This is a genomic window from Streptomyces cyanogenus (assembly GCF_017526105.1).
In the GTDB taxonomy this organism is placed as follows: Bacteria; Actinomycetota; Actinomycetes; order Streptomycetales; family Streptomycetaceae; genus Streptomyces; species Streptomyces cyanogenus.
This window is the reverse complement of the sequence record NZ_CP071839.1, coordinates 288358-749730: the sequence shown is the minus strand read 5'-3', so window position 1 is coordinate 749730 and position 461373 is coordinate 288358. Positions and strand designations below refer to the sequence as shown.

Here is a 461373-nt window from a genome sequence, read left to right as displayed (position 1 = left end):
AGAGGGAGATCGGGCGCGGTGGCATGGCGGTCGTCTACCGCGCCCACGACCTGCGCCTGGACCGTACGGTCGCGCTGAAACTGCTCGCCCCGGAACTGGCCCGCAACGACACGTTCCGCAAGCGCTTCATCCACGAGTCCCAGGTGGCCGCGGCGATCGACCACCCGCACATCGTGCCGGTCTTCGAGGCCGGCGAGACCGACGGGGTGCTGTACATCGCCATGCGGTACGTCCCCGGCAGCGACCTGCGCCACCTCCTGGACGTGCGAGGCCCGCTGCCGCCGCCGGACGCGGTGCGGATCGCCGGCCAGGTGGCCTCCGCCCTGGACGCCGCCCACGAGCACGGTCTGGTCCACCGGGACGTCAAGCCCGGCAACATCCTGGTCGCCGAGGGCACCGACAGCGACCACCCGGAGTACGTGTACCTCACCGACTTCGGGCTCACCAAGAAGTCGCTGTCCCTGACCGGGTTCACCAGCGTCGGCCAGTTCGTCGGCACCCTCGACTACGTGGCCCCCGAGCAGATCTCCGGCCGCCCCGTCGACGGCCGCTGCGACGTCTACAGCCTGTCCTGCGTCGTCTACGAGACCCTCACCGGCCGCCCCCCGTTCCAGCGCGAGGACGACATGGCCCTGCTGTGGGCCCACCAGTACGACGAGCCGCCCCCGCCGAGCGGGACCCGCCCCGGTCTCGCCGCGGCCGTCGACCCGGTCTTCGCCAAGGCCCTGGCCAAGAGCCCGGACGCCCGCCACGACACCTGCCTCGCCTTCGTCGCCGCCCTGCGCGCGGCCCTGGCCGTCGGGCCCGCGGACGGTGGTCCGGAACCGGGCCGCCCGGAAACCGCACCCCGGCCACCGGCCTGGGCCGACCCGGTGTTCGGCTTGCGGGCCGCGCGGTTTCCCGGCACACAATAGTGTCAATGTGCAGCCAAACGCATCAAAACGGGCTTGACGGATTGTCTGAGTGAAGCCGCGCATCGCCACGGGGAGCACCTGCGCGACGGGAAGTAGGGCTCGTGAGCGTCGAACCTCCCTCCTCCGGCCGTCCCACCGGGCCGCCCTCCGGCCCGCTGTCGGGCTCGTCCCGACCGCCCGCCGGCCCGCCCCCCTCCCAGCCGCCGTCCGGCGGCTATGGGGGCAAGGAGCCGCACGGCCCCTGGTGGAAGTCGGTGCCCCGGGTGGCAGCGCTCACCGCGGCCCTGGTCGCCGCCGTGGTCCTCGGGGTGTTCTTCACCCATCCGGGCGGCGGCGGATCCACCGCGCGCGGCGAGGTCTTCCTGGAGGCCGCCAACAGCACCGGCCAGGACCCGTTCACGGAGTCGACCGCGACAGAAGGCACCACCCCGACCGCGCCGGGGAAGACCACCACCACACCCGGGAAGACGACCACCTCGCCCGGGAAGGGCACCACGCCCCCCGGCCGGGGCACCACCTCCCCGGGGCAGACCACCCCCGCCGCCCCTCCGCCCACCGGCCCGTCCGAGGTCCGCGGCGTGCAGGGCGGCGCGCCCGGCCTGTACAGCGGTGTCCGCAAGACCGCCAGCTGCGACGTCGAGAGGCAGATCAGGGCCCTGCAGGCCGACCCGAGCAAGAACCGGGCGTTCGCCTCGTCGATCGGCGTGCAGCCCGCCGGCGTCTCCGCCTACCTCCGCTCCCTCACCTCGGTGCAACTGCGCGCGGACACCCGCGTCACCAACCACGGGTACCGCGACGGCAACGCCACCAGCTACCAGGCCGTCCTGCAGAGCGGTACCGCGGTCCTGATCGACGGCCACGGCGTGCCCCGGCTGCGCTGCGCCTGCGGCAACCCGCTGAAGGAGCCGGTCGCCCAGCACACCGCTCCGCGGCTGGTCGGCCAGCGCTGGTCCTCGTACCAGCCCGCGAACGTCGTCCTGGTGCAGCCCGCCCCCGTGATCGTCAACGTCTTCGTGATCTACGACTCCCACCACCACGAGTGGCTGCACCGCCACCGCGGTGACGACACCGGCCGGCACGACCAGCGCGGCAAGCCGCCGAAGGACACGCGTCCGTGGGTCCCGGCACCGTGCGTGACCGGGAAGGGCTCCGGGTCGCCCTGCCCACCGACGTCGCCCAACGCCAGCCCCTCGCCGTCCCTCTCGTCCCCCTCGTCCTCCACGTCCCCGTCGTCCTCGTCGTCGTCGCCGTCCTCGCCGTCGTCGAAGTCGTCGTCGCCGTCGTCGCCGTCGTCGGAGTCGTCCTCGCCCTCCTCGAAGTCGTCGTCGCCGTCCTCCGAGTCCTCGACCTCGTCACCGTCCTCGAAGTCGCCGGAGTCGTCCCCGCCCTCGGAGTCGAAGTCGTCGTCGCCGTCGTCGGAGTCGTCCTCGTCCTCCGAGTCGAAGCCGGCCTCGCCCTCGTCGCCGGAGACGAGCGCACCGTCGAGCGAGAAGAGCCCGGCGACCGAGACGCCGTCGGCCCAGCCCTCGTCCGCCGAGACGTCGGCTCCGTCGGCGGGATCGCCCTCGCTGGAGAAGCCCGCTGTCACGCCCCCGTCCTCGGCCCCCTCCGCGCCGGCACCCGCCGAGACCGCGGCCCCCCAGACCGGCGGGCAGTCGCAGGCGCCGCAACAGCAAGAACAGCAGCAGGAGCAGCCGTCGCAGTGACTCTCGCCACTGTGCGCGGTGGGCGAACAGATCGGGTGGACTGCTGTGCCGGACTCGGGGTACGAGGACTGGTGCAACATCGACCGGCCGGACCGGGTTTTCCGAGAGAGACAGTATGACCGAGCACCTGGGCGGGGCAGTGATACCGACTGGTTTCGACGTACCCGTGGAACCACTGCGGCGAGCGGCGCACTACACCGGTGAACCCGGGTGCATCGCCGACGCACGCGCCTTCGCGTCCCGGTTTCTCGAGCAACTGCGCACCGAGTGGTGCGCCACCGCCGACGGCCGGACCGACGGCGAGCTGCTGCTCATGGTGAGCGAGCTGGTCACCAACGCCGACCGGCACAGCAACGGGCCGTACATCCTGGAACTGGAAGGCACGGACGCCGCGGTAGTGGTGTCCGTGTACGACAGCAGCAGCGCCCTGCCCCGCCGCTTCCCGAAGGACCCCCAGCGGATCGGGCGGCACGGTCTGGAGATCGTGCACGCCCTGGCCTCGCAGGTCACCGTCGAGCGCGTACCGGTGGGCAAGCGCGTGCGCGCGGTCTTCGAGCTACGGCGGGCCTGAGAGCGGGGTGCCCGGCGTCAGGCGCAGCCCAGCTCGCCGAGCATCCCCTCGCGCAGCCGGGAGATGATCCGCTTGATCAGCCGGGAGACGTGCATCTGCGAGCAGCCGAGCAGCTCCCCGATCTCCGCCTGCGTGGCCTCTTCCACGAACCTCAGGTGGATGATCCGGCGGTCGCGTTCGCTCAGCTCCGCCATCAGCGGGGCGAGTGCGTGGAAGTCCTCCACGAGCTGCAGCCCCTCCTCCTCGACACCGATGAAGTCGGCGAGCACCGCCTCGCCGTCCTCGGGGCCGTCGCCGGTGAGCGCCGCGTCCAGGGAGGCCGAGTTGTAGCCGTTGGAGGCGAGCTGGGCCTCGACGACCTGCTTCTCGGAGAGGTTCATCAGCGTGGCCAGCTCGGCGGTGGTCGGATCGCGGTCCAGCCGGCTGGACAGCTCCTCGCGCGCCTTGGCCAGCTCCACCCGCAGCTCCTGGAGCCGGCGCGGCACATGGACGGCCCAGGTGGTGTCCCGGAAGAACCGCTTGATCTCGCCGACGATGTACGGCAGCGCGAACGAGGTGAACTCGACCTCGCGCGCCAGTTCGAACCGGTCGATGGCCTTGATCAGACCGATCATGCCGGTCTGGACGATGTCCTCCATGTCGTCCCCGCGGCCCCGGAACCGCCCCGCCGCGAACCGCACCAGCGACATGTTCATCTCAATGAGGGTGTTGCGCGCGTACTGGTACTCGTGCGTGCCCTCTTCCAGCTCCGCCAGCCGGCGGAAGAACTGGCGGGACAGCTCCCGCGCGTCCCGTGGGGCGATGGACGTCGGATCCGCGATACCAGGCAGTGATCCCTCGCCCGTCCTGTCCTGCTCGGTCTGTTCCATGACCTCTGCTTCCGACCGGATCCCGGCGGCGGTGTTCATTACCTCTCCCACGAAAGTCACGGTTCGACGTCCGCCTCGACAGCATGTGCCGGATGCCCGGCACAGCTCGTACAGCTCACCAACCCCGGGTACCCCCTGAACCCGCGGTCCATGCATGCCGTCGAGGCGCTCACGGCGCGGGTACCCCCGGTGACGCGACGCATGCACCGGCCGTTCCGCACTGGCGGGAAACGACCGGTCCGAGCCGCCGACCGGCCGCGATTTCCCTCAGGGCGCAATACCGGGCCCTTGTCCCCGACCGTACCGCTTCTAGGCTGACGGGATGAGCAACCCGGTGAGCGACGAAGCCCGAGTGGTCCCTCTCCGGCCGGCACCCGCCCGGCCGGCCGCGCCGGAGACCGAGCCCGCACCCAGAGAGCCCCTCTGGCGGGACCTGGTCGGCGAGGTGCTGCGCCGCGAGCGGCAGGCGCAGGAACGCACGCTCAAGGACGTGGCCGACGCGGCCCGGATCTCACTGCCCTACCTGTCCGAGATCGAGCGGGGCCGCAAGGAGGCCTCGTCCGAGGTGCTCGCCGCGGCCGCCCACGCGCTGGGCCTGGGGCTCGGGGACCTGCTGTCGCTGGCGCACGGCGAGCTGGCCCGGCGCACGGTCGAGCGGCGCAGGTCCGCCGCCGCGCCGCACCGGCCCTACCGCGGGCTCTGCCTGGCCGCCTGACCGGCTGCCCGCCGTCGCCTCTCAGGGCCGCAGCCCCTTCACCCGTTCGAGTGGGCACGCACGGGACCGATGAGTTTCGCGGCGCGGCGCGGTCGATACCCATGACCGCGTTCCACGCGCCGTTCGACGTCCCAGGAGGAACTCATGACCACCGACGGATTCACCACGTGTCTCTGGTTCGACGGCCAGGCGGAGGAGGCCGCGCAGCACTACGTGTCCGTCTTCGAGAACTCCCGCATCGGCCGGGTCGTCCGGTGGGGCGAGTCCGGTCCCGGTCCGGCCGGTTCCGTGCTGACCGTGGAGTTCACCGCCAACGGCCAGAAGTTCGTCGCGCTCAACGGCGGTCCGGAGTTCAGGTTCAACGAGGCGATCTCCTTCCAGATCCTGTGCGCCGACCAGGACGAGATCGACCACTACTGGACGAAGCTCACCGAGAACGGCGGCGAGGGCGGCCCGTGCGGCTGGCTCAAGGACAAGTACGGCGTCTCCTGGCAGGTCGTCTACGCCCCGCTGCTCGACATGATCGGCGACCCGGACCCGGAGAAGGCCGCGCGCGCCACCAAGGCCATGATGGGCATGGGCAAGCTGGACGCCGCGGCCCTGGAGCAGGCGTACGCCGGCGAGCAGGGTTGAGGCCCGGGCGCCGTCACCGCGTCCCGGCCTCGGCGAGGATCTCGGCGATCACATGCCGGGAGTTCTCCGCCAGGGCCGGGTTGGTGTCCTGGTAGTACGGCAGCTGGATCAGCGAGATCGACAGGGCCCAGCCCCGCCCGCGCGCCCACTCCGCGTCCCCGGCGCCGACGGCCGCACGGAAGGCGTCCCGGGCGGTGGCGGGCAGCAGGTTCCAGGCCACGATCAGGTCCACGGCGGGGTCGCCGACCCCGGCGGTGCCGAAGTCGATGACCGCGCTCAGCCGTCCACCGTCGACCAGCACGTTCCCCGGGGACAGGTCCGCGTGCGCCCAGACCGGCGGGCCCGCGTGCGCCGGGGCCCGCAGCGCCTCCTCCCACAGGGCCGTCACGGCCGCGGTGTCGATCCGTCCGGTGAGCCGGGCGAGCGCCGCCCGGGTCGGCTCGTCCCGGACGGCGAGCGGCACGCCCCGGGCGGCCGCCGGACCGTCGTGCGGGTCGATCCGGCGCAGCGCACGCACGAATCCCCCCAACTGCCCGGCGAGCAGCTCGGGTTCGGCCACGGCCCCCGCGACCGGATTACGGCCCTCCAGCCAGCGGTACACGGACCAGGGCCACGGGAAGTCCGCATCGGGTCCGCCCGTCCCCAGCGGCTCGGGCACCGCCACCGGCAGCAGCGGACCGAGCCGGGGCAGCCAGCGCTGCTCGTGCGTCACGTCCGGCGCGGCGGCGGGGCGTCGGGGGAGCCGGACCACGAGGTCGCCGCCCAGCCGGAACATGGCGTTCTCGGTCCCGGAGGACGCCAGACGCCGCACGGGCAGCGCCGCCCACTGCGGGAAACGGCGGGCGATCAGGCGCTGGACCAGCGGGGCGCCGACGGCGATCTCGTCGGTGTGCATCCGCTGCGGGTGCGGGTGCTGCGGTGTGTCGCTGTGGAAGGCACTCATCGAGGCTCATCCCAGCGCCTCGACGCCCCCGCTGTCGACGGGATTTCGACGGGCTCACGAGGGCGTGCGTCACGGGGGTGTGCGTCACGAGGGGTGCGTCACGGGGGCGTGCGGAGCGTCCCGTGGCGGTTGCGGTGACCGCGCGCCGATCTTGTGCCCCGCACCCGGCTTCCCCCGGTCCTGCGGCTTCGGGCGTTCGGCGAGCGGGGCGACGGCGGGGTGGCTAGCGTGAGGTAGCGGGACACACCAGCTGACCGAGAGGGCTTCGATCATGGCCGTGCAACCCGAGGGAACGCCCTGTTGGGCCGATGCGATGTTCAGCGACGTCGAGGGAGCCAAGCGGTTCTACGGTGACGTCCTCGGCTGGACCTTCGGCGAGTCGTCGTCGGAGTACGGCAACTACACACAGGCCTACACGGACGGCAAGGCCGTCGCCGCCGTCGTCCCGCCGATGCCCGGACAGGAGGGCCAGTCGCAGTGGTGCCTCTACTTCGCCTCACCGGACGCCGCGGCCACCGCGGAGAAGATCCGGCAGAACGGCGGCGAGGTGCTGATGGAGCCGATGCGGGTCGGCGAGTTCGGCACCATGTGCCTGGCCCGGGAGCCCAGCGGGGCCGTGTTCGGCGTGTGGCAGGCGGGCACCCACGAGGGCTTCGAGACGACGGCCACGCCCGGCGCCTACTGCTGGGCCGAGGTCTTCACCAGGGAGCCGGACCAGGCCGACGCCTTCCTCTCGGCCGTCTTCCCGTACCGGATGAAGGAGATCGAGGACGACGCGGTCGACTTCCGGATGTTCGACGTCGGCGAGGACACCGTGCTCGGCCGGATGCGGATGACGGACGACTTCCCGCCCGAGGTGCCGTCGTACATCAATGTCTACTTCGCCGTCGACGACTGCGACGCCGCCGTCGACCGGGCCGTCAAGCTCGGCGGGATCCTCCGCTTCGGGCCGATGAGCAGCCCCTTCGGCCGGTTCGCGGCGCTGAGCGACCCGCAGGGCGCGAACTTCTCGGTGATCGACATCACGACCACCGAGGGCGAGATGCCGAAGGTCAAGGACGTCTGACCGGACCTGGAACGGCTCTGCCTGCGGCCATGGCATGATCGAGGACATGCGTGAACGTGTGGTGGCCGCGTGCGACGGGGCTTCGAAGGGAAACCCCGGACCGGCCGGATGGGCGTGGGTGGTCTCGGACGGCGACGAGCGGACCCCCGCGCGCTGGGCGGCGGGCCCGCTCGGCCGGGCCACCAACAACGTCGCCGAGCTGACGGCCCTGGAGCAGTTGCTCGCGGCCGTGGATCCGGACGTGCCGCTGGAGATCCGGATGGACTCCCAGTACGCGATGAAGGCCGTCACCACCTGGCTGCCCGGCTGGAAGCGCAACGGCTGGAAGACCGCCGCCGGCAAGCCCGTCGCCAACCAGGACCTGGTGGTCCGCATCGACGAGCTCCTCGGCGGCCGGTCCGTCGAGTTCCGCTACGTGGCCGCCCACCAGGTCGACGGCGACCCGCTGAACGACTTCGCCGACCGCGCCGCCAGCCAGGCGGCCTCCGTCCAGGAGGCGGCCGGCAGCGCGCTCGGCTCGCCGGAGCCCCCGCCGTCGCCCGACACCCCGAAGGCGGCCGGGGCCCCGCGCGCGAGGGCGCCCCGCCGCACCGGCGGGACCGCGTCCTCCCGCACCGGCGGGGCCGCGTCCGCCCGCACCATCAAGGCGAAGTTCCCCGGCCGCTGCCTGTGCGGCCGGTCCTACGCGGCCGGCGAGAAGATCGCCAAGAACGCGCAGGGCTGGGGCCACCCGGAGTGCCGTACCGCCGAGGCCTGATCAGACGTCGAACGTGTAGTGCTTGGTGTGGTCCAGCAGGTCCGCCGGCCGCACGGTGTTCCACGGCTTCATGGTGTCGTTCAGGTCCACCACGTTCGGCGTGTTGCCCGCCGGCACATAGGCGGAGTCCGGGTGCCGGCGCTGCCACTCCGCCCACAGCTTGTCGATGTAGGCGTGGTGCAGCCAGAACACCGGGTCGTTCGGGGAGACACCGGTGGCCATCTGCCCGCCGACCCACACGTGCACTCTGTTGTGCAGGTTGACCCCGCGCCAGCCCTCCAGGTGGTTGCGGAAGCCGTCCGAGGAGCTGTTGTACGGCGCCATGTCGTACGTCGCCATCGACAGCACCGACTCCACCTCGGCGCGCGTGGGCAGCTCCCGCACGCTCGTGCCGAGCGAACGGCGCAGGAACGTACGGCCGTCGACCCGCACGTTGATCGGCCAGTTGCCCGTGGACGCGGCGAACGGGCCGTCCATCACCCGGCCGTCGGTGCTGCGACCGGTGCCGCCGAGGAAGTCCGGTGCCCACAGCGAGGCGCGCACCGTGCGGTCGGTGCTCCAGTCCCAGTAGGGCAGCGCCACCGAGGAGTCCACGGACTGCAGCGCCTGCTCGAAGTCGAGCAGGAACCGGCGGTGCCAGGGCAGGAAGGACGGGGAGCGGTGGCCGGTCCGCTCGCCGGTGTCGGTGTCCGACATGATGAACTCGTTGTGCGTGCGGACGAAGTCGTCGTAGCGCCCGCTGCGCTTGAGTTCGAGGACGGCGGCGACGAACCGCTTCTTCTCGTCGGCGGTGAGGGTGGCCTGGTTCTTGCGTACGGTCATGGTGCGCGGTGCTCCGGAAGTCCTTGTGGGGGCGGTCAGTTGGCGGGGAACGGCAGCAGCGGTGCGCCCTGCAGCTCGTCCACCGCGGCACGGGCGGCGGCGCGCGGGGTGGGCACCGGGTCGTAGTGGCTGACGACGCTGATCCAGGTGCCGTCGGCGTTCTGCATCAGGTGCAGCTGCACGCCGTCGACGAACACCGCGTAGCCGCCGCCGTGTTCGTGGTGGTGCCCGCCGCCGCTCGCCGGACGGCCCTGTATTCGGCGGCCCTTGTAGACCTCGTCGAAGGAGTCGGGGGTGGTGGGCGTGTGGTGGTGGCCGGCGGCCGACGCGGCGGGCGCGACGAGGGCGGCGGCCGAGGCCGTCGCGGCTACGGCGGCTGCCGCGGTGAGCGCGCGGCGCCGGGTGATGTCGGGCATGCGGGTCCTCCTGAAAGTGGTGCGGTGGTGACCATGCATGCCTATCCGGACGTTCCGGAGCGGAAGAAATCATCCGGAACCGGTTGGCTATGATCCGGACAATTAACCACATGTCCTACAGAGTTGAACTAAGATGATCTTGCTGCCGCGGTGGGCCGATCGACTCCGGAACGGGAAATTCCTTGCCGGGGCGCCCGGGTTTCCGATGATCCTTTCCGGCTGACGCCCGTCCGAGTGGCGCGGCTCACCACGCCAAACTGACGCGATCGGGAGGGCCGCGGTCCCTGCTACCCTCCGGTGCCGTCCGACCACGTCCGGTGACTGTCAGGGGTGTCGTGTGAAGGTCGTCTGCGTCGGAGGCGGGCCCGCGGGCCTGTACCTCGCCATCCTGCTCAAGCGTCAGGACCCGTCCCATGACATCACCGTCCACGAACGCAACCCCGAGGGTTCCACGTACGGCTGGGGAGTGACGTACTGGCGCGGACTTCTCGACAAGCTCCAGGAGCACGACCCGGAATCGGCGCGCGCGGTCGAGGAACACTCCGTCCGGTGGACCGACGGCGTCGCCCGCGTGGGCGACCTGACCACCCGGCACCGGGGCGACGAGGGCTTCGGGATCGGCCGGCACCGGCTGCTCGGCCTGCTCGCCGACCGGGCCCGCGCCCTCGGCGTCCGCCTGGAGTTCGAGAGCGAGCCGACGGAACCGCCCGCCGGCGCGGACCTCGTCGTCGCGGCCGACGGCGTGCACAGCGCCCTGCGCACCCGCGCGGCCGGCCACTTCGGCACCCGCGTCACGGCCGGCCGCAACCACTACATCTGGCTCGGCACCACCCAGGTCTTCGACGCCTTCACCTTCGCCTTCACCGAGACCGAGCACGGCTGGATCTGGGCCTACGGCTACGGCTACAGCGGCGACCACAGCACCTGCGTCGTCGAGTGCTCCCCGCAGACCTACACCGGCCTCGGCCTGGACCGGGCCGACGAGGGCGAGGGACTCGCCCTGCTGGGAAAGCTCTTCGCCGGCGTCCTCGACGGCCACCCCCTGATCGCCCGCTCCGGCGCCTCCTGGCAGACCTTCCGCACCCTCACCAACCGGACCTGGCACCACGGCAACGTGGTCCTGCTCGGCGACGCGGCCCACACCACCCACTACTCCATCGGCGCCGGCACCACCCTCGCCCTGGAGGACGCCATGTGCCTGGCCGGCGCCCTGCGCGCACACGCCGTGCCCGAGGCCCTCGCCGCCTACGAGCGCCGGCGCCGGACCGAACTGCTGTCCGTGCAGAGCGCGGCCCGCTACAGCGCCCAGTGGTACGAGAACCTGCCCCGCTACATCCACCTGCCCCCGCACCGGATGTTCGCCCTGCTCGGCCAGCGCCACTCGCCGCTGCTGCCCTACGTCCCGCCGCAGCTGTACTACGGCCTCGACAAGGCGGCCGGACAACTGGAGCCGCTGCGCAGGCTCAAGCGCTGGCTCGGCCCCCGCGCCGCCCGCGCCCTGCACGCCCGCTCCTCGGCCCGCCCGGACCAGTAGTGCTCGTACCTGGGGTGAGCTCGCCTGAACGCCGCAGCGGGGCACGTCGACGAGCACAAGCCGGGCGGTTGCGGAGCAGTCAGGGTGGTGACCGGTGCAGCCCTGGCCGCGGCGGCCGGAAGCCCTTCGACGGGGTTGCGGAGTCCGGCGGAACCCGTTCGGCGGAATTGATCCGGCCGCAACGGGTGTTCGGCCATCATGAGGGCATGGCCGGCATCGACGACAGGCTCTGGAACGAGGGCGTGAGCCCGTCGGACTTCTGCGACGGCACCGCCAAGTACCAGGCGACGATACTGGAGCAGTACAAGCTGTGCGTCGAGATGGCCGACCGGGTCAGTTCCCGGCGCAATCTCACCAACACCTTCTTCCTCACACTCAACACCGCGGTCGTCGGCGCCCTCGCCGCCGGGTCCGGCGCGGGCTGGCCGCGCTCCTCCGCGTGGGTCCTGGTGGCAGGGCTGCTGATCGTGCTCGCCCAGTGCCTGGCCTGGTACGTGATGGTGCGCTCCTACCGGCAGCTCAACGCGGCCAAGTACGCGGTGATCGGTGCCTTCGAGGCGAAACTCCCGGCCTACGCGTACTCGCGGGCGGAGTGGGGTGCGCTCGGCGAGGGCCGCGACTGGCGCACGTACATGCCGCTGACGCACGTGGAGCAGTGGGTGCCGGTCGTCTTCGCGCTGTCGTATCTCGTGGCCTTCGGAGCCGTGGTGACGAGGTGAGCCCACCGCCCAGCGGCAAGGACGGTTCCAGGGCCCGCGGTCGATAGGATCCCTCTGTCGAGGTGAAGGGGACGGTCCATGACAACCATCGCGGTGACCGGGCACATGGATCTGGCCGCGGACAGCGTCCCCGCGATCCGCGCCGCCCTGGACGGGCTGCTCCGGCGGTACGCCCGCGACGGCGCACTCGTCGGCGTCTCGTGCATCGCCGAGGGGTCCGACTCGGTGTTCGCCCAGTCCGTCCTGGCCAACGGCGGACGGCTGGTCGCGATCATCCCCTCCCGGGACTACCGCCGCACCGTGGTCGGCCCACGCCACGCGCCCCTGTTCGACCACCTCGTCGAAGCCGCCGACGAGGTCGTGGTCATGCCGCACGAGACGGCGGACCGTGCTGCCTACGACGCCGCGAACGCCGCCCTCCTGGAACACGCCGATCGTCTCGTGGCCGTCTGGAACGGGGAGCCGCCCAGCGGCCAGGGCGGAGGCACGGCGGACGTGGTCCTCCAGGCACGGGCACAGGGAATGCCCGTGGACGTGGTGTGGCCGGAAGAAGCCCGTCGGACCGGCTGACCGCGGGGTCCGGATCCAGTACTGCGACGGCGCTTCGCAGCGTTCCGTGGCGCGGGGGAGAACGTGGTGGGTAGTCTCGTACGGGACCTCACCGGGCGGAACCGGTGCAGTCGTTGCGTCCCGTCGGGGGAGGGGATGGCCCCATGTCCGGAACGAGGCAGCGCACTTTCCACGGGGAAACCGGAACGCGAGCCGTCGTCCTGCGGCTGTGGCGCAACATCGGCTGCTACGGGCTCTTCAACCTCGCGCTGCTGCTGTTCATCGGGGTGCTGGTCGCCGACGGCGGCCCCGTCGTACTGCCGTTACTGGTATTGACGCTCTTCACGGTCGGTGTGCTCAGGATGGTGTGGCTGGTGCGCTTCACCCTGCGCATCCGCATCAAGGAGATCGGTGACGTCGTACCGGACCTGGTCGCCTCCGGCACGCGGTTCTGCCTGATCCTGCGCCCGTTCGGGTCCGCCGGGCACATCATCGTGCGCAGCGGCAGGGGACGGCGGTCGCTGGCCCTGGGCGGGATGAAGGTCACCTCCACCATGGAGCAGGTGATCTCCCGGGCCTGGTCCGACGCGTACGCCTCGGAGGCCTACGCGGTGGTCGACCCCGGCCTCGCCCTGGCCCCCGGCGGTCTCGTCTACATGCGGGCCGAGCACACCGCGTGGAAGGAACCGGTCGGCCGGCTCATCGAGGCCGCACACTCGATCGTCCTGATCCTGCCGCCGCACCAGGAGATCCGCACGTCCACGTGGTGGGAGGTCCGCAAGATCATGGAACTCCAGCGCCTGGAGCGGCTCACCGTGGTCCTGCCCCCGTATGACGTGAAGGGAAGCGGGCACGCGCAGGCGAGAAGAGAGCTGTGCAAGCTCCTTGCGGTGGTGGAGGACCCGCTGTGCCTCGTCCACCTGGCCGAGGGCGCCGATCCCGTCGTCAACAGCGAACGTGTCGACTACTACGCGCGGAAACTGCTGCCGGACAAGACGCTGGGCGTACATTTCTTCAGGAATCAGGGCGGTGTCCTCCAGCACCGGGACGACGGACCCGTGATGTTCAGCTTCAGTACGGGGGTCGACAGCAAGTCCCTGATTCTGCGCAGGAAGAGCAAGGTCAGCGAATCCACGTATCGGCCGCTGCTGCTCGCGGCCTACCGGTCGGATGCGGAAGAACTGCCCCCCGAGAGGCATCGGACGACGAAACGCCGTACGACCGCGGACTGAACCCGAGTGGTCGACGGGCACCGTCAAGGCCATGGTGCTCACGCTGCAGCGCCTGCTCGCGGAGGGCTTGGGCGAAGGCCCCGGCCCAATAAGGAACATCAGCCGCCACCCAGTACCGCACCGTCGGAGACACGACCGTCAGCGCCATCGGTCTGGGCGCCACGCCACTGTCCATCGAGCACCGCCCGGACGAGAGGCGCGCCATCGCCACCGTCCACGCCGCCCTCGACGCCGGCGTCACGCTCATCGACCCGCCGACAGCTGTCACCGGCACGCCGGCGAGGCAGGCCACAACGAGCTGCTGATCGCCCGGGCGCTGGCCGGTACGGCGGCGACACCTCCGGTGTCCTGATCGCCACCAAGGGCGGTCGCGGCCGGCCCGGCGACGGGCCGAATCCTCCGCCAAGCGGCTGGGTGTCGACGCGATCGGCCCCGATCCTGGGCGCCGCACGAGCCGTCCTCCTGGAGTTCGCCGCCACGGTGGGTCGGGCAGGGCCTGTCCGAGCCGGTGCCGGGCCGCGCAGCGCAGGGGAGGGGACCAGCGCCGCAATGGCTGAAGGGTTTCGACACGGGTGATCGGTGCCGCGTCCGCGAGGGTGCCGGGCGCGTGAGCGTGGCACCGGTGGGTACCCGGGATCGCCGGGACCGAAGCGAGGAGGGATCATGGTCACACTGACGAAGTCCGCCGCGCAGGTGCCGCAGATGCCGCTGCGCGTCGGGAAGGCCGCGGCCAAGACCGCGAAAGCCGCACCCACCTGGTCACTGAGGATCACACGCTCCCTGGGCGCTGAGAACGCCGTCGACCTGCTCGTCCGCCAGCACCGGCAGATCAGGCTCGGATTCCTGAAGGCCGCGCTTCCCGGGCCGTGGCGCTCCCGCAACTTCCACCGGCTGATGCGGCTGCTCGCCGTGCACGAGGCTGCCGAGGAAGCGCATGTCCATCCCGTCGCGCGGCGCGCGCTGCAGCACGGTCGTGAGGTGGCGGCCCGGCGGCGTCACGAAGAGAAGGCGGCCAAGGACCTGCTGATCTCACTGTGGCGCACCGGCCCGGACGGCCCCGGCTATCTGCGTCGGCTGAACGAGGCCCGGCGAGTGATCACTCAGCACGCCGCCAGGGAGGAGCGCGAGGAGTTCACGGCGCTTCGGCGCGCCGTCAGCGTGCCGCGGCTGCGGATGCTGGGCGCCGAGGTCAAACTGACCCAGGCGTACGCGCCGACCCGGCCGCACCGTTGGGTCAACAACGAGGCCACGAACAAGCTGGCCGCACCGGTTCTCGGCCCTGTCGACCGGGCACTGGACGCCGTTCGGCGTCGTCGTTCCTGATCTCAGCCGCAAGGGCTTTCTGCGGCGCGCCCGCCGACCGTGTCCCGCGTGCTCGTGCTGTTCAAGGGGCGGGCGGCTGCGTAGAGGATTCGGCGAAGTCGAGGACCTTCACACCATGCGGCGAGCCGACCGCCGACGAGTAGCTTCTTTACGGCCCTCACCGCGGCCGTCATCGGCGCCGCCCCGCCCGGCACGGCCGGCTCCGTCGGCGGCCAGCTCAACGCCATCCGCCGGATCGGCGCCACTCTCGGCGTCGCCCTCATGGACACCGCCGACACGGGATGGTCACTGGTGCTGTCGGGCGGCCTCTGCGCCGTCGCCTCGTCGGAGACCGCGTCCGGCTACCGGGGGATGGGCAGGGAAAGCCGTATCGAGATCGATGGCGATTTGTCCGTCAGGCCCAGTAGGAGCCTGCTCCCACTCTCCCGTCGCCTCAGTCGATGAACCGCACGTATGGGTGGAGGGGCGAGGGGCCGTCCAGCAGCGGCTGGTGGCGGCCGCGCAGGTGCTGATCGAAGAAGGCGGTGAGGTAGGCCCGTCGGCTCATGGTGAACCGCGCCGGGTCGACCGTACCGACCATCCGGGACAGCAGCCCTTTCGGCAGCGTGAGCCGCTCGGCGAGGCCCGGCAGGACCGTCTGGTAGTCGGTGAACGAGTTGTGTTCGGCCGCCTCCGTCCACAGGTCGCGCTTCCAGCCGGTGGAGTTCCGCCACATCGCCCGCCAGGACGGGGAGTGCTCATGAGTGTGCGGCAGCCTGCCGGACGGTACCCCGAGCCACGCCCCCATCTGCAGGAACGGCCGGTCCAGCCCGGTGCGGGCGACCGGCAGCAGTAGTTCGGGGTCGGCCCAGTCGTAGCCGAGCGGCCCGTCGAGGTTGACCCCGGCGCGAATACGGCGGTCCACGCCCATCGCCTCGGCGGTCGTCATCCCGCCGAGCGAATGCCCGAACATGCCGATGCGCGCGAGGTCCAGGGCCTCCCCGAGACCGCGCGGCAGTGGCCGCTTCCCGGCGTCGGGGTTACCACCGTGTGCGAGCACGGCGAGCTGGTCGAGGACGAACGGGATGTCGGCAACCCGGACCTCCAGCGCTGCCCTGGACCGGTCGGCGTCCGCCTCGATGGCGCCGAGCGCGGGCGCGGGCTCGATGACGCGGCCGTCCGGGAACTCGACCGCGTGTGCCTCGTGGACGGGATCGACGGTGATCACCACATAGCCGTGGCTCGCCAACTCCTCCGCGGCGGTGGTGTCGAGCGTGCGCTCGTTGTACATGCCCGGCGAGTACAGCACCACGGGCACCCGCCCGGGCCTGGACACCGCGGCCACTCCTACGCGGGCGTGGGTACCGAATCCGGCCCAGTCGATGGCCCCCTCGCCGACCCCGAGGATCTTTGCCGCGCCCGCCCCGAAGACCGCGGCCACGCCCGCACGCATATAGGACGCCCCGGGGCCGTCCTTCGCCGTGGCGCGGTCGGCCGGGTACCAGACGCTCACCATGAGCTCCCGGAACTCCCCGGCCGCGTCGCCCGCCCACCAGGGGCCACGACGTGTCCGGTCCACCAGGTGCAGTTCGGTGATACCGAGCGGGTACGGTCCGGTGGGGCGGGGGAGTTCCAGCCGTACGGGCCAGGCGGGGGCCGTCACCGCGGCGGACGCGCGAGCAGCCGGCCCCAGGGCCGAGGTGGCGCCGAGGGCGGCCAAGGCGCCCGCGCGGCCCAGCAGTTGCCGCCGCGTCACGGATGCGGGCGAAGAACCAGAAGAGCCGGAGGGGCCGGAGGAGCCTGAGAAGCCGGATGAACCGGAAGCGCTTGCGAATCGCATGACGCGATCCTGGTCGCACCCCCGGCCCGGATCCATGGGGCCAGCCGGATGGTGTCCGGCGGCCGACCGATCTAGGAGGCGCGAAGTGGGCGGTCCCGGCTTCCTCTGCACCGGAAGGGGGCCGTGCTGTTCGTCTGCATCCGCCCGGCCTCATCCGAACGACGGGCCCCGTGCTGGCCCGCCCCCCGCCCGAGGAGGGCCGTACCCCTCGCGTTCGACCCCACCCGTCCGGGTGAAGAAATGTTGGTGAATACCCATTCACTCGATAAGGTGAATGGGAATTCACCTCGTCACCGTGCCGCCCGCAGGAGCGTCGATGGAGCAGTCAGCCCCCATACCCCCGCGGCCCCGGCTGCGTGACCGGCTCACCGTCCCGGTACTGGCGTCGGGCGGCATCCTCATGGCGGTCATGCAGACCGTGGTCGTCCCGCTCCTGCCGGACCTGCCCCGGCTCACCGGCGCGTCGGCCGCCACCGTCTCCTGGACGGTCACCGCGACCCTGCTCTCCGGCGCCGTCCTCACCCCCGTGCTCGGCCGGGCCGGCGACATGTACGGCAAGCGCCGGGTGCTCACCGCAGCGCTCGCCCTGATGACCGCAGGCTCCGTGATGTGCGCGCTCTCCTCCGACATCGGCGTGCTCATCGCCGCCCGCGCGCTTCAAGGCGCCGCCGCCTCCGTGGTCCCGCTCTCCATCAGCATCCTGCGCGACGAACTCCCGCCCGAGCGCCGCGGCTCGGCGGTGGCGCTGATGAGTTCCACCGTCGGCATCGGCGCCGCGCTCGGCCTGCCGCTCGCCGCGCTGGTCGTGCAGTACGCCGACTGGCACACCATGTTCTGGCTGACCAGCGCCCTCGGTGCGCTGGGCGTCGCGGCGACCTGGTGGGCGGTGCGGGAGTCGCCACTGCGCGAGCCCGGCCGCTTCGACGTCGCCGGCGCGCTCGGCCTCGCCGCCGGGCTGGTCTGCCTGCTGCTGGGCGTCTCCCAGGGCGGCACCTGGGGCTGGGGCAGCGCCCGGGTCCTCGCCCTGTTCCTCGCGTCCGCCGTCGTCCTCGCCCTGTGGTGCCGGCAGCAACTGCGCGCCGCACGGCCGCTGGTCGACCTGAGACTGGTCACCCGGCCGCGGGTGGGCCTGTCCCATGTGGCGGCCCTGCTGACCGGGTTCGCCTTCTACGCCAACTCGCTGGTCACCGCCCAGCTGGTGCAGGCGCCGAAGGCCACCGGGTACGGCCTCGGCCTGTCCATCGTCGCCACCGGTCTCTGCCTGCTGCCCGGCGGCGTCACCATGCTGCTGTTCTCCCCGCTGTCGGCCCGCATCTCGGCCGCTCGCGGACCGCGGATCACGCTCGCGCTGGGCGCCGCCGTCATCGCCTGCGGGTACGCGCTGCGCATCGCCGACAGCCGAGACCTGTGGATGATCATCCTCGGGGCGTCCGTGGTGGCGACCGGCACCACGCTCGCCTACTCCGCGCTGCCGACCCTGATCCTGCGCGCGGTCCCGGCCGCCCAGACCGCCTCCGCCAACGGCGTCAACGTGCTGATGCGCACCATCGGCCAGGCCGTCTCCAGCGCGGCCGTCGCCGCCGTCCTCGTCCACCACAGCAGCCCCCTGGGGGGTGCCCCCGTGCCCACCCTGCACGGCTACCTGCTCGCCTTCGCCCTGGCGGGCGCCGTCGCCCTCGCGGCCTGCGCGGCGGCCCTGTCCATCCCCGGCGACGGCCCCGCCGGCGGCACCCGGCGGGCCCGCGGTGCCACCCGGGGCGCCCGCGACGAGGCGATGGAGGGAGCATGAGGACCATGACCACGCCACCCGGCCCGGCGCCCGCCCCGGTACGCCGGGACGCCGAGGCCACCAAGGCCGCCATCCTGAAGGCCGCCCGCCACCTCCTGGCCCGGCACGCGCACGCCGACATCACCCTGAAGGCCGTCGCCGAGCGGGCCGGGGTCAGTCCGCCGCTGATCCTGAAGTACTTCGGCAACAAGGACGCCCTGTTCGCCCGCGTGATGTCCTTCGACACCGACGCCGACGACCTGCTGGACGCCCCGCTGGACGACCTCGGCCGGCACATGGTCCGGCACGTGGTGTCCAGCCAGCGCGAGCGGGGCGCCGACCCGCTGCTGCGCATCGCCTTCGCCCCGCTCCACGGCGACCACGGCGAGGTGCTCCGCGCCAACTTCCGCACCCAGGTGACCGAACGCCTCGCCGCCCGGCTCACCGGGCCCGACGCGGGCCTGCGCGCCGAACTCGCGGTCGCCGCCCTGGTCGGGCTCGGCGTGATGTACGGCATCGCCCGTGGCCCGCACCTGCGCGGCACCGACGCCGACGCCCTCGCCGACCGCTACGGGCCCGCCGTCCAGACCCAGCTCACGCCCGGGCGGTGAGTCACCGCAGCAGCCGGTCAGGAAGCCGGGCCCGGTGACCCGGGAGGCGGTCACGCCCGGGGCCGCCCGGACCGTGTCCACCGCCCGCACCGCGTCTGTCGTCCCTCCACCCACCGTCCGTCCCCGCGTCTCACCCGTCCGGGTCGGGCTCATCGGTGGAGCCGTGCATTCCGCGGGGCGCGGCGGAGCGGTACCGGATGACAGACTGACGCCATGGACGAACGCGTGATCGGCAGGTCGGGCCAGTGGGCATCGGTGGTCGGCCTCGGCACATGGCAGCTGGGCGCCGACTGGGGCGCCGTGGACGACAAGGAGGCCCTGTCCGTCCTGGAGGCGGCGGCCGAGGCCGGGGTCACGTTCTTCGACACGGCGGACGTGTACGGCGACGGACGCAGCGAGGGCACCATCGCCTCGTTCCTGCGCGGCCGCCCCGATCTGCACGTGCTCGTGGCCACCAAGATGGGCCGCCGGGTCGAGCAGGTCCCCGAGAACTACGTGCTCGACAACTTCCGCGCCTGGAACGACCGCTCGCGGCGCAACCTCGGCGTCGACCGCATCGATCTGGTGCAGCTGCACTGCCCGCCCACCCCCGTCTACTCCTCCGACGCGGTGTTCGACGCCCTGGACACCCTGGTCGAGGAGGAGCGTGTCGCGGCGTACGGGGTGAGCGTGGAGACCTGTGCCGAGGCGCTCACCGCGATCGCCCGGCCGAACGTGGCGAGCGTGCAGATCATTCTCAACCCGTTCCGCATGAAGCCCCTGTACGAGGTGCTGCCCGCCGCCCGCGCGGCCGGCGTCGGCATCATCGCGCGCGTACCCCTCGCCTCCGGGCTGCTGTCGGGCAAGTACACGAAGGACACGGTGTTCGCGGCCGACGACCACCGCACCTTCAACCGCCACGGCGAGGCCTTCGACCAGGGGGAGACCTTCTCCGGCGTCGACTACGAGACCGGCGTCGAGGCCGCCGCCGAGTTCGCCGCGCTCACCCCGGAGGGGTACACCCCGGCCCAGCTGGCACTGCGCTGGATCATCGAGCAGGACGGTGTGACCACCGTGATCCCCGGCGCCCGCAGCCCGGAGCAGGCCCGCGCCAACGCCGCCGCGGCCAAGCTGCCGCCGCTGCCGCGCGAGACGTCCACCGCGATCCGCGAGCTGTACGACCGCCGGATCAAGGACCAGGTCGAGCACCGCTGGTAGCCGCGGGCACGCGGACCGTTTGAAGGGACGGCCGGGCGGTTACACGCAACCGCATGACGGAGGCAGGACGGCGCAGAGGCCGGAACGAGACCGAGGAGGAGCGGGCCGACCGGATGTGGGGCGAGCTCATCCAGGAGGTCCGGGTGGCCCAGACGGGGGTGCAGATCCTCTTCGGGTTCCTGCTGACCGTGGTCTTCCAGCCGAAGTACGCGCGGCTCACCGACACCGACCAGGCCATCTACATCGTGACCGTCGTGCTGGGCGCGTGCGCGACCGGCGCCCTCATCGGGCCGGTGTCCCTGCACCGCCTGGTCTCCGGGCGCCGGGTCAAGCCGCAGGCGGTACGGCTGGCGTCCCGGATGACCTTCGTCGGCCTGGTCCTGCTGCTCGCCACGATGACGTCGTCCCTGTTGCTGATCCTCCGGGTGGCGACCCACGACAGCTATGTGCCGTACCTGGTGACGGCCGTCGTCCTCTGGTACCTGCTGTGCTGGTACGGCCTGCCGCTGTGGGCCCGCCGCCGGCACACGTCCCGGACGGACGACTAGGACCGCCGGTCCGGCAGGGCCGCCAGCTGCCGGTCGTGCACCCTGCCGAGCAGCAGCACGGACAGCACCGCCCCGATCAGCGCGCAGCACATGTCCCACTGGGTGTCCCACACATCGCCCTGGGTGGCGAGGAACGCGTCCGCGCCGTGCCCGCCGATCTCGGCCGCCAGCCACTCCAGCAGCTCGAAGCAGGCGCTGAAGGCCAGGCAGGCGCACACGGTGAGCGGCGCCAGCCAGCGGCTGCCGCGCAACGGCGAGGTACGGCTGAGCAGTTCGCGCACCAGCACGGCCGGGACGAAGCCCTGCACCAAATGGCCGAAGCGGTCGTACGGATTGCGGTCCAGGCCGAGGGTGTCGCGCACCCAGTCGCCCACCGGCACCTCGGCATAGGTGTAGTGGCCGCCGAGCGCGAGGACCAGCGCGTGCACGGTCAGCAGTCCGCACAGCAGCCCCGTCAGCGGGAAACGCCGCCAGGTCAGGACCGCCAGCGGCAGGCCCACCAGCGCCCACACCGTCTCCAGGAACCAGGTGGCGCGGTCGCGTGCGCCCCACGCCGACACGGCCAGCCCCGCGGCCACGACGCAGGCGAAGAGGGCGGGTGGCACGCGGCGCGGCGCGCGGAGCGGGGCGGGGTGCACTGCGGTCACGGCGGGCTCCTTGCCTGAGGACGGCCTCGGGTGTCGTAGGAGCCCCATCGTGCGGCCCGCGCGCACCGCGGGCATGAGTACGGCTACTCAGCCGTGGAGAGGATCTCCGCCAGCAGCTCGTCCGCCGGGAAGCGTTCCCGCCCCACCGGGACGACCTTGTGCGTCTCGCGCAGGAACGCGGCGACCGCGGGCGCCCAGGCGAACACCACCGCGTGGTGCCGGCCGCCGTCCGGCCGGGTGTCCCCGAGGAACTCCAGACGCAGCTCGTGCCAGAGTCCGGTGGCCTCCGGCCGCATCCGCACGTCGCCGACCCCGACCGGGCGGGTCAGCCCCTCGCTCAGCATCTGCCGGTCCAGCCGCCAGCAGGCCAGCACCCGGCCGTCATGGGCGAAGACGGCGGTGACGGCGAACGGGTCGTCGGCGTCGTAGCTGAGGTGGGCCAGCACCGGACACCGGCCGGTGCCCTGTGCGAGAAGCTGCACCACCAGGGTCTTGTGCACGAACGGGTTCACGCGGGGGCCTCCGGCAACAATCGGCGTAGGGCCCTCTAGTACCCCCGAAGCGCCCGGGATGCTCACCCAAGTGACTGATTCCCCTGTGCGGCGCACGCCACAGTGCCGGACCGCGGGCCGTCAGGCGAAAGCCTCCCGCAGCGCGGGCAGCAGGGTCTTCGCCGACCAGTCCAGGAACTCCGGCTGGGAGTCCCCGCCGATCTGCACCAGGGCGACCTCCCCGAATCCGGCCTCCGCGTAGGGCCGTACGGCCTCCACGAAGGCGTCGGGGTCGTCACCGCACGGGATGGCGGAGGCGACGTCGTCCTCGGTGACGAACTGGGTCGCGGCCTCGAAGGAGTCCGGGTGGGGCAGTTCGGCGTTCACCTTCCAGCCCAGTCCGAACCAGCGGAACTGGGAGTGGGCGCGCTTGACCGCCGTGTCCCGGTCGGGGTCGTAGCACACCGGCAGCTGGCCCACCCGGGGCTTGCCGCTGCCGCCGTGCCGGTCGAAGGCCTCCAGCAGGCCCGCCTTCGGCTCGGTCGCGATCACCAGGTCGGCGAGGTGCCCGGCGAGCTTGCAGGACTGCTCGCCGGAGACGGCGATGCCGATCGGCGGCGCCGGCTCGGGCAGGTCCCACAGCCGGGCCGACTCCACGTCGTAGTGCTGCCCGTGATGGGTGACATGGCCGCCCTCGAACAGCGCGCGGATGATCCGCACCGCCTCCTCCAGCATCTCGTGGCGGACGTCGACCGGCGGCCAGCCGCCGCCCACGACATGCTCGTTGAGGTTCTCGCCGGCGCCGAGGCCGAGCCGGAACCTGCCCTCCGACAGCAGCTGGACGGTCGCGGCCTTCTGCGCCACGATCGCCGGGTGGTAGCGCAGGATGGGGCAGGTGACGTAGGTCATCAGGGGGATCCGCGAGGTGGCCTGAGCGGCGGCGCCCAGCACGCTCCACGCGTACGAGGAGTGCCCCTGCGAGCGCAGCCACGGGAAGTAGTGGTCGGAGATCACCGAGAAGTCGAAGCCGGCCTCCTCCGCGCGCACCACGTGGTCCACCAGATCCCGGGGACCCGTCTGCTCGGTCATCATCGTGTATCCGAATTGCACCATAAGGAGCGAGTCCCCGGCTCGGCGGCCGGAAAACGGCCCACCGGCACAGCTCAGCCCTTCGGCGGCCGGAACGTCGCCAGGAACGTCTTCAGCGCCAGCCGGTTGGCCGTGTCGCCCCAGGTCGCGGCCGGGGTGGTGAAGCGCAGGGAGAAACCCCGCGTCCCGCCGAGCAGGAAGCCCCGCCCGAAGGTGTGCGTCCGCGCGTCCCCGGACCCCGCGAGCCACTCCAGGTCGGCGGCCCTGCGCCCCTGGTAGGTGGCGGCCCGGACGGCACCCACCCGGCGGTAGCCGGGCAGCCGGGCCAGTTGGGGCTCGACCTCGTCGCGCCAGACGGCGACCGGGTCGGGGCCCACCCGCTCGCTGTAGGTGACGGCGAGGGTGGGCGAGTCGCCGCCCCGGCCGAAGGTGACGCGGTAGGCGAGGTCGGACACCCGGGAGGTGGCCAGCCGCTTCCAGCCCTCGGGCAGCGCCACGGAGAACCCCTCGGGGGCGCTGTACCGGCGGTAGCCGGCCGGCAGGGCGGAGGAGGCCGGGGCGCTCGGGGTGGCGGCCGGCGCGGAGGCGGTCGGGGTCCGGCCGTCGGTGTGCCGGGCGCCGGGGGTGGCCGGGGCGCCGGCCCGGGACGGTGCCGTGTCCGTGCCGGGCAGCGCGTCGGTCGCGGCCAGCACCGCCACGGCCACCGCGATCACCGCCAGCGTCGCGCCGACCGCCGGCAGCCGTGCGCTCCGCAGCCGCCCGGCCGGCCGTACGCCCCGGTAGGCGCCGCGCAGCCGGGGCGCGGGGGCCGGCTCGTGGTCCGCGTCGGTGTCCTCGCTCAGCGCCCGGGTCAGTGCCTCCCGGACCACCGGCCGGGTCAGCCGCTCCCGCGCGTTCTTGCGCAGCAGCCCCTGCACGGCCTGGGTGAGCGGGCCGGCCCGCAGCGGGGTGCGCAGCGGCAACCGGTCCACCGCCTTCAGCGTGGCGTCGGGCCGGCCGCGGTCGCGGAACGGCGGCCGGCCCTCGACCATCGTGTACAGCAGCGCGCCCAGCGCCCACAGGTCGGCGGCCGGGCCGATGCGCTCGTCACGCGCCTGCTCCGGGGAGGCGTACGACGGTGCCGTGAGCCGCGGGACCAGGGTCGCGCCCGCCAGACCGAACCCGGTGACGACGACCGGGCCGTCGTCCCGCACGAAGACCTGACAGGGGCTCAGCTCCCCGTGGGTGATGCCCTCGTCGTGCGCGGCCTGCAGCACGTCCAGCAGCTCCAGGCCGAGCCGGGCCGCGCGCACCGGGTGGAACGCGCCCTCCTCGGCGAGGAGTTCGCCGAGCGGCGTACCGTCGATCCACTCGGTGACCGTCCACAGGGTGCCCGCCTCCACCACGGCGTCGACGACCGCGGCGACCTGGCCCGGGCGCAGCAGCCGCATGGTCTGCGACGTGCGGACGACCCGGGCGGTGACGCGGCGCGCGGTGTCCTCGGTGTCGGGTTCCGGCAGAGCCGTCTGCGCCAGCAGGCGGGGCTGTTGCGCGGTCACGTCCTCGGCGTACCACCACAGGCGGTTCGTCTCGCGGGCGAACACCTCCAGGAGCCGGTACCGGCCGGCGACCAACTCGTGTGCGGAGACGTGCGCCTCGACCATGGTCATCCCTCGCTGAACCCCTGCCTCGTCTTTCCCAGAGGTACGAGGGGCGCGCGGGGGTGCGTTCAAAGAATCCTCAACTCATGCCGCTATTTGCCTTTCATTCAAACGTTCGAGGGTGCCTGTGCGGGGGATGGCCGCCCCGGCTCACAGCAGTCCGAAGCGGCCGGCCCAGCCGGTGAGTTCGCCGGGCGCGGTGTTGCCGCCGCACACCACGAGCCCGATCCGGGCGCCGGCGCCGGCCCGCTCCACGACCTGCCGGGCCGCCGGCAGCAGACAGCCCGCGGCCGGCTCGGCCCACACCTTGGCGTGCTCGGCGAGGTCCAGGCAGCCCTGCACCGCGTCCCGGTCCGGGACCACCAGGACCTCCTCGACCAGCGCGGACACATGGTCGTACGTCAGCTGCGAGACCGAGGGCGCGCTCAACGTGGTGACCAGGGACGACAGCGGCACCGGGACCGGACCGCCGGCGGCGAGCGCCCCGGACATCGCCTCGGCGCCCGCGGTCTCCACGCCCCACACGCGCACCCCGGGCCGCCGGGCGCGCAGGGCCGCCGCGACACCGGCGATCAGACCGCCGCCGCCGACGCTGACGACGACATCGGTCAGCTCCCCGGCGTCGTCGGCCAGCTCCAGCCCCACCGTGCCCTGTCCGGCGATCACCACCGAGTCGTCGAACGGGTGGACCAGGGTCAGACCCTCGTCCCGCAGCCGGGTCACCATCCGGAAGGCGCTGTCCATGCCGTCCGTCAGCCGCACCGACGCCCCGGCGTCCTCGGCGAGCGCGATGGAGCGGGCGGGCGCGGTGCGCGGCATCACCACGGTCGCCTTGACATCGAGAGCCGCCGCCATCACCGCGAGCGCGATCCCGTGGTTGCCGCCGCTGACCGCGACCACTCCCGCCGCCCGCTCGGCCTCGCCGAGCGACAGCAGCTTGGCGCTGGCCCCGCGGGCCTTGAACGAGCCGGTGCGCTGGAGCAGTTCGAGCTTGGCGGTGACCGGCACGCCGAGCAGTGCGCTCAGGCCGGGGCTCGGGACCGTCGGCGTCCGGACGACGTGTCCGGCGATCCGCTGTGCGGCGGTCTCGATGTCCGAGAGGTCGATCACGGTGTTCCACCTTTCCGGCCCGGGTAGGGAACCGCGCCGCCCGCACCTTGGCCTGCCGGGACGCCCTCGGTCAACGCCGTTTCCGATCACGGCTACAGCGCGCGGCCCACCAGCAGGTCCAGCAAGCCCGTCAGCTCCCCGGCGGCCCCGGTGGCCAGGGGCGCGGCGGTGAGCAGCTCCCGCGCGGCGGCCGTGTGGGCACGGGCCTCGGCCAGGGCCGCCGTACGGCCCCCCGTCGCCTCAATCAGTGCGGCGGCCTCCTCGGCGTGCTCGGCGGACCCGAGCAGTGCGGGCAGGTGCCGGGCCGCCGGGGAGCCGAGCGCGGCCAGCACCGGGAACGTCTTCTTCCCTTCCCGCAGATCGCCGCCGACGGGCTTGCCGGTGACGGCCGGATCGCCCCAGATGCCGAGCACGTCGTCGACCAGCTGGAAGGCGACCCCGAGGTGCCGGCCGGCCCGGTCCAGGGCGGTGACCGTGTCCCGGGGCGCGCCGCCGAGCGTGGCGCCCAACGCCACGGCGCAGCCCAGCAGCGCGCCGGTCTTGCCCTCGGCCATCGCCTCGTACTCCCGGGCGGTCACCCGCTCCGGGCCGGTCCAGGGCCGGGTGGCGAACAGCAGGTCGTCGGCCTGCCCGCGCACCAGGTCGGCGAGGGCGGCCGAGAGCAGCCGTACCGTGCCGGGTTCCCCGGGCGAGGCGGCGAGGGTCTCCACCGCCAGCGCGAACAGGGCGTCCCCGGCCAGCACCGCCGGACCCGTGCCGTACGCCTGCCAGACGGCGGGGCGGCTGCGCCGGGTCGCGTCGCCGTCCATGATGTCGTCGTGCAGCAGCGAGAAGGCGTGCACCAGCTCCACGGCGACCGCAGCCGGGACACCGGCCCGGCCGTCGGCGCCCGCCGCCTCGGCGCCGAGCACCGCGAGCGCCTGCCGTACGCCCTTGCCGCCCGGCGCGCCGGCGGGCGCCCCGCCGACCTCGCACCAGCCGAAGGAGTACGCGGCCATCTCGGCCACCCAGGGGTGCAGCCGTCCCACCGCCGCCCGCAGCTCCGGCCGTACCAGCTCGCGGCACCGGGCGAGGACGTGCCGGGCGGACTCCCGCACCGGCGAGCCGAGCGCCGTCACCGTACGGCCTCCGCGTCGAGCCCGAACTCCCGCTGGGCCCGGGCCACCATCTCCCGTGCGTGCCGCAGCCCGCTGCGCTCCAGCGTCCGGGCCAGATCGGCGAGTTCGGCGGCGGTCTCGGCCCGGTCGCGGCCCAGCCGGGCGAGGGACTTGGCGAGGCCCAGCCGGGACAGCGCCTCGCCGCGGGGCTCGCTCATCGTCCGGAACTCCGTCAGCGCCAGCTCGTAGCGTTCGCGGGCCTCGGTGTAACGGCCGGCCCGGTACAGGACGTTGCCCTGCATCTTGTGGTTGTAGGCGAGCGCGCTGGAGAGGTTCATCTCCCGGCAGGTCTGCTCCGCCTCGGCCAGCAGCTCCAGCGCCCGCTCGGTCGCGCCGTCGCGCACCGACAGCACGTCCGCGAGCCCGCGCAGGGCCCAGGCGTGACCGCGCCGGTCGTCGGCCCGGCCGGCTATCTCCGCCGCCTCCTGGAACAGGTCGAACGCCCGGTCGTAGTCGCCGGTGTTGCGGTGCATCTGGGCGATGCCCTCCAGGGCCCACACCGTGTGCCGGGCCTCGCCCCGCTTGCGGGCCTCGGCCAGCAACTGCTCGTGCAGCCGGCCGACGGCCGCGTAGTCGCCCTGGATCCGGCCGGTCTCGGCGAGGCCGGCCAGCGAGTAGCCGCGCACGACCACGTCCCCGCCGCGCTCGCCGAGTTCGGCCGCCAGCCCGAGCAGCCGCCAGGCCAGCGGGAACGCCCCGCGCTGCCGGGCCAGGGTGCCCCCGCTCCACAGCGCCCAGGCCATGGCGGCGGTGTCGCCGGCCTCGCGGGCGGTGCGGTAGCTCGCCTTCCAGGCCCGGTCGGCCTCGTCGACGTGGCCCAGCCGCCGGTGTGCCTCGGCGACGGCGAGCCCGCAGCGCGCCGCCTCGCCGGGGCGTCCGGCCCGCTCGGCCTCGCGCAGCCGCTCGGTGGCCTCGGCCAGCACGTCGACCAGCGAGGAGTTCACGGACAGGGTGGTCAGGGCGCCCTGGTACTCCGGGGCGAAAGCCTTGCCGTACATGCGTACCCTTCTATACACGGAGTGTATACATTTCGTGTATAGTGTCTCGGAAGTGTGCCCCGGCCCGAGGGGCCGGGGCCCGGTCTGTCGTCGGTCAAGACGCCGGTACGGCGGCGGGGGTTGCCCGTGCGATGTGGATCACACGGAACGCTCAGTGCTGCTGGGTCTTCTGGGGCGTCAGCTCGCTCGGCCGGACCACCACGTATCCCTCGCCCTGGAGCATCAGCTGCACGGCCTCGCCCGAACCACCGCGCAGCATCGAGCCGATGGACTGCGAGCGGTGCAGCGAGGTCTGCAGGTGCGCGGTCCAGCCCACCACCGCGTCGGTGTCGACGTACACCGGCGCCTGCGCGGACACCGGTATGACCAGCGGGTTGCCCTCGCAGACCAGGCCGAGCCGGCCCTGCCCGCTGAACACGCTGTTGAACAGGCCGCCGCCGGCGATGCCGGACCCCTTCACCGTCTTGATCTCGTACGCCAGCGAGGCGTCGAAACACAGGACGTTGCGGCCGTTGACGGTGAACTGGTCACCGGGCTCGACCTCGACGATGAAGCAGTTCTGCGCCTCGTGCGCGAACCAGGCCTCGCCCTGACCGCGCACCACCATGAGGGGCAGTCCCTCACCGGTGACCGCACGCTTGAGCATGCCGCCGACGCCCTGCCCCTTGCGCTCGAACCTGAGGCTGCCGCGGTAGGCGACCATCGCGCCCTGCCGGGCGTACATCTCGCCGTTCACCGCGTACTTGATGCACTTGGCGTTCTCGACGGACATGCCCGGCTCCACGGCCGGCTGCACCACGTGCTGACTGGAAAAGAGATCACCCTTCATGCGGGGCATGGTGTCCCGGACGGAGGCATTCCGCCAAGATCACGGACGGTACCGGTTCAGCCACCGAACAGCTGGGTCCAGTACGTGCCCGCCCGGCCGCCGCCGGAGAAGCCGACGCCGATGTGCGTGAACCGCCGTTCGAGGATGTTGGCGCGATGGCCGGGGCTGTTCATCCAGCCGTCCACGACCTCGGCGGGGGAGCGCTGGCCGCAGGCTATGTTCTCGCCGATCGTGCGCCGCCGGGAACCCGCGGCGGCGGCCCGGTCCCAGGGCCGGGCGCCGTCGGGGGAGGTGTGCGCGTAGAAGTCCCGGGCCACCATGTCGGCACAGTGCCCCTGGGCGGCGGCCGTCAGCAGCGGGTCGGCGGCCAGCGGGGGCAGCCCGGCCCGGCCGCGTTCGGCGTTGGTGAGGGCGACGACCTCGGCGGCCGTGCGCGTCAGGCCGTCCGGAGTGAGCGGGGCGGCCCACAGCGCGGTCCAGTACCGGTCGCCCCCGTCGGCGTGGGCCAGCACGGCGTGCCGGAAGGCCGGATCGAGCAGGGTGCGCCGCGCCCGGGCCGAACCCAGGCAGTGGTCCACGAACTCGGCGGGGGTGCGCGGCCCGGAGACGAGATGCTCGCCGACGGTCAGGTACGCGTAACCGGCGGCCGAGATCCGCCGGTACACCGGCACCCCGTCCCGCCCCTCCGCGCCGAGCCGCCCCGCGTCCGCCATGGCCCGGGCGTGCGCCCGCGCGGCGGAGTCCAGCCGCGGGTCCGGTACGACGGGCGGGGTACCGGCGCGGGAGCGGGCGGTGTTGACCAGGCGGGTGAAGTCGTCGGGGGCGGGGGAGCCTTCGGGGCGGACGGAGCGCTGTGGCGCGGGGCGGTGCGGGAGGCCGCGGGTGGGCGGCACCGCCGCCGGTGCCGCCGTCCGCCCCCCGTCGTCGGACACGTCCACCCCGAAGTCCCGGGCGAGGCCCGCCAGCCCGTCGGCGTACCCCTGCCCCAGCGCCCGCAGCTTCCAGCCGGTGCCGGCCCGGAGATACAGCTCGGCGAGGAGCAGCACGGTCACCGTGCCCGGCCGCGGCGGCGCGAACCCGGCCACCGGACGGCCCGTCTGGTCGGTGACGTCGAGCCGCGGCGCGGGCAGCCGGCCGAGCGGGGTGCCGGGCTCGGCCGCGCTGACCACGACCGTGACCCGGCAGGCACCGGCGCGCAGCCGGCCCGGATCGACGGCCAGCGTGTCCCCGCGCAGCCGGACACCGGGCGCCTCGGGCTGGTTGTAGAACACGAAGTCGGAGTCCCCGCCGACCTTCCCGTCGGCCCCGGTGACCAGGGCGGACACGTCGAAGGCACCGGCCACCCGCAGCCGTACCGCGCCGTGCGGCAGGGCCACGTTGCCCCCGGGAACGAGTTCGCCCATGCCCGGTACGACGCGGACCGGAGGCCGGCGGGTTCCCGGCGCGTCGGCTCCTGGGCGCGGGGCGCCCCGGTATGCGGCCGCGGCGCGCGGCGCCGCACGCCTCCACGCGCCGCACCCGGGCACGCCGCCCGCTACTGCTTACCGCAGAACGCCGACTCCAGCGCCCCCGCCAGCGTGTCGAGCACCTTGCCGTTGTTCGACGTGTTGGCCACGGCCGTGAGACTCCGCCCGCCGTCCTTCGTGCTGAACGCGTACGTGTAGTACCCCTGCACCGCCCCCGTGTGCCCGTACACCGACACCCCGCAGGTCAGGTCACGCCGTCGCAGCCCGAGCCCGTACGCCGTCGTGCTGTTCACCTTGGTGAACCGCTCCATCTCCGCCAGCCGTGCTGCGGACATCAGCTTTCCCTTGAGCAGCGCGCCGTAGAAGACGTCGAGGTCGTGCGCGCTGGAGATGAGCGCCCCCGCGCTCTGTGCCCAGGACACGGTCTGCGCGGTCGCGTCTACCAGCGGCGCGCCCGCCGTGTCCGGGGTGAGGTACCCGCGGGCGTACCGGCCCGGGATCGCGGTGTCCGGGTGGACGTAGAACGTGTCGGTCAGCTTCAGCGGCCCGATGATGCGGTTCTGGTACGCGGTCCCCACGGGCTGCCCGGTGAGCTTCTCGATGAGGAGCCCGGCGACGACGAAGTTGGTGTTGGAGTACGCGTAGGCGGCGCCCGGGGCGTTGGTGCGGGGCTTCTCCAGGGAGAGGGCGACCAGCTGGCGGTAGGTGAAGACCTTCTTCCGGACCGCCTCGAAGCCGGAGACGCTGTTGGCGAACATGTCGTTCGAGTAGTCGTACAACCCGCTGCGGTGGCTCAGCACGTGGCGGACCGTGATCCGGTCGTCGGGCAGCAGGCCCGGCAGGTAATGGTTGACCGGCTCGTCCAGTGCGAGCCGGTGCTCGTCGGCGAGCTGGAGCAGCACCACGGTCGAGAACGTCTTGGTGACGCTGCCGATCCGGAACCGGTCCTCGGTGCTGATGGGCCGTCCGGTGGTGCGGTCGGCGACACCGCGGGTGAGCCGGTACGTCGTGCCGTGGTCGTCGAGCCGGGCCAGCGCCCCCGGCGCCCCCTGGGCCACCGCCGACCGCAGCACCGCCGTCAGACCCGCGGTGTCCGGCGCCGGCAGCGCCGCGGCCGCCGGCGCGTCCGGGCCCCCGGTCGCCGCCTGCGCCGGGACCGCGAACAGCGACAGCGCGACCGCTCCGAGAACCGCTCCCCGCCCCACCGTTGCTGAGATCATCCCCTACCCACTCCCATCGGTCCGGTTTCTGATGCGATATCGGTCACATTCCGCCCTGGGAACCTAGGCGATCGAGGTGACGTCTCCACAGCCGACACACAGCTCGTCATCTCGTGATCACCCTGGGGTGGCCATTCGTAAAGGATTGCCCTAGAAACTCGCGAAATGGATCATTCCGGCTTTACGCGCCCATGACTGATCCGCAAGGGTGTGGGCCGGGGGGCGGACCAGCCCCCGTGGCGTGAACTGCGCCACGCATCAAGGCGGTTGGTCACCCCGGCCGCCTTCGAACGAAGGAACCCTGATCAGATTGCGTAGACCGCACATACGCACCGTGGCGGTTGCCGTCGCGGTGGCGACGGCTGCCACGGGCCTGGCCGGTACGGCCTTCGCGGGTCCCTCCACGGGGGTGGAGCGGTCCGCCGCCTCCGCCACGGACGCCACGCTGGTGGTGGAGGCGGCGCGCAGCGCGGCCTTCGCGCACGCCTCGGCGACCGGCGTGTCGAAGGGTGACGACCTGCACGCCCAGGACGTCATGATCGACCCCGAGGGCGCCCGCCACGTCCGCTTCGTCCGCACTCACAACGACCTGCCGGTGCTCGGGGGCGACCTCATCGTCCACCTCGACGGCAAGCTCGGCTACACGGGCGTGACCCGCGCCGCCGACCACGCCGTCAAGCCGGCCGCCGCCAAGGCCAAGCTGACCGCGGGCCAGGCCGCCGCCAAGGCCGCCAAGGCCGCGAAGGGCGACGCGGGCAGCGCCCAGCTCGTGGTGGACGCCCGCGACGGCGCCTCCGCGCTGGCCTACCAGGTCACCGTCACCGACAAGGACAGCTCCCGCACGGTCGTCGTGGACGCGGTCACCGGCAAGGTGCGCAGCAACACGCCGAACCGGGACGAGTTCCTGTCGCCGAAGCTGCTCGACGCCCTGCGCGACCGCGGCGAGACCATCGACCCGGCCACCGGCGTCGGCTCCGCCTCCACCACGTCCGGCCTCGTCGGCTCGGGCGCCACCGGTGCGGCGGCCTACCCGTCGGCCGCCAAGGGCACCGGCAAGACCCTCTTCGTGGGCACCGTCGGTCTGACCACCACGCAGACCTCGCGCGGCCACTACCTGCTCAAGGACCCGAACCGGTACGGCACCGAGACGCGGGACGCCAAGGGCTCGTACACGGAGAAGTTCAGCGCCGGTACGAAGTTCACCAACACCACCAACGTGTGGGGCAACGGCAAGACCACCAGCCGGGTCAGCGCCGCCGCCGACGCGCAGTACGGCATCACCAAGACGCTGGACTTCTACAAGTCCACGTTCAAGCGCAAGGGCATCGCCAACAACAGCAAGCCCGCGCAGGCGATGGTCCACTGGGGCAACAAGATCGCCAACGCCTTCTGGGACCCGACCTGCAACTGCATGCTGTACGGCGACGGCGACGGCCAGATGTTCAAGAAGCCGCTCGTCGTCCTCGACGTCACCGGTCACGAGCTGACCCACGGCGTCGTCGAGGCGACCGCCAACCTGCAGCCGACCTTCGTCGACTCCGACGGCAACCAGTACGGCGAGCCCGGCTCGCTGAACGAGTCGCTCGCGGACATCTTCGGCTCGAACGTCGAGTTCTACGCCAAGAACACGAAGGACACGCCGGACTACCTGGTCGGCGAGAAGCTGGGCCTCGCCCAGAAGTTCCTGCGCCGCCTGGACCACCCCTCGCTCGACAAGCTCGAGGGCACCATCGACTACTGGTCGTCGGACACCTACTACACCGAGGTGCACGCCGGTTCCGGTGTCTCGTCGCACGCCTACTACCTCCTCGCCGAGGGCAGCGGCAAGAAGACGATCAACGGCGTCAACTACAACTCGCCGACGTACCACAACATCACGGTCAAGGGCATCGGCCGCACCAAGGCGACGGCCATCTACTACCGTGCGCTCACCCGCTACATGGTCTCCACGACCGACTTCCACCAGGCGCGCATCGCGACGCTGAAGGCGGCCAAGGACCTGTACGGCGCGAACAGCACCGAGTACAAGACGGTCGACAGGTCGTGGACCGCGGTCAACGTCACGGCCGCCAACACGCCGAGGGCCCGTCACTGACGGACGCCCGGACACACCGCACCACCGGATGCCCCGCCCCGCGCGGGGCATCCGCATGTCCGGGGACGGGCGGGCCACCAGGCTCCGTAACAGCCGCTGTTTCTTTCGTTGACAGCGGAGCGGCGGCACCGACTACGCCCCGGACGCCGCCGCCCACTACCGCAACCCCGGCCTGGACTCCCAGGCGCCGGCCCGCACCGCCGCCCGGCACTCCCCGGACACCCTTCTGCGCACCCATGTCGCCGACCACCGCGCCCTGTTCGACCGGTTCGGCCTCTCCCTCGGCGCCTCCTCCGCCGAGCAATGCGCCATGGACATCTGGGAACGGATCCCAGGCGCGGTCCCGCGACGACGAACCCGTCCCGGAACCGGAGGCCGCCTACGTCCAGTTCGGCCGGTACCTGTTGATCGCCGGCTCCCGGGACAGCCTGCCGCTCGGCCTCCAGGGCCCCTGGCTCGACGGCAACGACCCGGACTGGATGGGCGACTACCACACCGACATCAACCTGCAGATGAACTACTGGATGGCCGACCGGGCCGGGCTCGCGCCCTGCTTCGACGCGTTCACCGACTACTGCGTGGCCCAGCTCCCCTCCTGGACCGACCTCACCCGCAGGCTCTTCGGCGACCCCCGCAACCGCTACCGCAACTCCAGCGGCAGGAACGCCGGCTGGACCCTCGCCATCTCCGCCAACCCCTTCGGCGGCGGAGACTGGTGGTGGCACCCGGCCGGCAACGCCTGGCTGTGCGCCTCCCTGTTCGAGCACTGGGAGAACACCCGCTCCCGCGCCCACCTGGAGAAGACCTACCCGCTGCTCAAGGGCGCCTGTGAGTTCTGGGAGGCCCGGCTGCTCACCACCACGCTGCCCGACAGCGGCCGCGAGGTGCTGATCGCCGACAGCGACTGGTCGCCCGAACAGGGCCCGCTGGACGCCAAGGGCATCACCTACGCCCAGGAACTGGTCCGGGCCCTCTTCGGCAACTACCGTACCGCAGCACGTGAGCTGGGCCGGGACGCCGGGTACGCGCGCACCGGCGGAGCCCTGCAGGACAGGCTCTACCTGCCCGTGGTGAGCCCCAAGACCGGCCGACTGGAGGAGTGGATGTCACCGGACGACCTCGGCGAGACCACCCACCGTCATCTCTCCCCGCCCGTCGGCCTGTCCCCCGGCGACCGTATCCGGCCCGACGGCACCACACCAGCAGACATCGTCGCCGGCGCCACCGCCCTGCTCATCGCGCGCGGCATGAACAGCTTCGGCTGGGCCAACGCACGGCGCGCCCTGTGCTGGGCCCGGCTGAAGAACGCCGACAAGGCCTACCAGCTCGTCGTCACCAACCTGCGCCCCTCCACCGGCGGCGGCAACGGCACCGCCCCCAACCTCTTCGACATCTACGAGATCGAGCGCGGCCGGGGCATCTTCCAAATCGACGCGAACCTCGGCACCCCGGCCGCCGTCGCCGAGATGCTGCTCTACTCCCGCCCAGGGCACCTGGAACTGCTGCCGGCCCTCCCGGGCGCCTGGGCCGCCGCCGGTTCACTGACCGGGGCCGGGGCCCGCGGCAGCTTCGTCGTCGACCTGGAGTGGCGGGACGGGAAACCCACCGAGGTACGCACACGCAGCATCGGCGGCACCACCACCTCCGTCGGACACGCGGGGACGTTCCGCACGGTCCGCGTCCGCCCCGGAGAGACCGTCACGCCCCGGGACCTCGCCCGGTGAGCGCCCGGTTCGGACGCTTACGGCGCGTCCTCGCCGTCCTGCTCACCGCCGTGGCCTGCCAGTCCCCGCCCGCCGTACGGGCCGCCGCGCCGCCCGGGCCGGCTGCGCGCGCCTCCGGCGTGGTCACCTGGGCGGCGAGCGCCGACCGCATGGGCGAGGGCACGGCCGGCCAGGGCTACCGGCTCGTCGTCCACACCAGCGTCGGCGGCAGCGACCTGCGCGTCCGCTTCACCAACGCCTTCGGCGACCGGCCGCTGACCCTGGACGGCGTGTACGCCGGACTGCGCGCCCGGGGCGCCGCCCTGCGACCGGGCAGCAACAGGCCGCTCACCTTCGGCGGCGCCCGCACGGTCACGGTCCCGGCCGGCGCCGTCGCCTGGAGCGACCCGCTGCCCGGCCGGATCCCGGCCGGTACCGACCTGGTCGTCAGCCTGCACACCCCGGACGCGGCCGGCCCGGCCACCGGCCACTGGATGGCGATGCAGACCTCGTACACCGGCCGGGGCGGGCACACCGCCGAGGAGAGCGGCGCGAACTGGACGCAGACCACCGGGTCCTGGTGGTACATCGACTCCGTCGCCGTACGGCCCTCCCGGGCGGCCCGCGGTGCCGTGGTCGCGCTCGGCGACTCCATCACCGACGGCTGGCACTCCACCACCGACCTCGACCGCCGCTGGCCCGACTACCTCGCCCGGCGCCTGCACGCGGCCGGCGCGCCCGTCCAGGGCGTCGCCGACGAGGGCATCTCGGGCAACCAGGTCCTCGCGGACGGCGCCGGACAGGCCGCGCTGCACCGGCTGGACCGGGACGTCCTCTCCCAGCCCGGGGTGCGCACCGTGTTCCTCTTCGAGGGCGTGAACGACATCAAGGCGCACACCGGCGTCACCGCCGCCGAGCTCGTCGACGGCTACCGGGAGATCGCCCGGCGGGCCCACGCGGCGGGCGTGTGCGTGGTCGCCGCCACCGTCGCACCGTTCAAGGGCTGGCCGGAATGGGACCCGGCCGCCGAAGCCGTACGACAGGAGGTGAACCGGTTCCTGCGCGGCAGCCCGGACTTCGACGCCGTCACCGACTTCGACCGCGTGCTGCGCAGCCCGTACGACCCCGAGCGGATCCTGCCGTTCTTCGACGGCGGCGACCATCTGCACCCCGACGACAAGGGCATGCAGGCCATGGCCGACGCCGTCGACCTGGACAGCCTCGACTGCGCCCGCTGAAGGCGAGCCGGCCGGGTCACCCCGACCCGGCCGGCTCCGGTGCGATCAGGCCCCGGCGGTAGGCCACCGCCACCGCCTCCGTACGGCTCGCGGCGCCCAGCTTGGCCAGGATGTTGGACACGTGCACGCTAGCCGTCTTCCCGGTGATGAACAGCTCCTCGCCGATCTGCCGGTTGCTGCGGCCCCGCGCCAGCAGCCGCAGCACGTCCCGCTCCCGCGCGGTCAGCGGAGCCGGGTCGGCGGGGGAGGGCCCGGCCCCGAAGCGGGCCCGGCGGACCAGCGTGTCGACGTCCTCCAGCAGCGGCGCCGCGCCCAGCGCGGCCGCCGTCTCCCGGGCCAGCCGCGCCTGCTCCGCCGCCTCCGCCCGCCGCTCCACGGCCAGCAGCGCCCGCGCGTACCGCAGCCGGCACCGCGCCTGCTCGTAGCCGTCGCCGTACCCGAACGCGGCGACCGCCTCCGCCCAGGCCGCCGGATCCGGCCCGGACACCACCGTCGCCCACTCCGCCTCGGCACGGGCCAGCCAGGCCCGGCCCTCCGGGCCCTGCGCGCGCCCCGACTCGTCCCGACCGGCCGTGACCCGCGCCAGCTCCACCAGTTCGGCCGCGCGGTCCGTCCAGCCGGCCGGGTCCGACCCGGTGCCGCCCGCGCGGCGCGGCTCCGAAACCCGGTCGGCGACCGCCGCCAGACACAGCGCGGCCAGCCGGACCGCGACACCCGGCCGCTTCGACGTACCGCCACCGAGGGCCGTGACCGTCTCCCGCAACCGCGCGACGGCTCCCTCCGCGTCGCCGTCCCGTGCGGCCGCGTCGGTGAGCACGATGCCGGCGACCAGCGTGCCCATCCAGTCGAACGGCCCCTCCAGCAGCCCCCGGGCGCGTTCCACCGCGCTCTCCTCGCCGCGGGCCAGCGCCACGTACAGGGCGGGACCGACCGCGAAGGCGCCGCCCGCCCCGGGCAGTCCCGGCGCGGCCTCGGCCGCCGCGCGCAGGCACTCGTCCCAGCGGCCCAGCGTGTACAGGACCAGCAGCTGCAGGTAGCGGATCTCCAGCGGATACACCGAGGACAGCAGCCCGGCCCGGCGGGCCCGGTCCAGGCCGTCGGCCAGCACCGGCAGGCACTCCGTCAGATCACCGGCCTCGAAGGCACCCATCGCCAGGTGGAACAGCGCGCGCGTCTCCACCCGCGCGTTCCCGGCGGCGCGGGCCAGATCCCGGGCCCGCCGCAGCCGCTCCCGGCCCTCCGGGCAGCGCCGGCCACTGCCCTCGGTGACCGCCAGGGAGATCAGCAGATCGGCCTGGGCGCCGGTCACGCCCAGCTCCTCGGCGACCCGCAGGGCCTGCCGGCCGACCCGCAGCGCGGTCGCGTCCTCGCCGATCTGGCGGGCCGCCGCGACATGCGTGGCCGCCGCCCACACCCACGTCCGCGACGGCGGATCGGCGGGGATCATCGCCAGCGCCTCGCTGCTGTAGCGGAACGCCGCCGTCAGGCGGTCCACGGTCAGCAGGTTCTCGGCCAGCGTGTAGCGGACCCGGGCGGCCAGTTCGCCGTCGGTGTCCTGGCCGACCCCGGCGAGCGCCGCCCGGGTCAGCGCGACCGCGCGGTGGAACTCGCCGGCGTGCGCCGCGGCGGCCGAGGCGCGCAGGGTCAGGGTGACCCGGTCCAGGCCCTCCCCGGCGGGCCGGGCGGGCGCGGGCACCGACGGCCACAGGTCGAGGGCGGTCTCCAGGTGCCGCAGCTCCTCGGCGGGGGCGCCGAGCCGCCGGGCGTGGTCGGCGGCCTCCAGACAGGCCCCGAGCGCCGCGGGCAGGTCGTGGCTCTCCCGGGAGTGGTGGGCGCGCTCCGCCGCGGTCTCCGGGGCCCGGCCGCCGGCCGCGAGCAGCCGGGCGTACGCGCCGTGCAGCCGGGACCGCTCGCCTGGCAGCAGGTCGGCGTAGACCGCCTCGCGCGTGAGGGCGTGCCGGAAGGTGTAGGTGCCGTCGTCCCCGGGGAGCAGCAGCTGGCGTCCGACGGCCTCCCGCAGGGCCGCCTCCAGTTCCTCCTCGGGCAGCCCGGCCGCCTCGCGCAGCAGCGCGTGCCGTACCCGCCGCCCGGCCACGGCGGCGGTCCGCAGCACCTGCTGGGCGGTCTCGGACAACTGCTCGACCCGGATGAGCAGCAGGTCGGCGAGCCCGCTGGGCACCCCGCACGAGCCTGCGCCGGCCGCGAGCAGCTCCTGCGCGTAGAACGCGTTGCCCTCCGCGCGGGCGACGATGCCGTGCACGACGGCGTCGGGCAGCGGGCGGTCCTCCAGCGCCCGCACCAGCCGGGCGACCTCGGGGTCGGGCAGGGGCCGCAGCTCCAGGCGCTCCACGGCCGGCAGCCGGACCAGTTCGGCGAGCAGGGGCCGCAGCGGGTGGCGGCGGTGCAGGTCGTCGGCGCGGTAGGAGGCGAGGATCACCAGCCGCCGCTCCGGGGCACCGCCCGGCCGGTGCGGCGCGCCCCGGCTGAGCAGGAAGCGCAGCAGGTCCCGGGAGGACTGGTCGGCCCAGTGCAGGTCCTCCAGCACGAGCAGCAGCGGGGCCACCGCGGCCAGTTCGGCCAGCAGCCCGGCGACGTCCTCGAAGAGCCGGAGCCGCCCGTCCGGACCGCCGGCCGCGTCCGGCCCGGCGCCCAGCAGCCGGTCCGCCGCCGGATGCGCGGCCAGTACGGCGGTGAACCGCTCGTCGGCGGCGAGCACGCCGAGGATCTCGGTGAACGGCAGATACGGCAGGCCGACGTCCCCGAGGTCCACGCAGTGCCCGGTGACCACGGTCGTCCCCGCCCGCGCCGCCCGCCCGGCCACCTCGTCCAGCAGCCGTGTCTTGCCGACTCCGGCGTCCCCGGCGAGCAGCACCGCCCCCGCGGCTCCGCGCCGGGCACGCTCCAGCACGCCCGTGAGCCGGGCCAGTTCCTCGTCCCGGCCGATCAGCGGCGCTGTGGTGAAGGCGGTATGCGACACCGCCTCATCCTGCCACGCGCCACCGACAACGCCGCCGCCCCCGCCGACGACAGCCCCGCCGGCACCGGGGACCGTGCCGCCCGCCGCGGCCTCAACGCAGCGTCTGCGCCCAGTCGTCCGGCACCCGGCCCGCCGGACCCGGTGCCGGCTGGTCGGCGGGATGCCCGGCCGGGGGAGCGAGCTCGGGCCCGGAGGCGTACAACTCCTCGGTGGCGTAGTTCCAGAACCAGCCCTCGCCCGGTTCGAAGCTGCGGATCACAGGGTGCCCGGTGGCCCGGTAGTGGGCGGTGGCGTGCTTCGCGGGGGAGTCGTCGCAGCAGCCGATGTGCCCGCACTGCGCGCACCGGCGCAGGTGGAACCACCAGCCGCCCGCCGCTTCGCACTCCACGCAGCCCGTGCCGCTGGGCGGGACGCTGGGGTCGATTCCTTCGATGTCGGTCATACCGGCTCCTCGTCGGGCGTCTCGGCGGTCAGGGGCAGCAGCACCTGGAAGCGGGTGTCGCCCGGCACGGACTCGACCCGCAGGCTGCCGTGGTGCTTGTTGACTACGATGCGCCACGAGATGTCCAGGCCGAGCCCGGTGCCCTCGCCGACCGGCTTGGTGGTGAAGAACGGGTCGAAGATCCGGTCCTGGATCTCCGGTGGCACGCCGGGACCGGTGTCCCGGAACTCCACCAGCAGCCGCTCGTGGTCGAGGGCCGTCCGCACGGTCAGCGTGCCCTGGCCGCCCGCGCCGTTCATGGCCGAGACGGCGTTGTCGACGAGGTTGGTCCACACCTGGTTCAGCTCCGCCGGGTAGGCGGGCACCGGCGGGAGCCCACGGTCGTACTCCTTGACGACCTCGATGCCCGGCCCGATCTTCCCGGAGAGCATCAGCAGCGTGCTGTCGAGGAGTTCGTGCACGTCCACCACCCGGTACGGGGCCCGGTCCAGCTGCGAGTACTGCTTGGCCGCGTCGACCAGGTGCGAGATGCGGGTGGTGGAGTCCTCGATCTCGTTCATCAACAGCTCGGTCTCGACGGTGTAGTTGAGCCAGGCGACCGCCTTCGGCAGGATCTCCTCGCCCACCGCCGCCGCGACCTGCTCCAGCCAGTCCACGTCGAGTCCGGCCTGCACGAAGGTGGGCGCCACCTGCCAGCCCTGTTCGAAGCCGTGGTCCTCCAGCCAGTCGCTGAGCGTGTCCTCCCGGTCGCTGGCCTCCAGCGGGCTGAGCACCGGGGCCTTCGCCACCCGCTCCGCGGTCCGCTCCTGGATCTCGATCAGGCTGGACAGGCAGTCGCGGGAGAAGGGGCCCTCGGCGATCAGGCCGAGCTTGTGCCGCATCTTCGCGACCCGCTCCCGCAGGGTCGCGGTGGCCCGCACCGCCGCCGCCGCGGGGTTGTTCAGCTCGTGCGTGAGCCCCGCCGACAACGTGCCCAGCGCCAGCAGCCGTTCCCGCTGTCCGATCATCGCCTGGGTGTTCTTCGCCCCGAAGAACAGCCCTTCCAGCAGGTGCACGGCCATCGGGAACCACTCCTGCATGACGTCCGCGAAGACGTCGGCCGGCAGCACGAAGAACCGCGTCGGCTCGGTGACCCGCATGGAGTTGTTGTAGACCTGCCGCACCCGGTCCCCGAGGTACGCCTGCATCGCGCCCGCGTACACCCCGGGCTGCGAGGTCCGGATCACCTCCACGTCGTCACCGCCGACCCGGCGGGACAGCACGACCGTGCCCTCGATCATCACGAAGAAGCAGGTGGCCGGGTCACCCTCGGTGTACACCGGTCCGGGCTGGAACAGCTCCACCCGGCCCTGGGCGCACAGCCGGCCCAACTGCTCGGCGCTGAGCTTCTCGAAGAGGAACAGCGAGCCGATCTCCTGCGGGCTGCACGCCACGATCTGCCCGCTCATGACTGCTCCAGATACCGGTGGACGAGCATGACGGCCATGGCTCCCTCTCCGACGGCGGACGCGACGCGCTTGGCGGACTCGGCGCGCGCGTCACCCGCCACGAACACGCCGGGAATGCTGGTCTCCAGGTGGTACGGCGGCCGGTCCAGCTCCCAGCCGGCCGGCGGCCGTCCGTCGGCGGTCAGATCGGGGCCGGCCAGGATGAACCCGCGCTCGTCGCGCAGCACCGAATCGCCCAGCCAGTCGGTCAGCGGGGCCGCCCCGATGAACACGAACATCCACTGGGCGTCCACCTGTTCGGTCTCCCCGGTCACCGTGTTGCGGAGCGTCAGCCGCTCCAGGTGCTCGGAGCCGTGGGCCTGCTCGACGACCGTGTGGCAGCGCACCGAGATGTTCGGGGCCTCGCCGATCTGCTGGATCAGATAGTGCGACATGGACGCCGACAGGTCCGGGCCGCGCACCAGCAGCGTCACCGACTTCGAGCCCCGGGACAGGTACATCGCCGCCTGGCCGGCGGAGTTGGCGCCGCCGACGATGTACACGTCCTGGCCCTGGCAGGAGGAGGCCTCGCTCAGCGCCGAGCCGTAGAACACCCCGCACCCGGTCAGGTCGGTGCAGCCGTCGGCCTCCAGCTGCCGGTACTGCACCCCGGTCGCGAGGATCACGCTGTGCGCGGCGATCGCCGAGCCGTCCGCGAACCGTACGACCCGTGCCGCGCCGTTGACCTCGAGTCCCGTCACCTCGCGGGCGGTCAGCATCTCGGCGCCGAACTTGGTGGCCTGCCGGCGCGCCCGGTCGGTGAGCTGGGCGCCGGAGACCCCGTCGGGGAAGCCGAGGTAGTTCTCGATCCGGGAGCTCTGCCCGGCCTGTCCGCCGGTCGCCGACCGCTCCACCAGCACGGTCCGCAGTCCCTCGGAGGCGCCGTACACGGCCGCGCCGAGCCCGGCCGGACCGCCGCCGATCACGACGAGGTCGTAGAAGTCGGCCGTCGGTGTCGTCGCCAGGCCCACGCGCGCGGCCAGCTCCGGGGCCTCCGGCTCGACCAGGACCGTGCAGTCCGGGGTGATCACCAGCGGCAGCCGCTGTCCGTCCTGCCCGGCCGCCGCCAGCAGCCGCTGCCCCTCCGGCTCCTCCACCGAGTACCAGCGGTACGGCACCTGGTTGCGGGCCAGGAACTCCCGTACGTCCGAGGAACGCGCGGACCAGCGGTGTCCCACGACCTTCGTGCTGGGCACCGGCTTGTAGGCGCTGTGGCGCCACGCGTCCAGCAGATCGTCCAGGACCGGGTAGAGCTTCTCCTCCGGCGGGTCCCAGGGCTTGAGCAGATAGTGGTCCAGGTCGACCACGTTGATCGCGTCGATCGCCGCGTTGGTGTCCGCGTAGGCGGTCAGCAGCACCCGCCGCGCCCCCGGATACACGTCGAGGGCCTGCTCCAGGAACTCGATGCCGTTCATCTGCGGCATCCGGTAGTCGGCCAGGATCACCGCCACCAGGTCCCCGCGGAGCTTCAGCTCGCGCAGCGCCTCCAGCGCGGACTCGCCGGACTCCGCGCGCACGATCCGGTACGACTCGCCGTAGCGCCGCCTCAGGTCGCGGGCGACGGCACGGGAGACCCCCGGGTCGTCGTCCACGGTCAGGATGACGGTCCGCGCGGTCTCGGCGGCCTGTGCCATACGTCTCCCCACCCGGGTGTCGGATCCCCCGGCCGGTGTCGTGGGGACCACCGCGCGGGTTCCAGGCCATCGTATGTTCGGCGCGTCGGGTTGCGCTTGTCCGACGGGGACCGGTACTTGCCCCACCGCGGCCACCGGGCGCGCCCGCTCCCCGGGAAACCGGTGCGAGGGCTCGTGGGAGCGATCATGATGACGGTGTTCGCCGGTGCCCGGCAGCGGGCACCGGTGCCCTGAGGACGCGACGACGAGGAGAGCACGGATGACACGCCCGATCACGGCAGGGGTGGACGGCACGGAGGAGAGTCTGGCCGCGCTGGACTGGGCGGCCCGGGAGGCCGTGCGCCGGGGTCTGCCACTGCGCGTGGTGCACGCCTGGCGGTACGCCGAGGCGCTCGCCACCGCCGACCGGGACACCCAGCACGGGTGGGTGTCGGAGGGGGTGACGGAGGCCGTGCGCGCCGTCTCCGGGCGGCATCCGGGGCTGACGGTGACCACCGACGTGGTCGAGGGCGCTGCCGCGCACGCCCTGGCCGGGGCGGCGGCCGGGGCCGAGATGCTCGTGCTCGGTTCGCGCGGGCACGGACCCGTCGTCGGGTTCCTGCTGGGCTCGGTCGGCCAGCAGGTGATCGCGGAGGCGACCCGGCCCGTCGTCCTGGTGCGGGCCGGGGACAAGCCCGCGGCGGAGGCGTCCGGCCGGGACGTGGTCGTCGGCCAGCACGGCGGCCCCGAGGACAGCGCGGCGGCGCTGCGGTTCGCGTTCGAGACGGCGGCGGCCCGCGGCGCGGCCGTCACCGCCGTCCGTGCCTGGACGCTGCCGCCGGTCTTCGCCTACAGCCCCGGTTCGCTCAAGCTGCTCGATGACGCGGGCGGTCTCGAACCGTACGAGAAGCAGGCGCTGGGCGAGGCCCTCCAGCCCTGGCGCGAGCGGTTCCCGCAGGTGCCCGTCACCGAGCACGTCGAGATGGGCAGCGCCGGACAGGTGCTGTTGTCGATGGCCGGCCGGGCCCAGCTGATGGTCGTCGGGCGCCGGGCCCGCCGCACGGCGGTCGGTGCCCGGATCGGCTCGGTGGCGCACGGGGTGCTGCACCACGCGGAGTGCCCGGTGGCCGTCGTCCCGCACGAGTGAGCTACTACGGCGTGGTCGGCTCCAGGGTCGTCCGCGCCTTCGGCAGGACGTTGTCGATGTAGTCCTCGACGGCGGTGTCGAGCCCTATGTCGTGCTGCGCGCGCTCGGACAGGTACCAGCGGTGTTCCAGGAGTTCGTGGTAGATCTCGGCGGGGTCCATGGAACCGCGCAGCTCCGGTGGCACCGCCCGCACGGTCGGCCGGAACACGTCCCGCACCCAGCGGTGGGCGAGCACCTCGGGCCGGGCGGCGAGGGGGTCGCCGGGCGCGTAGTCGTCCTGGGTCGCCATCCAGCTCTCCAGGTCGTTCAGCAGCCGCCGTGCCTGGTTCTCCTCGGCGTCCAGGCCGGTCAGCCGCAGCAGCTGCCGCTGGTGGTGGCCCGCGTCGACGACCTTCGGCACGAAGGTGACCGTGTCGCCGTTCGGTGAGTGCTCGATCTGCATCTCGGCGACGTCGAAGCCCATGTCGTTCAGGCGGCGGATCCGGCGCTCGATGTAGTGGTACTTGCCCGCCGGGTACACCGAGGTGCGGGTCAGCTCCTGCCAGAGCCCCTGGTACCGGGTGCAGATCTCGTGCCCGAACGCGACCGGGTCGACGGACGGGTGCAGCGCGCCGGACGCCTCCAGGTCCAGCAGCTCGCCGCTGATGTTGACGCGGGCGAGGTCCAGGTCGTAGTCCCGCTGCCCGGAGCTGAGCCGCGGGTGCAGGTCGCCGGTCTCGGCGTCGACCAGGTAGGCCGCGTAGGCGCCCGCGTCCCGCCGGAACAGGGTGTTGGACAGCGAGCAGTCGCCCCAGGCGAAGCCGGCCAGGTGCAGGCGGACCAGCAGCACGGCGAGGGCGTCCATCAGCCGGTGCATGGTCGCCGGGCGCATGGTCGTCTCGAACATCGACCGGTACGGCATCGAGCCGCGCAGGTGCCGGGTGATCAGCACCGGCTCCAGCGGGGCGCCGGAGGGGTCGGTGCGGCCGGTGACCACGGCGAGCGGGTCGACGGCGGGGATGCCGAGCCGGTCCAGGTCGCGCAGCAGCTCGTACTCGCGCAGCGCGGGCCGTTCGGCCAGCTCCTTGACGGCGATCACCTCGTCCCCGGCGTGCGCGTAGCGCACCACGTGCCGGGAGATGCCGCGGGGGAGCGGCACGAGGTACTCCTCGGGCCACTCCTCCAGCGGGGTGTCCCAGGGCAGGGCGAGCAGGAGCGCGGGGTGCTCCGGGTTCGTGGCGCTGATCTGCAAGGCCATGGACGAACCCTAAGGCCCGGCACGGTGCTGGTGACAGCGGCCCGTCCCGGCAGGACCGCGCACGTGTCGGGCCCTGTCCGACGGCAAGCCCGCGCAGCCCGCATTCCACCGCAGGGAAGGGCGTGACCTCCGCCCCGGTCCGTACGGCGCGGAGGTCACGCGGACACCGTGGCCTCAGCGCTGTCGCACGAAGGCCCGGCCCCCATGGCCGTCGGCCGCGCAGGAACGCTTCTCCGCGGCCGTCATCTTGCGGGTCCGTATCACGACGACGTTGTTCTTGCCGTCCGTGCCGTTCTCCGCGGGGCCGGTGACGGTGTCCTGGAAGAACCAGTAGTAGTGGCCCCACTTGGGGCTGTCGTAATGCGTCTGCCACGTACCGGTGACCTGTTGCATGACCTGGGCCCGGGCGATCCACCCGACCTCACCGGGCTTGACCGTCATGTTCAGCGAGCTGCTCTCCGCGTGTGTGCTCGACCAGCTGTGGTTGTAACTCGCCGTCACACTCAGGTCGATGATGCCCGCGATCTTGCCGCCGGCGGTGACCGAGAGGCCGAGGGAGTCGGTGGTGCCCACCGTGTCGCTCCACGTCATGCCCTGGGAGGCGTCCGAGGTGCTGCAGTTGAACAGGGCGTCGGAGACCTGACGGAATCGTCCGAGGTAGGCCTCGCCCAGCTGCGGCGAGTTGAACGTGCACTTGCCTGCGCCCGACTCGCAGTCGGCCCTGAGTTCCTGACGGGTCGGCTGTTCCTCGGCGGCGGCGGGCACGGCTGCTGCCGCGGCGATGCCGCAGGCCGCAACCGATATGGCCAGCATCCGGCCACCGAACCGCTTGAGGCGGTTGGTCCTCATCTTGTCGTTCGCCTTTCACATGGGGGGAGTCGGTGAAGTCGCATGCCACACAAGGGACTTGTCGTGCCGCGTACGTCTCACCGCCTGTGCGGGAGACTTTCTCACACGTACCTGCTGTCACACCACGCACAGGCCACGTCCGCCTGGAAGAGTCCACCGTCGGTATCCGCGCCCTTGCCGTAGGCCTCCCGAGGCACTGCGCAACCACCGGGCCACCCGCCCGGCGCCGAACCCGTCGGTGTGCCGGCGCCGTTGCCGCGGTCCCGGCCGACGGCCAACCGCCCGATCGGGAAGTCGGTCCGGGCGACGTCGCCGACGTTCCATGAGCCCTTGGTCAATCGTCCGCGTCCGGTCTCGCCGGGATGCGCACCGACGCGTAGCGCAACCGTGTTACCGCCGGTACGGTCTGGCGCGAGTCACTCATTCTCCTGTCTGGGGGCGCGTATGTGTGCAGAAGTATCCGTTCCTGCCCGTCCGTTGCGAAGATTTCTCAGCGGAGTGGCCACCCTGACGACGGCAACCGCGCTGGCGCTTGCCCCGGCACCGTCTCACGCCACCTCCGGATTCGACGACACGACCCTGGACAGGGTCTCCGTCTCGGGCCTGCACAACGCCTTCGATCCCGGCAAGTCCAACCGGCTCACCAAAGGCCTCGACGAGGGTGCCCACCTGCTGGAGATCGACGTCTACAGCACCTACGGCGGCAGCGGCGGATGGGTCGTCAGCCACTCCGACCCGCTGTTCAACGAGAACAACTGCACGTACACCACCGGTACCGGCATCTTCAAGACCACGCATCGCAACGGCAGTCTGCGGACCTGCCTGGACAACCTCGGCGACTGGAGCGACAGCCACCCGGCCCACGACCCCGTCTACGTCAAACTCGAGCTCAAGTGGGGCTTTCGCAGCAAGGCGGACATGGGGCCGGCGGATCTCGACCGGCTCATCAGGAACCACATAGGGGCCGAGAACATCTTCAAACCCGCCGACATGGTGAACGACAGGTACCCGGACCTCGACACCGCGGCGAAGGCCGGGGCCTGGCCGACGTGGCGGGAGCTGCGCGGCAAGTTCCTCTTCTACCCGATCACCGGCACCATCGAGAACCGGCTGGCCGGCTACGACCTCGACAACCTCTCCACCGCCGAGGAGTACGCGCGGCACGTGCGCGACCTGGCGGCAGCCGGCAGGCTCGACCAGGCCGTGATGTGGCCCGACACGCATCCCGCGCCCGGCGGTGATCCCAGGACGGCCTACGATCCCTCGCTGCGCCCCTGGTTCGTGCTCTTCGACAACCAGGCCGCCAACTGGCTCGGCGGCTCGTACGACCTGTCCTGGTACTGCGCCAACCGCTACCTCACCGTCGCGACCGCGGCCGAGTCGGTCGCGCCGCCCCTGCATCCGACCGACCCGGACCCGGCGGCGGCCGTCGAACGAGTTCACCGCATCGCTCAGGAAGGCCGGGCCGCGGTGGTGACCTTCGACTGGATGAACGTGCCCGACGCCTTCACGGCCCAGGCCCGTGGATGCCCCTAGGCGTGCTGTCCGGGGAGGCGGGTGACGCGGCCGGCCGGTGGGTGGCCGCCGATGCCGGTGTGGGGTCGGTGGTGGTCAGTGACGCCCGTCGGGGAACGCTGCCCGTAGGTCCAGGCACTGTCGGTCACGACCCGTTCGACGGTGATCCGTGGGCGGCGTGTGTGGTCGTCCAGGGCGGTGCAGGTAGGCGCAGCCGGTCACGGTGTGGTTGCTGCGTCCTCGGGCACGGCCCCGGGCGCGGTGCCCGCCACCGCCGGGGATGCTGCCGAGCTTCTCGACGTGATGTGGACCAGTTCGCCGGGCCGTGAGCGCTCGAAGCGGCGGACCGGCTCGCCGGTGTCCTGGTCGGTGGCTGCCAGGGCGGGCAGGCCGGACCCTCAGGTCGCCCGTTCCCGGGCCTGTTCGGCCGCGGCCCGTACCGAGCCGCGGTGCACCGGCCCGTGTCCGGGCAGCAGGATGTCGCCGTCCAGCGCGGCGATCAAGTCCAGCGAGGCCACGACCCGGTCGCGCTCGTGGTGGAAGAAGTCGTGCAGGACCTGCGGGCCCTTGACGCGCGAGGTCGCGTGCCCGCTGACCAGGGCGTCGCCGGAGATGACGATGCCCGCCTCGGGGAGGTGGTAGACGCAGTGGCCGTCGGTGTGGCCGGGGGTGTGCACGGGCACGGGACGGCCGGGCAGGTCCAGCGGCCCCTCGTTCGGGAACGGCTCGGGCGCGGTGACAGGGTTGTGCCGGGTGCCGCCCACCTGGATCACGTGCCGCGCCCAGGAGACGACACCGGGCCGCCAGGCGTTGCGCACCACGTCGCCGATGGTGGCCTGCTGGAGGAAGTCCCGCCGGGCGTGGGGTACTTCGGCCGGGTGCAGATACACGGGGGTGCCGTATCGTGCCCGCAGGTACTCGGCCGAGCCCAGATGGTCGTTGTGCGCGTGGGTGATCAGGACGGCGGCGACCGCCTCCGGTGAACTGCCCACCTCAGCGAGGGACTCCAGGACTCCCTGGCGGTCTCCCGGATAGCCGGTGTCCACCAGGGTGACGGCGTCCCCGTCCTTCAGGATCACCCAGTTGACGTGGTGGCCGTGCACCAGATGGATGCCGTCGGCGACTTGGTGTACCTCTGCCCGCATGATCTCTCCGAGCCCGTCTGCGGCTGGTCGTAGGGGGACAGCCAACCAGATCCGCCCCGGCCCCGCGCAAGGGGACTCGCCCGGTCAGTGCACGCCGTGCGGCCGGAACTGGATGCTGATGCGCGGGCCCGTGGCCCGGCTGGTCTTCGGGACGCAGTGCTCCCAGGTGCGCTGGCAGGAACCGCCCATCACGATGAGGTCGCCGTGGCCGAGGGGCCGGCGCAGCGTGCCGCCGCCTCCGCCGGCCGGGCGCAGCAGCAGGTCGCGGGGGGCGCCCACGGAGAGGATCGCGACCATGGTGTCCTCGCGGGCACCCCGCCCGATCCGGTCCCCGTGCCAGGCCACGCTGTCCCGGCCGTCACGGTAGAAGCAGAGCCCGGCGGTGGTGAACGGCTCGCCCAGCTCCTCGGCGTAGTGCCGGGACAGGGCGGCGCGGGCCTCGTCCAGGACCGGGTGGGGGAGCCGGTCCCCGGCGCCGTAGAAGGCCAGCAGGCGGGGTACGGCCACCACGTTGTCGTACATCTTGCGGTGCTCCGCCCGCCACGGCACGTCCGCAGCCAGTTGTTCGAACAGTGCGTCGGCCCCGCTCAGCCAGCCGGGCAGGACGTCGATCCAGGCGCCGGCGCCCAGCTCGGTCCGGCGCAGCCCGTCGAGCGGGCCGAGCCGCAGCTCGTCGGTCTGGTCGAACAGGGAGCCCTGGAGGTGCGTGGCCATGAGGTCAGCGTACTCCTTAATCGAAAATGCGTTCCCATTCGATCAAGCTGGTGCCGCCGCCCCTCGGCGCGAGCCCCTTTCGATACATCGATGTATTGGATACATTCGCGTATCGAACGGGGAGCCCCAGGGCCGGCCCATGAGGGAAGACGCGAGGGAGGACGCGCCGATGGACGACACACCGAAACGCGTCACCCGGCGCCGGGCCCGCACCCGGGCCCGGCTGCTCGACGCCGCGTTCGCCGTGTTCGCGGCCAGGGGCTTCGGGCGGGTCTCCATCGAGGAGGTCTGCGAGGCCGCGGGCTTCAGCCGGGGCGCCTTCTACTCCAACTTCGCCACCCTGGACGAGCTGTTCTTCGCCCTCTACCAGGAACGCGCCGACCTCATCGCCGCCCAGGTGGCCGACGCGCTCGCCCAGGACGGGCCCGACCTGGACGTGCCCGCCTCCGTGGACCGGGTCACCGAGGTGCTGCTGCTCGACGTCGACTGGCTGCTGGTCAAGACCGACTTCCTGGTGCACGCCGCCCGTGACCCGGCCGTCGCCCGGGCCCTCCTCGACCACCGCGCCCGGCTCCGGCAGGCCATCGCCGACCGGCTCGCGCGCGCCCGGGGCCACACCGAACTGCCCGCCGTGCTCGGCGACGCCGACGGCGCCGCCCGCGCGGTGGTCGCGGCCTACGACGGCGTGACCACCCAGCTGCTGCTGGACCGGGACGTCGACGCGGCCCGCAGCTGGCTGGGGCAACTGCTCACCGCGCTGCTGACCGAGAGCAGCGGTACCCCCGCATGAGTCGAACACGGAAGGACACGGACGCCATGGCCGCCAAGGACGCGGACGTCATCGTCGTCGGAGCGGGCCTCGCCGGCCTGGTCGCGGCGCACGAACTCACCAGCCGGGGCCGCCGGGTCGCCCTGGTCGACCAGGAGAACGCCGCCAACCTCGGCGGCCAGGCGTTCTGGTCCTTCGGCGGGCTCTTCCTCGTCGACTCGCCCGAGCAGCGCCGCCTCGGCATCAAGGACTCCCTCGACCTCGCCTGGAGCGACTGGCAGGGCAGCGCCCGGTTCGACCGACTCGCCGACGAGGACTCCTGGGCTGTGCGCTGGGCCCGCGCCTATGTCGAGTTCGCGGCCGGCGAGAAGCGCTCCTGGCTCCAGGGGCACGGCATCGAACTGCTGCCCACCGTCGGCTGGGCCGAGCGCGGCGACCTGCGCGCCGACGGACACGGCAACTCCGTGCCCCGCTTCCACATCGCCTGGGGCACCGGCACCGGGGTGGTCGAGCCCTTCGTGCGCCACGCCCGGCAGGCCGCCCGGGACGGGCTGCTCACCTTCCACCACCGCCACCGGGTCGACGAGCTGGTCATCGAGGACGGCACGGCACGCGGTGTACGCGGCACCGTCCTCGCCCCCGACGACTCCCCGCGCGGTGTGGCCTCCAACCGCGACCGCGTCGGCGACTTCGAACTCACCGCCCAGGCCGTCATCGTCACCACCGGCGGCATCGGCGCCGACCACGACATCGTCCGCCGCTACTGGCCCGAGCGGCTCGGCACGCCCCCCGCCGAGATGGTGACCGGCGTCCCGGCCTACGTCGACGGCCGCATGCTCGACATCAGCGCCGAGGCCGGCGTCCGGCTCGTGAACCGCGACCGCATGTGGCACTACACCGAGGGCCTGCAGAACTGGGACCCGATATGGCCCGGCCACGGCATCCGCATCCTGCCCGGCCCGTCGTCCATCTGGCTCGACGCCCTCGGCCGCCGGCTGCCCGACCCCTGCCTGCCCGGCTACGACACCCTCGGCACGCTCAAGTACCTGCGTACCACCGAGGACATCGCCGGCCACGACCACTCCTGGTTCATCCTCACCCGGAAGATCATCGAGAAGGAGTTCGCGCTCTCCGGCTCCGAGCAGAACCCCGACATCACCGCCAAGGACCGCAAGGCCGTGCTGCGCGACCGGCTCCTCGGCAAGGGCGCGCCCGCGCCCGTCCAGGCCTTCCTCGACAAGGGCGCCGACTTCGTCACCGCGGGCACCCTGGAGCAGCTCGTCGACAGGATGAACGCCCTCACCGGCAAGCCGCTGCTGGACGCGGCCGAGGTGCGCCGCCAGATCGAGGCCCGCGACCTGCAGATCGCCAACCCCTACAGCAAGGACGCCCAGATCCAGGGCATCCGCAACGCCCGCCGCTACATCGGCGACCGGCTCGGCCGGGTCGCCGCCCCGCACCGCATCCTGGACCCGGCCGCGGGCCCGCTCATCGGGGTCCGGATGCACGTGCTGACCCGCAAGACCCTCGGCGGCATCCAGACCGACCTGGACTCCCGCGCCCTCGGCACCGACGGCACACCGATCGAGGGGCTGTACGCGGCCGGCGAGGTGGCCGGATTCGGCGGCGGCGGCGTGCACGGCTACAACGCCCTGGAGGGCACCTTCCTCGGCGGCTGCCTCTTCTCCGGCCGCGCCGCGGGCCGGCACGCGGCGCGGCACACCGGCTGACCTCAGCCCTGCAGCAGCTCCGCGAGGACGTGCGCGTGGCTCTCCTCGGTCTTCTTGGACGCCGTCAGGAGGGTCACCGTGCCCGTGCGGGCCGACTCCCTGAGCCGGTCCAGCAGTTCGGTGGCCTCCGGGGCGCCGAGTTCCTCCTCGTAGCGGCTCCTGAACTCCTCGTACGAGCCACCGCCGTGATACCACTTGCGCAGCCCGGCGGACGGGGTCAGGTCCTTCGGCCACTCGTCCACCCGCGCCTCGTCCTTGGCGAGGCCGCGCGGCCACAGCCGGTCGACCAGCACGCGCAGGCCGTCGTCGGGCTCGGGCGGTTCGTAGATCCGGCGCACACGCACGCTCACGGTCGGGGCCCCTCTCGGGTCGCGGACGGTGCCGCGAGCGTACTGCGCCGCCCGTCGGCCATCCGGCGGCGACGCGGCACGACTTGACCGGAACAAGGGGGAAACGGGGACCGCCCGGCGCCTAGTCTGACGGCCAGTCGATCACCGCCCACCCCCGAGGAGCGCACGTGACGCCACCGAGCAGACAGCCCGCCCGCCGCCGTACCGCCGTTCTCGCCACCGTGCCCGTCACCGTGGCGGCCCTCCTCGGCACCACCGGACCCACGGCTGCCGGTACCACCGGCGCACCCGGCGCGGGCGACCCGTACTTCCCGCTCAGCGGCAACGGCGGCTACGACGTCCGCCACTACGACCTGACACTCGGTTACGACCCCGGCTCCCGCCGCCTGGACGCCACAGCGGTCCTCACCGCACGCGCCACCCGGAAGCTCACCCGGTTCGACCTCGACCTGAAGGGCCTGAAGGTCACCGCCGTCACCGTCGACCGCACCGCGGCGGCCTTCCGGCGCGACGGCCAGGAGCTCGTCGTCAGCCCGCGCCACGCCCTGCGCGAGGGGCAGGAGTTCCGCGTCACGGTCGCCTACCACGGCACCCCGAAGCCGGTCACCGACCCCGACGGCTCGGCCGACGGCTGGATCACCACCGACGACGGTGCGTTCGTCGCGGGCGAGCCGCAGGGCGCGATGACCTGGTTCCCGGCCAACGGCCATCCCAAGGACAAGGCGTCGTACGACTTCACCATCACCGTGCCCCAGGGCCGTACTGCCGTCGCCAACGGGGTCCTGCTCGGGCAGCGCACCGCGCACCGGAAGACCACCTTCCGCTGGCGCGAGACCCAGCCCATGGCCGCCTACCTGGCCACCGCCACCATCGGGAAGTTCCACGTCGAGCGGTACACCACCCGCGACGGCATCCAGGTGTACAACGCCGTGGACGCCCGCGAGGCGCGCGCCGCCGCGCCCGTCCTGAAGAAGCTGCCCGCCGTACTCGCCTGGGAGAGCAAGCTGTTCGGGCCGTACCCGTTCCGGTCCGCAGGCTCGATCGTCGACCACGCCCCGGACGTCGGCTACGCCCTGGAGACCCAGACCCGGCCGCTCTACGACTCCGCACCCGACCTCGACACCCTCGTCCACGAGAGCGCCCACCAGTGGTTCGGTGACTCCGTCACCCTCACCGCCTGGAAGGACATCTGGCTCAACGAGGGCTTCGCCACCTACGCCGAGTGGCTCTACAGCGAGCAGCACGGCGGCCGCAGCGCCCAGCGGGCCTTCGACGCCCTCTACGCCCGGCCCGCCGGCGACGGCCTGTGGGCCTACCCGCCCGGCGACCCCGGCAGCGGCGCCCACATCTTCGGCACGCCCGTCTACGCCCGCGGCGCCATGGCCCTGCACGCACTGCGCCGGGCCGTCGGCGACCGGGACTTCCTCCGGATCCTGCGCGCCTGGACCACCGCGCACCGCGGCGGGCACGCGACCACCGCACAGTTCGTCAGGCTTGCCGAGAAGACCTCGGGGAAGCAGGTGGACAGGCTGCTGCGCACCTGGCTCTACACGCAAGGCAAGCCGAACAGACCCTGAACTCCGGCCGGTTCGACACCGGGCGGTGCCGGTACTGACCAGTTCCAAACAACCGTCCCGCACGATCGGCTCATGATCCAACGCAGAACCGCCTTCGCCCTCCTCGCCTCCCCGCTGCTGCTCACCGGCTGCGGCGGCGGAGCCGAGGCGACCGAGCGCCGGACCCGGGCCCGCGGCCCGGCGCCGGCGCCCACCCCCGAGACATCCACCCGGCCGGCACCGAGGGGCATACCCGGGCTCGGGCCCCAGCGGACCGCGGCGATACCCGAGCGCTGTGCGCAGGCCGTCGTCGTCACCGGGCGGGGCCGCAACTCCCCGCGCTGCACGGTCGTCCTGCACCAGCGCACCGACACCGGTTGGCAGGCCGGCCCCGCCTGGCCCGCCCACAACGCGCTGCACGGCTGGAGCGCCCACCACATGGCCGGCGACCTGCGCTCCCCGCTCGGCGTCTACACCCTCTCCGACGCCGGCGGCCTGCTCCCGGACCCCGGCAGCAAGCTGCCGTACCACCACTCCGGCGGATTCCACTCGCCCGGCACCGGCTTCGAGGGCGAGCCGCTGGAAGGATCCTTCGACTACGTCGTCGCCATCGACTACAACCGCAGGCCGGGCACCTCGCCGCTGGACTGGACGCGTCCCCTCGGCCCGGGGCGCGGCGGGGGAGTGTGGCTGCACGTCGACCACGGCGGGCCCACCCACGGCTGCGTCAGCGTCGCCAAGGCGCACATGAAGGAGCTGCTGCGCACCCTCGACCCCGGCCGGCACCCGGTCGTCGTCATGGGCGACGCCGACTGGCTCGCGCAGTGAGCCCCGTAGGATCCGAACTCGTGTGCGCACATGTGCTGGTCGCCGAGGACGACGAGAAACAGGCCGAACTGATCCGCCGCTCCCTGCTGGCCGAGGGCCACACCGCCACGGTGGTGCACGACGGCGCGGCAGCGCTGGACGCCGCCCGCCGCCTGCGCCCCGACCTCCTCGTCCTGGACCTGATGCTGCCCGTCCTCGACGGTTTCGGCGTGTGCCGGGCGCTGCGCGGCGGCACCGAGCAGCCGGACCTCCCGGTGGTGATGCTCACCGCCCGCTCCGGCGAGGACGACCTGCTGCTCGGCCTCGACGCCGGCGCCGACGACTACCTGACCAAGCCGTACAGCCCGCGCGAACTGATGGCCCGTATCCGTACGGTCCTCAGACGCAGCGGGCGGGGCATCGGCGCCCGGGGCGAGGATCCCGTCGTACGGGCCGCCGGGATCAGCGTGGACCCGGTACGGCACGAGGTGCGCTGCGACGGCGCACCCGTGGAGTGCACACCGGCCGAGTTCCAGATCCTGCTGGCCATGGCGGGCGAACCGGAACGGGTGTTCACCCGGCGCCAGCTGCTGCAGTGCACCCGCGGCTTCGACCGAGCCTCCACCGAGCGGGCCGTCGACGTGCACATCATGAACCTGCGCCGCAAGATCGAGCCCGACCCGCGCCGCCCGGTCCGGCTGCTGACCGTGTTCGGCGTCGGCTACAAACTGACCGGTACCCGCGCGTGAGCCGCCGTGGGCCCCGGGCCGACCGCGCGAAGGACGCGGAAGCGGCCGGGCGGCGCCGCCCCGCAGCCGGCCGGCGGGCGAACGGGAAGCGGCGGATCCCGTTGCGCAAGCGGCTGGTCGTCCGGCTGCTGTTCGTCTCCGCGCTGATCGCCGTCTGCTCGGTCGCGGCGACGGCCTGGCTCGCGGTGACCACCACGACCAGCGCCCTGAAGGAGGAGCAGGGCCAGGACCTCGCCGCCGACAACCGCATCCTCGCCCAGCTCAGCGGTTACGCCGCCACCCACGCCGACTGGACGGGGGTCCGGCACACCCTGCGGGAGCTGGCCGGCCGCACCGGGCGCCGGATCGCGCTCACCACGCCCGACCGCACCCTGGTCGCCGACTCCGCGCCCCGCGGCACTCCGCTGCCGCCCCGGCCCGCCGCCACCGTCGACCCGCTGCGCACCGACACCTACACCGAGTCCGGCACCCAGCTGAGCGGCATCGACCCGCGCGTGGTGGGCCCGTACCGGCTCCCGGCGAAGGAACGCGCCCGGCTGGACGCGCTGGCCACGAAGCGCGAGCGGTGCTACGAGCGCTACGGACTGCAGGCCACCGTCGTACGGACCGCGAGCGGGCGGCCCGTGGTCACCACCGCGGACGCCGGCCCCGCCGACTACGGGGCCACGGTGTGCGAGGACGGACGGCTCAACACGCCCACCCCGACCGAGCAGAAGGCCCTGGACGCCCTGTCCGACCTGGCCCGGCCCTGCCTGCACCAGGCCGGCGTGGACCTCGGCGGACGGCTGTTCCTCACCTTCGACCCCAGCGGCAAGGACCCCTTCGGCGGCGGCTACCTGGTCGCCAAGTACGTCAAGCTCGGCACCGGCGAGGCCGCGCGGTCGGCCCAGGCGTGCCTGCGGACCGCCCGCCGCACCCAGCTGGAACCCTATGTCGCCCCGGTGGCCGAGCTGTTCCTCGGCATCGGCGACCAGAGCCCGGCCCGCTTCGACATGTCACCGGCCAACAAGGCCAAGGTGGTCGGCGTGGCCGGCCTCGTCCTCGCCGTCACCGTCGCCGTGACCGCCGTCGTCGCCGTCCGGCTGGTACGGCCGCTGCGCGCGCTCACCCTGGCCGCGCAGCAGCCGCCCGAACTGCATGTACGGGTGCCGGTGACCACCCGCGACGAGACGGGCATCCTCGCCGAGGCGTTCAACGGCCTGACCGAGCGGCGCGAACGCCTGGAGGCGCAGCGCAAGGCCATGGTCAGCGACATCGCGCACGAGCTGCGCAGTCCGCTCACCAACATCCGGGGCTGGCTGGAGGTCGTCCGGGACGGGGTCGTCGACCCGGACCCGGCGCTGCTGGACTCGCTGCACGAGGAGGCCCTGGTCCTCCAGCGGATCATCGACGACCTGCAGGACCTCGCCGCGGCCGACGCCGGCACCCTGCGCCTGCACCGCGAGCCGCTGCGCTCCGGCGACCTGCTCGACCAGGTCGCCGCCGCCCACCGGGTCGCCGCCGACGCGGCCGGGGTCGCCCTGCGCACCCGGACCGACGCCGCCGTCTGGCTGGACGCCGACCCGGTGCGGATGCGGCAGGCCGTCGGGAACCTGGTGTCCAACGCGCTGCGGCACACCCCCGCCGGCGGCACCGTCACGCTCGCCGGCCGCCGGGACGGGGCCGACGTCGTGCTCACCGTGACCGACACCGGCGCGGGCATCGCGCCCGAGGACCTGCCGCACGTCTTCGAGCGGTTCTGGCGCGCGGAGAAGTCCCGCAGCCGCCGCACCGGCGGCAGCGGGCTGGGCCTGCCGATCGTCCGCCACCTGGTCGCCGCCCACGGCGGCACGGCGGAGGTGGCGAGCGAGCCGGGGGCGGGCGCGGTGTTCACCCTGCGGCTGCCCGCGGTGCCGCCGCCCGGCGACGAGCCCTGAGAGCGGAGGCCCGTGATCCGATTTCCGGCGCGCGCCGGGGGTACTCCGGTCGCGCGACGCGCAGCACAGGGAGGTCATGCCATGAGCGCACCGGAGAACCTGCCGGTCATGACCACGCTCACCGAGGTGGCCCGCCTGGTGGAACAGCACCGCGGCCTGTACGTGCGCTGGTCGAAAGGGCCCGGGGTCGACCTCGACGACGTCTCCAGCACCGACGAACTGACCGGTGTCCCCATGCCAGGGCTGTCCGCGAACCCGCTCGACGTGGAGGACTGGTGGCAGGACCGGTCGGTCGAGCTGTGGGTGGCACGCCGCCTGTACGACTACGCGCACCTGCCGCACGACAAGGGCCCCGGCGTCCGTCCCTGGGTCCTGACGGGCCGGGAGACGGGCCGGGGCCCCGACAACGAGCCGCTCGTGGCCGATGTCGATCCGCTGTGCTGGATCGCCGACGAGGTGATCGGCGCGGCCAGGGACGAGGTGGCCCGGCAGGAGCGGGAGTGGGGGACCCTGCGCCGCGGCGGACGCTGAGCCCCCCGGTGCCGGTCAGCCGGAGCGCGGCCGGGAGCGGGCGCGGCGCCTGAGCGCCCGGCGCTCCAGCTCCGTCGTACCGCCCCAGATGCCGATACTCTGCGCCGTGTCCAGTGCCCAGTCCAAGCACTGCTCCCGTACCGGGCAGCGCCCGCACACCACCTTCGCCTGCTGGGTCTGCACCTGCGCCGGCCCGGTGGTGCCGATCGGGAAGAAGAGGTCGGGGTCCTCGTGGCGGCACGCGGCATGGTCGCGCCAGTTGTCCATCGGAGTCTCCTGGTTCGGATCGAAGTCGTCCGTGCCTGTCGAATGCGTTCCGCATGCGGTCTGTGCATTCGGGTGACCGGTCGGGGCGCGGTGAAACAGCGCAACCGGCGGGGATCGGGAAAGGGAGCGCGGGACCGGTCACCCCGGGGCGGGGCCGTATCCGGTCAACAGGCCGGGAAGCGGGGCGCGAAGAGCACCGGAGCATCCGACCGGGCACCGGTGGCGGGCAGTTCGGGCGAGCCGGCCTGCCCACCCGGCGACCACCGGGCCACCGCGCGACCACGGTACTCCGCCACCGCCCGCCGGGCGCCCACCCGGTGAAAGGCTGCCGGGCGCCGGATGCCGCGGGAGCCCGTACGCCCGGGCACGGACGCCGGTCCTCGCGGCGCCTCTCAGTCGCGCAGCGCCCGCGCAGCCGTTGCGGTGACCGCGTCGGCCAGGGCCGCCAGCGCGGGGGAGTCGAGCCTCCACTGCTGCCAGTGGAGGGTGACGTCCATCCATGCGCCGGGGTCGAGCACGACCAGCCGCCCCTGCCCGAGCAGCGGTCCGGCCTGCACCTCCGGGACCATGCCCCAGCCGAGCCCGGCGGCGACCGCGTCGAGGAAGCCCTCCGAGGTGGGCACATGGTGCCGGAACGGGCTCGCGGCGCCCAGGCCGAGCCGGCGGGCGAAGCCGTCCTGGAAGTCGTCCTTGCGGTCGAAGGCCACCACGGGCGCCCGGGACAGCGCCTCCGGCAGGGGCCGGCCCGCCAGGTGGGCCGCGGCGAACCCGGGAGCGGCCGCCGGCAGGTAGCGCATCCGGCCGAGCGGACGGACGGTGCAGCCGGGCACCGGGTCGGGCGAGGAGGTCACGGCCGCCATCACCAGGCCCTCGCGCAGCAGCGCCGCCGTGTGGTCCTCGTCCTCCCGGTGGAGCTCGAAGCAGAGGTCCGGCACCAGGGACAGGGCCGGCAGGAACCAGGTCGCGAGCGAGTCCGCGTTGACCGCGACCGAGACCCGCGTCGGCTCCCCGGTGCCGCTCAGCCCCAGCTCGCCCCAGGCGTCCCGCTCCAGCCGGGCGAGCTGCCGGGCGAACCGCACCAGGACGGCGCCGGACTCCGTGGGCCGTACCGGCTTGGTGCGCTGGAGCAGCACCCGGCCGGTGCGCTGTTCGAGGGCCTTGACCCGCTGGCTGACCGCCGACGGCGTCACGTGCAGCGTGGCGGCGGCCGCGTCGAAGGTGCCCTCGTCCACCACGGCCAGCAACGTCCGCACCTGTTCCAGAGGCAGCTCCGACATCACAGCAGCTAATCCTACGTAAAAATCTTTAGCTGTACTTGTGACCAGCGCTTTTCTAGCGTCGACGGCATGAACCACGCCCTGACCGCCGCGGCTGCCGGATTCGGCACCGGCCTCTCCCTGATCGTCGCCATCGGCGCGCAGAACGCCTTCGTCCTCCGGCAGGGGGTGCGGCGGGACGCCGTTCTCGCCGTGGTCGGCATCTGCGCCCTGTCCGACGCCCTGCTCATCGCACTCGGTGTCGGTGGGGTCGGCGCGGTGGTGGTGGCCTGGCCGGGCGCGCTGCGGGCGGTCGGGGTCGTGGGCGGTGCCTTCCTGCTCGCCTACGGCGTTCTGGCCGCCCGCCGGGTGCTCGGACCCGGCACCGGGCTGCGCGCGGAGGGCGAGGCGGCCGGCTCGCGCCGCCGGGCGGTGCTCACCTGCCTGGCCCTGACCTGGCTGAACCCGCACGTCTACCTGGACACCGTGTTCCTGCTCGGCTCCCTGGCCGCCGACCGGGGACCGCTGCGCTGGACCTTCGGACTCGGCGCCGCACTCGCCAGCCTGTGCTGGTTCGCCGCCCTCGGCTTCGGCGCCCGGCTGCTCGGCCGGTTCCTTGGCCGGCCGGGTGCCTGGCGGGTACTGGACGGCCTGGTCGCCGTCACCATGCTGGGCCTCGGCGCGACTCTGGTCGCCGGGGCCTGAGCAGAATTCGTTCGGCGCGGGGGGAAGTTCCTGGAATAGTCAGGCTCCCGAAGCGAAAAGGTGTAACGAGCAACCAGGACATCCGTGGACACGAGTGAGAGCAGCAGCACCGGGACCGGCCGGGCCGGGGAGCGGACGCCGCCCGACGCGCCGACGGCGCAGGAACCGCCCCGGCGCGGCTGGCGCCGCTGGGCGATGGACACCCGGCCGCTGCGCATCCCCGCCTACCGGCGCCTGTGGTCGTCGACCATCGTCACCGCCGTCGGCAGCCAGCTCACCGCCGTCGCCGTACCCAAGCAGATCTACGACATCACCCACTCCTCGGCCTGGGTCGGCTACGCCAGCCTCGCGGGCCTGCTGCCGATGGTGGCCTTCGCGCTGTGGGGCGGTGCGGTCGCCGACACCGTCGACCGCCGCAAGCTGCTGCTGCTGACCAACAGCGGTATCGCCGTGACCTCGCTGCTGTTCTGGGCCCAAGCCGTCACCGGGCTGGAGTCCGTCGCCGTGCTCATGGTGCTGCTCGCGCTCCAGCAGGCCTTCTTCGGTCTCAACTCCCCGGCCCGCAACGCCTCCGTCGCCCGCCTGGTCCCCGCGCGGCAGCTGGCGGCCGCCAACGCGCTCGGCTCGACGGTGATGCAGACCGGCCTGGTGGCCGGCCCGCTGCTCGCCGGTGCGCTGATCCCGGTCATCGGGCTGCCCGAGCTGTATCTGATCGACGCGCTGGCGCTGTGCGTCACCGTGTGGGCCGTCGTCCGGCTGCCCGCCCTGCCGCCGCTGGGCGAGGCCGCCCGCCGTGCCGGCGTGCGCGAGATAGCCGCCGGGTTCCGGTACATCTCCCGGCACAAGGTGCTGCTGCTGTCCTTCCTCGCCGACATCGTCGCCATGGTGTTCGGCATGCCCCGCGCCCTGTTCCCGCAGCTGGCCGCGCAGACGTACGGCTCCTACGGCGAGGGGCTCGCGCTCGGTGTGCTGTTCGCCGGCATCCCGGTCGGCGCGGTGCTCGGCGGGCTGTTCTCCGGCGTGTTCTCGCGGGCCCGCCGGCACGGCTGGATGGTGATCGGGGCGGTCGTCGGCTGGGGGGTGGCCGTCGCCGGGTTCGGGCTGAGCGGGAACCTCTGGGTCGCCGTGGCCTTCCTCGCCGCGGCCGGCGTCGCCGACATGGTCTCCATGGTGTTCCGCGGGGCCATCCTGCTGTCGGCCGCGACCGACGACATGCGCGGGCGGATGCAGGGGGTGTTCACGGTGGTCGTCGCGGGCGGGCCGCGCCTGGCGGACGTACTGCACGGCACCGCGGGCTCGGCGTTCGGCCCGCGGGCCGCGGTCGCGGGCGGCGGCGCCCTGGTGGTCGTGATGATGCTGGCCCTGGCCGGCGCCGTCCCGGCGCTGCGCCGCTACCGGATCTGACGGCCTAGAGCGGGCCGCTGCGCCGCCGCATCGTGTACTGCTCCATCAGCTTTCCGCGGGTCGCCTCCAGCCGGCCGGCGAGGACCTCGGCCACCGTGCGGACCAGCGAGAGCCCGAGCAGTGGATCCTCCACGCACAGTCCGAGCACCGACGGCCCGTCGAACTCGTAGGCCCGTACGTCGGTGAAGGCCACGGCGCCGAAGTCCCACTGGTACGGAGGGAACAGCCAGGACCAGCCGAGCAGGTCGCCCGCGCCGAGCGAGGCCACGGTCACCCGCTGCCGGGAGGTCACCTGCTGGTCCAGGTGGACCGCGCCGGAGCGGATCACCCAGAACCGGTCGGCGGTGCCGCCCGCCTCGAAGATCCGGGTGTCCTCCCGGAAGGAGACCTCCTTGGCCAGCTCCATCAGGCGCTCGCGCTGCGCCTGGGGGAGGGCGGTGAGCAGTTTGATCGCTTTGGTCATGGCGCGGGGCTCCTCGCCGGCGGCGGTGTGCGGTAAGGGTGGGGTGTTCCATCCCATTTCAGCCGTTTCGAGCGCCCCGAGCACCTCGAAGGAAGCGGACACCCGCCTGCGTGTCGCGTTTCGGGCAGCAAAAAGCCCTGGCTGGACGGGGGAGGCCAGCCAGGGCCGTATGCGGTGACGTCAGGAGGGGGGAAGGACGGTTCCGCGCCGCTCCGCATCACGTATGGATGAACAGTAAACCATTTCCCGTACTTTTGGGTAACCGGAAACGGGTCAGGTGACCTGCTTCACTCCCTCCACCCGCGCCGGGTTCTCGCCCGGGCGGACGATCTCCTCCAGCACCTGGAGCACCACCTCGAACGCCCTGGCCCGGTCCGTCGCCTCCCGCGCGCCCTCCGGATCCGTCGCCGTCAGGCTCCTGGCACGCTCCCGCCAGGCCCGTTCCTCCTCGGCCGCGCGCTCCCGGCCCCGCCGGATCCGCCGCAACAACTCGTCCGCGTCCACCACATCGGTCATGCCGGGCGGGTACCCGCTCGCTCCGCCGTGATGACACCGGCACCGACTGTGTTTGACAGTGCCCTCAAGGGTCAGTCGAAAGAGGAGGGAACCTTGCAATCCGGGCACCATAAGGGGAGGAAGGGATGCTCGACAACCACCGGACCAGCTCCACCGCCGTCCTGCCGGAGGCTTGCCGCCGGGTGCCGTGCCGGCCCGCCGAGGCCCGCAGAACGGTCGAGCGGGTCATGACCGAGCGGTGCCGGGCCCGCGCCCTGCCGTGCCCGCCCGAGACCGTGGCGGACGCCCTCCTGGTGACCTCGGAACTGACCACCAACGCCCTGCTGCACGGCGGCGGCATCACCGGCTTCGACGTCGACGTCGACTCCGGCGGTGTCCGCGTCTCCGTGAGTGACCGCAGCGACGAACTCCCCGTGACCGCCCACCTGGGCGACGAGCACGGCTCCGCCCGGTCCGGCGGCCGCGGCTGGCCCATCGTGTGCCGGCTGGCCCAGGACGTCCGGGTGGCCGAGCTGCCCCGCGGCGGCAAGTGCATCACGGCCGTCGTACCGCTGCACTGATGCGGTTGTCGTACCGCCGCACCAAAGCGGTTTCCGAAGTTCCGCTCAGCGGCGTTTGCCCGTGGGGTCGAGGGGCAGACGGAATCTCGTGCTTCGGACCGGAGGCGCGCGCCCAGCGGGGAGACGACCGCTGTCTGGGCCGCTTCCGGCGGCCCAGGCGGCACCCCGCGGCGAAAACCCTGACACCACCGTTCGGGCCGGGATCCGGAACCGCTGTTCCGGCCGTGCCCTGAAACCACGTTCAGGAGCGATTCCGCATGCTGACCGACATGTCGACAAGCCGTCCCGGCACGACCGCCACCACCGCCGGCGGCGCCGCGACCCCCAACCGGCGGAACCATGACGACGCCCCCGACACCGCGGAGCTGTTCGCCCGGCTGGCTGAACTGGACGACGGTCCTGAGCGGGACGCCGTACGCGACGAACTCGTCACCGCCTGGCTGCCCATGGCCCACCGGATCGCCGGCCGGTTCCGCGACCGCGGAGAGTCCGTCGAGGATCTGCGCCAGGTGGCCGCGCTCGGGCTGGTGAAGGCCATCGACCGGTTCGACCCCTCGCGGGGAGCCTTCGAGAGCTATGCCGTGCCGACCATCACCGGGGAGGTCAAGCGGCACTTCCGCGACCGGATGTGGGCCCTGAGGGTGCCGCGCCGGGTGCAGGAACTGCGCAACCGGGTGCGGGTGGCCCGCCGCGAGCTCACCCAGAACCCCGGCAGCCCCGAACCCACCGTCGCCGACATCGCCGCCCACACCGGACTCACCGAGGAGGAGGTGGGCGCCGGCATGGAGGCGCTGGAGAGCTTCAGCACCCTCTCACTGGACGCCGAGCTGTCCGCCGGCGACGACGGCTACAGCCTCGCCGACACCCTCGGTGAGGCCGACACCTCCTACGACGTCGTGGTCGACCGCGAGGCCGCCAAGGAAGGGCTGCGCCGGCTGCCCGAACGTGAGCGGGCCATCCTTTACATGCGCTTCTTCGAGGACATGACGCAGAGCCGCATCGCCGACCGGCTCGGCATCTCCCAGATGCACGTCTCCCGGCTGATCAGCCGCAGCTGCGCCCGGGTGCGCGACGAGGTGCTCGGGGGCCACCGCCCCGGCGGCACCGACCGGCGGTGAGTGGTCAGCTCCTCGGCTGCGCCGGGCCGCCGGCGACGCCCAGTGGCCGGGCGAGGCCCGAGACGGCCTCGTCCAGCCGCTGCAGATGGCGCAGCACCCGGTCGGTGACCCGGCCGTAGCGTGGGGTGCGCGGGGTGCCCGGCTCCAGCATCGATGCGATGCTGGGGCCGGTTTCCATCTCCGCGGTCGACCGCGGGTCGGAGACGTGCGCGGCGATCGCCTCGATGTTGTGCACGATCCGCGCGCACGCCCCGCGCAGCCGCGGATCCGCCGCGATCGCCGGATGCGTCGGCAGGAGCTCGGCCGTGGCCGCGAGGGAACGCCCGTGGTACGCGCAGGTCTCCAGCAGCGCCACCACGTACCGGGCCGTGTTCCGGCGCGTGCGCAGCGGTGTGATCGGATGGGTCAGCGGCTGGGTGGCCGCGCGCAGATCGGCCAGCGCCTGGTCCAGCTCGCGCGCCTGCTCCACCAGATCGCCGCCCGTCCCGCCGCTGAGCTGGTCGACGGCGCCCCGCGTCACCTCGGCGAGCCGGTCCAGGACCGACACGAGCAGGTCGTTGGTACGGCGGTCGGTGTGGATCGGCAGCACCACCGCCGCCGCGATCACCCCGCAGGCCGCGCCGAGCGCCGTCTCCTCGATCCGCAGCACCAGCACCGACATGCTGTAGGTGTTCAGCAGGGTGTAGAGCAGCCCCAGCATGGCCGTCACGAAGAACGACATCAGCGTGTACGACAGGGGCGCGGTGTAGAACATCGCGAAGATGAACAGCAGCATCAGCGCGAACGCCGTCCACGTGTGCTGCCCGACCAGCGCGGCGAGCCCGATGCCGGCCACCACGCCCAGCACCGTGCCGAGCAGCCGCCGGTAGCCCTTCACCAGGATCTCGCCGGTGGACGCCGTGTTGAGGAACACGATCCAGCAGGTCAGCACCGCCCAGTACCAGCGCTGGCTGGACAGCAGCTCGCCCCCCGCGATGGCCAGCGAGGAACCGACCGCCACCTGGAGGGCGGCTCGGGTGGTGGGCCGCTGCAGACCGGCCGGCTGCGGCTCCTCCGGCTCGTTCTCCTCGCTGCTCTCGATGGCGGCGTCCTCGGCTTCCAGCTCCTCGCGCGAACGGGCGGTCGCCGGGGTGTCGTCGGATTCGTCCTGCGGCCCGTCCAGGGCCATCCGCAGGCCCAGCGCGGCCCGGGCGGCCTCGCCGAGGCCCCGGAAGACGTCCTGCACGGCCGGGGAGGCCGGGGGCAGGTTCTCCTCCTCGCGGTAACCGAGCAGCCGGTTGCGCACCTGGGCGAGCGCGGTCCCCGAGGCCTCCCCGGCCGGCCGCAGCATCAGCAGCCGCAGCGCCTGCAGGTCCCGGCGCAGCGCGGCCGACGCCTCGTCCCGCACCGGCAGCTCGCCGCCGGAGGGCAGCGGGGCGCCCGGCAGATGCAGGGTGAGGGTGTCGGTCCGCCGGGCGCTGCGCGCGGTGAGCAGCAGCAGGCCGAGCCGCTCCGCGGCGATCTCGGCGTCCGCGATCCGGCGCTGGAGCAGCCTGGCCACCGCCGGGTCCGAGGTGCCGTCCTCCAGCCGCCCCTGGATCAGCAGCGCCGTCTCGTGCAGCCGGGCGGTGCCGGTGCGCAGGTCCTCCAGCAGCTTCTCCGCCTCGTCGGGACCGGCGTCCAGCAACTCGGCCTGCGTGGCGATCAGCTGGGCGAGCCGGGCGCGGAAGGCCCGCCGCAGCCGGTCCAGCGTGCCCGCCGGGGTCTGCGGCAGCAGCACGAACCGGGCGGCGGCGCTGCACCCGAACGCCACGCAGATGACGCCGTACAGCGGGAGCAGCGCGGATGCGGTCGCACCCACGAACAGCGACAGGAAGTAGACCTGGAAGCCGATCAGCCCCAGCGCCGTGCCGCGGTCGCCGAACCGGCGGCCGTAGACGGCGCAGAAGATCAGGACGACGAAGAACAGGTCGCCGGCGACCACGCGTTGGTTGAGCAGCGCGCCCAGCGACACCGAGGCCAGGGCCACGGGCAGACCCAGCGCGAGCGTGACGGCCTGCGGGCCGCGCTGCTTCTCCCGGATGGCGAAGGTGGCGACCATCGCCGCCATGGCCCCGGCGACCAGTTGGGACACCGGGACGCGGAGTGCGGCGAGGACCGCGAGGGTGAGGGCGATGGCGGTGACCGTGCGCAGTCCCGCGGTGAGCCGGAGCAGCCCGGGGTCCGACGCCGCGAGCCGGTCCCACATCCGCACCCGCCCCGACCGTGCCGCTGCCCTCACGCCGCCGTGCTCTCTCCCGTGCCGGAAATCGATCTCCGACCCAGCATCGCACGTGGGACTGGACTACCGGCCCTCGGCCAGGGTGGCGGCCACCAGCGCGTTCGCGTGCCCGTGGCCCAGCCCGTGCGCGGACTTCAGCCAGGCGACGAGTTCCATGTGCTTCGTCAGCGGCGAGGAGCGGATCAGCTCCTGCCACTCGCCGACGGGGCGGCCGTAGGCCTTCTCGATCGACGGGAAGTAGCTCGCCGGGCCCTTCACGGCCTTCTCGGTCATACCGGGTGTCCCTCCGTGTGACGTGTTGCGATCACAGGAGAAGACCGCCGACCCGATGCGGAATGATCGGCGGTCCCTCGTGATCTGCGTCACCTCACGGTTGGTCGACGCCCGTGCCCTCCACCCGGGCCCGCACCTGTTCCGGTGTCAGGTACGAGTCGGTGTACTCGAAGTCCTTCAGCCGGGCGGGCTTGCGGGCCTGGAACCCGGTGCGGACGAAGTCGTTGCCGGCGACCGCGTTCAGCAGCCAGTTGGTCATCACCCGGGTCTTGGCGACGTTGGTGCGCAGCGCCGACCAGTGGTAGCCGCGGGCCACCGCCTGCGCGGGCAGCCCGCGCAGCTCGATGCCCAGCGGCTTGGACACCGCGTCCTTGCCGCCGAGGTCGACGACGAGCCCCAGGTCCTTGTGCACGTACGGCTGCAACGGCTGACCCCGCAGCGCCGCGATGACGTTGTCGCCGGCCTTCCTGCCCTGCCGCATGGCGTGCTGCGCGGTGGGCGGGCAGACCGCGCCGTCGCCCTTGGCCAGGTCCGGTACGGCCGCCGAGTCGCCGAGCGCGAACACCCCGTCGTGGCCCGGCAGGCACATCTCCGCGGTGACCGCCAGCCGGCCCTTGACCGTCTCGGCGCCGAGCGTGGCCATGAGCGGGCTCGCGACCACACCGGCCGTCCAGATCAGGGTGTGCGTGGGCACCACCCGGCCGTCGGTGAAGGTGACCTCCTCCGGACCGGCCTTGTCGATGGAGACACCGAGCGAGACCTCGATGCCGCGGCGCTTGAGGATCTCCTGCGCGCTGCGGCCGAGCTTGTCGCCCAGCTCCGGCATGAGCTTGGGCGCGATGTCGATCAGGTGCCACTTGATCAGGCCCGGGTCCAGCCGGGGATAGCGCTGCACGGCCGCGTGCGTCAGCCGCTGCAGGCAGGCCGCGGTCTCGGTGCCCGCGTAGCCGCCGCCGACCACCACGAACTGCAGCCGTGCGGCCCGCTCGGCGGGGTCGTCGCTGGCGTCCGCCAGGTCGAGCTGCGAGATGACGTGGTCGCGGATGTAGGCGGCCTCGGCGAGGGTCTTCATCCCGAAGGCGTGCTCGGTCAGGCCCGGGATGTCGAAGGTGCGGGTCACGCTGCCCGGCGCCAGCACGATGTAGTCGTAGGGCTCGTTGACGATCTTGTCGGTGATGGTGCGGACGACGCACACCTTCGCCTTCAGATCCACACCGATCGCACCGCCCGGGATGATCCGGGTGCGGTACTTCTTGCTGCGGCGCAGCGACAGGGCGATCGACTGCGGCGTCAGCACGCCGGAGGCGACCTGGGGCAGCAGTGGCAGATAGAGCTGGTAGGAGAACGGCGTCACCAGCGTGACGTCGGCCTCGTCCGGGGCGAGCTTCCGCTCCAGGCGGCGGACGCACTCGACTCCGGCGAAGCCTGCGCCAACCACCAGGATCCTGGGTCGTGTCACGGTGTCCATCCCTTTCTGCGGCTCCGGGCGGTCCGACTCGAACGCCGTTCGTATGCCCTGGATCGCTGTCCCGACTCCGATACCACCGTGCCTCCGGCCGTTCCGCCGGCTGGGTACGGCAGGCAGACGAACGCGTGGGGACCAGCATGCCCCCACTGGGAGGCGGAGTAACCGGCTGGCGCACACCTACACGTCGAACGCCTTCACCAGGGCAGGAACGCGTGGATGTCCTTGCCCCGCTCGTGCACGACGACGCTGACCTGGGTGCACAGCGTGTGCACCAGGTGCCAGCCGATGCCGCCCCCGCCGGTGCGCGGGTGGAACGGCCGCGGCTCCGGTTTCGTCGTGCTCGTGTCCCGCATCGTGACGTGCACCCCGTCGAACGTGCGGCGCATCCGCAGGTCGAACGGCCCGGGTGCGTACTGGATCGCGTTCGCGGCCAGTTCGGTGACGACCAGCAGGATGTCGTCCCAGTACTCGTGCGCGCCCGGCGGTGCCTCGCGGGCGAGCGCGCGGAGGTACTCCTCCGCCGCGAGCCGCGCACCCGTGACGTTGCGCAGCTCGCCCGGGAAGGAGAACGTACGCTCGTACTTCTCCTCCGAGGGTGGAGTGTCGTCCCAGCGCGGCTCCGTCACCATCTCGCATTCCCCGGTCCCTGCCGCAGGGGCCGGGTTCGGTCCCTGCGACCAGGACGGTCGTCGTTGCTGATCTCTCGCTGCGCTGCGGGTTCCCCCAGCCGCGCAGGCTATCCGTCTCGCCTCGATCCGGCCTTCCCCACGGTGCGCCTCCTCAGCGGAAGACATCGTCCGGTTCGTCCCACTCGGCCGGCTCCGGCGGACCCGGCCGCGACCGGGAGCGCGCCTGGTACATCGCCTCGATCTCGGCCGCGTAGTGCCGTACGACGGCGTCCCGGCGCAGTTTCAGGGACGGGGTGAGCAGGCCGTTGTCCGGTGCGAACGGTTCCGGCAGGACGCGGTAGACCCTGATGGACTCCGCGCGGGACACCGCACTGTTGGCGGAGGCCACGGCCCGCGCGAGCTCGTCCCGCAGCGCGTTCTCCTCGCGGGTCTCCCGGCTCTCGCCCTGGAGCGCCAGCGCGGCCCGCCAGTGCGCGAGGAACTCCGGGTCAAGGGTGATCAGCGCGCCCACGCACGGCCGGCCGTCACCGATCACCACGGCCTGGTGGACCAGGGGATGCATACGCAGCCGCTGCTCCAGCAGGGCCGGCGCCACGCTCTTGCCGCCGCTGGTGACGATGACGTCCTTCTTGCGCCCGGTGATCGTCAGATAGCCCTCGCCGTCCAGCCGCCCGATGTCCCCGGTGGCCAGCCAGCCGCCGCGCAGCGCGACCCGGGTCGCCTGCTCGTCGCTGATGTAGCCCTGGAACACCGACGGCCCGCGCACCAGGATCTCCCCGTCGTCGGCCACCCGGATCTCGGTGCCCGGCAGCGGCCGCCCCACGGTCCCGGACTTCTCCCGGCCCAGCGGCTGCATGGTGATCCCGCCGGAGGACTCCGTGAGTCCGTAGCCGTCGTGCACGAAGACGCCGATGCCCTCGAAGAACAGGCACAGTTCGCGGTCGAGTGCGGAACCGCCGGAGGTGCCGCGCACCACCCGGCCGCCGAGCGCGGCCCGCAGTCTGCGGTACACGGTCCGCTCGTACAGCGCGTGCTGCAGCCGCAGCTCCAGACCGGGACCCGGTCCGGTGCCCAGCCGGCGGCGCTCCTCGGCCGTGGCGAACTCCCGCGCGGTCTGCGCGGCCCGCTCGAACAGGGCGCCACGGCCCGTCTCCTGGGCGGTGCGCAGGAAGGTCTTGTAGAGCTTCTCGAAGACCGACGGCACGCCGTACAGGTACGTCGGCCGGAACGTGGTCAGGGCCGAGGTGAACGCCGTACCGGTCGGCTCCGGCTCGTGCGCCATCAGCACCCCGCCGCGCACGCACATCACCATGATCATGATGCCGTAGACGTGCGAGAGCGGCAGGAAGGCCAGCACGGACGGCTGCTCTCCCGGAGGGGCGGCCGTGTGTGCCCAGCCGGCCAGCAGGGTGTCGCACGGGTAGGCCAGGTTGCGGTGGCTGAGCGCGCAGCCCATCGGACGGCCCGAGGTGCCGGAGGTGTAGACGATGGCCGCCGTGGAGTCCGGCAGCACGATCCGGCGCAGCGACTCCACGGTGGTGTACGGCACGATCGCGCCCCGCTCCGCGAGATCGGCCAGGGCCCCCGCGTCCAGCTGCCAGACGTGCCGCAGCCGCGGCAGCCGGGTGCACACCGTGCCGACGGTCATGACGCCCTGCTCGTCGTCCGCGACCACGGCCACACAGCCGGCGTCCCGCAGGATCCACTCGACCTGGTCGCGCGCGGAAGCCGGATGGATCGGCACCACCTCGGCGCCCACGGCCCACAGCGCGTGCGCGAGCACCGTCCACTCGTAGCGGGTGCGGGCCATCAGGGCCACCCGGTGGCCGGGCGAGATCCCGGCGGCGATCAGGCCCTTGGCCAGGTCCACCACCTCGTCCCGCAGCTCGACCGCCGTCACCTCCTCCCACCCGGTCCCGGGCGGACCGGCGCGGCGCGCCAGCACCGGCAGCGTCGGATCGAGGTCCGCCCGGTCGAAGACGCTGTCGGCGAGGCCGCCGGTGAGCGGCGGGGTAACGGCTGGAGCGAGGGCGACGTCCCGCATGCGCTGCTCCTGGAGTACGGAGGGTCACTCCGCCGAACGGCTCGGTGTCGGCGGTGCTCGAATGTAGCCCAGGCAAGCGCGTTCGGTGACGGGAACGAGGAATCGTGATCGGCTGATGATGTGGGCGTCTCCTGGGGACTCGGGAGGCATGAGCCATGTGAACCCTGATCCGGAGCCCGAACGCACCACCGGGCTGGAGCCCGGTGGCGGTGTCCCGCCCGGCGAGACGCCGCCCGCCGAGAGCAGCATGCCCGAGGCCGGGCCCCGGGAGACGCACAACCCGACCAAGGGCTGGGCGAAGGCCCCGCTGACGCTGATCCTGGTCCTGGTGGCCCTGATCGCTGCGTTCTTCCTGGTCTACGCCCTGATCCTGCTCATCTGAGGAGCCGGACCCGGAACGTTCAGCCCTGGGTGCGCCGCGCGCACTCGGTGACGACGTCCCGCAGGCTGCCGGTGCGCTCGAGCAGCCCGCGCTGCTCGCGCGCGCCGTTGCCCGTCCGCAGCAGTTCCCCGACGGCCCGCTCGGCCCGCTCCGCGTCGCCGCTGGCGGTGAGCGCGTCCCCGGTGTACTCCAGCAAGGCGCGCAGCACCAGCGGGGCGGGCCGGGGCCGCAGGGTGACCGGGTCGAGGAGGTCCTCCTCCAGGCCGTACCGCGCGGCCTGCCAGTCGGCCAGCCGCAGCAGGCTCACCCCGGGGTCGGGCGCGCGCAGGCCAGCCCGCCATTCCTGCGCGGTCGTCTCCACGAGGGCACGGACCAGCGTCGCGATCAGCACGGCGGTCTCCGCGCCCAGGCACACGTCCGCCACCCGGACCTCCACCGTCGGGTAGCGGGCCGACAGCCGCGCGTCGAAGTAGGCCATGCCCTCGTCCAGGATGACCCCGGTGGCCACCATGTCGGCCACGCGCCGGTGGTACTCCTCGGCGGACCCGAACGGCTCGGTCGGCCCGGCCGACGGCCAGCGGTTCCACACCCGGCTGCGGTAGCTGGCGTACCCGGTGTTCCGGCCCTGCCAGAACGGGGAGTTCGCACTCATCGCCCGCAGCACCGGCAGCCACGGGCGGAGCCGGTCGAGGACCGCGACACCCTCCTCGTCGGACTCCACCGAAACATGCACATGACAGCCGCAGACCAGCTGCTCCCAGGTGGGGATCCCGAACCGCTCGGCCAGCCACTGGTACCGCTCGTTCACGCTCAGGGAGGGGCTGACCGGCAGCGGGGAGGCGGCCAGCGCGGCGACCCCGCAGCCGATCTGGCCGGCGTGCCGGGCCGCCTCCTTCCGGCAGCGGACGATCTCGTCGCCGAGGGCCGCCATGTCCGACTGTGGATGCGTGGCGAACTCCAGCATCTGCCCGAACAGTTCCTTCTCGAACACGTCCTGTTCGGGATCGTCCTGGGCGGCACGGGCGAGCACAGCCGCCGCCAGGGCCTTCGGGTCTCCGCTGTCCGGATCGACCAGAAGGAGTTCCTCCTCCACTCCGACGGTGCGCACCTGGTGCCGCCCTTCTGTCCGTGCCGCGCGGGGCAGTCGTGGGTCTGTACGATCCCCGACTGCCCTCCGGACGGCCGCCGACACCTGCGGGTTCTCAGCGCACCGGCACCATCCAGACCGTGGCGAGCGGCGGAAGGGTCAGCCTGAGCAAGCCGTCCTCCGGCGCGACCGGCCCGCCGGCGCCGACGCCGCTGCCGCCGTAGCGCACGTCGTCGGTGTTCAGCGCCTCCTGCCAGCGGGGGATCCCGTCCGGGACCCACAGGCGGTAGTCCTGCCGGACGACGGGGGAGAAGTTCGACACGGCCAGCAGCGGGCCGCCGTCGGCGGCGAACCGCAGGAACGCCAGGACGTTGTCGTCCGCCGCGTCGCACAGCACCCAGCGGAAGCCGCCCGGATCGGTGTCCCGCTGCCACAGCGCCGGCGTCGCCCGGTACACCGTGTTCAGATCCCGCACGAGGTCCCGCACACCCCGGTGGTCGCCCGCCGAGTGGTAGTCGTCGCCGAGCAGCCACCACTCCGGGCCGTGCTCATGGGACCACTCCGCGCCCTGCGCGAACTCCTGCCCCATGAACAACAGCTGCTTGCCCGGGTGCGCCCACATGAAGCCGAGGTACGCCCGGTGGTTGGCGCGGCGTTGCCACCAGTCGCCGGGCATCTTCGACACCAGCGCCTGCTTGCCGTGCACCACCTCGTCGTGGGAGATGGGCAGGACGTAGTTCTCGCTGTAGGCGTACACCATCGAGAAGGTCATCTCGTTGTGGTGGTACTTGCGGTGCACCGGCTCCTTCTGGATGTACTCCAGCGAGTCGTGCATCCAGCCCATGTTCCACTTCAGCCCGAACCCCAGCCCGCCGCTGTCCGTCGGCCGGGTCACCCCGTCCCACGCCGTGGACTCCTCGGCGATGGTCACCACGCCGGGGCAGCGCCGGTACACGGTGGCGTTCATCTCCTGCAGGAAGGCCACCGCGTCCAGGTCCTCCCGGCCGCCGAACACGTTCGGCTCCCACTGCCCGGAGTCCCGCGAGTAGTCCAGGTAGAGCATGGAGGCGACGGCGTCCACCCGCAGCCCGTCGATGTGGAACTCCTCGCACCAGTACACCGCGTTGGCGACGAGGAAGTTGCGCACCTCGGTGCGGCCGTAGTCGAACGTGTACGTCCCCCAGTCCGGATGCTCCGCCCGCAGGGCGTTCCCGGGCTCGTACAGCGGGTCCCCGTCGAACCGGGCCAGCGCCCAGTCGTCCTTCGGGAAGTGCGCCGGCACCCAGTCCATGATCACCCCGAGGCCGGCCCGGTGACAGGCGTCCACGAAGTACCGGAAGTCGTCCGGGGACCCCAGCCGGGGCGTCGGCGCGTAGTACGAGGTGACCTGGTACCCCCACGAGCCGCTGAACGGGTACCCGGCCACCGGCATCAGCTCCACGTGTGTGAAGCCCATCCCCTTGACGTACGGTGGGAGTTCCTCGGCCAGCTGCCGATACGTCAGCCCCGGACGCCACGACGGCAGATGCACCTCGTACACCGAGAACGGCGCCTCGTGCACGGGGGTGTCACCGCGGTGCGCCATCCACTGCGCGTCGCCCCACTCGTAGTGCGAGGACGTCACGACCGACGCCGTGTCCGGCGGGACCTCCGTGCCCCGCGCCATCGGGTCGGCCTTCAGGAACCGGTGGCCGTACCGCGAGGTGATCTCGAACTTGTACCGGGTGCCCTCGCCGATCCCGGGCAGGAACAGCTCCCACACCCCGGACGCGCCGAGCGACCGCATCGGGTACTGCGTGCCGTCCCAGAACGTGAAGTCCCCGGCCACCCGCACCCCTTGGGCGTTGGGCGCCCACACGGTGAAGCGGGTGCCGGCCACGCCCTGGTGGACCATCGGCTCGGCCCCGAGCGCCCGCCACAGCTGCTCGTGCCGGCCCTCCCGGATCAGGTGCAGGTCCAGCTCGCCGAGGGCGGGCAGGAAGCGGTACGGATCGTGCACCTCCTGCTCGCCGTCGTCGTACGCCACCAGCAGGGTGTACGCCGGGACCCGGGCGCAGGGCAGTACGGCGGCGAACAGACCGTCGCCCTCCGACCGCAGCGCGGTGCGCTCGCCGTCGATCACGACGCTCACCGCCCGGGCGTTCGGGCGCAGCGCCCGGAACAGCGTGCCGCCCGGCACCGGGTGGGCGCCCAGCAGGGCGTGCGGATCGTGGTGCGCGCCGGCCAGCAGCCGGCCGCGGTCGGCCGGGTCCAGTCCGGTGACCCCGGGCGGCCTCGGGCCCGCGGCCTCGGGACGCGTGGTGCGCAGTGCCATGAGTCAGCCTCCCCACACGGCGAGACGCTTGATCGCCGCCATCGGTACCGGCAGCCAGTCGGGCCGGTGTCTCGCCTCGTACAGCACCTCGTAGACCGCCCTGTCCGTCTCGTGCGCGCGCAGCAGCGCGTGCTTCTTGCGTGGGTCCCAGCCGGCGCGGGCCGCGTAGCCCGCGCAGAACGCCTCCCGGCAGCGGCGCGCCCACTCGGGTCGCCAGGGGCGGCGCTGCCGGGCCGCGTAGTCGAAGGAGCGCAGCATCCCGGCGACGTCCCGCACCGGGGACTGGGGAGCGCGCCGCTCGGCGAGCGGACGGGACGGCTCGCCCTCGAAGTCGATGACGAACCAGTCACGGCCGGCCCGCAGCACCTGTCCCAGGTGCAGGTCGCCGTGGATGCGCTGGGCCGGAGGTCCGGTGTCGCACGTGGCCAGCGCCCCGAACGCGGCCCGCAGACCGGGTACGTAGGGCAGCAGTCCGGGCACGGCGTGCGCGGCGGCGTCCAGGCGCGCGCGCATCGCCTCGGCCGTACGGCCGTTCTCGCCCGGCCCGGCCGGCGGGAACGCCTCGGCCAGCGCCAGGTGCACCTCGGCCATGGCCCGGCCCAGCGCGCGGGCCTCGGTGGTGAAGTCGTCGCCCGCGGCGAGCGCGCGCAACGCCAGCGTCCAGCCGTCGGTGGCGTCCGGCAGGAACGGCTGCAGCACACCGAGGGTGGCGGGGCGGGAGCCGGTCGTGGTGAACCAGGCCACCGGCGCGGGCACCCGGGTGCAGCCCTGCGCGGCCAGCGCCGCCGGCACCTCCAGGTCCGGGTTGACGCCCGGCTGGATCCGGCGGAACAGCTTCAGGATGTACGCGTCGCCGTACACGATCGACGAGTTGGACTGCTCGGCGTCCAGCAGCCGCGGCGGCAGTCCGCCCGGCACCCGGGCCGTCGGGGCCGCCTCGAACCGCAGCGGACCTGCCGTGCCGGGCTGCCGCAGCCGCTCCAGCAGCAGGTGCGCGGAGCGCGGGTCGTGCAGGGCGTCGTACACCGCGAGCCCGGCCATCGGGCCGTCCTGGGCGCGCCCGATGAACGCCTGCTCCAGCCGCGGGGCGAGGTGCGGGCGCAGGCCCAGCAGCAGCTGGTAGCAGTCCCCGGGCGGGGGAGTGCCGCCGGGGGTGGGCACCGGCACGTGCGAGGCGTGCACCAGCAGGTGCAGGCACCCTGGGAACAGCTCGGTCACGGACAGCACCGTCAGATCGGTGACGGGCCGGTCCTTGCCCGCGAACCAGCGTTGCCTAGGCAACCACTCGCGCAGCAGCGCGCCGAGCGAGACCAGGGGGCCGTCTGTGCCGACGGCGGTCCTCGGTCGGGCAGTGATGGTCTTCGGCATGGTGACGCGTCCTTTCCTCGGTGCCGTCGGATCAGCGGCGGCGGCCGATGCGGGATGCGACTCGGGTGAGCCGGAACCAGTAGAAGCCGTGGCCTTGCAGGGTGAGCAGGTAGGGCAGTTCACCGATCGCGGGGAAGCGCACACCGCCGATCAGCTCGACCGGGTGCCGTCCGTCGTAGGCCCGCAGGTCGAGTTCGGTGGGCTGGGCGAAGCGGGAGAAGTTGTTCACGCACAGCACGAGGTCGTCGCCGTACTCGCGCAGGAAGGCCAGGACCGCGGGGTTGGAGGACTGCAGTTCCGTGAACGAGCCGAGACCGAAAGCGGGGTTCTGCTTGCGGATCTCGATCATGCGGCGGGTCCAGTGCAGCAGACTGGACGGTGAGGACATGGAGGCTTCCACGTTGGTGACCTGGTAGCCGTAGACCGGGTCCATGATCGTGGGCAGGTACAGGCGTCCCGGGTCGCACGTCGAGAAGCCGGCGTTGCGGTCGGGGGTCCACTGCATGGGGGTGCGCACGGCGTCGCGGTCGCCGAGCCAGATGTTGTCGCCCATGCCGATCTCGTCGCCGTAGTACAGGATCGGTGAGCCGGGCAGGGACAGCAGCAGGGCGGTGAACAGCTCGATCTGGTTGCGGTCGTTGTCGAGCAGGGGGGCGAGCCGCCGCCGGATGCCGATGTTGGCGCGCATCCGCGGGTCCTTGGCGTACTCGGCCCACATGTAGTCGCGTTCCTCGTCGGTGACCATTTCGAGGGTCAGCTCGTCGTGGTTGCGCAGGAAGATGCCCCACTGGCAGCCGGACGGGATCGCGGGGGTCTTGGCGAGGATCTCGGAGACCGGGTAGCGCGATTCGCGCCGCACGGCCATGAAGATGCGCGGCATGACCGGGAAGTGGAACGCCATGTGGCACTCGTCGCCGCCGGCCCGGAAGTCGCCGAAGTAGTCGACGACGTCCTCCGGCCACTGGTTCGCCTCCGCCAGCAGCACGGTGTCCGGGTACATCGCGTCGATCTCGCGGCGGACCCGCTTCAGGAAGGCGTGCGTGGCGGGCAGGTTCTCGCAGTTGGTGCCCTCCTCGGCGTAGAGGTAGGGGACAGCGTCCAGGCGGTAGCCGTCGATGCCCAGGTCCAGCCAGAACCGCAGGGCGGCCAGGATCTCCTCCTGGACGGCCGGGTTCTCGTAGTTGAGGTCCGGCTGGTGCGAGAAGAAGCGGTGCCAGTAGTACTGGCCGCGGACCGGGTCGAAGGTCCAGTTGGAGGACTCGGTGTCGACGAAGATGATCCGCGCGTCCTCGTACTGCTTGTCGTCGTCGGCCCACATGTAGTAGTCCCCGTACGGCCCGTCGGGGTTCTTGCGGGACTCCTGGAACCAGGGGTGCTGGTCGCTGGTGTGGTTCACGACGAAGTCGATGATCACCCGCATGCCGCGCTGGTGGGCGGCGTCCACGAACTCCACGAAGTCGGCGAGGTCACCGAACTCCGGGAGCACCGCGGTGTAGTCGGAGACGTCGTAACCGCCGTCCCTGAGCGGCGACTGGAAGAAGGGGGGCAGCCACAGGCAGTCCACGCCGAGCCACTGCAGGTAGTCGAGCTTGGCGGTCAGGCCCTTCAGGTCGCCGATGCCGTCGCCGTTGCTGTCGTGGAAGGAGCGGACGAGGACCTCGTAGAAGACGGCGCGTTTGAACCACTCCGGGTCCCGGTCCTTGGCGGGAGTGTCCTCGAAGGTGTCCGGTACGGGGTCGTTGACGGTCATGACGCTGCGGGCCCTCCGATCTGGGGCGTCGATCGCCCGACGTGGAGCACGTGCGCCGGTGTCCGCCCGGGCGTCAGACGCACGTAGTTGGTCCTGCCCCAGTGGTACGTCTCGCCCGTCAGTTCGTCGTGCACGGACAGGGCGGCGTGCCGGTCCAGGCCGAGTTGCGGCATGTCCAACGAGACCGTTGCCTCCTGGGTGTGGTGCGGGTCGAGGTTGACGACCACGACGACCGTGTCCGAACCGGTGCTCTTGCTGTAGGCGAGCACGGCATCGTTGTCGGTCGGATGAAAACGGAGGTTCCGCAGGCGCTGTAGCGCCGGGTGTTGCCGTCGGATGGTGTTGAGCCGGGTGATGAGCGGTGCGATGGTGCGTCCCTCGCGCTCGGCGGCCGCCCAGTCGCGTGGCCTGAGCTGGTACTTCTCCGAGTCCAGGTACTCCTCACCGCCCTGTCGCAGCGGTGTGTTCTCGCACAGCTCGTAACCGGAGTAGATGCCCCACGTGGGGGAGAGGGTGGCGGCGAGCACGGCCCGCACCTCGAACGCGGGCCGCCCGCCGTGCTGGAGGTATTCGTGCAGGATGTCGGGGGTGTTGGCGAAGAAGTTCGGCCGCATGTAGGCCGCCGCCTCACCCGACAGCTCCGTCAGGTACTCGGTCAGCTCCTGCTTGCTGTTGCGCCAGGTGAAGTACGTGTACGACTGCTGGAAACCGATCTGCGCCAGCGTGTGCATCATCGCCGGCCGGGTGAACGCCTCCGCCAGGAAGATCACGTCGGGGTCCTTGCGGTTGACCTCCGCGATGACCCGCTCCCAGAACACCACCGGCTTGGTGTGCGGATTGTCCACCCGGAAGATGCGGACGCCATGGCTCATCCAGTGGCGCAGGATCCGCACGGTCTCCGCGACCAGTCCGTCCATGTCGGCGTCGAAGGCGATGGAGTAGATGTCCTGGTACTTCTTCGGCGGGTTCTCGGCGTACGCGATGCTGCCGTCGGGGCGGTGGCGGAACCACTCGGGGTGCTTGTGCACCCAGGGATGGTCCGGTGAGCACTGCAACGCGAAGTCCAGCGCGATCTCCAGCCCCAGCCTGTCCGCCTCGGCGACGAAGAAGTCGAAGTCCTCGATGGTGCCCAGGCCGGGGTGGACGGCGTCGTGGCCGCCCTCGGGGGAGCCGATCGCCCAGGGCACGCCGACGTCGTCCGGGCCGGCGGTGAGGGTGTTGTTGGGGCCCTTGCGGAAGGTCGTGCCGATGGGATGGACCGGCGGCAGGTAGACCACGTCGAAGCCCATGTCCGCGATCGGCTTCAGCCGGCGCGCGGCCGTGCGGAAGGTGCCGTGCGGCTGCTCGGCGGTGCCCTCCGAACGCGGGAAGAACTCGTACCACGAGCCGTACAGGGCGCGTTCACGCTCCACCAGCAGCGGCATCGGATCCGACGCGGTGACCAGCTCCCGCAACGGACAACGCGCCAGCACCGCCTCCACCTCAGGTGACAGGGCGGCCTTCAGCCGGTCGTGCACCGACAGGGAGTCGTCGCCGAGGGCGTGCGCGGCGGCCAGGACCAGTTCGCGCTCGGGGCCCTTGGGCACACCGGCGGCGGCCCGCTCGTACAACTCGGCGCCCTCTTCCAGGACCAGGCCGGTGTCGATCCCGGCCGGCACCTTCACGGAGGCGGTGTGCCGCCAGGTCGCCAGCGGATGGCTCCAGGCCTCCACCCGGAAGGTCCAGCGGCCCGTCGAGTCGGGGGTGACCTCGGCACCCCAGCGGTCGCTGCCCGGGGACAGTTCCCGCATCGGTGTCCAGGGGCCGCGGCGGCCCTTGGGATCGCGCAGGACCACGTTCGCGCCGACGGCGTCATGCCCTTCGCGGAACACGGTGGCCGTGACCTCGAAAGTCTCCCCGGCCACCGCTTTCGCCGGGCGCCTGCCGCACTCCACGGCCGGCCGGACGTCGCGTACCGGTACACGGCCGATGGCCGGGGTCCTGCGCATGTATCTCACCTCCGCCGTGCGCGAAGCCGGGCACCCGGCCCGGCTCCGCGATCCAGGAATCGGGCCGGTGTGCGCCGGACCCGAGAGGAACGCCTTGTACGGTGCCAGGTCAGGGGCTTGGCGCCGTGGAACGCCGCTCCGGTGGCGGCGCTCTTCTGGCCGCCCGACGCGGCTGCGGCCGTCCGTCCTGCTCGCGCAGGTAGGTGACCAGGTTCGTGCGGAGATAGCGCTCGGCGGCGTCCGCGGCCTCGCGGGCGCAGCGTTTGCCCATCAGCACGCACAGCGTGTAACCCGAGTCCTCGAAGGTGGCCCGGACCGTGCGGTCGTAGGGCGAGGCGAGCATGACGCGCTCCCACGCCCGGTAACGCCGCAACTGCCGGGCCACTTCGGCCTTGGCGGGTAGCAGCATGGCCCTCATTCACCTTCCACGCTCTCGACTGGGCGCGTTCCCGACGGTCGGGTGGTGTCCGCGCAGAGGAGGGCGCGGCACCGTTACGGCGATCGAGGCTTTCACTTATGGTGCACGCGCGACGACGCAGCGTCTTGTTGGATCTTCAACCAGTTGTGGTAGGGGTGGCTCCTGTTGCACGAATGGCGTAGTGCCCTCACCGTGGAGGTGACTCAGAAGCGATCAACGCTCACGCTAGGTGTCCGGGATCCCTCCCGGACGGGCGAGGGGAGCGAGAGCTTCGCCGGTGAGGAGCAAGCGACGATGAAGACCGCAGTGCCCTGCTACTACCACCTCGACGTGGAAGTCAGCCCGGAACGGGTGGGACAGGTCAGCCGCATCCTGGCCGCCCATCTCCGCTACTGGGACCTCGAGAACCTCGTGGACCCCGTCTGCCGCGGCGCCGAACTGCTGCTGCGGGCGATCGACGAGCACGCGACGGACAAGCACACCTCCATCGAGATGTGGTGGAACGGCCAGCACCTCATCACCGCCTTCGGCGACGACGACCCGGATCTGCGCCCCGACACGGACCTGCGGTCCTGTCTGGTGGACATCGCCGCCATGAGCGACGGATGGGGCTGCTGCGCCTCGGACACCGGCAGCAAGATCATCTGGTTCTCGCAGCGTGCCCGTGCCGGCCAGCGCGTCCCGCTGGTACCCATCGCCCCCGACCCCGCCCTGCGGGAGGGACTCAGGGTGCCGCGCGAGGAGGCCGTGGCCGTACTGGCCGCGCCGGCGCCCGCCGCCGAAGCCCTGGAGGGCCGCCGGTGACCGCCCGCAAGTCCCGCAAAGGGGTGCCCGTGTGGAGCGGGCACCCCTACCCGTTGGGTGCCGTGTTCGACGGGCAGGGCACCAACTTCGCCTTGTTCAGCGAGGTCGCCGAGCGCGTCGAGCTGATCCTGGCCGACGACGCCGGCACCCTGACCCCCGTCCGGCTGCACGAGGTCGACGGTTTCGTGTGGCACGCCTACCTGCCCGGCATCGGGCCCGGCCAGCGCTACGGCTACCGGGTGCACGGACCCTGGCAGCCGGCGCTCGGTCACCGCTGCAACCCGGCCAAGCTGCTGCTCGACCCCTACGCCCGGGCGGTGGACGGGCAGATCGACAATCACGCCTCCCTGTACGAGCGCGCCCCGGACGGGCCGGCCCCGGCGGACAGCGCCGGGCACTCCATGCTTGGCGTGGTCACCGATCCCTTCTTCGACTGGGGCGACGACCGCCCGCCGCGGACGTCGTACACGGACTCGGTCATCTACGAGGCCCATGTGCGCGGCCTGACCATGACCCACCCGGACGTCCCGGAGCGGCTGCGCGGCACCTACGCGGGCCTCGCGCACCCCGCCGTGATCGAGCACCTCACCTCGCTCGGCGTGACCGCCGTCGAGCTGATGCCGGTGCACCAGTTCGTCCAGGACGGCGTCCTCCAGGACCGCGGCCTGTCCAACTACTGGGGCTACAACACCATCGGCTTCTTCGCCCCGCACAACGCCTACGCCGCCTTCGGCACCCGCGGCCAGCAGGTCAACGAGTTCAAGGCCATGGTGAAGGCGCTGCACGCGGCCGGCCTCGAAGTGATCCTCGACGTCGTCTACAACCACACCGCCGAGGGCAACGAGCTGGGCCCCACCCTGTCCTTCCGGGGCATCGACAACGCCTCCTACTACCGCCTGGTCGACGGCGACTGGGCGCATTACTACGACACCACGGGCACCGGCAACTCCCTGCTGATGCGGCACCCTTACGTGCTCCAGCTGATCATGGACTCGCTGCGGTACTGGGTGACCGAGATGCACGTCGACGGCTTCCGCTTCGACCTCGCGGCCACCCTGGCCCGGCAGTTCCACGAGGTGGACCGGCTCTCGGCGTTCTTCGACCTGATCCAGCAGGACCCGGTGATCAGCCGGGTCAAGCTGATCGCCGAACCCTGGGACGTGGGGGAGGGCGGCTACCAGGTGGGCAACTTCCCGCCGCTGTGGTCGGAGTGGAACGGCAAGTACCGGGACGCCGTACGGGACTTCTGGCGGGGCGAGCCCGGCTCGCTCGGCGAGTTCGCCTCCCGGCTCACCGGCTCCTCCGACATCTACCAGCACAGCCGGCGCCGGCCCCGCGCGAGCGTCAACTTCGTCACCGCGCACGACGGGTTCACGCTGCGCGACCTCGTGTCGTACAACGACAAGCACAACGAGGCCAACGGCGAGGACAACCGGGACGGCGAGAGCCACAACCGGTCCTGGAACTGCGGGGCCGAGGGCGAGACCGACGACCCGGCCGTCCTCGAACTCCGCGCCCGCCAGCAGCGCAACCTGCTGGCCACGCTGCTGCTCTCGCAGGGCATCCCGATGCTGTGCCACGGCGACGAACTCGGCCGGACCCAGCGCGGCAACAACAACGCCTACTGCCAGGACAACGAGATCTCCTGGGTGGACTGGGACCTCACCGACGGGCAGCGCAGCCTCGCCGAGTTCACCCGGCACCTGATCGCGTTGCGCGCCGCGCACCCGGTGCTGCGCCGGAGGCGCTTCTTCCGCGGCGAGACCGTGACCAACGCCAAGCAGCCGCTGCCCGACCTGATGTGGCTCAGGCCCGACGCCCGCGAGATGACCGACCGGGACTGGCAGCGCGGCGACGCGCACTCGGTCGGTGTGTTCCTCAACGGCGACGCCATCGCCGAACGCGACCCCTACGGACGCCGCATGGTCGACGACTCCTTCCTGCTGCTCGTCAACGGCTACTGGGAGCCGGTCGTCTTCCGCCTGCCCGACGGCTCCTTCGGCGAACGCTGGACCACCCTGATCGACACCGCCGACCCCGACGGCATCCCCGACGAACGCGAACACAAGGCGGGGACCAGGCTCCGCACGGAGGCGCGGAGCCTGGTCCTGTTGTCACGTCCGTCGCGCGCCGGCGGCTGACCCGGAGGGCGGGACCGCGGACCGCCCCCGCCGGCTCAGCGGGGGCCCCGTGACGTCACCGTGAACTGGGCGCCGTCGGCGTCCCGGAGGATCGCCTCGGTCTCGTCCTCGCGCAGCACGCTCCCGCCGTGCTTCTCCGCCGTCCGGGCGCAGCCGGCCACGTCGGCCACCGAGAAGTGGATCTGCCAGTGCGGCCGCACCGAGGGATCGGGAGCCGCCTCCACCGCGCCCGAGTCGATGCGCGCCACGATGTCACCGCGGCTGCGCAGCACCACCTCGCCGCCCTCGTACTCGACCTCGCAGCAGCCCGGCAGCCCGGTCGCCCAGTCCAGGATCTCGCCGTAGAAGATCGCGGCGTCGAAGGCGTCCCGGGTGTGCAGCCGGACGAAGGTCGGGGCCGCCTGCCGCCACGCCTCCCAGTTGGTGACCAGCTCGCCCTGCCAGATCCCGAAGGTGGCCCCGTCCCGGTCGGCGAGCAGGGCCGCCCGGCCCGGCGGGAAGGACAGCGGCCCGACCGCCGCCGTACCGCCCCGCTCCCGGACGCGGGACACGGCCACGTCCGCGTCGGGTACGGCGAAGTAGGGCGTCCAGGCCACCGCCATCTGCCACATGGAGGCGACGGCGGCGATCCCGGCCACCGGGACCCCGTTGGCCAGGGCGATGCGGAAGTGCTCGCCGAGCTTGGCGCCGCGCCAGCGCCAGCCCAGGACGGCGGAGTAGAAGTCCTGGGTGGCCTGGAGATCGCGGCTGGTCAGACTCACCCAGCACGGCGCGCCGAAGACGGAGTGGGTGGAGACGACTTCTTTTCTGCGCGGTCCGGCGTCGGCGGGGGTGTCGTGTGTCATGGCAGTCGCGTCCTGCTCTCGGGGCCGGGCGGCCACCGGTATGACACCAGTGTCCGACCGGAAGGGGGCGGAGTGCCTCCCGTGTACCCCGGGTGGCGGGTGTCCAGGCCCCTGCGCAGGATGGAGGGATGGGAGAGAGCGAGCCGGACCGGCTGGCGGCGCTGCAGGCAGAGGTCCATCAGCTGAAGGAGGCCATGGCCTCGCACGCGGTCGTGGACCAGGCGATCGGGATGATGGTGGCCCTCGGCCGGATCGCCCCGGACCAGGGATGGCAGGTGCTGAAGGAGGTCTCCCAGCACACCAACATCAAGCTGCGCAACATCGCGGAGCTGATCCTGATCTGGGGGCGGCGCGGCGACATCCCGCCCGACATCCGCGCCGCGCTGGAGGACGCGCTGGACCGGTACGGTCCCACCCAGGTGCCGGGCTCCGAGGAGTAGCAGCCGCGGGGAGGCGAGGAGCTGCTGCCCCGGTGAGGGGAGGCGGCCTCGGCGGGAGCAGTGTCCCAGCGGACAGGGCCTCAGCGGACGCGGGCCTCCGCGAGCAGTTCCTCGCGCAGCCGGTCGAAGCAGCCGCTGAGCAGCCGGGAGACGTGCATCTGCGAGATACCGAGCTGCTGGGCGATCCGGCTCTGTGTCATCCCGCCGAAGAAGCGCAGATAGAGGATGGTGCGTTCGCGCTCGGGGAGCGCCGCGAGGCACGGCTTGACCGCGGCGCGGTCCACGACGAGGTCGTACCCCGGGTCCGGTCCGCCCAGCGAGTCACCGAGGGCGTAGCCGTCCGTGCCCGCCACCTCGGCGTCCAGTGACAGCGCGGAGAAGCACTCCAGCGCCTCCATGCCGGTGCGCACCTCGTCCTCGCTCAGCCGGGTGTACGCGGCGATCTCGGCGACGGTGGGTGCCCCGCCCGGGGTGGTCTGCGCTAGCTCCTTGGTGGCGGTGCGGACCCGGTTGCGCAGGTCCTGCACCCGCCGTGGCACGTGCAGCGTCCACATGTGGTCCCGGAAGTGGCGCTTGATCTCACCGGTGATGGTGGGCACGGCGTACGCCTCGAAGGCACGGCCGCGAGCCGGGTCGTAGTGGTCTACAGCCTTCACCAGACCCAGGGCCGCCACCTGGTAGAGGTCCTCCAGGGCCTCGCCGCGGCCGCGGAACCGTACGGCGATCCGCTCGGCCATCGGCAGCCACAGGCGGACCAGCTCGTCCCGGAGCGCCTGGCGCTCGGGGCCGTCGGGCAGCCCGGCCAGGCACTGGAAGGCGTCGCCCGTGTCCGGGGCGTCGTCGTGGGGGTGGGGCTTCGTGCTGCCAGTGACACGCATGGGGCGCACCTCTCTCGGCAGGTGCTGGATGACAGACACCGTGGGAGGTGCGGTGCGCTCGGACCATGAATGGACACCGGGGCGCCGGCATGTGCCGCCTCCCACGGACGTGCCTCCTGTCCGAAGCACTTCTCTGCCCATTCCCGCTGTCGGGCATCTCAAAACAAACAGGGACAAACGGGATGTTGGTGCGCGGTGCTCCCGACCACATACGGGGACGCGCGCCGCCCTCGGTGTGATCGTCCGCCGCTCACAGTTCGTGATCGCCGCGCTGCTCCGCGTCGCCCCGGCCTGGAACCCGCTCAAGCGGGTCGGCGTCGGCCTCGCGGTGGTTCTCGCCTCCGTGTTCTTCTCCGTCTCGGTGCTGCCGGGCCGGCCGCAGGACGTCGGCAACGTCGAGTCGCTCAGCGACCAAGTCGACGCCCTGCGGGGCCTGCTGATCACCACGAGGCCGACCGCTGATCTTGCCGCGGACGTGATGTGCCACACGCGCCCGAGGCCGGCCGGAAGGCGCCGCGAACGAGTTCTTCCTGCGCAGCGCTTGATCACTGATCAAACGGGGTGAATTCCCTGGCCACAGCGCATTCTGCTCATTTGACAGTGCGCTCGGCGCACAGATAGACAGCACCTCTCGAAGGTCGAGAGGGGCACTGTGTACGAGCCGAACGTGGTCGGGGACTGGCAGGAGTACGAGGAGCATGCCGGTCTGCGGGTCCGCGTCCACCGCCTGGAAGCGGCCGAGCCGCCGCGCGGACGGGACGACGCCGCGGCCGGGCTGGCGTACTTCAGCATCCGGGTGACCGTCGAGAACCGCGGCGCGCGCCATTACGGCATCCACCTGGAGGACGGTCAGATCGACGTCCGGGTCGGCCCGGACGGCGAGGGCGCCTTCATCGACTGGCGCAACTCCCAGTTCATCGAGGGCTTCGACGTCTACCCGCTGCGCCGGGCCACCGCGGTCGTCTACGCCGCCGCGCCCGAGGCCGCCCTCACCCATGTGGACGTGCAGGTGCAACTGCGGGTGGACGACGAGTGGACCGACCGCCGGCTGTGGGCGGGCGGCATCGGCGCCCTGGGGTCCACCGCGGCGGCCGCCCCCGCGGGCACCGGGCAGTGCAGCCTGGCCCACCAGGTCAGCGCCTTCCTGAGGGACCAGACGGAGCCCGGCTCCGCCTGACCGGCGCGGCGGCACCCCGTCGTACGGGCCGTACGGCGCCTCAGTGCGGGATGCCGTCGATGATCTCGCGCGCGCCCTGCCGGAGCAGCGCCACCGCGACCGAGGTGCCGAGCGTGGCCGGATCCAGCCGGCCCGCCCACTCGTGGGCGTTCAGCCGGGTCTTGCCGTCCGGGGTGAAGACACAGGCCCGCAGGGAGAGTTCACCACTGAGGTCCACGCGCGCGTACCCGGCGATGGGGCTGTTGCAGTGGCCCTGGAGCACATGCAGGAACATCCGCTCGGCCGTCGCCTCCCGGTGGGTGTCCGGGTCGCCGAGTCCGCTGACCGCGTCGATCAGTTCGGTGTCGTCCTCCCGGCACTGGAGGGCGAGGATGCCCGCGCCGATCGGCGGCATCATCGTCTCCGGGGACAGCACCTCGCTGATCACGTCCGTCCGGCCGATGCGCTCCAGGCCGGCGACCGCCAGCAGCAGCGCGTCCGCCTCCCCGGCGGCCAGCTTCTCCAGCCTGCGGTTGGCGTTGCCGCGGAACGGTACGCACTCCAGTTGCGGGTGGGTGGCGGCCAGTTGGGCGACGCGGCGCACCGAGGAGGTGCCGATCCGGGTGCCGGCCGGCAGCTCGTCCAGGGTGAGGCCGCCCGGGTGCACCAGCGCGTCCCGGACGTCGTCCCGCTTCAGGAACGCGGCGAACACCGTCCCGGCGGGCAGCGGGCGGTCGGCGGGCACGTCCTTGACGCAGTGCACCGCGAGATCCGCCTCCCCGGCCAGCAGGGCGGCGTCGACCTCCTTGGTGAACGCGCCCTTGCCCTCGACCTGGGACAGATCGCCGAGCCACTTGTCGCCGGTGGTTTTGACGGGGACGACCTCGGTGCGCACGCCCGGATGCAGTACCGCCAACTCGGCTCGGACCCGCTCGACTTGGGCCAGAGCCATGGGTGAGTCACGGGAGACGATTCGGATCAGTTCGGGAACCGACATGCGCACACGATAGACCCCCGTGGCTCATCCCACGTCCTCGGGCAGGTCGGCCGCGGACTCCTCCGGGGTGAGATCCGGGCGCAGCCGCAGCCAGGACGGCTGGCGCAGCATCCCGTGCCGGGTCCGGGTGCTGTAGCTGACCTCGCCCACCAGCCGGGGCAGCACCCAGCGCGCGCCCGGCACGCGCGGCACCGGGTCGAAGGGGCACCGGTCGCTCGCCGCGTCCCGCAGCAGATCCGCCAGCCGGACGCGCTCGGCCTCGCTCCAGCCGGTGCCCACGCCGCCGACGTACCGCAGCCGGCCGCCGGAGTCGCGCTGGCCGGCCAGCACCGCGCCGGGCAGTCCGCTCAGCCGCCCCTTGCCGGGGAGCCAGCCGCCGACGATCACGTCCTCGGCCCGCATGTTGCGGATCTTGATCCAGGCGCGGGAGCGCACCCCGGGCTCGTACACCGAGTCCAGCCGCTTGCACACCAGGCCCTCCAGACCGTGCTCCCGGGTGGCGCGCAGGGCCTCGGCACCGTGCCCGGTCACGGCGGCCGGCGTCGACCAGTAAGGCCCGGCAAGGCCCAGCTCCTCCAGCCGGGCCCGCCGCCGCGCGTACGGCAGCCGCACCAGCGGTTCCTCCAGGTACGGCACGTCGAACAGCACCAGGTGCACCGGCACCTGGGCGGCCCGGCGCGCCGCCCGCGCGGGGGCGTGCGCGAGACCCATCCGGCTCTGCAGCAGCTGGAAGTCGGCCCGCCCCCGCTCGTCCAGGGCCAGCACCTCGCCGTCCAGCACGGCACGCGCGGTGCCCAGCACCCCGCCGAGCGGCCGGAGTTCGGGATAGGCCGCGGTGATGTCGTCACCCGAGCGGGCGCGCAGCAGCACACTGCCGTCACCGGGCAGATAGACCATCACCCGCTGCCCGTCCTGCTTGGTCTCGTACGCCCACCGCGCGTCCTGGGCGGCCGGCGGCAGCGTCCCCGGGGTGGCGAGCATGGGCGGGATGAGCGGCAGCGTCACGGCGGTCACGGCAGAAGGTCTCGACCGGGCCCGGCGCCCTCACGCTCCTTTCCGCGCGGGTTCCCCTGAACGGGCCCGCGGCCCGGCGCCGTACCCCACCGTCCGCACGGACGCGCCGGGCACGGCACACCACGCCGGCACCCGGACCCGCTCAGCCGACCCGTTCGGCCGAGGGCTCGGTGGCCGCCGGGGTCGCGGCAGCGCCGCCGGGACCGGTGGCGAGGCCTCAACCGGACGCTGCCGGAGCTGCGGCCGGGTACGCGCAGAACGCGGCCGGACGGTCCGGCTGCTGATCCCGCGCACCTGCGCCGAACGGGAGCGCGCCCGCGCCGAGGGCACCCCCACCCCGCGCGCCACCCGGGACGACGCGGCCACCGGCCTCGCCGACGCGTTCGTGGGCCTGTGGCCGGCCCCCGTCGGCGGCGCGTGCCGGACGGTGAGCGGCCGAGCGGCCGGGCGCGGACCTCAGGAGGTGCGGGGCGTCCTGACCCAGCCCAGCGACCGTTCGACGGCCCGCTGCCAGTTCTCGTACTCCGCCTCCCGCCGCTCCGGGTCCATGGCGGGCAGCCACTGCGCGGCCCGGTGCCAGTTGCGGCGCAGCACCTCCAGGCCGGGCCAGTAGCCGGCGGCCAGCCCGGCCGCGTAGGCCGCGCCGAGGGAGACCGTCTCGGCGACCATGGGCCGCACCACCGGCACGTCGAGCACGTCGGCCACGAACTGCATGAGCAGGTTGTCCGCTGTCATGCCCCCGTCCACCTTGAGCTGCTGCAGGGAGACGGCGGAGTCGGCGTTCATGGCGTCGACGACCTCCCGGGTCTGCCAGCCGGTGGCCTCCAGGACGGCGCGCGCCAGGTGTCCCTTGGTGATGTACGAGGTGAGGCCGACGATCACCCCGCGCGCGTCGCTGCGCCAGCGGGGTGCGAACAGACCCGAGAAGGCCGGGACGATGTAGCAGCCGCCGTTGTCCTCCACCGTCCGCGCGAGGGTCTCGATCTCCGGGGCACTGCTGATCAGGCCCAGCCGGTCGCGGAACCACTGGACGAGCGCGCCGGTGATGGCGATCGACCCCTCCAGGGCGTACACCGGCGGCTGGTCCCCGATCTGGTAGGCGACGGTCGTGAGCAGGCCGTGCCGGGACCGTACGAGGTCGCCGCCGGTGTTGAGCAGCAGGAAGCTGCCCGTGCCGTAGGTGCACTTGGCCTCGCCCGGAGAGAAGCAGGTCTGGCCGAAGAGGGCGGCCTGCTGGTCGCCGAGGGCGGCCGTGATGCAGACGCCCGGCAGCAGCGAGCGGGCCTCCCCGTACGGCTCGGCGGACGACCTGATCTCCGGCAGCATCGAGCGGGGCACACCGAAGAAGTCCAGCAGCTCGTCGTCCCAGGTGAGCGTGCGGATGTTCATCAGCATGGTGCGGCTGGCGTTGGTGGCGTCGGTGATGTGCAGACCGCTGTCGGTGCCCCCGGTGAGATTCCAGATCAGCCAGCTCTCCATCGTCCCGAACAGCACCTCGCCGTCCCGGGCGCGCTGCTCGATCCCCTTGACGTGGTCGAACAGCCACCGGATCCGCAGCGCCGAGAAGTAGGTCGAGGGCGGCAGCGCGCACCGGTCGAGGAAGAACTCCTCGCCGGGGTGCCGTCCCAGCTCCTCGACGAGCGGCGCCGTACGGGTGTCCTGCCAGACGATCGCCCGGCACAGCGGGGCGCCGGTCCGCCGGTCCCACAGCACCGTCGTCTCGCGCTGGTTGGCCAGACCGATGGCGGCGACCTGCTCCTGCCCGACGCCGGCCTCGGACAGGGCTTCGGGCACCACACGCCGCAGGTTCTGCCAGATCTCGACGGCGTCGTGCTCGACCCATCCCGGCCGGGGGAAGTGCTGCTGGTGTTCCTTCTGCGCGACCGAGACCAGCCGCCCACGGTGGTCGAAGAGGATGCAGCGGGTCGAGTTGGTGCCCTGGTCGATGGACATCACGTACCGTTCGGCCATGATCGGGTCTGCCTTCCGACGGATCGAGGGCGGCTGTCGTGGGCTACCAGCGGGCGGCTCCCAGGTCTCTGGAGATCGCCCGCGCGGCCTCGCGGATCAGGCTGATCAGAGGGGGGCGGGGGTGGCCCTGGCTGTCGCAGATCCGCTCGACCGGCCCGGACAGCCCGATGGCGCCGACGACCAGGCCGCCGTGGCCCCGGATCGGCGCGGCGAGACCGGCCTCGCCCATGCTCATCTCCTGGATCTCGGCGGCCCAGCCCACTTCCCTGACCTCGGCGAGCGCCCGGGTGAGCCGCTCGGGGTCGACCAGGGTGTGCCGGGTGTAGGCCTCCAGCTCCGGCTCCTGGCCCGGCTCGACGGTGGCGGTCCCGTAGGCCAGCAGGACCTTGCCGAGGGAGGAGGCGTGCAGGGGGAGCAGCGCGCCCACGTCCAGCGTCTGGAAGGTGTCGTCCGGCCGGAACACGTGGTGGACGATGAGCACCTGGCCCTCCAGCGGGGTGCCCAGCCGCACCGCCTCCCCGCTGCGGGCGGCCAGCGCGTCCGCCCAGTTCAGGGAGCGCGAGCGCAGCTCGTTGACGTCCAGGTAGCTGGTGCCGAGGTGCAGCAGGGCGGCGCCGAGCTGGTACTTCCCGGTGGCCGCGTCCTGCTCCACGAAGTCCACGTGCTGAAGCGTGCGCAGAATGCCGTGGGCGGTGCCCTTCGCCAGGCCGAGCGACGCCGCCACCTCGCCGAGACCGAGTCGGCGGGGGCCACCGGCGAGCAGGCGCAGAATCGCCGCCGCCCGTTCGATCGACTGGACTGGGCCGGCCATGAGCCGAGCCTATTACCGCCGCGGACGCTTCGCTGTGCGGGCGGGATGCGACGCGGGGGCCCGTGCGTTCGGTAATGCCGACCGCTGTTCATTGACCCGCCGGATTTGTCTCCATAACGTGCATGGGAGCCCGGAAGACGCCACGGGACGGCGCCCGGCCGGGCGGCACACACCATCGGGAGAGATCATGGCGGCACAGCTCAACACGCTGCTCCGGGCGGCATGCGAACACGTGTGTCCGGTGCCGCCCGTCGCCGGCGCGGTCTCGGCCGTACGGCGACGCGCCGAGGCCGTCCTCGCGGACTGGAGCGTGTGTTCCGAGATCGTCGAGGACGCGCTGCTCGTCGTGTCCGAGCTGGCCACCAACGCGATCATCCACGCCCGGCCCCCGGCCGAGCTGCGCCTGTCATGGATGCGCGGCGACGGCGACCGCACCCTGCGCGTCGAGGTCACCGACGCGGGACCGGCGCGTCCGGCGGGCCGGCCGCTCGACGGGATCGACCCGGACGAGCACGGCCGGGGCGAGGCGATCGTGCGCGCCCTGGCGACCCACTACGGCATACGGATCCACGCGGGCGGGGTCACCCGCTGGGCCGAGCTGGTCGCCGGCTGAGATGAACCCGTGCCGGTCCGCGGCGCTGTGTCCGGCACGGACGGCCCGGGCCGCGCGGCAACCGGTTCCTGCGCGGCCTCCTTGCGGAGCAGGAGCAGGGCGGCGTCGTCGTGCAGCCGGCCGCCGACGTGCGCGAGCAACTCGTCGTGGAGCGCGGTCAGGGTGCGGGCCGGCTCGTCGCCGATGTGGCGGGCCACACCGTCGGCCAGCGGATAGAACTCGCGCGCGTGATTGCGCGCCTCGGTGACCCCGTCGGTGTAGAGCAGCAACTGCTCGCCCACCGCGAAGGGCAGACGCTGCAGACGGGGATCCTGGCCCGACAGGGCGCGCAGGCCGAGGGGCGGCGCGGGACGGTCGGCCTCCAGCGCCTCGACCTCTCCGGACGCCGATATCAGCAGCGGTGGCGCGTGCCCGCAGTTGACCACCTCCAGGTGTCCCGGTCCGGGGCAGCCGGCGACCACGGCGGTGACGAAGTCGTCCGGGCCGAGGTTGCGCGCCAGGCTCCGCTCGATCCTGCCGACGACGGCGAGCAGGTCGGGCTCGTCGTGAGCGGCCTCGCGGAACACTCCCAGCACCAGGGCGGCGGTCTCCACGGCGGGCAGTCCCTTGCCGCGTACGTCCCCGACGATCAGGCGGATGCCGTGCGGAGTGGGCACCAGGGCGTACAGGTCCCCGCCGATCCGGGCCTCGGCCGCCGCTGCGCTGTAGCGGACGGCGACCCGGAACGGTCCGACGGTCTCCGGGACGGGCTGGAGCAGCGCCTGCTGGGCGGCCTCGGCGACCGAGCGGACGGCCGCGAGGACCCGTTCGCGACGGCCCCGCAACACACTGGCCAGGCCGCTCGCCGCGGTGACGGCCAGCAGGGCGCACAGGACGGCCACCAGGTCGCCTGCGGGGGTGCCGTGCATGATGCCCAGTGCCGTGCCCGTCGCCGCGGCGAGGAAGCCGGCGCCCAGCACTCCGCGGGGCCCGTTGGTGGTGGCCGCCAGCGCGGGTCCGGCGGCCAGCAGCGGCAGCCAGACCATCCCGGCCCCACCGGCGACGTCGACGAGCACGACGACGGCGACGACCAGGACGGGCAGTGCGGGCATGCCGGCGGCCAGCTGCCCGGAGGCGCGCCGGCGGACCGGTTCCCAGACCTGGGCGGCACGGTTCCTCGACAGCCGCGTCGGTGTGTGGTCGCCACCATGGTGTGGGGGCTGGCTCATGTCTCGTCCGCAGTCCTCGCCGGTAGGGGTGCACACCCGCAACGTCTGTTTCATCCAGCAAACGGGCTGGGCGAGGCGGCGGCAAGGAGTGGATTTTCAGATAGTGAGCGAGAGCCCTCTGGTCACCCGGCCCGCGATCGGGAGCAGCCGGGCCCGGATCTCCTCCAGGCGGTCCCGCCGCTCCACCGGCAGGGAGACGCCGAGCGAGCCGAGGACGCCGCCGCGGTAGACGGGGACGGCGACGCACACGGTGCCGACCGAGTACTCCTCCAGGTCCGTGACGGCCGGTGCCAGCGGGGGCGCCTGGATCCTGCGCAACAGCTCCGGCACGCTGGTGACCGTCCGGGGCGTGAGATCGGCCAGCTGGTGCCGCGAGAGGTAGTCCCGGCGGGCCTCCTCGTCCATCCCGCGCAGCACGGACTTGCCCAGCGCGGTGGCGTGTCCGGCGTCCTCGAACCCCACCCACAGGTCCACCCGCGGTGTACGGGGGCTGTCGACGATGTCGGCGACCCTGATCTCGCCGTCCTCGTAGAACGTGAGGTAGGTGGCGGTGGACAGCTCGTCCCGCAGCGCGGCGAGCGTCGGACGCACGCGGCTGAGCAGCGTCTGGGTGCGGCCCGCCGTGTGCAGCGAGTTCAGCCGGTCGCCCAGGACGAAGCCGCCGTCGTCCAGCTTCCGTACGTAGCCGTCGTGCACCAGGGTGCGCAGCAGGTGGTAGGCGGTTGCCAGGGGCAGCCCCGTCTCGCGTGCCAGCTGCTTCGCGGGCGCGCCGTTCGCGTGCTCGCTCACCGCCTCCAGCAGCCGGAAGGCCCGCTGCACGGAGCCGATGAGGGTGGGTCCGTCCTGACCGCCCATGGCACCAGGCTGCCCCGGGTCCCCCGGCACCGGCAAGACCGGGTTCACCGCACCGCACGCCCGCACCCGCCTCCCGCCCATGCCCGGGCGCAGGGGTCGTACCCCCGTGGCCGCGCACTCCGGTGCGGTTTCCGGTGGGGCTGGGTGGGCGCAGGGGTCGGACGGTCGCGCCCGCGAAAGCCGGAGCGGATTCGGTGCGGACGGCCACCCCGCTGCCTACCGTCCAGTAATATCCGGCGGCAGGCCACCTGAGGAGGAACCGTGCCCCGGTCCGAACGCTCACCCCTGCTGCTCGCCGGCCTGCTGGCAGCCGCCGGGGTCGCCCACTTCGCCACCCCGCGGCAGTTCGACGCGCTCGTCCCCCGGGCGCTGCCGGGCTCGCCCAGGGCCTGGACCTACGGCAGCGGGGCCGTCGAGCTGGCCCTCGCGGCCGGGATCGCGGCGCCCGGGACCCGCGCGGCGGCCGCGAGGGCGGCGGCCGCGTTCTTCGTCGGCGTGTTCCCGGCGCACGTCCAGATGGCGGTGGACTGGCGTGACCGCCCCGCGCCGCTGAAGGCCGCGGCCCTCGCCCGGCTGCCCCTCCAGCTGCCCCTGGTGCTGTGGGCGCGCGCGGTGGCCCGCGGCGGGGAGGGGCGGTCGTGACCGAGCGCCTCGCGATCGGCGACAAGGCCGAGGACTTCGCCCTGCCCGACGAGACCGGCACCATCCGGCGGCTCAGCGCACTGCTGGCCGACGGCCCGGTCGTCCTCTTCTTCTACCCCGCCGCCCTCACCCCCGGCTGCACCGCCGAGGCCTGCCACTTCCGCGACCTCGCCGCCGAGTTCGCCGCCGTCGGCGCCCGGCCGGTCGGCATCAGCGGGGACACCGTCGACAAACAGCAGGAGTTCGCCGGCCGGCACGGCCTCGGCATGCCGCTGCTCTCCGACGCCCACGGCACGGTCCGCGAGCGGTACGGCGTCAGGCGCGGCTTCTCCCTCGCCCCGACCAGGCGCGTCACCTTCGTGATCGCCCAGGACCGCACCGTCCTGGAGATCGTCCGCAGCGAGCTGCGCATGAACACCCACGCCGACCGGGCCCTCGCCGCCCTGCGTGCCCACCAGGGCCGAGGCGGACAGCCCGGCGCCTGAGGAGCCGGGAACAGCGGACCGAAGACCGCGACCCGGACGGCACCACCGAGGAACCGCGCCTCCGGCGGGCGGCCACCGGGCAACTGCCCGCCTGGGGACCGGCGGAGGCCGCGTTCGTCAGCGCACTCGTCGTCAGCGCACTCGGCACCCACGCCATCCGCTACGGCGAACCGTCCATCCCGCCGCGACCGTTCCTCGACCGCGCCCTCATCGGCGAGGCTGCCCGAGGGCCGATCACTGGAACGGGCAGCCCGGGTTCGGCGCGTCCTCCGAGAACGGCGACCCGTGCGGCAGCACGTACAGCACGTCGAGGACGAGCGGTATGTCGCCCAGGTTGCGGCCGATGTGGACGTGGTCCGCGCCGGGCGGCTCCTGGACGGACGCGCCCGTGCGGTAGACGCCGTCCGAGGCGCACCCGGCGTCGAAGTGGCTGAGGGTGCCCTGCTTCACGACGGCGTACAGCGGGCCGTCGTGGTAGTGCCAGCCGGTGCTCTGACCGGGCGGGACGGTTATCTCCCGCAGGGTGTAGTCGGTGTCCCCGACGGTGGTCTGAGCGAGGATCCGGGCGGTCACCCCGGGGCCCGCCGGGGTGGCCTCGGCGGAGCCACAGGTCAGGACGGCGGCGGCGGTCACCACGCCGGTCACGGCGGTACGGAGTGCGGTGCGCATGCGGGAGCCTCCAGGGACGCGAGCGGATACCGCCGCGAACATAGAGGCACAGCAGGCCTGCCGGGGCCGGAATCCGATGATCCGGATTCATCCCGACGCGCGCCGCGGTGCGGCCGTCACTCCCCGCCGGCCCGGGTGGCCACCTGGGCCAGGGTGCGCCCGGTCCGCACCGAGCGGGCCCGCCGCGGATCCGGGGTGCCGTGTCCGTCCGAGCGCGCCGGACCCTTGCGAACCAGCAGCCAGGCCTCCTCCCCGTCCGTGCCGTCCCGGAAGCGGGTGAGGGCGTACTCGCCGCGCAGCTTGCTGCCGTGCAGCCGGAAGGTGGCGTGCCCGCGCTCCAGGGACTCCGCGAAGTCCACCGGGCGCCCCCGGCGGTCGTGGCTGAGCGGCTCGTACGTCCCGCGGTCCCACACGATCACCGTGCCGCCGCCGTACTCTCCCTTCGGGATGACGCCCTCGAAGTCCTCGTACTCCAGCGGATGGTCCTCGGTCGGCACCGCCAGCCGCTTGTCGGCGGGGTCGGTGGACGGGCCCTTGGGCACGGACCAGGACTTCAGGACGTCGTCGACCTGGAGCCGGAAGTCGAAGTGCATCCGCCGCGCGTCGTGGATCTGCACCACGAACCGGGGCGCCTCACCCTGCGTCCGGGGCGCCTGCCCCGACGGCTCGCGGGTCCGCTCGAAGTCGCGCTTGCCGCGGTACGTCCGCAGCCGGTCCTCCGCCGCCACTTCCGGCTCCTTCCCCTCGACGCCTACGGCCGCCGCACGCGCCCCCCGGGTACCCCGCCCCGGTCCGGTCAGCCCGCGACACCGTCCGGTTCGGTCATCGCGTCGCCGGGCAGCACCAGGCCCGCCGCGGCGATGCTCTCCCGACGCATCCAGCCGGCGGGCCAGACGACCATGGGGGCCACGGCCCCGACGGCGAAGGCGGCCAGGGCCTCGGTGGGGCGGGCGACCGGGCCTCCCCGCCCGCGCCACCCGAACACGGGGACAGGGCTGCCCGCCGGACCCGGCGCGCAGGCCGCGTGTGCGACCGCCTGCCGCCTGGCGGGTGCCGGGTGCCGCCCGCGGCCCACGCCGTCCGCATCCGCTGCGGATCCGACCGGTTCCGCCCCGGACCTCCCCTTCGCCCGTGTCGCCCTCCCGGTGTCCCGGATAGGGTGAACAGCGATCAACGCGACGGGCGGGGAAGAGGGCAGCGGACGGCATGGGCGGCGGCGTGGACAGGAACGGCGTGGGCGGTGGGCGGCCCACCTCGCGGGACGTCGCCCGGCTCGCCGGCGTCTCGCACACCGCCGTCTCGTTCGTCTTCAACGGCCGTGCCGAGGGCAACCTCTCACCCGCCACCCAGGAACGCATCCGGCAGGCCGCCGCCCGGCTCGGCTACCGGCCCGACCCCGTCGCCCGCGGCCTGCGCCGCCGCCGTACGGCCGTGATCGGCCTGGTCACCGACGAGATCGCCTCCTCCCCGTTCGCCGGACGGCTGCTGCGCGGGGCCATGGAGACCGCCTGGGACAGCGACCACCTCGTGCTCACCGTGGACTCCGGCGGCGACCCGGCCAAGGAGGACGCGGCCGTCGCCGAACTCCTCGACCGGCGCGTCGACGGCATCATCTACGCCGCGATGTCCCTGCGTCGGGTCCGGGTCCCCGAGGGCCTGCACCGCACCCACTCCGTGCTCGCCAACTGCCTGCCCGCGGACGACTCGCTGCCTGCCGTCATCCCCGCCGAGCGGGCCGGCGGGCGTACCGCCGCGCGCCTGCTGCTGGAAGCCGGGCACCGCAGGGTGGCCCTGGTCGGTGGGCAGGACGACATCGCCTCGGTGGAGCGGCTGCGCGGCTTCCGGGACGCGCTGCGCGCCGAGGGCATCACCGTGCCCAAGGAGTGGGTCGTGCGCACCGGCGGCGAGATCACCGGCGGCCACGAGGGCGCCACCCGGCTGCTCGACGGCACCGCCCCGCACCTGAGGCCCACCGGGATGTTCTGCTACAACGACCGGGTCGCGGCCGGCGTGCTGCATGCCGCGACCCGGCTCGGGATCGCCGTACCCGGCGAGCTGTCGGTGGTCGGTTACGACGACCAGGAGCACATGGCCGCCTACCTCACCCCCGCCCTCACCACCGTCGCGCTGCCGCACCGGGCGATGGGCGAGGCCGCGGCCCGGCTGCTGCTCGACGCCATCGACACCGGCCGCACCCCGCCCGCCACCGTACGGCGGCTGGCCTGTCCCGTGGTCAGCCGCGCCTCGGTGGGACCTGCGCCCACCCGCTGACCTCGGCGTCACCCTCGACCGTCAGCTCGGGCACGTCGTCCGGCCGGGGGTAGACCCGCTCGGTCACCGTCGCCCGGTCCGCCACGAACAGTTCGAGCAGCGAGCCGTCCCCGAGGACCCGGATGGCGAGCGGGCCCTGCGGCACCCGTACGGTCACCGGAGCCGAACCCCCGGCGCCCTCGCGGGGCCAGCCGGAGCGGTCCAGGACGACGGTCCCGGTGTCCGGGTCCAGCCGGATCGTCAGCGCCCGGTCCGTCGCGCGCAGCAGGGTGACCGTGGTGGCGCCGCGCGCCGTCACGGCCAGGTCGTACGCCGGCGGCAGCGGCACCGCCCGGCCCGGTCGGGTCGCGAACGGCTCGGCGGCGCGCAGGAGTTCCAGCTCCGGGGCCGGTACGACCCGCAGCGTCCCGTCGGGACGGGCGTCGACGCCCCGGGGCGCGGTGAGCGTGCCCGCCCAGCCCGCCGCCAGCACCGCCTCCTCCTCCCTCGCCTCCCACGACCAGCCCCACATCAGGGCCCGGCCGGGGTCCTGGCGGACGGCGGGAGCGTAGAAGTCCCGGCCGTGGTCGAGCCGGCCGCCGGTGCGGGCAAGGAAGCCCGGCGTGCCCGCGTCGGCTGCAAGTCGGCCCATGACATAGCCGGTGGTCAGGGGTGTGCCGTCCCACAGGGACACGACCAGGACGTGCTCGCCGGCGGACGTCTCGAACAGCTGCGGGCACTCCCAGCCGGCCGCCTTGTCGCCGAACGCACCGGCGGCGACCGGATCATGGCCGTCCAGCAGGACGCCCGCGAACCGCCAGTCGGTCAGCTCGTCGCAGTCGTACAGCAGCACCGACGGGGTTCCGTCCGCGTGGCCGGCTCCGACGAGGGCCCAGCGCCGGCCGGCGTGCCGGAGGACGAAGGGGTCGCGGAACATCACCACGTCGAGCCCCGGGGGCGGGCCCGGCACCACCGGGGCGGGCAGCGGACGCCAGGCGAGGAGCCGGTCGTCGGCCGGGTCGGCCGCCCGGGCCAGGCAGATGGTGCCGAGCCCGGTGTGGGCGTGGTCGACACCGGTGTACACGGCCGTGGGCACCCCGTCGTCGTCCACCACGCAGCCCGACCAGCACCCCGCCTCGTCGGGACCGCCGGGCGTCGGGGTGAGGGCGATCGGGTGCTGCTCCCAGTGGACGAGGTCGGGGCTGGAGACGTGGCCCCAGTGGATGTTGGCGTGCACCGGCGCGTCCGGGTTGTACTGGTAGAAGAGGTGGTGGCGGCCACGCCAGCGGAAGGGGCCGTTCGGGTCGTTGATCCAGTGGACGGGCGGGCGGACCCGGAAGCGGGGGGCGGCCGGGTCCGGGGCGGGAGCGGCGGGGCTCAACGGTTGACTCCTGCGGAGGTGATGCCCTCGCGGAGAGGGCGCTGGCCGACGACGAACACGGCGACGGCGGGGATCATGGAGAGGACGACACCGGCGAGGACGACCGAGATGGACCCCGTGCCGAGGTTGCCCTGGAGGGAGACCAGACCCAGCGGCAGGGTGTAGTTCTGGCCGGAGGTCTCCAGGATCAGCGGGCGGAAGAACTCGTTCCAGTGGTAGTTGAAGGCGAGTACGCCGACGATCGCCAGGCCCGGCCGGGCCAGCGGGGCGTATACGGACCGGAAGATCCGCCAGGGCCCGGCGCCGTCCAGCATCGCCGCCTCTCCCAGGTCCTTCGGCATGCCGAGGAAGTACTGGCGCATCAGGAAGGTGCCGAACGCGGTCGGGAACGCCGGGACGATCAGTCCGAGCAGGGTGTCGGTCAGGCCCGTCGTCTTGAGCACCAGGAACACCGGGACGATCGTGACCTGCAAGGGCACCATCATGGTCGCCAGGACCAGACCGAACAGCGGCTTCTTGAAACGGAAGTCGAGCCGGGCGAACGCGTAACCGGCGAGCCCCGCGGTGATCATCTGTCCGAGCGCGATCAACGCGGTCACCAGGGTCGAGTTGAGCGCCAGCAGCCACACGTCGATCTGTTCGAAGACACCGTGATAGGCGGCACTGCTGGGGTGCGCCGGAATGATCTGCGGCGGCAGGTCGAACGAGTCCGCCGGCGTGCGCAACGAGGTGGACACGGTCCACACGACCGGGCCGAGGGTGAGCAGCGCGCACACGGTCAGCCCGGCGATCCGCGCCCACGGCCCGAGCGTGTACCGGGCGCGGCTGAGGGACAGGGTCGGTCGGCTCATGGGACTCACCCGGCTCACTGGTAGTGGACGAAACGCCGGCTGAGCCGGAACTGGACGGCGGTGACCGCCATGATCAGCACGAACAGCAGCACGCCCACCGCGGACGCCTCACCGAACCGCAGCTGCTCGAAGGCCCGCTCGTAGATGACCATCACCACCGTGCGGGTGGAGTCGCCCGGCCCGCCGTCGGTGAGGACGTAGGGCTGCTCGAAGACCTGGAGCGCGTTGATGATGCCGACCACCGAGGCCACCAGCAGGGTGGGGGAGAGCAGCGGCAGCGTGACGGCCAGGTGCTTGCGCGGACCGGTCGCTCCGTCGAGCGCGGCGGCCTCGTGGATCTCCTTGGGGATGTTGTTCAGTCCGCCCACGAACAGCAGGAACGAGAACCCGAACTGCTGCCACACGTACACGATGACCACCGTGGCCATGGCGCCGTGCTCGGAGGTCAGCCAGGGCACGGGAGCGGTCCCGAACAGGCCGATCAGCCAGTTGACCACGCCGAAGTCCTGGTTGAACAGGTACTTCATGACGACCGAGATGGACGCGGCGGACAGCACGAGCGGGAAGAAGAACGCCGACCGGAACACCGAGCGCAGCCACGCCGGCATCCGGCCGTTGAGCGTGAGGGCGAGCGCCAGGGCGATCAGGAGCTGTGCGGCGACCGCGAAGACCATGAAGACGAGCGTGTTGCGGAAGGACACCAGGACGGTCGCATCACCGGCCAGCTCCCGGTAGTTGGCCGTCCCGGCGAAGACCGGCGCATCGATCACGTTCCAGTGGAAGAGGCTCAGCACGACCGAACCGATGATCGGTACGACCGTGAAGACCACGATCCCGACCACGGTGGGCGCCAGGAACAGCGCCGCCAGCAGCCGCGTCCCCCGCTCGCGCGCACCGGGCCGCACGGCCGCCACGGCCGGGTCCGCGGCCCGCGGCCGTACGGCGGGAATCCGGGTGTCCGTCATACGTCACGCTCCATGGCCTTCTCCAGATCGCCCTGCATCCGGCGCAGCGCCGGCCCGACCGCGCCCGGGCTCGACAGTGCCGTCCCGGTGTGCTTCAGCAGCACCTGGGTCACCTCCGCGACCTGCGGCGGGGCCGGGATGGGCCCGGTGTCGGGGAACCTGTCGAGGGTGTCGTAGAAGACCCGCCAGTGTGCCGGACCGGTCTGCCGGTAGCGGGCCGCGGTGAGCATCGAACGGCGGGCCGGAGTCGTCTGGTTGGTGGTGAACAGCTTGGTCAGGGTCTCCCGCCGGGCGGAGTACTTGATGAACTCCCAGGCGGCGTCCTGTTTCCTGGAGGTGCGCAGCAGCGCGTAGCCGGCCGCGCCGAACTGGTGCCGCTGGGTGTGCCGGCGCGGGAAGTACTGCACGTCGAAGCCGTCGGCGCGCATCCCGGCCAGATGGAGACCGCCCGCCCAGAAACCGCCGGCCGGGGTGACCCCGACCCGGCCGGTGGAGAACACCCCGATGAGGTTCTGGCCGTTGCCGCCCTCGGGGCGGGTGCACAGTCCGTCGTGGACCAGGGAGGCGAGATAGTCGTACGCCTCCGCCACCCCGTCGGCCGTGGCCTGGGGGTCGTCCAGCGGAAGCCGCCCCCGCGGCCCCGCCGCCGGTCCGCCGGATAGAAGGTGTCCCACAGCCAGGAGCCGCCCGGTGCCTTGGACTCCGCGAGCAGGTTGGTGCCGTTCGCGAACAGCCAGGGGACCACACCGCCCCACAGCCGGTTGGTCCAGAAGTACGGCGTGAAGTGGGAGTCGCTCGCCTTCTTCATCCGGCGCAGCAGCGCGGTGAAGTCGTCCCGCGTCCAGTCGCCGGCCGGGAAGTCCGCTCCGGCCCGCCGCAGCACCCGGGTGTTGAGGTACATGTCGGCGGCGTTGAACTCGATCGGCAGCTGGAACAGGCTGCCCTCGTACATCATCGACTCCACCAGCGAGGGGTGGACGTCGGCGAAGTACTCCTTCAGCTCGGCCGCGTCCCGCCGCACCCACCGGTCCAGCGGGACGCCCAGGTGCCGGGCGAACAACTGCACGCCCTCGGTGGCCACGTAGACCAGGTCGGGCGCGGTGCCCGCCGCGATCTGCGTGAGGATTTTGGCGAAGAAGTCCGACCAGTCCACGGCCTGCACCGCGTTGATCCGGACCTTGATGTCGGGGTGCAGTGCGCGGAAGCCGTCGACCAGGGCCCGGACCCCGGCCGGAGCGAACGCGGAACCCAGGGTCGCGACGACCAGCGAGCCGTCGTCGCGGCCGGGTATGTCGGCTCCGGTGAGCCGGTCCCAGCCGGCGGCGGTGCCGGCGAGCGCGGCGGCCCCCGCGCCGTAGGCGCCGTACCGCAGCAGGGCGCGGCGGGAGAGGAGCGAGTCGGTCATCCGAACGTGCCTAACTCGCGTTAGTCGAGGGGTGATGCCCCAGATGATGAGAAGCGGGCCGGAGCCGTGTCAAGGTCCGGGACCGCTTGACCTTTAACGAGTTAGGTCTACAGCCCTGGAAGCCGACGTCCCGTCAGGAAGGGGCGCCCCATGACGCGTTGTCCGGACCGGACACCGGTCGAGATGCCCTGTCCGGCGTCGGCGGCCTGGCCGTGCTCCGGAACACGGTGGCACGGGAGTTCGCCGTGGGAGGCCCGCCGGTGTCACGATCTCCCCGGTACCGATACGGACGAGCACCGGAGGGCGCATGACGACCGACAGGGCGGCGGGGGACGGAACGGAGCGCGTCGCGGGCGTGGAGGTGGCACCGGTCGCCGGTCACATCGGCGCCGAGATCACCGGCGTCGACCTCGCCGGACCGCTGGACGACGCGGTGGTGGCCCTGATCCGGCGGGCCGTGCTGCAGTGGAAGGTTGTGTTCTTCCGGGGCCAGCGCCTGGACCACGCCGGGCATGTCGCCCTCGCCCGCCGTTTCGGCGAACCCGTCGTCCTCGGCCGGCGGGGCAGTGCCTCGCCGGCCGGCTTCCCAGAGGTGGAGACCACGGCGGACCGGCTGGAACTGGGCGGCCGGTTCGGCATGGAGCACGCGGAGTGGCTGGACCGGCGGCGGCACACCCTGCTGCGCGGCTGGCACTGCGACCACGGCGCCCGCATCGACCCGCCGGCCGCGACGATCCTGCGCGCCGAGACCGTCCCGCCCTACGGCGGCGACACCACCTGGGCCAACCTGGCCGCCGCCTACGCCGGGCTGTCCGCCCCGGTCCGCGCCTTCGTGGACGGGCTGCGCGCCGAGCACCGCCTCGGTGTCGGCTACCAGCCCCGGCCCGGCGACGACGCGTACGTCCGTCATCTGCTGGACCATCAGGTGGCCTCGGTGCACCCGCTGGTGCGGGTGCACCCGGAGACGGGGGAGCGGGTGCTGTTCGTCAACGGCTACTACCTGGAGCGGATCACCGACGTCTCCCGCCCGGAGAGCGCCGCGCTGCTGGAGATGCTGCTGGAGCAGGCGGTCCGCCCGGAGTACACCGTCCGCTTCCGCTGGGAGCCGGGCAGCGTCGCCTTCTGGGACAACCGGGCCACCATGCACCTGGCCCCGAGCGACCACGCGCACGTGGGCGCCCCGCGGATCATGCACCGGGTGATGCTCACGGGGGACGTGCCCGTCGGCGTGGACGGCCGGCCCTCGGAGGCGGTCGTGGGGACGGCGCCGGGACGCTGGTGACCGGCGGCGGGCGCCCGTACGGCGGCGGCACCGCAGCCGAGGAGGTGGCACTCGCCCGCAGGGCGGAGGCCGGCCTGTTCGCGCAGGAGAGGTGTCGCCCCGGGCGTCCGGCGGGACCACCGCGTTCCGGTGCGCCGGCACCGCGGCCGCCGTACCGGCCTGCCGGCGCGGGGGACGGGGCGAAGGCGGCGATCAGTCCGCCGCCGGCTGCCAGCCCAGCGCCGGACCCAGCTTCGTCGCCATGTCCGTCAGGATCTGGACGTAGTCCTCGTGCCCGAAGGTGAACGGCAGCGCGAACGCCACCTCGTCGACCTCGCGGAAGGCGGCGTGCGCGTGGAGGCGTTCGGCGATCTCCTCGGAGGTGCCGACCAGGTCCGGGGCGAACAGCAGGCCCGCCGGGCCCTGCGGGGAGGCCGTGCGGGGCAGGCGCTCGGCCGCGTACGCCGCGTACTTGGCGCGTTGCTCGGGGCCGGCCGAGTCGGTGGGGATCACCACCAGGCCCTGGGAGACGCGGGCCGCCTCACCGTCCGGATGGTGGGCCCGGAACTCCCGGATGTGGGACAGCTGGATCCCGGCGAAGTCCGGCGGCCCGTCGCCGTCCCCGGCCTTGACGACGCTGCTGGTCAGGAAGTTCATGCCGTGCTCGCCGGCCCAGCGGGCCGAGCCGAGGCTGCCGCCGCCGTACCACAGCCGCCGGCCGAGCCCGGGGGAGTGCGGCTGGACGACATCGCTGAACACCTCGAAGCCCTCCGCCCCGCTGAAGTCGGTGGCCGGCTTGCCGCGGACCAGGTCCAGCAGCCGCCGTACACGCTCGTAGCCGAAGTCCTCCGCGTCGGCGGTGTCCGGGTAGAGGGCGTCCTTGACCTGTGCGTAGTGCATCGGCGGGCCCACGCTGACGCCCGGGTTCAGGCGGCCGCCGGACAGGATGTCGACCGTCGCCAGGTCTTCGGCGAGCCGCAGCGGGTTCTCCCAGGCGAGCGGGGTCACCGCGGTGCCCAGCTCGATCCGGCGGGTGCGCTGCGAGGCGGCGGCCAGGACGGCGACCGGGGACGAGATGCCGTACTGCAGATGCCGGTGGCGGACCCAGGCGCTGTCGAAGCCGAGCCGCTCGCCCAGCTCGATGATCTCCAGGGTGGACTCGTGGCCCCGGGCCGGGTCCGCCGCGTCGAACAGGCCGATGGTGAGGAAGCCCAGCTTCCGCAGTGGGCGGGGGAAGGACGGCACGGGCTCCTCCAGCGGTCGTACGTCGGCTCCGCCCCGATTCTCGCAGCCGAGTGTGACAACCGTGTGATCACTTCAGCGGGATGACGACCTCGTCCTCGACCGGCGGATCGAGTTCCTGCGCGCGGTTGCCGGTGGCGGCGAAACAGCGCAGCCGGACCGCGTCCGGGCCGACGTCCAGCCGCAGGAAGCACTTGAAGAACGGCGGGCTGTAGGTGGCGGACGACGGCGAGAACAGCTGGGTGTAGATCTTCCGCACGGGCAGCCGGAACCGGGCGGGACGGTCCGGGCGGCGGCCGGTCCCGAGGAGGCCCGCGACCAGGCGGACGCGGCGGGTGACCCGGGTGCCGGGGGCGGGTGCGCGGGCCGGCTCGATGCCGAGGCGTTCGGCGATCACGGCCGTCGCCTCCGCCTCGGTCAGGGTGAAGAACCGGCGCAGCCGCAGCCGGCGGCCGTAGAGCCGGCTGTAGAAGGCGAGCGAGTCGCCGCGTAGCGGGTAGCAGCGGAACTCCCGCTCGGTGACGCCGCCCACCGACACCCGCGGAATGGTGTGCGTGGCGTGCATGAACGCGCCGCCGCCGCCCGCGACGACGTACTGGACGGTGCGCCCGTCCACGTCGACCGGGTAGCGCTGGTAGTTGTGGATGTCGCCGCCGATCGCGGCCACGTAGTGATGCTCGGGGGCCCGGACGATGTCGTCCACCGTGCCGCCGCCCTCGATGGGGCAGGGGTGGTGCTCGCCGTCGACGTACAACGGGGACCCGGTGACGAGGATCTTCGGCCGGGGCCCCTTCGAGACCTCCCGCAGCCACGCGCCCTGTTCGGCGTCGACCGTGCCCAGCAGGCCGGTGTCGATCCCGACGATCCGCACCGGCCCCGCGTCGATCGCCCAGTAAGGGCCCGGCTGTTCGGCCTGCTGCCCCGGCGCCGACCGCAACGCCCGTGCCTTCGCGAGCCGTTGTTCGTCGGCGGGGCGCGGCCGGTGCCACAGCAGGGAGCGCCACCAGGCGGGGCTGAGCGGGCGGGACCGGGGCTCCGGGTCGAGCGGCGGGGTGTCGGCGCAGAACACGCGCATGAAGGCGCCGAGATCCTCGTACCAGTCGTGGTTGCCCGGAACGGCGTAGATCGGCGCGGGATAGTCCCGGTAGGGACGGAAGAACCTGTCGCCGTAGTCGTCGGCGGCGCCGACGGGGTAGATGACGTCGCTGGCGATCACCGCGAAGTCGGTGCCCTGGCTCTCCTTCAGAAAGCCCGGGACCACGGCGTACTGGGAGTCGTCCCCCTCGCCGGTGTCCCCGATGACCATGAAGGAGAACCGCTCCGGCACGTCCCGCCGGATCACCTTGTCGGCGGGCACGCCTGCCGCCGCGCGCCGGGCCACCCAGCGGCTGCGGGTGCGGCCGGTCGGGTCCCCGAACCAGGACGCCAGCACGCCGTTGCGGGCGGCCCACAGGGTCCGGGGGTCCAGCCACGACAGCTTCTCGACGTGGCCGGGCATCAGCCGTTTGTAGGAGCCGGGTTCGGCCGCGCCCCAGCCGGCGCCCTGTGCGGTATCGCGTGAGGAGTCAGACACGCGCTGCACGGTAACAACGGGCCGGTGGGGAGCGGCATGCGGGGTTCTCGCCCGACGCGTGCGCCGGTGGCATCCCGCACCGGCGCTGGACTGCGGTGCCGGGCACCGGAGCGGGTGGTCACCGCTGTTCCGGCGGCGGTTACGGCTTCCTCGCCAGACCCCCGTGCTCGGCGACGGTCTCCGGGGCGGGCGAACCGGGCTCCGGGCGCCACCTGGTGACCGGTACGACGCCGGGTTCGACGAGCTGGAGGCCGTCGAAGAACGAGGTGATCGCCTCGACGGTGCGCAGGTTGTACGGGACGGCACCGCTGTTGTTGTAGGCCTCCTGGGCCTGCTCGAAGACCGGGTCGATGCCGAGCGAGCCGTCGTTGACGGAGAGGTAACTCCCCGAAGGCAGTGCGCTCATGAGCCGGTCCACGATGGAGCGGGCCTGGTCGTGGTCGGCGACATGCCCCAGGATGTTGCTCAGGATGAGCGCGGTGGGCCGGGTGAGGTCCAGCGTCCTGGCGGCGGCGGCCAGGATGCGGTCCGGGTCCGTCACGTCGGCGTCGACGTAGGCGGTGGCGCCCTCGGCGGAGGAGTACAGCAGGGCCCGGGCGTGGGCGAGGACCATCGGGTCGTTGTCGACGTAGACGATCCGTGCCTCCGGGGCGAGCCGCTGGGCCACCTCGTGGGTGTTGTCGGCGGTCGGCAGGCCGGTGCCGACGTCCAGGAACTGCCGGATGCCCGCCTCCGAGACGAGGTACCCGATGCTGCGGCGCAGGAAGGCACGACTGCTGCGGGCGATGGTGACGATGCCGGGGAAGACGGCGGTGTACGCGTCGCCCGCCTCCTCGTCGACCGGGTAGTTGTCCTTGCCGCCGAGCCAGTAGTTCCAGATGCGGGCCGAGTGCGGCACCGACGTGTCGATCTTCTGGAGCGCGGCCCGCTCGGGCGTCGTGGCCGGATCGGTCATGAGTCGTGTCCTTCTTTCCGCCGAAGCGTGGATCAGCAAGGCCCAACCTATGCCGAACGTCCGTCTCCCACCTCCCCGTTCGGCTCGTCGGACCGATAGGGAAAACCCTCGATTGACCCGCCACAAGGTGACATGACTCGGTCAATGCTGTCATTCTCGCCGCACGTTGATCCACCCCACAGGAACACGGATCACGGTCCCGCACAGCTCAGCTCACCCGGGCAGCAGACCCCTCTGCCCGTCTGTCACCGGCCGCCGACCCGCGGCTGCAGCAGGAGGAGTACGAGTGACACCCCACAGACCCCTTCCCCGCAAGAGAGCCATGGTCGGAGCCGCCCTGGTCTCCACCGCGGCCTTCCTCGCCGTCGGCCTCCAGGCCGTTCCGGCGACCGCCGCCCCGGCCGCTGCCCACCCCGGCCCGCTGCGCACCGGCGGCCTGGAGGCCAAGCTCAGCCCGGCCCAGCACCAGGCGCTGATCAGGAGCGCCCGGCAGCACACCGCCACGACCGCCCGCAGCCTCGGCCTGGGCACGCAGGAGAAGCTGGTCGTCAAGGACGTCGTCAAGGACAACGACGGCACCCTGCACACCCGGTACGAGCGCACCTACGCCGGGCTGCCCGTCCTCGGCGGCGACCTCGTGGTGCACACCCCGCCCGCCTCGCAGGCCAAGGGGACCGTGAGCACCACCTTCAACAACAAGCGCACGATCAAGGTGCGTTCCACCACCGCGACCGTCAGCAAGGCCGCCGCCGCGACCAAGGCCCTGAAGGCCGCGAAGGCCCTGCGCGCCGAGAGGCCCACCACCGACAGCGCCCGCAAGGTGATCTGGGCCGGCGACGGCACCCCGAAGCTCGCCTGGGAGACGGTGGTCGGCGGCTTCCAGGACGACGGCACGCCCAGCCAGTTGCACGTCGTCACCGACGCCACCACGGGCAAGGAGCTGTACCGGTACCAGGCGGTCAAGACCGGCACCGGCAACACCCAGTACAGCGGCACCGTGACCCTGAACACCACGCTGTCGGGCTCGACGTACCAGCTGTACGACACCACGCGCGGTGGTCACAAGACGTACAACCTCAACAAGGGCACCTCCGGCACCGGCACCCTGATGACCGACGCGGACGACGTCTGGGGCGACGGGACCGGCTCCAACACCCAGACCGCGGGCGCCGACGCCGCCTACGGCGCGCAGGAGACCTGGGACTTCTACAAGAACACCTTCGGCCGCAGCGGCATCCGCAACGACGGCGTCGCCGCCTACAGCCGCGTCCACTACAGCAGCGGCTACGTCAACGCCTTCTGGGACGACAGCTGCTTCTGCATGACCTACGGCGACGGCTCGGGCAACACCCACGCCCTGACCTCGCTGGACGTCGCCGGCCACGAGATGAGCCACGGCGTCACCTCCAACACCGCCGGCCTGGAGTACAGCGGTGAGTCGGGCGGCCTGAACGAGGCGACCTCCGACATCTTCGGCACCGGCGTGGAGTTCTACGCGAACAACTCCAAGGACGTCGGCGACTACCTCATCGGCGAGAAGATCGACATCAACGGCGACGGCTCGCCGCTGCGGTACATGGACAAGCCGAGCAAGGACGGCGGTTCGGCGGACAGCTGGTACTCCGGCGTCGGCAACCTGGACGTGCACTACTCCTCGGGCCCCGCGAACCACATGTTCTACCTGCTGTCCGAGGGCAGCGGCACCAAGGTCGTCAACGGCGTGACCTACAACAGCCCGACCTCCGACGGCGTCGCCGTCACCGGCATCGGCCGCGACGCCGCCCTGAAGATCTGGTACAAGGCGCTGACGTCGTACATGACGTCCAGCACCGACTACGCCGGGGCCCGCACCGCCGCCCTCAACGCCGCGGCCGCGCTGTACGGCACCAACTCCACGCAGTACGCCGGAGTGGGCAACGCCTTCGCCGGCATCAACGTCGGCGGCCACATCAACCCGCCGAGCAGCGGGGTGACGGTCACCAACCCGGGCAGCCAGTCGTCCACCGTCGGCACCGCCGTGAGCCTGCAGATCCAGGCGAGCAGCACCAACAGCGGCGCCCTGACCTACAGCGCCTCGGGCCTGCCCGCCGGCCTGTCGATCAACAGCTCGACCGGTCTGATCACCGGCACGCCCACCACGGCGGGCACCTCCAGCACCACCGTCACGGTGAAGGACCCCACGGGAGCGACCGGCACCGCCACCTTCGGCTGGACGGTCAGCGCGACCGGCGGCGGCTGCACCTCCACTCAGCTGCTGAGCAACCCCGGCTTCGAGTCCGGCACCACCGGCTGGACCGCGACCAGCGGCGTCATCACGACCGACAGCGGCGAGGCGGCCCACAGCGGCTCGTACAAGGCCTGGCTGGACGGGTACGGCTCGTCGCACACCGACACGCTGTCGCAGTCGGTGACGATCCCCGCGGGCTGCAAGGCGACCCTGACCTTCTACCTGCACATCGACACCGCCGAGACCACCACCAGCACCCAGTACGACAAGCTGACGGTGACCGCCGGTTCGAAGACCCTCGCCACCTACTCGAACCTCAACGCGGCCTCCGGCTACAGCCAGAAGACCCTCGACCTGTCCTCGCTGGCGGGCTCGACGGTGACGCTGAAGTTCAACGGCGTGGAGGACTCCTCGCTGCAGACCAGCTTCGTCGTGGACGACACGGCCCTGACGACCGGCTGAGCACCTGCTGACACCGCGGTCCCGCGCCCCGTTCCCCGGGGCGCGGGACCGTGCCGTGTCAGCTGAGCGGATCCAGCGTCAGATAGGCCTGCTGCGGGCTGCCGTCGTGCACCAGGGACTCCTGGTTGCCGACGTCGTCGAAGGCGAACGCGTACGCCTTCCCGTCGGCCATCTGCGCGTGGATCTTGCGCGCGTAGTGGTTGGTCACCGTGTCCTGGTAGAAGTTCGCCGTCGTGGTGTCCGGCTGGTTGGGGTTGACCAGCAGGGTCGACCGGTTGAAACCGGCGCACAGGGTGCGGGAGATGGGCCCGCGGACGTTGTCGTTGGGCGCGTCCAGCAGCTTGTGGCAGCCGAAGATGCTCGCCGCGTCGGGCTTCTGGAAGCTGGTGACGACCGCACCCGAGGCGTTGGTGAAGTTCATGACGTTCCCGGAGACACGGCCGTAGTACTTCGTGTTCGGCTGGTCCGCGAACGGAGTGACCGTCAGCGTCGAGGTCGCGTACTTCTGCCAGACCCGGTTGACGTAGTCGTCCATCACGTTCGCCGGCAGCGCGCCGGTCTCCACGCCGTACAGCGGGGACAGTGCGCGCAGCACGGTGCCGTCGGAGCGGGTCTGGATCAGGCCGGCCCAGCCGCCCGGCTGTCCGCGCAGCGCGTTGAAGAAGCCGGTCCAGCCACCGGACTTCAGGTGCCCGGTGCTGCTCACCGTGCCGTCGGACCGCTGCACCCCGACCGCGTACGGCGCCGAGAACATGTCCACCTGGGTGCTGTTGAGCCACAGGCCCGAGTCGTTGAGCGTGTACTCAGACCAGTTGAAGAGGATGTTCCGGTTGGGGTCGGAGGGGTTCTGCACGGCCGGCTGCACCAGTCCGCCGGTGGTCAGTCTGAAGTCCAGCTTCTGCCCGTACGAGAAGTAGATCCGGCCGGAGAACTTGGGGATGCGGATCGTCTTGGACTGGCCGGCGGCCGGCCCGGGTATCGCCGCGTCCGGTGCGGGCGTCGGCGGGTTCCCGCCCGCCGGCCAGGCGTGGAAGACGCCGTTCGCGTCGGCCCAGCCCTGCCGTCCCGAGGACAGCTGGGTGCCGAGATCGTAGACGTAGACGGGCTCGGAACGGCCCGAGTTGTTGGTGATCTTCAAGGGGATGGTGTCCGGGACCGCGGCTTCGGCGTGGTCCGGCGCGCCGAGGGCGAGCAGCCCCCCGAGCAGCGCCGTGGCGGCGGTCAGGGGCAGCGCGCGGCGGGTGAGCGTGTGAGGCACTCTCCACCTCCGTGTGGGGTCGGGGTCGTACGGAATTGGTCCGTACCTGTTTGAGAGCGCTCTCAGATTCACTGCCGGGGCGAGTTCATGTCAATGACATGGACAGGAAATATCAACGACAAGGAGGGGGAGGCGGAATCGGGGAGCCGGGAAGGTCGGGACGGCACCGGACGGCGCCCGCCGGCCGGCGGGCGCCGCGGCCCGCCGTCAGAAGGTGCGCTTGAGCAGGCCGAGCAGCGCGGCCCAGTGCCGCTCGTCGGCCTCCGGCTGGTAGGCCGGGGTGTCCGCCTGGGTGTAGCCGTGCGGGGCGCCGGGATAGACCTCGCACGTGTGCCGTACGCCCGCGGAGGCCAGGGCGTCCTCGAAGCGCGCGATCTGCTCCGGGGGCAGCGACGGGTCCTGGTCGGCGTGCCCGAAGTAAAGCTCAGCGGTGATGTTGGGGGCCTCCAGGTGAGGGCTGTCCAGGTCGTCGGTGACCAGGCCCCCGCCGTGGAACCCGGCCGCCGCCGCGACCCGGTGCGGGTGGGCGCCCGCGGTCCACAGTGCGAGCCGGGCGCCCATGCAGTAGCCGGTCAGCGCCACCGGGCCGTCGGCCGCGAGCGGGCTGTCGGCCAGCCACCGCAGATAGGCGTCGGAGTCCCGCTTGACCAGGTCCGGGGTCAGCGCGGCCAGGATCGGGCCGATCCGCTTCCAGATGGTCGGGTCGGCGTCCGGGTCGATGAACTCGGGCAGCTCCACGACCGGCGCCCGGCCGTGGCGGTAGAACACGTTCGGCACCAGCACCGTGTAGCCGGCGCCCGCGAGCCGGTCGGCCATCGCGCGCAGGTGCGGGCGCAGGCCGAAGGCGTCCTGGTAGAGGAGGACGGCCGGGCGGGGGCGGCCGTCCGCCGGGTGCGTGAGGTAGGCGTCGGCGACGCCGTCCTCGGTGGGGATGTCGACGGCGCTCGCCTGGACATCGGTCATCGTGAGAAGACCCTCTCTCGGGGGTGGGCGGCGGGCGGCGGATACCGGCCCGGCGCCGCGGCTACGGCCATGCTGCCACGCGCCGCGCGGGCGGTCGCATCCGGCGTCCCGCCTGGTCACCCGGAGCGGCCGGCGGTCCGGGGTGCTGCTTGTCGGGCCGGAGCGGCTGGTGGTTTGGGGTGCTGCTTGTTCGGTCGGAGCGGCTGGTTGTTCTGGTGTACTGCTGGTCGGCCGGAGCGGCCGGTGTCCCGGTGTGCTGCTGGTCGTTCGGAGCGGTCGGTGTCCCCGGGTGCCGCCCGTTCACTCGAAGCGGTCGGTGTCCCCGGCGCCCCGCCGGACGATCTCGGCCTCCCCGCCGGAGAAGTCGACCACCGTCGTCGGCTCGGTGCCGCAGTCCCCGGAGTCGACCACCGCGTCCACCACGTGGTCGAGCCGGTCCTTGATCTCCCAGCCCTGGGTCATCGGCTCCTCCTCGTCCGGCAGCAGCAGCGTGCTCGACACCAGCGGCTCGCCCAGCTCCTCCAGCAGCGCCTGGGTGACCACGTGGTCCGGGATGCGCACCCCCACGGTCTTCTTCTTCGGGTGCTGGAGCATGCGCGGCACCTCGCGGGTGGCCGGCAGGATGAACGTGTAGCTGCCCGGCGTCGAGGCCTTCACGGCCCGGAACACGTCGTTGTCCACCCGGACGAACTGGCCGAGCTGCGCGAAGTCCCGGCACATCAGCGTGAAGTGGTGCCGGTCGTCCAGCCGGCGGATGGAGCGGATCCGGTCCATGCCGTCGCGGCTGCCCAGCCGGCAGCCGAGCGCGTAACAGGAGTCGGTCGGGTATGCGATGAGCGCGCCCGAGCGAACCGCGTCGGCGACCTGGCCGATACTGCGCGGCTGCGGATTGTCGGGGTGCACGTCGAAGTACTTCGCCATCCGCCGAGCTTATTCCGTCCGGAGCCGTGAGGCGCGCAGCGGCAGCGCCCCCGCGACGGGATGCCTGTGACCTCACACCTTGCCCGCCGGTGGCCGACGTGCGCCGTGCCTGCCGGGTCGGCCCGGCCTGCCGCTCCCTCCCCACCAGGGCTGTTCCCCCTCGACGCAGGAGCCGCTGCCGATGTTCGGATCGGCTGGATTTCGCCCGTGTATGTTCCGGATTCCAGGGCATCCGACCCTTGAACCGCCCAGGGCCTCCCCCCGCCCCGGGCGCGGCATCTCCGCCGGCGGTCACCCCCCCCAGGCCGCCGGCGGAGCCGTGTCCGCCGGTACCGGCCGCCCCGGTACCCGGCCACCCCGGGCCTCAGCCCTCCAGCCGTACCGGAATCTCCTGCCAGCCATGGGCGATGAACGACGGTACGTGGCGCAGTTCGTCGACCGGTACGGCCAGCCGCATCGCGGGGAAGCGGGCGAACAGCGCGGGCAGCGCGGTCAGTGCCTCCAGGCGGGCCAGCGGGGCGCCGATGCAGCGGTGCACGCCGATGCCGAACGCCAGATGGTCCTCGGCCGCCCGGGCCGCGTCGAAGACGGCCGCGTCGGGACCGTAGTGCCCCGGGTCGAGACCGGCGGCGGCGTACGTCGTGATGATCGCGTCACCCGCCGGTATCGTCACGCCCGCGACCGTCAGCTCCGCCACCGTGAACCGCAGCGGCAGCGCGGCGATGGACGGATGCACCCGCAGCGTCTCCTCGACCACCGCCTCCCAGCCGACCGTTCCCGCGCGCACCGCCGCCAGCTGCTCCGGGCCGGTGAGCAGCGCGACCACGGCGTTGCCGATGAGGTTGACGGTGGTCTCGAACCCGGCGCCGACCACCAGCAGCAGCGTGTGCAGCAACTCCTCGTCCGAGAGCCGGTCGCCGTCCTCGTCCCGCACTCTGATCAGCTCGGTCGTGATGTCGTCGCCGGGGCGCGCCCGCCGGTGCTCGATCAGCGCCCCCAGCACCGTGCCGATCCGCTCGTGCACCGACGCCGCGAACTCGGGGTTCGGGTCGGAGGTGTCCATGACGTCGGCGATGAGACGGGCCGCATCGGACCGCAACTCCTCCGGCACCCCGAGGAGTTCGCAGATGATCCGCATCGGCAGGGGGTGGGCGAGCCCGGTCCGCAGATCGACCGTGCGACCGTCGGCCCCCTCGGCCTCCAGCGCGGCCAGCAACTCGGCCGTCAGGGCGGCCACGCGGGGCCGCATCGCCTCGGTGCGCCGGTGGGTGAAGCTCGGCGCCACCAGCTTGCGCAGCCGGGTGTGGTCGGCGCCGTAGGTGGAGAGCATGTTGACCACGCCCACCCAGTTCGCCATCCACCTCCAGGACGGGTGCCGGTCCAGAGCCGGCCACAGCCGCCAGTGCAGACGCGCGTCCTTGCTGACGCGGGGGTCGAGGATCAGCTCCCGGAGGGCGTCGTAACCGGTGGGCGCCCAGGCGGGGATGCCGCCGGGCAGCTCCACGGGGACGACGGGGCCGAGAGCGCGCAGACGGGCGCTCTGAGCCACGAGGTCGGAGCCGAAGGGGTCCAGGGCGATTCGGTCGGTGACGGTCACGACGGTCTCCAGACGGTCGGCCTCTCACGAGTCGGTCCCCGTCCAGTACACCGCGTCAGCGGCCGTGCGCACCCCGTGATGCCCCAAGTGGCCGGGAAACTGGCCGAGTCCGCACCTCACCTGGCCGCCGGCTCGGCCGGCAGGTCGAAGACGTGCCGGGGGGAGATGATCCGGGTGATCGCCTGACCGAACAGCGTGCTGGGCTCCTCGTTGTCGTGGTTGATGTCGGTGTTGAGGAGCACCACGAGGGTCGTCCGCGTCGCCGGGAGGTAGATGGTCAGCGACTCGTAGCCGGGCAGGGAGCCGTTGTGGCCGATCCAGCCGTGCACGTTGAAGATGCCCAGCCCGTACCCGGCGCCCGGGATCGGGGTCGCCGGCGTGACGAGGCGCTGCCGCTGCATGGCGCGGCTGATCATCCGCTTGCCGTCGGGCAGTTCACCGGTCGCCACCGTGGGCGCCCAGATGCGCAGATCGTCCAGGGTGGAGTACATCGCCCCGGCCGCCCAGCCCCAGGACGGGTTCCAGCCGGCGGTCTCGGCGACCTCGCCGTTCGCCGTCTGGTCGGTGTAGCCCTGTGCGTGCGGGCGGGGGAACCGGCTGCCGCTCGGCAGGGCCGTGTCCTTCATGCCGGCCGGATCGAGGACGTGCTGCTTGAGGTAGTCCCCGAGCCGCTGACCGCTCTTCTTCTCCACGACCAGGCCGAGCAGGATCAGGTTGGTGTTGCTGTAGTCGAACTTCTCACCGGGCTGGAACAGCACCGGATGCCGGAAGGAGTAGGCGAGCAACTGCTGCGGGGTGAAGGGGCGCCGGGGGTCGGAGGTGAGCGCCTTGAAGAAGTCGTCGTCCTCGGAGTAGTTGAACAGCCCGCTGCGCATGCCGGCCAGCTGGCGCAACGTGATCTTGTGGCCGTTGGGTACGCCGTCGACGTACTTGTCGATCGTGTCGTCCAGGCCGACCTTCCCCTGGTCCGCCAGTTGCAGCAGCGCCGTGACGGTGAACGTCTTCGTCTCGCTGCCGATGCGCATGTACAGGTCCGGGGTCATCCTCCGGCCGGTCGCCTTGTCGGCGACGCCGAACGAACGGACGTAGCCGCGCTGTCCCGGCGTCCAGATGCCGACGGTCACGCCGGGCACGTTCGCCTCGCGCATCACCCGCCGTACGGACGCGTCGAGTTGGCGCGTCACGTCGGGGGAGAGGGGGCGGACGTCCGGCTCCGACGGCGACGGGCCGGGCGTGCCGGCGGCGAACACGTCCGGTACGGCGGCCGGTGCCGCCCCTGCCGTGACCGGCGCGAGCAGCGTGCCGGCCAGTACGGCGACCACGGCCCCCCGGCACAGGCGTACGGACGTAGGCGACATGGGCTGACTCCAAGCACGTGGGAGGCGACCGTGCGCCGGGCGCACGTCGGAGCCCGCGCCTTGCCCGCAGGACCGATCCGGCAGGCCCTTCGAGCAGGCTCTTTCCGGCAGGACGTTCCCAGCATAGGAGCGGGACGCACCCGCCGCGCGCCGACCGGCGGACACCGCCCGGGCCGGGAGCCTGCGGCGGGGGCGGGTCCGAGGTGCCGGTCCCCCGGCGCGACACACCCGTCCGCCGCGCTCCCGAGCGGAGCGGAATGCTTGTCCGACAGGCGGAACGCCACGTTCGGGCGATCGCCTCACCCGACCTGGTGAGCGGGCGCGGCGGGGCGTACCGCCGGCGGGCCCCGGACGTTGCCCCGGCATGAACCGCTTGGACTGGATGGACCGGATGGAGCGCCTGGACCGGATGCGCGGGCTGCACCGGGTGGACCGCGCCCGGGAGCCGATCTACGCCGAGCTCCTTGCGGAGTGGCGGGCGCAGGGGCGGACCGTCCCGGCGGAGCCCGACGCGCTCTGGTCACCCCTCTCCGGCCGCGCCCGCCACGCGCGCCGCGAGCACCTCTGACCGGTCACCGCCCGCACAGCGGCGCGAGCACCGCCAGTGTGCCGTTGGCCTGCCGCAACGCCTCCTCCAGGGTGCCGGGCGCATGCAGCGTGCCGGCGCCGTCGGGCGGCACGAGCCACTCCAGGGAACGGGCGGGCCGGTACGGCGGCGGCACGGCGACCCAGGAGCCCCTGGTCGCGTACCGCAGTCCGGCGCCCACCCAGCCGCCCGCCGGGTCCGGCGGCAGGAAGAAACCGACCCGGCCCGCCGCCGTGTCCACCAGCGTGGGCCCCGGCACCGGCAGGGCCGGCCGCCACAGCAGGTCCAGGGTGAGCAGTCCCAGCCGCTCCGGGACGCTCAGCACGTCCCAGAAGCGGCCCGCCTCCAGCAGTGCGAAGCCCTCGCCGTGGTCCCACTCCCATTTGCAGGCGCGCGGGTCGGCCGACGCCGCGGCCAGCCACTCCACGCCCCGCATCCACATCGTGTTCGTCATGCACTGCTCCGGGTGTCCTCGCTCGCCTGCCGAGCGCAGGGAACGACCGTGACCGGGCACTTTGCGCTTCCGCACGCCAACCCGGCATACGCATCGTTGTGGATGGTTCTACGTGGCGGAAGGGGTGGCGAACCGTGGCGTTTGAGGCGGGACGTTCGAACTCCGCGCGGGGGTTCGTCAGTTGAGGTGGGTGCTGCGTCACCCGTCCGTGGTGCATCTTCGTGGTGCGCGTGATTCCGCTGTCCATGCAATCGAATCGAGCGTGAAGTATTGAAGAGAACGAGATTTCGGTCGTAGGCTCACGGTATTCCGTCACCATCCTCGTCGAGGTGTTTCATGGACCGCACGCGTCTGCACGCCCTCCTGGCCCGCGAGAGCGCCGAGGCCGAACGCCGCAACCCGCGCTCCCGGGCGGCCTACGCACGCGCCGAACACCTCTTCGGCCGGGTGCCGATGACCTGGATGAACAAGACGGCCGGTGGCTTCCCGCGCTACCTGGCCGAGGCCCGCGGCGCCCGCGTCACCGACGTCGACGGGCACGCGTACATCGACTTCTGCCTCGGCGACACCGGCGCGATGGCCGGACACTCGCCCGCACCCGTCACCGAGGCGGTCCACCGCCGGTACGCCGAACTGGGCGGGGCCACCGCCATGCTGCCCACCGAGGACGCCGAGTGGGTCGGCGCCGAACTGACCCGCCGGTTCGGGCCGGCGCGCTGGAGCTTCTCGCTCACCGCGACCGACGCCAACCGCTGGGCGATCCGGCTCGCCCGCGCCGTCACCGGCCGGCCGAAGATCCTGGTCAACAGCTACTGCTACCACGGCAGCGTGGACGAGTCGCTCATCGTCACCGCCCCCGGCGGCTCCGGGGCGCCCCGCCCCGGCAATGTCGGCGCGCCCTGCGACGTGACGCTGACCAGCAGGGTCGCCGAGTTCAACGACCTCGCCGGGCTGGAGCGGGAGCTGGCCCACGGTGACGTCGCCGCCGTACTGATGGAGCCCGCCCTCACCAACATCGGCATCGTGCTGCCCGAACCCGGCTACCTCACCGGCGTGCGCGAACTGACCAGGCGCTACGGCACCCTGCTCATCAACGACGAGACGCACACCTTCTCCGCCGGCCCCGGCGGCTGCACCGGCGCCTGGGACCTGGCACCCGACCTGCTCACCATCGGCAAGGCGATCGGCGGCGGCATCCCGGCCGGCGCGTACGGGCTCTCCGCCGAACTCGCCGAGCGGCTGCTGGCCCGCGGCGACCTGGACCTCGTCGACATGGGCGGCGTCGGCGGCACCCTCGCCGGCAACGCCCTGTCCATCGCCGCCACCCGGGCCACCCTCGAACACGTGCTGACCGACGAGGCCTTCGCCCGGATGGGCACCCTCGCCGAGCGCTTCGAGGCGGGCGTCCGGGCCGGCCTCCAGGCGCACGGGCTGCCCTGGTCGGTCAGCCGCCTCGGCGCCCGCACCGAGTACCGCTTCACCGCCCCGGCCCCTCGCACCGGCACCGAGTCCGCGGCGGCCTCCGACCCGGAGCTGGAGGATTTCCTGCACCTCTACCTCGCCAACCGGGGCATCCTGCTCACCCCGTTCCACAACATGGCGTTGATGTGCCCGGACACCACCGAGCGGGACGTCGACACCCACACCGAGGTGTTCGCCGCCGCGCTCGCCGAACTGGCCGGCTGAGAACCGGCCGGGGAAGGAGCCGCGAGACGTGAAGGACATGGACGACATCGACCGGGCCATCCTGCGCGAACTGCAGACCGACGGCCGTATCGCCTACGCCGACCTCGGGCCCAGGATCGGCCTGTCCGCCTCGGCGGCCCGGCAGCGGCTGCAGCGCCTGCTGGAGTCCAAGGCGGTGCAGGTGGTCGGCGTCACCGACCCGATGGCCATGGGCGGACAGGCCATGGCCCTGCTCGGCATCGCCGTCGACGGCGACCCCAGGACCGTCGCCGACACCCTCGCCGAGCGCCCCGAGGTCGTCTACTCGGTGCTCACCTCGGGCGGCTTCGACCTCTTCGCGGAGGTCGTCGCTCCCGGCCCGCAGGCGCTGCTCGACTTCGTCAACGACGTGGTCCGCCCCATCGAGGGCGTCCGCGAGATCCGCTCCTTCCCGTACTTCGGCATCCACACCCATCGCTTCCTGTGGGACGTGGGCTGACCGACGGGGAGGACGGGGTCAGCCTGCCGGTGGTTCGGGTGCCAGCACCAGGATGGTCGCGTCGTCGCGGACCGCGTAGTGCTGCCGCAGCAGGTCCGCCCACACCGCGGCGGGCAGCTCGGCGGACGGGGTGCGGGCCAGGGCGGCCAGCCGCTCCGGCAGCGGATAGAAGGTGCCGTCGGCGCCCCGCGCCTCCCACACGCCGTCGGAGGCCAGGAAGATCCGGTCGGCCGGACCGAGCGGCACGGTGACCTCCTTGGGCCGGTCGACGTCGAGCAGTCCGATGCCCAGCGGTGGACCGGGTGCGACGGCCACCTCCCGGGCCTGGTCCCCGTGCAGCAGCACCGGCGCCGGATGACCACAGGCCACCACCCGCATCGCGGTCGAACCGGCGGTGAACTCCAGCAGCAGGGCCGTCGCGAACAGCTCCGCGTGCCGTACGTCCGCCGAGTCCACCGCCAGCCGGCGGTCCAGCCGGGCCGCCACCGACTCCAGGTCGGGCTGGTCCAGGGCCGCCTCCCGGAACGCGCCCAGCAGCGACACCACCGTGGCGACCGCCGACAGTCCGTGCCCCTGCACGTCCCCCATCACCGCGCGCACCCCGTGCGGCCCGTGCCGCACGTCGAAGAAGTCCCCGCCGACCAGCGTCCCGTCCTGCGCGGCCCGGTAGAAGGAGGCGCAGCCGACCCGTCCGACCCGCTCCGGCAGCGGCGGCAGCACCGCCCGCTGCACCGCCTCGCCGATCGCCCGCTCGGTGTTCAGCTGGGCGTCCCGGTGGCTGCGCACATAGGACACGAACACACTCAGTGCGGCCACGAACACGATGGTGAGCAGATCGGTGTCGCCGGGGCGGTTCAGATGGGTGGCCGGCAGGTTCAGCACCACGACCACACCCATGCCGAGCACCCCGGTCGCCAGCGGGCCGTACGACAGGACCGCCAGCGGGGGGATGGCGCCCAGCAGGAATCCGAGATCACGGGCATGAGGGGTGGCCAGGGTGGCCGAGCCGACGGCCACGAGCAGCAGCACGGGCAGCACCCGTACCCACCACGGCGGTGGCGCGCCCCGCAGCCAGCCGCGATCCTCCGGACGTCCGCGCGACCACCAGCCGCGCACCCATGCCACATCCCCAAGCTACGCCGCCGACGGAACGCTCCGCGCGCAGAAAACCGGTGGCCGCCCGCTCGGCCGCCCCCTAGCCTGAGCCCACCACGTCCGAGCCGGACGGAAGAAGGAGGTGAGCGTCATGCACGACAGCAGCAGCCGGCGCTCCCCCCTGCCCGTGCCGCGGGCGGGGCACGTCTGATCCGACCGGGAGCGCCGTACCCCGTACGCATCCCGGAGGAGACCCTTGACCGACCCGGTCATCCGTACGCTCGACGAGAGCAGTGCGCACCTTTTCGACACCATGCCCGACCCGCTCGGCTTCCGTGAGAAGCACCGTCGGACCCGTTACCGCCCCGACTGGCAGCGCATCGCCCTGCGCGACGGGCGCACCGTGGCGCGCGCTGCCTGGTGGGGCCGCCCGGAGGACGCCGAGCCGCTGCTGATCAACTGGTTCGACGTGGACGAGGGCGAGGAGGAGGCCGGCGCCGAGCTCCTGCGGTCCGCTCCCTGGGAGCCGGGCGAACTCGAACTCGACCTGCCCGCCGGTTGGCGCGACGACCCGCGTCTGCGGGCCGCGGCCGAGGCCCGCACCGCCGCCGCCCGCCTGGCCGGCTACACCCCCTTCGTGGAGCGCTTCCTGTACCGCTGGACCCCGGACCGGGGCCTGCCCGAGCGGCCCGGCCGGCTGGTCTTCACCGCCGAACCGGACGACACGGTGTTCTACGACCTCCTGCGCCGCATCAACTCCGCCACGCTCGACGCGCACGCCCGCCGGGCCGTCGAGCGTGGCGGCGTCGACCGGGCGGCCCAGGAGGACCTGGACGTCTTCCGCTGGTTCCCGTCGCCCAGGCAGTGGTGGCAGATCGCCCGCACCCCCACGGGCGAGGCGGTCGGCATCCACATCCCGGCGCGCAACCCGTCCGGGCCGTGCGTCGGCTTCATCGGCGTGGTGCCGGACCGGCGCGGCCACGGATACGCCTACGACCTGCTCGCCGAGTGCACCCACTTCCTGGCCGAGCGGGGCGCCGAGTGCATCGCCGCCGCCACCGACCAGGGCAACGTCCCGATGGCCGCGCACTTCGCCACGGCCGGCTATCCGGTCGTACGGGAACGCGTCACCTGCTGGGCCGACGGCGGCGCCGGCGCCGGGTGAGCCGTCCGGCGGCCGAGGGACGGCCCGCCCGCCGTCCCTCGGCCGAGGCCGCCTAGTCCGTACTGCCGACCAGGCGGGCCTCCGCCGCGGCCAGGATCTCGGTGACCCGGAGGCCGAACGCGGCGTCGCACGAGTGCGGCCGGCCCGTGCGGGCCGCCCGCACCAGCGCGTCCGCGGCCCGGGCGAGCGCCGGGACCGCTCCCTGCGAACTTCCCGGCAGAACCGTCAGCCCCGCCTCGCCGCGCAGTTCCACGTCGGCCCCGGCGGCCGCCGGCGGGGCCGACAGGCTCAGCGTGAGGGTGCTCGACGCTCCGGTGGCGTGGTCGAGCACCAGGTGCACGGTGTCCGCCGGACCGTGCGCCGCCGCCACCACGTGCCGTACGTCGCCGAGGACCGGCAGCAGCACCGACAGGGCGTGCGGGCCGACGTCCCACAGCGCGCCCTTCTCCCGCCGCCACGGCGAGGCCGCGAACGGGCTGTCGCTCGTGAACACCGCCCCCAGCCACTGGGCCCGCGCCGTGAACCAGCCCGCGACGGCGGCCTGTTCCTCGATCCAGGCCTCCGGCTCCTTCTGGAAGCGCGCGGTGAAGAACACCACCGACGCCACCCCGGCCCGCTCCACCGCCTCCGCCACGGCCCGCCCCTCGGCCACCGACAGGGCCAGCGGTTTGTCCAGCAGCAGATGACGGCCCGCCCGGGCCGCCCGCACCGCCAACTCGGCCTGCACGGAGGGCGGCAGGGCCACCGCCACCGCGTCCACGTCCGCCAGCAGCGCATCCACGTCGGCGTACGCGGCGACGTCGTACTGCTCCGCGAGCGCCGTGACCGCGTCCGGCCGACGGCCCCACACCCCGGCGAACTCCAGGCCGGTGTGCCCGGCGAGGGCGGGTGCGTACGCCGTCCGTGCCCACGGGCCCGTCCCCAGCAGTCCGATGCGCATGTCGCGTTCCCCTCTCCGAGCCGTTCCACGAGCTGTTCTCCGAGCCGTTCCCGGCACTCTCACGAGGCTGCGCTCCGGTCACCCTGCGCACACCTGCGGCCCGGACCGGCCTGCCCCGCGAGCCAGTCGGCGATGGTGGCGGCGATCGGCTGGCCGGTGTCCATCTCCACGAAGCCGAACTGGCCGGACTGGTTGCACTCGAGGAACCACCAGATCCCGTCGGCGTCCTCCGCGAAGTCGAAGGCGCCGTACGCCAGTTCCGCGCCGGCCATGTAGCTCAGCACGCCCTCGGCGACACGCGGCGGCACGTCCGCGGGGACCCAGGGAGTGCCCGCCGGGGCGAACCGCACGTCCACGTCGTCCGGATGGGCGTCCGGATCGGTGGGCTTACGCGCGGCCAGCAGGGTCCCGCCGACGACGGTGAGCCGGATGTCGGCCCGCTTGGCGATCCGCCGTTGCAGCAGGGTCGGACCGAAGGCCACGGCGGTGAAGTCGGCGTCCGGTGCCACCCGGCTGGTCGGCACCGCCCGGGGCGGCTCCTGCGGGTGCGCCCCGGAGACCGGTTTGACCACCAGGTCCGGGAAGCGTTCCGCGAACGCCCGCGCGGCCTGCGGGAACGTGGTGATGAGGGTGGCCGGCACCGGCAGTCCGCTGCGCTGGGCCAGGTGCAGCTGCCAGGGCTTGTGCCGGGCCCGGCGGGCGGCGTCCGGATGGTTCATCCACCGGGCGTCGCTCCAGCGCAGCATGCCGTACAGCGCCTGCGCCGACTCCTCCGTCAGCCAGGCGGACGGCTGGGCGGCGCGCGCGGCCGGGGCTCCCGGCCTGCGCACCCAGATGGAGCGCAGGCCGTTCATGCTCACCAGGCGCCCGCCGACGGACAGATGTCCCCGGCAGGAGCCCTGCACGTACTCGCCCGACAGCGCCACCCCGTTGGTCAGATCGGCGGGATCGAGCCGGACGACGGGCACCCCGGCCTCGCCCAGCCGGAGGACCACCATGTCCGCCGTCACGTCCTCTTCACTTGTCAGGATGAGCACGGTCATCTGTCGCGGTCCGCGGTTCAGTCGTCGAAGTGCGTCTTGGAACCGGCCGTGGAGGTCGTGGTTCCCAGTGCCCGCAGAGTCACGTGGTCGGTGGCGGCGATGCGCCCGTCCGGGAGGACGTTCAACTGCAGTCCGGAGTCGTACGCGTACGGAGTGGTGACGTCCAACTGCACAGCGGGGCGCGCGTAGTTGAGCGTGAACGGTTGCATGGTCTCTCCCTGATTAGGCTTTCACGTCCTTATACGAATCGAACGAGTGATTGGTTTCCTTACGCTCCGTAATCACAGCCCGGAGGGGTGCGCCGACGACGTCATGCCGCAAGCGCGTTCCGCGCCGTCACCAGGGCCTGTTCGGCGTACCCCCGCCCGAACAACACGGCGTGCACCAGCAGCGGAAAGAGTTGGTGCAGCCCCACCCGGTCCCGCCAGCCGTCGGCCAGCGGTGCCGTCTGCCGATAGCCGGCGAGCACCCGGTCCAGATGGGGGCAGCCGAACAGCTGAAGCATCGCCAGGTCGGTCTCCCGGTGCCCGCCGTGCGCGGCCGGGTCGATGAGCCGGACCTCGCCGTCGGCGCCCCACAGCACGTTCCCGTTCCACAGGTCGCCGTGCAGCCGGGCGGGCGGCTCCGGCGGACCCGCCAGCTCCGGCAGCCGGGCGCAGACCTGCTCGAACACGGCCGCCTCGCCCGGCCGGAGAGTGCCGCGGTCGACCGCACCGCGCACATAGGGCAGCACGCGGTGTTCGGCGTACCAGCGGGGCCAGTCGGTGCCCGGTGCGTTCCGCAGGGGAGCGCGGCCGATCCAGGCGTCCTCCGGGCCGTCGGGCGGCGGTGCCCCGAAGTGGGGCGCGCCGGCCGCGTGCAGCGCGGCGAGTGCTTGGCCGAGAAGCAGCGCTGCCGTGGGGTCGGGGGAGCCGGTCGGCACCCGTTCGGTCACCATCCAGTGTTCGTCGTGCCCGAGCACCGCCGGCACCCGCACCGCGTCCGCCGCGGCCAGCCAGCGCAGCCCCGCCACCTCGGCGCGCACCGCCCGCGGACCGTCGCCGCGCTTGACCATCACCGGGGTTCCGTCGTCCAGCAGTACTTCGGCGGGTGACCCCGACGCCCGCCGGGCCCCCGTGACCGGCCGCCCGGTGAGCCGGGCCGCCACCTGTCCTGGATCCTCGTCTCCGTTGACCACGGCCTCAGGGTACGACCCCGACCAAGGCCGCTCGCCGGTCACTTCGACCGTTGATCCCGGCGGCTGCCGGTGGCTGGTGGCCGGTGCGCGCCCGCTCTTCGTGCGGCGTGCCCGGCCCCGGTGCCCCGGGCGGGGGCGCCGGGGCCGGCCCTTCAGCGGCCGGCGGGGTACGTCCCCCCGGTCAGCCCCACCGGATTCCCGGCCGGCAGCAGCCCCGACTCGCCGACCGCGCGGGCCAGCGGCTCCAGCAGCGCGGCCAGGCGCCCGCTCCGCTCGGGGCCCAGCGCGCTCCACGGCCCCTCGGCCGCCGCGTCGGTCAGCGCCTCCGCCTCCGCGCGCAGGGCCGCCCCCGCGGGCGTGAGCGAACCGTCCGCCGCGAGCCGGCCGGCCGCGCGCAGCCGCGCCTCGGCCGCCGCCCAGTCCTCCTGGGGCCACCTACGGGTCTCGCGCAGGAAGGCCCCGTCGGACTCGCCGGCCGCCGCCTTGAGCACCATGGCCTCGACCGGTCCGATCCCCAGACCGACCAGCACCGCCACATGGGAGTCGCCCCGGTGCTCGCGCAGGGTCGTCAGCGCCTGCCACAGGCGTGCGGTGGGCCGGTCCGGGCGCTCCAGCGCCTGGTTGGCGGCGCCCAGCACCCTGCCCGCCGTGTCCGCGCCCGCGGCGGCCTCCCAGGCGAGGTCCGCGGCCTCCGCGAACGCCGCCGACGCGACGGTGTCCGCTCCGAGCACCCGGGTCATCGCCGCGTCCATCGCCTCCTGACGGGCCGCCAGCGCGTCCGCCGGAGCGGCGTACGACCAGGCGTCCGGCAGCGCCCGGGCCACCCGCGCGGGGTGGAAGACGTAGAAGCAGCCCGTGACCACGGACGGGGGTGCCGCGCCGAGCGGGGCGGCGCGCAGCGCGAAGTAGCCCATCCAGAACCCGCGCAGCCCCAGCCCTTCCGCCGCCCGGTGCGCCTCGGGTGCGAAGTACACGAGCTGGTGCACCGGTTCGTAGCGCTCCCACAGTGCCCGCGCCATTCCGTCCGCCACTGTTTCCTCCCGCCGTGTCGGCCTGTCATGCCGTCGGCACCAGCCTGCGTTATGACAGTGGTCATAACAAGAGGGCGGGAGATCGTCGCCGTGAGGCCTCGGCGTCAGCCGGCCCGGACGCGGCCGACGGCGTTGCCGAGCAGTTCCGTGAACCACACGGCCCGGCCGGGCCCGGCCGCCAGCCGCAGCGGCACCTTGCCGGCGCCGTCGGGCACCGGGAAGGCGGTGAGCGCGCCGTTCGCGGTGATCCGGCCGATCCGGCCGGCCTGGTCGGCGTACCAGACCTGCCCGTCGGGCCCGCGGGCGATGCCGGCCGGCAGGCTGTCCGGGCCGGGCAGCGGGAACCGGGTGACGCGCCCGGTGTAGTCGATCCGGACGACCGCGGGCCCGCCGGACGCGGTGAGCCACATGCCGCCCGGCCCGGCGACGATGCCGCCCGGGAACCCGGTGCCGGCGGGCAGCGGGAACTCGGTGATCCGTCCGGAGGCGGTGATCCGCCCGACCTTGCCGCCGCCCAGCTCGGTGAACCACAGGGCGCCGTCCCCGCCGGCCGCGATGGAGCCGGCAGAGGCGTCCGGGGTGGGCACCGGGTACTCGCTGATCCGGCCCCCGCCCGTGATCCGGCCGATCCGGTTCCCGGTCGCCTCGGTGAACCACAGCGCCCGGTCCGGGCCGAGCGCGATCCCGGCCGGGCCGCTGCCGGCCGCCGGCAGCGGGAACTCGGTGAGCCCGCCGGAGGCGGTGATGCGGCCGATCCGGCCCGCGGCGGTCTCGGTGAACCACAGGGCCCCGTCCGGTCCTACGGTGATCTCCGCCGGACCGGTGTCCGGACCCGAGGTCGGGAAGTCGGTGACCGTACCGTCGGCCGCCATCCGCCCGATCCGCCCGGCGTCGTGCTCCGCGAACCACACCGCACCGTCCGGACCCCCGGTGATGCCGAAGGGCGCGGCACCGGCCGTCGTGGTGACCGGATACTCCGTCACCGTCTCCGCCCCCGCACGGGCGGGGCCGGCGACGGCGGCGACGGCGAGCAGGACACCGGCCCACACGGCGGCGGGCCGCCGGAGGCGCCGTCCCCGCCGGACGGTCACGGTCATGGGTCACCTCCTCCTCGCGATTTCGGCGATCACTCCGGCAGGCGTACGGCCGCTGCGGCGATTGGCCCGTACGAGGCGTCCCGGACCCGGCGCGCTGGGGCAGACGGGTGGCGTGGTGACCCGGCTGGGCGGCTCGGATGGTGGGAGCCCAGGGGCCTCGCTGACGCTGGTTCATGTCGGGGCCGGGTCCACCCAGCTGATGAGGTATCCGCTGCCCGGTCACCGCGGAAGGACATCACTATGCGCTCTGCCCGCATGCTCCTGGCAACGGCGGCTGCCGCCGCCGCCCTGGCCTTCGCCACACCCGGCGCCGCGTTCGCCGTACCGGCCGAGCGCGACAGCGGCCGGGACGACTCCTCGTACAGCAAGGAGCACGACAGCGACTCCGACCGTGAGGACAAGGGGTCGGACGGCGACCACGACAAGGACTACGGCAACAAGCGCGACTCCGGCGGGGAACACGACGGGCCGCGCGGCGGAATGCACACGGGTGGCGGAGCCCTCGCCGCGGTGTCCGGCGACGACTGGGGCTCGGGTGGCGACAGCCGCTTCGACCCCGAGAGCTACAAGGACAAGGGGCGCGACAGCGATGAGGACAAGGGAGACAAGAGCGAGCGGGGTGACAAGGGCGACAAGGGCGAGAGAGGCGACAGGGGCGACAAGGGTGACAAGAGCGAGTGGGGTGACGACCACGAGAAGCCGCGCGGTGGCATGCACACCGGTGGCGGTGCGCTCGCTTCGCCGGGGGTCACCGCGGGCGGCCTCGCCGTGCTCGCCGTAGGCGCCGCCGGCGCGTACGCGCTGCGCCGCAAGAAGGCCGCCGAGCCGGTGTCCTGACGGGCCGGTACGTCCAGGGGCTGCGGGCGCCGTCGGCGCGCGCACCGCGCCGGCGGCCCGCGCCCCCTTCCTTCCGCCCCGGACGCCGGACCCGGCGGCGTTCCGTTCCCGTCCTGACCCCCGTGCTGCCCTGATCGAGCGAGGTGGTGTCCGATGGCAGCAGATCCCTCCTCCCCGACCCCCTCGGGACCGGCAGAGCAGGAGCGGCCCGCCGGCCGTGGCGGGCGGCTCACGCTGTGGGGCGTGGCGGCCGCCTTTCTCGCCGTCAGCGTGTTCGGCGGTCATCACCAGTCGGACGACACACCGCAGGCGCCCCGTGCCTCGGGCACCGGCGCCACCGCGCCGGCCGACCCGCGGCACCCCGGCGAGCCACTGGACCGGTCCGAACCGACCCGGCTGCGCATCCCGAAGATCTCCGTGGACGCCCCCTTCACCACCCTGTCCATCGGCTCCACCGGCCAGCTGCAGCCGCCGCCCGCCACCGACACCAACCTCGTCGGCTGGTACGCCGAGGGTGTCTCGCCCGGCGAGGAGGGCACCGCGATCATCGCCGGGCACGTCGACACGGTGAGCTCCGCGGCCGTCTTCGCCGACCTCGACGAACTCGGGCGCGGCGACCGGTTCTCCGTGGAGCGGGCCGACGGGCGCACGGCCGAGTTCGTCGTGGACAGCGCCGAGACCTTCGCCAAGGACGACTTCCCGAGCAAGCGGGTCTACGCGGACGCCTCGCGCCCCGAGGTCCGGCTCATCACCTGCGCCGGGGACTACGACCGCACGGTACGGGACTACACCGACAACCTGGTCGTCTTCGCCCACCTGGTGTGAGCCGCCGGGCGGCCGGTCAGGCGGCGCGGCCGGCGAAGGGGCCGTCCGGGGCGAACGCCAGCGCCGCGAACCGCTCGCCGATCCGGCGGTGGCCGGCGGTGTCCGGGTGGAGGCCGTCGGGCAGCGGCAGCTCGGCGAAGTCGGCCTCGCCGTACAGTTCACGGCCGTCCAGGTGGTGCAGAGCCGGGTCCTCGGCCGCCCGCTCCCGCACGATCCGGGCCAGCTCCTCCCGGACGACCTCCAGGGTGAGCTTCCCGGCCGTCCGCTCGGCCGGGTCCCCGGTGGCCCGGTACCGCAGCCGCCCCTCGCCCAGGGCCGCCGGATCCAGGGCGGTGGGGCCGGGCGTGTCCTCGTGCAGAGGGCACAGGACCGGGGAGACGACGAGCAGCGGTGTGCCGGGATGGCCCTCGCGGACGGTGTCGAGGAAGCCGTGCACGGCGGGGCCGAAGGCGCGCAGCCGCATCAGGTCGGTGTTGACCAGGTTGATGCCGAGCTTGACGCTGATCAGGTCGGCTGGCGTGTCACGCAGCGCGCGGGCGGTGAACGGGTCGAGCAGCGCGCTGCCGCCCAGCCCGAGGTTGACCAGCTCGACTCCGCCCAGGGACGCGGCGAGCGCCGGCCAGGTGGTGGTGGGGGTCGCCGCGTCGGAGCCGTGGCTGATCGAACTGCCGTGGTGCAGCCACACCCGGCGGCCCCGGTCCGGTACGGGCTCGACGGGGGCGTCGGTGCGCAGCGCGACGAGTTCGGTCGTCTCGTTGTGCGGCAGCCAGATCTCCAGGTCCTTGGCGGTGTCCGGCAGACCGGTGAACCGCACGGTGCCGACCGGGCCGGGGCGGTGTTCGGCGGTTCCGGTGCCCAGGTCGATGGTGAGGGTGCTGCCCTCGGCGAGGGAGGCGCTGCCGGCCGGGCGTCCGTCGACGAGCAGCTCGTACACACCGTCCGGGCGGGGCGGTGCGCCGGTGTAGATCCGCTTGGTCGGCAGGGCGTCCAGCTCGACGGTGGTGGCGTGGGTACGCAGGGCCAGCCGTACGCCGGCGGGCTGGGACTCCGCCAGGGCCAGCTGCGGGTCGGTGCACTGGGCGCGGGCCCGGGCGGGCAGCCGGTGCGGCAGCAGGCCGTGCGCGGTGCGCTCCAGTTCGAGGGCACCGCGTATCAGGTCGGCGGTGAGGGGGATGGTGTGCATCGTGTCTGCCTGCGTTCAGGGGCTCAGGGGCTCAGGACGGGCGGGCCAGGTGCGCAGCAGGCAGTCGAGGGCGTCCAGGATCCGGGTCCACGACTCCTGCGAGTCGGGCGCGCTGTGCCGGAAGCCGCCGGCCGCCTCCAGGCTGACGTAGCCGTGGAAGACGCTGCCGAGGAGGCGGACCGCGTGGGTCTGGTCCGGCTCGGCCAGGTCGTAGCCGCGCAGGATCGCCCGGGTCAGCTGCGCGATCCGGACGCCCGCGCTGCCGGCCGCGGTCTCGGCGTCCAGCGGATGCCGGGCCGCCGCGTAGCGGCCGGGGTGGGCGCGGGCGTAGTCCCGGTAGACGTGCGCGAAGGCGGCCAGGGCGTCCTTCCCGGAGCGGCCGGCCAGCGCCTCGGCGGCACGGTCGGCCAGGTCCTCCAGGGCGAGCAGCGCGATCCGGGTCTTCAGGTCCGCCGAGTTCCTCACGTGCGAGTACAGGCTTGCGACCTTGACGTCGAACCGCCGGGCCAGCGCGGAGACCGTCACCTGGTCGAAGCCGACCTCGTCGGCCAGCTCCGCGCCGGCGTGGACCAGGCGTTCGGTGGTCAGGCCCGCACGCGCCATCGTCGCTTCTCCCGTCTGTTCTGTCAGGAAAAGGATTATGGAGCTTCCTAAACCCTTTAGGCAAACACGATCAGCTCTTAGGTAGAGGGCCGCTCGGCCTCCCGAGGTGCCGGACACCCACTTTTTTGTGGGTACTTGGCAGCTCCAGTCCACCCGGGAGAGGCTGTTTCCCGAGGTCAGGGGCTGCCGCGGAAAGCAGAAGGAGGTGACGGCGGCGGCGCCTCAGGACGCCGCCTCGCGCTCGCGTCCGTCCTCGCGGAGTCGCTCCAGGCGGCGGTGGCCCCACTCGGCCACGGGGTTCAGGGCCGCGGCCAGGTCACGCCCGAACGCGGTCAGCGAGTACACCGTCTTCGGCGGCAGCACGTCGTGCACCTCCCGGTGCACCACGCCGTCCTCCGCCAGCTCACGCAGCGCCTGGGTCAGCACCTTCTCACTCAACCCGGGCAGCCAGCGGCGCAGTTCGCCGGGCCGGCGCGGGCCGGACTCCAGCAGCCACAGCAGCGACGTCTTCCACTTTCCTTCGATCACGGCGATCGCGGCGGTCACTCCGCAGACGTTCGGGTCCTGGGCACGGCTGCGCGTCATCGTCGTCCTCTTCGATCCCTCACGGCCGCCCGGCCGTTCTTGTCCACACCGCATACGCTCACCACGTACGGGAGTTGCAACATGTCCACCTCGTCGAATCTTCCTGCCGTCACCGTGCTCGGTCTCGGCCCCATGGGCCGGTCACTGGCCGGCGCGTTCCTCGCGGCCGGTCTGCGCACCACGGTCTGGAACCGCACGCCCGGCAAGGACCAGGAACTGACCGAAGCCGGGGCGACCGCCGCCGCCTCGGCCGAAGAGGCCGTCTCCGCCTCGGAGTTGACGGTTGTCTGCGTCGTCAACCAGGACGCCGCCGACGCGATCCTGCGCCGCGCCGACGTCACCCGCGCGCTGAAGGGCCGTACGGTGGTGAGCCTGACCGCCGACACACCGGAGCGGGCCCGGGACACCGCGCGGTGGGCCGCGGAGCACGGCATCGGCTACCTGGACGGCGCGATCATGACACCGGCGCCCAGCATCGGCACCCCGGAGGCCGTCTTCCTGCACAGCGGCCCGCGCGACCTCTACGAGCAGCACCGGCCGGTGCTGGAGCGGCTCGGCGGGACCCACACCCACCTGGGCGAGGAGATCGGGCGCGCCGCCACCTTCGACATCGCCCTGCTCGACATCTTCTGGACCGCCATGGCCGGGTACGCGCACGCCGTGGCGATCGCCCGGGCGGAGGGCGTCACCGCGCGGGAGCTGTCCGTCTTCGCCCAGGGCATCGCCGCGATCCTGCCGCCGCTGTTCGAGCAGTTCGCCGCGGACGCCGACGAGGGCACCTACTCCGGTGAGATCAACCCCGTCACCTCGGCCGCCTCCACCATGGCCCATGTGGTCGACGTCTCCGAGTCGCACGGCATCGACGCCGGCGTGATGCGGTCGGTCGAGGGCCTGGCCCGCCGGGTCATCGGCCTCGGCCACGGCACGGACGGGTTCATGCGGGTGGCGGAGGTGCTGGGCCGCCACTGAACCATCGTACGCCCCGGCGGCCGGTGTACCGGAAGGCCGGGCATCCGAGGGGGCCGGGTCCGGGCCTACAGGTGCGGGAGGCCCGGGTCCGGACCCGCGCTGCCCGCGGCCGTACCCTGGCGGAGCTGCGACTTGTGCCCGGGGCGGGGCGATGGAACGCTTCGGCCCGACGGGCGTGAGCACGGCCGGAGAGGGGTGTGACGGCACCCGGGTCCCGAAGGGCGCGGGTACGGACGGGAAGGGAACCGATGGAGCTGGAGCTGCGGCATCTGCGGGTGCTGTGCGCCATCGCCGACGCGGGCAGTGTGGGCCGCGCCGCAGCGCAGCTCGGCTACTCGCAGCCCGCCGTGAGCACCCAGCTCCGGCGCATCGAACGCCACCTGGGCGAGCCGCTCTTCGAGCGCGGGCCGAGCGGGGTCCGGCCGACCCGCTACGGCGCCGAGGTCGTCGAACAGGCCCGGGACGTCCTCGTACGGGCCGCCGCCATCGGACACCGCCCACCGGCCGCCCGCTCCCGCCGGACCCTGCGCGTGGCCGCGACCAACTCGCCGGTGCTGTCCGGCACGGTCTCCCGTGTCCGCGCCCGGCTGCCCGAACTGGCCCTCTCGGTCACCAGCGTCTACGCGTCCTCGCGGATCGTGGAGCTGCTGGAGGAGGGGGCGGTGGACGCCGCGATCGCCGCCGACTACCCGGGCATGGAGCTACGGCACTCGACCGCCGTACGGCACCGCGGCATCGTCACCGAACCCACCTTCGTCGCCCTCCCCGCCCGGCACCGGCTCCGGCTGAACGCCCAGGTGCAGCTCGCCGACCTCGCCGACGACGCCTGGTTCGTGACCCCGGACGACGGTGCCGGCTGGCCCGGGGTGTTCTACGACGCCTGCGCGGCGGCCGGGTTCACGCCGGTGACCGTCCACGAGTGGCTGGGGGACCAGACCCAGCTGCAGAGCATGATCGCCGACGGTCTCGGGGTGTCCCTCGTGCAGCCGACGCTGCGGCCGATCCCGCACGTCGTGGTCAAGCCGCTGGCCGGCTCCCCGCTCTGGTGCCGCTACGTACTGGCCTGGCGGCCGGACACCGTGGCCGACGACGTCGTGGAGACGGTGTTCCAGTCCGCCACCGCCGCGTACCGCGATCTCGTCGCCCAGGCACCGCACCTGCGCACCTGGGCCTCGCGCACCTGGAGCACCGCCGGCCCCTAGGGCCTGTCTGACCATTCCCGTCTGCCGCGCGACGCCATGCACGCGCCCTCGCCGCACCTGACGCCGCGCGGCCGCCCTTCGGGCGACGACGCGCATTGTGAGACAGGCCCTAGCAGCAGGTCACGGGTGCGCCGCGATGTTATGAGCGGTCGGTGCCATGTGCTATGTCACACGCCATTGTTGGGGCGAGCGGTGCGCTGAGACAGTGCCTCACACGCCTCAACACCCCACAGAGGCGCATCCCTTCGTGGAGGAATCCCGATGCGCTATCGCTTCGCGCTGCCCGGACGCATGCCGAGAGGCACCGGCCGCATCGCCGGCGCCGCCGCCGTCTGCGTCACCCTGGCCGGCCTGCTGTCCACCCCGGCGCTGGCGGCACCCCGGCCGCACCCCGGGACGGCCACCGCGCCCCGCGCACACCTCGCCGTGCCGTCGCCCGCCGCGGCGTCCACCGCGGCGACCGAGCGGCCCGCGACCCAGGCCAGGCGGCTCAGCCCGGTGCAACTCCCGCCGCAGCAGCCGATGCCCGCCAAGCCGCCCGCAAGCGTGGCGAAGGCCGCCTCCTGCACCCCCGCCGACTTCGGCAGCCGAACCGGCTCCGCCCTCGTCGCCTACGTCAAGGCCGCGACCCCGGACTGCGTCAACACCCTCTTCTCGGTCACCGGCACGGACGCGCGCGCCGTCTTCCGCCAGGCCCAGATGCTGACCGTGGCGAACGCCTTCACGCGCGCCGCCGGGCAGTACCGCGGCGACAACTCCGGCAGCCTGCTGCAACTGGTCCTGTTCCTGCGCGCCGGCTACTACGTGCAGTTCAACCACCCCGCAGACGTCGGCGCGTACAACGCCCGCCTCACCACCGCCGTCACGAGCGGCATGGACACCTTCTTCGCCCGCTCCCACTCCCGTGACGTCACGGCGGCCAACGGCGACATCCTCGGCGAGACCGTCATCCTCACCGACAGCGCCGATCAGCAGGACCGCTACCTGTACGTCTACCGGCGGCTGCTGAACGACTACGACAGCTCCTACGATCCGATCGACAGCATGATCAGGGCCGTCAACGACGTCTACACGCCCCTGTGGCGCGGCAACTGGAACCAGCGGTACGTGCAGGCGGTCGAGGCCGACCCGCGCGTCATCGACACCCTGTACGACTTCGCGCTGGCCAACACCGACCAGCTCGGCACCGCTCTGGCCTTCCTGGACTCCAACGCCGGGATGAACCTGGCCCGTTACACCGAGCACGCGGAACTGCGGGACGACGTGAGGCCGTTGGCCAAGGACTTGCTGGACCGGACGCGGATCACCGGTCCGACGGCCGGGCTGTGGGTGGCCGTGGCCACGCAGGCCGCCGCCTACGACCAGAACAACTGCGCCTACTACGACGTCTGCAACCTGCCCGACAAGCTCGACAAGGCCGTCCTGCCCGTCACCCACCCCTGCGACGCGAACGTGACCGTGCGGGCCCAGGGGCTCACCGCCGCCGACCTCGACGCCGCCTGCGCCAGCGTGCTCCGCCAGGACGCCTACTTCCGCTCGGTCGTCGGGGCCGACACCCACATACCCGGGCAGTACGCCTCCACGCTCCGGCTCGTGGTCTTCACCAGCCGCACCGACTACCAGACGTACGCCGGTGCGATGTACGGCATCAGCACCGACAACGGCGGCATGACGCTGGGCGGCGACCCGTCGGACCCGGCCAACCAGCCGATGTCGATCATGTACCAGAAGAACTACGACGACGGCTTCCCGGCCCGGATCTGGAACCTCAACCACGAGTACACGCACTTCCTGGACGCCCGCGACGACATGAAGGGCGACTTCGCCCGGCAGATCTCCGTGCCGGACGTGTGGTGGATCGAGGGCATAGCCGAGTACGTCTCCTACAGCTACCGCGGCCTCGCCGACGGCCAGGCGGTCCAGGAGGCCGGCAAGCACACGTACCGCTTGAGCACCCTGTTCGAGAACACCTACGACAACAGCGACGTCATCCGCACCTACCCGTGGGGCTACCTCGCCGCGCGCTACATGCTGGAGAAGCACCCCGACGACGTCCAGCGCATGCTCGCCCGCTTCCGCGTCGGTGACTACGCCGGCGGATACGCCGTCTACCACGACGGCATCGGCACCCGCTACGACGCCGACTTCGACCAGTGGCTCACGGCGTGCGCCACGGGCGCCTGCGCCCGGCCGGCCGCGGCCTGACCACACGCGCCCGGCACCACGGCCGCCGACCGGAGACCCCGGTCGGCGGCCGTACGCGTGCGCGAGGCCCGGCGGATCAGACCGCCGTCGCCGGGAACGTCGGGTACTCCACGCCCGAGACGTGCTGGACGACCCGGACGACCTGGCAGGAGTAGCCGAACTCGTTGTCGTACCAGAGGTAGAGGATCGCGTTGTCGCCGTCGACCTTCAGCGCGCCGGCGTCCACGATCGAGGCGTGGCGGGAGCCGATGAAGTCGCTGGAGACCGCGTCGGGCGCCGTGATGAAGTCGATCTGGCGCTTGAGCGGCGAGGTCAGCGACACCTCGCGCAGGTAGTCGTGGACCTCCTCGCGGGTGGTCTCGCGGGCCAGCTGCAGGTTGAGGATCGCGATCGAGACGTCCGGCACCGGGACGCGGATCGAGCTGCCGCTGATCTTCGCCTTGAGGTCGGGCAGCGCCTTGGCGACGGCGGAGGCGGCACCGGTCTCGGTGATCACCATGTTGAGCGGCGCGGACCGGCCGCGGCGCTCGGACTTGTGGTAGTTGTCCAGCAGGTTCTGGTCGTTGGTGAACGAGTGGACGGTCTCCACGTGCCCGCGCAGCACGCCGTACTCGTCGTCCATCGCCTTCAGCGGCGGGACGATGGCGTTGGTGGTGCAGGAGGCGCAGGACAGGATCTGCTCGTCCGGCTTGATGGTGTCGTGGTTGACGCCGTGCACGATGTTCGGGACGTCGCCCTTGCCCGGCGCGGTCAGGACGACCTTCTCGATGCCCGGACGCAGGTGCTTGGACAGGCCCTCGCGGTCACGCCACTTGCCCGTGTTGTCGATGAGGATGGCGTCCCGGATGCCGTACTCGGTGTAGTCCACGTGCGACGGGTCGTCGGCGTAGATCACCTTGATTGCGTTGCCGTTGGCGACGATCGTGCTGCTGTCCTCGTCCACGGTGATGGTGCCCTGGAACTGGCCGTGGATGGAGTCGCGGCGCAGCAGCGAGGCACGCTTGACGATGTCCTGGGCGCCGCCGCCGCGCACGACGATGGCGCGCAGCCGCAGGCCGTTGCCGGAGCCGGCCTTCTCGATCAGCAGGCGGGCGACGAGGCGGCCGATGCGGCCGAAGCCGTACAGCACGACGTCGCGCGGCTCGCGGCGCTCGATCTTGTTGGCGCCGGTGGCGCCGGCGACCGCCTCGGCGGTGAACTCGGCGACGCTCAGGCCGCGGTCGTCGGCCTTGTAGGTGGTGGCCAGCATGCCGAGGTCGATCTGGGACGGCCCGAGGTCCAGCGTGGTCAGGGCCTCCAGGAACGGCATGGTCTCGGTGACCGACAGCTCGGCACCGGCGATCTGCCGGGCGAAGCGGTGCGTCTTGAGGAGGCTGACCACCGACTTGTTCACCAGGGAGCGGCTGTGCAGCAGGACGGTCACGTCCCGCTCGCGGTGCAGCTTCCCGATGAGCGGGATCATCGACTCCGCGATCTCCTCGCGGATCTTCCAGTTGGTGAACGAGTCGTCGTTGACAGTCACAGGTCCATCTTTCGAGCTAGGCAGCGCTCATATGATAACCACACCCTGATCAGGCCCTGGGGAGGGGGGTGGTCGTCACCGGGCGTCGCCCGGATTCGTGAATAGGGGTGGAACTGCGCAAGAAACCCGGGTCGTGGTTTGCACCTCTTCCCGGGCGTGACCCAAGGTCGGCGACGTGAGTACCTCCTCCGTGCCGCGGCCCGAGCCGACGGCCCCCGCCTGGCCCCTGCGTCGCCCCCGGCCGCCGCGGGCGGCCGCCGCCGGCTCGCCCCAGGGTTTCCTGCCGGCCCTCGCCCTGTTCGCCGGCCTGCGGCTCGCCGGGATCCTCGCGGTGATCCTCACGAACGAACTGCGCGGGCACCCACTGGTCAGGAACCTGGCCCACTCCTGGGACTCGCGCTGGTACCTGCACATCGCCACGCACGGCTACGGCCACCTCATCTGGGTCGGCCCCACGGGCGCCGTCCAGACCGACTGGGCGTTCTTCCCCCTCTATCCCGCGCTCATCCGGGCGCTCACCATCGTCCCGCCGCTCACCCCCGGCCAGGCCGCCCTGCTCATCGCCTGGACGGCCGCGGGCGTGGCCGCCTACGGCGTCTACCGCGTCGGGCACCTCCTGTACGGGCGGGGCGTCGCCACCGCGCTGGTCGCCCTGTGGGCGGCCCTGCCGCACGCCGTCGAACTCACCCTGGCCTACACCGAGTCGCTGTTCGCCGCCCTCGCCGCCTGGTCCCTGTACTGCGTGCTGAAGGACCGCTGGCTGTGGGCCGGCACCCTGGCCGCGCTGGCGGGCCTGTCCCGGCCCAGTGGCTTCGCGGTGGGGGCGGCCGTCTGTCTCACCGCCGGGTACGAGGCGCTGCGCCGGCGCGGCCGGGCCCCGGCGCGGGTATGGGCCGGCGCGCTCCTGGCCCCGCTCGGCTGGCTGGCCTATGTGCTGTGGGTGGGCAGCTGCACGGGAGACGTCCTCGGCGGCTACTTCTCGGTCCAGAGCGCCTGGGGCTCCCGCTTCGACTTCGGCGCCGGCTCGCTGCGCTTCCTCAAGGCCCTGCTGCTGCACGGCGGAGGCGTCGTCTACCCGGCGGCCCTGCTGATCGTCGCGGCGAGCGTGCTGCTGTTCGTGCTGCTGTACCTGGAACGCGCCCCGCTGGCCCTGGTGGTCTTCTCCGGCGTCCTGCTCCTGCTCGTGCTCGGCGGCTCCGGTTCCTTCTCCTCCAAGCCGCGGTTCCTGCTGCCGGCGTTCCCGCTGCTCATCCCGATGGCACGGGCGCTCGCCCGGACCTGGTGGCTGCACCGGTCCCCGGCGGTGGTCGTGTACGGCGCCCTCGCCCTGGTCTCCCTGCTGGCGGGCGCCTATGTGACGGCGGTGGCCCACTCTCCGCTGTGAGCCACCGCCCGGCTCACGCCGGGACGGCCGGTGGCCGGCCTCCGGACGCCCCGGGGGACGGACCTGTGCGGCGCGCGGACGCCCGGACGCGGGCGCGCGCCACCCGGCTCGCCGCCCGCGGAGTGGATCGGGCACCGGCCGTGGTGACATGATCGGCCGGAGCCGACGGGGAAGGCGGCGCCGATGAGGCTGCACACGCACGAGTGGGGGACCGGCGACCGGATCGCCGTCCTCGTCCACGGGATCATGTCCGACCACCGCACCTGGCACCGGGTCGCCCCCGTCCTCGCGGACAAGGGATACCGGGTCATCGGCGTGGACCTGCGCGGACACGGGGCGAGCGGGCGGGGCGCGTACAGCCCCGAGACCTGGGCCGGCGACCTCGTCGAGACCCTCCCGGCCCGGCCGGAGCTGGTGATCGGCCACTCGCTCGGGGCGATGGCGCTGGCCGGTGCCGCCGAGCGGCTGGCACCGGCCCGGGCGGTCTACTGCGACCCGGCCTGGGACATACGCAAGGAGCTGGTCGACGCGTCCGTGCACTTCACCGTCTTCAAGACGGCGAACCGCGCGATGATCAGCAGCCTCAACCCGCGCTGGGACGAGAGCGACGTGGACATCGAGCTGGCCACGCTCGCCGACTGGGACCCCGCCACGGCCCTGGTCCTCCCGGAGATCTACTCGGTCAGCCGCACACCGGCGCGCCCGGTGGTGCCCTCGCTGGTGCTGCTCGCCGGCGCGAGCGACCTCGTGCGGCCCGGCCTCGGCGCGGAGCTGGTGCGGCGGGGCTTCGAGGTCCGGACCGTCGAGGGCGCCGGGCACACCCCGTACCGCGACGACTTCGACGGCTTCATGGGCGCCCTGGACGGCTGGGTCTGAGGGGCCGAGCCCCCTAGGGAAGAGTACGGCCCGCGGGGGTTGAAGATAACGCCGGCGAAACGGGTACCGGTGGGTGCCGGGTGTCCGGGGGCGAGTCGCAGGGGGGAGCAGACGACCAGCGGCTTCCGCGTCGCATCGCGGGCGGCGCGTGCCTCCCGGGCCACGGCACGTCCACCGTCCGCGGGATGGCGGGGTGCCCGCTGACGGCGCCGTTCCGGCGCCGCCTGTGCGAAGCCCGCGAATCGGGGTAGTCGGGGGGACGCCCGAGGAAAGGACCGTCTCATGACGACCTACGTGATCAGCGTCCCCGGCACCTTCACCACCGGGGCAGAGGCCGACACCCGCACCCGGCTGGCCCGGGCGCTCCGGCCGGCCGATCCGCACGGCACCCGCATGGGCAGCGCCGAGGACCTGGACGTGCTGAGCGTCAACGACGACAACACCTTCACCCTCCGCCTGACCGTCGAGGCGGACACCGGCCCCCACGCCGAGGAGGAGGCGCGCCGGCTCGCGGACTCCGCGCTGCGGGACGCGGGACTGGACGAGCGGACCGCCCCGCTCGGCCCCGCGGTGATCACCGGCATCGACTCCGAGGTCCGCTGACGGGCTCCCCCCTGGGGTGCGATCATCCGGCCCGTCCCCGAGCCACCGCCTTGCCGGGAGTGACCGATGCCCCGCAAGCGCTCCGCGGACGAAGGCGACGTCGCCCTGCAGCGCGGCATGCTCCCGAGGAATCTGCCGACCGCCCCCGGCCTGCACCCGGCGGTGCGGTACACACCCGGCGACCTCGGTCTCAACGTGGGCGGCGACTGGTACGACGCCTTTACCACCTCGGTCACCGGCGACCCCGACCACCTGCTGCTCTCCCTGGGCAGCGAGCTCTGCGCCACGTGCACGTTCATGCGGCTCGATCCGGCCACCGGGGTGCCGACGGGCTCGGTGACCGGTCGTGGCCGACCGGAGCCCCGTGACCCCCGCGAGGTCACCGCTCCGAGCGGTTCACCGGCCCCTCGTCGTCGCTGCCCGGCTCCGCGGCCGGCGTCCCGGCCGCCGTGTCACGGCGCTCGGGGTTCGGCGGGTGGGCCGCGCCGGTGCCGCCCGGCTGTCCGCCGCCGGTCGTGCCGTAGCCCCCGGGGATCCCCGGCGGGGTGTCCGCGGCGGCCGCGGCCTCGCTGATGTGGCGCCGGGCCCGGACCCCCGCCCGGCGCTCCGGGTACGGGTAGTCGAACGGCTCGGAGCCGGCGCGCTCGCGGTCCGCCTCGCGCTGCCGGCGCGCGGCCCGCTCGGCCGCCGTCGCGTTCTCGTCCTGTCGCTTGCTCTCGTGGTCCTTCATGGGCCGCCGAGTACCCGTGCCACGGCCGCCGCCAACGTCCGTCCCGGCGTGTCGGGCGGCCCACCGGGGGCACTGGGAGACGATGGGCCGAGTACGGGCACAGGGCCGGACCGGAGGGACAGGGGCGGCATGGAACAGCGGCCGGTACCAGGAAGGACGGGCGGGGCACCTCCGCGGAGCGCCCCGGAGGAGCCGCCGGCCGACGTACGCCGGCGCATCCCGCGCACCGACGCCCTGCTGCGCGACCCCCGGCTGGCCGCGGCCGTGGACCGGCTCGGCGCGCACCGGGTGAAGGCCGCCGTACGGCAGGCGCAGGAGCGGGCCCGCGCGGGCGCCATCCCGCCCGAACAGGTCCCGCAGACCGCCCTGGACCTGCTGCCCGGCACCGCGAGCGGGCTGCGCCCGGTGATCAACGCCACCGGGGTGCTGCTGCACACCAACCTCGGCCGGGCCGCGCTGTCCGCCGCCGCCCGGCAGGCGGTCCGGGAGGCGGCCGGGCCCACGGACGTCGAACTCGACCTGACGACCGGCGTACGGGCGCGCCGGGGGCGCTCCGCGCTCGCCGCGCTGCACGCCCGGATGCCGGCCGCCCGCGCCGCACACGTCGTCAACAACGGGGCCGCCGCGCTCGTCCTGGCCGCCACGGCGCTCGCGGCCGGCAAGGAGATCGTCGTCAGCCGGGGCGAGATGGTGGAGATCGGCGACGGCTTCCGCCTGCCCGACCTGCTCGTCTCCACCGGCGCCCGGCTCCGCGAGGTCGGTACGACCAACCGCACCACCCCCGCCGACTACGCGGCCGTGACCGGGCCGGACACCGGCTTCGTGCTGAAGGTCCACCCGTCCAACTTCCGGATCACCGGGTTCACCCGGTCCGCCGAGGTCGCCGAACTCACCGGCCTCGGTGTCCCGGTCGTCGTCGACATCGGCTCCGGGCTGCTCGCCCCGCACCCGGCCCTGCCCGAGGAGCCCGACGCCGACACCCAGCTGCGCGCCGGCGCCGCGCTCGTCACCGCGAGCGGCGACAAACTGCTCGGCGGACCCCAGTGCGGGCTCCTGCTCGGCCGGGCGGACCTGGTCCGCGCCCTCGCCCGGCACCCGCTGGCCCGCGCCCTGCGCGTCGACAAGCTGACCCTGGCCGCCCTGGAAGCCACCCTCACCGGCCCGCCCACCCCGACCGCCCTGGCACTCACCGCCGGCCCCGACGCGCTCAGGGCCCGCGCCGAGCGGCTCGCCGCCGCACTGGCCGCCGACGGGATCGACGTACGGGCCGCCGGGAGCGCGGCCACGGTCGGCGGCGGGGGCGCACCCGGCGTCACCCTGCCCAGCGCGGCGCTGTCCCTGCCCGAGCCGTACGCCGCCGCCCTGCGCACCGGCCCGGTCCCGGTCGTCGGCCGCCTGGAGGCGGGCCGCTGCCTGCTGGACCTGAGGGCGGTGCCGCCGGAGGACGACGACCGGCTGGCCGAGGCCGTACGGTCGGCCCGGGCCACCGCGGAAGGGCGGGCGTGATGCGGGTCCTCGCCACCGCCGGCCATGTCGACCACGGCAAGTCCGCGCTGGTCCGCGCCCTCACCGGCATGGAGCCCGACCGGTACGAGGAGGAGCGCCGGCGGGGCCTGACCCTGGACCTGGGCTTCGTGTGGACCCGCCTCGGCGGCGACCACCTCGCCTTCGTCGACGTGCCCGGACACGAGCGGTTCGTGCCGACCATGCTGGCCGGGGTCGGACCCGTCCCCGCCGTGCTGTTCGTGGTCGCCGCCGACCAGGGCTGGCAGCCCCAGTCCGAGGAGCACCTCGCGATCCTCGACGCGCTCGGCGTCCGGCACGCCGTCCTCGCCGTGACCCGCAGCGATCTGGCCGACCCGGAGCCGGTGCGCGCCGACGCCGTGGAGCGGCTGGCCGCGACCTCCCTCGGCAAGGTGCCACACGCCGCCGTCAGCGCGGTCACCGGGGCGGGTCTGGACGCGCTGCGCGCCGAACTGGCGCGGCTGGCGGACGCCCTGCCCCCGCCCGACACCGGGGCCGACGTACGCCTCTGGCTCGACCGGGCGTTCACCGTCCGCGGCCACGGCACCGTGGTGACCGGCACCCTCGGCGCGGGCACCCTGCACGTCGGCGACCGGCTGGTCACCGCGGACGGATCGGCCGTCCTCCGGGTGCGCGGCCTGCAGAGCCTGCACGAGGAGCGGACGGCCGTCGCCGCGGTGGCCCGCGTCGCCGTCAACGTGCACGGCCAGGGGGACACCACGCTCGGCCGCGGACAGGTACTGCTCACCCCGGACCGCTGGCTGTGCACCGAGGTCGCCGACGTACGGGTCACCGGGGAGCCGGTGGCCGGCCTGCCCCGGTGCGTCACCCTGCACATCGGGACGGCCGCCGTGCCGGTGACCGTCCGCCCGCTCGGCCCGGACACCGCCCGGCTCACCCTGCGCCGGGGGCTGCCCCTGCGGACCGGCGACCGCGCGGTGCTGCGGGAACCCGGCGGTACCCGCATGCCGTGCGGGGTCACCGTGCTGGACGTACGGCCGCCCCGGCTGACCCGGCGCGGCGCCGGCCGGGCCCGCGCGGCCGAGCTGGAGACGATGACCGGCCGCCCGGACGGCGCCGCCGAACTGCGCCGCCGCAAGCTGGTCCGGGGCGCCGACCTGCGGGCGATGGGCGTTCCGGTGCCCGGTGGACCCGTCGCCGGCGACTGGCTGGCCGACACCGCGTACTGGAACGCCCTCAAGGACCGGCTCGCCGGCCGGGTCCGCGAGCACGCCCGGACCCATCCCCTGGACCCCGGCCTGCCCACCGAGGCGGCCCGCCGGCTGCTCGGCCTGCCCGACCGCGCCCTGGTCGACGCGCTGGCCGCGGACCTGCCCGGGATCCACGCCCGCCAGGGCCGGCTGCACACCGCCGACAGCCTCCGGCCCGCCCTGCCCGCTCCCCTCCGCGCCGCCGTGGACGCCCTGCGCCGGGACCTCGCCCGTACCCCGTTCCGGGCGCCCGAGGCCGGGCGGCTCACCGAACTGGGCCTGGACCGCCGGGCGTTGGCCGCGGCGGCGGCCGCCGGGGCGCTGCTGCGGATCGCCGACGGCATCGTGCTGCTGCCCGGCGCGGACGCAGACGCCGCCGCCGTGCTGCGCGCGCTGCCGCAGCCGTTCACGCTCAGCGAGGCCCGGCGCGCCCTGGACACCACCCGCCGGGTGGCCGTACCGCTGCTGGAGTTCCTGGACGCCCGCGGATGCACACAACGCGTCGACGACCAGCGCCGGCGCTGCCGCACGGGGGCGGGGAACGGAGGCGGACGGGAATCGAACCCGTTTCCTCAGCCCATCGTGACCTGCGACGATGCCGGGAACTTGGAAAGATAGCCGCGTTTCGATGACGCTGAATGTCGCTCGATTCCGCTCGAGGCGGTTCGGTTTGGCCCAGGCCAAACGCTGCCAGGTGAGCGGCCCCTGATCCTGCAGGGGTGAGTCCAGAGCGGACCACACGACAGGGCCCCCGAACCGCGTCCGGTCGGGGGGCCTGCGACCGTGCACCGCCGCCTGAGGGGCAAAGCGGCGCCCGGCCGATCCGTGGGGGGGGGGCATCGCCGACGCCCTAGGCACCCCGCTCGCCGACCTCGTCCGCTGACCAACCTGCCATCGGACCGAAAGCGGCCCGACGCCAGGAAGTCAGTCTGCAACGGCGCGCGCGTCAGGCACGTACCCAGTCCACCCGCTGACCCTCGGGCGACACCTCTATCTCGAACTGCTCCAGCGACGGGGCATCGTCTGCCTGCCAGCGCAGCAGGTGCTCCTCGACGTCATCCCACAGGCGGCCCGGACCGCCCTGGCGGACCACCCAGCGCTCGCCATCCTGACGCAGAGCGGCCCACGCGCTGGCGTCCACATCCAGCAGGATGTGATGCGTGCCTGCCGGGCCGGGCAGCGTGAGCCGCTGCGCGCGCGGTGCCGCGAGTTGGGCAACGTAGAGAGCCGTGGGGTCGTCCAGAACGCTCGGGGCGAGCCGAGCCGGGCGCTCCTCTCCCGCGTCCAGGTCGGGGAGCATGCCGAGCGGTGGCGGCAGCTGGGGGCGGGCGAGCATGAACGACACGCCCCCCTCCAAGAACCGGCCGCGCGCTGTGCCGTCCTCGCCGACGGTGAGGCGTGCCAGGCTGGAGGCGTGCATCCAGCCGGTCACCGTGGCCAGGATGATCCCGCCGGGCCGGGTCTGCTCGACCCAGGTGTACGGGACGTCGAGCACGCTGCAGGTGGCGATGACGCGGTCGTACGGGGCGCTGTCCTTGTGGCCGGCCAGGCCGTCGCCGACGACGAGGTCGGGGAAGTAGCCGCAGGCGCCGAGGCTGGTGGCTGCCCGGGCGGACACCTGGGGGTCGACCTCCACCGAGGTCACGAGGCTGTCGCCGAGGCGGTGGCACAGCAGGCCGGTGGAGTATCCGGTGCCGGTGCCGATCTCCAGCACGCGGTGACCGTCCTCGACCTGGAGGTCTTCCAGCATCCGGACGACCAGGCTGGGCAGGGTGCTCGACGACGTGGGCTCGCGCAGGATCTCGCCGCGGACGTCTGCCGGTGCGATCGTGCCAGCCACCTGGGTCACGAACGACTCGTCGTCGTAGCAGCGCACCAGCCAGCCGGGGGACTCCGCCTGCACCGGACGCCACGCGGTGGGGCCCGGACTGGTCACCCGCTCGAAGAACCCGGCGCGGAGGAACTCGTGGCGCGGTACCTCCTGGACGGCCGTGCGCCACGGCGGGGTATGCAGGTGGCCGGCGTCGGCCAGTTGGTCGGCGAGTGTCCGGCGCAGGGCGGCGGTGTCTAGGTCGCTCATCGGGGTTTCCTCTCCAGCAGGTCGGCCATGGCTGCGAGCATCGGCAGGCCGGTCTCCGGTTCGAGCCAGTACCACTGGCCGGACGGGTTGCACTCCAGGAACCACCATGTCCCGGCGCGGTCGATGGCGAAGTCGAATGCGCCGAAGACGAGATGGAACCGGGCCAGGTACGCGTAGAGCGCGTCGGCGACCGCTGGCGGTGGAGTGACGGGGGTGTAGCGGAGCCGGCTGTACTCGGTGCGCCAGTCCAGCAGGTCGGAGTCGATCCGGACGGCGAAGATCTGGTTGCCGATGACGGTGACGCGTACGTCCGCGGTCTTGTCGATCACCTGCTGGAACAGGTGCGCGGTGCCGGCGACCGTCGCGTCGATGTCGTCGAGTGCTACCTCGGCGACCTTGACGGTGTTGGATACGCCGTCCACGAAGTAGGCGGGTGTCGCGAGGGGCTTGTAGATGGTGGGGCCGTACCGCTTGATGAACGCCCGAGCGGCGTCCGGCTCGGTGGTGATGAGGGTCGGCGGCACGTGGAATCCCACGGCGGCCGCCGCGGTGAGGCCGGCCGGTTTGAACTCGGCGTCCCCGATGCGGTGCGGGTGGTTGACGTACAGGCAGCCGGGCAGGGAGGCGAGAACGCCGCCGAGCCCGTAGCGGGCCTGGGTGATGGCGAACCGGGCGTCCTGCTCGCTGAGGTGCGGGTAGGTGAAACCGGAGGGCCGCCGGTAGTACAGGGAGCGGGCCTGCGAGAGTTCGGCGGTCCGGGTGGGCGTGGACAGGGTGCCGTCCAGGCCGTCGGTGGTGATGGTGGCCGCGACCGACAGGGCGTGCGGGAAGTCCCCGCTGTCGAACCGCACGACCGGGACGCCCCGGTCGTGCAGCTCGCTGATCACCACGTCGGCGGTGGGGTCGTTCAGGCAGGTGACGACCAGCACCGGACGAGGGTCATTCACTGGTCGCCGTCGCTCCCGGTGTCGCTGTCGTTGGTGGTGCCGTTGCCGTCGGGGCTGGTGCCCGTCGACGGCTGGGTGCCCGTGCTGGTGCCGTGGCCGGGCATCTCCATGGCCTGGCCGGCGTCGTCGAAGAACTGGGCGGTCTGGGTGACCGGGTCGAGCACGGCGCGAGCGTAGCCCGGGCTCATCGCCGGGTAGGGGGCCATGCGCCTGAGTCCCCAGGGGGTGGGGGTGGTGGCGCCGGAGGGCACCGGTGTGCCGGTCGGGAGTCGGTCGGAGTGTACGTACAAGGCAGTTCGTTCCTCTCGTCGGTGGTGCGGGTGGTCCGCCGTTCGGTGCGGCGGGGCATGAGGGGAGTCCGCCGCCGGGACGGGAGCTCCGGCGGCGGACCCTGCGGCCTCCCCAATCGAGGGGGTCGGCGAGGCCGCGGTTCGAGGGTGCGTCAACGCTGCTTCGGGTACGTCTGACGCGGCGTCGGCCGGCACGGTGTCGGGCAGACGTGCACCGTGCCGCTCACGCCGCTGCCCGTCTCGATAGTGACCGGCTCGGGCTTGCCCTGGATCGGCTGGTCACAGCGGGCGCACATCATCGGCGGACCTTGCGTGCCTCGCGGACCGCGCGCACCAGGCCAGTCCCCGTCGGGCAGAGGTTGCTGTCGTCCACGCACTCCTCGCACGACTGGCTGTGCGTCACGAGCGCGCTCATCGCCTGTTCCAGAGCGCACCGACGGCACGCCCGCGGGAACCAGCTGACGCGGCCCCCGACGCGGCGCAGGCGTCGCTCGCCGAGGTCGACGGCCGTCTTCGAGCTGAGCGCCGCCCCGTCGTACACGCAGGTGATACCTCGCACCTGGTCCTGGGACAGGGTGTGGAACTCGGGGAGCGACAGGACAGCGAGGGGCTGTGTCGCGGTGGTCATCCGGCCCGCTCCTCACTGGTGCGTGGCCGGAACGCGTCCGCGAGCGCCGCGGAGAACACGGCCGGTTCCGTGAGCCATCCGTCGTCGCCCGGGCAGATCCGCCAGTGCGGTCCGGGGCCTTCCGTGCGGCGGGCCGACGGGATCGGGACGGACGTGCCAGCCGTGAGCGCTTCCATGGTCACCAAGTCCCACGTGTCGGCAGTCCGACCGGGAGGAAGAAGTACAGCGCGCTCTGTGCAGGGTCCTCCACTACGGCGCCGGTTCGGGCACCGAGGATCTCCATCGCGGAGAGGCCGAGCTGTCGGGGGACGCGGACGGCGTCCCACTCGGGGGCGTCCACGGGTGGAGCGGTGGGCATGGTGACTCCTCCACAACATGTCTGATCGGGCGCACACCAGATTGGTCCTGCAGCTGCGGCAGGCCGAGGACTTCAACAGGTCTCTTGCGTGCCGGAAAGAGGACTTTCGTTGGGGCCTTCGAGTGACGACTGGCCAACAGCAGGGCCTACGGCGACACTTGCCGCAGCGCTCGACTATGGAGGTGCAGCAGTGGCACGCCGCGCAGGTAACACCCAACTCAAAGCGGCTCGGGTCGCGGCCGGTTACCACTCCCAGCAGGCCCTCGCAGATGCCCTGGGCGTCGGTGTCCGGCAGGTCCGACGGTGGGAGTCCGACCAGCCGCCGGTACCGCAGCCGGACGTCGCCCAGGCTCTCACACGGCTCCTCGGCCAAGACCTCGAAGCGCTTGGATTCACCCCCACCGGCGGCAGGCCAGCAGGACGCGCGCGCCGAACAGTGCTCGCCGCAACCGCGGCCGCCGTAGGCCTCGCTGCCGTCCCCACGCAGGCCATCGCCGTACAGCCCGCCACAGCGGCCGAGGACTTCGAAGCGGTCACCTGTTCACACCGGCGCCTGTACTGGTCCGTCGCACCGGCCACGCTGCACCCGGCCGCGCTCGCGCACGCCACCCTCGGCTGCGCGCTGCTCCCAGAGGCCGCCGGCCAGACCCGGCAGCGGATCGCCGCGGCGCTCGCCGAGACGTGGCTCCTGGCGGGCCGGATCGAGTTCTTCGACCTGCGCGAGCCGGACCGGGCCGCACACACTCTGCTGCGGGCGCTCCAGGCCGCAGGCGAGGCCGACGATCCTCTGCTCGGCGCCGCGGTCTTGGCGCACACCGCGTTCATCCCTGGCTGGGACGGCCGCCGTGAGGAGGCTGTTGAGCGGATGGTGGCCGCGCGGACGTATGCCCGGCGCGGCCCGGCGTCGGCGGAGTTGCTCGCGTGGCTGGACGCGGTGGAGGCGGAGTGTGAGACCCGCTGCGGGAATCCGAGGACCGCGCTGCACCTGATTGGGCACGCCGAGGACGTTCTCGCGCGCGGGGGCGAGCACGCGTCGCCCGAGTGGTTGGACTGGTTCAGCCCGGTACGGCTGGCCGCCTTCAAGGGGAACACGCAACTGCGCGCAGGCCACCTGCCGCAGGCCCGGACCACGCTGCTCGACGTCCTCGATTCCCTCGGCCCGGTCGGCGAGAAGCAGACCACTGTGGTGCTCGGTGACCTCGCCGCTGTAGAGGCCGCCGCCGGCCGCCCGGAGGAGGCGTGTGGGTACGCGGTCCGCGCGCTCGACCAACTGGAGCGCACCTGGTACGCGATGGGCATGGACCGGGTGCGGGAGGTGCGGCGCGCGTTGGCGCCGCACCAGCACGAGCGCTGCGTCCGCGACCTGGACGACCGCCTGTATGGGTGGTCTACGACTGTCAGTGCCCTTGCTCGTTGAAGCGGACGATGAGCGGCGACAGTTCGAGGAGGCTCTCCACGCGGAACGTGGGGAGCTTCTTCGCTTCCTCGGTGTTCCACTGGATCGTCGCCCACGGGCCGCGGTGCACGAGCGCGGTCCGCATGCCGGCTGCGGCGGCCGGGCGGATGTCGTTGTCGACTCGGTCGCCGACATACAGCATCTCGTCCACCTCGGCGGGGACGACCTCGGCGACACGCTCGAAGAACTCGGGGTCGGGCTTGCTCGCGCCCCAGTCGTCGCTCGTGCCGATCAGGTCGACGTCGTTGGAGAACAGCTGGCGGAGGATGCCGCCTGCGCGCACCGTCTGGTTGCCGGCGATGCCCAGCCACAGGCCGTCGGCGCGGAGCGCAGTAAGCGCGTCGCGGACGTCCGGGTAGAGGTCCTGCTCGCCGAAGTGCTCGGGCTTCCCCGCGGTGGCCCGGCGCTCGCGCTCGGCGTACAGGTCGAAGCCGGGCCGGAACTCCTGGAACACCTCTCGGTAGTCGCGGCCCTGGGCGATGACGGCGCCGAACATCGCCGCGAAGGTGTGGCGGGGTACACCGAGCCAGTCCGCCCAGGTGCCGTACTCAGTGGTCTCGTCTACGAGGCACTCGCCGACGTCGAAGATCACAGCGCGAATCATGGGGTCAGGGTACTGACCGGGCGGATAGGGTTGATCCATGTCCCCCGCTTCGCCCTCGGGCCCGGTGCGCTCTGCCGCCGACGAGATCAACGAGAAGATCCACCGTCTCTGAACTGGGCCGGGCGCGCGTCGGACGCTGCCGCTCACACAGGAGCAGCGGCCGCGGTATCAGCACCTACTGGCGGAGCTGCGGCGGGTTGAGTGACCCAGCCCGGGGGCCGCTGCTGGCCGTGTGCGTCGACCAGCTTCTTGAACTCCTCGGCCGCGACCGGGTCGCCGAACTTCTCGGTCTCCCAGGCGCCGCCGCGGCCACCCTGGAGCCAGCGCACCTGGTAGATCGCCGACCCCTCCTTGCGCTCTCACTTGCGGATGCTCGCCATGGAGGCAGGGTAGGGGTGTCGGTCCCTGCGTCAGGCCCGTGTTTGGCCGAGATTTACAACAGCACAGGTAGAGGACGGAGGCGGACGGGAATCGAACCCGCCTGCCCGAGATCCTCGGGCACCTCGGTTTTGAAGACCGGGAGGGCCACCAGGCACCCACACGCCTCCACCGCCCGTCAGGCTACTGCCCCAGGAGACCACCGGTATGACAACGACACCGGCCCACCAGACGCCCGTACGGCTCACCCGGTTCGCCCACGGCGGCGGCTGTGCCTGCAAGATCCCGCCCGGTGAACTGGAGGAGGTGGTCGCGGGGCTGACCGCCGCGCCGCTCGCCGGCGGCGACACCCCGCTGCTCGTCGGCCTCGCCACCGGTGACGACGCCGCGGTCGTCACCCACCGGGGGACCGCCCTGGTGTGCACGGCCGACTTCTTCACCCCGGTCGTGGACGACCCCTACGACTGGGGCCGGATCGCCGCAGCCAACGCCCTGTCCGACGTGTACGCGATGGGCGGCCGGCCCGTGCTCGCCGTCAACCTGCTCGGCTGGCCCCGCGACCGGCTCCCGTTCGACCTCGCCCGCGAGGTGCTGCGCGGCGGACTCGACACCGCCACCGAGGCCGGCTGCCACGTCGGCGGCGGGCACAGCGTCGACGACCCGGAACCCAAGTACGGCATGGCCGTCACCGGCATCGCCGACCCCGACCGGCTGCTGCGCAACGACGCCGGCCGGCCCGGGCTGCCGCTGTCCCTGACCAAACCGCTGGGCACCGGCGTCCTGAACAACCGGCACAAGGCCACCGGCGAGCGGTTCGCGCACGCCGTCGCCACGATGGCCGCCCTCAACCGCGAGGCCGCCGAGGCCGCGCTGGCCGCCGGCGCCGAGTGCGCCACCGACGTCACCGGCTTCGGCCTCCTCGGCCATCTGCACAAACTGGCCCGCGCCTCCGGGGTGACGGCGGTGGTCGACACCGCCGCCGTCCCGTACCTGGAGGGCGCCCGGGAGGCCGTACGGGACGGGTACGTCAGCGGCGGCACCCGGCGCAACCTGGAGTGGGTCGCACCGCACACCGACTTCGGGACCACCGACGAGGACACGCGGCTGCTGCTCGCCGACGCGCAGACCTCCGGCGGGCTCCTCGTCGCCGGTGAGGTCCCCGGCGCCCCGGTGATCGGGGAGCTGGTGCCGCGCGGCACCCACTCCCTCGTCCTCGCGTAGGTCCGCTCACGGCTCGGTGCCGGTGTGCTCGTCGATGCCCGCCCGGATCCGGTACGCCCGCACCAGCTCGACCGCCGCCGGGCCGCGGGGGCGCCGTCCCGGGCGGATGTCGACGGCGAACGCCTTCGTCTCCTGGATGTGCGTGTTCGGGTCCAGGGACAGGTGCAGCAGCTCGTTGGCCGCGTCCCCGGTGCTGTAGCCGTTCGGGCCCCAGTGGTACGGCAGCCCCACCTGGTGCAGCCGGCGGCCGTGCACGGTCAGCGGCGCCATCCGGTCGGTGACCAGGACCCGCGCCTCGACCACGCCCCGCGCGCTGACGATCGTCGCCCACCCCGTGTGGGCGAGGCCCCGCTCGGCGGCCAGCTCCGGGGACACCTCGCAGAAGAACTCCGGCTGCAGTTCCGCGAGGTACGGCTGCCAGCGGGACATGCCGCCCGCCGTGTGGTGCTCGGTGAGCCGGTAGGTGGTGGCCACGTACGGGAACACCCCGGAGCCGGGCTCGTCGCCGCTCGGCTGGTAGCGGTTGTCCGGGTGCGGCGGCAGCAACTGCCGTACCGGATTGCGCTGCTGGTCGTGGAGCAGGTTCGGGAACGGGGAGTCCTGCGGTTCGTAGTGGGTGGGCAGCGGTCCGTCGGTCAGTCCGGACGGCACGTACAGCCAGGCCTTGCCGTCGGCCTGCATGATGAACGGGTCCGTGCCGGACAGGGCCTCCGGACCGGTCGCGTCGTCGGGCGGCTCGTGGTCCGGCGCCTTGTCCTTCTTGAAGTCGGGGACGTCGTGCCCCGTCCACTCGCCCTGCTCACCCTTGTCCGGGTCCCACCACACCAGCGCCTTGCGCTCGCTCCACGGCCTGCCCCCGGGGTCGGCCGAGGCACGGTTGTACAGGATCCGCCGGTTGGCCGGCCAGGCCCACGCCCACTCGGCCGCCACCCAGTCCTGCTCCCGGCCCGGCTTGCGGCGGGCCGCCTGGTTGACGCCGTCGGCGTACACACCGCAGTAGATCCAGCAGCCGCAGACCGTCGAGCCGTCGGGCCTCAGCTGCTCGTAGGAGGAAAGCGGATTTCCCTCGCCGTCCCGGCCGTTGATCTCCGCGAGGACCGCCTCCGCGTCCGGTTCGGCGTGCCGGCCCCTCGTCGGGTAGTCCCAGGCGAGGTCGAGCACCGGCCGGTCCATCTCGTCACCGGACCCGGCGAGCTTCTCCCGGATGATCCGCCCCAGGTGGTAGGCGAACCACAGCTCGCTGCGCGCGTCACCGGGCGGTTCGACCGCCTGGTGGTGCCACTGGAGCAGCCGCTGGGTGTTGGTGAAGCTGCCGTCCTTCTCGGTGTGCGCGGCGGCCGGCAGGAAGAACACCTCCGTGCGGATGTCCTCCGTGCGCAGTTCCCCGGTCTCGATCTCGGGGCCGTCCTGCCACCAGGTCGCCGATTCGATCAGGGAGAAGTCGCGCACGACCAGCCAGTCCAGGTTGGCCATGCCGAGCCGCATCAGCTTGGAGTTGGCGTTGCCCACGGCGGGGTTCTCGCCGAGCAGGAAGTAGCCTCTGCAGACGCCGTCCAGCTGGGCCATCGTCGTCTCGTACGTCGAGTGCGAGCCGGTCAGCCGGGGCAGGTAGTCGAAGCAGAAGTCGTTCTCCGGCGTCGCCGCGTCACCCCAGTACGCCTTGAGCAGGCTCACCAGGTACGAGCGCATGTTGCCCCAGTAGCCCTTGTGCGCGGCCTCGGCCTCGACGAAGGCGTCCAGGTCCTGGTTCTGGTGGGCGTGCGGCATCGGGATGTAGCCGGGCAGCAGGTTGAACAGGGTCGGGATGTCGGTGGACCCCTGGATGGAGGCGTGGCCGCGCAGGGCGAGGATGCCGCCGCCGGGCCGGCCGATGTTGCCGAGCAGGGTCTGCAGGACGGAGGCCGCCCGGATGTTCTGCACCCCGACCGTGTGCTGCGTCCAGCCGACGGCGTAGGCGAAGGCCGTCGTCCGGTCGCGCCCCGAGTTCTCCGTGACCAGTTCGCACACCTGGCGGAAGAGGTCCTGCGGCACCCCGCAGACCTGCTCGACCAACTCGGGCGTGTAGCGGGCGTAGTGCCGCTTCAGCACCTGGAACACACAGCGCGGGTGGGACAGCGTCTCGTCCCGTTCCGGTTCCCCCTCGCCGATCACCGCACCGCCGGAGCCGTGCGCCTCACCGCGCGCCGCCTCGGTCACCGAGCTGCCGCCGCCGGTGCGCTCGTCGTACTCCTGGTCGCGCTCACCGGAGGCCGCCTGCACCTCGGTGCCCTCGTACTGCCAGCTGGCGTTGTCGTACGAGCGGCTGTCGGTGTTGAGGCCGGAGAAGACGCCGGCCAGGTCCTCGGTGTCCCGGAAGTCCTCCCGCAGGATCACCGGGGCGTTGCTGTACGCCACGATGTACTCGCGGAAGTACTTCTCGTGCCTCAGCACGTGGTTGACGATCCCGCCGAGGAAGGCGATGTCCGTGCCCGCGCGCAGCGGCACGTGCAGGTCGGCGAGCGCGCTGGTGCGGGTGAAGCGAGGATCGACGTGGATCACCTTCGCGCCGCGCGCCTTGGCCTCCATCACCCACTGGAACCCGACCGGATGGCACTCGGCCATGTTCGAGCCCTGGATGACGATGCAGTCCGCGTTCTGCAGGTCCTGCTGGAAGGTGGTCGCGCCGCCGCGGCCGAACGAGGTTCCCAGACCGGGAACGGTGGAGGAGTGTCAAACACGCGCCTGGTTCTCGATCTGGATCGCTCCCAGCGCGGTGAACAGCTTCTTGAGGAGGTAGTTCTCCTCGTTGTCGAGGGTGGCTCCGCCCAGGCTGGCGATGCCCAGGGTGCGCCGGGTGCGGGTCTCGTCGACCTCCCACTGCCAGCCGGCCCGGCGCGCCTCGATCACCCGGTCCGCGATCATGTCCATCGCCGTGTCCAGGCCCAGCCGTTCCCACTCCGTGCCGTGCGGGCGCCGGTACAGAACCTGGTGTCCGCGGGCGTCCCCGGTGGTCAGCTGCAGGCTCGCCGCGCCCTTGGGGCACAGCCGCCCGCGCGAGATCGGTGAGTTCGGGTCGCCCTCGATCTGGGTGACCTTCTCGTCCTGGACGTACACGTTCTGCCCGCAGCCGACCGCGCAGTACGGGCAGACGGACTTCACCACGCGGTCGGCTGAGGCGACCCGGGGCGTGAGCCGTGCGCTGCGCCCGCTCTTCGCGGCGGCGCCGCGGCCGAGCGGATCCGTGCCGGTGAGCTGACGGTAGACAGGCCAGGAGTCGATCCAGGTGCGTACGCCCACGTCTCCTCCTCCCGCTCGGTTCCTCGATTGTCCCGCGGCCTCGTGATCGCGGCATCCCCGGCCGTGACCGGCGACGAGGTACCCGTGCCGGGCACGGCCAAACGGATCCGGCAGAAGTGAGTACGGCGTCCGGGGGTGGGACTCCGCCGCGCGTCGTCAACGGCCCCGCGCCCGGAGCCTCTCCCGTTGGGGGACGACCGTGTACCGGGGGTCCTCCGCGGAGGCCACCCCGGCGTGGAAGACGCCGAAACGCAGCGCCGCCGAACCGGTGAGGAGGGCCGCTCCCGCCGCGACGGCCAGACGCCGGTCCCGCACCCGGGCCGAGAGCAGGGCCAGGGCAGCCCCGCCCGCCGTCAGCGCCTCCGCCGTGCGCAGCAGCCGACGCGGCCTTCCCTGCTCGAAGGGCTCCGCGGTCAGCCCCATCCGCAGCTTCATCACCCGGAAGGCGCCCAGTTCCAGCCCGGCCCCCAGCACCGCCATCCGCCGTGCCGGTCCGGCCTGGCCGGAGGGCACCGCGGCCAGGGCGAGGCCGGCGGCCGACGTGGCGGCGGAACCCGCGAACACGAACGGCAGCTGCCGGTAGCCCTCGTGCCAGGACGGCACCGCCGTGTCCGAGAGCAGCACCGCCGTGTACGTCGCCACGGCCGGGCCGAGCACGGCGGCGCCCGCCGTGGCGGCCGAGCCCACCAGCCGGTACCGGCCGGCCACGTCGGTCGCGGCAGCGGCCAGAGCGAGCGGCACGTACCCGCTCAGGATCCAGGAACCCACACTCATCGGAGAGGTGGGCTTGAACACCCGGAGCATGTTCAGGAACCGGGCCGGGCGCCCCAGGTCGTGCACCAGCGCCGCCAGCGACAGCGTGATGGAGCCGGCCGCGCCCAGCTTGGCCGCCCTGCCCAGCGCCGGCCGCCCGGTGACCCCGGCCCCCGCCGCCAGCAGCGAGGAGGCTCCCGCCAGCCCGCCCAGGTACAGGTACCCGGCGATGTCCAGGGGCTTCCAGGTCGGCTTGTTCAGGACGGGCTTGCCGTAGTACGACGAGAACTCGGCCTCCGGAACCATCGGCTGCTCGCCCCGCCCGCGCCCGCGCCGGCGCCTGCGCCGCCCCGCGTGTGCCCCCGTCGGCGCCTCCCGGTCGGGCCGCGCGTGCCGCACACCGTCCCGTGTCACATCGGACTCGCTCATCGCTGCCTCCGCACGAAGCTGCCGGCGGCGAGCGCGAGCAGCGAGACGGCGGCCAGTGCCGCGTGCCGCCACATGTCGGGCAGGTCCCGCGTGGTGACCACCGGGTCCGGTGGCAGGCCGTACACCTCCGGCTCGTCCAGCAGCAGGAAGAACGCGCCGTCGCCGCCGACCCCGTCGTCCGGGCTCTCGCCGTACAGCCGGGCGTCGGTCACGCCGGCCGCGTGCAGCTGCGCCACCCGGGCCTGCGCGCGCTCCCGCAGCTCCTCCAGCGGACCGAACTGGATCGAGTCCGTCGGGCAGGACTTCGCGCAGGCGGGTTCCATGCCGACGCCGAGCCGGTCGTAGCACAGCGTGCACTTCCACGCCCGGCCGTCGTCCTTTCGCTGGTCGATCACGCCGTAGGGGCAGGCGGGCACGCAGTAGCCGCAGCCGTTGCAGATGTCCTCCTGGACGACGACCGTGCCGAACTCCGTGCGGAACAGCGATCCCGTCGGGCACACGTCCAGGCAGGCGGCGTGCGTGCAGTGCTTGCACACGTCGGACGCCATCAGCCAGCGCAACTCCGTCCGCCCGTCGGGGGAGACGGGCGAGATCTCCCCGGCGGGCGCGCCCCCGGGGGCCCGGTCCGGTGGGGGAGCGGTGGCGCCCGGCCCCGGGGAGGCGACGTCGGTGCCGAGCCGGGACGCGGCGGCGAAGACGTCCACGTCGTCGTGCGCGACCCCCGGTTCCTGCCCGGCGAGCGGCTTGCGCTGCTCGATGAAGGCCACGTGCCGCCAGGTGTCGGCGCCGAGGCCCTGTGTGTTGTCGTAGGACATGCCGGTCAGCAGGAGGCCGTCCTCCGGGACGGCGTTCCACTCCTTGCACGCGACCTCGCAGGCCTTGCAGCCGATGCACACCGAGGTGTCGGTGAAGAAGCCCATCCGCGGCGGGGCGTCCGGATAACCGGCCGCCCCGGCCACGTCCGGCTGCGGCCCGTACAGAAGGTTCCCGTGGCCCTCAGCGCCGTCGCTCATGCGGTGCCTCCTCGCTCGTCACTCGTCCGCCGGCCCGGGTACCTCGCCGGGCGCGGCCCGCACGACCTCGACCCGGTGTTTCTCCCGGGCGGTGGCCGGCATCTCCACGCCCTCGGCGAAGCACCAGCGGCCGAGGGCGTTGCGCAGCCGATGCGGCGCCGGCGCCGGTGCCGTGCCGGTGGCCGGTGCCGGTGGAACCAGCGCCAGACCTTTGTGGCCTCGGTGCGCGGCCGGGGTGCGTCCCGCACGAGGGTGCGGCAGGCCTCCTCGTGGGACAGTGGCGTGTGCGCCTCCTCGTAGCCGACGCCCGTCGTGCGCCGCACCTCGCCGGTCGTCCCACCGTCCAGGATCCGCCGCCGGCCGGCTGCCTGCAGTCCCAGGCGGGCCCGCCGGGTGGCGGGGTGAGGTGGTATGTGAGGAATGGCACCACGAACAGCCCGGTCCGCGAGGTCCCCGGACCGGGAGCCGGGCGACCGCCCCTTCGGCGAGGACGTCGCGGCCGTCCGGGTGACCGGCGACGTCACGGCCCGCAAGGTCGAGCCGCTGCCTGGGTACGTCCGTGAACCCGCGGCCGGTCGTCGCGGAGCCGTCCGAGCGGCTCCCACGACACCTTGGTCAAATCGGCTCGTGTACCCGGATGACAGCACCTCACACCTCGTCCGGGAAGGGAAATTCGGGGGTCTCCGGAGGTTGGCCGGTTCCTTTGTCCCCGCCCGGGACGGTGGGTTAGCCTGCGGCGTATTTTCTCATCATGCAGATCCGTGAACTGCGGAAATGCACACGCCAACGGTCGGGCTGCAGGACGCTCCCCGGCCGCGGTTCCGAGTCCTCGGGGTGAGGACTCTTGGGGAGCGGATCGAGGGTGCGCATGGCCGGCAAGGCGACCGGGACGACCGACACGGTCCCGGGGGACCACGAACTGAGAAGACTGCTCGCGGGGCTGACCGCGGTGCGCGACGGGGACTTCGGTACCCGGCTGCCGGACGACTCCAGCGGGCTGATGGGCGACATCGCCACCGTCTTCAACGGCATGGTCGACCAGTTGTCCGTGTTCACCTCCGAAGTCACCCGGGTGGCCCGCGAGGTGGGCACCGAGGGCACCCTCGGCGGACAGGCACAGGTACCGGGCGTCTCCGGCACCTGGGCCGACCTGACGGACTCCGTCAACGCGATGGCGGGCAACCTGACCACCCAGGTCCGCGACATCGCGCAGGTCGCCACCGCCGTGGCCAAGGGCGACCTGTCCCAGAAGATCGACGTGCCCGCGCGGGGCGAGATCCTCCAGCTGAAGGAAACCGTCAACACGATGGTGGACCAGCTGTCGGCGTTCGCCGACGAGGTGACCCGGGTGGCCCGTGAGGTGGGTACCGAGGGCCGGCTCGGCGGACAGGCCCAGGTGCCGGGGGTCGCCGGGGTCTGGCGGGACCTGACGGACTCGGTGAACTTCATGGCCGGGAACCTGACGGCCCAGGTGCGCAATGTGGCCCAGGTGACGACCGCGGTGGCGCAGGGTGATCTGTCGCAGAAGATCACGGTGGACGCGCGCGGGGAGATCCTGGAGCTGAAGAGCACCATCAACACGATGGTCGACCAGCTCTCCGCGTTCGCCGACGAGGTGACAAGAGTCGCCCGTGAGGTGGGTACCGAGGGCCGGCTCGGCGGTCAGGCGGACGTCAAGGGCGTCAAGGGCACCTGGCGGGACCTGACGGACTCGGTGAACTTCATGGCCGGGAACCTGACGGCCCAGGTGCGCAATGTGGCCCAGGTGGCCACCGCGGTGGCGCAGGGTGATCTGTCGCAGAAGATCACGGTGGACGCGCGCGGGGAGATCCTGGAGCTGAAGAACACCATCAACACGATGGTGGACCAGCTGTCGGCGTTCGCCGACGAGGTGACCCGGGTGGCCCGCGAGGTGGGTACCGAGGGCCGGCTCGGCGGTCAGGCACAGGTCCGCGGGGTCGCCGGCACCTGGAAGGACCTCACCGACAACGTCAACGTGATGGCCTCCAACCTCACCGGCCAGGTCCGCTCCATCGCCCAGGTCGCCACCGCCGTGGCCAAGGGCGACCTCTCCCAGAAGATCACCGTCGAGGCCAAGGGTGAGGTCGCCGCCCTCGCCGACGTCATCAACACCATGGTCGACACGCTCTCCGCGTTCGCCGACGAGGTGACCCGGGTGGCCCGGGAGGTGGGGACGGAGGGCCGGCTCGGCGGGCAGGCACACGTGCCGCACGTGGCCGGCACCTGGAAGGACCTCACCGACAACGTCAACTCCATGGCCAACAACCTCACCGGCCAGGTCCGCAACATCGCGCTGGTCACCACGGCCGTGGCCAAGGGCGACCTGTCGAAGAAGATCGACGTCGACGCCCGCGGCGAGATCCTCGAACTGAAGACCACCATCAACACGATGGTCGACCAGCTCTCCGCGTTCGCCGACGAGGTGACGCGAGTCGCCCGTGAGGTGGGCACCGAGGGCCGGCTCGGCGGCCAGGCCGAGGTGGAGGGCGTCTCCGGCACCTGGAAGCGGCTCACCGAGAACGTCAACGAACTCGCCGGCAACCTCACCCGGCAGGTCCGCGCCATCGCCGACGTGGCCAGCGCGGTCGCCGAGGGCGACCTGACCCGGTCGATCACCGTCGACGCCTCCGGCGAGGTCGCCGACCTCAAGGACAACATCAACTCCATGGTGGAGTCGCTGCGCGAGACCACCCTGGCCAACCAGGAACAGGACTGGCTCAAAACCAACCTCGCCCGGATCTCCGGGCTCATGCAGGGCCACCGCGACCTGCCCGTCGTCGCCGAACTCATCATGGACGAACTGGTGCCGCAGGTGTCCGCCCAGTACGGCGCCTTCTACCTCGCCGAGGACGGCGCGTCCGGGCCCGAGCTGCGGCTCGTCGGCTCCTACGGCCGGCCCGAGGAGGACACCCGGCCCGTCCGCATCCCGTTCGGCCGCTCCCTGGTCGGCCAGGCCGCCCGCAGCCGCCGCACCATCGCGGTGGACGAACTGCCGGCCGGGTACGTCACCATCTCCTCCGGGCTCGGACACGTCGAGCCCACCGCCCTGTTGCTGCTGCCCATCGTCTTCGAGGAGCAGGTCCTCGGCGTGATCGAGCTGGCCTCCGTCAGCCCCTTCACCCCCGTCCAGCGGGACTTCCTCCAGCAGCTGGTGGACACCATCGGGGTGAACGTCAACACCATCGTCGCCAACGCCCGCACCGACGAGCTGCTGGAGGAGTCGCAGCGTCTCACCAGCGAACTGCAGTCCCGTTCGGCCGAGTTGCAGGCCCGCCAGGAGGAACTCCAGCGCTCCAACGCCGAACTGGAGGAGAAGGCCTCGCTGCTGGCCGAGCAGAACCGGGACATCGAGGCGAAGAACCTCCAGATCGAGCAGGCCCGGCAGGAACTGGAGGCGCGCGCCCAGCAGTTGTCGCTCGCCTCCAAGTACAAGTCCGAGTTCCTCGCCAACATGAGCCACGAGCTGCGCACCCCGCTCAACAGCCTGCTCATCCTCGCCCAGTTGCTGGCCCAGAACCCCTCCCGCAACCTCACCCCCAAGCAGGTCGAGTACGCGGGCATCATCCACTCGGCCGGCTCCGACCTGCTCCAGCTCATCAACGACATCCTGGACCTGTCCAAGGTCGAGGCCGGCAAGATGGACGTGACGCCGGAACGGGTCCCGCTGCGGCAGCTGATCGACTACGTCGAGGCCACCTTCCGGCCGATGACCTCGCAGAAGAGCCTGGACTTCGCCGTCACGACCGCCGCCGGCGCCCCCGCCGACCTGCTCACCGACGACTCCCGCCTCCGGCAGATCCTGCGCAACCTGCTGTCCAACGCGGTGAAGTTCACCGAACAGGGCGGTGTGGAACTGCGTGTCGAACCCGCCTCCGACGACGAGGTGCCCGCCAGCGTGGTGCGGGGCGGCGCGGTCGTCGCGTTCCGGGTGAAGGACAGCGGCATCGGTATCCCCGAACAGCAGCTGGAGACCATCTTCGGCGCCTTCCAGCAGGCGGACGGCACCATGAGCCGCAAGTACGGCGGCACCGGGCTCGGCCTGTCCATCACCCGGGAGATGGCGCACCTGCTCGGCGGTGCCGTCACCGTCGACAGCACCCCCGGCAAGGGCAGTACCTTCACCCTCTTCCTGCCCGTGGCCCGGCCGGACTTCGGCGACCACCCGGGCGGTGCCCACCCCGGCCCGTCGACCGATCAGGAACGCACCGACAGCACGCCCGGACCCGCCCTCACCGAGGGACGGCCGCCGGCCGTGGCCGGCCGGCAGCGCGCACGTCGCCTTCTCGTCGTGGAGGAACGCCCGCGCGGGCTGCTGACCCTGGTCGCCGAGAGCGTGGTCAAGGACCTGGAACACGGCCGCACCGACGGCGTCGGCACGCCCGTCGACATCATCACTGCGGTCGGCGCCCAGGAGGCGGCCGGCGCACTCGCCGCCGAGCCCTGCCACTGCGTCGTCGTGGAACTCGGCATGCCCGACGAGGAGTCGGCCCGCTTCCTGGAGGCCCTGCGCGGTGACTCGGCCCTGGCCGGCGTCCCGGTGCTGGTGCACGTCTCGCACCGCACCGAGCCCCTCGCCGAGGACGCCGTGGGCGGTTCGCCGGAGTACCTGTACAGCCTGGACGAACTGCGCGAGCGGATCGCGCTGCACCTGGCCGCCGAGGAACCCGGCGAGGTGCTCACCCTGGTCCGCGCGGACGAACCCCAGCACGCCGCACCCCAGCCGATCGACGAGCACACCCGTGGCCGTACCGTCCTCGTCGTCGACGACGACGCCCGGAACCTGTTCGCGCTCAGCGGCATCCTCGAACTGCACGGCTTCCGCGTCCTGCACGCCGAGAACGGCCGCAAGGGCATCGACACACTGGTGAACAACCCGGACGTCGAACTCGTCCTGATGGATGTGATGATGCCGGAGATGGACGGGTACACGGCCACCGCCGAGATCCGCAGAATGCCGCAGTACGCCGACCTGCCGATCATCGCCGTGACCGCCAAGGCGATGCAGGGCGACCGGGAGAAGAGCCTCGCCTCCGGGGCCAGTGACTACGTCACGAAGCCGGTCGACACCCACGCCCTCATCGCCTGTGTCCGGCGCTGGCTCCCCGTATGAGCCCGGCACAGCGCGCCCGCCCCACTGCAGGCCGAGGAGTACCGACCCGGTGAACACCCATGAACCGGGCACGCCGGTCGGCGTGCCCGCCCGACTCCCCGCCGCCGACGCGGCCTCGCCCGGCGTGTCCACCCCACTGCCCGCCACCGACGCGGCCTCGCCCGGCGTGCCCGCCACCTCCTCGGTGGGCCGGCTCGCCGCCACCGTGGAACGGCTGCGGCGCGAGGTCCGGGCGGCGCAGGCCGAGGCGGAGGGCAGGGCGCTGGTCGAACTGGCCAAGGGCATCCTGGTCGAACGCCTCGGCTGCGGCCCCGCCCAGGCCGCCCGCCAGCTCGCCGAACTGACCGAACAGGCGCGGATGACCCCGCTGGAGTTCGCGGTCGAGGTCATCAACCAAGCGGCCCGGGACCGCGTCGCGGAAGTCACCCAGGCGTTCCTGTCCGCCGCGACGGACGAGTCAGGAACCGTCACCGAGTCCGCCGCCGTACGGCTGCGCGCCGCCGAGAGCGGCGTACTGGCCGCCGCGCACGACACCCAGGCCATGGCCGACTCGCTGCTCGAACACGCCCTGCGCCCGCTGGGCGCGGTCGCCGTGGCCATCTGGGCGGCCGGCTCGGACGGCTCACTCACCCTCGCGGGCAGCGCCGGTTTCCCGCCGGGCGAGGCGGCCCGCTGGCGCTACGTCCCGCCCGACGTCGCCACGGTGGCCCGGCGCGGACTGACCGAGCCGGACGGCCAGTGGCTGCCCTCGCTCGCCGAGTCCGGCCTGCCCACGGTCGGCCGGCGCGAGTACGCCGACGGCGCGCGGATCGCCGTGCCCGCCGGGACGGGCGGCCGGATCCACGGCGTGCTGGAGATCGCCTGGCCCAAGCCGGAGGATCCGCTGCCGCGCCCGGTGGTCCGGCAGGTGGAGGCCCTCGCCGAGCTGTGCGCGCACACCTTGGAGACCTTCGTTCCGCCGTCCGGGACCGGACCGGAGCCGGGGCTGCTGCCCGACGTGGTCGAGCTGATGGACCTCGCGGACGGGCTGCACGACCCGGCCCTGGTGCTCGTGCCGCACCTGGACGACTCCGGGCGGTTGGTCGACTTCCGCATCCAGCACGTCAACAACCACTTCCTCGACCCGGCGGGCCGGCCGCGGGCCGTCGTGGGCGGCGCCCTGCTGCTGGAGGCCTACCCGATGGCCGCCGGCGACAGCGAACTGTTCCAGCGGGTGGAACGGGTCTACGCCACCGGCGAGCCGTTCCGCGCCCGCCGGATGCGGCTGACCGCCCTGGTCGACCAGGTGCCGCTGTCCGCCGTCGCCGACATCAGCATCAGCCGGCACGGCACGAGCGTGCTGCTGATCTGGCGCATCGAGGACGAGACGGCACGCCTGGCCAGCCTGCTCCAGCACGCCCAGCGGCTCGGCCGGATCGGCGGCTTCGAGGAGAACCTGCTCACCGGCGAGATCACCTGGAACGGCCAGCTGTTCAGCCTGTACGGCCGCCCGACCACCAGCCCCCCGGTCGCCCTGCAGGACCTGCCGGCCCACGCCCACCCCGACGACTCCGTCACCCTGGGCCGCTTCCTGCGCACCCTGTTGCACCACCGCCGGCCCGCCTCGGCCGCCTTCCGGCTGCTGCGCCCGGACGGGGTGACCCGGCACACCCGGGTGGTCGCCGAACCCGTACTCGACACCGAGGGCCAGCTCTTCGGGGTGCGCGGCGCCTACCAGGACATCTCCGCCCAGCACTGGACCGAGGTCGCCCTCGCCGCCACCCGCGACCAGCTCGCCCACACCGAGCAGCAGGCCGTGGAACGCAACCGGCTGGCCCTCCAGCTCCAGCACGCCATCATGCCCCCGGCCCAGGCCCCGCTGCTGGTGTCCGGCCTCCAGGTGGCGGTGCGCTACCGGCCCGCCGAGACCGAGCACCTGGTCGGCGGCGACTGGTACGACGCCGTCGTGCTGCCCTCCGGACTGGTCCTGCTGTGTGTCGGCGACGTCGCCGGGCACGGCATAGAGGCGGCGACCAGCATGGTCGTCCTGCGCAACGCGCTGCGCGGCCTCGCGGTGACCGGCGCCGGCCCGGCACAGCTGCTGTCCTGGCTGAACATCGTCGCCCACCATCTGACGGGCGCCGTCACCGCGACCGCCGTGTGCGGCCTGTACGACAGCGAGCGGCGCACCCTGCGCTGGGCGCGGGCGGGCCATCTGCCGCCGGTCCTGGTGCGGGAGGCGGACGCGACCGCGCTGCCCGCGGTACGGGGGCTGCTGCTGGGCGCCGTGCCCGAGGCGCGTTACGAGGAGACGGAGCTGCAGCTGGCCGCGGGCGACACCCTGCTGATGTACACCGACGGCCTGATCGAGCGCCGGGACCGCTCGGTGGAGGAGTCCCTGTCCCATCTGCTGGACACGGCGCGGGCGGCGCCCAGCACCCTGGACCAGCAACTGGACCGGCTGCTCACCTACAGCAGGTCGGACACCGACGACGACACGTGCATCGTCGGCATCCGGGTCGACTGAGAGCCCGGGGGTCGGCCGGCTGAGCCGCCCGGCCCGGGCGGCTCAGCCGGCCGTCGCGGGGCCGAGCGGCACGGTCGCGCTGACCCGCTTTCCGCGGGACAGCCAGGTCACCTCCAGGCCGCGGGAGAGCATCGCGACGAGATGCAGGCCGTGGCCGCCGACCCGCCGGGGATCGGGCGGGCGGCGCTGCGGCGGCTCCGGCGAGGTGTCCGTGACGGTGATGCGCAGGGCGGTCGCGTCGGGCAGCAGCTCCAGGCGCAGGGCGCAGGGGCCCGGCGCGTGCTTGGCCGCGTTGGTGACCAGTTCGCTCACGACGAGCTGGGCATCCTGCACCGGCCGTCGCCCGGGCAGAGGCCGGGCGCGGTCAAGCAGGGCGGCGACGGCGTCTCTGGCCTCGGCGATGGCGGAGACGCCGGCGGCCCAGGTGCGGCTGTAGCGCAGGGACGCGGGGCGGTCCTGCGTCGTCGCGTGGGTCCTGAGCGGGATGTCCATACCTCGTTGCCCTTTTCCTCTGGGGACAGGGGCCCTTCCTGTGCACAAAGGGTCGTACCGTCCCTGCTCGGCTACCCGCTGGGCCGCGGGTCAAGGGGACGTGCACGGGGAATCCTCCGGATGCGCACGAACCCCTGCTGAGGGGCGGGTCGGCCGCGGCGGCGGGTGCCGTTGCCGAGGGCGCCCCGAGCGCCGGACGCACTGCGGAACGGGTCCGGAAACCAGCTTCCGCTGGTTTCCGGACCCGTTCCGCAGTCGAATCGGCCAACGCCTCAGTGCTTGAAGACGTCCTTGGTCTTCTCCTTGGCCTGCCGGGCGTCCCCGCGAGCACCTTCCATACGGCCCTCGGCCTCCAGGCGCTCGTTCCCGACGGCGCGGCCCGCGGCTTCCTTGAGCCGGCCCTTGGCCTGCTCGGCCTTGCCCTTGGCCTTCTTGCTGCCAGCCATTGCGTGTCACATCCCCACGTCTGAGCCGTCTGTGGTCGACATCCGGATTGCCGTTCCACCGGCGTCCAAACCCGTCGTCCGCCATCCGCTGCCCGGCGCCGTCCGCCGGAAGCCGTCAGGCCTGACCGCGGAATTTACGGGCACCCGCCGTTGCGGAGGTGCATGACCATGGTTCCTTTGCTGTTGGTTCTCCTGCTGGCCCTGATTCTCTTCGGCGCGGGCTTCGCCCTGAAGGCCCTCTGGTGGATCGCGGTCATCGTGCTCGTGCTGTGGCTCGTGGGCTTCGTCGTCCGCCCGGCCGGCACCGGAGGCCGGCGCGGCCGCTGGTACCGCTGGTAGGCGCGGCACCCCGCCTGGCGGAACGGGCCCCGGCTCCGGCCGGGGCCCGCCGCCGTGTGCGCGCCGGGCGTTCCCCTCAGCGCCGGTGGCGCCGTCGTACGAGGTGCCGTCCGAGGAACGCCGCGACGGCGAGAGCGAGGGCGAGCAGGACGTACGGCCGGTAGCGGCTGATCTCCTCGTACACCGCGGTGATGTGGCTGCCCGCCAGGTAGGCCAGGGTGGTCCACAGGCCGACCCAGAGGGCCGCGCCGAGGGCGTTGAAGGCGAGGAAGCGGCGCCAGCGCATGCCGGTCGTGCCCGCGATGATGCCGTTGGCCTGGCGCAGGCCCTCGACGAACCGGGCCACCGTCACCATCTTGCCGCCGTGCCGGGCGGAGAACTGCTCGGCTGCCTCGAACCGCTTCGGGGTCAGAAAGACGTACCGGCCCCACCGGTGCACGAAGGCGCGCCCGCCGGCCCGGCCGATCAGATAGCCGACGTTGTCCCCGGCGACGGCCGCGACGAAGGCGGTGACCGCCACGGCCACCACGTCGAGGCGGTCCGCACCGGCGTACACCCCCGCGGCGAGGAGGATCGTCTCGCCGGGGGCGGGGACGCCGAAGTCCTCCACGAAGATCACGGCCCCCACGGCCCAGTAGCCGTAGTGGCCGAGCAGCGGCGCCAGATCCGCCAGCGGCCCCGGAAGGGGTGGGGACATGCCTCCACCGTACGGCTGCGGCGGTCAGGGACGGGCGGCGGGGGTCTGGCCGGGCGTGACGGCGTCCGGTCCGGTCTCGGTCGCCGGTGCCGTACGCCGGTTCCGGTGGCCGGTCAGCCGCCGGGCGAGCGGCTCGGTGTACCGGGCGGTCAGCGGGCCGAGGACGACGAGGAGCAGCATGTAGGCGGTGGCCAGCGGGTCGAGGTCGGAGTCGATGCCCGAGGTGACGGCGAGTCCCGCGATGACGATGGAGAACTCGCCGCGGGCGACCAGGGTGCCGCCGGCCCGCCACCGGCGCGAGATGCCCGCGCGGCGGGCCGCCCAGTAGCCGGTGACGTTTATTGATGAAACCTTTACCGAACCCTGCCTTGGCGAATGGTCGTGCGAGGGAGGGGTCGGGCGGGCAGGGGGCGGAGCGTTACGCGTCGCGGAATCCCGGGTTCTCGCTGTCGGCGGCGTCGGGCTGGCAGATGTGGCACAGCTCGTGTTCACCGTCGCGGGTGACGACGGTGCCCCACCCGAGGCACTGCTCGCAGTCGCGGGCGAGCCTCAGGTCGGGGTGGGGAGGCAGGAGGGGGGTGCGGTGGGCTCCGTGCGCCATGCGGTGAGCGGCTCCTTGGAAGTGCGCAGGTGTCGCGAAGAGGAGGATGACAACGGTGTCCGAATGGCTTCCATTATGTCCTACTTTTCACATCCGTCTGTGGCGCGGGTCACATTCCGGTGACCTAGTCGAGGGTGCCCAGCCGGGCATCCCGCCACAGGTCCACGCCGCCCTCCGTGGCGTACCGGTCGATCTCGGCCAGCTCCTCGTCGGTGAAGTCCGGGTTCTCCAGCGCGGCGACGTTCTGCTCCAGCTGCTCGACCCGGGAGGCGCCGATGACCAGCGAGGTCACCCGCTCGTCCCGCAGCGCCCAGGCCAGCGCCAGCTGGGCCAGGGTCTGTCCGCGCCGGGCCGCGATGTCGTTCAGGGCGCGCAGCCGGTCCCGCAGGTCGTCCGTCAGCCAGGAGGCGTCCAGGGACGTACCCCGCGCGGCGCGCGAGTCCTGCGGGATGCCGTCCAGGTAGCGCCCGGTGAGCAGCCCCTGGGCGAGCGCCGTGAAGCCGATGACCCCGAAGCCCTCTTCCCGGGCCGCGTCCAGCAGGCCGTCGGTCTCGATCCAGCGGTTGAGCATGCTGTACGACGGCTGGTGGATCAGCAGCGGGGTGCCGAGGCCGCGCAGGATCGCGGCGGCCTGCCGGGTGAGCTCGGCGTCGTAGGAGGAGATCCCGACGTACAGGGCCTTGCCCTGGCGGACGGCGGTGTCGAGCGCGCCCATGGTCTCCTCCAGCGGCGTGCTCGCGTCCAGCCGGTGGGAGTAGAAGATGTCGACGTAGTCCAGGCCCATCCGGTCGAGCGACTGGTCCAGCGAGGCGAGCAGGTACTTCCGGGAACCGCCGCCCTGGCCGTAGGGGCCGGGCCACATGTCCCAGCCGGCCTTGGTGGAGATCACCAGCTCGTCCCGGTACGGCGCCAGGTCCTTCTTCAGCAGCCGGCCGAAGTTCAGTTCCGCCGCGCCGTACGGCGGGCCGTAGTTGTTGGCCAGGTCGTGGTGCGTGATCCCGAGGTCGAAGGCGCGCAGCGCGATCTCGCGCTGGGTCTCGAACGGGCGGTCGTCGCCGAAGTTGTGCCAGTAGCCCAGGGACAGCACCGGCAGGTCCAGTCCGGAACGGCCGGTGCGCCGGTAGCGCATGGTGCCGTCGTAGCGAGCGGGGTCGGCGACGTACGTCATCGGGTGTTCTCCGGGTGGTGCCGTAGGGGAGGCCCTGCGTGTGCGCACGGGCACGTCCACCCTGCTCCGCGGTGCCGCGCAAGTCCAACCGCAGTCCCGGATGGGATTGAGCGGTTCCGTTTCTTAATCGGCCGCCGGGGCAAGCGGTGATCAAGGAGCGAGGGAAGGAGGCGCTCGTGAGCGGTGCGAGCACCGGCGGGGAACAGCGGGCCGGAGGGCGGGCGCGGCGGCAGGCCCGGAGCGGGCCGGGGGTACCGCACGCGGTGGCGGGGCTGCCGCAGCAGGTCCGGGAGGAACTGACCCGCAGGCTCCGCCGCAACCGGAGGGCCTTCCGCGCGGACGACGTCCAGGTCGTCGAGCCCCCGTTGCTGCGGCGCGCCGTCGGCGCCTCCGCGCTCGGCAACTGCATGGAGTGGTTCGACTTCGGCGTCTACAGCTACCTCGCCGCCACCATCGGCAAGGTGTTCTTCCCGGGCGCCTCGCCGGCCGCCCAGGTCATCTCCTCGTTCGCGACCTTCGCCGCCGCCTTCGTCGTACGGCCCCTGGGCGGGCTGGTGTTCGGACCGCTCGGTGACCGGATCGGCCGGCAGAAGGTGCTCGCGACCACCATGATCATGATGGCGCTGGGCACCTTCGCCATCGGCGTCATCCCCGGCTACGCCACCATCGGCATCGCCGCGCCGGTGCTGCTCCTGCTGGCCCGTATGGTCCAGGGCTTCTCCACCGGCGGCGAGTACGGCGGGGCGACCACTTTCGTCGCCGAGTACTCCCCGGACCGGCGGCGTGGCTTCCTCTCCAGCTGGCTCGACTTCGGCACCTTCGTCGGCTACGCCCTCGGCTCGGCGCTGGTCACCGCGCTGAACCTGGCCCTGACGGACGACCAGATGCTCTCGTGGGGCTGGCGCGTGCCGTTCCTGATCGCCGGACCGCTCGGCGTGATCGGCCTGTACATGCGGATGAAGCTGGAGGAGTCCCCGGCCTTCCAGCAGCAGCTCGACGACCACGAGAAGGCCCTGGCGCAGGAGTCGGCGGGCAGCGAGTTCAAGGACATCCTCCGCAACCACTGGCCGGCCCTGCTCGTCTGCACGGGCCTGGTGCTGCTCTACAACGTCACCAACTACATGGTCACCGGCTATCTGCCGACCTATCAGACCGAGACCCTGCACCGCTCCAGCAGCTCCGCGGACCTGCTGGTGCTCGTCGGCATGCTGTGGGTCGTCGTCCTGATCACCTTCCTCGGCCGGCTGAGCGACCGAGTGGGCCGGCGGCCGCTCTACGCCGTCGCCGCCGTGGCGCTGATCGTGCTGGCCGTCCCCGCCTTCCTGCTGATCAAGGCGGACGGCACCTGGCCGCCGATCCTCGGGGTGCTGCTCCTGGCCACCCTGCTGGCCTGCTTCGCCGCACCCAGCGCGGCCACCCTGCCCGCCCTGTTCCCGACCGCCGTCCGCTACGCGGCCATGGGCATCGGCTTCAACTTCGCCGTCGCCGCGTTCGGGGGCACCACCCCGCTGGTCACCGCGGCACTCGTCGAGATCACCGGCGACGACCTGATGCCCGCCTACTACCTGATGCTGGCCGGCGCCATCGGTCTGCTCACCGTCCGGTTCCTGCCGGAGAGCGCCCAGGTACCGCTCAAGGGCTCGCAGCCGATGGTCGGTTCGCGGGAGGAGATGCGCGAACTCGTCTCCACGTCCCAGGAGCTGTACGCCTTCACGGAGGAGCGGGAGCGGGAGCAGGTGCGGCGCGGCTGAACGGCCCGCGCCGGGCTTGTTCGATCGTACGAACTTCTCGCCTTGTGGTTACCGGTCCGGGCCATGTTTGATAGGAAACTTTCCTACCAGTACGTGCATGCTCAACACTCCACCCCCCACTCCCGTTTGGAGCACCCTGTGGTGTACGCAGACCGCGAGAAAGCCGCCCCCGCCCGCCTCTCCCGCCGGGCCGTCGTCGCCGCGCTCGGTGCCGTCGGCTCCGGCGTCCTTCTCGGCGTCTCCCGGGCCGGCACGGCCTCGGCCGCCGCCCCGGGCCTGGACGACCCGGCGAAGAAGGAGATCGCCATGAAGCTGGTGTCGAGCGCGGAGAACTCCTCGCTCGACTGGAAGGCCCAGTACAAGTACATCGAGGACATCGGCGACGGCCGCGGCTACACCGCCGGCATCATCGGCTTCTGCTCCGGCACCGGCGACATGCTCGACCTCGTCCAGCTCTACACCGACCGCAAGCCCGGCAACGTCCTCGCCAAGTACCTGCCCGCCCTGCGCAGGGTCAACGGCACCGACTCGCACGCGGGCCTCGACCCGAACTACCCCGGGGACTGGCGCAGGGCCGCCCAGGACACCGCCTTCCAGCAGGCCCAGAACGACGAACGCGACCGCGTCTACTTCAACCCCGCAGTCGCCCGGGGCAAGGCGGACGGGCTGCGCGCGCTGGGCCAGTTCATCTACTACGACGCCCTCGTCATGCACGGCGACGGGGACGACCCGACCAGCTTCCGGAACATCCGCAAGCGGGCCCTGCGCAGCGCCCAGCCGCCGGCCCAGGGCGGCAACGAGACGACGTACCTCAACGCCTTCCTGGACGCGCGGGTGTGGGCCATGAAGCAGGAGGAGGCGCACAGCGACACCAGCCGCGTCGACACCGAGCAGCGCGTCTTCCTGCGCAAGGGCAACCTCGACCTGAACACCCCGCTCGACTGGAAGGTCTACGGGGACAGCTACCACATCGGCTGACCGCCGCCGCGCGGAGCGGCGGGAGCAGGGGCCGGCGGGGGTGGCGGGGCCACCGCGCCGGCCCCGGTGCGTTCCGGCTGGTGGCGCACTCGCATGGCCGGCCGCCGACGAGGAAAGATGGGCGGTGAGCGAACCACCCACCGATGCGGAGGAACGGACTCATGGCGCACGAGCGCGCCGGCCGGCCGGCCGGTCCCGAGGACCTTGTCGACGTGGCCCGGCTGGTCACGGCGTACTACACGCTGCACCCCGACCCGGCGGACCCGGGACAGCGTGTGGCGTTCGGCACCTCGGGGCACCGCGGTTCGTCCCTGGCGAGCGCCTTCAACGAGGACCACATCGCCGCCACCAGCCAGGCCATCTGCGAGTACCGGGCGGCCCAGGGCACCGACGGGCCCCTCTTCCTGGGCGCCGACACCCACGCGCTGTCCGAGCCCGCGAGGGCCACCGCGCTGGAGGTGTTCGCCGCCAACGGGGTGACCGTGCTCATCGACAGCGCGGACGGCTACACGCCCACGCCCGCCGTCTCGCACGCCATCCTGACGTACAACCGGGGCCGCACCAGCGGCCTCGCCGACGGCGTGGTCGTCACCCCCTCGCACAACCCGCCCGCCGACGGCGGTTTCAAGTACAACCCGCCGAGCGGCGGCCCGGCGGCCTCCGACGCCACCTCCTGGATCCAGGACCGCGCCAACCAGATCATCACCGGCGGCCTGAAGGACGTACGCCGGCTGCCGTACGCCCGCGCACTCGCCGCGGACACCACCCGGCGGTACGACTTCCTCGGCACGTACGTCGGCGACCTGCCGAGCGTGCTGGACCTGGACGCCGTCCGCGCGGCCGGTGTGCGCATCGGGGCCGACCCGCTCGGCGGCGCCTCCGTCGCCTACTGGGGCCGGATCGCCGAGCAGCACGGCATCGACCTGACAGTGGTCAACCCGCACACCGACCCCACCTGGCGGTTCATGACGCTGGACTGGGACGGCCAGATCCGCATGGACTGCTCCTCGCCGTACGCGATGGCCTCCCTCATCGAGCAGCGCGACCGGTTCCGCATCGCCACCGGCAACGACGCCGACGCCGACCGGCACGGCATCGTCACCCCGGACGCGGGCCTGATGAACCCCAACCACTACCTCGCCGTCGCCATCTCCTACCTCTACCGGCACCGTGCGCAGTGGCCGGCCGCCGCGGGCGTCGGCAAGACCCTCGTCTCCTCCACGATGATCGACCGGGTCGCCGCCGACCTCGGCCGCCGGCTGGTCGAGGTGCCGGTCGGGTTCAAGTGGTTCGTGGACGGACTGGTCGGCGGCGACCTCGGTTTCGGCGGCGAGGAGTCCGCCGGCGCGTCCTTCCTGCGCCGGGACGGCTCGGTGTGGACCACCGACAAGGACGGCATCATCCTCGCCCTGCTCGCCTCCGAGATCACGGCCGTCACCGACAAGACCCCCTCGGAGCACTACGCCGAGCTGACCGCCCGCTTCGGCGCACCCGCCTACGCCCGCATCGACGCCCCCGCCACCCGCGAACAGAAGGCGCTGCTCGGCAAGTTGTCGCCGGCGCAGGTCACCGCGGACACACTGGCCGGGGAGGCGGTCACGGCCGTCCTCACCGAGGCACCCGGCAACGGCGCCGCGATCGGCGGCATCAAGGTCACCACCGAGAACGCCTGGTTCGCCGCCCGGCCCTCGGGCACCGAGGACGTCTACAAGGTGTACGCCGAGTCCTTCCTCGGCGCCGAGCACCTCGCCCGGGTGCAGGAGGAGGCCCAGGCGGTGGTCCTGGGCGCGCTCGGCGGCTGACCGGGCGCCGGGGCGGCCTCCCGGGGCCGGGCGGCCGCCCCCGGCTCAGTTCCGTCCGCGCCCCGCGTCCAGCCGGTTCAGTACCGCCTCCGCCATGGCCGCCTCACCCTTGACGTTGGGGTGCGCGGGGGCGGCGGGGGAGGCCGGTTGCAGCGGCTCGATCCAGCGGTCCGCCGGCGCCTTGCACATGTCGTGGCCGACCGTGGGGCCGTAGGTGTCCGCGTACTCGGCGCGGTTCACGGCGGCCACCAGCCGCAGCATCAGGTTCAGCCGCTTCCCGGTGTCCCGCAGATAGGGGAAGTCCCCCTTCGCGAACGGGACTTGGGGGAAGCAGCCGTTGCCGTCGTCGGGCAGCAGGTCCGGGTAGCCGACCACGACCACCCGGGCGTGCGGCGCCCGGGCGTGCACGGCCCGCAGCACCCGGTCGACCTTCGGCGCGGTCCGCGCGATCGTGAGGGTCAGCTGGTCGTGGCCGGAGACGCGGTAGGAGCGCTCGCAGGGGTTGCCCGCCGGGTCCTGGGCGGCCAGGCGGGCGCAGGTGCCGATGATGGTGCCGAAGCCGATGTCGTTGCCGCCGATCTGCACGGTCACCAGGTCCGTGCGCCGGTCCAGGGCGTCGAGCTGCGGCGGGTTGCCGCCCTGGGCCCGCCACATCTCGGCGGTCGTGGCCCCGCCGCAGCTCACGTCCGTGAACGCGGCCACCTGCCGCCGGGCGGCCACGAGCGAGGGATAGTTGTGGTCCGAGCGTCCGCAGGCGGTGTCCACCTGCCGCGGGATGCCGGGCCCCGAGGTGTAGGAGTCGCCGAGTGCGACGTAGGCGGTCTCGCGGCCCGGCCCGGCCGGGTGCGCCGCGGCCGGTGCCGTGCCGGCGGCGACCAGGGCGCAGCCGCCCAGTGCCGCCCCGAGTGCGACGGTCCGCCGCCGGCCTCCCGCACTGCCCGCCGGACGCGTGTCCTTCACCATGAAGCCTCCCCCTCGACTGCGCTGCACCGCGCGGCGGCGGCACCGGAGAGTGGCCCTCGCGCGGTCGACCGGGCCTGTATACCGTCCGGTAGGTCACGCCGACCAGAAGCGGGAGGCAACGAGTTGAGGGGGAGGGGCGGGCAACGGCCCGCGCGGCGGGGCCGGTTCAGACCGCGGGCACCTGCTCCGCCGGTGCGGAGGCCCGGGGTTCCAGCGCCTGGAGCAGCGAGTCGTCCTCCGGCCGTGCCCCGGAGAGACGGTGGCGGGCCGCGATCAAGGCCATGTCGACGTCCCGGGTACCCGTGGCCACGCACAGCGTGTAGGAGATGTCCGCGAGCCGTTGCCGGGCCTCCGGTGTGCTCTCCTCGGCCCCGAGCAGGACAAGGGCCTCGTACTGGGCGATGAGGTCCTGCAGTACCGCGGGATGTGCCATGAGCATGCGATCCGCCTCCGAGATGGGTCGCCGATGTACGAAGTCGCAGCGCGAATACCCGCCCGTGCCACGTGCATGCACCCCCGTTCCCCCCTTGACGCCCGAATGTGTGAGTGGTTGAGTACTCACATGAAGACGGAACGGGCCCGCCAGTTGTCCACCGCCGAGGAGCGCCGCGAGGCGGTCCTGCGGACGGCGATCGGAGCCTTCGCGGCCCGTGGCTACTTCGGTACCACCACCACCGAGGTGGCCAAGGCGGCCGGCATCTCCCAGGCGTACGTCTACCGGCTCTTCCCGAACAAGGAGCTGCTCTTCACCGCCGTGGTCGAGCACTGTTTCGTGCAGGTGCGGACCTGTCTGGAGCAGGCCGCGGCGCAGGCGCGGGGCAGTGCGCCGGAGGCGGTGCTCCATGCCATGGGGGACGCCTACGCTCGGCTGATCAGCGACAACGACCTGATGCTGATCCAGCTGCACGCGCAGGCCGCCGCCGTGTCGGAGCCCGCGGTGCGGGAGGCCGTACGGCAGGGGTACGCGCGGCTGGTGGAGTACGTGCGCGGCGCCTCGGGCGGCGGCGAGGGGCAGGTCCAGGAATTCTTCGCGCGGGGCATGCTCTGCCACCTGATCGTCTCGATGGGGGCCGACGAGGTGGACGCGCCCTGGACGCGGACGCTGGCCGCCGGGATGCGGCACTACTGACCCGGGGCCCCGGACGCCGTGGGGAGGCGAGGTGTGACACCTCGCCTTCTCTTCGGCCCCATGAGTGAGTGGTCAACCACACAATCTACTGTCTGCTCAGGAGACGTCCGTGAAGCCGCTGTCCGGCACCCGTCCCGTCCGCCCGCGCGCCGCCCTCGCGGCCCTGGCCGGCGCCCAGTTCACCGTCATGCTCGCCACCTCCGTCGTCAATGTGGCCCTGCCGCGCATCCAGTCCGGCCTGAGCCTGCCGGACACCGTCGCCCCCTGGGTCGTCAACGCCTACGGCCTCGCCTTCGGAGCCCTGTTGCTCGCCGGTGGGCGGGCGGCCGACCTGCTCGGGCGCCGCCGGACCCTGCTGGCGGGCCTCACCGTCTTCGGCGCCGCGTCCCTGGCGGCCGGACTGGCTCCCTCCGCCCCGCTGCTCGTAGCCGCCCGTGCCGTGCAGGGCGCCGGCGCCGCCGTGGTGGCACCCGCGGCCCTGGCGCTGGTGATGGACGTCTTCCCGCCCGGGCCGGGACGCGGACGCGCCCTGGGCGTGTGGGGAGCGGTGTCCGGCGCCGGTGCGGCGGCCGGAGTGCTGCTCGGCGGGCTGCTGACCCAACTGCTGGGCTGGCCCTGGATCTTCCACACGGTCGCGCTCGGCACCGCCCTGGTCGCCGGGGGAGTGGCGGTCCTCGTGCCCCGCGTCCCCGGCGGCACCCCGGGCCGGTTCGACCTCCTGGGCACGACCGCCGTGACCTCGGCGCTGACCGCGCTGGTCTGGGGGCTGACGGCGGCGCGCGGCACCGGCTGGAGCGCCCCGCAGGTGCTCACCGCCCTCTCCCTCGCGGCCGTTCTGCTCGTGGCCTTCGTCCGCGTCGAGCGCCGGCACCCCGCCCCGCTGCTGCCGCCCCGCCTCCTCGCCACCGGCACCGTCGCCGCCGGCAACGTCCTGATGGCCCTGCTGGGCTCGGTGTGGATCGCGCTGTTCTTCTTCCTGCCGCTGTACCAGCAACAGGTCCTGGGGTACGGCCCACTGGTCACCGGCCTGGGCCAACTTCCCCTGGCGGCGGCCAACATGCTCGGTTCCACCCTCGCGCCCCGCCTGGCCCGCCGCCTCGGACCCCCGGTCACCGTCGGCGCGGCCCTGCTCACCGAGGCCGCCGGGCTGCTGTGGCTGGCCCGCATCCGTGCCGACGGCAGCTACGCCGTGGACGTCCTCGGACCGACGGTCCTCATCGGACTGGGGCTGGGGGCCGCCTTCGTCCAGCTCACGGTGCTCGCCGTGGCCGGCGTCCCCCGAACCGACGCCGGACTGGCCGGCGGGCTGGTGAACACGACCCGGCAGGTCGGCGGCGCGATCGGACTGGCCGTGCTGACCACCCTGGCGGGCTCCGTCACCGCCCGCGCGGCCACCGGCCGGCCGCACCCGGAAGCGCTCACCGCCGGCTACCGCACCGCGTTCGCCGTCTGTGCCGCCCTGCTCGTCCTGACCGCAGCTCTCGTCCCCGCCCTGGCCCGCCGCGGGACGGAACCGAGCACCGTCCCCCGGACCGGGACCGGTCCGTCCGCGCACTGAACAGGTCCCCCCGCCACACCACCCGAGAGGAACACCCGCCATGCACACCATCGACGAACACGCCCCCGTCATCGTCCGGCTGGCCACCGTGATCGACGCCCCGCTCGCCACCGTCTGGGAACTGCACACCGACATCGACGCCTGGCCCGCCTGGAACCCCGGCGTCGAGTCGGCCCGGCTGGACGGCCCGCTGCGGACCGGCACCACCTTCGCCTGGCGCACCCACGGCCTGGACATCACCTCGACCGTCCGGGAACTGGTCCCCGGCGAGCGGATCGTCTGGGGCGGACCCTCCGCCGGCATCACCGGCATCCACGTGTGGACCTTCGAGCGGACCGGCGACCGGGTCACCGTCCGCACCGAGGAGTCCTGGAGCGGAGCACCCGTCGAGGCCCGGCCCGACGACCTGCGCACCGCCCTCCACCAGTCCCTGGACGCCTGGCTGAGCGCCCTCAAGTCCCGCGCCGAGCAGGCGCTCTGACCGGCAGTACCTCACCACTCTCCCGCCACCTCCACGAAGGAAGAGGACACCACGATGAGCACGAAGCCCTACCTGACCGGCCACTACGAGCCCGTCGCCGACGAGACCAGCGCCACCGCGCTCCCGGTCGAGGGCACCCTGCCGCCGGAGCTGACCGGGCGGCTCGTCCGCAACAGCCACAACCCCAAGCCGGGCGTCACGCCCAGCCACTGGTTCAAGGGCAGCGGCATGGTCCACGGCATCCGGCTGCGCGAGGGCCGCGCCGAGTGGTACCGCAACCGCTGGGTGCGCACCCCGGCCCTGGACGGCGCGCCCTACCTGACCGAGCACGGACCCGACCTCACCGCAAGCACCGCCGGCACCCACGTCATCGAACACGCCGGCCGCCTGCTGGCGCTGTGCGAGGCGAATCTCCCGTTCGAGCTGACCCCCGAGCTGGAGACCGTGGGCGCCTACGACTTCGGGGGCAGGCTGCGCAGCGCCATGACCGCGCACCCCAAGACCGACCCGGTCACCGGCGAGCTGCACTTCTTCGGCTCCTCGCCGTTCCCCCCGTACCTGATGTACTACGTCGCGGACGCCGGGGGGCACATCACGCACGGCGCCGAGGTCCCGGGCGCCACCGCCTCCCTGAAGCACGACTTCGCCCTCACCCGGCACCACGTCGTCTTCGTCGAGGGCACCGTCACCTTCGACCCGGACGAGCACTCCGGCATCCCCTACGGCTGGAACGACGCCCAGCCCGCCCGCATCGGGGTCATGCCGCGCGGCGGCGACGGGGCGGACCGCATCCGCTGGTTCCCGATCCGGCCCGGCAACATGCTCCACGCCGCCAACGCCTACGAGGACGAGCACGGCCGGATCGTGCTGGAGGGCCCCACCGTCGACCGCGAGGGCTTCCGGCTCTCCTGGAACTGGTGGGTCGGCGCCCCGGACCGCGGGACCGAGCCCAACGCCCGCTCCTACACCCGCCGCTGGGTGATCGACCTGGCGGCCGGCACCGTCGACGAGCGCGTCATCGACGACCTCGCCGTCGAGTTCCCCACCCTCAACGAGGACTACCTCGGCGCCGAGCACCGCTACCAGTACGCCGTCTCCTTCCCCGACCAGGACGGCCTCGGCGGCTACGGCATCGTCAAGTACGACCGGCGGACCGGCGCCCGCCGGGTCCGCCCCACGGGCGACGCCCGCCTGCCCAGCGAGGCCGTCTTCGTACCCGCCGCGGGTGGCACCGCCGAGGACGACGGCTACCTCCTCACCGTCGTCTCCGACCTCAAGCAGGACGCCTCCCGCCTGCTCGTCCTCGACGCCGCCGGCCTCGGCCAGGTCGCCGCCGTCGACCTGCCCCGCCGGGTGACGGCCGGCATCCACGGCTCCTGGATCCCGGACAGCGTCCTCGACCGGGACACCCGGGAAGGCTGACCGGCCGGACGCGCGGCACCGGGGGAGCGGACGCCCCGGTGCCGCGGACCTGTTCCCGAAACCCGCCGAACAGGGGCAGGGGGCGGCGCCGGGCGCAGGGGTGCACCGGCGGGGCGCCGGTGCGTCACCCGGTCGGGTGCTCTCCGGCCGGTACGTACCGGATCAGCGCACACTGTTGTGATCTTTCCGTGATCATCCCCCTGTGAGTCTGCAACGTCGAAACGCCCTGCGCCGCCGTGCCGTTCCGGCCGCACTCGGCACCCTCAGCGTCCTGTCCCTGCTGTCCGCCCTGCCCGCCGCCGCCCAGCCGGAACCGGCGGAGCACCGGCCCGCCGCGCCTCCGCCCCGGCAGGTCACCGTGGCGGAGGCGCGCACGGACGCCCGTCTGCGCTCCCTGCGCGACCGGCCCGCGGCCCTGCGCGCGTTCTTCCGGGAACTGCCCAAGGGCGGAGACCTGCACAACCACCTCTCCGGCGCGGTGTCCACGGAGTACCTGATCGAACTGGCCGCCGAGGACGGGCTGTGCGTCGACACCGCGACACTGACCGCGGTCGCCCCGCCCTGCGGCGCCGGCACCCGGCCCGCCGCCGACGCCCGCACCGACCGCGCGTTCCACGACGCGCTGGTCCGGGCCTGGTCCATGCAGGACTTCCCGCCCGACGAGAACGGACACGACCACTTCTTCGACACCTTCGGCAAGTTCGGCGAGGTCACCTGGCGGCACCGGGGCAGGATGCTCGCCGAGGTCGCCGACACCGTCGTACGCAACAACCAGGTCTACCTGGAGACGATGGTCAGCCCCGCCTCCGAGGGCGCGAAGGACCTCGCCGCACAGGTGGGCTGGGACGACGACCTCGCCGCGCTGCACCGCAGGCTGGTCGCGGACGGCAAACTCGACCGGGTGGTCGCCGCGGCCCGCAGGGAGGCCGACGACGGCGACGCCGAGTTCCGCGCCGCCGAGCGCTGCGGCACCCCGCAGGCCCGGCCCGGCTGCGACCTCACCGTCCGCTGGACCTCGCAGGCGTCCAGGGGCGGTTCGCCGGAGCGGGTCTTCACCCAGCTGGCCCTCGGGATGCGGCTGGCCGAGGCCGACCCGCGGTTCGTCGCCGTCAACCTGGTCCAGCCCGAGGACTGGGACAGCTCCCTGCGCGACTACCGCCTCCAGATGCGCATGGTCGGCTACCTGCGCACCCAGTACCCGAAGGCCCATGTCACCCTGCACGCCGGCGAGCTGTGGCCCGGGCTGGTCAAGCCCGAGGACCTGAAGTTCCACATCGCGGAGGCCGTGGGCGTCGCCCGGACCGAGCGCGTCGGGCACGGTGTCGACCTCGTCCACGAGGACCACTGGCAGCGCACCGCGCGCACCATGGCGGACCGTCAGGTGGCCGTGGAGGTGCCCTTCGCCAGCAACGCCCAGATCCTCGGCGTCAAGGGCGCCGACCACCCCTTCACCACCTACCGCCGCTACGGCGTCCCGGTCGTCCTCGCCACGGACGACCCCGGGGTCTCCCGGATCGACATCAGCCACGAGTACCAGTACGCGGCCGCCACCTACGGCCTGAGCTACCCCGAGCTGAAGGACCTGGCCCGCGCCTCCCTGGAGTACGGCTTCCTGCCCGGCGCGAGCCTGTGGCAGGACCACCCCGTCACCACGGGCTACCGGCCGGCCTCGGCCTGCCGGACCGAGCACCCGGGTCTGCCCGTGCGCGGCGCGTCCTGCCGGCACCTGCTCGCGCAGAGCGCGAAGGCCCGCCTCGAGTGGCGTCTGGAGACCGCGTTCGCCGCCTTCGAAAAGGCCCACAGGGACTGATCCTCCCGCCGAAGCGCCCGGTGTGCCGGTGGCCGGGGCACCTGCACACCGCGGCCGCCCGGCGTCGGGCCGCCGTCCGCGCCGCCGCCACCGCGACGGCCTGCCCGGAGGGTGCCTTCGGGGCCGGGCGGGCGGCGGTGCGCGAGGATGTGGAAGGCTGAACAGGGTTCCGCATCCGCACCAGGGAGGTTCCCACCGGCATGGCCGTCATCCACCACACCACCCTGAAGCCCACCAAGCTCGAACTGCTCACCGACTGGCTGCCCACCCGCCCCTGGTACCGGGGCGGTACGGACGCGCCCGTGCTGGAGAAGTCCGGTGGGTTCCGGCTGGACGACCCCGAGGGCGAGGTCGGCATCGAGTTCATGGTGGCCACCGACACGGCGAGCCCCGAGCGGACGGCCTACCTGGCGGCGCTCACCTACCGCGGGGCGCCGCTGGAGGGGGCCGAGCACGCCCTCATCGGCACGATGGAGCACGGGGTGCTGGGCAAGCGCTGGGCGTACGACGGCTGCCACGACCCGGTGCTGGTCACCGAGTTGCTGGCGCTGATCGAGGGCCGCGCCCAGGCGATGGCCCAGAGCATCTCCGACACCCCCGACCACGAGGTGAGCCACGCCTTGACCGGCGCGCCGCTCGGGGCGGCCGGCTTCACGCCCGAGCCGGCCGACGACGAGGACGGCACCCGCATCCCCGTGCCCGGGGGCGCGGTCCTGCACGTCCACCGGGTCCTCACCCCCGTCGCCGAGAACCCGCCCCTGCCGCCCCAGGACGCCCTCGGCCACGTCGCGGCCGGCTGGCCGGGCCCGGACGGCGCGCGGCTGCAGGCGGTCTTCATGACGCTGCGGACCGCCTGATCCACAGGCCGCCTGCCGCCCGCCGTTTGTGGAACGGCGGGCGGCAGCGGCGTGTTGGGGGTGCACCCACACCTCCGGGCCTGGCATGGACCGGTCAAATCTGTCACTCTTTTCGGCAGTCGCCGCCCCAACCCGAGAACGCGGCGACGGGCTCCCCGGCACCCTGATCGCGCAAGCCCCGTCCGCGACCGCCCGGCGCACCCCAGCCGGCCAGGCGGCCCCAGAGCAGGCCGGAATCCCGGCCGCCACGAAGGAGTAGCGTGTGAGACCGACCCCCCACAAGGTCCTCGGCGCCGGTGCGCTCACCGTCGTCGCGGTGGCCGCCCTCGTGCTTCCCGGCACCCCCGCCACCGCCGGTCCGGCCACGGCCGCCGCCTGCACCCCGGCCCAGGTGGTCGCCAACGGCGGTTTCGAGAGCGGCACTTCACCGTGGACCGCGTCCTCCTCCACCGTGATCACCAGCCGCTCGGGGCAGGCCGCCCACGGCGGCAGCTCGTACGCCTGGCTGGACGGCGTCGGCGGCACCCACACCGACACCCTCGGCCAGAGCGTGACGATCCCGTCCGGATGCGGCAGTGCCACCCTGACCTACTGGCTGCACATCGACACCGCCGAGACGACCTCGTCGACCGCCTACGACAAGCTCACGGCCAAGCTCGGCAGCACCACGCTGGCCACCTACTCGAACCTGGACAAGAACACCGGCTACGTGAAGAAGTCGATCGACGTGTCCTCCTTCGCCGGCCAGACCGTGAACCTGTCCTTCACCGGCACCGAGGACTCCAGTCTCCAGACGAGCTTCGTCCTGGACGACATCGCCCTCGACACCGCCGACGGCACCACACCACCGCCCACCGGCGCCACGCGGACGCCGGCCGCACCCGCGTACACCGTGAACCTGAGCAGCGACACCAGCGGCACCGTCTGGACCGGGCACGAGAGCGTCACCTTCACCAACGCCTCCGCCACCGCGCTCGGCGAGGTCTACCTGCGGCTGTGGGACAACTACCACGGCACCTGCGACGCGATGCCCGTCAAGGTCGGCAACGTCACCGGCGGCACCGCCGGCGCCCTCTCCGTCGCCTGCACCGCCCTGAAGGTCGACCTGCCGAGCCCGCTCGCCCAGGGACAGAGCGCCACCATCGGCTTCGACCTCGGCATCACCGTGCCCAGCGGCGCCGACCGCTTCGGGCACGACGGCGCGTTCAGCTTCGTAGGCAACGCCCTGCCCGTCCTCGCCGTCCGCGACGGCGCGGGGTGGCACCTGGACCCGTACACCAACAACGGCGAGTCCTTCTACTCCCTGGCCGCCGACTTCAAGGTCACCCTCGACCACCCCAGCAGCCTGCTGGTCCCGGCCACCGGCACCTCCACCGACACCCCCGGCTCCAGCGGCCGCACGGTCACCACCGCCACCGCCACGAAGGTCCGTGACTTCGCCTGGGCCGCCGGCCCCTTCACCAAGATCTCCGGCACCTCGGCCGCCGGCGTCCCGGTGAACGTGTACTCCGTCTCGGGCATCAGCTCCTCCAGCGCCCAGTCGATGCTCAGCACCGCGAAGACCGCCGTGGACGCCCACGCCGCCCGCTTCGGCGCCTATCCGTACGGCGAACTGGACGCGGTCATCGACAACAACTACTGGTTCGGCGGCATGGAGTATCCCGGCTTCGTCCTCGACGTGGTCAGCACCACGGCGCTCACCCACGAGATCGGCCACCAGTGGTGGTACGGCATCGTCGGCGACGACGAGTACACCAGTCCCTGGCTGGACGAGGCGTTCACCGACTACGCCACCGACCTCGCCCTCGGCAAGACCGGCAGCAACTGCTGGAACAGCGTCTCCTGGGCATCCGCCGCCGAGAAGATCACCAACTCCATGGGCTACTGGGACGCGCACTCCTCCCGGTACTCCACCGTCGTCTACGGCTACGGCAAGTGCGCCCTGCACGACCTGCGGCGCGTCCTCGGGGACACCGCCATGGCCAAGCTGCTGAAGGACTACGCGAGCGCCCACTGGTACGGCGTGTCCACCACGGCCGAGTTCAAGGCGGCGGCCCAGGCCGCCACGAGCACGGATCTGACCTCCTTCTGGACGCAGCACCGCATCGAGGGGTGACAGACACCCGGATGGGTCAAACACCGGCCACGGAAGCCTTCGTTGGGCGGTACCCGGGGTGCGGGACGACCCGGCCCCGGGTCGGATGGGCTGTGTGCGAAGCCTCATGGCCTTTTTCCGTGGCCGGTCCCGCCTGTGTCTCACCGGCGCCCTGACCGGTCTCCTCATGTTCCTGTCCAGCCCCCCGGCCGCGTCCGAGCCGTCGGGGGGCGCACCCGAGCGCGGCAGCGCCTACATGGGCATCGGTGTCCTCGCCCACGACGGCGAGTCCGGCAGCCCGCCCCCGGCGGCCCGCGCCTCCCAGACCGAGGGCGTGGACGTCTCCAGCCACCAAGGCGACGTCGACTGGCAGACGCTGTGGGACAGCGGCACCAGATGGGCGTACACCAAGGCCACGGAGGGGACGAGCTACACCAACCCCTACTTCACCCAGCAGTACGACGGCTCGTTCGACCTGGGCATGGTCCGTGGCGCCTACCACTTCGCCACCCCGGACACCGCCGGCGGCGCCGCCCAGGCCGACTGGTTCGTGCAGCACGGCGGCGGCTGGTCGAACGACGCCAAGACCCTCCCCGGCGCCCTCGACATCGAGTGGAACCCGTACGGCGACGCCTGTTACGGCAAGTCCCAGAGCGGCATGGTCAGCTGGATCCGCGACTTCCTGAACCGCTACAAGTCCCGCACCGGCCGGGACGCGGTCATCTACACCGCCACCAGCTGGTGGACCGAGTGCACCGGCGGCTACGACGGCTTCGGTGCCACCAACCCGCTGTGGATCGCGCGCTACGCCTCCACGGTCGGGCCGCTGCCGGCGGGCTGGACGTCGTACACGATGTGGCAGTACACCTCCAGCGGCGCGACGGTCGGCGACCACGACATCTTCAACGGCTCCCAGGACAGGCTGCGGGAGTTCGCCACCGGGTGAGCGCCGGGCGGGCTCAGTCCACGTCCACGTCGGCGAAGAGCGCGTGCATCGCGCCGAGCACCCGCACGCAGGCGTCGACGTCCGCCATGGTCAGGTCGCCGCCCACCCGGCGCAACAGCTCGTGCTCGCGGGCCCGTACGGCCTCGATCGCCGCCCGGCCCGGCTCGGTGAGCCGGATCAGCGAGGACCGGCGGTGCGCCGGGTTCGGCACGCTCTCCACCAGGTCCTGCCGTGCCGCGTCGTTCACCATGCGCTGCACGAACTGGCGGCTGAGCGCCTGGGCCCGGCCCATCTGCGGGACCGTCATGGGCCCCCGGGCGCGCAGCAGATCGAGCACCGCGCGAACGCCGACGGACAGGCCCTCGATCGGTGCCGCCTCCTCCACCTTGCGCTGCACCCGCCGGTACAGCGGCCCGACCAGGTCGAACACCTCGGAGAGGCGCTCGGCCAGCTCGTCCGGTGACGGGTCGGCGGGGGCGGGGGCGGTGCGGTCGTCACTCATGGGACCAGGATGACACCTTGGTTGCCAACGCGGGCCAAAAATGACACCTTGGTTGTCATGACTGTCGACTTGGGATCCACCCCCGTCCGCACCCTCCAGACCGCCGACGGCCGCCTCGCCTACCGTGAGGCCGGCACCGGACAGCCCCTCGTGCTCCTGCACGGCGGCTTCACCGACCACCGCATGTGGGAGCAGCAGATCCCCGCCCTAGCGGCGACCCACCGGGTCATCGCCTGGGACACCCGGGGCCACGGCGCCTCCGACAACGCCACCCGTCCCTTCCGGCAGGTCGACGACCTCGCCGACCTGCTCCGTGGGCTCGACGCCGCTCCCGCGATACTCGTCGGCCTGTGCATGGGCGGGGGCATCGCGGTCGACTGCGCCCTGGAGTACCCCGAGCTGGTCCGCGCGGTCGTCGTCAGCGGGGTCGGCACCAGCGAACCCGTCTTCGAGGATCCCTGGGTGCTGGAGGTGATGGCCGAACAGCAGCGGGCCCTGGCCGCCGGCGACCTGGACGGCTGGGCCGACGCGTTCGTGCGCTGGGCGGTCGGTCCGCACCGCGACCTGTCCGAGGTCGACCCCGACGTCACGCGGCTCGTACGCGAGATGGGCCTGACCACCCTGGGCAAGCACACGCCCGACGAGCCCGACCACCGCGTCCCCGTCACGGACACCTGGGAGCGCGTGCCCGGCATCAAGATCCCGCTGATCGCCCTCAACGGTGCCCTGGACACCGCGGACCACCTCGCCATGGCCGCCCGCCTCGTGGACCTCGTACCGGGGGGCCGCTCCGTCGCCATCCCGGGCGCCGGGCACTACCCGAACATGGAGAACCCGGCCCGCTTCAACGCCGAACTGGCCGCCATCCTGGAGCAGTTGCCGTAACACCTCCACCCGGCGGAGCCGGAGTCCGGACGCGACCGTACACAGGCGCGGGCACTCGGCCGGTCCCGGAGCGGGCTCGGCGGCGGTGCCGTGCGGGCGCTTACCCGGGGCGCGGGGGGACGGCAGGGAGGGCGCCCTGTCCCTTGGGGGCCGGGGAGGTGACGGCTGGGGACCGGGGAGGTGACGGCGGAGCCGTGCGGGGCGCTGATCCGCGACGAGCGGCTGGTCGCGTACGCCGCGGCCCGCGGGGCCGAACACCCGGCTCCGGGACGATGCCACGACGCCACGATCCCCGTGTCCGAATGGCAGCCGGACCGCTCAGGGGGCGAGGGGGAGCGCCGGTTAGGCTCGACGCGTGCCGCACGTCGAGATACTCCAGCTGCTGGTCTCCCCGGTGCACCGGCTCGCCGGCCGGCCGGGCGACGGCCTGCCCGAGCTGCCGCCCGGCGAACTCGTGACGACGGCCGAGGTGCGCGCGGGCCTCGGCATCGTCGGGGACCGGTACTTCAACCACCCCGCCCACCGCAACGCCTCTCTCACCCTCATGGCGGCCGAGCGGCTGCCGCAGCCGGGGCCGTACCCGGCCGACCTGCTCCGCACCCGGCGCAACGTCCTGCTGCGCGGGGTCGACATCGACGCCTGCATCGGTACGACCGTCTTTCTCGACTGCGGCACCGGACCGGTCTACCTGGAGGTCCGCAGCGCCGCCCGGCCCTGCGCCTGGATGGACTCCACCCTCGGCCCCGGCGCCCAGCGCGCCCTGCGCGGCGGCGGGGGAGTGCGCTGCCGCCCGCTGACCGACGGAGTCCTCACCGTGGGCCCCGCCCTGTTCGGGGTGGGCGCACCGGGGGAGCCGGCGCACCGCGGGTGAGCGCCGGGTGCCGGGTGCGGCGGCCGACCGGGGCCGCGCTCAGGCGGCCGAGGCGGCCAGCTGGTCGGCCAGCCGGTGGGCCTGCGCGAGCAGCGCGCCGTAGGTGGCGACCTCGTCGGGGTCGTCCGTCGTGGAGCGGACCAGGTCCCGGCGCAGGTCCGTGAGGGTGTCGCGCAGTTCCGCCACGGCATCGCCCAGCTGGTCCTCGCACGCGTCGCCGAACCGGCTGTGGCTGTACAGCCGCAGCGCGCGGGCGGTCCGGCACAGGAACTCCGCGTACTTCCGGGCGGGCCCCGGATGCGGCCGGGGCCCCCGGCGGTCCTCGGCGGCGGCCTCCAGCACCGTGCGGGTCACCCCGGCGGTGTGCACGGCCGCGTAGTCCAGCACCACGAGGGCGTCGTCGTACCCCTTGCCGTCCGCCGGCACGGTGCCGGTGCGGCGCCGGCGCAGGTTGACGCGCAGGCTCTCCCGGCTCCACTCGACGGAGGAGCGGGCCTGCTCCACCAGTCCGCGCAGCCGCAGGGCGCGCTCGTGCCAGGCACCGGCCTCCTCGGCGTCCCAGCGTCCCGCGGCCAGCCCGTCCGCGACGTCCCGGAGGATGTCGTGGGCCTCCTCGGTCGCGTCGCGCAGCACGGCACGGGTGTCGCGCAGATACAGCGGCGGCCGGACCAGCGCGTTCACGGTGATCCCGACCACCGCCCCGAACAGCGCCTCGGCGAGCCGGGCCGCGGAGGTGGCGACGGTGACGGGGCCGCCGGTGAGGACGAACAGGGCGCCGGTGGCCGCGTAGATGCCCTGACTGCCCAGGCGCCGCCACTGGCCGAGCAGCATCGCGAGGGGCAGCACCACCGCCATCGCGGCCACGGTGCTGTGCAGCAGCAGTCCGACCGCGGTGGCCGCCACGGTGCCGGCCGCGATCGCCGCGAGCTGCTGCAGGCCGCGCGCGATCGACCGGTACACGGTCGACTCCACGAGGACCACCGCCACCCACGGCGCGACGAACGCCACCGGCGCCCGCAGCCACCAGCCGGCCACCGCCCAGGCCACCCACGCGGCCAGCGCCGCCTTCCCGGCCTGTACGGCCAGGTCCCGCTCCCGGCCCGGTCCCGCCCAGGCCCGTCGTGCCGCGTCCACCGCCGCGGACAGGTCATGCCGTACGTTCTGCCAGGTCAGTCGTATTCCACGCACGGCGATCCGGGTGCCACTTCCGGCGCCGTCCATGCCGCCGGATGCCGGGGACGGTCCGGTCAGACGCGGTCCGTGCCGCCTGCCGCCACGTGGTCTCGCCTCCGATCAGGCGCGCGGTCCGTGCCGGTCGGGGCGGCTTGGTGCCTTGTGGTCTCGCGTAGTAGTCGCTGCCTGTTCAGGCGTGGTCCGTGCACCGGTCCGGGACGTCGGTGTCATGGGGTCTCGCCCCCGGTCAGGCGTGCTCTGTGCCGGTCCGGGCGGCCTGGTGCCATGTGGTCTCGCGCAGCAGCCGCAGACCGTTCAGGCGCGGTCCGTCCTTGCCCGGGCTGCCTCGCGCCACGCGGTCTCGCCTCCGTTCAGGCGCGGTCCGTGCCGATCCGGGCCGCCTGCGCCACGCGATCGTGCCCCTGGTCAGACGCGGTCCGTGCCGGCCTGGGCGGCCTGGTGCCACGCGGTCTCGCGCAGCAGCCGCAGACCGTTCAGGCCGACGAGGACCGTGGAGCCCTCGTGACCGAGGACGCCGAGCGGCAGCGGCAGCGTGCCCGCGAGGTCCCAGACGACCAGGCCGGAGATGAAGACCGCCGCGATGACGAGGTTCTGCACGACCAGCCGGCGGGCACGCCGGGACAGGGAGACGACGGCGGGTACCGCGGCCAGCTCGTCCCGCACGATCACCGCGTCGGCGGTCTCCAGCGCCAGGTCGGAACCGGCCCGGCCCATCGCGACGCCGGTGTGCGCGGCGGCCAGCGCGGGTGCGTCGTTGACACCGTCCCCGACGACCAGCAGCCGGCGGCCGGCGTCCTGCCGCTCGCGTACGGCGGCCACCTTGTCCCCGGGCAGCAGCCCGGCCCGCACGTCCCGGATACCGACCTCACCGGCCAACCGGGCGGCGGCCCGCGGATTGTCGCCCGTGAGCAAGATCGGACGCACCCCGGTCAGCGAGGTCAGCGCGGCGACCGTGCCGACCGCATCCGCCCGCACCCGATCGGCCACCCCGAGCACCCCGGCCGCGACCCCGTCCACCTGGACCACCATGGCGGTACGGCCCCCGGCTTCGAGCTCTGCGACCACGGCACCGGCGGCCCGGCCGGTCACCGGCACCGCGGCGGCCGCCGGACCGTGCGGCGTCTCGCCCAGCAGGCGGGCCGGCGCGCCCACCCTGACCGTGCGGCCCCCGACCGTGGCGGTCACGCCGATGCCCGGTGCGGAGGCGAAGCCGTGGGCGGTGGGGACGGCGAGGCCGCGGGCGCGGGCGGCGTCCAGCACCGCCCGGGCCAGCGGGTGTTCGCTCGGGTGCTCGGCCGCCGCGGCGAGCGTGAGCAGCTCCCCCTCGGTCAGGCGGCCCCCGGCCAGCGGTACGACGTCCGTGAGCTGCGGGGTGCCCTCGGTGAGCGTGCCCGTCTTGTCCAGCGCCACCGCGTCCACCTGGCCGAGGCGTTCCATCACCACGGCCGACTTCACCAGTACCCCGTGCCGGCCGGCGTTGGCGATCGCGGAGAGCAGCGGCGGCATGGTCGCCAGAACGACGGCGCACGGCGAGGCGACGATCATGAAGGTCATGGCCCGCAGCAGCGACCCGGTCAGCGCGCCCCCGAAGGCGAGCGGCACCGCGAACACGGCGAGCGTGGCCGCGACCATGCCGAGCGAGTACCGCTGCTCGACCTTCTCGATGAAGAGCTGGGTCGGCGCCTTGGTCTCGGACGCCTCCTGCACCATGCGCACGATGCGGGCGATCACCGAGTCGCCGGCGTCCCGCCCGACCCGCACGCGCAGCGCGCCGGTGCCGTTGAGGGTGCCGGCGAACACCTCGTCACCGGGCTCCTTGGCGACGGGCAGCGGTTCACCGGTGATGGTCGCCTGGTCGACCTCGCTCGTCCCGTCCAGCACCCGGCCGTCGGCGCCGATCCGCTCCCCGGGCCGGACCAGCACCGTGTCGCCGACGGTGAGCTGTGCCGGCGCGACGGTCTCCTCCGTGCCGTCGGCACGCAGCCGGGTCGCGGTGGCGGGGGCGAGGTCCAGCAGGCCGCGCACCGAGTCGGCGGTGCGGGCGGTGGCCAACGCCTCCAGCGCGCCCGAGGTGGCGAAGATGACGATCAGCAGCGCCCCGTCCATCACCTGCTCCACGGCCGCCGCTCCCAGCGCCGCCACGACCATCAGCAGGTCCACGTCCAGGGTCTTGTCGGCCAGCGCCCGCAGCCCCGCCCACGCGGGCTCCCAGCCGCCGGCCGCGTAGGCGAGCGCGTACGCCGCCCCCCAGGTCCCGCCGGGCGCGCCGGTGAGCTGGAGGGACAGGCCGAGCAGGAACAACACCGTGGCCGCCGCAGCCCAGCGGGCCTCGGACAGCGCGAAGACCCGGGTACGCCCGCGCAGGGGCGGTTCGGTGCGGGCGGCCCCGGTACGCAGGGGGCGGTCGGTGAGGACGGAGGACATGACGAGGGAACCCTTCGGCAGGGCGGACGACGGGCAACGAGCCCTCACCATACAGGTACATATGAATAAGTCTTCAAGTGTCGTCTGTATGATGACGGCCATGGGCCATGGAGCAACTCCCGCGCGGACAGCGGTTCCCCGCACGCGCCTGGACGCGGACAGCGCCGCCCGCGTGGCGACCACCCTCCAGGCCCTCGCCACGCCCTCTCGGCTGCTGATCCTGTCCCGGCTGCGCGAGGGGCCGTGCGCGGCCACCGAGCTCGCCGCCGAGGTCGGCATGGAACAGTCCGCGTGCTCGCACCAGTTGCGGCTGCTGCGCAATCTCGGCCTGGTCGTCGGCCGCCGCCAGGGCCGCTCGGTGATCTACGCCCTGTACGACGGCCACGTCGCCGAACTCCTCGACCAGGCCGTCTACCACATCGAACACCTGCGTCTCGGCCTGAGCGACGGCGTGGACGCCGGTCTCCCGGAGGAGACACCGTCCGGCACCGCCCGTTAGCCGGTTCACCACGGGGCGCCCGGCGCCATGTGTTCGCCGCGGGCGTCGTCGTGACCGCGGGCCGACGCGCACCCGTCTGCGTGGACGGGCTGGTCTTCGACCGCCTGGTGAACGGCGGGAGCGTGCAGGAGGAGGAGATCCGCGGGCTCGTCGCCGCCGCACTGCGCTGACCCGTACGACTACGACGGCTCCGTACGTCAGGGTGGGTACGGCTACGACGGCGCCGTGCGTCACGGTGGTACGGCTACGGCGGTACCGCGCGCAGCGCGCTCAGTACCGCCCAGGCCACCGACACCAGCGGGACCGCGACGACGGCGCCGATCACGCCCGCCACGATGCTGCCCGCGATGACCGACACGGCCACGACCAGCGGATGCAGCCGTACCGCCCAGCTCATCACGAGCGGATGCAGCACATGCCCCTCCAGCTGGCCGATCACCACGATCAGCACCAGCACGCCCGCCGCCGTCAGCGGCCCCCGTCCGGCCAGCGCGACGATCGTGGCCACCCCGAGCGCGACCGGCGAGCCCACCAGCGGCACGAACGCCGCGAAGAACTCCAGCAGTGTCAGCGGGAGCGCGAGCGGCACCCGCAGCACCAGCAGGCCCACGCCCACGAGCACGGCGTTGGTGGCGGCCACGATGATGATGCCGCGCGTGTATCCCGAGAAGGTCCGCCAGGCCGCCCGCCCCGCCCGGTCCCACACCGCGCGGGCGCCGCTCGGCAGCAACCGCTCGCGGGCCCAGCCCCACAGGCGCTCGCCGGAGTGCAGGAAGAAGACCGAGGCGAAGAGCGCCAGCACGCCGCCCGTGACCAGCTCCACCACCCGGCCCAGCTCGTCGACCGCGCTCGTGAGCAGGGACGCCCGGTGCTCGGAGACATAGCGGGTCACCTGGCGTTGCAGCGTGGAGAGCGCACCGGGCCCGAGCCGGAACGGCGGCCGTTGCAGCCACTCCTCGATGCGGTGGACTCCGCCGCGGAACTCACCGGCGAGCCGGGCCGACTCGTCGGCCACCGAACTGGCCACGAGCGCGAGCAGGCCCAACAGCAGCACCAGGCTGCCCACCAGGGACACCGCCACGCTCAGCGGCCTCGGCAGGAACCGGGCGAGCAGGTCGGTCAGCGGGCGCAGCACCGACGTCACGACCAGCGCGAGGAACAGTGCGACGGCGATGAGCTGGAAGTTGCCGAGGACGATGAACACGCCGTAGACGGCGGCGCCGACGAGGATCAGCCGCCAGGCGTAGGCGGCGGCGACCCGCAGCCACGGCACCGTCCGCTCGGCCGGCGGCACCCGCGGCTCCGCCCGGGGCGGGGCGGGCAGCCGTACGGAGTAGGCCGGCCGGCTGCCCAGCACCGTGCCTCCGGCCCGGCGCGGACGGTTCCGCCCGGTAGCCCGCCGGCGCGCATCGTCCACCGCTCCCGCCTCCTCTCCGCCCGCCCGGCTGACGGCCGGTCACCTCCACAGCACCGTAAGCACATGTCGCGGAAGCGGCGCGCGGAGCGCACCCGCGTGGCAGAACGCGTGGCGGTACCGGTACGGCGCGCACCGACGAGCCGGACGGGCATGGTGCGCTCACAGCACCTTCACAACCGGCCGGGGTGGAGGCACCCGGGTCCGGGGCACCCGCCGGGGTGTCCCCGGCAGGGAGGGGGAACCCCCAGTGATCATCGTCGCGCTTCTGCTGCTGCCGGTCCTCAGCGTGCTGCTGTACGGGCTGGACCGGGTCGAGGACCGGTGGCTGTCGCGGCCCCCGTCGGCCCGTCGCCCCCGGCACCGTCGGCCGGCGCGGGCAGGCCGTCAGTGAGCGCCCGGGCGTCCTCGTCGCCCGGGCGGTAGCGGGCGACCGCCTTCCCGAGTTCGAGCCGCTCGGACTCGGGAAGCGTCCCGCCCTGCGCGTACTCCAGGATGTGCTCGGCGACCGTGCGCAGCTTGACGTTCGTGCGCTGGGAGACGTCCCGCAGCGCCCGCCAGGCCTCCTCCGGGGCCAGCTGTCCCAGGACGACGACGGCACCGATGGCCTGGTCGATCACGGCGTGGGAGGTGACGGCCCGCTGGAGTTGCCGGTTCTCCACCCCCAGGCGGTGATACTCCGACGCGAGGTCGGTGGCCGAGAGCAGGACCAGCGGCTGATGCGGGGAGAGGGCGAAGAAGGCCATGGAGCACCTTTTCCGATGGGGGGCGTCACTGCCACGCCTGCCCGCGGTGGGCGCTTGCACACGCATCCAACCGGCATCGCGGATTCCGGCGGCAGCGTGCCGTCCCCCGGTGCGCCGCTCCTCACTTCGTGCGCCCGTCTCCCCGTGTCAGCCGGAAGTCCAGGTGTCCTGGGTCGCCCGCTCCACCGGCAGCAGCTCGCGGATGTCCGCGGGCAGCGCGTGGGCCATCCGCTCGGTCAGTTCGGGGGCGAGCGCGGCGTCCAGCACCTCCATCACGGCGGCGGCCTCCCGCAGCGCCGTGTCCTCGTCGGTGCCGGCCCGCACGGCGATGCGCCCGGCGAACGCGGTCAGCCCGAACCGCTCGCCCGCCTTGCCGGAGTCATGAGCGGCGGACGCGTCGGCCGCCTCCCGCATGGCCGCCGCCATGTCCGGCGGCAACTGGGCGGCCACGTGCCGGGCCAGTCCGGACGGCAGCCGTTCCGACAGCGTGCTCACGACCGCGTGCGCGGCTCGCTCGGCCGTTCCCCGGTCGGGCAGCTGGGCCAGCGCCTGCACCTTTCCGATCATCTCGTCGTGCCTCATGAGACCGGTCCCTTCCGCACGAAGTGCCGACGGCGCGCCCGCGCGCAGCGGCACCCGTCGAGTACCCCGCACCCGCCGCCGGTCACCGGTGACGGCGTACGGCCCCGGGGGCGTCGGCCGTCCGTCGCGGCCGGCCGGTGACGCGAGCGCCTGCCGAGCGGAACCCGCCGCGGCGGTCCCGCGGCTCACTCCTCGACCGTCCGCTGGGTCCAGGTCCAGGCGTACTGGAGCCAGTCCGACACGGTCAGCGCGCCCAGGCCGCCGCAGACCAGCCGGGTCAGCCGGGGCGCCGCCGCGTAGGAGCACACCAGGGCGCCGGTGGTCCAGGCGGCGGTGCAGAACGGGCAGGACAGCAGATCGCCCGTGGCCCGGCGCAGCCCGCTGCCCCGGCTCTCCTCGATGACCTCGTTGCCCTGTCCCTCGCCCGTGCGGCGGGTGAACGGCGCCCGGATGAAGCTGGTGACCTTGTCCTTGGCCAGCAGCCGCGACGCCTTGTACGACGCCGCGCCGAGCAGCGCCACGTCCCAGGGCGGCACCTGCTGCGGCAGCTGCACTCCCCGGCGCCGGGCCACCAGCGCGAAGGCGCCGGCGCTCGCCGCGAAGACGGAGGCGAGGGCCGCGTATCCGCCCAGCGGGACCTCGTCCCGGTCGTCGTAGCGTGCGGTGTCCGCGGTCATGAGACCTCCTCGACCTCCCGGCTGCGTGTGCGGGCCTTCACGAGCGCACCGAGTTCCCGCCGACGCACAGGCGACACGTGACTTCCGGGGCAGGACGGGTATGGTATTCATCGGATGATGAATTATTGAGGTGCCTTGGCTGCTCCGAAGGGCGGGACCGCAATGGAGAAGACCACCTGCTGTGTCGTGGGGGGCGGTCCCGCGGGCATGGTGCTCGCCCTGCTGCTGGCGCGGGCCGGAATCCAGGTGACCGTCCTGGAGAAACACGCCGATTTCCTGCGCGACTTCCGCGGCGACACCGTCCACCCCTCGACCCTCGCCCTGCTGGACGACCTGGGGCTGGCCGAGTCCTTCGCCCGGCTGCCGCAGCGCCGGGTGCGCACCGTCCAGTTGCCCCTCGGACCCGGCCGCACACCGGTCACGGTCGGAGACCTCTCGGTCCTGCGCGGCCCCCACAACTACGTCGCGATGGTGCCCCAGTGGGACCTGCTGGACCTGCTCGCCGACGAGGCCCGGCGCGAGCCGTCCTTCGAACTGAGGATGAACACGGAGGCGACCGCCTTCCTGACGGAGTCCGGACGGGTGACCGGGGTGCGCTACCGCACCTCCGACGGCCGCACCGGCGAACTGCGCGCCGTCCTCACCGTCGCCTGCGACGGCCGAGGCTCACTGGCCCGCTCCCTGCCCGAACTGCGACTGCGCCGCTTCACCTGCCCGATGGACGCCTGGTGGTTCCGCCTGCCGCGCCGGGACACCGACCCCAGCGGACTGGTCGGCGGCGCCGGCGAGGGCTTCCTCACCGCGATGATCGACCGGGGCGACTACTGGCAGTGCGCCGCGCTCATCCCCAAGGGCACCGACGCCGAGCGCCGCGCCGCCGGCCTCGACCGCTTCCGGACCGCCTTCGCCGCCGCCGTCCCCTGGATCGCCGACCGGACCGACGCCCTGCGCTCATGGGACGACGTCAAGCTGCTCGACGTCCACCTCGACCGGCTGCGCCGCTGGCACCGACCCGGTCTGCTGTGCATCGGCGACGCCGCGCACGCCATGTCCCCGGTCTTCGGCATCGGGATCAACCTCGCCGTGCAGGACGCCGTGGCCGCCGCCCGGCACCTGACCGAGCCGCTGCGCCGCGGGGCCGTGCGCCTGGACGACGTACGCGCGGTTCAGCGCCGCCGCAGGCCCACCACGGTCGCCACCCAGGCCCTGCAACGCGCCGCCCACGCCCGCTTCATCGCCCCGGTCCTGAGCGGCCGGCCGCCGCTGGGCGACGCCGACCGGGCCCGGCGCCTCGCCGCCCTGGTCACCGGATCCCCCGTGCTGCGCCGCCTCCCCGCGTACTTCATCGCCTACGGGGCCCTGCGGGAACGCCCGCCCCAGGCGGCGATCCGCCGGCAGCCGGGTCAGGCACCGCGTGCCGACAGCTCCCGGGGCGACGGCTGACGCGGCCGCGTCCGTCCGGCGTGCGTCAGCTCACAGGGACCTGGTGGCATGTCGGCCGCGTCCGTCCGGCGTGCGTCAGCTCACAGGGACCTGGTGGCACGTCGGCCGCGTCCGTCCGGCGTGCGTCAGCTCACAGGGACCTGGTGGCACGTCGGCGCCGCCCGTCCGGCGTGCGTCAGCTCACATATGACCTGGTTCGCACGCCCTCCCGGCCGTGCCCGGTGCCGGGCTACCGTTGCGTCGAGCCCCTGTACCCCTTCGCCCCTCGGACGGCCCGGCTGTGCTCACTGACCTGTCCCCCCTGATCGCCGCGACGGCACGCTGGCTGACGGCGGCCTACCCGCCGTGCGGCGGCGCGCTGGCCTCCGCGCTGTGCGAGGCGCAGGCCCGGCAGGCGGTGACGGTCGCCGCCTGGCTGCGCTACCCCACCGAGATCGACGCCGGCCTGGTCACCATGGCCGGTCCCGGCGGCGCGGCCCGCCTCGACTGGATCACCGGTGCCGAACCGGCCGACGACCACCCGGCCGAGGACTGGGCCTGGCGCACCTGGGTGGACGAGGTCGTCGCCAGCTGGGCCGCCGCGCTGCTCACCGACGCGGAGCTGGCCGGGCTGGCCGTCGCCGCGCTGGCCGAGGGCGAGCACACCGTGGCGCCGGTCGAGTTCCGCCGGCTGCTCACCCCCGACGACGGCGACCACCGCGCCGCCGCCCTGCTGCGCCACCCGGACCTGCTGGCCCCCGTGGCCGGCCTCCACCGCGACCAGCTCCTCGACCGCCTGACCCCGGGCCGCTCCCTGGCGGCCTGAGACCCGGTGTCGCACGCCCCGGCACGGGGTACTGCGGATCCCGACGCGGGGAGGCCGGCCGCCGGAGCGAGGACGCCGCCGCGGGCACGGCCGTACGACACCCGGACGGGGGCCGGCCCCCGGGGTGCGCCCGCCGTGGGGAAAGGCTCGGCCATGACCTTCAAGAATCCCGTCCACCGCGGCGGCCCGCGCCGCGGCCGGTTCGACCAGTTCGCCGAATACGCCTCGAACTTCACCAGCTCACCGCTGTTCTTCCTGTTCTGCCTGCTGCTCGTCGGCTTCTTCGCCGCCTCCCACCTCGCCCATCTGCCGATCGAGCTGCTGCTGCTCGCCGGAGAGTCCATGACGGCGGTCACCCTGCTGCTCCTGGCGCTGCTGAAGAACGCCGAGGTGCGCGCCGAGCACGCGATCCAGCGCAAGCTCGACGCGATCGCCGCGGCCCTGCTGGAGGCGCACCGGGACGACCGGAGCCAGGCGTACGAGGATCTGCGCAATGCGATCCGGATGGAGGAAGAGACCTGACCCGGGGCGGCGAAACGCCGCAGCGGTTCTTCCCGGCACCCGGCCGAGCGACGACCATGCCGTGTCATGGACATTCTGCTCGTCGCCAGCGCGTTCAACAGCCTCTCCCAACGCCTGTACGCCGAACTCTCGGACCACGGGCACCAAGTGGACGTCGTACTCGCCGCGCAGGGCCCCGACCCGGTCCGGGCCGCCGTGCGCGAACTGCGCCCGGACCTGATCGTCGCGCCGATGCTCCGGACGGCCCTGCCCGAGGACGTCTGGCGGGAGCACACCTGCCTGATCGTGCACCCCGGCCCGCCCGGCGACCGCGGCCCGTCCTCGCTGGACTGGGCCATCGAGAGCCGGGCGGCACAGTGGGGCGTCACCGTCCTGCAGGCCGAGGCCGGGATGGACGCGGGCCCGGTCTGGGCGGCCGAGCCGTTCCCGGTACCGCCCGTCGGCAAGAGCGACCTCTACCGCAACGAGGTCTCCGACGCCGCTGTCACCGCCGTCCTGACGGCCGTACGGCGCTACGCCGCCGGCGACCACAAGCCGCTGCCGCAGACCGACGCGTCGGTCACCGTCGTCTGGCGCGACCTCTACCGCCAGGAGCGGCGCCGGATCGACTGGGAGCGGGACGACACCGAGACGGTCCTGCGCAAGCTGCGCGGCGCGGACTCCCAGCCGGGCGTCCTCGACGAACTCCTCGGTCACGAGGTGTTCCTGCACGGCGGCCACCCCGAGGACCGGCTGCGCGGCCGCCCCGGCGCCCTGCTGGCCCAGCGCGCGGGGGCCGTCTGCCGGGCCACTCGCGACGGCGCCGTCTGGATCCCGGAACTGCGCCCCCGCAGGAACTCCGGCGACCCGGCGCCCTTCCGCCGGCCGGCCGCCGCGGTCCTCGCCGCGTACCAGCCGGGCCTCGCACTCCCGGAGATCCCCGTCCCGCCGGACACCCCGCCCGGCCGGCGCACCTGGAGCGACATCCGCTACCGGCAGCGCGGCGACGTCGGCTTCCTCGGCTTCTCCTTCCCGGGCGGCGCGATGAGCACCGACCAGTGCCGCCGACTCCTCGCCGCCTACACCGAGGCGCTCACCCGCCCCACCCGCGTCCTCGTCCTCGGCGGCAACCGCGACTTCTTCTCCAACGGCATCCACCTCAACGTGGTCGAGGCGGCCCCCGACCCCGCCCAGGAGTCCTGGACCAACCTCAACGCCATCGACGACCTCGTGGAGGCCGTGCTGCGCACCACCGACCGGCTGGTGGTGGCCGCGCTCGCCGGCAACGCGGCGGCCGGCGGCGTCATGCTGGCCCTCGCCGCCGACGAGGTGTGGTGCCGCACGGGCGTCGTCCTCAACCCGCACTACCGGCGCATGGGCCTGTACGGCTCCGAGTTCTGGACGTACACCCTGCCGCGCCGCGTCGGACCGGAGCAGGCCGAGCGGCTCACCACCGAGGCGCTGCCGGTCAGCGCCGCCCGCGCGGAGCGGCTCGGCCTCGTGGACCGGCTCGTACCGGCCGCACCCGGCGACTTCCCGGCTCAGGTGGAGCGGCTGGCGGCCGGGCTCGCCGCCGCCCCGGACCTGGAGCAGCGGCTCGCCGTCAAGGCGGCGGCGCGCGCCGCGGACGAGCGGCAGCGGCCCCTCGCCCGCTACCGGGAGGACGAACTGGCCCGCATGCACGCCATCTTCTTCGACCCCGAGGCCCCCTACCACGCCCTGCGCACGGCCTTCGTCCGCAAGACCCCGGGCGGCTCACCCCGCCCCCTCGCCACGCCCGGGCCCCTCGGCACGCCTGGCTCCCTCGCCGCGCCCGAGCCGCTCGCCACGCCCGCGTCCCCCGGTACGCCTGGCTCCCTCGGTACGCCTGACTCCCTCGGCACGTCCGGGCCGCTCGCCGCGCCTGGCTCCCTCCCCGCGCCCGGGTCCCTCGGCACGGCCGCCGGAGAGCTGCGGTGACGCCCCGGCTGCTGGTGGCCGGCGTCGGCAACATCTTCCTCGCCGACGACGCCTTCGGCCCCGAGGTGATCCGCGCCCTCGAACCCCGCCCCCTGCCGCCCGGGGTGCGGGTGCGCGACTACGGCATCCGCGGCCTGGACCTCGCCTACGACCTGCTGTCCGGGTACACCACCGCCGTCCTCGTCGACGCGGCGCCGCGCGGCCACCGCCCCGGCACCCTCTCCCTGATCGAGGCCGAACCCCCCGACGGCACCGTCCCGCCCGAAGCCCACGGCATGGACCCGGCGAAGGTGCTGGCCCTGGCCACCCACCTGGGCGACGAGCCGCTGCCCCGGGTCCTCGTCCTGGCCTGTGAACCCGGCGTGCTGCCGAGCGACGACGACCTCCTGCCCGGACTCAGCGCGCCGGTGCGGGAAGCCGTCGGCCGGGCCGTGGACGCGCTGCACTCGCTCGTCCCCGCCCTGCTCGCCGATCCCGCCGGACCGCTGCCCCCGTTGGGCCGCCCGGTGGAATCCGGGACCGCGCACCCGGCTGCGCTGCCCGGTACGGCGCCCCGCTGAGCCGAAGATCGGTGGGACCCCGGGCAGCGCAGGACGCGGCCCGGGCACCCGTCACCGCACCCGAGGAGCAGCGCCCATGTGCCGGTCCGACCTCAGACAGGCCGTCCTGGCCAAGAACGACGGGCTGGCCGCGAGCCTGCGCGACGATCTCGCCCGGCAGGGCGTGACCCTGGTCAACCTGCTGTCCAGCCCGGGCAGCGGCAAGACCGAACTGCTCGCCCGGGTGCTGGCCCGGGCGGGGGAGCGGGGCGTGCCGGTGGCCGCGCTCACCGCCGACCTGGCCACCGAGAACGACGCCGTCCGGCTCGCGCGGTCCGGCGCGCCCGTCCGGCAGCTGCTCACCGACGGACTGTGCCACCTGGAGGCGGGTCAGGTCCGCGCCCGCCTGGCGGACTGGCTGCCGCAGGACACCTCGGTGCTCTTCGTGGAAAACGTCGGCAACCTGGTCTGCCCGGCCTCGTACGACCTCGGCGAAACCCTGCGGATCGTGCTGATGGCGGTCACCGAGGGCGAGGACAAGCCGCTGAAGTACCCCACCGCGTTCGGCTCGGCCCATCTCGTCGTCATCACCAAGACCGACCTCGCCGGACCGGCCGGCTTCGACGAGAGCCTCTTCCACGAGAACGTGCACCAGGTCAATCCGGGCGTGGAGATCGTACGGTCGTGCGCCCGTACCGGCACCGGCGTCGGCACCCTCCTCGACCGCGCCCTCGCCGCCCGCGACGGAGCCCCGCCGCACCGCCCACCGCTCGCCCCGCACCCGCACACCCACCACCACCCGGCGTCCACCCCCGTCTCGTGACCGCGCCCGCCACCGGCTCGGTGCGCCGCCGGATCACCGTGCGCGGCACGGTGCAGGGCGTCGGCTTCCGGCCCTACGTGCACCGCCTGGCCGCCGACCTCGCGCTGGCCGGGTTCGTGAGCAACACCGCCGACGGCGTGCTCATCGAGGTCGAGGGCCCGCCGGACGAAGTGGACCGGTTCTCCGGCCGGCTGACCGAGCAGCCGCCCCCACTGGCCACCGTGACCGGCGTCGGCTGCGAGGACGTCCCCGCCACCGGCGCCACCGGCCCCTTCACCATCCGCCCCACCGAACGGTCCCCTGGCCGCACCCAGCTGCCGCCCGACACCGCGACCTGCGCCGACTGCCTGCGCGAACTCGCCGACCCCGGCGACCGACGGCACCGCCACCCCTTCGTCACCTGCACCCACTGCGGCCCCCGGTTCACCATCGCCACCGCGATGCCGTACGACCGGCCGGCCACCACCATGGCCGGCTTCCCGATGTGCCCCGCCTGCGCCCGCGAGTACGGGGACCCGGCCGACCGCCGCTTCCACGCCCAGCCCGTCGCCTGCCCCGACTGCGGCCCGCGCCTCACCCTGGTCCCGGCCGCGGGCCTCGGGGTCCGCCCGGCCCGGGACGCCGAGGCCCTCACGACGGCGCGCTCGCTGCTCGCCGCCGGGCGGATCGTCGCCGTGAAGGGCGTCGGCGGCTACCACCTGGCCTGCGACGCCACCGACGCCCGGGCCGTCGCCACCCTGCGTGCCCGCAAGGAGCGGGGCGGCAAGGCCTTCGCGGTGATGTGCGCCGACCTCGACACCGCGGAGCGCGTGGCGGTGCTCTCCGCCGCCGAACGGGCCGCGCTCACCAGCGCCCGCCGCCCCATCGTCCTGCTGCGCCGACGCACCCCCGGGCACGGGCCCCGCCTGGCCGGCGAGGTCTGCCCGGGCAGCCCGCACGTCGGCCTGCTGCTGCCCTACACGCCCGTGCACACCCTGCTGCTCGGGCTGCCCGGCGACCCGCCAGGCCCCCGGCTGCTCGTCATGACCAGCGGCAACCGGTCAGGCGAGCCCATCGTCACCGACGACACCGAGGCGCTGACCCGGCTGGCCGGCATCGCCGACGCCTGGCTCACCCACGACCGGCCCATCGCGTGCCCGTGCGACGACTCCCTGCTGCGCGTCCGCGCAGACGGCGCCGAACAGGTCCTGCGCCGCTCCCGCGGCTACGTCCCCCGCCCCCTGCGCCTCCCGCTCCCCGTCCGGCCGGCCCTCGCCGTCGGCGGCGACCTGAAGAACGCCCTCTGCCTGGGCGAGGCCGACCAGGCCTGGTTCGGGCCGCACATCGGTGACATGGCCGACCTCGCCACGCTGGAGGCCGCCGAGCGGGCCGAACGGCACCTCACCCGCCTCACCGGGGTCACCCCCCGGCTGGTGGCCGCCGACCGCCACCCCGGCTACCACTCGACCCGCCGGGCCGGCAGCCGGGCCGCCCGGCTCGGGCTGGGCAGGCCGGTGCCGGTCCAGCACCACCATGCCCACATCGCCGCCGCGATGGCCGAACACGGCCTCGACGGCAGCACACCCGTGATCGGCGTCGCCTTCGACGGCACCGGGTACGGCGACGACGGCACGGTGTGGGGCGGCGAGATCCTGCTCGCCGACTACACCGGCTACCGGCGCCTCGCCCGCCTGACCCCCGCCCCGCTGCCCGGCGGCGACGCCGGCGTGGCCAACCCCTGCCGCCTGGCGCTGGCCCGGCTGTGGGCGGCGGGACTGCCGTGGACACCGGGCCTGCCGAGCGTGGAGGCCTGCTCCGAGCCGGAGCGCACCGTCCTGCAGCGGCAGCTGGCGCGCCGACTGGCCTGTGTGCCGACCTCCAGCATGGGCCGGCTCTTCGACGCCGTGTCGTCCCTGGCGGGGCTGTGCCACCGCGCCGGCTACGAGGCGCAGGCGGCGCTGGAACTGGAGGCGGCGGCCCTGGAGGCGGGAGACGCGGACACGGGGGCCTACCCGTTCGCGATCACCGCCGGGCGACTGCCGTGGGAGATGAACCCGACCCCCACCCTCCGCGCACTGCTGGACGACCGGGCCCGCAACACCCCCGTACCCGTCCTGGCCGCCCGCTTCCACCGGGGCGTCGCCCGGGCGGTGGCGGAGATCTGCTGCCGCGCCCGGTCGGAAACCGGCCTCACCACCGTCGCCCTCACCGGCGGTGTCTTCGCCAACGCCCTGCTGGAGGAGGAGTCCGCCGCGCTGCTCGCCACGGCCGGGTTCACGGTCCTGCGGCACGGCGAGGTCCCCCCGAACGACGGCGGTCTGGCGCTCGGCCAGCTGATGGTCGCGGGAACAGCAGTCAACCACGAGACGGAGTGACCCATGTGTCTGGCAGTGCCCGGCAAGGTCGTGTCCATCGACCACAGCGCCGACCCGCTCACCGGCCTGATCGACTTCGGCGGCGTACGCAAACAGGCCTGCCTGGAGTACCTCCCCGACGTCCGGGTGGGGGAGTACGTCATCGTCCACGTCGGCTTCGCGCTGCAGCGCCTGGACGAGGAGTCGGCCCGGGCCTCCCTGGAGCTGTTCGGGCAGCTCGGACTGCTGGAGGAGGAGTTCGGCGACGCCTGGGAGCAGGCGGCACGGCAGGAGAGCGGAAGTGAGGCCCGGTGAAGTACATCGACGAGTTCAACGACCCGGAACTGGCGCGCCGGCTGCTGGACGAGATCCGGTCCACGGTCACCCGGCCCTGGGCCCTGATGGAGGTCTGCGGCGGCCAGACCCACTCCATCATCCGCCACGGCATCGACCAACTGCTCCCGGACGAAGTGGAGTTGATCCACGGCCCCGGCTGCCCGGTGTGTGTGACACCCCTCGACGTGATCGACAAGGCCCTGGCGATCGCCGCGCGCCCCGAGGTGATCTTCTGTTCCTTCGGGGACATGCTGCGCGTGCCCGGCACCGGCCGGGACCTGTTCCGGGTCAAGGGCGAGGGCGGTGACGTCCGGGTCGTCTACTCGCCGCTGGACGCCGTGGACCTGGCCCGCAAGAACCCCGACCGGCAGGTGGTGTTCTTCGCCATCGGCTTCGAGACCACCGCCCCCGCCAACGCCATGGCCGTGCACCAGGCCCGCCGGCTCGGCCTGGCCAACTTCAGCCTGCTGGTGTCCCACGTCCGGGTCCCGCCGGCGATCGAGGCCATCATGACCGCCCCCGCCTGCCGGGTGCGGGGCTTCCTCGCCGCCGGGCACGTGTGCAGCGTGATGGGCACCGCCGAGTACCCGGACCTCGCCGAGAAGCACCGCGTCCCGGTCGTCGTCACCGGCTTCGAGCCGCTGGACATCCTCGAAGGCATCCGCCGCGCCGTCCACCAGCTGGAACGCGGGGAGCACCGGGTGGAGAACGCCTACCCCCGCGCGGTGCGGGAGCAGGGCAACCCGGCGGCCGTCCGCATGATCGAGGAGGTCTTCGAGGTCACCGACCGCAACTGGCGGGGCATCGGCCGCATCCCGGACAGCGGCTGGCGGCTCACGGACGCCTTCCGCGCCTACGACGCCGAACACCGCTTCGACGTCACCGGCATCCGCACCGAGGAACCCGCCGCGTGCCGTGCGGGCGAGGTCCTGCAGGGACTGATCAAACCCACCGACTGCGCGGCGTTCGGCACGGCCTGCACCCCGCGCACCCCGCTCGGCGCCACCATGGTCTCCAGCGAGGGCGCCTGCGCGGCCTACTACCTGTACCGCAGGATGACCGACACCCCGGCAACCGAGGGATCCCGGATCCCGCGGGAGGAGATGAACCCCGTTGGCTGACCTCGCCACCGAATCCCCCGAGGCGGTCGTCGACCCCGCGAACTGGACCTGCCCCGCCCCCCTGCGCGACCAGCCGGTCGTGGTCATGGGCCACGGCGGAGGCGGCGCCCTGTCGGCGGAGCTGATCCAGCAGGTCTTCGCACCCGCCTACGGCAACCCCACCCTGGCCGCCCTCACCGACTCGGCCGTCCTCGGCCTCGGCGGCGCCCGGCTGGCCCTCTCCACCGACTCCTACGTCGTACGGCCGCTGTTCTTCCCCGGCGGCAGCGTCGGCGACCTCGCCGTCAACGGCACCGTCAACGACCTGGCGATGAGCGGCGCCCGGCCCGCGTACCTGTCCGCCGCCTTCATCCTGGAGGAGGGCGTGGAACTGGCCGTCGTGGAGCGCGTGGCGCGCGCCGTCGGCGCGGCGGCCGAGGCGGCCGGCGTCACCATCGCCACCGGCGACACGAAGGTGGTCGAGTCCGGGCACGGCGACGGTGTCTACATCACCACCGCCGGCGTCGGCCTCGTCCCCGAGGGCGTCGACATCCGCCCGCAACGCGCCCGGCCCGGCGACGCCGTCATCGTCAGCGGGCCGATCGGCCTGCACGGCGTGGCCGTCATGAGCGTGCGGGAGGGCCTGGAGTTCGGCGTCGAGATCACCTCCGACACCGCGCCGCTCGCGGACCTGGTCGCGGCCATGCTGGCGGTCACCCCGGACGTCCATGTACTGCGCGACCCCACCCGGGGCGGCCTCGGCGCCTCCCTGAACGAGATCGCCCGCGCCTCCGGCACCGGCGTACGGCTGCGGGAGCAGGCGATCCCGGTGCCGGACGAGGTCGCGAACGCCTGCGGGTTCCTGGGCCTGGACCCGCTGTACGTCGCCAACGAGGGCCGGCTGGTCGCCTTCGTGCCCCCCGAGCACGCCGAGGCCGTCCTGGCGGCGATGCGCGCCCACCCGCAGGGCGCCGGCGCGGCCCGCATCGGCGAGTGCGTGGCCGACCACCCGGGCATGGTGGTCGTCGCCACCGGTCTCGGCGGCACCCGGGTGCTGGACCTGCCGCTCGGCGAACAGCTGCCCCGCATCTGCTGAACCGCCCCCGGCCCCGCCGTCAGGCCGGGGCCGGGACCGCCGCCACCCCCGTGATCTCCAGCTCCCTCCCACCGCGCAGCTCCTGCGACGGCCGGTCGCAGCGCGGGCACCAGAAGAACGGCGGCATGCCGACCGCGAACTCCTCGGCACACCCGCCGCACCAGGCCCGCGCCGGCACCTGCTCCACGATCAGGCGGGCGCCCGCGAGGGCCGTGCCGTCGCGGGCCACCTCGAAGGCGAAGTGCAGCGCGTCGGGGACGACACCGGCCAGCTCACCGACCCGGACCGTCACCGACGACACGGCGTCCGCGCCGTCCGCGCGGGCGATCTCCGCCGCCTGCTCCACGATCGCGGTCGCGATCGACAGCTCGTGCACGCCGGCCTCACGGATACCGGTGGCCCGCGCGCAGGCCCCCGGTCATCCGGTAGATCCGCAACTCGCGCACGATGCCCGGCAGCTCCCGGACGAACACGGCCGCGGCCAGGCTGCCCACCACCGCGGCCTGGGCCGCGAGCAGCTGACGTCCGGTCAGTCCCCGCCGTACGGTCCTTCGTCTCCTCATGCCCATGCCCATGTTCATGACGGTCACTTTCTGCTCCCTCATCCCGGCGAGATGTTCGGCATGTCCTTCACCAGGGCGTCATGCCGCTTCCAGTGGATACCGGTGGAGCGGCGCGCGTCGGAGCTGCCGTCCTCGTGGTGTCCTTGCTGCTGCTTGTAGGGGCCCTTGTTCCCCTGGTGCAGTCCGCGCACGTGGGTGGGCGTGTCGGGCTTCGCCTGGGGGCGGCCCACTCGGATGCTGCCCATCTCGGGTCTCCTTCCGGTCCCTCACGACCGCTCGGTCAGCTCCCTGAAGAACTGTTCTACGGCCGGCCACAGGCGGCCGCCACCGGACAGGCCCCGCCACTCGCGGCGGACCAGGGCGATCATCCGGTAGCAGTCGTCGACCGGCACGATCCAGTGTTCGTCGAGACCGCGCACGGTGTTCACCAGCAGCGCCTCGACATCGGGAGTCATGTCGGCGAGCTGCGGGACCGCGGTGGCCAGCCGCTGCCAGGCCGCCGCGTCCACCTCCCACCGCATGGCCCCCGCCGGGCTCGGGCCCTGCGCGGTGACCGTGCCGTCGGAGCGCGGCACGAAGAACACCAGCCCCACCGGGACACCCAGCACCCCGGTGTCCACGGGCGGCAGCCGCAGCCGGCGCCGGGGCACCAGCCGGTAGCGGCCCTCGCCCGCCCCGCCGTCGGCGAACAGCACCGAGCAGGGTCCGCACACGCACCGCACCTCGGCGGCCCCGGTGTCGTACAGATGAGGGTGTTCCGCGGCCACACGGGCGGCGCACAGCTCGCAGACCTCGGTCTCGTCCCGCACCGCCCGGTCGGCGGCGGAGCGGATCACCCGGGCGAGCGCGCCGTGCGCGGTCACCTCGCCTCCTGGGGCACGGCCCGGCGCTTGATCGTGCTCAGCGGTACGAACGCGGGGGCCGGCCGGCGCTCCGCGGCGACCGGCTCGACCGGCTCGACCGACTCCAGCTCCGGCGCCACCGCCAGGACGGCGGCCCGCACGGCCTCCAGGGCGTCGCCCGAGCCGCCACCGCAGCCCGAACCGCAGCCGCCGCCGGTGCTCAGCCGCACCCGGGCCACGCGCCCCTCGACGCCGGCCCATTCCAGGTCGCCGCCGCGCTCGCGCACGGCCGGCCGCAGCTTCTCCACCGCGCGGGCGGCCCGGCGCTCGGGCGGCTCCGGGTGGAGGTCGTGCAGGACCAGCAGGTGCCCGAGCAGCTCGTCGTCGGCCAGCTGCTCCCGCAGCGGCTGCTCCGCGAGGTCCAGCACCCGGGCGAGGGCCTCGCCGTAGACCTCGGTCAGCAGCCGCACCGCCTCCAGTGCCGGGCCGGGCACGGTCTCCAGACCGGCCAGCACCTCGTCGAGCCGGGCGAGGCGCGCCTCCACCGCCGGGTCCGGCAGCCGTACCGCGGTGTCAGCCATGGTTCGCTCCGTACGTCGGCGAGTGCACGGTGGTCAGGGTCTTGCCCTTGCCCATGTACATGTGGACGCCGCACGGCAGACAGGGGTCGAAGCTGCGGACGGTGCGCATGATGTCGACGCCCTTGAAGTCGTCGGGCCCGTTCTCCTCGAAGATCGGCTGGCCCTGGACGGCGTCCTCGTACGGTCCCGGGGTGCCGTAGATGTCGCGCGGGCTGGCGTTCCACGGGGTGGGCGGGTACGGGTGGTAGTTGGCGATCTTCTTGTCGCGGATCACCAGGTGGTGCGAGAGGACACCGCGCACCGCCTCGTGGAAGCCGCAGCCGATCGACTCGTCCGGCACCTCGAAGTTCTCGTACACCTTGGTGTCGCCGTTGCGCAGCATCCCCATCGCCTCGTCCAGGAACTGCAGCGCCATGGCGGCGGCGTAGGCGATGAAGTACGGCCGGGCGCGGTCCCGTTCGAGGGTGTTGCTCCACTTCGGGATGCGCCATTCCAGCGTCGTCTCCGGCAGTTTCTCGCCCCTGGGCAGGGTGATGCGGATGGCACCGCCGGTGGCCTTGACGTACGGCGTGTCGACGAGGCCGCTCAGCGCGGTCGACCAGAGCCGGGCGAGGGGGCCGCCGCCGGTGTCCAGGGCGAGGTGCTCGCCGGTCGCCGGGTGGTACCAGCGGGGGCTCATCACCCAGCTGTAGTTGCCCTCGAAGTCCCGCTTCTGCGGCACCGGCACCGTGGTCTGGTTCCACGGGTGACGCATGTCGACCGGGTTGCCGAGCGGGTCGTGGGTGACGAACGGCTCCTCGTTGACCCAGTCCTCGTAGAACGAGCTGCCCAGCATGATGCGCAGGCCGAGGTTGATGTCGATCAGGTTGTTGGTGACGAGCTGCCCGTCCACGATGACGCCCGGCGTGACGTACATCGCCCGGCCCCACTCGTTCATCGTCGCGTAGCGGTAGTCGACGACGTCCGGGTTCTGGAAGGCACCCCAGCACCCCAGCAGGATCCGGCGCTTGCCGACCTCCTCGTACCCCGGCAGGGCCTCGTAGAAGAAGTCGAAGACGTCGTCGTTCATGGCCACCGCCTTCTTGATGAAGTCGATGACGCGCATCAGGCGGCTGAGGTAGTCGGTGAAGGTGTTCGGCTGCGGCATCGTGCCGACCCCGCCCGGGTACAGCGTGGAGGGGTGCACGTGCCGCCCCTCCATCAGGCAGAACATCTCCCGGGTGATCCGGCTGACCTTCAGCGCCTCCTTGTAGACCTCGCCCTCGAAGGGGTTGAAGGCCTTCATGATGTCGGCGATGGTGCGGTAGCCGTGGATGTCCCCGCGGGGTGCGGCGGTGCGTTCGGCGCGGGCCAGGACACCGGGGTTGGTGGCCTTGACCATCGCCTCGCAGAAGTCCACGAAGACCAGGTTGTCCTGGAAGATCGTGTGGTCGAAGATGTACTCCGCCGCCTCGCCGAGGTTGGTGATGTGCTCGGCGAGCTTCGGCGGCTTGACGCCGTAGGCCATCTGCTGGGCGTAGTTGGAGCAGGTGGTGTGGTTGTCGCCGCAGATGCCGCAGATCCGCGAGGTGATGAACCCGGCGTCCCGCGGGTCCTTGCCCTTCATGAACACCGAGTAGCCGCGGAACAGCGACGAGGTGCTGTGGCACTCCACGACTTCCCGGTTGGCGAAGTCGATCTTCGTGTAGATGCCCAGGTTGCCGATGATCCGGGTGATGGGGTCCCAGGACATGTCGACGAGCTGAGCGGGTTTGCGTTCTGTGGGCCGGGACTCGGTGGTGGTCATCTGCGGTACTGCCCCTCGCTGTTCGGGTTGCGCGGATCGGTGGCGGAATGCGGACGGACGGCGTCAGGCACGCCAGTGCGGGTCGTAACCGCTGGTCAGCTTGCGCTTGTTGTGGCGCCACCTGGGCTCGTGGTTCACCATGTCGTTGGTCAGGCCGCGCAGCCGGCGGATGACCGCGCCGTACGGCCTGATCACCATCGTGGACAGCGTGCCGCCCGGGGGTTCGTCCATGAACGGCATGAAGGCGTCCGGGAAACTCGGCATCGTGCAGCCGATGCAGATGCCGCCGACGTTCGGGCAGCCGCCGATGCCGGCCATCCAGCCGCGCTTGGGCACGTTGCAGTTGACGACCGGACCCCAGCAGCCGACCTTCACCTGGCACTTGGGGGAGTTGTAGTCCCGCGCGAAGTCGGCCTGCTCGTAGTACGCGGCCCGGTCGCAGCCCTCGTGGACGGTCTTCCCGAACAGCCACTGCGGACGCAGCATGTGGTCCAGCGGCGGCGGGGGAGCGCCACCGGCCGCGTGCTGGAGCACCCAGACCAGGGTCTCCATGAAGTTCTCCGGCTGGATCGGACAGCCCGGCACGTTGACGACCGGCAGCCCCGAGCGCGCCTTGAAGTCCCAGCCCAGGTAGTCCGCGAGGCCCATACAGCCGGTCGGGTTGCCGGCCATCGCGTGGATGCCGCCGAACGTCGCGCAGGTACCCGCCGCGACCACCGCCCAGGCCCGGGGGGCGAGGTCGTCGATCCACTCGTTCAGCGTCTGCGGCTCACCGGTGTCCGGGTGGTTGCCGAACGAGGTCCAGTAGCCGTCGCCCTCGATGATGTTCTGGTTCGGGATCGAGCCCTCGATGACCAGGATGAACGGCTCCAGCTCACCGCGGGCCGCCGCCCGGTACGGGGCCAGGAAGTCCTCCCCGCCGAGGCTCGGCGAGAGCACCTTGTTGACCAGGTTCACCTTCGGCAGGCCCGGGATGAGGCCGAGCACGACGTCCTCGATGGAGGGCTGGCCGGCCGCGGTGAGGGAGACGGTGTCGCCGTCGCAGCTCATGCCCTCCGAGATCCACAGGATGGTGATCTCGTCGAAGCCCTCCCGTGCCTCGGCCCTGCTGGGCTCGCCCTGGACTTCCGTGGTACCGCTCTGTGTGGTCATGTCTGCGGCCTCCGTTGCAGCCGGTCTCGGACGGGGTCGTGGGCGGCGGCCGACGCGGCGCACTCGGCCCGGTCGAGCGGTGCCACCTCATCGGGGCGGAAGTAGTGGAACCGGCCGTACCAGTCGTGCAGTTCGGCGGCGGGATCGTCGTCCACGGTGACGGCCAGGTGGACGCTGCCGTCCACGTCGTGGAAGACCGCGGCCACCTGCGCGGTCCGTCCCTCCAGGAACATGTCCTGGGCGTCGGCACCCCGGGCGCGCGGACGCAGCCGTACCCGGCTGCCGCCGCCCACGGGCACCCCGTCCACCAGCACGGTGTCCGTGGCCGGGGACAGCCCGTCGTCCCCGCCCTCCTGCCACCAGGCGGGCCGCCCGGCAGCCGGGCGCTGCGCCGGGGTCAGGGAGCGGATGGCGCCGTGCAGCCGGGAGAACACCTCCCGGGGCATGGTGTCCACCCGGTCGAGGATGCGCGCGGCCCGCGGATCGGTGGCCCGAGCCTCGGCCTTCTCCTCGTCGGTCAGCAGCATCGTGCGCAGCGTGAGGATCTCGTCGATCTCCGCCGCGTCGTGCAGGTCGCCCGGGCTCTCCGGGGCCACCTGCGGATGGTCAGGGAGGATGATCGGCGCGGAGAGCAGGGACGCTCCCGTCGCGCCGTCGTCGCCCGCCGGCTGCGGCGGTGTCCCGCCGAGCACCGGGAACGTGAACGCGTTGCGGCAGCCGCGCACCTGCTCGGCGAGGCCGGCGGGCGGGTCGATCAGCGACACGAACTCGGCCCCGTCGGCGGCGAGGAGGGTGTGCGTGGCCAGCAGCGCCTGCCCGAGCACCCCGCTGCGCGGGAGTCGCGGACCGGCCGCTGCCGCCGTGTTCTCGGTGCGCACCCGCAGCCGGTACAGCTCCGGCCCGAGCGGCTCGGCCACGACCGTCGTCTGAGCCCGCACCTCCCGGCGCCGCCGCACGGTCCGCCCCGCGCCCTCCGGCAGCGGCTCGTACTCCGTGCCGGCCGGCGCACCCACGGCGGCGGTCCGCGCTTCCCGCAGCAGTTCCGCCAGCGGCAGCACCAGCTCGGTCTCGCGGGGCACCGCCTCCTCGAACGACAGGTGGGTGACGCCGTCGGCGGTCCGCAGCGACTCCACCGGGCGATGCCCGCCGTCCCCGTCGGCCGCCTCCACCTGCTTGCGCTGGAGTTGCAGGTACCGCACCCGCACGCGTACGGCGGCGTCGGCGCGGTGGGTCACCAGCAGGCACTCGGTCTGCTGGTACCAGGAGTCGGCGGAGCCCGACACCCCGGGCTTGACCGGTCCGTCCTGCTCCACCCAGTCCCGGGGCAGCAGCACCCCGAACTGCCAGCGGACCCGGTTCTTCCCCGAGGACCGGCGGTAGGGATACAGCAGGTACCCCTCGTAGAGCACGGCGTCCGCCACGGCACTCAGCTGCGCACAGCCCTCGCCGACTCCGTTAGCCATGCCCTCTCCTCGCCACTGGTGATCGCCGACCCTCTCCCCACGGTCACACCAGTCGCGCTCGCCCGCCCGTCAGGCGCACCGTCATTGGGCCGGACAGTGGAACCCTGCGGCTGTTCGGGCGTACGGAGGCGCCAGGGGGTCCGGCCGGACGCGGTCCGCGCCGGCGGGGGCAGCCCGGCAGGGGACCCGTTCACGGGCCGGTGTGCCGGGGCAGGGAGCACGGGGAGTCCGGTCGGCCGGGCAGTCGCTCCAGTGCCACCAGTGCCGCGTCGTCGCCGAGGTCGCCGCGTACATGGCGGACGAGGTCGCGGCGCAGACCGGCCACCATCGCCTCCAGGGGCCGGCCGGCGTGCGCCTCGACGCGGGCGGTCAGGTCGAGGAAGCGGCCGCGCCGGTCCCGGGCCTCGATGAACCCGTCCGTGTACAGCAGCAGCCGGTCGCCCCGGCCGAACGGCAGGGTCTGGACGGGCGGTGGCGTATCCAGCAGGTCGCCGAGGCCGAGCGGGGCACCGGGCTGGTCGGGGAGCACGCCGTGCACCCGCCCGGCGCGCACGAGGAACGGCTCGGGGTGCCCGCAGTGCACGAGGCGGGCCACCGGCTCGCCGGGCGGGAACTCCACCAGCAGCGCGGTCGCGAACCGCTCGGTGAACAGCACGCTGTCCGTCCGGCCTTCCTCCAGGATGCCGTCGACGGCGGCGATCTGCCGCCGGGCCCGCTCGTCCAGACGCTCGGCGATCCGCGTCAACGACCGCTCCCGGTAGGCGAGTTCGCGGAAGGCGCCGAGCAGCGCGGCGGAGGCCCCGACGGCCGGCAGCCCCTTGCCCCGGACGTCGCCGACCAGGATCCGGGTGCCGTACGGCGTGTGCAGCGCCTCGTAGAAGTCGCCGCCGATCCGCGCCTCCGACTCGGCCGGCAGATACACCCCGCGCAGGGCCAGCGAACCGATCCGGTGGGGGAGGGGGTGCATCAGCGCCCGCTGTGCCGTCTCCGCCACCGAGCGGACCTGCTGCAACTGGCGTTCCCGGCGCCCGCGCAGGCAACAGGCGGCCATCGAGGTCAGGCCGACCACGAACAGGGTGAACAGCACGACGTCGGAGTCGGGCCGCCCCCACTGCCCGGCGTCGGCCTGGAGCAGGGCGGTCACGGCCAGCGCCGCACAGCTCAGGGAGGCCGTGGCCCACGGCGGGAGCAACACCGAGGCCAGCACGGGCACGGCGGCCATCACCGGTGACACATGCAGCCAGTCGGGGGTGAGCAGATCGGTGAGGGCGACGACCGTCATCAGGGTGACGGGGGCCGCCGCGAGGAGGACACGGGACCGGGTGAGGCGGCGGATCGGGGTCCGGACCGGGCGCCGGGGACCGGTGCGGGTACGGGGCTGAGGGGTGGTGTGCGCAGCAGTGGTGTGGGTCATCGTCGCGAGGTGGGCCGTAGCGGGCCGAGGGCCCGGTGGGTGCGGACGGGTGGGGCGGGCGCCGGCGCCGACAGGCAGGACAGGGCCGACTCCAGGTGCCGGAGCAGGCGGCCGGCCTCGGCGCCGGTGGCCGGGGGATCGCGGCGGGCGGTGCCGAGCCGGGTCAGGGCCCGCCGGGTCGCGGGCAGGGCGGGGTGCGGCCGGCCGCCCCGGCAGGAGTAGGCGCACAGCGCGGTCGTGCGCAGCAGCCGGGCGTACGGCTGCGCGAAGGCGGTGCCGGGACCGGAGGTGCCTGCCGCCATCGGGTGGGCGTCGAGAAGTCGGCCCGTGGCGGTCAGCTCGCGCGCCACCTCGGACAACGTCCGCAGCACCCGGCGGTCCAGGTGCCAGCGCCGGTGCCGGGCCGCCGGCCGTACGTTCCACCGCAGGCTCTCGTGCGCCTCGTCCACGGCCGTGCGGGCGTGCTCCAGGGCCCGGTCGAGGTCCTGCTCCCACGCGGGGCCGAGCACGTCCCGGGGGCGCCCGCGGCCCACGACCGTGTCGGCCAGTCCGTCGAGATACCGGGCCACCAGTACCCGCAGCTCCTCCAGGGCCCGCTCGGCGGACCGCACCCGCACGGCCGGGAGCAGCAGCGCGCTGCACGCCAGGCCGAACGCGATGCCGAGCACGATCTCCGCCAGGTGGGAGACCAGCTCGCCGGGGTGCCGGCCCCGGACCAGGGCGAACGTGATCAGCGCGGTCGTCGGCACATGGATCCCGTGGTGCCCGAGGAACCCGCGCCGGGCGAGCAGCACGGAGGCGAAGACGACCAGGGCCAGGCCCGCCATGCCGGGCCGGACGTACAAGGCGCCGGGTACGGCGACGAGCACGCCGAGCAGACAGCCCGCGCCGTACCGCAGGGCGGCGGAGGCCGTGCGCACCACCGTCGTCTCGACGATGAGCAGTGCGGCGACGGCCCCCGCGTACGGGTCGGGCGTGTGCAGCAGTGCCGTACAGGTCTGCCACGTCAGCCCGGCGGCCACGGTCGCCCGGGCGGCCTCGGCGCAGTGGGTGCGGCCGAGGCGCCGCGTCCGTGCCGGCAGAGCGGACCACCATGCCCCGCGCATGCCTCGTCGCCCCTTTCCTCGTCGGGATCAGCGGGCCGCTCGGTCGGCCCGGCAAGGCCGCCCAGGATAATCGGACAAATAGGGCATGAGGCAAATAAGGGTTGTGTAGGAAAGGGTCTGCTTTCGGGCCTCTGTCGGGCTCGCTCCCGCGCCCGTACACTGCGGATCCGCAGACATGCAGGGGCAGTTGACCGGGGGGAGCCATCATGTCCGGAGGTCCGTACGGTCCGAACCAGGGGTACGGCGGACCGCCGCTGCCGCCCATGCCGTCGGCGCCGCCACCCCGGCCCGCGGGTCCGCCGCCCGCTCCGCCGGACCCCTGGCGGGCCGCCGCGGTCGCCCTGCTCAACCTGAGCGGCCTCGGCCTCGGCTACGCGCTCCTGCGCCGCTGGGTGCCGACCGCCGTCTGCTGGGCGGCGACCGCCGCGCTGCTGCTCGTGGCGCTCCCGGCGGACGCCGACGGCGTCCCCGGAGCGGCGCTCGCCGGTTACGCCGTGCTCCTGCTGGCGGCGACCGTCCACGGCGGGTTCGCCGGACTGCGCACCCGGCTCGCCCGGCCCGGCAGGGCGCCCCTGGCGCTGCTGCTGGGCGTACTGCTGCTCGCCCTACCCGCCGGCGGCGCCCTCTGGTACCAGGACGCCCACGAGGAAGCCGTGGAACAAGCGCTGCTCGGCCGCCTGGAGCGCGCCGACGACCTGGTGGCCGAGAGCGGCCGGCGGTCCTTCGGCTCCGCCACACCGGACTACCGAAGAGCCCTCGACGTCTACCGCGACATCGCCGTGGACCACTCCGGTTCCCGCGCGGCCCGCAGGGTCCCCGACAGCCTGCGCACCTACTACACCACCGTCGGCGCGGCCTACGGCCACGGCCGGTACTGCGACGCCGTGGAGCCGCTGAAGTACCTCCGCACCGTGCCGGACACGATGCCCGAGGAGCAGCTCGGTTCGCTGGCCGGCTGGCCCGACGACCGGCTCGCGAACGCCCTGTACGCGTGCGGGGAGCAGTCCCTGGCGGCCGGCGAGGGGGACTGGGTGAACCGCTTCGGCGACCTGCTGGACACCTTCCCGCGGTCCGGGGCGGCGGCCAAGGTGGTGCCCGCCGTCGACGCGGCGGTGGCGAAGCAGGAGAAGGCCGTCGACGGCGACGATCCCTGTGCGGCCGTCGAGCGGCTGCGCGACCTCGACACCCGGATCGGCGACCTGGCCGGCTCGGCCCGGGACGCGGACGGACGGCTGGCGAAGACCGCGAGCCGGGCCGGCCGCAGCGGCGGCTCGGGAACCTACGCGTGCGGTGTCGACCAGTACAAGGACGGCGACTTCGCGGCGGCGCAGAAGACCATGGAGCAGTTCGCCGCCGACCACGAGCACGACAGGAACCGGGCCCGCGCCGAGAAGGTCGCCATAGCCGCCGAGGTCGCCCAGACGCTCCCCGCGGCCGGGAAGAAGCTGCCCACCACGGCCTCCGGCGGCAGCATCTCCGTCACGGTCAAGAACGACAGCCCGGACGACATCACCGTCCTGTACACCGGCCCGGTCACCGGCAGCTTCACCCTCAAGGGCTGCGGCGGCTGCAAGGCGTACTCGTTCGCGGAGACGGTCTTCAAGACCTTCAAGCCCTGCCGCGACAGCAGCAGGAACTACCCGCAGCGCACGATCAGCCTGCCCGTCGGCACCACCTACTTCGTGCACAAGCCGAACGGCGGCGGCACCGCGACCCCGGCCTCGGACACCGCCAGGCTGAGGTCCGGCTACATCTACACCGAGTGCGCCTACTCGACCCAGCGGCTGGGGTCCGGCTACTGACCGGCGACGGGGGTGTGGAGGCGCCTTCGCGGTCCCCGGCGGCGAACGCCGGGGGACTGCACCTGGCGGCCACCCGCAACTCCGTGCACTGGGAGATGGTCGCCCAGGCCGGGCAGGCGGGCGGCGACCGACGGCTCCTCGCCCTGGCGAGCGACTGCCACCCGCGGACCCTGCGCCAGATCCGCTGGACCGACACGATGATCAAACAACCGTCGCCGCAGACGCTGACCAGCGTCTGAGTGCGCGACCGTCCCGCCCGGGCCCAGCCGCGGGTCCGAGCACCTCCCGCGGAGGCCGGCGCGCGGCAGGCGCGGCAGCTGAGCCGCCCGCGTTGTCGACCCGCAGCCGCACCTGATCCTCCAGCCTGCGCAGGCTCCCGTCGAGGGCGTCGTTCACCACCTGCTCGCCCGGATCGTGGCCCTCGTCGAAGAAGGACAGGTGCACGGTCACCTCGCTGGCCCCGCTGCCGATGCCCGCCACCTGGAGCCAGCCGGTGTAGCTGCCCTGCTCCCGGGTGCCCCACTCCAGGCGCATCTGGTCCGGCTCGGAGCGCAGCAGGGCGGGCATGTCCTGCCCGGAGCGGTCCTCGTGCACGGTCACGGCGGGCGGCTCCTCGACGTCCACGTGCAGGGCGTCCGGGAGCCAGGCGTCGAGCTGGCCGACGTTGGCCGCCTGGTCGAAGACGTGCTCGGGCTGTGCGGGCATGGTGCGGGAACGCTCGTACTCGGCCATCGTGGTACCGCCCCTCCGGTCGGAAGTCGTACCCCGACCGCGTGCCCCTTCCACGGCGGCCGAAAAGCCCCTAGGGCGCCCCGCCCCCCTCGCCCGGCTCCCGCGGCCCGCGGTTCCGGAAGGCGGGATACTCCGGCAGCGGGGCGGTCTGCCAGTCACGGGCGAGGCCGTCCAGCAGCAGCTCCATGGTGCGGGCCAGCGCCGGGAACTCCGTGAGCGTGCGCGCCGTCTCCCAGCGGTGCCGCAGCAGCTGCCGCACCGTCGGGACCGGGCGCCGGCTCCGGTGCATGGGCCGGTCCTCGCCGGCATGGGGAAGCAGGTACACGGTCCCGTGGACCGTCCAGAGCGCGATCGCCGCGCGCAGCCCGGCCTGCCACACCGGGTCCTCGGCCAGCTCCGGATAGACGGCCGCGACCTCGGCGCGATAGGTCTGCTCGACCTTCCGGGCCAGGTCCGCGGGGAGCCGGAAGACGCACCAGCAGGTGGAGAAGGGCATCCGGCAGTAGGCGGCGGTCAGGAAGACCGACTGGAAGGTCGCGCTCTCGAAGTCGATCAGGCGCAGGCCGTCCGCCGTGAGCAGGTTGTTGTCCGGGCAGGTGTCGCCGGGCGTGAACGCCGGACAGCGGTCACGGGCCGCCGCGCCGATCCGGGCCAGCTCATCGGCCAGGTCCGGCGGCACGTCGACCCCCGACTGCGCGAGCAGGGCGGGAAGTCCGGCGGTGCAGCGCTCGATCCACGGGTCGTCCGGCCCCGAGGGCACACCCTGGTCGAACCGGGCCGCCAGCCGGGTGAAGTCGGCGTGTCCGGTCACCGAGCCGGCGGCCAGCCGGCCGAGTGCGCCGGCCCAGGCCAGCAGGCCGTCCGTCGCGGCCTTCGGATCGTCGCCGAGCAGTACGTCCGCGAGTGTCGGTGCGGCTCCCAGGTCCTCCATCACCAGCAGCGGCGTGTCCGGGTCCACACCCAGCAGGGCCGGTCCCGCGCCGAGGGACAGTGCGGCGGCCTCCGAGGCGAAGGAACGCAGCGCCTCCGGTTCCCTGCCGAACGCCTTCACGACCACGGTGCCGCCCGCCGCGGTCCGGCAGCGCAGGACGGAGCTGCGGCGGCTGCCGCCCAGGTCGACCGGGTCGGACAGCTCGGTCCCGAGCAGTGCGCCGGCCGTTCGCAAGATCAGATCCATCCGGGCATCCTGCCACCGTCGCCCGGCGCGCCGGGCGCCCGCGGCTCACAGACCCAGGGCGATGGCCATGCGGGTCAGCTCGGCGGTGTTGGTGATGTTGAACTTGGCCCGGATGCGGCGCAGGTAGGCGTCCACGGTGTGGGTGGACAGTCCCATGTGGCGGGCCGTCTGCAGGTAGGTCCGGCCGGCGGCGATGTGCCGGAGCGTCTCCCGCTCGCGCGGAGCCAGCGCGGGGGCGGGGGCTTCGGTGTGCGACGGGGCGAGGATGGCGCTCATGGTGATTCCTCCGGCGGAACGGCTGGGGGGCTGTCCGGTTAGGGCGATTTGCCCTTGTTCCACCAGATTGCTTGCCGTACTGCATGAAGCTGTCCGCCGACTGTCACAGACGTGTCACAGGGGCCGGAGCGCTGGTTTGAACCAGTGCTCCGGCCCCTGTCCGCCGCTGCTCCCCGCTTCCCTCAGGTCACGGCGGCCCGGGCCGTCCGCTCCACCAGGGACACGCCGTCGCCCATGGACGCGCTGCCGTCCGACAGGACCGCGACGAGGTACCGGTGTCCCTTGACCGTGACCCGGCCGACGCTGTTGACGTCCCACAGGCCCGTGGTGTTCCGCTCCAGCCAGCCGTTCTTCAGGGCCCGCCCGGAGTCCTCGGTGCCGGCCGCGGAGACACCCCAGCTCTGCTCGGGTGCGACCTGGCTCATCAGGGTCCGGACATAGGCGCGGGACCGCGCGTCGAGCCCGCCGGAGCCCGCGCGCACCGTGCCCCCGGTGCCGAACACCGCCCACAGCAGCCGTATCTGGTCGCTCGCTGTGGTCCGGGTCAGGCCCCACTTGCCGCCCGGCCCGCCCGTCGTCGAGGTCAGCCCGAGGCGCTTGTTGGCCGCCGCCAGCCCGGAGGCCCGGCCGATCTGCCGCCACAGGGCGTCCGCGGCCGCGTTGTCGCTGCGCCGGATCATCGGCTCGGCGCGTTTCCGTTCCCGCGCGGTGAGCTGCCGTCCCGCGTCCTGCGCCTGGAGCAGCAGCGCCGCGAGGATGTCGACCTTGACGATGCTGGCGGTGTCGTACGCCCGGTCCTCGCCGTGCAGCACAGGGGCGCCGCCGGCGCCGTCCAGGTCGAGTACGGCCGCCGTGGCGTGCGCCGGGGTGTGCCCGGAGGATGCGGTCGTGGCGGCCGCGGCCGGGGCCGGGTACAGGAGGCCGGCGGAGAGCAGGGCCGATGCCGAGGCCAGCAGAGCCCCGGCCTTGCTCGCGGTGCGGGAGGGGCGGGAGGACATGGGTCACGAACGTAGCCACCGCGCGCGCCCGGCGACGTGGCACCGGTCACCTTCGGCCCGGATTCGCCCGGATTGTGAGAAGAGCCACCGATGGAGCGCATTGCGGGGCCCGGCTCGCCCCCGGGGCGGCGTGTACGCACGGCCGGGCCGTCTCCCTCGCTTATCGTCGGCCGGACACCGACATCCGGAGTGAACATGGAAAAAACGGATGAACTGGTTGGTGTGGCGGCCGTACCCCTCGGCCCGGCCGTGCGCCGTATCCGGCCCTGGCCGCTCGGCGCCGCCCTCGCGCGCACGGCCGCCGCCACCGCCGTGCTCCTGCTGGCCGGCACACAGTGGCTCGACGATCCGGCCGTCCAGGCCTGGCGCACCGTCTGCCTGGCCATCACCGTCCAGGCGCTCCCCTTCCTGCTCCTCGGCACCGCCCTGTCCGGTGCCATCAACGCGTTCGTGCCGGCCGACCTGTTCACCAGAGTCCTGCCGAAGCGGGCAGCCCTCGCCGTACCGGTCGCCGGGGTCGCCGGCGCGGTCCTGCCGGGCTGCGAGTGCGCCTCCGTCCCGGTCGCCGGCAGCCTGATCCGCCGCGGCGTCACCCCGGCCGCCGCCTTCGCCTTCCTGCTCTCCGCGCCGGCGATCAACCCCGTCGTGCTCACGGCCACCGCCGTCGCCTTCCCCGGCAACCCCGCGATGGTCGCCGCCCGGCTGCTCGCCTCCCTCGCCACGGCGGCCGTGATGGGCTGGCTGTGGCTCTGGCTCGGCAGGGAGGAGTGGCTGCGCCCTCTGCTGCGCCACCGGCACACCGGCCACCGGCACGGACACAGCCGCTGGACCGAGTTCCGGCTCGGCTTCCAGCACGACTTCCTGCACGCGGGCGGCTTCCTGGTGCTCGGCGCCATGGCCGCCGCCACCTTCAACGTCACCGTGCCGCGCTCCGTCCTCGACACCTTCTCCGGCTCGCCCTGGCTCTCGGTGCTCTTCCTGGCCGCCCTCGCCGTGCTGCTGGCCGTCTGCTCGGAGGCGGACGCGTTCGTCGCGGCCTCCCTCACCGGCTTCTCACCGACCGCCCGGCTCGCCTTCCTCGTGGTCGGACCGATGGTCGACCTGAAGCTGATCGCCCTGCAGGCGGGTACCTTCGGCCGCGCCTTCGCCTGGCGGTTCTCCACGGCCACCACCGTCGTGGCGATCGCCGCGAGCGTCCTGACCGGAGGAGCGCTGCTGTGAAACGCCCCGCCCAGACCCTGCTCCTGACACTCACCGGCATCGGCCTGCTGCACGTGGCCCTCTTCACCGACACCTACCTGCGCTACGTCAAGCCCGGACTGCGCCCGCTGCTCATCGCGTCCGGGGTGATCCTGCTGCTGCTCGGCCTCGCGGGAGCGGCCGCCCGGGACCGGCACCACCCGTCCGGGGACCCCGGTCACGAGCACGGCCACGACCACACCGGCACCCCGCGCGTCGCCTGGCTGCTGTTCCTGCCCGCGCTCAGCCTGCTGCTGTACGCCCCGCCCGCGCTCGGCGCGTACACCGCGGCCCGCGCCAACAGCAAACCCGTCGCCGTGCAGAAGGGCTTCGCCCCGCTGCCCGCGACCTCGCCGCTGCCGCTGACCCTCACCGACTTCACCAGACGGGTCCAGCAGGACCGCAGCCGGGCCGTCGGGCACCGCACCGTCCGGCTGACGGGCTTCGTCACGCCGGCCGGCGAGGACGGCGGCTGGTACCTGACCCGCATCATCTTCACCTGCTGCGCGGCGGACTCCCAGACGGTCAAGGTGCGCATGTACGGCACCGAGGCGCCGCCCGCCGACACCTGGCTGGCGGTGACCGGCACCTGGCACCCGCGCGGCTCCCTCGGCACCAGGACCGCCGAGGCGGCGCTCGATGTCCGGGACGCCACCCCCATCGCCCAGCCGGTGAACGCCTACACCGACGACCTGCCGCTCACGCCCTCCTAGGACCTCCCCCCGGCCGGCCGCGCCGCCCGCACGGTCCCGGCCGGGCAGGAACCCCCGCCTGCGGCGGACGACGGGCGTGGACAGGTGCACGATGGTGTCATGACCCTCGCTCGGGACACCGGGTCCGGGAGACCGCGGGGGCCGCCCCGGGTTCGGGCCGCCGGTGCGCGAGAGGAGGCGGTGACGATGACACGGACACCTCCCACGACGGTCGCCCCGGTGCGGCTGTGGCGGTGGCGGCGCAACCCGCTCAAGCGGCACAGCGACGTCGTCGAGGCCTGGATCGTTCTCGCCGGCTGGCTGCTCGCCCTGGTCGCCGGGGTCTTCGCGGGTGTGGTGGCGGCCCGGACCTCCGAGTCGTCGTTCGCGGCACGGGTGTCCCAGCTGCACCCCGTCTCCGCGGTACTCACCGACGATTCCGCGCGCACCCCGGCCGTGGGCAGCGGATACGACGACGGGCGCGTGTGGGCCGCGGTGCGCTGGACGGACGCGGACGGTTCGGTGCACACCGACCGGGCGAAGGTCTCCTCGGGCGCCCCCGCCGGCACCCGGATCACCGTGTGGACGAACCAGTCGGACCGGGTCGTGCCCACCCCCGTCACCGGAGCGGCGGCCGATCTGCAGTCGGCGCTCACCGGAGCACTCGTCGCCCCGGCGGCGAGCGCGCTGGTCTGGGGCGCCGGACGGCTGGTCCGCGGCCGGCTCATCCGGCGGCGCATGGCCGAGTGGGACGAGGAGTGGAAGCAGATCGGACCCCGGTGGGGGAACTTCAGCGGAGGCAGGGGCTGAGCGCGGGCGGCGTGCGCCCGTGCAGGGCAGGGTGCGCCCCCTGGACATACCGCGGAGGTTGTACACCGGCCGGGCGGTACCGCGGCCGGTGGAGCCGGCAGTCAACTCCCGGGTTGGCGACGGGCCGAGCCCCGGCACGTAGCTTTTGTGCCGTGCCGTGAGGCACTCGTCAACCAGGGGGAGAAACACATGCAGACGAACATCTTCACCAGGACCCTCCTCGCCGCCACGACCACCGTGGCGCTGGCCGCGGGCAGCCTGGCCGCCGCGGGCACCAGCTTCGCCGCGCCCGCGCCCGCGGCAGCCCAGCCGGCGGCGGTCAGCGAGGCCGTCACCCCGCAGGCGGTGAACAACCTCGGCCTGAACGCCACCCAGGCGAAGAAGGTCCAGCGCTGGCTGAAGACGTACTGGAACTACCGGGGTCCCATCGACGGCAAGCTCGGCACCAGCAGCTGGAAGGCCTTCCAGCGCTGCCTGAAGCAGTACTGGGGCTACACCGGCCGGATCGACGGCGTCGTCGGCAAGGGCACGATCAAGGCGCTCCAGCGGCTCCTGAAGAGCGGCTACGGCTACCGCGGTGCGATCGACGGCATCGCCGGCGCCGGCACCAAGGCCGCCTTCAAGCGGTTCGCCAACGCCCACTGAGGTAGGGCACCCCGGTCTGCCCGGACCACCCTCCGCCCCGCCGCCGGGCGGAGGCCTCCGGGCAGACCGCCCGGCGCACGGGATGCCGGGGCGCCTGCCGGGCCGGTCCGGGGGGCACCGGCGGGCGGACGAACCCTCGGTGGAGGGCTTGAGGACGCCCTGCCGGGTAACCCGCACGACATGGCGAAGCTCCACGTACCGCGGCGGCACCACCGGCAGGCCGCCGACGCGACCCCGGCACCGCGGATCCCGGCGCCGGAGGAGGCCGGCCCCGCCCCGGAGGTCGAGCGGCAGGCGCCGCGGACGCCCTCGAAGCTGCCCCGCAGGGCGTGGGCCGCGGCCTTCAAGGGCGCCCTGCGCGAGTTCGCGGACGACGAGCTGACCGACCGGGCCGCGGCGCTCACCTACTACGCCGTCCTGTCCCTGTTCCCCGCCCTGCTGGTGCTGGTCTCCCTGCTGGCCGTCGCCGGCAGGTCGGTCACGGACCGGGTGCTGGCCAACCTCCACGACCTCGCGCCCGGCCCCGCCCGCGACATCGTCACCCGGGCCGTGGAACAGCTGCGCAACGGCGCCGGCGTCGGCTCGGTCATGGCCCTGGCCGGAATCGTGCTCGCCGTGTGGTCGGCGTCCGGCTACGTGGCCGCGTTCATCCGCGCCGCCAACGCCGTCTACGACATGCCCGAGGGCCGACCGGTGTGGAAGATCCTCCCGGTGCGCGTCGGCGTCACCGTCGTCCTGATGATCCTCGCCGTGGCCGGCGCGCTCATCGTGGTGTTCACCGGAGCCCTGGCCCGCCGCGCCGGGCAGGCGCTCGGCCTCGGCGACACGGCGCTGACCGTCTGGGCGATCGCCAAGTGGCCGGTGCTGGTCCTGCTCGTCACCGTGATGATCGCCATCCTGTACTGGGCCACCCCGAACGCCAGGGTCAAGGGCTTCACCTGGATCACCCCCGGCAGCCTCCTCGCCCTGCTGATCTGGATGGCCGCCTCCGCCGGCTTCGCGTTCTACGTCGCCAACTTCGCCTCCTACAACAAGACCTACGGCACCATGGCCGGCGTCATCGTCTTCCTGGTCTGGCTGTGGATCACCAACCTGGCGATCCTGCTGGGCCTGGAGTTCGACGCGGAGACCGTACGGCAGCGGGCCATCGCCGGCGGCCATCCGCCCCGCGCCGAGCCCTACACCCAGCCCCGCGACACCAGGAAGTGGGACGAGGAGGACGTACGCCGCCTGGACGAGACCTGACGTCGGCGCCCTCCCGGCCCCGTCAGGCCGCGTACCCGCCGTCCACCGAGAACTCCGCGCCCGTCACGTAGGCCGCCTCCGGCCCCGCGAGGAACGCCACCGTGGACGCCACCTCCTCGGCCGTGCCGAAGCGGCCCAGGGCGGTCATGGCGGCCTGGCCCGCCGCGTACGGTCCGTCCGCGGGATTCATGTCGGTGTCGGTCGGACCCGGGTGCACGACGTTCGCCGTGATGCCCCGCCCGGCCAGTTCCCGCGCCAGGGCCTTGGTCAGTCCGACGACGGCCGACTTGCTCATCGCGTACAGCGTGGCCCCGGGCCCCGGCACGCGCGCGGCGATGCAACTGCCGACGGTGATGATCCGCCCGCCGGTCCCCATCAGCGCGGCGGCCGACTGGGCGGCCAGGAACACCCCGCGCACGTTCACCGCGAGGAGCCGGTCGACGTCCGCGGGGGACAGGCTCTCCAGCGGTCCCAGCACGCCGACGGCCGCGTTGCCCACCAGCACGTCCAGCCCGCCCAGTTCCTCCGCCGCGCGCCGTACCGCGCCCGCCGCCTCCGCCGCGTCCGCGGAGTCGGCGCGCAGGGCCACCGCCCGCCGGCCCAGCGCCTCGATGTCCCGTACGACGCCCTCGGCCGCGTCCTTGCCGTGCACATAGGTCACTGCCACGTCCGCGCCCTCCCGCGCCAGTCGCCGTGCCGTCGCCGCGCCGATGCCCCGGCTGCCGCCGGTGACCAGTGCCGTCCTGCCGCGCAGATCCACTCGTGAAGTCATGGCTCCATCCCAGCCGACGGCCTCGGGGGACACCGGCGGGGAACGGACATCGACCTCGATGGCCCACGGCGGGACGGCACCCGGTCAGCCTTGCGCGACACCGCCCGGTGTGATCAGGCCGGTCTCGTAGGCGAGGATCGTGGCCTGGACCCGGTCGCGCAGGCCCAGCTTGGACAGCAGGGCGTTCACATGGCTCTTGACCGTGCCCGTGGTGACGCCGAGTTCGGCACCGATCTCGGCGTTGGTCAGCCCCGAGGCGATCTTCAGCAGCACCTCCCGTTCCCGCTGGGTGAGCCGGCCCAGGGGTCCGCCGGCCGGGGGCGGAGGCGGGGCCGTGCGGGCGAAGGTGTCGATGAGGCGGCGGGTCACGGCGGGCGCCAGGATGCCGTCGCCGGCCGCGACCACCCGGATCGCGGACAGCAACTGCTCGGGCTCGGCGTCCTTCAGCAGGAACCCCGACGCGCCGGCACGCAGCGCCTCGTACACGTACTCGTCCAGGTCGAACGTGGTGAGCACCAGCACGCGCGGCCCGCCGGCCGGCGCGGTGATCAGCCGGGTCGCGGTGAGACCGTCCATGCCCGGCATCCGGATGTCCATCAGGACGACGTCGGCCTCCCCGGCGGCGGCGAGCGACACCGCCGCCGCTCCGTCACCGGCCTCGGCCACCACGGTCAGATCGGGTTCGGCGTCCACGATGGCGGCGAATCCGGCCCGGACCACGGCCTGGTCGTCGACGACGATCACGCGTACGGCTACGGGGACACCTCCTGGACCGGGGCCGGAACGGCTCCGGCCGGCAACACCACCCGTAGCGTACCGGCCGGTTCGCACACGATCCGCCCCTCGCCCGCGGCCGCCTGTACCCGCAGGCGTTCGGCGACCGGGCCCGCGACGGCGAGCCGTACCCCCGTCACCGTGATCCGCAGGGTGCCGCGCCAGCGCCGCAGGGTCACCCGGGCCGGTCCCACGTCGCCCGCGCCGAGCGCCGCTTCGACGATCCGGTACACCGAGACCTGCACCGACGGCGGCAGGTCCCGGCCGGCCTCCGGCAGACCCCGCAGCCGCACGTCACGGCCACCGGAACGCAGGGCACGGCACAGCGCCTCCAGGTCGCCGACGGCCGGCGACGGAGCGAGCCGGCCACCGGGCTCGCCGTCGTCGCCCATGCTGTGCAGCATCTCCCGCATCGCGGCCAGCGCTGCCCTGGCCGCGCCGGCCACCTCCGCCAGGTCACCCCGCCGGGCCGCGCCCACGAGCGCCTGCGTCCGCTCCAGCACCGCGTCGCGCAAGGTGGCCGCCAGCCGCTGCCGTTCGGCCTCCGCGGCCCGGTCCGCCTGCCACATCGAGCTGGCGAACGCGAACTCGTCGTAGGCCAGGGCGCGCAGCCGACGCCGCCGTACGAACAGGCCGGCGCCCCACACGGCGGCGAACACCGGGGCCAGCAGGACGGACAGGAAGAAGGTCAGCAGGACGGCGCCGCCCGCGCCCGTCGGCTCGCCCGCCACCGAACCGTCGGACCAGGCGACGGCCGCCAGGGCCCCGGCCGTGCCGAGCGTCGCCGCGGCCGGCGCGGGCCAGGTACGCCCGGGCCCCTGCCCGTACGCGGCGACCGCGTACACGGCCAGCGTCTCCGCGAGTGTCCCGGCGGCGAGGAACTCCGCCACATCGGACCGCAGGTGCCACCCGGCCACGGCCGCCGGCCCCGGCCAGGCTGTCGCGAGAACGGCGAGCAGGACGGCCCACGGCGCGCGTCTGCGCCACAGCAGCGGCAGCGCGTGCAGCACCAGCAGCCCGCAGACCACCAGCAGCGCAGGCAGCGCGGCGCGCCGGTCGGCGGCCGACCAGTCCTCCGTGAGCGCCAGGGCGCAGGACACCGGAAGGATCACCGACACCGACACCAGCGCCGGATCGGCCAGCCGCTGCTCGCGCAGGACGTCACGCCGCCGGCCGTGCTCGTCCGACCGCCCGGCCTCGGCACCGTCGGGCAGGGTCGCGCACACCCGCCAGCCGCCCTCCGGCGTGGGCCCGGCGGTCAGTTCGCCACCGGCCGCCGCGGCCCGCTCCCGCATCCCGGCCACACCGCGCCCCGCGCCCAGCCCGCCGGCTCCCTGCGCGGCGGCGCGCGGCGGCGCGTTCTCCACGGTCAGCCGGAGCAGGCCGTCCGCCCGCGTGACCAGCACCCGGGCGGCGGCGCCGGGGGCGTACCGCAGTGCGTTGGTCAGTGCCTCGCGGACGATGCCGTGGATCGCCTCGGCCGACGGACCGGCCAGGTCGCCGGGGATCCGCGCGGTGACCGGGCGGCCCAACCGGCCGAAGCCCGCGACCAGTTCCTCGATCCGCCCGCTCATCGGCCGGTGGTCCGGGCGGTCGGTGTCCCGCAGCACCCCCACCAGCCGTTGCAGCGCCGTGAGGGTCTCGGCGCCGGTGCGTTCCGCGAACGACAGCGCCTCGGTGGCCAGATCGGGCCTGCTGTCCTGGAGCCGGCGCGCCGCGTCGACGGTCACCACGACCGAGGTGAGGTGATGGGCGCTCACATCGTGCAGCTCCCGGGCCAGTCGGCGGCGCTCGTGGTCGCCGGCCAGCCGGCGGGCGTGCTCCGCCCCGGCCAGCCGGCGGGCCGCGACGAGCCGGCCGGCGAGCCACTGGCGCCGTGCCTCGCCGAGCCCCGCGCACAGCAGGTACACGCCGAGTGCGAGCGCCATGTCGGACAGCAGGGCGGGCCGCGGGCCCTCCTCCACGGCGCACAGCACCCACTCGGCACCCACCACGGCGGCGACGGCCCGCACCGTCACCGGCACCGGGCAGCGCACCGCGACGGAGTACAGGGTGATCAGCGTGCCGAGGCCGAGATAGCCGTCCGGCCAGGCGAGTCCGCCCAGGACCCGGGTGACGAGGGTGCAGGCCAGCGCCCGCACCGGGACGGTCCGGCGTTGCCCCAGTCCGGCCGTCTCCAGGGCCAGCGCGGCCAGCACGCAGAGCAGCGCCGGGCCGCCGGGTGTGTCGTCCGGGCCCACGCCGGGCCACAGCAGGCCGACCTGCCCGGCCGCCAGCAGCAGGGGCAGAAGCCAGTTGCGTGTCGTCTCCATGTCGCCGACGAGCGTAGAGGCCGCCTCGCGCGCAGGGCACCGGACCTGAGGAGGAGAGCCGTCTCCCACCAGAGACAGAGAGCGGACACCCGGCCACCGGCAGAGGCACCAACCAGGGATGGAGAATCCGCTCATGCCCCAGGCCGATGGCACACCGGGGCGTGTTTGGGCAGGCTGACGGCATGACACAGCCACAGCTTCCCGAGCAACTGCCGTACCACCGCCTGGCCCGCCTCTCACCCCGCTACCGGTGGTGGCGCCCCCTGCTCGGGACGCTGGTGGTGACCGTGACCTATCTGGTCACCCTGGTTCTGCTGATGCTGTCCTGCGCGGTTGCGGGGTCGGCCCTCGGATACCGGGAAGACGCGGACGGCTGGCCGGAGTTCGGCCCCGTCTCGGGCACCGCCGTGGATCTGCTCTCGATCGCGGTGGCGATACCCGTCCTGGCGCTGGCCGTGCGCTGGATCGGCAGGCGCCGGGCCGGCACGGTCTCCTCCGTGACCGGGCGGCTGAGATGGCGCTGGCTGCTGCGGTGCGTGCTGACCGCCGTGCCGATCCTGGCCCTCACGATGGGCGGGATGTTCCTGCTGCCCGCGGACGGCGAGGCGGAGAGCCCGTGGGTGGGCTGGGCGGCCTTCGGGAAGGCCCTCGCCATGCTCGTGCTGCTCGTGCCGGTGCAGGCAGCCGCCGAGGAGTACGTGTTCCGCGGCTGGCTGACGCAGACCGCCGGGGCGTACCTGCGCTCTCCGTGGGCCGCCCTCCTGCCGCAGGCCGTCCTGTTCGCCGCCGCCCACGGCTGGGGCACCCCCTGGGGCTTCGCCGACCTGGTGGTGTTCGGGACGGCCGCGGGCTGGCTGACCTGGCGGACGGGCGGGCTGGAGGCGTCCATCGCCCTGCACGCGGTCAACAACCTCCTCGCCTTCGGCGCCTCGGCCGCCGTCGTGGGCGGCCTGAGCAGCGACGAGACCGCGGCCGACGCGCCGTGGCAGACGGTCGCGCTCGACGTCGTGGGCATCGCGCTGTACACGGCGGCCGTGGCCTGGTGGCTGCGCCGCCGCCGGCTGGAGCGCACGGCCCCGGCGCCGAAGCCCTGGACACCGCCGCCGCCTTTCGCGATGGCGTACCCGTACGTCAACGGCGCCCCGGTGCCCCCGCAGTGGGCGGGTCACCCGGGACAGCCGGGACAGGGTGTGGCCGTTCCGCCCGCCTCCTGGGGTGCCGGGGGAGACGGCACGGACGGTGTGTGAGCCGCGGCCGGGGCCGGCGCCCGGGGTGGGCGCCGGCTTCCCGGCAGAAGGAGTTCCACGCGTCGAGGAACACGATCCAGCCGACGGCCGCTGACACCGGACGGTCGAGGGGAACGAACGACGAGTCCTCGGGTGTCAGGTGGTGTGCAGGGCCGTGTGCAGGGTGCGGACCGCCAGGTCGATGGCGGCCTGGGCGGCGTGGGTGCCGCGCAGGGCGTTGAGCATCACGAAGTCGTGGATGATGCCCTGGAAGCGGACCGCGGTGACCGGGACACCGGCGGCGCGGAGTTTGTTGGCGTAGGCCTCGCCCTCGTCGCGCAGGACGTCGGCCTCGCCGGTGATGACCAGTGCCGGGGGCAGGCCGGTGAGCTGTTCGGTGGTGGCGCGCAGCGGGGAGGCGGTGATCCGGGCGCGGTCGGCGGGGTCGGTGGTGTACTGGTCCCAGAACCACTGCATGCCGTCGCGGCGCAGGAAGTAGCCGGTGGCGAACTGGTGGTAGGACGGGGTGTCGAAGTTCGCGTCCGTGACCGGGTAGAACAGCACCTGCTGTACGAGTGCGGGTCCGCCGCGTTCCTTGGCCGTCAAGGTCAGCGCGGCGGCCATGTTGCCGCCGACGGAGTCGCCGGCCACGGCGAGCCGGGAGCCGTCCAGGCCCTTGTCCGCTCCGTGGTCCACCACCCACTGGGCGACGGTGTGGTTCTGCTCGACGGCGACCGGGTAGCGGGCCTCGGGGGACAGGTCGTACTCGGGGAAGACGATCGCGGCCTGTGCGCCGACGGCGAGTTCGCGGACCAGGCGGTCGTGGGTGTGGGCGTTGCCGAAGACCCAGCCGGCGCCGTGGATGTAGACGATGACGGGGAGGGTGCCGGTGGTGCCGGCGGGCTTGACGATCCGGGTGCGGATGCTGCCGGTGGGGCCGCCGGGGACGGTGATCCACTCCTCGTCGACGGCCGGCTTGTCGATCTGGCCGGACTGCACCTCGTCGACCGCCTTGCGGCCCTCCGCCGGGGGCAGGTCGAACAGGTAGGGCGGATTGGCGGTCGCCGCCGCGAACTCGGCCGCCGCGGGTTCCAGCACCGGCTCCACCGGCGCAACGGCATCAGACATGCGATTCTCCTCGGAGTCCTGGGTCCCGCCGAGCCGGCTGCGCCGGCCACCGGACATGCGCCCGTCCGCGCGCCGGCACCTCCACAGTGCACGGATCCGCCGACCACCGCACTCGGGAGAGGCACTCCGGTACGCGAGAGGCGGCACTCGCCGGTCAGCCGACGTGGGCGGCGATGGCCCGGGCGCAGGCCAGGGACTCGGTGTGGGTGGTGTCCACCTCCAGGTCGTACGTCACGCCCAGGTGAACCAGCTGGGCCTGGGACGCCGCCATGCCCTCGGCCCGGTCTCCCCGGGCGAGCTCCCGTGCCGCGGCGACCTCGGGATCGCACCGGACGCCGACCCACAGCACGCCGAGGCCGGCCAGCGCCTCCTGCCAGCGCTGCTGGGAGGCGGCCCCGCCGAGGAAGACGTCGTCGACGACGATCCCGGCACCCGCCCGGGCCGTCGCCGCGACCTCCTCCATCCAGGCCGCCTCCAGTGCCCGGAAACCGGCCCCGACGTGCACCCCGCCGTCGTCGGCGAACTCGATCCCGCCGTCCGGCCCGCGCAACCTCGGCGGCAGCGCGTCCACGAGCGAGTCGATCCCGAAGGCCAGCCAGGGATCGGGCAGTACCGCCTGCAGGCACCGCACGATGCCGGACTTGCCCGCGCTGGAACCACCGTTGAGAAGGATCACCTGAGTCGTCACCGGGTCACCGTACAGAGCGTTCGGTGAAGGCGGTAACGAATTCCGGGAGCCCGGGATGTCCAGCGGTGCCTCCTCCGGTTCGTTGAGGAGGCCGGAGTCGAGGTGTTCCTGGTACAGCGAGCGGGGCAGCACGCCGTACCCGGCACCCGCGTTCCCCGCTTACAGCACCGCGTACCGGTTCGGCACGGTGACCCAGAAGGGTCCGCGGCAGGTTACGACAACGTCGCCGACACCTCCTTCCCGCGGTGCGGCGGCTCGGTCCTGCAGGACGGCCTCGTCTTCGGCTTCGGCACGTTCGGCTTCCCGCCGCCGGACACCCACGTGGTGGAGTTCCAGGCCCCGCCGCGGGCGTCCCGGGCCGGCTGTCCCGGACGGCCCGGCGGGACGGCACACCGGACGAGCAGCTCGACGTGTGGCACGCCTGGCTGGTGGAAGATCTTCCCGGCGGCCGGTCCGTATCCTCACCCAGGAGACGCAGACCGGCCGGCCGCCGAACTGGCCCGGCAGACGCCGAGCCCGACGCTCAACGGTCATCAGGCGTGGCTGGACGGCCTGGTCCGCACCGCCTCCGGCCGGACCGGCGCCTGACCGGCACCGGCCCACCCGGGCGTGCCCGCCGACCCGTGGGGTACGCCCGGAAACCGTCAGAGCCCCACGACTTAGGGAAGTTGACGTCATGACAGACAAGCTCACCGTGAGCGTCCTGGGCACCGGCATCATGGGCGCCGCGATGGCCCGCAACCTCGTGCGGGCCGGACACACCGTCCGCGCCTGGAACCGCACCCGCGCCAAGGCGGAACCGCTCGCCGCCGACGGCGCGCACGTCGCCGGCACGCCCGCCGAGGCCGTCGAGGGCGCCGACGTCGTCCTGACCATGCTCTACGACGGCGCGGCCACCCTGGACGTGATGCGCGAGGCCGCCCCCGCGCTGCGCTCCGGGGCCGCCTGGGTGCAGTCCACCACCGCCGGACTCGAAGCCGTCGGCGACCTGGCCGGGTTCGCCCGCGACCACGACCTGGTCTTCTTCGACGCGCCGGTGCTGGGCACCCGTCAGCCTGCCGAGGCCGGCCGGCTCCTCGTCCTCGCCGCGGGACCGAGCGGGCACCGCGCCGCCGTGACGCCGGTGTTCGACGCGGTCGGGGTCCGTACCGTGTGGACCGGGGAGGACGGCGCGGCCGGCACCGCGACCCGGCTGAAGCTGGTGGCCAACAGCTGGGTCCTCGCGGCCACCGCGGCGACCGGCGAGGTGCTGGCCCTGGCCCAGGCGCTCGGCGTGGACCCGCAGGGCTTCTTCGACGCGATCGCGGGCGGACCGCTGGACATGGGGTACCTGCACGCCAAGTCCCAGCTCATCCTGGACGACCAGCTGACCCCGCCCCAGTTCGCGGTGGCCACGGCCGCCAAGGACGCCCGGCTCATCGTCCGGGCGGGCGAGGCGCACGGTGTGCGGCTGGACGTGGCCGCGGCGAGCGCCGCGCGTCTGGAGCGCGCCGCCGCGCAGGGCCACGCCGACGAGGACATGGCCGCCGCTTACTTCGCCAGCTTCGACCCCGCCGACCGGCCGTCCGCCTGAGGGAAACCCGCAGTCCGCCGGCCGTCCGACTGGTGGAGCCGGGCGGTCGATCGGCCGTCCGCCCGGTGGAGTCCCGCAGGTCCGAGCCGCCGCTGTCGCCCGGCGCCGTCGAAGAGCACGCTCCCGGCGTCCCGCGCGACCTCGGGGCTCGGCGCGGGGGCGGTCATGTCCCCGTGCCCGTACCCCCCGCCGTCTCCGCCGCTGCTTCCTCCGCCGCTCGTCCCGCGGATTCCCCGGGCACGGTGTAGAAGACGGACGAGCCCTGCTTGGTGCGCTGAGCGCCGTTCCTGGCCACGAGGTTCTCCAGGGTGGCGCGTACGACCTTGGTCTGGATGCCGCGTTCGGGATGCATCCGGCCCAGCGCGTCGGTGACCTCCGCGGCGGAGCGCGGTTCCTTCTGCTCCGCCAGGTGCCGGCGGACGAGTTCGACCAGGGTGGGCTGGGCGGACCCGGACGCCGCCTTCTTCTTCGCCGGCTTCTTCACCGTCGTCGCCTTGGCCGTGGCCGCGGTGGCCGTCGCGGTCCTCGGTGCCGGCTTCTTGGCCCCGGTACGCCGCGTGCTGCCGCTCTTCTTCCGGGGGGAGGGTACGACCACGCCGCCGGTCGGTGCGGCGATACCCAGCGCCTGCTGCATGCTGAGCAGGACGGCGTGGTCGTGCTGCAGGGCGGTCAACTGCTCCTGCAGCGAGGCGATTTCCGCCGTGATGCGTTCCTGCTCCTTGAGGTTGCGTTCGAGGTCGTCGGTCACCTGGCTGACGTACTGGGAGGTCAGTTCGGTGATGGTCCCAGCGCTTTCCGGCATGTTTCCTCCGCTCCTGACGGTGCGACACCTGGATGATACGGGTGGGTCAACCTGTTTTCACCGTTGGTGAGGCGGCGAAACCGACCGATGGTGTGCCGTTCCGGCACCTGCTGCTCGGCCCGCCGGTATCGCGCCGAGTTCGGCTTGCCACCGGAGGGGTGGGGGCGATCGTCACGAGCGTCTTCGAGATATCGAATGCTGTGCGACATGCTGTGCGGGGGTCTACGGTAGAGGACTGGCTCCTGATGTCAAACGGCACAGCGGAGGACGGGAGCCGGCTCCGACGTTCGCGTGCACCGCGCGCCGTGACTGCCATCGTCGCACGGGAGGCCGGCCGGCGTATGTCAGCGCCGCCGTGGCCGACTTCGGCCATGACCGCCACCCCGGCCGGAGCCACTCAGGACCGCATGCCCCCGGCACGGCCCCCCCCGGCCGCCCGCCGGGACAGCGGACGCGCTCACCCGAGGACGAGCGGGAGTTTCGCGGCCGAGGCGCCCAGTTCGGCACGCTCCATGCCGGTCGGAGCCCGACGGCCGGTGCCGATGCGCAGGGCGTCCTGGTCGGACCACGACCCCGGGAAGGGTGCCCCGGCGATCTCCTCCAGCATCGCGCGTGACCGGGCGAGGCCCTCGGCGGGCGGTTGTGCCGCGTACGGGAGGTGCGCGATCAGGTCCAGGTGGTGCAGGGTCCACTCGAGGACGTACGCGGAGAGGTAGTCGCCGACGGTGAGGACCATCTCCTGCGTGCCGACCCGCTGCTCCGGATCGGCCAGCTCCGCCGCGCGGCCGGCGGCGGAACCGACGTCGTCCAGGTGGAACTTCAGCAGCCGCGGCTCCCCGTACGCCGCGGCCAGCCGGACGGTCAGCGCGTCCAGCGGGTCGTCTCCGGTCGGCGGGGTCCCCGTCACGTTCCAGTACGTCACCGCGTTGCGCGTCGGCTCCGCCGCGGTGGGCGTCACCAGGGTGATCAGGACGTCCTGGGCGTCGATGACCAGGTGGCACACCAGGTCCCGGACCAGCCAGCCCGTACAGCCGGACGGCCGTGCGAAGTCCTCGTCGGGGAGCGCGGCGACCGCCGTACGCAAGGCCGCCCACGAGCGCGAGAAGAGATCCACCATCGCAAACTAACAGCGCCCGGCCGGCCCTTCGACCCGATTTCCCGACCGGACACGGCCGCTCCGGGACCCGCGGGCGCGCGGATGCCGTCGCGATCTGTGCCGCCATGGCTCAGGCAATGCCGCAGCAGCCCGACGCGCAGGTCCGCGACGGGCAGCGCGGTCGGTGCGGCCGCCGGACCCGCCTGCCCGGCCCAGGTGTCCGCCGGTGCGGCGGGTGTTCAGCGATGGGGGAGCGAGAGCGGGTAGGCGGCGGCGCCCTCGGTGTTCAGCAGGACGACCACCGAGCCGGGGCCGAGCCCGAGCAGCTCGCGGCGTTCCCCCGCGCCGTCGCCGGCGAGTACCGCGCGGGCACCGGCGAGTGCGGCGGCACCGCAGGGACCCGAGGAGACGCCCAGCGCGGCGAGGTCCCGCGCCGCACGGACACTGTCGGCGTCGGTGACGGCGACCGCGGCGTCCATCCCGGCGCGCAGCACGGGCCAGGCAGTGGTGGACAGCGTCCCGCAGTTCAGCCCGGCCATGACGGTCTCGCCGGTGCCGACGTCCACCGGAGCGTCCCGGGTGAGACTGGCCAGGAGGCAGGCGGCGGACTCCGGTTCGACCGACAGCAGGGCCGGGGCCGCAGTCGTCGTACGGCTGCGGTAGTGGGTGACGACGGCCTGCGCCAGCGAGCCGACGCCCACCGGGACGGCCACCAGTCCCGGCGCGGCGGCCCCGGCGGCGGCCAACTGCTCGTCGATCTCGGCGCACAGCGTGGAGTAGCCCTGGACGATCCAGCCGGGGATGGTCTCGTACCCCTCCCACGCGGTGTCCTGGATCAGCACCGCGTGCGGCGCCCGGGCCGCCTGGTCCGCCCGGCGCACGGCCTCCTCGTACGGGCCCGGCACCCGGGTCACCGCCGCGCCCTCGGCCGCGATGGCCGCCACGGTGGCAGGGTGCATGCCCTGAGGTACGAAGACGAACGCGCGCCGGCCGTGCAGCCGGGCCAGCCGGGCCACGGCGCGGCCGTGGTTGCCGTCCGTGGCGCAGACCAGGGTGACCGGCCCCCGGCCGCGTGCCGCCAGCGCGAGGTGCACCGCCCAGGACGCGCCCAGCACCTTGAAGGCCGGCAGCCCCAAGCGTGCCGACTCGTCCTTGACGAAGACGCGGCCCACGCCCAGCTCCTGTGCAAGCACCGGCAGTTCGGTCAGCGGGGTGGGGGTGTGGCCGGGGAGGGAGGCGTGGAAGTTCCGCACCTCGGCGGGGGCCGGCGCACAGCGCCAGGACCGGGCGGTCGGCCGTACGCACCACGGTACCGCCCCGCTGGACGACGACGACTTCTCGCGCATCCCCTCAGCCTGCCGCCTCATTCCGCCACCGGTCCAGCACACGGTCGCCACCTGTGCGCGCGGTGACGGTCAGGCGGACATCGGACCTCACCGACCGGGACACCGCGTCCGCACCCTGCCGGAGAGGGGGTTCACCCGCGTGCGGCCGGACTGCTGCGCACCCGGTACCCGTCGACCACCGTCAGGGCAGGATCGAGTCGATGTACCCGCCGTCCACACGGAGCGCCCCGCCGGTCGTGGCCGATGCCTGCTCCGAGCCGAGGTAGACGACCATGTGGGCGATCTCCTCCGGCTCGATCAGCCGCTGCAGCAGGGACTGCGGCCGGTACTCGCGCATGAACGCGCGCTGCGCCTGCTCCCAGGGCAGGTCCCGGCCGACGAGGTCGTACACGAAGTCCTCGACGCCGCCGGTGTGCGTGGGTCCCGCGATGACCGAGTTCACCGTCACGCCCGTGCCCGCCGCCTTCTTGGCGAAGCCGCGGCTCACCGCCAGCAGCGCGGTCTTCGACATGCCGTAGTGGATCATCTCGGCGGGAATGACCACCGCCGAGTCGCTGGCGACGTACTGGACGCGCCCCCAGCCGCGCTCGGTCATGCCCGGCAGATACAGCCGGGTCAGCCGTACGGCGGCGAGGACGTTCACCTCGAAGTAGCGCCGCCACTCGTCGTCGGTGATCTCCAACGGGTCCGCGGCGCCGAAGATGCCCAGGTTGTTGACGAGGATGTCCACGTGCGGCAACAGCTCCGCCACCCGGGCCGCGCCCTCGTCGCCGGAGACGTCGGCGGCCACCGGCACCAGTTCGGCGCCGGGCGCCTGCTCCGCCAGCGACGCGACGCCGTCGGCCACCCGCCGCTCGTCGCGGCCGTTGACGCCCACGCGGGCCCCGGCCCGGGCGAGGGCTACGGCGATGGCGGCGCCGATGCCCTGCGTCGAACCGGTGACCAGCGCGGTGCGTCCTGTCAGGTCGATCTGCATGGACGGGTGGGTTCCCTTCGTGCGCGCACGGATGCCACGGCAGGTCAAGTCTGACGGGCGGACGCCCCGAAGAGGCGGACGGCACGACGGACTGGGCCGTTCGGCTCGCCGGCCGTCCTCACCTCACCCCGTTGCCCACTGCTCGTCCTCGCGCTGGTCACCGGCGGTTTCCCGGGGACGGAGGCGACGGGCGACGGGAAACCCGTCGACTGCGGCCCGGCCACGGCGGGACCGTGATGCCGTCAACACCAGGCACGGCCTGCGTCGACGACGCAGGAGAACCGCAAGGGGGAAACCATGCGCAAGATGATTCGCGGGGCCGCCGCGTTCGCGACCGCCACGGCGGCGGTACTGGCGATGAGCGGCGCGGCCCACGCCGAGCGGGCGGCCGACCCGTGGGCCGGCTGCCCGGACGGGGCGGTGTGCGTGTACCCGCAGAACCAGAACCCGGCCCAGTCGCCGAGCCTGGTCCTCTACAGCTACGGGCCGCACAACCTCAGCAACCAGGTCGGCCGGCACTGGGTGCTCAACAACCAGTACGGCGGCGCGACGGCGAGCCTGTGCACGGGGTACAACGGCACCGGCTGCGGCGCACCCATCGCCGAGGGGACGGGCGTGTACGCCGACCTCACGCCGATCAACTCCATCACCCTGAACCGGCCGTAGGCGGCACGGCCCGCACGTCCACGCCCCTCGGGCCGCCCTGCCCCACCAGGAGGCCGGCCGAGGGGCCGTCACGGGGGAAGCTTCCGGAACCGCGACCGCGGTTCCGGAAGCTTTTTTTCGGCCACTCCTCACGCATGGCTGGGCCACCTGTCACACCCCGGCAGTAACCTGGGCTCCCGCCGTCTCACGGCCTGGGCACGCTTGCCATGGGGGACCCTTGGGGGAGCCGCGACAGGGAGCCGGCAACGGCAACCGGAACGAGAACGACGGGGACCGGACGGTGCCGACCACACCGTCCTTCCCCGCACAGCTACGACGACTGAGGCAGCAGCGCGGTCTGTCACTGGCCGACCTGGCCAGACAGACCCACTACAGCAAGGGGTATCTCAGCAAGATCGAGACCGGCGCGAAGCGCGCGACCGTCGACGTGGCCCGCCGCTGCGACCACGTCCTGCGCGCGGACGGCGAGTTGCTGCGTCTGGTCGTACCGCCGCGCGGAGCGGAACCCGCCGACGGCAACGATGTCACCGGTCCCGCCTGCCCCTACCCGGGCCTGTCGGCGTTCACCCCGCAGGACGCCGGCCGTTTCTTCGGCCGGGAGCGGGCCACGGCCGCCCTCGTGGAACGGCTCTTCGGCCGAGTCGGCAAGGGGCCGCTGCTGCTCGTCGCCCCCTCGGGCGCGGGCAAGTCCTCGCTGCTCAACGCCGGCCTGGTGCCCGCCCTGCGGCGGTCCGGCGGCTTTCCGATGGCCGGCGCCGACCGCTGGCCGGTCGTCACGCTGACCCCCACCGCGCACCCGGTGGACGAACTGCTGGAACGCACCGCCAAGGTACTCGGCGCCGACCTGGACCTCACCGCCGCCCGGCTGGGCGAGCGGCCCGAGGCACTCCTGGCCGCCGTCCGGGCCCGCGCGGCCACGACCCCGGCCGGGCACCGGCCACCCCCACCGCCCCGGCTCGTCCTGCTCGTCGACCAGTTCGAGGAACTGTTCACCCTCTGCGCCGACGACACCGAACGACGCACCTTCGCCCGCGTGCTGTGCACACTGGCCGCACCCCCGCCGTCACCCGGCCGCGATCCCGCGGTGGTCGTCCTCGGCGTTCGCGCCGACTTCTCCGGCCGCTGCCTCGACCTGCCCGAACTCGCCCCCGTCTTCACCGACGGCCTCTACGTCCTGCCCCCGATGACCACGGCCGAGCTGGTCGAGTCCATCACCCGCCCCGCCGAACTCGCCGGCGTCACCCTCGACCCCGGGCTGGTTCCGCTGCTGCTGCGGGACGCCGGACTGACCGGCGAACCCGGCGCGCGGGGCCTGCCCCCCGGCGCGCTGCCGCTGGTCTCCCACGCGCTGCTGGCCACCTGGCGCCACCGCGAGGCGGGCACGCTGACCGTCGCCGGGTACGAGAGCACCGGCGGCATCCAGGGCGCCGTGGCACGCACCGCCGAGGACGCCTTCGCCCAGCTGTACCCCGCCGAACAGCAGACCATCCGGCGCATCCTGTCCCGGCTCGTGCAGGTCTCCGACGGGGCCGGCGCCACCCGGCGCCGGGTCGGCCGGACCGCCCTCATGACGCAGCTGGCCGGCGCGGAGGGCGCCGGCACCGCGCTCGACGTGTTCGTCCGCGCCCGGCTCCTCACCGTCGACAGCGACAGCGTGGAGATCACGCACGAGGCCCTGCTGCACAGCTGGCCGCGGCTGCGGGAATGGATCAGCGCCGACCGGGCTGGCCTGCTCATCCGCCAGCGACTGGCCCACGCGGCGGCCGCATGGGAACGCGAGGGCCGCGATCCGTCGGCGCTCTACCGCGGCACGCGCCTGGACACCGTACGCTCCTGGGCGGCGGACACGGACGGCCTCGGCCCGCTGGGACCCGTCGAGGAGGCGTTCCTGCGCGCCAGCCAGGCGGAGGAGGAGGCCGGGCTGCGCCGGACACGGCGTCAGACCCGGCTGCGGCAGGCCCTGGTGGCCACCCTCGTCGTACTGCTCGGCTGCGCCCTGGCCGCCGGCGGCCTCGCCCACCGGCAGCGCGCCGACGCACTCGCCCAGGAACGCCTCGCCCGCTCCCAGGCCCTCGCCGTCCGGTCCACCCTGCTGGCCGGGGGCCGCCCCGAGGCCTCCATGCTGCTTGCCGCCGAGGCCTACCGCACCGAACCCACCGCCACGACCCGCGGAGCCCTGCTGAGCACCCAGGCCGAGCCTTTCGCGGCCCGGCTCGGCGGCCACCGCGGCCCGGTCAACACGGTGGCGTTCGCGCCGGACGCCCGGCTGCTGGCCACCGGCAGCTCGGACGGCACGGTCCGGCTGTGGCGCCTGACCGGTCACCGGACGGCCGCGACGCTCACCGTCCCCGGCCGGATCCGCTCCCTCGCCTTCGCCCCGGACGGCCGTACGCTCGCGGTCACCGCGACCGACGGGCCGGTACGGCTGTGGCCCACGGCCCTCTCGGCTCCCGCCACCCCGCTGCGGGGCACCGGCGCGGCCCGCGCGGTCGCCTTCGCCCCGCGCGGCCACACCCTCGCCGTCGCCGCCGCCGACGGAGCCGTCCAGCTCTGGGACACGGCCGGCCCGCCCCGGCGGACGGCCCGCCTCACCGGCCACTCCGGCGAGGTCGACGCGCTGGCCTTCGCCCCGGACGGCCGCACGCTCGCCTCCGCCGGCGCGGACCGGACCGTACGGCTGTGGGATCCCGGCCGGGCCCGGCAACTGGCCGTCCTGCGCGGCCACACCGACGGGGTGCTCGGCCTGGCCTTCGACCCCGACGGCCGCGGCCTGGCCAGTGGGGGAGTGGACCGGACGGTACGGCTGTGGGACGTCACCGGCCGCCGCGTCACGGCGACGCTCACCGGGCACAGCGACGACGTCAACGCCGTCGCCTACACCCCCGACGGCACCACCGTCGTCAGCGCCGGCGGTGACGGCACGACCCGGCTGTGGGACGTCCGCAGCGGACGGCTCGTCACCACCCTCGCCGGACACACCGACTACGTGATGTCCGTGGCGGTCGACACCACCGGCACACTGCTCGCCACCGGTGGCTTCGACCAGTCCGTGGTCCTGTGGGACCTGCGCGGCCGGACCCTGGCCGCACGCCCGTTCACCTCGGTCTCCGCCGTCGCCTACCGCCCGGACGGGCGGCTGCTGGCCACCGCGGACGCCGACCGCACCGTATGGCTGTGGGACCCGGACCCGGCCCGGCGGCGCGGGACGCCCACGACCCTGACGGGCGGCAGCGGCAGCGTCACCACCGTGGCGTACGCCCCCGACGGCCGCACCCTGGCCTCGGCCGGCTCCGACGGCACGGTGGTGCTGTGGGACCCCGCGGCCCGCCGCCCACGCACCGTGCTGCACGGTCACCGGGGCGCCGTGTTCGCGGTGGCGTTCGCGCCGGACGGCCGCACGCTCGCCTCCGCCGGCGCCGACCGCACCGTACGCCTCTGGGACGTCGCCGGCCGCCGCCCGCTCACCGTCCTCACCGGCCACACCGACTACGTCAACGGCGTCGCCTTCGGCCCCGACGGGCACACCCTGGCCTCCGCCGGCGACGACCTGACGGTACGGCTGTGGGACCTGCGGGGCCGCCGCCGGCCGGCCACGCTGACCGGTCACACCGGCGCCGTCCGCGGTGTCGCCTTCAGCCCCGACGGCCGCACACTGGCCAGTTCGGGCAACGACGGCACCGTACGGCTGTGGGACGTGGCCCGGCACCGGCCCCTCGGCTCGCTGACGGGCCACACCGGCTCGGTACGCGGACTTGCCTTCTCACCGGACGGCCGGCTCCTCGCCAGCAGCGGCACCGACCGTACGGTACGGCTGTGGGAGGTGCCCGGACGGCGGCCGTGGGCCACGCTCTCCGGGCACACCGACGCCGTGTGGGGCGTGGCCTTCGCACCCGACGGGCGGACGGTGGCCAGCAGCGGCACCGACGGCACGGTACGGCTGTGGGACCTGGACACCCGGACCCGGCTGGCGGAGATCTGCCGCCTGGACCGGGAGACGGACCCGGCGACGCGCCGCGCCCTGCTGCCCGGCGAGCCCGCTCCCGGCGCCTCCGTGTGCCCGCGGTCCTGAGCAACCACCCTGTTCGGGCGGGGTTTCCCGAGCGTTTCCCGTTGCCCGTCGAAGGAGGCCCGCGCGGCCTCCTCGACCGGCCCACCGCACCCCGGGAACGCTGGGTACCGCACCGACTTCCCACCACCAGGCCACGAAACGGGGGTACCGGCATGCTGCGGCGAACCGGCGTCATCGGCACACTCATCGCCCTGCTGACAGCTCTCTTCCTCACCTCGGCGGCGACCGCCGCCGACCGGCCGCCCGGGCCGGCGCACGCGGCGGACGGCGACTGCCGCGTCCTCGCCCCGGGCGCGACCACGGCGGCCGAACGGGCCGTCGACGCCGCCTGCGCCCAGGTCGCGGCGGGCGTCTGGTACACCTGGGGCGGGGGCCACGGAGCGCAGCCCGGCCCCACCTACGGCAGGGTGGACCCGACCGACCCGGCCAGCGAACACGACCCCGAACGCCTCGGCTTCGACTGTTCGGGCCTGGTCCGCTACGCCTACGCCCAGGCCACCGGCGCGGACCTCCTCAACGGCGACGCGAGCGCCCAGTACTACACCCACCGCACCACCGCCCGCTTCACCGCGGCCGAGGGCCTCAGCCCGCTGCGCCCCGGCGACCTGCTCGCCTACGGCACCTCGGCCGACCTGCACCACATCGCCCTCTACCTGGGCGCCGGCAAGATGGTGGAGGCCCGGCAGTCCGGCACCAGGCTGATGGTCAGTGACGTCCGCCTGGGCGGCGACTACTTCGGTGCCGTCCGCGTCAACACCGGCACCGTCGAGGGGCCCGTCTTCCGCACCTGGGGCACCGGCGTCTGGACCAAGGCGCAGCCCTCCACCAGGGCCGCCCGCGTCTACGCCTTCCCCGGCCCCACGACGATCCGGGTCGCCTGCCAGAAGCACGCCGAACCCGTCACCGCCGAGGGCTACACCAACGACGCCTGGTCCTACCTCCCCGACTACCGGGCCTGGGTCACCAACATTTACATCCAGGGCCCGGCCTGGCTGGACGGTGTACCGACCTGCACCGCCTGAGCCGGTCTCAGGCGCTCGTGAGGACCACGAGTTGCCGGGTGGCCCGGGTCATCGCCACGTAGCGGTCCACCGCACCCGCGACGCCGTCCCCGAACTCCTCCGGGTCGACGAGGACGACCAGATCGAACTCCAGGCCCTTCGCCAGCTCGGGGGTGAGGGAGCGGACGCGGGAGGTCGACCGGAACGCGGGATCGCCGATGACACAGGCGATCCCGTCGGTGTGCGCGGCGAGCCAGCCGTCGAGGACCGCACGCAGGTCCGACACCGGGCCGTGGACGACGGGGATGCCGGTGCTGCGGATGGAGGTCGGCACGTTGGCGTCCGGGAGTACCGCCCGGACGACCGGCTCGGCCTCGGCCATGATCTCCTGCGGCGTCCGGTAGTTGACGCTCAGGGAGGCCATGGTGATCCGGTCGAACCCGACCCGTTCGAGCCGTTCCCGCCACGACTCGGTGAAGCCGTGCCTGGCCTGGGCGCGGTCCCCGACGATGGTGAAGCTGCGGGACGGGCACCGCAGCAGGAGCATCTGCCACTCGGCGTCGGTCAGTTCCTGCGCCTCGTCCACGACGACGTGCGCGAACGGGCCGGCGAGCAGGTCCGGGTCCGCGGTGGCCAGCTCGCTCTCGTCGACCAGGCTGACCCGGGCGTCCTCGCCGCGCAGCATCCTCACCAGGCCCTCGCCGTCGTCACCGTCGGCCCCGGAGTCGGCCACCGCCGCGATCAGGTTGTCGACCACCCGCGTCATCCGCTCCCGCTGGGCGGCCAGGACGGCCTCGTGCCGGCGCTTGCGCCGGGCCGCTTCCGGGTCGCCGAGCCGCTGGCGTGCCGCGTCCAGGAGCGGCAGGTCGGACACCGTCCACGCCTGGGGCTCCGCGCGCTGGAGCAGCCGGACCTCGTCGCGGCTCAGCCAGGGAGCACACATCCGCAGGTAGGCGGGTACCGACCACAGGTCGCCGACGAGGTCGGCCGCCTCCAGCAGCGGCCACGCCCGGTGGAACGTCGTGTACAGCTCCCTGTTCTGCCGCAGCGACCTGCGCAGCAGTTCGGGCGGGGCGTCGCCGTCGTGCTTGTCCACCAGGATCGTGAGCAGTTCGTCCCAGACCTGGTCGCGTGCGTCGTTGTGCGGAGTGCCGGGCTCGGCCGCCGCGAAGGCCGCGGCCCAGTCACCGGGGGTCAGCCGGACGTCGGACCAGTGGGTGGTGACCGTCATCCCCTCCGTGGGCGGCTCCTCGTAGAACCTGACGGCCTTCTCGATCGCCTTCACCATGTCCGCGGACGACTTCAGCCGGGCCGCCTCCGGATCGGTCTCGACGGCCGCGCCGGCGCCCTCGGCGACGAGGTCCCGCAGGGTGCAGGTCTGCACGCCCTCCTCGCCGAGGCTGGGCAGCACGTCGGAGACGTACGCCAGGTACGGGCGGTGCGGGCCGACGAACAGGACGCCGCCCCGGCGGTGACCGAGCCGGGGGTCGGCGTGCAGGAGGTAGGCGGAACGGTGCAGGGCGACGACCGTCTTTCCCGTACCCGGGCCGCCGTCGACGACGAGGGCGCCGCGGGACCCGGCCCGGATGATGGCGTCCTGGTCGGCCTGGATGGTGCCGAGCACGTCCTGCATCCGCGGCGAGCGGTTGCTGCCCAGGCTGGCGATGAAGGCGGACTGGTCGTCCAGCGCGGCATGGCCGGCCAGCCCCTCCGCGGTGAACACCTCGTCCCAGTAGTCGCTGATCCGGCCGCCGGTCCAGCGATACCTGCGGCGGCTCACCAGTCCCATCGGGTTGGCGTGGGTGGCCCCGAAGAACGGCTCGGCAGCGGGGGAGCGCCAGTCCACCAGCAGCCGGCGGCCCGCGCTGTCCGTCAGGCCCAGCCGGCCGACGTACACGGGCTCGGGGCTGTCCGTGCCGACCATGCGCCCGAGGCACAGGTCCAGACCGAAGCGGCGCAGCGTGCGCAGGCGGCCGGTGAGCCGGTGGATCTCCGCGTCCCGGTCCATCGCCTGCCGGCCCGTGCCGCCGGGCGCCCTGCGTTCGGCGTCGAGCCGCTCGGTCAGTTCGGCGATCGACTGTTCGAGGCACTCGGCGATGGCCGCGAAGTGCCTCTCGTCGTCCGCGATCAGCGTCGGGTCGGCCTTCGCGGCGAGCCGCTCGGGAAGGCCGAAGGCGCTGGTGGTCAGGGGGTGTGTCATCTCAGGGGCTCCGTTGTGAGGGTGCGCGAGCAGGCGCGCTGGAAGGCGTCCGGACCGGCGCGACGCACCGTGGCGGCCGCGAAGGCGGTCATGTGCTGGGTGGCCGTTGTCCGTTCAGGCGGGCGGCTTCGGCTGCGGGCGTCGAGCAGCGGCCGCGCGGCCACCCGGGCGCGCCGAGCGGCGCCTCCGAGAACGCGGAGGCCGACGCACGGCCGCGCCTCCGCGCGGACCATGCGTCGGCACAAGCGCATGCATGTCGTGAATCCCCCGTTTCTGCAGCTTCCTGGCCTCGGCCGGCAATTCTGCGGGACGACGGGGGCCTTGCCGCAAGCCCCCCGGTGCGCTATAAGTTGAGAGTGGCAAGGAGTGGGTGACTCCTTGCCTTTGTTCTTTCTGCTCCGATCCCCCCGCCCGATCGGCAAGGTGCCGGACCTGCGGGCGTGGGTGATTCTGTAGGGGTGTGGGGTCTCCGAGGTGCCCGGCTGCCGGCGGCCTACGCCGCCTCTGGCCGCCGTGCGCTGCGCGTGACCGTGGTCGCGGCGGCCGGCTTCTACCTCTTCCGCTACGGCCTGGACCGACCGGTGGCCGCCACCTACGCGCTGTTCACCGTGGTGGCCCTGGGCGGACTGTCCAGGATCCCCGGTACCGGCCGGCAGCGCGCGGCGTTCATGTCGCGCCTGCTTCCGGTGTGCTGGGCGCTGGTGGCCGTCGGCACCTGTCTGTCGGTGCGGACGTGGAGCGCGGTCGCCGGCATGCTGGTGATCGGCTTCACGCTGGCCTTCTCCGCCGTTGGCGGACCGCGCTGGGCGGGGACGGCGCCGGGCCTGCAACTCCTCTACATCCTGCCGTCCTTCCCGCCGTACGACCCCGGCTCGCTCGGCGACCGGCTGATCGGCACGACCACGGGCTTGGTCCTGTTCGCCGCGGCCGAGGCGCTGCTCTTCCGTGAGCCGGCTCCCGTGCCCTACCGCGAGCGGACCGCCCGCGCGGCCATGGTCGCCGAGGGGTGGGCGGCGCGGCTCGCCGGCGCCCCCGCTGCCCTGGGCGACGCCGACGTCCGGGCCGCGCAGGAGGCGGGCCAGGCCCTGCGGCCGCTCAACGTGCCGGAGGCGGAGCGCCCGGCCGGGCCCGGGGCGCGGGATCGCGCCCTCACCCACACCGGCCTGGCCGTCCGCACCCTGCTCGGCAGACTCGTGCAGCTGCCCGCCGTACGGGGGAACGACACGGCACCCGACGTGACCGACGTACTGCGGGCGGTGGGGCGGCTGGCCGGGGCGACCGCGGCCTGCCTACGAGCGCAGGCGTCCCCCGCGGCCCGGCAGCGGGAGCTGGTCGAGGCCCGCGCCCGCCTGTCCGCCGTCTCCGCCGGGCCGCCTTCCGGCGGCAGTCTCCCACCCGCGGTGCTGCGCTGCCACGCGGCCGTGCTGGAGGTAGCCGACGCGGCGCTGGTGATGGGCGCGGCGGCCGATCTGGCGGTGCGGGGCAAGCACGCCACGGTCGAGCTGCCGCCCGGCCGCTTCTGGTACGCGACGGTCCCCGCCCCGCTGCTGTGGTGGCACCGGGCGATCGGCCACGCCGGACGCCGGTCGGTGTTCTTCCAGAACGCGGTGCGCATGGCGCTGGCCCTGACGGCCGTCCGGCTGGTGGCCGGGGTGGACACGCTGCCGCACGGCTTCTGGGCGATGCTGGCGACGCTGACCCTCACCCGGACCACGCTGGGCGAGACCTGGAGCACCATCCGCCTGGCGCTCGCGGGCACCCTGGCCGGGGCCCTGGTCAGCGCGGGAGTACTGCTCCTGGTCGGGTCCGACACCGCCGTGTACGCCGTCCTGCTGCCGGTGTGGATGCTGTGCGCCTTCACCCTGGGACCGGTCCGGGGCGTGGGATGGGCGCAGGGACTGTTCACCGTGCTCGTCGCGCTGGTGTTCGCGCAGCTGGCGCAGCCGACGTGGCGGCTGGCGGAGGTCAGGATGCTGGACGTGCTGGTCGGCAGTGCGATCGGCGCCGTCTTCGGGGTGCTGGCCTGGCCCCGGGGCGCCCATGACGAGCTGCGCCACGCGGCGGCGGACCTCCTGCGCAGGGCCGCGGAGATCGTGGTGGCGACCAGTGCCTCGGTGGCGGGCGGCGCCACGGCCGTGCCGACCGGCGTGCCGGGGCACCGGTCGCTGGAACGGGCCGTCGTCCTCGCCGAGTCCGCGTACGCCCAGTTGCAGAGCGAACCGACGCCCCTCGGGGGCAGGGGGCGCGGGCCGCAGCCGCCCGCGGTCGACTGGCAGGCGACGCTGATCGCCGGGCATCACACCCTCTGGGGGTCGGCCCGGCTGCTGGAGCCGCCGTGCACCTCGCTCGGCCCGGCGGCCGCCGAGTCGGCCGGCGTGCTCGGGGAGCGGGTGGCGGGACGGATGCTGCTGGTCTCGGCGGCACTGGACCCGGGAGACGACACCCCGGCCGCGGCGACGTCGCTCATCGACCCGGCCCTCGCCGGTTTCACCACCGAGCCGGCCGACGCCCCGCGGCGCTACTACGCGACCGTGGCCTGGCTGAACTCCCTCATGACCGACCTGACCCGGATCGCGCGCCCACCGGACCGCTCCACCCAGGCGTGACCCCCCGCCGCGCCGGCCGAGCGACTGCGCCGACCGCCCGACCGGGCGCAGGCCGAGTTGCCGGTGACCGAGCCCGGGCCGGTGCGCAGCCGTGCCCGCTGGACGTCAGTCGACGACACACCGGACCAGCGGTCCGATGCCCCGAAGCAAGGCGATGCGCGCCGCCCTCACCCGCGGCACCGCACCGTCTCCCCGGAAGCGGGCCGGGGAGGCGGTGCGGCCGGTGTCGCGTCAGCTGGTGCCCTGTGCCGTGACGCAGCCGATCGGACCGGCGGGGACGTCGTTGCCGGTCGAGGTGGCGGTGAAGCCGAAGGTGACGCTGCCGTCGGCGGGTACGACCCGGTTGTGGTCCACGTTGCGGACCGTGACCGTCCCGTCGGCGGCGGTCGACCGCGTGCCGTTCCACAGGCTGCTGATCCTGGTGCCCGCCCCGGGCCGCCAGGCCACGGACCAGCCGTCGAGCGGTGCCGTGCCGTGGTTCATGACCTCGACGGAGGCCTGGAAGCCGCCGTTCCAGGAGTTCACCACGGAGTAGGTGGCCATGCAGGAACCGGTGTCCGGCGGCGTGGGCGTCGGTGTGGGCGTCGGCGTGCCGCCGGAGCCGCGGATGCCCGTGACCTCGCCGTGGCCGCCGTCGAAGACGATGTCGGAGCAGGAGAAGAAGTTCTCCTGGCTGTCCGAGCGGACCCACTGGATGAAGAGCAGGGCGTCACCCGACCGCCCGGAGGGGAGTTTCAGGTCCCAGTGGTAGTGGCCGCCGTCGGTGCCCGGCGACCCCTGCTGCGGCGGATCGGTGACGGTCTGGATCAGGTCCAGGTCGGCCCAGCGCAGGGCGGAGGCCGGTGACCAGCCCTGCCGGGTGACGTAGACCCGGAAGTCACCCGGGTGCGCCGCCCAGTTGCTGTACTGGGCCTGGATCGTCGCCCCGCTGGTCAGATGGGTCCGCGGCCAGTCCGGGCGGGCCGCGTTGTAGGCGCGGAAGTCGTACGGGGACCGGTCGCCCGCACTGCACAGGGTGCCGTCCGGGACGTAACCGGCGCCCCGGCCGCCGGCGTGGGAGTCGAGCACGGCGAACCAGTTGTACAGCGCCGTCGCACCGCTCTCGGCCAGCGCGTCCCGGCACGCCGGGTTGGTCGGGTCCAGCCCGCCGGTCGTCGTGCGCGCGTCCAGATAGCACAGGTAGGTACGGGATCCGGGCAGCATGGCCACCCCGTGAGCCCGCGCGCTGCTCTGCCCCAGCAGGGTCAGGGCGAGCGCCGCGAGCAGCGTCGACAGGGCCGCTGCCGCCGACGTCAGTCTGTTGCGTCGAGCCACGATCCGCTCCTTTCGGTTCGCATCAGGCGTGCGGTGCGCCCCGGGCGGCCGCCGTGACGAGGCAGGCGGGGGCCGCCGAGGCATCGGTGTACGTGGGGCCGGTGCCGGCTGTCGGTGCCGGTACGGGTGCCGGTGCCGGTCGCGCACTGTTGTGGCGTGGTCGTCGTCGGACGCGCCGAAGTCCGGCCCGGCGCCGCGCGGTCGTATCAGAGCCCGGTGCCGCCGCCCGGGCGCACCGGCGGGTAGGCGTTCTTCACCAGCATCGCGAACTGCTCGGCGAACCACTGCCCGGCCGGCGGGGCGCCGGGCAGCGCGCCGGTCCTGTTGCCGCCCGCGCCCGGCGGGGCGTAGTCCGGATCGCACATGGGGTCCGGGCCCTTGCCCTCGTCGTCGGGGACGTCGGTGCTCGCGCCGTCCGACTCGCCCGGCGGCTTCACCCACAGGAACGCGTCGAGGTGGGAGTCGGGATGGCCGGAGGGCGCGGCCTGCGGCGGGCGCCCCAGTCCGGCGCCACTGACGTTGCACCACAGGCCCCGGTAGGTCCGGCGGTCGACGCGGGACTCGGTGACGTAGGTGTCCAGGACGGGGCTGGTGCTCTCCGCCGTGGGACGCCCGGGGCCGCCCCAGCCGTTGCGGGAGGTGTCGACGACCATGCCGGTCGACGCGGGCCAGCCGGCCGCGACGAGCGCCCGGTGAACGTTCCCGGTGAAGTCCGACTCGTCGAAGTCGGCGTTCCACTCGTAGAACGTCGAGGACTTGACCGGGTTCCCGCCGACGGTCCTGTCCGGGTCGGTCAGGAAGGGCTCTTCCAGGGGCATGTAGTTGGAGACGTTGGTGACCAGCCCGTCGACGCCGGACAGCCCGGCGCTGGTGCCCCGGGCGACGTCCGTGTACAACTGCACGCTCTGGGCCAGGTTGCCGTCCCAGCCGAGCCAGCCGGAGTTCGCGAAGTCCAGGTACGTGTAGACGTTGGGCAGCGCGTGCAGCTGGTCCAGGGCGTACTGGATGCCCTTGACGTAGATCCCGCTGCTCTTGGCCTGGGCGCACTCCGGGGCGGAGGTGTTCGTCGCCAGGTTGGGCAGGCTGTCCGGTTCGATCACCGTCGTGATGCGGATGCCGCGGTACTTCCGCTTCTTGAAGACGTTCGCGATGGCGTCGATGTACTCGTGCTCGTAGCGGTCGAGACCGGCCTGTGTGAGCGGGAGTTCACCGTTGGAGGCGAGGGCCGCGCAGTCCCGCCCGGGCAGGTCGTACACCACGAAGGTCGCGGTGATCGGCTGTCCGCGCCGCTTCTGGGCGAGGGCCAGGTCGAGGTGGTCGGCGAGGCTCTTGCGGCTGGGGTCGGCGCCGCCGACGGCAGCGATCCGGTCGAGCCACACGGCGGTGGGATAGCGGCCCACTTTCCGCATCCTCGCCCTGAGCCCGGGGTCCCCGGTCCGTGCCACCGTGGTGCCGACGCGGTCGGTGTAGTCGGGGTTGACGTAGAACGAGGCGCCGGCGAACGGGTTGTCGACGTGATTCTCCGCGGCGGCCGCCGGGTGGCCGGTGAGCTGCCCTGCCAGGCCGAGCGCCAGGGCGGTGAGCGCCGCTCCCAGCGAGGCGGCCCGGCGCCGGCGCCGTCGCCGTCGCCGGTCCGGCCCCGGGCGGGGCGTGGGCGTCCGGCGGATGGGGTGTGTCATGTGCCCTCCTCGTGCGTGCGGGTGTCAGGGCGCGCTGTACGGCCGGGCCGGTGCGTTCAGGTGCCGGCGCAGTGCGGTGCGGGTGTGCCGGCGGTGCCGTCCGCGGTGAAGCCGGTGGAGCCGGGACCCGCCCGGGCGGCGGGGCGGGACGAGCGGGTCCCGGAGCGGGTGGGTGGGTCACGCGGTGGCGCAGGCACTGCCGTTCAGGCTGAAACCGGACGGCTTGGCGAAGGCGCCGCCGTAGGTGCCCTGGAAGCCGAAGGACACCTGGCCACCGGGCGCGATCTGCGCGTTGTAGGCGAGATTGCCCGCCGTGACCGCCCCGGTGGACGGCGTCACGCCGGCGCCCCAGGCATTGCCGATCTGCTGCCCCGCAGGCAGCGCGAAGGCCAGCTTCCAGCCGTTGACGGGGGAGGAGCCGGTGTTGGTGACGGTGACGTCGGCGCTGAAACCGCCCTGCCAGGCGTTCGTCCCGTACGCCACCTTGCAGGCCGCCGGGCCCCCGGAGCCGCCGCTGCCGGTCTCGACCGTGGAGGAGAACGAGGTCACGGCGAGACCGGCGCCGTTCTGCCAGGGCTCGAACCCGGCCTGCACACTGGTCAGGTACCAGCTGTCCTGCGCCAGCCCCCGGGAAACGGCCTGCCGCACGAAGTCCATGACGTCGAAGCCCCAGCTGTTGATCGCCGACGGTGCGACGAAGGACAGGACGTCGTTGGAGCCGTTGTTGCCGGACCACACCTGCCACGGGCGTCCGGCCACGGTGGCGGTGCCGACCTGCGAGCCCACGGGCTGGACGGGGCCCACCTTGGTGAACCAGATCATGATCTCGGTCCGGTTGACGCCGTCGGTACGGGGCGTGGGGTCCAGCCAGATGTCGTACGCGGCGTCGTACACCGCGTTGCTCACGTAGATGTACGAGATGCTCGTCGGCGCGCTGGAGATGGTGCCGAGCCGGGCCGGAAGCCTGGTGCCGGGTGAACAGTTGGTGTAGTGGCAGCCGTTGAAGACGGACGGGTAGGACTTCGGCGCGCCGTTCGTCGGCACCGAGCCGTCCGCCCGGATGACGCGGAATCCGGAGTCGGTGGCGGTGATGCACTGGGGTTCGCCGGTGCCCCAGCGGTTGTTCTGGACGACGTAGCGGCCCTGGATCGTCGTCGACCCGTACTGTTCGCAGATCGTGGTGTCGGCCTGCGCCGCCGGAGCGACGCCGAGCAGCGCCGCCACGGCGGCGAGTGCGGTGAGCAGCGCGCCCAACAGGCCGCGCCTTCCACGGACATGGTGCTTGGACGGTCGCATGCGGGTCCTCTCACATGACGGTGGGGGGAGTCCGGGAGCGCTCCCGAAGGCGCGTGGATGGGAGCGCTCCCATTTCCTCCGTTGGGCAGGGACTGTAGGGACAGTCCATGTCCCTGACAAGACTGGCGGCGACGTGGGCGTCGAAGAGGTTTCGAAGTCGCAGGTCGCGCCGGCGGCCGCGCGCGAGGCCGCGATTTTGGAGCGCTCCCGAACCAACGGCCGTACCGCAGCCCGCCGGTGGCTCAGCCCGGCTCGCGCACCCCGAGTGCGTCGGCAGGGCGGCCGGTCACAGACCCATGACGTCGAACAGGGCCGACGCGTCCGGTTCCGGGGCGCTCTCCAGGTTCTGCTCCGCCCAGATGACCTTGCCCCGAGGGGCGTACCGGGTGCCCCACATGTCCGCGAACTGCGAGACCAGGAACAGTCCGCGGCCTCCCTCGTCGGTGGTGGCCGCGCGGCGCAGCCGGGGCGAGGTGTTGCTGCCGTCCGACACCTCGCACACCAGCGTGCGGCCCAGCAGCAGCCTGACCCGTACGGGCGGCGCACCGTAGCGGATCGCGTTGGTGAGGAGCTCGCTCAGGATCAGCTCCGTGGCGAAGGCCACGCCTTCCAGACCCCAGTCGGCGAGCCGTCGGCTCACTTCCCCGCGGACCCGGGACACGGCCTCGGCGTCGAACGGGACGTCCCAGGTCGCGACGGACGAGGGGGCGAGCAGCCGGGTCCGGGCGACCAGCAGTGCCACGTCGTCACTGGGGTGCCCGGGCAGCATCGTCTCCACCAGGGCGCGGCAGGTCTCCTCCGGTGTCCGGTCCGCGTGGGCGATGGCCGAGGAGAGCAGTTCCAGGCCCTCGTCGATGTCCCGTCCGTGGTTCTCGACCAGGCCGTCGGTGAACAGCACGAGCCGGCTGCCCTCGGGCAGGTCCAGCTCCCCGGCCTCGAAGGGGTGCCCGCCGACCCCCAGGGGCGGCGACAGGGGAAGGTCGGGGAAGACCACCCCGCCCTGAGGGTCCACCACGGCGGGGGCGAGGTGCCCGGCCCGGGAGAGGGTGCAGTGCCCGCCGACCGGATCGTAGATGGCGTACAGGCAGGTGGCGCCGGTGAGCGGTACCCGGTCGTCGTCGGTGGTCCCGCCGTGTGTGTCCAGCCGGGTCACCATCTCGTCGAGGTGTCCGAGCAGTTCGTCGGGGGCCAGGTCCAGCGAGGAGAAGTTCAGCACGGCCGTGCGCAGCCGCCCCATGGTCACCGCCGCCTGCAACCCGTGCCCGACGATGTCACCGACGACCAGCGCCACCCGGAACCCGGGCAGGGGAATGACGTCGAACCAGTCGCCGCCCACGCCGGAACGCGCCGGCAGATAGCGCGAGGCGATCTCCAGCGCGTCCTGCTCCGGCAGGCCCCGCGGCAGCAGGTTGCGCTGGAGCGTCATGGCCAGGGCGTGCTCGCGGGAGTACCGGCGCGCGTTGTCGATCGCCACGGCGGCCCGGGCCACCAGCTCCTCGGCCACGGCGACGTCCTCCTCGTCGAACCGGGGAGTGCCCGTGCCACGCCAGAAGTTGACCATGCCGAGGACCACCCCGCGCGCCCGCAGCGGCACCGTGATCAGTGAGCGGATGCCGTAGTCCAGCGCCCGCAGCGCCCCCTCGGGGTCCTGCGCCCGCCAGTCCTGGGCGTTGTGCAGGTCGGGCACCAGGACGGCCTTGCCCTGGCGCAGCGCCGAGGCCATCGGCGTGTCGGCCATGACGAACCGGATGACCTCACCCACCGGCTGGAGGGGATGCCCCGTCCGCGAGGCACGCATCGCGGTACGGCGCATCTCACGCACGGCGCTCGTGGGCTCCTGGCCGTGCAGCACGGAGTCGAGGAGCTCCACGGTGACGAAGTCGGCCAGCCGGGGAACCGCCACCTCGGTCAGCTCCTCCGCCGTACGCCTTACGTCGAGGGTGGTGCCGATCCGCATGCCCGCCTCGTACAGGAAGGACAGCCGGCCCCGCGCCACCTCGGCCTGCCCGGACAGGGCCCTCAGCTCCGTGGTGTCCCGGAAGGTGGCCACCAGCCCCTGAGCGCCGCCGTACGGGGCGGTGGGCCGGATGTTCACCGCGAGCAGCCGGTCCCCGGCCGGGATGACCTCGTCGGTCGCGGTCTCCTGCGAATCCATCAGCCGCGCGAGCCGCGGCCCCAGCCCCAGCTCGCCCACCCGCCGCTGGTCGGCGTCCTCCGGCAGGTCCAGCAGCCGGTGCGCCTCGTCGTTGGCGAGCAGTACGCGCCCGTCGCCGTCGACGATCAGCACGCCCTCGCGCACCGCGTGCAGCACGGCGTCGTGGTGCTCGTACATCCGGGTCATCTCGGCCGGGCCGAGTCCGTGGGTCTGCCGCAGCAGGCGGCGGCTGACCAGGGCCGCGCCACCGGTCGCCAGCACGAGCGCCGCCGCCGCCGCGCCGAGCAGTATCGGCAGCTGCCGGTTCAGCACGTGGCTGACGTTCGCGTACCGGATCCCGGCGGTGACCATGCCGACCACGCGCCTGCTGGCATCCGTCACGGGTACGACCGCCCGCACGGCGTCGCCGGGCTCGCCGTGGAACGTCTCGGTGAACGTCTCGCCCGCGGCGGCCCTGCCGACGCCCTCGGCCTGCGTGCCGATCAGCCCGGTTTCGGGGTCGGCGAGCCGGACACCGTGTCTGTCCAGGACACTGATGAAATCGACGCGGGCACCCTTCTGCGCCTGTTCCGTGGCCGCCTGGAGCCGGGCCGTCGGATGCGGCGACCGGAGCGCGAGCGCCGTTCCGGGCGCGTGCGCGAACGCCTCCGCCGCGGCGAGGGAACGATCCTCCGCACTGCGTTCGGCGTCGTACCGCCCCTGTACGACCAGGGCGGCGGCTGCCACCGCGACCAGCAGCAGCATGATCAGTGCCTGCAGCAGGAAGACCTGCGCGGCGAGCGTGCGGACGCTCAGGGACGGCGAGAGGCTGCGTCCGCGTGACGGCCAGAGCCTTCGACCACGGGACGGACCGGATGTCCCGCGTGTGCCGGGCGGTGGCGCCGCGCTTGCCCATGGCCAGCGGGAACGTCCGCTCATCTCCCTTTTCTAGCACTGCAACTCCGTGATCGGCGACCCGGGTGCCGCTGCCGGTGGATGCGGGGCAGGGTGCGTGCGGCGCACGGCCCGCCGCGGGGTGCGGCCGCTCCGCGTCCGGGTGACGTGCGGGACGCCGGCCGTGACCGTCGGGCAGCGCTCACCGAAGGAGCGCGCCCGCCTCCCGCGTGTCCTGGTCCCGGCGCCCGATCGCGGCGGGCAGCGCGTCGCGCGGGCCGGAGCCCGGCCCACGCGGCCGGCGGAACATGCCGTGGACTGGAGCAATCCGGGCGCGCCGCGGTCCGGCAGACCAGGCTGGGAGTCTTGTCGAGTTCCTGTGACAGGAGTCCGTGTGCGGAGACCACGTATGCCGAGATCTGGACATACCGGTCGCGAGCCGGAGGACGGCGCCGGTGCGCGGACGCAGTTGTCGGCGCCCCCGGCGTGGATGCGGTGGCTTCCGGCCCTGTACGTCGCCGCCCTTCTGGTACTGGAGCCCTTGACGCCCGTGGAGTGGCCGGTGAGCTTCGTGCTGATCGCCCTGCCTCTCGTGACCGCCTTCGCCCACGGACCGGTCGCCGTCGCCGGCGCCACGGTGTTCGCCATCGTCCTGGAAGGGGTTCTGGCCGGCACCCCGTGCTGTGCGGGCCGCTCGGTCGGCTATCTGTGGGACCGTCACTACGTGGCCGCGTACATCTGCACCGCACTGGTGGGTGTCCTCGGCACGATCCTGGCCGCGCACCGCACCCGCCGTGAGCGCACCCTGGCCGACGTGCGCTTCGTGGCCGACATCGCCCAGCGGGTCCTGCTCAGACCGGTACCCCACCGGATCGGCCGCCTCCAGATGGAGAGCCTCTACGTGTCCGCCGCGGCCGAGGCCCGCATCGGCGGCGACCTGTACGAGGCCGTCCCCACCCGGTACGGCGTCCGGCTGCTCATCGGCGACGTCCGGGGCAAGGGGCTGCTCGCCGTGGAGACGGCCGCGGCCCTGCTCGGCGCGTTCCGCGAGGCGGCCCACGACGAACCCGCTCTGCCCGCCCTGGCCGACCGGGTGGAGACCAGCATGAACCGCAGGGCGACGCTGCTGGGCGGAAGCGAGGTGGGCGAACGGTTCGTCACGGCCGTCTTCGCCGAGATCGCCGTGGCGGACCCGCTGGTCCGCGTCGTCAACTGCGGCCACCCGCCCCCGGTCCGGATCCGGTCCGGGGAGGTGCGGGAACTGGACAGCGGCCGTTCGGCTCCGCCGCTCAACCTGGGCATGCTGGTCGGGGAGCCGTACCACGTGGACACCTACTCGTTCCTGCCCGGCGACCAGCTCCTGCTGTACACGGACGGCATCACGGAGACGCGGGACGCCGCCGGCACCTTCTACCCGCTGCTCCAGCGCCTGCGTTCGTGGGGCCCCCTACCGCCCCAGGACCTCCTGGAGCGGCTCCACCAGGACCTGCTGGAGCACAGCGGGGACCGGCTGCAGGACGACGTCGCGGCGCTCGCCGTCTGCCTCTCCGCCGGCGAGCCGTCCGTACCGCCGCCGTCACCGGCCGGATGAGCGCGGCGCGGCAGCGTCACGAAGCAGGGCGGCCCGGTTCAGAAGGCCGTGTGGGCGAACCAGCGGTCGAGGACCGGCGCCTCGCCGGAGACGTCGAAGGCGGGCTCCTGGTACGACCGCCGCCCGTAGAGCAGCAGGAGGAGATCCGCCGCCTGGCCGCGCACCGCCGCCGTGGGCGGCTCGGACACCGCATCGTCGCCGTCGAGCGGCAGCAGCCGGAAGCCGTCCGGGTCCAGCCGCACCCGCCACTCCTCGCCGGTGCCGGCGCACTGGAACGCGACGATCTCTCCGTCGCCGCGCAGCTTCGTCACATCGGGGGCGAACACCCCCGCGTACGGGAGGTTGACCAGGAACTCGTCCACCCCGTCCGCCGCCAGTACCGGGTCGATGTCCGACTCCTGGCCCAGGGCGTGCTCCGCGTCCACCCGGTGCACCAGTGTTTCGAAGAGCATCCGGCGGGCCCAGAACCGCGTATGCCGGTCCGCGCCCCACGTCCACATCGCCGCGCCGGGATCCGTGTCCCGCAGTACGGCCGCCACCTCGGGCACCCCCGCCGTCAGCCAGTCGGCGAGGTCCCGCTCGTCCGCGGGCAGCCCCAGTTCCACGTCACGGCTGCGCGGCGGCTCCTGCACCCGCCGGGTGAGCAGGGCGCAGAACCAGCGCTGCACCGCTCCCACGTGCCGGGTGAGCTCGGCCAGCGTCCAGTCGGGGCAGGAGGGGACGGCGCTCGCGGGATCGGCGCCCCGCACCACCTCGGCGAACCGGTGCGTCTCCCGCCCGATCGCCTCACGGTAGGTGTCGTAGGACAGGGGATGCCCCGCCCGGCTCGTCGTTGCCATCTGCTGCCGCCGTTCTGTCCTGGGCACGGATGCCGCTGTGTTCGTCGCGATCAGTGTGGCTGCTGGAGTCCACTCGAAGGCAAGCCGGGGCCGCCTGCGGCCGCTCAGCGAACGCGGGCCACTCCCGCGTAGATGCCGCTGCCCTCCGGCTCGCCGTCCGGAGCCGACGCGCCCCACTCCGTCGCGGTCACCAGGCCGGGCGGGACGAGGTCCAGGCCGTCGAAGAAGCGCGCCACCTCCGCGCGGGCCCGGAATCCGAGCGGGATACCGCCCTTGGCGTACTCGGCGGTGACCTGTGCGGCGAGTTCCGGATAGAGATCGGACGCGGCGTGCGACAGCACCAGGTAGCTGCCCGGAGGCAGCGTGGCGACCAGGTTGCGGACGATTCCGTGGGCGTCCTGCTCATCGGTGATGAAGTGCATCAGCGCGATCAGCGACAGCGCGATCGGGTGGCCGAAGTCCAGCACCCGCCGGGCGTGCCGCACGATGGACTCCGGCTGCCGTACATCGGCCTGGATGTAGTCGGTCACGCCCTCGGTGCCGCTGACCAGCAGCGCCTCGGCGTGGCGCAGGACGATCGGGTCGTTGTCGGTGTAGACGACCTTCGCCGACGGCACGATGTCCTGGACGATCTGGTGCACAGGTTGGGCGGGGTGGGGATGCCCGTGCCGATGTCCAGGAACTGGTCGATGCCCTGCGCGGCGAGCCAGGCCGCGGCCCGGTGCATGAACTGGCGGTTCTGCCGCGCCGCGTCCCGCGCCTCGGCCGGCAACCGCTCGCCCACGGCCTCGTCGACCGGGTAGTTGTCCTTGCCGCCCAGCAGCCAGTCGTAGACCCGCGCGGGATGCGCCCTGCTGGTGTCGATCATGGCAACTCCGTTGGAGGGGTGAGTGGTTGGGGCCGTGTGGTCGATCATCCTAGTCGGGTGGCCGCCGGCGTCTGGTCGGCCGGGGGCAGCCGGGTGGGGGCGGTGTTGCTCACCTGCTGGAAGATGACCGAGGTGCGGAAGCCGGTGACCTCGCTGCGCTTGCTGAGCTGGTCGGTCAGGAAGGCGTGCAGCCGGTCGAGGTCCTGCACGGCGACATGGAGCAGGAAGTCGTCGCCTCCGGAGAGCACGAAGACGTGCAGGACTTCGGGGAGTTTCCCGGCGAAGGCCTTGAAGGAGTCGATGACGGTCCGGCTGAGGGGGCGTACCTGGACCGAGACCAGCGCCTGGACACCGCGGTTGAGCGCGGCCGGGTCGATGTCCGCGTGGTAGCCGCGGATGACCCCCCGGCGGTGGAGTGCCCGGACCCGCTCCAGACAGGTGGAGGGGGCGATGCCCAGCTGCCGGGCGAGCTCGCGGTTGGACTGCCGTGCATCTGTCTGGAGGAGCCGCACAATCTCCGAATCAAGTTCGTCCATGGTCGGCGACCCTAACTCACTTTCACCCATTCGTTCGACGCAAAGCCCATATGGAAGTCCATTCGTGCAGGCTGGGCGCGTCCAGCTGAACGAATGAAGGGAGAACCCTCTCATGTTCGAGCACGAGCAGGTCGTGATCCGCTCCGGCCGGCGTTCCCGGCTGCCGGTGATCGTGGCCGTCCACTCCACGGCACTCGGCCCGGCGGCAGGCGGCCTGCGCCTGTGGCACTACCCGGACTGGCGGGACGGCGTCACCGACGCTCTTCGCCTGTCGGCGGCCATGACCGCGAAGTTCGCCGTGGCCGGACTGCCCAGCGGCGGCGGGAAGACGGTCGTGGCCCTGCCGGAAGGCACGGTGCTCGATCCGGAGCGGCGCCGTGACGTGCTCCAGGACGTGGCCGACACCATCGAGTCGCTGGGCGGTACGTACTCCACCGGGCCGGACGTCGGGACCGGCCCGGAGGACATGGCCCTGATCGGAACGATCACCTCCCACGTGTTCTGCCGGCCCGCCCACCTGGGCGGCAGCGGCGACTCCTCCCCGCATACGGCGCAGGGCACGCTCGCCGCGCTACGGGCCGTCAGCCGGCGGCTGTACGGCACGGCACGTCTGGACGGGCGCCGGCTGGCCGTGGTCGGACTGGGCAGGGTCGGCGCCGGCCTCGCCCGGCTGCTCGCGGCCGAGGGCGCCGCCCTGACGGTCACCGACACCGACCCGGACAAGCGGAAGATCGGCGACGAACTCGGCGCCGTCTGGTGCTCACCCGACGAGATCCTCGCCGCGGACGTGGACATCGTGGTCCCCGCGGCCCTCGGCTCCTGCCTCACCGCGCACACCGTGGCGCAGTTGCGCTGCCGAGCCGTCGTCGGACCGGCCAACAACCAGCTCGCCACACCGGATGTCGCCGACCTGCTGCACCGGCGCGGCATCCTCTGGGTGCCGGACTACGTCGCGAGCGCCGGAGGGGTCGTCCACGCCGTCAGCACCGAACTCCACCACCTCGCACCCGACGAGGTGCGCGCCCGCGTCGACGCCATCGAGCACACCGTCACCGGTCTGCTGGACACCGCCGAGTCCCGCGGCCGGACACCGGCACAGGCGGCGACCGAGCTGGCCCGGCGCCGCCTGCGTGCCACCGCAGGCCCTGCGGGCACGTGAACAGAGACGAAGCCGGGTGCCGCCGCCGACCGCCGCGACCGCCGGATCACGCGGGCGGGACGGCGAGTTCGTCCACCACGGCCTGGAGGCGGCCCCCGTGCTGCTCCGCGACAAGCCGCTGTCGTACGGAGCCGGTGCCCCGGTGCTGCACCTCGCTCAGCCAGTCGCCGACCCACCGGTCGTCGCCGTAGCGGCCGAGGTACGACTCGACCCGTTTCCAGAGTTCCTCCACCAGCCGGCCGACGGCGGTGGGGGCGCAGTCGCGGGAGTGCGTGGCGGGCAGGGTGCCGTTCGCCCCGTACCGGGCGGCCTGCCAGCACGCCGCCCGCAGCAGCAGGTCGGGGACGTCGGGAGCGGGTTCACCGGTGCGGACCGCGTCCACGGCGCAGCTGACGAGGGCGCGGACCAGCAGCGCGTAGGCCGTCGTGGCCGCGGGGTCGGGCAGCACGTCCGCGACCCGGACCTCCACGGTGGGAAGGTGCGGCGAGGGCCGCACGTGCCAGTAGACCATCGCCGGGTCCATCGCCGCTCCGGAGGCGACGAGGTGGCCGACGACCTGGTCGAAGTGGGCCGCGCCCCGCAGGCGGGGCGGAGGTCCCGCCAGCGGCCAGCGGCCCCAGACCATGGAGCGCCAGCTCGCGTACCCGGTGTCCGTGCCGTCGCTGTACGGGGAGTTGCCGGTGAGGGCCAGCAGCAGGGGCATCCAGCCCCGCAGATGGTTGACCGCCCGCACGGCCTCCTCCCGGTCGGCGACCCCGACGTGCACGTGGCAGGCGTTCACCCCCTGGTCCTGGACGAGCGGCCCGAAGCGGCGCACGAACGCGCGGTAGCGTGCCTTGTCCGCGACGGGCGGCGGCCCGGGCCTGCCGAGGATCGCGCTGCCACTGGGCACGAGGAGACAGTCGTACTCCGCGGCGGCCCTGGCCGCTCCGCCGCGCAGCCGGACGATCTCCGCCACCAGGTCCTCGGCGGTGCGGCACACCCCGCTGACGGTCTCCACCTGGGCCTGGGAGACCTCCGCCGTGGCGTGCGGCGCGCCGAGGCGGGCGCGGGCGGCGCCGACCACGGACGGGGCCCGGAACACGGCGGCCCTGCTGTGCCGGTCGGCCAGCACGAACTCCTCCTCCACGCCGACCGTCGGCGGTGCGGTCATCTCCGCCGAGGACGCGGACGTACCGGCGGCGGCGGGGGTCACGGCATCAAGCGGCTCCGGCACGACCAGCCCTTCCGGAAGACACGGGACGCACTGCTGTCGAGCTCGCAGACATGGGCCACTCCCTGTCGCGCAGCGGGTGGGAGCACACATGCTCGTCCCGGCGCCGAGCACGCGGCAAGCGGCTGCCCGGTCACCATCAGGGCCTGCGGGCCGCCACCGCCCGGTGCGTCCCCGGCGGCACTGCGGCACCGGGAAGGCGCAGGTCCGGCAGCGATTCGCGTACGGTGCGGGCCGGCGGGCCGCCGCGCCACATGGACGTACCGCAACGCACGCGGCCTGAGGGCTCTGCACCGGGTGGCCGAACTCCGATGTGACCCGGGAACATCCCGGCGTCCCGTGCCTCTGCGAGGACGTGCTCGGGACGAGACGCGCACAGGCCCCCGAACCGTGCCACCCGGACGCGGGCGTGGTGTAGTCGGTGTCGACGAAGGCCCAACGGGCGGTGCCTGAGCGGTCGATGACGTAGATGGCGGGGAGGGGCAGCGTGCGCGGGTGGCCGTCGTTGACGCGCTGGAGGCCGAAGCCGGGCCTGTCGTGGACGGCGGCGAGGTCGTCGGGGAGGTCGAAGGCGAGGCCGTACTGCTTGGCGACGTCGGAGCCGATGTCGCTGAGGACGGCGAAGGCGAGGGCGTGCTTCTCGGCGAGGGTGAGGGACTCGTCGGGGATCTGCGGGGAGACGGCGACGAGCCGGGCTCCCCGGGCGGTGATGCCGCAGTGGTGCACGGCCGACCAGGAGTCGTCGTCCGAGTGCCGCCGGCTCCGCGGCAGGCAGGAGTCACCCACGGCCGGCCTGTCGCGGTCATCGACGGCAGGGTCAGTACTGCGGTGACCGCTCACGGTTGCGGTGGATCTCCCGCAACCCCGACAGGGTCGGTTCGACCATGGCGACACCGAGGGCGTTGGCGTATGCCTCGATCGCGTCCTCGGTCCACAGGCCGCTGTTGCCGAGCTCCTGGGAGGCGGCGTCCTGGCCCAGCCGTCGGGTGTCGAAGCGGATGGCGCCCACCACCGTCCCGGACGAGTCGCGCAGCTGAGCCGACCGGAACGTGTGTGCGGCATCACCCAACGAGTCGGGTACGTGGGCGAACAACGTCGGTACGGTGGCGCCGTCCATGCTGACGGCGAAAGACAGGTCTTCGGGCCTGTCCGTACCGGTCACGTCCAGGTGGACGAGCTGGTCGAAGTAGTGGTGGAAGCGGGTGTTGCCCCGGCCGCGGCGGTCCCACATGCGGATGCTCTGGGCCGAGTTCCGTCCCCTCGCCGTGATGGCCAGCTCGATCGTGGCATCGGCACGGACGGGATTGCCGGGTGTCAGGGCGATGTCGAATACCGTGAGCGCGAGCGTCTCACCCCCGAGCAGCATGCAGGTCCGCCAGCCGAGCGCGACGACCGACGCCAGCCACTGGCCGGCCGACGCCAGCAGTCCGTCGAACAGGCTTGCCATCACCGCAGCGGTCTCCGGCGTGGTGTCGGCGAGACCGCGGTAGAGACGGTCGATGCGCTCGTCGAGCGAGTCGGGGGGCTCCGGGGCACCGAAGGAGGACGTCGTGGCGAGTGCCTGCATCAGGGCGCCATGGAAGATGCCGGGGCCGAACCGGCTGACTCCGTCGTTGATCCATGACGGCCACCCCGACTTGTCCGGCCCACCGGACGAGACCAGTCCCTCCATGAGCGCGACCACCGTCGTAGCCGCCGCACCCGCCTCGTCGAGAATCGGATACTCGGGTGACACCAGAAAGAATCTCTCGCCGTCGCCCGCCCAGAATTCCTGCCGTGCCCCGGATCGGGTGGCCAGTCGCAGGTCGTACAGATGGCTGTCCTCACCGGGCTCGGGCACGGGTTCCACCCCGGACACCGTCACGGTGACCGGATCCTGTCTCGGACCCGGGCCGCGGCACAACACCAGACTTCCGGTCTCCAGGATGCCGATGCCGTCCTCACTGAGCGTCGGGACCTGCCATGCGAGGGCTTCCGGCTCCACCGCCAACACTTTCGGGAGAAAGCCGAGGGGTTTCACCGGTGCCGCGTTCAGAAACGGATGGGTGGTGGTGAACACGGGGCTGCCGCCGCCCGTCAGCCGGTAGAGCGGACGACCGGAGCGCAGGGGCCGGGCAACGTACGCCACTGTGGAGACGCCGTCCCGGGTCAGTACGGTGTCTCCGCGCTTCACCTCCCGCAACGGGACGGCGCGACCGGCTTCGTTCAGCACCTGGGTGTCGCCGGTGAAGCAGGAGCCTCCCGGCGGTCGGCGGTAGCGCGTACCTGGCTGACTGTTCGCGGTGAACTCGTAGCAATTGCCGTTGGGCATCGAGGCGGACATGCCGTTGCCCGTCGGGATGTACGTCGTCTGAGCGATCGGGCCCGCGCACTCGTTCCGGATGTCGGAAAGATCGATGTTCGGCTTGTCCCGCAGTTCTTCCGCATACGTGCGCCAGCCTTGCCGGTTGACCGTGGCGGGAATCGGCAGCCCCGCGGCCGCGAGCTCGTCGATCAGTGTGTCCACCTCGGCGTCCGACGCGCCCAGGGCGATGTACTTGGCGTACTGGTTGAACATCTCCCAGTCCGGGCTGGTCCACATACCCGCCTGGTACCACAGCTGCCGGTTGAGTACGTTGCTCAGCAGCGAGTCGTGGAACTGCTGCTTGGCGGTGTCGGGGTTCACCTGTTGCAGCAGGGTGGTGAGGGGGTTGTACGCGGCCGCCAGGACCTTCGCATACGCGCGCGAGGATCGTGCGCGCAAGTCGGCGTTGAAGGACGAGACATCGCCGTTGATCTTGTCGGTCAGCATCTGGCCGCGGATGTCGCTGCCCAACTCCGCGATGGCCTGGCACAGTACCGCCACCGAGAAATCACTCCACCACGACGGGCTCAGGCCCGTGTCGGCCACCAGCGACAGCAGCGAGTCGGGCTGCCAATTGGGGAAGAACACACTCCGGAACGCCGGGCCGGTACCGAACATCTGCGAGTAGTTCCCGGGCAGAGCGCTCTGTGTCTTGTTGACGTAGAGGGTGTGCAGACGCCGACCGGCGCTGTAGTCAGGCATCAGGTTGACGATGGATTCGATGACCGGGTCGACGGCTCCGGACAGTGTGACGGGCGGAGGTGATACGGCGATGAACATCAGGTGGCTCTCCCTGTGCTTCCTGTCCGACAGCGGGGTCGAGCCGGCCGGAGCCGGCTCGACCGGTACGCTCAGCCCGCCGTGGCGAAGCCCTTGGCCACCATGGGACCGTCCACGAACTCCGTGATCGGATCCGGCGCCGGCTGCGGCGGATCGATCAGGTTCCAGATGAACTGGACAAGCGTGATGATGATGCCGACGACGGCCAGTGCCAGACCAGCAGGCCCTGCCCAGGCGAAGCTCATCAGCTCGAAACCGATCAGGGCGACGGTCAGCAGACCGACGAAGGCGTTCAGCGCTTCGAACACGACGTTCCGTATGTCGCCCGACTGGATGGCGTCATACAGCATGAACGCCGACAGCACCAGGCCGCAGACGGCCATGGCGGGGCCGATGCGCCGGGTCATGAACTCCGCCGAGTTCTCGCCGAAGATGGCCACGAAGGCCTTGCCGACCGGCCCTTCGGGCACGATCTTTCCACCCTCCTTGAACCAGGTGGCGAGGTCACCGGCGAAGGTGCGGAACGCGCCACCGTGACCGCCCAGGGAGAAGTTCTCCAGAAAGCGGCCCACGCCCAGGGACATCATCTTCTCGATGCCCTTCACGAGGATCGCCATGGCGAGGACGCCCAGGTTGACCTCTGTCGTGATCTGTTTGGGCGTCTGCGGGCTCTTGCTGTCCTGGGCGATCGTGTAGATGAGGTAGCCCGCCGTCGCGCCGTAGAACATCATGCTCAGCAGGCCGCCGACCTTTCCCTTGGTCGTCAGGTCACTCCACGCTTCGTACTGGGCTCCCTGGAGCTGCTGGCCGATGAGGGCCTGCGCCTGGGGATCCTGTGCGAGCTGCTGCAGCGGCTTGTTCAGCTGGTAGGCGCTCATCGCCGCAGCGATGCCGTCCACCAGGAGGGCGATCTGGTCGGCGGTGGTGACCAGGGTGCTCATGAGCTCCTGGTTCTCCTTGGCAGCCTGCTGCTGGACCTCGTCCATGATCGTCGGGTCGACCTTGCCCGCGATGGCGTTCTCGATCAGCGCCTGGAGATACGGTTTGAGGTCGTCCGACCACCGGGACTTCGAGTAGGTCACCCCGAGCAGCGCCGCGTAGGCGATGGTCATGAAGCGTTGGCCGTAGTCCTTGTCCGGCGCGAGAACCTGGAGCTTGACGTACCACTCGTACATGCGGGACTTGACGTTGTCGAACTCCTTGCTCGCGACCTGGATCTGCCAGGTGAGCAGATTGGCGTCGTCGGACAGCCAGTTGAAGTAGTCCAGGGCCCATTTCTCGGGGTCGTCCTGCAGATACGCCTGCATCTGCGGGACTCCGTCGCGATAGCCCTGGATGTACAGGGCGTTGCTCGCCTCCTGGTACGCCAGGCCGGCCGTCTGGCTCTTGCCCATGTCCTGCCAGACGGTCTGCATGGTCTGGGGCTGGATCCTCTTGATCAGATCCCTGTACTGCGGGTTGGTGCCCAGGTTGTCGTAGAGCATCTGGCCCGTTCCGAGGACGGCATAGTCCTTGAAGTACTGCGTGGAGTCGGAGAACACCTGCTGTACACCGGGAGGCAGATAGTAGGCGTGGCCGTAGATACCGTCGATCCACTTCTGATCCAGGGCGTTGACCAGGCACTTGTTGAAGTAGCCGCCGCAGGTGGTCTGGGCGAAGTCGACCGTGAACTGCTTACCCTTGTCATCGGTGACGACCTGGATCGACGAGATGTTGTCCAGGTCCTGCAATGACATCGTGGTCGAGGGCGTGGCTTCGGCGAAGGCCGACGGGCGGCTCTCGTGAGCGGCGCGGAACACGGCGGCGCGGGGCTCGGGCAGCTCCGGTGCCGTGGCGCCGCGCCAGTCGTAGTCGTTGCCGTCGTCATCGGTCAGGGTGCCGGTGAACGTCTGGGAGCCCGAGACCAGGACGATGCTGAACGCGTTCTGACGGAAGGGCGGCTGGAACTGCGCGACCATCTCCAGCCAGGTTTCACCCTTGGCGCGATCGACCTTGGTCACGCGCGTGCGATCGCTGACGTTCTCGGAACCGAGCAGGTAGGTGATCTTGAGTTCGCCGCTCACCCATTCGGACTTGATGGTGAAGTCCTCCCAGGGGAGGAACGGTGCCGCCGGGTCGGACTTGAGGTGTCGCTGTGTGCGGTACACCTGCTCCAACGCCGTACCACGCAGGGCCTGAGGCTTCCCGCCGCCCGTGGACATCGTGCCGACGAACGCGTTCCCGCACTCCGTCAGGTTGAGCCGCGCCCGGAACGTGGGATCGCCGGCTTTGCCCCGTATCAGCAGCGCGTGGTTGGGGCCGTGGTAATCCACCGTGTGGATGTGGTTCCCGTCATGGGTGATCATGTCCCGCATCACGGCGAGTCGGCCGTGGGGCACCCACTCGTCACCGTCGTACACCTCGGTGTCGTAGATGCGGCCATGAGCGACGCGGCAGTCACTCAGGTCGTAGGTTATGGGGCGACTGAAGAGCATGGCTAACCGCCTTGGTGGTCGTCAGCAGCGCCAGGAGCGCGCGGATCGTACCGGCGCAAGCGCAGCTCAGCCCGCGAGAGGACCGTGCACCGACGCACTTGGCCAACAGGTACTTGCGTCCAGTTTTGGGCGACAGCAGCCGGCCGGACAAAAGGTAGGCGCCCACTCGGGTGAACACCTGGAGTCGGTACTTCGACAAGACCGCTCAGCGACACTGCGCCGAGCGCGCCTCCGGCAGTCCCGATCCCGTTCGTTGCGGCGAGCGAGGCAGCGCGCTCGAACTCGACGCGGGCCCCAGCCGTGCGTCCCCCGGCGGGCCAGCAGGTCGCCGCGGATGCTGGGCAGCAAGTGTCCGGCGAGGTAGATGGTGCGGTCTTGTCATATCGGGTCGCCAGGCCCCGCCATTGCATGAGCTTGACGATCCGATGATCCGAAGGAACCGGCCTAGAGGCATGTCGCGGTGCGGACCAGGTCGGCGACGGCTTTGGATCTGCTGTGCGCTGGCCAGGCGATGACGGTGGTGACGGTCGGTGCGTCCGGCACCGGCACCGTCGCATGATCGTCGCGCAGGTGGGCTCGGAGGGACTCGGGCACGACCGCGCAGGCCCGTCCGAGCGCGATCAGCTGGAACAGCTGGGTGTGGTCGCGTACCTGCGGGCCAGGTCCGTCCGGATAGCCCCCGCCCCGTCGAGGCCAGCGCGGCAGGGGCAGGTCCGCCAGGGTGGTGACCTCGGCTATCGACATATGGGGTCGGTTGGCCAAGGGGTGGCCCGCGGGCAGGACCACGACCTGCTGTTCGGTGTGCAGGTCCTCGGTGTCGAGTCCGGCCGTCGTGTCGAAGGGCCGGTGGAGCAGAGCAACGTCGGCACGCCCGTCGCGCAGCAGCCCTTCCTGTTCGCCGGGCCCGCACAGCATCACCTCGACGGCGACCGCGCCGGGCTCGGCGGCGTAGGCGTCCAGCAGCTTCGACAACAGTTCGCTGGACGCTCCGGCTTTCGTGGCCAGCACCACACCGGGCGATTCGGCAGCTGCGCGGCGGGTGCGGCGCTCGGCGGCTTCGACCGCGTCGAGTGCGGCCCGGGCCTCCCACAGAAGCACCGACCCGGCCTCGGTCAAGGCGACCGCGCGAGCAGTGCGGTGCAGCAGAACCACTCCGAGCCGCCGCTCGAGCTGTTGGATCGCCCGCGACAGCGGTGGTTGCGTCATGGCGAGCCGCTGCGCCGCCCGCCCGAAGTGCAACTCCTCCGCGACGGCGACGAAGTATCGCAACTCTCGCGTCTCCACCGCGTCATCGTATCCGGCGCTCACCACGACCGATATCCGTGCGGTATCGCCGCCCACCCAGTCGGTCTTGGACGTCCCAACCGACTCCGCACCACGATCGATGACATGAGTGAACAGACGATCGCGCTGGTGACCGGTGCGAACAAAGGAATCGGATACGAGATCGCGGCGGGCCTGGGCGCCCTCGGCTGGCGAATCGGCGTGGGCGCTCGGGATCAACAGCGCCGCGACACCGCGGTGGAGAAGCTGCGCGCAGCCGGGACCGACGCGTTCGGCGTTCCGCTCGACGTGACAGACGACGCGAGTGTGGCCGCCGCGGCCGAGCTGATCGCCGACCGCGTCGGAGGGCTCGACGTCCTGGTCAACAACGCCGCGATCACCGGTGGTATGCCACAGATGCCCACCACGGTCGATCCCGCGACCGTACGAGTCGTCGTGGAAACCAACGTGATCGGGGTCATTCGCGTCACCAACGCGATGCTGCCCATGCTGCGCGGCTCGGCATCGCCACGAATCGTGAACATGTCCAGCAGTGTCGGCTCGCTCACCCTGCAGACCACGCCTGGCATCGACATGGGCCCGATTCCCGCTGCGTACTTGGCGTCCAAGACCTTCCTCAACGCGGTCACCGTCCAATATGCCAAGGAACTGAGGGACACCAACATCCTGATCAACTCCGGCTGTCCCGGCTTCACCGCCACCGACCTCAACGGCTTCCAGGGCGTCCGCACTCCCCACCAGGGCGCGGCGATCGCGATTCGTCTCGCGACCCTGCCCGACGACGGACCGACCGGCGGATTCTTCGACGACGCTGGAACAGTGCCCTGGTGACAGTCTCACCGGCTCCTGGTAGTCCAGTTTGAGGTCTGCTGCTTGTGAGGCTGGAGGGGCCGGCGAGACGTGGCGGCCACCACAGATCATTGCGAGGCCGCCACCGGCGATCTCCGCGTAGTTCAGCTGGGCACGAAGCCCACACAGCGCGGTCCTGCCTCGTTGGCGATGGGCGCCGTGACCCGGTGCCCGTGCCCGGCCGCGCCCTTACGGCTGCCGCGCAGGGCCACGGAACGGCCGTCAGTGGCGAGCCTGCTGTGGCTCCCGGTCACGTAGCGGCCGGTCAGGTCACCGAGGAGAATGAGATCAGCCGCGGCTGGGTCTGCTGTGGCATGTTGGGTCGTCTCGCGAAGACATGGACGCCACCGGGGCCCGCTGAAATCACGGGTGGTGTCACCGACCTCCGACCTCAGATCGCCTCTGGGAACCTGGCGCACGGTCACGCGCGCCCGTGGGCCTCTGCCGCCGGGCCGGTCGGAGACCTCCCGTGCTCTCATGCCGCGCGGGAGACCGGCGTACCGGCGTGGCCGAGGTCCGGGGTGTCGGTGGTCACCGCCGGCGTGCCCGACGCGTCGCGGGCGACCTGGAGCAGGGACGGGAACCCCGTGACGGAGAAGGCCAGGGACACAGGTCCGCCGCGCTCCTCGACGACCACCTGTGCCACCGGGGCGAGTTGCGCGGCGTACGCGGCCGTCTCGTGCTCGTCGCCCACCACGACCGCCAGCGCCTGCCGGTGACCGCCCGGGAGGGTGCGGGCGTGCTCCAGGAACTTCGGCAGCGTCTCCCGGCACCTCGTGCACTGGGGTGTGAAGAAGGCGACGGCCGTGCCGTCCAGGAGCTGTTCCCGGGCGAGTGGTACGCCGTCGGTGGTGACGGTCCGGAACGGATGCACCCGTCGGCCCTCGGTGGGGGAGGACGCCGGACCCCGGCCGACGCGGGGGAGTTTCGCGGAGTGCTCCACGAGCCGTTTGATGACGTCCACCGCGACGACCAGTTCCAGCGCGCAGAGCACCCCCACCAGCGCGACCAGTACGAAGGGGACGGGCATTTCGCCTCCGAGCGTCGTATGGGACGGAACAGTTCGGCAAGGTCGTCACCGACCACGGCCGGCGCTCCGGAGCACGCAGCCGAACCGAAGCACCGGCAGACGGCCCGCCGGCGCGCCGCGCGGGCGTGCGCCGGACCGACGGTGGAGACCGCCAGGGGGTCGCGGCGCAGGCGGCGACCCGGGGATGAAGCGTTCCAGCGGCCTGCTTCGCGGCTCTTCGATCGTCTTGAACGTGTCGGACTCCTTTTCCGGGTCCCGCTCCTGGCACTTCGGCCGTTGAGATACTGATGCGTGCCTTTTGGGCGAACCTTGGAAGGTCCTGGAATGCGCAGGCCGGCCCGCTGTTCCGTCGCCCGGCCTCCGACGCGAGGGGGAAGAGGATGTCCGTGGACTTCGTTCTGCTCGGCGGCATCGAGGCACGCGTGGGCGGAACTCCGGTGGACCTGGGCCATGTCCGCCAGCGGTCGGTGCTCGCCGGGCTGCTGGTCGACGCGAACACCCAGGTGCCGACCGCCAGGCTCGTGGACCGGGTCTGGGGGGACCGGCCACCGCAGCGGGCCCAGGCCACCCTCTACAGCTATGTGTCCCGCCTGCGCCACGCCCTGGCCACGGCCACCGGGGACGTGCGCATCACCCGGCGGACCGGGTCCTACGTCCTCACCGTCGACCCGTCCGCCGTGGACCTGCACCGCTTTCGAGACCTCGTCGGACAGGCCCGCACCGCCGCCGGCGCCCGCGCCGCGGAGCTGTTCGCCGAGGCGCTCGCACTGTGGCGCGGCGAGGCCTTCGGAGACCTCGACGCTCCCTGGTTCAACGAACAGCGCACGTCATGGCACCGGGAGCGGCTCGCGGCCGAACTCGACCTGTACGACCTGCTGTTACGACTGGGCCGGCATGCCGAGCTGCTCGCGGAACTGCCCGCACGCGCCGAGCAGCACCCGCTGGACGAGCGTCTGGCCGGACAGCTCATGCTGGCCCTGTACCGCAGCGGCCGCCGCTCGGACGCCCTGGCCCACTACCGGCAGGTGCACCGCCGGTTGTCGGAGGAACTCGGCACCGACCCCGGCCCGGAGCTGCAACGCCTGCACCAGCAGATCCTCGCCTCGGACACCCTGACGGCCCGCTCCGCCCCGGAGCCCGGCCCGGCCCCGGTGCCACGCCAACTGCCGTCCCCGCCCGGCCCGTTCACCGGCCGCACCGGTGAGCTCGCGGAACTCGACAAGATGCTCGACGCGGGCGGTGCTCCGGGCGGCACCGTGGTGATCTCGACGATCGGCGGCATAGGCGGCATCGGCAAGACCTGGCTCGCCGTGCACTGGGCCCACCACAACGCGGCGGCGTTTCCCGACGGTCAGCTCTACGCCGACCTGCGCGGCTTCTCCCCGACGGCGGAGCCCGCCTCCGCGGCCGAGGTGGTGCAGGGCTTCCTCCACGCCCTCGGGCTGGCGTCCACGGAGATACCGGCCGACCTGCCGGGCCGGGCGGCGGTCTACCGGAGCCTGGTCGCGGGCCGGCGCATGCTGATCGTCCTGGACGACGCCCGCGACGCCGAGCAGGTCCTGCCCCTGTTGCCGGGGTCTCCGTCCTGCACGGTCCTGATCACCAGCCGTCGCCGGCTCGCCGGGCTGGTCACCGCACACGGGGCCCGCCCGCTCGCCCTGGACGTGGTGTCCGAGGCGGAGGCCCGGGACATGCTGGTACGGCGCCTGGGTGCCGAACGGGTCGCGAAGGAGCCCAAGGCGGCGGCCACCCTCCTGGACTGCTGCGCGGGCCTGCCCCTGGCCCTCAGCATCGTGGCGGCCCGGGCCGGCACGCATCCCGACTTCCCGCTGGCCGCGCTCGCCGACGAACTCCGTGACAGGTCCGCCCGGCTGGACGCCCTCGGCACCGACGACCCCATAGCCGACCTGCGCGCCGTGCTCTCCTCCTCCTACGACGCCCTCGACCCGGCGACGGCACGGGTCTTCGGCCTGCTCGGCCAGGCACCCGGCCCGGACATCGGCCTGCCCGCGGCCGCGGCCCTGACCGCGCTGCCCGTTCCCGAACTCCGCTCGCGGCTGCGCCAGTTGGAAGGAGCCCATCTGATCCGGCAGACCCGCCCGGGCCGCTACCGGATGCACGACCTGGTCCGGCTCTACGCGGCGGAGCGCGCGACCCAGGACCAGCACGGTGAGGCCCTGGACGCCGCGCTGCGCGGGCTGGTGGACTTCTACGCCGACACGGCACACGACGGCGACCGGTTGCTGTCACCACTGCGCACCCCGTTCGGACCGGACCGGCCGGACGTCACCCGAGGCGCCCTTCCGCTGCGGGACATCGACACCGCGATGTCCTGGTTCGAGGCCGAACACCTCTGCCTGCTCGACACGCACCGCTTCGCCATGGCCCGCGGACACCATCGGCAGGCCTGGCAGCTGGCCTGGTCCCTGGACACCTTCCACTGGCGGCAGGGCAACCTGGACGACCGCACCGCCATGCTGCGGGCCACGCTCGCCGCCGGCGAGAGGATCGGAGACCGGACGCAGCAGGCATCGGCCCACCGGCTCCTCGGCCGCGCGTACGTGACCCAGGGCCACCACGCCACGGCCCTGGAGCACCTCCGGGCGGCCCTCGCCCTGTTCGAGGAAGCCGGCGACGCGGCGGGCACGGCGCAGACCCATCTCAACCTCGCCCTCGCCTGGGAGAAACAGGGCGACGACCGGCAGGCGCTGGCGCACGCCCTCCAGAACCTGCGCATCCGCAGGACACTCGACAGCCCGCCCCGGGAAGCCGAGGCACTCAACGCGGTGGGCTGGTACCACGCCCGCCTGGGCCACCACCCGCAGTCCCGGCGCCACTGTGAGGAGGCGCTCGCCCTGTGCCGTCGCCACGCGTTCCGCGAGGGGGAGGCCTTCACCCTGGACAGCCTCGGCTACCTCGCCCACCGCACCGGCGAACACGCCCTCGCCCTCGCGTACTACGGTCAGGCCCTGACCCTGCGCCGGGAACTCGGCGACGCCTTCGAGGAAGCGGACACCCTGGCGAAGCTCGGGGACGTCCACGACGCCCTGGGCCGGCCCGCCCGGGCCCGGGAGGCATGGCGACAGGCCCGCTCCCTCTACCTCGCCCAGCGGCGGCTCGGGCCGGCCGCCCAGGTCGAGCAGAAGCTGGCGCGCAGCGGCGTACCGGAGGATTGAGCCCGTTCGGCCCCGGCCGGGGCGGTGAATTCCCGTTGCCTTCCGGTAGCCGGTGGCCTACGGTCCCGATCATGCTGCCTCCGGTGGAAATGGACGAAGAGTGGGCCACGGTCGTCCCCGACGAGGCGGTGATGCGCCCGGGGGTGGAGCACCTCTGCGCACGTCTCGGGCTCGCCGGCGCATCCCTGACCCGCTTCACGGAGGGCTCCCAGCCGGTCTACGCGGTGGGCGACGAGCACGTGCTCAAGCTGTTCCCCGCTGCCGCCGACCGTGACGGTGTCACCGAGGGCAGCGTCCTCGCCCACATCCAGGGACGACTGCCCGTACCGACACCGCGGGTGCGTGACTTCGGCCCGTACGAGAACGGGTGGCAGTACGTCCTGATGTCCCGGCTCCCCGGCGAGAACCTGGCCCATGCCTGGGACCTGGTGCCGCGCGGCCACCGCGAACGGCTCGTCACCGAGATCGGGGAAACCCTGGCGGTGCTGCACTCCCTCGACCCCGGCCCCCTCGCGGACGTCGTCGGCCCCGGCGACTGGGGCGCGTTCCTGGACCGCCGGGCCGCCGGTGCCGTGGCACAGCAGCGGGCCCGCGGACTGCCGGCCGCCTGGCTGGAGCAGCTCCCGGACTTCCTCGCCTCGGTCCCGCTGCCGCGCGCCCCGCACCCCGCCCTGCTGCACACCGAGGTCATGCGGCAGCACTTCCTGGTCGACCCCGACGGGTGGCGGCTGACCGGCTTCTTCGACTTCGAACCGGCGATGATCGGCGACCGCGCCTACGACTTCGTGGGCGTCGGCCTCTTCGTCACCCGCGGCGACCCGCACCTGCTGACCCGTCTCACCGGGGCCTACGGCCAGACCTTCGAACCGTCCGCACTGCTCGCGTACACCCTGCTCCACGTGTACAGCGACCTGCCCTGGTACCTGCGGGAACTGGGCGCACCGAGCGACGGGACGCTGTTGTCGCTGGCGGAGGCGTGGTTCGGGACGGCGTGACGTACGTCCGGCGCACCGGCTCGGGACCGGTGGCGCGGCGCTTCACCCGCGCTGCGCCCCCGTGCGCAGTCCGTCCATGACCAGGTCGAGGAGGCGGGCGGCGCGGGGGCGCCAGTCGTCGCTCGGGGCGAGCTGCCACAGGCCCGCTATGGCGAGGAGGAAGTCGTCGGCGGTGACCCCGGGCCGTATGGTGCCGGCTTCGTCGTTGGCGCGGAGCAGGAGTTCCGCCGCGCGGGCCACCGGCGTGGGGGACGGCTTCGCGGGGCCGCCGGGCGCACCGGTGACCTGCCGGATCGCGTCGGCCAGTCCCGCCTTGGTCATGGCGAACTCGGAGAGCCGGTCCATCCAGGCGCGCAGAGCCTCGTCGGGCGCCCGGGTGGCGAGGAGGTGGTCCGCGCTGTCGGCGACCTGCTGCATCTCGTGGCGGTAGATCTCCAGCACGAGTGACTCGCGGTTGGGGAAGTTGCGGTAGAAGGTGCCCTGTCCCACCCCGGCCTTCTTGGCGATCACGCTGAGGGGGGTGTCCGCGCAGCGCGACAGCTCGGTGACGGCCACTTCCAGGATGCGCTCGCGGTTGCGCTGTGCGTCGGAGCGCCGGGGTGAGTCCATCTGCTGCGGCACTCGTCCTCCTCGGGGCAGGCCAAGCCGTGCCCTTGCTAAGCGGACAGTTGTCCGTTAAGTTTCCAGGTAGCGGACAGCTGTCCGGTCACGTCCACCATAGCCGCGGACGCGCCCCTTCGGCAGTCGCCAGCTGCACGGTTCGGCCCCGCATCCCGCACCTTCGCTTCGCCCCCTGCGCCCACCGGCCCGCACGGCACACCTGACCGTGCCGCCCGCCGGCCCCTTCAGTCCTGGAAATGCGAAAGAAGCAGCCCATGGCCTCATCGGCTTCCAGCGTCATCACATTGAAGATCAACGGCGAGAAGTACACACTGCCCGTCGATCACCGCACCACCCTGCTCGACGCACTGCGCGAGCGCCTCGATCTGACCGGCACCAAAAAGGGCTGTGACCAGGGGCAGTGCGGGGCCTGTACGGTCCTGCTCGACGGGCGCCGGGCCGTCGCCTGCCTGCAACTGGCCGTGGCCGCCGAGGGCCGGGAGATCACCACCATCGAGGGCGTGGCCGACGGTGAGCGGCTGCACCCCGTACAACAGGCCTTCCTCGATCTGGACGGGTTCCAGTGCGGCTACTGCACCCCGGGCCAGATCTGCTCGGCGATCGGTGTCATCGAGGAGCACGCGGCGGGCTGGCCGAGCGCCGTCACCGCGGACGTCCGCCCCGAAGCGGGGCCGCCGCCCCTGACCGCCGAGGAGATCCGGGAACGGATGAGCGGCAATCTGTGCCGCTGCGGCGCGTACGTCTCCATCGTGGAGGCGGTGGCCCGCGCGGCGGAAGCCCCCCGGGACGAGCAACGCGTGAACACCGCCTCGGACGCGAAGGAGGCCGTGGCATGAGGGAGTTCGACTACCAACGGGCACCCGACGTCGCCGGTGCCGTGGCACTGCTCGGCGCCGACCCGGACAGCCGCTTCCTCGGCGGCGGCACCAATCTCGTCGACCTCATGAAAACCGGTGTCGAGCGACCCGCACGGCTCATCGACATCCGTGAACTCCCGCTGGACGACGTCGAGTCGACGCCCGACGGCGGTCTGCGCATCGGCGCCACCGTCACCAACGGCGACCTGGCCGCCCACCCCGAGGTCCGGCGCCGCTACCCGGCGCTCGCCCAGGCGGTACTGGCCGGCGCCTCGGGGCAGCTGCACAACATGGCCACGGTCGGCGGGAACCTGCTGCAGCGCACCCGCTGCGGCTACTTCACCGACGTCAGCCAGCCCTGCAACAAGCGTGTGCCCGGCAGCGGTTGCCCGGCCGTCCGGGGCGAACACCACAACCACGCGATCCTGGGCGCATCCGACCACTGTGTGGCCGTCCACCCCTCGGACATGGCCGTGGCCCTGACCGCGTTCGACGCCGTGCTCCACTTCGAAACGGCAGACGGCCCCGGGGAGTTGCCGCTCGCCGACTTCTACCTGCCCGTCGGGGACAGCCCGCACCGGGAGACCGCCCTGCTGCCGGGCGCACTGATCACCGGCGTCACGCTGCCGCCCGCCCCGGTCGCCGCCCTCTCCCGGTACCGCAAGGTGCGCGAGCGCGCCTCCTACGCCTTCGCCATCGGCTCCCTCGCCGCGGCGCTCGACGTCCGCGACGGCGTCGTCCGGGACGCGCGCCTGGCCTTCGGGGCCGTCGCCTCCCGCCCGTGGCGGGCCTCCGCGGCCGAGCGGATCCTTATCGGCGCGGCTGCCGGCCCCGAGACCTACGCCGCCGCGGCGGACGCCGAACTGGCGGCGGCGCGGCCGCTCCCGCACAACGGCTACAAGGTGGACCTGCTGCGCAACCTCGTGGTGGCCGTCCTGTCCGAACTCGCCGAGGAGGCCGCACGATGACCGCCGTCACCACCGCAACCACCGCCCACACGCCCGCCGTCGGCACCGGCCACACCCGCGTCGAGGGCCGCGACAAGGTCACCGGAGCGGCCCGCTACGCGGCAGAGGTGCCCTTCGCCGGCCTCGCCCATGGCTGGCTGGTGCTCTCCACGGTCGCCCGCGGCCGCATCCTCGCGCTCGACACCGACCCGGTCCTCGCCATGCCGGGCGTCCTCGCGGTCCTGGACCACCGCAACGCGCCCCGCCTCAACACCGACTACACCGGCCTGTTGGGCAGCCGGCCCGACCCGACCTGCGCCGTCTTCCAGCACGACCGGGTGCCGCACCTGGGCTGGCCGGTGGCCATGGTGGTCGCGGAGACCTCCGAGCAGGCCAGGGAGGCCGCCGAGGCGCTCGTCGTGCGGTACGACCAGGAGCCGCACGACATCGAGCTCACGGGGGAGCACCCCGACGCCTACCCGGTGGACGGCCATATGCCGGCGGTGACCGGGAAGGGCGACCTGGACGCCCGGCTGGCCTCCTCGGCCGTCGTGGTGGACGCCGAGTACACCACCCCCGAAGAGCACCACAACCCGATGGAACCCCATGCGGCGACCGCCCGCTGGGACGGCGGACGGCTCGAGGTGATCGACTCCAACCAGGGCGTCACCTGGGTCGTCGGCGAACTCGCCAACCTCTTCTCGCTCGATCCGGCCTCCGTGCGCGTACGCTCCGAACACGTCGGCGGCGGCTTCGGCAGCAAGGGCGTCCGCCCCCACCAGGTGGCCGCCGTCATGGCCGCGACCCTGCTGCAACGGCCCGTACGGGTCGTGCTGACCCGGCGCCAGATGTTCTCGCTGGCCGGCTACCGCAGCCCCACCACCCAGCGGGTCCGGCTCGGCGCCGACGCCGACGGACGCCTGCGCGCGCTGGAGCACCGCTCCGTCAGCCTGACCTCCACCGTGCACGAGTTCGTCGAACCGAGCGCCGGGGTGGCCCGGGTGATGTACGACGCCGACGCCCACCACACCGCCAACCGCGTCGTCCGGCTCGACGTGCCGACCCCCACGTGGATGCGCGCACCCGGCGAGGCACCCGGGTCGTTCGCGCTGGAGGCGGCGCTCGACGAGCTCGCCGAGAAGTGCGGGATCGACCCGATCGAGCTGCGTCTGCGCAACGAACCCGACCGGGGCCCGGTGTCGGGCCTGCCGTTCGCCGGCCGCAATCTGACCGCCTGCTTCCGGGAGGGCGCCCGCAGGTTCGGCTGGGCGGACCGGGACCGGCGCCCCGGGCGGCGCCGGGACGGCCGCTGGCTGCTCGGCACCGGCACGGCGGCGGCCTCCTTCCCGTCGGGAGCCGCGCCCTCGACGGCGACCGCGACCGCGCATCCGGACGGCACCTTCACCGTCCGGATCTCCGCGGCCGACATCGGCACCGGGGCCCGTACCGCGCTCTCCCTGGTCGCGGCGGACGCGCTCCAGGTGCCCCCGGAGCGGGTCCGGGTGCGCATCGGCGACAGCGACTTCGGCCCGGCGATGATCGCCGGCGGTTCCATGGGCACCCGCTCCTGGTCCTGGGCCGTCAAGGCGGCGGCCGGCGAACTGCGCGAGCGGCTGGCCCCGGGCGCCGGCATCCCGGCGGAGGGCATCACCGTCCGGTCGGACACCACCGAGGCCATCGGCTCCCTCACCCCCGCCGAACGGCACTCCTTCGGGGCGCAGTTCGCCGAGGTCGCCGTGGATGTTGCCACCGGCGAGGTGCGCGTGCGGCGCATGCTGGGCATCTTCGCGGCGGGCCGCATCGTCAACCCGCTCACCGCACGCAACCAGTTCCTGGGCGGCATGATCTGGGGCATCTCCATGGCCCTGCACGAGGAGGCCGTCCGCGACCGTGCCTCCGGCGGCCCCGTCGGCGCCGACCTCGCGGGCTACCATGTGGCCACCCACGCCGACGTACCGCGCATCGAGGCCGACTGGATCGACGACACGGACCCCGACGACCCGGTGGGGATCAAGGGCATCGGCGAGATCGGCATCGTCGGCGCCGCGGCGGCCATCGCCAACGCGGTCTGGCACGCAACCGGCGTACGCCACCGCAGCCTGCCCATCCGGCCGGACCGCGTCCTGTCGGCCGCCGCGGGGGCGCCGGATGCTTGACCTGGCGGGCGAACTGCACCAATGGATCGCGGAGCGCCGGGAGTTCGCCGTCGCCACCGTGGTGAGCGTGGGCGGCAGCGCACCGCGCGGCCCCGGTGCCGCCCTCGCCGTCGACAGCGAGGGCACCGCCATCGGCTCGGTCTCCGGCGGCTGCGTCGAGGGTGCGGTGTACGACCTGTGCCGTGAGGCGCTGCGGACCGGAGAGACCGTGCTGGAACGGTTCGGCTACAGCGACGAGGACGCCTTCGCCGTGGGACTGACCTGCGGTGGGACGCTCGATGTGCTGATCACGCCGGTGGGCGCGCAGGCGCCCGCCCGCACCGCCCTGGGACCAGCGCTGTCGGCCGCTGCCCGGGGCGAGCCGGCGGCCCTCGCCCGGGTCGCCCGCGGCCCTGCCGAACTCCTCGGGCGGGCCCTGCTGGTCCGGCCCGACGGCACCTCGGAGGGCGGTCTCGGTGGCGACCCGGAGCTGGACCGGGTGGCGGCGGCCCAGGCCCGGGCCCTGCTGGAGGCGGGCCGCACCGGCACGGTGGACCTCTCCGCGAGCGAAGCGAGACGGGGGTCCCCCCGGACGGAGTCCGGGGGAGGCTCGCACTGCCCCGGCGGCCTGACACTGCTGGTCGAGTCGAACGGGCCGCCCCCGCGCATGATCGTCTTCGGCGCCGTCGACTTCGCGTCGGCGCTGGCCCGGGCCGGCAAGTTCCTCGGCTACCACGTGACCGTCTGCGACGCCCGCCCCGTCTTCGCCACCCGCGACCGCTTCCCGGACGCCGACGAGGTCGTCGTCGACTGGCCGCACCGCTATCTGCGGCGCACCGCGACCGACGCCCGTACGGTCCTGTGCGTGCTCACCCACGACGCGAAGTTCGACGTACCCCTGCTGAAGGAGGCCCTGCGGATGCCGGTGGCGTTCGTCGGCGCGATGGGCTCACGCCGTACCCATGAGGACCGCGATCGCCGCCTGCGGTCGGAAGGCGTCACCGAACGCGAGCTGTCCCGGCTCCGCTCGCCCATCGGCCTCGACCTCGGCGCCCGCACCCCGGAGGAGACCGCCCTGTCGATCGTCGCGGAGATCGTCGCCGACAGGCGGGGCGGGACGGGCGCCCCCCTGACCGGTGGAAAAACGCCGATCCACCACGAGAACGCAGAAGGCGGAAGACCGGCGGTCGCTTGAGGGCAGGCCGGCACGGATGCCACAGGTTCGGGCCCGGCGGCACCGCCGGGCCCGTCTCTCAACTGCTGTGCACGCCGACCTCGCGCAGCGAGTAGCCCCACCCGGTGCCGCGCTCCGTGCCCGTGACGCGGACGTAGCGCGCCGGTGTCCCGGTGAACCGCGCGGTGTCGAGGCCGCCGTCGCCCGTGGTGGTCGACCAGACCGTCTGCCAGTCCGCGCCGTCCGTCGACAACTGGATGCTGTACGTCTTCCCGTACGCCCGCTCCCAGTCGAGCGTGACCCGCCCGACCCGGTGGGTGGAGCCCAGGTCGATCCGCAGCCACTGGTCGTCGCGCCACTCGCTGGCCCAGCGAGTGGACCGGTCGCCGTCGACGGCGCGGCTCGGCGCGTAGCTGGTGAACGGGTTCCACCACTCGGTGGAACTCGCCGTGGCCGGCGCGCCCTCGGCGAGGTCGACGCCCGCCTGGTGCCGCTCGGTCGCCCCCCAGGTGCGCAGGTAGGACTCGGCCCCCCGGAAGAGGTCGTCGACCACGCCCCCGCCGCCGACACGCCGTATGTCCTCGATCCAGTCCGGGACCAGGCCGTAGTGCGCGGCTCCGTCGGTGTTCAGGTCCCAGGTGCGCTCGCCCGTGGTCTGCCGGTCGATGAGGGAGCCGCCGTCGACGCTGCGGAAGGGGTAGATGACCTTGTTCGGGGCGTCCGCGCCCCGGGGGCCCGGCCAGCCGCCGACACCGTTCATGTCCGTGCCGTAGCCGTACCCGACGTCGTACTTGTCCCGCAGCGCCTTGGTGCGGTCGGCCTCGGCCACGAAGCCCTCGGAGCCGTGCATGTACTGGGCGGCGAAGCCGCCGAGGCCGTAGAGCCGCTCGGTCCAGTTCAGGTCCATCCAGCTGTGCGAGGAGATGACACCGGGGTAGGAGTCGGCCTCGAAGATGTCGAGCGCACGGCCCACGGCCTTGACGCTCATGTGGTCGATCTCCAGCATCATCTTGCGTTTCATCATGCCCCGCACGGCGTACTCACCCAGGTCGGTCAGCCCACGGACGTTGCACTGCGCGCCCGAGTCGTACGAGGGCACGGCCACTCCCGCCGGGAGTTTCGCCTCCGCCCCGGGCGCCGCGGCCGAGCCGATGGGGTTGTCGTGCTGCGGGCCCGTGCACTTCTCCGTCTTCCAGAAGGTGCCGGTGGACAGGAACTGCCCGACGTTGATGGCCGTTCCGAGCGTGCCCGAGTCGAAACGGACGCCGCACAGCGCGTTGTCGAACTTGTGGCACAGGAACATGCTGCGCACGCCCAGCGCGTACAGCTCGTCCAGGCCGGCGTCGATGTCCTTCCTGTCGCACTGCGGGACGTCCAGGATCTGCTTGCATCCGAAGGGCTCGCTGGTCTCCACGCCCAGGACGACCGCCAGCTTGCCCTGCTGGATGACGTCGCGGGCCTGGGCGCTGTCGGTGACGATCCGGAACCAGCCCTTGCCCGGGCCGCCGTACATCCTGTCGACGTAGGCCTGGAGGTCGTAGGTCAGCTTCGCCTGCAGCCGGATGGACGTCATCTCGTCGCAGCTGCGGTCCTTGAAGAAGTAGACCGAGCAGATCACCCCGTTGGTGACGAGGTCGTTGACGAGCACCCGCTGGCCGCCGCGCCAGGCCCGCTCCACCCAGGCGTAGTAGTTCTGCTGGTGGGTGAGGGAGTCGTGCGCGGGCCAGTCCTTGAAGGTGGGCCAGCCGACCGGGTCGTGTCTGCCGTCGCCGCCCTTGGTGATGAAGTCGAAGACGGCCAGCGAGCCGTCGGGGTAGTGCTCGGGGCAGTCCTTGAGCGCGTCGGCGATCCCGGCCTCGGAGAAGACCTTGCCGCAGATGAGGCGCCCGCCGAAGGCCTCGTTGGCGAACAGGTGGTCGTGGGCGTCGACGAACCCGCGCACCCGGCCCTGGGCGTCGGTGCCGGTGAACGGCTCGCCGGTGACGCCGATCCGTGCGTCCGGCGTGGGCCGTGCGCCCGGGACCCACCAGTCGTTCCCGGCCGCCGAACTCGGAGTGGGACCGAGTACGACGGCCAGGACGAGGAGGAGCAGCGACACTGCGGTGACGTTTTTGCGTCGGCGGTACGGGTGGCTGGTCATGGCCACGGCCCACGTCCCTCGGTCGGCGGGACGCGCGGTCGACCGGCGAGGTGATCGGGGGCCCGAGGAACGCGCGCTACCGCTTTGTCATGTCTACGCAAACTGTGCGCCATGAGGATCGCCAGTGCCGCCTGCCGAGTCAAGGCTTCGGCGCCGGGGATACCCGCGGACCTGCTCCCAGGGCCGCTCGATGCTTACTCGGGCGTAGTAATAAGCTGGGTGGACGTGAGATCCGTACGTCGACGACCGCGCCGGACAGCGGCTCGAGGGTGAGGGAGCGACCGATGACATCGGAAACCGAGCGGGCCGTACTGGCGGGCGGTTGTTTCTGGGGCATGCAGGACCTGATCCGCAAGCAGCCGGGCGTGGTGTCCACCCGCGTCGGCTACAGCGGCGGTGACACGCCGAACGCGACCTACCGCAACCACGGCGACCACGCCGAGGCCATCGAGATCCTCTTCGATCCGAAGGTCACGAGCTACCGCGACATCCTGGAGTTCTTCTTCCAGATCCACGACCCGACCACCAGGGACCGGCAGGGCAACGACATCGGGCGCAGCTACCGGTCGGCCATCTTCTACACCGACGAGGAACAGCACCGCGTCGCCCTGGACACCATCGCGGACGTCGAGGCGAGCGGCCTGTGGCCGGGCAAGGTGGTCACCGAGGTCGAGCCCGTGGGCGACTTCTGGGAGGCCGAGCCCGAGCACCAGGACTATCTGGAGCGCTACCCGAACGGCTACACCTGCCACTTCCCGCGACCGAACTGGAAGCTGCCGCGCCGGGCCGCGTCCTCGGCCGGCTGAAGCACCGGCCGCGCCGCTGTCCGCTCACGCCCTGCGCCGCCGCCTGATCGGCTCGCCCACGCGGTGCAGGTGCGTGAGCGCCTCCCGGTACGACCGGACCAGTCCCGTCTCGTGGTACGGCACCCCGATCTCGGCGCAGTACCGCCGCACGATCAGCCGGGCCCGGCGCAGGTGGACCGTCGGCATGCCCGGGAACAGGTGGTGCTCGATCTGGTGGTTGAGCCCGCCCAGCATCACGTCGGTCAGCAGCCCGCCGCGCACGTTGCGGGACGTCAGGACCTGGCGCCGCAGGAAGTCGAGCTGCTGGTCACCGGTGAGCGTCGGCATGCCCTTGTGGTTGGGGGCGAACGTGCAGCCCAGGTAGAGGCCGAACAGGCACTGGTTCACGGCGAGGAACGCCACCGCCCTGCCCGGGGAGAGCACCAGGAACAGGGCCGAGAGCAGAGCGGTCATGTGCGCCAGGAGCAGCGCGCCCTCCAGCACCCGGTTCTTCATGAACGGTGAGCGCAGCGCCCGCACGCTCGCGACGTGCAGGTTGAAGCCCTCCAGGGCCAGCAACGGGAAGAACAGCACCGCCTGGTGCCCGCCGAGGAGGCGGGCCAGGCCCCGGCTGGCGCGGGCCTGCTCGGCGGACCACACCAGGATGTCCGGGGCGACATCGGGGTCCAGTTCCTCGTGGTTGGGATGGGCGTGGTGGCGGGTGTGCTTGTTCATCCACCAGCCGTAGCTCATGCCGACGCCCAGATTGCCGAACAGCCGTCCGGCGAACTCGCTGTACCGGCGCCGCCGGAAGACCTGCCGGTGCGCCAGATCGTGTGCCACGAGGGCGACCTGACCGAACACCAGGGCAAGGAAGGCGGCCACGGCCAGCTGCCACCAGGTGTCGCCGAGAAAGAAGAAGCCCGCCCAGCCGCCGGCGAACGACCCGACGACGAGACCGAGCCGCACCGTGTAGTAGCCCGGGCGCCGCTTCAGCAGGCCGCCTCGGCGATCCGCCGGGAGAGCCGGGCGAAGTCGCTGCCGGCACCGGGTCGCGACGTGCCCGCGTCGACGACGGCACGGGGGCTTACGGGGGAGGCATCCGGAGAGATCGTCATGCCGAGAATTCTCAGGACGCCGTACGTCCCCAAGAAGCCTGCCTGCCACCGTACGCACAGGAGGCCCGCCCCCACCGGCCGCCGGGGGTTTTCCCCCGGGCGAAGTCACCCTCGGGCGGTGACGGCCGCGCGGGTCGCGGCAGGGGTCTCCCGTCGACGGCCGGCGTTCTCACGCCGGCAGGTCCTGCCCGGCCTGCTCGGCGGCGGCGCCGCGTGCGAGCAGCAGGAGGGCGTCGACCAGGTCCTCCGCCGGGCTCCCGGTGGCCAGACGACGCAGTTGCAGACCCATCACCACGGCGACCGTGGTGGCCGCCAGACGTTCCGCGCCCGGGACGCCCAGAGCGGTGAGGATCCGGGTGGCGAGCCGGTCGTAGGCCCGGAACGCCTCGGCCGCCGCCTCCCGCAGCCGCTCGTCGCGCCCCGCGTGCAGGTACAGCTCGAACGGGGCGAGATGGGCACTGTCCAGCGCCGTGCCGCACGCCACCTGGCCGGCCAGGGACGCGGCCTCCTCCACGCCGATGCCATCGGTCCCGCACTGGTCGGCCAGCTCGGTGAAGTGCCGGGCCTCCTCGCGCACGAAGTGCAGCAGACTCTCGCGCAGCAGCTCGTGCTGGGTCTCGAAGTGGTACGTCACCGAGCCGAGCGACACTCCGGCTTCCCGGGCGATGCGGCGGTTGGTGACCGCGGCGACCCCGTCATCGCCGATGATCCGCAGGACGGCGGAGACGATGCGCTGGCGGGTGGAGGCGGAGGGGGTGGCGTTCGGCATGCCATGCATTGTTCCACCAGCGGTCTTCCGGCCAGGACCGCACGTTCGCCGCCGTCGCGGTGGACAGCACGGCCTGCCATCCCTACTGTTCGTTCGAACGAACAACGTGGGAGGGTAGTCGTGCACATAGCCGGGGCAACTGTTCTGCTCACCGGAGTCACGGGTGGTATCGGCGGCGCGATCGCCGCGGAGCTGTCCGCACGCGGTGCGCATCTCGTCCTCACCGGCCGGCGGAAGGAGGCGCTGGAACCCCTCGCCGACCGCTACGGTGCCCGGACGGTCCTCGCCGATCTCGCCGACGCCGAGGACGTCGGGCGACTCGCCGAGGAAGCCGCCGGTACGGACATCCTCATCGCCAACGCGGCGCTGCCCTCCAGTGGCGACCTGCTCGACTACACGCCGGCGCAGATCGACCGGGCCCTCGCGGTCAACCTGCGCGCCCCCGCGATGCTCGCGCGGCTGCTCGCACCCGGGATGGTGGCCCGTGGACGCGGCCACATCTGCTTCGTCGGCTCCCTGTCGGGCATGGCCGCCACCAAGTCGTCGTCCCTGTACAACGCGACGAAGTTCGGGCTCCGCGGCCTCTCCCTGGCCCTCCGCCAGGATCTGCACGGCACCGGCGTCGGTGTGTCCATCGTGCAGCCCGGATTCGTACGCGACCTCGGGATGTTCGCCGACACCGGTTCACCCACGCCCGGCGGCGTCCGCACGGTCGCGCCGCACCAGGTCGTCAGAGGCGTCACACGGGCGATCGAACGCAACGCCGCCGAGATCAACGTCGCCCCGCTCGAACTGCGGTTCCTGACCAAGATCGCGTCACAGTTCCCGGGCTTCGCCGAGCGGGTGCAGCGGCGCGTGGGCGCGGAGAAGACCCTGGACGCGATCGTGACGGCACAGCGGACGAGCCGCTGACCGACGGCCCATGCGAGGCCCGGGCGGCCCCAGCCGGATGCGGGCGGGCCCAGCCGCCGGGGCGTGGTGGCCCTCGGTCGCCCGCCGCGGCGGGGCCCGGCAGCACGGCGATTCCGTTCGCTCCCCGAGGGGAGGGCTGTGACGCGGCTGCCGGCGAGGCACGCTCCCGCTGGGGAAGCACCCCCGGGGTCGACGCCGCCGGACGACCCCGACGTCCGGGGCCGGTGCGACCGCAGTAGGCGTGCGACAGGCGCTACGGGTCTGAGCCGCAGTCGGTGTGTGGGAGGCGCTGAACGGGTCTGAGTCGCAGTCGGTGTGTGGGACGCGCTGCGCGGACCGCAGTCCCAGGCGGCGGGCGCGAGAGGCACTGGACGGCCGGAGCCGCAGTCCGGCGCGTCTCGCCCACGCGCGGGCGCCTCAGTCGGTCCCGTCCTCGCGAGCCGCGTCGGTCCGGCCCAACTGGACGCAGCATTCCCCGGGTTCAGGGGCCAGGACGGCGTGGACGCCGTTGACCTCCAAGCCCTTCAGGTAGCCGCCGAGGAAGGCGTGGTTCATGCCGCACACCAGGTCGGGGGCCTTCCCGGCCAGCGGGTGAAAGGGGCAGTTGCGCAGCCGCAGCCGGGTGGGGGTCTCCCGGACGGGCTCGTAGCCGTACTGCTCCAGCAGGCGCTCGCACGCGGTCAGCCCGCGCTCGGGGCCCAGGCGGCCCGGGCGGGTCTCCTCCCGCGCGGCCTCGCCCAACTCCCGACCGCGCTGCTCGGCGGTCCGCACCGCGGCCTGAGCGGCGCTTTCGTCCCTGCCCTCGGTGAGAACGGCGTCGAGGAGCAGGTCCGCCAGGAGTTCATGGCGACGGTCGGGGATGCTCACGGTGATCTGGGCGTCGGTGGGCTCGTAGACCTTGGGCTGCCTGCCGACCTTGCGGATCCCGCCGGGCGATTCGTAGCGCGCGCGGAGCAGACCGGCGTCGACGAGTTTGTCGAGGTGGAAGGCGGCGAGCTTGCGGGATATGCCGACGCTGGCGGCGGCCTCGTCGCGGGTGACGGCCCGGCGCGCACGGCGGATGAAGGCGAACATGCGCCGCCGCGAGTCCTCGCTCAGGACGCTGACGGAGTCGATGGCGCTGTCGGCCGCGTCGGCCTGCGCAGTCGGATCGGAAGCCACACGACCACGGTAACTCCCATCTGCATGGGCACAAGCGTTCTTCTCGCCTTTTCCGCTGCGAGTCTTGACGTCCTCTGGCAATAAGACCAAGAATTGTTGGCGAAACCAGTGGGGAGGTCGGTTGCGATGGTCCATGAGTCACAGCTTCAGGCGAAGCGTCCGGTCAGTGCGGCGCTCGCCGGCCCGTACGGCCACCCGTTCCACCCGATCCTGGTGACCGTGCCGATCGGTGCCTGGGTGACCAGCCTGGTGTTCGACATCGCTTCCCACGTCGTGCACCGTCCCGGCTTCCTGACCCAGTCCTCGCAGTGGCTGATCGCGGTCGGGGTGATCGGCGCCCTACTGGCGGCCATGGCCGGCTTCCTCGATCTGTTCGCGATCCCCGCCGGTACCCGGGCCTTCCGCACCGCTCTGGTGCACATGACGCTGAACCTGCTGGTGACCGCCGCCTACGTCGTCAACTTCCTGTGGCGCCACGGCGACTACACCGCCGGCGGAAGCGTCGGAACAGGCCGCCTCGTCCTGTCCGCGCTCAGCGTGGCGGCCCTGGCCGTCTCGGGGTTCCTGGGCGGCAAGCTCGCCTACCGCTACGGCGTGCGCGTAGCCGACGAGAACACCCAGGCCGAGGGATACACACCCGACCGCAGCCACGGCAGCACGCACACCCCCGCATGACTCGACCCCCGTCCCCGTCCCCGTCATGGCGGCCGGCCGCTCCGGCCGCCTGCGACACCCAACCGCACCTGGAGTCCTCATGGACATCGCCGCACTGATCACCTGGGTGGTCACCGCCCTCGGCGGCTTCTACATGCTCGGCACATGGATCCGACGCGGCGGAATCCGGCAGCAGCAAGCCGGCACCAGCCGCCTGCCCGCACCGGTCGTCTTCGGCCACTTCGCCCTGGCCGCGATCGGACTGGTGGTGTGGATCATCTATGTCGTGGCCGACAGGACCGCCCTGGCCTGGACCGCGTTCGGCCTGCTGCTGCCCGTCGCCCTGCTGGGATTCGTGATGCTGGCCCGCTGGATCCCCGTCCACCGCGACCGCGTCGCCGCCGGAACGGCCGCCACGGCGACGGCTCCGGGCGGTGAGGCGACAGTTCCCGCCGAACGCCACTTCCCGCTGCCTGTCGTAGTGGCACACGGTCTGTTCGCCGTGGCCACCCTCGTCCTGGTCCTGCTCAGCGCCCTCGGCGTCGGGGGCAGCTGACATGGCCGAGAGTCCCCGCCGCACCACCGCCCCGACGGACCTGCTCGACGACGAGGAGACCGCACCCGCACGGCCCGCCCTCCGGGTCGTCCACGAAGCCGGAGGCATCGACCTGGCCGCCGCGGAGAGGGCGGCCGGCCAGTTCCTCGAAGCCCTCGGCGTCTCCACCGCCTCGGAGAGCCTGCGCGGCACACCGGGCCGGATGGCCCGGGCGTACGCCGAACTGTTCACCCCGCGCCCCTTCGACCTGACCACCTTCCCCAACGACGAGGGCTACGACGAACTCGTCCTAGCCCGCCGCATACCGGTCCGCACCGTCTGCGAGCACCACCTGCTGCCGATCGTCGGCACCGCCCACGTCGGCTACCTGCCCGGCGCCCGCATCCTCGGCCTGTCCAAGCTGGCCCGCATCGTGGAGCACTTCGCCTGCCGCCCCCAGGTCCAGGAACGCCTGACCAAACAGGTCGCCGACTGGCTGCAGACCAACCTGGAACCCAAGGGCGTCGGCGTCGTCATCGAGGCCGAACACGCCTGCATGACCCTGCGCGGCGTCCAGGCGACGGGCTCCAGCACCATGACGTCCACCCTGCTCGGCCTGCTCCGGTCCGACGCCCGCTCCCGCAGCGAATTCCTCGCCCTGACCGGCGCAGCGGGCTGACACAGCAGCACCGACCCGACCCCGCAGCGCGCGATCGCCGTTCCCCGCCGCCCACTCCGACGCCCGGACAGAAGGCGCCCAGGCCGACTGATCGATGTCGCAAGCGCGTTGCACACTTGCCGAGGCCACCTGTCCGTCCACCGCCGGTTCACGATCGCGGAACCGGCGGGGACGGTGGTGTGGGCGCCACCCGGGGGAGGGATCGAGCCGGGCGAGACGGCCTTTTCCGCGTTGCGCCGGGAACCGCTGGAGGAGGTGGGGCCTGCCGTCGGCACCCGTCCGCCGCACGTCTGGCACAGCAGGTCGTGGCTCCTGACATGCCGCGGGCTACGACGGCGTCATCAACGACTTCTTCCTCCTGCGCACCGCGAGGTTCAAGCCGCACGGGACCCTGTCCGGCCACCAGCTCGCCGCCGAGAACATCACCGCGCTGGAGTGGTGGCAGCCGCGAGAAGTGGCTCTGCACACCGGCCCCGACCTCCTCCTCATGGCAGGGCTCCTCGGAATGACCACCACTTACGAGGTCAAGCGCGCGACGGGGACGTCAACAAGCCCTCGGCTACTCGTCGGAGAGTGTCAGGTTCGGTACCCGCCAGGCCGCGATCAGGAAGGCGACCAGGGCCACCGCGGCGCCGGTGAGGAAGACGACGCGCATCGCGGCGACGTACCCCTGGAGGAACGGCAGCGCCGCGCCCCGGTCGAGAGTGTGCAGGAAGGCGGAGTCCTCCAGGCCGACGCCGCCGCCCGGGCGCAGCACTCCCGTGAGGGCGTGCGCGTTGTCGGGCCGGGCCAGCAGCCGGCGGTAGGCCGGGTCGTGGCGGGCCTCGGCCAGCCGGTCGGCTATGCGGCCGGCCGCCGTGGAGAACAGGACCGAGAGGAACGCGGCGGTGCCGACCGTACCGCCGTTGGAGCGGAAGAAGTTGACCGAGGCCGTCGCCGCGCCCATGTCCGTACGGGGCACCTCGCTCTGGGCGAGGGTGGTCAGCGTCTGCATCGACGCGCCGAGGCCCGCTCCCATCAGCGCCATGCCGAGCGCCGCCTGCCACAGCGGGCTGTCCACGCGCAGCGTGGCGAAGACGAGCATCGCCGCGGTGAACGAGCCGGTGCCGGCGACGAGATGGACCTTGAACCGGCCGGTGCGGGAGATCAGCCGGCCCACGAGCAGCGTCACCGCGAGGTTCGCGAACACCGTGGGCAGGGTGGCCAGACCCGCGGCCATGGGGCTCATACCGCGGACGAGCTGGAGGTAGAGCGGCAATGTCGTCATCGCGCCGAACATGCCGATCCCGACGACGAAATGCAGCCCCACGCCCAGCCGGAAGGCGCGGATGCGGAACAGGCGCGGCGGCAGCAGCGCGGCGTCCCCCGCCCGCCGCTCCACCACGACGAACACGCTGAGCCCCACCACGCCGATCGCGTACAGCAGCAGTGCCCGGGGCGACACCCAGCCCCAGGTACGGCCCTGCTCGGCGACGATCAGCAGCGGTACGAGCCCCACGGCCAGGGCCAGCGCCCCCGCGTGGTCGAGCCGGTGCCGTACGCGCCGGTGGGGGAAGCGCAGTACACGGACGATCGCCACGGCCGCGGCGGCGGCGAGCGGCATGTTGATCAGGAAGATCCAGCGCCAGCCGTCGATGCCGAGCAGGCTGGTCCGGTCCGCGAACGCGCCACCCACGAGCGGGCCGACGATGCTGGCGCCACCGAACACGGCCATGAAGTAACCCTGGTACCGGCCCCGTTCGCGAGGGGTGGTGATGTCGGCGACGATCGTCATCGCCAGCGACATCAGCCCGCCGCCGCCGAGCCCCTGCACAGCGCGGAAGACCGCGAGTTCGTAGATCGACGTGGCGCATCCGCACAGCAGCGAGCCCGCCGTGAACAGGGCGATCGCGGCGAGGTAGACGGGCCGCCGGCCGTGCAGGTCGGAGAGTTTGCCGTACAGCGGCGTCGCGATGGTCGCGGTGACGAGGTAGGCGGTGGTCACCCACGCCTGGGCCGTCAGCCCGTGCAGGTCGTCGGCGATGGTGCGCAGGGCGGAGGAGACCACCGTCTGGTCCAGCGCCCCCAGGAACATGCCGAGCACCAGACCGGACATGACGGTGGTGATCTGCCGGTGACCGAGCCGCGCGGGCGCGCCCCCGGCGGCGCCCTGCTGCTGGGTGTCGGAGAAGGTCACAAGTCGTCCTCGGGGGCAGGGGATGGGGGATGGGGGAGAGGTGGGGGGCCGTCCCGTGGCCTGGGAACGGCCCCGTGTGCTGGTGCCGTGCGGGCTACCCGGCGATCCCCTCCAGGTCGCCGACCGCCTGCTCGACGTCCGGCAGCGTGAGCATCGCCAACTGGGCCGACCGGGCCCGCGCCCGGGGTTCGGGGTCGGCGAGCAGCTTGCGGCACACGTCGGCGATGCCTCCCGCGGTGCGGTCGGCGACGAGTCGGCCGAGGCCCAGCTCCTCCACCCGCTCCGCGTTGGCGTGCTGGTCCCCGAAGTGCGGCAGGACCGCCAGCGGTGTGCCGGTGCGCATGGCCTCGCGGATGCTGTTGAACCCGCCGTGGGTGACGAACAGGTCGACCGACTCCAGCAGCAGCGGCTGCGGCACGCGCTCGGTGACGTGGACGTGCCCGGGCAGCCCGTCGGTGTCGTCCAGGGGCATCCCCGACGTCGACACCACCACCATACAGTCGTCCAGCACGACCGCCGCCTCCACGATCGCGCGCAGGCTCTCGGCGGTGTCCGGCAGCTTGACCGGCAACGGCTCGGCCGAGTCGGCCATGTGCTCGCGCAGCGCCGGCAGGGCCGTACCGATCGCGGCGTACACCAGCGGCCGGTCCGTGGGCAGTTCGGCCGCCCACGAGGGCAGCAGCCCGTGGCGCTCCACGTCGACCGTCTGCCGGTATGACCAGGCATGGGAGGGGTTCCGGGCGAAGGAGAAGGCGGGCGGTACGTAGTCGACGCGTCCGTGCGGTACGACCGACAGCGGGTCGTCCCGCACGGGCAGCCCCAGCTCCTCGCGCCGCTCGTTCAGCTGCGGCAGGATCTCGGCGGGCTCCATGATGTTGCTGAACCCGGAGGGCGTCGGAAGCTGCGGTACGCCCAGCAGTTCGGCGATCAGCACCGAGCTCATGTCCATGCCGTCCCGCAGGATCAGATCGGGGCGGAAGTCCCGGGCGAGGGGCAGCAGGATGTCCAGCTGCGGCGTCACGGCCGCCCCGCCCACGCCCCGCATCAGTAACCGGGTCAGCTCCGGTGTCGGCTTGGTCATGTCGGGGGGTTCGGGGAGTTCGGCGAGGTACGGGCCGGCCGCGGTGAACGGGTTGAACCGGGGGAGCGCGGCGTTCACTTCGACGTCGTCGTCACGGAAGACCGGGGCGAGGTCGTCGACGGTGACGACCAGCACCTGGTGCCCGGCCTCGGCCAGGGCGCGCAGCAGGGGCAGCTGGGCGCGCCCATGGGAGGGACTGCCGAGCGTGGTGCACAGAACCCGCATGGAGTGAGCCTTTCTGTAGAGGACTGCCGGGGATGGTTGGGGCGTCTCGGGGACGGTCGAGGACGTCGGCGCACAGCCACGATCAGCTCGGACGGAGCGCCGGCCCCTCCGCCTGCGTCTCACGCCACGCGAGCCGGTGCCGCCGGGCGTCCGATGCCCCGCCGGCTCAGCCCGGCCCGCGCGAGCAGGTCCGCGTCGAGCAGGTTGCGGAAGTCGTGGACCTCGTGGCCGGTCATCCGCGCGGCGATCGCCGCCCAGTCGAGGTCCCGCAGCTCCGGCCACTCGGTGAGGACCAGGCAGGACGCGGCACCCTCGGCGGCCCGCACCGGGTCGGCGACGAGCTCGACCAGATCGCTCAGGTCGGGCCGCTCCTCGGACAACGCCGGGTCATATGCGGTGAGTTCGGCGCCCCGCTCGCGCAGCAGCCGGGCGACGGCGAGCGCGGGCGAGTCCCTCAGGTCGGAGGTGCCGGCCTTGAAGGTCAGGCCGTACAGGGCGAGCCGTACGCCGTGCAGGGAACCGTCCTCGCCGCGCCCGCACGCGGCGGCCACACGGTCCACGAGCCGGCGCTGGTGGGTGACGTTGGTCTCGATGGTGGCGCTCAGCAACGGGAAGTCGACGCCGGACCGGTCGCACATGGTCAGCAGGGCGTGGGTGTCCTTGGGCAGGCAGGAGCCGCCCCAGCCCGGGCCGGGCCGCAGGAACGCCGAGCCGATGCGCGGATCGCGGCCGATGCCCTCGGTGACATCGGCGATGTCGGCGCCGAAGCGTTCGCACAGGGTGGCGAGGTTGTTGGCGAACGACAGCTTCATCGCGAGGAAGAAGTTCGCCGCGTACTTGGTCAGTTCGGCGCTGGCCGGGTCGGTGAGGACCAGAGGCGCGTCGAGCGCGGCGTACAGGTCGGCCACGCGCCGGGCGGCGGCCCGGTCGCCGGCTCCGATCACGATGCGGTCGGGGTGCAGGAAGTCGTGCACCGCACGGCCTTCGCGCAGGAACTCCGGGTTGCTCACCACGGTCACGTCCCCCCGGCCGAGCAGTGCGGCGACGCGCTCGCAGGTGCCGACCGGCACGGTCGACTTGTTGACGACGACACAGCCGGGTCGCAGCACGTCGCGGATCTCTCCGGCGACGGCCTCCACGGCGGCGAGGTCGGCCGCGCCGCCCGCACCCATGGGTGTGGGCAGGCACAGGAACACCACCTCGGCCTCTGCCACGGCGGCCGCGGTGTCGCCGGTGAAGTCCAGCCGGCCCGCCTCCAGGGCGTCCCGCACGGTCTCCGGCAGATCCGGCTCCAGGATGTCGACCCGGGCCTCGCGCAGCCGTTCGACCTTGCGCGGGTCGGCGTCGGCGCACACCACGGAGTGTCCCAAGGAGGCCAGGCAGGCACCGGTGGTCAGTCCGACGTAACCGGTTCCGATCACGGCGACATGTCGAGCAGGCACAGAAGATCACCATTTCCGGTCGGTGGGGCCCGTGCGTGGCGGCTTCCGTGTCGAAGACGCGCGCCGTCGCGCCGTACGGGCGACCTGGAACGGGCCGACTTCCTCGTACGGCCCGGCAGAACAAGGTCTCAAGTCATCAACCGTTGACCTGCTTCAGGTATGGCATGCGGTGCGAACACAAGTCAACGATTGGTGACAACGGTCGGTGACTTTGAGACAGCCGCTTCACACTGGACCATGGGGCGGGCAGCGGAGGTCCGCGGACAACGGAGGTGCGGTGGCGTGACGGGAGTACACGACAGCGAGGCGTCGGAGGCGGGGGCCTGCCGGCCGGCCCACAGGCGCTCGGCCTCGGCCACGCGTACCGCGCTCAGGTCCGCCGCCGCGTTCCGCTTCGGCAAGTACGGCTACGAGGGCACCAGCGTGCGCGACATCGCCGGCGACGTGGGGGTGGACGCCGCGCTCGTCTACCGCTACTTCGGCTCGAAGGAAGCGCTCTTCAACGATGTCGTGGGCACCGGGAAGATATTCGAACCCCTGCTGGAGGAGCCGGTCGAGACGATCCCCGACTGGTTCTGCGCGCTGCTGTCGGGGACGCCGAAGGAGGGCGACTTCCCGCATCCGGTGCTGTCGGTGCTGCGCTCCTCCGGCCGGGACGAGGCGCTGGCCCGGCTGCGGGCGGACTTCACCGAGGTGTTCACCGAGCGCCTGGCCTCCCGCCTGGGCGGCCCCGACGCCGATCTGCGTGCGGAACTCCTGGCGGCCTGGATGCTCGGCACCAGCCTGATGCGCACCGAGATACGGCCCCCGGCCCTGATCGCGGCGTCGGACGCCACACTGGAGCGGTACGTGCGGGCGGGCATCGACGTCCTGCTGAGCCCGGCACCGCGGGACGACGCGGGGTCGGCCGGGACCGGGGACGTCGAGCACACCACCGGCGACTGCTGATCCACCGGGGGACGGCCGGCAACGGCTCCCGACCACGCATGTCCGGTTCAAGCACGCGCGCTCGACCGCGAGGTCCGCGGGGTTCAGCTCCCCCCGCTCAACACCCCGCTCAGGAACGCCTCCGCGTCACCAACGCCACAACCGTCCCGATCCCCGCGAAGAGCAGCCCGATCCCGCCGAAGATCAGCGGAAGCAGCCACAGCGAGGCGAACCCGTTGATCCGCGCGTCCTCGGGGGAATCCGCCCGGTAGAGCACCTCGACCCGCTCACCCCGTTCGTACCCGGGTGGATTGGACCCCGTGGAACTCCGGAAGGTCCGCCGCGTGCCATCCGCCGCCGTGAACTCGACCACCGGGTACGCCACGGGCCCGTCGTTGCCCCGCTTCCGGTGTGAAACATGGCTGTGGTCGTTCCGCCACTCCAGGTCCACCACCGTGCCCGGGGCTCGCTCCGCATCCGCCAGGAACGAGACCGACACCCCGGCGAGGATCAGCCCGATGACCAGGAACAGCCCCCCGAACGCGATCGCCCCGAACGTGAACCACCGGCGGGCCCCCCGGCCACGCACCTGAAACTGCACGACATCCCTCTCACTCGCCCGGACCGGAAGGGACGGTATCTCAGACGACAGCGACGACGATGAGGGGGGACCAACGGGCGGACCCGAGAGCGCGTATCGGTGGGACAACCGGCACGCGAACTCACGGCCGACGACTTCCCGCTCGACGGGAACGACGAAGTCGATCTCGCCGTCCGGGGGTCCCTTACCCGACTCGTCGTCACCTCGCGGCTCGGAAGCGGGGCCGGGCGGTCGCAGGCGTCCTCACCAGAGGAGGACTCCTGTGTCATCGCCCTGCGACCCCCAGCACGCTCCCGCCGGTGACGTGGGTGCAGCGCTCATGATGATCGACTCCCGGCTCAAGAGCATCTACGACGGCAAGACCGAGACCGACCCCCAGCAACAGGCGCTGACGATCAGTTCGCCGCGTCACTGGGCCCCGAGGGGACCGATGACGTGCTGGACGGCGCGTGCACGCTCATCTTCATGTTCATGAAGTGGCTGCGGATGGCCTACGAGAGCCACGGCAAGGACGTCATCGAGTACGTCGTGCCCAGCCTCGTCGCCTCGATGCGCATGATGCCGAGGAGTGTTCGCCCCGAGACCATTCCCACCATGGTCGGCCTGGTCGTCGCAGCGGGCACCGACCTGAGCCCCAGCCTCTGGCGCAAGCAGTACGGATACTGGACCGACGCCGAGATGACTCCCCTGGAAGCCACCGCCTTCCTGCTCGCGGAGCACATCAACCGCCTCACCGACGACCGCGACTTCGCCACCCGCCTGATCACCGGAGCCCTGGCCGGCGCGGACGAACTCTGACACGCTCGCTCCCGATCCGGGGCGGCGCTACGGACCGCGGCACCGGTCCGCGGTCCGTGTTCCGGTGACGAGCCGGCCTGCAGGGAAGGTCAGCCCGCCTTCGCCGCCGTGCCGACCTGCGCGAGCGCCTTGGCGAGCCCGTTGGCCCAGAGCTGGTTGACCCGGGCCCGCTCGGTGCTGTTGGGGTAGCGGTTGGTGCAGCTCGTGCCGGGGCCGCCGCCCGACATCAGTTCGCTGCACGGGCCGCTGTAGTGGTCGGGCAGCCCCAGCACGTGGCCGGTCTCGTGGGCGGCGACGCGGATGGAGTCGTACTGCTGGTTCTGCGCGTAGTCCAGGAAGATGTAGCCGCGGCCGTGGCCGTTGGTGGAGGCGTACGAACCGCGCGGGTCGTTGCCCTCGTAGTAGGCGAAGTCACCATTGCCCGTGGTCGCCTGGAGCTTGACGTTCGACACCGAGCTGTTCCAGATGGAGACGGCGCTCGATATCTGGGAGCGGAAGCTCGGCGCCTGGGAGGGGTTGTAGTAGACGGTCACCACCTTCAGGGAGGGCTGGGCGGCCTGCCTCTTGGCGACCGACTTCAGCACGGCGTCGAAGAACGCCTTGCTGCCGGTGTTCTCGGCCGCGCTCACGTAGCCGGCGGTGGGGGTCTGGGCGGGGGCTTGGGCGGTGCTCGTCGCGCTTGCCGGGCCGGCGGTGCCCAGCGCGGCGGAGGCCAGACCGAGGCCCAGGGCCAGGGCCACGAGTCTCCTGGAGTTCTTCGACCCGGTACGGGTACGGAACGACGCCATGGGGGGCTCCTTCTCGTCCTGTGGGGTTGAACGATCGGTTGCCAGTGAGTCTCGGGCAGGCCAACGGGGCGAGGGATGATGGCAGTTGCCGATAACCCGGGGCTATCGGTGGCCGACTCGTCCGGTTTCGTTGGACCTTGAACATCTGGTGTGGTGCCCGGCGCCGCCCTACGCTCCTCCCATGGAGCTCGAGGTGAGGCATCTGCGCCTGCTCTGCGCCATCGCCGACACCGGCAGCTTGCACAAAGCCGCACGTCAACTCGGCCTGGCACAGCCGTCGTTGAGTAATCAGCTACTGCGCATAGAGCGCGCCCTGGGGGCTCAGCTCTTCGTGCGCGCCCGCACCGGCTGCCGCCCCACCCCGCTGGGGCTGGCCGTGCTGAGCCGCGCCAGGCCGCTGGTCGCGGAGTTCGCGGCGATCGTCACGGAGACGAGGGCGGCGGCGGCCCGCGCCGCCGGCGGCTACCAGCTGCGCATAGGCGCGACGGCGAGCCGGGCCATCCCCGGCTGGCTGCGCCTGCTGCGGGCACGAGGCCCGGATTGCGAACCGGCCCTGCAGATGAACGTGTCCGCCAGCGCCCTGTTGGGGATGGTCGCCGCCGGCCGGCTGGACATGGCCTTCGTGCACGAGGTCGAGGGCAGCCCGCTGCGCATTCCACCCGGCCTGTGCCTGCGTGTCCTCGTCGAACGCGAACCGCAGTTCGTCACGCTCTCGGCGGACCATCCCGCCGCGGCGCAGCCGGAGGTGAGCCTCGCCGACCTGGCCGGTGACCGCTGGATGGTCGACTCGACGGTCGACGGCGAGTGGGAAGGCCTGTCCCGGGTGCTGCGGGCCGCGGGCCTGCACTCCGAGATGCTGCACGGCGACTACCTCACCGCGTACTCACTCGCCGCCACCGGCGAAGTCGTCACCGTCAGCCAGCCCACCGCCCATCCCCGCCCCGACCTCGCGATCCGCCCGCTGAAGGGCGATCCGCTGGGAGTACGTCTGCTGCTGGCGGCCCGCACCGAGCCCGAACTGGACGAGGTCTACCCGGAATTGGAGAAGGCCTACTGGGCCGTCGCCGCCGAGGCCCCGGCCTACCGGGAGTGGCTGAAACGTGCGCGCCTGTCCGGCACGGCGCAAGAAGGTAACGATGCTCAGCTTTCCCGTTCCACCATGTAGAACGGCAATTCGAGCAGGAATTGCTTGTCCTCGGAGTCGGGTTTGTCGTCGAACGCCTTGAGCGCCTCCACGTGGGCCTCCTCGGCGAGGGATCTCGCCCGGGCCCGTACGGTGTCGACGCATCCTGACGCGAGCAGTTCGTCGAGCACCCACTGCACCTCGGCCTCTGTGCGGGTGGCACGCGTCTTGCCGAGGAAACGCTCCATCTTCGCCCGAGAGTCGGGCACGTGATCTCCTCGCCGAAAGAATGTCCGTATTGTGACGATGTGATGGTGATCACAGAACAAGCCCTCGATGAGCCCCGGCAGCAAACCGCCGTAGCCCCGCGCTCTGACCGCCGCGTCTCCGAGCCTCCGTAACCTGCTGCCTGACCCGAGCCACCCTGCGTACCACCTCGGCGCGGCCCACCCGAACCGCCCCGGCCGGCGACTGAGCTGTTCCTTCGGCTGACGGTGATGGATCAGGGGGCGTTCAGGGCGCGCCCGTCGGCCTCTCCACGACGCGGCGGCGGACGCCGTACGCATGCCGGCTCAACGCACCCGGCCCCGCCGTGCGAGCCCACGCCGTGCGGTGCGCGCGGCGAGCAGTTCGTCGGCGGCCGTGGGCATGCCCTCGTCCCGGAGGACGTCGGCGAGGCCGGTGACTTCCCAGGCGGGCGCCTGCCGTGCGACGTGCCCGAGCAGAGCGTGGAGGTGGCGGTCGCGTCCGGCCGTGACGAGGGCGCGTACGAGATCGGGCACGACTTCTTCAAGAGGCTCGGACGCGGCGTTGTGGCCGAGCAGCTCCGGGATGTCGTCGGGCTCGTCCCACGCGTGCAGGAGTTCGGAGACCAGCGTCTGGGCGTCCTCCGAGGCCAGGGGCAGGCGTACGGCGAACCGGGCGCCCATCTCCTTCCCCTGGGCGGGGGAGAGGGTGAGGGTGCCGTGGTGGAGCGTGGTGATACGGCGGGCGATGGCCAGGCCGAGGCCGGTGCCCCCGGCGTCACGGGTGCGGGCGTCGTCGAGCCGGCTGAAACGCTCGAAGATCGTCTCCCGGTGCTCGGGAGGGATGGGCGGGCCGTCGTTGGCCACCTCCAGCACGGCTTGCCGGCGTTCGTGGTCCAGGGTGAGCGTGACGGTGATCGTGGTGGCCGCATGGCGTTCGGCGTTGTCGAGCAGGTTGGCCAGGACGCGCGCGAGCAGGCCGCGGTGGCCGGTCACGGCTGCGGGATCGTCGGGTGCGCTGACGACGAGACGGAGGCGGTCGGGCACGTCACGGCGGGCGACCGCGTCACGGATCAGTCCCGGCAGGTCGACTCGCTCGGTCAGGAGGATGGCCGAGTGCGGAGCCTGTGCGTCGAGCCGGGCCAGAAGCAGCAGGTTCGTGGTGATGTCCTGGAGATGAAGGGTGTCGTGCAGGGCGTCGCGGGCGGCGTCCGGCCAGTGGGCCGTCCCGGAGGGGGCCAGCGCGAGTTCGAGTTCGGCGCGCAGACAGGCGAGCGGCGTACGCAGTTCATGGGCGACGTCGGAGGTGAACTGCCGTTGCCGGGCGGCCCCCGCTTCGAGACGGTCCAGGGCGCTGTTCATCGTCGCCACCAGCCGTGAGAACTCCCGGCCGCTGCGAGGCGCCGGGATGCGCTGGTCCAGGCGGCTCAGACTCAGCGCCGCGAACTGCGTCCGGATCACCTCCACGGGCTTGAGGACCCGGCCGATGACCAGCCATGACCCGCAGGCGGTCAGCAGGGTGAGCACCAGCACGCCACCGGCCAGCCACCACACCGTGGTGGTCAGCCGCTCCTGGTCCGTCCATGAATCGGGGAAGGCGATCGGATCGGAGCCGTCGGCCGGAATCAACTCCACCGGCGTCGCGTCCTCCCGATCGGCCCACGGCCAGAGCGACAGGTGTTCGCCGTGGAGCAGCGGGAGTGTGTCACGCCGAATGATGTCCCCCGCTCGGGGGCCGGACCTGCACTCGGTGCCGGCGTCGGACGCGCACGGGGCGACCTCGGCCACCGCGACGGTGCCGCCGTCGCCGGCCCGCTGGAGCGCCGAGGCGTGCAGGGAACTGCGCACCGCGACCGCGGAGGCGACGGCGGCCAGCGCCAGCAGGACGGCGGCGACGGCGGTCGCGGCCAGGGTCAGCCGCACCCGTACGCTGCCCGGTCGCCGGCGGCGCTCGGTACGCCGTGCCCGAGGACTCCTCAGCATGCCGCCTCCGGGGCGACGTCGAGCCGGTAGCCGATGCCCCGGACCGTCCGGATGGACCGCCGTCCGAAGGGAGTGTCGATCTTGCGGCGCAGGGCGCTGACGTAGACCTCCACGACGTTGACGTCCCCGTCGAACCGGTCGTCCCAGACATGCTCCAGGATCTCCGTCTTCGTGACCGTCTGGCCGCCGCGCCGTGCCAGGTACTCCAGGACGGCGAATTCGCGCGCGGTGAGAGCCACCGGCACCGTGCCACGACGGCAGTGCCGGGCGGCGGGATCCACTTCGAGGTCGCCGACGCGCAGCACCGCGGGGCGCTGCGGCTGTCCGCGCCGCATCAGCGCCCGCAGCCGGGCCAGGAGCGTCACGAACGAGAACGGCTTGGTCACGTAGTCGTCCGCCCCGACGTCCAGCCCCTCCGCCTCGTCGTACTCACCGTCCATCGCGGTCAGCATCAGCACCGGCGCCCAGATCCCCGCCTCACGCAGCCGGCCGCACACTCCGTATCCGTTCAGTCCCGGCAGCATCAGGTCCAGCACGATCGCGTCGTACGGGTTCTCGGCCGCCCGTTCGACCCCTGACGGCCCGTCGTGCACGACGTCGACCGCCCATCCCTCACCGGCCAGGCCGCGCCGCAGCAGCTCCGCCATCCGCCGGTCGTCCTCCACCACGAGTAAGCGCATGACCCAAGCATGCGGGAGAGAGCCTGTGACGAACCTGAAGGACCGTACATCGCCACCGACTTGGCGTTTCAGGGATCTTCAGCTTCCCCACAGCCCCTCGCTGCCACAGTCGTTGCCTGGCCCGGCCGGCCGAGGAATCGCCAAAGCCTCATTGATCAGGGCGACGGAACCGGCTGCCCATTCAATTCATCGGCCGGAAAAGTCGAGGTCGGACAGGAGCGGACAGCCGTTCCGGCACCTCCGGCCCGTCGGACCCGGCCGGCGGTCATGAACAACCCGAATGCGCCGTGCAGTGAGGCGCCAGTGAAAGGAGTACAGGAATGACCTCTTCGATGCGCAACAGTGTGGCGCTCGTCGCGACCACCCTCGCCCTGGCCGGCAGCATCGCCGTGGCCGGCCCCGCACACGGCGACGCACGTGGCCCGCAGCCCGTGCCCACCGCGTCCTCGGCGCCCACGCACGACTCCGACGCGTCGGCCGCCGCCGTGAAGAAGATCCGCATCAAGGGTACGCACGTGGCCCTGCGGGAGTGCCCGCGCAAGAGCTGCGGAGTGGCCATCAGGGTGTCCAACGCGACGCTCCGGGCCTACTGCCAGACCAACCGCCACACCAGCAAGGTCGCGGGAAACAAGTGGTGGACGAAGGTCACCCTGCTGTCCGGCAGCGACCCGGCCTGGGTGAGCAACCACTACGTGCGCGGTGCGGCGCCCAAGGTGCCGCACCTGCCGGACTGCTGACAGCCGACACCGGCACGTGCCCGCCTCGCTTCCCCTCGGCCTCACCCTCCACGAGGAGACAGACATGCCTTTGCCGCCCACCCGCGTCCGAGTCCTCGGCGCCCTCGCTCTGACCGCCGGACTGCTCGCCACCGTCCCCGCAACGGCTGCCCACGCGGCCGCCGGCCCCCGGGCGGTCAGGCCGCCGGCCCAAGCCGCCGCCGTACACCCCTGCACCTACCGCTCCACCGTCGGCTACACCTGCGACTACTACTACGGCACCGCGACCATCGGCGAGGGAAGCTCCAACGCGGACGCCGTCAGGGAGATCCAGGACATCGTCAACCAGCACACGGACTACCCCGTACGGCTGTCCGTAGACGGCAGCTTCGGACCCGCCACCCTGGCGGCGGTCAAGTGGCTTCAGAGCCACCACCACATCACCGGCGGCGCGGACGGCATCGTCGGCAGCCACACCTGGGACTACCTGCGCCGCTGATCGGCCCGGTCGGGAACCGCGGCCTGGCCGGCACGCCGGCGCGACCACCAGCGACAGACGACGCCGGGTGGGGGGGACCGTACGCGACCCCACCCGGCGCCGCCCCTCCTCCACGGACACGACGGGAAGGCACCATGACGATCACACGGAAGACATCGGCTCGGACGCGGGGGACGTCGGGTCTCACGCCCCTGTTCACGGCCTCCAGGACCACGGTGGCGGTAGCCGCCGCCACCCTGCTGCTCGCCACTCCGGCCGACGCGGCCGCGAGCTTTCGGACGCCGCCCGTCCGGACGGCGGCCGACTCGTGCGGCACCAGCGTCAATCCCAACACCTACATCCGCCCCGACAGGCGGCACAACGGTCCGGCGACGAAGATCGGCAACACCCGCATCCAGCTGCGCTACGGCAACCGACCCGGAGGGCCGCGCTACTACTGGGCCACGATCACCCACGCCGGCCGGGGCGACAAGGTCACCCTCTACTGGGACATCGACTACGGATCATGGCGGGACAGCGGCGCCTGCTCGGCCACCGTGCACTCGGGAGGCAGCCAGAACACCCGAGCCGTCAAGTTCGTCCACGGCCGCGGCTTCCACCTGGAGGCGCAGGCGTGCGGCAAGCACGCGGGCCGCAGCAGGTGCGCCCCGCCGAGTCCCTGACAGCTTCCTGCCTCCGGCCCTCTTCGCGGGCGGCGGCCCACGGACGGTGCCGGGCCGACCCCGCACCAACCCGCGGGCTGCCGCCCCCGGGCGGCACGCGCCGACCTCGCACCAGCCCGCCCGCTGTCGCCTCAGCCCCCTGAGGCACGCGCCGACCCCCTCACGCCCCAGCCCGAAAAGAGCCGGACCATGACCACCCCACCCCAACCCCTGGCCGCCGTACCCGACTTCGAGGAGTACGTGCGTACGCGGCACGACGCTCTGCTGCGCAGCGCCCGCCGCCTGGTCAGGGACCCGCTGGACGCCCAGGACCTCCTCCAGACCGCGCTGTTACGCACGTACACCCGGTGGGACCGCATAACGGACAAGCGACTCGCGGACGCCTACCTGCGCCGCGTCATGATCAACACTCGCGCGGAGTGGTGGTGGCGGGCCCAGCGGCTCCAGGAGCTCCCGTCCGCGTACCTGCCGGAGACGAGCGTCGAGGACTCCGCCGAGCGGCATGCCGACCGCACGCTGCTCACGGATCTCGTCAAGTCGCTGGCGCCGCAACAGCGCGCCGTCGTCGTGCTGCGCCACTGGGAGCAGATGTCCACACAGGAGACAGCCGCCGCCCTCGGCCTGTCGCCCGGCACGGTCAAGAGCACACTGCACCGCGCCCTCGGCCGGCTCCGCGAGGAGCTCCTGCTCCGCACCGGCGACTCGGCCACCGTCCAACGGGCAGAACACCTCCCCCCTGCTCGCCCTCGACGCAGTCGGCCCCGGCCGGGGCCCCGGCGTCGGCCTGCGTCAACCGCGGCGGCCGACAACGCCGTTGCCCCCTCGGCGACCATGACCCACCCGCCAACCGGTCGGCGAAGCCTGCCCGGGCCACGCGAGGAGTGAACTCGGCCGGACGACTCGGCAGGCGCTGTTGGGTGATGCGAGGGTCACCCGGCCGACTTCTTCGTGTCGTCTGCCAGTACGGTCCCCGGACACAGCCGGAGCAGACTTTCCGCCACCACCCACGACCGGCGAGCCTCTGCGCCCGGAGGCTCGGTGTGGTGTGGCCACGTACAGGACGGCACACACGAGGGGGCGGCACGTGAGCGTGCACCGGCTTCTACAGCAGGGAGTTCAAACGGCGCGGCGCCGCGGACGTCTTCGGTGTCGAGATCTCCGTCGAGATGATCGCGGCCGCCCGCGAGACCGAGCGGCGTGACCCGCTGGGAGCGCGCTACGACGTCGGTGACGTGGCCGAACTTCGGCCTCTCGACCGGCGCTTCGACATCGCGGTAGGCGTGCAGTGCCTCAACTACGCCGAGGACATCGCGGCGATGAAGCGGATGTGCAGCAACATCCGCCAGAGCCTGGCGCCGGGCGGTGAGTTCTTCGTACTCGCCCAGAAGCCCGACTACCGGTTCGGCTGCCCGTCCCTGGACAGGTACGGGTTCCTCTGCGAGCCGACCGGGGAGGAAGCCGGGACCGGGCCCCGGGTGTGGGTCACGGCCCTCCTCGATCCGCAGCCGATCAGTATCGTCAGCACGGTCCCCCGCCGCGAGGTCTACGAGGAGTGTCTGCGGGCGGCCGGGTTCCGTGACCTGGAGTGGGTTCCGCTGCAGGTGTCCGAGGCCGGCATCCGTGAGTTCGGCGACGACTTCTGGGTGGACCTCCTCGCCTCCCCGCCACTGGAGATGCTGCGCTGCCGCGCCTGACCGGCGTGACACTCGCTGGAGCGGGCCGGTCGGCCACGGCGACGCCGTCGGCGCTGTCCGCTCCGGCAGGCAGGCGGCGATGCCGTCCCGATGCCGCCGGACCGGCGGGGCGGAGCCCTTCACCGAGTTGCAGCCGGGGAAGAAGGGTCCCGCGCGGCGGCACCACCGTCGAACCGGCCGACCACGGACCCGGACGCCGGCGCGGCGGCCTGGCCACCGGCCCGCAGCCGGCCGTCGAGCACCGGCACGGCGCGTCGGCCTCATCACGTCACGCGGTCCCGTCCGACGTGACGGGCCCCGGACTCGGGGAGCCGGGGACGCCTGGCTGCCCGTCGGCCCGACTCCGCTGGACCTTGACACAGTGACAAGGTCTTCACTGTGGCCGAGGAGGTGGTCTCCATGACCAGGCCAAAAGAGGACACGAACACGGTGCGGGCTCTTCAGGGGCTGGAGAACAACAGCTCGTCGGTGCGGCTGCGGGCAGCGCTGGCGGTCGGCACTACCCCGGCCCCGGAGTTCCTCGGCAAGCTCATCGAGCGATGCGCGATCGAACCGGAGTTCTCCGTGCGTGAAATGCTGACGTGGGCTCTCACCCGCCACGAGGCGTCGATGACGGTCCCGTTGCTTCTCGACGAAGTCCGCTCGGAGCGTGCGCAGGCACGGAGCCAGGCGCTGCACACCCTGTCCAAGATCGGGGACCGGAAGGCGTGGCCGGCCATCACACCGGCGCTGCTGTCCGACCCCGACGACGACGTGGCCCGGAGCGCTTGGCGGGCAGCGGTCGTGCTCGTACCCGAAGATCAGGAGCAGGAGCTTGCCGTAGCGTTGGCGACACAACTCGGGCGCGGCGAACGCGAGACGCAGCTCAGCCTGAGCCGGGCACTGATCGCGCTCGGCGAGGTGATGTTGCCGGCACTGGGCGCCGCGACGACGGATCTCGACCCGCGCGTGCGGGCACACGCCGTCGCCACGGAACGACTGTGGCGCGACCCGGACGCAGGATTCGAGTTCGCGATCGAGGAGGCGAAGCGCATAGTGGCCCTCGGCGGGGCCGGCCAGGAAGGGCAGTAGGCAGTGTTCATCGGTGACGTCGCGAAACGGTCCGGGGTCAGCGCCCGCATGCTCAGGCACTACGAGTCGCTCGGCCTGGTGCGGCCGACGGGCCGTAGCGGCTCCGGATATCGGGAGTACTCCGGCGAGACCATCCGGCGCATTTTCCACATCGAGAGCCTGCGGTCGTTGGGGCTGTCACTGCGCGACGTCAGGCGCGCGCTCGACGACCCCGGCTTCACGCCCGCGGAACTCGTCGACGACCTCATCCGTCAGACGCGGGACCGCATCGCAGCGGAGACGGAGTTGCTCAGGCGACTCCACAGGATCGGGGCCGCGGAACCCGCCGGATGGGAGGACGTCCTCCAGACCGTCGCGCTCCTCCAGGCGCTGGGCTCGAAGAGCGCGGGGGTGCGGCAGCGGGCGGCCCTCTCTGCGGGCGAGGGAGTTCCCGTGCCGGTGGAAGCACTGGTCGACGCGGTGCTGAGCGAGTCGGAGCCGAACGTCGCCGGAGCTCTTCGCTGGGCCCTGGCGCACATGGGCGAGGACGGGCCGGCACTGCTGGCGAAGGGTCTCGACTCACCCGCGGCCGAGGTGCGCGAACGTGCCGTCCGGTCCATCGCCGAGATCCCGAACGACGAGGCGACCGCCCTGCTGCAGGGCGCCCTGACGCACCCCGACATCGTGGTGTGCAGATGCGCGGCTCTGGCGCTCGGGGCGCGGGGAGTGGCCGACGCGGTCCCGACGCTCATCGACATGATCGTCGAGGAGGGGAACGACGTCGACGCGTCCGATGCACTGAGCACGCTGGCGGCTGATCCGGCCTTGGCAGACCGGATCGCCACCGGGCTCGTCGCATGCCTCGCCCGGGACACCATCGGACCGTCCGCACGTCGACGGCTGACACAGGCGCTCGCGGACATCCCTGGGACCACGACGTCACGTGCCCTCGCACAGCTGTCACATGACGCAGACCGTGGCGTGGCGCTCACCGCGACCTACATTCTCAAACTGCGCGACGCGCGATGACCCATGCGTGTCCTACGACGCCACAGCCGCGTCTGCCCCCTTGTGCTGCTGCCGCTGCCGCTGCCGCTGCCGAGCGAGCGAGGAGCGACCTGTCCACTGCCACCCTGTCGGCCATGGCCCCCCGGGGGCACCCGGCCCGCAGCCCGCCTCCGCATGGAGTGGCCGCGGCGCTGCCGCTGGCTCTCCGAGCCGCGGAGCGACACGTTCCGAGGCCGGGCGCCTCGCCCCCGGAACGTCACTCGGCGCCCGGCTCAGACCGTGGTGCGGGTCACCGGGATCCACAGCTGCGCGTCGGACTGCGCCGGGTCGTCCTCAGACGGGCGGGTGCGCAGGATCTCCGGCCCCGGCCGGTACTCGTACGGGTTGGACGGGATCCACTGGGCGGCCACGTCACCCCACATCTGCTGCAGTGCCTGTGGGAACGGCCCGGTGTTCTCGAACACGGCCCAGGTGCCCGCCGGGCACTCCAGCACGTCCAGGCCCTCGGGCAACTCGTCGGCAGCGGTCACCACGGCGTGGTAGTAGTCGAGTTCGCCGCCCTCCTCGAAGTCGTCCGACAGGCGCACGGTCGCCGACACCACGCCCTCCGGGTCCTGGTCCGAGAGGCCGGCGACGCGCAGCATCGTCTCCGGCGGGATGCTCTGGATGTGCTCGGCGATGTGCGGGTTGATTCCGTGGTAGATCAGCGGGACGCGGGCCTTCTTGCCGACGACCCGGAACGCGTCCTTCTCCACGATGCGGTACCGCATGGTGTTGCTCCCTTCGACGGTGAGGCGGAAGGAGAGCCGGGGCTGCGAGTTCAGAGCCGCACCGGTACGCCTGGCCTCGCCGGGGCCGACGCCGTGCACGGCGCGGAACGCCCGGGCGAAGGCCTCCCCCGAGGTGTAGCCGTAGCGGATTGCGATCTCCAGCAAGGTCGGCTCCCCGGCCAGCACCTGGGCCCCCGCGACGGTCAGCCGCCGGCGTCGGATGTACTCCGACAGCGCCATCCCCGCCAGTGACGAGAACAGCCGCCGGAAGTGGTACTCGGACGTGACCGTGATCCTGGCCAGCGCGGACACCTCGATGCGCTGGTCGAGGTGACTTTCGATGTGCTCCATGGCCTGGTTCAGCCGATCCAGCAACCCCGGCCTCCTTCCCTTTCGATCACCACGTTAGGAAGGACCAAGCCTGCCGCACCCGACATCCTGTGCCCGCTCCGGTCGGGTGCGGCATACCCGCCGATTCCCGCCCTTCCGGATCGCCGGGGCGGGCCGCACCGCACGAAAACGACCGGAGGGCGACCGGCCTCGCCACGGGCCGCCTGATCACGGAAACATGCTCGTACCGCTCCGATAACATGATCCAAGCCATGACGACCGCAGGAAATACGACCTTTCCGGATAACGACTAACAAATCGGCCAGTGAATTGATACCTATAACGTCGCGGGTGACGCGGAACAACGGAAATACCGGCTTGAGTGTGTGGCGTGAGCCGCGGGTGGTGCTGTGGACCGCGGCAGCGGTCACGGCTCTGGGATTCCTCGTCGCGTTGGAGATCGCCGCGCGTCACTACGGTATGCCGGGGCCGATGACCAACCAGGTGAAGGAAGTGATCCTTCCACCCAAGTCGGGGCCTTTGCTGTACGCCGGGATGGCGTTGATGATGGTGGTCCTCACCTGGCGTGAACGGGCGATCGCGGCCGTCGCGGCGGTGGGTGTCGACCTGGTCCTGCTGCTGGTGCGCTGGGCGGCCGGCATCAAGTCCCCCCACGGTTACGGCCACCCCTTCGGCAACGGCGCCCTGTGGGTGGTACTGGCGTACGCGGTCATCGCCGTCACCCGCCGCACCGGCCCCGAACGGACCCTGCTGCTCAAAGGCGTGGGGCTGGCTCTGCTGCTGGTGGCCGGCCGCAAGACCGGCGACGCCTGGCTGCTGATCACCTCCAAGACCCGCCCGCTGGTCCTGGACCAGTACGTCGCCACCGCCGACCACGCCCTGGGCAACCCCTCCTGGCTCGCGGGCCGGCTGGTCCGGGCCACCGGCACCATCGGCGCACACATCCTGGACTACGTCTACATCCAGCTCGCCGTCGCCGCGGTCGTCGTCGCCCTGTACCAACTGCGCCACGTCGCCACCGAACGCCGCTTCCCCCGCCACCACCTGGTGCGCACCTTCCTGGTCATCGGCCTCCTCGGCCCCGGCATCTACATGATCTTCCCCGTGGTCGGACCGATCTTCGCCTACGGCACCGACGGCGGCCACTGGGCAGCAGCCCACCTGTGGCCCGACACCCCGCCACCCCTGCACACCCCCCACCCCATGCCCTTCGACCAGATCACCCCCCGCAACTGCATGCCCAGCCTCCACACCGCCTGGGCCACCGCGATCTTCCTCCACTCCCGCACCGGCCCGCGCATCCTGCGCTTCGCCGGCACCTTCTGGCTGATCGCCACCCTCGGCGCCACCCTCGGCTTCGGCTACCACTACGGCGCGGACATCCTCGCCGGCATCGTCTTCACCCTCACCATCGAAACCGCACTACGCGCCCAGGCGCGCGGCTGGGACCGCGCCGCCACCCACCTGGTCACCCACGGCGCAACGGTGTTCACCGCCCTGCTGCTGTCCTACCGCTACCTGCCGGCCCCCATGGCCCAACACCCCTGGCTGTCCGGCCCCCTCCTCCTCCTGGCCACAGCCTCCGTCATCCACGCCTACCAGCGCACCACCAAACTCTGGCACCCCACCCCGACCCCCCTACCCCAACCCGAACCCCAACCCGAACCCGAACCCGTCTGACCCCCACCACCCCCTCACACCCACCGCCCGCTGTCGCCGCCACAACGGCTGACACACGAAGGCCGGGTGCCGGCGGGGATCAGCACGGGTGGTCTGCTGCCGGCGCCCAGCCGGTTCGAGAAGGCGAAGTGCTGGGATTCCGCCCGGTTCCGGCCCTCGCGCGCGATGATGAGCGGGTGACATCGGCGACATCTCAAGAGCTGCGCATCCGCACCGAGTCCGGGTCCGGCGAGACCGATCATGGGCCCGACGAGCTGAGATCCCTCTTCGACTGGTTGCGGCACGAGGACGCGCTGCGCGGACGAGTGCGCGTCGAACACGCCCCGATCATGCCGGGCGAGATGGGGGGAGGGCTGGACGCCCTGGTGGTGGCCCTCGGCCCCGGCGGTGTGGGTGCGGCCGCGGTCGGCGCGCTGATCGGCGCTCTGGCCACCTGGGTCCAGCATCGCCGTGCGGACCTGCGGATCACCGTCACCAGCGAGAACGGACGCACCGTCGAGGTGGACGGCAAACGCGTCGACGTCCCCGAACTGGTCGAGGTCGTCGAGCGGTTGCTGACGGAGGGGCAGACAGGCAGGGACGGGGAGGAGACGCCGGAGTGACCCGGTTCCCGGATCCGGCTGGTTCGCGGGCCGTCCTGATCGGCGTGAGCCGGTACGAACACCCCAAACTGCCCGGGCTCCCGGCGGTGCGGGCGAACCTCGCCGATTTGAAGGCGGTCCTCACGGACCCGGTCAACGGGACTCTGCGGGACGAGCACTGTGTCATGGTCCACGAGCCCCGGGTCCCGACCGACTTCGGCCTCCCCGTCACCGAGGCCGCCGGCGAGGCCACGGACGTACTGCTCGTCTACTACGCAGGTCACGGAATCGTCGACGGGCAGGGCAGGCTCCATCTGGCCGTGTTCCACACCGACCCGGCGCGGACGAGCGTGACCGCGCTCCCTTACGACGTCCTCCGGGAGGCGATGCTCGACAGTCGCGCGGCGGTCAAGGTGCTCGTACTCGACTGCTGCTTCTCCGGCCGGGCGACCGGTCCGATGGGGGACGAGCAAGGGCTGGTCGGCGGGCAGATCGACATCGCCGGCACGTACGTCCTCGCCTCGTCATCGGCGACCAAGCCCTCGCGGGCTCTGCCGGGCGCGACCCACACCGCCTTCACCGAGGCACTGCTCGCGGCGCTGCGCCACCCGGATCCGCTCACCCTCGACGCGTTGTTCGACACCGTGCACCACCACCTCCTCGCCCGGTCGTTACCACTGCCCGAGCGGCGGGTGATGAACACGGCGGGAGGTCTCACCCTGGTGAAGGGCCCGCCCGCCGCAGCGCACCCCGGCGACACGCCCCCCGGCGAGGGGGCGCCGCCGGCCCGGTGGAACCGGCGCGGGTTTCTGGTCGTGGGCTCCGCCGCCGGTCTGGCCCTCGGTACCGCGGCCCTGGAATGGGTGGTTGAAAGCTGGTCGGACCACGACACATCGGGCCCCAGTGGACCGTCGTCGAGCGGCTCCCCCGTGACGAAGGTGACCGGTGCACCCTCGCCCGGGCAGACCCTCGCCGCTCACAAGGGGGCCGTCCTGTCGGTGGCGTTCCGTCCTGCCGGTGAGATCCTGGCCAGCGGCAGCGCGGATCGGACGATCCGGTTGTGGAAGGTGACCGACCCGGCGAAGCCGGTACCGTTCGTCTCCCTCACCGCCCCCACGGACAACGTCGACGCGGTGGCTTTCAGCCCCGACGGCGGCCTCCTGGCCGGCGGCGGCAACGACAACGCGGTCCGGCTGTGGAAGACGACCGATCCCACGAAACCGAAGCCGCTCAGCCGGCTGACCGGCCACACGGATGCCGTCTTCTCGGTCGCCTTCAACCCCGACGGCACCGTCCTGGCCAGCGGCAGCGCGGATCGGACGCTCCGCCTCTGGAATGTGTCGGACCCCGCGCAGCCGACACCCATGGGCCGGCCCGGCACCGGCCACACCGATGCCGTCCTCTCCGTGGCGTTCAGTCCCGACCCGAGCCTCATGGCCACCGGCAGCGCCGACAACTCGATCCTGCTGTGGAACGTGGCCACCCCGCCGGCCACCGTGGGCGCACCCGTCCCCGGCCACAAGAACCGCGTGCACAGCGTGGTGTTCAGCCCCGACGGCAAGGTCCTGGCCAGCGCAGGCGGGGATCGGACGGTCCGCCTGTGGAACGTGACCGACCTCGCGAACCCGACCCAGATCGGCGCCCCCCTCACCGGCCACACGGACGCGGTCTACTGCCTCGCCTTCACCACCGACGGAAAGGTCCTGGCCAGCGCCGGTGCCGACAAGAGGATCCGCCTCTGGAACCTGACCGACCCGGCGAAGCCGAAACCGCTCGGCCGCCCCCTCGTCGGCCACACCGACGCCGTTCACTCGGTCGCCTTCACCACCGACGGCAAGCTCCTCGCCAGTGCCGGCTCCGACAACAAGATCCGCCTCTGGACGGTCACAGGCTGAAGGGTGTTGCACAAGCCAGCGCTCGGGCCGAACCGCCGGTCCGCCCGCGTCGAGGGACTCGGCCTCGTCTCGTTCGACTACGAGGCGCGTATGCGTCACGCCGTGAAGTCACCGGCGAAGGGCGAGACGACCCTGCGGACGGTTCTGTGGGACATGCTCTGCGGCGCGCGGGAGCCGGCCGTTGCCCTCACGGCCGGACGCCCACCGACGCCGGCATCGGCCCGATCAGTACGGTCGGGTCGTTCCGTCCAGGCGGACGACGACGATGGCGATGTCGTCGGTGGCGCCGCCGGCCAGACCCAGGCGGGAGAGGAGGGCGTCGGCGAGGTGTTCCGCGCCGAACTCGGTGCAGGTGGCGAGCGTGGTGGTCAAGCGGGTCAGACCGGTGTCGATGTCCTCACCGCGGCGTTCGATCAGGCCGTCGGTGTAGAGGACCAGGGTGTCGCCGGGGGTGTAGGTCATGTTGGCCTGGGGGCGGGGGACGTGTTCGGGGCGGGCACCCAGCGGCGGGTCGGTGGCCTGGTCGAGCAGGTGGCAGGAGCCGTCCGGGTGCAACAGGGCGGGAGGCGGGTGGCCGGCGCTGCTGTAGATGAGCAGGTGGCTCTGGCAGTCGACGAGGACCTGGACGGCGGTGGCGGCCAGCGCTCCCTCGACCGAGCGGGCGTAGAGCCCGAGGACCTCCAGCGCCTGGGCGGGGCCGTGGACGGTGCGGGTGGCGGCGCTCAGTGCGCTGCGCAGCCTGCCCATGACGGTGGCGGCCATGAGCCCGTGGCCGACCACGTCGCCGACCGTGACGGTGAAACGGTCCCCGGCAAGGTCGACCGCGTCGTACCAGTCGCCGCACACGTTCAGTGATCCGGTCGCGGGCAGGTAGCGCACGGCGATATTCGGGTGCCGGGCCAGATCGGGGGAGTGGAGCATGGCTTCCTGCAGGGCGACGGCGACGCGCCGTTCCCGTGCGTGGGCCTGTCGCAGCTCCTCGTTCAGATGCTGCAGCTGCCGCGCCCGGGCGTACAGCTCGGCTTCCATGGCCGCTTCCCGGCCGGGGCTGACCGGCGGCAGGTGCGCGGTGCGGCGGGCGCGGGCGACGTCGGTCATGTCCTCGGACCGGTGGATGATCCAGGCGACCTTTCCGTCCGGGCCGAGGACGGGCACGTTGATCGCGGTCCACCACCGTTCCTTGAACACCTCGGGGCTGCCGGGGACCGGGATGTCGTACTTCTGCAGTGCCATGTGATCCGTCTGGCCGGAGGACAGGACACGGTGCAGTGAGGACTTCAGCGTGATCACTCCGTCGGCCTCCGGGTCGGCGGGGTTGTCCGGGAAGACGTCGAAGAGGTACTGCCCGAGCAGCTCGCCCCGGTTGCGTCCGGTCACCTCGCAGAAGGCCGGGTTGGCATCGGCGATCACCAGGTCCGTGCCCAGCACCAGGCACGGGCTCGGAAGGGCGGCGAACACCCCTGGGTAGTCGATCTTCGGTGTCACACGCATTCCCTGCCAGTGGCTCGCTCTTCAATCTACGGAAGGTCCGGCTTACGCGCCCGCCGACCTCGCTCGTAGGCAGCGGGTCGCCCAGCTCGGACCGCGGTGATGGCGTGGGACGCGGTGTGACGTACGTCGCGGCACGGGGCAGACGCACGGCCAGGCGGTGTGACGCGCGGCGACGCGTCCTATGCTGCGCACATGACCGAGATCAGGACACCGACGCCCCAGGACGCCTTCGAGCTGCTGCTGGCCGGAAACCAGCGCTTCGTCGCGGGCACCCCTGAGCACCCGAACCAGGACGCCACCCGCCGCGCCGAGATCGCACCCTCGCAGCAGCCCTTCGCCGTGCTGTTCGGCTGTTCCGACTCCCGGCTGGCCGCCGAGATCATCTTCGACCGCGGTCTGGGTGATCTGTTCGTGGTACGCACCGCAGGCCACGTCGTCGGCCCGGAGGTGCTGGGCAGCATCGAATACGGCGTCGACGTGCTGGGCTGCCCGCTGGTCGTGGTGCTCGGTCACGACTCGTGCGGCGCGGTCGGAGCGGCGTGCGCAGCACTGGAGGACGGCATGGCACCGGCCGGGTACGTGCGCGACGTCGTGGAGCGGGTGACGCCCAGCGTGCTGGCGGCGCGGGCCGCTGGACGGGTCGAGCCGGAGGAGATCCTCGCCGAGCACATAAGGCACACGGTCGACCTGCTGCTGGACCGCTCCCGGGTGCTCGCCGAGAAGGTCGCCGCGGGGCAGGCCGCCGTGGTGGGCCTGTGCTACCGCCTGGCCGACGGCAGCGCGCAGCTCGTCGCGGCCCGCGGCCTCGATGCGGTGGCGCCCGCCGCGTCCTGACCTGCTCCGGCACGCCACGAGTCCGGTGCTGCCCACTCGGAGGGCTGGATCCCCGCGGCGCGGAGCTGAGCGACGCGGCGGAGCCGGCGGGCCGATCGAGAGCCCCGGCGAGGACGACCCGCGCACGTGGTGCGGCAGGGGGACGGACGCCGGCCCGGCACCCGAGGGCGGCTGGTCGAGTGGATCGCAAGCGGGCGCCCAGCACCTGGCGAGGGTGGTGGTGCGACCGAGGCACTGACGGCGGCCTTCGGCGTCGTACCGTCCGAGTCGCTGAATGCCCACCGCCGCTCTTCGGCCCACTTGGCCGTGGGATGGGCCAGGGGGCGGCACCGTTCGGGCGCTCTGGTCGGTCCTGCTGGTCGACCAGAGCGCCCAAAGGACGTGGTGCGTGGAACGGTCGCTGGGGGCGGGGTACCCCCCGGCGTCCGGTCAGCGGGTGGCGAGGAACTCCAGCGTGTCGATCACGCGGTTCGAGAAGCCCCACTCGTTGTCGTACCAGGCGACCACCTTGATGTGGCGGCCGTCGACGCGGGTGAGGGCCGAGTCGAAGATCGAGGAGGCGGGATTGCCCGTGATGTCGGACGACACGAGCGGGTCGTCCGAGTACTCGAGGATGCCGGCGAGCGGCCCCTGCGCTGCGGCGCGGTAGGCCGCCAGCACGTCGTCACGGGTGACGTCGCGGGCGACGGTGGTGTTGAGTTCGACGATCGAGCCCACCGGTACCGGTACGCGGATCGAGTCGCCCGACAGCTTGCCGTCGAGGTTCGGCAGCACCAGGCCGATCGCCTTGGCGGCACCGGTCGTGGTCGGCACGATGTTGACGCCGGCGGCCCGGGCGCGACGGGCGTCGCGGTGCGGACCGTCCTGCAGGTTCTGCTCCTGCGTGTAGGCGTGGACCGTCGTCATGAACCCGTGCTCGATACCGGCGAGTTCGTCGAGGACCGCGGCGAGCGGCGCGAGCGCGTTGGTGGTGCAGGAGGCGTTCGAGACGATCGTGTGCGTGGCCGGGTCGTAGGCGTCGGTGTTGACCCCGAACGCGAGCGTGACGTCGGCGCCGTCCGACGGCGCGCTGACGAGTACCTTCTTCGCGCCGGCGTCGAGGTGGGCGCGGGCGGCCTTGGCCGAGGTGAAGCGGCCGGTGGCCTCCAGGACGATGTCGACCCCGAGTTCGGCCCACGGCAGCTGCGCCGGCTCGCGCTCGGCCAGCACCGTGATCCGGCGCCCGTCGACGACGAGGGCGTCGCCGTCGACGGTCACCGGGCGTCCGAGCCGGCCGGCCGTGCTGTCGTAGGCGAGCAGCCGGGCGAGAGTGGCGGGCTCCGTCAGGTCGTTGACAGCGACGATCTCGAGGGCGCTGTCGCGCTCCAGCAGGGCGCGCAGCACATTGCGTCCGATGCGGCCGAATCCGTTGACGGCGATGCGAGTCATGAGTGATGTCCCTTCCTGTCGCCACCAGGCTCGCCCGCGGATCGCGCCGCTGACAGTGGCGGGAACGCCATGGTTCAAAAGGATCCCGCCACCCTGCGTCGGGCGGTTCACTCGCCCCGGGTGAAGGTGCGCCGGTACTCGCTCGGTGTGGTGCCGAGGATGCGCTGGAAGTGCAGGCGCAGGTTCGCGCCGGTGCCGAGCCCGACGTCGGCGGCGATCTGTTCGACGCTGCGCTCCGAGCGTTCGAGCAGTTCGCGGGCCAGGTCGATGCGGGCGCGCATCACCCACTGCATCGGCGTGTAGCCGGTCTCCTCGACGAAGCGCCGGGAGAAGGTGCGCGGCGAGACCCCGGCCTGGCGCGCCAGTATGTCGAGGGTGAGGGACTCGCCGAGCCGGTGCAGCGCCCACTCGCGGGTGGCGGCGAACCGCTCGCCGAGCGGTTCGGGGACACTGCGCGGCACGTACTGCGCCTGGCCGCCGCTGCGGTAGGGGGCGGCGACCAGACGCCGTGCCGCGTGGTTGGACGCGGCAACTCCGAGGTCGCCGCGCAGGATGTGCAGGCACAGGTCGATACCGGAGGCGGCGCCGGCCGAGGTGAGCACGCTGCCCTCGTCGACGAACAGCACGTTCTCGTCGACCTGCACGAGCGGATGCCTGGCCATGAGTGCCCGCGCGTAGTGCCAGTGCGTCGTGGCGCGCCTGCCGTCGAGCAGGCCCGTGGCGGCGAGCGCGAAGGCACCCGTCGAGATGGCGGCGAGCCGCGCGCCCCGGTCGTGGGCGGCGATCAGCGCCTCGACGACGGCCTGCGGCGGGTCGTCGCGGTCCGGGAATCGGTAGCCGGGAACGAAGACGATGTCGGCCCACGCGAGCGCGTCGAGGCCGTGGGCGACGTAGTACGCGAGGCCGTCGCCGCCGGTCACGAGACCTGGTGTCGCCCCGCACACCCGCACCTCGTACGGCATGCTCGCACGGGTCGTGAAAACCTGCGCCGGAATGCCGACGTCGAGCGGCTTGGCACCCTCGAGCACGAGAACGGCAACGCGATGCAGGCGGGAGACTGGCACAGGAAGAGGTTACGTGGGGCGTGACCTCGTGACGGCCACTGCGCTCACGAGGGAATCTCTGCCTTCCACGCTCTCCAGACCCTCATCAGAACGCCGCCGCGAGCTCGGCCGCCCGCGGGAAGCGCTCGATCTCAGCAGTGATGGGCTTGCTGCGCAGCAGTGGCCGTATTGAGGTGCGTTGGTGCCTGTACCGCGTGCAGACTCCACGCATGGCTGCTGACAGTGTGAGGCTCGGCGCTGAGCCGTGGGGCGTGAGGTGCGCTCCGCCTGCTGGTTCTGGTCTGGAACGGCGGGTACTCCCGGCCGCATGGGATCTTTGAGTTCGCCGCTGTTGCTGGGATTGTTCGCGGCCAGTGCGGCTGTCATCTGGATTGCGGGGATCAAGCTGTCGGACACCACCGATGTGCTCGCCGAGCGACTGCACCTCGGCAGCGCGCTGGGCGGGTTGATCCTGCTGGCGATCGCGACGAACCTGCCCGAGATCGCGATCACCGCGACGGCGGCGATGGCCGGACAGCTCGATGTCGCGGTCGGCAACATCCTGGGCGGCATCGCCATCCAGACCGTCGTCCTGGCCGTCCTGGACGCCGCTGGGGTCCGCCCGCACGCCCCGCTCACCCGCCTGGCGGCCAGTCTGCAACTGGTCCTTGAGGGGGCCATGGTGGTGGTCGTACTGGCCGTGGTCGTGATGGGCACCCAGCTCTCGCCGGACCTGTACGCCGCACGCCTGGCCCCTTCCTCGGTGGCGATCGCCGTCCTCTGGGTGATCGGCCTGATCCTGCTCGACCGGGCCGGCCGGGGCCTGCCGTGGCGGGAGGGCGGCGACGCCCCGGACGGCCAGCCCGAACCACGCGGCCACTCAAAGGGCAAGAAGGAGAAGGCTGCCAGTGACAACGGCGTGAGCACCGCGCGCGCCGGGCTGGTGTTCGGCGTGTCCGCGCTGGCCACGCTCCTGGCCGGTGTCGTGATCGAGCGCAGCGGTGAGGAGTTCTTCGCCCGTCAAGGGCTGAGCGGTGTGCTGTTCGGCGCGACCGTGCTGGCGGCAGCCACCTCCCTGCCCGAGGTCAGCACCGGCCTGACGTCCACGAAGCTGGGCGACTACCAGCTCGCCGTCAGCGACATCTTCGGCGGCAATGCCTTCCTGCCCGTGCTGTTCCTGCTCGCCACCGTCATCTCCGGCAAGCCGGCATTGCCGGCCGCGCACGACACCGACATCTACCTGACCGCGCTCGGGATCGTCCTGACCGTGGTCTACATGGCGGGACTGATCTTCCGGCCACGCCGTCGGTACGCCCGGATGGGCGTCGACAGCATCGCCGCGGTGGTCATCTACCTCGTCGGCATCGGCGGACTGGCCACGATCGCCACCTGACCGCCAGGTGACCCTGCACACCGGGGGCCGAGCAGGAGACTACGACCGGGGCAGGCTCCAGCCGCACCGGAACGGCGCAGTGGACTGTCGGGGGCCAGGCGCAGGAGGCATGGGGCAGGGGGCCGGGTGCTGTGTGGCACCCGGCCCCCGGCTCCCTGTGTTCGTGGTGTGCTAGGCGGCGAGGGCGTGGGTGGGGTGGAGTACGACCTTGGTGTAGCCCTCGATGCGCTTGTCGAACTTTTCATACGCCTGGGGTGCCTGGTCCAGCGGCAGTTCGTGGGAGACGACGAAACTGGGCTTGGCGCGGCGGGCGATGATCAGATCGCGGAGCTGGCGGTTGTACCGCTTGACGTTGCACTGGCCGGTACCCATCTGCTGGCCCTTTTCGAACATCCTGCCGATCGAGACCAGGAGTTGGCCGTGTTTGGCGTGCTCGTCGGGGCCGCCGGGGTCCGAGGGGACGTAGAGGCCGGGGACGCCGAGCTTGCCGGTGGGTCGTACGGTTTCGACGAGAGTGTTGAGGACGACGGCGGGCTCTTCGTGGCTGGTGTCGTGAGCTTGGGCCTGGTAGCCGACGGCGTCGACGCCCTTGTCGGTTCCTTCGCCGCCTGTTTGTTCCTTGATCTGTTGGGCGGGGTCGCCCTGGGTGAAGTCGATGGGGATGGCTCCGATTTCCTCTGCTTTGGCGAGTCGTTCGGGGACTCGGTCGACGGAGAAGACTTTGGACGCGCCGCGCAGGAGGGCGGAGTAGGCGGCCATGAGGCCGACGGGACCGGCGCCGAAGACGGCGACGCTTTCGCCGGGGGAGACCTCGGCGAGTTCGCATCCGTGGTAGCCGGTGGGGAAGATGTCGGCGAGGAGGACGAAGTCGGTCTCGAATTCCTCGCCGGGTGGGAGTTTGAGGCAGTTGAAGTCGGCGTAGGGCACGCGCAGTCGCTCGGCCTGGCCGCCGATGAAGGGGCCCATGGCGACGTAGCCGTAGGCGCCGCCGGCGAAACCGGGATTCACCGTCAGGCAGAAGCCCGTCTTCTCGGCGAGGCAGTTCTTGCAGAATCCGCAGGCGACGTTGAAGGGCATGACCACGCGGTCGCCTTCGGACAGGGAGGTCACGCCGCTGCCGACCTCCTCGATGATGCCGAGGTTCTCGTGGCCGAAGACGATACCGGCCTCGGCTGCGGTGCGTCCTTCGTACATGTGCAGGTCGGATCCGCAGATCGCGGTCGAGGTGACCCGGACGAGTACGTCGTTGGGGTGTTGGATCTGCGGGTCCTCGACGTCCTTCACCGTGACGCTGAAGGGCCTTTCGTAGACAACGGCTTTCACCTGTGTCACCTCCGCGTCGAGTGCTGGGAGACGGCTGCGAGGACCGGCCGCTGCCGGAGTCCGGGGGTGGGGCCTGGGGACCGTGCCGTGGCCTGTGCGCTCGCTACACCGCCGGTACTTCCAGCAAACGCCTGCAGGTCACAGGCTGCAACCCGCGTCGGCGCCCACCGGGCGGTGGCGGGTGTGAAGGGCTGCTCGGGCCGCCGGGAGCCGCCGTGCGGCGGCTGGGGAGGGCAGGTCCCGGTGCTCCGCCGCACTACGATCACGGGCCCTTTCCGGTGCCGGTCTGCTGGGGCGACGGACGGGGGCGGCCGGCGGTGCCGAGGGTGCCGGCGGCCGTCGTCTGCCGGTCGACGCCTCGGAGTCCGTTGGTTGCCGCAAGCCACCGGGCGTGCCCGCCAGGGGCGGGGCCCGGGGCCCGGCGGGTCGAGAAGCGGGCCGGTTCTTGGGGCCCCCACGTCCTGTCCTTCGTCAGGCCGTGGGGGCGGCTTCGGCCGGAGTTCGATCTTCTTGGTGGGACATGAGACCGTCTGGTCGTGCCAGAGATGATGTGTGGCTTGGAAGCGGCCTTGGCCGAGGCGTCGTCGCCTTCATGGAGGCAACGTGTGCGTGCCGGGCGCGAGCTCGCTTCCTACGCCGATGTTCCTGAGGCCGCGGAGGCGCTGGTGGGGCTGCTGCTGGACGTCGAGGACACGGCGGTGACCCGACAGACGGCACACGCCCTGGCCCGAGTGGGGACAGTGGCCGCCGTAAGACTTGTCGCTCTCGCGGTTGCCGAGGCCGACGACAACCAGGCTGACTGGCTGCAGAGCGGGGTGCACGACGCGCTCGTGGGGGCGGACCGTGCGCCGGACATCGCAGCGGCCTGCGGGAGGCTCGCCCGGGACCGGGAAGAAGCCGTCCGTCGGGGTGCCGCATGGATCGCGGCGTGGACGGACGACGCAAGGTGATGCGGATCGGCCTGCTCGCGGCTGGTTCAGGCAGCCCTGGCCTGGCTGCGGGCCCCTGGAAGGTTCCGTCGCGGGGCACGGCGAGGGACACGCTGATGCGGTGGCGGGCGGAGGTGGGGGAGGGCCGCCTCGCCTTCATCACCGGCACATGCCCGTCCGAGCGATCATGCTGGGGACGGTGTTCGAGGCCGTGAGTCCGCGCCCCGAGTTCAGAAAGGTACGGCCAGACCGGCCTCCCGCAGCCTGACCAGTGCTCTGCTCATGCACTCCGCCGCCGAGTCCCCGTCGGCTCTGATCCCTTCGGACAGCGGTCCACCCGCAGCGGCGAACGTCCATGCCGGTCGACCTTCCCGCAGTCGCTCGGCGTCGATCCGGATCATGGCCCCCACACCCTGCTCACCGAGCCACTCCAGAATGAGCAGCGTCGCGTCGTCCACGCCCTGATCCGGATCCGCCTTGGGCCACCGCCCCTTTGCCCTGGTCATGACCGAACCCTACGCAGCGCTGTGGGGTGGTCGGCCACGAGGTGTCGGGCGATCGAGCTCGAAGAGGAAGGCGGAGATCACCGCTTCTCTCCGGAGTCGGTCTGCTCGTTCGACGGACGTGAGGCACTGCCGGCGCCGAGGGCGCCGGAGCCTCCGGCCGCTCGTCGACGCCTTCGGTTCGCTGCCGCGGATCATCCCAGGAAGTCCAGCAGCCGGTCGTTCAACTGCTCCGGCGCGGTGAGCGGCAGGGAGTGGTGGGCGGCTCCAGGGAGCACAACCACCTCGCCCTGCGGGAGCGTCCGACGGGCCCTGTCGGCGACCTTGACGGCGTTGTGGGCGCGGCTGTGCTCCGCGAAGAGGGCCAGCACCGGCATGCGGAGGTCGGCGGCCCTGGGGCGGCCGCCGGTGACGACCTTGCGTCCGGGAACAGTGGTGGCCAGCGCGTAGAGGCGCTGAAAGGTCTCGTCCAGGTGGACGCCTGCCGTCTCCCAGGCCAGGAAGGTGCGGGCGCGGGCCTCGCTCGGGCGGATCAGGGTGGGCAGCGCGCGCAGCAGGTAGCCGGGGCGCAATCCAGCGAAGACCTGGGTGGGATCGACCAGGGCGAGGCGGTCGACCCGCTGGGGTGCGTACAGTGCGTACCTGGCGGCCAGCCAGGAGCCGTACGAGTGACCACACAGGTGCGTGCGGGCCAGCCCGAGCCCGTCCAGCAGCGCATCGAGCCAGGCTGTCAGATCATCGGCGCTCTTCAGCGGTGTGCCCCGGCGTTCGGTGCGCCCCGCGTCGCCCATCAGATCAACCGCGTGCACCCGGTACCGCTTGCCGAGAGCCGGTGCGTTGGCGAACCACACCAGGCCGGTGGACGAACCGCCGGGCAGCAGCACGAGCGGGCTGCCGTCCGCCGGACCGTACACGTGGACCCGGGTGCGCCCGTACGGCGTATCGACGTCGCGCTCCTCGGTGGACTCGGGCCAGCGAGCACGGAGCTCCTCGTAGACGCGGTCGAAAGCGGGCAAGGACATGGGAGCCGTTCCTCTCGCTGAGCGATAATCTCGGTCAGCGAGATATTACCCAGAGGTCCGAGGGAGTGGGCATGGACGATCAGAGCCCAGTGATGCGACTGGTTCACTTGCTGCGCGCGGTGACCGTGGAGTTCGACCTGCTGGGCGCCGAGTTCGCCGCGCGCCACGGGCTGCATCCCACCGATGTGCGCGCGCTGATCCACCTGCTGGACGCGGCTCGGGCCGGTACGCGTGCCACGCCCGGGTGGCTCGGCGAGCAACTGCGTCTGAACTCGGCCGGGACCACCGCCCTGGTCGATCGGCTGGAGCGGCTCGGACTGGTCCGGCGCAGCAGGGACACGGCCGATCGGCGACGCGTGCTGCTGGAGGTGGAGGACAAGGCCACGGAACTCGGGTGGAGCTTCTTCGGACCGGTGATCGGCGAGGTGGTGACGGTCGCCGAAGGTTTTGAAGCGGGCGAGTTGGAGACGGTACGTCGCTTCCTGACCTCGGTGTTGGAGTCCGTTGAGCGGGCGCGCTCAGCCTGAAGACCATCGACGAGCCCATGGAGCCGCCCGCGCCCAGGGGCACGTGGTGGAACCGCACGCCTACGGGGTACGTCCGATGCCGCCCGGGACGCCGAGGAGAAGCGCCAGGTCGTACAGATGCACCGCGTCCGTCCGGAGAGGTACGACGCCGCGGTCACCGACGCCCGCCGCGAATGGCGCGATGAATGGGCTCCGGCTTCCGGCTCCCTGGCGGCCACGCCCTGCTCGGAGCGATGGAAGGTGCGGGGGAGTCCACGGCCGTAGCGGAGGCCACCTCCGGGGCCGTAGCGGAGGCCACCTCCGGTCACACGTCCGGCCGACGCTGCATACGGTCACCCGGCGCGACGGGAAGGGATGCGGTGGGACCGTAGCCACAGCACCCAGGGAGTTCCATGAACGAGTACCAGGACGAGCCGGCCCACCGGCAGAGCCGCCCCGAACGGGTCGACGCCCCGACCGTCGAAGCCCTCGGGTCGCTGTCGAAGGCCCTGGAGACCACTGAGCGCGCCCGCGGCCATCTGTACAGCTTCCACCAGCTGACCGGCGGCGCCGACCTCGAACTGGAACGGGCGGTGCGGCTGCTGCGCGAGGCCGGGCATGCGGAGTGGGCGGCGAAGGCCGAGGCCGAGATCCTGGGCCGCGACGTCATCCCTGGTCTCTGGACGTTCCAGATCATCGAGGCCTACAACGAAACTTATTACCGGCCGTTCCAGGAGCTGGAACGCAGCGTGGTGAACGCACTCGCCCAGGGCCGGGACCACCTGTACGAGGCGGAGATGAGGGTGGCACGCCGGACCCTTGTACGCCTCGACCCCACGGCGCGTCCTCCGGCCGCGGACGGCTGACCGCCTCCCAAACCGACCAGGCGCACCGCCCGCCTGCCTCGCACGGGCGGTGTCGGCCGACTGACTCCGGCTCGGGTACGTAACCGGAGATCCTGGCTGCTGGACACATCCACCGGCCGCCTCCGCGCGGCCTCGTCGGCACACGGCCTAAGCGCCGTAGCCTTCAGCCCGGACGGCAAAACGGTCGCCTGCGCCGGCCGCGGGTGCTGGTTGTGGGACGTCGCCGGTCGTCGCTTCGGCCACGAGGTCGGCCTGAACAACGGCGCCCACTGTCTCGACGACGGCCACCGTGCCTCCGCGATACGTGCCTTGCAATCGGACTCTTCACGCTCAGGGGTTCACGCCACCGAGCTGATTCTGTGGGCTGTCCGGAGCAATGTAGTCCGCGCTCGCTTGTGTCTGCTGCGAGGGCGCCCACACCGCGCCGGACCATTGGCCTGGTCGACACACAGGGACGCGTCTGAGTGGCATCGAGGGGAACCGACCGATGGACAGAGCCGGACGTCCGAATCGTAGGTGGCTGCTTGCCAGTGGACTTGCGGGCGTCACGGTCGCGCTCGCGGGGTGTTCGTCGAGGAAGGCTGCCTCATCGGCGAGGGTCGCCTCGGCGACGACCAGCGCTTCGCCGGAAGCGCGGCCCACCACGCCCGCCACGGCGTTCGCGCGGCTGATGGAAGGCAACAAGCGCTGGGTCAGCGGAGACCTTCAACACCCCGACCGGGATCCGAACCGGCGTCAGTTCGTGGCGCAGGAGCAGGAGCCTTTCGGGGCGATCCTCTCGTGTATCGACTCGCGAGTGCCGCCTGAGCTCCTCTTCGACACCGGCCTGGGTGACCTCTACGTGATGCGCACCGGTGGTGAGGCGGTCGGCCCGGTGGTCACCGGCTCCGTCGAGTACGGGCCCATGACGAGCGGCACCCCTCTCGTCGTGGTCCTCGGGCATCAGCGTTGCGGCGCCGTCAAGGCGGCCTACACGTCCCTTCGTGACGGCAAACCGCTGCCCGGCAACCTGCAGGCGATCGTCAAGGCCCTGCAGCCGGCGTACGAGCAGGCCGTCCGGGAGGGGGGTGCCGACCCGGTCGAGACCATGGCTCGCGCCCAGGTCGAGTTGACCGCAGCCGATCTGCGATCCAACCGGGACCTGGCTCCACTCGTAAGAAAGGGTGCCCTTGCCGTGGTCGGCGCCTACTACTCGCTCGACACCGGCAAGGTGGAAGTCCTGGGCGGCGCGCCCTCCTGACCGGTCGGACGAGCGAACGGCATACGAGGTACTGACGGACGCGGCGCCTAGACTGCGGCGGCCGAGTGCCTCCCGAACCGCTGTCGAAGTGCGGTCCGGTCTGCGGAGCCGTTCCCTTCCGCGGTGCGTTCGATGCTCAGTCGCCGCGACCGCAGGGTCCCGAACCAGCCTCGCTGAGATGGTGGGCGACCTGCGGGGCCCAGGCGAACTGGCCATCGACACCTTCCCCACGTGCTGGTATGTCTGCATCAGCACGACGTGCGGGTCCTCGTCCAGCTCTTGTCCTGAGCGCCCGGCCCAGCCGCCGGGCCCAGGTCCGAGGTTCCCACGCCCGCACGACCGTATCGAGCGACGACAGTCAGGCGCCTTTCCTCACAGCACGCGGCTCGGTAGGCCGGGAAGCGTACGCAACACGTACGGCAAAGGTGCGCCATCCGTACGGTTCGGAGATAGGGTGCTGGTCAGGAGGTGCTCCATGTCCGAGTTGTTCGACGCGGTAGACGCACTGCTTGCCTCCCGCGCTCCTCTGCCGCCGCCGGCCGAGCGCAAGCGGCTGCGCCAGGCGCACGGCCTGACGCTGGACGAGGTTGCTTCCGCGTTGAGGGTGCGCCGGGCCACGGTCAGCGGCTGGGAAGCCGGCAAGACCGAGCCGCGGCCGCCGGAGCGCGATGCGTACGCGCGGCTCCTCGACGGGCTCGCGGAGCTCTACCCCGCCCCGGCGAACACCGACACGGTGGACCAGCGCACGGCGGTGCCGGACACGTTCCCCGGCCCCGCGGCCCCGGCGCCGGACGCCCGGACTCTGTCCGGGGGGCAGGCGTCCGAGGCGGAGGCCATGACCGCAACCGAGGACACCCAGGCCCCTGCTCCCGTCGCCGCTGCTCCGGCGGTCGCGTCGCGTCCGGCGCGCACCCCCAGGCCGTCGCCGGCATCGCGCCGCCCGGCCGCGAAGAAAACCGCCCCCGCCGGCACCCCGGCGGGCGATACCGACCCGCGCTTCGAGAACGGGCCGCTCGCCGTCGTCGACGTCGACGGCGACCAGGTGGTGGCGTACTGCGCCGGCGGCCTGGTCCTCGACGTGCCCGCCAAGTCCCTCCCGGCCCTGGTGGAGTGGACCCTCAAGGAGGCGAAGCTCGGTCAGCCGAAACTGTCCGGCCCGGGCAAGGACGCCGACCCGCTGCTCGTCCTCACCGAAGCCGCGCTGCAGCGCTACGGCCTCCCCACCGCCCTGACCGACGGCGAGCGGCTCGCCGGGCGGATCCCCGAGGGCCACAAGGTCATCAAGCAGCTCGCACGCGCCGACTGGAAGCTGACCAAGCGCGGCTTCGGGCCGTGGGCCCGGATCTACCGCCCGGCGCAGGGCTCGGAGCGGGCCTGCGTCCAGCTCTGCATCCCGTCCTGGCGCGCCCTCGACTCCCGCCACTGGGGCAGTGCCGCCCAGCTTCCGCCGGCGGAACTCGCCCGCGTGCTGGGCGTGTACGCGTCCCGGGTGATGACACCGCGGGGCTCCACCGCCGTCACCGGCCTCGAGCTGATGACCGCGCTGCACCCGCCGACCCGCGCCTCAGAACCCGACGCCGACGGCAAGCGGCACTCCGAGCACAACCCCGGCTCGCTGGGCAAGGAGCCGGTGGACTGCGCCCCGTGCGAGGCCCCCGACGGGCACCCGCTGCTCAAGGACCTTCCCCGCTTCCACGTCCGCGGCCCGGAAGAGAAGCTGTTCGAGGAGGCGTACGACTGGGCGCGGCCGATGACGGACGCCGAATGCACCCTGCGGCACCTGGTCGGCATCGACGTGAACATGGCCTTCGCCGCCGGCGCCAACGGTCTGGTCGTCGGCCTCGGCGCGCCGACGCACGTCAAGCGGCCGGTGTTCGACCCGAAGCTGCCCGGCTCGTGGCTGGTCGACCTGTCCCACGTGGACCTGTCGAGGGTGAAGGTCGGCAAGGACAAGTGGGTGGAGCTGGACGGCGACCTGCTGCCCAGCCCGTTCACGCCGAAGGGCGAGCGCCCGGAGGGTCCGGCCTGGTACGCGACACCCACCGTGGCGTACGCGGTGGAGCTGGGTTACGAGGTACGCCCGTTGGAAGCGTGGGTGCGCTACGAGAACGGCCGCTACCTGGACGGCTGGTACAACCGGCTGCGCGACGCCTACCTCGCCACGATGGCCGACCTCGGCGTGCACGCGGACATGGAGCCGGCCGACTTCCTCGCGGCGATGGACGGCTACAAGAACCGCGACCCGGAGCTGGCGATCGTCGTCTCGGCGATCAAGGCGACGGTCAAGGGCGGCCTGGGCAAGTTGCGCGAGCGCCCCCGGGGCGAGGGCTGGCGGCCCGGCGAGCCGTGGCGCGCCCTGTCCCGGCCCACCTGGCGGCCGGACATCCGCGCCGCCGTCATCTCCCGCACCCGCATCAACCTGCACCGGAAGATCGTCAAGCACGCCGCGTTCACCGGACAGTACCCGGTCGCGATCCTGTCCGACTGCGTCGTCTACGCGGCCGGCGGACCCTCGCCGCTGGACTTCCTGCCGTACCGGGAGGGCAAGCCGCTGCCGGGCGGCTTCAAGCTCGGCGTCAACCCGGGCCTGGTCAAGCACGAGGGCACCCAGAACGTGCTGTGGGGCGAGGAGGTCCGCGAGCGGTTCAACGCGCCGGAGCTGAACCTCGCCCGGTACATCAAGGACGGCACCGTCACCGACGTCGACAACGGAGAGTAAGAGAGGGCGAGGATGAGCCTGTTCGGGGACGGCTTGGACGCCGCGGTGCAGAAGGCGTTCACCCGTCCGGTACCCAAGAGCGCGGGCGCGCAGATGCGGTACCTGGTCAAGCAGCTGAAGGGCACCAAGCCGGTCGCCCAGATGCTGCGCATCTCCCAGCGCACCGTCGAACGGTACGTGAAGAACCAGATCAAGAAGCCCCGCCCGGACCTCGCCGCGCGCATGGAGCGCGAGGTGAGGAAGCGGTGGCAGCCCCAGATCCGGGCCAGGGCCCGACAGCAGGCGGCGACGACCGGCGGCATCGTCCTCGACACCCGGGCCCGGCTCGGCTACACGGCCCCGATCGGGTCGACGGACGAGTCCCGGCTCCGTCACCTGACCGTCGCGCTGCCGCCGCAGTACGCTGCTCGCCTCTTCGACGCCCAGGAGGCCGGCGCCGGCGACCAGGAGCTCCAGCAGATCGCCGCCGACGCACTGCGCGAGGTGTACTTCCAGGACGGTGGCCGCCGCGCCGGCAGCCTGGAGGAAGTCCGCTTCACGGACATCGAGCATGTGGAGTTCGACCTGTAGCAGCCGTGCTCCGGAACAGCCCGCGAGCCTCAGATCCGGGCCGAGGCACGTCGGTTGGTACATAGGACGGCAGTCTTCTCACCTACGAGGCTTGACGCCGGCAGGTCGTCTCACCTTCTTACGGCGTCTGCGATCTGCAGGGCGGCCTGGGCGGGGGAGAGGTCCGTGGTGTCGACGACCTCCGCCTCGGCGTGCAGCCACGTGCGGGCCGCCTCGGCGTAGGGCTCAAGATATTGGAGACGGAACGGGGAGTTGGGCCCCAGAACGGTGTCTCCGGCGATACGCCCGCGGAGGGTCTCCTGGTCGGCATGGAGGACGAAGTGCCGGACCGGGATGGCATGCTGGGCAAGGCCCGTGCTGATCTCGCGCCAGTACTGCTCGACCAGGACAGTCATGGGCATCACCAGCGTGCCGCCGGTGTAGTCGAGCACGCGGCGGGCGGTCTCGACGACGAGCGGCCGCCATGGTGGCCAGTGCTGGAAGTTGTCCGTAGCGGGTAGCCCCGGTGTGATGTCCATGAGTGTCTCGCCGACCTTCTCGGCGTCGAACACCCGTGAATCCGAGATCAGCTGCTGCACGAGCGCACTGGTCGTCGTCTTGCCTACGCCATGGGTGCCGTTGAGCCATACGATCATGGGACTTGAGGCTAGCGGCCGAATGCCTCGTTGGCGTCAACCGGGCTGCCTCGGCCCAGAGCTGACGGGTGGCCGATTCCCGGCGCTGACCGGAGGAGGGGCCGCAGAGCATCGTCAACGACCAATGCGGTCAGGTCCAGGGTCGGCCGCTGCTTTGGCGGCGCGCTCGATTTTCACGTGCCGGGCCGCCCAGAAGGCCCCGTCGCCCTTCGGGACCGCGTACTCGGCTGCTGTACCTGTCGAGCCGACGAGATGTTCGCGCAGGATGTCGGCGTGCCCGGCGTGCCGGTGCAGGAACGCAGGCGCCGCCGAGTGCGATGTCGCCGCGCAGCGGGTGGTCACGGTGCGGGCCCGGGTGGATGCGGGTGGTCTCCTATGAGACGGGCGCGCCGGATCTGATCCGTCCCATACCGGCGGACCTCGCCCGCCCCCTCGATACTGGCGGAGGCCAACAGGCCGCGGTCCCCGTACAGCCGCAGTACCTTGCGGCTCAGCCGCGTGCGGGTGGCCAGTTCTCCGATGGGGATCAACTCGTCCACGTCTTCAGCATGGCCCTTGCCCCAGGGGCAGAGGTAACTGCGGACCGGCAGCTCAGCAAGGCGGCGAGACTCCCGCAGCCGCAGCCGCAGCCGCAGCCGCAGCCGCAGCCGCAGCCGCAGCCGCAGCCGCAGCCGCAGCCGCAGCCGCAGCCGCAGCCGCAGCCCGGTGGCCGGCCAGTTCCCTGACGGCCTCGGTGCGGGCCCCTCAGGCAGCCTTCTGGGAGGCGGCTGCGTCGGGGTGCAGGTCGTCGAGGGTGAGTTGGTGCGCCGGAGGATCGGGAAGGGCGACCTCTCGGGTGAGGCGGAGGTCGGGGCCGACGTGGAGCAGTTCGCCGGGCTCCATCTCGCGCCAGTGGGGGTTGTCGTCCATACGCTCGCTGGCGACGACGACGGCGGGGTGCTCGGCAAGGTGCGATGAGTGGATGCGCATGCGACCGTGGGTGCCGCTGTGGTCGAGATGCCGGCTGCCGTGCTGGCCGCCCGCCCGGCGCTCCAGGACGTACAGGGCATGGGTGTCCGGGTAGCGCAGCGCCCACAGCTCCTCGGGGGTGATGAGGATCAGGTTGAGGGCGTAGACGGGCAGGTTGCCGGCGATCCAGCGGGCGGCGTGCCGGATGCCCTCGGTGACGTCACCGCCGTGCCGTCGGGTCTCCCGCGTGATCAGGGCGAAGAGCCGCTCGGAGTCGGTGTCACCCGTCACGAGCGACCGGTCCTCGCTCAGGTGGTCGTCGAGCTTGTCCAGACCCTCGACGACCCCGTTGTGGGCGAAGAGCCGCCCGTCCTGCTCGAAGGGATGGGTGTTGCGGACGTCCAGGCTGCCGGTGGAGGCGAAGCGCACGTGGGCGATGAAGGTTGCCGATTCGACCTCGCGGGCCTCCTCGGCGAAGGCGCGGTCCTGGTAGGCGGCGATAGGAGCCTTGTCGGTGCGTGGGGTGCCGTCGGCTGCGAAGTAGCCGAGGCCGGTGCCGTCGGGGTCGCGGTGGCTCTGCCGGCTGAGGCTGTCCGGGGCGTCCAGGAGCCAGAAGGTGGCGTGGGTACGGCGGGGCGCGCTGCTGAGGCCGAAAAGACGGCACACGGCATTCCTCCAGACGGGTCGGCCGGCCCTTCGCGGCTCGTGCCGGGCCGGCGGTTCGTGCTCTGTCGTCAGTGGCGGCCGGGACGGTGCGGGTTCTTGGCCTCCGCGCCATGGGCGAAGCCACCGGCCTCGTCGTCCCGGTGACGGATGTGCACACCGGGCCGATCTCCAGGTCGCGGCTCTCACCTCGGGCATCGTGCTGCACCGTCCTACACAATGGTCCTCTCTGCGGCGTCGGTCTGCTCTGCCAGGAGTCCCTTGCAGGGCCGGTTACGAAAATCAAGCGCGCGAGCCGCCCCGGCATCAGGGCCTCCTTTCCTGCCCGCTGGCGCATGCCCTCAGTGAGCTGATCCGGGTTTCCGCCAGACTTATGATCCTGGCTCGGCCGGGGTGCCGCAGCTGTTCACCGACGTCGTCGCCACCACTGGCAGGGCCGGTGGCACGATGAGGGCGGATACCACCCCTACGACGGCTGCATCCCGATCGTGGCGACTACGCTGGAACTGCTGCTGGGCGACGATCGGCACCTCCCGCCGGGACGCCTACATCGCCCCGTACGCCTACATCGCCCCGTCTCCGGACCGCCCGGGAAGAGCAGCGACGCCGCCGGGCACAGGGAGCCGCACAGCGGAAGGCGCGGCGGCCAGTGTGCGCCGACTCCGGGCACGAGTTCACCGGCGACCGGTGGGCGACGATCGGCCGTACCTCGGACTGACGGCATCACCGGTCGCACCCGCACCTGTGCGAGGAATGCCGGGTTCCGGCCGTCGCGGCCGAGCAACAGGCCGAAGCCGACGAACGCGAGCACCAAGAGCAGGAGAGCGTGCGCCAGGCGGCGGAGGCACAGACTGGAGCACGAAAGGTTGGCGGTTGGCCCTCCCGCTTCCGTACCTGACCCGGGCAGGCCTTCCGTTGACGGCGCGGCCAAGCACAGACCGATGCCGTGAAGCCCGCGTTGTCAGTGGTGGCTGGAACGCTGGACGGTATGAACAGCGACGACGAGCAGCTGCTGCGCGGCCGGGTGTACGGAGCCGATCCCGACCACCCGGGTCCACTCCCGGGCCGGAGCTACGTCGAACTGGTCGGAGGCCCGCTGGACGGGCTGCTCCTGGACATCACGGGCTGTACGCAGGACGAGCTCGACACCGGTGTCTCCCTGCTGACGGACCTCGGACACTTCGGGCCCGGCGGCCGGACGCTGTACGACCCGCGCCCGGGCGACCGCGGCCGCTTCGACTGGTCCGGCGACAGTCCCTGACCGACACCAGGCCGTGGACGCCACCCGCGACCAGGCCCTCGCGATGCTCGCCGAACTCTCCAGGCCCCTTCGCCGACGCCGCTGCCTGGTCAGCCCGGCGCTGGAACCCGGCCTGGCCCGCCCCGCGAATCCCGCGCCCTGCGGAGCCCGTCGCAGAGTGTTGCGGCCGGCAGGAACCTGACCGTTGGCTGCACGCTTGCCCCGGAAGGGGCCGGGGGTTGCACCGAGGGTGGGCACACCTCGAAACCAGGCACTGGCCGTCCCCCCGAGCCGGCCCTCATGGGAAAGCCACCCGGAGACGACGCCGCTTCTCTCCCGTCAGCCGAGGGGAGTGGTGTCAACAACGGCGGCCCGCACCGCTCGTCAGGCCTCGACCGCGGCGGCACTCGCCAACGTCCACAACGTCCACGCGCCGTGGCCGAGTAGCTGCCGAGTAGCTGACGGAGGCCGGCGACGACACCGACGAGCAGCTGACGAACCACGCCCACCCACGCCCCGAACGACTGCAACACACGCGTGAACGCCCCGCCACCGCACCGGTCGTAGCCGCCTCGGTACGACGGTACGAGTGGCTCCCAGGGATCTGTGAAGCCCATCCCCAAGAAGGGTCGTTTCTGCACGTCAGAGACCCAGCATCACTCCCGCGAGTGATCCCCGGCAGGGGAGAGTGGCGGTTGAATCACAGATGCCAGGGGCGGAAGCCTGTGGCCTCGCCAGGAAGGGGTAAATCTGCATGACCCTGCCGGTTCGACAGCACACTCCCGCTGGACAACGCATCCTCGCCCTCTGCGCCGCGCTCGCCGCGCTCATCGGCCTCGAGCTCAGCACGCCCGCCCAGGCGGCACCCGCTGCCCCCAGCACTCCCTCGGACCCCGTGGTGATCACCAGCTTGGCCTACACCAACTACCTCATCCCGGACGACGGTGCAGGTGGCAACAACACCTACCTGCAGGTGTACTACCGGGCCGACCACCCGTTCCCGCGCACCTTCCGCTTCAGGCCGACCGGGACCGCGCAGGGCGAGACGGTCTACGACTGGACGATCACCACCACCGGCAACTGCGCGGAGGTCCGAGGCGACGCCGGCACCTCTGTCCACCTGGCCCCGTGCCAGTCCACGAAGAAGGCGCAGTGGTGGCGGCTGCGCCCCACCACCGACGGCCAGGCCTGGGCCCTGGTGCCCTACCTGAACGAGGACCTCGCCGTCACCGCCACCTACGGCGACGACAACTATGCGCCCCTACGCGAGATGCCCGGGGGACACGCAACAGCATCCCAGCTGTGGTACCTGACCGGCTGACACACCGGAGTGCTCGCCCGGGGCGGATGCCGTTCAACGAGGCCGGTCAATGCGACACACGGTCGCCCTGACCGGCCTCGTGCCGTGCTGGGTCGCCCAGCCCGCCGGCAGAGCCGAGTCCGGCACGTAGGCGGCCGGCATCGGCTCCTGCAGTGTCCACGTCACGTCCGATGCCCTCCACCCCGGTCGACCGCCGTTCGGGTGCCTGTACCGGTGGCCCGGCGGGCGCGGCACAGGCGGCGGTGCGAGCGTGGTGACAACAGGCGTGGGCCCGGGCACCTGTGCATGCCGGGGCCGGAGGGACGGAGCACGATCATGGCTCGGGCGATCTGGACAGGTGTGATCACCTTCGGGCTGGTCACCGTGCCCGTGGGGCTGTACACGGCGACCGAGGACCACACCGTCCACTTCCACCAGCTGCAGCGCGGCACCTCGGACCGGGTCCGCAACAAGCGGGTGAACGAGCGTACCGGCGACGAGGTCGACACCAGCGACATCGTCAAGGGCTACGAGCTCGACGAGGGCCAGTACGTCGTGGTCGAGCCCGACGAACTCGACGACATCGCGCCAGGCCGCTCCCAGACCCTGGACATCACCGACTTCGTCGCGCTGGACGCCATCGAGCCGGTGTACTTCGACCGCACCTACTACATCGCCCCCCGCGGCAAGGAGTACACCGAGGTCTACGAGCTGCTGCGCGCTGCCCTGGCTCAGTCGAACAAGGCAGGGATCGCCACCTTCGTCATGCGGAACAAGCAGTACCTGACGGCGTTGCGCGCGGAGGACAGGGTGCTGGTGTTGCAGACGCTGCACTGGGCGGATGAGGTCCGTGATCCGAGCCAGGAGCTACCCGAGCTTCCCTCCGGCCGCGCGGGGAGGGGCAAGCAGTTGGACATGGCGCTGCAACTGGTCGACGCGCTCAGCTCCGACTGGGATCCGGCCCGTTACCACGACACCTACCAGGAGAAGGTGCGCGAGCTGGTCAGGGCCAAGGCCGAGGGCCAGGAGATCGTGGCAGCGGAGGAGCCGCCGGAGGCGACCAACGTGATCGACCTGATGAAGGTCCTCGAAGGCAGCCTGCAGGCAGCGCGTTCCGGCCGCGGTGGCAAGGAGCCGGCGGGCGAGCGCAAGGAGAAGACCGGGCCGCGTAAGGCGGCCGCCCGGTCGTCGGCGGCAGGCACATCGGCCAAGACACCGGCGCGGAAGGCGCCGACGAAGAAGGCGGGGGCGGCACGGGCCCGCAGCCGCGGTGCCGGCGGCAAGGCGGAGCTGCAGAAGCTGAGCAAGGCGGAGCTGTACCAGAGGGCGACCGAGCAGGACCTTCCTGGCCGGTCGAAGATGAGCCGTGAGGAACTCGTCGACGCCCTCGCCCGCAGCGGGCGTCGCCGCAAGAAGACTGCCGCGTAACGGCTGCGGCGGCCACCCACGACCGTGCTGGGCCGCACGCTGCACCGCGAATGGTCGCAGGTCCGCTGTGGTCGAACACGGTGTGATGGTGAAGAGGACCGTGTCTCCGGGCCTCATCTGTCGCATGCGAGGACGACCGTTCGGGTGCTGAAGTCTCGCACTGCATTTCACCGCGTAGGCGACGACCGCCCCAACACGATCACGCCTTTGTGGGTCCAGCCCAGGCCGGCACGCTGAGCACGGGGCGGCGATGACCGTTGAGTGAAGGTCACGTGGGGGAGTTGTCACATGTCGTCAACGCGCGTAGCGCACCACGGGGCAACTGCGGTTTCCTCATGAACGCATCTCCAACCCCCCACTGCATTTGGAGACTTCATGCATCGCGCAGTCTCTGGTCTGCCCGCAACAGCGTTACCTTTGACCGGTGCCGGATCGGCTCACCCTGGTCGGTCCGCCCCCGCCGCCGTCGGCGGCGACCGCCCGGCAGGAGCTGGCCGCGCTCGCCGTGGACGCCCCGCACTCGATGGACGGCCACGCCCGGGACACGTTCGACACCTGGTCCATCCAGACGGACGGCTGTACCACCCGGCGGACGGTCCCGGCCCGCGACGGCAGGGACGTGGAGGACGAGCCGAGCAGCTGCCGGTCACATCCGGTTCCTGGTACTCGGCGTATGACGACGCCACGGCCACTGGGTTCGCCGAGGCCACCCTCGAATGACCACCACCGGCCAGGAGAAGACGGCTGGGCAGACGCGTGGGTGTCATGGCAGCCGCGGTGACGCGAAGCAGGCGTCGGCCCTGGCGTGCCGGACACCGGCGTAAAAGAGCCGATGGTGCGCGGCGGTAGGGCTTCGGCGGATACTGCGCGCCCCGCTTGAGCGGGCCCCTGCGCGGGGCCGGCCCGGACCCGGCGCGTTGAACCGCCGGCCGTGCGCTGCGCACGGTCCGACGCGGATGATGCGGCACGTGTCGCGCAGGGCAGTGAAGCCGGCTCACACAGAGCCGACTGCTGCCGGCTGCGCCGCCGCGCGCGGCGCCTTCGGTGTGCCGTTTTTCCTGGTGGGGACGGTCGGCCGATTCTCGACCAACACCATCCAGCGGGAATGGCATGTACATGACATACATGTCAGCCTCTGTTCACCCGCTGTACGAGCACCACCCATTCCACAGCTGCTTGGGCCGGCCCCATACCGGCCCGGCGGCGTTCCCTCCACAACAAGGAGCCTTTGTTCGTGAGCCTCCTCAACGTGCGTCGTCAGCGCACCCCTCTGGCCATCGCGACCGCGGTGGCGGCCGGAGCTCTGCTGTCCACGGGTCCGGCCACCAGTGCCTCCGCCCAGATCCCAGCCGAATCCGCAGCCGCCAAGCCGCTCGGTGCGGCCCCGACCACCCTGTCGGCCGCCGCCCGCACCACCCTGATCCACAAGGCGCAGGCCGGCGCCGCCACCACGGCGCAGCGAATAGGGCTGGGCGCGAAGGAGAAGCTGGTCGTCAAGGACGTCGTCAAGGACGCCGACGGCACCGTGCACACCCGCTACGAGCGCACCTACGCGGGGCTGCCGGTGCTCGGCGGCGACCTGGTCGTCCACACGGCCAAGTCCGGCAAGACCGAGGGCGTCACCAGAGCGACCACGACCGCCGTCAAGGTGGCCTCGCTCACGCCGCAGATCACCGCCGCCCAGGCCGAGAAGCAGGCGGTGTCCGCCGCCAGGACCCTCGGCTCCGCCAAGACCGCCGCGGACGGCGCCCGCAAGGTAATCTGGGCCGGCTCCGGCAAGCCCGTCCTCGCCTACGAGACGGTCGTCGGCGGCCTGCAGGACGACGGCACCCCGAACCGGCTGCACGTCATCACCGACGCGGCCACCGGCAAGAAGCTCTTCCAGTACCAGGGCATCGAGACCGGCGTCGGCAACACCCAGTACAGCGGCAAGGTCGACCTGACCAGCGTCCAGTCCGGATCGTCGTACACCCTCACAGACGGCACGCGCGGCGGCCACAAGACCTACAACCTCGAACACGGATCCGACGGCACCGGCAAACTGTTCTCCCAGGACAGCGACACCTGGGGCGACGGAAAGGCCTCCAACGCGGCCACCGCCGCCGCGGACGCCGCCTACGGTGCCCAGGAGACCTGGGACTTCTACAAGAAGACCTTCAACCGCAGCGGCATCAAGAACGACGGCGTCGGCGCCTACTCCCGCGTCCACTACGGCAACGCCTACGTGAACGCCTTCTGGGACGACAACTGCTTCTGCATGACCTACGGCGACGGCGCCAAGGACGCCGCCCCCCTCACCTCCCTGGACGTCGCCGGCCACGAGATGAGCCACGGCGTCACCTCCAACACCGCGGGCCTGGAGTACTCCGGCGAGTCCGGCGGCCTGAACGAGGCCACCTCCGACATCTTCGGCACCGGCGTGGAGTTCTACGCCGGCAACTCCACCGACGTCGGCGACTACCTCATCGGCGAGAAGCTCGACATCAACGGTGACGGCACCCCGCTGCGCTACATGGACAAGCCCAGCAAGGACGGCGGTTCCGCCGACTACTGGTCCGCGGACGTCGGCAACAAGGACGTGCACTACTCCTCCGGCGTCGCCAACCACTTCTTCTACCTCCTCGCCGAGGGCAGCGGTGCGAAGAAGATCAACGACGTCAGCTACGACTCGCCCACCCAGGACGGCTCCAAGGTCACCGGGATCGGCCGCGACGAGGCCCTGCAGATCTGGTACAAGGCGCTGACCACGTACTTCACCTCGAAGACCGACTACAAGGCAGCCCGCGAAGGCACCCTGAAGGCGGCAGCGGACCTGTACGGCGCGGACAGCACCGAAGCCAAGACGGTCGCCGCGGCCTGGACCGCGGTCAACGTCAGCTGACAAACCCACCGCACCGGGGGCGGCACCAGGACTCATCCCCCTGCTGCCGCCCCTGGCACACGCCCCGCACCGCACGCCGTCTCTTGTTGTTCTCGGCCCGCTGCGTTCAGCGCACTTCGGCGTCGGCGCGGATGCCGACTTCCGTGCCGGGACCGCCCGACGGCGTGGAGCCGGCCGCCGGTACGGGCCGCTGGAGGACGGGGTCTGCAGGCCGCTACCCCGTTCAACGCCGTGCCCCGGCCCGATCCGGCCCCTTCCGGTTGCGCAGAGCCGATCTGCCGGACCTGAGCGACTGCACAGTCGAAGAGCGCTGCGGGGCGTGGCACCCCGCGGGCGGATCCGGGGGCCCGTTGGTTCGGGTCACCGGATCCGCCTCGGCCGTGGGAGCAGGCGGTGGGGCGGTTACTTCGAGGCGACGAGCATGTGTTCGGCACCGAAGGTGGCGCCGGTGTGGGTGTACATGGTGGTCTCGCCGTCGGACCAGCGGACGACGAGGTCGTCCGGCCAGCCGTTGGAGTCGTAGCTGCCCGCTGTCATCACCGAGTCGTGGGACCAGATGCTGCCGGCCGGGGCCATGTGGACCTCCTTGCCGACGCCGCCGGGGCCGGTCTCCTGGAACTGGGAGACATGTCCGTCGGACCAGCGCACCAGGGTGTCCCAGTTGTTGCCGCCGGTGAAGTCGCCCGCGGTCACCAGAGTGGCGTCCTTCCAGGCGCTCTTCGGCTTCGCCAGCTGGTGTTCGGTGCCGAAGCCCTTGTCGCCGACGGCGGTGTAGTCGGTGACCTCGCCGTCGCTCCAGCGCACCACCAGGTCGCTGACGTACTTCGCGGTGCCGAAGCTGCCTCCGGTGATCTGGTCGGCATGGCTCCAGATGGATCCGGCGCCGGCCAGTTTGATCCCGCCGTCCAGTCCCTTGGTGCCGACATCGGGGAGGAGCCGGACCTCGCCGGAATCGAACACCACCAGCAGATCCGAGTTGTTGCCGCCGGAGAAGTCCCCTCCGGTGAGGGACTTGACGTCCTGCCAGACGCCGTGGGGTGCGGCCAGCCGCCGCTCGTCGGCGAACCCGCCGTTGCCGTCACCGGTGTACAGGGTCACCTCACCGTCGGTCCAGACAACGATCAGGTCGCCCTTGCCGTCGCCGGTGTACTCGCCCGAGGCCAGCAGCTTGGCATGGGACCAGGTGTCACCGCCGCCCATGGAGTACGGCAGCGGCGGCTGGTCGTAGGTGCTGCCGTGCTGGGGGACGTGGTTGTTCTTCGCCTCGTCGTACAGGCGGAAGAACCAGTCGCCGTGCATGGGGCTGTACGTGAGCCAGTCCACGTTCGCGTCGTTGCCGCCGCCGTTGTACCCGCCGACGTTCCCGATGATCTCACCGGTGCCCTTCGCCCAGTCGACCCGGGAGAACCAAGGACCGCCGGAGACGCCGCTCCACATGCCACGGCACTTGGCCTGGATCTGGTAGAAGCCGGGGAGCGCCTCCGTCTGCGCGGGGCACCGCACGGGATGGTCCTCGGGGTCGTGGCTGGAGGGATAGCCCAGCATCGTGACCTTGTTCAGGTAACCCGGCGTGCGCACCAGCTTGTTCGCGCCCACCACGTCCTGCGCCTGCTTGCCACTCTTCGAGGGATCGAGCCGGCCGAAGGAGAAGTCCAGGTCGGAAATGGGCTTCTTGGTGTTGTGCACGTACCGGTTGTCGGTGAAGAACTTGGCGACCCGGTAGAACCCGAACGTCTGCTTGTCCAGCGTGTACTCGGCGGCGTACATGGGGACGAAGACGGCCTTGCCGCCGTCGCAGTGCCCCGCGGTCAGGATCAGATTGTGCCCTGGGCTCTCCACCACGCTGGCGGTGCACTTGTGCGCGTGCATCCGCTCGGTGGTCGGATCCGTGTCGTACGTGAAGATCGTCCCGACCGACTTCAGCCCGAGGATGTGCTCCGCCGTCGGCATGGCGGCCGCCACCGAGGGACCGGCCGGGGCCGCCCGCCGCGCACGGGCCTTGGCGCTCGGGTCCGCCTGCTGCGCGGGCAGTGCCGGGTCGGTGGCCGAGGCCATGCGTTCCGGCGTCCAGAAGCGGATGGCGTCCGCGTCCGTCCAGTCGTCGTCGCCGGTCTTCGGCTCGGTGGAACCGCCCGCGCTCGCCGACGGCGAGGCCGAGGGCTCCCCCGTTCCGTTCGGGGTCGAGGGGCCGGCAGATGCTGAGGGCGCTGGTTCGACGGACGGTCCGGCTGTCGTTTCAGCGGACGGCACCGTCGTCGCAGACAGGTGAGGTGCCGGTGTGACGTCCTGAACCTCGGCCTGTGCGAGGCTTGCCCCTCCCGTCAGGAGCAGAGCAGTTCCGGCCGCCAGGACCACGAGGCGCGACATTCGTCTGTGTGAGGTATGCAAGGAATGCTTTCTGAGTCATGGGACAACTGAAACGCCTCCCGGCCGGAAACGGCCGGGAGGAGCGAAGGAAGACTTGAAGAACGGCAGGGACGGTCTCTGCGACTGCCGGTTCGCCTCTACGCGGAGGGCTCGGTCTTGCGTGAGCGGTGGCGCCGCACCGTGAACACTCCGCCAGCGGCGAGGGCCAGCCCCGCGGCCGTGACGCCACCGGCGACCGCCCAGGAAGAGCCGCCGTCCCTGACGGGCGGGCCGGCGATCGTGACGTGCTGCTTCGTGGTCTGCTGCCCGTGGTGGCTGACCACGGTCACGGTGTAGCGGCCGTTGGGTACGTCGCCTCGCAATTCTCCGTAGCCCGCGTAGACCGTGCCGGGGTCGTCGCATTTGCAGCCGGGGTTGTCCGGGCTGTCCGTCTTGATGGTCAACGGCCCCCTGAAGACGGGCGACGTGACGGTGAGGGAGTCCTCCCCTGGTGCGGCCCGCAGGTCGTTGAGGACCACCCGGACGTCACTGCCCGGGCGGAGGGAGGCGGGTGTGTCGCTGCCGGGGGGCGCGTTACGGGGACCGATGACGAACCGGTAGATCTGCGCAGAGTTCTCGGCCAGGATCTTGAGTTGAGTGGTGGCGACGGTACGGCCATGGCTCGTCGCGGTGACCGGATAGGTGCCCGCGCGCAGGCCCGAGCGGACGCGGTGGTCTGTGCCCGGCGCGTCCACCTGGAGCGACTGCGTCGACCCCTTCTTCAGGGGGACGAGGGTGATCGGCTCCTGCAGGGCCGGGGAGGTGACCTCGACCTTGTCCCATCCCGGTGGCATTCCCTCGAGGCTGAACGAGATGTCGTCACCGGCTTCCAGGGCGAGGTTCTGAGCCACGTGATACTCCAGACGGACGCCCGGAGAGGGGCTCGCGCCCTCGGCGGCCGACACCCCCGCCGCCCCTCCCAGCAAGGGCGCCACGGCAAGACCGGCGACCCCCACAGCCCGAACTGCATTGCGGAACAACGGCTCCCCCTTGGTCGGAGATGGCTGGGCCGGTTCGACCGCATCCATCTGTCGATCAGGAAGAGGGCAGAAGTGGGCAGTTGGTTGCCGACGAACCAGCGCCCGTGGCGCTGTCCTGCCTGGCGTTGGCGGAATACGCCTCGGCCGGCGCCTCCGCCCCCTACCGTGCTCCCAAGCCGATCGCGGTCGGCGCGCGGGCCGCAGGCGCGGCGCCTGAGAGTGCGGCTCCACACTGTCGGCGACGTCGTTTTCCAACCCGTACGCCGTCGTCTGCCTCCGCTGCGCCGTCCGGTTGCCCCGGCCCGCGCCCGCTCGTCGCCGGTTCGCTGCCGCGTCCTACGCCCGTCCACCCTCCAAGCCCGCGCTCGCCCGCGCTCGGCCGTCGCCCCGCCGCCGTACTGGCGAATCTCCGTCGAACCGAGACGTGAGTCGCTCAACAGGTCTGCCGGTAGGGGAGTTCAGGGATCAACGACTGCCAATCGGCTGTACGCATGCCACCTCTTGAACGGCGGCAGATGGATTCGACGATGGACTCGGGGGCGATGCCATACGTGTGCGGTGGGGTGTGCTCGCTGTCGACGGTGAGTGTTGTTCCGTCGCGGGCGAAGGTCAGGGATTGCACGCTGTCTCCTGCCGTGAGCAGGGTGGATCCGAGTGGCCGGCTTGTTACGGCGTCCCACAGCCTCACCGTGCCGGAGCTGCCCCCGACGGCCAGGAACTGGCCGTCGGGGGAGTATGTCAGGGCGGTCACGGACCCGGGCTCTTTGCTTCCCCCGGCGCTGGTGGTCCCGGAGAAGGTGCTCAACCGCCGTTTCTGAGCCCCGTCCCAGACCGTTACCCAGCCGGCGTCGTCACCGGTTGCCACACGGTCGCTGCCCGGGGGACCGGGCGCGACGGCGGTCAGACGTCCGCCGATCTGCTCGGGTTGCGGAAGTGCGACTTTCGCTGGTGCGTCGTGCCAGCGGCGAGTCAGTGCGTCGCCCAGATAGAGGGTGCGGACGACGGCGGCCGATGCCGATTGTTCCTCGAGGTACCGGATCACCCTGCGTTCCGTGTCCAGGTGTACTTCCCGGATGTCATGGTGGTGCAGCGGGTACTGGTACACCGGTGTGCTGAGGTCTGCGGCTCTCCACATACGCATGGTGTCGTCGTCCGCCGTCACGAGAAACCGTCCGTCGTAGTCCCAGACGGACTGGTCCGATCCGACTTCGTGAGCCGTAGGCAGTTCCTTGCCCGAGTCCCAGTTCCAGGTCCGCAACCCTGTACCAGTGACGACCATCAGAGTACGGCGGCCCGGGTCGAGGACGACGGATGTCCTGTCGCCGCTGCAGGCCTCTTGGGAGACGGTGTCCGAGCGCCATGCCCGTATGAGCCGGGACGTCCGGGTGTCCCAGACCTCCAGGACCGTGGGCGCCGTGCACAACGCCATGAACCGGCCGGTGGCGTCGAGGGGCGAACGTACGGGGGTGCGGCTTCCGCGTCGGAATGTCGCGCGGCGTCGTCGTACGTCCCACATGATGACCGAATGCTTGGCCACGACTTTCAAGCTCTGCCCGTCCGCAGCAAACACCGCGTACGCGTCACCGAGCTTGAAAGGCAGACTGACCGTCTGGCCAGAAGACACATCCCGGAGCTGCATCGTGTCGCCCGCGACCACCAAGAGGTGTTTGCCGTCCGGCGAAAGGTCGTAGGCCGACGTATCCGGTCGAATCCTGAGCATGTGGGTGCGTCGGCGGCTGTCCACGTCCCACATGCTCACCTGGCCATGGTCGCTCGTGACGAGGGTGCGGCTGTCCGAGCTGAGAAATCTGCCGCTGGTGGCGCCCACGCCGGGTCCGTTGAAGACGTCCTGTTCGCGTTGGGTCATCGGGCCCACGAGCGCGGCTTTGGCCTCCAAGGTCGGGCTGATGCGCCACGCCGCAACGCTGAGCCGCATCGCCGTCAGCGGGTCCGCGTAACGCATGGCCTCCGCGGCCGCCGCAACACGACGGGACGTGGCGTCGGCCAGCCGCTGATCGCCGAACCGACTCTCCTGCCAGGCCACCAACCCCGCGATGAGGGCGAGCACCGCCAGAGCGGACAGACCTGCTCTCAGACGGTGCAGGCGGCGGGTGGAGCGGGCGGTGGCGCGTTCTTCTTGCTCGCGAGCCTCGAGGCTGCTGGTCAGGAAGGCGTGTTCGAGGCTGGTGAGGTCTGCGGTCGGCCGGGAGCCGAAGTGTTCCCGGGCGGTGGTCAGACGGGTGCCGCGGTACAGCGCCCCCGGGTCGTGGCCCAGGTCCTTCCAGGTGCGTGCCGCTTCGCTCAGCGTGCGTTGTACGCGTAGGTGTTCGCGGTCCTGATCGATCCAGCGGTGCAGCCGTGGCCAGGTGGTAAGCAGGGCCTCGTGGGCGAGGTCGACGGTGTCGTCGTCCGCGGTGAGCAGCCGGGCACGGGTGAGGGCTTCCAGGACCTGTGCGGTTTCGTGGCCTCCGATGTCCTCCAGTTCCGCGCGGCCGACGGGGCGTCGGGTGTCAGGGGTGCCGTCGCCGGGGACGACCAGGCGCAGCAGGAGGCGGCGTGCCGCAGCTGCCTGGTCTTCGGTGAAGCGGCCGTAGACCTCTTCGGCGGTCTTGGCGATGGCCCCGGCGAGGCCGCCGGCTGCCTCGTATCCGGTCACGGTGAGCGTTTTGCCGCGGCGCCGGCGCCAGGTCTCCAGCAGCGCGTGCGACAGCAGGGGCAGTCCGCCCGGGGCGTCGGTGACTTCCTCGACCAGCCGGGCGGTCAGCGCCCGCTCCACCGTCAGTCCGGTCGCGGTGGCGGGTTTGACGACGGCTTCGCGCACTTCTTCCGGGCTCATGGGCCCGACGAGCAGGTGGGCGTCGCGCAGGGCGCCGGCGAGGTCGCGGTGTTCGGCGCAGTGGCCGTAGAAGTCGGCTCGCACTGCGATCAGGACCCGTAGCCCGCTCTCGGGCCGGAGGGCATCCAGCAGCAGGTCGATGAACCGGGCACGTTCGGCAGGGTCGTGGCAGAGAGTGAAGAGTTCTTCGAACTGGTCGACGACGACGAGCGTGTCCGCCCCGGTGGCTGCGGCGCTGGAAGGGGCGCCGCCGGCGGTGAACGCAGGGGAGTGGGTGTGCGCCGGGTGCTCGCCGGGGGCCAGGATGCGGATGGAGGCCGGGCGCAGTGCCGTGTCCTGGGTGTGCTGCAGGGTGGGGATGAGCCCGGCGCGCAACAGGGAGGACTTACCGCTGCCGGACGGCCCGAACACCGCGGCGAACCGCCGGCGGCGCAGCAGGTCCAGCAGATCGGCGGTGAGGCGGTCACGGCCGAAGAACCGAGCGCTGTCACCCGTCTCGAACCGCGCCAGTCCCTTGTACGGAGGCTCGGCCCCCGCGTCCTGTCGCACGGTGCTCGACGCGGCGACTTCCTCGACGGCCTGCTTCCACCGGGCTTCCCACTCCACGACGTCGCCGCCGCAGGCACGCACATACGCCAACGTCACCGGCAGCGTCGGCAGACGCTCACCCGCGGCCGCCTGCGACAGTGTCGTGGCCGAATACCCGGCCCGCTGCGCCAGCAACCGGTAGGGCATCCCGCCCGCATTGGCCCGCAGCTTCCGCAACTCGAATGCTAACCGCTGAACCGGACCCGCCCCTGGGTCCACCGGCACTTCGCGACGCCCTGCCACACACCCCCACACCCTTGAAGCCGTCCCACCAGACTGGTTGGTCACGCTAGGCGCCTCACCACCGCCGCGGAAGATCACAGCCGGCCATTGTCTGGCCGTCGGAACAGCCCTGCCAACCAATCTCTGGGTCGCTGAACTCGGCGTTGCAAGCGAGCCGTGCAGCAGACGCATCTGCGGTCTACGCGGGGACCTGCATTTCCCCGGAAGGGTCGTCAGAAGCCGAGACCAGGACGCTGCTCGCGGATGGGGAAGGGGCCCTGGTACGGGACTGCATGACCCGCAAGGGCTTCCCCTTCTTCTACGACCGCGCAGGTCCTACGGAGCTGCAGGCTGAGGACGTGGCGAGAAACCGGGACATGACTCTGGACGACCTGCCGCGCGCCCAGCGGGAGGGCTTCGGCCCGGATGCCGCCACTTCGGCGCCGCAAGTCTCTCGCGCGGAGCGCCAGGAGCGCGCGTATCTCGCGGGACTGTCCTAGCAACGGCGTGACGCCAAGGAAGTCAGGAAGAGTCCGGAAGGAGGCTACTGCGCACCCGCCACTGGATCGACCGCCACCGCACGGAAGCCGCTGACTTCCGGCGGTTCAAGGCGGAAGCGGCGGCACGGCTGACGGCCGATACCCCGGGTCGGGATTGATTGGCATCATCAGTTGCCCTTCGTGCTCCAAGTAGGGCAAACAGCCGGACGGCAATTTGTTGACGCGGCAAAAGATGAAGGGGAAACCGGGATCTGTCGCTGCCGCGCCGAGGTTGCCGACCCCGGCCGTCCGTCGCTTACTGGAAGAGGGCCTATTTGAGCCTGGGGAACAAGGTCATCACCGAGGGTGTCCATCATGATACGCAATGCGCGCATACGGGCTTGGGTAGAAACAGTCGCCGCTGTGATCAGTGGAATCCTGTTCATCGTCACCCTGGTCTGGCGGGACTGGATCGAGCGCGTCTTCGGTGTCGAGCCCGACCAGGGGAGTGGCGCCCTGGAATGGGCGATCGTTGCCGTCACGCTGTGTGCCACGGTTGTCTTCTCGTTGCTCGCGCGCAGTGAATGGCGTAGGGCCGGAGAACTACGAACCGAGTGAGGGAACTTCGGCAGACGCTCTCCCGCTCGGCCCGAGCCGACACCTGACCACGAGAAGGATGGGCCCCATGACGAACGAACCGCACAGTGGCCGGACTTATGAGGCCGAGGACGCCGCCCTGGCGCAGGCCGGTCCGGCGCAGTCGCTGTCCGACGAGAAGGCGGCGCCACGGACCGACGTCCAGCCCGATGAGCGGCAGCGGATGCTGGACGAGCGTGAGGAGAAGCTCGCTCGACGGCGCAAGCCCATGGGCCCGACCTCCGACCAGATCCCCGAGACCACACCGGAGGAAGCCGCGCCGCCGTCCGATGAGCAGCCCAGCACCACACCCGAACCGCTGGAGCCGTGAGGCACCCGCGGTCAGTGACCTCCCCGGGAGGACGGCAGCCATGGCAACTGTCCGCATCGTCCAGAACATCGGCCTGGACGACCACGCGACAAGCACCCAGACGAGCACCATCGACGAGCCCACGGCCGCGGCCTCGAACAGCAACATCTTCGTCACGGGCAACTGGTTCGGCAGCCGCAGCTCGACGGAGGGCAAGCAATGGGAACTTGTCGATCCCTTCACGGTCCTGCCCACCGCGGCCGGCGGATTCTGCTGCGACCAGATCGTCATGTACGAACCGAGCCGGGACATCTGGATCTGGATACTCCAGTACATCACCCGTGAGGATCCCGATCACCCCGGCGTCCGGAACAACGTCTTCCGAGTGGCGGTCTCCCCAGGTAGTGATCCGACTGCCTGGCACTGGTGGGACTTCGCTCCGATCGACCTCAACGCCGAGTGGCGGGACATGTGGTTCGACTATCCGGACGCGGCCACCAGCATGAACCACCTCTACGTCACCTTCAACGCATTCAACGCCGCCGGCCGCTGGCAGCGCGCCGTCGTCTTCAAGTTGCCCCTGGACGCACTGCGGAACGGAGCATCCATCGGCTACCAGTGGTGGTCCACGACGAAGCACGGTTCTCTGCGGCTCACTCAGGGAGCGGCCGGGAGCATGTTCTTCGCCAGCCACAACAGCGGTACGAACCTTCGCGTGCACGGCTGGCCGGACAACTCCAACACCGTGGGCTGGTTCGACGTACAGGTCAGCCCATGGAGTTCCGGCCCTTATCAGGCGCAGGGGCCCGACGGCAAGGACTGGCTGTCCAAGCGGGTCGACTCCCGGATCACCGGTGCTTGGGTGAGCGGCACACGTGCCGGCTTCCTGTGGACCGCGGCGGCACGCGCCGGCCGGCCCCTGCCGTACGTCAAAGGCGCGGTCGTGGATGTCACCACGCAGGCACTGGTGGAGGAACCGGAGATCTGGAACCAGCAGTCGGCCTTCGCCTTCCCGGCGGCCTGCCCGAACGCCCAGGGCGTCGTCGGTGTGAGCCTGTTCATGGGCGGCGGTCCGCGGCATCCGAGCCATGTCGTGGGGTTCCGCGACGGTGGTGAGTGGCGTCTGGTCCTCACGCGTCAGAGCACGCAGGGGCCGGACCCCGGAACCTGGGGTGACTACCTCACCTGTCACCAGTACCACCCGGCAGCGTCCGAATGGGTGGCCTCGGGCTACACGCTCCAAGGCGGCGGCGACCGGCGTTTCGTCGAACCGCGGTACGTCCGGTTCGGCATCGGCTGAGTCCGAGGAACACCCATCGCCTTCCGCGTGCTTGGAGCCGGACCGCACCGCAATACAGCAGACGTACGACGAACCGGCTCTGTCCGCAGTTCGCGCCGAGTCATGGTCCGGCTCTGAGCGCGGCGGTACCTCTGCGACCGTGAGGGGGACGACGAGTCAGCCTGGTCCGCGCTCGGCCGGCGTGAGGATCATGGCGACCAGGTGGTCGAGCGCGGCCGAGGAACCGGGTTCGTGGAGTTGAGTCTCGGGTGCGAGGGTGGCCGCGGTACGGCGCAGTTCGAGCCAGCCGAGGTAGGCGGCGTAGGAGGCGAGTGCTCGGTGACGGGCGTCCTGCGCGCCGAAGCCCAGGTCGGTGAAGATCTCGGTCAGGAAGGCCAGTCGGGCCTCGGTGACCCGGGCGACCACCTCGGCGATGGCCGGGTGGCTGGTCTGCGCGGCGAGGGCGGGCTCGAGACCGGCGATCTCCTCGCTGCCCAGGGCCTCCGCGAACAGGGCGCGGGCCCGGGCCCAGGCGTCGTCCAGGGCTCGGACGGCCGCCACCACCTCGGTGGTCGCGCGTAGTTCCCAGGTCTCCAGGGCTGCCACCAGCAGGGCCTCGCGGTCGGCGAAGTGCCAGTAGAAGCTGCCGCGCGTGACGCCCAGCTCGCGTGCCAGCCGGTCCACCGCCACCGCGGCGACCCCGCCGCGGGCCAGCGCCCGCAATGCGGCCATCGTCCAGTCGTCCCTGCTGACTTTGCCCTTTCCCATGTTCCGTACACTACTGTACGGAACATCCGTACAGTAGTGTACGGAACTGTCTCGGAGGGGGTGGCGGGATGAAGCTGGTGGCATGGGTGCTCGGACCGGCGGGACGTGAGGAGTGGCCGGGACGGCCGGGCGCTGCGTCAACGGCAGGCGCCGGCCTTGGGGTACGGGTCGCGGCTGCTGTGGCGGGTGCGGGTCTGCTTGTGGCTGGGACCCTGCATGTGGTGTGGGCGTTCTCCTCCTGGCCGCTGGACTCGCGGGCCGAGTTCGCGTCCGCCGTGGTGGGGGTGGAGGAGTCGCAGTTGCCGTCGCGCCCGCTGACGCTGGCCGTCGCCGGGCTGCTGGTCGTGGCTTCCTGGCTCGTCGTCACCGGCGCCCGGCCGGCGAACCGTCTGGCTGCCTCGCGCCTGGTCCGCGTCGGGTTGTGGACGGTCTTCGGCGTGATGTCGATCCGTGGGCTGGGGGGCCTGGTCGTCTCCGGCCTCGGCCTGGGCGGGGCGCCGGCCGAGTTCCGGCACGGGGACCTGCTGCTGTACTCCCCGCTGTGCATCGTCCTCGGATGCCTGACCGGCTACGTGGCGGCCCGGACCCGGCGCCACCGTATGAGCCCCCAGGGTCGAGCCTGACCGTTCTGGCCGCCCTGAAGGCCCGACGGGCCCAGGCTGATCAACGGACACGCCCGAAGGTGTAGGGGCTGGGCGTCCGAACGCACCGGACTGGGGGAGTGCCTCGGTGCGGCAGCTGAAGTGGCACTCGGGTGTGCGTCCTGCGTACCAGGGAGCGTGCTCAGGCGAGGGCGTCGAGTGCGGCGAGGATGTCGGCCGGTTCGGCGCGGGTGGTGTAGTCGGTGTCGACGAAGGCCCAGCGGATCGTGCCGTCGCGGTCGATGACGTAGGTCGCGGGCAGCGGGAGCGTGCGCGGGTGGCCGTCGTTGACGCGCTGGAGGTCGAAGCCGAGCCTGTCGTAGACGGCGGCGAGGTCGTCGGGGAGGTCGAAGGCGAGGCCGTACTGCTTGGCGACGTCGGAGCCGATGTCGCTGAGGACGTCGAAGGCCAGGGAGTGCTTCTCGGCGAGGGTGAGGGACTCGTCGGGAATCTGCGGGGAGACGGCCACCAGACGGGCGCCGCGGGCGGTGATGGCCTCGTGGTGCTGCTGGAGGGAGCGCAGGGCGATGTTGCAGTACGGGCACCAGGCGCCGCGGTAGAAGGTCAACACGACCGGGCCGTCGGCGAGCAGGTCCTCCAGGGCCAGCGTCTGCCCGTCCGCGGAGGGGAGGAGGAAGCGCGGGGCCTGTGCGCCGACGGTCAGAGCGCGGTCGGCCTGGCCGGAGTCGGCGAGTTCCTGGCCGGCCCGTTGCATGATCTCCCGGATCTCGACGGGGATCTGCTGCTGACGCGCTTCGTAGAAGGTGCGCAGTTCGGCGTTCAGGGTTGTCATGACGCTGATTCCTTCCGGTTGACGGCTGGGGCGGGACACATCTTGAAATGACTGTTCCAAGATAGGGGTACACGGGGCCCCGCGCCAGCCGTGCGCAGGTGTCGATGGGTCAGAGGCTGGTGAACGGACGGTGGTCGGCCAGGGCGAGGGCGCGGATGAAGGCGGCGAGGTGCACGGTGCGGCGGGCGAGGAAGCGGCGGAGGCGGGATGTGTGCGAGCCGTAGGCGACGACCCAGAGGGCTGGTATCCGGTTCATGGAGGGCATGGTCGCGGCGGCCGGAACGGCAGCGGGTGGATCCTGGATGAACCTGGACGCCTTCGCGGAGGTGGGCGGCCTGTCCCACTCTGTGCCTGTGAGCACCTTTGCGGCGTGATGAACGGGGAGTATCTTGGAATCCTTATTTCAGGATGGCGGGGTGCAACGTGCCGGACATCAAGCATTTCGACCCGGATGCCGCCCTGGAGACCGTGGTGCGGCTGTTCTGGCGGCAGGGCGTGGCTTCGACCGGGATCCAGGACGTGGTGACCGCGACCGGGCTCAGCCGTTCCAGCCTGTACGCCACCTTCGGCGGCAAGCAGGAGCTCTATCTGTCCGCGCTGCGCCGCTACCTGGAGCTGCGGTCCCAGCCGATGTTCCGGCGCTTGGCGGAGGACGAGCGGGGTCTGCCGGCCGTCGCCGAGTTCTTCGACGGCCTGATCGAGGCCCGCTGCTCGGGTGAGTACGCCCGTTGGGGTTGCATGGTCTCCAACGCCCACGCTGGGGCCGATAACAGCGACCCGGACGTACGCGCCGTCCTGGACCAGCACCACCGTGAGCTGCGCGACGCGATCTACGCGGCACTCGTCACCGCCGAGCACCAGGGACAGCTCGCGCACGGCGCCGACCCCGACGCCTCGGCAGATCTGCTGGCGCTCCTGGCCTACGGCGTCAACCTTCGCTCGCGTGCCGGTGCCGACGCGGCGGCGTTGCGAAGGACGGTGGCCGCCGCCCTGGGCTCGATCGGCATCGGGGCGGCGGCGTAGACATCCGTGGATCGGCCCTCAACTGGGGTTGGGCGCAGGTGAAGTGCCCGGCCGGACGGCGGGAGCCGGCAGGGCTTCCGTCTCTGCCGCATCCGCCGTGTAGTCCGCGGGGGACGTGGCGTCGATGCCCTCGGTGCCCTTGGCCGCTTTGAGGACGAAGGTGAGGACCACCGTCACAGCCACGTTGAGTACGAAGGCGGTGAGGCCGATGTAGCCGGTCTGGCCGATGCCCGGGATCTCCTTCGACGAGCCGCCGAAGTGTGCCTGGGTCGGGGAGGCGATGCCGTACGCGGCGGCCGTGCCGTAGATCATGCCGGCCGCCCAGCCGGCGAGCAGTGCCCAGCGGTGGAACCAGCGGGTGAACAGGCCGCCGACCAGGGCCGGGAAGGTCTGCAGGATCCAGATGCCGCCCAGCAGCTGGAAGTTGATGGCGACGGTCTTGTCCATGGTGAGGACGAAGAGCAGCGCGCCGACCTTCACCAGCAGCGACACCAGCTTGGAGACCTTGGTCTCCTGCTGGGCCGTCGCGTCGGGCTTGATGAAGTCCTTGTAGATGTTGCGGGTGAAGAGGTTGGCCGCCGCGATGGACATGATCGCCGCCGGGACCAGGGCGCCGATGCCGATCGCCGCGAAGGCCACCCCGGCGAACCAGTCCGGGAACATGTCCTCGAACAGCTGCGGGATGGCCAGCTGGCCGTTGCCGACCTTCACCCCGGCCGCGATCGCCATGAAGCCCAGCAGCGCCAGCAGACCCAGCAGCAGGGTGTAGAGGGGCATCACCGTCGTGCTGCGGCGGATCACCTCCCGGCTGCGGGACGACAGCGTCGCCGTGATCGAGTGCGGGTACATGAACATGGCCATCGCGGAGCCGAGCGCCAGGGTGGCGTATGTCCACCGGCTCTCTGCAGGCGGGATCAGACCGCCGGCACCGGCTGCGGTGTACTTCTCGCCCGCCTGGGCGAAGATGCCGTCGAAACCGCCCAGCTTGATCGGGATGTAGATGATCGCGACCACGATGACCACGTAGATCAGCGTGTCCTTCACGAAGGCGATCATCGCTGGCGCTCGCAGGCCCGAGGAGTAGGTGTAGGCGGCCAGCACGCCGAAGGCGATCAGCAGTGGCAGGTTCTTGATGAACCAGCTGGTGTGCTCGCCGCCACCCACGCCCATCACGTCCAGTACGGCCTGGATGCCGACCAGCTGGAGGGCGATGTACGGCATCGTGGCCAGGATGCCGGTGAAGGCCACGGCGAGGGACAGACCCTTCGAGCCGAAGCGGCCACGGACGAAGTCCGCCGTGGTGACGTACCCGTGGCGGTGGCACACGGACCACAGACGGGGCAGGAAGGTGAAGACCAGCGGGTAGACGAGGATCGTGTAGGGCACGGCGAAGAAGCCGGCCGCGCCCGCCGCGTAGACCGCCGCCGGTACGGCGACGAAGGTGTAGGCGGTGTAGACGTCGCCGCCGAGCAGGAACCAGGTGATCCAGGTGCCGAACGAGCGTCCGCCCAGGCCCCATTCGTCGAGGGTGTGTTCGTCGCCTTTGCGCCAGCATGCGGCGAGGAAGCCCAGGACCGTGACGGCCAGGAAGAACAGGGCGAAGACGGCCAGTGCGACGCCGTTGACGCCGTCGGTCATGTGGCAGCACCTCCTGCGCCGGTTACGGGTGTTGCCGCCGTGGCCTGAGCGGCAACGGCCCCGCTGCTGACCAGCTCGTCGAGCTCGGCGTCGAGCGGGGTGGCGCCCTCGGGGGTCTGGGCGGCGGTCTGCGGGTTGCTCCCGCGGAGGGCGACGGCGAGTCCCGCCAGGGCCATGGGGAGCGCCACGGTCAGCGCGGCGGTGCGGATGCCTCCCGGTGCCGAGAGGACCAGGGCGATCAGAGGCGGGCCGAAGGCTCCACCGGACTTGCCGATGGCGGCGGCCCAGCCGCCGGCGGTGCCCCGGATGGCCAGGGGGTAGATCTCGGCCGTGTAGGGGCCGATGAGCGCGATGACACCGGCGGTGCCGGCGAACAGCAGCATCACGGTGGCCAGCAGCACGGGCCGACTGCCGTCCAGGCCGACGGCTGACAGTGTCAGGAGCGCGCCGACGGTGAGGGCGGCGTAGAGGACCATGGTGCCCCTGGCCGACCACCGCATGTAGAGCCATGCGCCGGCCACGCAGGTGGGCACGGCGAGCAGCGAGGAGATGAACAGCAGGGTGGCGGCGGACATGCCGTGCCGGCCGGAGGATTCCAGCTGGCTGGGCAGGAAGGTGATGAATCCCCAGTAGACCAGCCCCCAGGCCAGTGCATAGGCGCTGACCACCAGCGTCTTGGCGGTCTGGGGGCGCTTGAACAGTGTGGAGGCGGGGACCTGCTTGGCTCGTACCTGCCGGGCGGTGAACGCGGCCGACTCGGGGATCCAGCGGTTCAGCGCGATCAGGATGAGGACCAGGGGGAGCTGGGCGAACCAGGTCACGCGCCAGCCGGCCAGGGGGATGAGGATGGCGGCCAGTCCTGAGGCGGCCATGTAGCCGCCGGTGGTGGTGAGTCCTGCCTGGAGGACCATGATGGCCGCGCGGCGGCCGGGCGGCAGGCTCTCCGTCATCAGGGCGTACACCACGGGCAGCATGCCTCCGGCCGCCATGCCCATCAAGGCGCACATGACAAGGGTGCCGCCGAAGGTCGGCATGGCACCGCACACCGTGGTGCCGAGGAAGAGCAGGGAGGCGATGAGGATGGTGGCCCGGCGGCCGATGCGGTCCGCGGCGCGTCCCCAGACGAGCGATCCGAGCACGGTGCCGGTCAGCGCGACCGTGGGCAGCCAGGAGACGTCGGCGGCGCTGAGGCCGTATTCCGCCCGCAGACCGGGAGAGATGAACGCCAGGGTGGCCGGCTTCATCTGGTCCACCAGAAGGGCGAAGGTCAGGATGGCGATGAGGCGGCGCCGACTCGCCGCCGTGGGGTGGGCCGGAGCGGGGCCGGCATCGGGATCGGCTGTCCGGGGCTGTACGACGGCGATGCCGGAGAGCATCACGCCGACGACGATGGCGGCCATGGCCGCCCACATCAAGGCCGGTGACATGTCCATCATGGACATGTGGAAGTGCATGGACGCGGAGTCGATGAACATCCACAGGTGTTCGAGGACGCCGGCGCAGGTGAGGGCGACACCGGTCCAGAACAGCCAGGGCCGGGGTATCAACGAAGCGGGTGGCGCGGACAAGGTCAACTCCTCGCGGTAAGCCGGGCGTCGGGGTCTTCAAGGGCGCGCACGGGGGCAGCGGCACGCTGCACGGCCGACGGACGGTCCTTGAGGCCGAGTACGTCGGGCCAGCGCGGGTCGTCGGGGGCGACGACGAGGTGGCGGGCGTAGAAACTGTCGAAGAACGACAGGACGAACATCGGCAGCAGGGTCCAGATCGCCACCTGCTCCAGCGGTTGGTTACCGGTGAACGCGGCGATGATGACGACCACGAACACGTTGGGGTAGGTCATGGCGGTGTAGTCGTCGAGCGTCTGGACGTGGCGGCGCCGTTTGAGCAGGGCGGCGACCAGACGCAGTCCGAGGGCGATGCCCGCGGCGGTGGGCGCGTAGGTGGTGAAGCCGTCCAGGTCGAGCTTGAGGCAGACCAGCACGATGAACGCGGTCAGCAGCAGCACCGCCACGTATCCGTTGCGCTCGCCGTACTTGGCCGTGCGGATGGGCGACCGTTCCCTCAGTCGCTTGACCACCAGGTAGACCGCGGTGACGACGCCGGTGGAGGTGGCGGCGCTGATGGCGACGGCCGGGGCGACGTCCTCGTGCAGGGTCAGAGCCAGCACAGTCGAGAACGACAGCGTCGCAGCCAGCGAGGAGAGCAGAACCTGCGCGAAGGTAGGCATGATCATCCCGCCGAGACAGCGGCTGACGGTCATCGCCACCACCGAGCTGGGCGTGGCGACGAACACCGCGGCGACAGCCGCCGTATCCGTACTGCCCGCGTCCGACCAGCGCACCAGGGCCGCGAAGGCGATCGGCAGGGCGAGGTAGCGCACGGCGACGGATCTCAGCGTGCCGCGGTCGGTCACGAAGGCTCGTGCGTTCTCCAGTTCGATGCGGCACATGGTGATGACGCTGGCCAGCACCAGGAGCAGAAGCAGCAGGTAGGGAGAGGTGGAGATCCGTGCTCCCGCCAGGTTGGCGATCAGGCCCACGGCCAGGCCGGCGCAGAAGACCACGGGATGGTTGACGACGATCCAGTCGTAGACCATGTTCATGGTCTTGTTCTCGTTCTTGACGTAGCTGTGGATCCGGTCGCCCTGCAGCATCTGGGAGTTGGGCAGGCGCAGGTCGTAGGACTCATCGGCAGGACGGGCCAGGATGAACCGGCAGATCAGCTCCACGACGTACTTGTGCGAGACCACGCACACGGTCTCGCCGCGCCGCAGCGCGGGCAGCAGTTCCCCCTCGTAGAAGGCGTGCACGCGGTCCTTGAACTGCTGGAACGTCTCGCCGCCGTGCATGGTCGGGCTGTCGGCGTTCATGGCCCGCTCGTACTCGGCGATGCCGTGGCGACGCTGGAGGACGGACTTGCTCTCCAGCGTGTAGCTGCCGAAGTCGCGCTCCATCAGGCGTTCGTCGACCACGACCTCGGGGACGTCCGTGTCGGGGGCGTCGAGGCGGAAGATGGTGTTGGCGGTCTCGAAGGCGCGGGTCAGCGGGGAGACGTAGACGCGGTCGAAGTGCTGCCCGCGGTGACCCTTGGCGACCTTCTCGGCCTGGATCCGGCCGAGGAAGGTCAGGGGGGCGTCGCGCTGCCCGGCGATCCGGTGGACGGAATTGCAGGTCGATTCGCCGTGCCGGACCATGAACAGCCGGCTCAGCAGCTCCTGCTCGTTGTGCTCGTTCATCACGCGCCCTTCCTCGGGGCGTGCTTGACCTGCTCGGCGTACTGGGAGTCCCAGCCCGCCAGCTTGGTGATGTCGCACAGGTTGTGGACCGCGTGCTTCTGCACGAGCGTGGCCAGCAGGGAGACGGTCCGCCGGGCCTGCCGGTCGGTGAGGCCGAACTCGCGGGCCAGGGCGGCGCCGAAGTCGGCCAGGTCGTCGTCCAGGATGGCGCGGTACTTGCGGCGCTCGGTGCGGTCCTGGGCCTGCAGGTAGTTGACGGCGTTGGGGTAGGCGTTGTCCTTCGCGTAGCTCTGCAGACGTTCCCGCAGGCGGGTGGCCTGCGGTTCCTCGGCGGCGAGGTCGGCGGCGATCCAGTCGCTGCTGCGGATCAGGCAGTGGTGGATGCCGTCGGGGATGTCCATCTGCTCCTCGTCGCTGGCCGGTTCGAGGCGGCGCAGCACCTCCATCGCCGTGTCGAAGCACTGGTTGCGCAGGGTGCCGATGCTGAACACGAACGCGCCGAGCCGGCCACGGCGGGTGGTCTCGTCGCCCTGGCGCATCGGGCCGACGCCGAACAGGCCCGCCGCCACCGTGCCGTCGGCGGAGACGAGTTGTCCGTGGGTGCCGACCTCGATGCCCCGGCGGGTCTTGGTCTGCGGCTGTGCGTAGCCGTGTCCGTTGACCAGGCCGTGCCACAGGGGGTGGTCGGGGCGCTCGTAGTCGGTCTTGTTGCCCAGGCAGTTGACGACCCGGTCGACGACGATGTCCGGCTGGTCGGCGAAGACCACCTGGATCTTCGTACCGTCCTCGACGGGGCGCATGTCCTGGATGCCGGCGGACAGGACGTCGACGGTCTTCGGTGCGCCGTTGTATCCACGCATCCGGCTGCGCACGACGCCGCCGATCTCCCGTACGGTGCTGGTGCGGTTGGTGACGATCAGGCTCTTGTACGTGTCGAGCAGCATGCGCACGTCGCGGGCGTCCATGCGGGAGATCAGCTCGATGACGTACGGCTCCCACGCCTTCATGACCCGCTCGGGGAAGACGGCGTCGAGGGCGCTGCCCGGCTCCACACCGTGCTCGGCGCGCAGGTGCGCGTACTCCGCCCTGATCCCCTCGACCACCGCTTCGGGGGTGAGCTTCTCGGCGTCGAGGAAGGGAGGCCGGCGGGCTTGCCAGATGTCGTGCTCGTGGTCGACGGGATAGGTGCCGTGCATGTGGCCGCCGCGCGAGCAGATCAGGATCTGTCCACGGTGGCCGGCGTGGATGAGGGAGATCACCGTGTCGAAGGCCGACAGTGCGGAGCCCGTGACGAGGACGCTCTCCTCGGCGCCGATTTCCCGGAACCACTCCTGTGCACCGGGGGCGTAGGGGTCGGCAAGGAAGCGGTCGCAGTCCCTGATGCGGTGGTAGAAGGGCGCCTGCACCGGTGCGAGATGACCGGTCGCCAGGATCACCTGGTCCGACGGCAGTTCGTGCACGCCGCCCTGCTTCGTGGCTCCGGCGTACTTGACGACGTAGCCGTCGCCCTGCCGGTGGACGTCGATGACCTCACCGGAGAGCTCGCGCAGACTCACCTCGGCGTGGGCGTCGGCAGCCGCGTCGTGCAGCCGCTCGGCCAGGTACTGCCGGAAGATCCGCCGCGGCACGACGCAGGCCACGCCGAATGTGTGGTACTGCCACTTCTGCGGCCATTCCGAGCGGTCTGCCTCCTCGTTGGCCCACTCCAGGAAGTCCTCCGGGCGCTCGCGGCGCAGGGTGATGCGGCCGGCCTGGATGTTGAGCATGTGCTCCCAGTTGGTGGCTGCCCAGCCGAAGGCGATACCGCCGTAGCGGTATCCCTCCTCCCGCTCTATCAGACATATCTCCAGGGGTGCAGCGGCGAAGTGGAGCAGCCGGATGGCGGTGAGCGTGCCGGAGAAGCCGGCGCCGACGATGGTGACGCGCCGCGTGCCTGCGGCCGTACCCTCCACGGGGTCCAGCCGCAGGCTGCTCGCCTGCGTCGTCATCTCGGTCATGCCGTCCTCCTGGGTCGGGTCGTCCTGCATCGTGGGGTGCTGCATTTCCACGGTCTTGTCTCCTTGGGTGAGGGAAGCGTCAGCGCCACTCGTGCGGGGCCGGTCGATGGTGACCGGGTGATCTCTGCCCTGGCCCACGACGACGCTGCCGCCGACGGGACGTGGGGACACACCGATGTCGGGCATGGCGGTACACGCACTCCCGTCCTGGAAGGGGGCACCCGGCGTCCGCCGTCAGTTGCGAGCGGGATTCCCGGGGTGCCGGTGAGCTGGGGACGGGCCCCAGCATCAGGACGGAATACGGGCTTCCGGACAGATCGTGGATGATCCTGGATGCGTTCCGTGGCGGGAGGTCAACAGGCCGGAACCACTTGACACTCGCGGCCCCGCATCGTCTAACTTGGAACGCCTGTTCCAGGTTGTTCGTGGCCAGGTGTCCCACGGGGGAGGATGTTCGTGCCGCAGGTGCTGGATCCAGGAAAAGCCCGCACAATGGACGAGTTCATCGCTGAACTGAGACTGCTGAAGGCGTGGGCGGGCAACCCGTCGATCACCGAGATCACGCGGCGTATCCACCGGGACTGGCAGCGGACGGGACGCCCCCGCGGCGAATGGCCGGCCCGCTCCACGGTGGGCAACTGCTTCCAGCTGGGCCGCCGCCGCCCCAACGCCGACCTGCTGCTGGCGGTGGTGCAGTCACTCGTCGGCGCCGATGAGGCCATCGTCTCCGTCTGGCGGCAGTCGCTTCGCGCGGTGCTCGGCGAGGCCGAGGCCGCCGCTCGGGTCAGCGCCTACGACCGGCTGCCCGCGGGACTTTCCGCATTCGTCGGCAGAGCCGGGCTGACCGCCCGGGCGGAGGCCCTGCTGACCACCGAGAGGCAGATACCGACACTGGCGCTGGAGGGCATGGCGGGTACGGGCAAGACGTCGCTCGCCCTGCACCTCGCCCGCCGACTGCTCGCCGGGGAACGCACCGACGCCCCCGTCCTGTTCGCGAACATGCGAGGCTCCGTCACTCAGGGCCCACCCGTCGATCCCGCTGCCGTACTGGAGACCTTCCTGAGGCTGCTCGGCACACCCGGCGACCGCATCCCGTACGGCCTCCACGCACGAGCTGTCCTCTACCGCCAACTGCTGTCGGGGGCAGGTGCGTTGATCGTGCTGGACGACGTGGCGGACGAGGAACAGCTGCGGCCGCTCCTGCCCCGGGTCCCGGGAAGCCGCACGCTGATCACCAGTCGGCGTGCGCTGGAGGGCCTGGCTGAAGCCGCCCGCCTGCCGATACCGCCGCTCGACCCGACCGACTCCGTCGAACTGCTGCGGGCAACGGCGGGAGCCGAACGGCTCGCCCCGGAAGACACCCCGGCCATCCAGCGGATCGCCGAGTTACTGGGCCACCTACCGCTGGCACTGTCGGTCATCGGCCGCCACATGCGCGACCATCCCGGCTGGGCGCTCGGGGACTACTGCCGCGAGCCCCTGGTCACCCTGGCCCTGGAGGACGGCGTACGCACCGCGCTGGCCGCCTCGGACGCCCGGCTGCCGCAGGGCGCACAGCGACTCCTTCGCCTGCTGGCCCTCCATCCGCCGACGGAGGTGGAGATCGCAGGGGCCGCCGCACTTCTGGGTGAACCGTCCGCCGCAGCCGAGCATCACCTCGCCACGCTGGCGGCAGAGCATCTGATCGAACGCACCGCATCCGACCGCTTCCGAGTCCACCCGCTCGCCCACGCCTACGCGGAGGAACGTCTCTGCATCGACGAACCGGCAACCCGTATCCGCCAGGCCCTGGCCCGCCTGGCGGAACGCGGCAGCAGCCGCGACGCCGGCGTACGGCTCGAGGCCCGGACCATCCGGGGACTGCGTCTGCCCATACCGCGGCAGCACGCTGCGGAAGACGGAGAAAGGACCGGCCTGCTGCAGCAACTGCGCGCAGGACGGGTGCTCGCGGCCTGATGGGCGCGGCCTCCGGCAACGGGGTAGGGACGCCCGGAGGAGAGCCTGCTCGCCGAAGGACTTCACGTCCCTCACCCGCGGGGGGTGCCGAGGAGCAACCGGCAACGAGAAGGCTCCGCAGCCCGGCCGGCGCTGGCTGGTCCGACGAGGTCACGCAGGGCCGGGTGCGGTACCGCTCGTGGGCGGTTCGGGCAGCCAGTCGCGGGTCGGGTCGTACTCCAGCCATCGACTGCGTCCTGCTTCCTCGGCGCAGGCGGTGGCGAGGCCGTTCAGCCCCGGGTGCCCGTTTCCGGTGGGCCACAGCAGTGACCAGGCGTACAGCGGCGTGGGATCGACCAGGGGGACGGAGCGCAGGCCGGGGACTTCAGGCAACGGCACGTCTGCAGGCACCAGCGAGAAGCGTCGCGGCTCTTCCGCCAACTCGGCGAGGAAGTGGGCGAGCCCCAGGTTGACGCTCGTGGCCGTGTTCCTGATGCCGAATCGGTCGGCGAACCGGTGGAGGAAATCGAGCCGGTCCAGCGCGCCGGGTGCCCACAGCGTGGTGTCGCGCAACTGGTCCGGCCGCAGGCCCGGTTCGGCTGCGAGCGGATGGTCCGCGCTCAGTACGGCGTCCACCGGTTCGAGACGGACGAGGCGGTGTACAAGGCCGGCGGGCAGCGGAGGGTGGACACGGCCGAAAGCCGCGTCGATGTCGCCGTGCAGCAGTGCCGTCGTCACCGACGGCAGATCGCGCCCGTGCCCCAGCGCCAGTTTCCCGGCGCGTCCGGCGACCTGGGCCAGCGTCCGCATCGGCGCGTAGAGATGCCCCCAGACGTCCACGCGCAGCGGACGTTCCGCCCCGGACACCGCCGCGACCGCAGCGTCGGCGGCGGCCACGGTCTGCCGGGCCGCTGGGAGGAAACGCTGTCCGGCTTCGGTGAGGCGTACTCCGTTGCCGCCGCGGTGGAACAGTGCGGTGCCGAGCAGGGATTCCAGCCGCGCGATCCTCTTGGACAGCGCCTGCTGGGAGATGGCGAGTGTTCCGGCCGCCCGGCCGAAGTGCAGTTCCTCGGCGGTGCGTACGAAGGCACGTACCTGCGCCACGTCGAGATCCATGGCCCCCACCATAGGTGACAACCATACGTTGTCGGCTTCGCTTGTCCGTTGTTGGATCTCAGGGCAGCCGCGGGGGTTGCATCCTCCCCATGCAGAGACTGATTCCCACGGGGGAAGCGGCGCGCCCGGTCGCCTTCGCCGAGGTCCCCCAGCCCGTGCCCGAGCCCGGTGAGGCACTGATCAAAGTCGAGGCGTTCGCCCCGAACCGTGGCGAGACATTCCTTCTCGAACGCCCCCGGCCCGACCTGCTGCCCGGCAAGGACATCGCTGGGCTCGTCGTACAGGCGGCAGCCGACGGCTCCGGCCCTGGCATCGGCGCCCGTGTGGTCGGCCATCCGGCGCAGGGCGGCTGGGCCGAGTACGCCGCCGTCCCCACGCACTCGCTCGCGGTGCTCCCGGACAGCATCGACAGCGCACGGGCGGCAGCTCTTCCCCTGGCCGGGATCACCGCCCTGCGGCTGCTGCGTACCGCCGGTTCCCTGGCCGGTCGAAGGGTGCTGCTGACCGGCGCCTCGGGTGGCGTCGGCCACTACGTCACCGAGCTCGCCGTGGGGGCCGGGGCCGACCTGACCGCGGTGACGGCCACGCCGGTGCGCGGCGAGCGGCTCGCGGAACTGGGCGCGAACGTGGTGCACGAGGTCGCTGCGGCTCAGGGACCGTTCGATGTCGTGCTGGAGTCCACGGGTGGACCGGATCTGCCCCTCGCCCTGTCGAAGATGCGCCCGGGCGGCCTGCTCGTCTGGTTCGGCCAGGCGAGCCGCATCCCTGTGACCCTCGACTTCTTCCAACTCCTCGGGGGCCCCGAGCGCGTCACGATCCAGCACTTCCACTACGCCCAAGCCCCGTACCACGCCGATCTGTCCGCACTGGTCAGCCTCGTGGAACAGCGCCGATTGCACCCGGAGATCGGCCGCATCACCGACTGGGCACAGACCGCCGACACCCTGGTCGACCTGCGAGAGCGCCGGATACGCGGCAAGGCCGTCCTGCTGACTGGAGGAGCACCATGAGCGCCCCCGAGTTCGCCGCCGCCCAGTGGACACGCGCCACCGGTGCAGGCGTGGACCCTCACGAGTACCGGCGCGTCACCGATGCCCTCACCTCCGTTGCCGACTGGGGCCCGTCCTTCCGGCGCACCGGACACGGATACCTCCAGCGCGCGGAGAACGCGGGATCGTCCCTCTCAGCGGGGGAGTACCTGCTGACGGCGGCCCGGTGGTTCCACCTGGCCACCCTGGCACCGTACGCGGACGCATCCCGTGCAGCCGTCGAGGCGGACCACGCCCTGAGCCGGGCGCTCACGGTGCTGGAACCCGGTGCGCGGCGGGTGAGCGGCGAGGGTTTCACCGGCTGGCTGCGTGGCCCCTCCGACGCGCCGGGGACCGTGGTCGTCGTCCCCGGCCTGGACTCGGCCAAGGAGGAGTTCCTCGATCTGGTGTCCGCGCTGCTGGCCAGGGGGCTGGCGGTGTTCGCGATGGACGGTCCCGGACAGGGCGTGCTCGCGGCCACCACCACCTTCGTGCCGGACTACGAGCGGGTCGTGGGCCGGGTCATCGACGCCCTCGGCGTCGCACGCATCGGACTCGTCGGCATGAGTCTGGGCGGCTATTTCGCGGCCCGGGCCGCGGCACTTGAGCCGCGCGTGGCAGCCGTCGCCACCGTCAGTGGTCCCTTCCGCCTCGCCTGGGAGGAACTGCCCCCGCCGGTACGAGAGATCATGGCCCAACGTGCCGGGGGCGCCGACGCAGCCCGGGAGTTCGTACGCCACGTGGACCTCGCAGCCCTGGCGCCCCGCATCGCAGCCCCGCTGCTGGTCGTGGACGGAGAGCAGGACGTCATCCCCGGTGTGACGAACGGCGAGCTCCTGGCCCGTCTGGCGCCGCACGGGAGTTACCTGTCCGTCCCGCACGGCGACCACCTCCTCGGTAACGCGCGACCCGACTGGCTGCCTCACCTCAGCGACCACCTCACGCACGCCCTGACGGGAACACCGGCGTGAACCTTCACCGACAAGACCATCCTCATCACCGGTGGCACCAGCGGCATGGGTCTGGCGACCGCGGCGCACCGCCTCCTGACCGAAGGCGCCCACGTCATCGTCACCGGAACAGGCCGCCGCCCAGATGGTCGAGGAACTGGTCCGAAAGGGATACGTAGAGCGGCACCCACACCCGCACGATGCCCGCGCCTGCCTGCTGGGACTGACCGAGACCGGCTGGGCCGCCACACGCGCCGCCGACCAGGCGGCCCGGGCTGCCGTCGCACCGTGGGAGCACGGTGTCCGTGAACGAACCGTCCCCAGGGGAACCGGCCAAGTGGCGCCCTCGCTTCCTCCGAGATGGTGGACGTATCCGGAGCCAGCGAGGTGCTCGAAAACGCAGGGGGCAGTGCCGTGATCGCGGAGGTGCTGGTGACGAGCCGAGCCCGCCTGGAGAGCTGCGCGCATGCTACTGAGTCAGGAGCATGGATGCCTCGGCAGCCGACCGGGGCGATGGTCGGATCCGCCCGTGCCTGGAGCAGGGCCAGTCCGGGGCGTGGGATCCACGATGGCCGCACGGTGCTTCGGTCAGGCTGCTCCTTCCGTCTTCCGCGCCGCGACTTCGGGCGGCTGGGGCGGCATGTGCGCCCCCCTTGGCTCGTTGAGACCGTTCTGGAACGGCAGGGTCAGCCGTTGAGACTCTGCATCAGCTCAGGGGCGTAGCGGTCGCCGGAGACGATGCCGTGCGGGGCGACGGCTTCGATGGCGGCCAGGTCCTCATCGGTGATCGTCACGGTGGTGGCGGCGACGTTCTCCTCCAGGTAGCGGCGGCGCTTGGTGCCGGGGATGGCGACCGCGCCCTGGTGCAGCACCCAGGCGAGAGCCAGCTGGGATGGCGAGACCTGCTTGACGGCGGCGATGCGGCGGACCTCGTCGACCACGGCCAGGTTGCGGGCGAAGTTCTCGCCCTGGAAGCGCGGGTCGGTGCGGCGGAAGTCGTCGGCGGCGAAGTCGTCCGGGCTGGTGATCGCACCGGACAGGAACCCGCGTCCGAGCGGCGAGTAGGCGACCAGGCCGATCCCGAGTTCGTGCAGGGTGGCCATGACCCCGTCGTCCTCGATGCCGCGCTCGAAGAGCGAGTACTCGGTCTGGACCGCAGTGATCGGGTGGACGGCGTGGGCGCGGCGGATGGTCTGCGGGGCGACCTCGGACAGGCCGACGTAGCGGACCTTGCCGGCGGCCACCAGCTCACCCATGGCGCCGACGGTCTCCTCGATCGGCACCTGCGGGTCGACGCGGTGCAGGTAGTAGAGGTCGACGTGGTCGGTGCCCAGGTGGCGCAGTGAGCGGTCCAGGGAATGCCGGATGTACTCGGGGCGCCCGTTGTGGCCGACGAGCGTGCCGTCGTCCGTGAACTCGATGCCGGTCTTGGTGGCTACGACGGCCCGCTCGCGGCGGCCGGCGAGGGCCTTGCCGAGCAGCTGCTCGTTGATGAACGGGCCGTAGCTCTCGGCGGTGTCCAGCAGGGTCACGCCCAGTTCCAGGGCACGGTCGATGGTGGCGAGGGATTCGGCCTCGTCGGTGCTGCCGTAGAAGGCGCTCATGCCCATGCAGCCGAGTCCTTCGGCGGAGACGGTCAGGCCCTGGCTGCCGAGCGTGCGGAGTTCCATGGTGGTCTTCCTTGCTGTTGCGGGTCGTCCCGCGGTGTGTGGGTGGTCGGTTGTGGGTCCGGTGCGCTGCGGCCCTCGGCCCGGACCGGGTGCAGCCCGGCGCCGGTCGCTGGTCCGGCGCGGCGTGGCGGTGGTGTGGCGCCGACGGGGTGCTGTGGCGGCTGCCGCGCCCGGCGTCGGCAGTGCACCCACGGGGACGCGGGGCGGTCAGCGCACCCAGGTACCGGTGAGGGCCTGGACGGCGGAACCGTCGAGGTCGGCGAGGGTGGTGGCGACGAAGTCGCGGGCCCACTGCGAGGTCTGGACGCGGAAGGGCGGGTGGGTGGTGGTCAGGGCGTCGACGATCGGTGCGGCCGCCTCGGCCGGGGTCTGGGCGTTGCTGAACGACTGCTGGGTGCGGCTGATGTAGGCCTCGAGCGCCGTACCGTAGGGCCCGGCGGCGGCGAGCAGTGCCGGGACGTCCAAGCCGAGGTTGGCGACGAACTCGCTCGCCACCGCGCCCGGCTCGACCACGGTGACGTCGACGCCGACGGTGGCGGCGACCGGCGCGAGGGACTGCATGAAGCCCTCGACGGCGAACTTGGCAGCGCAGTATGCCTCGTTGAAGGGCTGGCCCACGACGCCGCCGACGCTGGTGACAGTGATCACCCGGCCCCTCGACGCCCGCAGGTGCGGCAGCGCCGCCCGGGTCACCGCCACCACGCCGAAGAAGTTGACCTCCATGGCCGCGCGGACGTCGTCGATGCTGCTCTGCTCGATGGTGCCGACCTGGGCGGCGCCCGCGTTGTTGACCAACGCGTCCAGGCGGCCGTGCTCGGCGACGACCTCGTCCAGGCAGGCGGTGATGCCGGCGGAGTCGGTCACATCCAGGCGTTTGACCTGGATCCGGTCCGCGACACCCGCCTCGGTGGCGGCCTTGAGCAGGGCCTCGGCCTTGCCGGTGTCGCGCATGGTGGCGATCGTCGTCCAGCCCGCCCGGGCGGCGCCGATGGCGGCGGCCAGGCCGATGCCGGAGGACGTACCGGTGATCAGAACGGTCTTCGCGGGGGTCATGAGGGTCTTCCTTGCCTGGGGAACACAACGGGCCGATACCCGTAACCGGGGAGTTCCCCAGTTATCTGCCACGGTAAGCGGGGAAGTCCCCGGTTGTCCAGCTAGACTGGTCCCCACACGAAGGGAGCAGCCTTTGACCAGCAAGCCGAGCGCGTTGCGTGCCGATGCCCGCCGCAACCGGGAGCGCATCCTCGAGGCGGCCGTGCGCGCCTTTTCCGAGAAGGGCCCGGACGTGGCGATCGACACGATCGCCAAGGCCGCGGGCGTCGGCTCGGCCACGCTCTACCGCCACTTCCCCACGCGCGAGGCACTGGTCGAGGCGGCCTACCGGAACGAGCTGGCCCGTGTCTGCGACAGTGCCGCGAAGCTGCTCGCTGAAAACCCGCCCGATCGGGCGATCCGCCTGTGGATGGACGACTTCATCGACTACCTGGCCGCCAAGCAGGGCATGGCGGACGCGCTGCGGGCCGCGGTCGCATCCGGTGCGGACCCCTTCGCCGAGACCCTCGACAAGCTCGGCACCGCGCTGGGGACCCTGCTGAACGCCGGCGCCGAGGCCGGTCTGCTGCGCCCGGACATCGACCCCTTCGATGTCGGCTTCAGCCTGGCCGGCGTCGCGCTGATCACCAGCGCTCCCGACCAACGCGAACGGGCCGGCCGCCTCCTCGACCTGCTCCTCGACGGCCTCCGGTACGGGGCCGACGGGCCGGTGTCCGGTACGTGACCCGGCTCCGGCCGCGATCCCCGCCCTCGCTGTTGCGCAGCATCGGATTTCCGCCCCTACCAGTAGCTGTGACTTCGCCGGCGGGCTGCAGGTAGTAGCCCTCACCGACCTGGGAGCCGTCCGGGCGATCACGGTTGATGATCAGCAGACCCGGGCGGTCGGCGACCAGGTCGGCGTCGACGTCGAGCATCACCTGCAGAACGTCGCGTTCGTCCACCATGGGGTCGGCCGGCCCGCGCGATCGGCATGCCGACCGGGGAGCAGACCAGATACAGACACAGGCCCAAGAAGAAGCGGAATGCGAGGCGTGCTTCCCCCGTATCCGGCCCAGCCGGTCAGCTCTGACCGCTTCACCGTCGGCCGAATCGTGATCCCCGACGTCATTCAGGCGGTTCCGCTACTCGAACCGTCCGCTCTTCCGAACTCGCGAGCGGACAGGCCGAAGACGAGACCGCCGACCAGGAACCAGGGATTCCACAGCATCAACGTCCACAGCCGCTGTTCCGGGCTCACGTCTGCCTCCTGGCCCGCCGTGTCAGTCAGCAACAGCATCTCAACCGCGACGCCGCGCACCAGCAGTACGGCGCAAACAGACCAGCCCAGAGCCTTGATCAACCGTCCGGCCAGGTGATGGGGCCGCGGCCGGGTGAGAAGCCACCCCAGCACCCCGCCGGCAAGGCACAGCACCCCCACACCCCACAGGCCCACCGCTACGAACCACGCCGGGCGTTCCTCGGCCAGGGGCCCCGCCGAGACACTCAGACCCCAGTCGCCGCCCAGTGCCCAGTAGAAGTGAAGCGTGGCGAAAGCAACCGCCCAGGCGCACCCGACGCGCCCCCACGCCCCCGCCGTTGGCCTGCTCTGCCGATCTTCATCCATAGGGATGAGCATGGCACTGCCTGTGGCACGCCGGCGTGAGAGAGTGCGGATCCTTTGGGGGGATACCGCCTTGGTCTCACAGCTGCGGGCAGACGAGCTCGCCACGGGGCTCCTCAGGGTTGCTGCGCACCCCCGCCCGGCCGGTGAACGGCCTCGCGGTCGGGCGGGAGGACGATGCGGGCTATGCCGCCGGCCAGGTCGATGCGCGTGTGCGGCGGAGCACCATCGTCCTGGTCGTCGCGGCGGTTGGCCTCATGTCGCTGCTGCTCGATCTCGATCGATTTGTTGCCGTTGAATACCAGGTCGAATTCGTTGAACGCGGATCCTGTCAAGGGGCGGTCCTCAGGACCGCGGCCGCGGTGGAGGACGCTGCGCCGCCTGAATCGCCGCATCATCAACTCGGCCGCACCGCAGACGAACAGAAGAAAGGCCAGCACCGGAAGTGCGGCGCCCCACATAGCCAGCATGCTGGAGAAACGCGGCGCCTGTGCCCGAAGTTCCCGCACTTGGTTCGAGCCGCAGCATGCCCGCCCTTCAGCTCACCGTCGCAGGCGATCGAGCACAGCGGACTTGATCGTCCAGGCTCCGGAGCGCTGGCTCGGACGCCAGGGAGCAAGTAACCGGCCGCTCGCCTCCAGGCGTTCACCACGACCCCGACCCCCTCTCCGTGACCCACGGTGCAAGTAGCCGTCGCCCTCCGGCGGAGCCCGCCGCCCAGCCGCCCGGCTGCCACCGGCTGTCGGCGGGCGCGGCTGCTGGGCCGAGGGGCATGTGTCCCCCCGCTGTCGATCGCCCGGTCAGGCGTCGGACGCGCCAGGGAGCGAGGATGGTTCACCGTCGCTGACGTGAGTGACGAGGTTGGTTTCGAGGCGTTCGAGGACGGCGAGGGTCTCGCTTCGTTCGGCGCCGGTGAGGTCGCCTGCAACGTGGTCCTCCAGGCGGGCCCAGAGGTCTTCGACCTGTCGGCGCAGGGCCTGGCTTGCAGCGGTGGGTTCGACGAGCACCGAGCGCTTGTCGCTGGCGGAGCGGGCACGGCGGACGAATCCGGCCTTCTCCAGGCGCTGGATGGTGCGGGTCATGGTGGCGGCGTCGGTGCCGAGGTGCCCGGCCAGGTCGGTCTGGCGCATCCGGCCGCGGTCCCACAGCTGCATCATGACCAGCTCCTGGGCCGGGTGCAGGCCGACCTCGCGCAGGAGCTGGCCGGCGACCATGCGGTGCAGGCGGGCCACCCGGAAGATCGCGTGGCTGATCGGTCCCCGGCGCGCGGCCTCGGGGAGGTCGCCGGCCTCGCGGGCCTGGGGTGTTGCCTCGGAATCCATGGTGCTGCCTTCTGCTTTCTCCCGTGAGGACGGCCGCGGCAGCCGGCACTGGGGCCGACTGCCGCGTACAGGCCCCGGGGACCGCGTCCTGAGAGAAGGATATGTGCTGCTCGGATGCGGCATGCCTGGCGGGCCCGGCCCGTCGCCGGGCCGTCAGCCGCGGGCTTCCTCCAGCGTGGGGTAGTCGGTGAAGCCCTTCTCGCCGCCGCCGTAGAAGGTGGCGGGGTCGGGGGTGTTGAACGGGCCCCCCTGGGCCAGGCGGGCGGGCAGGTCGGGGTTGGCGAGGAAGAGGGCGCCGTAGGCGAGCAGGTCGGCGGTGCCGTTCTCTACGAGTTCCAGCTCGGCCGCTCCGGTGGGCTCCTGACCGGTGAAGGGGTTGAGGATGAAGGCCGAAGGCCATGCCTTGCGCAGCCGGAGCGTCAGCTCGCGTACGCCGGGGGCCTCCAGCTGGTGCAGGTAGGCGAGGTTCAGCGGGGCGAGGGCCTCGACCAGGGCGGTGTAGGTGGCCTCCATGTCTTCGGTGTCGGACTCGTCGATGTCGTTGTAGGGGTTGCCCGGGGAGAGGCGGAAGCCGACCTTGTCGGCGCCGATGGCCTCGATGACGGCCTTGGTGGTGTCCACGGCGAAGCGGATGCGCTTGTCCGGGCTGCCGCCCCACGCGTCGGTGCGCAGGTTGCTGTTCGGGGCGAGGAACTGGTGGATGAGGTACCCGTTGGCGCCGTGCAGCTCGACGCCGTCGAAGCCGGCCTCGATGGCGTTGCGGGCGGCGGTGGCGTGGTCGGCGATGGTGGCGCGGATCTCGGTGTCGCTCAGTTCCTGCGGGGTGACGAAGTCCTGAGGGCCTTCGTGGGTGTACACCTGGCCGGCGGCCGCGACAGCGGAGGGGCCGACGGGCTGCAGGCCCGTCAGCGCGGGATGTCCGACCCGTCCGGTGTGCATGATCTGCAGGTAGATCACGCCACCCCGGGCATGCACGGCGTCGGTCACCCGGCGCCAGGCAGCGACCTGCCCGGCGGTGTGGATGCCGGGGGTGTCGGGGTAGCCCTGGCCGACCCTGGAGGGCTGGACACCCTCGGTGACGATCAGCCCGGCGGAGGCGCGCTGCGCGTAGTAGTCCGCCATCAACGGCGTAGGGCTCTGGCCCGGGCCGTAGGCGCGGCTTCGCGTCATCGGCGCCATCACCAGGCGGTTGGCCAGGCGCTTGCCGCCCAGCTCATGAGGCTCGAATGCCTTCGACATCGTCATCTCGTTTCTTCGGGAAGGGAGGGCGCCCGTACGGCTGCGCGGGTCTCCACAACGCTATTACTTGTCCGAACAAGAAACTACCTCCTCGACCTTCCCGTGGGCCCGTGTGAGCTGTATCACGACCGAGCTGCGGGTGTAGTATCTGCAGGTGATGCGCGCAGTAGCGTTTGGTCAACGCACCTTAAGGGGATGGTTGGTCCATTACTTGCTTGGACAACAGCGGCCTTAGACGTCAAGGAGAAGCAGCTCCACATCCAGCGCGGCACCGACGGCGACCCTGCCCCCTCCCGGCGGCAGTCGGCCGGCGAGTGAGCCCAGTGCGACGGTCAGTTCCTCGGCGCGGGGAAGGGCGCGTTCCGGTGCTGTGCGCACGATGGTGAGCGAGGGGTCGGTCTTCTGCGCCTCCAGGGCGACATCGAGGGAGTCGGTCAAGGCCATCGAGGGGTCTCCCTGGGGCGGCTCCCGTTCGGCATGGGTGACCAGTGCCGTCCTGAACAGCCCCGTTCACCGGAGCGCGCGCTATCTCGGCACGCTGGTGGCACAGTTGCGGCGCGAAGGAGCTGACGCGGTCCCCAGAGGTCGGCCGTGGAACCTTCTGTTGGAAGAGGCCGGCGTCCATACCGTGAAGCGGCGATGCGCGGTGGCGGGCGACCTGCCGAACGTCGGCGGCAGATGCGGCCAGGCACGGCCGCTGGTCAGCGCGTACACCACTGCCGTGAACACGCCTCCGCTCGTCACAGGGAACGGTCCCACCACCTGGCGGACGAGCGGCAAGCGACGGCAGCAACGGGGCGGCCAACCCCCAGAGTTCATCAGGTACCAGACGCCTCGACAGAGCAGCGCCCACGACCGGCGTCATGCTGCACGAACATCAAGTCGCGTGAGACAACCTGAGCCTTGATCGGCGCGGCCGACCTGGCGGCCTGCTCGATCTTCGCGCAGTAGGCTGCACGGGCTTCCTCGTCGATCTGCTTCTCGTGTTCGGGGCGCACCCCGGTCCGGCCGTCGAGGCCCTCGCGCAGGATATCGGCGTGCCCAGCATGCCGGTTGGACTCGCCGAGGACATGGACCATGATGGCGAACAGGTTCGTGTTGGGACAAGGCTCCGACCACCACGGCACGTGGCCGGGGGCGTCGAGGGGAAGCTCGTTGATCGTCGCGTCCGAGTGTTCCCACGTGCGCCGGTAGAACCCGATGATCTGATCGCGGGTCTCGTCCTCGGTCGCCCACAGATCGCTGCCGTTGTAGTCCTGCCACCGGGGCAGCGGTTCCGGGGAAGGGCGGTCGAAGACCTCGCCGAAGTACCTGGCCTCGACGGTGGCCACGTGTTTGACCAGGCCGAGGAGGTTGGTCCCGGTCGCTGTCAAAGGTCGGCGGGCGTCATATTCGGACAAGCCGTCGAGTTTCCAGAGCAGCGCCTTGCGGTCCCGCCGCAGTCTCCCGTGCAGGTTCTCTTTCGCGAATTCATCGATCATGCGGCATGAGCCTGCCACGGGCTCTGGTGAGCGGTGTGTTGGTCGACGGCAGCGTCGCCGCGGACACGGCCGGCGCGCTGAAGAAGACACCAGCGACGGCAACCACCACAGCTGATGGAGCAAGACGAGCACGCAAAAAGTGCCCCTCATGGAGCTGAGCAAGTGCACGGAACCGCATAGCGGTTTCAAATGCTTCCCGTGGCTGCCTTGCGGCTCACTGCTGGTAGCCCCGTGCTCCACGACGAAGTCGTATCCGCCGAGGCTCAGCCCAGGTGCTGCTGGAAGAAGTCGGCCGCCTCCCTGCCGACTCGAACGCGGACAGTCGGGTCGACGGGTTCCGGGGCGAAGAAGTCATCGTGACGGACGTCGGGGCCGGCCGAGCTGCCAGTCGCTGTAGGGATGTGCTCCAGGTACGGCCTGGTGTCGACGTCGTACGGATTGACCGTGTCTGCTCCACCCCAGCGGATGCCCACGGGCACCCGCACGCTTGCCAGGCTCTCCGGGGTTACGAGACCGCCGACTCCAGGGGCTATTTGGAAGACCGCCCGCACTCGGGGATCCGATAGGTCTGCTGCGGCGGCATCCAACGCACGTCGTGACCACTTGTCCAGTGGATGCTTCTTCCGCAGCGCCTCCAGCGCGCCGGGGAACTCGGGGATCTCCGGTAGAGGGATCGTTCCCGTCAGTACAGCCCACAGGATCTGCGGATCGATACGGGCCCCGGCAAGGGCCGCCGCCGTGTAAGCGCCGAGGGAGAAGCCTGCCACGCCGACCGGACCAAGCGGCTGTTCCCGGGCCAGTGCTTCGAGGGCGAAGGAGACGTCCCGGGGCCGATCCCATACGTGGAGAAAGCCCTCCGGCTCGTAGCCGTCGACGTAGTTGTTGCCGTGGTGATCAAGGGCAACGACCCGGAATCCCGCCTCGTGCAGCGGTCGTACCAGCCACTTCATGTTGCTGCCCGAACCTCCGGTGCCGTGAGAGACGACGACCAGCGGAGCTGGTGCAGCCTGTGGGCGGTTCGGCTCCCACACGTAAAGACGGACAGGGCGCGGACGAGTCGGGTCCCGCAGGTCACGTCGGGACTCGTCGTGCAGGACACGTATCAGCGGCTGTCCCTGTCCATAGATCATCATGGCGACATCGTAGGGACGCCACCTCTCCTGAGCGCTGGTCTTCCAGTCCGGCGGGTGCTTTCCAGATGCGCGGTCGGCTTGTGGGCCCAGCGGCCGCGCCGCAACGACACGCGGACGCATGCATGCTGTGCGGACACTGCGCCAGAGACTGCCTGTGCTCTCGCCTGCGGAGGCCATCGAGTACGTGAGCGCGTTGGTGGACGGGGACGCGCCCGCGCGTCTCGTGGCCGTCGCCACCAAGGCACTCGTGCAGCCTCTCAACCCGGTACTTGCGGTGAAGACCAACTGAGTGGAGCGGTGATCCAAGCCAGTCGGAGACCCGAAGCGTGACTGGAGAGCTAGTCGGCATGCCCACTGCGCATCTGGTCCCGTTCCAGGCGCACGCCTTGCAGCGCAGTACCGTGACCGGGCCGTGCCCGCCGGCACTCAGTCCGCGCCCGCGTAACTGTCGCCCGTGATCAGGCCCTCGGGACAACTACGCCGGTCGAAATCCGAAACCACCGGGCTCCCAGAATTCGAGTGCTGCTTTGGCATGGACGCGTGACGGAGGGTGGGTTCGAAGCGAGGAGGCCCGCGAGTTCGTCGGGGTGCATCAGGCAGGATGAGCTGGCAGCACCGCGCAGACTCCGGGGCTCTGGCGCCTCCTCCGAGGGTTCGAGAGGCTGGTCGCCGGACTGTTCCATGTTCACCCAGAATGCGCAGCACGCTGTGCGCACCCGGCAGGCCCGTCAGCAAGCGTGCTCGCGTTCTGGAAGGGGATCGTCTCGCTCGTCTCCCAACTGAAGACGCAAGGTCAACGGTCCCGAAACAGGGCGGCGCAGCCCGATCGGTGTGACGGCCGTAGTGGCTTCGTCGGTCGAAGCTCGGGGCCGGCTCCGGCTCGGGCTGCGGAGCAGGGGTGCTCAGGGGAGTGGCAGCAGGTAGCCGGTCGCGTCGGTCGCCACCGCCCTCGGGCCGCTACCAGGGTTCGCGCCCCGGTTCGTCGTGTTCATCGCCGGCCGTCAGCCCCGCACGTGGAGGCCGAAACCCGTGCGGCCCGCGGGCTCCAGCCCCTCCTTCAGGTGCAGCGAGGGAATCTCGTAGTCGCCGAAGTTCTGCCGCCGGAACGGGATCGGCTCGGTCGACTCCAGGGTGAGCAGGCGCTGCTCCCATGCCTTGGCGGCGTCCGCGTAGTCCTCGTCGGTCATGCGGTCGGTGCCGTACAGCACGAATGGGGGCAGCACCTCGATGCCCGGGTAGTAGAGGATGCCGTGATGGATCGGGAACAGCAGATCGTCGATGGGGCCGTTGATCCCGCGAGCGGAGTAGTGCGACTCCGGGCCGCCGACGGTCAGCGACAGCAGAGCCCTTCTGCCCGCGAGGGTGCCTTCGCCGAAGCGCTCGCCGTACTTGGTGTCGCTGTGCTCGCCGACGCCGTATGCGAAGCGGAAGGTGAACACCCGGTCCACCCAGCCCTTGAGGATCGCCGGCATCGAGTACCACCACAGCGGGAACTGGAAAACGATCGTGTCGGCCCACAGCAGCTTCTCCTGCTCGACCAGGACGTCCGGGGTGAGCGTCCCGGTTTCGAAGGCGCGGCCCGAATCCCAGGCGACCTTCAACGGACTTGAGGCGGCGGGGCCGTAGTCCGTGGCGTCCACGACCGCCTTCCAGCCCATCGCGTACAGATCGCTCACCCGTACCTCGTGCCCGGCGCCTTCCAACGTGGACACCGCGAGGTCCTTCAGCGAGCCGTTGAGCGACTTCGGCTCCGGGTGGGCATAGACGATCAGCGTCTTCATGGGAACTCCTTCGGATCGGATGCCTTCGATCCTGGACGCCACGGCGCCCGGCGTTCAGGGACGCCTTTTCCATCGGACCAGACTTCCTGGTAACAGCAGGACCACCTTCACAGGCACCACCGAGGTCATACTGTGGGCATGGACGATCTTGCGAGCTTCCTGCGGACTAGGCGTTCCCGAGTCGATCCGGCGGCCGTGGGAATCCCCACCGACAGCCGCCGCCGGGTCGAAGGGCTGCGCCGCGAAGAGGTCGCGCACCTGTCCGGAGTCAGCGTCGACTACTACGTGCGCCTGGAGCAGGGCCGCGCGACCCAGCCCTCCGAGCAGGTCCTCGACGCGCTCGCCCGCGTCCTCGGCCTCGACGAGACCGAACGCGGGCACCTTGACCGGCTCGCCCGGCAGCGCCGCCGCCGGGCGAAGGCGCCGGGCGGGCGGGTCCGGCCGGAGCTGCTGCGGGTCCTGGCCCTGGTCGCCGACGCACCCGCACTGATCATGGACCACCGCCTGGAGGTACTCGCCGGGAACCGCCTCGCCGGGCTCCTCTTCGGCCGGCCGATGCCGGGCCTGAACATCGCCCGGCACATCTTCCTGGAGGAGGCCGAGCACGGCCTGTACGCGGACTGGGAGACATGCACCGTCGACGTGGTCGGGCACCTGCGCCTGGCCGCCGGCAAATACCCCGAGGATCCCCGCCTGGCCTCGCTCATCGGTGAGCTGGCAATGGGCAGCGAGCGCTTCCGCCGCCTCTGGGCCCGGGCGGACGTGCGCGCCCGCACCCATGGACGCAAAGCGTACCGGCACCCGCTGGTCGGGCTGCTGGAACTGCACCAGGAGAACTTCGTCCTGCCCGACGAATCGGGCAGGGAGTTGGTGGTGCTCTCCGCAGCTCCCGGCAGCCCCACCGAGGACGGGCTGCGCCTGCTCGCGGGCCTGGGCACGGACTGCGCTGACGCGCACTCCACAGTGGACGCTCAAGTCCGCGAATAACTCAACGACACCCCCAGCGCCCGGACAAGGCGCGCCGGCACATCATCGACTGGAGCGGGCCCGACCCCATGGATTTCGGCGTGTACGCCAAGCTTTCCACGTTCTTCGGGCGTATGAGCGACGAACTGCGGCGTCTCGGCGTCCCCGAGGACCTGCTGCCGCTTGACTTCCGGTTCGCCGGGCCGCCCGACTAGATCCCCTTCCATATCCTGGCGCCCACAGACGGCCACCCGGCCATCGGCCGTCTGCCACTGGTGAAGGCCAGGCCACTCGGCGACGCCTACGCCGCGGTCCTGGACCGCATGGACAACGCCTTCACCCATGAGGTCCGGAGCCTCACGGAGAGGATGCGGGTCGAGCACGACGAATGGCAGACCGCTCACCGGTACGGACACACCATGGACACGCTGTTCTTCTCGATTCAGGGCTGAGGGCCTCGGCATACGCCGGGCCCGGGCCCCCCTAACCTCTGGCGTCCCTTGCCGCGGTGTGCGTCGGCTGCACCCCACCCTCCGGCTCGCGCCCGAGGGGGAAGGCTGGGGGATCGGCTCGGCTACTCGGGCAACGGCTGCCACACCCTTGCCCGCCTTGTCGACCTCCTCCTCGACAGACATTCGGGCCGGCTGATGACGCATGGCCTGCACGGGTCGCACACCACCCTGAACCGAGGGCATGGCAGACCGCCCGACAGCCCGTCGGCCAACCAGACGCACGCTCCGCTCGACCTGCGTCCTGATTACACCGTCAGCCAGTTCATCAGCGGCCGCGGTCTGTTCTGGTCCCGAAAGGAGAAGCGACCTTTGTCGATCCTGCCGCAGCGTTACGCCTTCGGTTACAACGTCGGCTACAGCGGCGGCGGACGCGCGCCCCGGCCGCCTACTTCGCGCAGGTCACCGAGACCGACGGGGTGAACACGGCCGCCGGCGCCCGGCACGAGCAGGCGCACCCAGTGCTCCTCGCCTGGGCCCAGAGCGGTGCGGCCGACCGCGGCATGAACGAGCTGACGCTCGATGACCTCAAGAGATGCAGCAGAGCTGACCAACGCGCCGCCGTACGCGCCGACGCCCACGGACCAGGACTCGGTGGGCGTCGGCGTGTCCGCCTTCGGTGGGCCGGGCCGGCTGTCACCCGTCCTGCGGGGCGGGCGATGAAGTCGTGGGGCCATCTGCAGGGACGAAACCAGCATGCGGAGGCTGAAACGCTGGTGGGTAGGCGGTGCTGCACGGCCGATTCGAGGACACGCCCCGTAACTGTCTGACACACTCCCCATACGGTGACAAGAGGGGGGCATGAATGGTCATCGTTGGCTTACTGGTTATCCTCTTCGTCGTTTTCGTCGCCCTTGCGTTCATCTTCCGTTCCCATGACCGGGACTCAGCGGCCACCCTCGTCCAGGGGATCGGCGCTATCGTCGTTCCTGCCGCCAGCGCCGCGTTATTTCTGACGAACCGCAGGCCTCGGGCGGAACTCACCGAACCGGCTCTGCGCCGCTTTGCCGACGAGTTGGCTGAGCGGGTCAAGGTGCAGTGGAGTGCCGCGGCGAGCGAACGGCGGCTTTTGCATCCGAGCCCCGTACCGGTGCGGTGGAGATGGTCGAATCTTCCTTTGTCAGGTCCGGCGGCCGACGCTGTGGGTGTAGGGAACGGCTCACGGCGGTTCGAGACCCTCCCGGGGCTGGAACCGATCACTGTCGCGGATCTGGAGTCGGGTGCCGTTCGGGACCTCTTCCGCCTCTACGGTGCGTTGGACTCCGGCCGGATGGTGATCGTCGGAGCAGGCGGAGCCGGCAAGAGCGGCGCCGCCATCAGGTTGCTGCTCGATGCACTCGCGCATCGTGAGGCGCTGGACCCCACCGCGCGCGCCAGAGTCCCCGTACCAGTGCTGCTCACTCTGAGCGGTTGGGACCCGCTGAATCAGCGACTGCACGACTGGCTCGTCACACGGCTTGCCACGGACTACATGTTCAGGAAGTCCGAAGAACACGCGGGCGGCGTCGTCTCCCGACTCATCGGCACGGGCCGGATCGCCGTCTTCCTGGACGGCCTGGACGAGATACCCCAGCCTGTACGCCCCGTAGCACTGCGGGCGCTGGACGAGCAGGCGAGCTTCCGCCTGGTCATGTTGAGCCGCGTGGACGAGCTACTGACGGCCGTATCCGCGGCGGGACCCCTGTCCGGCTCCGCCGGGCTCCAGCTGCTGCCAGTCAGCGCCGAGGATGCGGCGGAGTACCTGACGCGCTGCCAGACGCAGCCGCTCCCAGACGCTTGGCGCGCATTGGTGCAGCACATCCGAATGGACCCCTCAGGCGCAGTGGCTCAGGCACTGGACACACCCCTGATGCTCACGCTGATGCGCGACACCTACCGCACTGACCAGCGCTTCGAACTGGAACGATTCGCGGACCGGGCGGCGGTGGAGGACCACCTTCTCGCCCGAGTCCTGCCCGCCGCCTATGACGACGACCGGCCGGGACAGCCGCACAGTCGCTACAGTCTCGCCCAGGCCGAGCGCTGGCTCGGCGCCATAGCGCATCGGATGAACAGCGAGGGAACCCGCGACCTCGCCTGGTGGCAGGTTCCCCAGTGGCGACCGGCATGGCCGAGAACGACAGCCAGTTGCCTGTTCCTGGGAGTCCTCGCCGGAGCAGTGGGCTTCTGCTGGGCGGGACCGGCGGCCGGACTGGGAGCCGGTGCGACAGTGGGTCTCTCCGTAACGATGTCGCTCACGTACGGACGCGCCGGGGACTCCCCTCAGTTACTGGGCCGTCTGCAATGGAGAGATTTTGTCGTCCGCGAGAACTTCCAGTTCGGGATTGTCGGCGGGGGAGCTCTTGGACTGGCAGTGGGCGTCGCTCTCCTCCTCGCGCATGGCCGCCTCGTCATGCTTTTCGGCGGCCTTGTGTTCGGCCTCCTCGCCGGTGTGGTGGGTGGATTCGTCACGGGTCTCAGCAACCGCAGCGCCGACAGCCAAACTCCCATCGATCCTGTCTCGTGCTGGCGACAGGACCGTCAGTACACGTTGACCGCAGGAATCGCTGGGGGCCTCGTTGGCAGCGTCATCGGGGGATCCTGCCTCGGTCTGCTCGCCGAACTGACGCACGAGCGGATCTTCGGAATCATCGACGGATTCCTGTCCGGGATCGCGCTGGTCATGGTGGGGGGCCTCCTGCTCAGCCTGGCGCTGAGCCTGGTGGGATCGGTGACCTGGCGCACATTCCTTGCGAGCCTCCAACTGCGTCGGAGGAACGAAACGCCGGTCCGCTTGATCAGGTTTCTCTCCGATGCTCGCGAGCGTCACGTCCTGCGAACTGTGGGGCCCGTCTACCAGTTCCGCCACGCGAGGCTCCAGGACCGTGTGGAGGAGGCATTCAGGGCCCGCAACGCGCCCAGGACAGATGGTTGAATGCCTGCACCAGGGCCATCGCGCGGTCGGCGGCCCGTCCCGCACGCGACAGAGGCGCACCAGACCCCTCAGGGTAGCGGCGCCGAAAACCAGGGAGCGAGCCACCAGCTGGGCGTTGGCGTTGCATCAAGGTCGTTGAGGATGCCGCCTTCGGCGAGCAGGAAGGTCGCGGTGCAGGCCGCGGCCACGGGAACGTCTTCGGCGCGGTAGCGGAGCAGCAGGTCACGCGCGGGCTGCTGCCCCTTGGCCTGCGTCCGCTTCAGCAGCGGCTCCGGCTGCTTGTGGGTGATACCGGGTACCAGCACACCCGGCAGGGAAGCGCCGCACACGTGGGCTGAGGTCGGCTCCACGACGAGCCCTGCGCCGGTGCGTGCCAGGGCGTCACGGACGCCGACGAGGTCGATGTCCCACGGCGGTGGAGGCCGTGGCAGCCTTGTGCGCAGTTCGTTGGCCGTCTGCAGCACATCGAGCCCGACTACCTGTCAGGAACTTGTGGTGTATGCCATGCAGCATGCAACAGGGGCTGAGGCAGTCGCGAGCAGGCTGCCAGGGCGGACGCGGCGGCTGGCGGCCGCCACCCGGCGGAGGACGCCCGCGAGCCGGCCGTCCGAAGCGGGGGATGCCCTCCACCGGACGCCTTGATCAGCCCGAAGTACGGCACGGGCAGCTACCGGGCCACCACGCGCCCGAAACGCTCAACCACTGCCACGCCGCACTCGACAAGTCGCCGGCCGGAGGTAGCCACGTCGCCGGCGACGTCGGTCCCCGCGCACAGCAGCCGGGATGAAATCCTGGCGGGAAATCAAGCACCATCCGCCCTTGTGCAGATGCACAATCAGGCGGGCCCGATCCCGCTTCACCGCCCCATCGACCTCGTCGTGATCTCTCGCGCACACTGCCGTGAAAACGGGCCGAGCAAGGAGCGCAGCCATGAAGACGTACAGCGGGCACTTCGTCGACGGGGAGTGGACGCAGGCTCCGCACGCCGAAGTCATCGAAATCGTCAACCCCGCGGACGAACGCGTGATCGGCTCGGTCCCGGCCGGCACGCCCGAGGACATCGACCGGGCGGTGCGGGCCGCCGCCCGGGCATTCGAGCAGTGGTCCCAGGCCTCTCCCGAGGTCCGTGCGGACTATCTGCGGCGCATCCACCGCGCGCTGGAGGAGCGCGCGGAGGAGATCGCGCGCCTGGTGGCGAGCGAGGTCGGTACTCCTGTCCAGGAGAGTCGGGTCCTGCAGTCGGGACTGCCCGTGTTCACCTTCGGCCAGGCGGCCGAACTGGCGGCCGGTTTCGACTTCGGGCCGGAGGAGGTCGGCAACTCCCATGTCGTCCGTGAGCCCGTCGGAGTCGTCGGCTGCATCACACCGTGGAACTTCCCGCTGCACCAGGTCTCCCTGAAGGTGGCGATGGCGCTGGCATCGGGCTGCACCGTCGTGCTCAAGCCCTCCGAGGTCGCTCCGCTGTCCGCCATGCTCCTCGCGGAGATCGCCGAGGCCGTGGGGCTGCCCGCCGGAGTGCTCAACGTGGTGACCGGATACGGACCGGTGGTGGGTGAGGCGCTGGTGACCCACCCCGACGTGGCGATGGTCTCGTTCACCGGATCGACCCGGGCCGGCCGGCGGGTGGCGGCGCTGGCGGCGGAGAGCGTCAAGAAGGTGGCGCTGGAACTCGGCGGCAAGTCGCCCAACATCATTCTGGACGACGCCGACCTGGAGGCCGCGGTCACCGACGGAGTGGCCAAGTGCTACCTCAATGCAGGCCAGACCTGTATCGCTCTCACCCGCATGCTCGTCCCCCGTGACAAGCTCCAGGAGGCCGGCCGGATCGCCGTCACGGTGGCGCGCGGCTACCGCGTCGGCGACCCGCAGGACGAGGAGACGCGGATCGGTCCCCTGGTCTCCGACGTACAGCTCAAGCGCGTGCGCGACTACATCGCGGCCGGGATCGCCGAGGGCGCCACCCTGCTCACGGGCGGTCCCGACGCGCCGCAGGACGGACCCGGCTACTTCGTCGCTCCGACCGTCTTCACCGACGTCACCAACGACATGACCATCGCCCGCGAGGAGATCTTCGGGCCCGTGTTGTCGATCCTGCCCTACGACACCGAGGAGGAGGCCGTCGCCATCGCCAACGACACGCCCTACGGCCTCGCCGGCGCGGTGTGGTCGGGCGACCCCGAACGGGCGCGCGCGGTTGCCGGCCGGATCCGGGCCGGGATGGTCGACGTGAACGGCGGCGCCTTCAACCCTCTTGCTCCGTTCGGAGGTTACAAGCAGTCGGGCGTGGGCCGAGAGGCCGGGCGCCTGGGCTTCGAGGAGTTCCTGGAGACCAAGGCCATCCAGTACTGACGGCCTGGCCGGCCGACGAGAGAGAGGGCACACCATGTACGACTACATCATCGTGGGTGCGGGATCCGCGGGCTGTGTGCTCGCCGCCCGGCTCAGCGAGGATCCCGACGTGCGCGTCCTGCTCATCGAGGCCGGCCCGGCCGACGACGCCCAGGAGATCCACGTCCCGGCCGCGTTCGCGAAGCTGTTCCGGACCAAGTACGACTGGGACTACCTCAGCGAACCCGAACCCGGCCTCGAAGGCCGACGACGCTATCTGCCGCGCGGCCGCATGCTCGGCGGCTCCTCTTCGATGAACGCCATGATCTACATCCGCGGCAACCGCCGCGACTACGACTCGTGGGCCGCCGCCGGCGCCGACGGCTGGGCCTGGAACGATGTCCTGCCATACTTCCTGCGGTCGGAGAACCACCACGCCGGCGCCTCCGCATGGCACGGCGCCGGCGGCCCGCTCCCGGTCAACCCCGGACGCTCCCGCAACCCTCTCGTCGACGCCTTCCTGGCAGCGGCTCAGGAGGCGGGGCACCCGTTCAACCCCGACTTCAACGGCCCGGAGCAGGACGGCGTCGGGTACTACGAGCTCACCCAGCACGACGGCCTGCGGTGCAGCACGGCCGTCGCCTACCTGAGGCCCGCCATCGAACGGCCCAACCTGTCCGTACTCACCGGCGTGCAGTGCACCCGCGTCCTCCTCGACGGGGAACGGGCCGTCGGAGTCGAGGTGGACCGGGACGGAGCCACCCAGGAGCTTCGGTGCGAACGGGAGGTCGTCCTCTCGGCGGGTGCGTACAACTCACCCCAACTGCTCATGCTGTCGGGGATCGGCGTCGCCGACGAGCTCGCGGCCCTCGGCATCACCCCGAAGGTGAACCTGCCGGTCGGTGAGAACCTCCAGGACCATCCCCACCTGGCCGTCGTCCATCTCACCGACGCCGAATCCCTGCTCACCGCCGAGACCCCCGAGAACCTGCGGCTGCTGGAGACCGAAGGCCGCGGACCCCTCACCTCGAACGCCGGCGAGGGCGGCGGCTTCTTCCGCACCGCCGACGGTCTCGACGCCCCGGACGTGCAGATCCACGCCGTGCCGGCGATGTTCCACCAGGAGGGGCTGGGAGCAGCCACCGACCACGCCTTCCACATCGGCGCGGTCCTGCTCGCACCCACCAGCCGCGGGAAGGTCACGCTGCGCTCGACGCTGCCCAGCGCCAAACCGCGCATCCTGCACAACTACCTGTCCACCGCGGAGGACCGGGCCACAGCGGTACGGGCGCTGCGGCTGGTGATGGAGATCGTCGGACAGCCCGCCCTGAGCAAGTACCGCCGGGCGGACTTCCTGACGCCGCAGTCCGACAGCGACGCCGACCTCCTGGCGTACGCGCGGCGCGAGCTGCAGACCCTGTACCACCCGACGAGCACCTGCGCGATCGGCCCGGTGGTCGACCCCGAGCTGCGCGTGCACGGTGTGGTGGGGCTACGGGTGGTCGATGCCTCGGTCATGCCGACCGTGGTCCGGGGCAACACCAACGCACCGACGATCATGATCGCGGAGCGGGCGGCGGACCTCATCCGCGGCGCAGTGCCCGCCGACGTCTGACGCGGACGGATCGTCGACACGGACGGAGTGTCGCCACAGCCACCTCGTCTGGTTACCCTGCCAGTGGCCCGGCCGGCTCCGGGCCACGGCCCGTCGTCGTGAGACAGCCGGCGCGGCGGATCTGCCGACCTCACCGCGGGAGCCCGAATGACTGTCACCCCTCAGTACGACGGCGTACGGGACGGCGGCGGGCACGACGGCCTGCGCAGGCTGGTCGACGTGCTGCTGCCCGGGATCGACCGTTTCGCCGACCTGCTCACGGACCGGATCACGGAGGGCGAGGACGCCTACCGCGCCCACGGCCACGTGACGCACGACCAGCTGCGCGCCTCCTGCGCGGACAACCTGCACTCCATGGTCACCCAGCTGGGCCGGGACGCTCTTGACCTGCGCGTGCCGCACGAAACCGGCCGTTTCAAGGCTGAGCACGGGGTGCCGCTGTCCGCGGTGACACACGCCTACCGGTTGGCCGGACGGTTCCTGTGGGAGTGCGTCCTGACCGAGGTGGGGGACCCCGTCATCCGGGACATGCCGCACGTCGCGACCGCGGTCTGGTCGGTCAGTGACACCTTCACCGACGCGGTGGCCATGGCGTATCGCGAGACCATGTCCGAGAGGGCCCACCGTGACCGGCAGGTGAAGAGCCTGCTGCTGGCCGCGCTGCTCGACGGCAGGCTGGACGAGGGCACCCACCTGTGGGAGTGCGCCGACGCGCTGCGGCTGCCGCAGCGCGGAGCTTTCGTCGTGGTCAGCGCGGAGACCGAGGCCGGGGGCCGTCCGGCAGACGAGGACGCCCTTCACGACGTGGAGGGCGCGCTGCGAGCCCTCGGCGTGCGGTCGGTCTGGCGTCAGGAGGACGACGCGCAGGTGGGGCTGCTCTCACTCCGGTCGCCCGGGAGCCTGGCCCCGGCCGTGGAACTCCTTCGCGGACGCAGCATCGGGCGAGTGGGTGTGAGCACCCTCTTTCACGGTCTGGAGCAGGCGCCGGGCGCCTTCCGCCAGGCGCGGCTCGCTTGTGCCTGCGTCGAGCCGGGTGCCCGAGAGGTGGCCTCCTACGGTGACGCACCGGTCCGCCTCATGGTCGTGAGCGCCCCCGACTCGGCCCGGCACGCGGTGCGCAAGGTGCTCCGCCCGGTCCTCGAACTCCCGCAACACGAAAGGGAGCTGCTGTTGGAGACGCTCAGCCGGTGGTTCGCATCGGGCGGATCCGCCACCGAGACCGCTGCCCGCATGTACTGTCATCGCAACACCGTGACGTACCGTCTGCGGCGCGTGCAGGAACTCACGGGGCGCTCGCCCACCGACCCGGTGGGAGCGAGCGAGATCCACCTTGCTCTGGAGGCCCACCGCCTGCTGACGGCCCCTCCGCCCGCCGACCCGTCCAATCCGTGAGGCAGGTGCCGTCCCCCTCCGGCAGGACCCGGGCAGCGACGAGCCGGTCAACGGCCGAATGCCTCGCCCGGCAGGACGCGGGTCCTCATCTCGCGTACTCCACCCCGCCCCGTTCCCCGAGCGGACGAACGGCGAAGTCCAGGTGCGGCAGCAGCGTGCCCGTCCACCGGCGAACACCTCCGGCCGTCCGAGGAACACCGAGGTCACCTCAGCCCAGGGCACCGTGGTCGATCTCGCCTGCACGTACGACTGCGGTACAGACGGCAGCAAGATCCGCACCCGCACCGACACGGTCGGCGGACCCGGGCGCACCCACCCCCTAACGACGGAGCGGGCCGCTTCACCTACGCCAGCGAGTTCCGACGAGGCCCAGCAGCCGACGGCCGAGTCGAACACCAGCGGCGCGCGGTCGTACGACGCCATCGGCAACGAGGCCGCCGGCGCCGCCACGGGCCACAGCCGCGAGCCCGGGGTACGTGGAACTCCATGACCACCGGGGGCGAGGCCTACTTCCGGCCCACCGATGCCATCGGCAGCGTGATCGGCCAGGCGGACGAGGCCGGCAACAAGGTCGACTCCTTCGCCTGCAGCCCCCGACACGTCCGCATCCTGGCCCGGCCCTCCGAACCGGTGGTAGGGGGTTGCCACTACCTGTGCGCGGCGGCGGACTGTCCATCAACGATGACGCTTCCGTCCATCCCGGCCTGTCGCGGGGAGCCGGCTCACCGGACGGTTCTCAACGGGGGCGTCGAGGCCGGCAGAAGTGGTGCCAGTGCTGCCGGTTACACCGGATCGGTCGGACGATCTGCCCTTGACGGGCTGTCCCGCACTCGCTCCTGTAGCACCGACGGACGCCGCGGCCTCGGCGGTCGGGAGCGATGGACCTGGAGTTGGTGGGCACCCAGTCAGAAGTGGCTCGCTTACGCAAAGCAGGAACGTTCATCGGCCTGTCCTGGGCGCGAGGGCTCGGCGGTCCTCTGTGTGATTCTTCGAGTGATGACGAGAGCAATGCTCAGGATCGGCTCCACGACGACCGCAAGTCCTTCACATTTTCGTTCCACTGCGTGGTTGAACATGAGCAGAGCGCAACCATTGTGACGCGAAGTCATCTTGAATCGGCCTGCTGGCAGCAAAAGACTGCTGCGGAGCAAGGCCGCGCTTGCGCCCCACGCGACCCGCGGCCCAGCAGTCACGATCGCAATGTGAGGAGAACGCCGATGTCCGACGCCAGCCGTCGAGACGCCGCACAATCGATCACGCTGCCCGACGGCACCGCGATCCGAACCCGGGCGGCGGCCCCCGCCGACCTGGTGCCGGTCCAGGAACTGCATCGCCGTTGCTCGCCGGGCAGCCGAGCCCTGCGCTACCACGCGGGCAAGTCGGGGCTCTCACCCGCCGAATGGCGTCAGTTGTCCAGCCCGGAGCGCGGCACCACGTTGGTGACCACTCCGGCCGAGCGCACGGACCACATCATCGCCATGACCAACGTCATGCGTACCGATCAGCACGGGGTGGGGGAACTCGCGATCCTGGTCGAGGACGCGTGGCAGGCCAGGGGGCTCGGCACCGCGCTGGCCGAACATGCGGCGACCGTCGCCCGCCGCGAGGGACATCACGAGCTGGCCGCCGCGGTGGCGGCGAGCAACAAGCCGATGCTCCATGTCCTGGAGAAACTGGACGCGACGCCGGTCGACGCCACCAGCCCCGTGCTCGACCTGCGCATCCCGCTCTAGCCTCGCCGCTCCGGGGGGCGATGAGGCGTGCCTGAGGGGCAGTCCGGTGGTCCTACCGACGCGACGGGCGCGGCCCTTCTCTTCATCGCCGTGACCGTGGTGGCCGCCGGCGCCCACGACAACGCGTTCGGCATCGCGCCGCTCGGCCAGGTCGCCCCCCATCGGCACCACCAAGAAGGCGTTGGTGGACCAGGGCTCCAAGAGAACCGTCGTCGACCACGGCACCACGGTCGGCATCGACGTCGCTAGTGACCCGTCATGCGGAGCCACTGCATCGTTGTGACGAGTTCTTCGCCGAAGCCCTCGCAGAGCGCGAGCAACTCGCGACCCGTGGACGAGTCGAGCAGCCCTGCGGAATCGGGGAGAAGCCCGAGAGCACCGTGGCAGGCGGTCTCGACAGCGAAGTGACGCGACGCGAAATAGCCCTCGCTCGCCCGGTCCGCCAGGTCGGCGAGGTATTGGCGGTGGGCTTCCTCGGAGGGGTGAGAGTACAAGGAGCCCTCGACGAGACCGTCGAGGTAGCTCGCCAGGCCGGCCGAGGCTTCGACCACTCGCTCGACTTCGTCCACGCCAGGCGTGTGCAGCAGTTCGCCGAAGGTCAGCAGGTTGCTGATGATCTCCAACTGGAAGAGCTGGATCGTGTCCGGGTCGACTTCAGACGTGGAGAGCGGGGCCGTACACAGCTCGGCGACTGCTCGCCGGTATGCGGTATCCGACTGTTCACCAGCAGGTGATGCCGCCAGTCGGAACAGCGACTCCAGCACAGACTGGTCGATGCCCCACCCTGCGTCCAATTCGAACGCGAGCATCGGCGCACGCCACCGCCACAGGGCGAGGGCGGCAGCCTGACGCCGGTGGACGGGCCTCAGGTCCGTCAATCGCTCGGTCCGCACCACGTTCTTGAGCCAGCCCTTCTGATCTACCGCCCACCTCTTCACCTCGGGACACTGTAGAAGCCGACGCAGGATCACCTGACCGCCAGGACGGTGCCTGGCTCAAGCCGACTGCGGGAATCGGCACACCGGCTCAGAATGTCCTCTCTGGCCGCGCCCAAGCCGCCCTTGCCGAGCGCCGCGCCACCCTGCACTCCCTCAGCACAGCAGAACGCCTGCTGGACGCCGGGGACCGTGACGACATCCCGCCTCGTGCTCGTGGATGTCACCCGCCGATCTCGCCGTCGACTCTGCCCACTGCCTGCTCGACCTCGGCGACATCACCTCAGGTGCAGCCTCATTGCCGAAGGGCAAGCTCTCCTGCCGACCAGCCGTTTCAAGACGCGCGGCATCTTGCTCGCGTACCGCGCGCAAGGCCGTCTCAGCCGTCGTGAACCCGAAGCTGCGGCCGCCGATGCCCTCGACGCTCTGCACCTGGCCGAACAGATCGGAGCACCACGGTGCGCCCCGCTCGTCCGCGACATGGTTCCCGCCTTCGCGTCTCCTTGAAGGCGTGCCCGAACTGCTGCAAGTCATCGCACAACTCCGGCAGGAAGCTCATGGAGCGCCTACCCACCTGGCCCTGGAGAGCTACGACCGGACTGCCACGGTCGCTCGCGAAGCAACTACGGCGGCTGCCGACCACAGACCGGGATGGGCGGCAACCACCTCGTCCCTGTCGATGGTCCTGATGTCCATGAGAGCCAGTGCCCCGGCGATCTCCTCCTCCGACACCTCCGCCGGCGGCGGCAGCAGCTCGGCAGGGCTCGCGGATCTCGTCGGGCCACCGCGTGCAGAATCAGGACATCATCGCGTACGCGCAGCAGTCCCAGGAACTCGCGGCCGACCAGGCGTACACAGTTGGTACTGGTGAAAACGGATGCTGTGGTCCTCCGTCGCGCTGACCACCTGGATCGGCACCGTGACGAGGCCGAACGGAATCGCGCCGGACCAAACAGGCGCAGTGGCGGCTGCTTTCGCCGGCTGCCCTCCCGTTCAGTCAGCGTGCCGGGTCGGCTTTGCTCCGGTCTGGACAAGGAAGTCCGTCAGCACGTCGGCGAGCCGTTCGGGCTGGTCCTCAGGGATGAGGGTGGACGAGTCGGCGATCTCGATCAGCCGGCCCTGCGGATACAACTTGGCGAGTCGCGGGCCGTGCTCACGCGGCATCAGTCTGTCCTCGGTCGCCCAGACGACCAGTACCGGGCGGTCGAATTCACGCAGTCGCTCACTCCAGGCCAGCAGTGTCTTGCGGTCGGGTGCTCCGGTGGCGAACTTGGCGAGGTCCCTGCGGATGGCCCTGCTGCTGGTGGCGGGAGCGAACCAGTCGTCCATGATCTCGTCGGGGATCCCGTGCAGGCTCATGCCACCGTATCCGGCCCGGTTGTGGCGGAACGCGGGGATGCCCATGAGCCGGGTCAGGAGCCAGGCGCCGCCGGGGACCCTGCATAGCTGGGCCATCGCCTTGGCAGGTCCGGGGGGAAAGTTGTCGAAGGCCTCACAGGCCACCAGCACCATGCGTGCGAGCCGCTGGGCGCGCCCTTCCGACACCAGGAACTGGCCCCCGCCCCAGTCGTTGAGGACGAGGGTCACCTGGTCCAGGTCGAGCCGTTCAATGAACTCACCCAGGAGCCGGGCGACCCCGCGCTGGGACAGGTCGGCGTCCGGGTTCATCGGCTGGCGATGGCCGCCGAGGGGCAGCGTCGGCAGGACACACCGGTATCCGTCCAGCAGAGGGACCACCTTGCGCCACTGGGTCTCGTTCATCGGCAGGCCGTGGCCGAACACCAGCACGGGCCCTTCACCGCCGGTGTCCTGGTAGTCGATCGGTCCGGACGACAGCTCGATCCTCGGCATCAGACCCCCTACTTGATAGATTGTTCTACTGCAATCTTGGAGGCGAAGAGAGTTGAGGGCAATGGGACAACCGGACACGCGAGCCAGGATCCAGGGTGCCGCCGGGATGCTGTTCCGCCGTCACGGCTACTCAGCGACCGGCCTCAAGCGGGTCGCGACAGAGGCGGAAGCGCCGTTCGGCTCGCTCTATCACTTCTTCCCCGGTGGCAAGCAGCAACTGGCCGAGGACATGATCCGCACGTCGGGACCCGAGTACGGCCGAATGGTGTTGGCCCTGCTGGACAGTGTGCCGGATCCTGCCGAATCCCTCGTGCACGCCTTCGAGGCAGCCGCAAACGACCTTGCCGCGGCCGACTACGCCGACGCATGCCCGATCGGGACGGTGGCATTGGAAGTCGCCAGCAGCAATGAGGTGCTGCGGGCCGCGACGGCGGAGGTCTTCGAGGAGTGGGTCGACGCCGCGGCGCAGTGGTTCGGCCGTTGGGTGGCCGATCCAAAGGCGGCGCGATCGCTCGCCTGCTCGATGATCATGATGCTGGAGGGGGCGTTCATGCTCAGCCGGGCTGCTCGCGATACGGAACCGCTGCGGGTGGCCGGCCGATCGATGGCCGCGTTGTTGCGCACAACCGTCGCGCAGGCAGGCGAGGACTGACACTCTTCACGGGTTCGGCCCCGGCCGACGGCCACGCCGGCCGGGGCCGTCTCCTGCCGGGGCCAGGGCGGGATCGAGTTCGCGCCGGCGGAGACAGCGGGCGAGCGGCTGCCGTGCCGTGGCCGGCAGGGGGACTGCCTACGGTGTCGACAGGGCCGTTCGCTCGGCCTTCTCCAGCCAGTCGGTGTACCAGCGGGCGAACCTGACCGGCGTACCGTCCTCGTGGAGGAGCGGCGCGAGGTCGACGTCGTCCACCCGGCAGTCGGACCAGATCGTGCCGCGGTGGCTGCCGCTGATGATCAGCCACTCTCTTTGGGCACAGCCCAGGTGGGAGATCACGATCGCGCCAGCGGTGCGCTCCGGGGCGAACATGACGGCTTCCCACCGCTCGTCCCACGCCTCGATGGCGTCGTCGAAGTCCTCGATGTCGTCGAAGTCCTCTTCCTCGGGACGTTGGGCAAGAACATCATTGACCAGATCCGGGTCCGGACCCTGGTCAGGAAACGGCTCGGCAAGCCTCGACAGGTCTGCCAGGTCCGCGCCGTCGCCCTCCCAACGCCAACGGCCCTGCACGCGCCGAACCGGGAACAGGCCATACGCGGGGCCAGCGCCGCCCGCGCCAACGTGAAGCAGGAAACCCCGGTACTCCTCCGGCAGCCGCACGCCTATCTGAGCCTCGAGTTCGGCGAGCTCGCCCTGGGTGAGCGGGTCCTCCAGGACCCACTTGTGTCCCAGTGCCCCGAAAACCTTGCTGCTCGCAGGCCCTGCACCAGCCGCCTCAACCCGCTGACGTACGTCCGCCCACCACTGATCAGTCATGCGCAGACCATACGTGCCGCCACCGACATCCGGGGCGCAGGGCCTACGGATCTCCGCCTGGCCTGCTGACCCACCCATGGGTACTGGCGGGTGTCCCGGTAGCGTCCGTTCCGTGATCGCAATTGACACGCTCGTCCGTCTCTGCCCGCCGCCCGCCGATCCGCCACCCGCAGTGGACTGGCCGCAAGCTGAGCGCGCCCTCGGTACGGCTCTGCCCGCCGACTACAAGCAACTCGTCGAGACTTACGGCGACGGCATCTTTGACGAGACGATCTGGCTGCTCGTCCCCGACTCCGCCTACGACGACTGCAACCTGCACACGCGGACGACGGAACGGCACGAAATCCTGGTCGGCTGTGGGAGTTCGAGGACAAGCCGGCCGGCCTGCAGGAGGCGGGAGCGAGGGTCCTGCCGTGGGCGTTCGAGGAGGGTGGCTTTGTATCTCAATGCGGGAGTCGTTTCGAGGTGATGCCGGGAGTCACCTTCTGACCGAGTTTGCGATGTTGGTTTGTTTTGACGTCACCCGGGGGCTTGCGGTGGGACGGTGGATTGTGCATCTGCCGCTGGGCGCCTTATGGGGACGTCACAGTCGAAGGTTGATTTGTATGCCGCGATCCGCCGTGACCATCAAGGGGGCATGTCGCAGCGGCCGTTGCAGCGCAAGCACAACGTCACGTGGCGGACGGTGCGCCGGGCGCTGGACGGCAAGTGGCCGGAGCCTCGCCGACAGCACCGGCGCCGGGAGTCACGGCTCGATCCCTATAAGCCGCTGATCGACGGGATCCTGCGGGCGGATCTGGACGCGCCGGCCAAGCAGCGGCACACCGCTCAGAGGATCTTCGACCGGCTGGTCGATGAGCACGGCGCCCAGGAGATCTCGTATCCGATGGTCCGCACCTATGTGAAGGACCGTCGTCCGCAGATCAGGCGGGACGCGGGGATCGGTCCGCAGGCCATGTTCGTGCCCCAGACGCACCTGCCGGGGGCCGAGGCGGAGGTCGACTTCGGCGAAGTCAGCGTGATCCTCGCCGGTGAGATGACGCGGCTCTACCTGTTCTCGCTGCGCCTTTCGTACTCAGGCAAGGCGGTGCACCGGGTGTTCGCCACTGCAGGTCAGGAAGCCTTCTTCGAAGGACAGGTGCACGCGTTTCGGGTCATGGGCGGCGTCCCGCGTCGACACATCCGCTACGACAACCTGCGGGCCGCGGTCGAGCGGGTGCTGGGTTTTTACCGGGGCCGGGTGGAGGCGGACCGCTGGACCGCGTTCCGTTCGCACTGGGGCGTCGAGGCGTTCTACTGCCGGCCCGGCATCGAGGGCGCCCACGAGAAGGGTGGGGTCGAGGGGCAGATCGGCTACTACCGCCGCAACCACTTCGTGCCCGTTCCCGAGGTCGCTTCGCTCACCGAGCTCAACGCGATGGTCGACCAGTGGGATCAGGACGACGAGGCACGGCGGCTGCGGGGCCGCACCCGCACCGTCGGTGACTACTTCTCAGGTGAACAGCAACTGCTCAAGTCGCTGCCGACCGAGCCGTTCGAGACGGGCCGCTGGTTCACCCCCAGAGTCGACCGGTTCAGCCAGATCAGCGTCCGCGGCAACGCCTACTCGGTGCCGGTCCGTTTCATCGGCCGCCAGCTGCGGGTTCTGCTGCACGCCAACGAACTGATCGTCTACGACGGCCGCACCGTGGTCACCCGGCACGAGCGCCTCGGCGGCCGCAACGACTCTCGCCTGGTCCTGGACCACTACCTGGAAGCTTTGCTGCGCAAGCCGGGCGCTTTCCCCGGGTCAACGGCGCTGGAGCAGGCCCGCTCTGCGGGCCGGTTCACCCCTGTCCACGACAAGTGGTGGGCAGCGGCGAAAGCCGCCCACGGTGATGCGGCCGGCACCCGGGCCCTGATCGAGGTGCTGCTGCTGGGCCGCCACAGGGACCACGAGCAGGTTGTGGCCGGGCTGGCCGCCGCCTATCGGGCGGGTGCTCTGACCGCGGACGCGGTCGCGCTGGAGGCCCGCAAGCTCGCCGAATCGGACGGGGACCCGGCCCTGCAACCCCGCCCCCGAGCAGAACCGGCGGGGACGGAGGACGAGGGGCCCACCGCGTCGGTGACCTTCCTCGCCGACTGGCGGCTGTCCCATCTGCCGCCCGACAACCGGCCGCTTCCTTCGGTGGCCCACTACGACCAGCTCCTGCAACGGCCCGGCCGCACGGCCGACACGAAAGAAGGATCATGACGCGCAAACGCGGACTCACCGAGGAAGCCGCCACCGCCTCCATCGACCAGGCATGCCGCATGCTGCGGCTGCCCACCATCCGCCAGCAGTTCAAGGACCAGGCCGACGGGGCGGCCCGCGACCAGATGTCGTATCGGGCTTTCCTGGCCGAGCTGCTGATGGCCGAGTGCGACGACCGGGCCCGACGCAGGTCCGAACGCCGCATCAGGGCCGCGGCCTTCCCCCGCGAGAAGAGCCTGCGTCCCTTCGACTTCGACGCCAATCCCAACGTCGACCCCGCCACCGTCAACACACTCGCGACCTGCGAGTGGGTCAAGAAGAGCGAACCCCTCTGCTTGATCGGCGACTCCGGACCGGCAAGCCCCACCTGCTGATAGCCCTGGGCACCGAGGCCGCCATGCAGGGCTTCCGCGTCCGCTACGTATTGGGCCACCAAACTCGTCAACGAGCTGGTCGAGGCCGCCGACGAGAAGCAGCTGTCCAAGACGATCGCCCGCTACGGCCGTGTCGATCTTTTATGCATCGATGAACTCGGCTACATGGAACTCGACCGCCGGGGCGCCGAGTTGCTGTTCCAGGTGCTGACCGAACGCGAGGAGAAGAACAGCGTCGCCATCGCCTCCAACGAGTCGTTTTCCGGGTGGACGAAGACGTTCACCGACCCGCGGCTCTGCGCGGCGATCGTCGACCGGCTTACCTTCAACGGTGCCATCATCCAGACCGGCACCGAGTCCTACCGCCTCGCCCACACCAAGGCCCTGGCCGAACAGACCGCCGTCGGCTGAGAGCCGGAGCCGGGTGCTTGCGCGGTACTTGGGACCGCGCAAGCACGTCTCATGCGCCGGTGACTCCGTCGATCCGCTCGCGAATGAGATCAGCATGGCCGTTGTGACGTGCGTATTCCTCGATCATGTGCACCATGATCCAGCGCAGGGAGACCCCCTCATCGCCGACGAAACCCGCTTCCTTTTCGGACAGGCGACCGGAATCGTCCAGCGACGCGTCCGCGATCAACTCACGGCCTCGGGCGACCTCGGCCTGCCAGGCAGCCGTCGCCTCATCGAGCCCCCGGTCCGGCCGGAGCGCATAGCCGTCGACGTTGCTCTCCCCGAAGACCGGCGGCACATCCTGACCTGCGAATACACGCTGGAACCAGTTGCGTTCCACCTCAGCCACGTGCTGAACGAGACCGAGCAGCGTCATCGACGAGGATGACACTGCAGCAAGCCGTAATTGATCATCCTTGAGGCCCGAACACTTCAGGGCAAGCGTTGCACGGTGAAAGTCCAGCCATGCCTCCAGCATGGCGCGCTCGTCAGCATGCGCGGGTGGGATAGGCCGTCCATCCGGTGTTGTATTCATCGGCACACCATGGCAGGAACCGCCGTCGCCCATGACCACCTTCGCTGGCGACGAACACGCATCCCCTTCCCCGCCGGGGCGGGCCAGTGACATCAAAACTCACTGACATTGATCTTGCTGAACCACGCGAGGTGACTCCCGGAAGCACCTCCAAATGACTCCCCAATGAAGCGACACAGCCAAGGAGGGCACGGCAGCGTTCCTGTACTGGCTGGCGCGGCCCCGTCAGCACCCCGACGACTGGACCGTGCTCTATAACGAGGGGCGCGGCCCACTGTGGGAGCACCACGACATGGGGTGCCTCGCCTTCCTGCTGGCGGTGCTCACCAGAATGGCGAAAACGGAGTACTTCGGCGAGCTCTACGACGTGCTGAGGCCGACGGAGCACCGCTTCGCGACGGCCGACCAGGCCCTTGGTTGACCGGGTCGCGATGCCGTAGGCCGCTTCGGCGCTCAGTCACACTGTCCGGTGACCGCTCGTGTCAGGATTCTCAGCATGTCAGCCGACGGGTTGTGCCGACTGGCCCGGGCGGGGTAGCCGGGGGTCGGGTTGTCACGCTTACGGCAGAGATCGCCTACAGCACACTCAGCAGGTGCTCGCGGCCGGCCGACCCGTATCACCGAGCCCGTCACTCGAGCGCATGGGCGTGGGGCAGGACGTGGAGATCGAGCCGGCCCGGATGAAGGCACAGTTGCCGGCCGGCTCCGCCCCGGCGGTGGGCGGCGACGCGGCGTTCACCACCGCCCTGTCGGCCCTGCTGGACGCGGCACGCAGCCTCGGTGGTTCGGGTGTCTCGGCAGGTTCAGCTCTGCTCGGAAACAGGCGACCTCGCATCGAGAGAGGTATGGCTCAGTTGCGAGGGCTCGTAGTGACGTGACGTGGCGTGGTGTCGTCGACCATGTGGGCGACCATCGGGGCCGGGGCCGGGGGTCAGAGCGCCCGCAGTGTCGCCGCTGTCTTGTACGTGCGCAGCACCGGGGCCGTTTCGATGTGTGTGACCGCCTCGCGTGCCAGGCGCTGTGTCAGGTACGTGTGGAGCGCCTCCGCGTCCCGACACAGCGCGTGGGCGACCAGGTTCGTCGGCCCGGTCGTCGCCGCGACCACCGCCAGTTCCTCGTGGCCCGTCAACGCGGTCGCCACCGCGTCCAGGTGCGCCGGCGAGATCTGCATCCACAACAGCGCGGACACCGTGACGCCCACCAGTGCCGGATCCATGTCCACGTCGAAGAACAACGCGCCGTGCGCCCGCAGTTGGGCAAGCCTGCGGGCTACTGTCGACGCCGTTGTGCCGGTGGCCGCCGCCAGATCCGCGTAACTCACCCGCGCGTCTTCGCGTAGCGCGCCCAGCAACACCCGGTCCGCGTCGGTCAACAGGTACGGCTCTTCCTTGGGCACCGCCGTGGGCCCTGGACCGCCGGCTGCGTCCCGTTCGGCGCGCAGCCGGGCCTGCTGGTCCTCGTCCAGGACGTTCACTCGCCCCCGCCACGCGGTCGGCCCGCCTAGGTAGGTGTGCAGCAGGTAGTGCGCGGAGACGGAGGTGATGCCAGCAGTGCGTGGTATGTCGCGCAGCAACAGCGCGTGGGCGTCCGGACCGGACGGCGGTGTGTGGATGATCGCCACGATCTCCGTGCCGCCGGACGTCAGCCGTACCCACGAGGTGTCCGGTCGGCGCGCGAGTGCCATGGCGATGTCCTGCGCGCTTCGTGACGCAGCCGTCAGCCGCACGAACCACTGGTGTACGCCGGCGCTGCGCGGCGTCGGCAGCGTTACCACTCGCAGCCCGGCCTGTGCGTACAGGCGTCGGTAGCGGCGGACGACGGTCTGCGTCGAGCAGCCGAGTACCTCGGCAACGAGCGTGAACGGCGCCCGCGCGTCCACCTGCAGGGCATGGATCAAGCCCCGGTCCACATCATCCAGCACGAGCATATCGAGCAAACTAGCCGATCCGAACGGAAGTAATCGCCGATCGACTGACACGAAATGGAAGTTCGTGCGGGTGGGTGGGCACGGTGGTCACCGGTCTGCCGCCATCCGTATCTCTGGGGGAGAACGCATGTCCCGCACCACTGGTGAACCCGCCACCACGCCCGCCACACCGCGCACCGCCTTCGCCGGCGCTCCGTACCGATGGCGTTGGATCGCGCTCGCCGCGCTCCTTGCCGCCGAGGCCATGAACCTGCTCGACGCCACGATCGTCCAGGTCGCCGCCCCTGTCATCCACACCGACCTTGGCGGAACGGACGCCACCATCCCGTGGTTCAGCGCCTCCTACACCCTTGCCTTTGCCCTCGGCCTGCTCACCGGCGGCCGCCTCGGCGACATTCACGGCCGCAGGCGCGTCTTCCGCGCCGGGATCATCGCGTTCGCCTTGACCTCACTGGCGTGCGCGCTCGCTCCCACCGCCGTCGTCCTCATCACCCTGCGCGCTGTGCAAGGCGTCGCCGCGGCCGCGATCATCCCGCAGACGTTCGGGCTGATCCGCGCCATGTTCACAGGCCCCGAACTGTCCAAGGCCCTCGGCATGATCGGTCCCGTCATGGGGCTCTCCGCCGTCGCCGGACCGGCACTCGGCGGTGTCCTCACCCACGCCGACCTGCTCGGCGCCTCCTGGCGCGCCGTCTTCCTTGTCAACCTTCCCCTCGCCGCGGCCGTCCTGGCGGCCGCACCCTGTCTGCGCGAGGACCGCGCCCCTGTCCGCCCCGGCCTGGACCCCGCCGGCACCGCACTGGCCATGCTCGGCACCGCCCTGCTGGTGTGCCCGCTCGCCACCGGCCGCCCCGGGCCCGCCGCGTGGGCGACCGCCGCGGCCGGCGCCGCCGTCCTGACGGTGTTCGTCGCCCAGCAGCGCCGCACCGCCCGTCGCGGCAAAGCCCCGCTGATCGAACCCGCCCTGCTGCGCGGTCGCTCCTTCCCCGCCGCACTGGCCACATCCACGCTGTTCTTCGCCGTGATGAACGGCGTCATGATCACCGTCGTCCTCCACGTCGAACTCGGCCTTCACGACGGGCCGCTCACTGCGGGGCTCACCCTCCTGCCCTGGTCCACAGGACTGGCCGTCGCCTCCTGGGCGGCCGGAAGCCACCTCGTCCCCCGGTACGGCAGCCGCGTCATGCACGCCGGCATCGTCACCCTGGCCGGCGCACTGGCCGCTGCCGCGTTCGCCTACCGCGCCGCCGCCCCCGACGCCTACCCGACGGCACTCCCGCTCGCCCTCGCGCTGGCGGGGCTGGGCAGCGGGCTGTTCACGCCGCCGTTCTTCACCTCCGCGCTGGAGGCCGTCGGACCGCAGGAGACCGGCTCCGCTGCGGGGTTGCTCAACGCCGTCCAGCAACTCGGCGGAACCCTTGGTGTCGCCCTCATCGGCGGGGTCTACCTCGGCACGACCGGCGGCCCCCGCACCGCGGCCGAACACGCCCTCGCAGCGGCCGCCGTGCTCCTGGCCGCCACCGCGGCGGCCGCCGGTGCGATGACGGCTCGCCGTACCCGACCGGCCCCTGCCGCCTACGAGTCAGGGGAGGAGTAAGGCTGACTCCCACAGCGGCTGTCACATCCGCGAGCCCGAGCATGCCGGCCCCGGTGACCGCCTCGGCCGGCGCGTCCGCCCCGACCTCCTGGGCCCCGAATCCGATCACGGCGGCCAGGTGCACCATGCTCCTGGAGTCCGGCCCCGCCGCATCGACCGGCAGGTCCTCGCCGGCTTCGAGCGCCCCGCGCACCAAGGCGTGGCTCGCCGCCCCGCGGTACGGCTTCACGAGCCGGCCGGCGACCTCATCCGGCACGGTCTGCCCGCACGCAGCAGACGAAGCCCCTGAGGACGTGCAGGTTGTCAGGCATCCCTTTGAACTGGCGGAAGACAGCCGAGGCGGCGGCCGTGTTCGGCGGGCTGCTGGCCGAGCTGCTGCCGGAGGGCGGCGAGGGCGGGGCGATGGACGTGGAGATCGTGCCCAACAACATCAACAGCGTCCGCCTGAAGCTCAAGCGGCTGGTCGTATGCGGAATCCGGGTCGAGACCGAGCAGGGCTTGTTCACCCAGCCGCGGCCATGGCCGCCCAGCGAACCCGCGGCCAGGCCGCCCGCCTCAAGCGAAAGGGCAGCACAGGCACATGGCACCCTCTGAGTTGCCGATCAGTCGATGCGGTCGCTCAGGCCCAGCACCTTCGGGTCGTCGCTGGGGAAGTTCCTGGGCATGCCCGGCACGTCGATGGTGCGCCCGTACACGCCGGCCAGGAACTCGACGGCACCGACTGGGAACTCGATCCAGTCGGCGTTGTCCGTGCGGACGACCACCGGCCATGCGTCCGGATCCGCAGGGCTCGTCTTCCAGTAGAAGGTGTCCCCAGAATTGGACGACGCCCAGGAGATCAGGCCTCCTGGCTGCGGGTAGGGAACGTAGTCCCCGGTGTCGCCCATCTCGTACAGATCCTGAAGGATCTCGTCGTCCCTGGACGCGGACGCCCATGGCGCCTCGGCGCCGGGCGTCGGAAGGGACACCATGAGGAAATCGTCGATGACAAGTGTCGGGTACGCCTCTGCCAGAGAGCGGAAGTCCGAGGGCAGCGACGTCCCGAGGCCCGCCTCGAGGGCGGCCCAGTCCATGCTTCGTCCGCCTGGCACACGCCACTGTGTCATCGAAGGCAGCGCGGCCTCCAACTCTTCGACCCTCACCATGTCGTCTGCCATTCCGGGGAGTTCTCGACCACGACGGTCTCGAACAATACTCCGTCCTCGACGCAGACAGACACGGCGACATAACTGCTCAAAAAGTTACGAACCGCCCTTTCAGGACGGTGCGGTGGCCGCAGCCACGAACATTGGCAGTGCCAGGAAGAGCCGGTCTGCATCGGCCCGTCCTCGCTGTTCGGCGATCCAGCCATCCGCCTGCCGGCGCGTGACGGCGCCGGTGGAGCAGGCACGTTCGGCCAGTCCGGCCAGCAACGGCAGCATCTCCGAGCCGGTGAACACACCGGTGTGCACCTCAACCGTCACCTCCTCGAATCCGGCATCCAGTAGCAGATTGCGGTACCGGCGAGCGACGCGGGGGCCTGCGACCAGGTCGGCGCGGACGTGCACGATCGTCCTGGTCAGTGCCGGGTCTGCGGACTCAATGACGAAGGTGTCCCAGTCCTGTCCGATCAGCACGATCCGCCCACCGGGCGCGAGGACCCGGCGGGCCTCCGCCAACGCCCTCTCCGGCTCCGCCAGTTCGTGGAACACCTTGTCGGCCCGATAGCCGGCCATGGAGGCGTCCGCCAGCGGCAACTCGTACGCTCCGGCCACCCGGAAGTCCGCTTCCGGCCACCTCCTGCGAGCGACGTTGATCATCCGCGCGTCCGTGTCCACCCCGGCTGCCTTGACGCCCCGCTCGGCGAGCTCCGCCACAGCGCGCCCGGCTCCGCACCCGACGTCCACCACAGACGTTCCGGGCTCTGCACCGAGCAGGCCGTAGCTACGCACCCTGAGTTCCCCGGCGCCCGGCAGTCGCTCGGCTGCGTCGAGCAGCGTGATCAATTCGTCCGTCGACACATGGGTCGTATCCGTGGTCCTGGTCATGGGCGCCAGGTTGCGACTTAATGTCGGCATGAAGTCAAGCGAGTACGGGGCGCCTGTCCGCGGCGAGGACGGGACGCTCAGCATCGGAGCCTTAGCGGAACGCTTCGGTCTGGCCACGCACGTCCTGCGCCACTGGGAGGCGATGGGTCTACTGGCCCCCTCACGCGACTCCGCCGGCCGCCGCCGCTACGACTCGACCGATCTCACCCGAGTCGCCGTCATCCTGCGCGCCAAAGAGGCCGGACTGTCCCTGGACACTATCCGCACCTTGTCGGCCACGGTCGATCCCGCGCAACGACGTGACATCCTGCGCGAAGAGGCCGAGGCGCTGCGCACCCGCATCGCGGCCGCGCAGGCGTCCCTGGAAGTTGTCGAGTGCGCGCTCGACTGCAATCACGAGAGCTTCACCCAGTGCGCGCACTTCCGGCAGCTGGTGGCGCAGCGCATCGGCCCGGACGCCCCCCACACGCCTCGGCACGTTCCCACGCCCCCGTGCGGGACGGTACGGCGGTGACGGGGCAGCGCCCTCGCCCCCGCGCAGGCCGGCCGAGCGGCGTGTGGCCCGCGTCCCTAACGGACCGTCCACGTGATCGAGTTGGTCGCCTCGGTGAGGGCCGCAGGGTCCCGTAGGGCCGTCGTGCGGTCGGTCACAGTGGCCGTGACCCGGTGGCCGTGACCGTGGACGCCCAGTGCGTGGGGCGTCACCACGCGGGCGCCGGCCGCCCGGGGAACCTCTTTGCCGTCGACGTACCAGGTGAGGCGGAGGTCGGCGAGGCCGGTCAGCGGGGCGAGGCGCACCACGAGCGGCCGGTTCTTGCGGACCGGCTCGGTGGTGGGTACGGGGGAGGTCAGGGCGTCCGCGTCGGCGTAGAAGCCGGCGATCATCGCCTCGCGCCCGACGACGTTGAACTCGGTCGAGGCCAGTGTGCGCATGAGGGAGGTGTCGGTCGGACGGTGGATGCCGGTCTCGTAGTAGCCGCCGCCCTCGTAGGTGCCGACCACCGAGCCGGTCGGGTCCTGGGTCCCCGTCCAGCGGCTCCACTTGGCCGTGGCCGGGTCGCGGGTGAGGGTGAGGTTGGCCGCGGCCGGTTCCTCGGCATAGGGATAGGCGCCGTAGCCCGGGTACTGGTACTCGTCGGCCAGCTTGCCTATGGAGTGGCCCAGTTCATGGGCTCCTATGAGGTACGACCGTTCGTTGTCGGAGGACATCGTCGCCACGCCGTGGAAGGGAGAGGCCGGCGGCAGGTCGGCGGTGGAGTAGCCGGCGCCGCCGTACTTGGCGGAGTTGGCGACGACGAAGACGATGTCGGCGTCCGGGGCGAGGCGGGCGTACCGGGCGACCGCGTCGGTGTCGACGCACAGCAGGCGTTCGAGGCCGTCACAGAAGAAGGCGGAGCCGAGCGCGGTGTCCTTCACGACGTCGGCGGTCGGGTCTCCGGAGATTCCGGACTCGGCAGAGACGGCGTCGACCAGCCAGACGTTGAACAGGCCCCGGTAGCTCCGGTACGGCTCGACGGCGAAGATTGCGTCCAGCTTCTCTTCGGCGTCGGCGGCGAACTCGTCCTGCTCGTCGGCGGTGTAGCCGTCACCCATCACGACCAGGTCGAGACGCCCGGAGACCGGTCCGGTCCGCTCCAGCTGCCGCACCGCCGGCTCGGCGGCCGCCCGCGCCGGGCGGCGGGCCGCCTGGCCGTGCACCGCCAGGGGGGCCGGGACGCTCACCTGACCGGGCTCGCCCGCGGGGTCGGGGAAGTACTCGATGTGCTGGGTGCGCTGTGCGGGGGCGGCTGCCTCGGCCGTCCCCGAACCCGTCCCCCCGGCCAGCGCCGCCACGGCGGCGAGGGCGGCCGCGGTGGCGGTGATCCAGCGTGTACGCGATCTTGCGCGGTGCGGCACGGCGACCTCGCTAAGTGTTCAGTTAAGTACATTTAATGGCGCGCTTAACTTAGGGGCGTGGGCGCCCAACTGACAAGGCACCGAAGAACGTTGGACGTGCACGGGTCACCCGGTGCTGGCGGCCCCGTGCCGGACCGTGGCCGGGTCGTTCGGCGCGTAGCTGGGTGCCATGGCCGTCGGTGGCACGGGAGTTGAGCTGGTGTGGGCGGGATGCGCCGGCACTGGAGGAGGTAGTGCTCGGTGATGATGTCGGGGGCCGATCGACGGCTTGGTCGCGGCTCGCGGGCGTTGGACGCGGCGCCGGTGGGTGCCGGGGCCGGCCGCGGCGAGGTCGGTGCTGAGGCGGGTGACCTGGAGGGTGCCGGTGGGGGAGCGGAGGGAGATCTCTGCGATCCCCTCCCACTCCCTGGTGCCCGGCGGGGGGGGAGCTGGGGATGGGCAGTGACCGTGACGTCGACGTCGCCGGTGTGGATGCCGGTGTGGACGGTGGCGTCGCCTGCGGTGATGCCGACGAGCCCGGTGCGTGAGGCGTCCGTCTCCTCGTCGGCGAACGGTCGCCGGTGGTCGGTGACGAGGAACTGGTGGTAGTGGACGCCGACGGGACGGTTCCCGGTGGTGATGGGATCGGTTGTCGCGGTTCTTCGTGGCTCCAACCGGCGTACCAGCGGGAGAGATTGAACTCCGCTCGGACCACCTACGCCGACGGCGCCCGACTGATGGCACTTGGAGCCCGGACTCAGCTGGCGCCTTCGCCGCACTGAGCAAATTTTTTCCCGGTCGGGTTGGAGTCGGAGACGACCACGCGTGGCTCACCTGGACTTTTGGCCCGGTTCCATTCAGTGAGGCCGGTAGCGGTTCGCTTCCACGCCTTGCCGTCGCGATCGAGAAAGCCCTCGTATGCGACTTGCCAGTCGAAGAGCCCCAGCGGCCGTAGCGGCGTCCAGTGTCGTCCGATCCTGGGATTGCCGACCTTCATGTCCTCTTCGCTGTAACCGACTTGGGAGCAGGGGCCCATGTCCGTCTGCAAGCGGGCCCAGACCAGAGATTTCCCGCTGAGTTCTATGCGAATGTATGTCTCAACGTGCGTGACCGGGTCTGGCGACCGATTGACGAGGTGGATGCGGCGGGGTGACCCGATGGCACCGGTGCCCTCCACCCAGTAGGTCACGCGCGTTGCCTGATCTCGAATCTCCCGCTGGGCGTCCTCGCGTGACTGATCAAGCTGGTCCTGGGCGACTCTCGCGTCGAAGTAGGTGGCACAGGCCGTGGCGATGAGGCCGACGACCGCACCCAGAACTCCAACGGCGGTAGCCACCTGCGTCCAGGGGATCCGCTGCCACCATCGTTTCGGCGGGTCCGCCGGTTGCTCCCTCATCCGTGCTCTGACGACATCAGGAGACCTTCTCTGTCGTGCGAGTCGCAACCGGGCCTGGCGCTGCGAGTGGTTGGCCATTCATCCCCCTTTGCCTCTCCGCAGCGGAGACGCTGAGTTCTCTCGATTGGCTCCCACCAAGTTCTACTGGCTCACTTCCCGATCCGAAGGCCGTACGCCCCAGCGGCCGCCGGCTGCGCGATTCTCGCCGACCCCACCCGCAGGCGCCATCTGCCGCGTCCAGGCCCCTGGTCGCGGCCTGCGCCCGGACATGTCCGGCACGGCTGCCTCGCTGCTCGTCCCCGTCTGTATCCCGCCCGGCGCGGAGGCCGAGAACATTCCTCGGCACCGCGTATGAGCCGGTGCGGGCGATCGCCGCGGCACTCAGCAGCCACGACCACCGCACCTCGACCGCTGTCCCGACAACCCCAACCGCCTGCACAGGGAGATCGGCCAGGTCATCGAATGGCTCCGGCACTTCGGCTACACCGTCCACCCCGAACGCGTCGCCCGAGCGATGGACTTGGCCGCTTCGACCCCGCGACTTGGGGATCTCCCGCACCCGCCGTCTCGGCCCTGCCGCCGCCCGGTTCTGCCGCGACGCACACGGCCGCCTCCACCTCCCCGTCGGCTGTCGCCCGGGCACCTTCCTCAACCCGACGCCCGCGCAGAAACCAAACTCAACGACGTGATAAACCAGTTCGGCTCACACATCACCGCCCGATCCGCGGCCAGCCACCCGCAGAAAGAAGACTGCACCGTGTTCCAGGAAACCCCCATCTTCAGCCGCCTCGTCGCCGAACGCGGTGACGTCCCTACCCAGGTACGCGGTGAAGCCGAGCGTATACACCGCGACCTGGCTCGGGTGATGACCTGGGCGCCCGCATCCGACCTGCCCGGCCGTACAACGCCACACAGGACGACATGGTGACTGCGTGGACGCTTCAAGATCCGGCCCACCTGTACCGACGCGCTGCGGCATCGGGAAGGCGGCGGTGCCGGTCCACCGTCTCCCGGGCACAGCCGCAGCATGGACGAGTACGACCGCATGACGTCGGCGGCGCGATTCGCATCGCCGGGCAGTTGCGCAAGTTCGCTGCCCGCCCCGCGCCCAGGCCTCCGACGCTTCGGGAAGTGACGTCTTCCAACTCCTCGATCGTCCGCCGGTTTCTCCTGGCCCGAGACGCCGTATCCGTCGGCGGCTGGTGCTGTGAGACCTCCACCAGCACGCCGCCCGCGGCATGGACGGCAGGGTCGGAAGCGGCGCTTGTGTTGTGATGCCGCTCCCGGTACTGACACCGGCCGGCTCTCGGGACGCCACACCGCCTCCTGGGGGCCGGTTGCCGCTCAGGCGCGGGACGCCGCACACACTTCGCCAGCAGCACGCCACTGACCGCGTACCTGCCCCACCACGGGACGCTCGATGTGGCTCTGGACGATCGCGGCTCGGGTCCTGCCGGGGAGGCGATGTACCGGGCCTGGCCGCGCCCTGCGCTGGCCTGCACCCAGTGCGGTGGGCCGATGTATGCCAAAGCCTCCGAGCGCGAGTGTTTCTTCGCCCATAACCGTCGCTCCCCGGCCTGTGCCGGCGCCGGTGAGACGGAAGCGCCACCGGAGCCTCAAGCGAGCCTTGGCCGCCGCTGCGCGGGAGGCCGGCCATCGGACGCAGCACGGCTGGACCGCCCCCGAATACGTCAAGGCAGCTGACGACCACGCCGCATCGACCCGGACAAGGCCGCCCCCCATTATGACGGGGGGTGGTCCTGCCGCGCTGCGGGAGCCGAGGTCAGTGCTGGCCGACGCCAGTGACATCGACCTGATGTATCCGTGCCGGTTTCATGCGGGAGAAGGGAGTTCGGCTCCACAGTCCCCGCCTGAGACCGCTGACCAGTTGCTCCTCCCGTTGAACCGGCGTGGTGTGCAACGTCCCAATCTCCATCGCTGATCCACTTTTCTGCAGTCCGGGACCGACGGGACGGAACATCGGTCAGGATGGGTGTGTGATGAGCGAAGGCGAACGGGAACTGTGGTTGCGCCTGTCAGGGCCGGAAGGTCAACTGCGGGCTCTGACAGACTGGTTACGTCATCTCCCGCCCGCCCCGGGCGAGATGGGCGGGGCGCTCGCGTGCGGATCACGGTGAGCACGCGAGATGGCCGCACCGTAGAGGTGGACGGCAAGGCCGTCGATCCCCAGGCGCTCGCGCGGGATATCGAGCGCCTCCTCAACAGTGACGAATTGGAGGGACAACCGCAGTGACGCGGTTACCGGACCCGGACCGCTCGCGCGCCATTCTCATCGGCACCGGCACCCACGCCGACGGATCCGGCCTGCCCAGCCTGCCTGCCATCGGCGCCAACCTCGCAGATCTACGGCAGGTGCTCACCGATCCGGCCACCGGCTCCCTGCCGCAGGAGCACTGCATCATCGTGAGCGATCCCGCCACCGCAGGCGAGGTGGGCAGCCTTCTGGCCCGCGTCGCTCAGGAAGCGACCGACCTGCTGTTCGTGTACTACGGCGGGCACGGGCTGGTGGACGACCGGGGCAGGCTACACCTCGCACTGCCCCACACCGACGCCGCGCACGTCCGCTGGACCGCGCTGCCGTTCGAAACCCTGCGGGAAGAACTGCTCGACAGCCCTGCGGCGATCCGGGTGCTGGTGCTCGACTGCTGCTTCTCCGGACGCGCCATCGAGGCGATGACCAGCGGGCACAGCACGGTCGCCGGGCAGATCGACGTCGCCGGCACCTACACGCTCGCCTCCACCTCCGCGAACGCCGTCGCCTACGCACCCCAAGGCGCGACGCACACGGCGTTCACCGGCGCCCTGCTCACGGCTCTGCGAGGGCCGGTGGCACTGAGCCTGGACGACCTCTTCGACGAGGTACGACGCGATCTCGCAACACGCGATATGCCGCGACCCCAGCGCCGGGTGGTCAACAACGCCGGCAGGCTCATCCTGGTGCGCCCTCCTGATCCGAATGCGCCTCGCCCTGCCCTTGCGAGCGACCCGCCTCCCACCGCGTGGACGGATCCAGGCGCCTCTGTCCCACCGCTGCCCCTGTGGCACCAAGGCAGCGTGACAGCCCTGCCGAAGCCCCGCCGTCCGAAGGCGAAGATCCGCATCCCGACCTGGGTGTGGCCGCTGCTCATCGCCGCGGTGGCCGGACTGGGCGGGTGGTACTGGCTGCACACGCAGACACACTGGAGCAAGGGCGACCTCAAAGACGCGGTGCAGCAGGCAGCCGCGGAACTGGGCAAGGACACGAGGCTCGCCGACAGTCCCCTCGAAGCGTACATCGGACAACTCATCGACGAGTCGGGTAAGGGGCCACCACACGGGTCCACGCCCTCGGTGGAACACGTTTCGCGTCCCGACGGCGACAGCAACGCTGGTGACTACGAAGTCACCAGCGAAGGCATGGCCTTCTGCATGCACGTGACCACCGCCGTCAAGGCTCCCGGCCACGACCTCGTCCCCGCCACCGTCACCTTTTCCGTCACGGTCACGGACGGCAGCTGCCCTACCGCCAACCGTCCGAGCGCCGGCAATGGATCGGCTCCGTCATCGACACCTTCGAAGACCCGTTAGAAGAGGCCGGGCGCTGGGCCCAGGAGATCGCTGGCCGTGTCCGTCACAGGAGTGCGATCCCCAGCGCCCGGGGCCGCGGTCGGCTGAGCCGACGATGCCGAGACCAGTATGCGGGACGGCAGCGGCTGCACGCGCTGGTGCCGTCGGCCTGGTGGCGCACCGCAGGCGCGACCGCTGGAGCGAGGCCGTGGCGTGCACCAACCTCGGTCGCGCGCTGTCGTACCTGGGGCAGGAGACGGAGGCCATCGACGCCCGTGCCGAGGCACACGCGCTGGTTCGGGACATCAGCGATCGCCAGAGCGAGGCCGAGGCCATGCACGACCTCGGCAACGGTCTCGGCCTCGCCCCGGGGGACGTGAGGGACGCGGAGCAGCCAATCGAAGCCCACACCCCTGCCCGCGACCTCATCCATGAACTCGGTGACCGCGTGAGCGAGGCCTCGGTGTGGATCGACCTCGGTGCCGTCCTCGTGCGTGCCGAGCGCCGGTCCGAGGTGCCGATGCATCAGGCAGGCCCCGGAGCGCCTCCGGGGTACCGCCAACCGCGCGGGAGACGCCACGAAGTGGCACAGCCTCGCCGTCGTCCTGCGGGACATGCGGGGAGAGGAGACCATCGAGGCGATCGGCACTGCCCCTGGAGCGCCATCGCAGGGCGACGACTGGTACGAGACCGGACGTACCCTGCACCATCTCGCGCGTGCTCACCACGACACCGGGAACCTCGTCGCAGCCGGGCAAACCTACGCTCAGGCCGCCGACGTGTACGGCCGCGCCCAGGCCCGCGCGGAAGCTGCCGAAGCGAGGGGCACTGGGTGAACGATGCCTGAGCCACCGGGGCCCGGCCCGCCGCTGCGAACCGGGCCCGCAGTCGCCTCCCTCGGAAAGGAGTACGTCAGGGGCGCCAGTCCGCCTCCATGTCGTGGGAGTCGGTCTTGGTGAGCTTGGTCGTTCCGGTGCCGTCCGCGCGGACCAGGTACAGGTGTTCGGGGTCCGCGTCGTCGGTCCCGCCTCGGGTGAAGACCAGACGGCTGCCGTCCGGGGACCACGAGGGGTACTTGTCGTTGAAGCGGGACGAGGTGATGCGGTGCACTCCGGTGCCGTCGGGGCGGACGAGGTAGAGATGTGCGAAGCCCGAGGAGTCGACCCGGCTGAAGACGATGCGGTTGCCGTGTGACCAGTCCGGCGTCCAGTCGTGGGAGCCGGAACCGGTGACCGCCGTCTGGGCCAGGGTGGACAGCCGAATCCGCATGACCCTGCTGTGTCCGCCGGCGTCCGCCCGGTTGAAGGCGAGGTACTTGCCGTCCGGGGACCACGTCGGATGGAGGTCGTCCGCCGCGGTGTGGGTGAGCCGGGTGGCGGGAGTGCCGTCGATGTCGGCCACGTAGATCTCGCGCTGGGTGCCGACCGGCTTGGCATAGGCGATCCGCTTGCCGTCCGGGGACCACGCCGGGTCGGATGCGCCCTTGGTGCCGGGCACGGCCTTCAGGTCGCCGCCCGTGGTCTTCATCGTCCAGACGCCGTCGATTGCGCCGCCGGATCCATAGCGCACGAAGGCCACCCGCTTGCCGTCCGGGGACCAACTGGGCATCACGTCGCTGACGGTGGAGGTGTGGGTGAGTTTGACCGGCGTGCCGCCGCCGGCCGAGATGGCGTAGAGGTCCTCGACGGGAGCTCCCGCGGTGTAGCGTGCGAAGACGATGGGGTGGTCCGCCGCCGCTCCCGCGTCTCCTGCTGCGTTGAGCGTCAAGGGCACAGTCATGGCGAGCGCGGTGGCGGTCACGGCCGCCCGGCGACGCCGCGTCGTACCGGCTCCGCCCGTCCTGACGGTTCTTCGTGCCCCTCCGGCACTACCGCCGCTGCCGTTTCCGTGGTGCAGGTGCGTCAAGGTGTCCCCCCGATGGCTGTCCGCGGCCCGCCGCGGGCCGCTCCGGCGGGTAAACATCCCACCCGGCGGAGCTCCGGGGAAGCCACGGTGGCCGACGGTACGAGCTCTGTGACGTGTTCCGTACGCCGCTGTCACACGCGAGGGGTGCGGACCGGCGGTGACCGGATGTCAGGGCGCGGACGGTGACCGGGCGTCAGGGTGCCTCCGCCATGAAGTCGGCGACCAGGTCCGCCGGATTGGCGCTCGACGTCAGCTCGAACATCGCGTCCGGGTCGAACATGTCGTAGAGGATCACCGGCACCGGCCGCCCCAGCACCGCCACGATCCGGCCGCTGTCGTGGAGGCGCCTGGCCGCCGCGACGCACACCTCGTAGAACCACTCGACCAGCCGTTCGTCGCGGCCGTCCGCCTCGTCGTCGTCCTCGTACCAGAGCCCCCGGGCCTCGGCCTCCCGCCGGTGCGACCGCGCGCCGTCAGGGTCACGTCCGACGGTCCTCACCCCTTCGAGTCCCGTCTCGGGGAAGAACGCATAACTCCAGCGTGCCTCCCAGGCATCCGGCGTCTGCTGCGCCGCCGCCGTAGCGTCGGCCTCGGTCGTGTAGCCGATCGCCAGGTACGGAAGCCGCGGATCCTGGTCGACGCTGTCGATGCGGAACGTCACCGCGTAGATCCCGCTGTCCGCCGGGAACTCTCCGACGACCTCGGCGGCGACCCGTTCCACATGTTCTCCAAAGGCCATACGAGCCCTTCCTCGATGAGGTCGAAGATCATAGGGACCGCGAGGAGCAGAGCGGTGTCGCCCCCAGGCTCAGGCGGTTCGCCCGGGGCGCGACCGGACCGGACGGTCCGATCTGTCGGCTTGGTGGGCGTGACCGTGAAGAACCCACCCTCCCGAGCTGCGAGGGATCAAGAAGGGACAGCCTCTCTGCCTGATCGGCGACACCGGCACCGGCAAGTCCCACCTGCTGATCGCCCTGGACACCCAGAATCCAGGCATGGACGTTCCCAAGCTGCTGGAAGCCGCCTCACTGCTGGTCCCCGAAGCCGTCGCCACCGAGAACGACATCACGGTGAACGACGTCTGGGAGTACCTCGTCCACGACGAGTGGGAAGTCGCTCTCGACCTGTTGGAGGAGCTTGGTGATGTCCACCCGCTTCCGCTCGCCTTCTGGCAGACCCTCGCCACCGCCGCCGAGCAGTTGCGACTCGACAGGAGCGCGGCCTGGTGTCACTGGCGGTGCTTCGAGACCCGCAACGGCATCATTCGAGCCGACCTCACCCTCAGACCAGCTGACGAGGCCCGCCGGCAGACACCTTTCTCCGGAGCCGGTGTCCTACGACCGATGTGGAACACCGGAGGAAAACTCCCGACAGCCGAACCCGACCTCCACATCGCCGCCCTTTGGGTGGAGTTCACGCCTTTCATGGAGCCCGGAGGGCAGGCCACGGTGCGTCTGGCACCGCTCTCCCCGTCGAAGTGGCAGCAGCTTCAGACCGGCCAAGTGATCACCATGCACGAGGACCGGACTGTCGCTGGAACCGCGGTCGTCCTGGAGATCCAGGGCCCACCGGCCCCGCCTGCCACATTGCAGTCGTAGTCGATGAGGCGGCCGCAGAGGCGGCGGCCGAGCCCCGCACCGGTGGCGCCGTCGCCACGGCCGTCGTCGTGAACACCTGGTCCGCGCACGTCTGCTCACCCTTGGCCACGACGTCGTCAGCCTCGCCCACGAAGCGCTGATCACCGCCTGGCCCCGGCTACACCCCTGGATCGACACCGACCGGGAACACCCACGCATCCACCGCAGCCTGAACCATTGGCCACGCTCACCGGGCTAGAACAGGCGTTCCGGCGGCGTGAAGGCGCGCGGCGGCATACCGCCATCGGGCGGGCGTCGTTGCTGGCTACGGTCCGACTGTTGCCCATGCGGGTGATAGCGGCCGCGAGGTCGATGTCTCAGCCCTACCCGACCGAGTGAACCGCGTACATAACACCACCCGGCCAGACAGGGGACTGCTGTCCTGGTCATGCCCCGCTGACCAGGGGCGTCACGCGGAAACAGGAGGGCCGACCATGCGACTCACCGGACGCACCACCACCCCCGCCGGCAGACGATCCGCAGCCATCGGGGTCGGTGCTGCGGCCATCGCCCTGGCCGGTGCGTCCCTGGCCGCACCGGCAGCCGCCCAAGAGCGCGCCGCTGCCCCGGCCGGCACCTACTGCGGTCCGACCGAAAGCTTCTACGGCAACGGTCAGTGGACCTACGCCGAGGTTCAGCTGTGCTTGCAGGCCGATTCCAGCGGAGCGGTCTCCGTCGTCGTCAACACGCGACAGGTCCAGTACTACTGGGGCAGCGCCTGGTACTACGCGAGCAGCGGTTCCCCGGCGTCCTGGGACGCCAAGGGCGCGGCCGGCGTCGGCGGCACCAGCCACAGCTACGGCGTCAGTGGCCGGCAGACCTCCGCCGCCGGTTCAGCAAGCGCGGCCCTGTCGACGACCGTCTGCGGCACCTACAGCGTCACCATGACATACCACCAGGTCGGGCCGTACTGGGGGAGCGACCAGGCCCTCGACTCGGGCCAGCGCACCTACAGCATCAACGTTCCCTGTTGAGGGCGCACAAATCATCTTGCTGAGGAATCGACCTCCTCGGCGCGGGCCGGTTGCCGCCTCGGCCCGCCGCCCGCTGCTCACTCCGTGCAGCAGGCCGTCGGGACTCGGCAGCGAACGGCCCGGGACGCCCTCTCCGTCAACCGCCGGGGCGGCAATCGGCTTCAGGTGCCGGAACGGAAGCGGAGGCGGGTGTAGGGGCGCACGTCGATGACGGTCATACCCGCCGCGTGGGCTGCCTCGACGCCCTCGTCGCTGTCCTCGTAGACGGTGCAGCGCGAGGGGTGGGCCCCGAGCAGTTCCGCCGCGTGCAGGAAGATGTCGGGGGCGGGCTTTCCACGGTCGACGTCGTCACGGGTGACGAGGGCGTCGAAGTGGCTGTGGAACGGCTGGTGGCGCAGGGTCGCCTCGATGACGTGGCGCGCTCCGCCGGACGCCACCGCCATGGGGACCCGGCCGCGCATGGCCTCGACGACCTGGAGCACTTCCTGGTGCGGCCGTACGGTGTGGGCCTCTTCCAGGAACATCCGGTCGCGGTCGGCGACGAGATCTTCCACAGGGCGCGAGAGCCGCAGGGAGCGCTCGTCGACCAGGGTGCGGATCATCTCCGCCGACGACAGTCCCGTGCGCGCGTCGAACCACGCCTGCTCCAGGTCCACGCCCTCGCTGGACAGAACGGCCGCCATCGCCCGGTAGTTGGCGTACTGGCTGTCGACCAGGGTGCCGTCCCAGTCGAAGAGCAGACAACTGGCGTGGCGGGGGGAGAGATCGGGGTGCATGTGTGCCTTTCCGGTTCCGGAGCGGGTCGTGTTCGCCAGAGGGGGAGCCCGGGCCGCAGTCCGTGCGAACGGTCGGACCTTCGCACCTGGGCTGTGGTGCGCGGTCGGGCTGTGGTCACCGTCCGCGTCACTCCGCGACGCGGACGGATGCCGGCTGCGCGGCGGCCACCAGTGGCCTACCCCGCGTCTCGGGCATGTACCGGGCCAGTGCCAGCGCCGACGCCCCGGTGATCCCGGCGTACAGTGCGAACGTCCCGGCCAGTGACAGGTGCTGGACCAGCGGGAGGAACGTCGTGGCCACCACGAAATCCGCCGCCCAGTGCGCCGCTGTCGCCAGGCTCATCAGCGCTCCTCGGGCCTGGGAAGGGTAGATCTCCGCGATGTACACCCAGAACACCGCCGCCGGTCCGACGGCACCGGCCGTGATGAAGAGGCACAGCAACAGGGCGGCGACGGCCCCTCGGTCGCCGGAGAGTTCGGCCGCGGCGATCGCCACAGCGGTGAACGCCATGACAACGAGTCCGCCGATCATCAGCGGGCGTCGCCCCCAGCGGTCGAGGAACAGCACGGTGATCACCGTGGCCATGACGTTGCACAGGCCCACCAGGATCGATCCGACGATCCCTCCGGCCGGGGTCAGACCGCCTGAGGCCAGGATCGTGGGGGCGTAGTAGACAGCCGTGTTCAGGCCGGTCAGGTGGACCAGGACCGCGATCGCAAGACCCAGCGCCACCCACCGGCGGCCCGCCAGCGCGCAGGCCGGGCGCAGGCCGATACCCCGCCGCACAGTCACCGGAGCGGGGCCGTCGACCGGCCCGAGACCGAGTCGGGCCGCCGACAGCGCCGCCCGTGCGTCGTGACCGCGGCTGCGCAGCCAGTCCGGCGACTCGTGGACCAGGCAGGTCCCGGCCAGCAGGAGCAGAGCCGGAACGATGCCGACGCCCAGCATCCAACGCCAGGCGCCGGCCGGTTCCAGGGCGTAGGCGACGACGTAGGACAGCAGCAGACCGATGGTGATCATGAGCTGGTTGAGCGTGACCAGCGCGCCCCGGCGGGCGGGCGGTGCGATCTCCGAGATGTACAGCGGTACGGCGAAGGAGGTGGCGCCCAGGGACAGACCGACCAGGAAACGCCCGGCGAGGAGCGATGCGGCCCCGGTGGCGGCCGCGGACGCAAGGCTCCCCACCGCGTACACCCCCGCCGCGGTGCCGATCACCGGCAGACGGCCGAAGCGGTCCGCGAGCCTGCCGCTGCTGGGAGCCGTCAGTGCGGCTCCCAGCAGGGCGGCCGACACGGCGGCGCCCTGCGACCAGGACGACAGGCCATATTCGGCGGTCACCAGCGGCAGGGCGCCGGCGATGACGCCGGTGCCGTAGCCGAAGAGCAGCCCCCCGACGGAGGCGACGCAGACCGTCAGCGTGCGGGCCGCCGCTGGTGACCTCGTCGGAATCACCGGCCCTCCGTCTCCTGCGCAGAGGTGACCACGGCGGCGCCGCCGGCGGCGGCCGACGCCACGAACGCCCTGCCCACACGTGCCGTACGCCGGGAGTCGGCGAGCGGCACAGGAGCGGGGGCACCGTCGCGTACGGCTGCCGCGAACGCCTCGACCTGGAGCTGGTAGTGGTTGGCCGACGGGACGGTCTCCTCGTGGACGCCGTCCTCGGTGAGCACGGTGACGACCCCGTCCTCACCGTCCATCGCCCAGGCGTTGCGCACCATGAGGGTGCCGCGCGTGCCCTGGAGCTCGTAGGCTGCGCGCGGGCCGTAGTCGATGCTGTAGTCGACGACTGCGAAGTGCCCCTGGCCGAAGTCCATCGTCGCGACCGCGCTGGTGTCCACGGCGAGGCCGGGGCGGCTGCTGAAGTGGGCGCTGACCTGCCCGGGGGCCCGGCCGAAGAAGAACAGCGGGACGTCGACGGCATAGCAGCCGACGTCCCAGGTGGCTCCGCCGCCCAGCGCGGCGTCCAGCCGGATGTTGCCGCTGCCGCTCTCGATACGGAACGCGAAGGACGCACGTACCCCGCGCAGTTCGCCGATCTTCCCGGAAGCGAGGATCTCGGCGGCGCGCCGCTGCTGGGGGTGGAAGCGGTACATGAACGCCTCCATCACGGTGCGGGACGCCGCTTCGGCCGCCTTCTCGATCCGGGCGCAGTCCTCCTCGTCCATCGCCATGGGCTTCTCGACCAGGACGTGCTTACCGGCCTCCAGGGCCCGCAGGGTCCAGTCGACGTGCTGGGTGTTGGGCAGTGGTATGTAGACGGCGTCGACGGCGGGGTCCGCGATGAGCGCCCTGTAGTCCGGGTGGACCGTGGCGCCGTGGGCGCGGCCGAGTTCCGCCGCGGCGGCGGCCCGTTCAGGGCGGCTGGCGACTGCGGTCAGTGCGCAGCCGTGCGTCGCGGTGATGGCCGGGATCAGGTGGGTGGCGATGTAGGAGGTGGCTCCCAGGACACCCCAGCGCAGGGTGCTGTCCCGCTCGTCGTGTGCCGTCATGCGTACTCCCGTGTCATGCATGGTCGTCCTGGATGAATCGGGCCGCGCGTTCGGCGACCGCGGCCACGGCGGCGTGGATGTTTCCGGTGATCATGGTGGGGATGACGGAGGCGTCGGCCACCCGCAGCCCGCTGGTGCCCCGCACCCTGAGCCTGGGGTCGACAACCGCGTCGGAGTCCCCGTCGAGGCCGATACGGCAGGTGCCGACCGGATGGAACTGTGTCTGGGCGTTGGCCCGCACGAACTCCTCCGTCTCGCGGCGGGTGGCTCTCGCGCCGAGCGGGGCACGGCCGGTGGTCAGACGGGCGAGCGGATCGGTGGCGGCGATGTCGCGGGCGATGCGCACGCCCTCCGCCAGGACGTCCATGTCGGCGGCGTCCGTCAGATAGGCGGGGTCGATCAGCGGGTGTGCGTCGGGGTCCGCGGAGCCCAGGGTGAGGCGGCCGCGGCTGACGGGGCGGGTGACGCCCGGGCCGATGGTGAATCCGTGTCCGAGCCGGTCCGCGTGGTTGAGGTCCTTCATCGGCGCGAAGGACAGCTGCACCTCGGGCTCGGCCGCCGTGCTGTCCAGGCGGACGAAGCCGCCTGCCTCGCCGAGGTTGGAGGAGTCGGCGACGGGGTGGCCCTCGGCGGTGTCGTAGGCGAGCGAGACCTGCACGTGGTCGTGGAGGTTGGCGCCGACGCCGGGCAGGTCCACGGTCACGGGGATGTCCAGCGCCCGCAGGTCGGCGGCGGGACCCAGGCCGCTGAGCAGCAGAAGCTGCGGCGAGGCCACGGCGCCGGCACACACCACGACCTCCGTCGTGCAGGCCACGGAGGTCACCGTGCCGTCGTGGCGGACCCGGACACCGGTGACACGGTCGCCGTCCGTGACGAGACCGAGGACTGCGGCATCCGTCACCAGGGTGAGGTTCGGGCGTTGGAGGGCCGGCCCGAGGTGGGTACGGGCGGTACTGCCGCGGCGGGCCGGAGCGCCGGGGGTGCCGGAGGTGCGGGTCGTGCGGTACAGGCCCACACCCTCCTGCCGGCCTGCGTTGAAGTCCGGGTTGCCGGGCAGCCCGTACTTCTGCGCGGCCTCGACGAACGCGGCGGCGAAGGGGTGCGGATCGGTGTTCTCCGCCACGGGGAGACTGCCGTACGGCGCGGCGTGGGCGGGCCCTTCCAGGCCCTCCAGATACGGCAGGAGGTGCTGCGCGTTCCAGGTGTCACCGCCCCAGTGCTGCCAGGCGTCGAAGTCGGAGGCGGCACCCCGGATGTGCACCATGGCGTTGATCGACCCGGATCCGCCCACGACCCGGCCGCGCGGCCAGGCGAGCCGTCTGCCGTGGAGCGCCCTCTGCGGCACGGTCCGGTAACCCCAGTCCAGTTCGCCGCCGAGCAGCATCGGCCAGGAGGCGGGCCGGGCGATGCGCGGGTCGCTGTCCGGTGGCCCGGCCTCGAGGAGCAGCACGCTGCGTGCGGGGTCCTCGCTGAGCCGGGCGGCGACGACGCTGCCGGCCGCGCCCGCGCCGACCACGATGAAGTCGTAGGGAGTGAAGCTTTGCATGGGTGTGTCCTTCGCTCCGTGAAGCGGGGTAGGGAGGCGAGCGGCTCAGGTCGCGAGGAATCCCCCGTCGACGCCGACGGCCTGTCCGTTGACGTACGAGGAGGCGGCGGAGAACAGCCACAGCGCCACGTCGGCGACCTGGCGCGGAGTGCCGATCTCACCGGACGGGATCAGCCTGCGCCAGGTCGTCGCACCGCCGACGGCCGCCTCCGACGCAGCCAGCATCTCTGACTCGACGGGGCCGGGAGCGACCGCGTTGACGCGGACTCCCTCGCGCGCATGTTCCATGGCCGCCATCCGGGTCAGGGCCACCGCGGCGTGCTTGGACGCGACGTAGGCGCCGATTCCGGGGAAGATCGTGCGGATGCCGTGCACCGAGGTGTTGTTGACGATGCTGCCGCCGTCTTCCTGGGCGGACATCAACCGCAGCTCCTCGCGCATGCAGAGCCACAGGCCACGGGTGTTGACTGCGAAGGCCCGGTCGAAGTCCTGCGGCGTGAGGTCCGCGAGGCGTCCGTCACCGGACACACCGGCGTTGTTGAAGGCGCAGTCCACCCGGCCGTACTGCTGGACCACTCGTGCGAACAGGTTCCGGACCTGGTCCGGGCTGGTGACGTCGCAGCGGACGAAGCAGGCCTCGTGGCCCCGCGATCGGATCTCGTGCGCGGCCTCCGCGCCGCGCTCCTCGTTGCGGGCGGCGATGACGACCCGCATGCCAGCCTCGGCGAATACGGCGGCGGAGGCACGGCCTATGCCCGAGCTGCCGCCGGTGACGACCACGACCTTCCCCTCCACCGAGTCCCGGGCACCGGTTCCTTCGCTCACAGGTCGGACCCGATGCGCTGCCCCGGCCGGCCGGCGTTCGCGTCGAGCAGGCCGCCCATGCCCGCGCAGGCCCGCTCGATCTCGTTCTCGGTGACGTCGTTGAGGAAGCAGACCTGGCCGATCCCGGTGAGCATCGGCAGGTTCTGCCGGCCGTCGCGGTGCCGCACGGTGTCCGCGAGGCCGTCCAGGACGAGGGCCACGTCGCAGAAGAGCGGATGGGAGGGTTCGAGTCCCATGCGCCGTGCCACCGCGATGATGCGCTCCAGCTGGGCATCGTCGATCAAGCCGCGGTCGGCGGCGATGAGGGCGGAGAAGATGCAGTCCATGGCCACGGCCTCGCCGTGCAACAGCTCGGGAAGGGCCCGCATCTCCACCAGGGGTGAGAAGGAGTGCCCGTAGTCCACTGACCGCTGGAGGTCCTTCTCCCACAGGTTGGGCTGCAGTTCCTCGGCCATTCCCGCGATGGCCCGGCCGATGACCTCGTCGGCCACCGTCCCCGGCAGGCCGGTGCTTCCGGCCCGGGGGTCCTGGAAGCGCGTCTCGATGAGTTCCGCCCCGTACTCCTCCAGGAGTTCGAAGAGACGCAGGTCCTTGATCAGGGCCATCTTGAAGATCTCGCCCATGCCGTTGCGCAGTTGCCGGTCCGGGACGGTGGCGAGGAAGCGACGGTCGATCAGTGTCCGCGGAGGAGGGGTGTAGGCACCGAGGCGGTTGCGGTATCCCCCGTAGTTGATGCCGGACTTGGCGGCGACGCTGACATCGACCTGACCGAGCAGAGTGGTGGGCACCCGGACGAAGGGGATTCCCCGCCGGTAAAGGCTTGCTGCGAGCCCGACCACGTCCGCGACGACACCGCCGCCGATGACAATGGGCGGGGAGCTGAGGCGGTTGGTGCCGACCTCATTGAGCTTGTTGACCACTTCCAGAACGCGCTCGATGGATTTGTTCTCCTCCGAGCCGGGGAGCGTAAGGTAATCGACCACCACTTTGTTCTTCGAGAAGTAGCTGCGGATTTCCGCGCCGTACAACTCGTCGACGGAATGGTCGAGGACGACGAGGCGGGTGCCCGTCCCCCGGCGCCCGCCGGGAAGCCTGAGCAGATCGGGGTTGTCGGGGTCGAGAAGGCCATGACTTTCGATTATCTCGTACTCGACAGGTAATTCCGCCTGAATCTTCCAGCTCTGCTGACGCGGCATGTGGTTCAAGGTGACTACCTCTGGTCGGGCCGGTGGGAACGGCGTCTAGTTTGTTTCACCTCGAAACATACAGCGGGGCTCCAGCGCTGCCAACCGTGAAGAACGAGCTGAATGCCCGGTTTATGCGCCCGCTTCGATGTCCACGAGGAGTCACCCCCCACCCCTTCGGGTTCGCCGGACCGTCGGCACCCCGCCGTCTGCGATGGCCGAAACGATATTCCCCACCCACACCCGCCACGCCGAATCCGCAGCCCTCGACGTCATCCCGGCCGCTGTCCGGCGGGGCCGAAAACATGTGCCGACCGACTTTCGGGCGCGGACCTCACCCCGAGTGGACTTCTGTGATTTGTATGCGCGTTCACTGCCGATCGTGTGGCATGTATCACCGTTGCCCAGCGTGTTTCGTCTTACCATTTGAGACCCTATGGATGGCCCATACAGTCACAGCCTCACGATAAACCGCCGGTAACCCTTCCGGCGGGACCGCAGCAGAGTGCTCCTCCCTTCGCTGAAAGGCCATGCCGCGCCGCCTGACATGCCGCCAGGACTTGCCCGACGACCCTCCGGCCCTCCCGTCCGCCCCGGTATCGGGACGACCTGGGTCGCAGGTGCCGGCGGCTTCCCCGCCGACAATCGGAACCGAGGGTGCCTGGTGGAGGTGCAGTGCAGGGGAAGGCGCCGCGGGGAAGGCGCCGCGGGGAGGGCGCACGGGCTGCCGTCGGCCACCCCGTCCTGATCACCCCACGGTATCCGGCGTCGGCTGGTGGGGGAGCCAAGCCGTACGCGCCTGGCGGGCCGGGCACGGGTGCTGGTCGCCGCCGCCTGACGAATCGCCACCGTAAAGCTCTGCCTGCCGCCATGGAACAGATGCTGACGTTCATGACAGTTTGCAAGGTCCGCCCCGCCCAGCAGTGCCCCCACATCGACTCCTGTCACCGCATCACCGACGACCTCCCGCACGCGCCCACCACCGCCCGCAAAGCGCACGCCCCGCTGAGGCCCTTCTCCGGCGGCGTAACCGGCCCTGACACAAGTCGATGATCAAGCGGCGATCGGCGGGACTGCTCGTTGGTCTGGTGGCGGGCAAAGCGTCAGCCGCGGCCCTGGGTCGTGTCGGATGAACTGTGGTCGTTGGTCGAGCCGTTGTTGCCCGAGCCAGGTCCGAAGTGGCTCTCGGGTTGCTCGCGGGTACCGTGACCTGCCGGCGGCGCCTGGCCGCGTGGAACGAGGCCGGTGTGTGGGACCAGCCGTATGTGATGCTGCTGGAGAAGCTGCGGTCGGCGAAGAACCTGAACTGGTCGCGGGCGGTGATCGATTCCTCCCACGGGCGGGCAGCAAGCACCAGATCCTCACCGACGGGCAGGGCATCCCGCTCGTGGTCTCGCTGACCGGCGGAAATCGCAACGACGTCACCCAGTTGCTGCCGCTGCTGGACAAGGTCCCGGCCGTGGCCGGCGCCGTCGGCCGGCCCATACGCCGGCCCGACATGCTGTTCGCCGACCGCGGCTCCGACCACGACAAGTACCGGTGGCTGCTGTGGCAGCGGGGCTCCGACCCGTGATCGCCGAACGCGGCCCGCAGCACGGCACGGGCCTGGGCACCTTCCGCCGGGTCGTCGAGCGGACGATCTCGCGGTTCCACGGCTTCCGGTGCCTGCGGATCCGCTGGGAGCGACGAGACGACATCCACGAAGCGTTCCTCGAACTCGCCTGCCGCCTGATCACCCACCGACAACTCCAGTCATGGTGTTAGCCGTTGTCAGGCGAGTCCGCGTGACATGACTGGGAACAAACCCCCGCAGTACGCCAAGTCGGAGATCCACACCGCGTTCGGTGTACCGGGTCATCCGGGGTACATGCGTGCCATGAGCGCCGAATCTCCCTCCACCTCCGCCGCCCCAGCCGGGGGTTTCCTGGCCGAACTGCGCGACGCCGTCAGCTTCCGCGCCTTCGGGCTCGTACTCGGCGGCCTGCTGATCCAACTTGCCTTCACCGTCTCCTACCTGGGCGCATTTCACTCTCCCACCCCGCACCGGATTCCGGTGGCGGTGGTGGCCCCGGGGGAGGCGTCGGTGCAGATCGTGGCCAAGCTCAACGGGCTCGACGGCGACCCGGTGAAGGCGACCGCCGTCGCCGGCGAGTCCGCCGCCCGGGAGCGGATCATGGACCGTAGGGCGGATGCCGCGTTCCTGTTCAACGCGACCGGCACGAAGGACACCCTGCTGGTCGCCTCGGCGGGCGGCCCCTCGGTGTCACAGACCGCCTCACAGCTCGCCCAGAGGATCGAGGCCGGGCAGAAGCGGCAGGTCGTGGTCACCGACATCCGAGCCCCGAACAGCGGCGACGGGCGCGGCATGACCTCCTTCTACCTGGTGCTCGGCTGGGTGGTCGGCGGCTATCTGACGGCGACGATCATGAATATGTCCGCCGGTTCACGACCGGCCAACCGGCACCGGATCACGATCAGGCTGGCGGTGCTCGGTTTGTACGCGATCGTGTCCGGGGTCGCCGGCGCGGTGATCGTGGGCCCGGTGTTCGACGCACTGAGTGGTCACTTCTGGGCGCTGACCGGGATCGGCACGCTGGTGGTGTTCGCGTCGGCGGCGACCTCACTCGCGCTGCAGACGCTGCTGGGCATGCTCGGCACCGGGGTGACCATCCTGCTGTTCGTGGTGCTGGGCAATCCGAGCTCGGGCGGGGTGTACCCGTCGGTGCTGCTGCCGGGGTTCTGGAGCGCGATCGGACAGGCACTGCCGCCGGGCGCGGGCACCACGCTGGTCCGCAACACCGTGTACTTCGGCGCGCACGCCACATCGATCGCCTGGTCGGTGCTCGCCGCCTACGCGGTGGGCGGTGCCGCGGTCGCGCTGGTCGCGGCCTGGTGGCGGGAGCGGCGCAAGGCGGCGGCCGTCGGCGCCGTTGGATCGGACGGCAGCGGACCGGACCCCGCACCTGCAGGGTGACGGCCGTGCCGACCGGCGCGACCGCCCCATGAACCAGGTGGCGATGTGGCTGCTGTGCGAACCGTCGTCCTCGTCGGGCCGACGGCCAGGACGCTTCTGCGGCACAACGGCGACTGCCCCGGCATGGGGGCGAGCCCCGGGGTACACCGGGTCGGCGCCGGATCGTGCCCGGACCCGTCCGGGCACGGCCGGAGCGGAAAGCTCAGCCCAGCAGCTCGGCGCTGCCCGCCGGTTCGCGCCGCTCTTGTCCGTTGATGCGGTGCCTTTCGATGGACGAGCGCCGGTACACCTCCTGCCGCACCCGCTGGATCTCGCCGATGGGCCGGTGCTCCTCGCGTGATCGCCACGGCGTGATCGACGTGGCGTCGGCGGCGGCCAGGTTGTCTTTCCCGCCGATGTCCTGGCGTGGGAGATCCACACGGGCGACCGTCACCCAGGGGGACAGGTCCTCGGGCCACTTGACGGACGTGTTGTCCACCGGCATCCGCGCCAGATCGGTGTTGAGCTGGACCTGCAGCTCGAAGGAGTGGTCTCGCTCCGCGGCCTCGGCCACCAGGGTGTGACGGAATGCCTCGTTGTCCGCGCGCACGTCCACGATCTGGTGCGTGAGGGAGGCCAGGGAGGCTGCTGTCGGCACGGTACGGATCTTGGCGATGTGGTCGCCGTACCGGAAGGCGCCCATGCTGTTGTAGGTGTACGACAGCAGGTTCCTGCGCGGGACGGCGGTGAACGACAGCATGGCGAGCAGTTCGTCCCACAGCCAGTTGTCGGGATCGGTGAGCGTGTGCCGGCGGGTCAGGAACTCCGCCATCCAGGTCTTGCGGCGGGCTGGGTCCACCAGGGCCTCGGGCAGTTCGGCGAACAGATCCTCGATCACCATGTAGTCGTAGGCGGTGTTCGCGAAGAAGACCTCGTTGTTGATCAGGTTGAGGTCGAAGGTGCCGCTGTCTCGTTCGTCGTCCAGCAGTGAGGGGCCGGCCACTCCGAACAACTTGATGCCCATTCCGCACGCCGCGCCCAGCTGGTGGTCGGGGCGGTGGTGGCCCAAGCCGTTCGAGTAGCGGACGACGGCTTCGTACGCGGTCGGCCGGGCGAAGATTCCCTGCCCGTAGAAGCCTGCGTTGTCACCCACCGTGACCGTGGCCTTGAGGAGGCCGTAGGTCTTTCCATGGGCAGCGCGGACAGCTCGGCCGACGGCTTCGCGCTCGACCGAGGCGCGAGTACGGCGCGCCACCTGGGCGACAACCGCCTCCAGCTCCTCGTGGTAGGACGGGCGTTCGGTGGGACGGTATTCCTCGTAGCGGACGGGCTTCATTGTGCCGCCTCCCTGTCGTGGGGTACTGCCCAAACGCTAGCCCGCAATTCAGTTGTGCACAATCTATCTTGCTGTGGGCAATCGCACCTTCACCGCCCACCGCGCAGCCGCGCGGAACATGCCCTCGGCCGAATGGAGAAGACGCTTCAGTACCCGCGGCCCGGATTGAGGATGCCCCCGGGATCGAAGACGGCCCTGATGCCGGTCATCAACTCCCGCTCGGTGGGACCGAGTTGTGCGTCGAGGTAGCGTGTCTTGAGCGAGCCCACGCCGTGCTCGCCGGTGATCGTGCCGCCGAGCGCGAGGGCGGCGGCCACGATGTCGTCGAAAGCGGCACCGGCACGGTCGGCAGCGTCTCGGTCGGTGGCGTCATAGACGACGGTCGGATGCAGGTTGCCGTCGGCGGCGTGGCCGAAGGTGCCGATCAGCACGCCGTGGTCGGCGGCGATCCGCTCGATCGCGGCAAGCAATCGGGGAAGGTCCTGGACCGCGACACCGACGTCGTCCAGCAACGTGGTACCCAGCCTCTCCAGAGCCGGGTACACCGTTCGTCTGGCCTGCATGAACATCTCGCCTTCCGTAGGGTCGGCGGTGTGCAGCACCTCGGTGGCGCCGCCGGTTTCGGCCAGCCTGGCACAGGTGGCGGCCTCCTGATCGGCGGACGGCCCGTCGCACTGGACGAGCAGGAGTGCCCCGGCCGACTCGTCCAACCCCATGCGCGTCAGGCGATTGACGGCGCGCATGCACGTGCGGTCCATGAGCTCCACCGCCGCCGGGTCGGCGACCGACGCGATCCGCAGCACGGTGTCGACCGCCTGTTGGGGCGTCGGGAACGAGGCCACCACGGTAGCGGTGGCCGCCGGGAACGGCCGCAGTCGCACGGTGGCGTCCACGATCACCGCGAGCGTGCCTTCGGAGCCGACGAGGAGCCGGGTGAGGTCGAGCCCGGTGACGTTCTTACGGGTCGGCGGACCGGTACGGATCACGCGGCCATCGGCGAGTACGGCCGTCAGCGCGGCGACATGGTCGGCGGTGACCCCGTACTTGGCGCAGCACATGCCGCCTGCGTTGGTCGCCAGGTTGCCGCCGATGGTGGAGATCGCCTTGCTTCCCGGGTCCGGCGGATACCACAGGCCGTGCTCGCGGGCGCGGGCGTCGAGATCGCCGGTGAGCACGCCCGGCTCGACGGTTGCCGTCCGGCCGGGCACGTCCAGGGCGAGGATCCGGTCCATCGCGGCGAGCGAGAGTACGACGCAGCCGTCGATCGCATTGGCTGCGCCTGCCAGCCCGGTGCCGGCCCCCCGCGTCACCACCGGGGCGTGATGGTCGCCGGCCGTGCGCAGCGTGGTGATCACGTCATCGGTCGAGCGGGCACGCACCACCGCCGCCGGGCGTCCCGCGGGAGCCAACAGGCACTGGTCACGGCGGTAGGCCTCCATCGCGTCCCGGTCGGTGACCACCCGGCCCGGCAGCGCGGCGGCGAGGGCGGCGGCGACGTCATCGACAACCTCGGTCATGACGTCTCCGGCTCGTAGAAACCGCGGATGTGAGCGACGACCAGCTCGGCGGCACGGTCGGGCTCGCCCGCGTCCAGCGCGTCGACGATCGACTGGTGTTCGGCCAGCAGACGCGCGAGCATCGTTCCTCGATCGGCCACCGCGGCGAGCGCGTCGAGCAGGTAGCCGGCGATGCAGTCGCGCAACACACCGATGACGAACCCCAGCGCCTGATTACCACCGGCATAGGCGAGCTGCACGTGGAAGTCCACGTCAGCGGCGTGGAAGGTGTGGATGTCGGCGTTGTCCACCGCTGCCGCCATGGTCAGCAGACAGGACCGGGCCGCCTCCGGCACGGACGTGGTCTGCCGTATCGCCTCCGCCTCCAGCAGGGTGCGCAGCGCCACCAGGTCGGCCAGCGGGATCGCGCCGACCTGCAGCGCCGTGCTCAAGGCCAGGCCCGCCGCGCCCGCCGTGCGCTCGTGGGTGACGCGCGGGCGCGCGGTGGAAACGGTATCCGCTCCGCTGATCAGACCGTGCGCCTGCAACACCCGCAGCGCCTCGCGGATGGTGGACCGCCCGACACCGAAGGACTGGGCGAGTTCGGTTTCCGTGGGCAGCTCGGTGTCGGCGGGGAACGTGCCGTCGAGGATGGCCGCCCGCAGGCGCTGAGCCACCTCCAGACTCAGGGGCACGCGCGAGACCGGTGAGATCGTCATGGCCGCACCCTAGTCCTTGTCTGTTTGTCGGACAAGCAGCTAGGGTGCTTCTCGCTGGGCCCAGGACACAGAGGGCCACTCCCTCAAGGACGCGGAAGTCAGGTGTCGCCATGACCGAGAAGCTCCAGCTCGACCCGGCCAGGACCGCGATCGTGCTCATCGAGTACCAGAACGAGTTCACCAGCGTCGGAGGCGTACTGCACGAGGCGGTCGCCGACGTCATGCGGCGCACCGGCATGCTCGCCAACACCGTCGCCCTGGTCGACGCCGCCCGGCGGGCCGGAGTGTCGATCATGCACGCGCCGATCACGTTCGCGGAAGGCTACGGCGAGCTGACCCGGCACCCGTACGGCATCCTCAAAGGCGTCGTCGACGGGAAGGCGTTCGTCAAGGGCACGTGGGGCGCCTCCATCGTCGACGAGCTCACGCCGGCGAACGGGGACATCGTCATCGAGGGCAAGCGCGGGCTCGACACCTTCGCCAGCACCAACCTCGATTTCATCCTGCGCAGCAAGGGCATCGACACGATCGTCCTCGGCGGCTTCCTCACCAACTGCTGCGTGGAGTCGACCATGCGCACCGGTTACGAGCACGGCTTCCGGGTGATCACCCTGACCGACTGCGTCGCCGCCACCTCGCAGGAGGAGCACGACAACGCCATCTCCTACGACTTCCCGATGTTCTCGCTGCCGAGGACCTCTGCCGACGTCATCGCCGCCCTGTAGTCCACCTGCCGTTGCGTCGCAAGCCGGGAGACCCACCGGCGCTCACCCTCCAGGCGGTGCGGTGGTGGCCGCGCCGGGGAGCTCCGAAGCGGTGCAGCTCCACTCGGCGGTGTCCACGGCGCAGGCGCCGTGATGGGTCCACGGTTCGGCGCATTCGAGGGCTTTTCAGGTCGGGACTGCGACTGGACACCGCCCCGGGCTCTGACTGAGGCGTGGGTTACCCAGGGCATCGCCCGCCACTTGACGCCGTTGTCGACCGGCTGGTCGGCCGCATTCCCGAACTGTGGGCGAGACAGTCGCACCCACGAGTAGACCGACCGGACCCGTCAGCCACCACCACGCGACACTGCAACACCAGGGCCTCTTGTCACTCGCTGGACTCGACAACCGCGAGCTACCAAGAGGCCCTTCCTTCATGCCTCCGCACCGGACGACTCACCTTGAAGGGCTAGGTCAGCCGACCTTGAGGAGGCCGGCGTCGACGACCTTGCGGCCGAAGGGGCTCGCGAGTTCGGCGAGGCGTTCGCAGTCGGCGTCACCCAGCGCGGTGTAGGCGGGAAGGCTCAGGCGGTCGGTGCGGTCCTCGATGTGCTGGCGCAGGCGTACGCCTTCCGGGCTGAGGGCATCGCCGTCGAGGAGACCTCGCGAGCGCAGGCGCTCGGCGGTGTCGGCCCACTCGTCCTCGGGCCATGCGCGGCTCGCCTTGAGGAAGTCGACGGGAACCTCACCAGTGGCAGCGTGCAGAATCAGGGACTCCAGGCCCCCTACGCCCTCGCTCAGCAAGCACGCGACATGGCCGTCTCCACGGAATTCCCGAAGCAATGTCTGGGCGTGCCACAGTTGCAGTACCGGTTCCTCCGGCCAGGGCAGCGCGGCATGTGCGGCGAACAGCGGGCGGCCCTGCACGTGCTCGCAGGCTGCCTCGGCGGCCCTGCGGGTCAACGCCACGACCTCGTCCAAGGCGGGGAGTTCGTGGATCCCCGCCCGTCGCAGAGCCTCGCTCGCGCCGGCGTGCCGCGCGTCCAGCACCTGCTGCGGCGTCGCCGCATCCCAGGCCCCTTCGACCGCCTTCCGTACGAAATCGGGGTTGAAGTTGTAGAAGGTCGAGATCACCAGATCGGCAGATGCTCGGCCGAAGGCGGCGCCCCGGGAGGCGAAGTACCCGGCGCGTCCGCTGAGTCCGAGGTCCGCGTACCGTCGCCTTGCCTCGGGGGCGAAGTAGATCATCGCGTGTACGGGCTCTAGCCGGCGCCAGGCTGCTCGCGCTGTCTTCACAAGGTCACCTCTTCTGAGAGTCGACAGACGTGGTACTCGCTGTGGTTCCGTGCTCGCCGTGCGCTCGCAGATGTTCGAGCAGCAGGCGGCTCAGCGTCTCGGGCGCTTCCTCAGGGACCCAGTGGCTGACGCCCTCCAGGATTTCGAAACGGTACGGCCCGTTGACCCACCGCCCCGTCTCCTGCGCGGCGACTGGGCCGAACGCACTGTCCTCCGTGCTCCAGACGTACAGCGTCGGTACGTCGATGAAGCCGATCGCGTCGTCGGGGCGGCCGGCCCTGTACCAGTTCAGCGCCGCGGTGAGAGCGCCCGGCTGGGACAGGTGCCGCACATAGGCCTCGGCACTGTCCTGCGGGATCTTTCCGGCGTAGGTGGCGCGAAGCTCCTCGGCATCGCCCGCGAGCATGCGCTCTTCGGTAGCGGGCGCTTCGCGCCAGTCGATCATGTAGCGCGATCTCTCCCGCTGGTCCGGGTCGGTGCGCAGGGTGGTGGCCAGTGCGCCGGGGTGCGGGGTGGAAACAACCGTCAGAGTACGTACGCGGCCGGGGTGGGCATCGGCGGTCCACCACGCCACCGCGCCTCCCCAGTCATGGCCGACCAGGTCGAAAGCCGCCCAGCCCAGTTCCTCTGTGATTGCGACGACATCCTCGACCAAGAGGCCGATGCGGTAGGCCTCGGGCCGCTCGGGCCGGGCTCTGGGGGAGTACCCGCGCTGGTCGGGTGCCACCACCCGGTAGCCGTGCTTCGCCAACGCCGCGATCTGCCGTCGCCACACGAGCCCGGTCTGCGGGAAACCGTGCAGCAGCAGCACGGGGCGGCCCTCGGGCGGACCCGCCACGATCGCGTCGAACACGCCCGCAGCAGTGGAGATGCTCAGCTCGGTCATGCGTTCCGACCCTTCGTACCGACTGGTCGGTCAGCCTTCAGCCGTGGAGGTGGATTGTCAAGGTGAGGGTGTGCGCATCCCCGGCCGTCCCCGGCAGTCGCAGCCGTGCGCCGCACGAGGAGACACGATTGAACTTGACGCCGACTTCAACTATAAACGGCCGGGAGGATGGCTCCCGTCCTCCGCACGGGCCGCGGCGCCTGTCGGCGCGCCTCACGGTGCTCCGGATTCCAGCCCCGAAGCTCCCGGACGAATGCCGACAGGGGAAGAAGTGAGGCGACATGAGGGAAGCAGTCATCGTTTCGACGGCGAGGACGCCGATCGGGAAGGCGTACCGCGGTGCGTTCAACGACACCCAGGCGCAGGAACTCGCCGCCCACGCCCTCTCGCACGCAGTGCAGCGCGCCGGGCTGGAGGGGGGTGAGGTCGAGGATGTGATCTTGGGCTGCGCCCTGCAGCAGGGGTCCTCCGGTGGCAACGTCGCCCGCCAGGCCGCCCTCCGTGCCGGTCTTCCGGACACCGTGTCCGGGATGACGATCGACCGGCAGTGTTCGTCGGGCCTGATGGCGATTGCGACGGCCGCCAAGCAGATCGTCGGCGACGGCATGCAGGTCGTCGTCGGCGGTGGTGTCGAGTCGATCTCCTTGGTGCAGAACGACCGGATGAACACCCACCGCATGGCGGATCCCTGGCTGGCCGAGCACAAGCCGAGCATCTACATGCCGATGTTGCACACGGCGGAGATCGTCGCCGAACGTTACGGCGTGAGCCGGGAACGCCAGGACGAGTTCGCGCTGGTGTCCCAGCAGCGCACCGCAGCGGCGCAGGAAGCCGGGCGGTTCGACCAGGAGATCGTCCCGCTCGCCAGTGTCAAGAAGGTCCTGGACAAGCAGTCCGGGGAGGTGCGGGACGAGGCCGTGACCCTGACCCGGGACGAGGGCAACCGCCCGTCGACCGCCCTCCAGGGCCTGGCAGCACTGGCGCCGGTGCTGCCGGACGGTCAGGTGACCGCGCGGTCGAGCGTGACGGCGGGCAACTCCTCGCAGTTGTCGGACGGGGCCTCGGCATCGGTGTTGATGGAGTCGAGGGAAGCCGAGCGCCGCGGACTGGAGCCGCTGGGCGTGTACCGGGGTATGGCCGTAGCGGGTTGCGGGCCGGACGAAATGGGGATCGGTCCGGTGTTCGCCATTCCGAAGCTGCTGAAGCAGCACGACCTCACCATCGACGACATCGGCCTGTGGGAACTCAACGAGGCGTTCGCGTCCCAGGCGCTGTACTGCCGCGACGAACTGGGCATCGACCCGGAGCGGTTCAACGTCAACGGCGGTGGTATCTCGGTCGGCCATCCGTACGGAATGACCGGCGCCCGCCTGGTGGGGCACGCCCTGATCGAGGGCAAGCGTCGCGGCGTCCGGTATGTGGTGATCTCGATGTGTGTCGGTGGCGGAATGGGCGCAGCCGGGCTGTTCGAGGTCGCCTGAGGTCCGCGTCCCGGCCGGGCGCCGGCCGTGAAGTCGGCGGAACTGCCGTTGGCCGATGGGAAGTCGGCCGCGAGAGAGGGTGTGACAACTGTGTCCAGCGTGACGGAAAAGGCCCGAACCGCGGTCCTCGTGGACTTCGGCGGGGTCATCACTTCCAGTGTGTTGCGGGCGTTCACCGACTTCGGCGCCTCGCTCGGCGGTGACCCCCGCCTGCCACTGGACCTCCTCAGCCGGGACCAGGCATCACGCACCCTCCTGGCCGACCACGAGTCCGGCCGCATCGACGCGGAAGCCTTCGAGCGAGGGTTCGCCGAGCGTCTCCGTGCCCACGGTGCCGATGTACGGGCGGAGGGGCTCACCGCCCGGATGCAGGCGGGGATGACGATCGACCAGGACATGCTCGCCCTGCTCGGTGATCTGCGCGCCGCCCGGTATCCCGTTGCGGTGGTGTCCAATTCCTTCGGAACCGGAACCTACGACGGCGTCGACCTCGCCGCTGTGGCCGACGCGGTCGTCATCTCCGGGGAGGTCGGGATCCGCAAGCCTTCCCGGCGGATCTACGCGATTGCCTGTGAACGCCTCGGTGTCACCCCCGAGGAGGCAGTCATGATCGACGATCTGCAGCAGAACCTCGACGGAGCGGCACGGATCGGAGTCGGGGGCGTGCTGCACACCAGTGCCCCCGACACCCGCCGCCAACTCGCCGAACGCTTCAGGATCACCGTCTGACCGATCGACGGATCGACCCGTCGCGGGAGGTCCCGTCATGCGCCCCGGACCGACACCGCGAGCAGGTCGAGCGACAGCGGACCTCCGCTCGATCCGAGGACTTGAACCAACGCCCACGTCAAGTCGGCTGACTGACGGTGGGATCCGCACCGAATCACCTGCTCAGTTCCCCGGAAGGCACCGCCCATGGTCAGTGTTCTCGACCCGGTCTGCCGCCACGCGGCTGCGACTCCCCACACCATCGCGCTGCGCGGCGGCGCGGATCAGTGGACCTACCGGCAGCTGCGCGACGCGAGCGTTCGCTACGCGGGCGCCCTGACCGCCGCGGGCCTGACGCCCGGGGACCGGGTGCTGCTGGCCGCACCGTCGGTGCCCGAGTTCGTGGTGGCCTACCTCGGAATACAGGCCGCGGGATGCGTCGTGGTGCCGGTCAACACGATGTCCACCCGTGCCGAGGCCGAGTACGTTCTCGGCGACGCCGGGTGCTCCCTGACGATCGCATGGCACACCCTGGGCCCCGCCGTCGCGGAGGCCGCCTCGGCGCTCGAGGTGCCCTCTTGGACGCTGTCGCCGGGCGCGATGGTCACCGGGACCGCCCCCAGCCGCGTCGTGGACCGGGACCGCGACGAGACCGCAGCCATTCTGTACACCTCGGGTACGACAGGGCGGCCGAAGGGTGCCCAGCTCACGATCGGAAACCTGTTGTCCGCAGGGGAGATCGGCGCGGAGTGCAGCCGCGCATCGAGCTCCGACCGTACGGGCACCGGACTCCCGCTGTTCCACGTGTTCGGGCAGGCGGCGGTCATGATGGCGACGTTGACCGCGGGCGGTTCCATGTCGTTGCTGGCCCGATTCGACCCGGTGACGATGCTGGAGATGCTGCGTCGCGACCGGCTGACCATCATGGCCGGCGTACCGACCATGTGGAACGCGATGCTGCACGCTGCGGGCGATGCGAACCCGGCGGACTTCGCCCAACTCCGTGTCGCCGTCTCCGGTGGCGCGTCGCTGCCCGGAGAGATCGCCCGGGCCTTCGAGGCCCGCTTCGGATGCACCATCCTCGAAGGCTACGGACTCACCGAGACCACCGCGTTCGGCACCTTCAACGACCTCGACCGCGGTGGCAAGACCGGGTACACCGGCCGGGCGGTCCCGGGGATGCAGCTCCAGGTGCGCGACATCGAGGGCAACGAGTGCCCGCCGGGCACCGTCGGCGAGGTCCACATCAAGGGACCCACGGTGATGCGCGGCTACTGGAACCGCCCCGCGGACACCGCCGCGGCAGTCTCGCCCGACGGCTGGTTCCGGACCGGCGACCTGGGCGAAACCGACACAGACGGCGACCTGCGCATCGTCGACAGGATCAAGGACCTGATCATCCGGGGCGGCTACAACGTCTACCCCGGTGAGGTCGAGGAAGTTCTCTACGTGCACCCGGACATCATCGAGGCGGCCGTGATCGGCGTTCCCGACGACCACTACGGCGAGGAGGTCGCCGCACTCGTCGCCACTCGGCCCGGTTCCGATCTCAGTGCCGCGGAGGTGTCGGACTGGACACGAGAGCGACTGTCCGCCTACAAGATCCCGCGCATCATCCGGTTCGTCGACGCGCTGCCCAAGGGCCCGAGCGGGAAGATCCTGAAGCGTTCCATCGACCGTACGGGGCTGACCCGCGACCCCGCGCTGGGTGACGTACCCGTTCGCCGGCACTGACCGTCATGAGGCCGGCGTCGGATTCACGTATTCTTTCGAGGATGGACACCACTGCGCCCGAGGACAGCGAGAAGGCACCTCCGGTGGCGCCCCCCGTACCGCTTCGCGAGCCGCCGGCGACGACGCGCGGAGCACGGACACGCGCCGCATTGGTGAAGGCCGCGCGCAAGGTGTTCGAGCGGGACGGCTACCTCGACGCCCGCCTGGCCGACATCACCAAAGAGGCCCGATGCGCGTCGGGGTCCTTCTACACCTACTTCGCCAACAAGGAAGAGGTGCTTGCCGCCGTCCTCCTGGAGGCGCAGGAGGACATGCTGCACCCCGGCATGGGCCGGGTGGAGGGAACCGACGATCCCTATGCGGTACTCGAGGCGAGCAATCGGGCCTATCTCAAGGCGTACCGCCGGAACGCCAAGCTGATGGGACTGCTTGAGCAGGTCGCACAAGTGGAGCCGGAGTTCCGGGAGTTCCGAAGCCGCCGCTCGGATGCGTTCATTCGCCGTAACGCCCGCGGCATCGCGGACCTGCAGGCGCGGGGTGTCGCAGACCGTGAGGTCGATCCGATGATGGCCTCCCGGGCGCTCTCGAGCATGGTCAGCGCCATGGCCTACAGCGCCTTCGTGCTCGGGGACAGGCAAGAAGAAGGTACGCCAGTGGATTTCGAGGAACTCGTGTCCACGGTCACCCGGCTCTGGGCGAACGCCCTGCGGTTCCCCGGCCACCGCTGATCCGTCCATGGCGCCTACCGGCGGAGCGCCGCCGACGAAGGCCGGGCGGCCCTGATCCCGGCGCCGGGGACCGGCTGCAGGCGTTCATCCTGGCCAGACCTCTGCCGTGTGGTGACCCACGGCTGATACGTCGGGCTGGCAGTGGATGCAGCCGCTGGTGCCGCCGGCCAGCAGACGGCGGGCTTCGTCTTGCTTGACGGGCCGGCGTCGCTTGCCCGCCACTGGCAGGTACCCCGGTGCACCTGCACCGGTGGCCGGCCGACACCAGCCGCTCGATGTCCGGCGGCAAGGAGTGGAACGTATTCTCCATTCTGGGTTCAAGATCGATGCCGCCCCACTCCTGAGGTGGGCACAACCGACCGTGGTGCATGTGCGCTGGCCGATCTCTCGCCGGCCGTGCAGGCTCTGCTGGCCTCGAACGAGTCGATTGTCCCGATATCAGTGAGGTGAGGTTCCGCCCTGGGCACGTCGGTAGCATGTCGTCATGCCCTATTCGCCGATGCCGCTCCGACTGGATACCGCTCGGATGACGTTGCGTCAGTGGACCGAGCCCGACATCGACGCCCATCGCGTGCTCGTCGCCGAACGGGGTGGTGGGATGCCGTCGTTCGAGGACAACCGGCGGATGATCGAGGATCAGCGGGCTGCGTCCGCACTGACAGGGATTGCGCTGATGCCCGTCATCCGCCGCGATGTGGGCGACTTCATCGGATATTGCGGGCTCACTGTCGGTCGGGCTTCCGTTGACGAGCCGGAGATCGCCTATGAGCTGTTCCGGCGCGTGCACGGACAGGGCTATGCCACCGAGGCTGCGTCCGCGGTGCTCGATGCGGCGATCGCGACTGGGCGGAAACGACTCTGGGCGACGGTACGTCCCTGGAACGCGCCGTCGTTTCGCGTCCTCGAAAAGCTTGGGTTCGAGCGCGACCACGTCTCGACCGACGAGAGTGGCGAACTGGTGTGGCTCACACGCTCGCTGCCGTAGGGCGCATTTCGCTCGATGCGAGCGGGGAAGTAGCCGCGGCGGGCCGCATCACCCCAGACCGAGACCAGGTCGGCTGGGATGGGTCAGGAGGCTGCTGCGGCCTGCTGGCGGGCTTTGGTGTGGGCGAGGCGGTCCACGATGGCTGCGCAGAGCCTGGGGCCGGTGAAGGTCCTGGTCTCCTCACGCTCCGTCAGAACCTGGGACAGTAGCTCGTCAATACAGAGGAGATCGCCCCGTCCGTAGCGGGCGATGGTCTTGGTCACAGCAGCTTCTCGTCGGCGGCCTCCACGAGTTCGTTGACCAGTTTGGTGGCCTCGTACTTGGCCTGCCGGGTCGATGGCGGGGTTCACGTCGAACTCGAAGGTGCGCAGTGCCTTCTCCCGGGGAAGCCCGCGGCTTTGATCCGGCGTTCGGAGCGGCGGCGGTTGCGGTCCTCGCACTCGGCCATCAGCAGCTCGGCCAGGAAACCCGCGGTAGGTCATCTGGTCGCGGGCCGCGGCGTCGGCGAGTTCGGAGAACTGGCCGCGCATGGTGGGCAGCCGCAGGTTGCGGCAGGCGGCGTCGATGGCCGCGTCGGCAGCCGGTTCGGTCATGCCGCAGTGGCGGGTGACACTCATGGCCGGACTCCATTTTACAACGGCTGACAAGAAGAGGTGGATCGCTCCTGACAGCCGTAGTCGGGCGAGAGTCGGGCGTTCGGTCTGGCGTGGGGGCGTCACCGTGGATCATCTCGGATGAGCTGTGGACCGCCTGGAGCCGCTGCTGCCGCAGCGTGAGCGCCGCTTCCGTCGTCCGGGCCGCACGCCGTTGCCGTACGTACCCCGTTCGCGATCCTGCTGACCGGCGGCAACCGCAACGGCGTCACCCACTGCTGCCCCTGCGACGCGATCCGGTGGGCGTAGCCTTCCGCTGGGTCTCCAGAGGGTTCGGCTGCTTGGACAGGTCCTACGATGTACGGATCACGTCTCATCCGATCCCCAAATCCCGCCAGACGTGAGACAGTTCAGGCCGGAGACGGCGAGGAGGATGCGAAGAATGTCGACGTGGAACGGATTCGGCACCACGTATCGGGGCTTCAGCTACCCGAATCGTGACGGCAGCCACCACGCCACCCAGTGGGCCGTGCTGCTTTTTCTGCCGGTGATCCCCTTGCGTCGGCATCGCCTGACCGTCGGCGACTCGTCCTACACACAGTACGGGAACGGCAGTACTTCGGTCACCCACTACGCGGTGCACGAGGAGACGCCGCTCGTCGGCGGGGAGATACTGCGCACATATCTGACCTGGTGGGTCATCGGCCCGCTGATCGTTTTCGGGCCCCCCGCACTGGCGCTGTGGCTCTTCGGCGACACCAACGGATTCATGACCTATTTCCTCCTCCTGGCCAGCTGCGTCGCCTGGTGCATCTGGGTGGGCGCGGCTATGGAGAAGCGCAACCGCAGGGAGCGCGCGCTGCCTCCGGGGTAGCCACTCCCGTTCCCCCACACGCCGGCCTCAGTCCAGTCCCGCAGGCGTCGCCAGCAGGTCATGCCCGAGCCGAATCCCAGCTCCTTCGGGAGGCACTCCCACTGGATGCCGGTGTGCAGCCCGCACAGCACATCCCGGTCCGGTAACGCCTTGCGGCCGGGATACCGGCGACTGTGCCACCGGGAGCCAGGGCGGTCCTTTCGCATGCAGGCTCGAAACCCCTGACGGCGGCACGAAGCCGCACACGGATCGACGGAGGCCCACCCATGGCGAAGGCGTGGGACAGTTCCGGGCCCCAGCCCCAGGTCCAGGACCGCGGCGAGTACGCCACCATCTGCGAGGCCGAGCGGGTCACCCGCGCGGTGCTGGCCACCCCGGGCGCCCACCTGGTCGGCGCCGGACGCAAGGAACTCGCCGAACACCTCTCGCCGCAGTACCGGCCGCTGCTGTCGGACCCGCTGCCCGCAACCCGACTGCCCTCAGGAATTCGTCGAGGCCGTCGCCCTCTCATCGAAGACACCACGCCCGAGACGGCCCGCTGGGATACCGGTGCCGTCCTCAGCACGCTCGCGGAGGCCGCGGGCGATGACCTGCTGCACCGCACCTCACCCACCTGCCTCCCGGCGACGCGCTACTGTTCGGCCGCGCCGAACTGGACGAACCCGGCGAGGAACATCCAGCACCGGGAACCCACCGTCGCGGCCCAGCGCGCTGCCGGCGGAAAGTCACGGTGCTGCGAACGGGTACGCGTCGTGTCGTTTCGGGGGTATTCGTGGGCTACGATCCGTGTTGCTCAGGGCGAGGGTGGCGGTGTGGACCTAGGCCGTGTCCGGTGAATCGTTCGGCACGTGGCTAACCTTCTGCCGTGGACCTCTACTTCGATCCGGTGCCTCTGCTCGACGATGCGCGCGGAGCGTTCCTGGGGCAGTGGTCGGAGCGGAAGTGGCTCAACGTGCCCGGACCGTTCTACGGGGCCGAAACCGATAACTGTGGCACGGGCCGTATCCACGCCCCAGAGCTCGTGCTCTACGAGGCCGACTACTTCACCGAGTACGTGTACCGGCAGCCCCGAACGCCGGAGGAGCTTCAGCAGCTGGTCGATGCAGCGGAGGCTGAGGCCTTCTCCGGCTACGGCTGTGACTGTGACACTCACTGGACGCCGGCAGCGGTCCGGGAATGGTGGCGCGATCGAGGGCGGATCAGGGAGTATCTGGCGAATCGGCGCGCCGACTGGGAGGCCGACGACGCGAAGGCAGGGCAAGGTGTGGCCGCCGCTGCCTTGAAGTACGCCGCCTACCTCGACGGCGAGCTGGCATCGCACCTGCGCGTCTATCTCTTCTGGCTTGAGGAGCGACGTTCTCCCACAGTTGCGGACCGACTGCCGCAGCTCTGACGGCGGCGGCGCGTCAATCGCGGAGCCAGAGACGGATTGCGGCAACGGTCACAGTGCCGTGGAAGACGTAGGCGCGCTTGTCGTAGCGCGTCGCCACGGCGCGGAAGCCCTTCAGCCTGTTGATCATGCGCTCGACCTCGTTGCGGCGCTTGTAGGCGGCGCGATCGAAGGAGGGCGGACGGCCGCCCGCTGGGCCCCGAGCCAGACGGTGGCCCACCTGATCCTTCTTCTTCGGGATGCTGTGAGGGATTTGGCGTCTGCGCAGGTAGATCCGTATGCGACGGGAACTGTAGGCCTTATCGGCGCTCAGTGCGTCAGGGCGTGTGCGGGGATGGCCGCCGCCCCGGCGGGGAACTCGGACCTCGGCCATGACCTGCTCGAGCATGCTCCCGTCGTGGGCTTGGCCGGGAGTGATGAGCAGGCCGAGTGGGCGGCGACCGCCTTCGCCGGCCAGGTGAAATCTTGCTGGTCAGGCCGCCACGGGATCGTCCGATTCCCTCGTCGGCGCGGTGGCGGGCCGGGACTGCCCCTTTTTTGAGCCGTTGGTCGGGGTAGCCTTCCTTGCCCCTGCGGCGTGCTGGTGGGCCCGGCACGTGGTGGAGTCGACGCTGACCTGGCTCCAGTCCAGACGGCCCTCCGCGTCGGCACGGGCCTGGACGGCTTTCAGGATCCGGTCCCAGGTCCCGTCCCCCGACCAGCGGCGATGGCGTTCATATACGGTCTTCCACTTCCCATAACGCACGGGCAGATCCCGCCAGGGGACGCCCGTGCGCTCACGGAAGTAGATGCCGTTCAGCACACGACGGTGGTCACTCCACTGCCCGCCCCGCCCACCGTTGGCAGGCAGGTGCGGGAGGAGTCGAGCCCACTCCTCGTTCGTCAGATCGCCACGTCCCACGCCGCCCTAACGATCAAGGAAGGCGACCCGGTTCCAAGATCGAATGACGATTCACCGGACACGGCCTAGTGGTGCACGAAAGCGAGGACCAGCCGCTGGCCGGCCGCCCGATACTGTCGGCCCCTCGCCTTCGAGGGAATGGAACCGATCGCCGACGCCCGCGGCGCGACCCGCCGGTTCCTGACCGAGGTGCAGGCCGTGCACGGCATCGCGGTCTCTGAGCGTGCGATGGGCACCGTACAACTGGTGGTCGTCTGCGGTGACCACGGGGACAGCGGCGGAGCCTGTCGAGTGTGTGCGTGCGGGCCGGAACTTCCCGTGCGCGCCGACCCTTCGGTCCGTCAGGGGTGAGGGCCGTGGCCGATCTGCCGATCGAGCCTCTGCGCCGCCACGGCGGGCACCTGCCCGTCGAGGGCGAGAACACCCCAAGCGTCGACATCGCCGTAACCCCCGCAGCGGGGGCGACCGGACGGCGGCCGGCCCCCGCAACGGGCGAGTACTCAGCAGGGTTTGGCGTAGCCGACCCCGCGCCACTGGCCGTGTTCGGTGCCGTAGGGTGCTGGTGGCGTGGAGCCCAGCCACCTCTTGTTGGCGTCGTACCAGTTCGCCACCCGGCCGGGGGTCTGGTTGTTGTACCAGGACCCTCCGCTGGTCCAGCTGCTGGGCTTCTTGTGGAAGGTGCAGGTGTACCACTCGCGTTCTTCGCCCGTGTAGCCGGCGCCCGAGTAGCCGCACAGATTCCCGGGGGTACAGGTATGGGCTGCGGCCGCTACGTTGGCGGGCGAGTTGAGGTCGCGTGCGCGCTTTTCGCCGGGCAAGGGGAGCAGCAGCCTGCCGTCCGGGTAGCTGATCTCGTTGGCGGCCGTCTGCTGGCCGCCGTCCTGGGCCAGGATTGCGTCGACCCTCTGCTGCAGTGCCGCACGCTGTGGGGCCGTCAGGCCCGCCTGCTCCGCCTGAGCCGAGAAGGCGGACCGCTGTGTGTCCGAGCTCGCCGCGCCGGCGGATGCCGCGGGCGTGGTGAGGAGCGCGCCAGTCGCCACAGCGACGCCAACGGCAAGCGACAGTTTCCGTAACTTCATACCGCGCGATTCCCTTCGCGTTGGTTTCAGTCTCGGGCCTGCGCCGACACCAGGCATCCGACTCACCCGGCCATGGCGCGGTACGGCAGCCAGGCCGACGACGCGGCAGGCGGATGCACACCCAGTGCGGCGGGCCGGTCGCACGGGCAGCAGGCTGACGCCCCGCACCGCCGTGCCGCAAGGCCACACCGATTCCATTACGTCCTTTTCGGACACAGGCCCACATCCAGGCGCGGTCCGGAATCAGAGCGCTGTGCCACTGAAATGGGGCACTTCACCTCCACCCGTGACGGCCGGGCCGCCTCTTGGTGAGCGGCGAGCGCTGCACGAAGTCCTCTTGGCGGACCTGCGTAAAACCGGACTGCTGGACATGGACGATGCGGCGGTCGACGGCTCCCACGTCCGGGCTCTCAAAGGGGGGCTCACACCGGGCCTTCGCCGGTCGACCGCGCTCGTCCGGGCAGCAAGCACCATCTGATCAGCGACCGCTACGGAACACGCTACGGAACACCTCTGTCCGTGTCCCTGACCGGCGGGAACCGTCACGACGTCACCGAGCTGATCCCGCTGCTGGACGCGATACCGCACATCCGCGGTCGCGGGCGACCCCGCCACCGGCCCAAGCGTCTGTTCGGCGACCGTGGTTACGACTACGACAAGTACCGCCGCCTGATCAGGGCCCGAGGCATCACACCCAAAGTCGCTCGCAAAGGCACCGACCACGGCTCCGGCTTGGGGAAAACCCGGTGGGTTGTCGAGCGGACCTTCGCATGGCTCCACCAGTTCAAACGCCTACGGATCCGTTACGAAGTACGCGCCGATCTCCACCTCGGTCTACTCCAACTCGCCTGCAGCATCATCTGCCTACGCCGACTCCGAACGTCGCCTTGAACTGCTCGGTTGAGGAAAAATGCACCTTGGTACCGGAAGCCGTGACAGGCTCGCCGGATGGATCACACGTTCGACGCTCCGCCCGCTGACCGAGAGCTTCTCGACTTCGCTGTCGGCTTGGCCACGCGGGCTGGCCAGGTGTCTGCGCAGGGCTTCTTGGGAGAGTGGGGAAGTCGCCGCAAGGAAGACGGCAGCGAGGTCACCGAGATCGACCTTGCAGTCGAAGAGCTGGTCCGGGACGAGCTGGCCCGCCGTGTACCGGAGGACGCCATCTACGGCGAGGAGAGGGGCTCGACCGCCGGGGTGTCAGGGAGACGATGGATCATCGACCCCATCAACGGCACCACGTCGTTCACTCGCCGGTGGCCGCTGTTCTCGAACGACATTGCCTACGAGGACGAGTACGGTCCCGCTATCGGTGTGATCAACATGCCTATGAGCCGACAGATGGTCGTAGCCGGGCGGGGCCTGGGCTGTTGGGTACTGACCGGGGAGAGCCCGGACCTGAAGTCGGGCCACCGCGCCCAAGTCACCGAGCGGACCAGCGCGCGGGGAGCGAGGACTCAGGCACTCAACCCGGCCGGCTGGCCGGAGGAACTCCTCATCGCTCTCCACCGTCAGGTGTTCCTGATGGCGTCGATGGGCTGCATCGTTGACCTCGTCACCGGCCGCGCGGATGCCGTCGTGATCGCTGGCCCACCCATGGGTTACGAGGACGTGGCACCCATGCCCGTCATCGTTTCGGAGGCTGGTGGCCGGGTGACCGACCTAGGCGGCGGGCCCGTACTCGAGGGCGACATGACGGTGCTGGCCACCAACGGCCTACTCCACGAAGCGATCCTGGACCTGGTTGAAGGCCTGCCGCGCAGCCGCGACCTGTACGCCCTCGACGACGGCGTGTAACTCGACAGGGTGCCGACGCTGAAGCTCAGTCTGAAATGGTCAGTTAGTGCTACCGACATTGTCCTCACGCAGTCCGCACGGCCCCGGCCGTCCCAAGGTGCTTTCGGCGTTGGCCCAGATCAGCGCGGGCGGGCGGCTTCCACGTGCCCCAGCAGCAGCATCGCGTCGTGGTCCGGGCTGCCCGGCTCGGCCTGGTAGACGATCAGTCGGTGGCCGTCGGTGCGGGCGATCTCGTACGCCTCGTAGCTCAGCGTCATGGTCCCGGTCGCGGGGTGGGTGAAGTGCTTGCGTCCGTTGGTGCGGTGGCGCACCTCGTATCGCTGCCACAGCGCGGCGAACTCCTCGCTCTTGACGACGAGTTCGCCGATCACCCCGGCGACGTCGGGTGCGTCCGGATACCGCCCGGCCGACGCTCGCAGATGGGCGACCGTGGCCGCGGCGACGTCCTCCCAGTTGCCGTACAGACCGCGCGCGGCGGGGTGCAGGAAGGTGTAGCGGGCGGTGTTGCGGTGCCGGTTCGGCCACTCCTCGATGCCGGGGAGAAGGCGGAGTCCGCGTGGGTTGGCCGCCAGGAGGTCGTTCGCGCGGCTGAGCACGTACGCGGGGCAGGGGTCCACGATGTCCAGCAGGCGCAGCACGTCCTGGCGCAAAAGACGCGAGGGCGCTGTCCCGGCCTGCGAGGGGGTCGATCTCGGTGCCCTCGCCAGCGCGAAGAGGTGCCGCCGCTCGTCCTCGTCGAGCCGCAGCACCCGGGCAACGGCGTCGAGGACAGCCGCTCCCGGCCGGTGCTGCTTGCCCTGTTCCAGCCGCCGGTAGTACTCGATACTGACGCCCGCGAGCAGCGCCACCTCTTCCCGGCGCAGACCCGTCGTGCGCCGGCGCCCGATGGTCGCCGGCAGCCCGGCCTGCTCGGGCGTGACCCTGGCCCGCCGCGCCCGCAGGAACTCGCCCAGCCCGCCTGTCTTCTCGATCTCCACATGGTCCACGACTCAAGTATGACGATCACCCTGCTCTCCGAGAGGGGCCCTGCGAGGGCCCCGCTCGGGCGGGTGTCCCGCAAGGGCTGGCTGTCCACGCAGACTGGGGCCTCCGACGCAGCAGACGCGTCGGCGGGAATCGACAGGAAGGAATCGCAAAAATGGCGCACGTGGCGGTGGTAGGGCTCGGCATCATGGGCCGGGGCATGGCCGAGAACCTTCTCAAGCACGGTCACACCGTGACCGTCTGGAACCGCACTCCCCAGAAGGCGGCCGAACTCGCCCAGGCCGGCGCCACAATGGCGGCGACCCCGGCCGAGGCCGCGTCCCGCGCCGACGTCGTCTTCGAGACGACCGCCGACGACACCTCGTCCCGTGCGGTGTGGCTGGGCCCCGACGGCATCCTGGCGGGCGCCGGGCGTGACGCCGTCCTCATCGCCTCCGCGACCTTGTCCGTCGAGTGGGTCGAGGACCTCGCCGCGCGGTGCGCGCAACGCGACGCAACCTTCTACGACATGCCGCTCACCGGCGGAGCCGCCGCGGCCCGCACGGGAAACCTGGTCCTGCTCGCAGGCGGCGACGCGGACGGCCTGCCGGCGTTGCGGCCGGTGTTCGACGCGATCGCCCGGGACGTACGGCACTTCGGCACGGCCGGCGCGGGCACCCGCTTCAAACTGATCCTCAACGCCCTGCAGGCCATCCACCTGGCGGGATTCGGCGAGGCGTTGCGGCTGGCCGAGGCGACGGGCCTGGACCCGCACCAGGTCGGCGAGGCCCTCCTCGACCGCCCCGGAGGGGTGGTCACCCGCCTGGCCTGGGACAGCTACCTCACCCCGCCCGAGCCACTGAACTTCTCGGCTGCCTGGGCCCACAAAGACCTCACCTACGCCGCCCGCATGGCACAGACCACCGGCGCAGACCGCCACCCGCTGCTCGACGGCGTCCTGTCCCACTTCTCCGTCGCGCTCGCTGAACGCCGGGGTGACGAGGACTGGAGCACCGTGAACCCGGTCGCATCACGCAAGCCCCACTGACACCGGCGAGCACGGGAGGACACGCGGAGGGCCCCGCACCACTCACCCCGGGCCCCAACGCGGCCGACCGGCCCTGGAGGATCGCGTCTGCCTGCACTAGAGGCTCAGCACGTCTGCTCGCCATGGCGGCGAGCGGACCACGCACACGCTGCTCGATCTGATCCCGGACGGGCCGCACGGTGTCCACGCCTGGCCCGCGGGGTCGTCCGGTTGCCACTCCAGGTACTGCTTGCCGGGCATGACGGGGCAGGTGCCCCCGCAGCCATGGTGATCATCACGTCCGAGGACGGCTTCGGGGGTGAGGATCTTCGGCTTCTGGGCGGACATGTCGATGCCGACCTCTTTCATTGCTTCGGCCACGGCCCGGTTGACGGTGTCGACGGAGCCTGCCGAGCGGACCTCGACGTGGACGGACGAGGGCGCGATGCCGGCGAAGGAGTCCGTGAAGATCCGCCGATGGTCACTGCCGGGTTCGCGAACGACGTGGAGGGGGTGAACCAGCAGGCGGCTCCGATGCAGGAGGCGACCGCGACCGGGGCGAGCGAGGCGCGGCCGATCCTGCCAAGGCCGAAGATCAGCAGAATCAGCCCCGCCGTGGCGACGACCTCACCCAGCCACAGGCGGCCGGTGGACCAGTCGTGGGTGGAGAACTGCACCAGCGGACTCGCGAACATCACGTCGGCCAGGATCGCCCCGCCGATCGCCTCCGTGCTCTGGGCGGGCACGTACGCGGCGACGTCCCGCAGGCTGAGCCCGTCCGCGGTGCGGCGGCCGGTGAACCAGGCCGCGAGGGTCACGGCGAGGTTGAAGTGCGCGCCGGAGACCGGCCCAAGCAGGAGGATGAGCACGCCCAAGCCGAAGACGGCGGCGAGGGAGTTGGCGAGCAGTTGCAGGCCTACGTCCCGTGTGAGCTCGGTGGTCTGGATGCCGGAGCCAACGACGACCGCGACCAGCAGCCCGGTCCCGGCCGCTTCGGCGGTCTTGCGGCGGCCGAGGGATGCGGTCACGCGGTGGCTCCTGGGAACGCAGCAAGCTGGTCCAGGACGTCGGGCAGTTCGGGCTGGGCGGCCGGGCGCTGTACGGCCCCCGCCCGGGTGGCAGGAGCCGCTTGCACTGTTCCGGCGACAGCGCCTGACTCGCCGCCGATCGTTCAGGGTTGGGGCCATGTCCCACAGGAGAGGCCGCGTGCGGCTGGGAAGGCCGCGCGGAGGTGCGTGGGCGATGACAGGCCGCAGGCGGTCCGGGTCGCTTCTGCGCGACGAAGGCGATGACCGCGTGGGCGACGCCTTTTGGCCGCCCCCGGCCGGGACTGCGCCGAATGTGCAGGGGCCGGGAGGATGCGCCCGACGGCCTCCAGGGCCAGGGAGTCACGTACGGATCAAGTTCGAGAACGCACAGGGGCGGTGACTGGGACGCCGATCCGTTCGGTGACGTCTGCGAGCCGTGCAGACATCCGCGGATCGGCGTTGGCGAGCCGGGCAGCCGCGGTTGTTCGTCGGCCTCCACGACCCGGAGGTGGTCGCAGGCGCTGATCACCGCGTCCGGCTTCCTGGGGCGAGCAGCCGGCCGCCGCTTCCGGCGAGGAGTCCATCTCCCACGACGAGTTGCGTGCGCGTGCCGGAGGCCCGACGCGCTGCGGGCCGTCCAGGCGAATTCAGTTCCGGCAGGTGCTGTCGTGGGAGGGCAGGACACCGGTGGTGAGGTAGTGGTTGACCGCCTCGTCGATGCAGGCGTTCTTCGGCGCGAAGAGGCCTGCGTAGACGGTGTGCCGGAACGCGCCGCGCAAGGTGACCAGACGGGAGCCCTCCAGGTCGCGGTGGGCAGCCAACTGGCCCTGGTACACGGTGGCCGGGTCACCCGTGGCACCCACCATCAGCAGCGGCACGCTGTTGTGCACGTCGGTGGGGGGCTCCGCGGGGGTCGTCGGCCAGAAGGTGCAGGGGGTCACGGTCCGGGTGAGGGGCCCGAAGACGGGGTCGTCGGCGCGGTGCTGCCGGATGTCGCGGTAATAGGTTTCCGGGTCGCGGGAGGCGGCTGCCCGGTCGGCGCACTCGATGGCGGTCTGTGCGGCGAACGTTGCGTCCGTGTCCGGGGCGGCCAGGTCGGTCAGGACCTGGTCGAGGGTGGGGGTGGGCCGGACCGCGTCGCCGTGGGCTGCCCGTACCAGCACCCTGACGTCGGCGGAGTAGCCCGCGTATGTCTCGTCGTCGTCTCCCGCGGTGACGTTCCACAGGAGCTGGGGCAGGTTGCGACTGCTGACCGTGTGGGTGCCGACCTTGACGGGAACCCGGCCGATGTTCTGGTCGAGCCGGCTGATGGCGTGCATGACCTGGGCCGTGGTCGAGCCGAGGTGGTACGCGCCGTCGCGACGGGCCGCCCAGGCCGCCCAGTGCCGTAGCGCTCGGGTGACGGACGGGCCGAGGGTGCGGGTCAGCTCCGGTCCGAAGGCGTCGGCGTCCAGGGTGCTGTCGAGCACCACGCGGTCGGTGCGGTCCGGGAAGAGCTGCGTGTAGACCTGTCCCAGGTACGTGCCGTAGGAGGAGCCGAGATAGCTGATCTTGTGCTCACCGAGGGCTGAACGGATGACGTCCATGTCGCGGGCGGTGTTGCGCGTCGAGGCGTAGGGCAGAACGGATCGCCGGCTGTCGCAGTGGGACGCGAGATCCCTGGCCAGCCTCACGGTCTCGTCGAATGTGCCGCGGTCGGCTCCGGCGGAGCCGATGCTGACAGCCGGCCAGTGGCAGTCGAGGGGTGTGCTGCGTCCGACGAACCGGGGGTCCATGCCGATCACGTCGTAGCGGGCGGCCAACACCGGAGCGGCGCGACGCAGTTGCAGGGACAGGTACCGGACGGGCAGGCCAGGGCCCCCGGGGTTGTAGAAGAGTGTGCCGTGCCGGTGGGCGCTGTCTGTGGCCGGCAACCGGGAGACGGCGACCTTGATGGTCCGGCCGTCGGGATGCCGGTAGTCCAGCGGCGCGGTGAGCTCGGCGCACCGGGCTCCGGCCTGGTCCAGTGCCGCGCCCTCGGTGTCCTTCGGCCCGTCCTTGCAGCCGTGCCAGATGATCTCCTGGTGCTCGAATCGGGCCAGCCCGGCGTTCCCGGCCGGGGTGGCGCCCCGGGGCGTGCACGCGGTGACCAGGGACGCGCTCGCCAGAACCGCCGCGGCGGCCGTCACAGCTGTTCCACGGACTCGCAGCATGACCTCTCCTCGCTTCATTGGGTGTCAGACGACGTGATCGACAGCGGGTACGCCGGCTGCTCTGCATGTCGACTGCCGAAGTTAGGCCGCGGGACCTGACCGGCACATCAGCTCACGGTCGCTCGCCCAGGCTCCGCGCCCATGACGGCGCAGTCCTTCAGACGGACCCCTGGTACGGGGCTGTGACCTGCCGTTTCCACGGTTGAGCCGCATCACGTACGACATGTCGTCTACGACTGGGGGCGCAGTCTGGGGCTCAATGCGCCCGGCCGTCGCGCCCGGGCCTCTTGACGAAGCAGGCAGGGACCCAGGTCAAAGGCCGGCTTTGCCACCGGGGTAGGACCGTCGCTCCTGCTGAGGAAGCAGTCCGGGAGAGGCGCGTTCATACGACGGGCTCATGCCACCGCAGCACCAGCGGCCTAGCCTTGTCGACCGTCACCATCGTCACGACCGTCACGACCGTCACGACCGTCACGACCGTCACGCCCGACACGACCGACACGACCTGCAGGGCCGTCGCAGGCGCCATCCACGAGGGAACACACGCGTGATCACAGCAGCAGCACTCAACCGGCCCGTCTCCAAGGCCCGGTGACCGATGACACCGCTTCGTGTTCACGCGCTCCTGTCCGCCCGGCCGGCAACGGCCGTGCTTGGGGCCGGCGCTCGGATCATCCCGCCCCTGGCGTGGGACGTCCTGCTGGTGGCTGCGCTGGGGGTGGCCACGCTGCCCGCGGTCGCCGCCGAACCTGCGGCAGTGGCGGTCAGCCTGGGTCTTCTGCTGCCCCTGATCTGGCGCCGCCGGTCTCCCTGGACGGTGTTTGGTGCCGTGGCCGCCGCAGCGTTCGCCCAGTGGCTGCTGGGGTACCAACTGCCTGCCGAGATCAGCCTGCTCGTCGCCCTCTACACGGTGGCCGCGTACACCACGCGGCAGCGGCTGCTGATCGCCTGCCTCGTCATGGAGGGCGGCATACTGCTGGCCTGTCAGCGCTGGGCGAGTGAGCAACACTTGCTGTCCACCGCCGTCGCGCTCAGCGCGCTCGCCGCCGCTGCCGCCTCCCTCGGGGCGAACACGCGCGCCCTCAGAGAGCGGGCGGCACAGCTCCAACGCGAACGGGACCAGCAGGCGCGGCTCGCAGTGGCCGAGGAGAGGAGTCGCATCACCCGCGAGATGCACGACATCGTCACCCACAACCTGTCCGTCATGGTGGCCCTGGCCGACTCCGCTCCCTACGCCCGGTCGGCCGACACGTCATCAGCCGCACTGCGCCAGATCTCCGAGACCGGCCGGCAGGCGCTGACCGACATGCGGCGCTCCCTTCACCTCCTGCGGACCGACGAGCCGGAGGCGCAACGACACCCGCTGCCCGGCATGGCCGAGTTGGAGGGCCTCGCCGAGCAGATGCGCCGTGCCGGTCTGCCGACCCGCCTGGAGATCAGGGGCGACCCGACCCCCGTTCCCGTCGCCGCACAACTGACCGTCTACCGCTTGGTGCAGGAAGCCTTGACCAACACGCTCAAACACACGCCTCGCGGCACCCGCGCGCATATCAGGATCCATTGCCTGACCGACACCGACACCGTCACGGTCGACGTCACGGACGACGGACCGCCCCGGCAGAAGGCCGACGCCGCCTCGGGACTCGGTATCCGCAGCATGCGCGACCGAGTTGCCGCCCACGGCGGGACGCTGCGGGCCGGGCCGCTGCCGAGCGGTGGCTGGCAGGTCGCCGCCCGCCTCGACCTCGGCCGTGAAGCGGACGTGGTGGTGTGACCATCCGCGTTCTCCTCGCCGACGACGAGGCACTGCTGCGCATGGCCTTCACCACCGTGCTGGACGCCCAGCCGGACATGAGAGTGGTCGGGGGCGCCGCGGACGGCGGCGAGGCGATCCGCTTCGCCCGGCAGTTGCGCCCGGATGTCGTCCTCATGGACGTCCGCATGCCGGGTACGGACGGCATCGAGGCAACCCGTCGCATCACCCGGGTCTCACCGCAGAGCAGGGTACTCATCCTCACCACCTTCGACCTCGACGAGTACGCGTTCGCCGGGCTCAGGGCCGGTGCAGCGGGCTTCCTGCTGAAGAACGTCCGGCCCGAAGTGCTGCTCACCGCCATTCGCGACGTCGCCGCCGGAGACGCGGTCGTCTCCCCCCGGATCACCCGCCGGCTGCTGGAGAAGTTCTCCCCGCACATCCCCAGCGGCTGCAGCGACCGGCAGCAGGAACGGCTGCGCCTGCTCAGCACCCGCGAACGCCAGGTCCTCATCCAGGTGGCCCGCGGCCTGTCCAACGCGGAGATAGCGGCCACGCTGTGCCTCGCGGAGGCGACCGTGAAGTCCCACCTCGGGCGCATCCTTCAAAAACTCGAACTGCGCGACCGCGTCCAGGCGGTGGTCTTCGCCTACGACAGCCGCATCGTCCACCCCGACTGACTCGACCCCTCCGTGCACATGCCGGCCGTTGCCGATGGCGGCGAACGAGCCGACCGAGCGGCCCGCTTGGCACTGTCACGGCTGGCGCACGCCCGGCGGCCGGCCCACGTTGACCGTGCGGCCGAGTCGCCGCGCATGGGTGGCCGCGTCCGCAGTGTCTCCCAGCCCGCGGGCCGCTCGCCGTCCCACACGGCGATCAGCGCCTCGCGCTGCTGCGTCACCCAGTGGTCCACGGCGGCGTAGGCCTCTTCGCCTGGTGTCGCGTGACCGAGCCGGGTGATGTCCGCCGGTTGGTCGAGGAAGGCGGGGCAGATGTTCCGGTTGCTCCGCAGCGCGTCCGCTGAACGGGCCCGCTTCGGATCACGCCGGGAACCGGGGCAGTCTCGCCCGCGTACCGCCGGTGTTCTCACCTCTCGGCGGCGGGGACCAGGGCCGGGGCGAACCTGTAGGAGATCGACTCCAGTAGCGGCTTGCGCTTGGTGTTGTGGAAGGCCGCGATGCGCCAGTGGCCGTCGTGCTCGCGGACCAGGGTGTACGTCTGGATCTTGGTGAGTCTGCGCGGTCGTGTGCCCTTGTAGGTGTCGCCGCGACCGTTGACGACGGCCGTGTCCGGTCCGTGGAAGCGGATGTCGAGGATCTCGTCCGCGAGCCTGGTGCCTTTGAGGAAGCCGCCGAAGAGGGCGCGGTGACTGTCCACGATGTCCCGGCGCCCCTGGTAGAAGGTGCCGACGTAGGTGATGTAGGTGGCGTCCTCGGTGAACAGCGCGCCGTACGCGTCGGCGTCGTGGCGCTCCCAGGCGTGGACGAGTTCGGCCAGTACGGAGGTGACGGCGGCGGCGTCCGGGGTGTGGGGCATGGGTGGGGTCTCCTCGCTCGCTAGACTGTGTGCAGAATCTGAAGGAAAGCAGTATCTGCATCCGTGCAGATAAATTTAGGAGAGGATTCCTCAGGTGGCAACCCCTTCACACAGCGGGGATGAGCACGTGATCTTCCGTCAGTACCTCGACGCCGTCGGTCTTCAGGGGCTGGCCAGCGCGGAAGCGGCCGGCCTGCACACCTCGGAGTGGTACGCGCTCAGCCTGATCACGGTGGAGGGCGGGCTCACATCGGGGGAGCTCGCCACCAGAACCGGCCTGACCACCGGTGCCACCACTCGCCTGATCGACCGTCTGGAGCGGGCGGGGTACGCGCGCCGCGCCCCGGACCCCCGGGACCGCCGCCGGGTGATGGTCGAGCCGGTCCCCGACGCGCTCGCCCGCGTGGAGGAGGTCGTGGGGCCTGCCCGCCGCCGCATCGCCGAGGTCCTGTCCCGCTACAGTCCCGAGCAGCGCGCGGTGCTCTTCGACTACTTCGAGCACGCCGCACCCGCGTTCCGGGCGGCCACCGAGGAGATCCGCAAGGCGCTCGCGCCGAGGCGCAGGAGGGCCGCCCGGCCGGAGAGCGGCGGCTGACCTCCAGGGCGGTCTTCCGAGGTTCGCCAGCGGCAGCCCCACCTCACCAAGGGCGGGGTCTCGGTGACCGGCGGTCTGCAGGACAACGGCCAGTCGATCCTGCGCGGCCGCGACAAGGTCATGGCTCCAACTTCGGCGGCGACACCATCGCCGACTCCTCCAACGGCTGCAACATCGCCGCCGAGTACGTCTACCTCGACATGTGGGTCACCCAGAACCGCTGTGTCAACGACGGCTCGTGGACCACGGACCCGTGGAGGCCACCGAGTGTGGGTGCAGACCAGGGGCTTCGCGATCCGCTCCGGCAAGCAGTGGACGAGCGCCTACGACCTCGGCGAGGGCCACGTGGCCACCGCCGTATCGTCCTCCGGCGGCACGGTCTACGTCGCCTGGTGCGGCCCCTGCACAACCAGGGCCTCACCCGCGCATCGCGGTCGGCAACGCCGACGGCACCGGCTGGCACCAGTTGCACCTCCCGGTCGACGGCACCATCCCGAACCGCTACATCTCCGGCTTCGAAGTCGACCCGGCCGACGCCCAGCACGTGTCCGTGCTGGTCAACGGCTTCTCCCGCCGCTTCACCGAAGGCCCGGGCGCGGGTGTCGGCCACGTCTTCGAGTCCAAGGACGGCGGCGCGAGCTGGACGGACATCTCCGCCAACCTGTCCGACGTCCGAACGGCAGCCTCGCCCTCGGCACCGACCTGGCCACCTTCTACCGCCCCGCCGGCACCCACAAGTGGCTGGTCCTGGGGCACAGCCTGCCCGGCATGGCCGTGATGCAGTTCCGCATCTGCCCCGACGGCAAGCTGTACGCCGCCACGCACGGACGCGGCATCTGGTCCTTCGACGTACGACGCCTCAAAGGCCGTAAGGGCTGATCACGACCGACCCCGGCATACGGCGGCCGGTGCGCACCGGCCGCCGTACGTTCGGCTCACTGCAGCGGACACGTCGCCACACTCAGCCGGAGCGTGAAGAGGGGCGTGCTCTCCGGCCCCCAGGTGGCGGTCGCCGAGCCGGTGCGCGCGGCCCGCACCGTGACCTGGGTGACGCCCTTGCTGTCCGTGGCGGTGGAGGTGACCAGCGCCAGCACCGGGTTGCTGCTGCGCGGCTCCGGCCAGGGACCCGCGGCATTTCCGGCGTGCCGGTGCCACTCCCCGAGGGAGTCGGGGTGGGCGGGTCTGCGGAAGGACGTGGGGGCGCCGAGTCCGCTTCCGAGCCACCGCCGCTGCCTGCGCAGGTGGTCAGCAGGCAGGAGGGGCGACCAGGACGGCCGCGAGCCATGGCCGAGATCGTTGACCGCGTCTGCTGCCCTCCGCCATCAGGACTCACTCCCCGGTGCCACCGGACGTCGCTGCGACGTCTTCGGCCGCAGTTCGGTTGCCGCCCGTCGCCTTCGAGGGGCTGGAGACGACCTCAGCGGATGCCCGAGTCGAAGGGGATGACGATCGTGGTGAACCGCCCGCTGGTGACGGTGACGGACACCGGTTGGGCGATCGGAGTGACGGCGCCGGTGAGGTTGGCGGGACGGACGACATAGGTGCCTGGCGGCAGCGAGACACGGAAATGGCCCTCGCTGTCGCTGGTGGTCTCGGCGACCGTTCGCTCCGGATCGCCGCTGGTGATGGTCAGCCGGGCGCGCAGAGGCCGGTCGGGACAGGGGCTCTGCTCGCGGACCACCGGGCAGCCGCCGTCGACCATGGTGCGGCCCTTGATCCCGGAGTCGGACGCGCCCGGCGATCCGGCTCCATGGGCCCCCGCGCATGCAGTGGCCGAGAGCATGGCAGCCAGCGCCAGGGTGGCGAGTGCGCCACACATGGAGCTCTTCATACGGGTTGGACTTCCCGTGGTGCTGGTCGGTTCCTGTGCGGGCATGGCTCGGAGGCCGGGCGGAGACGATGCCCCGCCCGACCCACGGGTTGCTCGCTGAGGGTGATGTTACGAGAACAGAACGTTGTGCGGCTCGGGGTAGGCCCCGGTGGCGCCGCAGTTCCCACCCTTCATCGCATAGCCGGCGGCGACCCAGCGGGTCGGGTCGGCCTTGTAGGTGCGCACGGTGAGGTAGTCGCCCCAGCGGGGCAGGCCGGCGTAGGTGCAGGTGTTGCCGGCGCCCCACAGGTAGTAGTTGGGGCTGGTGTCGATGGCGTTGGCGGGCTGGGAGTTGATGCCGCTGCCGGGGTAGTAGTGGGTGCCGCCGGTGCCGCCGCCCCAGGCGAATTCCAGGCCCACCCGGCCGAGCGAGTTGGGCGCGAGCGAGGCGAACTGGATGGCGCCCCAGCTGCCCCACAGGTCACCGGAGCCGTTGAGGTTCTTGTCGGACTCGTTGAACCAGACGAACCGGGTGTAGGGGAACGGGTGGCTGCTGTCCTGCTTGGCGTTGAAGGAGAAGCCGATGAGCCCGCTCGTTCGGTAGGCGCCGAGGACGCGGGAGTCGGCGTACTGGCACCAGTTGGTCACCACACCGTCGGTGCTGGCGCAGTTCTGGCCGCTGTTGCGGGTGTAGAAGCCGTACGACGGCACGGTGCGGTCCCACCAGGAGTAGCTCCCGGAGTTCTCCGGCCACGCGAACACGCGGAAGGAGCTGCCGTTGGTCTGGCCCCAGTTGCTGCCCCAATAGAGCGTGTCGGTGGACCCTGGCACCAGCTTGAACGTGAGGTTGTCGGTGCGGGTCAGGTAGTTGTAGTTGAACCCGCTGCAGGTGCTCATCGGACTCTTCGGTAGTCGTAGCAGCCCGGCACCGCTTCCCCCGCCGCTCGGGAAGAAGTTGGTGGAGATGTTGACGTTGTTGTTGGTGATGGACATGTCGTTGAAGTCCAGCGCCGTGGTGTTCGCCAGGCCCATCCAGCTCGGGGTGATGTTCCAGTAGCACCAGCCGGTGTACGCGCCCGGGCCGGAGGCCGAGGCGTTGGCGATCGTCAGGTGGTCGCTGAACTGGAGCAGCCAGAACTGCCGGCCGGTCGTCGGGTCGTACTGGGTGACCTGGTCGCAGCAGAACCCTGATCCGAACAGCGAGTAGGGGTCGAGGTAGGACCAGGTCGCGCCGTTGTCGGTGGAGCGGGTGGCGTACCAGTTGCCGGTCTGGAAGATGTTGGAGCCGTTGGCGTCGGTGCTCGGCTCCTGCGTAGAGGACAGGTACGAGGCGCCGCCCGATATCCCGGACGTCGGGATGGCGCTGTCGCGGACCACGTTGGCGAAGGACCGCACTGAGGACGGTGCGGTGACCCCGCTACTGAGCGCGGCGTGGTTGGGCTTGGGCCCGGCCTTGCCCTTGTCCATGGTGTCTTCGTCGTACAGCCGGGTGTTGAGCTGAGCGAGCTCTTCGGCCGTGTACTGCCGCGGCTTGTCGGAGACGGCAGCCGTCACCCGAGCACCGCCGCCGGTCGCCGCGTGGGCTGCACTTCCGTCGCCGCGCGGGGCGGCGGACGCGGGCGTGGACTGAAGGCCCGCCAGGCCGAACGACAGGATCAGGAGCACGACCGCCCAGACGGCCAGTCTTCGCCGTCTGGCCCCGGCCAGGGGCATGCGGATGGAACCGGACATGCTGAAGTCCCCCCTCGATGATGGGAATGGATGCACGACGACATCGGTCGCCACTCCCCCCACAAGTGCTGAGCAGAGCCCTGCCGCCGCACCGCAGGGAACCTAGCGATCCGTGACCGGCCCACCAAGAGCCTGGGGAAAGGATCCGAAATAGGTCCGAATTCCCTTCCTGTGAAAGGGAACTGGTGCACCACCTCGCCCGAAAGACGGCGGCAGTCACAGCGCCTTGGGCCCGCAACAGCGCATAAGAGCCAAACTTTCACCACCGCACGTGGCCGAGGTGCGCCCTGGTGGACACCGGAGCACACCTCGCGGCGGACGGCGGCGAGATCAGTGCCGGATCGGGAGCGGCTCGATGAGCTGCGGTGACGAGACGGTGGCGGCGCCCCGCGGCGTGGAGGCGGTGCTGCCGCCGGCAACGGCGAGGGGTCCGGCGGTGTAGAGCGCCTCGTCGAAGGCTTGCCACTTCGTCGGGGACTTGCCTACGGCCAATACCCAGACCGCCTTACCGCCGATGACGGAGGTGGACAGGTAGTCGCCGACCATACGGCCCTGCGTGGAATTGGCCATCTGGGACAGGGACATGGGCCCGGCGACCGTGGTCGGCGTGCTCCAGGTGCTGCCACCGCTGACGGAGGAGATGTAGCTTGGTCGAGGTGGCGCACACGATGTCGTGCGCCGGGCAGCCCGAGCGGAAGCACCGACGAAGACCCCGGCGCCGGCTCCCACGAGTGCGCCCATCAGCTCGGGTTGCACAGGGTCGACGGTGATGGGCGCCTCGGTTGGGACGGGAGGCTTCCAGGGCGGTGGTACGGAACCGCTACACACCTGATACCGGCAGGCAGCGGCGTCATGACGCTGTTGGTCGGATCGCGGACCCACAAACAGCTGCCTGCCCGCACTACACACGTCGGTCGCAAACTGCTTGTGCGTGCACCGAAGGTCGTCGGTGAGGGGCAGAACACAGCCGGGTGGCTTTGTTCGTGCCTATTCGTGAACAAAGCCACCTCAGACTGCGGCAGGGGCAGCGACGAAACCGGTGTCGGCCTCTGCGAGATGGTTGCCGGGCCGAGTGTTCGGCGGCCACGACCGTGGCCACCGTGGAGTGGCAGGGGCGGTTTCAGGACACCAGGGGAGCGTTGTCCGTGACCTCGCTCAGCCGGACCGTGCACAGCCCGCGGGGCTCGTTCTTCACCTCGGTCACCTTCAGCTGGGTACCGGGGGTGAGGATGTACTCCTCCTCGCCGGTGAAGGCGGAGAAGCTCTTGATCCCGACCGCCCGGGCAGGCGTCACCTCGAAGAGGGTCCGCTTGCCGCGACTGCCCAAGAACGCCCGAGCCACCTTCAGCTCGGAGGTACACGAGGAGACGCCCCACCAGGTCACCGTCCGGCCCACCGGGTACTGCGCCCGGAGGTCCAGCGACACCCCGCGCCACAACGGCTGCGTGTAGGCCGGCAAGTGCGATACGGCCGAGAACAGCAGCCGCAGGTACGGCAGGTAGGGCGTGACCCTGGTGCGGTCGGGGGAGCGCAGAACGCTGTTGATCTCGCGGTAGAAGGCTGACTCGCAGGTGTAGAGGTGGAGCGCGGCGATCGCGTCCGCGGACAGGCCCCCGCCGGCCGCCTGGTCCGCACGCAGCTTGCCGAAGTCGCGGGAGCGCCGGATGTGCCCGGCGAGCCCGGACAGTGCCGCGCCAACCGGGGCGACGGCGTCCTGGAAGTCCATCAGCGGGGTGTCGAACACCCCGGTGATCGCGGGCAGGACCAGGCCCTCGTCCTTGACGCTGGTGAGGCGCTCCAGGTACAGCTGGTGCAGGTTCATGGTCGACTCGATGAAAGCGCCCATGCGCGCCGAAACACCCCCGTCCGCACCGCTTACGCCGGCTGCCGGCAGGTTCCACCCCTTGCTCGGCAGCCAGTCGACGGGGTCGGCGCCCAGCGAAGTCAGGGCGCCGTTGACCTGGGCGAAGTGGTCGCCCTCGCAGAAGACGTCGCCCTGTGCCGCCGGGTTCGCGTGGTCGAGGTGGCGGACCTCGACGTCGGGGTATTTCTCCTGGAGCCGCAGGACGACCCGCTTCAGGCTGCGGGCGTGCGCCCCCCACCACGCGAACACGACCCCGCGGTCCTCCTCGGCCGCGTCCTGCTTGGCCTTGAGGATCTCCTCGATGATCCGCTCGGCGACCGGCCGCCAGAACGCCGTGTGCTGGTCGGCACCCATCGCCCCGTCGCCGCTCGCGGTCAGCGACGCGTTCAGCAGGAGCACGCCCTGCGTCAGCATCGCCTGGAACCACTCCGGCGGCTGGACCGTGTCCCGCTCCTTCAGCAGCGCCCGCACGTCGGCGATCGGGGTCTTCTTGGCGATGCCGTACTTCCACATCGCCGCCGCCTTGATGAGGCACCGGATGCTGACGACCCGGCCGAACCGGCTGTCCTTCCAGTCGCTGAAGGTGTTGTCGAACATGGCTATGCCGGTGGCGCTCTCCGGCCGTGGGTAGGGGTTCTGACCGAAGACCACGACCTTCCACTTGTGCGGCGGGTTCGGCTTGAGCGCCTGGAACGTCAGCTCGCGGACCGGGACCACCTCGTGGCTGCGGTCCTTGCCTATGAACCGTGCGGCGTCCGGCTGCGCCTCGATGACCGGCTTCAGCAGCGGGAGCCAGGCCTGCCCGCCGCCGTCGAAGAGCTCGGTCAGGGCCAGGGGGTCGTCCGCATCGGGATGGGGCTGCGGCGTCTGGCCAGGAGCCGGGACGCCGGCTGTCGATCCGGTCATGGCGCAGGCGCTTTCGCTCGTCGTGGCAGAAGGAGAGCAGGGGTCGGCAGAGGGAGCGGGAGCGGCAGTGTGCGGCGCGGGGGCGACGGGCGTGACGGCCGCCGGAGGCACGATGCGCACCCGCCGGTCGACGGGCGCATTCTCGATCCCGTGAAGCTGGGAGATGATCGTGGACCGCAGCTCGTCGTCGTCCTCGAACCAGTGGTCGTGGAAGAGCGTGTAGCCGGTCCACATCAGATTGGCGCACACCCGGGCCGGCACCTGGCCGGTCTGCGCTCCCATCCCGACCAGCGCCACGGAACGGATACTGCCCGGCTTCTTCCGGTTCTGCCGGTGGACGGCCTGGAAAGCGGCCGCGCACGCCAACGCCACGTTCAGCGTGGCGCTCACATTCTGAGAGGACCGCACCATCGTCGGCGTGGATATCAGGTACCGGGGGACGGTTGCGCCGGACGGGACGCAGACCGCGCTACCCACCGGCATGGGACCGGAGAACCGGTCGCGGATCGCCCGCTGAACGCGCACCTGGATACCGGACCCCAGGTGCCGCTTGATGACGGCGTCGACCCCGCCGTCCATCCGCCCCCGGGAGTTCGTGGGGGTGACCCAGGCGTCGACGTCCTCGTCGAGGATCGAACCCTTGCGGATCTCGATGCCGGGGGTGTCGGCGAACGCGGCACGCCACGCCTCCACCACACGCTCGTTGACGTCCGTCAGCACCACCCTGAGTGCGGGCAGCACACTGCTCTCGGTCATCGTCCACTCCTGTCGTGCACCAGCGGTTCCAAGACCCCGAACGTATCGCCCACCACTGACAACGCAGCCCCCACAAAGAAGCGCTGAGCCACCGTCATACTGCGCGGTCGTCGCAGGCACCGGCCTGGAGCCGCGGCACGTCGCTCCCCGCACGGGCCCCGGCCCCCGCCGTCGGCGCGCTCGCACGCCGGGGGCCGCCGCGTGCGTACGGGGGCGCCTCCTCTCAGCCGGCGGAAGGCCATCGAAACCAGGCATGCGTGCCGGCCCCGAGGCAGGACAGCTACCACTCGTACCGTCCCAGCCGGTGAGACGCGCGCCCCGGCCAACGGGCTTCCCGTCCGACGGACGAAGGTCTGCTGTTGCTGTTGCTGTTGCTGTTGCAGGCACGGCGGGCGGCCCTGCGTGGGGACGGCGCCGGCACCGGTCGCGACCGGGCGGGCACGACGTGAGCGGGGAGCCACCGACCGTGGGCGCGAGGCGACATTAGAGGGCTGTGCCCGCGGGGCATCCCCCGCGCGCTGGAGCGGGTCGATGTCGACCGCGAGCGGATCGCGCTGCGCCGCGGTGACTTCGGCCGGCCGGAGGAGTGGTGACCCGAGATCCACCGGGCCGTCATCGACGCGCAGGCGCCAAGGGCGTTGGCCGCTCTGTATCAGGGAGCACGACTGGCCTTCGGCCCCGTAGGGATCAGCAGCGACGAGGTCGGCTTCGGCGTGACGGCCCTGCGGTGGATCCCTCCCACTCCGACGACGGCGGATCGCCGGGTGAGCCGGCCCGGGCCGCCCGCGACGAGGCCGAAGGCTCCCCTTCCCGCGCCGGGTGCCGCAGCGGCGCGTAGCCCGGTGCACGCAGAGAACGGGTTCATCGCGTGACCGGGGTAGCCCCGGTCGCTGCGACGGACAGTTCCCACAGCCGTGCTGCTGCGTCGGGGTCGATGGCGTAGGCGCGGACGCCGCCGTCGTCCATGGGCGCGGCGGGGGCGGAGACGCGCGCGACGTCGCAGTCCTCGAGGTAGAGTCCGCCGCGGCCGCGCAGGAGCGGGGAGGTGGCGGCCCACAGGCCGGTGGCGGCGCCTTGGGAGGGCGTCTTGAAGTCGGCGCCGATCACGTTGCCGTGCTCGTCCACCCATCCACGTTCGATCTGCTCATGGAGAGTCATTTCTCGCTGGAGACCGGTGATGATCTTGCCCGGGTGAAGAGCGAACGTCCGGACGCCGTCGTTGCGTCCGAGAGCGTCGAACTGCACGGCGAACAGGGCGTTGGCGGTCTTGGCCTGACCGTAGGCCAGCCACTTGTCGTAGCCGGTACAAAAGTGCGGGTCGTGCCAGCGGATGCCGGTCAAGGTGTGCCCGGCGGAGCTGTTGACGACGACGCGCGCACCGTCGCCTGCGGCCAGGAGCGGGTAGAGCTCGCAGACGAGGGTGAAGTGTCCGAAGTGGTTGATGGCGAGCTGGCCTTCCCAGCCGGGCCCGACGCGTCGCTCCGGGGTGGCCATGACGCCTGCGACGGCCATGAGGAGGTCGAGCTTGCTGAAGGAGTCAGTGATCTGTGCGGCGGCGGCCCGCACGCTGGCGAGGTCCGCCAGGTCCATGGGGATGACGTAGCACCCCTCCACATCCGCGAGAGCGGCGCGGGCGAGGCCGGGTCGGCGTGCCGGAACGATGACCCGGGCCCCGGCGGCAGCCAGACCTCGGGTGGTTTCCAATCCGAGTCCGGAGTAACCCCCGGTCACGACGGCGGTTGCGCCGGACAGGTCGAGGCCGGCGATGACGTCCTCGGCGGTGCTGGTGTCGGAGAAGGGCGAGCCGAGCGGCTGCTGATCGCTGATGGTCATGCCGACGACGCTAGAAAGTAGAGCGAGGTCTAGATCAAGTCCTAGGCTGGCGGCATGGCGAATGTCGAAACCCGTGCGGAGCCACTGAGTATCGGCGAAGTGGCCGAGCGGACCGGACTCAGCGTGCATGCACTGCGCTTCTACGAGCGCGAGGGCCTGCTGGTCGGACCGGTCCGGCGCACCGCGGGCGGACGGCGGCGGTACACCACCGCCGATGTCGACTGGCTGCTGATCTGCGTCAGACTGCGCGAATCCGGCATGCCGCTGGCCGACCTCAAACGGTTCGCCGAGCTGGTACGGCATGGCCCGGGCAACGAGGCAGAACGGCTGCAGCTCCTCGACGCACATCAGCAGCGAGTCGAGGCGCAGATCCAGGCGCTGGAGGCATGTCGCTCAGTCATCGCCTGGAAGGTCGGCGTCTACGCCGAGCACCTTGCCCGCGGCGAGGCCGGTGGGCTCTGGGACCCGACGGTCTGATACCACGACGAACATGCTGCGCGGGCTGCTCGCCCCCGTTCGAAACAGGGCGGTGAAGGCGTAGCCGGCGGATTCGGAGGCCGCGAAGCCGACGGCCGCGCCGAGGATCACGCCGTCGCGCACCGACTTGGTCGCCAGGTGCCGGGTGAGGAAGGCCGGGTGGCCAGTCCGACGGCTTGCTACGACAGGCTGCTGTTCCCTGTCGCCCATCCAGCCACCGCGAAGGCCAAACCCGCTGACAGTCGGCAGAGTGGGGCCTATGGGTAATTCTGGAAGCCTGACGACCCAGCAGCGGGCCGCCATGCTCGCCACAGTGACTGCGAGTGCTCTGCTGTTTTCCAGCCTGACCAGCATCATCGTTGCCCTGCCGGCGGTCCAGCGCGACCTCGGACTGGACAGCTCAGCCCTGCATTGGGTCGTTGTCGCTGCGCTCCTGCCGCTGTGCGCGCTTGCCGTCGTCAGCGGTCGTCTGGGCGACACGATCGGGCGACGCCGGGTTTTTCTCCTTGGCATGGCTTGCTTCGTCACCGGATCAGCACTGTGTGCCGTCGCACCCGATGGGGCTTTTCTTGTAGGAGCTCGCGCCGTGCAGGGTCTGGGCGTCGCGCTGGCCGTACCGCTCGCTCTGGCGAACCTCACCACCGCCCTACCGGCTCAGAAACATGGGTGGGCTATCGGCGTTCAGACCACGGTGGTCTCCGTTTTCGCCATCGCTATGCCCTTGGGCATCGCCTTGCTGGCTCAGTACGGGAGCTGGCGGTGGGCCTTTGCCGCCACCGTCCCTGTGGCTGTACTGGTCGTCGTCCTGGCCCGGCGGCACCTGATCGAGACACGCGCTCCCGCCACGACCTCGCTGGACCCGGTGGGCTGTGTCCTCATCGCTTCCGGGCTCGCCCTCCTGGTCTTCGCCTGTGAACGCTCTTCCGACTGGGGGCTCACCAGTGTCGGGACGCTCGCTCCGCTCACCGCTGGTATCGCGCTGCTCGTCGCCTTCGTGCTGGCTGAGCGCCGCGCCCGAAGCCCACTGCTTGATCTCCGGCCTCTGCGCGGCGCCACGACATCCGTCCCCTTGGCCGCTCTGGCCCTCGTCCAGTGCGCGTCACTGGCTCTCGTCCTCTACATGACGCTGTATCTTCAGCACGTACTTGACATGGGTGCATTTCGCACGGGCCTACTGCTGCTGGCCACCAGCGTGGGGACCATCGTGCTTTCGCCACTCGTGGGACAGCTGACTGAGCGTGGCCACGGTGGGCGGCTGGTCATTACGGGCATGGCCGCCCTTGGTGTCTGTCTGCTCTGGCTCACCTTCGAGGTGTTCGACAGGCGCATCATCTTTCTTGTTCCAGCCCTCTTGCTGTTCGGGCTGGCGCCCCCGTTGGTCTACCCGTCAGCGACCACACTTGTTGCGGACACCGCTCTGGGCTCGGCCAAGGGTGTCGGCGCAGGTCTGGCGATCCAAGCCCGGCAGGTCGGTGCCACTCTCGGGCTCGCACTGACAAACATGCTGTTCACCGCCGTTGAATGGCAGAAGCGGAACAGCCTCCTGAAACCCGGCGATGCCTTCACTCCGGAAGAACAGAGCGCTCTCGATGACGCCCTCACACGCGAGCGGCTCGACACCGATCTACTCGCCCAGCTGCCGAGCGCCTCACAAGACCACGTCCGTGGAGCCGCTGACGAAGCCTTCGCGACAGCAATCGAGATCACATTCCTCACCCTGGGCGGAATCATCCTGCTCGGTGCCCTCGTCGCCGTCACCGTCCAGCGCGCAACCATCGGCCGGTCAACGCCCAGACCGTCGGCATGACTGGTCAGTCCACTGCGGGACCGTTCGAGGGCATGGTCTGCCGGCTCGCCGGCCGCCCCTTTTTGCCGGGCCCCGGCCGCGTGCTGATGCGCACGCACGATCGTGGAGCCGACCGCGACGACCCGGCCCAGGCCGCCTTCGGCGTCGGCCTGGGCGAGCGGGGCGGTGAAGACCTTCTCGCAAGTGCCCTGTGCCATCGGTGAGCGGGCGGGTGCGGCATCACTTCGGTTCGTCAGTGGACGTCCGCCACAGGCCTCCCGCGCATCGGCTGGCCCAGTGCCACCAGCAGCTCGGGCATGTCGACGACACGGTTCAGTCCCGCCGCGGAACGGTTGCCCAGGCGGCGCGGGCCTGCCCGGCCCACCCGCGGGCGGCGACGGCCGGCGGCGCCTCAGGGTCGTTCCTTCTCCAGCAGCGCCACACAGCGTCCCAGCAGGCCGATCAGTGCCTCACGCTCCTCGTCCGTGAACTCCGCGGCCAGGGCCCGCTCCACCCGGACGGCCCGTGCGTCGGCGTCGGCCATCACGGCGAGTCCCTGCTCGGTCAGACGGGTCTCGAGGACGTTGCGGTGCCACTCGTGCGGGGTGCGCTCGATCAGGGCACGGCCTTGGAGGTTGTTCAGGACCGTGTTCATGGTCGGTGGCGTGACCCCGCACAGCCGGGCGAGGGCCGCGGCGGAGATGCCCGGGTTGCCCGCGAGGTGGACCAGCGCCGAGTACTGCGCGACGGTCAGGCCCGCCGGTTTCAGCACCGCGGTCTTGGTCGCATTGAGGGCCTGCTCGGCCCGCTTGATGTGGGAGCCGAGACGCTCGGACACGGGCATGGACGTCATCCCCGCATGGTAGCGAGCCCCTCATCTATGAGCGTCCTCCCGATGGTTAATGCATTGACGAGGATTAGAACTCTAATCTACGTTCGTATCGTTGTGGGTATCCGAACCGAGAGGTCTGTCGTGTCCCATTCGATCCACCGTCGTACGTTCCTGACCACCGCCGGGGCCCTGGCCGTCGCCGCCACGGTGCCGGCCGCTCAGGCGGCCACGGTGCCCCGTATCACCACCGCTTTCACACTCCCCGGCGACCGCGTCTACCCCGAGGGCATCGGCCTCGACCCGCGCACCGGGAACGCGTTCGTCGGCTCGTACACCACCGGTGCCGTCTACCGGGCCGCTCCGGGCCGCCGTACCGCGGAGGTGTTCCTCCCGGCGGGCGCCGACGGCCGGCACACCGCCAATGGGCTGAAGGTCGACCGGGCCGGCCGGCTCTGGGTCATCGACTCCACCAGCGGCGTCGACGTGTACGACGTACGCGACCGCGCGTTGCTCACCCGCTTCCAGGTGCCCGGTGACGAGCCCCGCTTCGCCAACGACCTGGCGATCGCCCCCGACGGCACCGCGTACCTCACCGACAGCACCCGCGCGGTCGTCTACGCGGTCACACCCGCCGACCTGGCCCGGGCCCGCGGCAAAGTGGCGTCGCTTCGGGTGAGCCACGACCTGAGCGCGGTACGGGATCCCCGGTCCCCGGCCGCCTACACCCTCAACGGCATCGTCGCCGACCCGGCGGGGCGCTACCTGCTCGTGGTCGACATGACCGGTGGCGGCCTGTACCGGATCGACCTGGCGAGCGGCGCCGTGCGCCAAGTCGCCCTCCACGGCGGGGACCTGAAGCACGGAGACGGGCTGGAGCTGGCGCACGGCACGCTCTGGGCCGCGCACAACACCGTCAACACCGTCAGCCGCTGGCGTCTGGACGCGTACGCCCACACGGCGCGGCTGGAGCAGCGAGTCACCGACGCCGCGCTGCAGATCCCGACCACGCTCGCCCGCCGTCATGGCCGGCTGCTGGTCGTCCGCTCGCAGTTCGACAAGGGCGGCCCGATGGGGCCGGGGACGCCCGAGACGCCGTTCACGGTGGCGTGGGTGAGCGGGATCTGACGGCCCTGACCCGGTTGATCAGCTGCTGGCCGGCCCGGAATTCCGGGACGATCCCGACGGCATGGCTGTTCGGGAGGCCAAAGCGGCTCTCCGAGCTCAGCTCGAAGCGCTGACCGTGGCCCTCACCGACCGCTGGGGAGAGACCCGGCACGTCGACCTGTGGCCGTACTTGAGGGCCGGCTTCGCAGGCGCCACGGTGCCCGAGCCGATCGTCGGCGAAACCACGGCACTTCATCTGGCCGTCAGCCTGCGTGATCGCGACGGCGAGCACTCGTTGCCGCTGGATGCCGGTGGCTTGGCCACCGATGCCGCGGCAGCTGCCGCTGGGCACGAGCGAACGGGTTCGATCACGTGAGGACAAGTGGCACCGCGTCAGGGGATTCTGTGGAAGGGCTCAGGAGGTGATGACGTCGTAATCACCGACGGTTGGCACGTCCGCCCACCGTGTCTTGCCCCGATCCACAGCAGGGCGAATGGGGTGGTGGCGCCGGGTGGCCGGGCCGCAACATGACACTGCGTCCCACGCCGTTTCCACTGGCAACGCAAGAAGGGCCCTGCCTTCCGGGGGCTGGAGGACATGGCCCTTCTGGAGCAGCCCGGCGGGCCGTCAGCTGGTGAAACGAGCAGCGGACCGACTTGGTGGGTGGCAGCAATCAGATCTCGGCCGACCCAGGGCTCCAGGGCACGCTCGGCGGCGAGTATGCCACCGAACGCGTCGACGGCGGCCGGTCTTTGGGAGAGGGCGCTGGTGGCCTTGCCGCAAGGGCGGAACACGCGACGGTTCATCGGGGGAACCTCCGCTCGGTGTTGGTGGTGCGGGTGCTGTCGGCGGTGGTCAGTACGCGGGGCAGATGGACGTGGAGGTGTTCGACCTCCACCCGGCAGCCGTAGAGTTCTCCGGCCAGGAGCTCCGTGAGTCCGGCCGCACTGTTCCGGACCAGGAACGTGGCGGTCGACTGAGATGCCCTCCGCCGTCCTGTGACGGGAGGGAATCGCGACCGGGTAGGTTCCGGCCATGGTTGATGACTGGCGGATGGATCGGGTCGGGAGTGCCGGACCACCTCGGAGAAGCAGTCGAGCGAGCATCGCGTCGCATGGATGCGTCCTTCCGGCGGGCCAACCTGGAGATCCTGGGCAACACCGACGGGTTTCTGCATGCGCACGTGTGGCCCCGGTTCGAATGGGAGCCGACCGACTTGGTGCGAAGGCCGGTGTGGCTCTATCCCCGCGACAGGTGGACGGACAAGCAGTACGCACTCGGACCCCAGCACGACCCACTGCGCACGGCGATCGGAGACGAGCTGGACCGTCTTCGCTCGGCGAACTGACAGCAAGCAGACGCGAAGCGGCACGCGGGGCTGGCGTGCAGGTGCTCCACCTACGACCCCCGGCGCCGGCGCTACCACCCGGGCGGCCAGGACGGTGGCAGTGGTCGCCGATCGCGGCCATGGCATCGCCCGCTCACCGAAGGCCGCATCCCACAGAGGAGTGGCGGGACCGCACCTGGTGATGGGGCTGCATCGGCTTGGGTGGTAGCTCCTTTGGAGAGATGGTCCCACCCAGCATGCCGACGTCCGTCCTCTGGGGTAGTGCGGAACTCGACATCACAGCGACGCTCGGCCCAGGTGGAGGTGACCGACACCGGCCTGCTCAGAACAACGTCTGCGGCGGGCTGGGCCCGGAGGACGACTCCGAGCGTCTCGGAACCCGGTCCGCATGCTGGGAGTAGCGCAGATCGTGGCCGTTCGTGGACGTGTACTCGGCGAAGGCGTCTTCGAGCTCGGCCGGGACGCGGCCGACGAGCCGCAGCCCGTCCAAGGTGACCTGTGGACCGCGAAGTGCGCTGACGGCTACGCAAGCCAGGCGGCCGGCGTCGTAGTAGGGCGTCACAGCCGGCGCGCTTGATGCTCCGATGAGAAAGAATTCCGAACTCGCCGCTGGGCTGCCGTAACCGCCACGAGTGGAGAGTGGGCTCAATACGTCTGCGACTGCTGCGGCCGCTTCGTCGTGCGACATACCGAACCGCCCGGGCCAAGGCCCTCGCCAGGATGGGTACGGCTGCGAGCGAGCCCCTTCGCGCGCCGTCGGCCCGCCGTCCCAGGGGGGACAGGTCTGGGAGCTGTTAGGGGGATGGTCAGGGGGGCGGACCCTGCCTCGGTCCGCTGAGACTGGTCCCGGCAGCCGTGCGCCTGGCAGGCGTTCACACGCGCTGGTCCCAGGGCTCCATCCGGCCGCTGCCGGGTGCTTCGCCAGACCGAGAGGTGTAGTGACATGCTCCGTACCGAGCTGATCCGGCCGCTTCCCGACCTCCTGAAGGGGCACGCCGAGCGCTTCGGGGACAAGGTGGCCTTCCGCGACGCAGAGCGGAGCGTGACCTACGCCGAACTGGAGCTGCGCACACGGCGGCTGGCGGGGCACCTGGCCGGTCTGCGGCTCCAGCCGGGCGACCGGGCCGCGATCCTGCTGGGCAACAGCGTCGAGACCGTCGAGAGTTACCTGGCCATCACCCGCGCCGGCGCGGTCGGGGTGCCGCTCAACCCGCGGGTCACCGAGACCGAACTGGCGCACCTCCTCGACGACAGCGGCGCCCGTGTCGTCATCACCGACCCCTCCAGGGCCGCCCTGCTGAGCGGGCTGGTGACGAGTCGGCCGCACCTGAGGGTGGTCGTCACCGGTGCCGCCGGGACACCCGGCGGCGCGCCGGCGGGAACCCTGTCGTTCGCCGCGCTCGCCGCCTCCGAGCCCGCCCTGCCGGCCCGGGACGACCTCGGCCTGGACGACGTGGCGTGGTTGCTCTACACCTCCGGCACCACCGGCAAGCCGAAGGGCGTGCTCTCCACCCAGCGCAACTGCCTGTGGTCGGTCGCCGCCTGCTACGTCCCGGTACCGGACCTGTCCGCCGAGGACCGGGTGGTGTGGCCGCTGCCGCTGTTCCACTCCCTGTCCCAC

General features: G+C 71.8%; 403 protein-coding genes, 1 tRNA gene and 23 pseudogenes (2 of these 427 cut by a window edge). 202 read left to right on the top strand and 225 right to left on the bottom strand.

Annotated features, from left to right (window positions below):
- The 3 genes and pseudogenes from S1361_RS03300 to S1361_RS03290 form a co-directional block, all read left to right on the top strand.
- Positions 1-914: the 3' portion of a serine/threonine-protein kinase gene (locus tag S1361_RS03300; RefSeq protein ID WP_208030339.1), read on the top strand. 79 nt of this gene lie to the left of the window's left edge; the window shows 914 of its 993 coding nt (coding positions 80-993); its start codon lies beyond the left edge, outside the window; its stop codon occupies positions 912-914.
- Positions 915-1015: 101 nt separating this feature from the next.
- Positions 1016-2245: pseudogene (locus S1361_RS03295) on the top strand (DUF6777 domain-containing protein); the annotation flags it as partial.
- Positions 2246-2735: 490 nt separating this feature from the next.
- Positions 2736-3191 carry an ATP-binding protein gene (locus S1361_RS03290; protein WP_208030338.1) on the top strand — a complete coding sequence of 152 codons (456 nt, stop codon included), beginning with the start codon at positions 2736-2738 and terminating at the stop codon, positions 3189-3191.
- 17 nt (positions 3192-3208) lie between these two features.
- Here the strand turns inward: S1361_RS03290 and S1361_RS03285 are convergent, their stop codons facing one another.
- Positions 3209-4099 carry an RNA polymerase sigma factor SigF gene (locus S1361_RS03285; RefSeq protein ID WP_208036423.1) on the bottom strand — a complete coding sequence of 297 codons (891 nt, stop codon included), beginning with the start codon at positions 4097-4099 and terminating at the stop codon, positions 3209-3211.
- Between the two features lie 283 nt (positions 4100-4382).
- Here S1361_RS03285 and S1361_RS03280 point away from each other — a divergent pair, with 283 nt between their 5' ends.
- Both S1361_RS03280 and S1361_RS03275 read left to right on the top strand, forming a co-directional pair.
- Complete coding sequence (locus S1361_RS03280; protein WP_208030337.1) at positions 4383-4775, top strand: helix-turn-helix domain-containing protein; 393 nt, start codon at positions 4383-4385, stop codon at positions 4773-4775.
- Between the two features lie 144 nt (positions 4776-4919).
- Positions 4920-5408, top strand: coding sequence for a VOC family protein (locus S1361_RS03275; protein ID WP_208030336.1), 489 nt, complete (start codon positions 4920-4922; stop codon positions 5406-5408).
- Positions 5409-5421: 13 nt separating this feature from the next.
- On the opposite strand, the gene S1361_RS03270 is transcribed toward S1361_RS03275, so the two are convergent.
- Complete coding sequence (locus S1361_RS03270) at positions 5422-6303, bottom strand: aminoglycoside phosphotransferase family protein (protein ID WP_208036422.1); 882 nt, start codon at positions 6301-6303, stop codon at positions 5422-5424.
- A gap of 319 nt (positions 6304-6622) precedes the next feature.
- Here S1361_RS03270 and S1361_RS03265 point away from each other — a divergent pair, with 319 nt between their 5' ends.
- Together S1361_RS03265 and S1361_RS03260 are read left to right on the top strand one after the other, a co-directional pair.
- Positions 6623-7417: a VOC family protein gene (locus S1361_RS03265; protein WP_208030335.1), complete on the top strand. Its 795-nt coding sequence runs from the start codon at positions 6623-6625 to the stop codon at positions 7415-7417.
- Between the two features lie 34 nt (positions 7418-7451).
- On the top strand, positions 7452-8174 hold the full coding sequence (locus S1361_RS03260) for a ribonuclease H family protein (RefSeq protein ID WP_208030334.1): 723 nt from the start codon (positions 7452-7454) through the stop codon (positions 8172-8174).
- Here S1361_RS03260 and melC2 read toward each other — a convergent pair whose 3' ends face one another.
- Positions 8175-8996 carry a tyrosinase MelC2 gene (melC2, locus tag S1361_RS03255; RefSeq protein ID WP_208030333.1) on the bottom strand — a complete coding sequence of 274 codons (822 nt, stop codon included), beginning with the start codon at positions 8994-8996 and terminating at the stop codon, positions 8175-8177.
- 35 nt (positions 8997-9031) lie between these two features.
- On the bottom strand, positions 9032-9412 hold the full coding sequence (gene melC1, locus S1361_RS03250) for an apotyrosinase chaperone MelC1 (protein ID WP_208030332.1): 381 nt from the start codon (positions 9410-9412) through the stop codon (positions 9032-9034).
- Between the two features lie 337 nt (positions 9413-9749).
- On the opposite strand from melC1, the gene S1361_RS03245 reads away from it, so the two are divergent.
- From S1361_RS03245 to S1361_RS03225, 6 genes and pseudogenes are all read left to right on the top strand, one after another.
- Positions 9750-10946, top strand: a complete 1197-nt coding sequence (locus S1361_RS03245) for an FAD-dependent monooxygenase (RefSeq protein WP_208030331.1) — start codon at positions 9750-9752, stop codon at positions 10944-10946.
- Between the two features lie 206 nt (positions 10947-11152).
- The gene (locus S1361_RS03240) at positions 11153-11665 is read left to right on the top strand and encodes a RipA family octameric membrane protein (RefSeq protein ID WP_208030330.1); all 513 of its coding nucleotides are present in this window, start codon (positions 11153-11155) and stop codon (positions 11663-11665) included.
- A gap of 78 nt (positions 11666-11743) precedes the next feature.
- On the top strand, positions 11744-12235 hold the full coding sequence (locus S1361_RS03235) for a hypothetical protein (protein WP_208030329.1): 492 nt from the start codon (positions 11744-11746) through the stop codon (positions 12233-12235).
- Positions 12236-12378: 143 nt separating this feature from the next.
- Positions 12379-13446, top strand: coding sequence for a hypothetical protein (locus S1361_RS03230; RefSeq protein WP_208030328.1), 1068 nt, complete (start codon positions 12379-12381; stop codon positions 13444-13446).
- A gap of 146 nt (positions 13447-13592) precedes the next feature.
- A pseudogene (locus S1361_RS38905) lies at positions 13593-13836 on the top strand (aldo/keto reductase); the annotation flags it as partial.
- A gap of 273 nt (positions 13837-14109) precedes the next feature.
- Positions 14110-14769, top strand: coding sequence for a hemerythrin domain-containing protein (locus tag S1361_RS03225; protein ID WP_243769056.1), 660 nt, complete (start codon positions 14110-14112; stop codon positions 14767-14769).
- 433 nt (positions 14770-15202) lie between these two features.
- Here S1361_RS03225 and S1361_RS03220 read toward each other — a convergent pair whose 3' ends face one another.
- Positions 15203-16504 carry an alpha/beta hydrolase family protein gene (locus S1361_RS03220; protein WP_243769055.1) on the bottom strand — a complete coding sequence of 434 codons (1302 nt, stop codon included), beginning with the start codon at positions 16502-16504 and terminating at the stop codon, positions 15203-15205.
- A gap of 400 nt (positions 16505-16904) precedes the next feature.
- Between S1361_RS03220 and S1361_RS03215 the strand changes: the two genes are divergently transcribed.
- From S1361_RS03215 to S1361_RS03200, 4 genes are all read left to right on the top strand, one after another.
- On the top strand, positions 16905-18377 hold the full coding sequence (locus tag S1361_RS03215) for an MFS transporter (RefSeq protein ID WP_208030327.1): 1473 nt from the start codon (positions 16905-16907) through the stop codon (positions 18375-18377).
- A complete protein-coding gene (locus tag S1361_RS03210) occupies positions 18374-18967 on the top strand; it encodes a TetR/AcrR family transcriptional regulator (protein ID WP_208030326.1) in 594 nt (197 codons plus the stop codon). The genes S1361_RS03215 and S1361_RS03210 overlap by 4 nt, the downstream gene beginning before the upstream one ends.
- Positions 18968-19180: 213 nt before the next feature.
- A complete protein-coding gene (locus S1361_RS03205) occupies positions 19181-20164 on the top strand; it encodes an aldo/keto reductase (protein WP_208030325.1) in 984 nt (327 codons plus the stop codon).
- Positions 20165-20217: 53 nt separating this feature from the next.
- Complete coding sequence (locus tag S1361_RS03200; protein WP_208030324.1) at positions 20218-20712, top strand: DUF6328 family protein; 495 nt, start codon at positions 20218-20220, stop codon at positions 20710-20712.
- On the opposite strand, the gene S1361_RS03195 is transcribed toward S1361_RS03200, so the two are convergent.
- From S1361_RS03195 to S1361_RS03150, 10 genes are all read right to left on the bottom strand, one after another.
- Positions 20709-21317, bottom strand: a complete 609-nt coding sequence (locus S1361_RS03195; RefSeq protein WP_208036419.1) for a DUF2238 domain-containing protein — start codon at positions 21315-21317, stop codon at positions 20709-20711. The two genes, S1361_RS03200 and S1361_RS03195, sit on opposite strands and share 4 nt — an antisense overlap.
- A 125-nt stretch (positions 21318-21442) precedes the next feature.
- Complete coding sequence (locus tag S1361_RS03190; RefSeq protein ID WP_208030323.1) at positions 21443-21871, bottom strand: SsgA family sporulation/cell division regulator; 429 nt, start codon at positions 21869-21871, stop codon at positions 21443-21445.
- Between the two features lie 120 nt (positions 21872-21991).
- A complete protein-coding gene (locus S1361_RS03185; protein ID WP_208030322.1) occupies positions 21992-22963 on the bottom strand; it encodes an LLM class F420-dependent oxidoreductase in 972 nt (323 codons plus the stop codon).
- A 50-nt stretch (positions 22964-23013) separates the two neighbouring features.
- Positions 23014-24588 carry a serine/threonine protein kinase gene (locus S1361_RS03180; protein WP_208030321.1) on the bottom strand — a complete coding sequence of 525 codons (1575 nt, stop codon included), beginning with the start codon at positions 24586-24588 and terminating at the stop codon, positions 23014-23016.
- 141 nt (positions 24589-24729) lie between these two features.
- Positions 24730-25689, bottom strand: coding sequence for a threonine/serine dehydratase family protein (locus S1361_RS03175; RefSeq protein ID WP_208030320.1), 960 nt, complete (start codon positions 25687-25689; stop codon positions 24730-24732).
- Positions 25690-25781: 92 nt separating this feature from the next.
- Positions 25782-26807, bottom strand: a complete 1026-nt coding sequence (locus S1361_RS03170; RefSeq protein WP_208030319.1) for a polyprenyl synthetase family protein — start codon at positions 26805-26807, stop codon at positions 25782-25784.
- Complete coding sequence (locus tag S1361_RS03165; RefSeq protein ID WP_208030318.1) at positions 26804-27844, bottom strand: tetratricopeptide repeat protein; 1041 nt, start codon at positions 27842-27844, stop codon at positions 26804-26806. Before S1361_RS03165 ends, S1361_RS03170 begins: the two co-directional genes overlap by 4 nt.
- 151 nt (positions 27845-27995) lie before the next feature.
- Positions 27996-28673: an AIM24 family protein gene (locus S1361_RS03160; protein WP_208030317.1), complete on the bottom strand. Its 678-nt coding sequence runs from the start codon at positions 28671-28673 to the stop codon at positions 27996-27998.
- 56 nt (positions 28674-28729) lie between these two features.
- Entirely contained in the window at positions 28730-30076 is a 1347-nt protein-coding gene (locus S1361_RS03155) for a CAP domain-containing protein (protein WP_208030316.1), read from the bottom strand.
- Positions 30077-30207: 131 nt separating this feature from the next.
- Positions 30208-31359, bottom strand: coding sequence for a serine hydrolase domain-containing protein (locus tag S1361_RS03150; RefSeq protein ID WP_208030315.1), 1152 nt, complete (start codon positions 31357-31359; stop codon positions 30208-30210).
- Positions 31360-31693: 334 nt separating this feature from the next.
- Here S1361_RS03150 and S1361_RS03145 point away from each other — a divergent pair, with 334 nt between their 5' ends.
- The 3 genes and pseudogenes from S1361_RS03145 to S1361_RS03135 all read left to right on the top strand — a co-directional run bounded on the left by S1361_RS03145 (position 31694) and on the right by S1361_RS03135 (position 36395).
- The gene (locus tag S1361_RS03145; protein ID WP_243769054.1) at positions 31694-33454 is read left to right on the top strand and encodes a M4 family metallopeptidase; all 1761 of its coding nucleotides are present in this window, start codon (positions 31694-31696) and stop codon (positions 33452-33454) included.
- Between the two features lie 118 nt (positions 33455-33572).
- Positions 33573-35178: pseudogene (locus S1361_RS03140) on the top strand (glycosyl hydrolase family 95 catalytic domain-containing protein); the annotation flags it as partial.
- Positions 35175-36395, top strand: coding sequence for an SGNH/GDSL hydrolase family protein (locus tag S1361_RS03135; protein WP_208030313.1), 1221 nt, complete (start codon positions 35175-35177; stop codon positions 36393-36395). The pseudogene S1361_RS03140 and the gene S1361_RS03135, both read left to right, overlap by 4 nt.
- A 16-nt stretch (positions 36396-36411) precedes the next feature.
- Here S1361_RS03135 and S1361_RS03130 read toward each other — a convergent pair whose 3' ends face one another.
- The 4 genes from S1361_RS03130 to S1361_RS03115 form a co-directional block, all read right to left on the bottom strand.
- Entirely contained in the window at positions 36412-39372 is a 2961-nt protein-coding gene (locus S1361_RS03130) for a helix-turn-helix transcriptional regulator (protein ID WP_208030312.1), read from the bottom strand.
- A gap of 91 nt (positions 39373-39463) precedes the next feature.
- Positions 39464-39814, bottom strand: a complete 351-nt coding sequence (locus S1361_RS03125; RefSeq protein ID WP_208030311.1) for a UBP-type zinc finger domain-containing protein — start codon at positions 39812-39814, stop codon at positions 39464-39466.
- Entirely contained in the window at positions 39811-41262 is a 1452-nt protein-coding gene (locus tag S1361_RS03120) for an ATP-binding protein (protein WP_208030310.1), read from the bottom strand. The genes S1361_RS03125 and S1361_RS03120 overlap by 4 nt, the downstream gene beginning before the upstream one ends.
- On the bottom strand, positions 41259-42935 hold the full coding sequence (locus S1361_RS03115) for an NAD(P)/FAD-dependent oxidoreductase (RefSeq protein WP_208030309.1): 1677 nt from the start codon (positions 42933-42935) through the stop codon (positions 41259-41261). Before S1361_RS03115 ends, S1361_RS03120 begins: the two co-directional genes overlap by 4 nt.
- A 259-nt stretch (positions 42936-43194) precedes the next feature.
- Here S1361_RS03115 and S1361_RS03110 point away from each other — a divergent pair, with 259 nt between their 5' ends.
- The gene (locus S1361_RS03110; protein WP_208030308.1) at positions 43195-44061 is read left to right on the top strand and encodes a universal stress protein; all 867 of its coding nucleotides are present in this window, start codon (positions 43195-43197) and stop codon (positions 44059-44061) included.
- Positions 44062-44065: 4 nt separating this feature from the next.
- Here the strand turns inward: S1361_RS03110 and S1361_RS03105 are convergent, their stop codons facing one another.
- Positions 44066-45298 carry a DUF4032 domain-containing protein gene (locus S1361_RS03105; protein WP_208030307.1) on the bottom strand — a complete coding sequence of 411 codons (1233 nt, stop codon included), beginning with the start codon at positions 45296-45298 and terminating at the stop codon, positions 44066-44068.
- Positions 45299-45472: 174 nt separating this feature from the next.
- Positions 45473-46147, bottom strand: a complete 675-nt coding sequence (locus S1361_RS03100; protein ID WP_208030306.1) for a hypothetical protein — start codon at positions 46145-46147, stop codon at positions 45473-45475.
- A 498-nt stretch (positions 46148-46645) separates the two neighbouring features.
- On the opposite strand from S1361_RS03100, the gene S1361_RS03095 reads away from it, so the two are divergent.
- Positions 46646-47683 carry a Ca2+-dependent phosphoinositide-specific phospholipase C gene (locus S1361_RS03095; protein WP_208030305.1) on the top strand — a complete coding sequence of 346 codons (1038 nt, stop codon included), beginning with the start codon at positions 46646-46648 and terminating at the stop codon, positions 47681-47683.
- Here the strand turns inward: S1361_RS03095 and S1361_RS38900 are convergent.
- From S1361_RS38900 to S1361_RS03085, 3 genes and pseudogenes are all read right to left on the bottom strand, one after another.
- A pseudogene (locus S1361_RS38900) lies at positions 47680-48054 on the bottom strand (hypothetical protein); the annotation flags it as partial. The gene S1361_RS03095 and the pseudogene S1361_RS38900 overlap by 4 nt on opposite strands.
- A gap of 6 nt (positions 48055-48060) precedes the next feature.
- The gene (locus S1361_RS03090) at positions 48061-48807 is read right to left on the bottom strand and encodes an MBL fold metallo-hydrolase (RefSeq protein ID WP_208030304.1); all 747 of its coding nucleotides are present in this window, start codon (positions 48805-48807) and stop codon (positions 48061-48063) included.
- Positions 48808-48891: 84 nt separating this feature from the next.
- On the bottom strand, positions 48892-49521 hold the full coding sequence (locus tag S1361_RS03085) for an alpha-ketoglutarate-dependent dioxygenase AlkB (RefSeq protein ID WP_208030303.1): 630 nt from the start codon (positions 49519-49521) through the stop codon (positions 48892-48894).
- A gap of 169 nt (positions 49522-49690) precedes the next feature.
- Here S1361_RS03085 and S1361_RS03080 point away from each other — a divergent pair, with 169 nt between their 5' ends.
- Positions 49691-50311 (top strand): TetR/AcrR family transcriptional regulator, encoded by a 621-nt coding sequence (locus S1361_RS03080; protein WP_208030302.1) that lies wholly within the window; start codon positions 49691-49693, stop codon positions 50309-50311.
- A complete protein-coding gene (locus S1361_RS03075) occupies positions 50308-52020 on the top strand; it encodes an FAD-binding dehydrogenase (protein WP_243769053.1) in 1713 nt (570 codons plus the stop codon). The genes S1361_RS03080 and S1361_RS03075 overlap by 4 nt, the downstream gene beginning before the upstream one ends.
- A gap of 2 nt (positions 52021-52022) precedes the next feature.
- Here S1361_RS03075 and S1361_RS03070 read toward each other — a convergent pair whose 3' ends face one another.
- On the bottom strand, positions 52023-52370 hold the full coding sequence (locus S1361_RS03070; protein ID WP_208030301.1) for a DUF488 domain-containing protein: 348 nt from the start codon (positions 52368-52370) through the stop codon (positions 52023-52025).
- A gap of 167 nt (positions 52371-52537) precedes the next feature.
- Between S1361_RS03070 and S1361_RS03065 the strand changes: the two genes are divergently transcribed.
- The 5 genes from S1361_RS03065 to S1361_RS03045 all read left to right on the top strand — a co-directional run bounded on the left by S1361_RS03065 (position 52538) and on the right by S1361_RS03045 (position 57929).
- Positions 52538-53947 carry a M1 family metallopeptidase gene (locus S1361_RS03065; RefSeq protein WP_208030300.1) on the top strand — a complete coding sequence of 470 codons (1410 nt, stop codon included), beginning with the start codon at positions 52538-52540 and terminating at the stop codon, positions 53945-53947.
- 72 nt (positions 53948-54019) lie between these two features.
- Positions 54020-54754 (top strand): L,D-transpeptidase family protein, encoded by a 735-nt coding sequence (locus tag S1361_RS03060; RefSeq protein WP_208030299.1) that lies wholly within the window; start codon positions 54020-54022, stop codon positions 54752-54754.
- Positions 54755-54774: 20 nt separating this feature from the next.
- Entirely contained in the window at positions 54775-55482 is a 708-nt protein-coding gene (locus tag S1361_RS03055; RefSeq protein WP_208030298.1) for a response regulator transcription factor, read from the top strand.
- 95 nt (positions 55483-55577) lie between these two features.
- A complete protein-coding gene (locus tag S1361_RS03050) occupies positions 55578-57398 on the top strand; it encodes a sensor histidine kinase (RefSeq protein ID WP_243769489.1) in 1821 nt (606 codons plus the stop codon).
- Between the two features lie 81 nt (positions 57399-57479).
- Positions 57480-57929, top strand: a complete 450-nt coding sequence (locus tag S1361_RS03045; RefSeq protein WP_208030296.1) for a DUF6098 family protein — start codon at positions 57480-57482, stop codon at positions 57927-57929.
- Between the two features lie 15 nt (positions 57930-57944).
- Here S1361_RS03045 and S1361_RS03040 read toward each other — a convergent pair whose 3' ends face one another.
- Both S1361_RS03040 and S1361_RS03035 read right to left on the bottom strand, forming a co-directional pair.
- Positions 57945-58196, bottom strand: coding sequence for a WhiB family transcriptional regulator (locus S1361_RS03040; protein WP_208030295.1), 252 nt, complete (start codon positions 58194-58196; stop codon positions 57945-57947).
- Positions 58197-58588: 392 nt separating this feature from the next.
- Positions 58589-59476, bottom strand: coding sequence for a LysR family transcriptional regulator ArgP (locus S1361_RS03035; protein WP_208030294.1), 888 nt, complete (start codon positions 59474-59476; stop codon positions 58589-58591).
- Positions 59477-59542: 66 nt separating this feature from the next.
- On the opposite strand from S1361_RS03035, the gene S1361_RS03030 reads away from it, so the two are divergent.
- Positions 59543-60157: a LysE/ArgO family amino acid transporter gene (locus S1361_RS03030; RefSeq protein WP_208030293.1), complete on the top strand. Its 615-nt coding sequence runs from the start codon at positions 59543-59545 to the stop codon at positions 60155-60157.
- 84 nt (positions 60158-60241) lie between these two features.
- Positions 60242-61561: an MFS transporter gene (locus S1361_RS03025; protein ID WP_208030292.1), complete on the top strand. Its 1320-nt coding sequence runs from the start codon at positions 60242-60244 to the stop codon at positions 61559-61561.
- 4 nt (positions 61562-61565) lie between these two features.
- Here the strand turns inward: S1361_RS03025 and S1361_RS03020 are convergent, their stop codons facing one another.
- Together S1361_RS03020 and S1361_RS03015 are read right to left on the bottom strand one after the other, a co-directional pair.
- Entirely contained in the window at positions 61566-62024 is a 459-nt protein-coding gene (locus tag S1361_RS03020) for a cyclic nucleotide-binding domain-containing protein (protein ID WP_208030291.1), read from the bottom strand.
- 273 nt (positions 62025-62297) lie between these two features.
- Positions 62298-62540 carry a hypothetical protein gene (locus tag S1361_RS03015; RefSeq protein WP_208030290.1) on the bottom strand — a complete coding sequence of 81 codons (243 nt, stop codon included), beginning with the start codon at positions 62538-62540 and terminating at the stop codon, positions 62298-62300.
- Positions 62541-62665: 125 nt separating this feature from the next.
- Between S1361_RS03015 and S1361_RS03010 the strand changes: the two genes are divergently transcribed.
- Both S1361_RS03010 and S1361_RS03005 read left to right on the top strand, forming a co-directional pair.
- Entirely contained in the window at positions 62666-63100 is a 435-nt protein-coding gene (locus S1361_RS03010; RefSeq protein ID WP_208030289.1) for an ATP-binding protein, read from the top strand.
- Positions 63101-63357: 257 nt separating this feature from the next.
- On the top strand, positions 63358-64218 hold the full coding sequence (locus tag S1361_RS03005) for a SigB/SigF/SigG family RNA polymerase sigma factor (RefSeq protein ID WP_208030288.1): 861 nt from the start codon (positions 63358-63360) through the stop codon (positions 64216-64218).
- A gap of 4 nt (positions 64219-64222) precedes the next feature.
- On the opposite strand, the gene S1361_RS03000 is transcribed toward S1361_RS03005, so the two are convergent.
- The 5 genes from S1361_RS03000 to S1361_RS02980 all read right to left on the bottom strand — a co-directional run bounded on the left by S1361_RS03000 (position 64223) and on the right by S1361_RS02980 (position 70892).
- Positions 64223-66445: an FUSC family protein gene (locus S1361_RS03000; protein ID WP_208036417.1), complete on the bottom strand. Its 2223-nt coding sequence runs from the start codon at positions 66443-66445 to the stop codon at positions 64223-64225.
- Between the two features lie 96 nt (positions 66446-66541).
- Positions 66542-66751 (bottom strand): DUF4287 domain-containing protein, encoded by a 210-nt coding sequence (locus S1361_RS02995; protein ID WP_208030287.1) that lies wholly within the window; start codon positions 66749-66751, stop codon positions 66542-66544.
- A gap of 94 nt (positions 66752-66845) precedes the next feature.
- The gene (locus S1361_RS02990) at positions 66846-68219 is read right to left on the bottom strand and encodes an NAD(P)/FAD-dependent oxidoreductase (protein ID WP_208030286.1); all 1374 of its coding nucleotides are present in this window, start codon (positions 68217-68219) and stop codon (positions 66846-66848) included.
- Positions 68220-68413: 194 nt separating this feature from the next.
- A complete protein-coding gene (locus S1361_RS02985; RefSeq protein ID WP_208030285.1) occupies positions 68414-68848 on the bottom strand; it encodes an ATP-binding protein in 435 nt (144 codons plus the stop codon).
- 151 nt (positions 68849-68999) lie between these two features.
- Positions 69000-70892, bottom strand: a complete 1893-nt coding sequence (locus S1361_RS02980; protein ID WP_208030284.1) for an AMP-dependent synthetase/ligase — start codon at positions 70890-70892, stop codon at positions 69000-69002.
- Between the two features lie 148 nt (positions 70893-71040).
- Here S1361_RS02980 and S1361_RS02975 point away from each other — a divergent pair, with 148 nt between their 5' ends.
- The gene (locus S1361_RS02975) at positions 71041-71274 is read left to right on the top strand and encodes a DUF6480 family protein (protein ID WP_208030283.1); all 234 of its coding nucleotides are present in this window, start codon (positions 71041-71043) and stop codon (positions 71272-71274) included.
- 19 nt (positions 71275-71293) lie between these two features.
- Here S1361_RS02975 and S1361_RS02970 read toward each other — a convergent pair whose 3' ends face one another.
- From S1361_RS02970 to S1361_RS02945, 6 genes are all read right to left on the bottom strand, one after another.
- Positions 71294-72382, bottom strand: coding sequence for a glutamate--cysteine ligase 2 (locus S1361_RS02970; protein WP_208030282.1), 1089 nt, complete (start codon positions 72380-72382; stop codon positions 71294-71296).
- Between the two features lie 94 nt (positions 72383-72476).
- Complete coding sequence (gene glgB, locus S1361_RS02965) at positions 72477-74675, bottom strand: 1,4-alpha-glucan branching enzyme (protein WP_208030281.1); 2199 nt, start codon at positions 74673-74675, stop codon at positions 72477-72479.
- A 3-nt stretch (positions 74676-74678) separates the two neighbouring features.
- On the bottom strand, positions 74679-76043 hold the full coding sequence (locus S1361_RS02960; RefSeq protein ID WP_208030280.1) for a maltokinase N-terminal cap-like domain-containing protein: 1365 nt from the start codon (positions 76041-76043) through the stop codon (positions 74679-74681).
- Between the two features lie 31 nt (positions 76044-76074).
- Positions 76075-77793: a maltose alpha-D-glucosyltransferase gene (gene treS, locus S1361_RS02955; protein ID WP_208030279.1), complete on the bottom strand. Its 1719-nt coding sequence runs from the start codon at positions 77791-77793 to the stop codon at positions 76075-76077.
- Positions 77790-79781 carry an alpha-1,4-glucan--maltose-1-phosphate maltosyltransferase gene (locus tag S1361_RS02950; protein WP_208030278.1) on the bottom strand — a complete coding sequence of 664 codons (1992 nt, stop codon included), beginning with the start codon at positions 79779-79781 and terminating at the stop codon, positions 77790-77792. Before S1361_RS02950 ends, treS begins: the two co-directional genes overlap by 4 nt.
- 109 nt (positions 79782-79890) lie before the next feature.
- The gene (locus S1361_RS02945) at positions 79891-80190 is read right to left on the bottom strand and encodes a DUF5133 domain-containing protein (protein WP_208030277.1); all 300 of its coding nucleotides are present in this window, start codon (positions 80188-80190) and stop codon (positions 79891-79893) included.
- Positions 80191-80493: 303 nt separating this feature from the next.
- Here S1361_RS02945 and S1361_RS02940 point away from each other — a divergent pair, with 303 nt between their 5' ends.
- On the top strand, positions 80494-81003 hold the full coding sequence (locus tag S1361_RS02940; RefSeq protein ID WP_208030276.1) for a pep a2: 510 nt from the start codon (positions 80494-80496) through the stop codon (positions 81001-81003).
- On the top strand, positions 81000-83144 hold the full coding sequence (gene glgX / locus S1361_RS02935) for a glycogen debranching protein GlgX (protein ID WP_208030275.1): 2145 nt from the start codon (positions 81000-81002) through the stop codon (positions 83142-83144). Before S1361_RS02940 ends, glgX begins: the two co-directional genes overlap by 4 nt.
- 35 nt (positions 83145-83179) lie before the next feature.
- Here glgX and S1361_RS02930 read toward each other — a convergent pair whose 3' ends face one another.
- On the bottom strand, positions 83180-83989 hold the full coding sequence (locus S1361_RS02930; RefSeq protein ID WP_208030274.1) for a VOC family protein: 810 nt from the start codon (positions 83987-83989) through the stop codon (positions 83180-83182).
- Positions 83990-84117: 128 nt separating this feature from the next.
- On the opposite strand from S1361_RS02930, the gene S1361_RS02925 reads away from it, so the two are divergent.
- Entirely contained in the window at positions 84118-84429 is a 312-nt protein-coding gene (locus S1361_RS02925; protein ID WP_208030273.1) for an ANTAR domain-containing protein, read from the top strand.
- A gap of 80 nt (positions 84430-84509) precedes the next feature.
- Here the strand turns inward: S1361_RS02925 and S1361_RS02920 are convergent, their stop codons facing one another.
- On the bottom strand, positions 84510-85307 hold the full coding sequence (locus S1361_RS02920; RefSeq protein WP_208030272.1) for an RNA polymerase sigma factor SigF: 798 nt from the start codon (positions 85305-85307) through the stop codon (positions 84510-84512).
- Between the two features lie 259 nt (positions 85308-85566).
- Here S1361_RS02920 and S1361_RS40225 point away from each other — a divergent pair, with 259 nt between their 5' ends.
- Together S1361_RS40225 and S1361_RS02910 are read left to right on the top strand one after the other, a co-directional pair.
- The gene (locus tag S1361_RS40225; RefSeq protein ID WP_208030271.1) at positions 85567-85872 is read left to right on the top strand and encodes a hypothetical protein; all 306 of its coding nucleotides are present in this window, start codon (positions 85567-85569) and stop codon (positions 85870-85872) included.
- A gap of 87 nt (positions 85873-85959) precedes the next feature.
- A complete protein-coding gene (locus S1361_RS02910; RefSeq protein WP_208030270.1) occupies positions 85960-86484 on the top strand; it encodes a hypothetical protein in 525 nt (174 codons plus the stop codon).
- A 40-nt stretch (positions 86485-86524) separates the two neighbouring features.
- Here S1361_RS02910 and hemC read toward each other — a convergent pair whose 3' ends face one another.
- The 4 genes from hemC to S1361_RS02890 form a co-directional block, all read right to left on the bottom strand.
- Positions 86525-87466: a hydroxymethylbilane synthase gene (hemC, locus tag S1361_RS02905; protein WP_208030269.1), complete on the bottom strand. Its 942-nt coding sequence runs from the start codon at positions 87464-87466 to the stop codon at positions 86525-86527.
- Positions 87467-87484: 18 nt separating this feature from the next.
- Positions 87485-88465, bottom strand: a complete 981-nt coding sequence (locus S1361_RS02900; RefSeq protein ID WP_208036416.1) for an ATP-dependent DNA ligase — start codon at positions 88463-88465, stop codon at positions 87485-87487.
- Between the two features lie 465 nt (positions 88466-88930).
- On the bottom strand, positions 88931-90445 hold the full coding sequence (glpK, locus tag S1361_RS02895) for a glycerol kinase GlpK (protein ID WP_208030268.1): 1515 nt from the start codon (positions 90443-90445) through the stop codon (positions 88931-88933).
- Between the two features lie 43 nt (positions 90446-90488).
- Positions 90489-91256, bottom strand: coding sequence for an IclR family transcriptional regulator (locus tag S1361_RS02890; protein ID WP_208030267.1), 768 nt, complete (start codon positions 91254-91256; stop codon positions 90489-90491).
- A gap of 187 nt (positions 91257-91443) precedes the next feature.
- On the opposite strand from S1361_RS02890, the gene S1361_RS02885 reads away from it, so the two are divergent.
- Entirely contained in the window at positions 91444-91869 is a 426-nt protein-coding gene (locus S1361_RS02885; RefSeq protein ID WP_208030266.1) for an ATP-binding protein, read from the top strand.
- Here the strand turns inward: S1361_RS02885 and S1361_RS02880 are convergent.
- Positions 91809-93077 (bottom strand): PP2C family protein-serine/threonine phosphatase, encoded by a 1269-nt coding sequence (locus S1361_RS02880; RefSeq protein ID WP_208030265.1) that lies wholly within the window; start codon positions 93075-93077, stop codon positions 91809-91811. The genes S1361_RS02885 and S1361_RS02880 overlap by 61 nt on opposite strands.
- Before the next feature lie 96 nt (positions 93078-93173).
- Positions 93174-93932: an IclR family transcriptional regulator gene (locus S1361_RS02875; protein WP_208030264.1), complete on the bottom strand. Its 759-nt coding sequence runs from the start codon at positions 93930-93932 to the stop codon at positions 93174-93176.
- A gap of 261 nt (positions 93933-94193) precedes the next feature.
- Here S1361_RS02875 and S1361_RS02870 point away from each other — a divergent pair, with 261 nt between their 5' ends.
- The gene (locus tag S1361_RS02870) at positions 94194-94574 is read left to right on the top strand and encodes a DoxX family protein (protein ID WP_208030263.1); all 381 of its coding nucleotides are present in this window, start codon (positions 94194-94196) and stop codon (positions 94572-94574) included.
- A complete protein-coding gene (locus S1361_RS02865) occupies positions 94571-95059 on the top strand; it encodes a peroxiredoxin (RefSeq protein WP_208030262.1) in 489 nt (162 codons plus the stop codon). Before S1361_RS02870 ends, S1361_RS02865 begins: the two co-directional genes overlap by 4 nt.
- Before the next feature lie 234 nt (positions 95060-95293).
- On the opposite strand, the gene S1361_RS02860 is transcribed toward S1361_RS02865, so the two are convergent.
- From S1361_RS02860 to S1361_RS02850, 3 genes are all read right to left on the bottom strand, one after another.
- Positions 95294-95728, bottom strand: coding sequence for a cupin domain-containing protein (locus S1361_RS02860; protein ID WP_208030261.1), 435 nt, complete (start codon positions 95726-95728; stop codon positions 95294-95296).
- A gap of 116 nt (positions 95729-95844) precedes the next feature.
- Positions 95845-96456, bottom strand: a complete 612-nt coding sequence (locus tag S1361_RS02855; RefSeq protein WP_208030260.1) for a DNA polymerase ligase N-terminal domain-containing protein — start codon at positions 96454-96456, stop codon at positions 95845-95847.
- 68 nt (positions 96457-96524) lie between these two features.
- On the bottom strand, positions 96525-96713 hold the full coding sequence (locus tag S1361_RS02850) for a hypothetical protein (protein ID WP_208030259.1): 189 nt from the start codon (positions 96711-96713) through the stop codon (positions 96525-96527).
- A 221-nt stretch (positions 96714-96934) separates the two neighbouring features.
- Here S1361_RS02850 and S1361_RS02845 point away from each other — a divergent pair, with 221 nt between their 5' ends.
- Entirely contained in the window at positions 96935-97999 is a 1065-nt protein-coding gene (locus S1361_RS02845) for a LacI family DNA-binding transcriptional regulator (protein WP_208030258.1), read from the top strand.
- Here S1361_RS02845 and S1361_RS02840 read toward each other — a convergent pair.
- From S1361_RS02840 to S1361_RS02825, 4 genes and pseudogenes are all read right to left on the bottom strand, one after another.
- Positions 97962-99359 carry a glycoside hydrolase family 32 protein gene (locus S1361_RS02840; RefSeq protein WP_208030257.1) on the bottom strand — a complete coding sequence of 466 codons (1398 nt, stop codon included), beginning with the start codon at positions 99357-99359 and terminating at the stop codon, positions 97962-97964. The genes S1361_RS02845 and S1361_RS02840 overlap by 38 nt on opposite strands.
- Positions 99356-100210 carry a carbohydrate ABC transporter permease gene (locus tag S1361_RS02835; protein ID WP_208030256.1) on the bottom strand — a complete coding sequence of 285 codons (855 nt, stop codon included), beginning with the start codon at positions 100208-100210 and terminating at the stop codon, positions 99356-99358. The genes S1361_RS02840 and S1361_RS02835 overlap by 4 nt, the downstream gene beginning before the upstream one ends.
- 14 nt (positions 100211-100224) lie before the next feature.
- Positions 100225-101175, bottom strand: coding sequence for a carbohydrate ABC transporter permease (locus tag S1361_RS02830; RefSeq protein WP_208030255.1), 951 nt, complete (start codon positions 101173-101175; stop codon positions 100225-100227).
- Positions 101172-102580, bottom strand: a pseudogene (locus S1361_RS02825) (extracellular solute-binding protein). Before S1361_RS02825 ends, S1361_RS02830 begins: the two are co-directional and overlap by 4 nt.
- Before the next feature lie 307 nt (positions 102581-102887).
- On the opposite strand from S1361_RS02825, the gene S1361_RS02820 reads away from it, so the two are divergent.
- Positions 102888-103862 (top strand): TauD/TfdA dioxygenase family protein, encoded by a 975-nt coding sequence (locus tag S1361_RS02820; RefSeq protein ID WP_208030254.1) that lies wholly within the window; start codon positions 102888-102890, stop codon positions 103860-103862.
- 192 nt (positions 103863-104054) lie between these two features.
- On the opposite strand, the gene S1361_RS02815 is transcribed toward S1361_RS02820, so the two are convergent.
- The 3 genes from S1361_RS02815 to S1361_RS02805 form a co-directional block, all read right to left on the bottom strand.
- Positions 104055-105086 carry an LLM class flavin-dependent oxidoreductase gene (locus S1361_RS02815; protein ID WP_208030253.1) on the bottom strand — a complete coding sequence of 344 codons (1032 nt, stop codon included), beginning with the start codon at positions 105084-105086 and terminating at the stop codon, positions 104055-104057.
- A gap of 67 nt (positions 105087-105153) precedes the next feature.
- Complete coding sequence (locus S1361_RS02810) at positions 105154-106656, bottom strand: metallophosphoesterase family protein (RefSeq protein WP_208030252.1); 1503 nt, start codon at positions 106654-106656, stop codon at positions 105154-105156.
- Between the two features lie 139 nt (positions 106657-106795).
- Entirely contained in the window at positions 106796-107611 is an 816-nt protein-coding gene (locus S1361_RS02805; RefSeq protein ID WP_208030251.1) for an SAM-dependent methyltransferase, read from the bottom strand.
- 322 nt (positions 107612-107933) lie between these two features.
- Here S1361_RS02805 and S1361_RS02800 point away from each other — a divergent pair, with 322 nt between their 5' ends.
- On the top strand, positions 107934-110300 hold the full coding sequence (locus S1361_RS02800) for a M4 family metallopeptidase (protein ID WP_208036415.1): 2367 nt from the start codon (positions 107934-107936) through the stop codon (positions 110298-110300).
- Positions 110301-110358: 58 nt separating this feature from the next.
- On the opposite strand, the gene S1361_RS02795 is transcribed toward S1361_RS02800, so the two are convergent.
- From S1361_RS02795 to S1361_RS02775, 5 genes are all read right to left on the bottom strand, one after another.
- Positions 110359-111558, bottom strand: coding sequence for a glycoside hydrolase family 64 protein (locus tag S1361_RS02795; RefSeq protein ID WP_208030250.1), 1200 nt, complete (start codon positions 111556-111558; stop codon positions 110359-110361).
- 207 nt (positions 111559-111765) lie between these two features.
- Entirely contained in the window at positions 111766-112521 is a 756-nt protein-coding gene (locus tag S1361_RS02790) for a dienelactone hydrolase family protein (protein ID WP_208030249.1), read from the bottom strand.
- Between the two features lie 300 nt (positions 112522-112821).
- Positions 112822-113442 carry an L-threonylcarbamoyladenylate synthase gene (locus S1361_RS02785; protein ID WP_208030248.1) on the bottom strand — a complete coding sequence of 207 codons (621 nt, stop codon included), beginning with the start codon at positions 113440-113442 and terminating at the stop codon, positions 112822-112824.
- Positions 113443-113806: 364 nt separating this feature from the next.
- Positions 113807-115039 (bottom strand): cytochrome P450 family protein, encoded by a 1233-nt coding sequence (locus S1361_RS02780; RefSeq protein ID WP_208030247.1) that lies wholly within the window; start codon positions 115037-115039, stop codon positions 113807-113809.
- Between the two features lie 116 nt (positions 115040-115155).
- Positions 115156-116397: a serine hydrolase domain-containing protein gene (locus S1361_RS02775; RefSeq protein ID WP_208030246.1), complete on the bottom strand. Its 1242-nt coding sequence runs from the start codon at positions 116395-116397 to the stop codon at positions 115156-115158.
- A 364-nt stretch (positions 116398-116761) separates the two neighbouring features.
- Between S1361_RS02775 and S1361_RS02770 the strand changes: the two genes are divergently transcribed.
- Entirely contained in the window at positions 116762-116965 is a 204-nt protein-coding gene (locus tag S1361_RS02770) for a hypothetical protein (RefSeq protein WP_243769052.1), read from the top strand.
- Between the two features lie 4 nt (positions 116966-116969).
- Here S1361_RS02770 and S1361_RS02765 read toward each other — a convergent pair whose 3' ends face one another.
- The gene (locus S1361_RS02765; RefSeq protein WP_208030245.1) at positions 116970-117437 is read right to left on the bottom strand and encodes a hypothetical protein; all 468 of its coding nucleotides are present in this window, start codon (positions 117435-117437) and stop codon (positions 116970-116972) included.
- Positions 117438-117773: 336 nt separating this feature from the next.
- Between S1361_RS02765 and S1361_RS02760 the strand changes: the two genes are divergently transcribed.
- Together S1361_RS02760 and S1361_RS02755 are read left to right on the top strand one after the other, a co-directional pair.
- Positions 117774-119123 carry a transaminase gene (locus tag S1361_RS02760; RefSeq protein ID WP_208030244.1) on the top strand — a complete coding sequence of 450 codons (1350 nt, stop codon included), beginning with the start codon at positions 117774-117776 and terminating at the stop codon, positions 119121-119123.
- A 37-nt stretch (positions 119124-119160) separates the two neighbouring features.
- On the top strand, positions 119161-119601 hold the full coding sequence (locus S1361_RS02755; RefSeq protein ID WP_208036413.1) for an Lrp/AsnC family transcriptional regulator: 441 nt from the start codon (positions 119161-119163) through the stop codon (positions 119599-119601).
- Between the two features lie 18 nt (positions 119602-119619).
- Here the strand turns inward: S1361_RS02755 and S1361_RS02750 are convergent, their stop codons facing one another.
- A complete protein-coding gene (locus S1361_RS02750) occupies positions 119620-120726 on the bottom strand; it encodes a PP2C family protein-serine/threonine phosphatase (protein WP_425086582.1) in 1107 nt (368 codons plus the stop codon).
- A 226-nt stretch (positions 120727-120952) separates the two neighbouring features.
- Here S1361_RS02750 and S1361_RS02745 point away from each other — a divergent pair, with 226 nt between their 5' ends.
- The gene (locus tag S1361_RS02745; protein ID WP_208030243.1) at positions 120953-121861 is read left to right on the top strand and encodes a GNAT family N-acetyltransferase; all 909 of its coding nucleotides are present in this window, start codon (positions 120953-120955) and stop codon (positions 121859-121861) included.
- Positions 121862-121913: 52 nt separating this feature from the next.
- Here S1361_RS02745 and S1361_RS02740 read toward each other — a convergent pair whose 3' ends face one another.
- The 6 genes from S1361_RS02740 to S1361_RS02715 all read right to left on the bottom strand — a co-directional run bounded on the left by S1361_RS02740 (position 121914) and on the right by S1361_RS02715 (position 127149).
- Positions 121914-122801 (bottom strand): Gfo/Idh/MocA family protein, encoded by an 888-nt coding sequence (locus S1361_RS02740; protein ID WP_208030242.1) that lies wholly within the window; start codon positions 122799-122801, stop codon positions 121914-121916.
- Between the two features lie 59 nt (positions 122802-122860).
- Positions 122861-123844 carry an ATP-grasp ribosomal peptide maturase gene (tgmB, locus tag S1361_RS02735; protein WP_208030241.1) on the bottom strand — a complete coding sequence of 328 codons (984 nt, stop codon included), beginning with the start codon at positions 123842-123844 and terminating at the stop codon, positions 122861-122863.
- A 17-nt stretch (positions 123845-123861) separates the two neighbouring features.
- Positions 123862-124053: a putative ATP-grasp-modified RiPP gene (tgmA, locus tag S1361_RS02730; RefSeq protein WP_208030240.1), complete on the bottom strand. Its 192-nt coding sequence runs from the start codon at positions 124051-124053 to the stop codon at positions 123862-123864.
- Between the two features lie 101 nt (positions 124054-124154).
- Positions 124155-124991: a fructosamine kinase family protein gene (locus S1361_RS02725; protein WP_208036411.1), complete on the bottom strand. Its 837-nt coding sequence runs from the start codon at positions 124989-124991 to the stop codon at positions 124155-124157.
- A gap of 182 nt (positions 124992-125173) precedes the next feature.
- Complete coding sequence (locus tag S1361_RS02720; protein ID WP_208030239.1) at positions 125174-126052, bottom strand: SCO6745 family protein; 879 nt, start codon at positions 126050-126052, stop codon at positions 125174-125176.
- A gap of 104 nt (positions 126053-126156) precedes the next feature.
- A complete protein-coding gene (locus tag S1361_RS02715; RefSeq protein WP_208030238.1) occupies positions 126157-127149 on the bottom strand; it encodes a Vgb family protein in 993 nt (330 codons plus the stop codon).
- Between the two features lie 240 nt (positions 127150-127389).
- Here S1361_RS02715 and S1361_RS02710 point away from each other — a divergent pair, with 240 nt between their 5' ends.
- Together S1361_RS02710 and S1361_RS02705 are read left to right on the top strand one after the other, a co-directional pair.
- Positions 127390-127986, top strand: a complete 597-nt coding sequence (locus S1361_RS02710; protein WP_208030237.1) for a hypothetical protein — start codon at positions 127390-127392, stop codon at positions 127984-127986.
- Between the two features lie 153 nt (positions 127987-128139).
- A complete protein-coding gene (locus S1361_RS02705) occupies positions 128140-128811 on the top strand; it encodes a class F sortase (RefSeq protein ID WP_208030236.1) in 672 nt (223 codons plus the stop codon).
- A gap of 16 nt (positions 128812-128827) precedes the next feature.
- Here S1361_RS02705 and S1361_RS02700 read toward each other — a convergent pair whose 3' ends face one another.
- From S1361_RS02700 to S1361_RS02690, 3 genes are all read right to left on the bottom strand, one after another.
- Complete coding sequence (locus tag S1361_RS02700) at positions 128828-129994, bottom strand: GDSL-type esterase/lipase family protein (RefSeq protein WP_208030235.1); 1167 nt, start codon at positions 129992-129994, stop codon at positions 128828-128830.
- A gap of 15 nt (positions 129995-130009) precedes the next feature.
- On the bottom strand, positions 130010-130597 hold the full coding sequence (locus S1361_RS02695) for a TetR/AcrR family transcriptional regulator (protein ID WP_208030234.1): 588 nt from the start codon (positions 130595-130597) through the stop codon (positions 130010-130012).
- 222 nt (positions 130598-130819) lie between these two features.
- Positions 130820-131182: a winged helix-turn-helix transcriptional regulator gene (locus S1361_RS02690; protein ID WP_208030233.1), complete on the bottom strand. Its 363-nt coding sequence runs from the start codon at positions 131180-131182 to the stop codon at positions 130820-130822.
- Positions 131183-131263: 81 nt separating this feature from the next.
- On the opposite strand from S1361_RS02690, the gene S1361_RS02685 reads away from it, so the two are divergent.
- From S1361_RS02685 to S1361_RS02675, 3 genes are all read left to right on the top strand, one after another.
- On the top strand, positions 131264-132151 hold the full coding sequence (locus tag S1361_RS02685) for an NAD(P)-dependent oxidoreductase (protein WP_208030232.1): 888 nt from the start codon (positions 131264-131266) through the stop codon (positions 132149-132151).
- A 248-nt stretch (positions 132152-132399) separates the two neighbouring features.
- A complete protein-coding gene (locus S1361_RS02680) occupies positions 132400-133353 on the top strand; it encodes a LysR family transcriptional regulator (RefSeq protein WP_208030231.1) in 954 nt (317 codons plus the stop codon).
- Between the two features lie 261 nt (positions 133354-133614).
- The gene (locus tag S1361_RS02675; RefSeq protein WP_208030230.1) at positions 133615-135558 is read left to right on the top strand and encodes a collagenase; all 1944 of its coding nucleotides are present in this window, start codon (positions 133615-133617) and stop codon (positions 135556-135558) included.
- A 76-nt stretch (positions 135559-135634) separates the two neighbouring features.
- Here the strand turns inward: S1361_RS02675 and S1361_RS02670 are convergent, their stop codons facing one another.
- Entirely contained in the window at positions 135635-137080 is a 1446-nt protein-coding gene (locus tag S1361_RS02670) for a glyceraldehyde-3-phosphate dehydrogenase (protein WP_208030229.1), read from the bottom strand.
- 175 nt (positions 137081-137255) lie between these two features.
- Here S1361_RS02670 and S1361_RS02665 point away from each other — a divergent pair, with 175 nt between their 5' ends.
- The 4 genes and pseudogenes from S1361_RS02665 to S1361_RS38885 form a co-directional block, all read left to right on the top strand.
- Positions 137256-138464: a hypothetical protein gene (locus S1361_RS02665; protein WP_208030228.1), complete on the top strand. Its 1209-nt coding sequence runs from the start codon at positions 137256-137258 to the stop codon at positions 138462-138464.
- Between the two features lie 183 nt (positions 138465-138647).
- Positions 138648-139340, top strand: coding sequence for an alpha/beta fold hydrolase (locus S1361_RS02660; RefSeq protein ID WP_208030227.1), 693 nt, complete (start codon positions 138648-138650; stop codon positions 139338-139340).
- A 282-nt stretch (positions 139341-139622) separates the two neighbouring features.
- Positions 139623-139943 (top strand): hypothetical protein, encoded by a 321-nt coding sequence (locus tag S1361_RS02655; RefSeq protein ID WP_208030226.1) that lies wholly within the window; start codon positions 139623-139625, stop codon positions 139941-139943.
- Positions 139944-140009: 66 nt separating this feature from the next.
- Positions 140010-140267, top strand: a pseudogene (locus S1361_RS38885) (serine/threonine-protein phosphatase); the annotation flags it as partial.
- Between the two features lie 55 nt (positions 140268-140322).
- On the opposite strand, the gene S1361_RS02650 reads toward S1361_RS38885, so the two are convergent.
- Entirely contained in the window at positions 140323-140673 is a 351-nt protein-coding gene (locus tag S1361_RS02650; RefSeq protein ID WP_208030225.1) for a hypothetical protein, read from the bottom strand.
- Between the two features lie 129 nt (positions 140674-140802).
- Here S1361_RS02650 and selA point away from each other — a divergent pair, with 129 nt between their 5' ends.
- Both selA and S1361_RS02640 read left to right on the top strand, forming a co-directional pair.
- Positions 140803-142179, top strand: coding sequence for an L-seryl-tRNA(Sec) selenium transferase (gene selA / locus S1361_RS02645; RefSeq protein ID WP_208030224.1), 1377 nt, complete (start codon positions 140803-140805; stop codon positions 142177-142179).
- Positions 142179-144026 (top strand): SelB domain-containing protein, encoded by a 1848-nt coding sequence (locus tag S1361_RS02640; RefSeq protein ID WP_208030223.1) that lies wholly within the window; start codon positions 142179-142181, stop codon positions 144024-144026. Before selA ends, S1361_RS02640 begins: the two co-directional genes overlap by 1 nt.
- Before the next feature lie 328 nt (positions 144027-144354).
- Here S1361_RS02640 and tgmC read toward each other — a convergent pair whose 3' ends face one another.
- The 5 genes from tgmC to S1361_RS38880 all read right to left on the bottom strand — a co-directional run bounded on the left by tgmC (position 144355) and on the right by S1361_RS38880 (position 147711).
- Complete coding sequence (gene tgmC / locus S1361_RS02635) at positions 144355-145488, bottom strand: ATP-grasp peptide maturase system methyltransferase (RefSeq protein WP_208030222.1); 1134 nt, start codon at positions 145486-145488, stop codon at positions 144355-144357.
- Entirely contained in the window at positions 145485-146435 is a 951-nt protein-coding gene (tgmB, locus tag S1361_RS02630; RefSeq protein ID WP_208030221.1) for an ATP-grasp ribosomal peptide maturase, read from the bottom strand. Before tgmB (S1361_RS02630) ends, tgmC begins: the two co-directional genes overlap by 4 nt.
- Complete coding sequence (tgmA, locus tag S1361_RS02625) at positions 146432-146725, bottom strand: putative ATP-grasp-modified RiPP (RefSeq protein ID WP_208030220.1); 294 nt, start codon at positions 146723-146725, stop codon at positions 146432-146434. Before tgmA (S1361_RS02625) ends, tgmB (S1361_RS02630) begins: the two co-directional genes overlap by 4 nt.
- A 295-nt stretch (positions 146726-147020) precedes the next feature.
- The gene (locus S1361_RS02620) at positions 147021-147353 is read right to left on the bottom strand and encodes a hypothetical protein (RefSeq protein WP_208030219.1); all 333 of its coding nucleotides are present in this window, start codon (positions 147351-147353) and stop codon (positions 147021-147023) included.
- A gap of 178 nt (positions 147354-147531) precedes the next feature.
- Positions 147532-147711: a hypothetical protein gene (locus S1361_RS38880; RefSeq protein WP_243769050.1), complete on the bottom strand. Its 180-nt coding sequence runs from the start codon at positions 147709-147711 to the stop codon at positions 147532-147534.
- A gap of 190 nt (positions 147712-147901) precedes the next feature.
- Here S1361_RS38880 and S1361_RS02610 point away from each other — a divergent pair, with 190 nt between their 5' ends.
- A complete protein-coding gene (locus S1361_RS02610; protein WP_208030218.1) occupies positions 147902-149128 on the top strand; it encodes a helix-turn-helix transcriptional regulator in 1227 nt (408 codons plus the stop codon).
- Here S1361_RS02610 and S1361_RS02605 read toward each other — a convergent pair.
- The 3 genes from S1361_RS02605 to S1361_RS02595 all read right to left on the bottom strand — a co-directional run bounded on the left by S1361_RS02605 (position 149109) and on the right by S1361_RS02595 (position 150319).
- Entirely contained in the window at positions 149109-149771 is a 663-nt protein-coding gene (locus tag S1361_RS02605; protein ID WP_208030217.1) for an HAD family hydrolase, read from the bottom strand. The genes S1361_RS02610 and S1361_RS02605 overlap by 20 nt on opposite strands.
- Positions 149772-149914: 143 nt before the next feature.
- On the bottom strand, positions 149915-150100 hold the full coding sequence (locus S1361_RS02600) for a hypothetical protein (protein WP_208030216.1): 186 nt from the start codon (positions 150098-150100) through the stop codon (positions 149915-149917).
- Positions 150101-150226: 126 nt separating this feature from the next.
- Positions 150227-150319: transfer RNA gene (locus S1361_RS02595), tRNA-Sec, on the bottom strand.
- A 37-nt stretch (positions 150320-150356) separates the two neighbouring features.
- Between S1361_RS02595 and selD the strand changes: the two genes are divergently transcribed.
- The gene (gene selD, locus S1361_RS02590; RefSeq protein ID WP_208030215.1) at positions 150357-151370 is read left to right on the top strand and encodes a selenide, water dikinase SelD; all 1014 of its coding nucleotides are present in this window, start codon (positions 150357-150359) and stop codon (positions 151368-151370) included.
- 6 nt (positions 151371-151376) lie between these two features.
- Here selD and fdh read toward each other — a convergent pair whose 3' ends face one another.
- The 3 genes from fdh to S1361_RS02570 all read right to left on the bottom strand — a co-directional run bounded on the left by fdh (position 151377) and on the right by S1361_RS02570 (position 156841).
- Positions 151377-154646, bottom strand: coding sequence for a formate dehydrogenase (gene fdh, locus S1361_RS02585; RefSeq protein WP_243769049.1), 3270 nt, complete (start codon positions 154644-154646; stop codon positions 151377-151379).
- Between the two features lie 156 nt (positions 154647-154802).
- Complete coding sequence (gene nrfD / locus S1361_RS02575; protein ID WP_208030213.1) at positions 154803-155828, bottom strand: NrfD/PsrC family molybdoenzyme membrane anchor subunit; 1026 nt, start codon at positions 155826-155828, stop codon at positions 154803-154805.
- Positions 155825-156841, bottom strand: coding sequence for a 4Fe-4S dicluster domain-containing protein (locus S1361_RS02570; protein WP_208030212.1), 1017 nt, complete (start codon positions 156839-156841; stop codon positions 155825-155827). The genes nrfD and S1361_RS02570 overlap by 4 nt, the downstream gene beginning before the upstream one ends.
- An 868-nt stretch (positions 156842-157709) precedes the next feature.
- On the opposite strand from S1361_RS02570, the gene S1361_RS02565 reads away from it, so the two are divergent.
- On the top strand, positions 157710-161972 hold the full coding sequence (locus S1361_RS02565; protein ID WP_208030211.1) for a HAMP domain-containing protein: 4263 nt from the start codon (positions 157710-157712) through the stop codon (positions 161970-161972).
- A gap of 49 nt (positions 161973-162021) precedes the next feature.
- A complete protein-coding gene (locus S1361_RS02560; RefSeq protein ID WP_208030210.1) occupies positions 162022-164478 on the top strand; it encodes a SpoIIE family protein phosphatase in 2457 nt (818 codons plus the stop codon).
- Positions 164479-164520: 42 nt separating this feature from the next.
- Here S1361_RS02560 and S1361_RS02555 read toward each other — a convergent pair whose 3' ends face one another.
- Positions 164521-164970, bottom strand: a complete 450-nt coding sequence (locus S1361_RS02555) for an ATP-binding protein (protein WP_208030209.1) — start codon at positions 164968-164970, stop codon at positions 164521-164523.
- A 272-nt stretch (positions 164971-165242) separates the two neighbouring features.
- Entirely contained in the window at positions 165243-165416 is a 174-nt protein-coding gene (locus S1361_RS02550; RefSeq protein WP_208030208.1) for a CsbD family protein, read from the bottom strand.
- A gap of 168 nt (positions 165417-165584) precedes the next feature.
- Between S1361_RS02550 and S1361_RS02545 the strand changes: the two genes are divergently transcribed.
- Positions 165585-165755 (top strand): hydrophobic protein, encoded by a 171-nt coding sequence (locus S1361_RS02545; RefSeq protein WP_184972054.1) that lies wholly within the window; start codon positions 165585-165587, stop codon positions 165753-165755.
- Between the two features lie 76 nt (positions 165756-165831).
- Here the strand turns inward: S1361_RS02545 and S1361_RS02540 are convergent, their stop codons facing one another.
- The 4 genes and pseudogenes from S1361_RS02540 to mgrA all read right to left on the bottom strand — a co-directional run bounded on the left by S1361_RS02540 (position 165832) and on the right by mgrA (position 168221).
- Entirely contained in the window at positions 165832-166452 is a 621-nt protein-coding gene (locus tag S1361_RS02540) for a DedA family protein (RefSeq protein ID WP_208030207.1), read from the bottom strand.
- 24 nt (positions 166453-166476) lie between these two features.
- Positions 166477-166785 (bottom strand): annotated as a pseudogene (locus S1361_RS02535) (cation:proton antiporter); the annotation flags it as partial.
- 85 nt (positions 166786-166870) lie between these two features.
- Positions 166871-167053, bottom strand: a complete 183-nt coding sequence (locus S1361_RS02530; protein ID WP_208030206.1) for a hypothetical protein — start codon at positions 167051-167053, stop codon at positions 166871-166873.
- A 124-nt stretch (positions 167054-167177) separates the two neighbouring features.
- Positions 167178-168221, bottom strand: coding sequence for an L-glyceraldehyde 3-phosphate reductase (gene mgrA / locus S1361_RS02525; protein WP_208030205.1), 1044 nt, complete (start codon positions 168219-168221; stop codon positions 167178-167180).
- Positions 168222-168397: 176 nt separating this feature from the next.
- Between mgrA and proP the strand changes: the two genes are divergently transcribed.
- The 3 genes from proP to pgm all read left to right on the top strand — a co-directional run bounded on the left by proP (position 168398) and on the right by pgm (position 172752).
- Positions 168398-169972: a glycine betaine/L-proline transporter ProP gene (gene proP / locus S1361_RS02520; protein ID WP_425086581.1), complete on the top strand. Its 1575-nt coding sequence runs from the start codon at positions 168398-168400 to the stop codon at positions 169970-169972.
- A 138-nt stretch (positions 169973-170110) separates the two neighbouring features.
- Positions 170111-170950 carry a chitosanase gene (locus tag S1361_RS02515; protein WP_208030204.1) on the top strand — a complete coding sequence of 280 codons (840 nt, stop codon included), beginning with the start codon at positions 170111-170113 and terminating at the stop codon, positions 170948-170950.
- A 161-nt stretch (positions 170951-171111) separates the two neighbouring features.
- Complete coding sequence (pgm, locus tag S1361_RS02510) at positions 171112-172752, top strand: phosphoglucomutase (alpha-D-glucose-1,6-bisphosphate-dependent) (protein ID WP_208030203.1); 1641 nt, start codon at positions 171112-171114, stop codon at positions 172750-172752.
- 45 nt (positions 172753-172797) lie between these two features.
- On the opposite strand, the gene S1361_RS02505 is transcribed toward pgm, so the two are convergent.
- Together S1361_RS02505 and S1361_RS02500 are read right to left on the bottom strand one after the other, a co-directional pair.
- Positions 172798-173715 (bottom strand): SGNH/GDSL hydrolase family protein, encoded by a 918-nt coding sequence (locus S1361_RS02505; protein WP_208030202.1) that lies wholly within the window; start codon positions 173713-173715, stop codon positions 172798-172800.
- 166 nt (positions 173716-173881) lie between these two features.
- The gene (locus S1361_RS02500) at positions 173882-174154 is read right to left on the bottom strand and encodes a DUF5133 domain-containing protein (RefSeq protein ID WP_208030201.1); all 273 of its coding nucleotides are present in this window, start codon (positions 174152-174154) and stop codon (positions 173882-173884) included.
- A gap of 123 nt (positions 174155-174277) precedes the next feature.
- On the opposite strand from S1361_RS02500, the gene S1361_RS02495 reads away from it, so the two are divergent.
- The 8 genes from S1361_RS02495 (at position 174278) to S1361_RS02460 (ending at position 184013) form a co-directional block, all read left to right on the top strand.
- On the top strand, positions 174278-174844 hold the full coding sequence (locus tag S1361_RS02495) for a TetR/AcrR family transcriptional regulator (protein ID WP_208030200.1): 567 nt from the start codon (positions 174278-174280) through the stop codon (positions 174842-174844).
- A 109-nt stretch (positions 174845-174953) separates the two neighbouring features.
- Positions 174954-176402, top strand: coding sequence for an MFS transporter (locus tag S1361_RS02490; protein WP_243769048.1), 1449 nt, complete (start codon positions 174954-174956; stop codon positions 176400-176402).
- A gap of 40 nt (positions 176403-176442) precedes the next feature.
- On the top strand, positions 176443-176883 hold the full coding sequence (locus S1361_RS02485) for an SRPBCC family protein (RefSeq protein WP_208030199.1): 441 nt from the start codon (positions 176443-176445) through the stop codon (positions 176881-176883).
- A 54-nt stretch (positions 176884-176937) separates the two neighbouring features.
- Positions 176938-178305 carry a carotenoid oxygenase family protein gene (locus S1361_RS02480; RefSeq protein ID WP_208030198.1) on the top strand — a complete coding sequence of 456 codons (1368 nt, stop codon included), beginning with the start codon at positions 176938-176940 and terminating at the stop codon, positions 178303-178305.
- 202 nt (positions 178306-178507) lie between these two features.
- Entirely contained in the window at positions 178508-180115 is a 1608-nt protein-coding gene (locus S1361_RS02475) for an adenosine deaminase family protein (RefSeq protein WP_208030197.1), read from the top strand.
- A 200-nt stretch (positions 180116-180315) separates the two neighbouring features.
- Entirely contained in the window at positions 180316-180972 is a 657-nt protein-coding gene (locus S1361_RS02470) for a maltokinase N-terminal cap-like domain-containing protein (protein WP_208030196.1), read from the top strand.
- Between the two features lie 262 nt (positions 180973-181234).
- On the top strand, positions 181235-183088 hold the full coding sequence (locus S1361_RS02465; protein WP_208030195.1) for a M1 family aminopeptidase: 1854 nt from the start codon (positions 181235-181237) through the stop codon (positions 183086-183088).
- Between the two features lie 106 nt (positions 183089-183194).
- On the top strand, positions 183195-184013 hold the full coding sequence (locus S1361_RS02460) for a lysozyme (RefSeq protein WP_425086580.1): 819 nt from the start codon (positions 183195-183197) through the stop codon (positions 184011-184013).
- Positions 184014-184026: 13 nt separating this feature from the next.
- On the opposite strand, the gene S1361_RS02455 is transcribed toward S1361_RS02460, so the two are convergent.
- Complete coding sequence (locus S1361_RS02455) at positions 184027-184515, bottom strand: MarR family winged helix-turn-helix transcriptional regulator (protein WP_208030193.1); 489 nt, start codon at positions 184513-184515, stop codon at positions 184027-184029.
- Positions 184516-184572: 57 nt separating this feature from the next.
- Between S1361_RS02455 and S1361_RS02450 the strand changes: the two genes are divergently transcribed.
- Positions 184573-185400 carry an alpha/beta fold hydrolase gene (locus tag S1361_RS02450; RefSeq protein WP_243769047.1) on the top strand — a complete coding sequence of 276 codons (828 nt, stop codon included), beginning with the start codon at positions 184573-184575 and terminating at the stop codon, positions 185398-185400.
- A gap of 355 nt (positions 185401-185755) precedes the next feature.
- Positions 185756-186271 carry a molybdenum cofactor biosysynthesis protein gene (locus S1361_RS02445; protein WP_208030191.1) on the top strand — a complete coding sequence of 172 codons (516 nt, stop codon included), beginning with the start codon at positions 185756-185758 and terminating at the stop codon, positions 186269-186271.
- A gap of 39 nt (positions 186272-186310) precedes the next feature.
- Here S1361_RS02445 and S1361_RS02440 read toward each other — a convergent pair whose 3' ends face one another.
- Positions 186311-187417, bottom strand: coding sequence for an FUSC family protein (locus S1361_RS02440; RefSeq protein ID WP_208036407.1), 1107 nt, complete (start codon positions 187415-187417; stop codon positions 186311-186313).
- 453 nt (positions 187418-187870) lie between these two features.
- Entirely contained in the window at positions 187871-189889 is a 2019-nt protein-coding gene (locus tag S1361_RS02435; RefSeq protein ID WP_208030190.1) for a heavy metal translocating P-type ATPase, read from the bottom strand.
- A gap of 100 nt (positions 189890-189989) precedes the next feature.
- Here S1361_RS02435 and S1361_RS02430 point away from each other — a divergent pair, with 100 nt between their 5' ends.
- Entirely contained in the window at positions 189990-190388 is a 399-nt protein-coding gene (locus S1361_RS02430) for an ArsR/SmtB family transcription factor (RefSeq protein WP_208030189.1), read from the top strand.
- A 244-nt stretch (positions 190389-190632) separates the two neighbouring features.
- Here the strand turns inward: S1361_RS02430 and S1361_RS02420 are convergent, their stop codons facing one another.
- From S1361_RS02420 to S1361_RS02405, 4 genes are all read right to left on the bottom strand, one after another.
- Entirely contained in the window at positions 190633-191805 is a 1173-nt protein-coding gene (locus tag S1361_RS02420) for an AI-2E family transporter (protein WP_208030188.1), read from the bottom strand.
- 281 nt (positions 191806-192086) lie between these two features.
- Entirely contained in the window at positions 192087-192548 is a 462-nt protein-coding gene (locus tag S1361_RS39815; RefSeq protein WP_208030187.1) for an ANTAR domain-containing protein, read from the bottom strand.
- A 147-nt stretch (positions 192549-192695) separates the two neighbouring features.
- Positions 192696-193130, bottom strand: coding sequence for a DUF2267 domain-containing protein (locus tag S1361_RS02410; protein ID WP_208030186.1), 435 nt, complete (start codon positions 193128-193130; stop codon positions 192696-192698).
- Positions 193131-193315: 185 nt separating this feature from the next.
- Positions 193316-193807 carry a DUF1360 domain-containing protein gene (locus S1361_RS02405; RefSeq protein WP_208030185.1) on the bottom strand — a complete coding sequence of 164 codons (492 nt, stop codon included), beginning with the start codon at positions 193805-193807 and terminating at the stop codon, positions 193316-193318.
- A gap of 162 nt (positions 193808-193969) precedes the next feature.
- On the opposite strand from S1361_RS02405, the gene S1361_RS02400 reads away from it, so the two are divergent.
- The 10 genes from S1361_RS02400 (at position 193970) to hypE (ending at position 204742) form a co-directional block, all read left to right on the top strand.
- Positions 193970-195250: an FAD-dependent oxidoreductase gene (locus tag S1361_RS02400; RefSeq protein WP_208030184.1), complete on the top strand. Its 1281-nt coding sequence runs from the start codon at positions 193970-193972 to the stop codon at positions 195248-195250.
- A 280-nt stretch (positions 195251-195530) separates the two neighbouring features.
- Entirely contained in the window at positions 195531-196055 is a 525-nt protein-coding gene (locus S1361_RS02395) for a hypothetical protein (RefSeq protein ID WP_208030183.1), read from the top strand.
- Between the two features lie 153 nt (positions 196056-196208).
- Positions 196209-196577: a hypothetical protein gene (locus tag S1361_RS02390; protein WP_208030182.1), complete on the top strand. Its 369-nt coding sequence runs from the start codon at positions 196209-196211 to the stop codon at positions 196575-196577.
- 66 nt (positions 196578-196643) lie between these two features.
- The gene (locus S1361_RS02385) at positions 196644-198515 is read left to right on the top strand and encodes a hydrogenase maturation protein (RefSeq protein WP_208030181.1); all 1872 of its coding nucleotides are present in this window, start codon (positions 196644-196646) and stop codon (positions 198513-198515) included.
- Entirely contained in the window at positions 198512-199075 is a 564-nt protein-coding gene (locus S1361_RS02380; protein WP_208030180.1) for a hydrogenase maturation protease, read from the top strand. The genes S1361_RS02385 and S1361_RS02380 overlap by 4 nt, the downstream gene beginning before the upstream one ends.
- A gap of 76 nt (positions 199076-199151) precedes the next feature.
- Positions 199152-199877, top strand: coding sequence for a hydrogenase nickel incorporation protein HypB (gene hypB / locus S1361_RS02375; RefSeq protein ID WP_208030179.1), 726 nt, complete (start codon positions 199152-199154; stop codon positions 199875-199877).
- Positions 199874-202231, top strand: a complete 2358-nt coding sequence (hypF, locus tag S1361_RS02370; RefSeq protein WP_208030178.1) for a carbamoyltransferase HypF — start codon at positions 199874-199876, stop codon at positions 202229-202231. The genes hypB and hypF overlap by 4 nt, the downstream gene beginning before the upstream one ends.
- A gap of 3 nt (positions 202232-202234) precedes the next feature.
- Complete coding sequence (locus S1361_RS02365) at positions 202235-202525, top strand: HypC/HybG/HupF family hydrogenase formation chaperone (RefSeq protein ID WP_208030177.1); 291 nt, start codon at positions 202235-202237, stop codon at positions 202523-202525.
- Positions 202522-203667: a hydrogenase formation protein HypD gene (hypD, locus tag S1361_RS02360; RefSeq protein ID WP_208030176.1), complete on the top strand. Its 1146-nt coding sequence runs from the start codon at positions 202522-202524 to the stop codon at positions 203665-203667. Before S1361_RS02365 ends, hypD begins: the two co-directional genes overlap by 4 nt.
- Positions 203660-204742 (top strand): hydrogenase expression/formation protein HypE, encoded by a 1083-nt coding sequence (gene hypE, locus S1361_RS02355; protein ID WP_279577599.1) that lies wholly within the window; start codon positions 203660-203662, stop codon positions 204740-204742. Before hypD ends, hypE begins: the two co-directional genes overlap by 8 nt.
- Before the next feature lie 19 nt (positions 204743-204761).
- Here hypE and hypA read toward each other — a convergent pair whose 3' ends face one another.
- From hypA to S1361_RS02305, 10 genes are all read right to left on the bottom strand, one after another.
- Positions 204762-205118 carry a hydrogenase maturation nickel metallochaperone HypA gene (gene hypA, locus S1361_RS02350; RefSeq protein WP_208030175.1) on the bottom strand — a complete coding sequence of 119 codons (357 nt, stop codon included), beginning with the start codon at positions 205116-205118 and terminating at the stop codon, positions 204762-204764.
- 7 nt (positions 205119-205125) lie between these two features.
- Complete coding sequence (locus tag S1361_RS02345; protein WP_243769483.1) at positions 205126-205323, bottom strand: hypothetical protein; 198 nt, start codon at positions 205321-205323, stop codon at positions 205126-205128.
- 20 nt (positions 205324-205343) lie between these two features.
- The gene (locus S1361_RS02340) at positions 205344-205550 is read right to left on the bottom strand and encodes a hypothetical protein (RefSeq protein ID WP_030340675.1); all 207 of its coding nucleotides are present in this window, start codon (positions 205548-205550) and stop codon (positions 205344-205346) included.
- A 21-nt stretch (positions 205551-205571) separates the two neighbouring features.
- Entirely contained in the window at positions 205572-206168 is a 597-nt protein-coding gene (locus S1361_RS02335; protein WP_208030174.1) for a DUF5947 family protein, read from the bottom strand.
- On the bottom strand, positions 206165-206728 hold the full coding sequence (locus S1361_RS02330; protein WP_208030173.1) for a NifU family protein: 564 nt from the start codon (positions 206726-206728) through the stop codon (positions 206165-206167). Before S1361_RS02330 ends, S1361_RS02335 begins: the two co-directional genes overlap by 4 nt.
- Positions 206721-208514, bottom strand: coding sequence for a nickel-dependent hydrogenase large subunit (locus S1361_RS02325; protein WP_208030172.1), 1794 nt, complete (start codon positions 208512-208514; stop codon positions 206721-206723). Before S1361_RS02325 ends, S1361_RS02330 begins: the two co-directional genes overlap by 8 nt.
- 63 nt (positions 208515-208577) lie before the next feature.
- Positions 208578-209666: an NADH-quinone oxidoreductase subunit B family protein gene (locus S1361_RS02320; protein WP_208030171.1), complete on the bottom strand. Its 1089-nt coding sequence runs from the start codon at positions 209664-209666 to the stop codon at positions 208578-208580.
- Positions 209663-211129 (bottom strand): hypothetical protein, encoded by a 1467-nt coding sequence (locus S1361_RS02315; RefSeq protein WP_243769046.1) that lies wholly within the window; start codon positions 211127-211129, stop codon positions 209663-209665. The genes S1361_RS02320 and S1361_RS02315 overlap by 4 nt, the downstream gene beginning before the upstream one ends.
- Positions 211130-211319: 190 nt before the next feature.
- Positions 211320-212543, bottom strand: a complete 1224-nt coding sequence (locus tag S1361_RS02310) for a PP2C family protein-serine/threonine phosphatase (protein ID WP_208030170.1) — start codon at positions 212541-212543, stop codon at positions 211320-211322.
- A complete protein-coding gene (locus S1361_RS02305) occupies positions 212540-213649 on the bottom strand; it encodes an FUSC family protein (RefSeq protein WP_208030169.1) in 1110 nt (369 codons plus the stop codon). The genes S1361_RS02310 and S1361_RS02305 overlap by 4 nt, the downstream gene beginning before the upstream one ends.
- Positions 213650-215264: 1615 nt before the next feature.
- Here S1361_RS02305 and S1361_RS40220 point away from each other — a divergent pair.
- Positions 215265-215690: a hypothetical protein gene (locus tag S1361_RS40220; RefSeq protein WP_425087964.1), complete on the top strand. Its 426-nt coding sequence runs from the start codon at positions 215265-215267 to the stop codon at positions 215688-215690.
- An 82-nt stretch (positions 215691-215772) separates the two neighbouring features.
- Here S1361_RS40220 and S1361_RS02290 read toward each other — a convergent pair.
- The 4 genes and pseudogenes from S1361_RS02290 to S1361_RS02275 form a co-directional block, all read right to left on the bottom strand.
- Positions 215773-216183: pseudogene (locus S1361_RS02290) on the bottom strand (SRPBCC family protein); the annotation flags it as partial.
- Positions 216184-216253: 70 nt separating this feature from the next.
- Positions 216254-217360, bottom strand: coding sequence for a phosphotransferase family protein (locus S1361_RS02285; protein ID WP_208030167.1), 1107 nt, complete (start codon positions 217358-217360; stop codon positions 216254-216256).
- Between the two features lie 45 nt (positions 217361-217405).
- Entirely contained in the window at positions 217406-217636 is a 231-nt protein-coding gene (locus tag S1361_RS02280; RefSeq protein WP_208030166.1) for a response regulator transcription factor, read from the bottom strand.
- A 182-nt stretch (positions 217637-217818) separates the two neighbouring features.
- Positions 217819-218634, bottom strand: coding sequence for a serine hydrolase (locus S1361_RS02275; RefSeq protein WP_208030165.1), 816 nt, complete (start codon positions 218632-218634; stop codon positions 217819-217821).
- Positions 218635-218829: 195 nt separating this feature from the next.
- On the opposite strand from S1361_RS02275, the gene S1361_RS02270 reads away from it, so the two are divergent.
- From S1361_RS02270 to S1361_RS02250, 5 genes are all read left to right on the top strand, one after another.
- Positions 218830-219855, top strand: a complete 1026-nt coding sequence (locus S1361_RS02270; protein WP_243769045.1) for a permease — start codon at positions 218830-218832, stop codon at positions 219853-219855.
- Positions 219852-220586 (top strand): TIGR03943 family putative permease subunit, encoded by a 735-nt coding sequence (locus S1361_RS02265; protein WP_208030164.1) that lies wholly within the window; start codon positions 219852-219854, stop codon positions 220584-220586. The genes S1361_RS02270 and S1361_RS02265 overlap by 4 nt, the downstream gene beginning before the upstream one ends.
- A 186-nt stretch (positions 220587-220772) precedes the next feature.
- Positions 220773-221375 (top strand): Rv1733c family protein, encoded by a 603-nt coding sequence (locus tag S1361_RS02260; protein WP_208030163.1) that lies wholly within the window; start codon positions 220773-220775, stop codon positions 221373-221375.
- A 189-nt stretch (positions 221376-221564) separates the two neighbouring features.
- Positions 221565-222020 (top strand): peptidoglycan-binding domain-containing protein, encoded by a 456-nt coding sequence (locus S1361_RS02255; RefSeq protein ID WP_208030162.1) that lies wholly within the window; start codon positions 221565-221567, stop codon positions 222018-222020.
- Between the two features lie 180 nt (positions 222021-222200).
- Complete coding sequence (locus S1361_RS02250) at positions 222201-223265, top strand: YihY/virulence factor BrkB family protein (protein WP_208030161.1); 1065 nt, start codon at positions 222201-222203, stop codon at positions 223263-223265.
- A gap of 22 nt (positions 223266-223287) precedes the next feature.
- On the opposite strand, the gene S1361_RS02245 is transcribed toward S1361_RS02250, so the two are convergent.
- From S1361_RS02245 to S1361_RS02235, 3 genes are all read right to left on the bottom strand, one after another.
- On the bottom strand, positions 223288-224037 hold the full coding sequence (locus tag S1361_RS02245) for an SDR family oxidoreductase (RefSeq protein WP_208030160.1): 750 nt from the start codon (positions 224035-224037) through the stop codon (positions 223288-223290).
- Between the two features lie 84 nt (positions 224038-224121).
- Positions 224122-224781 (bottom strand): response regulator, encoded by a 660-nt coding sequence (locus tag S1361_RS02240; RefSeq protein WP_208030159.1) that lies wholly within the window; start codon positions 224779-224781, stop codon positions 224122-224124.
- A gap of 8 nt (positions 224782-224789) precedes the next feature.
- A complete protein-coding gene (locus S1361_RS02235) occupies positions 224790-227123 on the bottom strand; it encodes an ATP-binding protein (RefSeq protein ID WP_208030158.1) in 2334 nt (777 codons plus the stop codon).
- 182 nt (positions 227124-227305) lie between these two features.
- Between S1361_RS02235 and S1361_RS02230 the strand changes: the two genes are divergently transcribed.
- Positions 227306-228370 carry a CPBP family intramembrane glutamic endopeptidase gene (locus S1361_RS02230; RefSeq protein WP_208030157.1) on the top strand — a complete coding sequence of 355 codons (1065 nt, stop codon included), beginning with the start codon at positions 227306-227308 and terminating at the stop codon, positions 228368-228370.
- A gap of 135 nt (positions 228371-228505) precedes the next feature.
- Here the strand turns inward: S1361_RS02230 and S1361_RS02225 are convergent, their stop codons facing one another.
- Both S1361_RS02225 and cpt read right to left on the bottom strand, forming a co-directional pair.
- Positions 228506-229477 carry an alpha/beta hydrolase gene (locus tag S1361_RS02225; RefSeq protein WP_208030156.1) on the bottom strand — a complete coding sequence of 324 codons (972 nt, stop codon included), beginning with the start codon at positions 229475-229477 and terminating at the stop codon, positions 228506-228508.
- A gap of 154 nt (positions 229478-229631) precedes the next feature.
- A complete protein-coding gene (cpt, locus tag S1361_RS02220) occupies positions 229632-230165 on the bottom strand; it encodes a chloramphenicol phosphotransferase CPT (RefSeq protein WP_243769044.1) in 534 nt (177 codons plus the stop codon).
- Positions 230166-230267: 102 nt separating this feature from the next.
- Between cpt and S1361_RS02215 the strand changes: the two genes are divergently transcribed.
- Complete coding sequence (locus S1361_RS02215) at positions 230268-230753, top strand: hypothetical protein (RefSeq protein ID WP_208036971.1); 486 nt, start codon at positions 230268-230270, stop codon at positions 230751-230753.
- An 88-nt stretch (positions 230754-230841) separates the two neighbouring features.
- Positions 230842-231738: an NAD(P)-dependent oxidoreductase gene (locus S1361_RS02210; RefSeq protein WP_208030155.1), complete on the top strand. Its 897-nt coding sequence runs from the start codon at positions 230842-230844 to the stop codon at positions 231736-231738.
- Positions 231739-231901: 163 nt separating this feature from the next.
- Here the strand turns inward: S1361_RS02210 and S1361_RS02205 are convergent, their stop codons facing one another.
- From S1361_RS02205 to S1361_RS02190, 4 genes are all read right to left on the bottom strand, one after another.
- A complete protein-coding gene (locus S1361_RS02205; RefSeq protein ID WP_208030154.1) occupies positions 231902-232540 on the bottom strand; it encodes a hypothetical protein in 639 nt (212 codons plus the stop codon).
- Positions 232541-232997: 457 nt separating this feature from the next.
- On the bottom strand, positions 232998-233654 hold the full coding sequence (locus tag S1361_RS02200) for a maleylpyruvate isomerase N-terminal domain-containing protein (protein WP_208030153.1): 657 nt from the start codon (positions 233652-233654) through the stop codon (positions 232998-233000).
- 221 nt (positions 233655-233875) lie between these two features.
- The gene (locus S1361_RS02195) at positions 233876-234982 is read right to left on the bottom strand and encodes a pyridoxal-phosphate dependent enzyme (RefSeq protein ID WP_208030152.1); all 1107 of its coding nucleotides are present in this window, start codon (positions 234980-234982) and stop codon (positions 233876-233878) included.
- 181 nt (positions 234983-235163) lie between these two features.
- Positions 235164-235958: an SDR family NAD(P)-dependent oxidoreductase gene (locus S1361_RS02190; RefSeq protein WP_208030151.1), complete on the bottom strand. Its 795-nt coding sequence runs from the start codon at positions 235956-235958 to the stop codon at positions 235164-235166.
- A gap of 297 nt (positions 235959-236255) precedes the next feature.
- On the opposite strand from S1361_RS02190, the gene S1361_RS02185 reads away from it, so the two are divergent.
- From S1361_RS02185 to S1361_RS39810, 3 genes are all read left to right on the top strand, one after another.
- Complete coding sequence (locus tag S1361_RS02185) at positions 236256-236624, top strand: hypothetical protein (protein ID WP_208030150.1); 369 nt, start codon at positions 236256-236258, stop codon at positions 236622-236624.
- Positions 236625-236841: 217 nt separating this feature from the next.
- Positions 236842-240693 carry an nSTAND1 domain-containing NTPase gene (locus S1361_RS02180; RefSeq protein ID WP_208030149.1) on the top strand — a complete coding sequence of 1284 codons (3852 nt, stop codon included), beginning with the start codon at positions 236842-236844 and terminating at the stop codon, positions 240691-240693.
- Positions 240694-240845: 152 nt separating this feature from the next.
- Positions 240846-241715 carry a C40 family peptidase gene (locus S1361_RS39810; protein WP_208030148.1) on the top strand — a complete coding sequence of 290 codons (870 nt, stop codon included), beginning with the start codon at positions 240846-240848 and terminating at the stop codon, positions 241713-241715.
- Positions 241716-241722: 7 nt separating this feature from the next.
- Here the strand turns inward: S1361_RS39810 and helR are convergent, their stop codons facing one another.
- On the bottom strand, positions 241723-243894 hold the full coding sequence (helR, locus tag S1361_RS02170; protein ID WP_208030147.1) for an RNA polymerase recycling motor ATPase HelR: 2172 nt from the start codon (positions 243892-243894) through the stop codon (positions 241723-241725).
- A 440-nt stretch (positions 243895-244334) separates the two neighbouring features.
- Between helR and S1361_RS39805 the strand changes: the two genes are divergently transcribed.
- Entirely contained in the window at positions 244335-246500 is a 2166-nt protein-coding gene (locus S1361_RS39805; protein WP_279577598.1) for an FUSC family protein, read from the top strand.
- Positions 246501-246731: 231 nt separating this feature from the next.
- On the opposite strand, the gene S1361_RS02160 is transcribed toward S1361_RS39805, so the two are convergent.
- From S1361_RS02160 to S1361_RS02145, 4 genes are all read right to left on the bottom strand, one after another.
- A complete protein-coding gene (locus tag S1361_RS02160) occupies positions 246732-247814 on the bottom strand; it encodes a lytic polysaccharide monooxygenase auxiliary activity family 9 protein (RefSeq protein WP_208030146.1) in 1083 nt (360 codons plus the stop codon).
- Between the two features lie 206 nt (positions 247815-248020).
- A complete protein-coding gene (locus S1361_RS02155; protein WP_208030145.1) occupies positions 248021-249493 on the bottom strand; it encodes a glycoside hydrolase family 6 protein in 1473 nt (490 codons plus the stop codon).
- Between the two features lie 177 nt (positions 249494-249670).
- Positions 249671-250789 carry a glycoside hydrolase family 12 protein gene (locus tag S1361_RS02150; protein WP_208030144.1) on the bottom strand — a complete coding sequence of 373 codons (1119 nt, stop codon included), beginning with the start codon at positions 250787-250789 and terminating at the stop codon, positions 249671-249673.
- A 286-nt stretch (positions 250790-251075) separates the two neighbouring features.
- Complete coding sequence (locus tag S1361_RS02145) at positions 251076-253862, bottom strand: SpoIIE family protein phosphatase (RefSeq protein WP_208030143.1); 2787 nt, start codon at positions 253860-253862, stop codon at positions 251076-251078.
- A 445-nt stretch (positions 253863-254307) separates the two neighbouring features.
- Between S1361_RS02145 and S1361_RS02140 the strand changes: the two genes are divergently transcribed.
- Positions 254308-255408 (top strand): PP2C family protein-serine/threonine phosphatase, encoded by a 1101-nt coding sequence (locus S1361_RS02140; RefSeq protein WP_208036400.1) that lies wholly within the window; start codon positions 254308-254310, stop codon positions 255406-255408.
- 38 nt (positions 255409-255446) lie between these two features.
- Here the strand turns inward: S1361_RS02140 and S1361_RS02135 are convergent, their stop codons facing one another.
- The 3 genes and pseudogenes from S1361_RS02135 to S1361_RS02125 all read right to left on the bottom strand — a co-directional run bounded on the left by S1361_RS02135 (position 255447) and on the right by S1361_RS02125 (position 257651).
- A complete protein-coding gene (locus tag S1361_RS02135) occupies positions 255447-256247 on the bottom strand; it encodes a maleylpyruvate isomerase family mycothiol-dependent enzyme (protein ID WP_208030142.1) in 801 nt (266 codons plus the stop codon).
- 104 nt (positions 256248-256351) lie between these two features.
- Positions 256352-257163, bottom strand: a pseudogene (locus S1361_RS02130) (SAM-dependent methyltransferase).
- The gene (locus S1361_RS02125; protein WP_208030141.1) at positions 257160-257651 is read right to left on the bottom strand and encodes an Lrp/AsnC family transcriptional regulator; all 492 of its coding nucleotides are present in this window, start codon (positions 257649-257651) and stop codon (positions 257160-257162) included. Before S1361_RS02125 ends, S1361_RS02130 begins: the two are co-directional and overlap by 4 nt.
- A 112-nt stretch (positions 257652-257763) precedes the next feature.
- On the opposite strand from S1361_RS02125, the gene S1361_RS02120 reads away from it, so the two are divergent.
- Entirely contained in the window at positions 257764-258810 is a 1047-nt protein-coding gene (locus tag S1361_RS02120) for a Glu/Leu/Phe/Val dehydrogenase family protein (RefSeq protein ID WP_208030140.1), read from the top strand.
- Between the two features lie 46 nt (positions 258811-258856).
- Here the strand turns inward: S1361_RS02120 and S1361_RS02115 are convergent, their stop codons facing one another.
- From S1361_RS02115 to S1361_RS02100, 4 genes are all read right to left on the bottom strand, one after another.
- Positions 258857-260809, bottom strand: a complete 1953-nt coding sequence (locus tag S1361_RS02115) for a glutamate--cysteine ligase (protein WP_208030139.1) — start codon at positions 260807-260809, stop codon at positions 258857-258859.
- Positions 260810-260840: 31 nt separating this feature from the next.
- Complete coding sequence (locus S1361_RS02110; protein WP_208030138.1) at positions 260841-263147, bottom strand: Hint domain-containing protein; 2307 nt, start codon at positions 263145-263147, stop codon at positions 260841-260843.
- A gap of 71 nt (positions 263148-263218) precedes the next feature.
- Positions 263219-265621, bottom strand: coding sequence for a phage tail family protein (locus S1361_RS02105; RefSeq protein ID WP_208030137.1), 2403 nt, complete (start codon positions 265619-265621; stop codon positions 263219-263221).
- A 444-nt stretch (positions 265622-266065) separates the two neighbouring features.
- Positions 266066-266905, bottom strand: a complete 840-nt coding sequence (locus tag S1361_RS02100; RefSeq protein WP_208030136.1) for a LysR family transcriptional regulator — start codon at positions 266903-266905, stop codon at positions 266066-266068.
- 105 nt (positions 266906-267010) lie between these two features.
- Here S1361_RS02100 and S1361_RS02095 point away from each other — a divergent pair, with 105 nt between their 5' ends.
- Positions 267011-267736: an SDR family oxidoreductase gene (locus tag S1361_RS02095; protein ID WP_208030135.1), complete on the top strand. Its 726-nt coding sequence runs from the start codon at positions 267011-267013 to the stop codon at positions 267734-267736.
- Between the two features lie 122 nt (positions 267737-267858).
- On the opposite strand, the gene S1361_RS02090 is transcribed toward S1361_RS02095, so the two are convergent.
- Entirely contained in the window at positions 267859-268008 is a 150-nt protein-coding gene (locus S1361_RS02090) for a hypothetical protein (RefSeq protein WP_208030134.1), read from the bottom strand.
- A 221-nt stretch (positions 268009-268229) separates the two neighbouring features.
- Positions 268230-268784, bottom strand: coding sequence for a hypothetical protein (locus S1361_RS02085; protein ID WP_208030133.1), 555 nt, complete (start codon positions 268782-268784; stop codon positions 268230-268232).
- Between the two features lie 380 nt (positions 268785-269164).
- On the opposite strand from S1361_RS02085, the gene S1361_RS02080 reads away from it, so the two are divergent.
- Positions 269165-271960 (top strand): AfsR/SARP family transcriptional regulator, encoded by a 2796-nt coding sequence (locus S1361_RS02080; protein WP_208030132.1) that lies wholly within the window; start codon positions 269165-269167, stop codon positions 271958-271960.
- A 71-nt stretch (positions 271961-272031) separates the two neighbouring features.
- Complete coding sequence (locus S1361_RS02075; RefSeq protein WP_208030131.1) at positions 272032-272955, top strand: aminoglycoside phosphotransferase family protein; 924 nt, start codon at positions 272032-272034, stop codon at positions 272953-272955.
- 42 nt (positions 272956-272997) lie between these two features.
- On the opposite strand, the gene S1361_RS02070 is transcribed toward S1361_RS02075, so the two are convergent.
- The gene (locus tag S1361_RS02070; protein ID WP_243769480.1) at positions 272998-273564 is read right to left on the bottom strand and encodes a TetR/AcrR family transcriptional regulator; all 567 of its coding nucleotides are present in this window, start codon (positions 273562-273564) and stop codon (positions 272998-273000) included.
- A gap of 266 nt (positions 273565-273830) precedes the next feature.
- Here S1361_RS02070 and S1361_RS02065 point away from each other — a divergent pair, with 266 nt between their 5' ends.
- From S1361_RS02065 to S1361_RS02050, 4 genes are read left to right on the top strand one after another with little or no spacing between them, the layout of a single operon-like run.
- Positions 273831-274412 (top strand): 2Fe-2S iron-sulfur cluster-binding protein, encoded by a 582-nt coding sequence (locus S1361_RS02065; protein WP_208030129.1) that lies wholly within the window; start codon positions 273831-273833, stop codon positions 274410-274412.
- Positions 274409-275401 (top strand): FAD binding domain-containing protein, encoded by a 993-nt coding sequence (locus S1361_RS02060; protein WP_208030128.1) that lies wholly within the window; start codon positions 274409-274411, stop codon positions 275399-275401. The genes S1361_RS02065 and S1361_RS02060 overlap by 4 nt, the downstream gene beginning before the upstream one ends.
- Positions 275398-277536 carry a xanthine dehydrogenase family protein molybdopterin-binding subunit gene (locus tag S1361_RS02055; protein WP_208030127.1) on the top strand — a complete coding sequence of 713 codons (2139 nt, stop codon included), beginning with the start codon at positions 275398-275400 and terminating at the stop codon, positions 277534-277536. Before S1361_RS02060 ends, S1361_RS02055 begins: the two co-directional genes overlap by 4 nt.
- Entirely contained in the window at positions 277529-278710 is a 1182-nt protein-coding gene (locus S1361_RS02050) for an XdhC family protein (protein WP_208030126.1), read from the top strand. The genes S1361_RS02055 and S1361_RS02050 overlap by 8 nt, the downstream gene beginning before the upstream one ends.
- Before the next feature lie 58 nt (positions 278711-278768).
- On the opposite strand, the gene S1361_RS02045 is transcribed toward S1361_RS02050, so the two are convergent.
- Positions 278769-280829, bottom strand: coding sequence for a galactose-binding domain-containing protein (locus S1361_RS02045; RefSeq protein WP_208036399.1), 2061 nt, complete (start codon positions 280827-280829; stop codon positions 278769-278771).
- A 284-nt stretch (positions 280830-281113) separates the two neighbouring features.
- On the opposite strand from S1361_RS02045, the gene msrA reads away from it, so the two are divergent.
- The gene (gene msrA / locus S1361_RS02040; protein ID WP_208030125.1) at positions 281114-281635 is read left to right on the top strand and encodes a peptide-methionine (S)-S-oxide reductase MsrA; all 522 of its coding nucleotides are present in this window, start codon (positions 281114-281116) and stop codon (positions 281633-281635) included.
- 24 nt (positions 281636-281659) lie between these two features.
- On the opposite strand, the pseudogene S1361_RS02035 reads toward msrA, so the two are convergent.
- Together S1361_RS02035 and S1361_RS02030 are read right to left on the bottom strand one after the other, a co-directional pair.
- A pseudogene (locus S1361_RS02035) lies at positions 281660-282732 on the bottom strand (fatty acid desaturase family protein).
- Between the two features lie 169 nt (positions 282733-282901).
- Positions 282902-283501, bottom strand: a complete 600-nt coding sequence (locus S1361_RS02030; RefSeq protein WP_208030124.1) for a TetR/AcrR family transcriptional regulator — start codon at positions 283499-283501, stop codon at positions 282902-282904.
- Between the two features lie 120 nt (positions 283502-283621).
- On the opposite strand from S1361_RS02030, the gene S1361_RS02025 reads away from it, so the two are divergent.
- Positions 283622-284413 (top strand): SDR family NAD(P)-dependent oxidoreductase, encoded by a 792-nt coding sequence (locus S1361_RS02025; protein WP_208030123.1) that lies wholly within the window; start codon positions 283622-283624, stop codon positions 284411-284413.
- 417 nt (positions 284414-284830) lie between these two features.
- On the opposite strand, the gene S1361_RS02020 is transcribed toward S1361_RS02025, so the two are convergent.
- Positions 284831-285574, bottom strand: a complete 744-nt coding sequence (locus S1361_RS02020; RefSeq protein ID WP_208030122.1) for a helix-turn-helix transcriptional regulator — start codon at positions 285572-285574, stop codon at positions 284831-284833.
- Positions 285575-285700: 126 nt separating this feature from the next.
- On the opposite strand from S1361_RS02020, the gene S1361_RS02015 reads away from it, so the two are divergent.
- The 4 genes from S1361_RS02015 (at position 285701) to S1361_RS40215 (ending at position 288081) form a co-directional block, all read left to right on the top strand.
- Positions 285701-286249 (top strand): DUF2231 domain-containing protein, encoded by a 549-nt coding sequence (locus S1361_RS02015; RefSeq protein WP_208030121.1) that lies wholly within the window; start codon positions 285701-285703, stop codon positions 286247-286249.
- A 79-nt stretch (positions 286250-286328) separates the two neighbouring features.
- Positions 286329-286784, top strand: coding sequence for a hypothetical protein (locus S1361_RS02010; protein WP_208030120.1), 456 nt, complete (start codon positions 286329-286331; stop codon positions 286782-286784).
- A gap of 1 nt (position 286785) precedes the next feature.
- Complete coding sequence (gene folE, locus S1361_RS02005; RefSeq protein WP_208030119.1) at positions 286786-287442, top strand: GTP cyclohydrolase I FolE; 657 nt, start codon at positions 286786-286788, stop codon at positions 287440-287442.
- 174 nt (positions 287443-287616) lie between these two features.
- Positions 287617-288081, top strand: a complete 465-nt coding sequence (locus tag S1361_RS40215) for an NUDIX domain-containing protein (RefSeq protein WP_425086579.1) — start codon at positions 287617-287619, stop codon at positions 288079-288081.
- Here S1361_RS40215 and S1361_RS01995 read toward each other — a convergent pair.
- The 3 genes from S1361_RS01995 to S1361_RS01985 all read right to left on the bottom strand — a co-directional run bounded on the left by S1361_RS01995 (position 288002) and on the right by S1361_RS01985 (position 292345).
- Positions 288002-289618 carry an MDR family MFS transporter gene (locus tag S1361_RS01995; protein ID WP_208030117.1) on the bottom strand — a complete coding sequence of 539 codons (1617 nt, stop codon included), beginning with the start codon at positions 289616-289618 and terminating at the stop codon, positions 288002-288004. The two genes, S1361_RS40215 and S1361_RS01995, sit on opposite strands and share 80 nt — an antisense overlap.
- 94 nt (positions 289619-289712) lie before the next feature.
- Complete coding sequence (locus tag S1361_RS01990) at positions 289713-290924, bottom strand: glycosyltransferase (RefSeq protein WP_208030116.1); 1212 nt, start codon at positions 290922-290924, stop codon at positions 289713-289715.
- A gap of 119 nt (positions 290925-291043) precedes the next feature.
- The gene (locus tag S1361_RS01985) at positions 291044-292345 is read right to left on the bottom strand and encodes a UDP-glucose dehydrogenase family protein (RefSeq protein ID WP_208030115.1); all 1302 of its coding nucleotides are present in this window, start codon (positions 292343-292345) and stop codon (positions 291044-291046) included.
- A gap of 303 nt (positions 292346-292648) precedes the next feature.
- Between S1361_RS01985 and S1361_RS01980 the strand changes: the two genes are divergently transcribed.
- On the top strand, positions 292649-293314 hold the full coding sequence (locus S1361_RS01980; RefSeq protein ID WP_208030114.1) for a TetR/AcrR family transcriptional regulator: 666 nt from the start codon (positions 292649-292651) through the stop codon (positions 293312-293314).
- A 109-nt stretch (positions 293315-293423) separates the two neighbouring features.
- Here the strand turns inward: S1361_RS01980 and S1361_RS01975 are convergent, their stop codons facing one another.
- A complete protein-coding gene (locus tag S1361_RS01975) occupies positions 293424-293894 on the bottom strand; it encodes a DUF3592 domain-containing protein (protein ID WP_208030113.1) in 471 nt (156 codons plus the stop codon).
- Between the two features lie 262 nt (positions 293895-294156).
- Here S1361_RS01975 and S1361_RS01970 point away from each other — a divergent pair.
- Positions 294157-294692, top strand: a pseudogene (locus S1361_RS01970) (hypothetical protein).
- An 89-nt stretch (positions 294693-294781) separates the two neighbouring features.
- On the opposite strand, the gene snpA reads toward S1361_RS01970, so the two are convergent.
- Positions 294782-295480, bottom strand: a complete 699-nt coding sequence (gene snpA / locus S1361_RS01965; protein ID WP_208030112.1) for a snapalysin — start codon at positions 295478-295480, stop codon at positions 294782-294784.
- Between the two features lie 181 nt (positions 295481-295661).
- On the opposite strand from snpA, the gene S1361_RS01960 reads away from it, so the two are divergent.
- Positions 295662-296645: a LysR family transcriptional regulator gene (locus tag S1361_RS01960; protein WP_208030111.1), complete on the top strand. Its 984-nt coding sequence runs from the start codon at positions 295662-295664 to the stop codon at positions 296643-296645.
- Here S1361_RS01960 and S1361_RS01955 read toward each other — a convergent pair.
- From S1361_RS01955 to S1361_RS01945, 3 genes are all read right to left on the bottom strand, one after another.
- Positions 296621-296872: a hypothetical protein gene (locus tag S1361_RS01955; RefSeq protein ID WP_208030110.1), complete on the bottom strand. Its 252-nt coding sequence runs from the start codon at positions 296870-296872 to the stop codon at positions 296621-296623. The two genes, S1361_RS01960 and S1361_RS01955, sit on opposite strands and share 25 nt — an antisense overlap.
- A 303-nt stretch (positions 296873-297175) precedes the next feature.
- On the bottom strand, positions 297176-298831 hold the full coding sequence (locus tag S1361_RS01950; RefSeq protein WP_208030109.1) for a sensor histidine kinase: 1656 nt from the start codon (positions 298829-298831) through the stop codon (positions 297176-297178).
- Positions 298825-299511, bottom strand: coding sequence for a response regulator transcription factor (locus S1361_RS01945; RefSeq protein ID WP_208030108.1), 687 nt, complete (start codon positions 299509-299511; stop codon positions 298825-298827). Before S1361_RS01945 ends, S1361_RS01950 begins: the two co-directional genes overlap by 7 nt.
- 320 nt (positions 299512-299831) lie before the next feature.
- Between S1361_RS01945 and S1361_RS01940 the strand changes: the two genes are divergently transcribed.
- The 7 genes and pseudogenes from S1361_RS01940 to S1361_RS01910 all read left to right on the top strand — a co-directional run bounded on the left by S1361_RS01940 (position 299832) and on the right by S1361_RS01910 (position 305161).
- A complete protein-coding gene (locus S1361_RS01940; RefSeq protein ID WP_208030107.1) occupies positions 299832-300248 on the top strand; it encodes a hypothetical protein in 417 nt (138 codons plus the stop codon).
- Positions 300249-300312: 64 nt separating this feature from the next.
- On the top strand, positions 300313-300726 hold the full coding sequence (locus S1361_RS01935; protein ID WP_208030106.1) for a peptidoglycan-binding domain-containing protein: 414 nt from the start codon (positions 300313-300315) through the stop codon (positions 300724-300726).
- Positions 300727-300860: 134 nt separating this feature from the next.
- Positions 300861-301388, top strand: a complete 528-nt coding sequence (locus tag S1361_RS01930; protein ID WP_208030105.1) for a hypothetical protein — start codon at positions 300861-300863, stop codon at positions 301386-301388.
- A gap of 189 nt (positions 301389-301577) precedes the next feature.
- Positions 301578-302273 carry a SigE family RNA polymerase sigma factor gene (locus S1361_RS01925; RefSeq protein WP_208030104.1) on the top strand — a complete coding sequence of 232 codons (696 nt, stop codon included), beginning with the start codon at positions 301578-301580 and terminating at the stop codon, positions 302271-302273.
- Between the two features lie 266 nt (positions 302274-302539).
- Positions 302540-303082, top strand: a pseudogene (locus tag S1361_RS01920) (class I SAM-dependent methyltransferase); the annotation flags it as partial.
- A gap of 399 nt (positions 303083-303481) precedes the next feature.
- On the top strand, positions 303482-304153 hold the full coding sequence (locus S1361_RS01915) for a HEAT repeat domain-containing protein (protein WP_208036398.1): 672 nt from the start codon (positions 303482-303484) through the stop codon (positions 304151-304153).
- Positions 304154-304156: 3 nt separating this feature from the next.
- A complete protein-coding gene (locus S1361_RS01910; RefSeq protein ID WP_208030103.1) occupies positions 304157-305161 on the top strand; it encodes a HEAT repeat domain-containing protein in 1005 nt (334 codons plus the stop codon).
- A gap of 251 nt (positions 305162-305412) precedes the next feature.
- Here S1361_RS01910 and S1361_RS01905 read toward each other — a convergent pair whose 3' ends face one another.
- Positions 305413-306285 (bottom strand): AraC family transcriptional regulator, encoded by an 873-nt coding sequence (locus S1361_RS01905; protein ID WP_208030102.1) that lies wholly within the window; start codon positions 306283-306285, stop codon positions 305413-305415.
- A gap of 333 nt (positions 306286-306618) precedes the next feature.
- Between S1361_RS01905 and S1361_RS01900 the strand changes: the two genes are divergently transcribed.
- The 3 genes from S1361_RS01900 to S1361_RS01890 all read left to right on the top strand — a co-directional run bounded on the left by S1361_RS01900 (position 306619) and on the right by S1361_RS01890 (position 310417).
- Entirely contained in the window at positions 306619-307941 is a 1323-nt protein-coding gene (locus S1361_RS01900) for a phosphatase PAP2 family protein (RefSeq protein WP_243769042.1), read from the top strand.
- Between the two features lie 176 nt (positions 307942-308117).
- Positions 308118-308543, top strand: coding sequence for an effector-associated constant component EACC1 (locus S1361_RS01895; protein WP_208030101.1), 426 nt, complete (start codon positions 308118-308120; stop codon positions 308541-308543).
- A complete protein-coding gene (locus tag S1361_RS01890; protein ID WP_208030100.1) occupies positions 308540-310417 on the top strand; it encodes a caspase, EACC1-associated type in 1878 nt (625 codons plus the stop codon). Before S1361_RS01895 ends, S1361_RS01890 begins: the two co-directional genes overlap by 4 nt.
- A gap of 225 nt (positions 310418-310642) precedes the next feature.
- On the opposite strand, the gene S1361_RS01885 is transcribed toward S1361_RS01890, so the two are convergent.
- On the bottom strand, positions 310643-311902 hold the full coding sequence (locus S1361_RS01885) for a SpoIIE family protein phosphatase (protein WP_243769041.1): 1260 nt from the start codon (positions 311900-311902) through the stop codon (positions 310643-310645).
- A 198-nt stretch (positions 311903-312100) separates the two neighbouring features.
- Here S1361_RS01885 and S1361_RS01880 point away from each other — a divergent pair, with 198 nt between their 5' ends.
- Positions 312101-312742, top strand: coding sequence for a carbonic anhydrase (locus tag S1361_RS01880; protein WP_208030098.1), 642 nt, complete (start codon positions 312101-312103; stop codon positions 312740-312742).
- 429 nt (positions 312743-313171) lie between these two features.
- On the opposite strand, the gene gap is transcribed toward S1361_RS01880, so the two are convergent.
- A complete protein-coding gene (gap, locus tag S1361_RS01875) occupies positions 313172-314170 on the bottom strand; it encodes a type I glyceraldehyde-3-phosphate dehydrogenase (protein WP_208030097.1) in 999 nt (332 codons plus the stop codon).
- A 107-nt stretch (positions 314171-314277) separates the two neighbouring features.
- The gene (locus S1361_RS01870) at positions 314278-315234 is read right to left on the bottom strand and encodes a GlxA family transcriptional regulator (protein WP_208030096.1); all 957 of its coding nucleotides are present in this window, start codon (positions 315232-315234) and stop codon (positions 314278-314280) included.
- A 307-nt stretch (positions 315235-315541) separates the two neighbouring features.
- Here S1361_RS01870 and S1361_RS01865 point away from each other — a divergent pair, with 307 nt between their 5' ends.
- Entirely contained in the window at positions 315542-316606 is a 1065-nt protein-coding gene (locus S1361_RS01865) for a sodium:calcium antiporter (RefSeq protein ID WP_208030095.1), read from the top strand.
- Positions 316607-316777: 171 nt separating this feature from the next.
- Here the strand turns inward: S1361_RS01865 and S1361_RS01860 are convergent, their stop codons facing one another.
- Positions 316778-317929 (bottom strand): glutathione-independent formaldehyde dehydrogenase, encoded by a 1152-nt coding sequence (locus S1361_RS01860; protein WP_208030094.1) that lies wholly within the window; start codon positions 317927-317929, stop codon positions 316778-316780.
- A 605-nt stretch (positions 317930-318534) separates the two neighbouring features.
- On the opposite strand from S1361_RS01860, the gene S1361_RS01855 reads away from it, so the two are divergent.
- Complete coding sequence (locus tag S1361_RS01855) at positions 318535-318879, top strand: hypothetical protein (RefSeq protein ID WP_243769040.1); 345 nt, start codon at positions 318535-318537, stop codon at positions 318877-318879.
- A 209-nt stretch (positions 318880-319088) separates the two neighbouring features.
- Here the strand turns inward: S1361_RS01855 and S1361_RS01850 are convergent, their stop codons facing one another.
- Entirely contained in the window at positions 319089-319364 is a 276-nt protein-coding gene (locus S1361_RS01850; protein WP_208030093.1) for a hypothetical protein, read from the bottom strand.
- 191 nt (positions 319365-319555) lie between these two features.
- A complete protein-coding gene (locus S1361_RS01845) occupies positions 319556-320383 on the bottom strand; it encodes an alpha/beta fold hydrolase (RefSeq protein ID WP_208030092.1) in 828 nt (275 codons plus the stop codon).
- A 71-nt stretch (positions 320384-320454) separates the two neighbouring features.
- On the opposite strand from S1361_RS01845, the gene S1361_RS01840 reads away from it, so the two are divergent.
- The 5 genes from S1361_RS01840 to tpg all read left to right on the top strand — a co-directional run bounded on the left by S1361_RS01840 (position 320455) and on the right by tpg (position 326284).
- On the top strand, positions 320455-320910 hold the full coding sequence (locus S1361_RS01840; protein WP_208030091.1) for a MarR family winged helix-turn-helix transcriptional regulator: 456 nt from the start codon (positions 320455-320457) through the stop codon (positions 320908-320910).
- 392 nt (positions 320911-321302) lie between these two features.
- The gene (locus S1361_RS01835) at positions 321303-321755 is read left to right on the top strand and encodes a hypothetical protein (protein WP_208030090.1); all 453 of its coding nucleotides are present in this window, start codon (positions 321303-321305) and stop codon (positions 321753-321755) included.
- A gap of 487 nt (positions 321756-322242) precedes the next feature.
- Positions 322243-322995, top strand: coding sequence for a carbonic anhydrase (locus tag S1361_RS01830; RefSeq protein WP_341829280.1), 753 nt, complete (start codon positions 322243-322245; stop codon positions 322993-322995).
- A 475-nt stretch (positions 322996-323470) separates the two neighbouring features.
- Positions 323471-325714 carry a telomere-associated protein Tap gene (gene tap / locus S1361_RS01825; protein ID WP_208030089.1) on the top strand — a complete coding sequence of 748 codons (2244 nt, stop codon included), beginning with the start codon at positions 323471-323473 and terminating at the stop codon, positions 325712-325714.
- Positions 325715-325726: 12 nt separating this feature from the next.
- A complete protein-coding gene (gene tpg, locus S1361_RS01820; protein ID WP_208030088.1) occupies positions 325727-326284 on the top strand; it encodes a telomere-protecting terminal protein Tpg in 558 nt (185 codons plus the stop codon).
- A 110-nt stretch (positions 326285-326394) separates the two neighbouring features.
- Here tpg and S1361_RS01815 read toward each other — a convergent pair whose 3' ends face one another.
- From S1361_RS01815 to S1361_RS01805, 3 genes are all read right to left on the bottom strand, one after another.
- Complete coding sequence (locus tag S1361_RS01815) at positions 326395-326919, bottom strand: AAA family ATPase (protein WP_208030087.1); 525 nt, start codon at positions 326917-326919, stop codon at positions 326395-326397.
- Positions 326920-327257: 338 nt separating this feature from the next.
- Positions 327258-327458, bottom strand: a complete 201-nt coding sequence (locus tag S1361_RS40210) for a MerR family transcriptional regulator (RefSeq protein ID WP_208030086.1) — start codon at positions 327456-327458, stop codon at positions 327258-327260.
- A gap of 205 nt (positions 327459-327663) precedes the next feature.
- Complete coding sequence (locus S1361_RS01805) at positions 327664-328533, bottom strand: class II glutamine amidotransferase (RefSeq protein ID WP_208030085.1); 870 nt, start codon at positions 328531-328533, stop codon at positions 327664-327666.
- A 985-nt stretch (positions 328534-329518) separates the two neighbouring features.
- Here S1361_RS01805 and S1361_RS01800 point away from each other — a divergent pair.
- The 4 genes from S1361_RS01800 (at position 329519) to S1361_RS01785 (ending at position 335379) form a co-directional block, all read left to right on the top strand.
- The gene (locus S1361_RS01800; protein ID WP_208030084.1) at positions 329519-329791 is read left to right on the top strand and encodes a hypothetical protein; all 273 of its coding nucleotides are present in this window, start codon (positions 329519-329521) and stop codon (positions 329789-329791) included.
- Between the two features lie 733 nt (positions 329792-330524).
- On the top strand, positions 330525-331091 hold the full coding sequence (locus tag S1361_RS01795) for an RICIN domain-containing protein (protein ID WP_208030083.1): 567 nt from the start codon (positions 330525-330527) through the stop codon (positions 331089-331091).
- A gap of 315 nt (positions 331092-331406) precedes the next feature.
- The gene (gene ku, locus S1361_RS01790) at positions 331407-332498 is read left to right on the top strand and encodes a non-homologous end joining protein Ku (protein WP_208030082.1); all 1092 of its coding nucleotides are present in this window, start codon (positions 331407-331409) and stop codon (positions 332496-332498) included.
- A gap of 1234 nt (positions 332499-333732) precedes the next feature.
- Positions 333733-335379, top strand: a complete 1647-nt coding sequence (locus S1361_RS01785; RefSeq protein ID WP_208030081.1) for a M4 family metallopeptidase — start codon at positions 333733-333735, stop codon at positions 335377-335379.
- 402 nt (positions 335380-335781) lie between these two features.
- Here the strand turns inward: S1361_RS01785 and S1361_RS01780 are convergent, their stop codons facing one another.
- The 3 genes from S1361_RS01780 to S1361_RS01770 all read right to left on the bottom strand — a co-directional run bounded on the left by S1361_RS01780 (position 335782) and on the right by S1361_RS01770 (position 342366).
- Positions 335782-337629 carry a trypsin-like serine peptidase gene (locus S1361_RS01780; RefSeq protein WP_243769038.1) on the bottom strand — a complete coding sequence of 616 codons (1848 nt, stop codon included), beginning with the start codon at positions 337627-337629 and terminating at the stop codon, positions 335782-335784.
- Between the two features lie 254 nt (positions 337630-337883).
- Positions 337884-338636, bottom strand: a complete 753-nt coding sequence (locus S1361_RS01775) for a hypothetical protein (protein ID WP_243769037.1) — start codon at positions 338634-338636, stop codon at positions 337884-337886.
- Between the two features lie 562 nt (positions 338637-339198).
- Positions 339199-342366 (bottom strand): nSTAND1 domain-containing NTPase, encoded by a 3168-nt coding sequence (locus S1361_RS01770; RefSeq protein ID WP_243769036.1) that lies wholly within the window; start codon positions 342364-342366, stop codon positions 339199-339201.
- A 338-nt stretch (positions 342367-342704) separates the two neighbouring features.
- Here S1361_RS01770 and S1361_RS01765 point away from each other — a divergent pair, with 338 nt between their 5' ends.
- The 4 genes from S1361_RS01765 to S1361_RS01750 all read left to right on the top strand — a co-directional run bounded on the left by S1361_RS01765 (position 342705) and on the right by S1361_RS01750 (position 345136).
- The gene (locus S1361_RS01765) at positions 342705-342911 is read left to right on the top strand and encodes a hypothetical protein (RefSeq protein ID WP_208030078.1); all 207 of its coding nucleotides are present in this window, start codon (positions 342705-342707) and stop codon (positions 342909-342911) included.
- 402 nt (positions 342912-343313) lie between these two features.
- Entirely contained in the window at positions 343314-343508 is a 195-nt protein-coding gene (locus S1361_RS01760) for an ABC transporter permease (RefSeq protein WP_243769035.1), read from the top strand.
- 67 nt (positions 343509-343575) lie between these two features.
- Positions 343576-343857 (top strand): hypothetical protein, encoded by a 282-nt coding sequence (locus S1361_RS01755; RefSeq protein WP_208030076.1) that lies wholly within the window; start codon positions 343576-343578, stop codon positions 343855-343857.
- Between the two features lie 40 nt (positions 343858-343897).
- Positions 343898-345136, top strand: coding sequence for a hypothetical protein (locus S1361_RS01750; protein ID WP_208030075.1), 1239 nt, complete (start codon positions 343898-343900; stop codon positions 345134-345136).
- Positions 345137-345292: 156 nt separating this feature from the next.
- On the opposite strand, the gene S1361_RS01745 is transcribed toward S1361_RS01750, so the two are convergent.
- Positions 345293-345883 carry a TetR/AcrR family transcriptional regulator gene (locus S1361_RS01745; protein ID WP_208030074.1) on the bottom strand — a complete coding sequence of 197 codons (591 nt, stop codon included), beginning with the start codon at positions 345881-345883 and terminating at the stop codon, positions 345293-345295.
- A gap of 200 nt (positions 345884-346083) precedes the next feature.
- Here S1361_RS01745 and S1361_RS01740 point away from each other — a divergent pair, with 200 nt between their 5' ends.
- Positions 346084-346506, top strand: a complete 423-nt coding sequence (locus S1361_RS01740) for a DUF3995 domain-containing protein (RefSeq protein ID WP_208030073.1) — start codon at positions 346084-346086, stop codon at positions 346504-346506.
- 160 nt (positions 346507-346666) lie between these two features.
- Here the strand turns inward: S1361_RS01740 and S1361_RS01735 are convergent, their stop codons facing one another.
- Positions 346667-347317 (bottom strand): peroxiredoxin-like family protein, encoded by a 651-nt coding sequence (locus tag S1361_RS01735; RefSeq protein WP_208030072.1) that lies wholly within the window; start codon positions 347315-347317, stop codon positions 346667-346669.
- Positions 347318-347426: 109 nt separating this feature from the next.
- Positions 347427-347573 carry a hypothetical protein gene (locus tag S1361_RS01730; protein ID WP_208030071.1) on the bottom strand — a complete coding sequence of 49 codons (147 nt, stop codon included), beginning with the start codon at positions 347571-347573 and terminating at the stop codon, positions 347427-347429.
- A 167-nt stretch (positions 347574-347740) separates the two neighbouring features.
- On the opposite strand from S1361_RS01730, the gene S1361_RS01725 reads away from it, so the two are divergent.
- The gene (locus S1361_RS01725) at positions 347741-348340 is read left to right on the top strand and encodes a TetR/AcrR family transcriptional regulator (RefSeq protein WP_208030070.1); all 600 of its coding nucleotides are present in this window, start codon (positions 347741-347743) and stop codon (positions 348338-348340) included.
- A gap of 18 nt (positions 348341-348358) precedes the next feature.
- Here S1361_RS01725 and mctP read toward each other — a convergent pair whose 3' ends face one another.
- Genes mctP through S1361_RS01705 form a run of 4 tightly spaced genes read right to left on the bottom strand, consistent with a single transcriptional unit; the run spans position 348359 to position 355255 of the window.
- The gene (gene mctP / locus S1361_RS01720) at positions 348359-349978 is read right to left on the bottom strand and encodes a monocarboxylate uptake permease MctP (RefSeq protein WP_208030069.1); all 1620 of its coding nucleotides are present in this window, start codon (positions 349976-349978) and stop codon (positions 348359-348361) included.
- Positions 349975-351546, bottom strand: coding sequence for an MFS transporter (locus S1361_RS01715; RefSeq protein ID WP_243769034.1), 1572 nt, complete (start codon positions 351544-351546; stop codon positions 349975-349977). Before S1361_RS01715 ends, mctP begins: the two co-directional genes overlap by 4 nt.
- A 2-nt stretch (positions 351547-351548) precedes the next feature.
- Entirely contained in the window at positions 351549-353213 is a 1665-nt protein-coding gene (locus S1361_RS01710) for a histidine phosphatase family protein (RefSeq protein WP_208030067.1), read from the bottom strand.
- Positions 353213-355255: an FAD/NAD(P)-binding protein gene (locus S1361_RS01705; protein WP_243769479.1), complete on the bottom strand. Its 2043-nt coding sequence runs from the start codon at positions 355253-355255 to the stop codon at positions 353213-353215. The genes S1361_RS01710 and S1361_RS01705 overlap by 1 nt, the downstream gene beginning before the upstream one ends.
- 447 nt (positions 355256-355702) lie before the next feature.
- On the opposite strand from S1361_RS01705, the gene S1361_RS01700 reads away from it, so the two are divergent.
- Positions 355703-357166 (top strand): NB-ARC domain-containing protein, encoded by a 1464-nt coding sequence (locus tag S1361_RS01700; RefSeq protein ID WP_208030065.1) that lies wholly within the window; start codon positions 355703-355705, stop codon positions 357164-357166.
- A 150-nt stretch (positions 357167-357316) separates the two neighbouring features.
- On the opposite strand, the gene S1361_RS01695 is transcribed toward S1361_RS01700, so the two are convergent.
- A complete protein-coding gene (locus S1361_RS01695) occupies positions 357317-358261 on the bottom strand; it encodes a LysR family transcriptional regulator (RefSeq protein WP_208030064.1) in 945 nt (314 codons plus the stop codon).
- Between the two features lie 89 nt (positions 358262-358350).
- On the opposite strand from S1361_RS01695, the gene S1361_RS01690 reads away from it, so the two are divergent.
- The 3 genes and pseudogenes from S1361_RS01690 to S1361_RS40205 all read left to right on the top strand — a co-directional run.
- Complete coding sequence (locus tag S1361_RS01690; RefSeq protein ID WP_208030063.1) at positions 358351-359271, top strand: zinc-binding dehydrogenase; 921 nt, start codon at positions 358351-358353, stop codon at positions 359269-359271.
- Positions 359268-360260 (top strand): alpha/beta hydrolase family protein, encoded by a 993-nt coding sequence (locus S1361_RS01685; RefSeq protein ID WP_208030062.1) that lies wholly within the window; start codon positions 359268-359270, stop codon positions 360258-360260. Before S1361_RS01690 ends, S1361_RS01685 begins: the two co-directional genes overlap by 4 nt.
- A gap of 106 nt (positions 360261-360366) precedes the next feature.
- Positions 360367-360657: pseudogene (locus S1361_RS40205) on the top strand (hypothetical protein); the annotation flags it as partial.
- 268 nt (positions 360658-360925) lie between these two features.
- On the opposite strand, the gene S1361_RS01675 reads toward S1361_RS40205, so the two are convergent.
- Together S1361_RS01675 and S1361_RS01670 are read right to left on the bottom strand one after the other, a co-directional pair.
- Positions 360926-361909 carry an aldo/keto reductase gene (locus S1361_RS01675; protein ID WP_208030061.1) on the bottom strand — a complete coding sequence of 328 codons (984 nt, stop codon included), beginning with the start codon at positions 361907-361909 and terminating at the stop codon, positions 360926-360928.
- A gap of 207 nt (positions 361910-362116) precedes the next feature.
- Positions 362117-362962, bottom strand: a complete 846-nt coding sequence (locus tag S1361_RS01670) for an SDR family NAD(P)-dependent oxidoreductase (RefSeq protein ID WP_208030060.1) — start codon at positions 362960-362962, stop codon at positions 362117-362119.
- A 133-nt stretch (positions 362963-363095) separates the two neighbouring features.
- On the opposite strand from S1361_RS01670, the gene S1361_RS01665 reads away from it, so the two are divergent.
- On the top strand, positions 363096-363686 hold the full coding sequence (locus S1361_RS01665) for a TetR/AcrR family transcriptional regulator (protein WP_243769033.1): 591 nt from the start codon (positions 363096-363098) through the stop codon (positions 363684-363686).
- Between the two features lie 133 nt (positions 363687-363819).
- On the opposite strand, the pseudogene S1361_RS40200 reads toward S1361_RS01665, so the two are convergent.
- The 8 genes and pseudogenes from S1361_RS40200 to S1361_RS01630 all read right to left on the bottom strand — a co-directional run.
- Positions 363820-364049 (bottom strand): annotated as a pseudogene (locus S1361_RS40200) (IS982 family transposase); the annotation flags it as partial.
- Positions 364050-364070: 21 nt separating this feature from the next.
- Complete coding sequence (locus S1361_RS01660; RefSeq protein WP_208030059.1) at positions 364071-364565, bottom strand: DUF3995 domain-containing protein; 495 nt, start codon at positions 364563-364565, stop codon at positions 364071-364073.
- A gap of 113 nt (positions 364566-364678) precedes the next feature.
- Positions 364679-365023 (bottom strand): DUF6191 domain-containing protein, encoded by a 345-nt coding sequence (locus S1361_RS01655; RefSeq protein ID WP_208030058.1) that lies wholly within the window; start codon positions 365021-365023, stop codon positions 364679-364681.
- A 339-nt stretch (positions 365024-365362) separates the two neighbouring features.
- Positions 365363-365884: a MarR family winged helix-turn-helix transcriptional regulator gene (locus S1361_RS01650; protein WP_208030057.1), complete on the bottom strand. Its 522-nt coding sequence runs from the start codon at positions 365882-365884 to the stop codon at positions 365363-365365.
- 153 nt (positions 365885-366037) lie between these two features.
- Entirely contained in the window at positions 366038-367123 is a 1086-nt protein-coding gene (locus S1361_RS01645; RefSeq protein WP_208030056.1) for an alkene reductase, read from the bottom strand.
- Between the two features lie 231 nt (positions 367124-367354).
- Positions 367355-367567 (bottom strand): hypothetical protein, encoded by a 213-nt coding sequence (locus S1361_RS01640; RefSeq protein ID WP_208030055.1) that lies wholly within the window; start codon positions 367565-367567, stop codon positions 367355-367357.
- Positions 367568-367941: 374 nt separating this feature from the next.
- On the bottom strand, positions 367942-368604 hold the full coding sequence (locus tag S1361_RS01635) for a DinB family protein (RefSeq protein ID WP_208030054.1): 663 nt from the start codon (positions 368602-368604) through the stop codon (positions 367942-367944).
- Between the two features lie 263 nt (positions 368605-368867).
- Positions 368868-369635 carry an alpha/beta hydrolase family protein gene (locus S1361_RS01630; protein ID WP_279577649.1) on the bottom strand — a complete coding sequence of 256 codons (768 nt, stop codon included), beginning with the start codon at positions 369633-369635 and terminating at the stop codon, positions 368868-368870.
- Between the two features lie 256 nt (positions 369636-369891).
- On the opposite strand from S1361_RS01630, the gene S1361_RS39800 reads away from it, so the two are divergent.
- The gene (locus S1361_RS39800) at positions 369892-370026 is read left to right on the top strand and encodes a hypothetical protein (protein ID WP_279577597.1); all 135 of its coding nucleotides are present in this window, start codon (positions 369892-369894) and stop codon (positions 370024-370026) included.
- Between the two features lie 712 nt (positions 370027-370738).
- Here S1361_RS39800 and S1361_RS01620 read toward each other — a convergent pair.
- Positions 370739-371518, bottom strand: coding sequence for an NAD(P)H-dependent oxidoreductase (locus S1361_RS01620; RefSeq protein WP_208030052.1), 780 nt, complete (start codon positions 371516-371518; stop codon positions 370739-370741).
- A 138-nt stretch (positions 371519-371656) separates the two neighbouring features.
- Here S1361_RS01620 and S1361_RS01615 point away from each other — a divergent pair, with 138 nt between their 5' ends.
- From S1361_RS01615 to S1361_RS01600, 4 genes and pseudogenes are all read left to right on the top strand, one after another.
- Positions 371657-372505 (top strand): helix-turn-helix transcriptional regulator, encoded by an 849-nt coding sequence (locus S1361_RS01615; RefSeq protein ID WP_208030051.1) that lies wholly within the window; start codon positions 371657-371659, stop codon positions 372503-372505.
- Positions 372502-372936, top strand: a pseudogene (locus S1361_RS40195) (DUF7691 family protein). Before S1361_RS01615 ends, S1361_RS40195 begins: the two are co-directional and overlap by 4 nt.
- Before the next feature lie 579 nt (positions 372937-373515).
- Positions 373516-373656, top strand: coding sequence for a hypothetical protein (locus S1361_RS01605; RefSeq protein WP_208030049.1), 141 nt, complete (start codon positions 373516-373518; stop codon positions 373654-373656).
- Between the two features lie 142 nt (positions 373657-373798).
- On the top strand, positions 373799-375907 hold the full coding sequence (locus S1361_RS01600) for a hypothetical protein (protein WP_208030048.1): 2109 nt from the start codon (positions 373799-373801) through the stop codon (positions 375905-375907).
- Between the two features lie 68 nt (positions 375908-375975).
- Here S1361_RS01600 and S1361_RS01595 read toward each other — a convergent pair whose 3' ends face one another.
- The gene (locus S1361_RS01595; RefSeq protein WP_208030047.1) at positions 375976-376371 is read right to left on the bottom strand and encodes a type 1 glutamine amidotransferase family protein; all 396 of its coding nucleotides are present in this window, start codon (positions 376369-376371) and stop codon (positions 375976-375978) included.
- Positions 376372-376837: 466 nt separating this feature from the next.
- Here S1361_RS01595 and S1361_RS01590 point away from each other — a divergent pair, with 466 nt between their 5' ends.
- The 5 genes from S1361_RS01590 (at position 376838) to S1361_RS01570 (ending at position 382975) form a co-directional block, all read left to right on the top strand.
- Positions 376838-378256 (top strand): aldehyde dehydrogenase family protein, encoded by a 1419-nt coding sequence (locus S1361_RS01590; RefSeq protein ID WP_208030046.1) that lies wholly within the window; start codon positions 376838-376840, stop codon positions 378254-378256.
- Between the two features lie 34 nt (positions 378257-378290).
- On the top strand, positions 378291-379850 hold the full coding sequence (locus S1361_RS01585) for a GMC family oxidoreductase (protein ID WP_208030045.1): 1560 nt from the start codon (positions 378291-378293) through the stop codon (positions 379848-379850).
- A gap of 147 nt (positions 379851-379997) precedes the next feature.
- Complete coding sequence (locus S1361_RS01580) at positions 379998-381242, top strand: PucR family transcriptional regulator (protein ID WP_208030044.1); 1245 nt, start codon at positions 379998-380000, stop codon at positions 381240-381242.
- Between the two features lie 142 nt (positions 381243-381384).
- Positions 381385-381732, top strand: a complete 348-nt coding sequence (locus S1361_RS01575; RefSeq protein ID WP_208030043.1) for a hypothetical protein — start codon at positions 381385-381387, stop codon at positions 381730-381732.
- Positions 381733-382459: 727 nt separating this feature from the next.
- Entirely contained in the window at positions 382460-382975 is a 516-nt protein-coding gene (locus S1361_RS01570) for a GNAT family N-acetyltransferase (RefSeq protein ID WP_208030042.1), read from the top strand.
- Positions 382976-383220: 245 nt separating this feature from the next.
- On the opposite strand, the gene S1361_RS01565 is transcribed toward S1361_RS01570, so the two are convergent.
- On the bottom strand, positions 383221-383913 hold the full coding sequence (locus S1361_RS01565) for a hypothetical protein (RefSeq protein WP_243769031.1): 693 nt from the start codon (positions 383911-383913) through the stop codon (positions 383221-383223).
- A gap of 990 nt (positions 383914-384903) precedes the next feature.
- The gene (locus S1361_RS01560) at positions 384904-385761 is read right to left on the bottom strand and encodes an alpha/beta fold hydrolase (protein WP_208030041.1); all 858 of its coding nucleotides are present in this window, start codon (positions 385759-385761) and stop codon (positions 384904-384906) included.
- Between the two features lie 106 nt (positions 385762-385867).
- Here S1361_RS01560 and S1361_RS01555 point away from each other — a divergent pair, with 106 nt between their 5' ends.
- On the top strand, positions 385868-386413 hold the full coding sequence (locus tag S1361_RS01555) for a TetR/AcrR family transcriptional regulator (RefSeq protein WP_243769030.1): 546 nt from the start codon (positions 385868-385870) through the stop codon (positions 386411-386413).
- A gap of 138 nt (positions 386414-386551) precedes the next feature.
- Here the strand turns inward: S1361_RS01555 and S1361_RS01550 are convergent, their stop codons facing one another.
- Complete coding sequence (locus S1361_RS01550; protein WP_208030039.1) at positions 386552-387232, bottom strand: SMI1/KNR4 family protein; 681 nt, start codon at positions 387230-387232, stop codon at positions 386552-386554.
- 112 nt (positions 387233-387344) lie between these two features.
- Between S1361_RS01550 and S1361_RS01545 the strand changes: the two genes are divergently transcribed.
- The 3 genes and pseudogenes from S1361_RS01545 (at position 387345) to istB (ending at position 390250) form a co-directional block, all read left to right on the top strand.
- The gene (locus S1361_RS01545) at positions 387345-387701 is read left to right on the top strand and encodes an SMI1/KNR4 family protein (protein ID WP_243769029.1); all 357 of its coding nucleotides are present in this window, start codon (positions 387345-387347) and stop codon (positions 387699-387701) included.
- Between the two features lie 105 nt (positions 387702-387806).
- Complete coding sequence (gene istA / locus S1361_RS01540; RefSeq protein WP_208030038.1) at positions 387807-389465, top strand: IS21 family transposase; 1659 nt, start codon at positions 387807-387809, stop codon at positions 389463-389465.
- Positions 389462-390250, top strand: a pseudogene (istB, locus tag S1361_RS01535) (IS21-like element helper ATPase IstB). Before istA ends, istB begins: the two are co-directional and overlap by 4 nt.
- Positions 390251-390299: 49 nt before the next feature.
- Here the strand turns inward: istB and S1361_RS01530 are convergent.
- Positions 390300-390827 carry a DinB family protein gene (locus tag S1361_RS01530; protein WP_208036391.1) on the bottom strand — a complete coding sequence of 176 codons (528 nt, stop codon included), beginning with the start codon at positions 390825-390827 and terminating at the stop codon, positions 390300-390302.
- A 247-nt stretch (positions 390828-391074) separates the two neighbouring features.
- Between S1361_RS01530 and S1361_RS01525 the strand changes: the two genes are divergently transcribed.
- Both S1361_RS01525 and S1361_RS01520 read left to right on the top strand, forming a co-directional pair.
- Positions 391075-391248: a hypothetical protein gene (locus tag S1361_RS01525; RefSeq protein ID WP_208030037.1), complete on the top strand. Its 174-nt coding sequence runs from the start codon at positions 391075-391077 to the stop codon at positions 391246-391248.
- Between the two features lie 220 nt (positions 391249-391468).
- The gene (locus tag S1361_RS01520) at positions 391469-391705 is read left to right on the top strand and encodes a hypothetical protein (protein ID WP_208036970.1); all 237 of its coding nucleotides are present in this window, start codon (positions 391469-391471) and stop codon (positions 391703-391705) included.
- A gap of 53 nt (positions 391706-391758) precedes the next feature.
- Here S1361_RS01520 and S1361_RS01515 read toward each other — a convergent pair whose 3' ends face one another.
- Entirely contained in the window at positions 391759-392754 is a 996-nt protein-coding gene (locus tag S1361_RS01515) for an Lrp/AsnC family transcriptional regulator (RefSeq protein WP_208030036.1), read from the bottom strand.
- A 127-nt stretch (positions 392755-392881) separates the two neighbouring features.
- Here S1361_RS01515 and S1361_RS01510 point away from each other — a divergent pair, with 127 nt between their 5' ends.
- Both S1361_RS01510 and S1361_RS01505 read left to right on the top strand, forming a co-directional pair.
- Positions 392882-394351, top strand: coding sequence for an MFS transporter (locus S1361_RS01510; RefSeq protein ID WP_208030035.1), 1470 nt, complete (start codon positions 392882-392884; stop codon positions 394349-394351).
- 300 nt (positions 394352-394651) lie between these two features.
- The gene (locus S1361_RS01505; protein ID WP_208036969.1) at positions 394652-394945 is read left to right on the top strand and encodes a hypothetical protein; all 294 of its coding nucleotides are present in this window, start codon (positions 394652-394654) and stop codon (positions 394943-394945) included.
- 8 nt (positions 394946-394953) lie between these two features.
- Here the strand turns inward: S1361_RS01505 and S1361_RS01500 are convergent, their stop codons facing one another.
- Together S1361_RS01500 and S1361_RS01495 are read right to left on the bottom strand one after the other, a co-directional pair.
- On the bottom strand, positions 394954-395322 hold the full coding sequence (locus S1361_RS01500; RefSeq protein WP_208030034.1) for a hypothetical protein: 369 nt from the start codon (positions 395320-395322) through the stop codon (positions 394954-394956).
- Between the two features lie 285 nt (positions 395323-395607).
- Positions 395608-396378 (bottom strand): methyltransferase domain-containing protein, encoded by a 771-nt coding sequence (locus tag S1361_RS01495; protein ID WP_208030033.1) that lies wholly within the window; start codon positions 396376-396378, stop codon positions 395608-395610.
- A gap of 28 nt (positions 396379-396406) precedes the next feature.
- Between S1361_RS01495 and S1361_RS01490 the strand changes: the two genes are divergently transcribed.
- Positions 396407-396892, top strand: coding sequence for a helix-turn-helix domain-containing protein (locus S1361_RS01490; RefSeq protein ID WP_208030032.1), 486 nt, complete (start codon positions 396407-396409; stop codon positions 396890-396892).
- A gap of 56 nt (positions 396893-396948) precedes the next feature.
- On the opposite strand, the gene S1361_RS01485 is transcribed toward S1361_RS01490, so the two are convergent.
- Both S1361_RS01485 and S1361_RS01480 read right to left on the bottom strand, forming a co-directional pair.
- The gene (locus tag S1361_RS01485; RefSeq protein ID WP_243769028.1) at positions 396949-398274 is read right to left on the bottom strand and encodes a M64 family metallopeptidase; all 1326 of its coding nucleotides are present in this window, start codon (positions 398272-398274) and stop codon (positions 396949-396951) included.
- A 736-nt stretch (positions 398275-399010) separates the two neighbouring features.
- Positions 399011-399589: a hypothetical protein gene (locus S1361_RS01480; protein ID WP_208030031.1), complete on the bottom strand. Its 579-nt coding sequence runs from the start codon at positions 399587-399589 to the stop codon at positions 399011-399013.
- Between the two features lie 2182 nt (positions 399590-401771).
- Between S1361_RS01480 and S1361_RS39795 the strand changes: the two genes are divergently transcribed.
- Together S1361_RS39795 and S1361_RS01475 are read left to right on the top strand one after the other, a co-directional pair.
- The gene (locus tag S1361_RS39795) at positions 401772-401903 is read left to right on the top strand and encodes a hypothetical protein (protein ID WP_279577596.1); all 132 of its coding nucleotides are present in this window, start codon (positions 401772-401774) and stop codon (positions 401901-401903) included.
- A complete protein-coding gene (locus S1361_RS01475) occupies positions 401900-403237 on the top strand; it encodes a caspase family protein (protein ID WP_208030030.1) in 1338 nt (445 codons plus the stop codon). The genes S1361_RS39795 and S1361_RS01475 overlap by 4 nt, the downstream gene beginning before the upstream one ends.
- An 891-nt stretch (positions 403238-404128) precedes the next feature.
- Here S1361_RS01475 and S1361_RS01470 read toward each other — a convergent pair.
- Both S1361_RS01470 and S1361_RS01465 read right to left on the bottom strand, forming a co-directional pair.
- Entirely contained in the window at positions 404129-404995 is an 867-nt protein-coding gene (locus S1361_RS01470; protein WP_208030029.1) for a PD40 domain-containing protein, read from the bottom strand.
- 319 nt (positions 404996-405314) lie between these two features.
- Complete coding sequence (locus S1361_RS01465; RefSeq protein WP_208030028.1) at positions 405315-405860, bottom strand: hypothetical protein; 546 nt, start codon at positions 405858-405860, stop codon at positions 405315-405317.
- Positions 405861-406116: 256 nt separating this feature from the next.
- Here S1361_RS01465 and S1361_RS01455 point away from each other — a divergent pair, with 256 nt between their 5' ends.
- The 3 genes from S1361_RS01455 (at position 406117) to S1361_RS01450 (ending at position 407732) form a co-directional block, all read left to right on the top strand.
- Positions 406117-406719, top strand: coding sequence for a hypothetical protein (locus tag S1361_RS01455; protein ID WP_208030027.1), 603 nt, complete (start codon positions 406117-406119; stop codon positions 406717-406719).
- A gap of 76 nt (positions 406720-406795) precedes the next feature.
- Entirely contained in the window at positions 406796-406957 is a 162-nt protein-coding gene (locus S1361_RS40015; RefSeq protein WP_341829366.1) for an nSTAND1 domain-containing NTPase, read from the top strand.
- 235 nt (positions 406958-407192) lie between these two features.
- Entirely contained in the window at positions 407193-407732 is a 540-nt protein-coding gene (locus S1361_RS01450; protein ID WP_208030026.1) for a hypothetical protein, read from the top strand.
- 161 nt (positions 407733-407893) lie between these two features.
- Here the strand turns inward: S1361_RS01450 and S1361_RS01445 are convergent, their stop codons facing one another.
- The 6 genes from S1361_RS01445 to S1361_RS01420 all read right to left on the bottom strand — a co-directional run bounded on the left by S1361_RS01445 (position 407894) and on the right by S1361_RS01420 (position 414565).
- Entirely contained in the window at positions 407894-408508 is a 615-nt protein-coding gene (locus tag S1361_RS01445; RefSeq protein ID WP_208030025.1) for an HAD family hydrolase, read from the bottom strand.
- 127 nt (positions 408509-408635) lie between these two features.
- Complete coding sequence (locus S1361_RS01440) at positions 408636-409961, bottom strand: sugar porter family MFS transporter (RefSeq protein ID WP_243769027.1); 1326 nt, start codon at positions 409959-409961, stop codon at positions 408636-408638.
- On the bottom strand, positions 409958-410998 hold the full coding sequence (locus S1361_RS01435; protein WP_243769026.1) for a Gfo/Idh/MocA family protein: 1041 nt from the start codon (positions 410996-410998) through the stop codon (positions 409958-409960). Before S1361_RS01435 ends, S1361_RS01440 begins: the two co-directional genes overlap by 4 nt.
- A gap of 13 nt (positions 410999-411011) precedes the next feature.
- A complete protein-coding gene (locus S1361_RS01430) occupies positions 411012-412544 on the bottom strand; it encodes a GMC family oxidoreductase (protein ID WP_208030024.1) in 1533 nt (510 codons plus the stop codon).
- A 45-nt stretch (positions 412545-412589) separates the two neighbouring features.
- On the bottom strand, positions 412590-413369 hold the full coding sequence (locus tag S1361_RS01425) for an SDR family NAD(P)-dependent oxidoreductase (protein ID WP_208030023.1): 780 nt from the start codon (positions 413367-413369) through the stop codon (positions 412590-412592).
- Positions 413366-414565: a sedoheptulose 7-phosphate cyclase gene (locus tag S1361_RS01420; RefSeq protein WP_208030022.1), complete on the bottom strand. Its 1200-nt coding sequence runs from the start codon at positions 414563-414565 to the stop codon at positions 413366-413368. Before S1361_RS01420 ends, S1361_RS01425 begins: the two co-directional genes overlap by 4 nt.
- Before the next feature lie 1068 nt (positions 414566-415633).
- Between S1361_RS01420 and S1361_RS01415 the strand changes: the two are divergent.
- Both S1361_RS01415 and S1361_RS01410 read left to right on the top strand, forming a co-directional pair.
- A pseudogene (locus S1361_RS01415) lies at positions 415634-416317 on the top strand (transposase).
- A gap of 103 nt (positions 416318-416420) precedes the next feature.
- A complete protein-coding gene (locus S1361_RS01410; protein WP_208036387.1) occupies positions 416421-417527 on the top strand; it encodes a DUF3533 domain-containing protein in 1107 nt (368 codons plus the stop codon).
- 202 nt (positions 417528-417729) lie between these two features.
- On the opposite strand, the gene S1361_RS01405 is transcribed toward S1361_RS01410, so the two are convergent.
- The 3 genes from S1361_RS01405 to S1361_RS01395 all read right to left on the bottom strand — a co-directional run bounded on the left by S1361_RS01405 (position 417730) and on the right by S1361_RS01395 (position 421057).
- A complete protein-coding gene (locus tag S1361_RS01405; RefSeq protein ID WP_208030021.1) occupies positions 417730-418842 on the bottom strand; it encodes a catalase family protein in 1113 nt (370 codons plus the stop codon).
- A gap of 146 nt (positions 418843-418988) precedes the next feature.
- Positions 418989-420302 (bottom strand): FAD-binding oxidoreductase, encoded by a 1314-nt coding sequence (locus S1361_RS01400; RefSeq protein ID WP_243769024.1) that lies wholly within the window; start codon positions 420300-420302, stop codon positions 418989-418991.
- Positions 420303-420355: 53 nt separating this feature from the next.
- On the bottom strand, positions 420356-421057 hold the full coding sequence (locus S1361_RS01395) for a FadR/GntR family transcriptional regulator (protein ID WP_208030019.1): 702 nt from the start codon (positions 421055-421057) through the stop codon (positions 420356-420358).
- 110 nt (positions 421058-421167) lie between these two features.
- Between S1361_RS01395 and S1361_RS01390 the strand changes: the two genes are divergently transcribed.
- Positions 421168-421782, top strand: coding sequence for a cysteine hydrolase family protein (locus tag S1361_RS01390; RefSeq protein ID WP_208030018.1), 615 nt, complete (start codon positions 421168-421170; stop codon positions 421780-421782).
- 453 nt (positions 421783-422235) lie between these two features.
- On the opposite strand, the gene S1361_RS01385 is transcribed toward S1361_RS01390, so the two are convergent.
- Together S1361_RS01385 and S1361_RS01380 are read right to left on the bottom strand one after the other, a co-directional pair.
- Complete coding sequence (locus S1361_RS01385; protein WP_208030017.1) at positions 422236-423057, bottom strand: SCO6745 family protein; 822 nt, start codon at positions 423055-423057, stop codon at positions 422236-422238.
- Between the two features lie 4 nt (positions 423058-423061).
- Complete coding sequence (locus tag S1361_RS01380) at positions 423062-423943, bottom strand: alpha/beta fold hydrolase (protein WP_208030016.1); 882 nt, start codon at positions 423941-423943, stop codon at positions 423062-423064.
- A gap of 281 nt (positions 423944-424224) precedes the next feature.
- On the opposite strand from S1361_RS01380, the gene S1361_RS01375 reads away from it, so the two are divergent.
- From S1361_RS01375 to S1361_RS01360, 4 genes are all read left to right on the top strand, one after another.
- A complete protein-coding gene (locus S1361_RS01375; RefSeq protein ID WP_208030015.1) occupies positions 424225-425424 on the top strand; it encodes an acetyl-CoA C-acyltransferase in 1200 nt (399 codons plus the stop codon).
- A gap of 99 nt (positions 425425-425523) precedes the next feature.
- A complete protein-coding gene (locus tag S1361_RS01370; RefSeq protein ID WP_243769022.1) occupies positions 425524-426153 on the top strand; it encodes an HAD family hydrolase in 630 nt (209 codons plus the stop codon).
- A gap of 186 nt (positions 426154-426339) precedes the next feature.
- Positions 426340-427866 carry a class I adenylate-forming enzyme family protein gene (locus S1361_RS01365; protein WP_208030013.1) on the top strand — a complete coding sequence of 509 codons (1527 nt, stop codon included), beginning with the start codon at positions 426340-426342 and terminating at the stop codon, positions 427864-427866.
- Positions 427867-427907: 41 nt separating this feature from the next.
- Positions 427908-428594 (top strand): TetR/AcrR family transcriptional regulator, encoded by a 687-nt coding sequence (locus tag S1361_RS01360; RefSeq protein WP_208030012.1) that lies wholly within the window; start codon positions 427908-427910, stop codon positions 428592-428594.
- Positions 428595-428678: 84 nt separating this feature from the next.
- On the opposite strand, the gene S1361_RS38845 is transcribed toward S1361_RS01360, so the two are convergent.
- Positions 428679-428816: a DUF6233 domain-containing protein gene (locus S1361_RS38845; RefSeq protein WP_243769021.1), complete on the bottom strand. Its 138-nt coding sequence runs from the start codon at positions 428814-428816 to the stop codon at positions 428679-428681.
- Positions 428817-429078: 262 nt separating this feature from the next.
- Between S1361_RS38845 and S1361_RS01355 the strand changes: the two genes are divergently transcribed.
- Positions 429079-429579, top strand: coding sequence for a GNAT family N-acetyltransferase (locus tag S1361_RS01355; protein ID WP_208030011.1), 501 nt, complete (start codon positions 429079-429081; stop codon positions 429577-429579).
- An 83-nt stretch (positions 429580-429662) separates the two neighbouring features.
- On the opposite strand, the pseudogene S1361_RS01350 reads toward S1361_RS01355, so the two are convergent.
- A pseudogene (locus S1361_RS01350) lies at positions 429663-430196 on the bottom strand (ATP-binding protein).
- A gap of 418 nt (positions 430197-430614) precedes the next feature.
- Here S1361_RS01350 and S1361_RS01345 point away from each other — a divergent pair.
- Positions 430615-431046, top strand: a complete 432-nt coding sequence (locus S1361_RS01345; RefSeq protein ID WP_208036968.1) for a hypothetical protein — start codon at positions 430615-430617, stop codon at positions 431044-431046.
- Between the two features lie 14 nt (positions 431047-431060).
- On the opposite strand, the pseudogene S1361_RS40190 reads toward S1361_RS01345, so the two are convergent.
- Positions 431061-431252: pseudogene (locus S1361_RS40190) on the bottom strand (transposase); the annotation flags it as partial.
- A 60-nt stretch (positions 431253-431312) separates the two neighbouring features.
- Here S1361_RS40190 and S1361_RS38840 point away from each other — a divergent pair.
- Positions 431313-431882: a DUF2267 domain-containing protein gene (locus S1361_RS38840; protein WP_341829279.1), complete on the top strand. Its 570-nt coding sequence runs from the start codon at positions 431313-431315 to the stop codon at positions 431880-431882.
- 29 nt (positions 431883-431911) lie between these two features.
- Complete coding sequence (locus S1361_RS01330; RefSeq protein ID WP_208030010.1) at positions 431912-432439, top strand: ferredoxin; 528 nt, start codon at positions 431912-431914, stop codon at positions 432437-432439.
- 13 nt (positions 432440-432452) lie between these two features.
- On the opposite strand, the pseudogene S1361_RS01325 reads toward S1361_RS01330, so the two are convergent.
- Both S1361_RS01325 and S1361_RS01320 read right to left on the bottom strand, forming a co-directional pair.
- Positions 432453-433337: pseudogene (locus S1361_RS01325) on the bottom strand (IS5 family transposase).
- Positions 433338-433837: 500 nt separating this feature from the next.
- Entirely contained in the window at positions 433838-434377 is a 540-nt protein-coding gene (locus S1361_RS01320) for a hypothetical protein (RefSeq protein WP_208030009.1), read from the bottom strand.
- Positions 434378-434735: 358 nt separating this feature from the next.
- On the opposite strand from S1361_RS01320, the pseudogene S1361_RS01315 reads away from it, so the two are divergent.
- Positions 434736-435307: pseudogene (locus tag S1361_RS01315) on the top strand (IS5 family transposase); the annotation flags it as partial.
- Between the two features lie 57 nt (positions 435308-435364).
- The gene (locus tag S1361_RS01310; protein ID WP_208030008.1) at positions 435365-436210 is read left to right on the top strand and encodes an inositol monophosphatase family protein; all 846 of its coding nucleotides are present in this window, start codon (positions 435365-435367) and stop codon (positions 436208-436210) included.
- A gap of 119 nt (positions 436211-436329) precedes the next feature.
- Here S1361_RS01310 and S1361_RS01305 read toward each other — a convergent pair whose 3' ends face one another.
- Positions 436330-437196, bottom strand: coding sequence for a helix-turn-helix transcriptional regulator (locus S1361_RS01305; protein WP_243769020.1), 867 nt, complete (start codon positions 437194-437196; stop codon positions 436330-436332).
- 152 nt (positions 437197-437348) lie between these two features.
- Here S1361_RS01305 and S1361_RS01300 point away from each other — a divergent pair, with 152 nt between their 5' ends.
- Positions 437349-438221, top strand: coding sequence for an NAD(P)-dependent oxidoreductase (locus S1361_RS01300; RefSeq protein ID WP_208030007.1), 873 nt, complete (start codon positions 437349-437351; stop codon positions 438219-438221).
- Between the two features lie 96 nt (positions 438222-438317).
- Here S1361_RS01300 and S1361_RS01295 read toward each other — a convergent pair whose 3' ends face one another.
- From S1361_RS01295 to S1361_RS01280, 4 genes and pseudogenes are all read right to left on the bottom strand, one after another.
- Positions 438318-438581: a low molecular weight phosphatase family protein gene (locus S1361_RS01295; RefSeq protein ID WP_208036967.1), complete on the bottom strand. Its 264-nt coding sequence runs from the start codon at positions 438579-438581 to the stop codon at positions 438318-438320.
- Between the two features lie 48 nt (positions 438582-438629).
- Positions 438630-439228, bottom strand: a pseudogene (locus S1361_RS01290) (aquaporin); the annotation flags it as partial.
- 647 nt (positions 439229-439875) lie between these two features.
- Positions 439876-441420, bottom strand: a complete 1545-nt coding sequence (locus S1361_RS01285; RefSeq protein ID WP_208030006.1) for an alpha/beta hydrolase — start codon at positions 441418-441420, stop codon at positions 439876-439878.
- Positions 441421-441802: 382 nt separating this feature from the next.
- Positions 441803-441949 (bottom strand): hypothetical protein, encoded by a 147-nt coding sequence (locus S1361_RS01280; RefSeq protein WP_208030005.1) that lies wholly within the window; start codon positions 441947-441949, stop codon positions 441803-441805.
- Between the two features lie 120 nt (positions 441950-442069).
- Between S1361_RS01280 and S1361_RS01275 the strand changes: the two genes are divergently transcribed.
- Together S1361_RS01275 and S1361_RS01270 are read left to right on the top strand one after the other, a co-directional pair.
- Entirely contained in the window at positions 442070-443194 is a 1125-nt protein-coding gene (locus S1361_RS01275; RefSeq protein WP_243769019.1) for a sensor histidine kinase, read from the top strand.
- On the top strand, positions 443191-443853 hold the full coding sequence (locus S1361_RS01270) for a response regulator (protein WP_208030003.1): 663 nt from the start codon (positions 443191-443193) through the stop codon (positions 443851-443853). Before S1361_RS01275 ends, S1361_RS01270 begins: the two co-directional genes overlap by 4 nt.
- 406 nt (positions 443854-444259) lie before the next feature.
- Here the strand turns inward: S1361_RS01270 and S1361_RS01265 are convergent, their stop codons facing one another.
- A complete protein-coding gene (locus S1361_RS01265; protein WP_208030002.1) occupies positions 444260-444709 on the bottom strand; it encodes an SgcJ/EcaC family oxidoreductase in 450 nt (149 codons plus the stop codon).
- A gap of 127 nt (positions 444710-444836) precedes the next feature.
- Between S1361_RS01265 and S1361_RS01260 the strand changes: the two genes are divergently transcribed.
- Entirely contained in the window at positions 444837-445304 is a 468-nt protein-coding gene (locus tag S1361_RS01260) for a MarR family winged helix-turn-helix transcriptional regulator (RefSeq protein ID WP_243769018.1), read from the top strand.
- 466 nt (positions 445305-445770) lie between these two features.
- Complete coding sequence (locus tag S1361_RS01255) at positions 445771-446082, top strand: hypothetical protein (RefSeq protein WP_208030000.1); 312 nt, start codon at positions 445771-445773, stop codon at positions 446080-446082.
- A gap of 157 nt (positions 446083-446239) precedes the next feature.
- On the opposite strand, the gene S1361_RS01250 is transcribed toward S1361_RS01255, so the two are convergent.
- The 6 genes from S1361_RS01250 to S1361_RS01220 form a co-directional block, all read right to left on the bottom strand.
- Positions 446240-446398, bottom strand: coding sequence for a hypothetical protein (locus S1361_RS01250; protein ID WP_208029999.1), 159 nt, complete (start codon positions 446396-446398; stop codon positions 446240-446242).
- 323 nt (positions 446399-446721) lie between these two features.
- Complete coding sequence (locus S1361_RS01245; protein ID WP_208029998.1) at positions 446722-447123, bottom strand: carboxypeptidase-like regulatory domain-containing protein; 402 nt, start codon at positions 447121-447123, stop codon at positions 446722-446724.
- Positions 447124-447243: 120 nt separating this feature from the next.
- Positions 447244-448845, bottom strand: coding sequence for a hypothetical protein (locus tag S1361_RS39790; RefSeq protein ID WP_208029997.1), 1602 nt, complete (start codon positions 448843-448845; stop codon positions 447244-447246).
- Positions 448846-449175: 330 nt separating this feature from the next.
- On the bottom strand, positions 449176-449415 hold the full coding sequence (locus S1361_RS01235) for a hypothetical protein (protein WP_208029996.1): 240 nt from the start codon (positions 449413-449415) through the stop codon (positions 449176-449178).
- A 550-nt stretch (positions 449416-449965) separates the two neighbouring features.
- Positions 449966-452371 (bottom strand): ADP-ribosyltransferase domain-containing protein, encoded by a 2406-nt coding sequence (locus S1361_RS01230; protein WP_243769017.1) that lies wholly within the window; start codon positions 452369-452371, stop codon positions 449966-449968.
- An 861-nt stretch (positions 452372-453232) separates the two neighbouring features.
- Positions 453233-454204 (bottom strand): SDR family NAD(P)-dependent oxidoreductase, encoded by a 972-nt coding sequence (locus tag S1361_RS01220; RefSeq protein ID WP_208029995.1) that lies wholly within the window; start codon positions 454202-454204, stop codon positions 453233-453235.
- A gap of 54 nt (positions 454205-454258) precedes the next feature.
- Between S1361_RS01220 and S1361_RS01215 the strand changes: the two genes are divergently transcribed.
- The 3 genes from S1361_RS01215 to S1361_RS01205 all read left to right on the top strand — a co-directional run bounded on the left by S1361_RS01215 (position 454259) and on the right by S1361_RS01205 (position 456691).
- Positions 454259-454681, top strand: a complete 423-nt coding sequence (locus tag S1361_RS01215) for a MerR family transcriptional regulator (protein ID WP_208029994.1) — start codon at positions 454259-454261, stop codon at positions 454679-454681.
- Positions 454682-454982: 301 nt separating this feature from the next.
- Entirely contained in the window at positions 454983-456488 is a 1506-nt protein-coding gene (locus S1361_RS01210; protein ID WP_208029993.1) for an MFS transporter, read from the top strand.
- Positions 456485-456691 carry a hypothetical protein gene (locus S1361_RS01205; protein ID WP_208029992.1) on the top strand — a complete coding sequence of 69 codons (207 nt, stop codon included), beginning with the start codon at positions 456485-456487 and terminating at the stop codon, positions 456689-456691. The genes S1361_RS01210 and S1361_RS01205 overlap by 4 nt, the downstream gene beginning before the upstream one ends.
- A gap of 188 nt (positions 456692-456879) precedes the next feature.
- On the opposite strand, the gene S1361_RS01200 is transcribed toward S1361_RS01205, so the two are convergent.
- On the bottom strand, positions 456880-457320 hold the full coding sequence (locus S1361_RS01200; protein WP_208029991.1) for a MarR family winged helix-turn-helix transcriptional regulator: 441 nt from the start codon (positions 457318-457320) through the stop codon (positions 456880-456882).
- A 120-nt stretch (positions 457321-457440) separates the two neighbouring features.
- Between S1361_RS01200 and S1361_RS01195 the strand changes: the two genes are divergently transcribed.
- From S1361_RS01195 to S1361_RS38830, 4 genes and pseudogenes are all read left to right on the top strand, one after another.
- Entirely contained in the window at positions 457441-458424 is a 984-nt protein-coding gene (locus S1361_RS01195; RefSeq protein ID WP_243769016.1) for an SMP-30/gluconolactonase/LRE family protein, read from the top strand.
- Positions 458425-458485: 61 nt separating this feature from the next.
- Positions 458486-458779, top strand: coding sequence for a hypothetical protein (locus tag S1361_RS01190; RefSeq protein ID WP_208029990.1), 294 nt, complete (start codon positions 458486-458488; stop codon positions 458777-458779).
- 700 nt (positions 458780-459479) lie between these two features.
- A pseudogene (locus S1361_RS01185) lies at positions 459480-459752 on the top strand (diadenosine tetraphosphate hydrolase); the annotation flags it as partial.
- A gap of 943 nt (positions 459753-460695) precedes the next feature.
- Positions 460696-461373 carry the beginning of a type I polyketide synthase gene (locus S1361_RS38830; protein WP_243769015.1) on the top strand. 14181 nt of this gene lie beyond the right edge of the window, so 678 of the gene's 14859 nt are visible here — the first part of the coding sequence; the start codon lies at positions 460696-460698; its stop codon lies off the right edge, out of view.

Excerpts from the sequence above, each read along its gene's own strand:
- S1361_RS03290 (WP_208030338.1), top strand. The coding sequence starts at position 2,736 with ATGACCGAGCACCTGGGCGGGGCAGTGATACCGACTGGTTTCGACGTA.
- S1361_RS03285 (WP_208036423.1), bottom strand. The coding sequence starts at position 4,099 with ATGAACACCGCCGCCGGGATCCGGTCGGAAGCAGAGGTCATGGAACAG.
- S1361_RS03280 (WP_208030337.1), top strand. The coding sequence starts at position 4,383 with ATGAGCAACCCGGTGAGCGACGAAGCCCGAGTGGTCCCTCTCCGGCCG.
- S1361_RS03275 (WP_208030336.1), top strand. The coding sequence starts at position 4,920 with ATGACCACCGACGGATTCACCACGTGTCTCTGGTTCGACGGCCAGGCG.
- S1361_RS03270 (WP_208036422.1), bottom strand. The coding sequence starts at position 6,303 with ATGCACACCGACGAGATCGCCGTCGGCGCCCCGCTGGTCCAGCGCCTG.
- S1361_RS03265 (WP_208030335.1), top strand. The coding sequence starts at position 6,623 with ATGGCCGTGCAACCCGAGGGAACGCCCTGTTGGGCCGATGCGATGTTC.
- S1361_RS03260 (WP_208030334.1), top strand. The coding sequence starts at position 7,452 with ATGATCGAGGACATGCGTGAACGTGTGGTGGCCGCGTGCGACGGGGCT.
- melC2 (WP_208030333.1), bottom strand. The coding sequence starts at position 8,996 with ATGACCGTACGCAAGAACCAGGCCACCCTCACCGCCGACGAGAAGAAG.
- melC1 (WP_208030332.1), bottom strand. The coding sequence starts at position 9,412 with ATGCCCGACATCACCCGGCGCCGCGCGCTCACCGCGGCAGCCGCCGTA.
- S1361_RS03240 (WP_208030330.1), top strand. The coding sequence starts at position 11,153 with ATGGCCGGCATCGACGACAGGCTCTGGAACGAGGGCGTGAGCCCGTCG.
- S1361_RS03235 (WP_208030329.1), top strand. The coding sequence starts at position 11,744 with ATGACAACCATCGCGGTGACCGGGCACATGGATCTGGCCGCGGACAGC.
- S1361_RS03230 (WP_208030328.1), top strand. The coding sequence starts at position 12,379 with ATGTCCGGAACGAGGCAGCGCACTTTCCACGGGGAAACCGGAACGCGA.
- S1361_RS03225 (WP_243769056.1), top strand. The coding sequence starts at position 14,110 with ATGGTCACACTGACGAAGTCCGCCGCGCAGGTGCCGCAGATGCCGCTG.
- S1361_RS03215 (WP_208030327.1), top strand. The coding sequence starts at position 16,905 with ATGGAGCAGTCAGCCCCCATACCCCCGCGGCCCCGGCTGCGTGACCGG.
- S1361_RS03210 (WP_208030326.1), top strand. The coding sequence starts at position 18,374 with ATGAGGACCATGACCACGCCACCCGGCCCGGCGCCCGCCCCGGTACGC.
- S1361_RS03205 (WP_208030325.1), top strand. The coding sequence starts at position 19,181 with ATGGACGAACGCGTGATCGGCAGGTCGGGCCAGTGGGCATCGGTGGTC.
- S1361_RS03200 (WP_208030324.1), top strand. The coding sequence starts at position 20,218 with ATGACGGAGGCAGGACGGCGCAGAGGCCGGAACGAGACCGAGGAGGAG.
- S1361_RS03185 (WP_208030322.1), bottom strand. The coding sequence starts at position 22,963 with ATGGTGCAATTCGGATACACGATGATGACCGAGCAGACGGGTCCCCGG.
- S1361_RS03180 (WP_208030321.1), bottom strand. The coding sequence starts at position 24,588 with ATGACCATGGTCGAGGCGCACGTCTCCGCACACGAGTTGGTCGCCGGC.
- S1361_RS03165 (WP_208030318.1), bottom strand. The coding sequence starts at position 27,844 with ATGTACGGCAAGGCTTTCGCCCCGGAGTACCAGGGCGCCCTGACCACC.
- S1361_RS03160 (WP_208030317.1), bottom strand. The coding sequence starts at position 28,673 with ATGAAGGGTGATCTCTTTTCCAGTCAGCACGTGGTGCAGCCGGCCGTG.
- S1361_RS03155 (WP_208030316.1), bottom strand. The coding sequence starts at position 30,076 with ATGGGCGAACTCGTTCCCGGGGGCAACGTGGCCCTGCCGCACGGCGCG.
- S1361_RS03150 (WP_208030315.1), bottom strand. The coding sequence starts at position 31,359 with ATGATCTCAGCAACGGTGGGGCGGGGAGCGGTTCTCGGAGCGGTCGCG.
- S1361_RS03125 (WP_208030311.1), bottom strand. The coding sequence starts at position 39,814 with ATGACCGACATCGAAGGAATCGACCCCAGCGTCCCGCCCAGCGGCACG.
- S1361_RS03120 (WP_208030310.1), bottom strand. The coding sequence starts at position 41,262 with ATGAGCGGGCAGATCGTGGCGTGCAGCCCGCAGGAGATCGGCTCGCTG.
- S1361_RS03115 (WP_208030309.1), bottom strand. The coding sequence starts at position 42,935 with ATGGCACAGGCCGCCGAGACCGCGCGGACCGTCATCCTGACCGTGGAC.
- S1361_RS03110 (WP_208030308.1), top strand. The coding sequence starts at position 43,195 with ATGACACGCCCGATCACGGCAGGGGTGGACGGCACGGAGGAGAGTCTG.
- S1361_RS03105 (WP_208030307.1), bottom strand. The coding sequence starts at position 45,298 with ATGGCCTTGCAGATCAGCGCCACGAACCCGGAGCACCCCGCGCTCCTG.
- S1361_RS03100 (WP_208030306.1), bottom strand. The coding sequence starts at position 46,147 with ATGAGGACCAACCGCCTCAAGCGGTTCGGTGGCCGGATGCTGGCCATA.
- S1361_RS03090 (WP_208030304.1), bottom strand. The coding sequence starts at position 48,807 with ATGCGGGCAGAGGTACACCAAGTCGCCGACGGCATCCATCTGGTGCAC.
- S1361_RS03085 (WP_208030303.1), bottom strand. The coding sequence starts at position 49,521 with ATGGCCACGCACCTCCAGGGCTCCCTGTTCGACCAGACCGACGAGCTG.
- S1361_RS03080 (WP_208030302.1), top strand. The coding sequence starts at position 49,691 with ATGGACGACACACCGAAACGCGTCACCCGGCGCCGGGCCCGCACCCGG.
- S1361_RS03075 (WP_243769053.1), top strand. The coding sequence starts at position 50,308 with ATGAGTCGAACACGGAAGGACACGGACGCCATGGCCGCCAAGGACGCG.
- S1361_RS03060 (WP_208030299.1), top strand. The coding sequence starts at position 54,020 with ATGATCCAACGCAGAACCGCCTTCGCCCTCCTCGCCTCCCCGCTGCTG.
- S1361_RS03045 (WP_208030296.1), top strand. The coding sequence starts at position 57,480 with ATGAGCGCACCGGAGAACCTGCCGGTCATGACCACGCTCACCGAGGTG.
- S1361_RS03040 (WP_208030295.1), bottom strand. The coding sequence starts at position 58,196 with ATGGACAACTGGCGCGACCATGCCGCGTGCCGCCACGAGGACCCCGAC.
- S1361_RS03030 (WP_208030293.1), top strand. The coding sequence starts at position 59,543 with ATGAACCACGCCCTGACCGCCGCGGCTGCCGGATTCGGCACCGGCCTC.
- S1361_RS03020 (WP_208030291.1), bottom strand. The coding sequence starts at position 62,024 with ATGACCAAAGCGATCAAACTGCTCACCGCCCTCCCCCAGGCGCAGCGC.
- S1361_RS03015 (WP_208030290.1), bottom strand. The coding sequence starts at position 62,540 with ATGACCGATGTGGTGGACGCGGACGAGTTGTTGCGGCGGATCCGGCGG.
- S1361_RS03010 (WP_208030289.1), top strand. The coding sequence starts at position 62,666 with ATGCTCGACAACCACCGGACCAGCTCCACCGCCGTCCTGCCGGAGGCT.
- S1361_RS03005 (WP_208030288.1), top strand. The coding sequence starts at position 63,358 with ATGCTGACCGACATGTCGACAAGCCGTCCCGGCACGACCGCCACCACC.
- S1361_RS03000 (WP_208036417.1), bottom strand. The coding sequence starts at position 66,445 with ATGTGGGACCGGCTCGCGGCGTCGGACCCCGGGCTGCTCCGGCTCACC.
- S1361_RS02995 (WP_208030287.1), bottom strand. The coding sequence starts at position 66,751 with ATGACCGAGAAGGCCGTGAAGGGCCCGGCGAGCTACTTCCCGTCGATC.
- S1361_RS02990 (WP_208030286.1), bottom strand. The coding sequence starts at position 68,219 with ATGGACACCGTGACACGACCCAGGATCCTGGTGGTTGGCGCAGGCTTC.
- S1361_RS02985 (WP_208030285.1), bottom strand. The coding sequence starts at position 68,848 with ATGGTGACGGAGCCGCGCTGGGACGACACTCCACCCTCGGAGGAGAAG.
- S1361_RS02980 (WP_208030284.1), bottom strand. The coding sequence starts at position 70,892 with ATGCGGGACGTCGCCCTCGCTCCAGCCGTTACCCCGCCGCTCACCGGC.
- S1361_RS02975 (WP_208030283.1), top strand. The coding sequence starts at position 71,041 with ATGAGCCATGTGAACCCTGATCCGGAGCCCGAACGCACCACCGGGCTG.
- glgB (WP_208030281.1), bottom strand. The coding sequence starts at position 74,675 with ATGGCACTGCGCACCACGCGTCCCGAGGCCGCGGGCCCGAGGCCGCCC.
- S1361_RS02960 (WP_208030280.1), bottom strand. The coding sequence starts at position 76,043 with ATGCCGAAGACCATCACTGCCCGACCGAGGACCGCCGTCGGCACAGAC.
- treS (WP_208030279.1), bottom strand. The coding sequence starts at position 77,793 with ATGACCGTCAACGACCCCGTACCGGACACCTTCGAGGACACTCCCGCC.
- S1361_RS02950 (WP_208030278.1), bottom strand. The coding sequence starts at position 79,781 with ATGCGCAGGACCCCGGCCATCGGCCGTGTACCGGTACGCGACGTCCGG.
- S1361_RS02945 (WP_208030277.1), bottom strand. The coding sequence starts at position 80,190 with ATGCTGCTACCCGCCAAGGCCGAAGTGGCCCGGCAGTTGCGGCGTTAC.
- S1361_RS02940 (WP_208030276.1), top strand. The coding sequence starts at position 80,494 with ATGAAGACCGCAGTGCCCTGCTACTACCACCTCGACGTGGAAGTCAGC.
- S1361_RS02930 (WP_208030274.1), bottom strand. The coding sequence starts at position 83,989 with ATGACACACGACACCCCCGCCGACGCCGGACCGCGCAGAAAAGAAGTC.
- S1361_RS02925 (WP_208030273.1), top strand. The coding sequence starts at position 84,118 with ATGGGAGAGAGCGAGCCGGACCGGCTGGCGGCGCTGCAGGCAGAGGTC.
- S1361_RS02920 (WP_208030272.1), bottom strand. The coding sequence starts at position 85,307 with ATGCGTGTCACTGGCAGCACGAAGCCCCACCCCCACGACGACGCCCCG.
- glpK (WP_208030268.1), bottom strand. The coding sequence starts at position 90,445 with ATGGCCGAACGGTACGTGATGTCCATCGACCAGGGCACCAACTCGACC.
- S1361_RS02890 (WP_208030267.1), bottom strand. The coding sequence starts at position 91,256 with ATGGCCGGCCCAGTCCAGTCGATCGAACGGGCGGCGGCGATTCTGCGC.
- S1361_RS02885 (WP_208030266.1), top strand. The coding sequence starts at position 91,444 with ATGGCGGCACAGCTCAACACGCTGCTCCGGGCGGCATGCGAACACGTG.
- S1361_RS02880 (WP_208030265.1), bottom strand. The coding sequence starts at position 93,077 with ATGAGCCAGCCCCCACACCATGGTGGCGACCACACACCGACGCGGCTG.
- S1361_RS02875 (WP_208030264.1), bottom strand. The coding sequence starts at position 93,932 with ATGGGCGGTCAGGACGGACCCACCCTCATCGGCTCCGTGCAGCGGGCC.
- S1361_RS02860 (WP_208030261.1), bottom strand. The coding sequence starts at position 95,728 with ATGCGCACCGCACTCCGTACCGCCGTGACCGGCGTGGTGACCGCCGCC.
- S1361_RS02845 (WP_208030258.1), top strand. The coding sequence starts at position 96,935 with ATGGGCGGCGGCGTGGACAGGAACGGCGTGGGCGGTGGGCGGCCCACC.
- S1361_RS02835 (WP_208030256.1), bottom strand. The coding sequence starts at position 100,210 with ATGAGCCGACCGACCCTGTCCCTCAGCCGCGCCCGGTACACGCTCGGG.
- S1361_RS02830 (WP_208030255.1), bottom strand. The coding sequence starts at position 101,175 with ATGACGGACACCCGGATTCCCGCCGTACGGCCGCGGGCCGCGGACCCG.
- S1361_RS02820 (WP_208030254.1), top strand. The coding sequence starts at position 102,888 with ATGACGACCGACAGGGCGGCGGGGGACGGAACGGAGCGCGTCGCGGGC.
- S1361_RS02805 (WP_208030251.1), bottom strand. The coding sequence starts at position 107,611 with ATGACCGATCCGGCCACGACGCCCGAGCGGGCCGCGCTCCAGAAGATC.
- S1361_RS02800 (WP_208036415.1), top strand. The coding sequence starts at position 107,934 with ATGGTCGGAGCCGCCCTGGTCTCCACCGCGGCCTTCCTCGCCGTCGGC.
- S1361_RS02790 (WP_208030249.1), bottom strand. The coding sequence starts at position 112,521 with ATGACCGATGTCCAGGCGAGCGCCGTCGACATCCCCACCGAGGACGGC.
- S1361_RS02785 (WP_208030248.1), bottom strand. The coding sequence starts at position 113,442 with ATGGCGAAGTACTTCGACGTGCACCCCGACAATCCGCAGCCGCGCAGT.
- S1361_RS02775 (WP_208030246.1), bottom strand. The coding sequence starts at position 116,397 with ATGTCGCCTACGTCCGTACGCCTGTGCCGGGGGGCCGTGGTCGCCGTA.
- S1361_RS02770 (WP_243769052.1), top strand. The coding sequence starts at position 116,762 with ATGAACCGCTTGGACTGGATGGACCGGATGGAGCGCCTGGACCGGATG.
- S1361_RS02765 (WP_208030245.1), bottom strand. The coding sequence starts at position 117,437 with ATGACGAACACGATGTGGATGCGGGGCGTGGAGTGGCTGGCCGCGGCG.
- S1361_RS02760 (WP_208030244.1), top strand. The coding sequence starts at position 117,774 with ATGGACCGCACGCGTCTGCACGCCCTCCTGGCCCGCGAGAGCGCCGAG.
- S1361_RS02755 (WP_208036413.1), top strand. The coding sequence starts at position 119,161 with ATGGACGACATCGACCGGGCCATCCTGCGCGAACTGCAGACCGACGGC.
- S1361_RS02740 (WP_208030242.1), bottom strand. The coding sequence starts at position 122,801 with ATGCGCATCGGACTGCTGGGGACGGGCCCGTGGGCACGGACGGCGTAC.
- tgmB (WP_208030241.1), bottom strand. The coding sequence starts at position 123,844 with ATGACCGTGCTCATCCTGACAAGTGAAGAGGACGTGACGGCGGACATG.
- tgmA (WP_208030240.1), bottom strand. The coding sequence starts at position 124,053 with ATGCAACCGTTCACGCTCAACTACGCGCGCCCCGCTGTGCAGTTGGAC.
- S1361_RS02715 (WP_208030238.1), bottom strand. The coding sequence starts at position 127,149 with ATGACCGTGACCGTCCGGCGGGGACGGCGCCTCCGGCGGCCCGCCGCC.
- S1361_RS02710 (WP_208030237.1), top strand. The coding sequence starts at position 127,390 with ATGCGCTCTGCCCGCATGCTCCTGGCAACGGCGGCTGCCGCCGCCGCC.
- S1361_RS02705 (WP_208030236.1), top strand. The coding sequence starts at position 128,140 with ATGGCAGCAGATCCCTCCTCCCCGACCCCCTCGGGACCGGCAGAGCAG.
- S1361_RS02700 (WP_208030235.1), bottom strand. The coding sequence starts at position 129,994 with ATGCACACCATCCCCCTCACCGCCGACCTGATACGCGGTGCCCTCGAA.
- S1361_RS02695 (WP_208030234.1), bottom strand. The coding sequence starts at position 130,597 with ATGGCGCGTGCGGGCCTGACCACCGAACGCCTGGTCCACGCCGGCGCG.
- S1361_RS02690 (WP_208030233.1), bottom strand. The coding sequence starts at position 131,182 with ATGACGCGCAGCCGTGCCCAGGACCCGAACGTCTGCGGAGTGACCGCC.
- S1361_RS02685 (WP_208030232.1), top strand. The coding sequence starts at position 131,264 with ATGTCCACCTCGTCGAATCTTCCTGCCGTCACCGTGCTCGGTCTCGGC.
- S1361_RS02680 (WP_208030231.1), top strand. The coding sequence starts at position 132,400 with ATGGAGCTGGAGCTGCGGCATCTGCGGGTGCTGTGCGCCATCGCCGAC.
- S1361_RS02675 (WP_208030230.1), top strand. The coding sequence starts at position 133,615 with ATGCGCTATCGCTTCGCGCTGCCCGGACGCATGCCGAGAGGCACCGGC.
- S1361_RS02660 (WP_208030227.1), top strand. The coding sequence starts at position 138,648 with ATGAGGCTGCACACGCACGAGTGGGGGACCGGCGACCGGATCGCCGTC.
- S1361_RS02655 (WP_208030226.1), top strand. The coding sequence starts at position 139,623 with ATGACGACCTACGTGATCAGCGTCCCCGGCACCTTCACCACCGGGGCA.
- S1361_RS02650 (WP_208030225.1), bottom strand. The coding sequence starts at position 140,673 with ATGAAGGACCACGAGAGCAAGCGACAGGACGAGAACGCGACGGCGGCC.
- selA (WP_208030224.1), top strand. The coding sequence starts at position 140,803 with ATGGAACAGCGGCCGGTACCAGGAAGGACGGGCGGGGCACCTCCGCGG.
- S1361_RS02640 (WP_208030223.1), top strand. The coding sequence starts at position 142,179 with ATGCGGGTCCTCGCCACCGCCGGCCATGTCGACCACGGCAAGTCCGCG.
- tgmC (WP_208030222.1), bottom strand. The coding sequence starts at position 145,488 with ATGAGCGACCTAGACACCGCCGCCCTGCGCCGGACACTCGCCGACCAA.
- S1361_RS02620 (WP_208030219.1), bottom strand. The coding sequence starts at position 147,353 with ATGACCACCGCGACACAGCCCCTCGCTGTCCTGTCGCTCCCCGAGTTC.
- S1361_RS38880 (WP_243769050.1), bottom strand. The coding sequence starts at position 147,711 with ATGCCCACCGCTCCACCCGTGGACGCCCCCGAGTGGGACGCCGTCCGC.
- S1361_RS02605 (WP_208030217.1), bottom strand. The coding sequence starts at position 149,771 with ATGATTCGCGCTGTGATCTTCGACGTCGGCGAGTGCCTCGTAGACGAG.
- selD (WP_208030215.1), top strand. The coding sequence starts at position 150,357 with ATGACAACGACACCGGCCCACCAGACGCCCGTACGGCTCACCCGGTTC.
- nrfD (WP_208030213.1), bottom strand. The coding sequence starts at position 155,828 with ATGAGCGAGTCCGATGTGACACGGGACGGTGTGCGGCACGCGCGGCCC.
- S1361_RS02570 (WP_208030212.1), bottom strand. The coding sequence starts at position 156,841 with ATGAGCGACGGCGCTGAGGGCCACGGGAACCTTCTGTACGGGCCGCAG.
- S1361_RS02565 (WP_208030211.1), top strand. The coding sequence starts at position 157,710 with ATGGCCGGCAAGGCGACCGGGACGACCGACACGGTCCCGGGGGACCAC.
- S1361_RS02555 (WP_208030209.1), bottom strand. The coding sequence starts at position 164,970 with ATGGACATCCCGCTCAGGACCCACGCGACGACGCAGGACCGCCCCGCG.
- S1361_RS02550 (WP_208030208.1), bottom strand. The coding sequence starts at position 165,416 with ATGGCTGGCAGCAAGAAGGCCAAGGGCAAGGCCGAGCAGGCCAAGGGC.
- S1361_RS02545 (WP_184972054.1), top strand. The coding sequence starts at position 165,585 with ATGGTTCCTTTGCTGTTGGTTCTCCTGCTGGCCCTGATTCTCTTCGGC.
- S1361_RS02540 (WP_208030207.1), bottom strand. The coding sequence starts at position 166,452 with ATGTCCCCACCCCTTCCGGGGCCGCTGGCGGATCTGGCGCCGCTGCTC.
- S1361_RS02530 (WP_208030206.1), bottom strand. The coding sequence starts at position 167,053 with ATGGCGCACGGAGCCCACCGCACCCCCCTCCTGCCTCCCCACCCCGAC.
- mgrA (WP_208030205.1), bottom strand. The coding sequence starts at position 168,221 with ATGACGTACGTCGCCGACCCCGCTCGCTACGACGGCACCATGCGCTAC.
- pgm (WP_208030203.1), top strand. The coding sequence starts at position 171,112 with ATGGCGCACGAGCGCGCCGGCCGGCCGGCCGGTCCCGAGGACCTTGTC.
- S1361_RS02505 (WP_208030202.1), bottom strand. The coding sequence starts at position 173,715 with ATGGTGAAGGACACGCGTCCGGCGGGCAGTGCGGGAGGCCGGCGGCGG.
- S1361_RS02500 (WP_208030201.1), bottom strand. The coding sequence starts at position 174,154 with ATGCTCATGGCACATCCCGCGGTACTGCAGGACCTCATCGCCCAGTAC.
- S1361_RS02495 (WP_208030200.1), top strand. The coding sequence starts at position 174,278 with ATGAAGACGGAACGGGCCCGCCAGTTGTCCACCGCCGAGGAGCGCCGC.
- S1361_RS02485 (WP_208030199.1), top strand. The coding sequence starts at position 176,443 with ATGCACACCATCGACGAACACGCCCCCGTCATCGTCCGGCTGGCCACC.
- S1361_RS02480 (WP_208030198.1), top strand. The coding sequence starts at position 176,938 with ATGAGCACGAAGCCCTACCTGACCGGCCACTACGAGCCCGTCGCCGAC.
- S1361_RS02470 (WP_208030196.1), top strand. The coding sequence starts at position 180,316 with ATGGCCGTCATCCACCACACCACCCTGAAGCCCACCAAGCTCGAACTG.
- S1361_RS02460 (WP_425086580.1), top strand. The coding sequence starts at position 183,195 with ATGGCCTTTTTCCGTGGCCGGTCCCGCCTGTGTCTCACCGGCGCCCTG.
- S1361_RS02455 (WP_208030193.1), bottom strand. The coding sequence starts at position 184,515 with ATGAGTGACGACCGCACCGCCCCCGCCCCCGCCGACCCGTCACCGGAC.
- S1361_RS02450 (WP_243769047.1), top strand. The coding sequence starts at position 184,573 with ATGACTGTCGACTTGGGATCCACCCCCGTCCGCACCCTCCAGACCGCC.
- S1361_RS02435 (WP_208030190.1), bottom strand. The coding sequence starts at position 189,889 with ATGTCCTCCGTCCTCACCGACCGCCCCCTGCGTACCGGGGCCGCCCGC.
- S1361_RS02430 (WP_208030189.1), top strand. The coding sequence starts at position 189,990 with ATGGGCCATGGAGCAACTCCCGCGCGGACAGCGGTTCCCCGCACGCGC.
- S1361_RS39815 (WP_208030187.1), bottom strand. The coding sequence starts at position 192,548 with ATGGCCTTCTTCGCCCTCTCCCCGCATCAGCCGCTGGTCCTGCTCTCG.
- S1361_RS02410 (WP_208030186.1), bottom strand. The coding sequence starts at position 193,130 with ATGAGGCACGACGAGATGATCGGAAAGGTGCAGGCGCTGGCCCAGCTG.
- S1361_RS02405 (WP_208030185.1), bottom strand. The coding sequence starts at position 193,807 with ATGACCGCGGACACCGCACGCTACGACGACCGGGACGAGGTCCCGCTG.
- S1361_RS02400 (WP_208030184.1), top strand. The coding sequence starts at position 193,970 with ATGGAGAAGACCACCTGCTGTGTCGTGGGGGGCGGTCCCGCGGGCATG.
- S1361_RS02390 (WP_208030182.1), top strand. The coding sequence starts at position 196,209 with ATGACCTTCAAGAATCCCGTCCACCGCGGCGGCCCGCGCCGCGGCCGG.
- S1361_RS02385 (WP_208030181.1), top strand. The coding sequence starts at position 196,644 with ATGGACATTCTGCTCGTCGCCAGCGCGTTCAACAGCCTCTCCCAACGC.
- hypB (WP_208030179.1), top strand. The coding sequence starts at position 199,152 with ATGTGCCGGTCCGACCTCAGACAGGCCGTCCTGGCCAAGAACGACGGG.
- S1361_RS02365 (WP_208030177.1), top strand. The coding sequence starts at position 202,235 with ATGTGTCTGGCAGTGCCCGGCAAGGTCGTGTCCATCGACCACAGCGCC.
- S1361_RS02345 (WP_243769483.1), bottom strand. The coding sequence starts at position 205,323 with ATGAACATGGGCATGGGCATGAGGAGACGAAGGACCGTACGGCGGGGA.
- S1361_RS02340 (WP_030340675.1), bottom strand. The coding sequence starts at position 205,550 with ATGGGCAGCATCCGAGTGGGCCGCCCCCAGGCGAAGCCCGACACGCCC.
- S1361_RS02330 (WP_208030173.1), bottom strand. The coding sequence starts at position 206,728 with ATGGCTGACACCGCGGTACGGCTGCCGGACCCGGCGGTGGAGGCGCGC.
- S1361_RS02325 (WP_208030172.1), bottom strand. The coding sequence starts at position 208,514 with ATGACCACCACCGAGTCCCGGCCCACAGAACGCAAACCCGCTCAGCTC.
- S1361_RS02320 (WP_208030171.1), bottom strand. The coding sequence starts at position 209,666 with ATGACCACACAGAGCGGTACCACGGAAGTCCAGGGCGAGCCCAGCAGG.
- S1361_RS02315 (WP_243769046.1), bottom strand. The coding sequence starts at position 211,129 with ATGGCTAACGGAGTCGGCGAGGGCTGTGCGCAGCTGAGTGCCGTGGCG.
- S1361_RS02310 (WP_208030170.1), bottom strand. The coding sequence starts at position 212,543 with ATGACCCACACCACTGCTGCGCACACCACCCCTCAGCCCCGTACCCGC.
- S1361_RS02305 (WP_208030169.1), bottom strand. The coding sequence starts at position 213,649 with ATGCGCGGGGCATGGTGGTCCGCTCTGCCGGCACGGACGCGGCGCCTC.
- S1361_RS02285 (WP_208030167.1), bottom strand. The coding sequence starts at position 217,360 with ATGGATCTGATCTTGCGAACGGCCGGCGCACTGCTCGGGACCGAGCTG.
- S1361_RS02280 (WP_208030166.1), bottom strand. The coding sequence starts at position 217,636 with ATGAGCGCCATCCTCGCCCCGTCGCACACCGAAGCCCCCGCCCCCGCG.
- S1361_RS02275 (WP_208030165.1), bottom strand. The coding sequence starts at position 218,634 with ATGTCCTCCCGCCCCTCCCGCACCGCGAGCAAGGCCGGGGCTCTGCTG.
- S1361_RS02270 (WP_243769045.1), top strand. The coding sequence starts at position 218,830 with ATGGAAAAAACGGATGAACTGGTTGGTGTGGCGGCCGTACCCCTCGGC.
- S1361_RS02260 (WP_208030163.1), top strand. The coding sequence starts at position 220,773 with ATGACACGGACACCTCCCACGACGGTCGCCCCGGTGCGGCTGTGGCGG.
- S1361_RS02255 (WP_208030162.1), top strand. The coding sequence starts at position 221,565 with ATGCAGACGAACATCTTCACCAGGACCCTCCTCGCCGCCACGACCACC.
- S1361_RS02250 (WP_208030161.1), top strand. The coding sequence starts at position 222,201 with ATGGCGAAGCTCCACGTACCGCGGCGGCACCACCGGCAGGCCGCCGAC.
- S1361_RS02245 (WP_208030160.1), bottom strand. The coding sequence starts at position 224,037 with ATGACTTCACGAGTGGATCTGCGCGGCAGGACGGCACTGGTCACCGGC.
- S1361_RS02235 (WP_208030158.1), bottom strand. The coding sequence starts at position 227,123 with ATGGAGACGACACGCAACTGGCTTCTGCCCCTGCTGCTGGCGGCCGGG.
- S1361_RS02230 (WP_208030157.1), top strand. The coding sequence starts at position 227,306 with ATGACACAGCCACAGCTTCCCGAGCAACTGCCGTACCACCGCCTGGCC.
- S1361_RS02225 (WP_208030156.1), bottom strand. The coding sequence starts at position 229,477 with ATGTCTGATGCCGTTGCGCCGGTGGAGCCGGTGCTGGAACCCGCGGCG.
- S1361_RS02210 (WP_208030155.1), top strand. The coding sequence starts at position 230,842 with ATGACAGACAAGCTCACCGTGAGCGTCCTGGGCACCGGCATCATGGGC.
- S1361_RS02205 (WP_208030154.1), bottom strand. The coding sequence starts at position 232,540 with ATGCCGGAAAGCGCTGGGACCATCACCGAACTGACCTCCCAGTACGTC.
- S1361_RS02195 (WP_208030152.1), bottom strand. The coding sequence starts at position 234,982 with ATGCGCGAGAAGTCGTCGTCGTCCAGCGGGGCGGTACCGTGGTGCGTA.
- S1361_RS02190 (WP_208030151.1), bottom strand. The coding sequence starts at position 235,958 with ATGCAGATCGACCTGACAGGACGCACCGCGCTGGTCACCGGTTCGACG.
- S1361_RS02185 (WP_208030150.1), top strand. The coding sequence starts at position 236,256 with ATGCGCAAGATGATTCGCGGGGCCGCCGCGTTCGCGACCGCCACGGCG.
- S1361_RS39810 (WP_208030148.1), top strand. The coding sequence starts at position 240,846 with ATGCTGCGGCGAACCGGCGTCATCGGCACACTCATCGCCCTGCTGACA.
- helR (WP_208030147.1), bottom strand. The coding sequence starts at position 243,894 with ATGACACACCCCCTGACCACCAGCGCCTTCGGCCTTCCCGAGCGGCTC.
- S1361_RS02155 (WP_208030145.1), bottom strand. The coding sequence starts at position 249,493 with ATGACACACCCCATCCGCCGGACGCCCACGCCCCGCCCGGGGCCGGAC.
- S1361_RS02150 (WP_208030144.1), bottom strand. The coding sequence starts at position 250,789 with ATGCGACCGTCCAAGCACCATGTCCGTGGAAGGCGCGGCCTGTTGGGC.
- S1361_RS02145 (WP_208030143.1), bottom strand. The coding sequence starts at position 253,862 with ATGAGCGGACGTTCCCGCTGGCCATGGGCAAGCGCGGCGCCACCGCCC.
- S1361_RS02140 (WP_208036400.1), top strand. The coding sequence starts at position 254,308 with ATGCGGTGGCTTCCGGCCCTGTACGTCGCCGCCCTTCTGGTACTGGAG.
- S1361_RS02135 (WP_208030142.1), bottom strand. The coding sequence starts at position 256,247 with ATGGCAACGACGAGCCGGGCGGGGCATCCCCTGTCCTACGACACCTAC.
- S1361_RS02125 (WP_208030141.1), bottom strand. The coding sequence starts at position 257,651 with ATGGACGAACTTGATTCGGAGATTGTGCGGCTCCTCCAGACAGATGCA.
- S1361_RS02120 (WP_208030140.1), top strand. The coding sequence starts at position 257,764 with ATGTTCGAGCACGAGCAGGTCGTGATCCGCTCCGGCCGGCGTTCCCGG.
- S1361_RS02110 (WP_208030138.1), bottom strand. The coding sequence starts at position 263,147 with ATGTTCATCGCCGTATCACCTCCGCCCGTCACACTGTCCGGAGCCGTC.
- S1361_RS02105 (WP_208030137.1), bottom strand. The coding sequence starts at position 265,621 with ATGCTCTTCAGTCGCCCCATAACCTACGACCTGAGTGACTGCCGCGTC.
- S1361_RS02095 (WP_208030135.1), top strand. The coding sequence starts at position 267,011 with ATGAGTGAACAGACGATCGCGCTGGTGACCGGTGCGAACAAAGGAATC.
- S1361_RS02085 (WP_208030133.1), bottom strand. The coding sequence starts at position 268,784 with ATGCCCGTCCCCTTCGTACTGGTCGCGCTGGTGGGGGTGCTCTGCGCG.
- S1361_RS02080 (WP_208030132.1), top strand. The coding sequence starts at position 269,165 with ATGTCCGTGGACTTCGTTCTGCTCGGCGGCATCGAGGCACGCGTGGGC.
- S1361_RS02075 (WP_208030131.1), top strand. The coding sequence starts at position 272,032 with ATGCTGCCTCCGGTGGAAATGGACGAAGAGTGGGCCACGGTCGTCCCC.
- S1361_RS02070 (WP_243769480.1), bottom strand. The coding sequence starts at position 273,564 with ATGGACTCACCCCGGCGCTCCGACGCACAGCGCAACCGCGAGCGCATC.
- S1361_RS02065 (WP_208030129.1), top strand. The coding sequence starts at position 273,831 with ATGGCCTCATCGGCTTCCAGCGTCATCACATTGAAGATCAACGGCGAG.
- S1361_RS02060 (WP_208030128.1), top strand. The coding sequence starts at position 274,409 with ATGAGGGAGTTCGACTACCAACGGGCACCCGACGTCGCCGGTGCCGTG.
- S1361_RS02055 (WP_208030127.1), top strand. The coding sequence starts at position 275,398 with ATGACCGCCGTCACCACCGCAACCACCGCCCACACGCCCGCCGTCGGC.
- S1361_RS02050 (WP_208030126.1), top strand. The coding sequence starts at position 277,529 with ATGCTTGACCTGGCGGGCGAACTGCACCAATGGATCGCGGAGCGCCGG.
- S1361_RS02045 (WP_208036399.1), bottom strand. The coding sequence starts at position 280,829 with ATGACCAGCCACCCGTACCGCCGACGCAAAAACGTCACCGCAGTGTCG.
- msrA (WP_208030125.1), top strand. The coding sequence starts at position 281,114 with ATGACATCGGAAACCGAGCGGGCCGTACTGGCGGGCGGTTGTTTCTGG.
- S1361_RS02030 (WP_208030124.1), bottom strand. The coding sequence starts at position 283,501 with ATGCCGAACGCCACCCCCTCCGCCTCCACCCGCCAGCGCATCGTCTCC.
- S1361_RS02015 (WP_208030121.1), top strand. The coding sequence starts at position 285,701 with ATGGTCCATGAGTCACAGCTTCAGGCGAAGCGTCCGGTCAGTGCGGCG.
- S1361_RS02010 (WP_208030120.1), top strand. The coding sequence starts at position 286,329 with ATGGACATCGCCGCACTGATCACCTGGGTGGTCACCGCCCTCGGCGGC.
- folE (WP_208030119.1), top strand. The coding sequence starts at position 286,786 with ATGGCCGAGAGTCCCCGCCGCACCACCGCCCCGACGGACCTGCTCGAC.
- S1361_RS01990 (WP_208030116.1), bottom strand. The coding sequence starts at position 290,924 with ATGCGGGTTCTGTGCACCACGCTCGGCAGTCCCTCCCATGGGCGCGCC.
- snpA (WP_208030112.1), bottom strand. The coding sequence starts at position 295,480 with ATGGCGTCGTTCCGTACCCGTACCGGGTCGAAGAACTCCAGGAGACTC.
- S1361_RS01960 (WP_208030111.1), top strand. The coding sequence starts at position 295,662 with ATGGAGCTCGAGGTGAGGCATCTGCGCCTGCTCTGCGCCATCGCCGAC.
- S1361_RS01950 (WP_208030109.1), bottom strand. The coding sequence starts at position 298,831 with ATGCTGAGGAGTCCTCGGGCACGGCGTACCGAGCGCCGCCGGCGACCG.
- S1361_RS01945 (WP_208030108.1), bottom strand. The coding sequence starts at position 299,511 with ATGCGCTTACTCGTGGTGGAGGACGACCGGCGGATGGCGGAGCTGCTG.
- S1361_RS01940 (WP_208030107.1), top strand. The coding sequence starts at position 299,832 with ATGACCTCTTCGATGCGCAACAGTGTGGCGCTCGTCGCGACCACCCTC.
- S1361_RS01935 (WP_208030106.1), top strand. The coding sequence starts at position 300,313 with ATGCCTTTGCCGCCCACCCGCGTCCGAGTCCTCGGCGCCCTCGCTCTG.
- S1361_RS01930 (WP_208030105.1), top strand. The coding sequence starts at position 300,861 with ATGACGATCACACGGAAGACATCGGCTCGGACGCGGGGGACGTCGGGT.
- S1361_RS01925 (WP_208030104.1), top strand. The coding sequence starts at position 301,578 with ATGACCACCCCACCCCAACCCCTGGCCGCCGTACCCGACTTCGAGGAG.
- S1361_RS01915 (WP_208036398.1), top strand. The coding sequence starts at position 303,482 with ATGACCAGGCCAAAAGAGGACACGAACACGGTGCGGGCTCTTCAGGGG.
- S1361_RS01880 (WP_208030098.1), top strand. The coding sequence starts at position 312,101 with ATGACCGAGATCAGGACACCGACGCCCCAGGACGCCTTCGAGCTGCTG.
- gap (WP_208030097.1), bottom strand. The coding sequence starts at position 314,170 with ATGACTCGCATCGCCGTCAACGGATTCGGCCGCATCGGACGCAATGTG.
- S1361_RS01865 (WP_208030095.1), top strand. The coding sequence starts at position 315,542 with ATGGGATCTTTGAGTTCGCCGCTGTTGCTGGGATTGTTCGCGGCCAGT.
- S1361_RS01850 (WP_208030093.1), bottom strand. The coding sequence starts at position 319,364 with ATGACCAGGGCAAAGGGGCGGTGGCCCAAGGCGGATCCGGATCAGGGC.
- S1361_RS01845 (WP_208030092.1), bottom strand. The coding sequence starts at position 320,383 with ATGTCCTTGCCCGCTTTCGACCGCGTCTACGAGGAGCTCCGTGCTCGC.
- S1361_RS01840 (WP_208030091.1), top strand. The coding sequence starts at position 320,455 with ATGGACGATCAGAGCCCAGTGATGCGACTGGTTCACTTGCTGCGCGCG.
- S1361_RS01835 (WP_208030090.1), top strand. The coding sequence starts at position 321,303 with ATGAACGAGTACCAGGACGAGCCGGCCCACCGGCAGAGCCGCCCCGAA.
- S1361_RS01830 (WP_341829280.1), top strand. The coding sequence starts at position 322,243 with ATGGACAGAGCCGGACGTCCGAATCGTAGGTGGCTGCTTGCCAGTGGA.
- tap (WP_208030089.1), top strand. The coding sequence starts at position 323,471 with ATGTCCGAGTTGTTCGACGCGGTAGACGCACTGCTTGCCTCCCGCGCT.
- tpg (WP_208030088.1), top strand. The coding sequence starts at position 325,727 with ATGAGCCTGTTCGGGGACGGCTTGGACGCCGCGGTGCAGAAGGCGTTC.
- S1361_RS01815 (WP_208030087.1), bottom strand. The coding sequence starts at position 326,919 with ATGATCGTATGGCTCAACGGCACCCATGGCGTAGGCAAGACGACGACC.
- S1361_RS01800 (WP_208030084.1), top strand. The coding sequence starts at position 329,519 with ATGAACAGCGACGACGAGCAGCTGCTGCGCGGCCGGGTGTACGGAGCC.
- S1361_RS01795 (WP_208030083.1), top strand. The coding sequence starts at position 330,525 with ATGACCCTGCCGGTTCGACAGCACACTCCCGCTGGACAACGCATCCTC.
- ku (WP_208030082.1), top strand. The coding sequence starts at position 331,407 with ATGGCTCGGGCGATCTGGACAGGTGTGATCACCTTCGGGCTGGTCACC.
- S1361_RS01765 (WP_208030078.1), top strand. The coding sequence starts at position 342,705 with ATGACCCGCAAGGGCTTCCCCTTCTTCTACGACCGCGCAGGTCCTACG.
- S1361_RS01755 (WP_208030076.1), top strand. The coding sequence starts at position 343,576 with ATGACGAACGAACCGCACAGTGGCCGGACTTATGAGGCCGAGGACGCC.
- S1361_RS01750 (WP_208030075.1), top strand. The coding sequence starts at position 343,898 with ATGGCAACTGTCCGCATCGTCCAGAACATCGGCCTGGACGACCACGCG.
- S1361_RS01745 (WP_208030074.1), bottom strand. The coding sequence starts at position 345,883 with ATGGGAAAGGGCAAAGTCAGCAGGGACGACTGGACGATGGCCGCATTG.
- S1361_RS01735 (WP_208030072.1), bottom strand. The coding sequence starts at position 347,317 with ATGACAACCCTGAACGCCGAACTGCGCACCTTCTACGAAGCGCGTCAG.
- S1361_RS01730 (WP_208030071.1), bottom strand. The coding sequence starts at position 347,573 with ATGAACCGGATACCAGCCCTCTGGGTCGTCGCCTACGGCTCGCACACA.
- mctP (WP_208030069.1), bottom strand. The coding sequence starts at position 349,978 with ATGACCGACGGCGTCAACGGCGTCGCACTGGCCGTCTTCGCCCTGTTC.
- S1361_RS01710 (WP_208030067.1), bottom strand. The coding sequence starts at position 353,213 with ATGAACGAGCACAACGAGCAGGAGCTGCTGAGCCGGCTGTTCATGGTC.
- S1361_RS01705 (WP_243769479.1), bottom strand. The coding sequence starts at position 355,255 with ATGCAGCACCCCACGATGCAGGACGACCCGACCCAGGAGGACGGCATG.
- S1361_RS01700 (WP_208030065.1), top strand. The coding sequence starts at position 355,703 with ATGGACGAGTTCATCGCTGAACTGAGACTGCTGAAGGCGTGGGCGGGC.
- S1361_RS01695 (WP_208030064.1), bottom strand. The coding sequence starts at position 358,261 with ATGGATCTCGACGTGGCGCAGGTACGTGCCTTCGTACGCACCGCCGAG.
- S1361_RS01690 (WP_208030063.1), top strand. The coding sequence starts at position 358,351 with ATGCAGAGACTGATTCCCACGGGGGAAGCGGCGCGCCCGGTCGCCTTC.
- S1361_RS01685 (WP_208030062.1), top strand. The coding sequence starts at position 359,268 with ATGAGCGCCCCCGAGTTCGCCGCCGCCCAGTGGACACGCGCCACCGGT.
- S1361_RS01675 (WP_208030061.1), bottom strand. The coding sequence starts at position 361,909 with ATGGAACTCCGCACGCTCGGCAGCCAGGGCCTGACCGTCTCCGCCGAA.
- S1361_RS01670 (WP_208030060.1), bottom strand. The coding sequence starts at position 362,962 with ATGACCCCCGCGAAGACCGTTCTGATCACCGGTACGTCCTCCGGCATC.
- S1361_RS01660 (WP_208030059.1), bottom strand. The coding sequence starts at position 364,565 with ATGGATGAAGATCGGCAGAGCAGGCCAACGGCGGGGGCGTGGGGGCGC.
- S1361_RS01655 (WP_208030058.1), bottom strand. The coding sequence starts at position 365,023 with ATGTGGGGCGCCGCACTTCCGGTGCTGGCCTTTCTTCTGTTCGTCTGC.
- S1361_RS01650 (WP_208030057.1), bottom strand. The coding sequence starts at position 365,884 with ATGGATTCCGAGGCAACACCCCAGGCCCGCGAGGCCGGCGACCTCCCC.
- S1361_RS01645 (WP_208030056.1), bottom strand. The coding sequence starts at position 367,123 with ATGTCGAAGGCATTCGAGCCTCATGAGCTGGGCGGCAAGCGCCTGGCC.
- S1361_RS01640 (WP_208030055.1), bottom strand. The coding sequence starts at position 367,567 with ATGGCCTTGACCGACTCCCTCGATGTCGCCCTGGAGGCGCAGAAGACC.
- S1361_RS01635 (WP_208030054.1), bottom strand. The coding sequence starts at position 368,604 with ATGATCGATGAATTCGCGAAAGAGAACCTGCACGGGAGACTGCGGCGG.
- S1361_RS01620 (WP_208030052.1), bottom strand. The coding sequence starts at position 371,518 with ATGAAGACGCTGATCGTCTATGCCCACCCGGAGCCGAAGTCGCTCAAC.
- S1361_RS01615 (WP_208030051.1), top strand. The coding sequence starts at position 371,657 with ATGGACGATCTTGCGAGCTTCCTGCGGACTAGGCGTTCCCGAGTCGAT.
- S1361_RS01605 (WP_208030049.1), top strand. The coding sequence starts at position 373,516 with ATGACCTCAAGAGATGCAGCAGAGCTGACCAACGCGCCGCCGTACGCG.
- S1361_RS01600 (WP_208030048.1), top strand. The coding sequence starts at position 373,799 with ATGGTCATCGTTGGCTTACTGGTTATCCTCTTCGTCGTTTTCGTCGCC.
- S1361_RS01590 (WP_208030046.1), top strand. The coding sequence starts at position 376,838 with ATGAAGACGTACAGCGGGCACTTCGTCGACGGGGAGTGGACGCAGGCT.
- S1361_RS01585 (WP_208030045.1), top strand. The coding sequence starts at position 378,291 with ATGTACGACTACATCATCGTGGGTGCGGGATCCGCGGGCTGTGTGCTC.
- S1361_RS01580 (WP_208030044.1), top strand. The coding sequence starts at position 379,998 with ATGACTGTCACCCCTCAGTACGACGGCGTACGGGACGGCGGCGGGCAC.
- S1361_RS01570 (WP_208030042.1), top strand. The coding sequence starts at position 382,460 with ATGTCCGACGCCAGCCGTCGAGACGCCGCACAATCGATCACGCTGCCC.
- S1361_RS01560 (WP_208030041.1), bottom strand. The coding sequence starts at position 385,761 with ATGCCGAGGATCGAGCTGTCGTCCGGACCGATCGACTACCAGGACACC.
- S1361_RS01555 (WP_243769030.1), top strand. The coding sequence starts at position 385,868 with ATGCTGTTCCGCCGTCACGGCTACTCAGCGACCGGCCTCAAGCGGGTC.
- S1361_RS01550 (WP_208030039.1), bottom strand. The coding sequence starts at position 387,232 with ATGACTGATCAGTGGTGGGCGGACGTACGTCAGCGGGTTGAGGCGGCT.
- istA (WP_208030038.1), top strand. The coding sequence starts at position 387,807 with ATGGGGACGTCACAGTCGAAGGTTGATTTGTATGCCGCGATCCGCCGT.
- S1361_RS01530 (WP_208036391.1), bottom strand. The coding sequence starts at position 390,827 with ATGAATACAACACCGGATGGACGGCCTATCCCACCCGCGCATGCTGAC.
- S1361_RS01520 (WP_208036970.1), top strand. The coding sequence starts at position 391,469 with ATGGGCGTGGGGCAGGACGTGGAGATCGAGCCGGCCCGGATGAAGGCA.
- S1361_RS01515 (WP_208030036.1), bottom strand. The coding sequence starts at position 392,754 with ATGCTCGTGCTGGATGATGTGGACCGGGGCTTGATCCATGCCCTGCAG.
- S1361_RS01510 (WP_208030035.1), top strand. The coding sequence starts at position 392,882 with ATGTCCCGCACCACTGGTGAACCCGCCACCACGCCCGCCACACCGCGC.
- S1361_RS01500 (WP_208030034.1), bottom strand. The coding sequence starts at position 395,322 with ATGGTGTCCCTTCCGACGCCCGGCGCCGAGGCGCCATGGGCGTCCGCG.
- S1361_RS01495 (WP_208030033.1), bottom strand. The coding sequence starts at position 396,378 with ATGACCAGGACCACGGATACGACCCATGTGTCGACGGACGAATTGATC.
- S1361_RS01490 (WP_208030032.1), top strand. The coding sequence starts at position 396,407 with ATGAAGTCAAGCGAGTACGGGGCGCCTGTCCGCGGCGAGGACGGGACG.
- S1361_RS01470 (WP_208030029.1), bottom strand. The coding sequence starts at position 404,995 with ATGACTGTGCCCTTGACGCTCAACGCAGCAGGAGACGCGGGAGCGGCG.
- S1361_RS01465 (WP_208030028.1), bottom strand. The coding sequence starts at position 405,860 with ATGGCCTTTGGAGAACATGTGGAACGGGTCGCCGCCGAGGTCGTCGGA.
- S1361_RS01455 (WP_208030027.1), top strand. The coding sequence starts at position 406,117 with ATGGACGTTCCCAAGCTGCTGGAAGCCGCCTCACTGCTGGTCCCCGAA.
- S1361_RS01450 (WP_208030026.1), top strand. The coding sequence starts at position 407,193 with ATGCGACTCACCGGACGCACCACCACCCCCGCCGGCAGACGATCCGCA.
- S1361_RS01445 (WP_208030025.1), bottom strand. The coding sequence starts at position 408,508 with ATGCACCCCGATCTCTCCCCCCGCCACGCCAGTTGTCTGCTCTTCGAC.
- S1361_RS01435 (WP_243769026.1), bottom strand. The coding sequence starts at position 410,998 with ATGACGGCACACGACGAGCGGGACAGCACCCTGCGCTGGGGTGTCCTG.
- S1361_RS01430 (WP_208030024.1), bottom strand. The coding sequence starts at position 412,544 with ATGCAAAGCTTCACTCCCTACGACTTCATCGTGGTCGGCGCGGGCGCG.
- S1361_RS01420 (WP_208030022.1), bottom strand. The coding sequence starts at position 414,565 with ATGCCGCGTCAGCAGAGCTGGAAGATTCAGGCGGAATTACCTGTCGAG.
- S1361_RS01410 (WP_208036387.1), top strand. The coding sequence starts at position 416,421 with ATGCGTGCCATGAGCGCCGAATCTCCCTCCACCTCCGCCGCCCCAGCC.
- S1361_RS01405 (WP_208030021.1), bottom strand. The coding sequence starts at position 418,842 with ATGAAGCCCGTCCGCTACGAGGAATACCGTCCCACCGAACGCCCGTCC.
- S1361_RS01395 (WP_208030019.1), bottom strand. The coding sequence starts at position 421,057 with ATGACGATCTCACCGGTCTCGCGCGTGCCCCTGAGTCTGGAGGTGGCT.
- S1361_RS01390 (WP_208030018.1), top strand. The coding sequence starts at position 421,168 with ATGACCGAGAAGCTCCAGCTCGACCCGGCCAGGACCGCGATCGTGCTC.
- S1361_RS01380 (WP_208030016.1), bottom strand. The coding sequence starts at position 423,943 with ATGACCGAGCTGAGCATCTCCACTGCTGCGGGCGTGTTCGACGCGATC.
- S1361_RS01375 (WP_208030015.1), top strand. The coding sequence starts at position 424,225 with ATGAGGGAAGCAGTCATCGTTTCGACGGCGAGGACGCCGATCGGGAAG.
- S1361_RS01365 (WP_208030013.1), top strand. The coding sequence starts at position 426,340 with ATGGTCAGTGTTCTCGACCCGGTCTGCCGCCACGCGGCTGCGACTCCC.
- S1361_RS01360 (WP_208030012.1), top strand. The coding sequence starts at position 427,908 with ATGGACACCACTGCGCCCGAGGACAGCGAGAAGGCACCTCCGGTGGCG.
- S1361_RS01355 (WP_208030011.1), top strand. The coding sequence starts at position 429,079 with ATGCCCTATTCGCCGATGCCGCTCCGACTGGATACCGCTCGGATGACG.
- S1361_RS01345 (WP_208036968.1), top strand. The coding sequence starts at position 430,615 with ATGTCGACGTGGAACGGATTCGGCACCACGTATCGGGGCTTCAGCTAC.
- S1361_RS38840 (WP_341829279.1), top strand. The coding sequence starts at position 431,313 with ATGGCGAAGGCGTGGGACAGTTCCGGGCCCCAGCCCCAGGTCCAGGAC.
- S1361_RS01310 (WP_208030008.1), top strand. The coding sequence starts at position 435,365 with ATGGATCACACGTTCGACGCTCCGCCCGCTGACCGAGAGCTTCTCGAC.
- S1361_RS01300 (WP_208030007.1), top strand. The coding sequence starts at position 437,349 with ATGGCGCACGTGGCGGTGGTAGGGCTCGGCATCATGGGCCGGGGCATG.
- S1361_RS01285 (WP_208030006.1), bottom strand. The coding sequence starts at position 441,420 with ATGCTGCGAGTCCGTGGAACAGCTGTGACGGCCGCCGCGGCGGTTCTG.
- S1361_RS01280 (WP_208030005.1), bottom strand. The coding sequence starts at position 441,949 with ATGGCGCCTGCGACGGCCCTGCAGGTCGTGTCGGTCGTGTCGGGCGTG.
- S1361_RS01265 (WP_208030002.1), bottom strand. The coding sequence starts at position 444,709 with ATGCCCCACACCCCGGACGCCGCCGCCGTCACCTCCGTACTGGCCGAA.
- S1361_RS01245 (WP_208029998.1), bottom strand. The coding sequence starts at position 447,123 with ATGTGTGGCGCACTCGCCACCCTGGCGCTGGCTGCCATGCTCTCGGCC.
- S1361_RS39790 (WP_208029997.1), bottom strand. The coding sequence starts at position 448,845 with ATGTCCGGTTCCATCCGCATGCCCCTGGCCGGGGCCAGACGGCGAAGA.
- S1361_RS01235 (WP_208029996.1), bottom strand. The coding sequence starts at position 449,415 with ATGGCCAATTCCACGCAGGGCCGTATGGTCGGCGACTACCTGTCCACC.
- S1361_RS01230 (WP_243769017.1), bottom strand. The coding sequence starts at position 452,371 with ATGACCGAGAGCAGTGTGCTGCCCGCACTCAGGGTGGTGCTGACGGAC.
- S1361_RS01220 (WP_208029995.1), bottom strand. The coding sequence starts at position 454,204 with ATGACCATCAGCGATCAGCAGCCGCTCGGCTCGCCCTTCTCCGACACC.
- S1361_RS01215 (WP_208029994.1), top strand. The coding sequence starts at position 454,259 with ATGGCGAATGTCGAAACCCGTGCGGAGCCACTGAGTATCGGCGAAGTG.
- S1361_RS01210 (WP_208029993.1), top strand. The coding sequence starts at position 454,983 with ATGCTCGCCACAGTGACTGCGAGTGCTCTGCTGTTTTCCAGCCTGACC.
- S1361_RS01205 (WP_208029992.1), top strand. The coding sequence starts at position 456,485 with ATGACTGGTCAGTCCACTGCGGGACCGTTCGAGGGCATGGTCTGCCGG.
- S1361_RS01200 (WP_208029991.1), bottom strand. The coding sequence starts at position 457,320 with ATGACGTCCATGCCCGTGTCCGAGCGTCTCGGCTCCCACATCAAGCGG.
- S1361_RS01190 (WP_208029990.1), top strand. The coding sequence starts at position 458,486 with ATGGCTGTTCGGGAGGCCAAAGCGGCTCTCCGAGCTCAGCTCGAAGCG.